This is a genomic window from Blautia hansenii DSM 20583 (assembly GCF_002222595.2).
GTDB lineage: Bacteria > Bacillota > Clostridia > Lachnospirales > Lachnospiraceae > Blautia > Blautia hansenii.
On sequence record NZ_CP022413.2, the window covers coordinates 305,515 to 757,500 of the forward strand.

General features: G+C 41.1%; 423 protein-coding genes, 12 tRNA genes, 16 pseudogenes, 3 riboswitches and 1 other annotated feature (1 of these 455 only partly in view). Of the genes and pseudogenes, 301 read left to right on the forward strand and 150 right to left on the reverse strand.

The genetic code is table 11. The annotated features are described in order from the left end of the window. A protein-coding gene (locus tag CGC63_RS01500; RefSeq protein WP_052530472.1) for a helix-turn-helix domain-containing protein crosses the window boundary here: on the reverse strand, positions 1–895 show its 5' portion. 158 nt of this gene lie to the left of the window's left edge; the window shows 895 of its 1,053 coding nt (coding positions 1–895); its start codon is at positions 893–895; its stop codon lies off the left edge, out of view. 156 nt (positions 896–1,051) lie between these two features. On the opposite strand from CGC63_RS01500, the gene CGC63_RS01505 reads away from it, so the two are divergent. The 5 genes from CGC63_RS01505 to CGC63_RS01525 all read left to right on the forward strand — a co-directional run bounded on the left by CGC63_RS01505 (position 1,052) and on the right by CGC63_RS01525 (position 7,302). Continuing rightward, on the forward strand, positions 1,052–2,434 hold the full coding sequence (locus CGC63_RS01505) for an MFS transporter (protein ID WP_040351280.1): 1,383 nt from the start codon (positions 1,052–1,054) through the stop codon (positions 2,432–2,434). A 12-nt stretch (positions 2,435–2,446) separates the two neighbouring features. Next, a complete protein-coding gene (locus CGC63_RS01510; RefSeq protein WP_004223561.1) occupies positions 2,447–4,930 on the forward strand; it encodes a glycoside hydrolase family 2 protein in 2,484 nt (827 codons plus the stop codon). Positions 4,931–4,934: 4 nt separating this feature from the next. Next, the gene (locus CGC63_RS01515) at positions 4,935–6,467 is read left to right on the forward strand and encodes a glycosyl hydrolase 53 family protein (protein ID WP_004223558.1); all 1,533 of its coding nucleotides are present in this window, start codon (positions 4,935–4,937) and stop codon (positions 6,465–6,467) included. A 196-nt stretch (positions 6,468–6,663) separates the two neighbouring features. Continuing rightward, positions 6,664–6,816: a hypothetical protein gene (locus CGC63_RS01520; RefSeq protein WP_004223555.1), complete on the forward strand. Its 153-nt coding sequence runs from the start codon at positions 6,664–6,666 to the stop codon at positions 6,814–6,816. A 153-nt stretch (positions 6,817–6,969) separates the two neighbouring features. Continuing rightward, the gene (locus CGC63_RS01525; protein WP_015542405.1) at positions 6,970–7,302 is read left to right on the forward strand and encodes a DUF3784 domain-containing protein; all 333 of its coding nucleotides are present in this window, start codon (positions 6,970–6,972) and stop codon (positions 7,300–7,302) included. Positions 7,303–7,459: 157 nt separating this feature from the next. Here CGC63_RS01525 and CGC63_RS01530 read toward each other — a convergent pair. The 18 genes and pseudogenes from CGC63_RS01530 to CGC63_RS01625 all read right to left on the reverse strand — a co-directional run. Beyond that, a pseudogene (locus CGC63_RS01530) lies at positions 7,460–7,651 on the reverse strand (integrase core domain-containing protein); the annotation flags it as partial. Next, positions 7,644–9,500: a recombinase family protein gene (locus tag CGC63_RS01535; protein ID WP_001820670.1), complete on the reverse strand. Its 1,857-nt coding sequence runs from the start codon at positions 9,498–9,500 to the stop codon at positions 7,644–7,646. The gene CGC63_RS01535 and the pseudogene CGC63_RS01530, both read right to left, overlap by 8 nt. A gap of 54 nt (positions 9,501–9,554) precedes the next feature. After that, a complete protein-coding gene (locus CGC63_RS01540) occupies positions 9,555–9,746 on the reverse strand; it encodes a hypothetical protein (protein WP_001820669.1) in 192 nt (63 codons plus the stop codon). 71 nt (positions 9,747–9,817) lie between these two features. Beyond that, the gene (locus CGC63_RS01545) at positions 9,818–10,048 is read right to left on the reverse strand and encodes a YdbC family protein (RefSeq protein ID WP_001206986.1); all 231 of its coding nucleotides are present in this window, start codon (positions 10,046–10,048) and stop codon (positions 9,818–9,820) included. A gap of 45 nt (positions 10,049–10,093) precedes the next feature. Continuing rightward, positions 10,094–10,948, reverse strand: a complete 855-nt coding sequence (locus CGC63_RS01550) for a ParB/RepB/Spo0J family partition protein (RefSeq protein ID WP_000743700.1) — start codon at positions 10,946–10,948, stop codon at positions 10,094–10,096. Between the two features lie 8 nt (positions 10,949–10,956). Beyond that, on the reverse strand, positions 10,957–11,922 hold the full coding sequence (mobV, locus tag CGC63_RS01555; protein WP_001820668.1) for a MobV family relaxase: 966 nt from the start codon (positions 11,920–11,922) through the stop codon (positions 10,957–10,959). Between the two features lie 517 nt (positions 11,923–12,439). Beyond that, positions 12,440–13,472 (reverse strand): annotated as a pseudogene (locus CGC63_RS01560) (AAA family ATPase). A 154-nt stretch (positions 13,473–13,626) separates the two neighbouring features. Beyond that, a pseudogene (locus CGC63_RS15235) lies at positions 13,627–14,101 on the reverse strand (RNA polymerase sigma factor). 83 nt (positions 14,102–14,184) lie between these two features. Continuing rightward, positions 14,185–14,610: an RNA polymerase sigma factor gene (locus CGC63_RS01570; protein WP_000323895.1), complete on the reverse strand. Its 426-nt coding sequence runs from the start codon at positions 14,608–14,610 to the stop codon at positions 14,185–14,187. Between the two features lie 94 nt (positions 14,611–14,704). After that, on the reverse strand, positions 14,705–15,214 hold the full coding sequence (locus CGC63_RS01575) for a sigma-70 family RNA polymerase sigma factor (RefSeq protein WP_105116765.1): 510 nt from the start codon (positions 15,212–15,214) through the stop codon (positions 14,705–14,707). Between the two features lie 490 nt (positions 15,215–15,704). Continuing rightward, a complete protein-coding gene (locus CGC63_RS01590) occupies positions 15,705–15,878 on the reverse strand; it encodes a cysteine-rich KTR domain-containing protein (RefSeq protein ID WP_002779755.1) in 174 nt (57 codons plus the stop codon). A 51-nt stretch (positions 15,879–15,929) separates the two neighbouring features. Continuing rightward, positions 15,930–17,849, reverse strand: coding sequence for a tetracycline resistance ribosomal protection protein Tet(O) (tet(O), locus tag CGC63_RS01595; RefSeq protein WP_000691758.1), 1,920 nt, complete (start codon positions 17,847–17,849; stop codon positions 15,930–15,932). 366 nt (positions 17,850–18,215) lie between these two features. Further along, positions 18,216–18,590 carry a TnpV protein gene (locus tag CGC63_RS01600; protein ID WP_001129922.1) on the reverse strand — a complete coding sequence of 125 codons (375 nt, stop codon included), beginning with the start codon at positions 18,588–18,590 and terminating at the stop codon, positions 18,216–18,218. Beyond that, positions 18,571–19,344 (reverse strand): IS3 family transposase, encoded by a 774-nt coding sequence (locus tag CGC63_RS01605; RefSeq protein WP_154965436.1) that lies wholly within the window; start codon positions 19,342–19,344, stop codon positions 18,571–18,573. The genes CGC63_RS01600 and CGC63_RS01605 overlap by 20 nt, the downstream gene beginning before the upstream one ends. Beyond that, complete coding sequence (locus CGC63_RS01610; RefSeq protein WP_004841766.1) at positions 19,320–19,607, reverse strand: transposase; 288 nt, start codon at positions 19,605–19,607, stop codon at positions 19,320–19,322. Before CGC63_RS01610 ends, CGC63_RS01605 begins: the two co-directional genes overlap by 25 nt. A gap of 72 nt (positions 19,608–19,679) precedes the next feature. Then, a pseudogene (locus tag CGC63_RS01615) lies at positions 19,680–19,862 on the reverse strand (MobT family relaxase); the annotation flags it as partial. Between the two features lie 13 nt (positions 19,863–19,875). Further along, a pseudogene (locus CGC63_RS01620) lies at positions 19,876–20,898 on the reverse strand (MSCRAMM family protein); the annotation flags it as partial. Between the two features lie 362 nt (positions 20,899–21,260). Beyond that, positions 21,261–21,632, reverse strand: coding sequence for a TipAS antibiotic-recognition domain-containing protein (locus CGC63_RS01625; RefSeq protein WP_259805503.1), 372 nt, complete (start codon positions 21,630–21,632; stop codon positions 21,261–21,263). 111 nt (positions 21,633–21,743) lie between these two features. Here CGC63_RS01625 and CGC63_RS01630 point away from each other — a divergent pair, with 111 nt between their 5' ends. The 3 genes from CGC63_RS01630 to CGC63_RS01640 all read left to right on the forward strand — a co-directional run bounded on the left by CGC63_RS01630 (position 21,744) and on the right by CGC63_RS01640 (position 25,175). Beyond that, positions 21,744–23,219 (forward strand): ISLre2 family transposase, encoded by a 1,476-nt coding sequence (locus tag CGC63_RS01630; protein ID WP_004221599.1) that lies wholly within the window; start codon positions 21,744–21,746, stop codon positions 23,217–23,219. 290 nt (positions 23,220–23,509) lie between these two features. Next, positions 23,510–23,926 carry a YjdF family protein gene (locus tag CGC63_RS01635; protein WP_004221597.1) on the forward strand — a complete coding sequence of 139 codons (417 nt, stop codon included), beginning with the start codon at positions 23,510–23,512 and terminating at the stop codon, positions 23,924–23,926. 82 nt (positions 23,927–24,008) lie between these two features. Then, a complete protein-coding gene (locus CGC63_RS01640) occupies positions 24,009–25,175 on the forward strand; it encodes a PIN domain-containing protein (RefSeq protein ID WP_004221595.1) in 1,167 nt (388 codons plus the stop codon). A gap of 636 nt (positions 25,176–25,811) precedes the next feature. Here CGC63_RS01640 and CGC63_RS01645 read toward each other — a convergent pair. Next, positions 25,812–26,966: a GNAT family N-acetyltransferase gene (locus CGC63_RS01645; protein ID WP_004221591.1), complete on the reverse strand. Its 1,155-nt coding sequence runs from the start codon at positions 26,964–26,966 to the stop codon at positions 25,812–25,814. A gap of 189 nt (positions 26,967–27,155) precedes the next feature. Here CGC63_RS01645 and CGC63_RS01650 point away from each other — a divergent pair, with 189 nt between their 5' ends. The 6 genes from CGC63_RS01650 to CGC63_RS01675 all read left to right on the forward strand — a co-directional run bounded on the left by CGC63_RS01650 (position 27,156) and on the right by CGC63_RS01675 (position 34,058). Beyond that, a complete protein-coding gene (locus CGC63_RS01650) occupies positions 27,156–27,602 on the forward strand; it encodes a GerMN domain-containing protein (protein WP_004221588.1) in 447 nt (148 codons plus the stop codon). 15 nt (positions 27,603–27,617) lie between these two features. After that, on the forward strand, positions 27,618–30,791 hold the full coding sequence (locus tag CGC63_RS01655) for an N-acetylmuramoyl-L-alanine amidase (protein WP_004221586.1): 3,174 nt from the start codon (positions 27,618–27,620) through the stop codon (positions 30,789–30,791). Between the two features lie 246 nt (positions 30,792–31,037). Next, positions 31,038–31,688: a hypothetical protein gene (locus tag CGC63_RS01660; protein ID WP_004221583.1), complete on the forward strand. Its 651-nt coding sequence runs from the start codon at positions 31,038–31,040 to the stop codon at positions 31,686–31,688. Positions 31,689–31,760: 72 nt separating this feature from the next. Then, positions 31,761–33,074 (forward strand): putative ABC transporter permease, encoded by a 1,314-nt coding sequence (locus CGC63_RS01665; protein WP_004221580.1) that lies wholly within the window; start codon positions 31,761–31,763, stop codon positions 33,072–33,074. A 3-nt stretch (positions 33,075–33,077) separates the two neighbouring features. Next, positions 33,078–33,527: an 8-oxo-dGTP diphosphatase gene (locus CGC63_RS01670; protein ID WP_004221577.1), complete on the forward strand. Its 450-nt coding sequence runs from the start codon at positions 33,078–33,080 to the stop codon at positions 33,525–33,527. 12 nt (positions 33,528–33,539) lie between these two features. Next, positions 33,540–34,058 (forward strand): cysteine hydrolase family protein, encoded by a 519-nt coding sequence (locus CGC63_RS01675; protein ID WP_004221575.1) that lies wholly within the window; start codon positions 33,540–33,542, stop codon positions 34,056–34,058. Between the two features lie 441 nt (positions 34,059–34,499). On the opposite strand, the gene CGC63_RS01680 is transcribed toward CGC63_RS01675, so the two are convergent. From CGC63_RS01680 to CGC63_RS01705, 6 genes are all read right to left on the reverse strand, one after another. Then, complete coding sequence (locus CGC63_RS01680) at positions 34,500–36,734, reverse strand: sensor histidine kinase (protein ID WP_004221570.1); 2,235 nt, start codon at positions 36,732–36,734, stop codon at positions 34,500–34,502. Continuing rightward, positions 36,706–37,419 (reverse strand): response regulator transcription factor, encoded by a 714-nt coding sequence (locus CGC63_RS01685; RefSeq protein WP_004221567.1) that lies wholly within the window; start codon positions 37,417–37,419, stop codon positions 36,706–36,708. Before CGC63_RS01685 ends, CGC63_RS01680 begins: the two co-directional genes overlap by 29 nt. A 134-nt stretch (positions 37,420–37,553) precedes the next feature. Beyond that, positions 37,554–38,657, reverse strand: a complete 1,104-nt coding sequence (gene aroC, locus CGC63_RS01690; protein ID WP_004221565.1) for a chorismate synthase — start codon at positions 38,655–38,657, stop codon at positions 37,554–37,556. A gap of 18 nt (positions 38,658–38,675) precedes the next feature. After that, positions 38,676–38,948: a DUF1294 domain-containing protein gene (locus tag CGC63_RS01695; RefSeq protein WP_009247739.1), complete on the reverse strand. Its 273-nt coding sequence runs from the start codon at positions 38,946–38,948 to the stop codon at positions 38,676–38,678. Positions 38,949–38,952: 4 nt separating this feature from the next. Further along, on the reverse strand, positions 38,953–39,963 hold the full coding sequence (locus tag CGC63_RS01700) for an asparaginase (RefSeq protein ID WP_004221562.1): 1,011 nt from the start codon (positions 39,961–39,963) through the stop codon (positions 38,953–38,955). Beyond that, a complete protein-coding gene (locus tag CGC63_RS01705; RefSeq protein WP_004221560.1) occupies positions 39,963–40,826 on the reverse strand; it encodes a class I SAM-dependent methyltransferase in 864 nt (287 codons plus the stop codon). The genes CGC63_RS01700 and CGC63_RS01705 overlap by 1 nt, the downstream gene beginning before the upstream one ends. Before the next feature lie 139 nt (positions 40,827–40,965). Here CGC63_RS01705 and CGC63_RS01710 point away from each other — a divergent pair, with 139 nt between their 5' ends. Next, positions 40,966–42,135, forward strand: coding sequence for an MFS transporter (locus tag CGC63_RS01710; protein WP_004221557.1), 1,170 nt, complete (start codon positions 40,966–40,968; stop codon positions 42,133–42,135). A gap of 140 nt (positions 42,136–42,275) precedes the next feature. On the opposite strand, the gene CGC63_RS01715 is transcribed toward CGC63_RS01710, so the two are convergent. Then, a complete protein-coding gene (locus CGC63_RS01715) occupies positions 42,276–42,887 on the reverse strand; it encodes a hypothetical protein (protein ID WP_004221556.1) in 612 nt (203 codons plus the stop codon). A 261-nt stretch (positions 42,888–43,148) separates the two neighbouring features. On the opposite strand from CGC63_RS01715, the gene CGC63_RS01720 reads away from it, so the two are divergent. From CGC63_RS01720 to CGC63_RS01745, 6 genes are all read left to right on the forward strand, one after another. Then, entirely contained in the window at positions 43,149–45,734 is a 2,586-nt protein-coding gene (locus CGC63_RS01720; protein ID WP_004221552.1) for a cation-translocating P-type ATPase, read from the forward strand. 154 nt (positions 45,735–45,888) lie between these two features. Beyond that, a complete protein-coding gene (locus CGC63_RS01725; protein ID WP_004221549.1) occupies positions 45,889–47,175 on the forward strand; it encodes an aspartate aminotransferase type Ic in 1,287 nt (428 codons plus the stop codon). 142 nt (positions 47,176–47,317) lie between these two features. Continuing rightward, complete coding sequence (locus tag CGC63_RS01730; protein ID WP_242648435.1) at positions 47,318–48,721, forward strand: L,D-transpeptidase family protein; 1,404 nt, start codon at positions 47,318–47,320, stop codon at positions 48,719–48,721. Between the two features lie 36 nt (positions 48,722–48,757). Beyond that, positions 48,758–49,789 carry a D-alanine--D-alanine ligase family protein gene (locus tag CGC63_RS01735; protein WP_004221543.1) on the forward strand — a complete coding sequence of 344 codons (1,032 nt, stop codon included), beginning with the start codon at positions 48,758–48,760 and terminating at the stop codon, positions 49,787–49,789. Between the two features lie 13 nt (positions 49,790–49,802). After that, positions 49,803–51,167, forward strand: coding sequence for a UDP-N-acetylmuramoyl-tripeptide--D-alanyl-D-alanine ligase (locus tag CGC63_RS01740; RefSeq protein ID WP_004221540.1), 1,365 nt, complete (start codon positions 49,803–49,805; stop codon positions 51,165–51,167). 124 nt (positions 51,168–51,291) lie between these two features. Further along, entirely contained in the window at positions 51,292–52,692 is a 1,401-nt protein-coding gene (locus CGC63_RS01745) for an alanine/glycine:cation symporter family protein (RefSeq protein ID WP_004221537.1), read from the forward strand. A 76-nt stretch (positions 52,693–52,768) separates the two neighbouring features. On the opposite strand, the gene CGC63_RS01750 is transcribed toward CGC63_RS01745, so the two are convergent. After that, the gene (locus CGC63_RS01750; RefSeq protein WP_004221535.1) at positions 52,769–53,509 is read right to left on the reverse strand and encodes a lysophospholipid acyltransferase family protein; all 741 of its coding nucleotides are present in this window, start codon (positions 53,507–53,509) and stop codon (positions 52,769–52,771) included. Between the two features lie 163 nt (positions 53,510–53,672). Here CGC63_RS01750 and CGC63_RS01755 point away from each other — a divergent pair, with 163 nt between their 5' ends. From CGC63_RS01755 to CGC63_RS01795, 9 genes are all read left to right on the forward strand, one after another. Next, entirely contained in the window at positions 53,673–54,083 is a 411-nt protein-coding gene (locus CGC63_RS01755) for a protease complex subunit PrcB family protein (RefSeq protein WP_009247485.1), read from the forward strand. A gap of 15 nt (positions 54,084–54,098) precedes the next feature. Continuing rightward, positions 54,099–55,658: a DUF3794 and LysM peptidoglycan-binding domain-containing protein gene (locus tag CGC63_RS01760; RefSeq protein WP_004221526.1), complete on the forward strand. Its 1,560-nt coding sequence runs from the start codon at positions 54,099–54,101 to the stop codon at positions 55,656–55,658. 155 nt (positions 55,659–55,813) lie between these two features. After that, positions 55,814–56,686 (forward strand): 4-(cytidine 5'-diphospho)-2-C-methyl-D-erythritol kinase, encoded by an 873-nt coding sequence (ispE, locus tag CGC63_RS01765; RefSeq protein WP_004221524.1) that lies wholly within the window; start codon positions 55,814–55,816, stop codon positions 56,684–56,686. 5 nt (positions 56,687–56,691) lie between these two features. Then, positions 56,692–57,357, forward strand: a complete 666-nt coding sequence (locus CGC63_RS01770) for a GntR family transcriptional regulator (RefSeq protein ID WP_004221522.1) — start codon at positions 56,692–56,694, stop codon at positions 57,355–57,357. Between the two features lie 199 nt (positions 57,358–57,556). Then, positions 57,557–59,053 carry a spore germination protein gene (locus CGC63_RS01775; protein WP_004221520.1) on the forward strand — a complete coding sequence of 499 codons (1,497 nt, stop codon included), beginning with the start codon at positions 57,557–57,559 and terminating at the stop codon, positions 59,051–59,053. Position 59,054: 1 nt separating this feature from the next. After that, complete coding sequence (locus CGC63_RS01780) at positions 59,055–60,710, forward strand: GerAB/ArcD/ProY family transporter (RefSeq protein ID WP_004221517.1); 1,656 nt, start codon at positions 59,055–59,057, stop codon at positions 60,708–60,710. Positions 60,711–60,736: 26 nt separating this feature from the next. Then, positions 60,737–61,399, forward strand: a complete 663-nt coding sequence (gene spoIIR, locus CGC63_RS01785; protein ID WP_004221515.1) for a stage II sporulation protein R — start codon at positions 60,737–60,739, stop codon at positions 61,397–61,399. 70 nt (positions 61,400–61,469) lie between these two features. After that, positions 61,470–62,291: a glutamate racemase gene (murI, locus tag CGC63_RS01790; protein WP_004221513.1), complete on the forward strand. Its 822-nt coding sequence runs from the start codon at positions 61,470–61,472 to the stop codon at positions 62,289–62,291. 2 nt (positions 62,292–62,293) lie between these two features. Then, on the forward strand, positions 62,294–62,746 hold the full coding sequence (locus CGC63_RS01795) for a YwiB family protein (protein ID WP_004221511.1): 453 nt from the start codon (positions 62,294–62,296) through the stop codon (positions 62,744–62,746). A gap of 128 nt (positions 62,747–62,874) precedes the next feature. Here the strand turns inward: CGC63_RS01795 and CGC63_RS01800 are convergent, their stop codons facing one another. Next, positions 62,875–63,327, reverse strand: a complete 453-nt coding sequence (locus CGC63_RS01800) for a hypothetical protein (protein ID WP_004221509.1) — start codon at positions 63,325–63,327, stop codon at positions 62,875–62,877. 163 nt (positions 63,328–63,490) lie between these two features. Here CGC63_RS01800 and tig point away from each other — a divergent pair, with 163 nt between their 5' ends. From tig to CGC63_RS16040, 25 genes and pseudogenes are all read left to right on the forward strand, one after another. Then, on the forward strand, positions 63,491–64,663 hold the full coding sequence (gene tig / locus CGC63_RS01805; RefSeq protein ID WP_004221507.1) for a trigger factor: 1,173 nt from the start codon (positions 63,491–63,493) through the stop codon (positions 64,661–64,663). 110 nt (positions 64,664–64,773) lie between these two features. Beyond that, complete coding sequence (locus CGC63_RS01810; protein WP_040351034.1) at positions 64,774–65,895, forward strand: ComEC/Rec2 family competence protein; 1,122 nt, start codon at positions 64,774–64,776, stop codon at positions 65,893–65,895. Between the two features lie 32 nt (positions 65,896–65,927). Further along, positions 65,928–67,661 (forward strand): ABC transporter ATP-binding protein, encoded by a 1,734-nt coding sequence (locus CGC63_RS01815; protein WP_004221502.1) that lies wholly within the window; start codon positions 65,928–65,930, stop codon positions 67,659–67,661. Between the two features lie 36 nt (positions 67,662–67,697). Then, on the forward strand, positions 67,698–68,888 hold the full coding sequence (locus CGC63_RS01820; RefSeq protein WP_040351073.1) for a pyridoxal phosphate-dependent aminotransferase: 1,191 nt from the start codon (positions 67,698–67,700) through the stop codon (positions 68,886–68,888). A gap of 19 nt (positions 68,889–68,907) precedes the next feature. After that, positions 68,908–69,339 (forward strand): DUF1700 domain-containing protein, encoded by a 432-nt coding sequence (locus CGC63_RS01825; protein ID WP_004221497.1) that lies wholly within the window; start codon positions 68,908–68,910, stop codon positions 69,337–69,339. Positions 69,340–69,621: 282 nt separating this feature from the next. Further along, positions 69,622–69,786: a hypothetical protein gene (locus CGC63_RS15240; RefSeq protein ID WP_009247473.1), complete on the forward strand. Its 165-nt coding sequence runs from the start codon at positions 69,622–69,624 to the stop codon at positions 69,784–69,786. A gap of 94 nt (positions 69,787–69,880) precedes the next feature. Then, on the forward strand, positions 69,881–70,213 hold the full coding sequence (locus CGC63_RS01830; protein ID WP_009247472.1) for a rhodanese-like domain-containing protein: 333 nt from the start codon (positions 69,881–69,883) through the stop codon (positions 70,211–70,213). Positions 70,214–70,238: 25 nt separating this feature from the next. Beyond that, positions 70,239–70,784: a phosphodiesterase gene (yfcE, locus tag CGC63_RS01835; RefSeq protein ID WP_004221491.1), complete on the forward strand. Its 546-nt coding sequence runs from the start codon at positions 70,239–70,241 to the stop codon at positions 70,782–70,784. Further along, complete coding sequence (locus CGC63_RS01840) at positions 70,781–71,938, forward strand: THUMP domain-containing class I SAM-dependent RNA methyltransferase (protein WP_004221489.1); 1,158 nt, start codon at positions 70,781–70,783, stop codon at positions 71,936–71,938. The genes yfcE and CGC63_RS01840 overlap by 4 nt, the downstream gene beginning before the upstream one ends. A 15-nt stretch (positions 71,939–71,953) precedes the next feature. Continuing rightward, complete coding sequence (locus CGC63_RS01845; protein WP_004221487.1) at positions 71,954–72,553, forward strand: XTP/dITP diphosphatase; 600 nt, start codon at positions 71,954–71,956, stop codon at positions 72,551–72,553. Further along, positions 72,550–73,029, forward strand: a complete 480-nt coding sequence (locus CGC63_RS01850) for a metallophosphoesterase family protein (RefSeq protein WP_004221484.1) — start codon at positions 72,550–72,552, stop codon at positions 73,027–73,029. The genes CGC63_RS01845 and CGC63_RS01850 overlap by 4 nt, the downstream gene beginning before the upstream one ends. 155 nt (positions 73,030–73,184) lie before the next feature. Beyond that, positions 73,185–73,259 (forward strand) — tRNA-Pro (locus CGC63_RS01855). A gap of 35 nt (positions 73,260–73,294) precedes the next feature. Then, positions 73,295–73,365: transfer RNA gene (locus CGC63_RS01860), tRNA-Gly, on the forward strand. Between the two features lie 29 nt (positions 73,366–73,394). Continuing rightward, positions 73,395–73,468, forward strand: a tRNA-Arg gene (locus CGC63_RS01865). 21 nt (positions 73,469–73,489) lie between these two features. Continuing rightward, positions 73,490–73,563 (forward strand) — tRNA-His (locus CGC63_RS01870). A gap of 18 nt (positions 73,564–73,581) precedes the next feature. Next, positions 73,582–73,653 (forward strand) — tRNA-Gln (locus CGC63_RS01875). A 14-nt stretch (positions 73,654–73,667) separates the two neighbouring features. Beyond that, positions 73,668–73,740, forward strand: a tRNA-Lys gene (locus CGC63_RS01880). Between the two features lie 58 nt (positions 73,741–73,798). Further along, positions 73,799–73,879 (forward strand) — tRNA-Leu (locus CGC63_RS01885). Positions 73,880–74,223: 344 nt separating this feature from the next. After that, positions 74,224–74,349 (forward strand): annotated as a pseudogene (locus CGC63_RS01890) (sporulation transcriptional regulator SpoIIID); the annotation flags it as partial. 165 nt (positions 74,350–74,514) lie between these two features. Then, positions 74,515–76,194 (forward strand): SWIM zinc finger family protein, encoded by a 1,680-nt coding sequence (locus CGC63_RS01895; RefSeq protein ID WP_154965437.1) that lies wholly within the window; start codon positions 74,515–74,517, stop codon positions 76,192–76,194. A gap of 106 nt (positions 76,195–76,300) precedes the next feature. Continuing rightward, the gene (locus tag CGC63_RS01900; protein ID WP_004221472.1) at positions 76,301–76,519 is read left to right on the forward strand and encodes a DUF3791 domain-containing protein; all 219 of its coding nucleotides are present in this window, start codon (positions 76,301–76,303) and stop codon (positions 76,517–76,519) included. Beyond that, positions 76,516–77,019 carry a DUF3990 domain-containing protein gene (locus CGC63_RS01905; RefSeq protein ID WP_004221467.1) on the forward strand — a complete coding sequence of 168 codons (504 nt, stop codon included), beginning with the start codon at positions 76,516–76,518 and terminating at the stop codon, positions 77,017–77,019. Before CGC63_RS01900 ends, CGC63_RS01905 begins: the two co-directional genes overlap by 4 nt. Before the next feature lies 1 nt (position 77,020). After that, positions 77,021–77,251: a hypothetical protein gene (locus CGC63_RS01910; protein WP_004221465.1), complete on the forward strand. Its 231-nt coding sequence runs from the start codon at positions 77,021–77,023 to the stop codon at positions 77,249–77,251. A gap of 104 nt (positions 77,252–77,355) precedes the next feature. Next, positions 77,356–77,949, forward strand: a complete 594-nt coding sequence (locus CGC63_RS01915) for a TOTE conflict system archaeo-eukaryotic primase domain-containing protein (protein ID WP_242648434.1) — start codon at positions 77,356–77,358, stop codon at positions 77,947–77,949. Further along, positions 77,930–77,995 (forward strand): annotated as a pseudogene (locus CGC63_RS16040) (hypothetical protein); the annotation flags it as partial. The gene CGC63_RS01915 and the pseudogene CGC63_RS16040, both read left to right, overlap by 20 nt. A 2-nt stretch (positions 77,996–77,997) precedes the next feature. Here CGC63_RS16040 and CGC63_RS01920 read toward each other — a convergent pair. Next, positions 77,998–78,747, reverse strand: a complete 750-nt coding sequence (locus CGC63_RS01920; RefSeq protein WP_167530810.1) for a restriction endonuclease subunit S — start codon at positions 78,745–78,747, stop codon at positions 77,998–78,000. A gap of 552 nt (positions 78,748–79,299) precedes the next feature. Here CGC63_RS01920 and CGC63_RS15395 point away from each other — a divergent pair. The 10 genes and pseudogenes from CGC63_RS15395 to CGC63_RS01965 all read left to right on the forward strand — a co-directional run bounded on the left by CGC63_RS15395 (position 79,300) and on the right by CGC63_RS01965 (position 89,962). After that, a complete protein-coding gene (locus CGC63_RS15395) occupies positions 79,300–79,467 on the forward strand; it encodes a hypothetical protein (protein ID WP_004221459.1) in 168 nt (55 codons plus the stop codon). Positions 79,468–79,712: 245 nt separating this feature from the next. Then, complete coding sequence (locus CGC63_RS01925) at positions 79,713–80,288, forward strand: DUF8451 domain-containing protein (RefSeq protein ID WP_326929162.1); 576 nt, start codon at positions 79,713–79,715, stop codon at positions 80,286–80,288. A gap of 280 nt (positions 80,289–80,568) precedes the next feature. Then, positions 80,569–81,276, forward strand: a complete 708-nt coding sequence (locus CGC63_RS01930) for a FadR/GntR family transcriptional regulator (RefSeq protein ID WP_009247459.1) — start codon at positions 80,569–80,571, stop codon at positions 81,274–81,276. Between the two features lie 134 nt (positions 81,277–81,410). Further along, on the forward strand, positions 81,411–82,541 hold the full coding sequence (locus CGC63_RS01935; RefSeq protein ID WP_009247458.1) for an Ldh family oxidoreductase: 1,131 nt from the start codon (positions 81,411–81,413) through the stop codon (positions 82,539–82,541). A 98-nt stretch (positions 82,542–82,639) separates the two neighbouring features. Then, on the forward strand, positions 82,640–83,815 hold the full coding sequence (locus tag CGC63_RS01940; protein WP_004221454.1) for an NAD(P)-dependent malic enzyme: 1,176 nt from the start codon (positions 82,640–82,642) through the stop codon (positions 83,813–83,815). 532 nt (positions 83,816–84,347) lie between these two features. Further along, positions 84,348–85,916 carry a recombinase family protein gene (locus tag CGC63_RS01945; protein ID WP_004221452.1) on the forward strand — a complete coding sequence of 523 codons (1,569 nt, stop codon included), beginning with the start codon at positions 84,348–84,350 and terminating at the stop codon, positions 85,914–85,916. Further along, a pseudogene (locus CGC63_RS01950) lies at positions 85,906–86,067 on the forward strand (sporulation transcriptional regulator SpoIIID); the annotation flags it as partial. The gene CGC63_RS01945 and the pseudogene CGC63_RS01950, both read left to right, overlap by 11 nt. 39 nt (positions 86,068–86,106) lie before the next feature. Further along, a complete protein-coding gene (locus CGC63_RS01955) occupies positions 86,107–86,784 on the forward strand; it encodes a pentapeptide repeat-containing protein (RefSeq protein WP_154965439.1) in 678 nt (225 codons plus the stop codon). A 100-nt stretch (positions 86,785–86,884) separates the two neighbouring features. Continuing rightward, positions 86,885–88,234 carry a glucose-6-phosphate isomerase gene (locus CGC63_RS01960; RefSeq protein WP_004221447.1) on the forward strand — a complete coding sequence of 450 codons (1,350 nt, stop codon included), beginning with the start codon at positions 86,885–86,887 and terminating at the stop codon, positions 88,232–88,234. 108 nt (positions 88,235–88,342) lie between these two features. Continuing rightward, the gene (locus CGC63_RS01965) at positions 88,343–89,962 is read left to right on the forward strand and encodes an IS1182 family transposase (RefSeq protein WP_004221446.1); all 1,620 of its coding nucleotides are present in this window, start codon (positions 88,343–88,345) and stop codon (positions 89,960–89,962) included. 172 nt (positions 89,963–90,134) lie between these two features. Here the strand turns inward: CGC63_RS01965 and CGC63_RS01970 are convergent, their stop codons facing one another. Further along, entirely contained in the window at positions 90,135–90,401 is a 267-nt protein-coding gene (locus CGC63_RS01970) for a hypothetical protein (RefSeq protein WP_009247455.1), read from the reverse strand. 281 nt (positions 90,402–90,682) lie between these two features. Here CGC63_RS01970 and CGC63_RS01980 point away from each other — a divergent pair, with 281 nt between their 5' ends. The 22 genes from CGC63_RS01980 to CGC63_RS02085 all read left to right on the forward strand — a co-directional run bounded on the left by CGC63_RS01980 (position 90,683) and on the right by CGC63_RS02085 (position 114,142). Then, positions 90,683–91,795, forward strand: coding sequence for an ABC transporter ATP-binding protein (locus CGC63_RS01980; RefSeq protein WP_004221438.1), 1,113 nt, complete (start codon positions 90,683–90,685; stop codon positions 91,793–91,795). 161 nt (positions 91,796–91,956) lie between these two features. Further along, a complete protein-coding gene (locus tag CGC63_RS01985) occupies positions 91,957–93,042 on the forward strand; it encodes a PucR family transcriptional regulator (RefSeq protein WP_040351033.1) in 1,086 nt (361 codons plus the stop codon). Between the two features lie 151 nt (positions 93,043–93,193). Then, positions 93,194–95,467, forward strand: coding sequence for a hydratase (locus CGC63_RS01990; RefSeq protein WP_004221436.1), 2,274 nt, complete (start codon positions 93,194–93,196; stop codon positions 95,465–95,467). A gap of 963 nt (positions 95,468–96,430) precedes the next feature. After that, positions 96,431–97,105 carry an RluA family pseudouridine synthase gene (locus CGC63_RS01995; protein WP_040351032.1) on the forward strand — a complete coding sequence of 225 codons (675 nt, stop codon included), beginning with the start codon at positions 96,431–96,433 and terminating at the stop codon, positions 97,103–97,105. Positions 97,106–97,162: 57 nt separating this feature from the next. After that, complete coding sequence (locus tag CGC63_RS02000) at positions 97,163–98,203, forward strand: AI-2E family transporter (RefSeq protein WP_004221434.1); 1,041 nt, start codon at positions 97,163–97,165, stop codon at positions 98,201–98,203. Between the two features lie 124 nt (positions 98,204–98,327). Beyond that, positions 98,328–99,503 carry an ABC transporter substrate-binding protein gene (locus CGC63_RS02005; RefSeq protein ID WP_004221433.1) on the forward strand — a complete coding sequence of 392 codons (1,176 nt, stop codon included), beginning with the start codon at positions 98,328–98,330 and terminating at the stop codon, positions 99,501–99,503. A gap of 230 nt (positions 99,504–99,733) precedes the next feature. Next, positions 99,734–100,042, forward strand: a complete 309-nt coding sequence (locus tag CGC63_RS02010; protein ID WP_009247449.1) for a hypothetical protein — start codon at positions 99,734–99,736, stop codon at positions 100,040–100,042. 42 nt (positions 100,043–100,084) lie between these two features. Further along, positions 100,085–102,121 (forward strand): V-type ATP synthase subunit I, encoded by a 2,037-nt coding sequence (locus CGC63_RS02015; RefSeq protein ID WP_004221430.1) that lies wholly within the window; start codon positions 100,085–100,087, stop codon positions 102,119–102,121. Next, positions 102,118–102,594, forward strand: a complete 477-nt coding sequence (locus CGC63_RS02020) for a V-type ATP synthase subunit K (RefSeq protein ID WP_004221428.1) — start codon at positions 102,118–102,120, stop codon at positions 102,592–102,594. Before CGC63_RS02015 ends, CGC63_RS02020 begins: the two co-directional genes overlap by 4 nt. Before the next feature lie 48 nt (positions 102,595–102,642). Beyond that, positions 102,643–103,236 (forward strand): V-type ATP synthase subunit E, encoded by a 594-nt coding sequence (locus tag CGC63_RS02025; protein ID WP_004221426.1) that lies wholly within the window; start codon positions 102,643–102,645, stop codon positions 103,234–103,236. A 26-nt stretch (positions 103,237–103,262) separates the two neighbouring features. Beyond that, the gene (locus CGC63_RS02030) at positions 103,263–104,240 is read left to right on the forward strand and encodes a V0D/AC39 family V-type ATPase subunit (RefSeq protein ID WP_004221423.1); all 978 of its coding nucleotides are present in this window, start codon (positions 103,263–103,265) and stop codon (positions 104,238–104,240) included. Then, on the forward strand, positions 104,233–104,553 hold the full coding sequence (locus CGC63_RS02035) for a V-type ATP synthase subunit F (protein ID WP_004221420.1): 321 nt from the start codon (positions 104,233–104,235) through the stop codon (positions 104,551–104,553). Before CGC63_RS02030 ends, CGC63_RS02035 begins: the two co-directional genes overlap by 8 nt. 20 nt (positions 104,554–104,573) lie before the next feature. Further along, entirely contained in the window at positions 104,574–106,340 is a 1,767-nt protein-coding gene (locus tag CGC63_RS02040) for a V-type ATP synthase subunit A (protein ID WP_004221417.1), read from the forward strand. After that, positions 106,340–107,713 (forward strand): V-type ATP synthase subunit B, encoded by a 1,374-nt coding sequence (locus CGC63_RS02045; protein WP_004221416.1) that lies wholly within the window; start codon positions 106,340–106,342, stop codon positions 107,711–107,713. The genes CGC63_RS02040 and CGC63_RS02045 overlap by 1 nt, the downstream gene beginning before the upstream one ends. A gap of 35 nt (positions 107,714–107,748) precedes the next feature. Beyond that, positions 107,749–108,420, forward strand: coding sequence for a V-type ATP synthase subunit D (locus CGC63_RS02050; RefSeq protein ID WP_040351031.1), 672 nt, complete (start codon positions 107,749–107,751; stop codon positions 108,418–108,420). 257 nt (positions 108,421–108,677) lie between these two features. Beyond that, the gene (gene rbsK / locus CGC63_RS02055; RefSeq protein WP_081445586.1) at positions 108,678–109,601 is read left to right on the forward strand and encodes a ribokinase; all 924 of its coding nucleotides are present in this window, start codon (positions 108,678–108,680) and stop codon (positions 109,599–109,601) included. Then, complete coding sequence (locus tag CGC63_RS02060) at positions 109,598–110,566, forward strand: nucleoside hydrolase (RefSeq protein ID WP_004221413.1); 969 nt, start codon at positions 109,598–109,600, stop codon at positions 110,564–110,566. The genes rbsK and CGC63_RS02060 overlap by 4 nt, the downstream gene beginning before the upstream one ends. Positions 110,567–110,585: 19 nt before the next feature. Further along, positions 110,586–111,182, forward strand: a complete 597-nt coding sequence (locus CGC63_RS02065; protein ID WP_004221411.1) for an ECF transporter S component — start codon at positions 110,586–110,588, stop codon at positions 111,180–111,182. 13 nt (positions 111,183–111,195) lie between these two features. Then, entirely contained in the window at positions 111,196–111,963 is a 768-nt protein-coding gene (locus tag CGC63_RS02070; protein WP_004221408.1) for an energy-coupling factor transporter transmembrane component T, read from the forward strand. Further along, a complete protein-coding gene (locus tag CGC63_RS02075; protein ID WP_004221405.1) occupies positions 111,951–112,802 on the forward strand; it encodes an energy-coupling factor ABC transporter ATP-binding protein in 852 nt (283 codons plus the stop codon). The genes CGC63_RS02070 and CGC63_RS02075 overlap by 13 nt, the downstream gene beginning before the upstream one ends. Before the next feature lie 12 nt (positions 112,803–112,814). Beyond that, positions 112,815–113,621: an energy-coupling factor ABC transporter ATP-binding protein gene (locus CGC63_RS02080; RefSeq protein ID WP_004221404.1), complete on the forward strand. Its 807-nt coding sequence runs from the start codon at positions 112,815–112,817 to the stop codon at positions 113,619–113,621. 74 nt (positions 113,622–113,695) lie between these two features. Next, positions 113,696–114,142: a MarR family winged helix-turn-helix transcriptional regulator gene (locus CGC63_RS02085; protein WP_009247440.1), complete on the forward strand. Its 447-nt coding sequence runs from the start codon at positions 113,696–113,698 to the stop codon at positions 114,140–114,142. 61 nt (positions 114,143–114,203) lie between these two features. Here the strand turns inward: CGC63_RS02085 and CGC63_RS15580 are convergent. Next, a pseudogene (locus CGC63_RS15580) lies at positions 114,204–114,623 on the reverse strand (GH36-type glycosyl hydrolase domain-containing protein); the annotation flags it as partial. Here CGC63_RS15580 and CGC63_RS15585 point away from each other — a divergent pair. Continuing rightward, on the forward strand, positions 114,570–115,289 hold the full coding sequence (locus CGC63_RS15585; protein WP_004221396.1) for a glycoside hydrolase family 3 C-terminal domain-containing protein: 720 nt from the start codon (positions 114,570–114,572) through the stop codon (positions 115,287–115,289). The pseudogene CGC63_RS15580 and the gene CGC63_RS15585 overlap by 54 nt on opposite strands. A 4-nt stretch (positions 115,290–115,293) precedes the next feature. Beyond that, the gene (locus tag CGC63_RS02100; RefSeq protein ID WP_004221393.1) at positions 115,294–116,832 is read left to right on the forward strand and encodes a glycoside hydrolase family 43 protein; all 1,539 of its coding nucleotides are present in this window, start codon (positions 115,294–115,296) and stop codon (positions 116,830–116,832) included. A gap of 130 nt (positions 116,833–116,962) precedes the next feature. Here the strand turns inward: CGC63_RS02100 and CGC63_RS02105 are convergent, their stop codons facing one another. Together CGC63_RS02105 and CGC63_RS02110 are read right to left on the reverse strand one after the other, a co-directional pair. Beyond that, entirely contained in the window at positions 116,963–117,820 is an 858-nt protein-coding gene (locus CGC63_RS02105) for an AraC family transcriptional regulator (RefSeq protein ID WP_004221391.1), read from the reverse strand. A gap of 18 nt (positions 117,821–117,838) precedes the next feature. After that, positions 117,839–120,082, reverse strand: a complete 2,244-nt coding sequence (locus tag CGC63_RS02110; protein WP_004221388.1) for a helix-turn-helix transcriptional regulator — start codon at positions 120,080–120,082, stop codon at positions 117,839–117,841. 283 nt (positions 120,083–120,365) lie between these two features. Between CGC63_RS02110 and CGC63_RS02115 the strand changes: the two genes are divergently transcribed. The 21 genes and pseudogenes from CGC63_RS02115 to CGC63_RS02215 all read left to right on the forward strand — a co-directional run. Next, a complete protein-coding gene (locus tag CGC63_RS02115; protein ID WP_009247435.1) occupies positions 120,366–121,280 on the forward strand; it encodes an ABC transporter permease in 915 nt (304 codons plus the stop codon). Positions 121,281–121,291: 11 nt separating this feature from the next. Then, positions 121,292–122,191, forward strand: a complete 900-nt coding sequence (locus CGC63_RS02120; RefSeq protein ID WP_009247434.1) for a carbohydrate ABC transporter permease — start codon at positions 121,292–121,294, stop codon at positions 122,189–122,191. A 25-nt stretch (positions 122,192–122,216) separates the two neighbouring features. Next, on the forward strand, positions 122,217–123,773 hold the full coding sequence (locus CGC63_RS02125) for an extracellular solute-binding protein (protein WP_004221383.1): 1,557 nt from the start codon (positions 122,217–122,219) through the stop codon (positions 123,771–123,773). Between the two features lie 70 nt (positions 123,774–123,843). Next, positions 123,844–124,989: a glycoside hydrolase family 88 protein gene (locus CGC63_RS02130; RefSeq protein ID WP_004221381.1), complete on the forward strand. Its 1,146-nt coding sequence runs from the start codon at positions 123,844–123,846 to the stop codon at positions 124,987–124,989. A 107-nt stretch (positions 124,990–125,096) separates the two neighbouring features. Then, positions 125,097–125,960, forward strand: a complete 864-nt coding sequence (gene kduI, locus CGC63_RS02135) for a 5-dehydro-4-deoxy-D-glucuronate isomerase (RefSeq protein ID WP_040351070.1) — start codon at positions 125,097–125,099, stop codon at positions 125,958–125,960. 24 nt (positions 125,961–125,984) lie between these two features. Beyond that, entirely contained in the window at positions 125,985–126,788 is an 804-nt protein-coding gene (locus tag CGC63_RS02140) for a gluconate 5-dehydrogenase (RefSeq protein WP_004221375.1), read from the forward strand. Between the two features lie 19 nt (positions 126,789–126,807). After that, positions 126,808–127,449, forward strand: a complete 642-nt coding sequence (locus tag CGC63_RS02145) for an RpiB/LacA/LacB family sugar-phosphate isomerase (protein WP_004221373.1) — start codon at positions 126,808–126,810, stop codon at positions 127,447–127,449. A gap of 12 nt (positions 127,450–127,461) precedes the next feature. Then, the gene (locus CGC63_RS02150) at positions 127,462–128,244 is read left to right on the forward strand and encodes a DUF7402 domain-containing protein (protein WP_004221372.1); all 783 of its coding nucleotides are present in this window, start codon (positions 127,462–127,464) and stop codon (positions 128,242–128,244) included. Positions 128,245–128,508: 264 nt separating this feature from the next. Then, positions 128,509–129,357 (forward strand): amino acid ABC transporter substrate-binding protein, encoded by an 849-nt coding sequence (locus CGC63_RS02155; RefSeq protein ID WP_004221370.1) that lies wholly within the window; start codon positions 128,509–128,511, stop codon positions 129,355–129,357. Further along, positions 129,354–130,001, forward strand: a complete 648-nt coding sequence (locus CGC63_RS02160; protein WP_004221369.1) for an amino acid ABC transporter permease — start codon at positions 129,354–129,356, stop codon at positions 129,999–130,001. Before CGC63_RS02155 ends, CGC63_RS02160 begins: the two co-directional genes overlap by 4 nt. A gap of 12 nt (positions 130,002–130,013) precedes the next feature. Beyond that, complete coding sequence (locus tag CGC63_RS02165) at positions 130,014–130,772, forward strand: amino acid ABC transporter ATP-binding protein (protein ID WP_004221366.1); 759 nt, start codon at positions 130,014–130,016, stop codon at positions 130,770–130,772. A gap of 66 nt (positions 130,773–130,838) precedes the next feature. Further along, a riboswitch (FMN riboswitch) is annotated at positions 130,839–130,958 on the forward strand. A gap of 108 nt (positions 130,959–131,066) precedes the next feature. Continuing rightward, the gene (locus tag CGC63_RS02170; protein WP_040351029.1) at positions 131,067–131,705 is read left to right on the forward strand and encodes an ECF transporter S component; all 639 of its coding nucleotides are present in this window, start codon (positions 131,067–131,069) and stop codon (positions 131,703–131,705) included. A 1-nt stretch (position 131,706) separates the two neighbouring features. Further along, complete coding sequence (locus CGC63_RS02175) at positions 131,707–132,318, forward strand: NUDIX hydrolase (protein ID WP_004221361.1); 612 nt, start codon at positions 131,707–131,709, stop codon at positions 132,316–132,318. A gap of 151 nt (positions 132,319–132,469) precedes the next feature. Further along, entirely contained in the window at positions 132,470–133,627 is a 1,158-nt protein-coding gene (ytvI, locus tag CGC63_RS02180; RefSeq protein WP_004221359.1) for a sporulation integral membrane protein YtvI, read from the forward strand. A gap of 71 nt (positions 133,628–133,698) precedes the next feature. After that, positions 133,699–134,349 (forward strand): potassium channel family protein, encoded by a 651-nt coding sequence (locus CGC63_RS02185; protein ID WP_004221357.1) that lies wholly within the window; start codon positions 133,699–133,701, stop codon positions 134,347–134,349. Between the two features lie 149 nt (positions 134,350–134,498). Then, positions 134,499–134,582, forward strand: a riboswitch (ZMP/ZTP riboswitch). An 87-nt stretch (positions 134,583–134,669) separates the two neighbouring features. Then, on the forward strand, positions 134,670–136,355 hold the full coding sequence (locus CGC63_RS02190; protein WP_089438660.1) for a formate--tetrahydrofolate ligase: 1,686 nt from the start codon (positions 134,670–134,672) through the stop codon (positions 136,353–136,355). An 89-nt stretch (positions 136,356–136,444) separates the two neighbouring features. Beyond that, positions 136,445–137,209, forward strand: coding sequence for a formate/nitrite transporter family protein (locus tag CGC63_RS02195; protein ID WP_004221343.1), 765 nt, complete (start codon positions 136,445–136,447; stop codon positions 137,207–137,209). A 94-nt stretch (positions 137,210–137,303) separates the two neighbouring features. Further along, positions 137,304–139,046, forward strand: a complete 1,743-nt coding sequence (locus tag CGC63_RS02200) for a S8 family peptidase (protein WP_004221341.1) — start codon at positions 137,304–137,306, stop codon at positions 139,044–139,046. A gap of 93 nt (positions 139,047–139,139) precedes the next feature. Next, positions 139,140–139,358: an alpha-L-rhamnosidase N-terminal domain-containing protein gene (locus CGC63_RS02205; protein WP_004221339.1), complete on the forward strand. Its 219-nt coding sequence runs from the start codon at positions 139,140–139,142 to the stop codon at positions 139,356–139,358. A 171-nt stretch (positions 139,359–139,529) separates the two neighbouring features. Further along, a complete protein-coding gene (locus tag CGC63_RS02210) occupies positions 139,530–140,372 on the forward strand; it encodes a hypothetical protein (RefSeq protein ID WP_009247201.1) in 843 nt (280 codons plus the stop codon). A gap of 318 nt (positions 140,373–140,690) precedes the next feature. Beyond that, positions 140,691–140,927 (forward strand): annotated as a pseudogene (locus tag CGC63_RS02215) (S8 family serine peptidase); the annotation flags it as partial. A 93-nt stretch (positions 140,928–141,020) separates the two neighbouring features. Here the strand turns inward: CGC63_RS02215 and CGC63_RS02220 are convergent. Beyond that, positions 141,021–142,046: a LacI family DNA-binding transcriptional regulator gene (locus CGC63_RS02220; RefSeq protein WP_004221320.1), complete on the reverse strand. Its 1,026-nt coding sequence runs from the start codon at positions 142,044–142,046 to the stop codon at positions 141,021–141,023. Between the two features lie 342 nt (positions 142,047–142,388). Between CGC63_RS02220 and CGC63_RS02225 the strand changes: the two genes are divergently transcribed. From CGC63_RS02225 to CGC63_RS02245, 5 genes are all read left to right on the forward strand, one after another. Next, on the forward strand, positions 142,389–143,327 hold the full coding sequence (locus CGC63_RS02225; protein ID WP_004221316.1) for an ABC transporter permease: 939 nt from the start codon (positions 142,389–142,391) through the stop codon (positions 143,325–143,327). A gap of 18 nt (positions 143,328–143,345) precedes the next feature. Continuing rightward, complete coding sequence (locus tag CGC63_RS02230; protein WP_004221315.1) at positions 143,346–144,242, forward strand: carbohydrate ABC transporter permease; 897 nt, start codon at positions 143,346–143,348, stop codon at positions 144,240–144,242. Positions 144,243–144,255: 13 nt separating this feature from the next. Further along, positions 144,256–145,932 (forward strand): type 2 periplasmic-binding domain-containing protein, encoded by a 1,677-nt coding sequence (locus CGC63_RS02235; RefSeq protein WP_004221313.1) that lies wholly within the window; start codon positions 144,256–144,258, stop codon positions 145,930–145,932. A gap of 11 nt (positions 145,933–145,943) precedes the next feature. Continuing rightward, positions 145,944–147,428, forward strand: a complete 1,485-nt coding sequence (locus CGC63_RS02240; RefSeq protein WP_004221311.1) for a glycoside hydrolase family 32 protein — start codon at positions 145,944–145,946, stop codon at positions 147,426–147,428. Between the two features lie 95 nt (positions 147,429–147,523). After that, positions 147,524–148,486: a carbohydrate kinase family protein gene (locus tag CGC63_RS02245; protein ID WP_009247200.1), complete on the forward strand. Its 963-nt coding sequence runs from the start codon at positions 147,524–147,526 to the stop codon at positions 148,484–148,486. A gap of 62 nt (positions 148,487–148,548) precedes the next feature. Here CGC63_RS02245 and CGC63_RS02250 read toward each other — a convergent pair whose 3' ends face one another. Continuing rightward, on the reverse strand, positions 148,549–148,818 hold the full coding sequence (locus tag CGC63_RS02250; protein ID WP_009247199.1) for a hypothetical protein: 270 nt from the start codon (positions 148,816–148,818) through the stop codon (positions 148,549–148,551). A gap of 387 nt (positions 148,819–149,205) precedes the next feature. Here CGC63_RS02250 and CGC63_RS02255 point away from each other — a divergent pair, with 387 nt between their 5' ends. The 4 genes from CGC63_RS02255 to CGC63_RS02270 all read left to right on the forward strand — a co-directional run bounded on the left by CGC63_RS02255 (position 149,206) and on the right by CGC63_RS02270 (position 151,976). Next, positions 149,206–149,376 carry a hypothetical protein gene (locus CGC63_RS02255; RefSeq protein WP_004221303.1) on the forward strand — a complete coding sequence of 57 codons (171 nt, stop codon included), beginning with the start codon at positions 149,206–149,208 and terminating at the stop codon, positions 149,374–149,376. Positions 149,377–149,447: 71 nt separating this feature from the next. Then, positions 149,448–149,816 carry a recombinase family protein gene (locus CGC63_RS02260; RefSeq protein ID WP_009247198.1) on the forward strand — a complete coding sequence of 123 codons (369 nt, stop codon included), beginning with the start codon at positions 149,448–149,450 and terminating at the stop codon, positions 149,814–149,816. 377 nt (positions 149,817–150,193) lie between these two features. After that, positions 150,194–150,616 carry a hypothetical protein gene (locus CGC63_RS02265; RefSeq protein WP_009247197.1) on the forward strand — a complete coding sequence of 141 codons (423 nt, stop codon included), beginning with the start codon at positions 150,194–150,196 and terminating at the stop codon, positions 150,614–150,616. Between the two features lie 28 nt (positions 150,617–150,644). Continuing rightward, the gene (locus tag CGC63_RS02270; RefSeq protein ID WP_004221296.1) at positions 150,645–151,976 is read left to right on the forward strand and encodes an RNA-binding domain-containing protein; all 1,332 of its coding nucleotides are present in this window, start codon (positions 150,645–150,647) and stop codon (positions 151,974–151,976) included. A gap of 266 nt (positions 151,977–152,242) precedes the next feature. Here the strand turns inward: CGC63_RS02270 and CGC63_RS02280 are convergent, their stop codons facing one another. After that, positions 152,243–153,178, reverse strand: a complete 936-nt coding sequence (locus tag CGC63_RS02280) for a cation diffusion facilitator family transporter (protein ID WP_009247195.1) — start codon at positions 153,176–153,178, stop codon at positions 152,243–152,245. Between the two features lie 148 nt (positions 153,179–153,326). On the opposite strand from CGC63_RS02280, the gene CGC63_RS02285 reads away from it, so the two are divergent. The 12 genes from CGC63_RS02285 to CGC63_RS02340 all read left to right on the forward strand — a co-directional run bounded on the left by CGC63_RS02285 (position 153,327) and on the right by CGC63_RS02340 (position 166,367). Continuing rightward, positions 153,327–154,145, forward strand: coding sequence for a DNA-3-methyladenine glycosylase family protein (locus CGC63_RS02285; protein ID WP_004221279.1), 819 nt, complete (start codon positions 153,327–153,329; stop codon positions 154,143–154,145). A 119-nt stretch (positions 154,146–154,264) separates the two neighbouring features. Further along, on the forward strand, positions 154,265–154,852 hold the full coding sequence (locus CGC63_RS02290; RefSeq protein WP_004221276.1) for a TetR/AcrR family transcriptional regulator: 588 nt from the start codon (positions 154,265–154,267) through the stop codon (positions 154,850–154,852). Between the two features lie 3 nt (positions 154,853–154,855). After that, the gene (locus tag CGC63_RS02295; RefSeq protein WP_004221273.1) at positions 154,856–155,560 is read left to right on the forward strand and encodes an ABC transporter ATP-binding protein; all 705 of its coding nucleotides are present in this window, start codon (positions 154,856–154,858) and stop codon (positions 155,558–155,560) included. Between the two features lie 13 nt (positions 155,561–155,573). Further along, the gene (locus tag CGC63_RS02300) at positions 155,574–158,957 is read left to right on the forward strand and encodes an ABC transporter permease (RefSeq protein WP_004221270.1); all 3,384 of its coding nucleotides are present in this window, start codon (positions 155,574–155,576) and stop codon (positions 158,955–158,957) included. A gap of 83 nt (positions 158,958–159,040) precedes the next feature. Continuing rightward, entirely contained in the window at positions 159,041–159,817 is a 777-nt protein-coding gene (locus CGC63_RS02305; protein ID WP_004221268.1) for an ABC transporter ATP-binding protein, read from the forward strand. Then, positions 159,807–161,843, forward strand: a complete 2,037-nt coding sequence (locus tag CGC63_RS02310; RefSeq protein ID WP_004221265.1) for an FtsX-like permease family protein — start codon at positions 159,807–159,809, stop codon at positions 161,841–161,843. Before CGC63_RS02305 ends, CGC63_RS02310 begins: the two co-directional genes overlap by 11 nt. 18 nt (positions 161,844–161,861) lie before the next feature. Further along, positions 161,862–162,533, forward strand: coding sequence for a response regulator transcription factor (locus tag CGC63_RS02315; RefSeq protein WP_004221263.1), 672 nt, complete (start codon positions 161,862–161,864; stop codon positions 162,531–162,533). After that, entirely contained in the window at positions 162,520–163,566 is a 1,047-nt protein-coding gene (locus CGC63_RS02320) for a sensor histidine kinase (protein WP_004221260.1), read from the forward strand. Before CGC63_RS02315 ends, CGC63_RS02320 begins: the two co-directional genes overlap by 14 nt. Continuing rightward, positions 163,563–164,432 carry a magnesium transporter CorA family protein gene (locus CGC63_RS02325; protein ID WP_004221258.1) on the forward strand — a complete coding sequence of 290 codons (870 nt, stop codon included), beginning with the start codon at positions 163,563–163,565 and terminating at the stop codon, positions 164,430–164,432. The genes CGC63_RS02320 and CGC63_RS02325 overlap by 4 nt, the downstream gene beginning before the upstream one ends. 61 nt (positions 164,433–164,493) lie before the next feature. Beyond that, a complete protein-coding gene (locus CGC63_RS02330) occupies positions 164,494–165,018 on the forward strand; it encodes a spore maturation protein (protein ID WP_004221257.1) in 525 nt (174 codons plus the stop codon). Between the two features lie 79 nt (positions 165,019–165,097). Continuing rightward, positions 165,098–165,721, forward strand: coding sequence for a J domain-containing protein (locus CGC63_RS02335; protein WP_004221256.1), 624 nt, complete (start codon positions 165,098–165,100; stop codon positions 165,719–165,721). A gap of 73 nt (positions 165,722–165,794) precedes the next feature. After that, positions 165,795–166,367 carry a phosphate propanoyltransferase gene (locus tag CGC63_RS02340; protein WP_040351028.1) on the forward strand — a complete coding sequence of 191 codons (573 nt, stop codon included), beginning with the start codon at positions 165,795–165,797 and terminating at the stop codon, positions 166,365–166,367. Between the two features lie 118 nt (positions 166,368–166,485). Here the strand turns inward: CGC63_RS02340 and CGC63_RS02345 are convergent, their stop codons facing one another. Further along, complete coding sequence (locus CGC63_RS02345; protein ID WP_009247186.1) at positions 166,486–167,247, reverse strand: polysaccharide deacetylase family protein; 762 nt, start codon at positions 167,245–167,247, stop codon at positions 166,486–166,488. Between the two features lie 153 nt (positions 167,248–167,400). On the opposite strand from CGC63_RS02345, the gene CGC63_RS02350 reads away from it, so the two are divergent. The 14 genes from CGC63_RS02350 (at position 167,401) to CGC63_RS02415 (ending at position 186,656) form a co-directional block, all read left to right on the forward strand. Then, positions 167,401–170,265: an ATP-binding protein gene (locus tag CGC63_RS02350; protein WP_004221253.1), complete on the forward strand. Its 2,865-nt coding sequence runs from the start codon at positions 167,401–167,403 to the stop codon at positions 170,263–170,265. 124 nt (positions 170,266–170,389) lie between these two features. Next, positions 170,390–171,925: a histidine ammonia-lyase gene (gene hutH / locus CGC63_RS02355; protein ID WP_039925245.1), complete on the forward strand. Its 1,536-nt coding sequence runs from the start codon at positions 170,390–170,392 to the stop codon at positions 171,923–171,925. Positions 171,926–172,014: 89 nt separating this feature from the next. Then, positions 172,015–173,349, forward strand: coding sequence for a Na+/H+ antiporter family protein (locus CGC63_RS02360; protein WP_004221248.1), 1,335 nt, complete (start codon positions 172,015–172,017; stop codon positions 173,347–173,349). Positions 173,350–173,648: 299 nt separating this feature from the next. Next, complete coding sequence (rd, locus tag CGC63_RS02365; RefSeq protein ID WP_004221246.1) at positions 173,649–173,813, forward strand: rubredoxin; 165 nt, start codon at positions 173,649–173,651, stop codon at positions 173,811–173,813. Positions 173,814–173,913: 100 nt separating this feature from the next. Continuing rightward, a complete protein-coding gene (dapF, locus tag CGC63_RS02370; RefSeq protein WP_004221244.1) occupies positions 173,914–174,747 on the forward strand; it encodes a diaminopimelate epimerase in 834 nt (277 codons plus the stop codon). Positions 174,748–174,765: 18 nt separating this feature from the next. Then, positions 174,766–176,130 carry an MATE family efflux transporter gene (locus CGC63_RS02375; protein WP_004221242.1) on the forward strand — a complete coding sequence of 455 codons (1,365 nt, stop codon included), beginning with the start codon at positions 174,766–174,768 and terminating at the stop codon, positions 176,128–176,130. A 415-nt stretch (positions 176,131–176,545) separates the two neighbouring features. Continuing rightward, positions 176,546–178,681 (forward strand): anaerobic ribonucleoside-triphosphate reductase, encoded by a 2,136-nt coding sequence (gene nrdD, locus CGC63_RS02380; protein WP_009247180.1) that lies wholly within the window; start codon positions 176,546–176,548, stop codon positions 178,679–178,681. Between the two features lie 98 nt (positions 178,682–178,779). Further along, positions 178,780–180,078, forward strand: coding sequence for a cation:proton antiporter (locus tag CGC63_RS02385; RefSeq protein ID WP_004221236.1), 1,299 nt, complete (start codon positions 178,780–178,782; stop codon positions 180,076–180,078). Positions 180,079–180,136: 58 nt separating this feature from the next. Beyond that, complete coding sequence (locus CGC63_RS02390) at positions 180,137–181,870, forward strand: B12-binding domain-containing radical SAM protein (RefSeq protein ID WP_004221234.1); 1,734 nt, start codon at positions 180,137–180,139, stop codon at positions 181,868–181,870. A gap of 14 nt (positions 181,871–181,884) precedes the next feature. After that, positions 181,885–182,538 carry an endonuclease III gene (gene nth / locus CGC63_RS02395; RefSeq protein ID WP_004221232.1) on the forward strand — a complete coding sequence of 218 codons (654 nt, stop codon included), beginning with the start codon at positions 181,885–181,887 and terminating at the stop codon, positions 182,536–182,538. Continuing rightward, complete coding sequence (locus CGC63_RS02400; protein ID WP_004221229.1) at positions 182,535–183,245, forward strand: 3'-5' exonuclease; 711 nt, start codon at positions 182,535–182,537, stop codon at positions 183,243–183,245. Before nth ends, CGC63_RS02400 begins: the two co-directional genes overlap by 4 nt. A 148-nt stretch (positions 183,246–183,393) precedes the next feature. Continuing rightward, positions 183,394–184,380, forward strand: coding sequence for an AIR synthase family protein (locus tag CGC63_RS02405; RefSeq protein ID WP_009247177.1), 987 nt, complete (start codon positions 183,394–183,396; stop codon positions 184,378–184,380). A 26-nt stretch (positions 184,381–184,406) separates the two neighbouring features. Further along, positions 184,407–184,907 carry a tRNA (cytidine(34)-2'-O)-methyltransferase gene (locus tag CGC63_RS02410; protein ID WP_004221221.1) on the forward strand — a complete coding sequence of 167 codons (501 nt, stop codon included), beginning with the start codon at positions 184,407–184,409 and terminating at the stop codon, positions 184,905–184,907. A 51-nt stretch (positions 184,908–184,958) separates the two neighbouring features. Further along, positions 184,959–186,656: an AAA family ATPase gene (locus tag CGC63_RS02415; RefSeq protein ID WP_004221215.1), complete on the forward strand. Its 1,698-nt coding sequence runs from the start codon at positions 184,959–184,961 to the stop codon at positions 186,654–186,656. A gap of 54 nt (positions 186,657–186,710) precedes the next feature. Here the strand turns inward: CGC63_RS02415 and CGC63_RS02420 are convergent, their stop codons facing one another. The 3 genes from CGC63_RS02420 to CGC63_RS02430 are packed head-to-tail and all read right to left on the reverse strand — an operon-like array spanning position 186,711 to position 191,218. Further along, on the reverse strand, positions 186,711–188,126 hold the full coding sequence (locus CGC63_RS02420; protein ID WP_004221213.1) for a sensor histidine kinase: 1,416 nt from the start codon (positions 188,124–188,126) through the stop codon (positions 186,711–186,713). Further along, the gene (locus tag CGC63_RS02425; RefSeq protein WP_004221211.1) at positions 188,123–188,827 is read right to left on the reverse strand and encodes a response regulator; all 705 of its coding nucleotides are present in this window, start codon (positions 188,825–188,827) and stop codon (positions 188,123–188,125) included. The genes CGC63_RS02420 and CGC63_RS02425 overlap by 4 nt, the downstream gene beginning before the upstream one ends. Positions 188,828–188,839: 12 nt before the next feature. Continuing rightward, the gene (locus CGC63_RS02430; RefSeq protein WP_004221209.1) at positions 188,840–191,218 is read right to left on the reverse strand and encodes an endonuclease MutS2; all 2,379 of its coding nucleotides are present in this window, start codon (positions 191,216–191,218) and stop codon (positions 188,840–188,842) included. Between the two features lie 192 nt (positions 191,219–191,410). Between CGC63_RS02430 and CGC63_RS02435 the strand changes: the two genes are divergently transcribed. The 4 genes and pseudogenes from CGC63_RS02435 to tnpA form a co-directional block, all read left to right on the forward strand. Further along, positions 191,411–192,688 carry a S1C family serine protease gene (locus CGC63_RS02435; RefSeq protein ID WP_004221207.1) on the forward strand — a complete coding sequence of 426 codons (1,278 nt, stop codon included), beginning with the start codon at positions 191,411–191,413 and terminating at the stop codon, positions 192,686–192,688. A 13-nt stretch (positions 192,689–192,701) separates the two neighbouring features. Next, positions 192,702–193,649: a 3'-5' exoribonuclease YhaM family protein gene (locus tag CGC63_RS02440; RefSeq protein ID WP_004221203.1), complete on the forward strand. Its 948-nt coding sequence runs from the start codon at positions 192,702–192,704 to the stop codon at positions 193,647–193,649. Between the two features lie 67 nt (positions 193,650–193,716). Continuing rightward, positions 193,717–195,093, forward strand: a complete 1,377-nt coding sequence (rlmD, locus tag CGC63_RS02445) for a 23S rRNA (uracil(1939)-C(5))-methyltransferase RlmD (protein WP_009247173.1) — start codon at positions 193,717–193,719, stop codon at positions 195,091–195,093. Between the two features lie 190 nt (positions 195,094–195,283). After that, positions 195,284–195,493, forward strand: a pseudogene (tnpA, locus tag CGC63_RS02450) (IS200/IS605 family transposase); the annotation flags it as partial. Positions 195,494–195,684: 191 nt separating this feature from the next. Here tnpA and CGC63_RS02460 read toward each other — a convergent pair. The 4 genes from CGC63_RS02460 to CGC63_RS02475 all read right to left on the reverse strand — a co-directional run bounded on the left by CGC63_RS02460 (position 195,685) and on the right by CGC63_RS02475 (position 198,815). After that, entirely contained in the window at positions 195,685–195,933 is a 249-nt protein-coding gene (locus tag CGC63_RS02460) for a helix-turn-helix domain-containing protein (RefSeq protein WP_004221196.1), read from the reverse strand. Positions 195,934–196,131: 198 nt separating this feature from the next. Further along, positions 196,132–197,760, reverse strand: a complete 1,629-nt coding sequence (gene hcp / locus CGC63_RS02465; RefSeq protein WP_004221193.1) for a hydroxylamine reductase — start codon at positions 197,758–197,760, stop codon at positions 196,132–196,134. 79 nt (positions 197,761–197,839) lie between these two features. Further along, positions 197,840–198,028 (reverse strand): ferredoxin, encoded by a 189-nt coding sequence (locus tag CGC63_RS02470; protein ID WP_004221192.1) that lies wholly within the window; start codon positions 198,026–198,028, stop codon positions 197,840–197,842. 73 nt (positions 198,029–198,101) lie between these two features. Then, on the reverse strand, positions 198,102–198,815 hold the full coding sequence (locus CGC63_RS02475; protein ID WP_004221191.1) for an ATP-binding protein: 714 nt from the start codon (positions 198,813–198,815) through the stop codon (positions 198,102–198,104). A 91-nt stretch (positions 198,816–198,906) separates the two neighbouring features. Between CGC63_RS02475 and CGC63_RS02480 the strand changes: the two genes are divergently transcribed. Beyond that, the gene (locus tag CGC63_RS02480) at positions 198,907–199,569 is read left to right on the forward strand and encodes a Crp/Fnr family transcriptional regulator (RefSeq protein ID WP_004221190.1); all 663 of its coding nucleotides are present in this window, start codon (positions 198,907–198,909) and stop codon (positions 199,567–199,569) included. 423 nt (positions 199,570–199,992) lie between these two features. Here CGC63_RS02480 and CGC63_RS02490 read toward each other — a convergent pair whose 3' ends face one another. The 3 genes from CGC63_RS02490 to CGC63_RS02500 all read right to left on the reverse strand — a co-directional run bounded on the left by CGC63_RS02490 (position 199,993) and on the right by CGC63_RS02500 (position 201,601). Beyond that, complete coding sequence (locus CGC63_RS02490) at positions 199,993–200,280, reverse strand: hypothetical protein (RefSeq protein ID WP_004221186.1); 288 nt, start codon at positions 200,278–200,280, stop codon at positions 199,993–199,995. Further along, positions 200,270–200,518, reverse strand: coding sequence for a hypothetical protein (locus tag CGC63_RS02495; protein ID WP_004221184.1), 249 nt, complete (start codon positions 200,516–200,518; stop codon positions 200,270–200,272). Before CGC63_RS02495 ends, CGC63_RS02490 begins: the two co-directional genes overlap by 11 nt. A 240-nt stretch (positions 200,519–200,758) precedes the next feature. Continuing rightward, positions 200,759–201,601: an AraC family transcriptional regulator gene (locus CGC63_RS02500; protein WP_004221181.1), complete on the reverse strand. Its 843-nt coding sequence runs from the start codon at positions 201,599–201,601 to the stop codon at positions 200,759–200,761. Between the two features lie 170 nt (positions 201,602–201,771). On the opposite strand from CGC63_RS02500, the gene CGC63_RS02505 reads away from it, so the two are divergent. The 5 genes from CGC63_RS02505 to gtfA are packed head-to-tail and all read left to right on the forward strand — an operon-like array spanning position 201,772 to position 209,081. Then, the gene (locus CGC63_RS02505; RefSeq protein ID WP_004221175.1) at positions 201,772–203,073 is read left to right on the forward strand and encodes an ABC transporter substrate-binding protein; all 1,302 of its coding nucleotides are present in this window, start codon (positions 201,772–201,774) and stop codon (positions 203,071–203,073) included. Beyond that, positions 203,070–203,945, forward strand: coding sequence for a carbohydrate ABC transporter permease (locus CGC63_RS02510; protein ID WP_089438661.1), 876 nt, complete (start codon positions 203,070–203,072; stop codon positions 203,943–203,945). Before CGC63_RS02505 ends, CGC63_RS02510 begins: the two co-directional genes overlap by 4 nt. Then, complete coding sequence (locus CGC63_RS02515; protein WP_004221168.1) at positions 203,942–204,784, forward strand: carbohydrate ABC transporter permease; 843 nt, start codon at positions 203,942–203,944, stop codon at positions 204,782–204,784. The genes CGC63_RS02510 and CGC63_RS02515 overlap by 4 nt, the downstream gene beginning before the upstream one ends. A 21-nt stretch (positions 204,785–204,805) precedes the next feature. Beyond that, positions 204,806–207,613: an alpha-galactosidase gene (locus tag CGC63_RS02520; protein WP_004221165.1), complete on the forward strand. Its 2,808-nt coding sequence runs from the start codon at positions 204,806–204,808 to the stop codon at positions 207,611–207,613. Further along, entirely contained in the window at positions 207,603–209,081 is a 1,479-nt protein-coding gene (gene gtfA / locus CGC63_RS02525) for a sucrose phosphorylase (protein WP_004221163.1), read from the forward strand. Before CGC63_RS02520 ends, gtfA begins: the two co-directional genes overlap by 11 nt. A gap of 144 nt (positions 209,082–209,225) precedes the next feature. On the opposite strand, the pseudogene CGC63_RS16095 reads toward gtfA, so the two are convergent. Further along, positions 209,226–209,627: pseudogene (locus CGC63_RS16095) on the reverse strand (IS481 family transposase); the annotation flags it as partial. A 41-nt stretch (positions 209,628–209,668) separates the two neighbouring features. Here CGC63_RS16095 and CGC63_RS02535 point away from each other — a divergent pair. Further along, positions 209,669–209,926, forward strand: a pseudogene (locus tag CGC63_RS02535) (recombinase family protein); the annotation flags it as partial. A gap of 232 nt (positions 209,927–210,158) precedes the next feature. Here the strand turns inward: CGC63_RS02535 and CGC63_RS02540 are convergent. Continuing rightward, complete coding sequence (locus tag CGC63_RS02540) at positions 210,159–211,139, reverse strand: LacI family DNA-binding transcriptional regulator (RefSeq protein WP_004221158.1); 981 nt, start codon at positions 211,137–211,139, stop codon at positions 210,159–210,161. Positions 211,140–211,496: 357 nt separating this feature from the next. Here CGC63_RS02540 and CGC63_RS02545 point away from each other — a divergent pair, with 357 nt between their 5' ends. The 6 genes from CGC63_RS02545 to CGC63_RS02570 all read left to right on the forward strand — a co-directional run bounded on the left by CGC63_RS02545 (position 211,497) and on the right by CGC63_RS02570 (position 218,414). Continuing rightward, positions 211,497–212,714, forward strand: coding sequence for an ABC transporter substrate-binding protein (locus tag CGC63_RS02545; protein WP_004221156.1), 1,218 nt, complete (start codon positions 211,497–211,499; stop codon positions 212,712–212,714). Positions 212,715–212,808: 94 nt separating this feature from the next. After that, the gene (locus CGC63_RS02550; protein WP_004221152.1) at positions 212,809–213,693 is read left to right on the forward strand and encodes a carbohydrate ABC transporter permease; all 885 of its coding nucleotides are present in this window, start codon (positions 212,809–212,811) and stop codon (positions 213,691–213,693) included. A gap of 24 nt (positions 213,694–213,717) precedes the next feature. Further along, positions 213,718–214,548, forward strand: a complete 831-nt coding sequence (locus CGC63_RS02555; RefSeq protein WP_004221150.1) for a carbohydrate ABC transporter permease — start codon at positions 213,718–213,720, stop codon at positions 214,546–214,548. A gap of 18 nt (positions 214,549–214,566) precedes the next feature. Continuing rightward, positions 214,567–216,051 (forward strand): glycoside hydrolase family 32 protein, encoded by a 1,485-nt coding sequence (locus CGC63_RS02560; protein WP_004221148.1) that lies wholly within the window; start codon positions 214,567–214,569, stop codon positions 216,049–216,051. A 12-nt stretch (positions 216,052–216,063) separates the two neighbouring features. Then, positions 216,064–217,038 carry a PfkB family carbohydrate kinase gene (locus CGC63_RS02565; RefSeq protein ID WP_004221146.1) on the forward strand — a complete coding sequence of 325 codons (975 nt, stop codon included), beginning with the start codon at positions 216,064–216,066 and terminating at the stop codon, positions 217,036–217,038. Positions 217,039–217,058: 20 nt separating this feature from the next. Further along, a complete protein-coding gene (locus CGC63_RS02570) occupies positions 217,059–218,414 on the forward strand; it encodes a NosD domain-containing protein (RefSeq protein ID WP_004221144.1) in 1,356 nt (451 codons plus the stop codon). A 103-nt stretch (positions 218,415–218,517) separates the two neighbouring features. Here CGC63_RS02570 and CGC63_RS02575 read toward each other — a convergent pair whose 3' ends face one another. From CGC63_RS02575 to CGC63_RS02590, 4 genes are all read right to left on the reverse strand, one after another. Then, entirely contained in the window at positions 218,518–220,383 is a 1,866-nt protein-coding gene (locus tag CGC63_RS02575) for an ABC transporter ATP-binding protein (RefSeq protein WP_242648432.1), read from the reverse strand. Beyond that, complete coding sequence (locus CGC63_RS02580) at positions 220,373–222,196, reverse strand: ABC transporter ATP-binding protein (RefSeq protein WP_004221139.1); 1,824 nt, start codon at positions 222,194–222,196, stop codon at positions 220,373–220,375. The genes CGC63_RS02575 and CGC63_RS02580 overlap by 11 nt, the downstream gene beginning before the upstream one ends. Positions 222,197–222,291: 95 nt before the next feature. Beyond that, positions 222,292–222,954, reverse strand: a complete 663-nt coding sequence (locus tag CGC63_RS02585; protein WP_004221137.1) for a sensor histidine kinase — start codon at positions 222,952–222,954, stop codon at positions 222,292–222,294. Positions 222,955–222,962: 8 nt separating this feature from the next. Next, entirely contained in the window at positions 222,963–223,661 is a 699-nt protein-coding gene (locus CGC63_RS02590; protein ID WP_004221135.1) for a LytR/AlgR family response regulator transcription factor, read from the reverse strand. Positions 223,662–223,843: 182 nt separating this feature from the next. On the opposite strand from CGC63_RS02590, the gene CGC63_RS15940 reads away from it, so the two are divergent. From CGC63_RS15940 to CGC63_RS02710, 25 genes are all read left to right on the forward strand, one after another. Then, on the forward strand, positions 223,844–224,104 hold the full coding sequence (locus tag CGC63_RS15940) for an RNA polymerase sigma factor (protein ID WP_004221133.1): 261 nt from the start codon (positions 223,844–223,846) through the stop codon (positions 224,102–224,104). Then, positions 223,986–224,330 (forward strand): RNA polymerase sigma factor, encoded by a 345-nt coding sequence (locus CGC63_RS02595; protein WP_326929167.1) that lies wholly within the window; start codon positions 223,986–223,988, stop codon positions 224,328–224,330. Before CGC63_RS15940 ends, CGC63_RS02595 begins: the two co-directional genes overlap by 119 nt. After that, entirely contained in the window at positions 224,320–224,904 is a 585-nt protein-coding gene (locus CGC63_RS02600; protein ID WP_004221128.1) for a zf-HC2 domain-containing protein, read from the forward strand. Before CGC63_RS02595 ends, CGC63_RS02600 begins: the two co-directional genes overlap by 11 nt. 364 nt (positions 224,905–225,268) lie before the next feature. Further along, positions 225,269–225,484 (forward strand): hypothetical protein, encoded by a 216-nt coding sequence (locus CGC63_RS02605; protein WP_004221120.1) that lies wholly within the window; start codon positions 225,269–225,271, stop codon positions 225,482–225,484. Between the two features lie 142 nt (positions 225,485–225,626). Then, complete coding sequence (locus CGC63_RS02610; protein WP_040351027.1) at positions 225,627–227,336, forward strand: glycosyl hydrolase family 18 protein; 1,710 nt, start codon at positions 225,627–225,629, stop codon at positions 227,334–227,336. Positions 227,337–227,358: 22 nt separating this feature from the next. Beyond that, positions 227,359–228,168, forward strand: coding sequence for a hypothetical protein (locus CGC63_RS02615; RefSeq protein WP_004221115.1), 810 nt, complete (start codon positions 227,359–227,361; stop codon positions 228,166–228,168). Positions 228,169–228,308: 140 nt separating this feature from the next. Further along, positions 228,309–229,019 carry an N-acetylmuramoyl-L-alanine amidase family protein gene (locus tag CGC63_RS02620; protein ID WP_009247162.1) on the forward strand — a complete coding sequence of 237 codons (711 nt, stop codon included), beginning with the start codon at positions 228,309–228,311 and terminating at the stop codon, positions 229,017–229,019. A gap of 42 nt (positions 229,020–229,061) precedes the next feature. Further along, positions 229,062–230,111 (forward strand): L-threonylcarbamoyladenylate synthase, encoded by a 1,050-nt coding sequence (locus tag CGC63_RS02625; RefSeq protein WP_004221108.1) that lies wholly within the window; start codon positions 229,062–229,064, stop codon positions 230,109–230,111. 11 nt (positions 230,112–230,122) lie between these two features. Beyond that, on the forward strand, positions 230,123–230,551 hold the full coding sequence (rpiB, locus tag CGC63_RS02630; RefSeq protein ID WP_004221107.1) for a ribose 5-phosphate isomerase B: 429 nt from the start codon (positions 230,123–230,125) through the stop codon (positions 230,549–230,551). 25 nt (positions 230,552–230,576) lie between these two features. Beyond that, positions 230,577–231,206 (forward strand): uracil phosphoribosyltransferase, encoded by a 630-nt coding sequence (gene upp, locus CGC63_RS02635; RefSeq protein WP_009247161.1) that lies wholly within the window; start codon positions 230,577–230,579, stop codon positions 231,204–231,206. A gap of 11 nt (positions 231,207–231,217) precedes the next feature. Next, complete coding sequence (locus CGC63_RS02640; protein ID WP_004221102.1) at positions 231,218–231,703, forward strand: deoxycytidylate deaminase; 486 nt, start codon at positions 231,218–231,220, stop codon at positions 231,701–231,703. Positions 231,704–231,782: 79 nt separating this feature from the next. After that, positions 231,783–232,013: a binding site (T-box leader), on the forward strand. A gap of 275 nt (positions 232,014–232,288) precedes the next feature. Further along, positions 232,289–233,728: a proline--tRNA ligase gene (proS, locus tag CGC63_RS02645; protein WP_004221097.1), complete on the forward strand. Its 1,440-nt coding sequence runs from the start codon at positions 232,289–232,291 to the stop codon at positions 233,726–233,728. A 2-nt stretch (positions 233,729–233,730) separates the two neighbouring features. Further along, positions 233,731–234,978: a CCA tRNA nucleotidyltransferase gene (locus CGC63_RS02650; protein ID WP_004221094.1), complete on the forward strand. Its 1,248-nt coding sequence runs from the start codon at positions 233,731–233,733 to the stop codon at positions 234,976–234,978. A 76-nt stretch (positions 234,979–235,054) separates the two neighbouring features. Further along, complete coding sequence (locus CGC63_RS02655; protein WP_004221092.1) at positions 235,055–236,047, forward strand: CotS family spore coat protein; 993 nt, start codon at positions 235,055–235,057, stop codon at positions 236,045–236,047. 56 nt (positions 236,048–236,103) lie between these two features. Next, on the forward strand, positions 236,104–237,840 hold the full coding sequence (locus tag CGC63_RS02660) for a phospho-sugar mutase (protein WP_040351026.1): 1,737 nt from the start codon (positions 236,104–236,106) through the stop codon (positions 237,838–237,840). Positions 237,841–237,994: 154 nt separating this feature from the next. After that, positions 237,995–238,270, forward strand: coding sequence for an HU family DNA-binding protein (locus tag CGC63_RS02665; protein ID WP_004221088.1), 276 nt, complete (start codon positions 237,995–237,997; stop codon positions 238,268–238,270). 59 nt (positions 238,271–238,329) lie between these two features. Beyond that, positions 238,330–238,569 (forward strand): RNA-binding S4 domain-containing protein, encoded by a 240-nt coding sequence (locus tag CGC63_RS02670; protein ID WP_004221086.1) that lies wholly within the window; start codon positions 238,330–238,332, stop codon positions 238,567–238,569. Between the two features lie 52 nt (positions 238,570–238,621). Next, positions 238,622–238,924 (forward strand): sporulation protein YabP, encoded by a 303-nt coding sequence (gene yabP, locus CGC63_RS02675; RefSeq protein ID WP_004221083.1) that lies wholly within the window; start codon positions 238,622–238,624, stop codon positions 238,922–238,924. Between the two features lie 3 nt (positions 238,925–238,927). Then, on the forward strand, positions 238,928–239,395 hold the full coding sequence (gene yabQ, locus CGC63_RS02680; RefSeq protein ID WP_004221082.1) for a spore cortex biosynthesis protein YabQ: 468 nt from the start codon (positions 238,928–238,930) through the stop codon (positions 239,393–239,395). After that, on the forward strand, positions 239,388–239,645 hold the full coding sequence (locus CGC63_RS02685) for an FtsB family cell division protein (protein ID WP_004221073.1): 258 nt from the start codon (positions 239,388–239,390) through the stop codon (positions 239,643–239,645). The genes yabQ and CGC63_RS02685 overlap by 8 nt, the downstream gene beginning before the upstream one ends. Positions 239,646–239,762: 117 nt before the next feature. Then, a complete protein-coding gene (locus tag CGC63_RS02690; protein ID WP_040351025.1) occupies positions 239,763–241,250 on the forward strand; it encodes a SpoIIE family protein phosphatase in 1,488 nt (495 codons plus the stop codon). A 9-nt stretch (positions 241,251–241,259) separates the two neighbouring features. Further along, complete coding sequence (gene tilS, locus CGC63_RS02695; RefSeq protein WP_004221065.1) at positions 241,260–242,615, forward strand: tRNA lysidine(34) synthetase TilS; 1,356 nt, start codon at positions 241,260–241,262, stop codon at positions 242,613–242,615. Next, positions 242,608–243,132 (forward strand): hypoxanthine phosphoribosyltransferase, encoded by a 525-nt coding sequence (hpt, locus tag CGC63_RS02700; protein ID WP_004221063.1) that lies wholly within the window; start codon positions 242,608–242,610, stop codon positions 243,130–243,132. Before tilS ends, hpt begins: the two co-directional genes overlap by 8 nt. A 21-nt stretch (positions 243,133–243,153) precedes the next feature. Beyond that, positions 243,154–244,965: an ATP-dependent zinc metalloprotease FtsH gene (gene ftsH / locus CGC63_RS02705; RefSeq protein WP_172620977.1), complete on the forward strand. Its 1,812-nt coding sequence runs from the start codon at positions 243,154–243,156 to the stop codon at positions 244,963–244,965. Positions 244,966–245,302: 337 nt separating this feature from the next. After that, positions 245,303–247,402: a glycoside hydrolase family 13 protein gene (locus CGC63_RS02710; RefSeq protein WP_004221059.1), complete on the forward strand. Its 2,100-nt coding sequence runs from the start codon at positions 245,303–245,305 to the stop codon at positions 247,400–247,402. A 227-nt stretch (positions 247,403–247,629) separates the two neighbouring features. Here CGC63_RS02710 and CGC63_RS02715 read toward each other — a convergent pair. The 4 genes from CGC63_RS02715 to CGC63_RS02730 all read right to left on the reverse strand — a co-directional run bounded on the left by CGC63_RS02715 (position 247,630) and on the right by CGC63_RS02730 (position 249,996). Then, positions 247,630–247,716, reverse strand: a tRNA-Leu gene (locus CGC63_RS02715). Between the two features lie 13 nt (positions 247,717–247,729). Next, a tRNA-Tyr gene (locus CGC63_RS02720) sits at positions 247,730–247,811 on the reverse strand. Between the two features lie 129 nt (positions 247,812–247,940). Further along, complete coding sequence (locus CGC63_RS02725) at positions 247,941–249,350, reverse strand: uracil-xanthine permease family protein (protein ID WP_004221053.1); 1,410 nt, start codon at positions 249,348–249,350, stop codon at positions 247,941–247,943. Positions 249,351–249,435: 85 nt separating this feature from the next. Further along, a complete protein-coding gene (locus CGC63_RS02730) occupies positions 249,436–249,996 on the reverse strand; it encodes a TetR/AcrR family transcriptional regulator (RefSeq protein ID WP_004221051.1) in 561 nt (186 codons plus the stop codon). 132 nt (positions 249,997–250,128) lie between these two features. Between CGC63_RS02730 and CGC63_RS02735 the strand changes: the two genes are divergently transcribed. Next, positions 250,129–251,025 carry a DegV family protein gene (locus CGC63_RS02735; RefSeq protein WP_004221049.1) on the forward strand — a complete coding sequence of 299 codons (897 nt, stop codon included), beginning with the start codon at positions 250,129–250,131 and terminating at the stop codon, positions 251,023–251,025. Between the two features lie 69 nt (positions 251,026–251,094). On the opposite strand, the gene CGC63_RS02740 is transcribed toward CGC63_RS02735, so the two are convergent. After that, positions 251,095–252,783 (reverse strand): ABC-ATPase domain-containing protein, encoded by a 1,689-nt coding sequence (locus tag CGC63_RS02740; RefSeq protein ID WP_004221048.1) that lies wholly within the window; start codon positions 252,781–252,783, stop codon positions 251,095–251,097. Positions 252,784–252,860: 77 nt separating this feature from the next. Continuing rightward, a tRNA-Arg gene (locus tag CGC63_RS02745) sits at positions 252,861–252,934 on the reverse strand. A 207-nt stretch (positions 252,935–253,141) separates the two neighbouring features. On the opposite strand from CGC63_RS02745, the gene CGC63_RS02750 reads away from it, so the two are divergent. After that, positions 253,142–253,702, forward strand: coding sequence for a GumC domain-containing protein (locus CGC63_RS02750; RefSeq protein WP_154965442.1), 561 nt, complete (start codon positions 253,142–253,144; stop codon positions 253,700–253,702). A gap of 73 nt (positions 253,703–253,775) precedes the next feature. On the opposite strand, the gene CGC63_RS02755 is transcribed toward CGC63_RS02750, so the two are convergent. Further along, positions 253,776–254,165, reverse strand: coding sequence for a metal-dependent transcriptional regulator (locus tag CGC63_RS02755; RefSeq protein WP_004221043.1), 390 nt, complete (start codon positions 254,163–254,165; stop codon positions 253,776–253,778). Between the two features lie 152 nt (positions 254,166–254,317). Here CGC63_RS02755 and asnA point away from each other — a divergent pair, with 152 nt between their 5' ends. Further along, positions 254,318–255,325, forward strand: a complete 1,008-nt coding sequence (gene asnA, locus CGC63_RS02760) for an aspartate--ammonia ligase (RefSeq protein WP_004221041.1) — start codon at positions 254,318–254,320, stop codon at positions 255,323–255,325. Between the two features lie 11 nt (positions 255,326–255,336). Then, the gene (locus CGC63_RS02765) at positions 255,337–256,416 is read left to right on the forward strand and encodes an ABC transporter substrate-binding protein (protein WP_004221040.1); all 1,080 of its coding nucleotides are present in this window, start codon (positions 255,337–255,339) and stop codon (positions 256,414–256,416) included. Between the two features lie 78 nt (positions 256,417–256,494). On the opposite strand, the gene CGC63_RS02770 is transcribed toward CGC63_RS02765, so the two are convergent. Both CGC63_RS02770 and CGC63_RS02775 read right to left on the reverse strand, forming a co-directional pair. Then, positions 256,495–257,799, reverse strand: a complete 1,305-nt coding sequence (locus CGC63_RS02770; RefSeq protein ID WP_004221038.1) for a sensor histidine kinase — start codon at positions 257,797–257,799, stop codon at positions 256,495–256,497. Positions 257,800–257,804: 5 nt separating this feature from the next. Beyond that, positions 257,805–258,512: a LytR/AlgR family response regulator transcription factor gene (locus CGC63_RS02775; RefSeq protein ID WP_004221036.1), complete on the reverse strand. Its 708-nt coding sequence runs from the start codon at positions 258,510–258,512 to the stop codon at positions 257,805–257,807. A gap of 299 nt (positions 258,513–258,811) precedes the next feature. Between CGC63_RS02775 and CGC63_RS02780 the strand changes: the two genes are divergently transcribed. The 4 genes from CGC63_RS02780 to CGC63_RS02795 are packed head-to-tail and all read left to right on the forward strand — an operon-like array spanning position 258,812 to position 262,218. After that, on the forward strand, positions 258,812–259,921 hold the full coding sequence (locus CGC63_RS02780) for a DUF6034 family protein (RefSeq protein ID WP_040351024.1): 1,110 nt from the start codon (positions 258,812–258,814) through the stop codon (positions 259,919–259,921). Further along, positions 259,918–260,712 (forward strand): hypothetical protein, encoded by a 795-nt coding sequence (locus CGC63_RS02785; protein ID WP_004221032.1) that lies wholly within the window; start codon positions 259,918–259,920, stop codon positions 260,710–260,712. Before CGC63_RS02780 ends, CGC63_RS02785 begins: the two co-directional genes overlap by 4 nt. Continuing rightward, positions 260,696–261,580, forward strand: a complete 885-nt coding sequence (locus tag CGC63_RS02790) for a hypothetical protein (protein WP_004221031.1) — start codon at positions 260,696–260,698, stop codon at positions 261,578–261,580. The genes CGC63_RS02785 and CGC63_RS02790 overlap by 17 nt, the downstream gene beginning before the upstream one ends. Next, complete coding sequence (locus tag CGC63_RS02795; protein WP_004221029.1) at positions 261,559–262,218, forward strand: ATP-binding cassette domain-containing protein; 660 nt, start codon at positions 261,559–261,561, stop codon at positions 262,216–262,218. The genes CGC63_RS02790 and CGC63_RS02795 overlap by 22 nt, the downstream gene beginning before the upstream one ends. 94 nt (positions 262,219–262,312) lie before the next feature. Here CGC63_RS02795 and CGC63_RS02800 read toward each other — a convergent pair whose 3' ends face one another. Next, the gene (locus CGC63_RS02800; RefSeq protein ID WP_004221025.1) at positions 262,313–263,089 is read right to left on the reverse strand and encodes an SH3 domain-containing protein; all 777 of its coding nucleotides are present in this window, start codon (positions 263,087–263,089) and stop codon (positions 262,313–262,315) included. A gap of 17 nt (positions 263,090–263,106) precedes the next feature. Further along, entirely contained in the window at positions 263,107–264,474 is a 1,368-nt protein-coding gene (locus CGC63_RS02805) for an MATE family efflux transporter (RefSeq protein WP_040351023.1), read from the reverse strand. Between the two features lie 170 nt (positions 264,475–264,644). Here CGC63_RS02805 and CGC63_RS02810 point away from each other — a divergent pair, with 170 nt between their 5' ends. The 5 genes from CGC63_RS02810 (at position 264,645) to CGC63_RS02830 (ending at position 271,017) form a co-directional block, all read left to right on the forward strand. Further along, positions 264,645–265,463: an FAD binding domain-containing protein gene (locus CGC63_RS02810; RefSeq protein ID WP_040351066.1), complete on the forward strand. Its 819-nt coding sequence runs from the start codon at positions 264,645–264,647 to the stop codon at positions 265,461–265,463. Further along, a complete protein-coding gene (locus CGC63_RS02815) occupies positions 265,453–265,923 on the forward strand; it encodes a (2Fe-2S)-binding protein (RefSeq protein ID WP_004221009.1) in 471 nt (156 codons plus the stop codon). Before CGC63_RS02810 ends, CGC63_RS02815 begins: the two co-directional genes overlap by 11 nt. Beyond that, positions 265,920–268,205, forward strand: coding sequence for a xanthine dehydrogenase family protein molybdopterin-binding subunit (locus CGC63_RS02820; RefSeq protein ID WP_004221008.1), 2,286 nt, complete (start codon positions 265,920–265,922; stop codon positions 268,203–268,205). The genes CGC63_RS02815 and CGC63_RS02820 overlap by 4 nt, the downstream gene beginning before the upstream one ends. A gap of 71 nt (positions 268,206–268,276) precedes the next feature. Continuing rightward, on the forward strand, positions 268,277–269,686 hold the full coding sequence (locus CGC63_RS02825) for an APC family permease (protein ID WP_004221007.1): 1,410 nt from the start codon (positions 268,277–268,279) through the stop codon (positions 269,684–269,686). 62 nt (positions 269,687–269,748) lie between these two features. Beyond that, complete coding sequence (locus CGC63_RS02830; protein WP_004221006.1) at positions 269,749–271,017, forward strand: M18 family aminopeptidase; 1,269 nt, start codon at positions 269,749–269,751, stop codon at positions 271,015–271,017. Between the two features lie 154 nt (positions 271,018–271,171). Here the strand turns inward: CGC63_RS02830 and CGC63_RS02835 are convergent, their stop codons facing one another. Next, on the reverse strand, positions 271,172–271,576 hold the full coding sequence (locus tag CGC63_RS02835) for a phosphate-starvation-inducible PsiE family protein (protein ID WP_004221004.1): 405 nt from the start codon (positions 271,574–271,576) through the stop codon (positions 271,172–271,174). Between the two features lie 266 nt (positions 271,577–271,842). Between CGC63_RS02835 and CGC63_RS02840 the strand changes: the two genes are divergently transcribed. From CGC63_RS02840 to CGC63_RS02875, 8 genes are all read left to right on the forward strand, one after another. After that, positions 271,843–273,162, forward strand: coding sequence for a C40 family peptidase (locus CGC63_RS02840; RefSeq protein WP_004221002.1), 1,320 nt, complete (start codon positions 271,843–271,845; stop codon positions 273,160–273,162). 82 nt (positions 273,163–273,244) lie between these two features. After that, positions 273,245–273,928 carry a response regulator transcription factor gene (locus CGC63_RS02845; protein WP_009247129.1) on the forward strand — a complete coding sequence of 228 codons (684 nt, stop codon included), beginning with the start codon at positions 273,245–273,247 and terminating at the stop codon, positions 273,926–273,928. 102 nt (positions 273,929–274,030) lie between these two features. Further along, positions 274,031–274,948 carry an ABC transporter ATP-binding protein gene (locus CGC63_RS02850; RefSeq protein WP_004220999.1) on the forward strand — a complete coding sequence of 306 codons (918 nt, stop codon included), beginning with the start codon at positions 274,031–274,033 and terminating at the stop codon, positions 274,946–274,948. Beyond that, positions 274,941–275,783, forward strand: a complete 843-nt coding sequence (locus tag CGC63_RS02855; protein WP_004220996.1) for a DUF2705 family protein — start codon at positions 274,941–274,943, stop codon at positions 275,781–275,783. Before CGC63_RS02850 ends, CGC63_RS02855 begins: the two co-directional genes overlap by 8 nt. Further along, a complete protein-coding gene (locus CGC63_RS02860; RefSeq protein WP_004220993.1) occupies positions 275,784–276,689 on the forward strand; it encodes a sensor histidine kinase in 906 nt (301 codons plus the stop codon). 164 nt (positions 276,690–276,853) lie between these two features. Beyond that, complete coding sequence (gene dinD, locus CGC63_RS02865; protein ID WP_004220991.1) at positions 276,854–277,717, forward strand: DNA damage-inducible protein D; 864 nt, start codon at positions 276,854–276,856, stop codon at positions 277,715–277,717. A 244-nt stretch (positions 277,718–277,961) separates the two neighbouring features. Continuing rightward, a complete protein-coding gene (locus tag CGC63_RS02870; protein WP_004220988.1) occupies positions 277,962–278,297 on the forward strand; it encodes a DUF134 domain-containing protein in 336 nt (111 codons plus the stop codon). 25 nt (positions 278,298–278,322) lie between these two features. Continuing rightward, positions 278,323–280,905 carry an FAD-dependent oxidoreductase gene (locus CGC63_RS02875; protein ID WP_022239228.1) on the forward strand — a complete coding sequence of 861 codons (2,583 nt, stop codon included), beginning with the start codon at positions 278,323–278,325 and terminating at the stop codon, positions 280,903–280,905. Positions 280,906–280,974: 69 nt separating this feature from the next. Here CGC63_RS02875 and CGC63_RS02880 read toward each other — a convergent pair whose 3' ends face one another. Next, positions 280,975–281,862, reverse strand: coding sequence for a LysR family transcriptional regulator (locus tag CGC63_RS02880; RefSeq protein ID WP_004220985.1), 888 nt, complete (start codon positions 281,860–281,862; stop codon positions 280,975–280,977). A 145-nt stretch (positions 281,863–282,007) separates the two neighbouring features. On the opposite strand from CGC63_RS02880, the gene CGC63_RS02885 reads away from it, so the two are divergent. From CGC63_RS02885 to CGC63_RS03050, 34 genes and pseudogenes are all read left to right on the forward strand, one after another. Beyond that, a complete protein-coding gene (locus CGC63_RS02885) occupies positions 282,008–282,904 on the forward strand; it encodes an NAD(P)/FAD-dependent oxidoreductase (RefSeq protein WP_040351022.1) in 897 nt (298 codons plus the stop codon). Positions 282,905–282,915: 11 nt separating this feature from the next. Continuing rightward, positions 282,916–283,947: a YeiH family protein gene (locus tag CGC63_RS02890; protein WP_004220982.1), complete on the forward strand. Its 1,032-nt coding sequence runs from the start codon at positions 282,916–282,918 to the stop codon at positions 283,945–283,947. A gap of 2,103 nt (positions 283,948–286,050) precedes the next feature. Then, positions 286,051–286,149, forward strand: a complete 99-nt coding sequence (locus CGC63_RS16050; RefSeq protein WP_412693779.1) for a helix-turn-helix transcriptional regulator — start codon at positions 286,051–286,053, stop codon at positions 286,147–286,149. Between the two features lie 15 nt (positions 286,150–286,164). Next, complete coding sequence (locus tag CGC63_RS02900) at positions 286,165–287,592, forward strand: sulfatase-like hydrolase/transferase (protein ID WP_004220979.1); 1,428 nt, start codon at positions 286,165–286,167, stop codon at positions 287,590–287,592. A gap of 14 nt (positions 287,593–287,606) precedes the next feature. Beyond that, the gene (locus tag CGC63_RS02905) at positions 287,607–290,372 is read left to right on the forward strand and encodes a polysaccharide lyase 8 family protein (protein WP_154965443.1); all 2,766 of its coding nucleotides are present in this window, start codon (positions 287,607–287,609) and stop codon (positions 290,370–290,372) included. A 214-nt stretch (positions 290,373–290,586) separates the two neighbouring features. Further along, positions 290,587–292,215: an extracellular solute-binding protein gene (locus tag CGC63_RS02910; RefSeq protein ID WP_022239224.1), complete on the forward strand. Its 1,629-nt coding sequence runs from the start codon at positions 290,587–290,589 to the stop codon at positions 292,213–292,215. Between the two features lie 72 nt (positions 292,216–292,287). Then, on the forward strand, positions 292,288–293,217 hold the full coding sequence (locus tag CGC63_RS02915; RefSeq protein ID WP_022239223.1) for an ABC transporter permease: 930 nt from the start codon (positions 292,288–292,290) through the stop codon (positions 293,215–293,217). A gap of 13 nt (positions 293,218–293,230) precedes the next feature. Next, a complete protein-coding gene (locus CGC63_RS02920; protein WP_004220971.1) occupies positions 293,231–294,124 on the forward strand; it encodes a carbohydrate ABC transporter permease in 894 nt (297 codons plus the stop codon). A gap of 9 nt (positions 294,125–294,133) precedes the next feature. Next, entirely contained in the window at positions 294,134–295,510 is a 1,377-nt protein-coding gene (locus CGC63_RS02925; RefSeq protein ID WP_004220969.1) for a sulfatase-like hydrolase/transferase, read from the forward strand. Then, a complete protein-coding gene (locus CGC63_RS02930; RefSeq protein WP_052530424.1) occupies positions 295,488–296,471 on the forward strand; it encodes a family 43 glycosylhydrolase in 984 nt (327 codons plus the stop codon). Before CGC63_RS02925 ends, CGC63_RS02930 begins: the two co-directional genes overlap by 23 nt. Beyond that, positions 296,443–297,897 carry a sulfatase family protein gene (locus CGC63_RS02935; RefSeq protein ID WP_004220963.1) on the forward strand — a complete coding sequence of 485 codons (1,455 nt, stop codon included), beginning with the start codon at positions 296,443–296,445 and terminating at the stop codon, positions 297,895–297,897. The genes CGC63_RS02930 and CGC63_RS02935 overlap by 29 nt, the downstream gene beginning before the upstream one ends. Before the next feature lie 28 nt (positions 297,898–297,925). Beyond that, complete coding sequence (locus tag CGC63_RS02940; protein ID WP_022239219.1) at positions 297,926–299,104, forward strand: glycoside hydrolase family 88 protein; 1,179 nt, start codon at positions 297,926–297,928, stop codon at positions 299,102–299,104. 11 nt (positions 299,105–299,115) lie between these two features. Next, positions 299,116–300,495 (forward strand): sulfatase family protein, encoded by a 1,380-nt coding sequence (locus CGC63_RS02945; RefSeq protein ID WP_040351021.1) that lies wholly within the window; start codon positions 299,116–299,118, stop codon positions 300,493–300,495. 98 nt (positions 300,496–300,593) lie between these two features. Continuing rightward, on the forward strand, positions 300,594–301,889 hold the full coding sequence (locus CGC63_RS02950; RefSeq protein WP_004220957.1) for a sulfatase-like hydrolase/transferase: 1,296 nt from the start codon (positions 300,594–300,596) through the stop codon (positions 301,887–301,889). Further along, positions 301,874–303,097: pseudogene (gene tnpC, locus CGC63_RS02955) on the forward strand (IS66 family transposase); the annotation flags it as partial. The gene CGC63_RS02950 and the pseudogene tnpC, both read left to right, overlap by 16 nt. Before the next feature lie 81 nt (positions 303,098–303,178). Continuing rightward, positions 303,179–304,945, forward strand: a complete 1,767-nt coding sequence (locus CGC63_RS02960; protein ID WP_004220942.1) for an ABC transporter ATP-binding protein — start codon at positions 303,179–303,181, stop codon at positions 304,943–304,945. A 2-nt stretch (positions 304,946–304,947) separates the two neighbouring features. Continuing rightward, positions 304,948–306,567 carry an ABC transporter transmembrane domain-containing protein gene (locus CGC63_RS02965; protein WP_004220940.1) on the forward strand — a complete coding sequence of 540 codons (1,620 nt, stop codon included), beginning with the start codon at positions 304,948–304,950 and terminating at the stop codon, positions 306,565–306,567. A 350-nt stretch (positions 306,568–306,917) separates the two neighbouring features. After that, complete coding sequence (locus tag CGC63_RS02970) at positions 306,918–308,210, forward strand: ABC transporter substrate-binding protein (protein WP_004220935.1); 1,293 nt, start codon at positions 306,918–306,920, stop codon at positions 308,208–308,210. A 93-nt stretch (positions 308,211–308,303) separates the two neighbouring features. Next, positions 308,304–309,200, forward strand: coding sequence for a carbohydrate ABC transporter permease (locus tag CGC63_RS02975; RefSeq protein WP_172620982.1), 897 nt, complete (start codon positions 308,304–308,306; stop codon positions 309,198–309,200). A 12-nt stretch (positions 309,201–309,212) separates the two neighbouring features. Continuing rightward, positions 309,213–310,037, forward strand: coding sequence for a carbohydrate ABC transporter permease (locus CGC63_RS02980; protein ID WP_004220932.1), 825 nt, complete (start codon positions 309,213–309,215; stop codon positions 310,035–310,037). Between the two features lie 14 nt (positions 310,038–310,051). Then, the gene (locus tag CGC63_RS02985; RefSeq protein WP_004220931.1) at positions 310,052–311,230 is read left to right on the forward strand and encodes a glycoside hydrolase family 88 protein; all 1,179 of its coding nucleotides are present in this window, start codon (positions 310,052–310,054) and stop codon (positions 311,228–311,230) included. An 11-nt stretch (positions 311,231–311,241) separates the two neighbouring features. Then, on the forward strand, positions 311,242–312,621 hold the full coding sequence (locus CGC63_RS02990; protein WP_040351020.1) for a sulfatase family protein: 1,380 nt from the start codon (positions 311,242–311,244) through the stop codon (positions 312,619–312,621). A 69-nt stretch (positions 312,622–312,690) separates the two neighbouring features. Continuing rightward, entirely contained in the window at positions 312,691–314,208 is a 1,518-nt protein-coding gene (locus CGC63_RS02995; protein ID WP_004220926.1) for a sulfatase-like hydrolase/transferase, read from the forward strand. Then, complete coding sequence (locus tag CGC63_RS03000) at positions 314,205–314,789, forward strand: AAA family ATPase (RefSeq protein ID WP_004220925.1); 585 nt, start codon at positions 314,205–314,207, stop codon at positions 314,787–314,789. Before CGC63_RS02995 ends, CGC63_RS03000 begins: the two co-directional genes overlap by 4 nt. A 185-nt stretch (positions 314,790–314,974) precedes the next feature. Continuing rightward, complete coding sequence (locus tag CGC63_RS03005; protein WP_040351019.1) at positions 314,975–316,756, forward strand: sensor histidine kinase; 1,782 nt, start codon at positions 314,975–314,977, stop codon at positions 316,754–316,756. A gap of 26 nt (positions 316,757–316,782) precedes the next feature. Continuing rightward, positions 316,783–318,432 carry a response regulator transcription factor gene (locus CGC63_RS03010; RefSeq protein WP_004220922.1) on the forward strand — a complete coding sequence of 550 codons (1,650 nt, stop codon included), beginning with the start codon at positions 316,783–316,785 and terminating at the stop codon, positions 318,430–318,432. 380 nt (positions 318,433–318,812) lie between these two features. Continuing rightward, the gene (locus CGC63_RS15795) at positions 318,813–319,664 is read left to right on the forward strand and encodes a M15 family metallopeptidase (RefSeq protein WP_117468296.1); all 852 of its coding nucleotides are present in this window, start codon (positions 318,813–318,815) and stop codon (positions 319,662–319,664) included. Between the two features lie 103 nt (positions 319,665–319,767). After that, on the forward strand, positions 319,768–321,105 hold the full coding sequence (locus CGC63_RS03020; RefSeq protein ID WP_004220918.1) for an ATP-binding protein: 1,338 nt from the start codon (positions 319,768–319,770) through the stop codon (positions 321,103–321,105). Positions 321,106–321,293: 188 nt separating this feature from the next. Continuing rightward, complete coding sequence (locus CGC63_RS03025) at positions 321,294–323,057, forward strand: ABC transporter ATP-binding protein (RefSeq protein WP_004220915.1); 1,764 nt, start codon at positions 321,294–321,296, stop codon at positions 323,055–323,057. Then, positions 323,054–324,928 (forward strand): ABC transporter ATP-binding protein, encoded by a 1,875-nt coding sequence (locus CGC63_RS03030; RefSeq protein WP_004220914.1) that lies wholly within the window; start codon positions 323,054–323,056, stop codon positions 324,926–324,928. Before CGC63_RS03025 ends, CGC63_RS03030 begins: the two co-directional genes overlap by 4 nt. Positions 324,929–325,026: 98 nt before the next feature. Next, on the forward strand, positions 325,027–326,376 hold the full coding sequence (locus CGC63_RS03035; protein WP_172620978.1) for a TrkH family potassium uptake protein: 1,350 nt from the start codon (positions 325,027–325,029) through the stop codon (positions 326,374–326,376). 14 nt (positions 326,377–326,390) lie between these two features. Then, positions 326,391–327,938 carry an ATP-binding protein gene (locus tag CGC63_RS03040; protein ID WP_004220912.1) on the forward strand — a complete coding sequence of 516 codons (1,548 nt, stop codon included), beginning with the start codon at positions 326,391–326,393 and terminating at the stop codon, positions 327,936–327,938. After that, positions 327,931–328,626, forward strand: a complete 696-nt coding sequence (locus CGC63_RS03045; RefSeq protein WP_004220910.1) for a response regulator — start codon at positions 327,931–327,933, stop codon at positions 328,624–328,626. Before CGC63_RS03040 ends, CGC63_RS03045 begins: the two co-directional genes overlap by 8 nt. 181 nt (positions 328,627–328,807) lie before the next feature. After that, positions 328,808–329,131, forward strand: a complete 324-nt coding sequence (locus tag CGC63_RS03050) for a putative DNA binding domain-containing protein (RefSeq protein ID WP_154965444.1) — start codon at positions 328,808–328,810, stop codon at positions 329,129–329,131. Positions 329,132–329,266: 135 nt separating this feature from the next. Here the strand turns inward: CGC63_RS03050 and CGC63_RS03055 are convergent, their stop codons facing one another. Next, entirely contained in the window at positions 329,267–329,596 is a 330-nt protein-coding gene (locus CGC63_RS03055; protein ID WP_154965445.1) for a hypothetical protein, read from the reverse strand. Positions 329,597–329,695: 99 nt separating this feature from the next. Then, positions 329,696–330,922 (reverse strand): peptidase T, encoded by a 1,227-nt coding sequence (gene pepT, locus CGC63_RS03060; protein WP_004220904.1) that lies wholly within the window; start codon positions 330,920–330,922, stop codon positions 329,696–329,698. A gap of 118 nt (positions 330,923–331,040) precedes the next feature. Between pepT and CGC63_RS03065 the strand changes: the two genes are divergently transcribed. Genes CGC63_RS03065 through CGC63_RS03075 form a run of 3 tightly spaced genes read left to right on the forward strand, consistent with a single transcriptional unit; the run spans position 331,041 to position 332,824 of the window. Next, positions 331,041–331,412, forward strand: coding sequence for a CidA/LrgA family protein (locus tag CGC63_RS03065; protein ID WP_004220902.1), 372 nt, complete (start codon positions 331,041–331,043; stop codon positions 331,410–331,412). Next, positions 331,393–332,085 carry an LrgB family protein gene (locus CGC63_RS03070; RefSeq protein ID WP_004220897.1) on the forward strand — a complete coding sequence of 231 codons (693 nt, stop codon included), beginning with the start codon at positions 331,393–331,395 and terminating at the stop codon, positions 332,083–332,085. The genes CGC63_RS03065 and CGC63_RS03070 overlap by 20 nt, the downstream gene beginning before the upstream one ends. Before the next feature lie 19 nt (positions 332,086–332,104). Then, complete coding sequence (locus CGC63_RS03075) at positions 332,105–332,824, forward strand: FadR/GntR family transcriptional regulator (RefSeq protein WP_009247105.1); 720 nt, start codon at positions 332,105–332,107, stop codon at positions 332,822–332,824. Between the two features lie 94 nt (positions 332,825–332,918). Here CGC63_RS03075 and feoB read toward each other — a convergent pair whose 3' ends face one another. The 5 genes from feoB to CGC63_RS03100 all read right to left on the reverse strand — a co-directional run bounded on the left by feoB (position 332,919) and on the right by CGC63_RS03100 (position 338,375). Next, positions 332,919–334,787, reverse strand: coding sequence for a ferrous iron transporter B (gene feoB / locus CGC63_RS03080; RefSeq protein WP_004220892.1), 1,869 nt, complete (start codon positions 334,785–334,787; stop codon positions 332,919–332,921). Then, on the reverse strand, positions 334,788–335,060 hold the full coding sequence (locus CGC63_RS03085; protein WP_004220889.1) for a FeoA family protein: 273 nt from the start codon (positions 335,058–335,060) through the stop codon (positions 334,788–334,790). 55 nt (positions 335,061–335,115) lie between these two features. Next, the gene (locus CGC63_RS03090; protein WP_004220886.1) at positions 335,116–336,786 is read right to left on the reverse strand and encodes an alpha-glucosidase; all 1,671 of its coding nucleotides are present in this window, start codon (positions 336,784–336,786) and stop codon (positions 335,116–335,118) included. Between the two features lie 93 nt (positions 336,787–336,879). After that, the gene (locus CGC63_RS03095) at positions 336,880–337,707 is read right to left on the reverse strand and encodes a helix-turn-helix domain-containing protein (protein ID WP_004220884.1); all 828 of its coding nucleotides are present in this window, start codon (positions 337,705–337,707) and stop codon (positions 336,880–336,882) included. After that, positions 337,704–338,375: a YoaK family protein gene (locus CGC63_RS03100; RefSeq protein WP_040351016.1), complete on the reverse strand. Its 672-nt coding sequence runs from the start codon at positions 338,373–338,375 to the stop codon at positions 337,704–337,706. Before CGC63_RS03100 ends, CGC63_RS03095 begins: the two co-directional genes overlap by 4 nt. Before the next feature lie 175 nt (positions 338,376–338,550). Between CGC63_RS03100 and coaBC the strand changes: the two genes are divergently transcribed. The 13 genes from coaBC to dnaB all read left to right on the forward strand — a co-directional run bounded on the left by coaBC (position 338,551) and on the right by dnaB (position 349,283). After that, on the forward strand, positions 338,551–339,744 hold the full coding sequence (gene coaBC, locus CGC63_RS03105; RefSeq protein WP_022239559.1) for a bifunctional phosphopantothenoylcysteine decarboxylase/phosphopantothenate--cysteine ligase CoaBC: 1,194 nt from the start codon (positions 338,551–338,553) through the stop codon (positions 339,742–339,744). A 41-nt stretch (positions 339,745–339,785) separates the two neighbouring features. Beyond that, on the forward strand, positions 339,786–340,460 hold the full coding sequence (locus CGC63_RS03110) for an ECF transporter S component (RefSeq protein ID WP_004220876.1): 675 nt from the start codon (positions 339,786–339,788) through the stop codon (positions 340,458–340,460). After that, positions 340,444–341,214, forward strand: a complete 771-nt coding sequence (locus tag CGC63_RS03115) for a type III pantothenate kinase (protein WP_004220864.1) — start codon at positions 340,444–340,446, stop codon at positions 341,212–341,214. The genes CGC63_RS03110 and CGC63_RS03115 overlap by 17 nt, the downstream gene beginning before the upstream one ends. Positions 341,215–341,338: 124 nt before the next feature. Further along, on the forward strand, positions 341,339–342,349 hold the full coding sequence (locus CGC63_RS03120; protein WP_009247099.1) for a hypothetical protein: 1,011 nt from the start codon (positions 341,339–341,341) through the stop codon (positions 342,347–342,349). Beyond that, positions 342,346–343,137: a class B sortase gene (gene srtB, locus CGC63_RS03125; RefSeq protein ID WP_004220859.1), complete on the forward strand. Its 792-nt coding sequence runs from the start codon at positions 342,346–342,348 to the stop codon at positions 343,135–343,137. The genes CGC63_RS03120 and srtB overlap by 4 nt, the downstream gene beginning before the upstream one ends. Before the next feature lie 12 nt (positions 343,138–343,149). Then, the gene (locus CGC63_RS03130) at positions 343,150–343,869 is read left to right on the forward strand and encodes an NAD-dependent protein deacylase (RefSeq protein WP_004220858.1); all 720 of its coding nucleotides are present in this window, start codon (positions 343,150–343,152) and stop codon (positions 343,867–343,869) included. 15 nt (positions 343,870–343,884) lie between these two features. Then, positions 343,885–344,073 (forward strand): DUF951 domain-containing protein, encoded by a 189-nt coding sequence (locus CGC63_RS03135; RefSeq protein WP_004220857.1) that lies wholly within the window; start codon positions 343,885–343,887, stop codon positions 344,071–344,073. 101 nt (positions 344,074–344,174) lie between these two features. Further along, on the forward strand, positions 344,175–344,462 hold the full coding sequence (gene rpsF / locus CGC63_RS03140) for a 30S ribosomal protein S6 (protein WP_009247097.1): 288 nt from the start codon (positions 344,175–344,177) through the stop codon (positions 344,460–344,462). 122 nt (positions 344,463–344,584) lie between these two features. Then, the gene (locus CGC63_RS03145; protein ID WP_004220854.1) at positions 344,585–345,037 is read left to right on the forward strand and encodes a single-stranded DNA-binding protein; all 453 of its coding nucleotides are present in this window, start codon (positions 344,585–344,587) and stop codon (positions 345,035–345,037) included. Between the two features lie 35 nt (positions 345,038–345,072). Next, a complete protein-coding gene (gene rpsR, locus CGC63_RS03150) occupies positions 345,073–345,336 on the forward strand; it encodes a 30S ribosomal protein S18 (protein WP_004220846.1) in 264 nt (87 codons plus the stop codon). 110 nt (positions 345,337–345,446) lie between these two features. After that, positions 345,447–347,492, forward strand: coding sequence for a DHH family phosphoesterase (locus CGC63_RS03155; protein WP_022239558.1), 2,046 nt, complete (start codon positions 345,447–345,449; stop codon positions 347,490–347,492). Next, the gene (rplI, locus tag CGC63_RS03160; protein ID WP_004220841.1) at positions 347,489–347,935 is read left to right on the forward strand and encodes a 50S ribosomal protein L9; all 447 of its coding nucleotides are present in this window, start codon (positions 347,489–347,491) and stop codon (positions 347,933–347,935) included. The genes CGC63_RS03155 and rplI overlap by 4 nt, the downstream gene beginning before the upstream one ends. A gap of 19 nt (positions 347,936–347,954) precedes the next feature. Continuing rightward, positions 347,955–349,283 carry a replicative DNA helicase gene (gene dnaB, locus CGC63_RS03165; RefSeq protein ID WP_004220840.1) on the forward strand — a complete coding sequence of 443 codons (1,329 nt, stop codon included), beginning with the start codon at positions 347,955–347,957 and terminating at the stop codon, positions 349,281–349,283. A gap of 77 nt (positions 349,284–349,360) precedes the next feature. On the opposite strand, the gene thiC is transcribed toward dnaB, so the two are convergent. Further along, positions 349,361–350,668, reverse strand: coding sequence for a phosphomethylpyrimidine synthase ThiC (thiC, locus tag CGC63_RS03170; RefSeq protein ID WP_009247093.1), 1,308 nt, complete (start codon positions 350,666–350,668; stop codon positions 349,361–349,363). 81 nt (positions 350,669–350,749) lie between these two features. Then, positions 350,750–350,850: riboswitch (TPP riboswitch) on the reverse strand. A gap of 113 nt (positions 350,851–350,963) precedes the next feature. Here thiC and CGC63_RS03175 point away from each other — a divergent pair. Beyond that, positions 350,964–351,401: a MerR family transcriptional regulator gene (locus CGC63_RS03175; RefSeq protein ID WP_004220836.1), complete on the forward strand. Its 438-nt coding sequence runs from the start codon at positions 350,964–350,966 to the stop codon at positions 351,399–351,401. A gap of 51 nt (positions 351,402–351,452) precedes the next feature. Here CGC63_RS03175 and CGC63_RS03180 read toward each other — a convergent pair whose 3' ends face one another. Next, the gene (locus tag CGC63_RS03180; RefSeq protein ID WP_009247091.1) at positions 351,453–351,623 is read right to left on the reverse strand and encodes a 4Fe-4S ferredoxin; all 171 of its coding nucleotides are present in this window, start codon (positions 351,621–351,623) and stop codon (positions 351,453–351,455) included. 173 nt (positions 351,624–351,796) lie between these two features. Here CGC63_RS03180 and CGC63_RS03185 point away from each other — a divergent pair, with 173 nt between their 5' ends. Then, on the forward strand, positions 351,797–351,997 hold the full coding sequence (locus tag CGC63_RS03185; RefSeq protein ID WP_009247090.1) for a DUF1858 domain-containing protein: 201 nt from the start codon (positions 351,797–351,799) through the stop codon (positions 351,995–351,997). 57 nt (positions 351,998–352,054) lie between these two features. Here the strand turns inward: CGC63_RS03185 and CGC63_RS03190 are convergent, their stop codons facing one another. Continuing rightward, positions 352,055–352,813: an adaptor protein MecA gene (locus tag CGC63_RS03190; protein ID WP_009247089.1), complete on the reverse strand. Its 759-nt coding sequence runs from the start codon at positions 352,811–352,813 to the stop codon at positions 352,055–352,057. A 149-nt stretch (positions 352,814–352,962) separates the two neighbouring features. On the opposite strand from CGC63_RS03190, the gene CGC63_RS03195 reads away from it, so the two are divergent. From CGC63_RS03195 to CGC63_RS03225, 7 genes are all read left to right on the forward strand, one after another. Next, positions 352,963–354,288 (forward strand): MATE family efflux transporter, encoded by a 1,326-nt coding sequence (locus tag CGC63_RS03195; protein ID WP_040351015.1) that lies wholly within the window; start codon positions 352,963–352,965, stop codon positions 354,286–354,288. A gap of 50 nt (positions 354,289–354,338) precedes the next feature. Then, positions 354,339–356,993 carry a translation factor GTPase family protein gene (locus CGC63_RS03200; protein ID WP_052530422.1) on the forward strand — a complete coding sequence of 885 codons (2,655 nt, stop codon included), beginning with the start codon at positions 354,339–354,341 and terminating at the stop codon, positions 356,991–356,993. A gap of 91 nt (positions 356,994–357,084) precedes the next feature. Beyond that, entirely contained in the window at positions 357,085–359,616 is a 2,532-nt protein-coding gene (locus CGC63_RS03205; RefSeq protein WP_004220824.1) for an FAD-dependent oxidoreductase, read from the forward strand. Positions 359,617–359,733: 117 nt separating this feature from the next. After that, positions 359,734–360,237: a GreA/GreB family elongation factor gene (locus tag CGC63_RS03210; protein ID WP_009247085.1), complete on the forward strand. Its 504-nt coding sequence runs from the start codon at positions 359,734–359,736 to the stop codon at positions 360,235–360,237. 99 nt (positions 360,238–360,336) lie between these two features. Next, positions 360,337–362,097: a Na/Pi cotransporter family protein gene (locus tag CGC63_RS03215; RefSeq protein ID WP_004220821.1), complete on the forward strand. Its 1,761-nt coding sequence runs from the start codon at positions 360,337–360,339 to the stop codon at positions 362,095–362,097. Positions 362,098–362,119: 22 nt separating this feature from the next. After that, positions 362,120–362,794, forward strand: coding sequence for a response regulator transcription factor (locus CGC63_RS03220; protein ID WP_004220820.1), 675 nt, complete (start codon positions 362,120–362,122; stop codon positions 362,792–362,794). After that, positions 362,791–364,131, forward strand: a complete 1,341-nt coding sequence (locus CGC63_RS03225) for a sensor histidine kinase (protein WP_004220819.1) — start codon at positions 362,791–362,793, stop codon at positions 364,129–364,131. The genes CGC63_RS03220 and CGC63_RS03225 overlap by 4 nt, the downstream gene beginning before the upstream one ends. A 94-nt stretch (positions 364,132–364,225) precedes the next feature. On the opposite strand, the gene CGC63_RS03230 is transcribed toward CGC63_RS03225, so the two are convergent. Then, positions 364,226–364,417 carry a hypothetical protein gene (locus CGC63_RS03230; RefSeq protein WP_004220818.1) on the reverse strand — a complete coding sequence of 64 codons (192 nt, stop codon included), beginning with the start codon at positions 364,415–364,417 and terminating at the stop codon, positions 364,226–364,228. A gap of 184 nt (positions 364,418–364,601) precedes the next feature. Between CGC63_RS03230 and CGC63_RS03235 the strand changes: the two genes are divergently transcribed. From CGC63_RS03235 to CGC63_RS03250, 4 genes and pseudogenes are all read left to right on the forward strand, one after another. Then, on the forward strand, positions 364,602–364,907 hold the full coding sequence (locus tag CGC63_RS03235; RefSeq protein ID WP_004220817.1) for an ArsR/SmtB family transcription factor: 306 nt from the start codon (positions 364,602–364,604) through the stop codon (positions 364,905–364,907). 76 nt (positions 364,908–364,983) lie between these two features. Further along, positions 364,984–365,997: a permease gene (locus tag CGC63_RS03240; protein ID WP_004220814.1), complete on the forward strand. Its 1,014-nt coding sequence runs from the start codon at positions 364,984–364,986 to the stop codon at positions 365,995–365,997. A 16-nt stretch (positions 365,998–366,013) separates the two neighbouring features. Then, entirely contained in the window at positions 366,014–366,346 is a 333-nt protein-coding gene (locus CGC63_RS03245) for a thioredoxin family protein (protein WP_004220813.1), read from the forward strand. A 28-nt stretch (positions 366,347–366,374) separates the two neighbouring features. After that, a pseudogene (locus tag CGC63_RS03250) lies at positions 366,375–366,627 on the forward strand (arsenate-mycothiol transferase ArsC). Between the two features lie 66 nt (positions 366,628–366,693). Here CGC63_RS03250 and CGC63_RS03255 read toward each other — a convergent pair. Together CGC63_RS03255 and trkA are read right to left on the reverse strand one after the other, a co-directional pair. Beyond that, the gene (locus CGC63_RS03255; RefSeq protein WP_004220808.1) at positions 366,694–368,133 is read right to left on the reverse strand and encodes a TrkH family potassium uptake protein; all 1,440 of its coding nucleotides are present in this window, start codon (positions 368,131–368,133) and stop codon (positions 366,694–366,696) included. Between the two features lie 15 nt (positions 368,134–368,148). Further along, positions 368,149–369,507 carry a Trk system potassium transporter TrkA gene (gene trkA, locus CGC63_RS03260; RefSeq protein WP_004220805.1) on the reverse strand — a complete coding sequence of 453 codons (1,359 nt, stop codon included), beginning with the start codon at positions 369,505–369,507 and terminating at the stop codon, positions 368,149–368,151. A gap of 170 nt (positions 369,508–369,677) precedes the next feature. On the opposite strand from trkA, the gene CGC63_RS03265 reads away from it, so the two are divergent. From CGC63_RS03265 to CGC63_RS03295, 7 genes are all read left to right on the forward strand, one after another. After that, positions 369,678–369,872, forward strand: coding sequence for a DUF6472 family protein (locus CGC63_RS03265; protein ID WP_004220803.1), 195 nt, complete (start codon positions 369,678–369,680; stop codon positions 369,870–369,872). 77 nt (positions 369,873–369,949) lie between these two features. Further along, positions 369,950–371,242, forward strand: a complete 1,293-nt coding sequence (locus tag CGC63_RS03270; RefSeq protein WP_009247078.1) for a glutamate-5-semialdehyde dehydrogenase — start codon at positions 369,950–369,952, stop codon at positions 371,240–371,242. Then, positions 371,243–371,965 carry a CPBP family intramembrane glutamic endopeptidase gene (locus CGC63_RS03275; protein ID WP_004220792.1) on the forward strand — a complete coding sequence of 241 codons (723 nt, stop codon included), beginning with the start codon at positions 371,243–371,245 and terminating at the stop codon, positions 371,963–371,965. A 122-nt stretch (positions 371,966–372,087) separates the two neighbouring features. Next, positions 372,088–372,300, forward strand: a complete 213-nt coding sequence (locus tag CGC63_RS03280; protein ID WP_009247077.1) for a helix-turn-helix transcriptional regulator — start codon at positions 372,088–372,090, stop codon at positions 372,298–372,300. Further along, complete coding sequence (locus CGC63_RS03285) at positions 372,293–373,054, forward strand: DUF3169 family protein (protein WP_117468271.1); 762 nt, start codon at positions 372,293–372,295, stop codon at positions 373,052–373,054. The genes CGC63_RS03280 and CGC63_RS03285 overlap by 8 nt, the downstream gene beginning before the upstream one ends. Positions 373,055–373,065: 11 nt before the next feature. After that, positions 373,066–373,962, forward strand: a complete 897-nt coding sequence (locus CGC63_RS03290; protein WP_089438662.1) for an ABC transporter ATP-binding protein — start codon at positions 373,066–373,068, stop codon at positions 373,960–373,962. Then, complete coding sequence (locus CGC63_RS03295) at positions 373,959–375,215, forward strand: ABC transporter permease (RefSeq protein WP_004220780.1); 1,257 nt, start codon at positions 373,959–373,961, stop codon at positions 375,213–375,215. The genes CGC63_RS03290 and CGC63_RS03295 overlap by 4 nt, the downstream gene beginning before the upstream one ends. A gap of 86 nt (positions 375,216–375,301) precedes the next feature. On the opposite strand, the gene nagB is transcribed toward CGC63_RS03295, so the two are convergent. Together nagB and CGC63_RS03305 are read right to left on the reverse strand one after the other, a co-directional pair. Continuing rightward, on the reverse strand, positions 375,302–376,030 hold the full coding sequence (gene nagB / locus CGC63_RS03300) for a glucosamine-6-phosphate deaminase (RefSeq protein WP_004220775.1): 729 nt from the start codon (positions 376,028–376,030) through the stop codon (positions 375,302–375,304). Positions 376,031–376,131: 101 nt separating this feature from the next. Next, positions 376,132–377,025 (reverse strand): AraC family transcriptional regulator, encoded by an 894-nt coding sequence (locus tag CGC63_RS03305; RefSeq protein WP_004220773.1) that lies wholly within the window; start codon positions 377,023–377,025, stop codon positions 376,132–376,134. Between the two features lie 139 nt (positions 377,026–377,164). Between CGC63_RS03305 and CGC63_RS03310 the strand changes: the two genes are divergently transcribed. Beyond that, entirely contained in the window at positions 377,165–378,259 is a 1,095-nt protein-coding gene (locus CGC63_RS03310) for an anaerobic sulfatase maturase (protein WP_004220771.1), read from the forward strand. Positions 378,260–378,555: 296 nt separating this feature from the next. Here the strand turns inward: CGC63_RS03310 and CGC63_RS03315 are convergent, their stop codons facing one another. Further along, complete coding sequence (locus CGC63_RS03315) at positions 378,556–380,025, reverse strand: arylsulfatase (protein WP_040351014.1); 1,470 nt, start codon at positions 380,023–380,025, stop codon at positions 378,556–378,558. 318 nt (positions 380,026–380,343) lie between these two features. Between CGC63_RS03315 and CGC63_RS03320 the strand changes: the two genes are divergently transcribed. From CGC63_RS03320 to galE, 7 genes are all read left to right on the forward strand, one after another. Next, on the forward strand, positions 380,344–381,759 hold the full coding sequence (locus CGC63_RS03320; protein ID WP_004220761.1) for a carbohydrate ABC transporter substrate-binding protein: 1,416 nt from the start codon (positions 380,344–380,346) through the stop codon (positions 381,757–381,759). Between the two features lie 75 nt (positions 381,760–381,834). Next, the gene (locus tag CGC63_RS03325) at positions 381,835–382,725 is read left to right on the forward strand and encodes a carbohydrate ABC transporter permease (RefSeq protein WP_004220759.1); all 891 of its coding nucleotides are present in this window, start codon (positions 381,835–381,837) and stop codon (positions 382,723–382,725) included. 18 nt (positions 382,726–382,743) lie between these two features. Then, the gene (locus CGC63_RS03330) at positions 382,744–383,616 is read left to right on the forward strand and encodes a carbohydrate ABC transporter permease (protein WP_004220757.1); all 873 of its coding nucleotides are present in this window, start codon (positions 382,744–382,746) and stop codon (positions 383,614–383,616) included. A 13-nt stretch (positions 383,617–383,629) separates the two neighbouring features. Next, positions 383,630–383,797, forward strand: a complete 168-nt coding sequence (locus CGC63_RS15405; protein WP_004220754.1) for a DUF6903 family protein — start codon at positions 383,630–383,632, stop codon at positions 383,795–383,797. Between the two features lie 181 nt (positions 383,798–383,978). Beyond that, the gene (locus CGC63_RS03335; RefSeq protein ID WP_009247068.1) at positions 383,979–384,905 is read left to right on the forward strand and encodes a nucleotidyltransferase family protein; all 927 of its coding nucleotides are present in this window, start codon (positions 383,979–383,981) and stop codon (positions 384,903–384,905) included. Between the two features lies 1 nt (position 384,906). Then, positions 384,907–386,004, forward strand: a complete 1,098-nt coding sequence (locus CGC63_RS03340; protein ID WP_004220745.1) for a phosphotransferase enzyme family protein — start codon at positions 384,907–384,909, stop codon at positions 386,002–386,004. A gap of 101 nt (positions 386,005–386,105) precedes the next feature. Further along, positions 386,106–387,122: a UDP-glucose 4-epimerase GalE gene (gene galE, locus CGC63_RS03345; protein WP_004220743.1), complete on the forward strand. Its 1,017-nt coding sequence runs from the start codon at positions 386,106–386,108 to the stop codon at positions 387,120–387,122. Positions 387,123–387,235: 113 nt separating this feature from the next. Here galE and CGC63_RS03350 read toward each other — a convergent pair whose 3' ends face one another. Beyond that, entirely contained in the window at positions 387,236–388,711 is a 1,476-nt protein-coding gene (locus CGC63_RS03350; RefSeq protein WP_009247067.1) for a DUF1846 domain-containing protein, read from the reverse strand. Positions 388,712–388,930: 219 nt separating this feature from the next. Between CGC63_RS03350 and ftsH (CGC63_RS03355) the strand changes: the two genes are divergently transcribed. The 4 genes from ftsH (CGC63_RS03355) to CGC63_RS03370 all read left to right on the forward strand — a co-directional run bounded on the left by ftsH (CGC63_RS03355) (position 388,931) and on the right by CGC63_RS03370 (position 394,757). Further along, positions 388,931–390,841: an ATP-dependent zinc metalloprotease FtsH gene (ftsH, locus tag CGC63_RS03355; RefSeq protein WP_040351013.1), complete on the forward strand. Its 1,911-nt coding sequence runs from the start codon at positions 388,931–388,933 to the stop codon at positions 390,839–390,841. 83 nt (positions 390,842–390,924) lie between these two features. After that, positions 390,925–392,787 (forward strand): excinuclease ABC subunit UvrC, encoded by a 1,863-nt coding sequence (gene uvrC, locus CGC63_RS03360; protein WP_004220737.1) that lies wholly within the window; start codon positions 390,925–390,927, stop codon positions 392,785–392,787. Between the two features lie 88 nt (positions 392,788–392,875). Next, positions 392,876–393,823, forward strand: coding sequence for an HPr(Ser) kinase/phosphatase (gene hprK / locus CGC63_RS03365; RefSeq protein ID WP_004220736.1), 948 nt, complete (start codon positions 392,876–392,878; stop codon positions 393,821–393,823). Then, positions 393,816–394,757 (forward strand): ROK family glucokinase, encoded by a 942-nt coding sequence (locus tag CGC63_RS03370; protein WP_004220735.1) that lies wholly within the window; start codon positions 393,816–393,818, stop codon positions 394,755–394,757. The genes hprK and CGC63_RS03370 overlap by 8 nt, the downstream gene beginning before the upstream one ends. A 73-nt stretch (positions 394,758–394,830) precedes the next feature. On the opposite strand, the gene CGC63_RS03375 is transcribed toward CGC63_RS03370, so the two are convergent. The 5 genes from CGC63_RS03375 to CGC63_RS03390 form a co-directional block, all read right to left on the reverse strand. Continuing rightward, on the reverse strand, positions 394,831–397,365 hold the full coding sequence (locus tag CGC63_RS03375) for a transglycosylase domain-containing protein (RefSeq protein ID WP_004220733.1): 2,535 nt from the start codon (positions 397,363–397,365) through the stop codon (positions 394,831–394,833). A gap of 123 nt (positions 397,366–397,488) precedes the next feature. Further along, on the reverse strand, positions 397,489–398,532 hold the full coding sequence (locus tag CGC63_RS03380) for an IS30 family transposase (protein WP_040351059.1): 1,044 nt from the start codon (positions 398,530–398,532) through the stop codon (positions 397,489–397,491). A 64-nt stretch (positions 398,533–398,596) separates the two neighbouring features. Then, a complete protein-coding gene (locus tag CGC63_RS03385; protein WP_004220730.1) occupies positions 398,597–398,857 on the reverse strand; it encodes a helix-turn-helix domain-containing protein in 261 nt (86 codons plus the stop codon). Between the two features lie 80 nt (positions 398,858–398,937). Beyond that, positions 398,938–399,063 carry a hypothetical protein gene (locus tag CGC63_RS15800; RefSeq protein ID WP_004220727.1) on the reverse strand — a complete coding sequence of 42 codons (126 nt, stop codon included), beginning with the start codon at positions 399,061–399,063 and terminating at the stop codon, positions 398,938–398,940. A 158-nt stretch (positions 399,064–399,221) separates the two neighbouring features. Next, a complete protein-coding gene (locus tag CGC63_RS03390; protein ID WP_330368535.1) occupies positions 399,222–399,470 on the reverse strand; it encodes a helix-turn-helix domain-containing protein in 249 nt (82 codons plus the stop codon). A 126-nt stretch (positions 399,471–399,596) separates the two neighbouring features. Here CGC63_RS03390 and CGC63_RS03395 point away from each other — a divergent pair, with 126 nt between their 5' ends. Then, positions 399,597–400,235, forward strand: coding sequence for a hypothetical protein (locus tag CGC63_RS03395; RefSeq protein ID WP_004220723.1), 639 nt, complete (start codon positions 399,597–399,599; stop codon positions 400,233–400,235). Between the two features lie 65 nt (positions 400,236–400,300). Here the strand turns inward: CGC63_RS03395 and CGC63_RS03400 are convergent, their stop codons facing one another. From CGC63_RS03400 to CGC63_RS03695, 60 genes and pseudogenes are all read right to left on the reverse strand, one after another. Then, positions 400,301–400,828, reverse strand: coding sequence for a hypothetical protein (locus tag CGC63_RS03400; RefSeq protein WP_004220722.1), 528 nt, complete (start codon positions 400,826–400,828; stop codon positions 400,301–400,303). 156 nt (positions 400,829–400,984) lie between these two features. Beyond that, entirely contained in the window at positions 400,985–402,577 is a 1,593-nt protein-coding gene (locus tag CGC63_RS03405; protein WP_004220718.1) for a phage tail tip lysozyme, read from the reverse strand. Positions 402,578–402,588: 11 nt separating this feature from the next. Beyond that, positions 402,589–402,969, reverse strand: a complete 381-nt coding sequence (locus CGC63_RS03410; protein WP_004220716.1) for a CHAD domain-containing protein — start codon at positions 402,967–402,969, stop codon at positions 402,589–402,591. A gap of 12 nt (positions 402,970–402,981) precedes the next feature. Continuing rightward, positions 402,982–403,338: a hypothetical protein gene (locus tag CGC63_RS03415; RefSeq protein ID WP_004220714.1), complete on the reverse strand. Its 357-nt coding sequence runs from the start codon at positions 403,336–403,338 to the stop codon at positions 402,982–402,984. Next, positions 403,317–404,462, reverse strand: a complete 1,146-nt coding sequence (locus CGC63_RS03420) for a reverse transcriptase domain-containing protein (RefSeq protein WP_242648430.1) — start codon at positions 404,460–404,462, stop codon at positions 403,317–403,319. Before CGC63_RS03420 ends, CGC63_RS03415 begins: the two co-directional genes overlap by 22 nt. Before the next feature lie 427 nt (positions 404,463–404,889). Further along, complete coding sequence (avd, locus tag CGC63_RS03425; protein WP_004220709.1) at positions 404,890–405,234, reverse strand: diversity-generating retroelement protein Avd; 345 nt, start codon at positions 405,232–405,234, stop codon at positions 404,890–404,892. A 71-nt stretch (positions 405,235–405,305) separates the two neighbouring features. After that, positions 405,306–406,403, reverse strand: a complete 1,098-nt coding sequence (locus CGC63_RS03430) for a formylglycine-generating enzyme family protein (protein WP_004220705.1) — start codon at positions 406,401–406,403, stop codon at positions 405,306–405,308. 20 nt (positions 406,404–406,423) lie between these two features. Further along, positions 406,424–406,792 carry a hypothetical protein gene (locus tag CGC63_RS03435; protein WP_004220703.1) on the reverse strand — a complete coding sequence of 123 codons (369 nt, stop codon included), beginning with the start codon at positions 406,790–406,792 and terminating at the stop codon, positions 406,424–406,426. A gap of 3 nt (positions 406,793–406,795) precedes the next feature. Continuing rightward, positions 406,796–407,221 carry a hypothetical protein gene (locus CGC63_RS03440; protein WP_004220701.1) on the reverse strand — a complete coding sequence of 142 codons (426 nt, stop codon included), beginning with the start codon at positions 407,219–407,221 and terminating at the stop codon, positions 406,796–406,798. Between the two features lie 20 nt (positions 407,222–407,241). After that, positions 407,242–407,553, reverse strand: coding sequence for a hypothetical protein (locus CGC63_RS03445; RefSeq protein ID WP_004220698.1), 312 nt, complete (start codon positions 407,551–407,553; stop codon positions 407,242–407,244). Between the two features lie 19 nt (positions 407,554–407,572). Further along, positions 407,573–408,478 carry a phage tail protein gene (locus CGC63_RS03450; RefSeq protein WP_004220696.1) on the reverse strand — a complete coding sequence of 302 codons (906 nt, stop codon included), beginning with the start codon at positions 408,476–408,478 and terminating at the stop codon, positions 407,573–407,575. A gap of 14 nt (positions 408,479–408,492) precedes the next feature. Further along, on the reverse strand, positions 408,493–409,839 hold the full coding sequence (locus tag CGC63_RS03455) for a baseplate J/gp47 family protein (RefSeq protein WP_004220694.1): 1,347 nt from the start codon (positions 409,837–409,839) through the stop codon (positions 408,493–408,495). Further along, complete coding sequence (locus CGC63_RS03460; protein WP_004220685.1) at positions 409,836–410,117, reverse strand: hypothetical protein; 282 nt, start codon at positions 410,115–410,117, stop codon at positions 409,836–409,838. The genes CGC63_RS03455 and CGC63_RS03460 overlap by 4 nt, the downstream gene beginning before the upstream one ends. Before the next feature lie 12 nt (positions 410,118–410,129). Next, positions 410,130–410,816, reverse strand: a complete 687-nt coding sequence (locus tag CGC63_RS03465; protein ID WP_009299072.1) for a hypothetical protein — start codon at positions 410,814–410,816, stop codon at positions 410,130–410,132. 12 nt (positions 410,817–410,828) lie between these two features. After that, positions 410,829–411,179, reverse strand: a complete 351-nt coding sequence (locus tag CGC63_RS03470; RefSeq protein WP_004220681.1) for a hypothetical protein — start codon at positions 411,177–411,179, stop codon at positions 410,829–410,831. Beyond that, positions 411,179–412,030 carry a phage late control D family protein gene (locus tag CGC63_RS03475; RefSeq protein WP_004220677.1) on the reverse strand — a complete coding sequence of 284 codons (852 nt, stop codon included), beginning with the start codon at positions 412,028–412,030 and terminating at the stop codon, positions 411,179–411,181. The genes CGC63_RS03470 and CGC63_RS03475 overlap by 1 nt, the downstream gene beginning before the upstream one ends. A 62-nt stretch (positions 412,031–412,092) precedes the next feature. Beyond that, a complete protein-coding gene (locus CGC63_RS03480) occupies positions 412,093–412,341 on the reverse strand; it encodes a tail protein X (protein WP_004220671.1) in 249 nt (82 codons plus the stop codon). Further along, the gene (locus tag CGC63_RS03485) at positions 412,334–416,125 is read right to left on the reverse strand and encodes a phage tail tape measure protein (protein WP_004220669.1); all 3,792 of its coding nucleotides are present in this window, start codon (positions 416,123–416,125) and stop codon (positions 412,334–412,336) included. Before CGC63_RS03485 ends, CGC63_RS03480 begins: the two co-directional genes overlap by 8 nt. 117 nt (positions 416,126–416,242) lie before the next feature. Then, on the reverse strand, positions 416,243–416,650 hold the full coding sequence (locus CGC63_RS03490; RefSeq protein WP_004220667.1) for a hypothetical protein: 408 nt from the start codon (positions 416,648–416,650) through the stop codon (positions 416,243–416,245). A 75-nt stretch (positions 416,651–416,725) separates the two neighbouring features. Continuing rightward, positions 416,726–417,235: a phage major tail tube protein gene (locus tag CGC63_RS03495; RefSeq protein WP_004220665.1), complete on the reverse strand. Its 510-nt coding sequence runs from the start codon at positions 417,233–417,235 to the stop codon at positions 416,726–416,728. Between the two features lie 14 nt (positions 417,236–417,249). After that, positions 417,250–418,719, reverse strand: a complete 1,470-nt coding sequence (locus CGC63_RS03500; RefSeq protein ID WP_004220661.1) for a phage tail sheath family protein — start codon at positions 418,717–418,719, stop codon at positions 417,250–417,252. Positions 418,720–418,732: 13 nt separating this feature from the next. Then, a complete protein-coding gene (locus CGC63_RS03505) occupies positions 418,733–419,362 on the reverse strand; it encodes a hypothetical protein (protein ID WP_004220658.1) in 630 nt (209 codons plus the stop codon). Between the two features lie 15 nt (positions 419,363–419,377). Continuing rightward, positions 419,378–419,704, reverse strand: a complete 327-nt coding sequence (locus CGC63_RS03510; RefSeq protein WP_004220655.1) for a hypothetical protein — start codon at positions 419,702–419,704, stop codon at positions 419,378–419,380. A gap of 4 nt (positions 419,705–419,708) precedes the next feature. Further along, positions 419,709–420,035: a hypothetical protein gene (locus tag CGC63_RS03515; RefSeq protein ID WP_040351012.1), complete on the reverse strand. Its 327-nt coding sequence runs from the start codon at positions 420,033–420,035 to the stop codon at positions 419,709–419,711. A 13-nt stretch (positions 420,036–420,048) separates the two neighbouring features. Beyond that, the gene (locus CGC63_RS03520) at positions 420,049–420,453 is read right to left on the reverse strand and encodes a hypothetical protein (protein WP_004220650.1); all 405 of its coding nucleotides are present in this window, start codon (positions 420,451–420,453) and stop codon (positions 420,049–420,051) included. Between the two features lie 27 nt (positions 420,454–420,480). Continuing rightward, on the reverse strand, positions 420,481–421,557 hold the full coding sequence (locus CGC63_RS03525) for a major capsid protein (protein ID WP_004220648.1): 1,077 nt from the start codon (positions 421,555–421,557) through the stop codon (positions 420,481–420,483). 20 nt (positions 421,558–421,577) lie between these two features. Next, positions 421,578–421,985, reverse strand: a complete 408-nt coding sequence (locus CGC63_RS03530; RefSeq protein ID WP_004220647.1) for a head decoration protein — start codon at positions 421,983–421,985, stop codon at positions 421,578–421,580. Next, a complete protein-coding gene (locus tag CGC63_RS03535; RefSeq protein ID WP_004220639.1) occupies positions 421,985–423,235 on the reverse strand; it encodes a head maturation protease, ClpP-related in 1,251 nt (416 codons plus the stop codon). The genes CGC63_RS03530 and CGC63_RS03535 overlap by 1 nt, the downstream gene beginning before the upstream one ends. A gap of 4 nt (positions 423,236–423,239) precedes the next feature. Beyond that, the gene (locus tag CGC63_RS03540; protein ID WP_242648429.1) at positions 423,240–424,826 is read right to left on the reverse strand and encodes a phage portal protein; all 1,587 of its coding nucleotides are present in this window, start codon (positions 424,824–424,826) and stop codon (positions 423,240–423,242) included. 216 nt (positions 424,827–425,042) lie between these two features. Continuing rightward, a complete protein-coding gene (locus CGC63_RS03545; protein ID WP_004220635.1) occupies positions 425,043–425,309 on the reverse strand; it encodes a DUF6148 family protein in 267 nt (88 codons plus the stop codon). 12 nt (positions 425,310–425,321) lie between these two features. Then, positions 425,322–427,244, reverse strand: a complete 1,923-nt coding sequence (locus CGC63_RS03550) for a phage terminase large subunit family protein (RefSeq protein ID WP_004220632.1) — start codon at positions 427,242–427,244, stop codon at positions 425,322–425,324. Further along, complete coding sequence (locus tag CGC63_RS03555; RefSeq protein WP_004220630.1) at positions 427,228–427,806, reverse strand: protoporphyrinogen oxidase; 579 nt, start codon at positions 427,804–427,806, stop codon at positions 427,228–427,230. Before CGC63_RS03555 ends, CGC63_RS03550 begins: the two co-directional genes overlap by 17 nt. Before the next feature lie 324 nt (positions 427,807–428,130). Next, a complete protein-coding gene (locus CGC63_RS03565; protein WP_226814974.1) occupies positions 428,131–428,823 on the reverse strand; it encodes a hypothetical protein in 693 nt (230 codons plus the stop codon). A 284-nt stretch (positions 428,824–429,107) separates the two neighbouring features. Continuing rightward, entirely contained in the window at positions 429,108–429,611 is a 504-nt protein-coding gene (locus CGC63_RS03570; protein WP_004220615.1) for a DUF1492 domain-containing protein, read from the reverse strand. Between the two features lie 23 nt (positions 429,612–429,634). Continuing rightward, positions 429,635–430,972 (reverse strand): site-specific DNA-methyltransferase, encoded by a 1,338-nt coding sequence (locus CGC63_RS03575; protein WP_004220613.1) that lies wholly within the window; start codon positions 430,970–430,972, stop codon positions 429,635–429,637. After that, positions 430,962–431,606, reverse strand: a complete 645-nt coding sequence (locus CGC63_RS03580) for a hypothetical protein (protein ID WP_004220610.1) — start codon at positions 431,604–431,606, stop codon at positions 430,962–430,964. Before CGC63_RS03580 ends, CGC63_RS03575 begins: the two co-directional genes overlap by 11 nt. Continuing rightward, positions 431,596–431,958 carry a hypothetical protein gene (locus CGC63_RS03585; protein WP_004220607.1) on the reverse strand — a complete coding sequence of 121 codons (363 nt, stop codon included), beginning with the start codon at positions 431,956–431,958 and terminating at the stop codon, positions 431,596–431,598. Before CGC63_RS03585 ends, CGC63_RS03580 begins: the two co-directional genes overlap by 11 nt. Continuing rightward, positions 431,942–432,583 carry a hypothetical protein gene (locus CGC63_RS03590; RefSeq protein WP_004220605.1) on the reverse strand — a complete coding sequence of 214 codons (642 nt, stop codon included), beginning with the start codon at positions 432,581–432,583 and terminating at the stop codon, positions 431,942–431,944. The genes CGC63_RS03585 and CGC63_RS03590 overlap by 17 nt, the downstream gene beginning before the upstream one ends. A 14-nt stretch (positions 432,584–432,597) precedes the next feature. Beyond that, a complete protein-coding gene (locus CGC63_RS15595) occupies positions 432,598–432,747 on the reverse strand; it encodes a hypothetical protein (RefSeq protein WP_227910121.1) in 150 nt (49 codons plus the stop codon). Between the two features lie 73 nt (positions 432,748–432,820). Continuing rightward, on the reverse strand, positions 432,821–433,564 hold the full coding sequence (locus tag CGC63_RS03600) for a hypothetical protein (protein ID WP_004220600.1): 744 nt from the start codon (positions 433,562–433,564) through the stop codon (positions 432,821–432,823). Between the two features lie 13 nt (positions 433,565–433,577). Then, a complete protein-coding gene (locus CGC63_RS03605; RefSeq protein WP_004220598.1) occupies positions 433,578–434,180 on the reverse strand; it encodes a YfdP family phage-associated protein in 603 nt (200 codons plus the stop codon). 4 nt (positions 434,181–434,184) lie between these two features. Next, positions 434,185–434,472: a hypothetical protein gene (locus CGC63_RS03610; protein WP_004220597.1), complete on the reverse strand. Its 288-nt coding sequence runs from the start codon at positions 434,470–434,472 to the stop codon at positions 434,185–434,187. Between the two features lie 54 nt (positions 434,473–434,526). Further along, complete coding sequence (locus tag CGC63_RS15600) at positions 434,527–434,820, reverse strand: DNA N-6-adenine-methyltransferase (protein ID WP_242648428.1); 294 nt, start codon at positions 434,818–434,820, stop codon at positions 434,527–434,529. A 17-nt stretch (positions 434,821–434,837) separates the two neighbouring features. Further along, positions 434,838–434,951, reverse strand: a pseudogene (locus CGC63_RS16055) (DNA N-6-adenine-methyltransferase); the annotation flags it as partial. Positions 434,952–434,977: 26 nt separating this feature from the next. Further along, complete coding sequence (locus CGC63_RS03620; protein ID WP_004220593.1) at positions 434,978–435,205, reverse strand: hypothetical protein; 228 nt, start codon at positions 435,203–435,205, stop codon at positions 434,978–434,980. Continuing rightward, the gene (locus tag CGC63_RS03625) at positions 435,202–435,810 is read right to left on the reverse strand and encodes a Holliday junction resolvase RecU (protein WP_004220590.1); all 609 of its coding nucleotides are present in this window, start codon (positions 435,808–435,810) and stop codon (positions 435,202–435,204) included. The genes CGC63_RS03620 and CGC63_RS03625 overlap by 4 nt, the downstream gene beginning before the upstream one ends. Next, positions 435,807–436,346, reverse strand: coding sequence for a DUF7768 domain-containing protein (locus CGC63_RS03630; protein ID WP_004220587.1), 540 nt, complete (start codon positions 436,344–436,346; stop codon positions 435,807–435,809). The genes CGC63_RS03625 and CGC63_RS03630 overlap by 4 nt, the downstream gene beginning before the upstream one ends. After that, entirely contained in the window at positions 436,343–436,852 is a 510-nt protein-coding gene (locus CGC63_RS03635; RefSeq protein WP_004220575.1) for a type II toxin-antitoxin system PemK/MazF family toxin, read from the reverse strand. The genes CGC63_RS03630 and CGC63_RS03635 overlap by 4 nt, the downstream gene beginning before the upstream one ends. Then, complete coding sequence (locus CGC63_RS03640) at positions 436,849–437,739, reverse strand: DNA-methyltransferase (RefSeq protein WP_004220574.1); 891 nt, start codon at positions 437,737–437,739, stop codon at positions 436,849–436,851. Before CGC63_RS03640 ends, CGC63_RS03635 begins: the two co-directional genes overlap by 4 nt. Next, entirely contained in the window at positions 437,736–438,419 is a 684-nt protein-coding gene (locus CGC63_RS03645) for a replicative helicase loader/inhibitor (protein WP_004220572.1), read from the reverse strand. The genes CGC63_RS03640 and CGC63_RS03645 overlap by 4 nt, the downstream gene beginning before the upstream one ends. Then, positions 438,416–439,282 carry an LvrA C-terminal domain-related protein gene (locus CGC63_RS03650; RefSeq protein WP_004220571.1) on the reverse strand — a complete coding sequence of 289 codons (867 nt, stop codon included), beginning with the start codon at positions 439,280–439,282 and terminating at the stop codon, positions 438,416–438,418. Before CGC63_RS03650 ends, CGC63_RS03645 begins: the two co-directional genes overlap by 4 nt. 86 nt (positions 439,283–439,368) lie before the next feature. After that, positions 439,369–439,770, reverse strand: coding sequence for a single-stranded DNA-binding protein (locus CGC63_RS03655; RefSeq protein WP_004220570.1), 402 nt, complete (start codon positions 439,768–439,770; stop codon positions 439,369–439,371). Next, a complete protein-coding gene (locus CGC63_RS03660; RefSeq protein ID WP_004220569.1) occupies positions 439,763–440,593 on the reverse strand; it encodes an ERF family protein in 831 nt (276 codons plus the stop codon). Before CGC63_RS03660 ends, CGC63_RS03655 begins: the two co-directional genes overlap by 8 nt. Before the next feature lie 11 nt (positions 440,594–440,604). Further along, positions 440,605–441,261 carry a host-nuclease inhibitor Gam family protein gene (locus CGC63_RS03665; protein WP_040351011.1) on the reverse strand — a complete coding sequence of 219 codons (657 nt, stop codon included), beginning with the start codon at positions 441,259–441,261 and terminating at the stop codon, positions 440,605–440,607. After that, positions 441,233–441,484 carry a hypothetical protein gene (locus CGC63_RS03670; RefSeq protein WP_004220566.1) on the reverse strand — a complete coding sequence of 84 codons (252 nt, stop codon included), beginning with the start codon at positions 441,482–441,484 and terminating at the stop codon, positions 441,233–441,235. Before CGC63_RS03670 ends, CGC63_RS03665 begins: the two co-directional genes overlap by 29 nt. Beyond that, entirely contained in the window at positions 441,481–442,236 is a 756-nt protein-coding gene (locus CGC63_RS03675) for a spore cortex-lytic protein (protein WP_040351010.1), read from the reverse strand. Before CGC63_RS03675 ends, CGC63_RS03670 begins: the two co-directional genes overlap by 4 nt. 5 nt (positions 442,237–442,241) lie before the next feature. Next, entirely contained in the window at positions 442,242–442,976 is a 735-nt protein-coding gene (locus tag CGC63_RS03680; RefSeq protein WP_004220559.1) for a 3'-5' exonuclease, read from the reverse strand. Next, positions 442,969–444,231, reverse strand: coding sequence for an SUMF1/EgtB/PvdO family nonheme iron enzyme (locus tag CGC63_RS03685; protein ID WP_242648427.1), 1,263 nt, complete (start codon positions 444,229–444,231; stop codon positions 442,969–442,971). Before CGC63_RS03685 ends, CGC63_RS03680 begins: the two co-directional genes overlap by 8 nt. Before the next feature lie 186 nt (positions 444,232–444,417). Further along, a complete protein-coding gene (locus CGC63_RS03690) occupies positions 444,418–445,233 on the reverse strand; it encodes a hypothetical protein (protein ID WP_004220556.1) in 816 nt (271 codons plus the stop codon). 20 nt (positions 445,234–445,253) lie between these two features. Continuing rightward, positions 445,254–445,574: a helix-turn-helix domain-containing protein gene (locus CGC63_RS03695; protein ID WP_004220554.1), complete on the reverse strand. Its 321-nt coding sequence runs from the start codon at positions 445,572–445,574 to the stop codon at positions 445,254–445,256. Positions 445,575–445,690: 116 nt separating this feature from the next. Between CGC63_RS03695 and CGC63_RS03700 the strand changes: the two genes are divergently transcribed. After that, positions 445,691–446,347, forward strand: a complete 657-nt coding sequence (locus tag CGC63_RS03700; protein WP_009247063.1) for a YigZ family protein — start codon at positions 445,691–445,693, stop codon at positions 446,345–446,347. A 1-nt stretch (position 446,348) separates the two neighbouring features. On the opposite strand, the gene CGC63_RS03705 is transcribed toward CGC63_RS03700, so the two are convergent. Further along, complete coding sequence (locus CGC63_RS03705) at positions 446,349–446,867, reverse strand: peptidylprolyl isomerase (protein WP_004220551.1); 519 nt, start codon at positions 446,865–446,867, stop codon at positions 446,349–446,351. Between the two features lie 128 nt (positions 446,868–446,995). Between CGC63_RS03705 and tsaE the strand changes: the two genes are divergently transcribed. The 9 genes from tsaE (at position 446,996) to CGC63_RS03750 (ending at position 451,942) form a co-directional block, all read left to right on the forward strand. Continuing rightward, a complete protein-coding gene (gene tsaE, locus CGC63_RS03710) occupies positions 446,996–447,433 on the forward strand; it encodes a tRNA (adenosine(37)-N6)-threonylcarbamoyltransferase complex ATPase subunit type 1 TsaE (protein ID WP_004220550.1) in 438 nt (145 codons plus the stop codon). Between the two features lie 15 nt (positions 447,434–447,448). Continuing rightward, entirely contained in the window at positions 447,449–448,171 is a 723-nt protein-coding gene (gene tsaB / locus CGC63_RS03715) for a tRNA (adenosine(37)-N6)-threonylcarbamoyltransferase complex dimerization subunit type 1 TsaB (RefSeq protein WP_004220549.1), read from the forward strand. Then, a complete protein-coding gene (gene rimI / locus CGC63_RS03720; RefSeq protein ID WP_004220548.1) occupies positions 448,164–448,598 on the forward strand; it encodes a ribosomal protein S18-alanine N-acetyltransferase in 435 nt (144 codons plus the stop codon). The genes tsaB and rimI overlap by 8 nt, the downstream gene beginning before the upstream one ends. 113 nt (positions 448,599–448,711) lie before the next feature. Continuing rightward, the gene (locus tag CGC63_RS03725) at positions 448,712–448,960 is read left to right on the forward strand and encodes a hypothetical protein (protein WP_004220546.1); all 249 of its coding nucleotides are present in this window, start codon (positions 448,712–448,714) and stop codon (positions 448,958–448,960) included. A gap of 60 nt (positions 448,961–449,020) precedes the next feature. Continuing rightward, on the forward strand, positions 449,021–449,929 hold the full coding sequence (locus tag CGC63_RS03730; protein WP_022239541.1) for a ribonuclease Z: 909 nt from the start codon (positions 449,021–449,023) through the stop codon (positions 449,927–449,929). 11 nt (positions 449,930–449,940) lie between these two features. After that, a complete protein-coding gene (tsaD, locus tag CGC63_RS03735) occupies positions 449,941–450,966 on the forward strand; it encodes a tRNA (adenosine(37)-N6)-threonylcarbamoyltransferase complex transferase subunit TsaD (protein ID WP_004220543.1) in 1,026 nt (341 codons plus the stop codon). 12 nt (positions 450,967–450,978) lie between these two features. Beyond that, positions 450,979–451,674, forward strand: a complete 696-nt coding sequence (ispD, locus tag CGC63_RS03740; protein ID WP_004220542.1) for a 2-C-methyl-D-erythritol 4-phosphate cytidylyltransferase — start codon at positions 450,979–450,981, stop codon at positions 451,672–451,674. Positions 451,675–451,736: 62 nt separating this feature from the next. After that, positions 451,737–451,822 (forward strand) — tRNA-Ser (locus CGC63_RS03745). Positions 451,823–451,853: 31 nt separating this feature from the next. Next, a tRNA-Ser gene (locus CGC63_RS03750) sits at positions 451,854–451,942 on the forward strand. Positions 451,943–451,986 lie beyond the last annotated feature (44 nt).

The window sequence follows — 451,986 nt, forward strand, 5'->3', positions numbered from 1 at the left end:
TCATACAATAACTAGATAAGTTTAAATTGCTGTATTTTTTGATAATCCGATTGATATAATCTCCGCTATAATGCAATTTTGTTTCTAGTTCACTACGTGAAATCAATCCGTTGGAATCTTCTATCATATGGGTTGCTCTGGAAAAAATTAAAAAGTCGTTGTTGTAATCTAATTTCACATGAGTTGTGTGAAAAGCTGTTGTATCACATATAAGTCCTAAAATATTGCAAATATATCCGTCAATCAGATGGGAACTCCCAAAGGTAGGAGAAAGCATAGTTTTTGAGATGCTTTCTCCGTTTTTATACATACAGCGATGTGCAAAATCATTTCCTTGTACCGGAAATATATCAAGGAATTGCTTGTTAGACAGAACATCATTATTTTCACTTTCTTGCAAGAATTTTAAGATTGGACTGTCCAGTATCTCCTGTTCTTCTGCAAAATAGAGATTGTGCGTCTCTTTTATCATCTTAGTGATATATTCCTTGGATAGATTGAGAAAAAATACACGGAAGTTTCCATCAAATCTTTCGGCATGTCTCAAATTTCGGTTAACGATACATCCTGAACCTTTGGGATAGATACGGATAGTATTTTCAATAGAGTTTGTTACAGTCCCGTCTAAAACATACATGAATTCATAGAAATCATGTTGATGTAACACTCGATTTTGACTTGTGAAGATTGTGCTGATGTTTGGAACAATTGTGTGTTTAATGTCAGTCGGGGTAAAATTAGTCAAACTGATATATTCATTTACTTCATCCTTATAATAGGTCTCTAATACGAAACTAAATGGTGTTTCTAAATGATAATATTGATTAAAATGACTTTCTCTTCCATAGATAGTTAATGCATTTTTATAATCTTTATTAAATGATATTTTCGGCATATAAGCACCTCGATTCCCAGATATGTTACAAAGTATATCATATTCCACCAATAAATGATATTGTTGACGAATAATAATTACGATATGATTGAAACATATCATATAGAGAGCTCATGAGCCGGCAAAATGGGCATAACATTTAAGGAGGAAGTTACAATGGGAGAGAATGCTTCGCAAAAAAAATATTTAAAGTTTTATCAAAAGTTAGCTTATGGATCTGGTGATCTTGCATCAAACTGTAGTTATGGATTAGTTTCCAGCTTTTTGTTGTTGTATCTTACAAGTGTAATGGGAATGAATAGTGCTGTGATTGGTACATTGATGTTGGTATCCAAGTGTGTGGACGGAGTTACAGATGTGTTCTTTGGGAATATAATTGACCGAACACATTCTAAAATGGGAAAAGCCAGACCGTGGATGTTATATGCACAAATTGGTGTATCAGGTTGTTTGGCACTGCTTTTCTCAGTTCCGGCAGGAATGGGAAGAACTGCACAGTATGCATATTTCTTCGTATTTTATACCTGTTTAAATGCAATTTTTTATACAGCGAATGGTATTGCATATTCATCATTGACTGCATTGATTACAAAAAACCCAAATGAAAGAGTTCAACTTGGTTCATTCCGTTTCATGTTTGCAGTTGTAACAAATATTGTATTAGGATTTGCAGTAACTTCTGCAGTAAGTGCTTTTGGTGGTGGTGCAAATGGATGGAGAATGGTTGCTATTGTATTTGCAATAATTGCACTTGTTGTAAATACCATCAGTGTTCTTGCTGTGAAAGAACTTCCGGATGAGGAAGTAACTGTGAAAGAGGACGGAAAATCAGCTGAAGATAAATTAAGTTTTCTGGATACAATTAAAGTCCTTTTGAAAAATAAATATTATCTGATGATTGTTGCTATTTACATTGTGTATTATATTATGAGCAATCTTGTTACAGGATCAGGTGTTTTCTTTGCAACATATTATCTTGGAAATGAAGGAATTTATGGATTACTAAATATGATGAAAATGTTTCCGGTAATCTTTGCATTAATTATTGCACCGTTCATTATTAAAAAAGTCGGTAATATGCAGAAGGTAAATACATGGGCATATGGCATCAGTTGTGTACTTGGCATTCCACTGATTTATGCTGCAGTAACGAAAAATATCACACTTTTTCTCATTATTCTTTTCGTAAAAGGCGTATTTGCAGGATTCCTCAGTGGCTCATTGAATGCGTTTATTGCAGAGGCCAGTGCTTACACAACAAGAACAACTGGAATTCGCATGGAAGGAACGATGTACTCTTGTTCTTCTCTCGGTGTTAAAATCGGTGGTGGAATCGGTACAGCTGCAGTGGGCTGGTTATTAGCAGTGGGCGGATTTGTAAATGATGCCGCTGTTCAGACAGCAGGAGCGACAAATATGATTTTATGGATATATCTGATCATTCCGGTTCTCATCGGTGTGCTGATTACATATTTACTTTCCAGACTTGATGTAGAAAAAGCAAATCAGAAATGGGATGAAGAACATCAGAATGTATAGGAGCAGTGTGTTATGGAAAAAATAAAGTTACTAGATAATTGGAAATTCTGTAAAGGGGTGGTTTCCTCATTGAAAATCATGGAGATGTCTGGAAAGGCACCGGAGGTTGTGACCTTACCGCATGATGCAATGATTTATGAGAAACGTACCAAAGAGACAAAGAATGGAAGCCAGACAGGATTTTATCCAGGTGGAATTTATACATACTTTAAAGACATTGATGTGCCAGAAGAATGGGAAAACAGAGCTGCTATTCTGGAATTTGAGGGGATATATGAAACAGCAATGGTATATGTGAATGGGGCATTGGCGGCTACAAACCTGTATGGATACTCAGGATTCTTTGTGGATTTGAAACCATATTTGAATTACGGACAGATGAACCAGATTAAAGTCATTGCAGATAACTCAGCAGAAGAAAACTCCAGATGGTATTCTGGAAGTGGAATTTATCGAGATGTCAATCTATATCTTGGAGGATCCACTTATATTCCGCCGGAAGGTGTGAAAATTACAACGATATCTGCAGATGAAAAAATGGCAAGGTTGGAATTAGCTGTTCAGATAGAAAACATCTCCGAAGATTCCAGAGCAGATGAAGCTCAAGTGGATATTTATTATGAAGGAGCAGTAATTTGTAGTTGTAAGAAAGAAATCACAGATGAGGAATGTGGACTAAAACAGTTCACATGGAATGTGGAGATTGAACATCCACACTTATGGGATACAGAATATCCAAATCTCTATCAAATAGAAGTTACTCTTTTGAAGAATGGAGAAATTCTTGATAAACAGAAGGAACATTTTGGAATCAGAACCATTTATGTAGATGGAAAACACGGGTTCTGCCTAAATGGAAAGTCATTGAATCTGCGGGGAACTTGTTTGCATCATGATAATGGAATTATTGGTGCAGCAACGATATATGATGCGGAACGAAGAAAGATTCGTATTATCAAAGAAGCAGGATTTAACAGTATTAGAAGTTCTCATCATCCAATCAGCAAGGCAATGCTGGATATCTGTGATGAAATGGGGATTATCGTTATGGATGAACTGTTTGATATGTGGACGGTTCATAAAAACAGCCATGATTTTGCCTTACATTTCTTAGATGAATGGGAAAAAGTTACGACCAGAATGGTAAACAAGGACTATAACCATCCGTGTGTAGCAATCTATTCCATCGGAAATGAAATATCCGAGCTCGGAACAACGCGTGGAGTTGAAATCAGCCGGATGCTTTGTAAGAAACTACATGAACTAGATGATACACGATTTACGACTTGTGGCGTGAATGGGTTAAATGCGGCAGGAGCCAGACTATTTGAAATTATGAGAGATGTGGCTCCATTGATTAAACGAAAAGATGAAGGGAATAGCGGTGACAATCAAGGGCAATCCATGGGAAGCAATGCACTCAATGGAATCATGGAGTTCATGTCTGGTGAGGCAGGAGACGCATTTGCAGCACATCCTAAATTATCAGAAGCTATTGCAGGAGTAAGTGATGCGACAGATATTGTAGGATTAAATTACATGACAGGACGCCATGTGTTAGAGGCACAGCTACATCCGAATAAAGCGGTAGTGGGAACGGAAACATTTCCAGCAGATATATTCAGATTGTGGACATTGGTAGAGGATTATTCTCATATTATAGGAGATTTTACCTGGACAGGATATGATTATCTCGGAGAAGCAGGCTGTGGTATTTTTTATTACGATGGAACAAAGAATTTTGGCAGTGTCTATCCGGATCGTCTGGCATATATTGGGGATATCACAATTACAGGGGTACGAAGACCAATCAGTTATTATCGTGAAGTTGTATATGGATTAAGGCATGAACCATATATTGCGGTTGAACGAGTTGATCGTAATGGACAGACTCCATCGAAAACTCCGTGGATGTTTAAAGATAATATTTCCAGCTGGACGTGGACTGGATACGAAGGTACTTCTGCAAGTGTCGATGTCTATTCTGACGCAGAAGAAGTAGAACTCTTTCTGAACGATGAGAGTCTGGGGAGAAAAAAAGCTGGAAAAGAAAACCAATATATGGCTGAATTTACCGTGCCGTATCAAGCAGGAACATTGATGGCAATTGACTATGTGAATGGAATGGAACGGGGACGATATTCATTGGAAACAGCTAAGAAATCAACAACTCTTGATGTGAAAATGGATAAAAAAGTGCTTACTGCCAATGGACAAGATCTGTGTTATCTGAACATTACGCTTTGTGATGAAAGTGGAAAAACGAACCAGCAAGAAATAAAACAGATTACGGTATCTGTTGATGGTGCAGGTAAATTACAAGGTCTTGGAAGTAGTAATCCGTCTAATGAAGAAGATTATTTTGACAGATGTTGTAATACATTTGATGGAGATGCGATGGCATGTGTAAGAGCCGGACATGAATCTGGAATCATTACAGTAACAATTTCAGCAAATGGATGCGAAGATGTAGTAAGAAAAATAGAAGTGAGGTAGCGGCATGAAAAAGCTATATAAGAAAATAGTTTCATTAGTAATGAGTGCGCTTTTAGCAGTAATGGTTTTGCCGGTAACAACTCATGCATCAAATCAGCAAGATAATGATATTGTATACGGTGCGGATATTGGGTGGTTAAGTCAAATGGAAAATCAGGGGATACAATATTTGAATGAGGACGGAAATGTCGATGATGCGTTGTCTGTGTTAAAGAATAAAGGCATTAATGCGGTTCGATTAAGGGTTTTTGTAAATCCGGAGACAGATTTTGTTTGGACAAAACCTGATGGAACAACATGTCTTTTGGGATATTGTGATACTCAAGGGTTGTTATATACTGCGCAAAGAGCCAAAAATCTAGGTATGAAAATCATGCTTGTATTTCATTATAGTGACCATTTTGCAGATCCTTTATGCCAGGATATACCTGAACAATGGTCGGGGGCTTCAGCAAAAGAAATTGAAAAATATGTATATGATTATACATACTATATAATGAATTTTTTGGGAGAAAATGGAATAACTCCTGAATGGGTGCAGGTTGGCAACGAAGTGAGCTATGGTGTTCTATATCCCTATGGAAGTAATCAAACGGGTGATTTCGAGCAACTTACGGCATTTTTAAATAGTGGATATGATGCAGTGAAGGCTGTAAGCCCGAATTCAAAAGTAGTTACACATTTGACACATGGAAGTGGTATTTTACATTTTGAATGGTTTTTTAGTAATTTTATTACAAAATGCGGAGGAAAAACCGATGTAGTAGGACTTTCCTACTACCCGTATTGGACAGGTGGAGATGAGATTGAAAATGTTGCAGTAAATCTATACAATATGGCAACAAAATACGAGAAAGAAGTAATGATTTGTGAAACTGGCGAGGTGGAAACTGATGCAGCTAAAACCTATGAACTGCTTCGTAAAGAAATAAATGCCTTGAATACTGTGCCTGGAAATAAAGGCATTGGCGTTTTCTATTGGGAACCAGAAGCAAATTCACAGTATTTACCAGATGGTTACACATTAGGTGCGACTGAAGAAGTTTCTTCAAATACACTTAGATTTACAGATGCTTTAAATGCTTTCAAAACGGGTACGACATTCTTATCAAATGAGTGCTCATATGAGTTTTATAACGTGAATAGTCAGAAAGCACTTAACGTATGTCAGGGGTCCCAGGATAACAATGCGAGTATAGAACAATATACGTATGGTGGATGGAACAGCCAAAAATGGATATTTGAGCAGGTAGATGGAAACTATTATATTATAAAGAACAAGAACAGTGGTCTTGTTTTGGATGTGAATTCTATGTCCACGCAGGTGGGGGCATCTATTATACAGTATGAATATAATCAAGGATGGAACCAGATGTGGGAAGTGATTGAAAAGGATGATGGTTCATATGCTTTAAAAAATCGATTGAGTGGATTGTATTTAGGCGTTAGAAATAATTCTTCAGCAGATGGTGAGTGGTGTCAGCAAACAAATTTAAGTGAAAGTGGAACATCCTGGTATCTAGTTGTGACGGAATAATAAACTATATTCATGAGATTGTTTATTGTATAAAGATAATCTTGAAGCGTCCTAGGAAGGAAAAACTTCTCAAATCATGGGGCTATCGGTTAATACCGATTTTTAGGCTCTAAATCTTAAAATATGAATCTCCCGTAGAAATCAGTATTTTTAATACTTGAACTTCTTCGGGAGATTTGTATTTTCTAGTTTCTGTATGTATTTTAGGGCGCAAAAATCCTTTAACTGCATTTTGGAAGCATTCTACAATACGAAACGAATTCATAGTCACTGTGATTATATGTCACCAAACGATTATGAAGAGCTGTATCGTAGGCTTCAGCAAGATGAATTGCAGCTGGCAGGTTAAGATGAGGAAAACCTCATTTTAACTTGTACTAAATCTTGACATAGGACCAAGAATATAATAATTTGTTATATATGATTAAGGATGATGAGTAATGCAGAATTTTCGACTTGTGGACTTTAACAACATCGAAATTTGGTGGGAGGTGTTATACAAATGAAACTGGCAGACTTATCAACTGGACCAGACTGGGTAGTATATGTTGGATTTATAATATTTGCTGTACTTTCCATAGTTTTGATTTCTGGACATGGAAGTTGGTTAATTTCCGGATATAATACAGCTTCAAAAGAAGAAAAGGCAAAATATAATGAAAAAAAGCTATGCAGAACAATGGGAATTGGAATGTCTGTTATAGCAATTCTTCTATTAATTATGGGGGTGTTTGAAAATATTTTACCGGCATTTTTTGTGTATATTGCATTGGGTATTATTTTAGCTGATGTTGTGATAATTATTGTCTTGGGAAATACAATATGTAGAAGGTGACAAATTTGAATTTATGGAGGAGGAAGTATATGAGTAACAAAGGAATTATAATTTTGGTAATTATATGGATGCTTTTTTCTTTAGTTTGGTTTTTGGCAGGAAATACTGTAAAGGGAATGTAGTGGTCAAGCATTTTTGTAACACTTTGTTCGAAAATTCACCCGGCATATCGAGCTTCAAATGGTGTTTTCCAATCATTGTAGGAATGAGGACGGACATGATTGTACCATACGTACACATATCGGTTTAGTGCTTCATCTAAGCTGGCTGCATCATAAAAATGATTAGGATATATCAGTTCATTTTTTAGTGTGTTATAAAAGCGCTCCATCGGTGCGTTATCAGTCGGTCATTTTTTGCGGACAGTTCATACATGCTATCCTTTTCTGTTCTCTGCTCCTGCGTTTGCTCTCGTTTGATTTCTCCCTCCGTATCTTCTTGGCACAAGCAGGACAATACCTTGATGCACCAGAGCCCGGGACATATTCAACGCCGCACACCGTACAATTTTTAGCGGGCATTGCTGCCCACCGTTTTGTAGGTATGATATGTAATTCATCGACAAAGCCGATGAATTTATAGTAAATCTTGATTTCCTGCTTCACTGTTCCGTCTGCCATCTTCTCACGCTCCGAAACAAGTATCTTGTCTATGAGTGCGTTTATAACTGTTGCATCCAGTTCTTTTAAGCCTTGATAATTTCGGATAAGGGCGAGGAAGTCACGGATTCCCCGTGATTTCTCGTAGCTTTCATTAAGAGTTTCCGTCACCTCTTTCAGCCTTGCTTCAATTTCAAGCTGCTCTTTCTGGTATTTCCCCGACATCATCTCAAAATTCCGCTCGGTAATACGCTCCATGACCTTATCCTCGTAGAGAGAGGAAAACAGCCTGTCCAGTTCCGCAAGGCGTTTGTTCAGCTTCTTACGTTCTTTCTCTAATGCTTTCGCCCTGCTCTGGTCTGTTTCCGTGAGCCGCTTTTCTATGGCCCTGACCGCCTTTTCATCATTCACTGCCATATCCGCAAAACAGTTGATGTCGGCAAGAACGGCATTGAATAAATCCCTTGCTTCTATATTGTGGGCACTACACTCGCTTCTTCCGTTTCTTGCATAATTATTACATGAATACTGTACACAGTCGATAATCTCTGGGCGTTTCCTCCTGTGTACGTTCATTGCCCGCAGAGCACATCCGCAGTCCACACACTTGATAACGCCTGCAAAAATATTTACAAATCCTCCCTTGTTCTGTGGAAGCCTACGACTTGTAATAAGCTGTTGGACAATATCAAATTCCTCCTGCGTGACTATTCCCTCATGGGTATTGGGTATCACTTCCCATTCTTCGGGCAGCTTAGAGGGGCGTTTCTTGCTTTTCATATTGGCGGCAATCCGTTTGTAGCCTACAAGATTTCCCGCATATATCGGGCTTCTTAAAATGCTCCTCACGCTGTTCCCACTCCAAATATAGCGTTTGTCCTCGTTCCCCTCAAAATGACGTTCAAAGCCTGTTTCGCCACGCTCCGCCGCATAAGCGGCAGGGCGTAGGATATGCTGTTTATTAAGATGTCTGCAAATTTTGGCAACTCCATTCCCTTTTAATGCAAGGTCGAATATCTCTTTTACAACATGTGCCACTTTATCATCTATCAGCAGATGGTTGTGGTCGGCAGGGTCTTTGATATAGCCATAAGGGGCGGTAGTTCCCATGAATTTCCCCTGTTGAAACCTCGCCCGATATGCCGATTTTATCTTAACAGATATGTCAGCGGCATACATTTCGTTTAAAATGTTGCGGAAAGGCGTGATGTCCATAGCAGATTTATTCAAGGTATCTACGCCGTCATTGACCGCTATATACCTCACGTTATGCTCTGGGAAGAAAACTTCCAGATATAACCCACAATCAAGATAGTTTCTCCCCAGACGGGATAAATCTTTCGTAATCACGCAGTTTATCAGACCGCTTTCAATGTCTTTTATCATATTCTGGAAACTTGGTCTTTGGAAATTTGTACCAGAATAACCATCGTCCACATACGTTTTTGCTATGTGCCATCCCTGCTTTTTCACATAATCCGTGAGGATGGATTTCTGTGTCGCAATGCTCGCACTCTCGTTATCCGTACCATCGTCTTTAGATAAGCGGCAATAAATGCCGACTAAATAGATTTTCTTTTCTTCTTTGATTCCTGCCATACTGTAAAACCTCCGTATCTGTCCTATCTGTTTTCATGTCCCATTGCGTACATTCTAAGCGGACAGCCCCTCATTGTCGAAGGTGTCGCCCTCGGCAATCTTCTTCCGAATATCCTCGGAGATAATCGGGACAAACGCTTCTGTAACGGTCTGTGTGCCGACATATTCACGGCTGATTATCATCTGCACTGGTGCTTTTGGCACGATACGCTTTCTCTTTTTATCTGCTTTCTTATCCTCGCCCATACTTAAATCTTCCTTTCCAGACAGGGCAGGGAAGAGTTTGGAAATGTCCCCGCCCTGCCAATCAGATACCATTAATCCTCGCTGTTTAATTCTTTCTGTAATGCTTTAAGGAGTGCCGCCGCTTCATCAGCGTTCAGCGTGATTCCCTTGCCGCACTTTTCACGGTTCGGGGAAAAGCTGCGGATGTCATACTTCGGCTCTTTCCCATTCCATGAAATGAGATTGATTTCCTTTGTGTAGCCACTGTCGCCCGTAGACAATACTGCGATTTCCTTTACGATTTCATACTGGATTTCTCTCATTCTCCATACCTCAACTCTCTGTATTTACTTCCCGAAAAAAGAAGATTAGCGGCTGTCACGGTTGCGTTTCCTCTGCAACTCACGCTCCAAAAGTTTGATGATGGTTTCCTCCATCTGCTTCGGCGTTGTGTTCTTCGGAAAGTATTTTTTCAGCTTGCTTGTGTTGATTTTCAAGGTTTCTTTCTGGTTGCCCTTTTCCTCCGTCATAATCGCAAATATCGTATCCATGTCAAGCCGCCCGCTCTGGCTTAACTGTTTCATCCGCTGTGCCTGTGAGAGTGAGGGCGTTGCTTCTTCGCTCTCCATCGTGGCAAAGAGGTTTTCCTGCTCGTCTTTCTTCAAGAAGGACAGTTCCACCGCAGGCGTGAGGGCGATTTTCCCCTCGTCCACCATCTGCAAAATCGGCGGTATCAGTTCCGTCAGGCGGATAAAACGCTGCACGGTCATCCTGCCCACGCCGAAGCCCTGTGCCACCTTGTCGTCCGTCCGCAACTTCGTCACAACTTGTGACGAGGTTAAGTCTGTGCGGAAACCCTGCCGCTTCATGGCTTCGGATTTCATCTTGTAAGCAAACGCCCGCTCCGATGGCAGGATATTCTCACGCTGCAAATTGCTGTCTACAAGGGTGATGATGGCTCGGTCACGGTCTAAGGGCAGGACAAACGCAGGCACGGTATTTATCCCTGCAAGTTCAGAAGCACGGACACGCCGCTGTCCTGCAATCACTTCATAACCGTCCCCGTCCTCTTTCGGGCGTGTGATTATCGGCGTGACAATGCCAAATTCCTTGATGCTTTCCGCTAACTCTGACAGTGTTTCATCTTCTGCCACATGAAACGGATTGTCGGGGAACGGGTACAAGTCTTTGGTCTTTAACACCTTAAAATCCTGTTTCTTCATTCACATATCTACCTTTCTTTCGCTCTGCTTCTATGATTTTTCTGCAATTCTTCCAACACTTCGGGCGGTATTTTTGACAGCAGCCGCCCCATCTGCTCGTTGGTTCTCTGCAATTCAAATATCTTCTGATTCGCTTTCTGCACCTTTAGTTCCTGCTCGTACTTTTCATCACGCATACGCCCCGCATAGTCTGATTCCTGCCCAATTCTCTCTTTCAAACTGTCGATATACGCCTGCTGTTTCCCGATTTCCTTAGAGAATTTCTCCACGTCTGGCAGCCATGCAGAGAGTAAATCTAACGCTTTATCCCTTTTCTTCCCTGCGTTAAAGGCGTTGATGTCGGATAGGGCAGACACGATTTCTTCATACTGTTTATCAAGCCTGCCGCCTAATTTATAGAGCCATGTGGGGACGTGTTTCCGCTTGGTTTCCATTGAGGACTGCCCCCGTTCAAGCTGATTCCACCGTGAGGACATCCGCTCATGGTAGGCGGTCTGCCACTCGGATAATGATTTCTGGTTGCCTAAGATAGCTTTCGCTGACAGCTTATTGTCTGGCGTAATCGGCACAAAGCAGAGGTGCATATGGGGCGTTCTCTCGTCCATATGGACGACAGCGGAGAGGATATTCTGCTTTCCAACACGCTCCGAAATGAAGTCAAGAGCCGTCTGGAAATACGCTTTTTGTTCTTCGGGCGGTAACTGGTTCATAAATTCTGGTGAAGCTGTGATGAGCGTTTCCACCATCATCACGCTGTCTTTCCTTGTCCTGCACCCCGCTTCGGCTACCATGCGGTTAATCTCTTTCTTGTAGGTGTACTTTGGTGGTGCTATGAGATGGTAATTGTTTTTAGAGCGTTCCATATCTATATCTGGGTTGCTTTTGTAGGCTTCTTTCTTCCGCTCGTTGTGGCGTTCACAAGCCGCAACGCCGCCCGCTTTTCGTTTCTGGAAACGCAGGATTGCATAAGGCATAGGCGGATTCCTCCTTTCTTTCGGCGGGTGACCGTCCTTTGGGGTGACAGCGGTGACGGTGGTGACAGCAGTTTTGGGATACCCCCTGCCGACTGCCGCAACTGTCACCCTCACCCCCTGCATGACGGTCATGTCGATGATGACGGTGTTTTTGGGATACCCCCCTCGCAAGAGCCGTCACCGTCATGCCGCCATTCTTTTATCCGAAGCCGTAAGGCGTAGGATAGCAGGGCACAGCCCTGCCTTAAGGGAGTCCAGAGGGAACGTCTGGCACACGACTTTGCAGGGCAAAGTGTAGTGTGTTACACCCTGTAAACGCAGTCGGAAAAATCGGAATGATTTTTCTGACCGCAGGGGTGGTTTTACACGACCGAAAAGGGCGAGTAAATCTCACGCCTGCATTTTGCGTTTACGGGGTGTTCTCCCGTAGGGATGACAGCGGCAGGGTATCCTAAAATCACTGTCACCACCGTCACTGCTGTCACCCGCAGGGCAGAGCCGCCAGCTTTACATGGCTTTAAGCGTCAATGACAGTAACAGGGGGGTATCCTAATATCGCTGTCACCACCATCACCGCTGTCACCCGCCCTCCTTGCAAGGGCAATCCGCCTGCCGTCTTTCCTGCGGCTGTACTGGTAGCAGATACGGTTCTCGCTTAAAAATGTGGTGCGGTATTCATTCAGCCATTTCGTAATCACCGTGGGTATGGTTTCCGTTTCCCCCATAGCGGCTAACAGTTCCGTTGCCGTGCCTATCCATTCTTCCTTATCCCTCATAAAATCCACCAACCGAAAAAGGACATCTGGTATCGTTTCTTTCGCAAGCTGCTCCTGCGTTTTCCGCTCCACAAGCTCCCAACGGCAATCACGGAAACGCAGCGTGTATTCCTGATAAGGCGTGTCCCTGCCCGTCACATACAGCTTGGCGGTGTCAGACGCACGTTTCTCCTTTTCCAGAACAAAGGTAGCGTCCGCACTCCCCGTTAATCCTGTCGTCCCAGACACCTTGTTGAACACGTCGCTGTCATTCTGCTTTCGGATGTGGTGTACGACAATGACCGCCAGAGAGTGCCTGTCGGCAAAGTCTTTGATGAGGGAGATGTCCCCATAGTCGCTTGCATAGGCATTGTCTTTTGAAGCTGTACGGACTTTCTGCAAGGTATCAATGACAATGAGCCTGCTGTCTGGGTAATCTTTCAGATAATCTTCAAGCTGCACGATAAGACCGTCTGACAGCTTGCAGCTTGCCACGGCAAAGTGGAGCCGCCCGCTTGCTTCGTCCGTCAAACGAAATAACCTGTCCTGTATGCGGCAGAACGTGTCCTCAAGGCAGAGGTAAAGCACATCGCCCTCCATTGTCGGCATATCCCATAAAGGGATTCCCTGCGACACGCATAAGCATAGCTTCAGCATGAGCCAGCTTTTGCCTATCTTCTGTGAGCCGCAGAACAGCGATAAGCCTGTCGGGATAAGGCTGTCCACCACAAAGGATGGTTTCTCAAGCGGTTCATAAAGGAGCGTTTCGGCGTTGACTGTCTGTAACTTCTGCATGGCTTTCCTCCTTTCGGGCGGTGTCTTTGTTTTCGTTGCACATAGGCGTTGACCTCCTTAAAAATAGATTTACTCCCACGGAAAAAAGTGAGAGTATGTAATGCCGCCAATCCCACACAAATAAAAAACAGATTTCTTTTTCGGGCGGTGTCGGTCACGGTTGGAGATATTTCTTCAATTTCCGCCTTTACTTTCTCCTTTGCAATCGCAACAGATTTCTGTATTGCCGAAGCGGTGCAATGCTCCATAGCGGCGATTTGGTAAAAATTGAACTCATACTCGTAGTAGAGCAGGAAACGCCGCCTTTGTATCTCTGGAAGGCTCCCAACCGCCTTATAGAGCGTTTCATTCCGTTCTTCCTCAACCATGCGTTCATCAAGGCTCTTAGGCACACGCAACGCCCGTCTGTAAAGGGTTTCGTCCCATACCTCGTTAAACTCCCTGTGCCGCTCGTCCCATTAGAAAAGATTCCTGTTCCTGCGCTCCATCTGCCGAAACTCCATAAAGAACTGTTCCGACACTTCCAACTCGTGGGATTTGCCCTGCCCGTCCTTAAAGCTGATAAAATACCTTGTGCCGCTTTCCGTGGATTCCTCCCGAAGCGTGTATGCCTTAACCCTGTATGCCATCCTGTTGTCCTCCTGCAAAAAATGAGTGAGGGGATTTCCATCCCTCACCCAGTAGCCCGCAGGATGGCAGGCTGTTTTAGAAGCTATAAAATTTTCCGCAGCTTCTTCCGCAGATGGTCTAACCTCGCATAGATGGCACCAGTCGTCAAATGCACAAGCGGGGCAATCTCCTTTGTGGAATACCCCTGCATTTTCAGCAGGACGATTTTCAAGGTACGCCCGTCCACCGTGACTAATACTTGATAGAGATTTTCGCTCTCAATCTCTTCCAGTAACTCCGCAACCGTACCCACTTCCGCCTGCCGCTCCCTGCCTGCCATGTCCTCAAGATATTCCGCAACGTCATTCGTCCATCGGTAAAACCGCCTGTTGGAATTGAAGTCTGCCCTGTCCGCCATGCGTATCTGCTCAATGGTCGCTTCATCAACGCCGCACTCACGCAGCAGCTTTTCCTCCGCTTCTTTCCAGATACGCCATTTCCTGTCCTCCCGTCCGTGGTTGTATGCCATTCTTACTTCCTCCAATCAGAATTGATTGAGAGGGCAGAGAAAAGCCCCCTCATCTTCCCAAAGGAAAAAACAAGGGGGCTGAACGCCTTAAATTTTAATTTTCTATTATCTTTCTTAGTTTTATTAGGATTCTGGCTTTGCGTTTGTTTACAACGCTCTGGGTTATGCCCAACCTCGCCCCGACTTCACGCTCGGAAAGTCCGTCAAAAAAGATTGCCTGTATCAGCTCCTGTTCACTATCCGACAGCAAAGGCAGGGCGGCTTTCAGCCTGTCCACCATGACCGCATTGACAACGGTTTCTGCAATGTCCACCGCTTCATCAGTGATAAAGTCCAGAGGATTCCCCTCGCTGTCCGTAAATCCGTCGAGAGATAGCAGTCTATTCTTTGTATCTAATTTTTGCAGATAACGCCACCGTTCCTTGTCACGGTAGAAGTCTGTGTATTGCTCCCTCACGACTTCAAGCAGACAGCCTTGAATGGGGATAAACAGCTTGTCCATATAGGTCTGGTCGGATTCCCTGCAACGGCAGAACTCCGTGTAGGATAATTCCACATAGCCGCCACTTTCTCTGATATATACCTTTCTTGGTGCATATTTCACCATAAATACCTCCCATCTGAATTTTTGAAATGTAAAAAATCCAGATGGAGAGGCGGAGAACGACACCGCATATCAGAAACAGCCCTACGGCACTTTCCAACAAAAATCGACAAAAGAAAAACCGCAAAGGCTCTGTGACCTTTACGGTTATAGGAAATAGTAATTCTATTGTATGGAGATTGTACTTCTACTTTCAAGGTGAGAAGTACCGTTGCACTGGCAGAAATTTTTTTAACTGGTTTCCTGCCGTTCTCTGATATGCTATGTATTGATAAATTTTGCTTCGTATGAGCAGATAGATAACTGCCCGAAAAAAGGACATAAAAAAATCCCTCCAAATTTAAAAACAAATTCAGAGGGTAATTTAGGGTATAACAAAATAACCCACCCGAATATCGTTTTTTTTATTTGGTGAGTTTGTTCTTTCAAATACGAAACAAAAAGAGCCGATGATTCGTGAATTGTTCCACAATTTCATCGGCTCTGCGTCTTAAGCGTCTGGCTCTTTGATGACAGTTATCTTCAAGTTGTCAACTTTAATCAATCTTTCTTGTCTGCATTTTGGACAATAAAGGGGATAATTCTCCAAAACAGTGTCCTTCCTAATTTTATTACGGGTTTTGCTCCCACAAACAGGACACAATATCCATTCGCATTTCATCATAATTAGTCTCTAATCCTTTCAAATCTCATTTTATATGACTTTTGCAAGCTGTTAAGCTAACTTGTGGAACATATGCCGAACCTTATCTATACGGCTATTCGGGCGGCGGGGTTGGCAAATAAATTTACCAATAGCTGGCTGGTATCCTTTTAACTCTGTCAAGCAGACTCCCTGCCCATTTGTGAAATAAGTTAAATCGTTCCTGTATTCTTGAATACATCTAGCAGGGATTTCTCCTTTCAGAATGACCTCGTCATTCTTTATCTGAGTACTTACAATATCTGCACAATACCTTGGAGCATCATGATACGCCCGTGAGAGATATTCCTGCGGTGCATAAATTTCAAAGTGGAGATATGGCTCTAATAGTTCTGTCCCTGCTTTTTTTAAAGCCTGCTCCAATACGATAGGGGAAAGCAGCCGAAAGTCTGCGGGGGTACTTACAGGACTATAATACAATCCATATTCAAAACAGATTTTACAGTCTGTCACTTTCCATCCATACAGCCCCTGCTCGCAGCCATAAAGAACCCCCTCCATAACCGCATTTTGGAACGATTGATTTAAATATCCAAGTGAAACTCTGCTTTCATACTGCACTCCGCTTCCAATAGGGAGCGGCTCTATGGACAACCCGACAGAAGCCCAGAAAGGATTTGGCGGGACTTCTATGTGGATGGTATATTCTGCTTTTCTAAGCGGTCTTTCCATATATATAACAGTAGGCTCTTTTATTTCTGCCTCCACATGATATTTTTCCTCAAGGATGGCACAAATGACTTCCATCTGCACATTCCCCAAAAAAGAAAGTATAATCTCATGCGTTGTAGTATCCACATAATATTTTAAAAGAGGGTCGCCATCTGAAATTTCTGTAAGTGCCCCAAGCAATATTTCCCGCTGTTCAGATTTCTTTACTGCAATCGTTGTTTGGAGCATAGGGAGAGGATTTTCAATAAATTTTCTCTGCGGCAACAGTATTTCGTTCCCCAAAATACTGTTTAGCTGCAAAACATCATTTGGTAAAATTACAATATCACCAGAGCAGGCTGTATCGGATGAATATAATTCACCGTTTGTCGGAACACACATCTCTGTGATTTTTATTTTCTCTTTTTCAGATATTCTAATAACATCCCTCAAATGCAATGTTCCGCTATATATACGCACATAAACAAAACGCCGCCTTTTCTCTGAATATTCAATCTTAAAAACCTGCCCGCATAGTTCAGATTGACCTTCAGGCGTTGATGAATAAAATTTACTGGCAATTACTTCTATAAGCTGCCGAATCCCCAGATTGTTTTTAGCGCTTCCGTGATAAACGGGAAATAACGTTCCGTTTTGGAATCTCCTGTTTTCTTCCTGTTCCAGTTCTGACATTTTAAACGGTTTCCCTGACATATATTTCTCTAATAGTTCATCGTTTCCCATAATTACCGCATCCCACTGTTCCATATCGTCATTGTCCGTTACATTTATATGGGGATGCTGCCCAACCTTTTGCTTCACTATAATTTCCGAAGAAAGCTTTGCTTTCATTTCCCGATATACCATTGGCAAATCAATCCCCTCTTGGTCAATTTTATTGATGAAAAAAATTGTCGGAATCTTCATTATCTGTAGTGCATGAAACAGTATACGGGTCTGTGCCTGTATGCCATCCTTTGCAGAAACTAATAATACTGCTCCGTCTAATACGGATAAAGAACGGTATACTTCCGCCAAAAAATCCATATGGCCTGGCGTATCTATAATGTTGACTTTTACATCCTCCCACTGAAAAGATGTCACTGCTGTCTGGATAGTGATTCCCCTTTGACGCTCCAAATTCATTGTATCTGTCCTTGTTGTGCCTTCATCTACGCTCCCTAGTTCTGCAATTGCACCACTGGTATACAATAAACTTTCCGTTAATGTTGTCTTTCCTGCGTCAACGTGAGCCAGAATGCCTAAGTTAATTATTTTCATGTGATTTTCCTCCTATCAACACCCAAAAAAGGGCATAAAAATACCCAGTGATAAATACTCCTATCACTGGGTAAATAACTCCAATAGCCCCAAAACACTTATATGTTTTCGGGCATATAAAATTACATGATAAAAGTATTCTTAAACTGGGTACAAAAAACTAAGCCCCATATTAAAAGTGAAACGGGACTGCTACTTTTTGTTCCCACTATCAAATTGACAGTTTATTTAAGAATACCTTGCCGCATATTTATTAACTCCTTGTATAATACTGAATCTAATTATATTCCTTAACCCTTTATTTGTCAAGCTGACAAACTAAAGCAGAAAAAGCGGCAGGATTTCCCCCTGCCACTAATCATCTGTTTATGCAAAAATAATTTCCTTTTCCACAATCTCCCTCGCACAAGCCCTTATGTTATTGAGGCATCCTGTCCATTCTAAGGCGTTTTCTGCCTTTAGCTGTTCCGTTATGCCCTGTGCCTGTTTCATACCCTCTATGAGCCTTTCAAAGCGTTCCTGTGCCTGTCTGTTGATGTCGGCAAGGTAGGCGTTTAGCCTGCCGCTTGTAAGAAGATTGGTGTATGTAACTTTACGGTACTGTTTTAGATAATCTAAATGCCGTTGCCCCCAGATGCCTATTGCCTGTTCTTCTTCGGCGGGTACAGTTAAGCACGGTATCAAATAATCCCCTTGCCTTTCGTATTTGCCGCCCAGTTCCTCAAATAATGATTTTGCCATTGTCTGTTACCTCCACATTCTTTTTTATTTTGAATGTCCGCAAAATCCGTCCTACATCATAAGGACAGCCTGCCTTACTCATACTCTGACAAATCCCCCTGCTTTCACAATAATTGATAAACCCCCATGATGTAAACTGGCAGCCTTGATCGCTATGTAAAATCAATCCTTTTTCAGGCTTTTCTTCCATCAGTGCCTTCTCTAAAGTTGCTTTTGCCAATTCCGTATTGATATAATCCGAATTTAAAGTGGCAACTATACTACGGTCATATAAATCAAGAATAGAGCAGTTATAACGCATTTTTCCATTCCTCATACGGATATAGGTGAAATCTGTACACCATATCCGGTTTGGCTCCGTACAATGGAAATCCTGCTTTAGGAGGTTTGGGAAAATCTTATTTTTTGTTCCATGGACATATGCCGGCTTCTTTCTCATGATCCTTGCATGAAGTCCCAGAATTTGGTTCATATATTTATGGACGGTAGTCTTACTTAGAGAAATCTCCTGCCTTTTCAAAAAGATCCTCATGGGTCTATGTCCTAAAATTCGGTTGTTATTATAATAAATGGTTTTAATTTGTTCAAAAACTTGTTGCCGATGCTGCAGAAAAGATTTCTTCCGGTTTTTCCGGTAATTATAATAAGCATTGGGATAAATATGGAAATGCTTTAATAACCAGCGTAACCCAAAGAAATCCTTATGTTCATCAATAAATCGATAAGCCTCTAATCGATTTCCTTTGCAAAGAATGCCGCCGCTTTTTTTAAGAAAAGATTTTCCTTTTCCAGTTCCTGGATACGCTTATGAAGCTCGTGTATTTCCTTTGCATTTTCTGAAAAAGAGGGAGAGGTTTGTGGCTTTGTAGACTGGCATTCTTCGCTGTATTTTTTTACCCATCCTACAAGGGTGGATTTTGCAACCTGATATTCTTTTGAAAGTTTTGGATAGCTGGTACCTTTTAAATATTCCTGTACCATCTGCTTTTTAAATTCTTCGCTGTACTTTTTGGTCATGGTGGTTTCTCCTTGTTCGTTTTATTCTATTTTATCCGAACGGAATGTTACAACTTTAGTATACCACAACACACCCATGTAGTAATGCTCGGAATAGGAGTAGAATCCAAAGTCCTCATGTATCATAAAGCCCAATTTCAATTTAAGAATCGTTTCCACCACATATCGTACGTCCGTAGTCGGAAAACGAATCCTCACATAATCAAACAGCATGGTAAGCGGTGACTCTGGATTGTAGCGTTCCAGAGCTGCCAGAAGATTTTCTTTGATTATCTTTGTTGTAGTAGCTAGCGTAGAAATTCCATGTAAACTCTGCACCCTCTAAAGAAGCGTTACCCTGTGCAGTGGCTTTTCCTGTTTCCATGTCAATCTTAAAAAGCTCAATCAAGGTTTCTGTAACCTTTGGGGTATCACTCACTTTTAAAGTAGAAGTTTCACCAGCTTTGACCGTCAGTGGGTAAACGGTATCATCAACTTTATATCCAGCAGGAGCAGACAGCTCTTTGATGTAGACTGTACCAGCTCTTACCTCCACAGTTTCGGTGTTTCCATTAGAATCTGTCGTAAGGGTGGCAAGCTGTTTTGTGCAGCCTTTATCAGAATAGACACCATAAGTCGCACCAGCGATAGAGTAAAGCTCATTGCTGCTGGTAATGTCGGTATTGGAGGACGATTTTTGAAGTGTCGCATTACCGACCACCAGTTTCGCCCAGAACTGTCCTAATTCCTGTCCTTGTCCAGAATAAATATATCCTCCGCAGTCATAGCGTCCTTTTTTTTCTTTTACAAAAGCCTTTGCTCCAGCATATACCTCATTCTGCACCGCTTTGGAAATTTCATCATAAGAAGCTCGTACATTATCGCAGCTCCAGCCTAAGTGGACACTTAAACGCTGCCACACAACACACTGTTCTAATAAGTAGACTTGTTTATAATTCAACTCTTTATGACTGTCGGCATATAGCTTGACGTATTCCAAAGAAAGGGCAACGTCAGCTATCTGATCGGCACTCATACGGGTGCTTGCATCAGCTCTTGTTTTGTATCCATTTTGAAAGTTTGTGTTAATATCCACACAGTAAGCAGTTTCACCCTCAACTTTCATCATGCCCTCATTGAATGTTGAACCGATACTGCCATCATTCATAACTTTTTCAATCATTCCCACTCGCTCTGCTGATTCTGTCCAATACTGTTTTTCTGCTGCTTGAACCTGTGAAATGGGTAGTGTTGTAAACACCGCAGCAAGACTAAGCACGCCAGCAAGCAAGCGATTCATAATCTTTTTCATAAAAATAAACCCTCCTTTCATTTTGGGTAAAAAAATAGACGCTCATTATTGAACGTCTAGAAATAGAAAGGGAACATCAATTTTGACGTTCCCTAAACTATAAAATTTAAGATATTGAGGATTTGTCATTCACACTGAATAATAAAATATCAAATGTACTTCATTGCATTATAATTGCATTTTTTCATTTTTTTATATTGCTTTATAGCTTTTTATATTGCCTTAAAATGGCTTAAAATCAACGATTTTTGCTAATACTCCGTACTGTCTGTCTGGAATTTGAATAACGGACAGAACCCCGGAAATGCTGATAAAATGGGCATTTCCGGGGTTGTTTTATGTCCTTTGGCTCTAAAATGGCTCTAATTATTTTCTGTGCAGTTATTTTCGGAATAATAGCGGAAGGCTTTCACAATATATTCTCTGCTTCCTGCATCATGTTTTGTGTCAAATACTTTGCTTAGATAATCATTAGAATAAGTGTCGATCATCATTCGGCAGTAATTTTCCGCACCTCCGATCAGAAGTTTTGGGGCAGTGGTCTGAGTGTTGGCTATGATTTCCTCTACAATGCTTTGAACCGATTCCGAAGCTACATCTTCTCCTTTGTTAGAAGCCAGCTTAAGAAATTTATCTTCTTTCAGCATTTCTTCTGGTACTTGTGAATACCATTCATCCATAATTTCAGAGAAATGCTCCAGATTATGTTTCATTTCTTCGGTATATTTTTCAATACGCTAGTGTAAAATTTTTGTAGGAAAAACAAATAGATAAAAGAAGAAAGCACCACTTTGTGTTAAGATTAAGTTGCCCAGACAAAATCTACATAAAGGAAGGTGCTTTCTATGATTAAAAGTATACAACAATTTCAGACAGAAGGGGGAAAAAATTTAGAAAAAGTTTTTATGAATTATTCATCAGATATGACAAAAATTGCAGAAATGGTAAAAGGTGTAAAAGAGCGTGTGATCAATCTGGGACTGTCTATGATTGCAGAAGAGCTGGAAATGTATGATGCATTTCTCTGCAAAAACAGACAGGCACGTCCAGAGTGGTATGTGGAACGCAAAGATGAAACAACACTTCTTACCAGTCTTGGAAGTGTGACTTATCATAAAACCTTGTTTAAAAATAAGTTTACAGGGAAATATGAGTATTTGCTGGATCGTGTGATGGGGATTGAAAAACATGAAAGGATGAGTGAGGATGCAGTAGCAGAGCTTCTTGGAGAAGCTGTTCAGACCAGTTATAGAAAAGGTGGGATATCTGCGTGTATGACAGAAGAATGTGTAAGCAAAGAAACGGTCATGAACAAGCTGCACGCATTAGAATTCCCGAAAAACACGGAACAGCTGGAAAAAAAGAAAGTCGTGGATTATCTATATATCGATGCAGATGAGGATCATGTTTCCCTGCAGTTCAGGGAAAGAAAAGGTGATCTGATAAATTTAGAGAATAACCGGAAAAATAATCAGGCAATAGCAAAACTGGTATATATATACGAGGGAATTGAAAAAGAAGCACCTGCGGGTAAAAGACATAAGCTGATTAACCCTTATTATTTCTGCCGTGTATGTAACGGAAAGGAAAACAGGAAACTTTGGGATGAAGTCTACGAGTATATAGAAAATCACTATGAAGTGAACCGGATTAAAAAAATATACCTGAATGCAGATGGCGGAGCATGGATAAAGTCAGGTAAAAAAAGCATTGCCGGAATAACCTATGTATTCGATGAATTCCATCTGGAAAAAGCGGTCATGAAGCTGACAAGCCATATGAAAGACAGGCGGGAGGATACGAGGAAAGAATTGTATGAAGCAATCCGTAAGAAGAAAAAATCGGATTTTGAAGAGATTGTAGAAAAACTAGAGGAAGGGTTAAAGGATCAGAAGGAAGTGAAACGTATCGAGGATAATAAAGTGTACCTTCTGTCAAACTGGACGGCAGCGAAGCTGCGCTTAAACCATAAAGACGGAGTGAAAGGATGCAGTGCAGAGGGACATGTGAGCCATGTGTTATCCAGCAGGATGAGTTCTCGTCCGATGGGATGGAGTATCAAAGGAATGTCAAAAATGGCTGAATTAAGAGCGTATTACTACAATGGCAGGGATATGCTTGAATTAGTGCGCTATCAAAAAGAAAATCTACAAAAAGCAGTTGGTTGTGAAGAGGTTGTTTTTAGCTGTGAAGAAATGCTGAGGGAAGAGAGAAAAAGAAGACGAGTGTTGGGAAAACTGGCTGAACTGCCGATTTATCGTATTCCATACCCACAGATTAGGAAGATAGCCAACTTTAAAGGACATATTTATGGCTTGTAAAAATCAAGGAAATAGAATAAAGTATAAGCAGAACTAATCTTAAACACATCATAGGTGCATTCTGCCTGTGTTTTTCCGACAGTAAATTTACGCTATCTTTAGGGTTCGATTCTTGTGGATAATAAGTCGATTGTGTGGTAAAATCAAAGAGTAAAGATAAAAACGCAACGTAAGAGATAATCTCTTATAGAGTCGGTAGGTAGCCCGGCCGCACCGTCTGGTGTAAGTAACCCTCCCTCCTTAGGGTCGTCCGTTCTTTGTTCATCACAATCATTTAAGGAGGAATTGGCATGGACAAAGTATCAGGCAGATTGACAGTATTTTTTGAAGACCCATTCTGGGTAGGCATTTTTGAAAGCATATCGGATGGAAAGCTCTCTGTATGCAAGGTTACGTTTTGTGCGGAACCGAAAGACTATGAGGTGTATGATTTTGTCTTGAAAAATTACTATCAGCTAAGATTTAGTCCGGCTGTGGCAACTGATGTAAAGAAGACTGGGCGTAATCCGAAACGGATACAGCGAGAAGTGCGAAAACAAGTACAGAATACTGGAATAGGTACAAAATCGCAACAGGCTTTGAAATTGCAGCAGGAGCAGTTGAAAACTGAGCGTAAGACTGTGAGCTGGGAACAACGGGAGACAGAAAAACAGCGGCAGTTTGAACTGAAACAGCAGAAAAGGAAAGAGAAGCATAGGGGCAGATAGTGTTTGCTCTAATCTTTCGTTATTGATAGTTTTGTGTGTACTATTAGAATATTATAGATAAATATAATAAAAGGGAAAAGTTATGAAAGATGCTATCCGAGAATATTTAGAATTAAAAGATGAAGAAAAAGAAGAGTTATGGAAGAATGCAGTGTTTGTTTTTGATACAAATGTTTTTTTGAACTTATATAGATATTCAAAAAAAACTAGAGATATATTATTAGGTGCTATGGAACAATTAAGGGATAGAATATGGATGCCTAATCATGTAGCTCACGAATTTATGGAAAATAGAGTTGAGGTAATATTTGAAACCATAGATAGGTATGAACGATTGCATGAGGAAACTAATTCGTTTATACAAGTATGTACAGATATGCTTAGAATGAAGAAAGAAGATAGTGAGTTGCTTGGACTAAAAAATTATATAGAAACTTGGATTGATACAAACAAAAGGAGAGATTTATTAGTGACTGATGTGATAGATGATCCTATTTTGGACAAGATTCTTGATTTGTTTGATGGAAAGGTAGGACGAGGGTTTGATGAGGAAGAAATAAAAAAAATAATTAATGAAGGAAATGATAGGTATGAAAAAAAGATCCCACCAGGATATAAAGACGCAGCTAAGAAAAAGGGTGTACTAGATAATAATGCATATGGAGATTTGATAGTATGGAAAGAAATAATACATTTTTCAGAAACTGAAAAAAAAGACATGATTTATGTTACACATGATCAAAAGGAAGACTGGTGGAATATTAAACGGGGAAAAACAGTTGGCCCACGCATAGAATTAAGGAAAGAGTTCACAGAAAAAACTAAAAACAAATTTCATATGTACTCAATGAATAATTTTATTAGTCGATTTGAAGGGAACAAGGGGGTGAAGATTGATCAGAGTATTATAGATGAGTTACAGTCTATACAATTTCTGATAAATAAGAAAAATTATGATAATCTGAAAAATAAGTATCTTGAAGAACTTAATGAAATAGGTATAGAAGAAAGAAAGATTGTTAGATTAAATGAGAGAATAAAAAGACTTGAAAAAAGTAACAGAAAAAGAAGAAATTCCATAATCGGATTGGAAAAAAAATATGAGATGCAAGAAATGCCAGATGATATAAAAACTTTAATTGAAAACACCAAAAATAATTTAATAAAGGGGGAGGAAAAGATAGAAAAATGTCAACAGCGTCTTAATATGTTGGAAACTAAAGAAAGTGGGCAGTTGACTTTTTGGTAAAGAAATTTTTTGGCTCTATTTTGGTTCTAAAAGTTTGTACTGATACCAATATAAGAAAAATTTTAGAAAAATGAAAATAATATAACCAATAAAAAGCGTAGAAAAGTATCTAGTTCAAGCCATCCGCCGAGGAATTCGAATAGGGTGGAATAATTTATATATTGGGCAATCCATGATTGCCTGATATATTTTAAAATATTTAGTAACGATAACGTTAGACGTATTTAAAGGTAGTAAAAGAATTAGCATTTATGATAAATATGAACATAAGATGTATTTAAACGAGAAAGTCTTAAATGAGATTAAAAAACTTCGTTTGGTAAGTAAAAACATAAGATATCTTTAGTAATGTAACTGTTATATTCCGCATATCACATTTTGTTAATAAATAGGAACATAGGAAATAAATACAAATATTTGGTAACAATGTTAAAAGCGGCAGCGGGACTTGAACCCGCACGTGGCTATGATGCAGATAGAATGAAATTAAAAAGAGTGTTTGTCATATAAATGAGAGTAATGCTAGAAGATGTTACGTTGTGCAAAAAAATGATAGAAATTTATCTGCAAAATATGGAGACTTACTGATTTCAGGCATTTAAAATCAGTAAGTCCTTATATTTTCCAATAAATTTATCAACATTTATCAAGTGGTGACAGCCCCAACGGCAACGGAAACCAGTTACAATTTTTCGGTAACTGTGTTTCATCTAAAATTAAGCTGTGATTAGGAGAGAATAAAGCTAAAATACTCTCAAAAGAAGAAAATTCCAAAGCAGAGTGTTCTTCTGGATTTTCTATTTGTGTAACGGAAGGAATTCCGCTATCTACCTGAATTTTGAAGCTTCCATGCTCTTTTATCGTAAAATTCCAACTTCCGGAGCTTAAAGGGATGTAAGAAGCTTTTACATTTAAGAAAAATTCTAAAACCTTAGGATAATCAAAAATCATATAATTATCATCCAAAGATATGGAAAATGACTCAAAAAGTTGGGTGCACCCTTTAAATAGGTGGGAGTCGCAGGGGGAAACTCTTAGGAACAGCTCCTTTGAATTACTTTCTGTCAAGCATTTTTCCAGCGAGGTAAACAACAAATTTTCATCGGTTAAATACATTTCTAAGATATGGTTTCCCTGAAGGGCAGCATATCCCTTACACATCTGATTTTCCAAGATAGCATAAAGTTTAGTATTCCAGCTTTTCATAATAGAAAGGAAATCTTCGGGATTTCTTTTAACAAATAATAATTGATTTTCCTGTATTGCCTGAATTTTAGCCAGTAAAGGAGTTTTCTCATCCTGAATTTGGCAGAGGTTAATGTCCCGTTTGGGAAATCTTTCACGGCAGTGGCGAAAATTATCTGAGGTAAAGCAATATTGGAAAGTAATGCCGCCTTTTTCATATCCATAGTATTGATAGCGGTTTCTGAGACCGGAAAGCGTGCTCATAGAAATATTATTCTTTTTCATGTCCTGAATTGCCATGTGCATCAGCTTACGCATGTAGCCTTTTCCTCTGGAATAAGGATGAACGGAAACACTGCCTACGGTAGCGCAGGTGATGGTTTTATTACCGCAATATAAGGTAACAGGAACAACGCATACACAGGCTTTAATTTCTTCATTTTCTAAAGCAAGATAGTGAATAGATTTTTGCTCCTGTCCTTCTTTATAGATTTTGGGAAGAAGTTGACGGAAATCATGAGGGCAATGTGACATACTGAATACCATATTAAGAAAATCGAGAATATGAGGGAAATCCTTCGGAAGCGCTTTTCTGTAAGTAATCATAATAACCTCCTTGCTTGATGAGCGAAATAATTGTTAAAAAGATAGATAAATGTTTCTGTATTTTAGCATATATTACAGCATCATACAATTAAGTATGCAATAAAATTCGTGATTGAAGGAACAAAAGCTTGATGCTATAATGAATTTCGAAATTAAGCTTTGGAATTTGCTGTACAGGGGAGGAACTAAATGAAAAAGAAAGCTGTTTTACTATTGTCTTGCAGCATACTGTTGGCTTTTGCAGGATGTGAGAAAAAAGAAGATATAAAAACAGAGGTTGTAAATATTTATAGGCTTGACCCCGATAACGGAGTGTACATAACGGAAGCAAAAGAGTGTCAGACATTAAATGAAACAGTTCTATGGGAATTGTTAAAAGAGAATGAAATTGTTCCCACAGACAGCGAGATTTTGTCTTTTCAAGTAAGCAGAGATAAGCTTGAACTGGATACAGATACTGTGTTCGGGGACTGGCTGAGAAGCTTTGGAACTGCCGGGGAAAGAGAAATTGTGGGCTGTATTGTAAACACATATCTGGACGCATATAAAGCCGAAGAAATCAAAATTACAGAAGAAGGACAGACATTAACTACCGGTCATGTAGAATATGCAGAATATTTAAGAAAATTTGAATAAAATAGGAGAGAACAAATGAAAAAGAAGTTAGCCAAGTGGGCTGTTACGATGCTTGCAGGAGCAATGCTTGCACTGCCGGCAACAGGAAATACAGTAAGTGCATCAGGTGAAGCAAAATCTCAGGTTCAAGAGGAAACAAAAAAGATTGAAAATGAACTGAATTATATTTATATCGATGAAGCAGAATTAGACGTGGGAGCTGTGCAAAGTATTGTTCTTTCGTGGGGAGAAAGAACGTCGGATATTCGGAGTATAGATTTAGTAGTGGAGAATGAAGATGGCTCACGAACTGTTTTAAATTCCCAAAAGAGAGTGGACAACCTCTTCTTATACGAGAATAGCTTTGAACAAGGAGCTTATCATGTAGCAGAGCTGAGTGTTACAACAGACTTGGGTACAAAAACTTTTACAGCAGAAGACCTTGAAATCAACGCTTACTTTGGAGTGGGTGAGAAGGTCAATGATAGTGTTAAAAGTGATTACATAGAAATGGAAAGTCAATCCGGGGAAGAGGCAGTTGTTACAATTGAAACAGCGAATGCAGCAACGGTTGAGAAAAATGTTGCAGATGCACTTTCTGAGCAGGCAGTACCGTTTGATAAGAATAAAAAGGAAAGAAGCAATTCAAATTTAGTTATTGTGCTTGATCCCGGACATGATGCCAGCAAACATTCAGGAGCAACTGCCAATGGTGTCAGAGAGGAAGTTGTAACCTTAAAAATTGCAGAGTATTGTAAGGAAGTGTTGGAGCAGTATTCAGGCGTATCTGTGTATATGACAAGAACAGACGGAAATTGTCCATATCCTGATACGAACAGCATCGATGATATTCTGAAACGTGTAGAGTGGGCAAAAACAAAGGATGCTGACGTATTTATCAGCTTTCATATCAATTCTTCGGTTTCCGGTGCAGCGCAGGGAGCAGAAGTATATTATCCGCAAGGAGAGGAAAATGCACAGGAGCTTGCGAAGGATATTGTAGGTGAGCTTGCAAAATTAGGACTTAAAAATCGTGGAGACAAAGGTGATGACAGCTATGCAGTAATCAGACATTCAAAGCGAAACGGTTTTCCGGGATTGATTATTGAGCATGCGTTTGTTTCAAATGTATCAGATGCAAAATGGTTTCAAACAGAGGAAAATCTTAAAAAATTAGGTGAAGCAGACGCCGCAGGAATTATCAAGTACTATGGCCTTACAAAAGATAAAGGTAAGTGGGAGTTTACAGGTGAGCATTGGAAATGGAAGGAAGGAAACGGAAAATATGCAACAAGCACATGGAAATCCATAGACGGCGTATGGTATTATTTTGATACAAACAGCAACATGACGACCGGCTGGCAGCAGATTGGCGGAATATGGTACTATATGAACAGCAGCGGAGCCATGACGACAGGTTGGCAGCAAGTCGGCGGAACATGGTATTATATGAACAGCAGCGGAGCCATGAAGACGGGTTGGCAGCTTATAGGCGGAACATGGTACTATATGAACGGAAGCGGAGCGATGCAGACCGGCTGGCAGACTATTGGAAATCAGACATACTACTTAAATGAAAGTGGAGCTATGGCAACCGGCTGGAAGCTTGTTGAGAATGTATGGTACTATTTTAACGGCTCAGGTTATTTGTTAAAGGGTGAGCAGACCATTGCAGGAACAAAATGGTATCTTGATGAAAATACAGGAGCATTATATACCGGCTGGCATTATACGGCTGGCAAATGGTATCATCATACAAATGAGGGATTGAAACAAACAGGTTGGCAGTTTATCGATGGAACATGGTATTATATGAACGCTGACGGAGTGATGACAACGGGTTGGCAGCAAATCGGCGGAATGTGGTACTATATGGACGGAAGCGGAGCGATGCAGACGGGTTGGCAGCTTATAGGCAGAACATGGTATTATATGGACGGAAGCGGAGCGATGCAGACGGGTTGGAGGCTTTTAGGAAATCATTGGTATTATATGAATGGAAGCGGAGCCATGCTAACGGGTTGGCAGCTTATAAGCGGAACGTGGTATTATATGGATGAAAGCGGAGTCATGACGACCGGCTGGCAGCAAATCGGCGGAACGTGGTACTATATGGACGGAAGCGGAGCGATGCAGACGGGTTGGAAGCTTTTAGGAAATCATTGGTATTATATGAACGGAAGCGGAGCCATGCTCACAGGATTTCAGGCCATTGGAAATGAAAAGTTCTATTTTAATGCCAGTGGGGAGATGCAAACAGGCTGGCAGTTTATTGATAATGTGTGGTACTATTTTAATACTTCCGGTTATCTGTTAAAGGGTGAGCAGACGATAGGAGGACAAAAATGGTATCTTGATGCAAACACAGGAGCATTATATACGGGTTGGCATTTTACAGATGGTAAATGGTATTATCATACAAGTGAGGGCTTGAAGCAAATCGGTTGGCAGAAGATAGGCGGAACATGGTACTATATGAACGGAAGCGGAGCGATGCAGACCGGCTGGCAGACTATTGGAAATCAAAAATATTATTTCGACGGAAGCGGAGCAATGGTAACGGGTTGGCAGCTTATCGATAACGTATGGTATTATTTTGAGAATTCAGGTGAATTGAATAATCAGCCGTCTTCAAAGCCGCCGGTAAATGACGCCATTAAGGTGTATTACGAAATAGCGGGAGACAGCTCTGTTACAGTAGAACAGATGGTGAACTATTATAAAAAGAGCGGAAAACCTTATCCTGCTGAAGCGTTAAAGGCAGGTGGAGCAGCCACAATTGAAGAATTCTGCCAAATTTATTATGAAGAATGTGAAACCGAAGGAATTAAGGCGGAAGTGGCATTTATACAATCTATGATTGAAACAGGATTTCTGCAATTTGGCGGAAGTGTAAAAATCGAGCAGTTTAATTTTGCGGGATTAGGGGCTACTGGAAATGGTGTCAGTGGTAATTCTTTTGAAAATGTAAGAATGGGTATTCGAGCACATGTACAGCATTTGAAATGTTATGCAAACACAGAGCCGTTGAAAAATGAATGTGTTGATCCCAGATGGGGAGCATGGCTTAGAGGAAAAGCGCCTTATGTAGAATGGCTGAGTATTCCTAATAATCCTAATGGAACAGGCTGGGCAGGAGATGCTGATTATGCTGCAAAGATTTTAAAAGGAATTCAAGACATGAAGAAAATTGAGGTATCGATGAATTAAATATTCCATTAGCAGGAGAGCATTAGAAAATCCTTTGAAAGGATTGCTAAATGCTCTCCTTTTTAATAAATAATTAAGATATATGGCAATAATACCATCTGGTAATCCGTTGTTTATAATAAGCTTGTAGTATGTTTGAATATGCGACAAACGAAAACAGTGTTCGTTATTTCTTGTAATTGTAGATTAAGATTTTGTCTGCTAAAATAGAAGCAATGAAGATAGATTAAAACAGGAGGGTGTTTTATGGAAAGTAAAAGAAAAAGTGTAACAATCATAGGAGGAGACGATGGACCTATAAGTATTTTTGTGGCAGGTTCAAAAGAAAGGAAAAGTTTTATAAGGAGTGTGAAATATCTTGTTTATAAAATACGGAGGATGCGGTTAGAAGAGCGTATTCAAGCGCAACCTCATACGATAAAGCAGGTTATTAGATTTATAATGAAAAAATATAATGCAAAAGAAATAGAACACGATGATTTTTATTTAGAACATAAAAAGTATTTAAAACAGTCTTTAATTGAAGAATATAGACCGGAGCTTTTAAAAGAATTGCCTAAACCAGAATATCCCAAAGAGGCGGATAAAGACCAGTGGAGAGAGTTTCATGCGAAATATGAAGAATGGGCAGAAGGGGTGAATGAGATTTCAGAGAAGGATTTTCCAATGGATTTCCACGTATATAAAATCAAGTGTGCAGAAAATGCTTCCGTACAGATAAACATAGAAAAGGTAAATAAACATTTAGCTATTCAATGTACCGGAGAGAATAAATACATGAGGAGACTTCAAAAAATAGCAAACAGTATTTATAGATATTATGGTGTCACAGAGAAAGATATTGAACAGAAAACGGAGAGATACGAAGCCATGGTATGCTGTTTATGCCAACTGTGACAGAAAACTTGCATTTACCCCATAATTTCGGTATAGTATGTTCCATAAAATAAACACAAAAGAGGAGAGCTTATGGTTTATACGTGGAGTGAATTATTTTGGATTTTTTATATCTATTCCTTTATCGGATGGTGTGCAGGTGTCATTGCCAATGCCCTTCGCAGAAGAAGGTTTGTAAATACGGGATTTCTAAATATTCCGCTTTGTCCAATTTACGGAATTATGGGAGTTGCTTATTGTATCTTTTTGCCTGAGCTGACAAATAAGATTTTCTTCCTGTTTTTGGGAGGCTGCGTCATTGCATTTATCATTATTGTAGTGACCGGTGCTGTTTTAGAAAAAGCTTTTAACAGGAAATGGTGGGATTACAGCAAGAGACGTTTTCAGTTTCAAGGATATTTGAATTTTATTCACTTAATATTTTTTGGCGTCAGCGCTGTAATATGTATGCGTTTCATCAATCCGCTGCTGGTAAAATTGATGAGCTTTATTCCCGGACAGATATTATTGATTTTAGAGATTGTTTTCGGAGTTATTTTACTGGTCGATACCATTTGTTGTGTGACAACGGTGCTTCAGATTAAGCATACGATTAAGACACATAAGTTTGTAGACTATGTGCAGGGAGTTACAGAGAATTTCGGGAATGTGCTGACGAAGAAGGTGCAGCACAGAATGGAAAAGGCGTATCCGAATATTGAGAAGGAACGCATTATTGAGACTGAGGAACATAAGAAAGAGTCGAAGGTCTTTGCAGAGGGCTGTTGTTTTTATAAAATTGTAGGACTGTTTTTTATCGGAGCATTTCTGGGAGATATTACAGAGACGATTTTTTGTCGCATTACAGCCGGAAGATGGATGAGCCGAAGCAGTGTGGTATACGGACCTTTCAGTATTGTATGGGGACTTGGCTGTGCTTGCCTCACTGCATTTTTGTATAAGTATAAAGATAAAAGCGACCGTTATATTTTCCTATACGGAACAGTTTTAGGCGGCGCTTATGAATATATTTGCAGTGTGTTTACGGAGCTGGTGTTTGGAACGGTATTCTGGGATTACAGCAAAATTCCTTTCAATTTGGGCGGACGTATTAACTTGTTATTTTGTTTCTTCTGGGGAATTGCAGCAGTGGTATGGCTGAAAATTTTGTATCCTGTTTTCTCAGGATGGATTGAAAAGCTTCCGAAAAAAGGCGGTAAAATTATTATGTGGGCAGCGATTGTATTTATGATAATCAATATGTTGATTTCAGCTCTTGCCCTTTATCGCTATAATGACAGAATAGAAAATCCTGTTCCGAAAAATAATCTGGAAAAGATTTTGGACGAGCGTTTTGATGATGAGAGAATGGATAGGATTTATCCCAACGCAAAGAGAGGAAGATAAGAAATGTACGTCAATGAAATGACAGAGCTTATGAATATCTGCATGATTTATGACAATCATGGAAATGTATTGTTACAGAACAGAAGAAAGAAAAATTGGGCGGGAGTTGCGTTCCCCGGTGGACATGTAGAAAAGGGAGAAGCCTTAGTTCCTTCCGTTATTCGGGAGATAAAAGAGGAGACAGGCCTTGATATTAAGAATGTAAAGCTCTGCGGAGTAAAAGAATGGTTTAAAGAGGGTGTGCGCTGCATGGTATTCTTTTATAAAACAAATTGTTTTTCAGGAACGTTGCAGTCCTCTGAGGAAGGTGAGGTATTTTGGGCGCCGGCAGATAAGATTTCAGAATATCCCTTGGCAAATGACTTTGAGAATAATTTGGAATTGTTTTATTCAGAAGAAATCAGCGAATTGTTTTACGGAGCAGATGAAGCACGCATTTTGAAGAAATATTAAGGAGGTTTTTCAATGAGAGAATTATTGGTAGTTGTGGATATGCAGACAGATTTTGTAGATGGAGCTTTAGGCACAAAGGAAGCTCAAAATATTGTGGAAAATGTGGTTTCTAAGGTAAAATCTGCTAAGGAATGTGGAAAAGATATTATTTTTACCATGGATACGCATCAGGAAAATTATTCGGAAACTCAGGAAGGAAAGAAGCTTCCGATTGCTCACTGTATCAAGGGAAGTAAGGGCTGGGAAATTATTCCGAAGCTTCAGAAATTGACACAGGATTGTATGATTTTGGAAAAACCTTCTTTTGGAAGCACACAGCTGGCACATATTGCCGCCAGAGGGCAGTATGAAAGAATTGAGCTGGTTGGACTGTGCACAGACATTTGTGTGATTTCCAATGCTATGATATTGAAATCTTCACTTCCTGAAGCTGAGATTTTTGTAGATGCGAATTGTTGTGCGGGGGTATCACCGGAAAGTCACAGGAATGCTTTAGAGGCAATGAAAATGTGCCAGATAGAAATATTGTAGAACCAATTGTAAACTCATGTAAAGAATGATAGAATATCGTATAAGAACAATCGTGTTGCAGGGTGGCTGACCTTCATTTTATGATACATAGAATGGGGGTGGTGCTGATGAAACATTTTGATTTTAAAGACCTTATGGCTTTCGGAATGTTTATTTTAGCATTACTGACATTCGTTTTTACGTTTTGTAAGTAGTGTTTTAAGCATAGAAAAACCACCCGTTGAACTTTGGCCGAGTCTCTTGGGTGGTAATCCATAGATTAAAAGGTCAACCCCTTGTGGGCGGTTGTTCTTTTTTCTTTATTATAAGCCGGAAGGAAAGATTTTTCAACTGCTAGTAATGATTAAATTAAAGATTTTTAGGGTTGCACTGCGGCGGAGCATTGTTATAATTATAGAAGCAATCCGCCGCAGGCAAAGAATTCTACAAATAGAACTCTTTCTATTGTTTTAGAAAAGTTATCTCAGCAGTGAACAGGTCAGCGTCTGTGGAAATATCCAGCCGTCCGCCCTGCAATTCTGTAAAGCTTTTTGCAATGGCAAGACCAAGCCCGCTTCCTTCTGTATTTCTGGACGCATCTCCTCGTACAAATCGTTCTGTAATCTCATTTGGATTGAAATTCAGCTCTGTGGCAGAGATGTTTTTCATAATGATTTTTACATGATTTTCTGTATTTTCCATAGTAATATATACTCTGGTGCGAGGCATTGCGTATTTTGTAATGTTTACAATCAGGTTTTCAAATACACGATAGGTTCTTTGGCTATCCAGAGGCAGGATAACCTTTTCTTCCGGAAGCTGCCAGCGGAAAAGTAAGTCTGTTGCGTCAATTTTATCTTGAAGCTCCAGTTTCACCTGACGCATAAGACTGACAATATCCACATCCATAATGTTTAAGGTGACAGTCTTGCTTGTTGCCTTGCTGACTTCAAATAAATCTTCAATTAAGATTTTTAAGCGGTTTGCTTTTGTATCCAGTATTTCCGTATATTTGCGTCTGTCTTCTTCTGATAAATCTTCTTTTTTCAAAAGGTCAACGTAAGTGATGATTGCAGTAAGCGGAGTTTTTAAGTCATGAGAAACATTGGTAATTAAATCTGTTTTCATTTTTGTACTCTTTACTTCCTCATCTACGGCTTTTTTAAATCCGGTCTGAATTTTTCCGATTTCGTCACGGAAGGGTTCAAAGATACCTAAATCTTCCGGAATTGTACCGTTTAAGTTGCCTTTTGCCAGTTCATTGGTTGCCTCTAAGAGAAGCCGGTACTGATCTTGGATTTTTCTTAAATATTTTCTCAGCAGGAAGAATAATACAACAGAGTAAACAATCAATACGCCAATTCCCCAGAACCAGAATAAACTGATGAAACCTAAAATAATAAAGTTGATTAAAATAACTTTGATTAAAATTTTGTTTGTATCGCTGCGAAGGTCAACGTGAAGGAGAGATTGAATTATTCTCTCTATTTGTTTTTTCATCCACGGATATATACGATAAACGAGAACGCTTTCTTTTATATATGTTTTCGGTCCGAGAACGAAAATTCTTCGGGCACATCCGGCAGTCCAGTAGCAGACAGTAAACACGCCAATCCAACCAAATAATCCCCATAAATATTGCAAAGTATTGGCAAGAAGCTCAGGAGAACCGATACTGGTCAATACATTGTAGATTGCTTGCTGACTGAGATTATCGGAGTTATATGCCACAGCCAGCGCCAGAACAATCACCGTACAGGACACGGCAAATACAATTTCAAAAGGAACTGCAAAGATTTTCTCTTTTTTCCATGTGAAAAATTTAAAAGACGGAAGAAGCAAAGCAACGATTGCTACAATTCCCATCAGGGTTGCCAGAACAGTAACTAAATCACCCTCGTGATTTCCCGTATAATAGTTAACTTGATGGATAAAACTAGAATTTGCGCTTTTTAACGCTTTTAAATTTTCTGTTGTCATGGCAAAATAGTAAATCCGGTTCTGTGGTTTTTGAAATTCTTTATTATAACCATAATCTTCATCATAATTAGAAGCCGGGTTGGACTTTGCGCTTTTATTTAAAACTTGTGAGGTGTTTGTCTGTTCATGGGAAATGAAACTGGTAAAGTTAATATTTCCGTTTTCTCCATAGCCGATTGCACCAAGAAAAGCATAGTCATCATCTGCATCTAAGACGCCATTTTTTTGGTAATCAGATAAAAGGGCAGATAAAGAATTTTCTGTTTTATCTGAACCACGGTTGCTGTCTATGATTTCTTTGCTTTGCGCATCTGTAACTTCGTATTCAATATAAGGACGAAGGAATGTAAAACGAGAAGACCAGTCGTCGTACATATCATTTGTTACGTCAGCAGCCCATTGCCAAGGCTCGTCATAAGAATAATCATCTTCATCAACATTCCCATCCCCATGGTCTTCATAAGGGAAAAAGATGTCAAAGGGCATCATTGTTGTCTGATTTTCACCCTGTATTTCCTCTGCGTGAAGCACATAGCTGCTTTCTACCAGAAGATCCGGCAGGTTAGATGCTGAAAACGGAAAATTGTATCCGTCAGCACCTCTTTGCTGCTTGATGTAATGCGGTCTTATAACCATCATTGCCAGAGAAGGCAAGAGTATTACAAGAGCGATAATAATAAGAGTTATTTTATGATAATTTTTCGATTTTGTATCCAACTCCCCACACCACCTTTAAATATTTGGGTTCCTTCGGATTAATCTCGATTTTCTCACGAATATTTCTTACGTGAACCATGACGGTTTCTGTATTGATTGCCCGTTCATTCCATACACGTTCATAAATTTCGTCAGCCGAGAATACTCTTCCGGGATTTTTAATAAGTAACAGAAGAATTTTGAATTCCATAGGTGTCATTTTTACAGGTGTATCATCTACCCGCACTTCAAAGGTATTTTCATTGACTTCCAGACCGCCTATGGTATAAATGGTGTCTGTACGTTCGCTTTCCTTTGCCTGAAGCTTTTCCATAAATTTTCGATATCTGCGCATCTGAGAATTTACCCTTGCCATAAGCTCCATAGGAGTAAACGGTTTTGTAACGTAATCATCTGCACCGATATTCAGCCCCATGATTTTGTCGACTTCTTCAGATTTTGCAGAGAGCATAATTACAGGGAAATCGTGTTTTTCTCTTAATTTGATGGTCATGGTAATACCGTCCATGCGAGGCATCATAATATCTACAATGGCAAGATGAATTTCCTCCTTTTCCAAAACCTCCAGCCCTTCTATTCCGTCAGCAGCCATGAAAACCTCATAGCTCTGACTTTTCAGGTAGATAGCAACGCCTTCACGAATATCCTTGTCATCTTCTACAATTAAAATATGGTTCATTTCCATGATGTTTTCTCCTGTTCCTCTGTCTGTAACAGATATTAAAATATAAATATAAAAAGTGATGTGTAAAAAAATATAAGAATTTCTAAAGAAAACCTTCGCAAATTATATAGTACAAAATGCGAAGGCCTTAAATATTATTTCTGAAAGAATTCTTTGATTTTGTCCAACCGAGTAGTCATACTTGCCAACATAAAATCTAAGATTACCAGCGCTGCCATGGATTCTACTACCACAACGGCTCTTGGAACAATAATCGGATCGTGTCTTCCGTGAATTTCAATTTCAATATTTTCTCCCTGACGATTTACAGTCTTTTGTGGGGCTGCAATAGAAGGAGTTGGTTTAAAGGCAGCGCGAAATACAATGTCGCAGCCATCGCTCATTCCCCCTGTAATACCGCCGGAGTGATTGCTGTGTTTTTGGCGGCAGCCGTTTTCATCTATACAATAGCCGTCATTATTCTGCAAACCTGTGGAGCGTGAGGCATTCATACCATCTCCGATTTCAAAGCCTTTTACAGCTCCAATCGAGAAAATTGCTTTTGCAAGAGCAGCATCCAGCTTTTCAAAAGCAGGCTCACCAATTCCGGCAGGAACACCGCTTATGATACACTCTACCATACCTCCTGAAGAGTTACATTCCTTCATACATTGCTCAAGGTAATTCTGTGCTTTTTCGGCTGCCTGAGCGTCCGGCATGTAAAGAGGATTTTTTTGAATTTCTTCTTTGTTAAAGTTATTTGGATTAATTGTCACAGGGCCTATGGCGCTGGTATAGGCACAGACAGAAATTCCCAGCTCTTTTAAAAGCTTTGAAGCCACAGCACCGGCAGCAACTCTGCCAATGGTTTCTCTGCCTGAGGAACGACCACCTCCGCGATAATCACGAAAACCATATTTGATATCATAATTTAAGTCTGCATGACCGGGACGGTAATACTGTGCGATTTCACTGTAATCTTTGGAACGCTGGTCTTTGTTGTGAACCATCAAAGAAATCGGTGTACCGGTAGTTTTTCCTTCAAATACACCGGACAAAATTTCTACAGCATCATCTTCCTGGCGTTTAGTTGTATAACGGGATTGTCCCGGCTTTCTGCGATTAAGATATTCCTGAATATCTTCTTCACTAAGAGGAAGACCGGCAGGACACCCGTCAATGATAACACCAATTCCTTTTCCGTGGGACTCTCCCCAAGTACTTACACGGAATATATTTCCTAATGTAGAACCATACATAAATAACCCTCCCCTAAATTAAAAAACAGTGTAAGCTACAACGGCGGCAATTGCCTGCAAAAGCAGTATAACAGGAAGCCCTATGGTAAATTTTGGATGTTTCGTTTTATGACGGAACAGGCGCATACCACAGATAGCTCCCAGAGAACCGCCGCATACTGCAATACCTAAAAGTGTGTTTTCTGATATTCTCCATTGATGCGTTTTCGCTTTTTGTTTGTCAACACCAAAGCAGATAAATGCCAGTATGTTGACAGCGACTAAGTACATCATAATATTTTTAACAATCAATTTTTTACTCCTTTGTGCTTGTCAGATTGATTTCACCTGCAAGATTTTTGTAGAACATTTCTTCAATCTTTTTTCTTTCCCAGTGTTTTCCTAAAATCCACATAACTTTTGTAACAACTGCCTCTGTGCTCATGTCATAAGCTTCAAAGACACCCACTTCCAGAGCAGCTTTTCCTGTTTCATAGAGGGAAAGATTGCTTCCTTCATAAGGACACTGGCTTTTCACAACCACAATCATTCCTTTTTGGATAACATCTCTTAAATCATTCATAACTTCAGAGGACAGGGAAGGAATTCCACCCATTCCAAAAGCTTCAATAATCAGTCCACGATAGCCCTGTTCATAAAGAAACTGGAAAATTTTTCCATCAAATCCGGGAACCAATTTAATAAGGAAAACTTTTTCCTCTAAACGACGTTCCAGCACACAGCTTCCGGTAGGTCCGGGAATGTAAGAACGCTGAATGTCCAATCCACGGGAATTGATTTCGCCCACATAAGGATAGTTAATACTTTCAAAAGCATGAAAACTGGTAGTACGTACCTTGGAAGCTCTTGTTCCCAGAATGACTTTGCGATTAAAGGCAAGGAAAATGCCAGGCATTCCACTTCCTGCCATGTGGATGGCACAACGGCAGTTTTCTACGGCATCTGCCAGAGGATTTAAAATAGAAAGCTGGCTGCCGGTAATCACCACTGGGATTGGAATATTTAAAAGCATAAAAGACAGGGCAGAAGCTGTGTAGGCCATAGTATCTGTACCATGAAAAATAACAATTCCATCATAAGAGGTATATTTTTCATAAATGGTTTCTGCCATAGTCTGCCAATTGGAGGGTTGTATATTCGCACTGTCCAACTGGAAAAGTTCGTAAAAATCTACATCATATAAATTGGTGATATCTGAAATATAAGATAAGATATCATTGCTGGAGAGCCCGGGAACCAGTCCTTTTTCATTTTGCACACAGGCAAGTGTGCCGCCGGTGGTAATAATTAAAATTTTCTTTTTCATTATTTTTTGCTCTCCCAGCGTCCGGAAGCACCGCAGGGAAGTACCAGATTTGTCTGGGTAACAGGAAGACCGATTTCCTGTGAGTCTACGGTACCGTTGAATTTCTTTAATTCTGTTGCAAGCATATAGGTAAGTACAGCAGGAGCAAGTCCTGTTGTATAAGAATTTACAAGGAAAAACAGCGGTTCATCAGAGAGTATCTGTGTACATAGTTTAATCAGGGGATGAATGGCATCCTCGATTTTCCAGATTTCGCCTTTCGGACCTCTGCCGTAAGAAGGTGGGTCCATAATAATGGCGTCATATTTGTTACCTCTGCGAATTTCTCTTTCTACAAATTTTACACAGTCATCCACCAGCCAGCGAATAGGCGCATCTTTTAATCCGGAAGATACTGCATTTTCCTTTGCCCATGCTACCATTCCTTTTGAAGCGTCTACGTGAGTAACGGCAGCGCCGGCGGCAGCAGCAGCTAAAGTTGCACCTCCTGTGTAAGCGAACAGGTTTAAAACTTTAATAGGGCGACCTGCGTTTTTGATTTTTTCAGAAAACCAGTCCCAGTTGGCTGCCTGTTCAGGGAAAAGTCCGGTGTGCTTAAAACTGAAAGGTTTTAAGTTAAAAGTCAGGCTTTTATATTGAATAGTCCATTGCTCAGGCAAATCAAAAAATTCCCATTCTCCACCGCCTTTTTTGCTTCTGTGATAGTGACCATTCATACGTTTCCAACCTTTGTGTGTCTTTGGGGTGTCCCAGATAACCTGAGGATCAGGACGTACTAAAAGGTAGTTTCCCCATCTCTCTAATTTTTCTCCTTTTGAGGTATCTATGATTTCATAATCTTTCCATTGATCTGCAATCCACATATTTTAATCCTTCCTAATATATATAAGGTAATTCACACCTAGTATAACAGAATGAGAAAGAGCAGGCAACAGCGGAATTTATTGAAATGAAAAGGACGAGATGATATGATTATTCATAACGAAAATCAAGGAGGGGAATATGCAGGAAAAAAGTATGAGACCAAATCTTTTCCTGATGTCACTGGCAAAGTTTTTGTCGGGATTTGCAGGTTATATTTACGATATTGGAATTGTCATTTATCTGTTTAGTCAAACAAAATCTGTAGCAGTTATAGGGGGATTTTTTATATCTCAGTTTCTTCCGGCATTGATTATTTTGTTTACAGGGAAGCTTATTGACACCCATAATCAGAAAATGCTTATGTTTCTGTCAAATCTGACAAAGGCAGCAGTTTTCTTTTTACTTTTATTTGAAGCAAATATAGTTTTTATTTATGTGGCAACGTTCTTCATGAACTTACTTTTGGAGTTTGAAAGTAATACTACTCAGGCGCTTATGGCAAACCTTTTTTCAAAAGGCAATTTATTTAAGGCAGCTTCGGTTATCAATCTTTTGGACTCGGCATCTCTTATTCTTGCACCTGTCTGTGCGTCTGTCATTGCAACCAATTTCAGTATTCAGGCTAATCTGATAATTGATATTATATTGTATGGAATAACAGGACTTTTATATTTATTGCTGCCGTCAGGTATATTGGGCAATATAGAGAAACAGAAAGAGGAAAAGAAGGGATATGCTTCCATTATAAAGAATAAAAGAATTTTATGTACGGTTCTTTTCTGGAACTTTTTTATGCTTTGTATCGGAATTGCATCACCTCTTGAAATCAGCATGATTGAGGATACCTTGGGAATGTCGTCTTCATGGTACGGAATTGGAAATACAGTAGAGGGTATTGGAATGTTGCTTGCATCAGGCTTTGTTCTGGGAATTATTAAGAAATTAAAGCCGGAAAACATTATTCTGCTGGGACTTTTCAGTGCGGCTATGAGTTATGGGGTAATAGGAACTGCCGGAAATATAGGAATGTATCTTTTAGGTGCAGGGCTGGTAGGAGTGACGTCAACTTTCTGCCCGTTGGGATTTAAAACAGCGGTGCAGATACAAAGTGAGACCAATCTGGTAGGGAGAACTTTTACTGCATCAAGATTTACGATTTTGATTACCAGAATGATAGGATCTCTGCTGGTAGGCGGTATGCTTACTGTATGGAATATAAGAGTGATTTATTATCTGCTGGCGGGATTTTTGGTGGTTACAGCAGTGGCGTATTATTTTGTAAATAGACAGAAGGAGTTGCTACATTAAGCGTATACCCGAGAATATCTATACACTTTACGCTTAGCCTGAGCTCCCCTTGAGCTTGTAATCTCAAAGAGAGCTCGACAAATTCGCTAAAACGTATAAATATTCCGGATTGCTGTTTTAATGAACAGCTCCTTACTGTACTAACGAGAAATATTATATTTTTTCAGAAGCGCTTTCAGTCCATCCGGAGTCTTCCCAAGTTCTTCCAGTTGGACTAAATCTCCGTTTTCCGCCAACTTTGCAATTAAAGTGCTGGTTTCTTCAATACCGTCTTCCCAAGCATCTTCAATCTCCATTTCTTTTGAATATCGTCTGACTCTGGCTGGATATTCTGAGTAATCGTGCAGGGACTTACACGTAGAAAGAAGTTCTTTGTTATGTCCCGGATTGATATTCAGCATAACAGCTTCAAGCTCTAATTTGGGAGTACCGTCTAAATGGGCTTCTTTTGTTAAAGCTGAGTAAATGTCCGCTACATAAAATAAAAATCTCAGCGGCAAATTCGGGTTATAGGTAGATTGATGTTCGTAAAGAGAAAGTCTGGAGTCAATGAGGAAAGATACATCATTTTGCATAGACATATAAATGGCATTTTCCAAGGTGTTGATTTCCAGTTCTTCAGGATTTTCGTAGTGCTTTCCGGTCACAGCATTATATAAATTCAATAATTCCTTCTTATCCCTGTAAAGCATAGTAAAAATACGGGATTTAAACGTGCGGTTTACAGTAATTTCATTGTTTCCTTTGACCATATAAATACTTCCTTGAATGAAAATCGTGCAGGAGGCATCCTTTAATAAAGAAACCTCTCTGCTGTTTTGGGAATAAAAGCATTGAGATTTCTGTTTGAATAGAAAAGATTAGAAATAAGACGGGCTGAACCCTTAGAATTATAAGAAATATAATGCTTTTCCAATAGTTTACTATGCCGGAAATGCAACTGCAACAAGAAAAGACAATAATATATTTTCTTAGGACAGCATACACTGAGTTAAGATACAGGAGGTGCTGTCATGTATGAAAATTTAACCCACAAAGAGCTTTGTGAGGCTTTCCATACAGATGAGAAAAACGGTCTTACCGAAAAAGAGGCACAGAACCGCCTGCTTCGTGACGGAAGCAACACTTTAAAAAAAGCCAAAGAACAGACCGTTTGGGACAGAATACAAAATCAGATTAATGACCCGATGATTTTCATTCTTTTTCTGGCAGCATCCATTTCCATGCTACTGCGGGAATACAGCGATACCGGTATTATTCTTCTGGTTATTGCTTTGAACACCACCGTAGGGGTCATACAGGAAGGGAAAGCCAGAAAAGCTTTGGAAGCGCTGAAAAAAATGACAGCGCCGTCAGCTGTTGTAAAGCGTGACGGGATTTATCAAAGGATAGCGGCAGATAAGCTGGTAAAAGGAGACGTGGTAAAGCTAAAGGCAGGTAATCAGGTTCCGGCAGACATACGCCTTCTGGAAGTACAGGAGCTTGCCGCCAATGAGTCTGCCCTTACAGGGGAGTCTTTGCCTGTGATGAAATCCTGCGAGGTATTGAAAAAGGGGCTTCCCGTAGCAGAGAGAAAAAATACGGCATATATGTCCACGGAAATCAGAAAGGGCAGCGGCGAGGGTATTGTGGTTGCCACAGGAATGGATACAGAGCTTGGAAAAATCGCAGGAATGATTGAAGACACAAAGCAGGAAATGACACCTCTGCAAAAGCGTCTGGGAGATTTAGGGAAGATTTTAAGCATTGTGGCAGTGGCGTTATGTGCGGGGCTGTTTTTTATCGGAGTGATACAGCACAGAAATCTGTTGCAGATGCTGCTTCTGGCAATTTCTCTGGCGGTGGCTGCTATTCCGGAGGGGCTTCCGGCGGTAGTTACCATTGTCCTTGCACTTGGTGTGGCAAGAATGGTAAAAATCAATGCCATTATCCGCAGACTTCCGGCAGTAGAAACCTTAGGCTCCGTGGGTGTAGTGTGTTCTGATAAAACAGGAACCTTAACCGAGAATAAGATGACAGTGACGAAAATCTATGCGGATGAGAAAATACTTCCCGTGTCCGCAGTGAGAAAAAGAGAATTTCCTAAGCTTATGGAAGGATTTCTTCTATGTAACAACAGTATTCTGGGAAAGCAGGAAATCGGAGATGCCACGGAGCTGGCGCTTTTGCACACAGGAAGAAACATGGGATATGATGAAAAGAGATTGCAGCAGCAGTACCCAAGAACCTTCGAAATTCCCTTTAATTCCGAAAAAAAATATATGGTAAGCGTACATAAAGACGGAAATCATGAGACAGCCTATATAAAGGGTGCTTGTGACTATATTTTAAACCAATGTACTTACGTGGAAAATCACGGAAAAATCAAACCCATGACATCCATGGAGAAGATGAAAATCCGCAGAGCCATGGAGGATATGGCAAAGGAGGGACTGCGGATTTTAGCTCTTGCATATAAGGAAAGAGCAATAAGCAAAACAGAAAAAGCTTTAACGGAAGGGCTGGTTTTTGCAGGCATGGCAGGAATGATAGACCCGCCCAGAAAGGAAGCCGCAACTTCTGTGAAAGCCTTAAAACGAGCCGGTGTACAGGTGGCAATGATTACAGGTGATTACAAAGATACGGCGTTTTCCATTGCAAAGAAAATCGGAATTGCAGATTGTCCGGAGCAGTGCATTACAGGACAGGAAATGGACGAGATGAGCGAAGCTGCCTTGCAAAAGAAAATGAAGAACCTGCGTGTTTTTGCAAGGGTAACGCCGGCTCATAAAGTGAGGATTGTAAAAGGATTTCAGGATAACGGACAGATTGTGGCGATGACCGGTGACGGCGTCAACGATGCTCCTTCTCTGCAAAAGGCGGATATTGGTATCGCTATGGGTGAAAATGGCACAGATGCAGCGAAGAATGCGGCAGACATGGTGCTGTCCGATGATAATTTTTCTACTATTGAAAAGGCGATGGAGGAGGGCAGAGGGATTTATGTTAATATTAAGAAATCTATTTTGTTTTTGCTGTCCTCTAATTTTGGTGAGATTATTACCATGTTTGCGGCTGTGTTATTTCAGCTTCCAACGCCTTTAAAAGCAAGTCATATTTTGTGGGTGAATTTAATTACAGACTCTCTTCCTGCGCTGGCGCTTGGCATTGATAAAAATGATGCAAAGGCTTTGATGAGGAAGAAGCCACGAAATCCCCATGAAGGGCTTTTTGCACACGGAGGCTGGAGCTTTACTGTTTTCTACGGCGTTTTGATAGCGGTAATTACACTGTACGCTTTTTATCTGGGAGGGCAGACCTATGCCTTTACAGTATTGGGCGTATCTCAGCTTTTTCATGCTATCGGCATGCGGGACAGAGATAAATCCGTGTTTCGAATGAAGCATCTGGAAAATCCTTTTATGCTGGGAGCATTTTTTCTGGGCTTGGGACTTCAGTTAATGGTAACAGAGATACCATACTTTGTGCAGCTTTTCGGAACAGCCCGTCTTTCCTTACAGGAATGGTGTCTGCTTCTGGGTATTTCTGCAATTCCGCTGGTTGCTCATGAGCTTTTGCTTATTCCAAACAGAGTCTTAGGCATGAGGAAGAAACAGTAAAATGCAGGAAAAAACAGGAGAAGTTGCATATAAAAACAAAGAACACCTGTAAAAACACACAGAAACAAAGAAAAATGCAGGAAATACTTGACACTAAGTCATATATTGGCATACAATATGTAGAAATAAAAAAGAAAACATCAGGAGGAAAGCCATGACACCGTATAAAGAACTTAGTAAAGAGCAGTTACAGGCCATGAAGGCTGATTTAGAAAAACAGTTTGAAGAAGTAAAGGCAAAAGGATTAAATCTGGATATGTCCAGAGGGAAACCGTCCAAGCAGCAGCTGGAGCTGGCAATGGATATGCTGGAAGAATTAAAAAGTACAGACAAACTGAAATGTGAAACAGGAATAGACTGCCGCAATTATGGGCTTTTAGACGGTATTCCTGAGGCAAGACGCCTTCTGGGGGAAATGACAGAGGTATCACCGGAAAATATTGTGATTTTCGGAAATTCCAGTTTAAATGTTATGTTTGACACAGTTTCCCGCTCCATGACACACGGGGTATGTGGAAGTACGCCATGGTGCAAGCTGGATAAAGTAAAATTTTTATGTCCTGTACCGGGATATGACAGACATTTCCGTATTACAGAATACTTTGGTATTGAAATGATTAATGTTCCTATGACACCTACCGGACCGGATATGGATATGGTAGAAGAGCTTGTCAGCACAGATCCTGCTGTTAAAGGTATCTGGTGTGTGCCAAAATATTCCAATCCTCAGGGAATTACTTATTCTCCTGAAACCGTAAAGCGATTTGCCAATTTAAAACCGGCTGCGGAAGATTTTCGTATTTTCTGGGATAATGCTTACTGTATTCATCATTTATATGATGATAAACAGGACTTCCTTGTGGAAATCTTAGACCAGTGCGAGAAAGCGGGAAATCCGGATTTGGTTTATAAATTTGTTTCAACTTCAAAGGTAAGTTTTCCGGGTTCCGGTATTGCGGCAGTAGCAGCATCTGAACGAAATCTGAATGACTTTAGAAAACACATGTCTGTACAGACTATCGGACATGATAAGATTAACCAGCTTCGTCATGTACGCTTCTTCGGAGGTATTGTGGGCATGCACAAGCACATGAAGAAGCATGCCGAAATTCTTCGCCCGAAATTTGAAATCGTAGAAGATACATTGGAAAAAGAATTAAGCGGAGCAGAAATCGGAACATGGCAAAATCCAAGAGGAGGTTATTTTATTTCCTTTGATGCCATGGAAGGCTGTGCAAAAGCCATTGTAGCAAAGGCAGCTGAGGCAGGTGTGAAAATGACAGACGCAGGTGCAACTTATCCTTACGGAATTGACCCAAAAGACAGCAATATTCGTATTGCGCCAAGTTTTCCAACCGTAGATGAGCTGAAGCTGGCAACTGAAATTTTTGTGCTCAGTGTAAAACTGGTAAGTATTGACAAAATTTTAAGCGAAAAATAAATTTAAGAAGAAGGGAGAGGACGCTGAACAGAAACAGTGTCCTCTTTGTGCGTAATAAAATTGTTAATAATTCTTAATTGGTGAATTGGGAAAATTGTGTTATACTGGAACGCAACAGAAAGTTATGTTAGGGGTGAATGATATGGCAAAAAGAAAATCCAAGAAGAATAAATATAAGAAAATGAAGAAAATTCTGTTAGGGGTTTTAATTGGTTATGCAGTTCTTTTGCTGGGAGCATATTTCATAGGTGTATTTTACTATTCCAAGCATTTTTATCCCGGTTCAAAAATCAACGGAATGGATTGTTCGGGAAAAACCGTGGAAGAAGCAGAAAAATCCATGAAAAGCCAGATTGCAGGCTATATTCTGGTGCTGAAGGAACGAGGAGATAAGGTAGAGAGTATCAGCGCTTCTCAGATTGATATGAGATACATAGATGACGGCAAAATTGCGGAGCTTAAGAAGGAGCAAAGTCCTTTCACATGGTTTTTATCCTTTGCACATAAAAAGGACTATACCATGTCAGCTACAACACCATATAATAAAGAAGCAGTTTATGCGGCGATTGACGGATTAGCCTGTTTTCAGGAGGAAAACGTAGTACAGCCTGTTGATGCACATCTGGAGGTAGGCGCAAACGGTTATGAAGTTGTTCCTGAGGTACAGGGAACAGCTCTTGATAAAGAAAAAGTGAAAGAGGCAGTAATAAAGGCCATTGACGGCGGAGAAATTGAAGTGGATTTTGAAAAGGAAGGCTGCTATCTTGAGCCGTCTGTATTTGCAGATGATGAAAATCTTGCAAAACAGGCAGAACAGGGAAATGTATTTTTAGGTGTGACCGTTACCATTGATTTTTCAGACCGTCAGGAGGTTGTCAACGCAGAAATTATGAAAGACTGGCTGGTAACAGATGAGTCCGGTAATCTGGATTTGGATAAAGCTAAGGTAAAAGAGTATGTACAGCAGCTGAAATATGAGTATGATACCTTTGGCTCATCCAGACAGTTTACAACTGCAACAGGCAATACCATTACGGTAAAAGGCGGCGATTACGGTTGGGTAATTGCGCCTAATGATACCACAGCCAAGATTATTGATGCAATTAAAAGCGGACAGTCTCAGACCATTGAGCCGGAATATACTTACCGGGGATATTGCAGAGATACTAATGATATTGGCGATACTTATGTGGAAATCAGCTTAAAGGAACAGCGTATGTGGTTCTTTAAGGACGGACAGCTGCTGGTAGATACGCCGGTGGTTACAGGAAATCACAACAAGGGCTACGACACTCACACAGGTGTTTACGCCATTATGTATAAGGAAAGAAATGCAACCCTGAAAGGGGAAGATTACAGCGCACCGGTAGATTACTGGCTGCCGTTTTATGCCAACACAGGTATCCATGATGCAGATTGGAGAACCACCTTTGGAGGAAATGAGTATATCAACAATGGTTCTCACGGATGCGTCAACACACCGCCCGAAAACGCAGAGAAGATTTTTAATAACATTGAAAAAGGCGTTCCGGTGGTGGTATATTAAAGAAAGAAAATTTGACCGATAAAAGGAGTTTATAATATGAATATTATAGTATTAGCCGGAGGAAACAGTACAGAAAGAGAAGTATCCATTGCGTCAGGACAGGGCGTATGCAAGGCTTTAAGAGAGCGTAATCACAAAGCAGTCCTCTTAGACCCATATTTCGGAGCTTCCCAGAAAGAAGAAAATCTGTTTCCGACAGAATATGACGTGGATAAAGCAGCAGATGCCATGAGAGAAATGAGCAGTAAATTAGAAGAGACCATGAAAACCCGCAAGGGATTTTTCGGACCGAATGTTCTGGAAATCTGCAAGGAAGCCGATATTGTATTTCTGGCGCTTCACGGAGCAAACGGAGAAGACGGAAAAGTACAGTCTGTTTTGGACTTAATGGGAATTAAATATACGGGTTCAGGCCCTTTAAGCAGCGGAATGGCAATGGATAAAGGGATTACAAAAATGGTGTTTGAAGCAAAAGGCGTTCCTACACCAAAGGGAATTACGCTGGAAAAGGGGAAATGCAGCAGCCAGTTTGCAGATTATGGAATGGGATTTCCTGTTATTGTAAAACCTTGCTGCGGAGGTTCCAGTGTAGGTGTTTGTATTGCAAACAATCAGACTGAATATCAGGCGGCATTATTAGAAGCCTTTTCCTATGAAAATGAAGTTGTAGTGGAGCAGTTTATTACAGGAAGAGAATTTTCCGTTGCTGTTGTAGATGGGAAAGCATATCCTGTTATTGAAATTGCGCCTTTACAGGGATTTTATGATTATAAAAATAAATATCAGGCAGGTTCCTGTGTGGAAACCTGTCCGGCAGACCTTTCCTCTGCACTGACCAAAGAAATGCAGAAATATGCAGAAATGGGATATAAAGCTTTAAATCTTCAGGCTTATGCCCGTTTGGACTTTTTAATGGATGATGAGGGGAATATGTATTGTCTGGAAGCAAATACTTTGCCGGGTATGACACCAACCAGTTTAATTCCGCAGGAAGCAAAAGCAATCGGAATGGATTACCCTCAGCTTTGCGAAAAACTCATTGAAGTTTCATTGAAAAAGTACCAATAGGAGGAAAGGCACCATGAAAAATCTTACCTTAAAAAATCTTGCATTGGCTTGTAACGGGACTTATGTAGGCCCCAAGGAAATGGAAGATAAGGAAGTGACCTGTATTTTCACAGACAGTCGAAAAGCAGAGGCAGGCGGCTTATTTGTTCCTATTAAGGGTGCGCGAGTAGACGCTCATGATTTTATTGAACAGGTAATGGAAAAAGCGGTATTGGCTACTTTATCGGAAAAAGATTTGGGAGAGAAGCCTTTTCCATATATTCTTGTAAAGTCTTCTCTTATAGCGGTGAAGGATATTGCAGAATTTTACTTAAAGCAACTTCAGATACCGGTAGTGGGAATTACAGGAAGTGTTGGGAAAACCAGTACAAAAGAGGTCATTGCATCTGTATTGGCACAGAAATACAATACATTGAAAACGCAGGGGAATTTCAATAATGAATTGGGTCTTCCACTGACAATCTTCCGTCTTCGTGATGAACATGAAATGGCAGTGTTAGAGATGGGAATTAGTGATTTTGGCGAGATGCACAGATTAGCAAAAATTGCCAGACCGAATACTTGTGTTATCACTAATATTGGATTATGTCATTTAGAATTTTTGAAATCCAGAGATGGAATATTAAAGGCAAAGACAGAGATTTTCGATTATCTTCAGTCAGATGACCATATTATTTTAAATGGTGATGATGATAAGCTGGTGACTGTTCAGGAAACAAAAGGAATAAAGCCGGTATTTTTTGGTGTAGAAAATCATCAGGGTATTTGGGCAGATGAGATTAAACCGGAAGGGTTAAAGGGGATTTCCTGCTGTATTCATGCAGGAGAAGAAAGTTTTTCTGTACTCATTCCTGTTCCGGGAAAACATTCTGTTTATAATGCACTTGCAGCAACAGCAGTTGGTTTGACCTATGGTCTTACCATAGAGGAAATTCGTAAAGGAATTGAAAGCCTTCAGTCTGTAAGCGGCAGATTTCATATTATAGAAGCACCGAATTATACAGTTATTGACGACTGCTATAATGCAAATCCAATATCCATGAAAGCATCCTTAGATGTGCTTACCGATGCGCTGGGCAGAAAGGTTGCCATTCTGGGCGATATGGGAGAACTGGGTGCAGATGAAAGAAAGATGCACAAAGAAGTCGGAAAACATGCGGCAGAAAAAGAGATTGATGTTCTTTTATGTGTGGGAGAGCTTTCAAAAGATATGGCGGATGCGGCCGGGGAAGTAAATTCTAAGACTCAGGTCAGACATTTTGCAGATAAAGAAGCTTTGATGAAGGAGCTTCCGGAACTTCTGGAAAAAGGTGATACTGTACTGGTAAAGGCATCTCATTTTATGGAATTTGGGGAGATTGTGGAAAAATTAAGTTAGACATACGGTATTTTATATCTATGTGGTAATTCCTTGCGAAGCAGTATACTTTCTGTTATAATTTCGAAAGTGTGCATGGTTAAGGCATCATGTAAAATACTATAACGTAAGGAGGAAATGACACATGCTGAACAACATTTTAAGTGCAGTAAATGATTGGATGTATACGTATCTTTTATTATTTCTGCTGGTAGGAACGGGAATATATTTTACAATAAGAACACGTTTCGTACAGTTGAGATTATTAAAAGAGTCGTTTCATGTATTAAAGGAAAAAGCAGGAGAAGAAAACGGGAAAAAACAGGTTTCTTCTTTTCAGGCATTGATGATTTCCACAGCTTCCAGAGTCGGAACAGGAAATATTGCAGGAATTGCCACTGCGATTGCAGCAGGCGGAGCAGGAGCAGTTTTCTGGATGTGGCTTATGGCAGTCATTGGCGGAGCATCCGCTTTTATTGAAAGTACCTTGGCACAGGTTTATAAAGTGAAGGACAAAGAGGAATTTCGAGGAGGTCCTTCCTATTATATGGAGAAAGCGCTTGGCAAACGCTGGCTGGGGATTTTATTTTCAGTTCTTTTGATTATTTGCTTTGCTTATGGTTTTAACGGGCTTCAATCCTTCAATATGTCATCTTCTTTGGAATATTATATTCCGGGTTATAGCGATACGGTTTATCCTATGCTTGTGGGATTGATTTTGGCAGTAGGAACAGCCTTTGTTATTTTTGGCGGAGTACACAGAATTGGTTTTATCACATCTGTATTAGTACCGATTATGGCAGGTGCTTATCTCCTAATCGGACTTTATACAGTCATTACCAATATTACAGAGCTTCCGAAAGTGTTTTCTATGATTTTTTCTCAGGCATTTGATTTCAAGGCATTTGCAGGAGGTATGGCAGGAAGCGCTGTGGTAATCGGTATTAAAAGAGGTCTTTTTTCCAATGAAGCAGGTATGGGAAGCGCTCCCAATGCTTCTGCAAGCGCATCTGTAAGTCATCCGGCAAAACAGGGAATGGTACAGGTTTTATCTGTGTTTATTGATACTCTGTTAATATGCTCTGCAACAGCTATGATGCTGTTACTTTCCGGTGTGCAGGGTGAGTCCGGCGTATTAGACGGTATTCCTTTTGTGCAGAAGGCTATTTCCGCAAACGTAGGAAATTGGGGCATTCATTTTATCACACTTTCCATTTTTGCCTTTGCATTCAGTAGCTTGATTGGAAATTATTATTATGCAGAGTCGAATATTCTGTTTATTAAAAATAATAAAAAATTGTTATTTATTTTCCGTATTACCTGTCTTTTAGCAGTATTTTTCGGAGCACAGGCAGACTTCTCCATGATGTGGAATATTGCGGACATTACGATGGGATGTATGGCAACCGTAAATATTCTGGTCATTTTGGTTCTTGGAAATACGGCGATGAAAGTATTAAAAGATTACGAAAAACAGAAAAAAGAAGGAAAAAATCCTGTTTTTAAAGCAAAAGATGTGGGAATAGAGAACACGGAGTGCTGGTAAAGTAAGTCGATACTGAAAAAGGTATACATTTGATGCAAATTAAGCGTTCAATGTATACCTTTTTTAGTAGAGTTTTTTAAACTAAATCGTGATTTTTTTCTAACATTTCTAAAATAACTTTCTGTGTATACGCCCCTAGATGCTTTTTATCTTCCTTTTCTAATTGGTCAGGATAAATGGGAGCGCCATATTCAACTACTACCTTGCAAGGCTTGATTTTTGGAAAATGTGCTTCAAAAATTTCAGCAGAGTTGCTGATTGCAATGGGAATAATCGGGCATCCTGCCTTTGTGGCGATTTTAAAGCTGCCTTCGTGGAAAGGAAGCATTTCCAGTTCGTTTTCTCCCTTATTTCTTGTACCTTCAGGGAAAATACAAATAGAAATTCCGCTTTTCACTTTATCAATGGCAGTTAAAATAGTTTTCATTCCGGCTTTAATATCCTGTCTGTCTAAGAACAGGCAATGAAGATAACGCATCCATGTAGAAAGCAGAGGGATTGGCTCCATTTCTTTTTTGGCAATATAGCCGGTTAAATCAGGGCATAAAGTGTAAGTCAGCAGAATATCAAAAAAACTTCTGTGGTTTCCGATATACAGTACAGCCTGATTGGTAGGAACATTTTCATGGCCGATAATAGTGATTTTTGCACCGGTAACCTTCAGAACAAATTTGAAAACTGTTTGAATAATACGCAGGGAGCTGATATCCTTTGCTCGTTTGTTGAACTTCCCTACAATCCATTCCACAATAAGAATAGGAATAGACAGAATTAAGTATCCGATAACGCAGATACATACAATAAGAAATCGAAACATAATAAATAACCTTTCTTTCTTTTGAATAATTAATTGTGCAGGCCCAACCTATCTAATAAAGTATAATGAAATCATCTCTAATATGCAAGGATTAGTACGCATATTTCAGAAAAAATTCGCATACATTTAGGATAAGACTGGCAAAGTGAAGGTGGCGTAAGATGTGAAAAAAGGAACAGCCATAATCCTGCTTTTGACAGTGATATCCTGCTTTTTATGTGGCTGCAGCATTGAAAAAGTAAGGGCAATGGACGGTGTAAAACCGGAGTATACCGTTATGAAAGAGGAAGATTATCCTGAAAAAGTAAAAGAATTGATAGGTGAGAATAAGGCAAAGGAATTTCAGATGACTTATCAGGATGCAGGATATCTTTACCTCATGAAAGGATATGGAGAACAGAAAACAGGAGGGTACAGCATACAAATTGAAGATTTATCCCTGTGGGATAATGCAATTCATTTACAGACGACGTTGCTTGGTCCGCAGGATGGCGAAGAACTGAAGGAGGAAGCATCTTATCCCTGTCTGGTGATTAAGATGAAATATCGGGAAGAGCCGGTTATTTTTGAATAGAAAAGGGGTAGTGGTGTGGAACTGGTAACAAAAAATATGTATATGCTTCAAAAAAAGTGCGAGGCAGTTAATCAGATTACTTTTGATGAGGATTTAAACGTTCCTGATGTAAAGCCGGATATCGGGCGCATGATACAGAAAAAGGGCGATATCCAGTTAGAGGATATTCAGATAAGCGAGGGGCGTGCATATATTACAGGGGCGCTGGTAGTGAGTCTTTTATACGTCAGCGACAATGAAGAAAGACGCCTTCAAAGCCTTATGGGAACATTGCGTATTGGAGAGACTCTAAACTTAGAGGGGCTGGAAAGCGGAGATAAAGTACAGTTAAAATGGGATATCGAGGATTTGAGCGTTCAGCTTATAAATTCCAGAAAATTGAATATAAAGGCATTAGTGACTTTTACAGCTTACGTGGAGGAAAGTAAAGAGTTGGAGCTGCCCGTTGCCGTGGAAGATGATGAAATTTCCCAGAAAAAAGAGGATATTTCTATTCTCGGTACTGTGATACATAAAAAAGACACCATGCGTGTAAAAGAGGATATTTCTCTAAGCTCTAACAAACCGGATATTTATGAACTGCTTTGGAATACCGTAGAGGTAAGAGGGTTGGATATTCGTGCGGAAAACGATAAAATTGCAGTAAAGGGAGAGCTGTTTGTCTTTGCTCTTTACAGCGGAAATGATGATAATAATTCCCTGCAATGGCTGGAGCATTCTGTTCCCTTTTATCAGGAGCTGGAGTGTGTGGGCTGCACACAGGAAATGATACCCAATGTGGAAATTTCCATGCCCCAAGGTGATTTAAAGGTGAAACAGGATGAAGACGGAGAAGAGCGTGTCATTGGCGTGGACGTTGTTTTGGAGCTGGAACTGAAAATTTATGAGGAAGAGGAATTATCTCTTCTCATGGATGTATACACGCCGTTAAAAGAGTGTGAGGCAGTCAGGGAAAATCAGGTATTGGAAAGTCTGCTGGTGAAAAATTTTTCAAAGTGCAAGGTGAATGACAGGATTAAAATAGAAAACAGTCACGGAAAAATTTTGCAGATTTGTCACAGCGACGGAAATGTAAAAGTAGACAGCAGCAGAATTGTAGAAAACGGAATTGAGGTGGAGGGCGTTGTCCAAATTCGGATTTTATATATTATCGGGGATGATGATATGCCGTTTTATTCCATGGAAACCATGATACCCTTCCGGCATATAATCGAGGCAGAGCAGATTACAGAAAATTGTGTTTATTATATGCGAGCGGACTTAGAGCAATTGTCCACGACCATGATTGACAGCGATGAAATCGAGGCCAAAATCGTGATTAACTTAAATGCGCTGGTAATGAAGCAGAGAGAAACAGGAATTATCCAAAATATTGAAGAAAGAGAGCTGGACAGGGAAAAACTGCGTAATATGCCGGGAATTGTAGGATATCAGGTGCAGCCGCAGGATACCCTTTGGGATATTGCAAAGCGGTTTTATACGACCATTGATACAATTTTAGAATTGAATGAAATGGAAAATGAAACAATCAAACCGTATGACACCTTAGTGCTTATGAAAAAAGTAGAAAAATAAAATATTTTCAGTAAGAGGAGCGGTTTCGTGTAAACGGCTCCTTTAAAAATAGGAGGAAATTGTTTGGCTATCTTGCCAGTTGAAAAAAAATATGTTTTCATATAGAATAGAATGTACTAAAAGGAATACAATATACAAAAGTCGGAGGAGAAGCCATGAGATTAAGAGCGTTGGCAAAAATCAATCTTGGTTTAGATGTTCTGCGTAAAAGAGAAGACGGATATCATGAATTGCGCATGATTATGCAGACAATTAATATGTACGACCAATTAGATATAGAAATCAGTAAAACACCGGGAATTAAAATTACTACCAATCTGCCTTTCATACCGGTAAATGAAAGCAATCTGGTATATAAAGCGGCGAAACTTTTGATGGATGAATTTCAAGTAGAGCAGGGAATTACCGTAGATTTGCAGAAATTTATTCCTGTGGCGGCAGGCATGGCAGGCGGAAGCTCTGATGCGGCAGCAACCATGATTGGAGTAAATCGTTTGTTTGGATTGGGACTTTCTGTAAAAGAGCTGATGGAAAGAGGCGTGAAAATCGGTGCAGACGTGCCATATTGTCTTTTAAGAGGAACTGCGTTGGCAGAGGGAATTGGAGACAAGCTCCGTGCCCTTCCTGCGTGTCCGGATTGTTATGTGCTTATCGGAAAGCCGGCAATCAGCGTGTCTACAAAGTTTGTCTATGAAAATCTTCATGCCAATGAATTAGAGTATCATCCTGAAATTGATAAAATGCTGGATGCAATTCAGTGGCATAATTTGAATAAGATTGCAGACTGCATGGGAAATGTATTAGAAACGGTTACAATTCCTCATTATCCGGTTATTCAGAAAATTAAAGATCACATGAAAGAACATGGGGCATTAAATGCTATGATGAGCGGCAGCGGCCCTACGGTATTCGGATTATTTGATGATAAAGCAACGGCGGAAAACGCCTGTGAAGCGCTGCGGGAAAGCCGTCTGGCAAGAACCGTTTTTTTGACAACAGTATTTAACAATGGCGGAAGGAGAAAATAGCAGGAATGGATTTGGAAATGAATATGGACGACTACCTTCCTTTAAGGGATGTGGTTTTTAATACATTGAGAAGGGCGATTTTGAAGGGAGAACTAAAACCGGGAGAACGTCTGATGGAAATTGCTCTGGCAGACAAGCTGGGAGTCAGCCGTACTCCTATCAGAGAAGCAATCCGTAAGCTGGAGCTGGAAGGACTTGTTGTGATGGCTCCCAGAAAGGGTGCAAAAGTTGCTTCCATTACAGAGAGAGACTTAAATGATGTGCTGGAGGTCAGAAAAGGAATGGAGGTTTTAGCCATTTCCCTTGCCTGTGAGAGAATTACAAAGGAAGAAATGGAACATCTGGAAAAAATTGAAGCACATTTTCAAACGCTTATTGAGTCTGATAATTTAACAGAACTGGCAGAAGTAGATGTGGAATTTCATGACACTATTTATCAGGCAACCAATAATAAACGTCTGGTACAGCTTTTAAATAATTTAAGAGAGCAGATGTATCGTTATCGTATGGAATATTTAAAAGATATTGCTGTGCGCCGTACATTGGCAGAAGAACATAAATCTATTTGTGAGGCTCTGAGAGTAAGAGATGAAAAAAAGGCTTTAAGCTATGTACAACTTCATATTGATAATCAGCAAAAAGCAATTATTCGTAGTTTAAATCAAGAATAAAAGAGAATATGGGTGAGATAATAAAAGGAGATGTTGCATGAAATTTATGTGACAACTCCTTTTTATTGTACAAACACGGCTTCCAAAACATCACTATGCTCAAAAAACTGCGAAAATGTTCCTAATCATTTGCCATTGAAATACGGAGCTGTGTTCATCACTGTTCATTCAGCTTTAAAACTATTTTGAGGAGAAAATTATGAACAACACAATCTCAACACATATTGATGAAAACGAAGAATACGTAAGAAAACGCTTGCAAAACTGTGATGACTGTATTATTCGTCCCATGCTTTTAGGGGAAGGTAAGAAGATACGCTGTCTGGTCGTCTACATCGAAGTTGCCGTAAGCAATATGGTGCTGGAGGATTCTGTAATTGGTAAGCTGGTAAATCATATATGGGAGATGCCGGGGGATGAGCTGATTGAATTTGTCAAAGATAATGGAATGGGAATTTCTGATGTACAGCCGTTAGAAAATATGGATAAAGCATTTGCTTCTATGTTGGCAGGGAATGCTATATTTTTTATAGATGGTTATAATAAGGCAATTAAAATTGGAAGTAAGGGGTATCCCAATCTTAGTGTTTCAGAATCCAGCAGAGAAAAAGTGCTTCGTGGTTCAAAAGAGGGATTTACTGATGCGGTAAAAACAAATGCCGCATTAGTGCGAAAGAGAATTCGAGATACAAGATTGAAAGTAAAGCAGAAAACACTGGGAGAGAGAAGTCAGACTTTGGTGCAGCTTCTATATATGGAGGATTTAGTTCGGCCGGAGCTTTTGTCAGACATTGAAGAACGTTTGGCATCTTTTGTGATTGACGGGATTTTAGATACCGGAGCTATTGAACAGCTTACAGAGAAGCATTGGCTTTCGCCTTTTCCTCAGTTTCAGACTACAGAGAGACCGGATAAGTGTGCGGCAGAAATCCTAAATGGCAGAATTTTACTGCTGTGTGATCATTCTCCTACAGGGATTTTGCTTCCGGCAGTTTTAAATGATTTTTTACAGGTGAGTGAGGATAATTACAATCATTTTGAAATCGTAAGTTTTCAGCGTCTTATTCGCTATTTTGCTTTGTTTTTAACGTTACTGTTTTCCGGAACATATCTTGCGGTTACCAATTTCCATACGCAGGTATTGCCTACCAATCTGATTTTATCTTTTTCCGAGGCGCGACAAGGTGTTCCCTTTCCGGCTCTTTTGGAAGTATTGTTTATGGAAATTGCCTTTGAAACCATTCGGGAGGCAGGCGTGCGTATGCCGGGACCGCTGGGAGGAACCATAGGTATTGTAGGAGGTTTGATTGTGGGGCAGGCAGCAGTAGAGGCGAATTTGGTAAGCCCTATTGTGGTGGTAGTAGTTGCTGTGACAGCTCTGTGTTCACTGGCAATTCCAAATCAGGAGTTTTCAGCGCCTTTTCGGATGTTGAAATTCGGTTTTATTTTTCTGGGAGGAACTTTGGGGGTGTTTGGAATTTTGCTAGGACTTTATCTGGTTATCAGTCATCTGGCAGGATTAAAGAGTTTCGGAATTCCTTATCTCACTCCTTTTGCAGCTCAAAATCAGACAGGGTACAGAGGAGAGCAGGACGGAACGGTTCGTGCTCCTTTTCGCTTTCTTACTAAAAGACCTCTGTATGCAAGGCGCGAGGAACAGGTAAAACTCCGAACAAAGAAGAAAGGAGGGGTATGATATGTTTGCAGACAATGCCAGAATTTCTCACAGACAGCTGTTTCGGCAAATTGTTCTGGGACTTATCGGGATTTACACATTGGCAATTCCTGTGTTTCCGGAGGTTTCAGGAAGGCAGGGAATATTGTGTTTACTTACTGCAATGGCAGTTTATCTCCTTTTCTGTATTTATTTTATCCGAATAAAAACAGTTATGCAAAATCCCAGAAGATATATGGGGAAAATATTAGGCAGCGTTTTTGTTTTTTTGTATATGTCATGGCTGTGGCTGATGGGAGTGTATCTTCTTTTGATGACAGCCAGAATTACAGACCGCTTTCTGATAGAGGGCAGTGTGTACTGGATTGTAATTGTTCTGGCAGGCATAGTTACGTATCTGGGCAGCCATCAGGGACTGGAAAGGCGGGGAAGAATGGCAGAGGTATGTTTTCCTGTTTTTCTCTTTATTCTGGCAGGAATGTTGTGCCTTGGAATTTTACGGATGAAAAGCTATTATTTGGGTGAGCTGGGGGATTTAACCTTGCAGGGGTGGTTAAAAGGCAGCTATCAGGTTTTTTGTGCGTTCTTGCCGTTTACATTTTTGCCTGTGGCGCTGGGAAATGTGAAAAAACCGGGAGAAACGGGAAAGGTCATGAGGGGGGCATTATTTCTTGTGACAGGAATTTTGATGTTGTGTCTTTTATTGCTTCAGGGAAGCTTTGGAATTGGAGGATATGAGCACAGTCGGTATCCCATGGTTGAATTTATGGCAGGCATCCGAATTCCGGGAGATTTTCTGGAGCGTGTGGATATTTTCTGGGTGGCTGCGGTAATGTTCAGCATGTTGTTTGCGCTGGGAGGTGTGTTTTTCTATAATCATGAGCTTTTGGTGCGGACAGATATGGAAAAAGGAGCGCCTTTTCTGGCAGCGGGAGTGGTGGCAGCAGCCTTAATATGTGAGAAAGCACAGGTATCACCGGAGCTTTTTTGGGAAATTACAGGGTGGTTTTACGGACCATTGTTCCTGCTCCTTCTTATCTATGCAGGCTTTGCAGGGAAAAAGAAATCTGTTTTTGTAAAAGGAGCGGCAATTTTACTGTGTATGCTTCCCCTGTCAGGCTGTGGGGTGTCTCTGGAAAACAGAGCCTTTCCGTTGTCCATGAGCGCAGATTATAAAGATGGAAGCTTTGAACTGATTTATGGTATTCCGGGCTTGGGAGAAATTACAGGACAAGGGAAAAATCAGGAGGAGCAGCCTCAGGCAATTTTTTATCAGGGAGCTACTCCCAAGGAAGCGGAAGAGGCGTTTAACAGAAATCAAAAAAATTATCTGGATATGGGACACATGAAAATCATTCTTTTAGGCAAGGATTTGCTGGAAAACGAGGATGCTTTGTTTGAATTTTTAAATTATTTAGAGGAAAAGCCTTCCGTGGCGGGAAATATTTATGTGTTTTCCTGTGAAGATGTGAAGGCTCTTATGAGCTTTGACACACAGGGAGGGGAGTCTGTGGGAGATTATCTTACAGGAATTTTAGAAAATAATCTGGAAGGCAAGCCCAAAAACGCAGTAACCCTTCAGGATTTATACAATAGGTGGCACAGAAAGGAACAGCTGCCACAGCTTTTAGAGGCAGAATTGGTGAATAAAAGACCGCAAATCCGTCAATACTCCTGATAACAAAATCAGGAGGTACATAAAAGTTGAGTGAAAAACAGAAAGACAGAAAAATCTGGTTGGCAGCAGCAGTTCTGGGGCTGGCATTGACCTTATTTTTAACAGGAATAAATACGGTTCGTTTAAAGCGGGAAAACAGAGAAATACAGGCACGCCTTGACAGGGAAATCCAACAGGGGATTGCAAGTGAGGTGTTCCGCCTCCACGTTATCGCAAATAGTGATAAAGAGGCAGACCAGAAGCTGAAATTACAGGTGAAAAATAAAATTGTGGAGTACTTACAGCAAAAATTAAATCCTGATGCCGGTTTAGAAGAAACAAAAGAGATGGTACTCATTCATTTACAGGAAATAGAGGAAGAAGCAGAAAAGACAGTAAAGGAGTCAGGATTTGACTATGAAGTTCATGCAGCAGTAGAGAATACGTATTTTCCTGACAAAACTTATGGAGATTGTACTTTTCCGGCAGGTGAGTACGAAGCTCTGAATGTGCGTATTGGAAAGGCACAGGGGCATAACTGGTGGTGTGTGCTTTATCCCAGTTTATGTTTTGTTGATGATACTTACGGTATAGTGACAGAAGAAAAGAAAGAGGATTTAAAGGCAGTACTTACGGATGAGGAATTTGATGAGATTTTAAAAAATCCACAGGAAAAGCTCAAGGTGAGGATAGGATTTCGTTGGTTTTAACCTTGCAATATCCCTTTGTTAAGGGTAAAATGGAGAACAGACGATAAAATGACAGTTATGAGGTTATTGTATGAAATATAAAAAAACAGCGCCCATTGGCGTTTTTGATTCCGGAGTAGGCGGTCTGACGGTTGCAAGAGAGATTATGCGAAATCTGCCTCATGAGAAAATCGTGTATTTTGGTGATACTGCCAGAGTTCCTTATGGAAGTAAGTCAAAAGAAACAATTTTACGTTATTCCAGACAGATTGTCCGTTTTTTACAGACACAGGAAGTAAAAGCCATTGTAGTAGCCTGTAATACGGCAAGTGCTTTGGCTCTTGAAACAATCAGCGAAGAAATTGATATTCCTATTATCGGTGTAGTAAAGCCCGGAGCAAAGGTGGCAGCGCAGACGACCAGAAATAAAAAGATTGGACTTATCGGTACAAGAGCAACAGTAAAGTCGGATTTATACCGTAAGACGATTCAGGCAGAAAATCCAGAGATTGAGGTAATCGGACAGCCGTGTCCTCTGTTTGTGCCCTTGGTAGAAGAAGGATGGCTGAAAGATTCCGTTACTATAGAGGTTGCCAAGCGATATTTGGCACCATTATTAGAGAAGGATATAGATACTCTTATTTTAGGCTGTACCCATTATCCGCTTCTTCGCTCTACTTTAAAAACACTGGTAGGAGATGGAGTAACTTTAGTAAATCCTGCTTATGAGACGGCAAAGGAATTACAACGGCTTTTAAAAGAACAGGGTATGGAGAATGAGATACATACAGATGAGGAATTTCCTTACCGCTTTTTCGTCAGTGATGAGGAGGAATGTTTTCAGGAATTTGCAAATTCCATTCTTCCCTATAACGTAAAACGAACAGAGCAGATTAATATTGAGGAGTTTTAGAAATGACAAAGGATGTTTTAGTTACAGTAAAAGGACTTCAGAGCATGGAAGACGGCAGTCCTCCTGAAGAAGTAGAAATGGTGGCAAAAGGCGAATACTATTATAAAAACGGTCACCATTATATTTTTTATAATGAAACCATTGAAGGATTTACAGAGCAGAACAGAAACAGCATTAAAATCTCAGAAAACAGCGTGGAAGTAAAGAAAAAAGGACTTACCAATATGCAGATGATTTTCGAGGAGCAAAAGAAAAATATCAGTTATTACGCCACTCCCTTCGGAAATCTTCAAATGGGAATTGCAGCGACTAATATTGATATAAAAGAACAGGAGAAAAGTCTGGAGCTTTGTATTGACTATGCGCTGGAAATTAACGGAGAGCATGCGGCAGACTGTCAGATTGCGGTGAGTGTCAAAGAAAAGAACAGCGGTGAATTTTCCTTAAACATATAAAAAGGGATTATTACTTTAAGAAGTGATAAAAAAGAGTTGGAGTATTAAGTGATTTCCAGAATATTTCTGGATGATACTTAATACTCCAATACTTTTTTGTGTATACTTACTTGAAGTAATAATCCTGTTTATTTCTGGGCAGACGCAGCTTTTTCTTTCATGCGTTTGAACCAGCCCTTTTTCTTAGCCGGAGGTGTTAGGGAACCACGAAGTCCTCTTACTCCTACAATGTAAATACCGCTTACATCGGCTTTGATTTCTTTCTTTACAGGAATTAAGTCAAATATTGCTTCGTCAGCTACTAAAGTCATAATCTTTGGACCGATTTTGGCTTTTACGATAGGCAGCTTAGAACGACGCATAAGCTTTGGAGTCTGGTCGATAACCATCTGAGGCAGACCGGATTGCTTAATAGGCAGACGTTTTTTATCAATGATAAGCATTGACATTGTCTGTTTCATGGCATCCAGCTGTACCTGTTGTTCTTCTTGTTTTTTCTGAGCCTTTTTTCCAAGGAAAAAGAGAACAATAATACCAATGATTAAAAGAACCAAAACAACCAGAAGTATTTTCGTAAGCATTTCTGTTAATCCTCCTATTATTTCAGTAATTCATACTTAGAATATTCTAGCACCCTTTCATGGAAAAGGCAACTAAAAATCCCCTGAAACCCTTTCTTTTTCGGTGGTAATATGGTATAACTGCTTTTGTATACTAATTTTAAACGGAGAGGAAATAAAAGGCATGAAGAAAAAAATGATAATCCTTCTGCTGACATTGGGAATTCTGGGTACAGCAATGGGTTGTGGCGAAAAGAAGGACAAGACAGAGGATAAAGAAGGAACAAAAACAGAGCAGTCTGCGCAGGAGGACTTTAAGCTGACAAATAAAGACGGAAAAGTAGTTGCGGCGGACATTAACAAGATAGAAGATTATATTACTTTAGGAGAATATAAAAATCTTCAGGTAACAGAAGCGCCAAAGGCATCTGTGACAGACGAAGAAGTAGAGAACAGTATTTCCTATAAGCTTATGAGCCAGTATAAGGTGGAAGTGACAGAGGACAGAGCGGTTCAGCAGGATGATATCGTAAACATCGATTTCACAGGTTATATGGATGGCGAGGAATTTGAAGGCGGTTCTGCACAGGGTGAAGACCTGCTTATTGGCTCCGGTTCTATGATTGAAGGGTTCGAGGATGGATTAGTGGGACACAAAAAAGGAGAAGAAGTGACCTTAGACCTGACTTTTCCGGTAGATTATAGAGCAACAGAGCTGCAAGGAAAAGCAGTGCAGTTTAAGGTGAAAATTAACAGTATTTCTGTGAAGCCGGAGCTTACCGATGAATGGGCAGCGGCAAATACAGATTATAAAACTGTGGAAGAATTCAGAGCGGCAGAAAAAGAGGCAATGCAGAAAAGCATTGATTTAGAATATGAAGGTCAGGTGAAATCTGATTTGTTCTCTATGGTCGTAGAGGCAACAGAGTTTAAGGAATATCCGGAAGCTCTTTTAGAACAGGGCAAAAAGGACGTAAGGGAAAGACTTGACCAGATGTATCAGGCGCAGTTCCAGATGACTTTAGACGACTATGTAAAACAGCAGGGAATTTCTGAGGAAGAAGTAGAGCAGGTACTGACAGAGTCCACACAGACTTATTTACAGCAGAATTTAATCGTACAGGCTATTTTCAATGCAGAAGGAATTGAAATGAGCGAAGAAGACTATACAGCAGAAGAGGCAAAATTCGCAGAATTAAACGGATTTCCTGATGTAGAAACCATGAAAATGTATTATGGCGATTTAAATGTATTAAAAGACAGTGTACTTTGGAACAAGGCATGCGATGTGATTGTAGAAACTGCTACGGTAACAGAGCAGGAGCCGGAAGCTGATACACAGGCTGCACAGGAATAGTGGACAGAAACCGCAGATGAACACAAAAGTTAAAATGTGTGTCTGCGGTTTTATTACATAATAAATGCTCCGTAAGGAGCGTGCTGCGGCAGGAAAAGGAGACAAAAGAAATGAAGACAAAAATGAGACGACTATTAGGACTTATACTTGCAATGCTTCTTTTTGTTGTGCCTCTTTGGGGCTGCGGGAAAGAGAAGATGCAGGGCAGCGTAAATTCTGATATTGCACAAAAGGCACAGACAGCAGGCGGACTTACGGTTCATTATCTGGATGTGGGGCAGGGGAACGCCATATTGCTTCAATCAGAAGGACAAACCATGCTGATAGACGGAGGCGCAAGAAAGAGCTCTTCCTTTGTAGTAAGCTATCTGGAAAAGCAAAAGATTGAAAAGCTGGATTATGTGCTGATTTCCCACTTTGACGAGGACCATCTGTCAGGAGCTGTGGGTGCTTTACATAAATTCCCCGTAGGTACATTGATTACTCCTGATTATGAGGCTGACTCTAATATTTTTCAGTCTTATAAGAAAATCGCAGAGGAAAAAGGATATCAGGCAGTTCATCCCAAGCAAGGACAGGAGTTTTCCTTGGGAAGTGCGAAATTTCGAATTATTTCCCCGGTGTCTTATGGTCATGAGGATGAAAACCAAGACTCCGTAGGCATTATTTTAGAAAACGGAGAACAGAAATTTTTTATCGGCGGAGATATCGGGCTGGAAAGTGAAAAAGAAATTTTAGACTCCGGTGTGGATATTCAGGCAGATGTGATGCTGATGAACCATCATGGCTCACATGTAAGTGAAGAATTTTTTAAGAAAGTTTCTCCCTCTTACAGTGTAATCAGTTGTGGAAAAGACAATAAATACGGACATCCCAGAGCAGATACCATGGAGCTTTTAAAGAAGTACGATGTGCCTGTATTTCGTACAGATTTGCAGGGGACAATTCTCATGTACAGTGACGGACAGGAGCTGACCTTTGAGCAAGAGCCTTGTAATGATTATACTCCGGGAGACAGAAGCGGGGCAGAGGAAGATGAGGACATACAGGAGTTTAATAACAGCAATGAGCAGGAATGTGACTTTGTCTTAAATGCGCATACAAAGAAAATCCATAAAAAAGACTGCTCTTCCGTAGAACAGATGTCGGAGGAGAACAGAAGCTATTATAAAGGGGACATCAATGCTTTATTAGACGCAGGGTACAGCGCCTGCAAGAGCTGTAACCCGTAAAAAGAAGGAAAAGATACAAAGGAGAATAGGAAATGAAAAAGACATTAAAGCAGTTGGCAGGTTATTATAAGCCCTATAAAGGACTTTTCTTTTCAGACCTGTTTTTCGCAGTGCTAGGAGCAGGAATTACCTTGGTAATTCCCCTGCTGGTGCGTTATATTACAAGTAATGTAGTGTATTATCCGGTAGAAAAAGCAGTAAACGTAATTATAAAGCTGGGAATTTTTATGATTGCGCTGGTGCTTTTGGAAGCCTTCTGTAATTTCTATATTGCCTATTATGGGCATCTGATGGGCGCCCGCATTGAGCGGGATATGCGAAATGAAATTTTCAGTCATTATCAAAAGCTGTCCTTTGCATTTTTTGACAATCAGAAGGTGGGACAGCTCCTTTCCAGAGTGACCTCCGATTTGTTTGAAATCAGCGAGCTTTTGCATCACGGACCGGAGGATTTGATTATTTCTATTATTAAATTTGTGGGAGCATTTATTATTCTGGCATTTATCAATATCCGTCTGGCTTTGGCTGCATTTTTCTTTATTCCGTTTTTAATTTTATATGCGCTTTACTTTAACCGCAAAATGGAAACGGCGTTTCAGAGAAACAGGGCCCGCATTGCAGATATTAACACACAGATTGAAGACAGTCTTTCCGGCATTCGTGTGGTAAAATCCTTTGCCAACGAGCAGGAAGAAATGAGAAAATTTAAAATCGGAAACCAGCGTTTTGTAGAGTCTAAAAAGCAGAGCTATCAGTATATGGGAACTTACTATTCCGGAATGGGAGCGTTTACCACATTGATTACTATTGTGGTGCTTCTGGTAGGAGCATTTTCTCTTACAAAGGGACAGATGCCCGTGGAGGATTTGGTAACGGTGCTTTTATACATCAATAACTTTACGGAGCCTGTGAAAAAGCTGATTAACTTTACAGAGCAGTTCCAGAACGGATATAGCGGATATGTACGTTTCCGTGAAATCATGGCGGTAGAGCCGGACATTACTGATGATGCGGATGCCTGCGAGCTTACCGATGTAAAAGGGGCGATTGACTTTGAAAATGTTTCTTTTTCTTATGAGGGAAATAAAGAGCAGGTATTAAAAAACGTAAATCTCAAGGTAAATGCAGGAGAGTATGTGGCTTTGGTAGGCGGCTCAGGAGCAGGAAAGACAACTCTTTGCAGCTTAATTCCACGTTTCTATGATGTGACAGAGGGACGAGTGCTGCTGGACGGGCAGGATATTAGAAAGCTTAAACTGCACAGCTTGCGAAGTAAAATCGGTATTGTACAGCAGGACGTTTATCTGTTTGCAGGAACAGTTATGGAAAATATCCGATACGGAAAACCCGATGCCACAGACGAAGAGGTCATACAGGCAGCTAAGGCAGCCAATGCCCATGATTTTATTATGGAGCTTGATGACGGTTACAATACGGATATCGGACAAAGAGGGGTGAAGCTCTCCGGAGGACAGAAGCAGAGACTTTCTATTGCAAGAGTTTTTCTGAAAAATCCGCCGATTTTGATTTTTGATGAAGCGACCTCTGCCCTTGACAATGAGAGCGAAAAAATTGTGCAGGACTCTTTGGAAAAGCTATCCGCAGACAGAACCACCTTTGTAATCGCTCACAGACTTTCCACAATCAGAAAAGCTCAGAGAATTCTGGTGCTGACAGAGGATGGAATTGCAGAAGAAGGAACACATCAGGAGCTTATGGAAAAAGAAGGAATTTACAGCAGTCTTTATAAACTTTCATTTTCATGATACAATGAGAAAAACGCAGGGAAAGGAATGGTTGACATGATAGCAGATAAGATGAAGGCATTGGTGAACAACAGCTCGGCAATTCGTGCAATGTTTGAAGAAGGAAAAAAACTGGCGAAGGAATATGGTGCAGAAAACGTTTATGATTTTAGTCTGGGAAATCCCAATGTGCCTGCACCGCCTGAGGTTCAGGCTGCAATGTGCGAAATTGTAAAGGAAGAAGACCCTGTTGTGCTTCACGGCTATATGAGTAACAGCGGATATGAGGATGTAAGACAGGCAGTGGCAGAGTCTTTAAATGAAAGATTTGATACTTCTTTTGAGAAGGAAAACATCATCATGACAGTAGGAGCGGCAGGGGGATTAAATGTAATCTTAAAAACCTTGTTAAATCCACAGGATGAGGTTGTGGTTATTGCGCCTTATTTCGGAGAGTACAATGCCTATGTGTCTAATTATGACGGGGTTGTCGTAGTAGTAAGCCCTGACACAAGAGATTTTAAGCCGAACTTAAAAGAACTGGAAGAAAAGCTGACAAAGCGGACAAAAGCGGTGATTGTCAATTCTCCCAACAATCCTACGGGAGTGGTATATTCAGAAGCAACCATTCAAAAGCTGGCAGATATTTTAAGAAGAAAGCAGCAGGAGTTTGGAACAGATATTTATCTGATTTCCGATGAGCCTTATCGTGAGCTGGTTTATGACGGTGTGGAAGTTCCTTATCTGACAAAATATTATGAAAATACCATTGTAGGATATTCCTTCAGCAAATCCCTTTCACTGCCGGGTGAAAGAATTGGCTATCTTGTCATTCCAAAGGAAGCGGCAGATGCAGAAGAAATTCAGGCAGCAGCCAATGTGGCAACCAGAATTTTAGGCTATGTGAACGCACCTTCTTTCATGCAGAAGGTAGTTGCCAGATGCTTGGAGGCAAAGGCGGACGTGCCTTATTATAACCGAAATCGTGAAGCCTTGTATCATGCGCTTACAGAAATGGGATTTCATTGCATTAAGCCGGAAGGCGCATTTTATCTTTTTGTAAAATCTCCGATAGAAGACGAAAAGAAATTTTGCGAAGCTGCGAAGAAGTATCATATTCTGATTGTGCCGGGTTCTTCTTTTTCCTGTCCCGGATATGTAAGAATTGCCTACTGTGTCTCTTATGAGACGATTTTGAATTCCTTAGACAGCTTTAGAAAGTTAGCTGAGGAATTCCATACAAAATGAGAGAAGGAGCGGGTGTAATATGACGAAAAGGGAGTTCTTGGAAGAATTAAAAGAAGTATTAAGCGAACAGCTTCCCCAAAATCAGGTGGCGGAGCATGTATCGTATTATATGAATTATATAGAAGAACAAAAACAAAACGAAAGCAGTGAAGAAGAGGTTTTGAATATGCTGGGAGACCCCCGTCTGATTGCCAGAACCATTCTGGATACTGCACCCAACAGCAGAGAAAATCAAAATTATTTTTATGAAGAGACCACACAAGATGTACAAAGTGAAGAAAAGAAGAAGGGATTATCCGGCAAAGCGAAGAAATATGTATATATTGGAATTGCTATTGCAGTTATCTTCTTAATTATTTCACTTATTACAACTTTATTATCCTTTTTACTGCCGATTTTATTGCCGGTAATCTTAATTTTCGTTGTGATTTCCATTGTGCGAAAGCGGTAGAAACAAAAAGAAATCCCTCATAGGGGAGCTATGAGGGACTTCGAGGGGAGTATAAATAATTAAATAAGGGGTTATAATGTAAAAAAAATTTTGAAGGGTAAATTCCTTTTACAACCCATATTATAATATAAAAGGAAAAAAAAGCAATAATATTATTTTTTTGTTAGAAAATTGTTAAAATTTAAGAAATATCAATTTAATATATTTTCCTGAGAATATTATTTTTGATTACAGGGATAATAAGACTGTAACGAAAAACATTTATTCAGGAGGTATTTCATCATGGCAAAAAACATGAACAACACAAATAAGAACAAAGCTGCATCTAATGCAAACAACATGAATAACACAAACAAATCCGCTGCATCCAACAGCAAAAATTCAACAAACTCATCTAACAGAAATGCAGCGGACAAAAATAATTCCAAATCAGAATACAGCTATTAAAAAAAGAGCCCCCTTGCAGGAAACTTCGGTTATTACCGGAGTTTCCTTTTTTTCTGCCGCATATACTAATACTAAAAGAAAAGGAATGAGAATTATGCTGAGTATTGATACGATTTCAGCAGAGGAATTAGATGCTTATGTAGGCAGACAGGATGCCGTTATTATAGATTTAAGAGACGCAGAGGAATATGAGAGAAGCCATGTAAAGACCGCAGTAAATATTCCATATGAGGAAATTCAAAGATGCAGAAGATTTCCGAAGGACAAATTGCTGGTATTGTATTGTAGCCGGGGAAGCAGCAGTCTCTTTGCTGCCAGAGAACTTATGAAAATGGGATATACAGTGAAATCGGTAGTAGGAGGAATACGATGTTATCGAGGTTCGAACTTGTATTTTTCTAATGTGCATAGTAAAATAAAAAAATAAAGTACACGATAAGGAGAAAAACAACATGAAATATATGTTTGCTTCAGATATTCACGGCTCTGCATATTATTGTAAAAAAATGCTGGAGGCCTATGAGCAGGAAAAAGCAGAGCGTCTGGTTCTACTGGGTGATATTTTATATCACGGTCCTCGAAATGATTTACCAAAAGAGTACGCTCCGAAGGAAGTTATCGCAATGCTCAATGCAAAGAAAAATGAGCTTTATGTGGTAAGGGGAAATTGTGAGGCAGAAGTAGACCAGATGGTTCTGGAATTTCCGATTATGGCAGATTACTGCATTATTATGGACGGGGAAAGAACTATTTATGCAAGCCATGGGCATGTATATAATGAAAATAATCTTCCGCCAATGAAAAATGGAGATATTTTCATTCATGGACATACCCATGTGCTGCGTGCAGAAAAGAAAGAAAATTATACAATTTTAAATCCAGGCTCTGTTTCAATTCCGAAGGAGGGCAATATTCCAACTTATGCTATTTTGGAAGATGGCGTATTCAGTATTCGTGGATTTGAAGGGGAAATCGTTAAGGAGTTAGAGCTTTCATGAAAATATTTGAATTAATAGCACCCTGTCATTTTGGACTGGAAGCTGTATTAAAAAGAGAAATACAGGATTTAGGGTATGAAATCAGCGAAGTAGAAGACGGAAAAGTTACTTTCTACGGAGATGCAGAGGCCATTGTAAGAGCTAATATTTTTCTGCGTACAACCGAGAGAATTCTTTTAAAGGTAGCAAAAATAAAAGCTACAACTTTTGAAGAATTATTTGATAAAACAAAGGCTTTGCCGTGGGAAGATTTTATTCCTGTAAATGGTAAATTCTGGGTTGCAAAAGCGAACTCTGTAAAGAGTAAATTGTTTAGTCCTTCAGATATACAGTCCATTATGAAAAAAGCAATGGTAGAACGATTGAAATCCGTTTATCATGTAGAGTGGTTTGAAGAAGATGGTGCCAGTTATCCGGTAAGGGTTTCTTTTATGAAAGACATGGCTACCATTGGTATTGATACAACAGGTTTGTCTTTACACAAACGAGGCTATCGCCAGCTTACCAGCAAAGCGCCTATTACAGAAACGCTGGCGGCGGCACTTTTGATGCTTACGCCATGGAACAAAGATAGGATTTTGGTAGATCCTTTTTGCGGAAGTGGGACATTTCCTATCGAGGCTGCCATGATAGCTGCCAATATTGCACCGGGGATGAACAGAAGCTTTTTATCTGAGGATTGGAAAAATATAATTTCCAGAAAACATTGGTATAATGCTCATGATGAAGCAAGAGATTTAATGCGTCTTGATGTGGAAACTGATATTCAAGGATATGATTTAGATGGTGAAATTGTAAAAGCTGCAAGAGAAAATGCTCGATGCGCAGGTGTCGAGAAACTTATTCATTTTCAGCAAAGGGATGTAAAGGATTTAAATCATCCAAAAAAATATGGTTTTATTGTTACAAATCCTCCTTATGGGGAACGTATTGAGGAGAAAGCAAACCTGCCTCAGCTGTATACTACCATAGGTGAAAGTTTTCAGAGACTGGATTCATGGTCTATGTATCTTATTACTGCTTATCAGGATGCGGAACGTTATATTGGAAGAAACGCAGATAAAAATCGTAAAATTTATAATGGTATGATGAAAACGTATTTTTACCAGTTTTTAGGGCCAAAACCACCTAGAAAGAAAAAATCTCTTGAGTAAAGGAGAAAGTGTCAAATGAGAAGATTGATTTTTGCTACCGGAAATGAACATAAAATGGTTGAAATCAGAGAAATTTTGGGAGAACTGCCTGTGGAAATCCTTTCTATGAAGGACGTAGGAATTAAAGCTGATATTGTGGAAAATGGGAATACTTTTGAAGAAAATGCTTTAATAAAAGCAAAAGAAGTATGTAAATTGGCAGGAGAAATGGTTCTTGCAGATGACTCTGGTTTGGAAATTGATTATTTGAACGGTGAACCGGGCATCTATTCTGCAAGATATATGGGAGAAGATACTTCTTATCATATTAAAAACCAAAATCTCATCGACCGTCTGGAAGGAGTTCCGGATGAAAAGAGAACTGCACGCTTCGTATGTGCCATTGCAGCGGCGTTTCCAGATGGAAGAAGCTTTGTTGTTCGTGGAACGATAGAAGGGATTATCGGATATGAAGAACGTGGTACCAATGGATTTGGATATGATCCGATTTTTTATCTTCCTGAGAGAGGAGTAAGCACAGCAGAGATTCCTCCTGAGGAGAAGAATAGTATCAGCCACAGAGGAAATGCATTGCGTAAGATGAAAGAACTTCTTGAACGTGAGGAATTGCTATGAGAGTATTGATTGTCAGTGATACTCATGGTCATGAGGAAAATCTGGAGCGTATTCTAACGGAAAAAGGACCTTTTCAGCATTTAATTCACTTAGGTGATGTAGAAGGGCAAGAAGACTATATTGAGGTTATTGCAGGCTGCCCTGTGCATATTGTAGCGGGAAATAATGATTTTTTTTCAGATTTGCCAAGAGAGGAAGACTTTTGGATAAAAAATTATCATATTTTTATTACCCATGGACATTATTATGGGGTTTCTGTGGGAACAGACAGGCTTTGTGAGGAAGCAGCATTTCGAAATGCCAAAGTGGCAATGTATGGACATACTCATCGACCAGAGATTGAGGAGAAGAATGGAATTACGATTTTAAATCCAGGAAGTCTTTCCTATCCAAGGCAAATAGGAAGAAAGCCCAGTTATATTATTATGGAAATAGATGGAGCAGGAAAGGCGAAATATACGATTTATTATTTGTAAGAAAAGTCCCAAATCCCTTGATTTATAAGGGGTTTGAGACTTTAATAAAAAAAATAAAAAAAATTTTAAAAAAAGTGTTGACTTTTTTAGAAAGTGCTGGTATAGTATACCTTGTCGCCGGGCAAGAGAGTTCGGAGGACAACAAAAAACACTTTCGGGGTGTGGCTCAGCTTGGCTAGAGCGCCTGGTTTGGGACCAGGAGGTCGCAGGTTCGAATCCTGTCACCCCGACTGTTTCTTAAAAAAAGAAATGTTATTTATTTTATGCGGGTGTAGTTCAGTGGTAGAACACCAGCCTTCCAAGCTGGATATGTGGGTTCGATTCCCATCACCCGCTTACGTTAAGCCCAAAAGGTTTAATGTGATGTGTTTGTAGCTCAGCTGGATAGAGCAACGGCCTTCTAAGCCGTGGGTCGGGGGTTCGAATCCCTCCAAGCACGTTCGCATCAAAGATGCACATGGTGGGTATAGCGCAGTTGGTTAGCGCGCCAGATTGTGGCTCTGGAGGCCAAGGGTTCGAATCCCTTTATCCACCCTAGCCGTAAGGCGGTCTTGGGCTATCGCCAAGCGGTAAGGCACAGGACTTTGACTCCTGCACTCGCTGGTTCGAATCCAGCTAGCCCAGTTTAATAATATTACGGAGCATTAGCTCAGTCGGTAGAGCACTTGACTTTTAATCAAGTTGTCCGGGGTTCGAATCCCCGATGCTTCACTGTTTAAAACAGCCAAGGTCAAAAACCTTGGTTATTTTTTTAAAACAATATAGATTTGCGGATATGGCGGAATTGGCAGACGCGCCAGATTTAGGTTCTGGTGTCCATGACGTGCAGGTTCAAGTCCTGTTATCCGCAGTAAGAAATGGTAGAAGATGTTTAAATACGACATTTTCTACCATTTTTTTCATTTTTTATTTATTCTGTAGTATCCGGATTATTAAATTGCTGAAAAAGTGTATTTACTCTGTCGGTGGCAGCGGTTAAATAGATTACACATAGTTATATTATCTATGTGAATTCCTAGAAAATGTATATGATTAACAAAAATTGAATATTCAGCAATACTTGCAAAAGAAAGTGATGTGGAGTAAAGTATAAAATACCATTTAGCCCTTGAGCGAGTTTTCTTTTTAAGCACATGGTATATTGTATAAACCGAAGACATACATTGTAAAAACAGCGTCTTCGGAGGCTTATCCTTGAAAGAATATATTGAAGAAAGGGCAATTGAAATAGCCAATTATATTATTGAAGAAAAGGCAACAGTAAGGCAGACTGCGAAAAAATTTGGAGTAAGTAAGAGTACGGTACATATAGATGTAACAAAAGAGGCGTTTTTGTGAAGGTTGTTTATGAGGTGAGGTAAAGAAGGAGAAGGCCGTAGAAATGCGGTCTTTTTCTTTTGGGTGATTTTATTGTGTTATGGGTGGAAATCGGTTAAAATAGAATATAGAAAGATTGTATTAGGAACGGTTGAGGGGATAAAGTCAATGAAACCATGGAAAGATTTGTTTCGTACACATATATTGGAACGTGGACTGAATTATTATGAGGAAGGTTATGTTACTTCATTGGAACAGACTTCGACAGGATATACAGCAGTAGTAGAAGGAACAGAGGATTATGATGTAGAAATAGAGATTCGGGATGATCGGGTTTATGATATGACATGTACATGTCCGTATGCAGAAGAAGGAAATTATTGCAAACATGTGGCGGCGGTTTTGTATGAGATAGAAGAAGGAGAACCAGATACAAAAATACCGGGAAATTATCTTCAAAAGGTTCAGGAACAAAATAAAGAATTGCAAGAGATTATTGCCGGAATTCCAATAGATGAATTACAGGAAATCGTATTTTCTCAGGCAACTTCGGATGAGTTTCTATATAATAGGATTATGACAAAGTATGCGCCGATAACACCGTGTCATATGATCAGATTGAAACAACAGGTAAATGATATCGGCTATCATTATTCTGACAGAGGCGGGTTTGTAGATTATTATCATGCAACAGATTATACAGATGCATTGAATACGCTTTTAGATGAAAATGTTCCGCTGTTATTGGAGAAAAATTATAGAATGGAAGCATTTGAATTAGTAAATTGTATCTTTTATGAGATTGGGAATCGAGATATAGATGATTCAGATGGAGGCACATCATTTGTAGCAGATAATTGTTACGAGTATTGGCAAACAATACTGCAAGAATGTAATGATAAAGAAAAAGAAAATATGTTTCAATGGTTTCAAGATCATCAGGAAAATTATGTAATTGATTATTTGGAAGATTATATTAGTGATTTTTTGCTGAATGAATTTCATGATGAAGAACTACTTCAGAAGAAACTTCATATGTTGGATGAAAAAATCGTTAAGTTTCAAAAAGAAAACTATAGTGGCGATTCGTATTCCGCATATTACGGTATGGTCAATAACATAATTACAAGGATATGTTTGATGGAAGAATTGAGTTATTCTAAGCAGGAAATAAAAGAATATCGGCAGAAATATAGGAATTTTTCTGAAATTCGGAAGATGGAAATACAGGAATATTTATCTGATAAAAAGTATGAAGAAGCCATTGCAGTATTGAAGGAAAGTAAAAAATTGGATGCGGACAAAGCCGGATTGGTAGCAGAATATAGTCAGCAATTAATTCAAATTTACGAAAAAAGAAATATGCAGAACGAATACGTGCAGGAACTGCAATATCAGGTGTTTGAATGTATGCAGCGTGATTTGGAATACATTGTCAAATTGAAAAAGCTGTGTAGTGAAACGGAATGGGAGGAGCAAAGAGAAAAATTTTTACAGGGGAAAACTTCTTATTGGATACGATATGAATTTTTAGTGGAAGAAGAATTATTTGAAAGATTGCTTCAGGAAATTCAAAAGAACCAGTCTGTTCATGTATTAGATCAATATGAAAAAGTATTGAAAAAGTATTTACCGAATGAAATCAGGGATATGTATGTGCAATATGTGAAAAAGGAATCAACTCGAACATCAGATAGAAAGTCATATAAGTATTTAATATCCTACCTAAAAAAGATTACAAAATATCCCGATGGCAAAAAGATAGCACGTGATATTGCAGAGTGTTGGAAGCAAGATTACAAAAGAAGACCGGCTATGATGGATGAGCTTCGAAAAGCCGGATTTTGATGTGTGATAAATAAAGTGAAGGAAAATTGTTAAGGAAGATGGGTAGTATGAGGAATTGCAGAAGTGAGTGTATTTTCAGTAGTTGTAAAATAATAGGAGGTTTTGTATGAGCGAAAAGAAAAAGAAAATAGGTTTTACTGTTGCATGTATAAATGAATTTGCACAACATTATAATCTCAGCATACAAGAAGCATTCCGTTACCTTTTTCAATTTAAAGGGATTGCGTTTATAAAAGAAAACTATGAAGTTGAACATACTTTAGATTTTGGAACAATAGTAGAAGACTTAGGAATATTGTGCCGAAAAAACGGAGGCGCGTTATGAGATTATATCACGGAAGTAATATTGTAATTGATAGTATAAATTTGGCAATGTGCAGACCATATAAGGATTTTGGAAAAGGGTTCTATTTGACAGACATAAAAGAACAGGCAGAAAATATGGCCGTAAGGGTGTCAAAGATTTATGGTGGTTCTCCCGTTGTCAATACTTTTGAAATACAAGATGATTTCAGAAAAATAGAGGATATCAAGGTTAAGGATTTCGGTTTGGAAACAACGGAAGAATGGGCAAAATTTGTCATGAATAATAGAAATCGAACATTTACAAATGTGAAAGGTATTTTGTGTAATAAGGATAACAAATATGACATTGTTATAGGACCTGTTGCGGATGATAATATGGCATTATTATTTCGTCAGTATGAAAATGAAATTATTGATTTTGAAACCTTGTTGAAAGGAATGATATATAAGAAGACATCGTCGCAGTATTCTTTTCATACAGAAAAAAGTATAAAACTTTTGCGAAAGGTAGGGAATTAATATGGGTAAGCAGGAACAATTAATAGAATATATCATTCAGGATATTGTTGATATGTTCTCTTCAGATCAGGATATAGAATATGATGAGGCTATGAATAAGTTTTATAATTCAAAAGTCTTTGAAAAACTTCAGGATAAAGAAACCGGTTTATATATGGAAAGTTCAAGATACGTATATGATCTTTTTAAAGATGAGATAAATTTCGGGCGTATTGTTCAAGCGGAAATATAAGGTTTATGACATATCTTTAATCAGAATACGGAAACGAGACTGGATGATAAGGCGACAAAGTATATCCGAATGGTACTTGTGTGTTGAGAATTGCAGGTGGCGGTATGAATATAGAAGCTTATGATGCGGAAGCTTTGAGGAGCATTGTTCGATTACTTGAATATGAAAATAGGATTTTAAAAGACAAATTGAAAAAAGAAAATATTCCATATGATGAGATCAATCCTTTTGAAGAGACGATAGAAAATGCAGAAGAGTATGATCTCGACCAAGGAGCGCGTATTGTACATCCTACGTTTATTACAGAGAAGATGGCGATACGCTTCTTTTCTATGTTTTGGGGAAGAGAGGATGTTTATGCCAGGCGCGGTAAGAATGGCGGCTATTTTCCACAATGTGATAATAGATGGGATGTTAAACTTTGTCCGAAACAGCGTGGAGAAAAGATATTCTGCGATGAGTGTGAAAATAAAAAATGGACAAAACTGGACGTGAAGAAAATCGTTGGACATCTGCTGGGATATAAAGAAGATGGTTCGGACGTAATCGGTATATATCCGTTGTTGTCGGATGGGACATGCAGATTTATCGTGTTTGATTTTGATAATCATGAAAAAGGTGCAGAAGCAACAGATTTTGCCAACGTGGATAGTGAATGGCAATCTGATTGCACTGCCATTGCAGGGACAGGCGCTTAAAAATGGAAACAGTGCATTTGTAGATGGAAATTGGAACGCTTATCCTGATCAATGGGATATTTTGTTTAATAGGACAGAAAAACTCAGTATAGAGGATATTGAAAAATATATGGCAAAGTGGCAGGCAGAATTAGCGGAAAGCAAAGGAAAGCTTGCTCTGATACGCTCCAACAGAACAGAAGCAGGTTCATCATCTGGATTTTGTGGCACAAGCTGTCCTCGAATGGCAAGGTCAAGGATTTTGGATTTTGCCTTCGAAGCAAGTTCCCTAATAGCTGCTTTCCCGATTTCAATATTATCAACCGTATACATCACTTCATTAAGGCGTTGACTCATACGTTTTTGCTCACTATATGGCGGTAACGGAATAAGAATAGAATTCATATTATCCTGCGTCATTTTAGGTTGAGCAGAGCCAGTTACATATTTTTCCAAACTAATTGCATTGATATAAAAACAAAGATATTCCAAAATAAATTTGTCAGTAGCATCGATGCAATGAGCATGATTGTTTACCCAATATTGTCCTTCGGCAAAAAAGGCAATCGGTTTGCTACGTGTCACAAGATTCGCTCCATCTTCACCTATAAGCAAAAGTCGTTCATCAAAAATGTATTTATCAATTTTATCAATCTTGCCTGAAACTCCATAATAATCATAGATTTTAGCAACATCCGTTCGTTGAGATGACGATATGGGTTTTCGCTCGCTATCACGATTAATTGTTATGGCAGAAAATCTTGTCCACGCCCACCCCTTCGGCAGCTCAAATGGTATCTCCTCCTCAATATATTTCACACTTCCATCGGCGAACTTCTCATAATGCAAACTATAGAATGTTTTAGAATACTTTTTACAGAGCAAGATCCACCCCGTATTACCATATCGCAATTTCTCGCATATTCTTATTCGGAGTATGCCCTTGATGGAGAGCATTCCCATACCTGCTAATTGGCTTCGCAACAAAAATTATATTTTGGATAAATGCCGCTATATGATTTCAGAGATAAAATCGTATGTCTGTTTTTTCCTTCAAATGACAAATTTACACGAAGAGCTACTGTGACATTTTGGTAAACTTAAGATATTTTTATGGGTATGGGGTGTCCCCGTCAAAAAGAAACTCATGAGATGACATGGAGAGAAAATCGATAATGTTAAACATAGGTGGATCTTGCTCTGCAAAAAAATAAAAGAAATATGGAATTCAACCCTGTAAAAGAGTTCATTTTCCTTTCGTTATATAGAGGGAGATTCAAAATACTTAAAAAATGAAGTGAAGTATAGGACTATTTCAGTAGGTATTTTCATAGTAATGGACAAAGAGAAAAGGGAGGTGGGAGCACCTCTATGAAGAAACAAAAATTGAATTATCGTTTTCACAATCCGAATACTGCGGAGGTGACTGCCGATTACATATTAAAAGTATTTATTGAGGTGAATGCGAAGAAAGTTGACCGAGTTATGCAGGAGGTAGCTGAAAGGAATATGGAAGAGGACAAGCATGAGGAAAAATAAAAGGTTTGGGAGTACAGGTTTACTTGTGGTCTTGATGGAAAAAGGGGAAACTGATGAATAAGAAGTTGCGATTTTGAAGGGAGACCTTGTTTATTATGAGAAAAGAATTTGATATTTCACAGTTCGATAAATATAGAGAAGATAACAGAAGAGAAGTAAAGAAAGCGAATGGAGGATTGCCGATCTCGTTATAGGACACATATTCTTCTTTTGCAAACTGTTATGGCGGTGTTATTATTCTAGGGATTAAAGAGGAAAAAGATGGGAGCTGGCAAACAACCGGATTGCAAAATGAATCGAAATTGTGTAAAGATTTTTGGGATACGATTAATAACCCGAAGAAAGTAAACCTCAATTTACTAACGGATGATGATATCGAGACCTATACAATAGGTGAAAGGAAAGATGTCATCATGGTGATATATGTTCCTATGGCAAAGAGGGAGCAAAAACCGATTTATATTAATAATGATATTTTTAACGGAACGTTCCGTAGAAATTATGAAGGAGATTATCATTGTACCAGATTGCAAGTAAAAGCAATGCTTCGTGATCAGACAGAGAGAACGATGGATATGGAGATTTTGGACAAGGTTCCTATGGAAGATTTGAATTATGATACAATTCATGGGTATCGAAACAGCCATAGAACTTTGAAGGAAGGGCATCCTTTTGAACGACTGAACGATCATGAGTATTTAAGAAGTATTGGAGCGGCGCTGTTTCCGAAGAAGATGGGAAATTGCATCCAACAGCAGCGGGTATGCTTATGTTTGGAAATGAGTATGATATTGTTCGGCATTTTCCCGAGTATTTTTTAGATTATAGAGAAGAAATGGATTCTGCAATTCGTTGGACTGACAGATTACAATCCAGTTCCGGTGAGTGGTCCCTTCTTAATGTGATTGCTGTTCGCTCCGTTCACAGCAACTTGGTCAAAATCCATTCCACTTGCTGTAAACTGTCAGGAATGCTATATTATAAGAAATATCTGTCGTACTGTACAGTTGTACCAAAAATAAAATGTATGGGAAAGACGGTGAAAAAATGATACCGCCTGTAAGAATACACGGACGGAAATGGGATGTGGAGGAATGGAGCATGTTTAAAGAAATTAGAGATGAACGGGCTTTCAACGGGATTTTAAATCAGATTATAGAGAACATTCAGAATGGCAGTCTCAAAGCGGGCGATGCCCTTCCGGCGGAGCGGACAATGGCGGAGATTATGGGAGTATCCAGACCGGCAGTCAGAGAAGCTTTGAGAGCACTGGAACTGCTGGGAATAGTCAAGCCGGTGCCGGGAGGCGGAAATTATATTACGGAGGACCTGGATACCTGGCTGATCGAACCTTTATCCATACTTTTTAAATTAAATAATGGATATCTGCGCCAGAATCAGCAGTTCCGTGCGGCACTGGAGCGAGAAGCGGCAATTCTTGCGGCACGAAAGTGCACACCGCTGGATGCAGCAGAATTATGGGTGATTCTTGCACGGCTGGACGCCGCAGAAGATGAAAAGATACGGGGTGAACTGGATCGCGAACTTCACAAGAAGATTGCAAAGATCGCAGATAACCCGATGGTTTACAGTGTCCTTGCGGCAGCAGATCAGCTTACTGAGAATATTGTTTCCGGGACGAGAGACTACATTATGAAAAAGAATAATTCTGTCAGAGAGGTTGATGACCAGCATCATCGGCTTGTTAAGGCAATCATCAACGGAGATGCAGAACAGGCGGAACGATGTATGTCCGAACATATGGATACGATTGAACGTTATATGGAAGAAATGCAAAAAAAATCCTGAGAAATTTTGGGCATTTTTACAGGATAAATTGATATGACCTCTATTGCATTTTGGTAATACCGGAGGTATAATTAAAATGTAAATTGGTAATGCCAATAAATAAAACTGGCAACACCAGAAGGAGGGACGAAACAATGGGATATGTGAAATGGTCACATGAGACACTGAATCATTTTTGCGGAGACGTATTCAAGGCGTTTGGTTTTACAGAGGAAGAAAGCAATCAGATCAAGGATGTGCTTCTTACGGCTGACCTTTATGGAATAGAAAGTCATGGCATGCAGAGAATGGTGCGTTATCATAAGGGAATCGAAAAGGGAACGATCCATCCGCAGGCAAAGCCTGAAATTGTATTTGAAACACCGATATCTGCAGTGATTGATGGTCATAATGGAATGGGACAGCTTATTTCCGTTTATGCAATGAAAAAAGCAATCGAAAAAGCCAAAAAGACTGGAGTTGGAATTGTAACTGTCCGTGAGTCTAATCATTTCGGTATCGCTGGATATTATGCAAAGATGGCATGCGATGAGGGACTTCTGGGAATGGCCTGTACAAATTCAGAGGCTATTATGGTTCCTACGTTTGGCAAAAAAGCCATGCTTGGATCAAACCCAATCGCAGTAGCTATGCCGGCAGACCCGTACCCGTTTTTCTTTGACTGTTCTACCACGGTAGTTACAAGAGGAAAACTCGAAATGTACAATAAAATGGAGAAACCACTTCCGGATGGATGGGCCCTGGACAAAGATGGTCATGCAAGTACAGATGCACCGGATGTCCTTTCCAATATTGTTGCAAAGAAGGGCGGTGGAATCATGCCCCTTGGTGGAAATGAAGAGGTTACAGGAAGCCACAAGGGATATGGATATGGTATGCTGTGTGAACTATTCAGTTCCATTCTTTCTATGGGTGTTACTTCGGATCATTGCTGCACATTCCCGGATAAAACAGGAATCTGTCATGGATTTATGGCAATCGATCCGGCTGCATTTGGTGATCCTCAAGCAATCCGCAGACACTTTTCAGAATACCTGGAAGCTTTGAGAGAAAGTCCGAAGGCAGAAGGCAAAGATCGTATTTATACACATGGTGAAAAAGAAGTTTTGGCAGAAAAAGATAGAAGAGAGCATGGATTACCTGTAAACGATAATACGATGGTCGAACTTGCTAATCTGTGTGGATATCTCGGACTTGACTTTAATAAATATTTTGATGGATATGAGCTTCCAAAAGAAAGCAAATTCTTTACCGGTAATTATTAATAGATTAGAAGATTGCTGTGAACGGAGTGAACAGCAACAATAGAAGAGTTGAATGATACGGTTTCGCAAAATTTAAGATACCAGGGAGGACAATAGAAATGGATTATGCAAAAGAATCTTTAAGACTGCATGGAGAATGGAAAGGTAAGATTGAAGTTGTAACAAGAGTACCTGTAGAAAATAAGGATGATCTGTCACTTGCCTATACACCAGGTGTTGCACAGCCTTGTCTCGAAATCCAGAAGGATGTGGATAAATCTTATGATCTTACCAGAAGATGGAACATGTGTCTGGTAGTAACTGACGGTTCAGCTGTTCTTGGACTTGGAAATATCGGACCAGAGGCCGGAATGCCGGTAATGGAAGGAAAATGTGTACTTTTCAAGGCATTTGGCGATGTAGATGCATTCCCTCTTTGTATCAAGAGCAATGATGTAGATGAGATCGTTAATACAATTTATCTGATCTCCGGTTCTTTTGGCGGAGTAAATCTGGAAGATATTTCAGCACCGAGATGTTTTGAAATTGAGAAGAAATTAAAAGAAAAATGTGATATCCCGATTTTCCACGACGATCAGCATGGTACAGCGATTATCACTCTTGCCGGTCTGACCAACGCACTGAAGGTTGTAGGAAAGAAAAAAGAAGATGTTCGTATCGTTATGAACGGAGCAGGAGCTGCTGCAATTTCTATTGCACGTCTCCTTCTGACAGCAGGATTCAAAGATATCACTCTCTGCGACAGAAAGGGTGCAATCTACGAGGGACGCCCGGAAGGCATGAATCCGATCAAAGAAGAAATGGCTAAAGTTACTAACCTGGCTAAAAAATCCGGTTCTCTTGCAGAGATGCTGGTTGGCGCTGATGTATTTATCGGTGTTTCAGCACCGGGTGCTGTTACAACAGAGATGGTTAAGACCATGAACAAAGATGCAGTTGTTTTTGCATGTGCGAACCCGACTCCGGAGATTTACCCGGATGATGCAAAGGCAGGCGGAGCAAAAGTTGTTTCCACAGGAAGAAGTGATTTCCCGAACCAGATCAACAACGTACTTGCTTTCCCGGGAATCTTCCGTGGTGCATTTGATGTGAGAGCAAAAGAAATCAATGACGAAATGAAATTGGCAGCGTCTGAAGCACTTGCAAATCTGATCACAGATGAGGAACTTTCTCCGGAGTATATTATTCCGAAGGCATTTGATAAGCGAGTAGGACCAGCGGTAGCCAAAGCGGTTGCTGAGGCAGCAAAGAGAACCGGTGTAGCTCGTATTTAAACGAGATACGCAGGGGTAACACCGGAAAGTCATGAGACTGCACTGAAGGTCATGAAAGCGTGCCAGATAGAGGTTGTCGAATGAACGGATTACAAAAAGATATAGAATAAAGCAGAAGGGGCTGTCGGTTAATATCACATTTCGGCATCCTCAGTAGCAATTGAAAGGATCCCTGCAAGGACAAGGCTTGTTAGCCTTCCACCTTGCGTAGGATCCTTTTTTCTATGAAAGATGAAATTTATTTTTGGCCGCAAAAATCCCTTGTCTGGATTTTTACAGCCACACTTTTGATCAAGCTGTTTTTTCGGTGTTTTTCCCTCAAACTTCTTTAATTTTTCATTGAGAAAACGGCAGTATTTATTTATATTCCTTCCGATTGCGGTCCGCTCAAGAGATTAAAAGATAAATAAAAGTAGAGTAGTTTGAGATGGGATTAATTTCAATAATTTTCTCTTTTTCTGTTTACGAATCTTTATTTTGATATATAATATAGATGTAACAGAAAATAAATTTGATACAGAGAGGTAACACTATGAAGATAGCAGCCTATTGCCGTGTTTCCACAGATAAAGCCGACCAGCTCAACAGTTTAGAAGCTCAAAAGGAATTTTTCTCTGAATATACGCAGCGCACCGGAGATGTCTTAGTAAAATTATATGCAGATGAAGGTATTTCCGGAACCAAAATCAAAAATCGTAAGGAATTTCTTCGTATGATGTCTGATGCGGAAAAAGGAATGTTTGATATGGTCGTTGTAAAGGACATTTCTCGTTTTGCCAGAAATACCGTGGATCTTTTACAGAATGTTCGCAAGCTGAAAGCGTTAGGTATTGAAACCCAGTTCCTTACAGCGAATATGACAAGTATGGGAAATAGTGAGTTTGTTCTCACCATCTTTGGAGCATTGGCTCAGGAAGAAAGCGCTAATACATCTAAGCGAGTGAAATTTGGAAAGAAACTGAATGCAGAAAAGGGACGAGTTCCGAATATTGTGTACGGTTATGATAAAACGATCGGGGATTATTTTAACCTTGAGATTAACAAAGAAGAATCTAAGGTTGTCAAACAAATTTACAAGTGGTACACAGAAGAAGGTTACGGTGCTGCCAAGATTTCTAATATGCTGAATGAAAAAGGGTATCGAACAAAGCGAAATTGCAAATGGAGCCAGAATGCCATCTGTCGGATTTTGACCAATGAGATTTATACGGGAAAGATTATCAATGGAAAGCAGGAAATCAGTGATTTTCTGACTGGTCAGAGAAGAGAGAAGGATGAAACGGAATGGCTTGTTGTGGAACGTCCGGAGCTTCGTATGATTGAAGATGAAGTGTTTGAAAAAGCACAGGAAATTCTTCGTGGAAGAAACGATGCATTTAACTTGAATCATGAACGTCAAAGTAACAAATATTTATTTTCTACGTTGATTAAATGTAAAGAATGTGGATGGTCGTTTAGAAGAACAGTCCGTACTTACAAAAATACTTATGTGCGCTGGGTTTGTTCCGGAAGAAATGGAAAAGGAGCAGATAGCTGTCCAAATAAAACTGCTGTAGATGAAGAAGAATTAATCCAGGTTTTACAGGGATATTTCAATCGGATTCTACAGCAAAAAAATAAAGTGATTGATTATGTAGTGAAAGAATTTCAAAGAGTGTACAAAGCAAAAGATGAAAATGCAGAGTACGAAAAGGAATTAAACTTACAAGTTGCCAGATTACAGAGAATGAGACAGAAATACATGGATATGTACACCGATGATTTGATTTCCAGAGAAGAATTGAATGATAAATTAGGTGGCACACGGCAAGAACTGGAGCGTATGGAAAATGAGTTGAAAATGGTATCTAGCAATTTGACAAAGGGAGACCAGATGGAAAAAATTCTAAACGATACCTTTAAGCAGATTGAGGATATTACAGATGTTCATGAGATGACCAATGTACAGTTAAAGAGACTGATTAAGAAAATCGAAGTAGACAAAGATGGAAATGTGGATATTTACCTTCGATTATTGGGAGATTTGGGATTAAATGAAAGCATTTTAGTGGAAGACGAGTGTGAAAATAAAACAGCTCTAAATAGTAATGACCAAACATAAAGATGTAACCGAGCGATTACAGCAACTTAACCCCGCTTTAGCATATAGTGCAAGAAAAGTACTTGATGTAAATAAATCAGAACGTCATATTCGTGGTGGACTTGCTACCAGAGAAAAGTATTTGCATCAACAAGAACAAAGGAAAAAATAAAAAGAAAGGATGTCCGGCAGTATTAGGACAAGAAAAGCAATGAGCAAAAAGGAATTGAAAGCACCTGTCATACCGAAAAAATTAGCACTTGTGAAAGATGCAAAAAACATCTTGGAAGAAAGTGCAGAGCAGGAATATGAGATTATAAACCGGTTATTCGAAAATATTTTTTTGACAAAAATTCATGCCGGGCATTTAGAAATTAAACAGACTGTATTTCGAGGGTGTAGATTTACAGGATGTGACTTTTCTGAAACTTCTTTTACAAATGTTCGATTTGTGGAGTGTGATTTTTCAAATTCAAATTTTAGCGATGCTTACTTTAAGTGTTGTTCTTTTCAGAAATGTAAAGCAGTGGGTGCTGATTTTTACGGCAGCAGGATAAATCATGTTACATTTTTAGAGTGCAACTTTATGGAAACGGGATTTGATGCAGCTCATATTGGCTTTGTAAAAATTCAAGATACAGATTTTACCGAAGCAGGATTTGGTAAATGCCGATTTGTAAATTTCTGGGTAGATAACGTATGTTTTCGTAAAGCAAGTTTTTTTAAAACTTCTTTGAAAGACATAGATTTCGCCACATGTGACATAGAAGAAATCATTGTTTCTGATACTATGGAGGAACTAAAAGGAGTAAAAGTGAATCTGGCACAGGCAGTTAGTCTGGCGAAAAGATTGGGAATTATAATAAAAGAAACAGAAAATCCATTGTAAAATTTTGTGAAATTGGTTAGAGATGAACTTGATAAAATAAGATGGATTTGCTAAACTAAAGAGGTATTAATGCAAATAAAAGTCAAAGGAGAAAATAGAAATGGAAAATAAAATTACATTTGACTATTCAAAAGCAGTAAATGTTGTTCGTGAAGAAGAAGTAGCAGCAATGGAAAAAATGGTAGAGACAGCGAAAGAGGTTCTCGTGTCCAGAACAGGATTGGGAAATGATTTCCTTGGATGGATTGATCTTCCTGTTAATTATGATAAAGAAGAATTTGATAGAATTAAAAAAGCTGCGGACAAAATTAAAAATGATTCAGATGTACTTCTTGTAATCGGTATTGGAGGTTCTTATTTAGGAGCCAGAGCAGCCATTGACTTTTTGGGACACCCATTTTATAACAATCTGAGAAAAGAAGACAGAAAAACACCTGAAATCTATTATGTAGGAAATAACATCAGCGGAGCTTATGTAAAAGGTTTAGCTGAAGTAATCGGTGACAGAGATTTCTCCATTAATGTTATTTCAAAATCAGGAACAACGACTGAGCCTGCGATTGCTTTCCGTATTTTCAAAGAAATGATTGAAGAAAAGTACGGAAAAGAAGAAGCGGCAAAGAGAATTTACGCAACTACCGATAAAGAAAGAGGAGCGCTGAAAACTCTGGCAACAGAAGAAGGATACGAGACATTCGTTGTACCTGATGATGTAGGAGGACGTTTCTCTGTACTTACGGCAGTAGGACTTTTGCCAATTGCAGTAAGCGGTGTTTCCATTGATGCACTTATGGAAGGTGCTGCATCAGGAAGAGAATTAGCATTAAATACTTCTTATGCAGAAAATGATGCTTTAAAATATGCGGCAGTTCGTAATATTCTTCATAGAAAAGGAAAAGCAGTAGAAATCCTTGCAAATTATGAACCAACATTGCATTATGTTGCTGAATGGTGGAAGCAGTTATACGGAGAAAGTGAAGGAAAGGACCAGAAAGGTATTTACCCTGCATCCGTAGACTTTACTACTGATTTACATTCTCTGGGACAGTTTATTCAGGACGGCTCCAGAATTATGTTTGAAACAGTTCTTGAAATCGCAGAACCAAAAGAAGACGTGATTATCAAAGAAGCAGAAAGCGATTTGGACGGCTTAAACTATCTGGCGGGAAAAGGCATGGATTTTGTTAATAAAAGTGCTATGAACGGAACAATTCTTGCACATACAGACGGAAATACACCAAATCTTATGGTGAAAATTCCACAGCAGAATGAGTTCTATTTAGGACAGCTCTTCTATTTCTTTGAGTTTGCCTGCGGTATTAGCGGTTACTTGACAGGAGTAAATCCATTTGACCAACCGGGTGTAGAAAGCTATAAAAAGAATATGTTTGCGCTCTTGGGAAAACCGGGATATGAAGAAAGAAGAAAAGAATTATTAGAAAGATTATAATTGAGAAAACGGGGCTGTCGCACTAAATAATTAGTGCGCAGCCTCTTTTCTATGCAAAAAATTACAGCCAGGCTTCGAAAAACCTGGCTGTTGGTGTAAAATATAAGTATGCAAACCCCTATATTATTACACAAGAATTATACTTTGAATGAGGAAGGATATCAACTAAAACTTCCTTTAAACTTAGAAACAATTATTCCAGTAGATGATTCTGTGCGGTTGCTGAGTCAGTTTGTGGAGGCTATGGATTTAACGGACTTATATTCTACTTATGAAAGAATAAATACAGTATCGCCAAGAACACTCTTGAAGATTGTTTTATATTCCTATATGAATGGTGATTATTCCTCTCGCTCTATGGAATTGAACTGTAAGCGAGATATTAATTTCATGTATCTTTTAGAGGGAAAACCAGTTCCTGACCATGCCACTTTTGCCCGTTTCCGAAGTATTCATTTTGCTCCGTGTGCGAAACGAATTCTCGCTGAAATGTCTAATCTCTTTTACGAACTTGGAGAAATTTCGGGAGAAACGATTTTTATAGACGGTACAAAAATCGAAGCCTGCGCCAATAAATATACATTTGTATGGAAAAAGACGGTAACCAAAAATCAGGCGAAGTTGCTGATTAAAATCGCCGATCTCATTGCAGAATGTGAGCAACTTTATGGTATTCGGATTGTTCACGGTGATACTGTTAAAATGAAACACGTAAAACGGTTACGCAAAAAGCTGTACGCATTAAAACAAGAAGAAAACATTGTATTTGTACATGGTATTGGGAAACGAAAAACTCAGCTGCAAAAGAGTATCGAAACATTAGAAGACTATCTGGACCGTTTAAAAGGATATACAAAAAAACTGCATATTTGTGGAAAAAGGAACAGTTATTCTAAAACAGATCCGGATGCCACCTTTATGCGGATGAAAGAAGACGCAATGGGAAATGGACAGTTAAAGCCAGCATTTAATTTACAGCATGGCGTTGATTCTGAATACATTGTATGGCTGACAATCGGACCACAGCCCACAGATACTACCACCTTAATTCCCTTCTTAAAGGAAACAGAAGAATATCTGACATTTAAGTATCAAAAAATCATTGCAGATGCTGGATATGAAAGTGAAGAGAATTATGTATTTCTAGATCAAAATCAGCAGTTGGCATTTATCAAACCATCGAATTATGAAATATCAAAAAAGAGAAAATATAGAAACGACATCGGCCGTATAGAAAATATGAAGTATGATGAAAAAAGTGACTCTTATATTTGTAAAAATGGGAAACAGCTGCCCTTTACACATCTCCGTCGCTCTAAATCTAAAACCGGATATATCAGTGAAAAAAACATTTATCAATGTAAAGAATGTAAAGATTGTCCTTACAAGAAAGAGTGCATCAAGGGGAATAACTGTAAAACACCAATAGAAGAGAGAAACAAAGTGCTTTCCGTAGCAAAAACATTTTTGAAATATCGGGAGGAAGATTTGGAGCGGATTCTTTCTGACAAAGGAATTCTTCTTAGAATAAATAGAAGCATCCAAGCAGAAGGATCTTTTGGTGAACTGAAACAGGATATGCAGTTTCGCAGATATTTGAGTCGTGGCACAGCGAATGTTCTTGCTGAAAGTGTTTTGCTGGCAATGGCAAAAAATGTAAATAAACTTCATAACAAAATCCAAAAAGGGAAAACTGGAAGGCATTTATTTCCTTTGAAGAGTGCATAAATTTAGAGAATCCAAAATTTTTTTCAAATCCAGTTTTGGGTTGTATTAAAGTACGGCTTTTTTACGAAAAAGCTATTGTTTCAATAGAAACAGAGCAACTATATAGCGAAAATCAGAAAAAAGGAAGCTGCCGCTTCACGATTTACTAATCGTTAAAGCGACAGCCCCATTTTTAATCTTCTTCAATAATCTGAATTTCAAAATAATCAAAATCCAGAATTTCAATAAAGTTATCCTGAGAAAAACGTACTTTGGAAAACTTCTGAAAATCCTTAACATTGGCGTCCAGCCATATAGGAGACGGCAAATCGAATTTATGGCAGATGCTGTCCAGAGAATGAAAGACCTTTTGAGTCCGGCTGTCCTTGGTATCATCGCATATAACCGTACTTTTTAATATATGTGTATCTTTATAAATGCTTCCCATTAATCGAAACATGTGCGTATCCTTTCTGTTTTCGTTTTATATAGCCATTATTATAAGTAAGAGAAAGGCTTGTGTAAAGAGGGTTACGGGCGGAATTGTGCAGATTGCTTATGTAATTCAGAAAAATATGTCAAAATGCCAGTAATGCTATTGGCATTGTCTAGGCTTACAAAGAGTTGGAAAAATATTTGGGCATTTGAACTATGGAAAAAAAAACAAGATAGCTGTATACTAAACACAGTTCAAAAAGCAAAAAACGGATATTTACATATCGTCTAGGAGGAAAATGAGAAATGGCAAGTTTATCATTACAGCATATTAACAAAACTTATCCAAACGGATTTGAAGCAGTAAAAGATTTTAACCTTGAAATTGCAGATAAAGAATTTATCATCTTTGTAGGTCCTTCAGGTTGTGGTAAATCTACAACACTTCGTATGATTGCAGGTCTGGAAGAAATTTCCGGCGGTACATTAAAAATCGGCGATAAAGTTGTAAATGATGTAGAACCAAAAGACAGAGATATTGCAATGGTATTCCAGAACTACGCTCTGTACCCACACATGACAGTTTATGATAACATGGCTTTTGGTCTTAAATTAAGAAAAGTTCCAAAAGATCAGATTGATAAAATGGTTAAAGAAGCAGCTAAAATTCTTGACCTTGAAAAATTATTAGACCGTAAACCGAAAGCTCTTTCCGGTGGTCAGAGACAGCGTGTTGCTATGGGACGTGCTATCGTGCGTGAACCTAAAGTATTCTTAATGGACGAACCTCTGTCAAACTTGGATGCAAAACTTCGTGTTCAGATGCGTACTGAGATTTCTAAATTACATGAAAGATTAGGCGCTACAATCATCTATGTAACACATGACCAGACAGAAGCTATGACATTAGGTACAAGAATTGTTGTTATGAAAGACGGTGTTGTACAGCAGGTAGATACACCTCAGACATTATACAACGCTCCGGCTAACTTATTCGTTGCTGGATTTATCGGTTCTCCTCAGATGAACTTCTTAGATGCAACTGTAAAAGTAAAAGGTGATGAAGTATACTTACAGATTGGAAATACTGTACTTCAGGTACCGGCTTCTAAGAAAAAAGCTCTTATCGATGGTGGATACGATGGAAAAACAGTTGTTATGGGTATTCGTCCGGAACATGTATACGATGATGAAGCTCGTATTCAGGCATTCCCAAATAGCATCGTAGAAGGCAAAATTACTGTATACGAATTATTAGGTGCTGAAGTATATCTGTACTTTGATACAGAAGGCTTCCCAATGACAGCAAGAGTTAACCCACGTACAACAGCAAGAACAGGTGATACTGTTAAATTTGCTCTTGATATGGAAAAAGTTCATGTATTCGATAAAGAAACAGAACAGGTTATCACAAACTAAGAATAAAAATTATATTTCCCGTCTGGTATTCCAGGCGGGAATTCTTTTATTCATAGGAAATTGCATCCTATGAAATTCTTTTCACATCAGGTTGATAATTTAAAAAAAATCAGTTATTATTACTTTAGAAATTTCGGGTAAATATTAAAAGGAGAATGATTATGATATCAAGTCAGATAATACAAAAAACATTAGACGAACTCAGAGCGATTACCAGAATTGATTTATGTGTTATGGACATAGACGGAAAGGTGAATTCTACTACATTTGCCATTGAAAACGAGGACTTCGGGGATGTGAGAAGTTTTGCCGAGTCTATGGCTGACAGTCAGGTGATGAAAGGTTATCATTTCTTCAAAATTTACGATAACCAGACCGTAGAGTATGTATTAGTTGCAAAAGGCGGAAACGAAGATGCTTATATGATTGGACGTGTTGCCGTAGCGCAAATCCAGAATTTGATTGTGGCATATAAAGAACGCTTTGATAAATCCAACTTTATTCAGAATTTAATTTTGGATAATCTGCTTTTGGTTGATGTATACAACAAAGCGAAAAAGCTTCATATCGCAGTAGAAGCAAAGCGTGTTGTACTTCTGGTGGAAACAAAGAATGAAAAGGATCAGGACTCCATTGAAATTCTGAAGAACTTATTTATTTCCAGAAATAATGATTTCATTACGGCTATTGATGAGAAAAATATTATTATTGTTCGCAGTCTGGAAGAAAATGACGGATATGAAGAAATTGAAAATATTGCGAAAATGATTGTAGATATGCTGAATGCAGAGGCCATGTCTCAGGTTCGTGTATCTTACGGAAATATTATCCATGAAATTAAGGATGTATCCCGTTCTTATAAAGAGGCAAAGATGGCTCTGGACGTAGGAAAAATTTTCTATGTAGGGAAAAATATTGTAGGATATAACAATCTGGGAATTGGACGTCTGATTTATCAGCTTCCAATGCCGCTTTGCGAAATGTTTATGAAGGAAGTATTTGGCGGAAAGCTTCCGGAGTCTTTAGACGAAGAAACTTTGAATACAATCAATAAGTTCTTTGATAATAACCTGAATATTTCAGAAACGTCAAGACAGCTTTTCCTTCACAGAAATACGCTGGTTTACCGATTAGAGAAAATTCAGAAAAGTACAGGACTTGATATCCGTGTATTTGACGATGCCCTGACCTTTAAAATTGCACTCATGGTTTCCAGTTATATGGAATTTATGAAAAAACAAGATTAATCTTAGCTTAAGAAAACACTCCGGCAATGAGAGAATAAAAAATCTCATAGCCGGGGTGTTTTTTGAATTAGCATGATAAAGTGCTTGCAATTTACCACGATAAAATTTATAATGGAAGGAAATTCACGACATAAAGAATGGAGGAGCTGCTATGATTAAATTATATAAAAACGGCGCATGGCTGACAGAAGGGCAGGAACCTGTAAGCGACGAGACGGGACTGGAGCAAAAATTTCATTTGAGCAAACAGGAAGCAAAGAAAAATACAATTGCCTATTCCATTTTGAAAAATCACAATACTTCTGAAAATATGGATTTCCTGAAGTTGAAATTTGATAAATTAACATCTCATGATATTACTTTTGTAGGTATCATACAGACAGCGAGAGCTTCCGGACTGGAGAGATTTCCAGTTCCTTATGTACTTACAAATTGTCACAATTCTCTGTGTGCAGTGGGCGGAACCATTAACGAGGATGACCATGTATTCGGATTAAGCTGCGCAAAGAAGTACGGGGGCGTTTATGTACCGCCTCATCAGGCTGTTATCCACCAATATGCAAGAGAAATGCTGGCAGAGAGCGGAAAAATGATATTAGGCTCTGACAGCCATACCAGATACGGCGCTTTAGGTACTATGGCTATGGGTGAGGGAGGTCCGGAGCTTGTAAAACAGCTTTTAGGAAAAACTTATGATATCCCCTATCCTGATGTGGTGGGCGTTTATCTTACCGGAGAGCCGGCTTTCGGTGTAGGTCCTCAGGATATTGCATTGGCAATTATCGGAGCTGTTTTTTCTTCCGGCTATGTGAAAAATAAAGTAATGGAATTTGTAGGGCCGGGAGTAGGAAAACTAAGTGTGGACTATCGAATTGGCATTGATGTTATGACTACGGAAACCACCTGTTTATCCTCTATCTGGCAGACAGACAGCAAAGTAAAGGAATTTTATGAGATACACGGCAGAGCACAGGATTACAAAGAGCTTCAGCCGAAGACAACGGCTTATTATGACGGAATGGTTTATGTAAACTTATCAGAAATCCGCCCTATGATTGCCATGCCTTTCCATCCGGCAAATACTTATACCATAGAGGAATTGAATAAAAACCTAATGGATATTTTAGATGAAGTGGAGAAAAAGGCAAAGGTCAGTCTCGGCGAAAATGTTTCCTATACCTTAAAGGACAAAGTAAGAAATGGAAAACTATATGTAGAACAGGGAATTATTGCAGGTTGTGCAGGAGGCGGATTTGAAAATATTTGTGATGCGGCAGATATTTTGAAAGGAAAAAGCATTGGCGCAGATGAATTTTCACTGAGTATTTATCCGGCAAGTACGCCGATTTATATGGAATTGGCGAAGAACGGCGTATTGGCAGATTTGATGCAGACAGGTGCTATTGTAAAAACCGCATTTTGCGGACCTTGCTTCGGTGCAGGAGATACACCGGCGAATAATGCGCTAAGTATCCGCCATTCTACCAGAAATTTCCCAAATCGTGAAGGCTCGAAATTACAGGAAGGACAAATTTCTTCTGTGGCGTTGATGGATACCCGTTCTATTGCAGCAACGGCAGCCAATAAAGGATGTCTGACAGCGGCAACCGAGTACGAAGGAACGTATAGAAAACCAACGTATTTCTTTGACGGTTCTATTTATGAGAACAGAGTTTTTGACAGCAAGGGTGTAGCAGAGCCGGATGTGGAAATTCAATTTGGACCGAATATTAAAGACTGGCCAAAGATGCCAAAGCTTCCTGAAAACCTGTTGTTGCAGGTAACTGCAGAAATTCATGACCCTGTTACTACCACGGATGAATTAATTCCTTCGGGAGAGACTTCTTCTTTCCGTTCCAACCCTATAAGACTGGCGGAATTTGCATTATCCAGAAAAGCGCCGGATTATGTGGGGCTGGCAAAGGATATTCAAAAAGGAGAAACAGCCAGAGAGCAGGGAGAAATTCCGGAAGAGAAGGTGTCCGGGCTTTGTCAGATGAAAGAGCAGATACAGGCAGAGTTTGCAGCAATGAGCTGGGAAAATACAGGTATCGGAAGTACGATTTTTGCAGAAAAGCCGGGAGACGGCTCAGCCAGAGAGCAGGCAGCATCCTGCCAGAAGGTATTGGGAGGCTGGGCGAATATTGCCAGAGAGTATGCCACAAAAAGATATCGTTCCAATCTGATAAACTGGGGTATGCTTCCGTTTTTATTTACAGAAGAGCAGCTGCCCTTTGCTAAAGGGGATTATCTTTACATTCCAAATATACAGGAAGCTGTAAAAGAAGGTAAGAGCGAGCTTACAGCTTATGTTGTAAAAGACGGACTTTCACCTTTTACTTTAAGATTAGGTGAGATGACACAGGATGAGCGCACGATTTTGCTTCAAGGCTGTCTGATTAATTATTATAAATTGTCTATATAATTCTGAAATAAATATACAATTTACAGTTTAAAAAGAAGAAAAAATAATGTTATAAAAAAAGATAAAAAATATTAAAAAAGATATTGACAAATTGCTGAGGAAGTAGTATTATAAAATCAACAAAAAACAAAACACCTTTTACAAAACATTATTTCATATCCATTTCAAAATTAGAGACGAGAAATCAATTTTGAAGATGGCTACAAGGTACAAAAGATAAATCATTATAAAAGTTTTAAGTGTACGGAGAATACAAGATAAACAGAAAGTAATGATAAAGTACCAAGGAAAAAATAATGAATGAAAAGAATGTGGAGTTTTAAATAAAGATAAGGAGGTTTAGTCCAATGGAAACTACTAAATCAAATTATCAATATGAGAGTGGTAAGGCATAAATCCCTATGAAAGACCTGAAATAAGAAAATAAAAAATCTTCCTCAGCAATATAATATATAATAGTAGGAAAAGCATTTCAGGTAAATATCAAAAATGTCCTCATATTGAACATTTACCACAAAAGTAATAAAAAGGTTTTAGATTATATGTAAAGAAATATAATTTAAAAGAATAAAGTATCTATATATCATTTTAAAGTATAGCAAAAAAGAAAAACAATATGATGAGTTCTATTCGTTGAAATAAGCCTGTTGTATTTGGTAAATAAAAATAGTTGTTATATTAAAAAGAAATGTATAGAGAAATATTTTGAAGGCAAATAGCCCGAACTACTTGTTAGAAACTTTTTATTATCATATATAGATTGATATAAACTTTCAATAAATCTTAAAAGGATTTATACAAATAGGGAAAGAAAAAAGGTTAGCTTAAATAAGAAAGGAATAAGAAAATTGAATAACGAAGAAAATTAGAACAACCGTTATATCCAAGTATTAGATATAGCGGTTGTTCGATTTTTGTGCTATAATTGGAAAAATTAAAAACACAGGAATATATGAGGGCGCTATGAATACTATAAATATAGAAGATACTGTTTTATATGAAGATAAATATATTTTGGTTTGTCAAAAACCGGCAGGATTTCCGGTTCAGAGCAAACGGTTGGGAACTCTGGATATGGAATGTGCATTGAGAAATTATTTGGCAAAGAAAGGACAAGAACCTTATGTGGCAGTTATCCACAGACTGGATCAGCCGGTACAGGGAGTTCTTGTGTTTGCGAAAGACAAAGAAAGCGCAGCAAAGCTCAGTAAACAAATGCAGCAGGGGAAATTTGAAAAAACTTATCTGGCATATACACAGGGACATACGGATAAAAAACAGGAAACTTTAATTGATGAATTAGAAAAGGACGGCAGAACTAATACGTCTAAAGTGGTTGCAAAGAAAACGGCAAACAGTAAACGGGCGGAGCTTTCCTATAAGGTTCTGAAAGAAACAGAAGAGGGAAGTCTTTTGGAAGTTTCTTTGAAAACAGGGCGTCATCATCAGATTAGAGTGCAGCTGGCACATGCAGGACTGCCGATTTTCGGTGATGCAAAGTACAATGTGAAATGTACGAAAGAGGATGCAAATCATGGTGTTTCTTTATGTGCATATAAATTGTCTTTTTTACATCCTGCAAAAGGGAAGAAAATGGAATTTCAGGTAATGCCGGTTGGAAATTTTCCAATAGTATAGGAAAGAATTGTTTCACCATACTAAGTGTAAAGGATAAAAGGTATGGGGGAATAGATTATGAATTGGAAAAAGGCAGGGATTGCAGCGGGAGTGAGCGCAGGAGTATTTCTGGGAATGAAATATGTATTTCCTGTTATACTTCCGTTTTTTTTAGGATGGATTTTGGCGGAAGCAGTCCATGTACCGGCAAAGAGGATATGTGAAAAGCAGACGAGTAAAAAGCTGCACCTGTCAGAAACTGCTTTGGGAATGATTTTTATTATTCTGGGCGTGTTGCTGGCGGTTTTGAGTGTGCTTTTTACCTTGCAGTATCTGACCGGAAAACTGGGGGAATGTGTCCAATATTATCCGGAATTGAAAGAGGAAGCGCAGGATATTTTATGGAAGCTTTGCCTTGGAATAGAGCGTCTTACAGGAATATCTGCGGATAAAAGCTGTTTTTATATCAGCAGACAGGCAGAACTTTTCTTGCGGTGCATTTTTTCGGGGAAGAACAGTATGAATACGGCGGTGGTTTCTGTAAAAGGCTGTGTTTGCTTTGTCGGTATACTGGCAATTTGTATTGTGTTTGCTATTTTATTTTTGCAGGAAAGGGAGCGTGTGTATGCGTCTTTGGAAAAGTGGAAAATATTTGGAAACCTTATTCATATTATCAGGGAAATGGCAGCAGGGATAAAAGCATATTTAAAAGCGCAGTTTAAAATTATTTTTGTGGTTTGCCTGCTGTGTGTGGGCGGACTTTGGGCGCTGAAGGTCAGGCACTACGTAGGCTTTGGTGTTGCCATTGGGATGTTTGATGCCTTTCCTGTGCTGGGAACAGGAACTTTTCTTATTCCGGGGGCGCTGCTCATGTTCCTTCAGGGGAAAATAAAAATGAGCATCGGCTTGCTTGTGCTGTATCTTTTGACTGCGGCAGTGCGACAATTCTTAGAACCGAGGCTTATCGGAAATCATGTCGGTGTGTCGCCGCTTTTGGTACTGGTATCGGTTTACTTGGGAGTGGTTTTGTATGGTGGTTTTGGATTTGTTTTGGGACCTGTATCTGCTTTTTTAATTTATGTGATTTTGAAGGAATGTGCCGCTTTTAAGGAAAATTAAGAGCTTATGGCATTTCGAAAAATTTTATAAACAAAGATAGAAGGTATGGACTATTAAAAACTTTCGTGTATAATGGGAAAGTAGTAAAACTTTTAGATAAAATGAGTAAAAGGCAGGTAAGATTATGAAGAAAGTACTGGTGGGTTTGCTGTGCTGCATGCTGGCAGCAGGAGTTATCAGTGGCTGTGGCTCAAAGGAAAAGCCAAAATCTGATAAAAGCCAAAATCATACAGAGAAAACGGAAGAGCAGTCCGATACTACAAGTACAGAAAAGCCGCAGGAGGAGAAAGAGCCTTCAAAAGAGCCGGAAGAAGAAAAGAATATGGCAAATGATTTAACCATGCAGGTTTTGAAGGAGCAGGCAGGAACAAGGGATTATACTTCTTTGGAAGAGTTAAATCCTGAACCGGGCAGTTATATTGCGGTGGTGGTAAAGAATACAAAATCCAGCTTCTGGGCAAGTGTAAAAAGAGGTATGGATGATGCGGTAAAAGATTTAAACCAAAAAATGGGATATAAAGGTGAAGATAAAATCAAAATTTCTTTTGAAGGTCCTTCAGAGGAAACGGATGTAGAAAGCCAGATTAATATTATTGATGCGGTGCTTTCTGAAAATCCTGCTGTCCTTTGTCTGGCGGCTATTGATATGGAGTCCTGTGAAGCACAGTTAGAAGCAGCGGCAGAAAATGATATTCCTGTTGTTGTTCTGGACTCAGGGGTGCAAAGCAGTTTAGTCAACTCCGTATGCGCAACAGATAATTATTCAATGGGAGCAGAGGCTGCAAACAAGCTGGCAGAAGCCATTGGAGGTCAGGGACAGGTTGCGGTGATGACACATGTTGCTGCATCTCAGACAAGCAGAGACAGAGAAATCGGATTTACAGAAACCATTGCAAATAATTATCCGGAAATTGAAATTGTAAATATCTCTCATGAAAATCCGGAAACGAGTATGACGGAAATGGCAGAGGCTGTGTTAAAGCTGTATCCGGATGTAAAAGGTTACTTTGGAACAAATGAGCATGCCACAAATGCTGTTTTAGATGCAGTGAGTGCATCGGGCAGAGAAATTGCGGTGCTGGGTATTGATGCGGGAAAGAAACAGATTGACGCAGTGAAGAAAGGAACAGAAATCGGAACTTTTGTACAGAATTCCTATGGCATGGGGTATGCGACTGTTGTAGCTGCAATGCGTGCAGATTTAGAGTTGGAAAATGACACCTTTATTAATTGCGGATATCAGTGGATTGATGGGAACAGCATTGAATTATCAGAATACGCTAATTATTTATACGAGTAAAGTGTTAATGTGAAAACAAATGAAAAAAACAGCTTAATACTGTGATAATTAGATAAAATACACAAAGGATGAAAAGGGGAAATGCGCAAAATTGTGCAGTTTCCCTTTTGTTGCCTTAAAAAATCGATAAAAGTGCAGGAATTTCGTGAAAGTAGCAAGAATAATACGTTAATAAATTGACAAAATGTATAATTCATAGTAATATCAAGTTATGTGAAGGTGGTGATACTGTGGTAGAAAAAACAATCAAAGAAATCCGGGAAACAGAGCAAAAAGCGGATGATATCATTGCTGAAGCCAAGAGCCAGAGTGAAAAGCTTCTTGAAAATGCAAAAAAAGAAGCGGAAAACCTGGAGTCCGGAATGATTGAACAGGCGCAGGAGGCAGCGAAGAAAGCGTGCCGGGCTGCGCAGGATGCCGGCAAGAAGACTCTCGAGGAGGCGTTAAAGGATGTCGGCAAAGAGATTGCAGAAATTAAGGAAACTGCAAAATCTCGAGAAAAAGAAGCAGTAGACGCAATTATTGAGAGCTTGGTATAGGCGTACTGCAAAGTAGAACTACGAAAAAGGAGGAATGCGGATATGGCAGTATTGCAGATGCAAAAGGTAAGTATCTGCGCACTGAAGAAGGACAGGAAAGCAATTCTGGAAAAAATTCAGTCCATGGGCGTTATGGAGATTTCCAAGGTTCTGGATGATGACTCAGGTTTTGAGCGAATGAATACACAGAATGAGAGAAGTAAATTTGAAAAAAACGCTTCTTTAGCGGATATGGCTTTGGATATTCTTCAGGAATACGTGCCGGAAAAGGTGTCTATGTTCTCCGGTCTGGAAGGCAAAAAGCTGATAGAGCGGCGGGAGCTTGAGACAGTGGCAGAACATAAGGAGCAAATTATGGATATTGTTTCGGATATCATCGGCAATCAGAAAAAGATTGCAGAGTACCGTGCCAATATTCAAAAATTTGAAAATCAGATAGAAATGCTTATTCCGTGGATGATGCTGGATGTTCCCATGACATGGAAAGGGACAAAGAGCACAGAGCTTCTGGTCGGAACAATGCCCGGACAGATGACTTTAGACGGAATGTACAGTCTGATTGCAGAAAATGCACCGGAAATTTCCGGAGTAGATATTACTGTTCTTTCTTCTGGACAGGACGCAGTTTATATTGCAGTGCTGTGTATGAAAAAGGATGCGGGAAAGGTCGAAGAGGTTTTCAGGCAGAACGGTTTTGCCAGACCGTCACAGCCTGTGACACAGACGCCTGCACAAGAGAAAGAAAAGCTGGAAATGCAGATTAGAGATTTACAGAAAGAAATTTTAGATTGTCAGGAAAATATTAGAAAACAGCAGTCTGAAAGAATGAATATCAGGCTGGCATCTGATTATTTCCGTGCCAGAGCTGAAAAGTACGAGGTACTGGGACAGCTTCCGCAATCTAAGAAGACTTTCATGATAAGCGGTTATGTACCGGAAAAAGCAGTTCCCGCATTAGAAAAGGCGCTAAATGAAAAGTATACCTTGAGTATGGATGTGGAGGAGCTGGCAGAGGATGAGGAAGGCCCGGTTCTTCTTAGCAACAATGGATTTTCAGAGTCGGTAGAAGGAGTTTTGGAGTCCTATGGATTGCCAAAGAAAGGCGAGATTGACCCAACAACAATCATGTCCTTCTTCTACGTGTTTTTATTTGGATTAATGTTATCCGATGCAGCGTATGGACTCATTATTTTCCTCGGTTGTTTCTTTGTACTGAAGAAATTCCCGAGAATGGAGCAGTCTTTAAAGAAGGCCATTAAAATGTTTATGTACTGCGGTATTTCTACATTGGTATGGGGTGTTCTCTTTGGAGGATATTTCGGAGATGCCATTGATGTAGTGGCACGAACCTTTTTCCACGTAGAGGTTCCGGAGGGCGGACTTGTAAAGGCTCTTTGGTTTGTACCTTTGAATGACCCTATGAAAATGCTTATTTATTCTATGGCATTTGGTGTTATTCACCTGTTTACCGGTTTGGGCATTAAGGGGTATATGCTGTTAAAGGATAAGAAAGTGTTGGATTTCTTCTGTGATGTTGTGCTTTGGTACGTATTTTTAATTGGTTTGCTGCTGATGCTGCTTCCAAGCGAAATCTTTGCATCCATTGCACAAATTGACCCAAGTATTTTCCCACCGGCAGTAGCGGGAACAGGAAAGGTTCTTTCTATTGTAGGTGTAGTAGGTATTATTCTCATGTCAGGACGTGCCAATAAAAATCCGGGGCTTCGTCTGGCATTGGGCTTGTATGATGTATATAACGTAACGGGATGGCTCAGTGATGTATTATCTTATTCCAGACTTTTAGCTCTGGGACTGGCAACGGGAGTTATTGCATCTGTTATTAACCAGATGGGAAGTATGGCAGGAGACGGCATCTTTGGTGCGATTGTATTTCTTGTAGTATTTGTATTTGGTCATGCGTTTAACATGGCAATCAATGTGCTGGGAGCTTATGTTCATACAAACCGTCTTCAGTTTGTTGAGTTTTTCGGCAAATTTTATGAGGGTGGAGGAAAACCTTTCAACCCATTTAAGTCTAGTACAAAATATGTAGATGTTAAGGAGGAAACGTATTTATGAGTCATTTAGGAATTGTTTACGCATTATTAGGTGCAGCAGTAGCAGTATTTTTATCAGGTGCAGGTTCTGCAATCGGTGTTGGTATTGCAGGTCAGGCTGCCTCAGGAGTTGTTTCTGAAGACCCTTCCAAATTTGCAAAAGTATTGATTATGCAGCTGCTTCCGGGTACACAGGGTATCTACGGTTTGCTGGTTGGATTTATCACTTTATCAAAAATCGGATTATTAGGCGGCGGAATGCTTGAACTGACACCTCAGCAGGGATTATTGGTATTAGCAGCATGTCTTCCTATCGGTATTGTTGGTTTGATTTCCGGTAAATATCAGGGAATGACTTCCGCAGCAGCTATCGGAATTGTTGCAAAGAAACCGGAACAGTTCGGTAAAGCAATGCTTTTCCCGGCAATGGTTGAAACTTATGCGATTTTAGCGCTTCTTATTTCTATTCTGTCTGTAACAAACCTTCAGTTCTAAGATTAGGGCAGTTTTGAAAAAGATGGAATAAGTAAAGGAGAGCGAAGAATGACTGGATTAGAAAAAATGAAAAGCCAGATTCTTGAAGAAGCCCATACTTGCGCAGAAAAAATTCTCGAGGACACGAGAAAAGAGGCAGATGAAATTCTTGCCGAAGCAAAGAAAAGAGCAGAAGCAGAATGCAGTCGCATTGCTCAAAACGCAGAGGAAGAAGTGAAAAGTCTTGCAGAGCGCTCTGAGTCTTCCTGTGCTTTGCAGAGAAGAAAAGCTCTTTTAGAGGCAAAGCAGGAAATTATTTCAGAAGTGCTTGAAAAGGCTTATGAAACTTTAATCAGCGCAGACGAAACCACATATTTTGGAATGCTTCGAAAAATGCTCTATAAATATGTTCTTCCGGAAGAAGGAGAAATTTGCTTCGCTAAGGAAGATTTGGAAAAGATGACACCGGGCTTTGAAGAAGAAATCAAAGGTATTGCAAAGGAAAAGGGCGGAGCACTTACTATTTCCAAGGAAACCAGAAATGTAAAAGGCGGCTTTGTTCTTGTATATGGAGGCATTGAGGAGAATTGTACATTTAAGGCGATGTTTCATTCTCAGAAGGATGAGCTTTCTGATAAGGTTCATAGTTTATTATTTTCATAGCATAACCGCAAAAAGGAGGAATTGATTTGTTTGACACAAAGTATACCTATGCGGTTGCGCGAATACGTGCGCTGGAGACATCATTATTTACTTCCCAGATTATAGACCAGTTGCTTGCCTGTGAAACAGAGGAACAATGTATTCAGATTTTACAGGAAAAGGGCTGGGGAGATAATGATACGGCAGGAAGTGCAGAGGCAATTTTAGAAAGAGAGACAGAAAAAATATGGGAGACCATGAAGGATTTAGGGGTAGATATGTCTGTTTTTGACGTGCTTTCCTATCCAAATCTCTTTCACAATCTGAAAGCAGCGATTAAAGATGCCTGCTCCGGAAAGGATAATCAAAATCTGAATATTTATTATGAAGATACGCAGATTAGTCCTAAGGAGATGTTGGAGATTATTAAAAATAAAGAATTTTCCAGATTTCCGGAAAACATGTCAGGTGCGGCAAGAGAAGCTTATGAAACCTTGCTGCATACAGGAGATGGGCAGTTGTGCGATGTGATTATCGACAGGGCGGCATTGGATGCAATCTATGCAGCCGGTGAGGCAGCGAAAGACAGCATTATCAAGGAATATGCCGAGTCTGTTGTTGCTATTGCAGATATTAAAATTGCAGTGCGCTCACAGAAGACCGCAAAGACCATTGAATTTATGAAACGTGCAATGGCTCCGTGTAAATCCATAAATGTAGAACAGTTGTCAAAAGCGGCAGCAGCAGGTATGGAGGCAGTTACGGAATATTTATCCGGCACTGCTTATGCAGAAGGAGGGCAGGCGATTGCAGAGTCTTCCTCCGCATTTGAAAGATGGTGTGACAATCGTATGATGCAGGCAATGCAGCCGCAGAAATATGAGTCATTTTCAGTAGGACCTTTGGTAGCTTATGTGCTGGCAAGGGAAAATGAAATAAAAACGGTGAGAATTATTCTCTCAGGAAAACAAAATGGTTTTTCTGAGGAGTCAATCCGGGAAAGGGTAAGGGAGATGTATGTATAAGATTGCAGTTGTGGGCGACTATGACAGTATATACGGATTTGCTACACTGGGCCTTGATACATTCCCTGTGGCCGACCGTAAAGAGGCAGAAGAAAAAATAGAGGCACTTGCCAGTCAGGAATATGGGATTATTTATATTACAGAAGCCTTGGCGGCTGAGTGCAAAAATGTAATAGAAAAATATCAGGAGAGAATTTTACCGGCGATTATTCAAATCCCCGGCGTGTCAGGAAATACCGGAGACGGTGTGCAGGGCGTGAAAAATTCAGTAGAACAGGCAGTAGGCTCTGATATTCTATTCAGTAATAATTAGAAAGCAGGTGATGCGTGGCCATGAGCAAAGGTATAATTAAAAAAGTAGCAGGTCCGCTGGTTATTGCAGAGGGCATGCGTGATGCAAATATGTTTGACGTTGTTCGTGTTAGTAATCAGCGTTTGATTGGTGAAATCATTGAAATGCATGGAGATGAAGCATCCATTCAGGTATATGAGGAAACTTCAGGTCTTGGTCCGGGAGAACCGGTAGAGTCCACAGAAGCTCCGCTGTCTGTTGAATTAGGACCTGGTTTGATTACCAGTATTTATGACGGTATTCAGCGTCCTCTGGATGATATTATGAAGGTTTGTGGAACAAACTTAAAAAGAGGTGTGGAAGTTCCTTCCTTAAAGAGAAATTTAAAATGGAATTTTGTTCCCACAGTAAAAGCAGGAGACCATGTAGAAAATGGTGACATTATCGGTACTGTTCAGGAAACCATCGTAGTAAACCATAAAATTATGGTGCCTTATGGCATGAGCGGTACTGTAAAAGAAATTAAAGCAGGAGAATTTACCGTTGAGGATGTTGTAGCTGTGATTACAACAGAGCAGGGTGACAAAGAGCTGACTATGATGCAGAAATGGCCGGTTCGTAGAGGTCGTCCATATCTGAAAAAGCTTCCTCCGGAAATGCCTCTTGTAACAGGACAACGTGTAGTTGATACCTTCTTCCCTATTGCAAAGGGTGGTGTTGCCGCTGTTCCGGGACCTTTCGGAAGCGGAAAAACAGTTATTCAGCATCAGCTGGCAAAATGGGCAGAGGCGGACATCGTGGTTTATATCGGCTGCGGTGAACGTGGAAACGAGATGACAGACGTATTAAATGAGTTCCCTGAACTGAAAGACCCGAAAACAGGACAGTCCTTGATGGAAAGAACGGTATTGATTGCCAATACCTCCGATATGCCGGTTGCTGCCCGTGAAGCATCTATTTACACAGGTATTACCATTGCAGAATATTTCCGTGATATGGGTTATTCTGTTGCACTTATGGCAGACTCCACTTCCCGTTGGGCGGAGGCTCTTCGAGAGATGTCAGGACGTCTGGAGGAAATGCCGGGTGAAGAAGGATATCCTGCATACCTCGGTTCTCGTCTGGCACAGTTCTATGAAAGAGCAGGACATGTAATTTCTCTTGGAAAAGATAAGAGAGAGGGAGCATTGTCTGTAATCGGTGCAGTATCTCCTCCGGGTGGTGATATTTCTGAGCCGGTATCTCAGGCAACTCTTCGTATTGTAAAGGTATTCTGGGGCTTGGACTCTTCTCTTGCATACAAGAGACATTTCCCTGCAATTAACTGGCTTACCAGCTACTCCTTATATCTTGACAATATGGAAAAATGGTTTAACGAGAAAGTTGCACCGGATTGGATGACAGGTCGTCAGAAAATGATGAGTCTTTTACAGGACGAAGCAGAGCTGGAAGAAATTGTTAAGATGGTTGGTATGGATGCTTTATCAGCAGGCGACCGTCTGAAAATGGAAGCAGCACGCTCTATCCGTGAGGACTTTTTGCACCAGAACTCTTTCCATGAAGTGGACACTTACAGCTCTCTGAAAAAACAGTATTTGTTAATGAAGCTGGTAGTTGCATACTATGAGCAGGGTGTGGATGCTCTGGAAAAAGGCGCAAATATTCAGGATTTAGTAAAACTTGATGTTCGTGAGAAAATCGGACGTTTTAAATATGTGTTAGAAGAAAATTTGGATGAAGAATATAAAGCTGTATTAGAACAGCTTGCAAAAGAAATTTCCAATATAACAGGGAAGGAGGACTTCTAATGCCAAAGGAATATAGAACAATACAGGAAGTTGCCGGACCTCTTATGTTGGTTCGTGGCGTTGAAAACGTTCATTTTGATGAACTGGGTGAAATTGAATTGGCAAATGGCGAAACACGCCGCTGCCGTGTACTTGAAATTGACGGAAGTAATGCTCTGGTACAGCTTTTTGAAAGCTCCACAGGTATTAACCTCTCAAACAGCAAGGTTCGTTTCTTAGGAAGAAGTATGGAGCTTGGTGTATCTGAAGACATGCTGGGACGTGTCTTTGACGGTCTGGGGCGCCCGATTGATGACGGTCCGGAAATTTTGCCGGATGCCAGAATGGATATCAATGGTCTTCCTATGAACCCAGCTGCAAGAAGCTATCCGGAAGAATTTATTCAGACAGGTGTTTCTGCCATTGATGGTTTGAATACACTGGTTCGTGGACAGAAGCTTCCTATCTTCTCCGCATCCGGTCTGCCTCATGCACAGCTTGCAGCTCAGATTGCAAGACAGGCCAAGGTACGTGGTTCAGGAGAGAACTTTGCCGTTGTATTTGCGGCTATGGGTATCACTTTCGAGGAAGCGAACTTCTTTACAGAGAGTTTTAAAGAAACAGGCGCTATTGACAGAACGGTATTATTTATCAATCTGGCAAATGACCCGGCTGTTGAGCGTATTGCAACACCGAAAATGGCGCTGACAGCAGCAGAATATCTTGCATTTGAAAAAGATATGCACGTATTGGTTATTTTAACCGATATCACAAACTATGCAGATGCCCTTCGTGAGGTATCCGCAGCCCGTAAGGAAGTACCGGGACGTAGAGGTTATCCTGGTTACATGTATACCGACCTTGCAACGATGTATGAAAGAGCCGGACGTCAGAAAGGCAAAAAGGGAAGTATTACCATGATACCAATTCTGACCATGCCTGAGGATGATAAAACTCATCCAATTCCTGACTTAACAGGATATATTACCGAAGGTCAGATTATTTTGAGTCGTGAATTATATCGTAAAGGCGTTACGCCCCCAATCGATGTATTACCGTCACTTTCCCGTCTGAAAGATAAAGGTATCGGTGAAGGAAAGACAAGAGCAGACCATTCCAATACCATGAACCAGCTTTTTGCAGCTTATGCACGAGGCAAAGAAGCAAAAGAATTGATGGTTATTTTAGGTGAAGCAGCTCTTTCCGATATTGACATTATTTATGCGAAATTTGCAGATGCCTTTGAGCAGGAATACGTTTCACAGGGATATATGGCAAACCGTGACATTGAGGAAACTCTGAGAATTGGCTGGAAACTGCTTTCCATTCTTCCAAGAAGCGAGCTGAAACGTATTGATGATAAGTTCTTAGATGAATATTATGGAAAGTTCTAAAGTGAATTCTGTAATAAGAAGAAAGAGGTGATATTTTGGCATCTACGCAGGTAACACCTACCAGAATGGAGCTTACCCGTCTGAAAAAGAAGCTGGTAACGGCGGTAAAGGGACATAAGCTTCTGAAAGATAAGCGTGATGAGCTTATGAGGCAGTTCCTTGATTTGGTAAGGGAAAACATGGCGCTGCGCCAGAAAGTAGAGGCAGGAATTTTATCCGCAAATAAGAACTTTGTCATTGCAAAAGCAGGTATGTCTGAGCAGATATTAAACACAGCTTTAATGTCGCCCAAGCAGGAGGTTTATCTGGAAGCAGGGAAGAAAAATGTTATGAGTGTGGATATTCCGGTTTTTGAGACAAAGACCAGAACCGCAGATGCAAATGATGTTTATTCTTATGGTTTCGCATTTACCTCAGGGGATTTAGACGGAGCTGTGAAATCTCTGGCAGATATTTTGCCGGATATGTTAAGGCTTGCGGAAGTGGAGAAGTCCTGTCAGTTAATGGCTTCTGAAATTGAGAAGACACGACGCAGAGTAAATGCTCTGGAGCATGTTATTATTCCGGAGACACAACAGAATATTAAGTATATTACCATGAAGCTTGATGAAAACGAGAGAAGTACACAAATTCGTTTGATGAAGGTAAAAGATATGATGTTGGAAGAAGCGCATCATTATAAAGAAAAAGAGGTCATGGTGGAATAAAAAGAATAGAAAAGATGATATGGAATTGTTTGAGGACAGTTCTGTATCATCTTTTTTTAGTTGGGGAGAAAAATGGCTAACATGAATGCACACTGATAAATTGCAATACTTGTAAAAGTACACAAAAAATATGTGTTAAAAATATGAAAAAGTGCAAAATATACAAAATAACTTGACTACAAAATATGATAGTGGTATATTCTAGATAAAGAAAACAATTTAGGAAAATATTTTCCCGTATAAAAGGAGAGAAAATAGTGAGTAATATATTAGTAGTCGGAAGTCTGAATATGGATTTTGTAATTAACGTAAAGAAAATGCCACTTTCAGGTGAAACAATTTTGGGAGAGGATGTAAATCTTGTTCCGGGAGGAAAAGGTGCAAATCAGGCTTATGCTGTTGGAAAATTAGGCGGACAAGTAGACATGATTGGAGCAGTGGGAGATGATTTGTACGGAAGGATGCTGATAGAAAATCTTCAGAATGTAGGAGTGGGAATTTCGGGAATAGAGATTATTCAGGGAACGCCTACGGGAAATGCTTTTATTAGCGTTGACGAGGGAGGAGAAAACAGCATTATTGTTGTTCAGGGAGCAAATAATAAGCTGACAACACAGATGATAGACAAACATGTGAATTTGATTAAGAGAGCCGATATTATTATTATGCAGCTGGAAATCCCTCTTGAGGTTGTAGAATATGTGAAAACCTTAGCACAGGAAAAGTTAATTATTTTAGACCCTGCGCCTGCACAGGATGATCTGCCAAAACAGTTTTTAGAAGGTTTTACTATTGTAAAGCCAAATGAAACGGAGCTTCAGACTTTAATCGGAAAAAAGCTTGAGACAAAAGAAGAGCTGATTTCGGGAGCGGAGGAATTATTAGAAAAAGGAATTCAGACAGTCATTGTTACATTAGGCGGAGATGGCGCTTTGCTTGTTACGAAAGATAAAACAGAGTATTTTAAGGCACAAAAAGTAACCGCAGTTGATACGACAGCAGCAGGAGATTGCTTTACCGCAGCATTGGCATTGGCATTAAGTAAAGGAAAGGCTTATGCTGAGGCAATTCAATTTGGAAACAGCGTGTCGGGAATTGTGGTAACACGAAAAGGAGCACAGACTTCCATACCCACAATGGAAGAAGTGATAGAAAAAATGAAGGAGGAGGAAAAAGAGTGAAAAGACCGATAATTATTGATTGTGACCCGGGGGTAGATGATGCTTTGGCAATTATTCTGGCGTTAAAAAGTTCTGAGCTGGACCTGAAAGCTGTTTGTACAGTGTCAGGAAACGGTGATATTGATAATACAACGCAGAATGGGTTGAAGATTTTAGCTTTATGCGGAAGAGAAGACATTCCGTTGTATAGAGGGTCTGCAAGAGCATTGGATGATAAGCAGCCGGATACAGTTCCTGCTTTTGGAGATGACGGATTGGGAGGATATGCGTATACAATCGAGACTGAAAAAGAGGAAGAAGAAAAAAATGCGGTTGATTTTTTGGTAGAGACAGCGACAGAGCATCCGGGAGAAATTACATTGTTTGCCATAGGACCTTGTACTAATATTGCAAAGGCAATTCGAAAAGACCCGGAATTCCCTAAAAAAATCAAACAGCTTATTATTATGGGAGGTGCAAAATATACAGGAAACATGAGTCCGGTAGCGGAATATAACTTTTGGGCGGATCCGTTAGCAGCAAAAGAAGTACTGAATGCAGGATTTCAGGATGCCGTTATGATAGGGCTTGACGTTACAAATAAAATTGCTTTAGGTGCAGACGTTCGTGAGCTGCTCCGAATTTTTAATACAAAGTTATCTAACTTTTTATACAATGTTACACGTGTTGGTTTGGATGATAATTGGAATTCCAGAAGAAAACCGGTTGCACCGATGCACGATGTTTTGACTGTGGCATATTTTATCGATCCGACTATATTAACTTTAAAAAAGGCCAATATTGATGTGCTTACCGATGGAATTGGAAGAGGTCAATCTATTGTGGATATTAACGGGCATTGGAATGACGGAAGGTGTAATGCGTGGTATGCGGCAGAGGTAGATGTGAATAAGTTTTATAAGCTGCTATTGACAACGATATTTGAAGAAAAGAAAGAAGAAATATTGGAGTATTTAAACCGATAATTTGAAGGGAGAGAATATTATGATGACAAAAAACAAAGGAAAAGATACATTTTCATTAATGGTAATTTTACTGATACCGGTTGCGATTGCAATTAATATTGTAGGCGGACAGATGACATCTATGTTAAAAATTCCGGTAGACTTGGACATGATAGGTGTGCTGCTTGTAGGTGCCTTGGCAGGTCCTATTCCAGCAGCTTTAACAGGAGTATTGACGAACTTAATTAACGGAATTATGGATCCAAGCTGGCTTCCATACGCATTTTGTTCTTTCTTTATCGGTATTTCAGCAGGTCTGTTATCCAAATATAATATGATGAATAAAATTTGGAAGCTGGCTGTTTCCGGTATTATTATCGCTTTAGTAGCTACTGTAACGGCAACTCCTATTACTGTATTCTTCTTTGGAGGTGCAACAGGGGGCGGCGCATCTATGATTGCAGCAGGCTTGATGGCAACAGGTAAACAGATTTTAGAGGCTGTTTTATCTGTATATATTGTTACAGAAACGATTGGAAAGATGATTTCTATATTCGTAGCTTATGTGATTATTAAAGTTATTCCTGACAGAACATTAACAAAATATAAATATGGCATGAATTTTGTGAAGAAATAATAGGAGAAAAAAGATGGAAAATGCAGCAAAAGGGAAAAATAAAATTGTAGAATTGTATCCCCTGACAAAATTTTATTTAGCAATAGCGGCTGCAATTGTTGCAATTGTTTTACCGGGTATTCTGTCAAAAGTTATTTGTTTTCTGGCTTTAAATGTATTGGCAATAGTCAGCGGGGTATATCCGGTATTCATTAGAAGAGTGAGAAATTCTGTTGGAATTTTGTTTCTTGTACTTCTTGTTGTACAGACCTTTTTTGCACCGGGAGAAACAGTGCTGTTTTCTTTCTGGATTTTTAAGGCAAAATTGGAGGGGTTACTTTTTGCACTGAAGCTTGGATTTATTTTAGCCAGCGTAGGCTCGGCATTAATTTGGTTTTTTGCGGTAACTACGGAGAAGGATTTCGTACTTGCACTTGAAAAGAAGGGCTTAAGTCCGAAAGCATCTTATGTTGTACTGTCAACACTCCAGATGGTTCCTGTATTGAAAAAACGTTCTCAGACAATTATGAACGCACAGAAAGCAAGAGGTGTGGAAACAGAAGGAAATATTTGGATACGTGCCAAGGTATTTGTTCCTACGATTGTTCCATTGGTGCTTAGTTCTATTCAGGGAACAGAAGAAAGAGCGCTTACTTTGGAAGCACGTGGCTTTTCCGTAGAAACGCCCTCTACACATCTATATGATATCGAACCGAAGCCAATGGACAGAGTCATGACAATCGTGATAACAGTTGTATTTTTACTTATTATTTTAGGGAGAGTGTTATTATGGGTTATATAGAACTGAAAAATGTTACATATACATATCCCCTTGCAAAAGAACCCAGTATTAAGGATGTTACTATTTCTTTGGAAAAAGGAAAATTTTATGCAGTTGTAGGAGCAAACGGAAGCGGAAAAACAACGTTATGCAATATTATCCGTGGATTTATTCCGGGATTTTTTCAAGGAGAAATGGAAGGTGAGGTACTTTTAGAAGGAAAATCCTTGCAGCAATATACAATGGGAGAATTAGCGCCAAAGATTGGTTATGTTTTTCAAAACCCTTTTAATCAGATTACGGGGGCGAGAGACAATGTATATGAGGAAATTGCCTATGGACTGGAAAATTTAGGCGTGAAAGTTGAGAAAATCAAAGATACTGTAAAAAAGGTTATGGAATTAACCAATACAGCGTATCTGGCAGAAAAAAATCCATTTGAATTGTCAGGAGGCCAGCAGCAAAGGGTAGCGTTGGCATCTGTTCTCGCTTTAGAGCCTGATATTTTTGTAATTGATGAGCCTACCTCCCAGCTTGATCCCAAAGAAACGGAAAGAGTTTTTGATATTATTGATAAGATGAAAAAAATGGGAAAAACAATTATTCTGGTAGAGCATAAAATTGAATTGATTGCAGAATATGCAGATGAGGTTTTGGCATTGGAAGAGGGAGAACTCATTCGACAAGGTGAGAAGCATGAGGTGCTGTCAGATTTATCTTTATTAGAGCGGGATATTGAGCTGCCTCAGTCGGTAATTTTGGCAGATGAGCTGCGAAAACAGGGTATTCCTATTGATGAAAAAATTATTACAAAGGCGGAAATGGTGCATCAGCTGAAGAAAACTATGAGTAAACGGTGAGGAGGATAAAAGATGTCATTTATTAAATTTGAAAATGTAAAATTTGTTTATCCAAATGGTTTTTCAGCTGTTGAGGATATTAATTTTGAAATCGGACAGGGGGAAAACATTGCCATTGTAGGACAAAATGGTGCAGGAAAGACCACTACTGTGAAGATGATTAACGGATTGTTAAAACCTACAAAGGGAAAAGTTATAGTTGCGGGTATGGATACAAGCGATTTTACGACAGCAGCTTTATCGAGAAAGGCAGGGTATGTTTTTCAAAATCCGGATGACCAGATATTCCATAATACTGTGGAAAAGGAAATTCAATTTGGGCCTGAGGTTTTGAAAATGAGCGAAAGTAAGGTTAAAGAGATGGTAGAATATTCTGCGAGGCTTACAGGACTTACAGATGTAATGGAAGAAAATCCGTATAACCTTCCGTTGTCAGTAAGAAAGTTCGTCACTATTGCATCTATTCTTGCAATGGACACAGATATTGTAATTTTGGATGAGCCTACGGCAGGACAGGATATTCGAGGAATACGTCTTTTGGAAAATATCTTAAAGGAGCTTACTGCAAAAGGAAAAACAATCGTTACGATTACACATGATATGGAATTTGTAGTTAATAATTTTAATAAAGTGTTTGTAATGGCGCATAAAAATCTTTTGAAGATTACAAATCCGAAAGAGGTGTTCAGTGATGACCGGTTATTGGAGGAGAGTATGCTGATGAAACCATACGTCAGTGAAATTGTATCTGAGCTGGGTTTTCCGGGGCAGATTACCTCAAGAGCTGAGCTGGTAGAATATGTGAAAAAGGCAAAATAGAAAATAAAAACCCGTTGTTTTTATCATCTAAATCGGATATAATAAAACAAGAAGAATGTCGAAGGAGTGATAAAGTGGATCATTATGAGGTATTCCATGATATCCTTGTAAATTTATTTCAGGAAATTATGGATATAGAGGGAAAAGCACTGATTACTTCTGAATTTAAAGATATTTCTGTCAATGATATGCATATTATGGAGGCAATCGGAGAAGAAAACGCTAAAAATATGTCTTCTGTTGCAAAGCTTTTATCTGTTACGGTGGGCACTTTGACCATTGCTATTAATGGTTTAGTGAAGAAGGGATATGTAGCTAGGGAAAGAAGTGAGGAAGACCGCAGAGTTGTTCTTATTTCTCTCACAGGGAAGGGACGTAAAGCCAATGAGCACCATAAGAAATTTCATGACGGAATGATACAGGCTCTTTTAAAGGATTTAGATGATGAACAACAGGAAATTTTAGTGAAGTCCTTATTAAATTTAAGAGAATTCTTTGATTCTTATGAAAATCAGAAATAAAGGGTTGATGCAGAGGGCATATTTATGCCGATGCACAACCCTTTTCCTGTTGGTTTTTTAATTATCCCATAATGACTTCTACATAGTATTCTGTGATGCCTTCAACAGCTTTGATACAGGATCCTTGAATTTCCTTGCCGTTGACTCTCATCTTTTTAATTCCCTTTTCTACATGGTTTGGATTGTTGACTGTAATGTGGTAAGTTGCTCCGCGATATTTTCGGGTTGCGGTGAAACTGTCCATTTCAGAACAGATACAAGGATCTATCTCCAAACCATCAAAGGATGGGCGGATGCCGAGAATGTACTGAGAAACATTTACAAAAGTCCATGCAGCCGTTCCGGTAAGCCAGCTATTTTTGGCTTCTCCGTGTTTTGGAGCATCTTTTCCGGCTATCATCTGAGAATATACATAAGGCTCAGTCCGGTGAATTTCACTGATATCTTCAATGTAAATGACAGAGTTGATATGAAGCTTCCATATGAGCAGGATAAGCTGATTGAGGAGCTGCTTGCAGTAAATCCGAATACAGTAATTACATTTGTAGGTGGAAGTCCCGTAGAGATGGGAAGCTGGTTGGAAAAAGCAAAAACAGTTGTCTGGAGCTGGTATGCGGGAATGGAAGGCGGAAATGCACTGGCGGAGGTATTGTTTGGAGCTGTGACTCCATCCGGAAAGCTGCCTGAGACTTTCTATAAAAAACATACAGATTGTTCTGCTCATGCCATTGGAGAATTTCCGGGAGGTTCTAAGGTGCACTATACAGAAGGCGTGTTTGTGGGATACCGATACAACGATACCTTTCAGATAGAGCCGGAGTTCTGTTTCGGACATGGTTTATCCTATACAACATTTTTATATGAAAATCCTGCGTTGGTTCAGAAAAACGGCTTGAATTATGTGGAATGCGATGTGACAAACACAGGAACAACCGCAGGCAAGGAAACAGTTCAGATTTATACAGCATCTGTGAAGAGAAAAGAAACAGAGCCGGTTCAGGAATTAAAAGGATTTGAAAAAACCAAACTGCTGTTTCCGGGAGAATGCCAGAGAGTATCTGTACTTGTAGAAGGAATGATAGAAAAGAAAAATTTACGAATTGGAAGCTCTTCCAGAGACATCCGATTCGTAATAGAGAGCAGGTGAGTATATGAAATACAGAAATCCTATTCTTTCCGGATTTCATCCTGATCCGTCTATATGTAGGGCAGGAGAAGATTTTTATCTCGTAACATCAACATTTGAATTTTATCCGGGAGTGCCTGTTTATCACAGCCGTAATCTGGTTGACTGGGAACTGCTGGGATATTGCATGACAGAAGAAAATGAGTTTAACTTAGAAAAAAGCGCACCATCAGGTGGGATTTATGCACCGACTATCCGCTATTGTGAGGGTATGTTCTTTATGATTACCACCAATGTGTCAGATAAAGGACATTTTATTGTGTATACGGAGGATATTAAGAAGGGATGGTCAAAACCACAATGGATTTCCGGCGGAGGGATTGATCCAACGCTTTTCTGGGATGATGACGGAAGAGTATATTTTGTGTCTAATGGAAATGACGAAGAAGGACGCAGCACCATTGAAATATGTGAGATTAATCCTTTTAACGGGAAGCTTTTGTCAGAGCGCCGGATTTTAAGCTATGGATGCGGAGGAAAATATCCGGAAGGGGCACATCTATATAAACGGTTTGGCAAATATTACCTGATGCTGGCAGAAGGCGGTACCGAATATGGTCACATGGAAACCATCCAGCGCGCAGATGATATATACGGACCATACGAACCCTGTCCTCATAATCCGATTTTGACTCATCGTGATGATACAAAGGGAGAGATACACTGTACAGGACACGCAGATATTGTGGAAGACCAGAATGGAAATTGGTGGATGGTCTGTCTTGGCACTCGTTGCAACGGTGGAGAAAGAGGAATTATGATGCAGCATCATTTGGGGAGAGAAACATTTTTGACGCCGGTTGTATGGAGTGAAAACGGATGGCCGATTGTAGGAAATAACGGTAAAATTGCACTTTCTATGGAAGGACCGCTTCCGGAAGAAGTATCGGATACAGATTATACGGAAAAATTGAATTTTGAAGATAATTTTTCAAAGGCGGAGTTTGACCTCAGATACAATTATCTCAGAAATCCTCATGCAGAATGTTATGTAAGAGAACAGGAAAATAAATCCCTGTTTTTAAAAGGAACAGAAGAAACGTTGAATAATCAGGCAAGTCCTACATGGATTGGCGTAAGACAGCAGGAATTTTGCTGTGATGCAAAAGTTGATATTGAAGTGTGTGAGACAAGAGAAGGATTTCGTGCAGGATTGACAGCTTTTTATAATCAGTATTATCACTATGAAATCTGTGTTGCAAAAAATCAGAATAAACGGGAAATCCAGCTTGCAAAACATGTGCATGATATTTTTGCGGTAACAGCAAAAGCTGAAATTCCGGCAGGAAAACAGATATCTCTTCGAGTGGAGTCAGATAAAGGAAAATATTATTTCTATTATACTGTAAACGGAGAGAAAGAAGTATTTTTAGGAAGCGGATTGACAGCCGGCTTGTCAACGGAAGGGACAGTACCAATGTCCTTTACAGGAACGTATCTTGCACTCTTTGCAGAAAACGGGGATGCAAGATTTAAGAACTTCAGTATAAAATATAAGAAGTAATGATAATAAACATTATCCTTCAATATTTATACACTTTTAGCGAATTTGTTGAGCACGCTTTGAGATTACAAGCTCAAAGTGAGCGCAGGCTGAGTGTAAAGTGTATAAATATTTAGGATATATAATATTCTCATTGTGCCAAAAACTGGGCATATTTTTTAGGCGATACTTTCGTCGCTTTGGTAAACGCCTTAAAAAAGTTACTATAATCATTAAATCCGCATTTTATACTGGCTTCACTTACTGTATATCCCTCTGCCAGCAGCTCTTTTGCATAAGAAATGCGTTTGGCGGTAATATATTTGTTAATGGTAGTGCCGGTGGCAGATTTAAAGAGCCGGCATAAGTAAGAGGAACTTAAAAAAAAGTGAGATGACAGCTGCTCCAGACTTAAAGGTTCTTCAATATGTTGATTAATGTAGGATAAGATACTGTCTACCTGTGCATTTGAGCCGATTTCTTTATCTGTATCTGCAATACGGTTTTTATGAAATCTTTTATTGAGAAAAACCATCAATTCTAAAAAGGTAGCCTTTTCTAAAATGTCAGAACCATATCCTTGAATATGAGAAAGCTTATGAATAAAATACTGAAAGTTTTTCTGTTCCTCTGTGGTCAAAGAGACTTTGTGATTGGAGCGCATACTTCTGTTTTGAAAGCATGCGTCCAAATTGGTGTTTTCTGTGCACAAAGACTTTAAAAAGTCAGGATAAATAGAAATAATAATGCGTTCGTGTACCTGACTGTCAATCTGTGTTAGATGATGACTTTCGTACTGGTTAATAAAGAAAATATCACCGGGGAAAATATTATAAAAGCAGTTATCGATTAAAAACTGTTTTCCGCCGGATATGGAATAATAAATCTCGTAACAATCATGAATGTGCATATCCATAGGCTTTTCATCGCTGTATAAATGGGCGATGGCAAAAAACTTCTGTTCAATACAGTTTGCAATAGAGTCTTTGCAGGAGCTGAGTATTTCCATTTTATCACGTCCTATCTGCTAAAGCTTATTTTCCATAATTTGTTCTGCGTATTTTTGAGGGGTTGTGCCTGTATATTTCCCAAATACACGGATAAAAGTGTTGGAGCTGTTAAAGCCTGTCATAACACTTAAATCCTTTGTTTTCATAGAAGGTCTTTCCTGAATTAATTTTTTTGCCTGTTCAATACGATATCGGTTTAAATAATCTTTGAAATTGTTGTCACTTAGCTGCTTAAATAAAATACCGCAGTATTTTGGAGAAATATTAAATTGGTCTGCTAAGTCGTTCAGCATAATATTGTCTTTAAAATTTTCGTGAATATAATCCAGCATTTGTGTTAATAAAAGTTCATCTTGTGTTTGACTGCGCTGTTTTTTTGCTGCAATTACATCGGAAAGCACGGCTTTTATAGCAGTAATTGTTACAGAGTCTCCCCAATGGGTGTACCAGTATTCGTAGTTAATCGGACGTCCGATAAAATCTTCCGGAGAGGACTTTAATTCCTGAAAAATTCGGTTAACTGTTCCGATTAAGGTATAGACAAAATTTTGCAGCACTTCCATGGAAAGTCTTTTCTTGGTAAGATTTTCACGGATGAGTTCATCAAATAAATCCAGCGCCTTTTCTTGTCCATCTATTACTTCTGAAATCAATTTATTTTCTGTGGAAAGAGGATAAGAGTAGGTAGTACAATCCACAGAAGCAATAGAGTCATAAGTAATAATTTTGTCATGTGGCAGCATAGAGAGATATTCTGCTATTTTTAAAGTTTCTCGATAAGAACTATTGATATTTTCCAATCCTTTTTTTACCGGACTTAAAATAATCTGTTCTTCCCAGCTTTTTTCTGTTTTATTTAAGCCTTTTGAATGGGAAAAAATTTGGTTTAATAGTTTCTTTGCCTGATCTAAATTATCTGCCTGAATAATCAATCCACAGCGATACATGGATAATTTTACCATGAAACAATTTTTTTGTTTAATACATTCCTGAAACAAAATATTTTTGTAAAGCTCTAACTGTCCCAATAAAGCAGTGTCCAGAGCATCTTCCTGTTCCGGATGGAGGCAGAGGAGCCCTACACAAAAGTTTGCGGTTTCTGAGAAATAAGGTTTTTTAATCTCTGCAAGATAACCGTTACAGTCTGTCAGAAGGTTTTGATAATATTGTTGAACCATAAGTCTATCAGTAGTTTTCTGCGTTTCCAGTAAATTTTTATTTAAAGTTTGAAGTCGGTTTAAGTTTTCGTCTAAAATTTTGAATTCATCAAAGTGTTCGTTTTCTTCTTTTAGTGTTGGTTTTAAAGTCTCATAAATTGGTTGATATAAAAGCTTTGCTATATAAAAAAACAAAGTAGACAGCAAAATATAGATAAGAACTACGAAAACCAGAAAGAAGAAGATGTTCAGGATGCCAAGACTGTTGTGGTCATATAAATAGTATATACTCCAATTCATAGAAGGCAAATGTGAGGACGCAATATAGTAATCCGAAGTCTTTATTATGCTTTTGTTAGGATTTATATATTGCTGAAGAGTTTTTAACAGCTTGGTTGTTTCCTTATCTGTCGTACAGGGAAGGAATAGTCCGTCATCATTTGCAATCCAGAATTTTTGATTTTCAGTATTATTTACAATGGAATTTACAGGGATTTCTGCCATGTAAATACAGGTTTGAGGATGCTGATATCCTTTAATCCAATAATAGAGAAAGTCTAACTGCCCTTTTTCGTTGTAATGAGGGAGCACATAAGGAAACATGTGAGTGCTAAAATATTCTCTGATTTTGGACAAATCTTTTGGGGTCAAATCTTTACTTTTCAAAAAGTCCGAAACAGAAAAAGAGCCTTTCGGTGAAAGAACATCGGAAGGAGCGATTTCATCATTTGTAGTATTAGTATTATCAATAAGTAAATAAGTCTGAAAGCGTGTTTCACTGGTACTACAATATTTTGTCAAGGCTCTTTGTACTTGAGAAGACAGAAAATAGAAATTATCTTTTTGATAAGAAGTCGACCATTCTTTGATAAGGGAATCATTTACAATATCGGTCATGGTATTGGAAATATTTTTCAGTGATGTTTCTGCTTTCTCTTCTAAGATTGTTCTGGAAAGTGATATAGAATTTTTGTAGCTTTCCTCTGATTGTCTGGAGAGAAAAAATCCCAGAACAGAAGAAAGGATAAGGGTTATGAAAACTGACAGAATAATAAAAATAATATTCAATTTCTGCTGATATCTGCCATGAACATGTTTATACATTTATAATCTCCTTTAGCTGTGAACAAATATGTCGATAAAAAAATTATACTGGCATTTCTTGCAGATTTCAAGGGTTGAAAAATGGTGATGTGTTGAAAAATGATGATGAAAAGTCTGGAAGAACAGCTTAAAATCAAGGGATATACAGAAAAAGATATACAAAAAAGAAGATAAAAAAAATACAGGTGGAATTTGATGATTTACTTTTTTTCTAAAATCCGATAAGGTGTGGTTATTGCATGAGACGTTTCAGGAAAAAGAAGAAAAGGAGAGGAGAAAACAGGTGAAAAAAAAGAAACCGCTGTTTAAAAGGATTTTAGCAGCAAAAGAATTATATCTCTTATTAATACCCGGTCTTGTCTGGTATTTGCTTTTTGCATACCGTCCAATGACTGAGCTTAGAATTGCATTTTATGACTATAACGTATTTCAGGGGATAGAGGGAAGTACCTTTGTAGGACTTGATAATTTTATTGAATTTTTTACCGGAAGGGATTTTTTAAGAGTATTAAAAAATACATTGATGATTTCTTTTTGGCAGCTTTTGATTTGCTTCCCGGTACCCATTGCACTTGCAATCTGTATTACAGAAATGAGAAATAAATTTATCAGTAGAATGACACAAATGTCGACATTGCTGACTCATTTTATTTCGGTTGTAGTTGTATGTGGTATTGTCATTAACTTTCTGTCACCAAGTACAGGTGTGGTTAATCTGTTTTTAGAAAAGCTGGGAATTGACCCTATTTACTTTATGACAAAGCCGGAGTATTTTAAAGGAATTTATACGTTAATGACTTTATGGCAGAATGCTGGTTTTGATGCGTTGGTTTATATCGCAGCAATTATGGGAATTGATCCCCAGTTGTACGAGGCGGCTACTGTTGATGGCGCCGGAAAGTTGAAAAAGATTTTTCATGTTACTATTCCCGGAATTACACCTACAATCGTAACAATGTTAATTTTGAAATTGGGAGGTATTATTAAAGTAGGATACGAAGCAATTTTGCTTTTATATCAGCCGGCAACTTATTCAGCAGCCGATGTTATTTCTACATATTCTTACCGTCTGGCATTTGAAAACGGAAATTATGGTCTGTCTGTTGCGGCAGGATTGTTTGAGTCTGTTGTGGCATTTATTATGGTAATACTTGCAAATAAGTTCAGTAAGAAAATTTCTGACAGTGCATTATGGTAGGAGGGAGAAAAATGGCAGGAAAAAAAGTGAAACAGGGACAGGTTATGGGATTAGGAGAGAAGACCTTTAATGTGTTTATGGTACTTCTGGGAATTCTGATTACTTTTATTGCTCTGTATCCTATTTATTACGTATTGATTTCTTCCTTTAGTAAGCCCTTCTTTGTGGAAAACGGAGATGTGCTTTTAGGAATTAAAGAATTTACAACAGCCAGCTATGAGGCTGTATTTAAAAGAGATGGATTATGGACAGCGTATGGAAATGCTATATTCTATACAGTATTTGGTTTACTCGCAAATATGTTTTTTACCACCACCATGGCGTATGCTCTGTCTAAGAAGTCTTTGGTAGGAAGAAAATTTTTTACATTGTTTGTTATTTTTACCATGTGGTTTAATGCCGGTATTATACCGACCTATATGAACTTTAACAACATGGGGCTTTTAAATACAAGAACAGCAATTATCTTTGGGTTTGCTATTGAAACATATAACTTGATTATTATGAAAAGCTTTTTTGAACAGGTACCTGAAGCGCTTGAAGAAGCTGCATTTATTGACGGTGCAGGACATTTCAGGGTGTTTTGGAATATATATTTGCCATTATCAAAACCGGCTCTTGCAACAGTGGGACTTTTCTATGGTATTAGCCGATGGAATGGATATTTCTGGACCATGCAGCTTTTGAAGGATGATAATAAAATTCCGCTTCAGGTATTTTTGAAAAAATTAATTGTAGAGCGTGTGGCAAATCCGTCAGATGCGGCAATCGTTACAAGAGACTCTTTGACATCGCCGACAACACAGGTATATGCCTTGATTATTATGGCAATTCTGCCTATGGTTGTGGTATTCCCGTTTGTACAGAAGTATTTTAAAACAGGTCTTACACTTGGTGGTGTAAAAGGTTAATTTATATTAAAGGAGGATTTTAGAAATGAAGAAAAAACAGGTAACAGCGTTTTTGCTGGCAGCAGTTCTGGGGGTATCTGCTCTTATGACAGGCTGTGGTGACAGCAAGAAAAAAGAAGAAACAGCAGGTAAAGAAGGCGGAAGCAAAGAATTTACAGCATTTATGTTCTTGTCCGGAACACCTTTCAATGAAGATTGGGAAGTATGGAAAGAAATCGAAAAAGAGACAGGTGTAAAATTAAAAGGAGTTGTGGCATCTTCTAACTCTGATTATTCCACAGCATTCCAGAACATGGTTGCATCAGGACAACTTGCAGATATTATTGCATGTGAGTCTACTTCTGACCTTGAAAAACTGGGAAAAGACGGCGGTATGCTTCCGTTAAATGATTTAATTGACGAACATGCGCCAAACATTAAGAAAATGTTAGAAGAAGATCCGAATTTCAAATATCAGGCAACAGCAGAAGACGGAAATATTTACAACATTCCGTTGGGAAAAGAATTGCAATCTTCTCAGTTCTACTGGATCAGACAGGACTGGCTGGACAAGCTGGGGCTGGCAGTACCTACCACAGTAGATGAGCTTCATGATGTTTTACTGGCATTTAAGAATAACGATCCAAACGGAAACGGAAAAGCAGATGAAATTCCATTATTTGACCGTTCAGCTACTTCCGAAAACGAAATGGGTGAATATCTGGCTCTGTGGGACTCCAGTACAGGATTTTATCCAAGAGACGGAAAAATGGCATTTGAACCGATTACAGAAAATTATAAACTGGCAGTTTCTAATTTAGCTAACTGGTATAAAGAAGGTTTAATCGACCCTGAAATCTTTACACGTGGGATGTCTGCGAGAGATACGCTGTTAAGTAATAACACAGGTGGATTTACACATGACTGGGTAAGTACAGGAAACTACAATGACTCTCTGGCACAGGATGTTCCTGGTTTTAATATGGTTGCAGTAGCTCCATTTGCAGATCAGAATGGAAATGTAAAAGAAAGAGAACGCCGTTATGCAGAATGTGGATGGGGTATTTCCTCTCAGTGCAAAGATCCGGAAGCTTTAATTAAATTTATGGACTATATGTTCACAGAAGAAGGCTCTGACTTTATGAACTGGGGGATTGAAGGAAAAACTTACACCGTAGACGAAAACGGAAACAAAGCATTTACAGAAGAAGTATTCAATTCCGGTCTTGCTCCGGTAGAATATCTTCGTTCCTTAGGTTCTCAGTATCGTGCGGGATATGTACAGTCTGCAGATTATGAATATGCTACCATGAACGATGCAGGAAAAGCAGCAAATGAATTATACAGCTCTCATGAAGAATGGTTTAAAGATGCAAAATTACCGGACTTAAAGTTAAGCAAAGATGCGTTAGACGAATATAAGAGCATTATGTCCGGTATTACACCAATCGTATTTGAAAAATTACAGAGCTGGGTTTTGGGTTCAGGAAATATTGAAGCAGAATACGATGATTTTGTAAATGAATTAAAAGCAAGAAACATTGACAGAGCCATTGAAATTCAGCAGGAAGCATACGATAACTTTATGAAAGTAACAAAATAAAAGCAAGATGGGGCTGTGGCACTAAGGTTTTTAGTGCAGCAACCCCTTTTTAAATCTACGGGAGGCAAAGATGAACAGAAAAAAATTAGAAACAGCCGCATTACAGGCAATCGAAGTGTTAAAGAAAAATTTAGAAATTTATACAGAGAAATTTCCCGGTTCAAACACAGAAAATCAGATATATCCTGTTTCTGAAAACATTGAATGGACAACCGGATTTTGTACCGGAACTTATTGGCTGGCTTATGAACTGACAAAAGATGAAGTATTTAGAAAATCTGCCATGGTGCAGGTAGAAAGCTTTTATAACAGAATTGAGAATAAAATAGATGTAGACCATCATGATATGGGATTTTTGTATACGCCGTCCTGTGTGGCAGCCTATATGCTGACAGGAAGTGAGCGGGCAAAGGAAGCGGCAATTTTGGCAGCAGATCAGCTTATCAGCCGTTTTCAGGAAAAGGGACAATTTATTCAGGCATGGGGAACGTTGGGAGCAGAGGATAATTACCGTTTGATTATTGACTGCCTTTTAAATCTGCCATTGTTATATTGGGCATCTAAGGTAACAGGTGATCTGAAGTACAGAGAGATTGCTATTCGCCACACAAAAACCAGCTTAAAAAATTTGGTGCGTGATGATTTTTCAACATATCATACTTATTTCTTCAATCCGGAAACAGGAGAACCGGTAAAAGGTGTTACCGCACAGGGATATAAAAACAATTCTGCATGGGCAAGAGGTCAGGCATGGGGTGTTTATGGAACAGCTCTTGCATGGAGATATTTAAAAGATGAGAAATGCAAAGAACTTTTCAAAAAAGTGACAGATTTTTATCTTGCAAATCTTCCACAGGATAAGGTCCCTTATTGGGATTTAAGCTTTAAAGCAGAAGATAAAGAACCGAAAGACTCCTCAGCAGCAGCGATTGTAGTATGTGGAATTTTAGAAATGTGTGAAAACGGAGGATTAACAGAAAAAGATCAGGAGTATTATAAGGAAAAAGCATACGAAATGCTGGAAAGTTTGATTGACAATTATTCTGTAAAGACTTCTCAGGACGCCAATGGATTGATTTTACACGGAGTCTATGCAAAAAGCAGTGAATATAACAGCGTAACGGACAGAGGGGTAGATGAATGTAATCTCTGGGGAGATTATTTCTATCTGGAAGCAGTGGTAAGATGTTTGAAAAAATGGAACCCCTACTGGTAGAGTTCAAGATTTGCAAGGTTTTCAACAGGAAAAGAAAGCTTACCCAAAAACAGAAATGCTATAATCCATACAACAAAAGGACAGGCAGAGAAAGAAAGGGGAACATTATGGAAGTAAGAACAGCAGCATCACCAAGAGACGTGAAGCATTACACAACAGACCGATTAAGAGAAGAATTTTTAATCCAGAACTTATTTGTACCAGGAAAAATAAAAATGGTTTACAGCCACATTGACCGTATTATCACCGGTGCAGCAGTTCCGGCAAAGGAAACCTTAACATTAACAGCAGGTGCAGAGCTTCGCGCAGAATATTTCTTACAGAGAAGAGAAATGGGTATTATCAATATCGGCGGAGCAGGTACAATTACCGTAGACGGAAAAGCTTACGAGGTAGCTTATAAAGAAGGTATGTACATCGGAATGGGAGCAAAAGACATTACTTTTGCAAGCAAAGATGAAACAAATTCTGCAAAATTTTACTTTAACAGTACACCGGCACATCACACATACCCAACGGTACTGATTAAACCGGAAGGAACACCGAAAGAAGGCGTTGTTATTGTTAAGGATGAAAATAAGGTAGAACTGGGAACATTAGAGCAGTCCAATCACAGAACAATCTGCAAATACATTCTGCCGGGACAGGTAGAAAGCTGCCAGTTGGAAATGGGAATGACAAAATTAGAGCCGGGAAGCGTATGGAACACAATGCCATGTCACACACACGACAGAAGAATGGAAGTTTACCTGTACTTTGATATTCCGGAAGATGCATTTGTTATGCACTACATGGGTGAACCCACAGAAACAAGACATTTAGTAATGAGAAATGAAGAAGCAGTTATCTCACCAAGCTGGTCTATTCATTCCGGTTCCGGTTCTCAGGCATATACTTTTATCTGGGGAATGGCTGGAGAAAATCAGGATTTTGACGATATGGACCATATTGCAAATACAGAACTGAAATAAAAAGGAAATAAAAGGAGAATAGAAATGGACGTAATGAAAAGTTTTTCATTGGAAGGTAAAGTTGCCTTAGTAACAGGCGCAGCTTACGGAATTGGTTTTGCTATGGCAGAAGCTTACGCAAAAGCAGGAGCAAAGATTGCATTTAACTGCAGAGGACAGGAACATTTGGAAACAGCTCTGGCAAATTATAAAGCAAAAGGTATTGATGCAAAAGGCTATATCTGTGACGTAACAGATGAAGAACAGGTTGCAAATATGGTAGCAGATATTGAAAAAGAGCTGGGAACCATTGATATCTTAGTAAATAATGCGGGAATTATCAAACGTATTCCAATGACAGAGATGAGCGCAGCAGAATTCCGTCAGGTAATCGACATTGACTTGAATGCGCCGTTTATCGTGTCAAAAGCAGTTATTCCGGGAATGATTAAAAAAGGACATGGAAAAATCATCAACATTTGTTCTATGATGAGCGAATTAGGACGTGAAACAGTATCTGCTTATGCAGCAGCAAAAGGCGGATTAAAAATGCTGACAAAGAATATTGCATCTGAATACGGCGAATACAACATTCAGTGTAACGGTATCGGACCTGGTTATATTGCCACACCTCAGACAGCTCCATTAAGAGAAATTCAGCCGGATGGCTCTAAACATCCGTTTGACCAGTTTATCATCAGCAAGACACCTGCAGCTCGCTGGGGAAATCCAGAAGACTTAATGGGACCGGCAGTATTCCTTGCTTCTGAAGCATCAGACTTTGTAAACGGACAGATTTTATACGTTGACGGCGGTATTTTAGCATACATCGGAAAACAGCCAAAATAAGAAAAACAGGAGAAAAATTATGAAAATCGCATTAATTAACGAAAACAGTCAGGGGGCAAAAAACCCGATTATTGAAAAATCCTTAAAAAAAGTAGTAGAACCTATGGGCTTTACCGTAGATAACTATGGAATGTATACAGCAGAAGATGAAGCACAGCTTACTTATGTTCAGGTTGGTATTCTGGCAGCCGTATTATTAAATTCAGGCGCAGCAGATTATGTAATTACAGGCTGCGGTACAGGTGAAGGCGCAATGCTTGCTTGTAACTCCTTCCCAGGCGTTATCTGCGGACACGTAGAAGATGCGTTAGATGCTTATACTTTTGCACAGATTAATGACGGAAATGCAATTTCCCTTCCATTTGCAAAAGGATATGGATGGGGCGGAGACTTAAATTTGGAATATATTTTTGAAAAACTTTTCTGCGAAGAAAGCGGACAGGGATATCCAAGAGAAAGAGCTGTTCCGGAACAGAGAAATAAGAGAATTCTGGATGATGTAAAAAAAGTGACTTATCGTGAACTTACAGATATTTTAATGGAATTAGACAGAGAACTGGTAAAAGGCGCTCTTGCAGGAGAACATTTCCAGGAATTATTCTTTAAAAACTGTAAATGTGAAAAAATCGCCGCATGTGTAAAAGAAATTCTGGGCTGCTAAAGGAGAAGGTATATGTTCAGTTTAAAAGTAATTGACGGAAACGGAAGAACCATTGCTGTTGGCAGAGATGAAGAAGAAGTTAATTTAATGGTGGCAAGAGAATATCAGGAAGGTGACAGAATTCTTCTTGAGACTTCTGAGAAAAACATCCATGTGTGGTTTCAGGTAGATGACGCTATGGGAAAATCTCTGGTTTACCTTACCGGTGATGCTCATTATCAAATTCCTTTTGGAGAAAAGAGAATTAATCTTTCTCCAAAGACATTTTCAGGAAGCAAGCACTTAATTACTGTAAGAAAAGCAAAAGAATTTGAGCCGAAAACTTATCGTAACCTGGCGCTTAATGTAAACGATTTACATGAAAATGAAACTTGCTTCCCACATGCTTTTGCAAATGTGGAAACAAGAGGTGAGTCTGTATTTGCGGCAAAAAATGCCATTGACGGTGTAACCGCCAATGAATGTCACGGAGAATGGCCTTATGACTCATGGGGAATTAACCGTAATCCAAATGCAGAAATGACCGTGGATTTCGGACGTGAGGTTGAAGTAGACAGAATTGTTATTTATTTGCGTGCAGATTTCCCACATGATAATTGGTGGAAAAAAATGACCATTACATTTTCCGATGGAGAAGATATGGAATTGTCATTAAAGAAAACAGGTTCCGGACAGGAATTTACTTTTGAGAAAAAGAAAATCAGCTGGTTAAAGGTTTCTCATTTAATCCAGTCCTCTGAGCCGTCACCATTCCCTGCACTTGCACAAATCGAAGTTTACGGAAATGATTTATAAAAAATGCAATAAAAAATAAAATGAAGTATAGACTATTTGCACAGAAAAAAATCCTGCGGTATTTGATTTTTGTGTAAATAGTCTTTTTTCTTTCGTTAATAAAGAAATTAAGAGAATAAAATACAGTTAAAACATATATTTTTTAATAATTTCTAATAAAAAATAAATTTGACAGTCTTTAAGTTTTATGTTAGGATAAACGCCAATTTAGCATAGTAGAGAAATGAAATGCTAAAGCGATATAAAATTTAAGGAGGAATTAAAATGAAGAAAAGAATTGCACTGATTTTGACAGGAACAATGTTAATGGGGTTTGTATTATCTGCATGCGGAGATAATGAGAGTACAGAGAAAAAGGATGAGAAAACAGAAAACAGTGTTGAAACATCTTCAAATGCAAATAACAGGACTACATTTACAGTAGGATTTGATGCAGAATATCCGCCTTATGGTTATATGGATGAAAATGGAGAGTATACGGGATTTGATTTAGAGTTGGCTGAGGCAGTATGTAAGCTGGAAGGCTGGGAACTTGTGAAAAAGCCAATCAACTGGGACGCGAAAGATATGGAATTAAATTCAGGGGCTATTGACTGCATCTGGAATGGATTTACCATGAATGGAAGAGAAGACGAGTACACATTTTCGACACCGTATGTAGATAACAGTCAGGTGATTGTAGTTGCAGAAAATTCCGGTATCAACACACCGGAAGATCTGGCAGGAAAAACAGTAGGAGTGCAGGCAGCAAGCGCAGCTTTAGAATTACTGCAAAGTGATGAAAAAGACGGACAGAAAGCATTAGCAGATACTTTCGGAGCACTTAATGAATTTGCAGATTACAATACTGCTTTTACTGAATTGCAGGCGGGGGCTTTAGATGCGCTTGCTATTGATATTGGAGTTGCGAATTATCAGATTAAGTCAAGAGGAGAGGGATATAAAATTTTAGAAGAAACCTTAAATACAGAACAATATGCAATTGCATTTAAAAAGGGTGATCAGGAATTACGAGATGTTGTCAATGCAGATCTGAAAAAACTTACAGAAGACGGAACAGTTGCAAAATTGGCCGAAAAATATGAGATTTCTGATATGGTGACATTGAAATGAGTATTAATGTAATCATGAGAGAAATGACTGCAGGATTTGGACAGACGTGCCTGATTTTCTTTATGACGCTGGTGCTTTCTCTGCCTTTGGGACTAGTCATGTACTTTGGCAGAGTAAGCAAAATAAAATTAGTCAGCGGCATTGTCAAATTTTATATATCAGTTATGAGGGGAACTCCGTTGATGCTGCAGCTTTTGGTGTGGTATTATGCACCATATTATTTATGGGGAATGAATATAGGAGGATATAAGCTGACAGCAATTTTACTGGGATGTTCATTGAATTATGCGGCATATTTTGCTGAAATTTATCGCTCCGGAATAGAAGCAATTCCCAGAGGACAATATGAAGCGGCAGCTATTTTGGGGTATTCCGGACAACAGACTTTTTTTCGGATAATTTTACCGCAGATGATTAAAAATGTATTGCCTACAGTGACAAATGAAGTAATTACTCTGGTAAAAGATACGTCTCTTGTGTATTCTTTATCTTACGTTGAGATGTTTGCAGTGGCAAAGCAGATTGCAGCTGCACAGACAACCATAGTTCCATTTTTTATTGCAGGCGCATTTTATTATATTTTTAATTACATTGTTGCAAAGGTGATGGAAATGTTTGAAAAGAAAATGAATTATTATAGATAGGAGGATACCGGAATGAGTCTTTTAGAAATGAAACATATTAAGAAAGAATTCAGTGGGGTATCCGTTATCAGGGATATTTCCTTTTCCGTTGAACAGGGAGAAATATTGGCAATCATTGGACCATCCGGTTCCGGTAAGTCTACGTTGCTGCGTTGCGCAACAATGCTGGAAACTATTGAAAACGGTGAAATTTTATATATGGGCAAGAAAGCAGTGTGGACAGAAAACGGAAAGCTGTTTTTGGCGAAGAAACAACAGCGCAGGGAAATAGAGTCTTGTTTTGGTCTTGTATTTCAAAATTTTAATTTGTTTCCGCATTTTTCAGTGATAAAAAATATTACAGATGCCCCAATTCGTGTGCAAAAAAGAGAGAAGGAAACCGTATATAGAGAAGCTGAAATTTTACTTAAAAAAATGGGACTTGCAGATAAAGCAGATGCATATCCTCATCAGCTGTCGGGAGGACAACAGCAGAGAGTATCCATTGCCAGAGCATTGGCATTGAAACCGAAAATGTTATTTTTTGACGAACCCACTTCGGCTTTGGATCCGGAACTTACAGGGGAAATCCTAAAAGTAATTAAAAATCTGGCAACTGAGCACATGACAATGGTTATTGTAACTCATGAGATGAAATTTGCAAGAAATGTGGCAGACAGAATTATTTTTATGGATAAAGGCGCAATTGCAATACAGGGCACACCGGAGGAGGTGTTTTCTTCAGAAAATCAAAGAATGCAGGAGTTTCTTGGAAAATTGTCTTTGGAATGACAAAAACAATAAAAATATATTGAAATCAAGGCTTTGAAGGGTTATAATGCATAGTATAAATAAAAAGAAATTCTTCGGGGCAGGGTGCAATTCCCTACCGGCGGTTATAGTCCGCGAGCCGTATAAAACGGTTGAATTGGTGCAATTCCAATACCGACAGTATAGTCTGGATGAGAGAAGAAAGAAATTATTTCTATTGAACTTTCATGAGGATACCCCGTATAGGGGTATCCTTTTTTGAAATGCATGAAGAATTTCCTTTTATGAAAAACGTTCATGAAAAGGAGAATAAAAATGAGTCAGGAAGCAGTTGTAAACAAGCGAATTCAGGTAACCGGAAACAGGTCGAAACTAAGAACTATGGTGCAGATAGCCATGTTGTCAGCCGTATCGGCAGTGCTCATGATGTTTGAATTTCCAATTCCTTTTTTAGCACCCCCTTTTATTAAAATGGATTTTTCCGAAATTCCGGTTTTAGTGGGAACCTTTGCTATGGGGCCTTTGGCAGGTGTGGTAATTGAATTGTTAAAAAACATTCTTCATTTTGTTACCTACGGAACAACCACAGGCGGTATTGGGGAATTGTCCAATTTCTTTATCGGCTGTGCGTTTGCAGTACCGGCAGGAATTTTTTACAGAAAAAGGAAAACAAGAAAAAACGCTGTTTTAGGAATGGCAACAGGTACGTTACTGATGGTTATTATGGGTTGTCTTTCCAATGCGTTTGTAATGTTTCCTCTATACAGCGTAGTTATGGGAATTCCTATGGATAGTTTTATCGCTATGGGAACAGCTATCCATCCGGCTATTGACAATATGGTTACTTTTGTAGTTTTATGTATGGTTCCTTTTAATTTGGTAAAAGGAATAATTATTTCAATGATTACCCTGCTTTTATATAAAAGGCTGAAGGTAGTATTAAAGGGAGAATAACATGGCAACAATTACGGGAATTACGAAAAAAACAGAAAATCCGTTTGTAAACCTTTATGAACTGGACAGAAAATCAAAGACGGGAAAAGAAGGAAAATATTATGTTGCGTCAAGAGCAAAAAGTGAGAAGGATTTAAAGCTTGTCACAGGAAAGAATGTTCCTGACGGCGTTGTGATTTACAGCCTGTACGGCGAACAGCAGGATAAGGTAGTGTTAATTCGTCAGTATCGATATGCAATCAATGATTTCATATATGAATTTCCGGCAGGTCTGGTAGAAAAGCAAGAGCCTTATAAGGAAGCTGCCGTTCGGGAAATGAAAGAGGAAACAGGGCTGGAGTTTACGCCTATTACAGTAAATGAAGCTTATGAAAAGCCTGCATTTACCACAGTGGGAATGACAGATGAGTCTTGCGCTATTGTATTCGGTACTTCAGCAGGAGAAATTACAAAGGAATTTCAGGAAGACACAGAGGAAATCGAAGTGGTTTTGGCAGACAGAGAAGAAGTAAAACGGATTTTAAAAGAAGAAAAAGTGGCAATTATGTGTTTTTATATGCTGATGCACTTTATACATGACAAAGAACCTTTTGAATTTCTGAAAGAATTGTAAAAATTTTATATAATCGGACTACTTTTTTCCAAGTTGTGTTATACTTAAAAAGCATCCGAGAGAAAACAGCCTGTATGTATAAATCGGTACGCATATAGGCTGTTGTGCATTATAAAATAGGGTGCGAAATTGACTTAAAGGGGTTTTGTAGATGAATTGGAAGAAACACATTAAAAATTTACTGGTATTTATTTTTACACTTCTGGCAGTGGTTTTAGGCGGTCTTATTGCCTTTAAGTTTATTCGCTTTTTTATGCCGTTTGTAATCGGATGGCTGATTGCGCTGATTGCAAACCCGTTGGTGCGGATGTTGGAAAGACGGATGAAGGTAGCCAGAAAGCATACCTCTATGCTTCTTATTATTGCAGTGCTGGCCGCTATTATCGGAGGCATTTATTTTATCGGAATGAAGACATTGCAGGAAGCAAGTTCGCTTATTGAGCAGGCGCCTGAGATTTACAGTAGTTTTCGAGAGGATTTTCAGGAGGCAGGAGAAAATCTTTCTATGATTATCGAAGAATTGCCGGACGGAGTTCAAAAAGGAATTGCAGACTTTCAGGACAGCTTAGGCAATATGATTGGAACAGCCGTAGGAAAAATCAGCCAGATTACCGTAGATCAGGCAAGTAATTTTGCGAAAAATCTTCCAAGTATTATTATAGCCATTATATTTACAATTTTATCATCGTATTTTTTCATTGCAGACAGAGACAAGATATTGGAATTTGGAAGGGAGCATACCCCTCAGCTTATTCAGGAAAAATGGAAAATACTGGAACGGTGCTTTCGGAGTATTTTCGGCGGATATTTTAAAGCCCAGTTTAAAATTATGGGAGTCGTCTTTGTTATTCTCTGTATAGGATTTTTAATTTTAAAGGTAAACTTTGCCATTGTGGTGGCTTTTCTCGTGTCTTTTTTGGATATGCTTCCGTTTTTCGGGACAGGTACTGCTCTTATTCCGTGGGCGTTGTTTAAAATTCTGTCAGGGGATATGCAGTACGCAGTGGGACTGATTATATTATATTTGACAACGCAGCTGATACGGCGTATTATTGAGCCTAAAGTGGTGGGAGACTCCATCGGTATTGATCCGTTGTGGACCTTGATATGTATGTATACCGGATATCGTTTTGCAGGTGTGTTGGGAATGATTTTAGCCGTACCTGTCGGGGCAATTATTGTGAATTTTTATCATGCGGGAATGTTTAACAGCGCAATTCGAAATTTGCAGGATGCAGTGGAAGATTTTCTGAAATGGCTGTATCGAGACGACGGAAAACATATTTCAGATAATAATAAAAAAGAATAAGAGAATATACCGGTACGCAAAAGAGAAGCTTCTGTTCTCTGTACCGGATAACAAAAGCGGAGGAAAAGAAGATGAAGTCAGTACTTCTTATTGGACTTGGCCGTTTTGGAAGACACATGGCGGCAAAATTGATTGAAGAAGGGAATGAGGTCTTAGCAATAGACAGCGATGAGGGAAGAGTAAACGATGCCATTGATATGGTGACAGATGCCCAGATTGGTGATGCAACCAACGAGCATTTTGTAGAGTCCTTGGGCGTGGGAAATTTTGACCTCTGTGTGGTTGCCATCGGAGACAATTTCCAAAGTTCCTTAGAAACAACTGCTCTTTTAAAGGATATGGGAGCACGTTTTGTTCTGGCAAGAGCCAACCGTGATGTACATGCTAAATTCCTTTTGAGAAACGGAGCAGACCGCATTGTGTATCCGGAAAAGGAAATGGCACAGCGTCTGGCTGTAAAATACGGAAATGACAATATTTTTGACTATATTGAGCTGACAGACGAATATGCTATTTATGAAATACCTGCACCGGAGTCATGGATTGGAAGCAGCATTATAGAAAAAGATATCAGAAAAAAATATAACATCAGCATTTTGGCTACGAAAGCTCAGGGGAAAATGAACCCGCTTCCTCATGCAGACTATGTCTTTAATCATAATGAAACCCTGATTATTATGGGACATTATCGAGACGTACGTGCAGTGACAAAATTGAAATAACATTTGTTATATATGTAAAAAAATAGAAGGAAAATTGGTAAAAAATTCACAAACTTTACTGTGGTGCATTGACAGCAAGATGATTTTGTGTTAGAGTAAGGACATAGTTAAGTGACAGATATAAATATTATTTATTTGTTGCAGAATAACACGCATCTGATTACTGACGGATTAATGTGGAGTACCACAGGGAAATCAGAATGCGAAAAAAGCCGACCGTCTGGGCAACATTTGTTAATCTACAAATGTTGCCCTTTTTTCATCTCTTGCGGAGAATGGGAAAAGGGTGAGTAAAAATTATTTTCAAGGAGGATGTTACTATGGGATTCAAATCAGACATCGAAATCGCACAGGAGTGCACAATGGAGCCAATTACAAAAATTGCAGAGAAAGCAGGTATTGATGACAAATATCTGGAACAGTACGGAAAGTACAAAGCAAAAATTGACTACAATTTATTAAAAGAGTCCGATGCGCCAAACGGAAAATTAATTCTCGTTACAGCAATCAATCCGACACCGGCAGGAGAAGGAAAAACAACAACAACGGTTGGTCTTGCAGACGGTATGCAGAGACTTGGTAAAAATGTTATGGTTGCTCTGCGTGAGCCTTCACTGGGACCTGTTTTCGGTGTAAAAGGCGGTGCAGCAGGCGGCGGATACGCACAGGTTGTTCCAATGGAAGATATCAACCTGCACTTTACCGGTGACTTCCATGCAATCGGTGCAGCAAATAACCTTCTGGCAGCTATGCTGGATAACCACATTTATCAGGGAAATGAATTAAACATCGACCCAAGAAAGATTACATGGAGAAGATGTGTGGATATGAACGACCGTCAGCTTCGTTTTGTTCTTGACGGTATGGGCGGAAAGACAAACGGTATGCCAAGAGAAGACGGTTATGATATTACCGTAGCTTCCGAAATCATGGCAGTTCTGTGTCTTGCAAAAGACATCACAGACTTAAAAGAAAGACTGGGACGTATTATCGTTGGATATACTTATGGAAAAGTTTCTGAACAGAAACCGGTAACAGCTCATGATTTACATGCAGAAGGCGCTATGTGTGCACTGTTAAAGGATGCTTTAAAACCAAACTTAGTACAGACCTTAGAGCATGTACCTGCAATCGTACACGGCGGACCATTCGCAAACATCGCTCACGGATGTAACTCTGTAATCGCAACAAAGATGGCTATGAAGTTAGGGGATTACGCAATCACAGAAGCAGGCTTCGGCGCTGACTTAGGTGCAGAGAAATTTTTAGACATTAAATGTCGTATGGCCGGTCTGACTCCAAGCGCAGTTGTAATCGTAGCAACCGTTCGTGCATTAAAATACAACGGCGGAGTAGCAAAAGCAGACTTAAATAACGAAAACTTAGAAGCTCTGGAAAAAGGACTTCCAAACCTGTTAAAACATGTAAGCAACATTAAAAATGTATATAAACTTCCATGTGTTGTAGCAATCAACGCATTCCCAACCGATACAAAGGCAGAGCTTGACTTAGTAGAAAGCAAATGTAGAGAGCTGGGCGTAAACGTTGCACTGTCTGAAGTATGGGCAAAAGGCGGCGAAGGCGGAATTGCACTGGCGAAAGAAGTTATCCGTCTGGTAGAAGAACCAAACGATTTCACATTCTCCTATGACTTAGAGGGAAGTATTGAAGATAAGCTGAACCAGATTGTACAGAAGATTTACGGTGGTAAGAGAGTGGTTCTGACAGCAAATGCACAGAAACAGGCAGCACAGTTAGAAGCACTGGGTTACGGAAACTGCCCAATCTGTGTTGCGAAAACGCAGTACAGTCTGACAGATGATCAGACAAAATTAGGAGCACCTACAGACTTTGAAGTAACTGTAAGAAATCTGAAGATTTCCGCAGGTGCAGGATTTATTGTAGCATTGACAGGGGAAATCATGACAATGCCAGGACTTCCAAAAGTACCGGCTGCTGAGAAGATTGACGTAGATGAAACAGGTAAAATTACCGGTCTTTTCTAAGAAATAAACATATAGCTGCTGCATGACAAATGTGGTGCAGCAGCTTTCTACGTATTAGAAAATTTTGGGCTTGAAGGGAGCAAATAAGTATGTATAAAGACGAATATAAAGCCGTTTGTAATTCTGCGGCAACAAAATTAAATTTACTGAAAACCAATCCGCTGGGATATTTTGTGGCGTCTATGCTTGCTGGTATGTTTGTTGCAATGGGGGGATTTCTGGCATTTACACTTGCAGGTCATTTATCAACTTCAGAAACAGCAGCAATTTGGGCAAAACCGGCACAGAGTGCTGCATTTGCAGCAGCACTTAGCTTAGTTATCATGGCAGGAGCGGATTTATTTACAGGAAATAATTTTCTTATGTCAGCAGCAGCATTTAGAAAAACTGCTACATGGGGAGATGCCTGTAAATTATGGTGTGTATGTTGGATTGGAAACCTGGTTGGTTCTCTTTTATCTTCTGCTCTTTTTATAGCTACAAAAGTTCCTACAGGTGCAATTGGCAATTATTTTGAAAATCTTGCAATTACAAAGACGACTACTGCACCAATGCCATTGTTTTTCAAAGCGGTATTGTGTAACATTTTAGTATGTCTTGCTGTATGGTGTGGAATAAAAATGAAGTCTGAATCAGGTAAATTGATTATGATTTTCTGGTGTATTTTTGTATTTATGGTATGTGGATTTGAACATAGTATTGCAAATATGAGCAGCATTGGAATTTCTCTTTTTACAGGAAAAGTTGGAATTGGTGCATATTTATATAATGTAGTAGTTGTTACCCTTGGAAATATGGTTGGAGGTATCTTAGGAGTAGCATTTCCATATCATTTGATTTCAAAAGAAAAATAAAATAAGAATAAGAAAGTAGAGCTGTCTGTTAAGGCAGCTCTTTTTCGTTCTATCCTTATTCATAAAGCGTAAGATGGAGAAAGGGGGATAGAATATGCAAAATCAAAAATTAGAAAATCTTTTGAATTTAGCTTTAAGTGCTACAAAAGAGGAGAGAATGAAATCATCACAGTTAAACGTAGGGTATAATACAGAAGAAAAAAACTGGGAGCTGATTATAAAGTTTTCCGGTGATTTGAGTGCAGTGCTGGGAGAAGATATTCCAAAAGTAGAACTTTTAAATCAATTTGCCATTATACGCATTCCAGAAAGCAGAATAGAGGAATTATCACGAAATCCGCAGATAGAGTTTGTAGAGAAACCAAAGCGTTTATTCTTTGCAGTAAATCAAGGAAAAAGTGCTTCCTGCATGACAGCAGTACAAAGTGAGTTTTCGCCTTTGGGAGAAGCGCTGACAGGAGAAGGCGTGTTGGTTGCATGTATTGATTCAGGCATTGATTATAGCCATCCTGATTTTCGTAATTCTGATGGGAGCAGCAGAATATTACGTCTGTGGGATCAAACCATACAGGGAAATCCACCGAAAGGCTATTTTATAGGAACGGAATATACAAAGGAGCAGATTGATGAGGCATTGAAGCAGGAAAATAAAAGGGAAATGGAAAAAATCGTTCCCAGTCGTGATTTAAGCGGACATGGCACCGGAGTGATGGGAATTGCAGCCGGAAATGGGGCGGCTTCGCAAGGTGTTTATCGAGGAGTGGCTTATAAAAGTGACTTGCTGGTTGTAAAACTGGGAACGCCTTTGGAAGATGGATTTCCCAGAACCACAGAGCTTATGCAGGGAATTGATTATGCAATTCGTCAGGCAATCGATTTGCAGATGCCGCTGGCTTTAAATCTCAGTTTTGGCAATAATTATGGCTCTCATAGTGGGGAGTCACTTATCGAAACGTATTTGGATAATGCGGCATTGTCGGGAAAAACAGTAATTTGTGTAGGAATGGGGAATGAAGGAAGTGCGGCTATTCATACTTCGGGAAAATTGACAGAAGGTGAGACAAAAGAGATTTCACTATATATCAGCGAGTATGAAACGGGGATGAGCGTACAGATTTGGAAACAGTATGTGGATGAGATGGAATTTGTATTGATACATCCCAATGGCGAAAGGGTAGGTCCTTTTAAGCAAATATTAGGACCGCAGCGTTTTACTATTCAAAATACGGAGCTGTTAATCTATTATGGAGAACCCAGTCCATACAGTCTTTCACAGGAAATTTATATAGATATGCTTCCAAAAAATCAGTATATCGACAGCGGTGTGTGGAAAATTCAGTTGATACCTTCAAAAGTTGTGGACGGTTCTTTTGATTTGTGGCTTCCGGGAGGCGGGATTTTAAATGAGGGAACAAGATTTTCTTCTCCGACACCGGAAACAACCTTGACCATTCCATCTACGGCAGGGCGGGTGATTTCTGTGGGAGCATACAATTCCAGATATATGTCTTACGCAGATTTTTCCGGAAGGGGTTACACAAGAGTGGTAAATGCGGTCAAACCGGATTTGGCAGCTCCGGGTGTGGATATTCGTACAACAGCAGTGGGAGGAGGGTATGATAACAGAGCAGGAACTTCTTTTGCAACGCCTTTTGTTACGGGGGCTGCAGCACTGATGATGGAATGGGGAATTATAAAAGGAAATGATCCTTTCTTGTACGGAGAGAAGGTAAAGGCATATTTAAGAAGAGGAGCAAGGCCGCTTTTAGGCGGGGAATATCCTAATAATCGTATTGGGTATGGGGCACTGTGTGTCAGGGATAGCCTGCCAGAGTGAAATGATTTTAGAAATATATAATGCGGAATCATGAAATGAGTATAATATGTATTTCGATAAGCATGAAAAATAGTTATAGTTAAACCTGAATCCGTGAACTTCACGGATTCAGGAAAAAAGGTAAAGAAAGGCCGCCTGTATGCAACAGCACATGGAGTATATGAGGCATCTCTGAATGGACAGACCGTAGGTGATTATCGTATGGCACCGGGCTGGACAAGCTATCATAACAGATTACAGTATCAGATTTATGATGTGACAGAAATGCTTGCCACAGATAATAAAATTGCGATCACAGTTGGAAACTGCTGAAGCTATTTTGTTGACAGGAAAAACCAGCGGCAGCTATCAAAATTATCAGTTTGAAATATCTGTTCATGAAGGAGAACTGCTTATTGCTTTTGCGGATACTTCATCTTTAAGAATGGAGGAGAAAAGGTATTTCATTCTTTCCCTGGCGGCTGCCGTAATCTTAGGGGCATTATGGATTTATCCAGCCTGGAAAATCACAGGAAAAATGGTTACTCCATTAGAGAAAGCGAACCGCATGAAGACGGAACTTATTCTGAGACCATAGAAGCTGACGGAACAGAAATTTCAGATGGTGTATGGGGCTGCGTTGCATACAGTGCCATTACCTCTTTGCAGGAAGCGGATATGGCTATGGCATTTGAATATTATCTGGATACAGATTATGAGTTCAATACTGATTTTCAGAAAAAGATGGCAGAATATTTGTCTCAGGAATATATGGATTATATCAATGACCAGAATTTAAGTGTCAGCGAGGCTGCTGTGGATATTGACCTCAATGAAGATGGGGACAAAGAGGATGTGGCAGACCTGACTATAGAGTATGATGCGGAAAAATATGCAGATACAAATGGATATGGAGGCACGTATCTCACTTTTTATCTGAAGGAATTTGAGAAAAGTCTGGAATGGTATCTGGAAAATCTGGATTACGCAGATGACTGGACCTGGTTTGACAGCGATGGAAATGCTCTCAGTGATGAAGCTGTGGCTGAGATGACAACAGAAGAGAAGACACAGGCATTTCTGGAAGGAAGATACGCCAAGGGACAGTCCGGGGAAAATGCAGGTCCTGGAGGAATGATGGGTGGAGCGCCGGATGGAAATGAACCGGATGGAAACGGATCAGCTAAGGAAGACGACTTGGATTTACCCTTGCTGACGCAGCTTCTTACAGAACCAAAGGTGCAAACAAAGCAATTTTTGGTTTTGATGTTATGGACTACGGACAGGAAACCTACGAGTTCGGCTCAAAAACTCAGGATGCAAGACATTTTGACAAGTATGTACTGAAGGTAATGCAGGAAGAAAAAGAGTTGCTGATGGAACTGTTTAATTCTGAAGAATAATGAATGAGCAGAACAAAACAGACATAAATTACAGAAGTTGTTCAAAGAGCAGCTATTTATCCCACTTTTCTTTCCGATATTCCCCCAGGGGTTGTCTGGTAGTGCTTTTTGAAAGCTCTGCAAAAATAATCTGCATTGTGAAAACCAGTTTAGCTCCCAACTACGATACCTGCGGATCGTTATGGGAAAATGGTAATTTCTTACGATATTATACAATAAAAATCATAAATAATCCAATAAGACAAAATCTTCTTTAAAGAAGAAAGATGTAAGCGGTCATGGAACTGCTGTGCTTGGAGTGGCAGCTGGTAGCGATTTTACCCGTGGTGCAGTGAACCGGGGTGTGGCATATGAAAGTGACCTTCTGGTTGTGAAAATGGGAATTCCAAGACAGGACTCTTTTCCAAGAACTACAGAGCTGATGCAAGGTGTAGATTATCTGGTTCGGCAGGCTATACGGCTTGGAAGACCAATTGCGATCAATTTAAGCTTTGGAAATGTTTAAAGATGTGAGATCCTTTGAGATAAAGCATTAGGTAGAAAAAGCCACAAGGGGCAGTTAGGATTCCCTTGTAGCTTAATATGCAGAAAATTAGCAATGAGATGATTCCCGGTATTTTATCACAGTGCGAACGTAAGTTGTACGATATGGAATACCCGGTTCTTCAATACGGGAAAGAAGAAGTTCTGCAGCAATATATCCCATAGCAGAACTTGGAATATGGACAGTGGTTAAATGTGGTTCAATAATCCGAGACTCAGCAGAATTATCGAATCCTGTAATTTTTACATCTTCAGGAACTGACAAGCCGCATTGCTTTAAGGCCTTAATGAGATCCATAGCGACAAAATCGTTAGCACATATAAATGCATCTGGCAGTTCAGGGAGTTGTCTGATATACGATGCAAGCTGCTCAATCGTATGGAAGGGCTCGTCTGCTAAGAGTATGTCAGTAACAGGTTTTAGACCAGAGAGGCTGAGTGCATCACAAAATCCCTGATATCGTTCAAAGAATGATTGGCAGTTATTAATATTTCCTGCAAATGCAAGTCTATGCTGTCCATTTTTTATGAGAGATTGCACAATGCTGGAAATGCTGTTTCTGTTTTCCATAAGCAGAAAATCAGCATCAATAGTAGTGAAATCGATGTTCGCAGCACAATCTGTAAAAAGCAGAGGAATGTCAAGTTTGCTGAGCATCTGACTGTATGCGCAATCAAATAATTCCAAACAAATAATTCCGGCACTGTTTGAAGGATCAAACCCAGCTGGAAGAAGTAAATCTGTAAATTCTTGTTCACGAATAAGGTAAAACGACAATCTGTACCCGTTAGAACTGATTTTTTCCTGAAAGGTATTCAGTAGTTTAGAACCGAAGTGAGAACTATTCGGCATGGCACGGGTAAAAAGAGCAATCTCACAAATTTCAGGCTTGGGAACAGAGACTGCAGGCGAGAGATAAGAAAACTGCTTATAACCCAATTCGGCAGCCTTTTGTAAAATCTTATCTCTTGTAGCATCAGCCAACACGCCGGTATTGTTTATTGCCTTTGACACTGTGTTTCTTGATACCCCTAATGAATCTGCTATATCTTGAATGGTAATTCGTTTTCCCATAGACACCTCCTGTTTTGAATGTAATGGTGGTATAATACGTATAAGTCCATTTATGTGAAATAGTTATACTTTGTTATTAAATGTAACGTATTTAAAGGAATTTGTCAAATGTAAAAATATAATAGAATAATAATTGGTTCATAGGTTAAATTTATACTTTTTTGCGACACGAAAAGGTGCAAATATAAAAATAAAAAGGAATAAATGCAAAAATACAATTGACAAAATGCTGTGCAAATGATAATATATATCCAAGAAAAAGTACAAATTGCACAACAAACCAAGAAAATGAGACAAACTTGCAAAGGAATAGTGCAAATGTAAAAGAGAGGAGAGGGAACGATGAGTTTTCGTAATGCAAAAAGTGCTTCGGCAAGTCGGCAGACAGTTCGTCAAAAAGCTGGCTATATCAAAAGAAACTGGCAGTTATATGTGTTTTTTTTAATGCCTGCCCTTCTGTTGACAATCATTTTCAAGTATATTCCCATGGGAGGAGTATTAATTGCTTTTGAGGATTACAATGTCATAAAAGGGGTGTTTGGCAGCCAGTGGGTAGGACTGGATTATTTCAGAAGATTTTTATCGTCTCCGGATTTTATGAAATATCTTCTGAATACATTGAAATTGAGTGCCTATAGTTTGCTGTGGGGATTTCCGATACCGATTATTCTTGCTCTTTTATTGAACCAGATTCGCAGAACCGGAATAAAAAAGAAAATCCAGCTTTTGATTTATGCACCGAATTTTATTTCCGTCATCGTACTCTGTGGTATGGTCAGAATGTTCTTGTCACCGGTAGGACCAATCAATCAGGTTTTTGGTAGTGATACAAACTGGATGACCATGCCGGAGGCATTCCGTACTATTTATATAGCCAGCGGAATCTGGCAGGGAGCCGGATGGGCGTCTATCATGTATACGGCTGCTTTGTCTAATGCAAGTAAAGACCTTGAAGAGGCTGCGATTGTAGACGGAGCGAATATTTTCCAGCAGATATGGTATGTACAGTTACCTGCAATTAAAAATATTATTGTAATTCAGTTTATTCTGCAGGCAGGAAATATCATGAGTATTGGATTTGAAAAAGCATATGCACTGCAAACTGATATGAACCTTCCGGCATCAGAAATCCTTTCTACATATGTGTATCGAATTGGTTTGCTGAACGGTGATTATGGATATTCTACAGCAGTTGGATTATTTAATTCTATTATTAACATTATTCTGTTGATTTTTGTGAACAAAGTAGTAGCAAAACTGAACGATGGTGAAGGATTATAAAAAGGGGGAATTTGAAAAATGGAAAATCGAAGAAAAATGAAATTTGGAATGTCCGATAAAATAATTCTGTCCATTGGATATACACTTCTTGGTGTTTTTGCTCTTGCAATTCTAATTCCTCTGGTTTATGTCGTAATTGCTTCTTTCATGGATCCGAATGTACTGAACAATCAGGGAATTAGTTTCCATTTAAAAGACTGGACTCTGGATGCATACAAACGCGTACTCGAAAACAAAATGATATGGAGAGGATTTGCCAATTCTTTCTTTTATTCTATTGCATTTACGGTAATATCAGTGTTTGTTACAATACTGGCAGCATATCCGATGTCCAAGAAAGAATTTGTAGGTAGAAAATTTTTTAATGCAATTTTTATTATCACAATGTTTTTTAATGGTGGATTAATTCCAACGTTTATTCTCGTTAATCAATTACATTTGGTAAATACAATCTGGGCAATTTTACTTCCTGGTGCATTCAATGTATGGAATATGATTCTTGCAAGAACTTATTATCAATCCATACCAAAAGAGCTACGTGAAGCCTCTCAGCTCGATGGAGCAAGTGAGATTCAGCATTTTTTTAAAATAATGCTTCCGGTGTGTAAACCGATTATTGCAGTATTAGCATTGTGGTCTTTTGTAGGAATGTGGAATGGCTATTTTGATGCTATGATTTATTTGAATGACGCAGACTTACAGCCGTTACAGTTAGTGCTTCGTTCAATTCTGGTACAGAATACCCCACAGCCTGGTATGATTGCGGATATTCAAAGCACAGCTGAGATGGCAAAGGTTGCAGAGCTTCTGAAATATGCAACAATCGTAGTGTCCAGTTTACCATTGTTAATTATGTATCCGTTTTTCCAGAAATATTTTGATTCGGGAATTATGGTAGGCTCTGTAAAAGGTTAAGGAGGAAAGTGTGATGAAGAAGAGAATGAAACATCTGTTTACTCTGGGGTTATCACTGCTTATGCTAGTTTCCCTTGTCGGATGTGGTGGAGAGAGTGCACAGGTTGCAGATACAAATCCTGATACACCAGTAGAAGAAGTGACTTTCCCGCTAAAAGAGAAAAAAGAACTGTCCTTTATTACAAGTGCACCGGCAACAAGTACACAGGATCCGAATGAAAGATTAATTTTTCAGCGCATAGAGAAACAGACAAATGTAGAAATTGACTGGACCTGTTTTGTGGCAGATCAGTTTGCTGATAAAAAGAATCTGGCACTGGCACAGTTTGGAAGTCTTCCGGACGGATTGTTTACAGCAGGAATGAACGATTATGATTTGCTGAGATATGCGAAACAGGGAATCATTATTCCTTTGGAAAATCTGATTGACAAATACATGCCAAATTTACAGGCTGTTTTTGAAAAATATCCAGAATATCGAACCATGGTTACTGCTCCGGACGGACATATTTACTCCTTCCCGTGGATTGAACAGTTGGGAGAAGGAAAAGAAGCAATTCAGGCAATCGGTGACATTCCATACATTAATAAAAAATGGCTGGATTGCCTTGGACTTGAGGTGCCGTCTACAACAGAAGAACTGGAGCAGGTATTAATTGCATTCCGTGATAACGCAGATAAGATTCAGGAAGAATGCGGTGTAGAGGGGGATGTAATCCCAATGTCATTTATCATTAATAATGGAGACCAGGATCCGGCAATTTTAATCAATGGATTTGGCGAAGGATATGGAGATACTACAGATCATTTCGCAGTGACAGATGATGGAGAGGTAATTTATACGACAGTTCAGGAAGGTTACAAAGAAGGAATTGAATGGCTGCATAAATTAGTTGAAGAAAAGTTGGTAGATCCGGAAGCATTTACACAAGAGTGGTCAACTTATGTTGCAAAAGGAAAGAATCACAGATATGGTCTTTGCTTTACATGGGATATCGGAAATATTGACAATTATGATGATTATGTGATGCTGCCGGCACTTGCCGGACCGGAAGGACTTGTAAATGTTACAAGACAAAACAACAGTGAGACGAGTGGATTTGACCGTGGACGATGTGTTCTTACAACGAGTTGCAGAGATACTGCATTGGCAGCAGCATGGATTGATCAGATGTATGCACCAATCCAGTCTCCACAGAACAACTGGGGAACCTATGGAGAAAAGGGAGCCACTAACGTATTTGAAATGAGTACAAACAGCGAAGGTGGAGAGATGCTGAAGCATATGGATCTGGGAGATAATTCACCGGTTGAGGTACGTGAAAGACAGTCTGTAAACGGTCCGCTTGCGGTGCTGAATGATTATTATGATGTATATGTGACACAGCCTGCAGATGCGAAGTGGAGACTTGATAATATGCATGAAACCTATCTGAAAGATATGAATAGCAAATATGTCTATCCGAATGTGTTTATGAGTATTGATGATACCAACAGGGTTTCCCAACTGGATACAGATATAAAGAAATATGCAGAACAGATGAAGGCGAGCTGGATTTTGAATGGCGGCATAGAAGAAGAATGGGATGAATATTTAAAGAATATGGATAAATATGGTTTGCAGGAGTATTTGTCAATTAAACAGAAATATTTTGACGAGTACCAGAAATCTTTGAATGAGGAAAAATAGGAGCATATTTTATGGAAAATAAGATAAAAATGAGTAGTTCGCTGCAGAAAGCCAGAGAATACGAGAAAAATGAAACAGTTAAAATTCCGATAGAACAAAAACCGTCTTTTCATGCTTGTTCACCGGTTGGTTGGATCAATGACCCGAATGGCTTCTCAATATTTCAAGATGAAGTTCATTTAATGTGTCAGTATCATCCGTATACAACACAATGGGGACCGATGCACTGGGCACATTATAAATCAAAAGATTTCATCAAATGGGAGCTTTTGCCGGTCTGCATGGCTCCGGATCAGGAATACGATAGTTTCGGATGTTTTTCAGGCAGTGCTATTGAACATGATGGAAAACATGTATTGGTTTATACTGGTGTAGTGGTCGGAGACGATGAGGAAGGAAAACACTTTGAACGTCAAACACAGTGTCTGGCGATTGGAGACGGTGTTGATTATGAAAAGTCAGATGTGAATCCGATTATAGGAGCAGATATGCTTCCAGATGGAGCAAGCAAAGTTGACTTCCGTGATCCAAAAATCTGGAAAGATGAAAATACATTTTATGTGATTGTCGGAAACAGAAATGAGGATGGAAGCGGACAATTGCTGTTATATTCGTCAGAAGATCTGAAGCAGTGGAAATACTGTGGCGTTGTGGATAAATGTGAGAATCGATATGGGAAAATGTGGGAATGCCCGGATATGTTTCCACTTGAAGGAAAATATGTTATTTTGACATCACCGCAGGATATGTGTGCGGAAGGACTGGAATTCCACAGTGGTAATGGAACGCTGTGTCTAATCGGCGACTTTGACAAGGAACAGGTGAAATTTGAGAGAGAGACAGAAAGTGCGATTGATTATGGGCTTGATTTCTATGCATCTCAGACTACAGAAACCAAGGATGGTCGCCGCATTATGATTGCATGGATGCAGTCCTGGGACAATTATAATACACCGGGAGAATTTCGATGGTCAGGACAGATGACAGTACCGAGAGAACTGCATATTAAGAATGGCCGCCTGTATCAGCTTCCGGTAAAAGAACTGGAAAATTATTATGCCAATACAGTCAACTATAAAGATGTGATAGTTCATGAAGCTATGGAACTGGAAGGCGTATCAGGCCGGGAAATTGACATGACGATTGATATTCAGGCAGGAGATTATGAGGAGTTCCGAATTCAATTAGCAAAAAATCAGAAATTTTATACAGAAATTTCTTACAATGCAAAAAAGGGAATTCTGACATTTGACCGTAATCATGCAGGATCCAGAAGAGATTTCATCTGTCAGAGAAGTATGAAAGTGGAAAGTCAAGATGGTAAGATCAGGTTGCGAGTTGTAATGGATAAGTACTCAGTTGAAATATTTGCAAATGACGGAGAAAAGGCGATGACCTCTCTTATTTACACACCAATGGATGCAGACAAGATTCTTTTTAAAACTGACGGAACAGCGTATATAGATATAGTGAAACACGATGTTGTTGTAGAATAAAAGTGGAAGAAATGAAAGATGTGAGTGTGGGGCTGTGCCGGTTTCCACACTCTCATATTATTATTTTCAGAAAGTTTAAATATGAGGAAAACAAAATGGAGAAGAAATATGATGTAATAGCATTAGGAGAGCTTTTAATTGATTTTACAGAAAATGGTGCCAGCGGACAAGGAAATCCTCTGTTTGAGGCGAACCCGGGAGGTGCACCATGTAACGTGTTGGCCATGTTGGAGAAACTTGGACATAAGACCACATTTATAGGAAAAGTTGGAGCAGATTTTTTTGGTGAACAGCTAAGAGATGCACTGCTTGAAGTTGGGATTAATACAGACTATCTGTATATGGATAAGGATGTGCATACAACACTCGCTCTGGTACATACGATGCCAGGGGGAGACAGGGACTTTTCTTTCTATAGAAAACCGGGAGCGGATATGATGTTATCAGAAGAGGAAGTGACAGAAGAAGCAATTATAAATGCTAAGATATTTCATTTTGGAACATTGTCTATGACCCATGATGGTGTGAGAAATGCAACAAAAAAGGCGTTAAATATTGCTAAGGAAAATGGGATTATCATATCCTTTGATCCTAACATTAGGGAACCTCTTTGGGATTCTATGGAAATAGCAAGGGAACAAGTTTTATATGGACTTGGTTTTTGTGACATCTTAAAAATATCAGATAACGAAATTCAATGGCTGACAGGAAAAGAAGATTTTGATGAAGGAATTTGCTGGATAAAAGAAAGATATCCAGATATTACGCTTATTTTGTTATCTATGGGAAAAGATGGAAGCAGAGCTTATTATAAGGATATGAAAGTAGAGGTTCCGGCATTTATACAGGAAAAAACCATTGAAACTACAGGCGCAGGTGATACTTTTTGTGGATGTATGCTTCATGGGATTTGTGAGCATGGGCTGGACAATTTAAATAGTATACAGCTTAAAGATATGTTGACCTTTGCAAATGCAGCAGCTTCTGTTATCACAACGAGAAAAGGTGCATTACGTGTAATGCCATCAAGAGAAGAAGTGGAAAACATAAGTGTCTAAAAGTTATAGTTTTCAATGAATAAGCCGGCATGATTATGAATAATCATGCCGGCTTAAAATTATCAATACTGGATATTGGACAAAAATCTTTGTGCAATTTCAAATCCGACTTGTGGATATAAATTTGCAATTTCCTGATATTTTGCTTCCGGCTTTTCCGGTGCATCTTTCCAGAGTTCTGTATAAATCTGCATTTCCTGTTTAAGATATTCCGTTCCTTCTGAAATTTTTCCCAGCATGAGCAGAATCGCTCCCATAGATTCCAGAATGATTGCGTAATCGCTGCAACATTCAGAATTATATTCTTTTACAATTCGTGCTAGTTTCTTCAACGCAGAAAGTCCTTGTTCCGGTTCGCCGAGGTCGGTCAGAAGCTCAGCATAGTTACATACCTGTGGAATACTGTCATTAGTGTAGAGAAATCACATCGTTCCATATAGGTATCATGTCCTTTCTAAAGTAGATTTTCAATATTTCTATTGAATTCATTATAAGTATTTTAAAAATTATATCACAAACATACGTTCTGGTAAAAGAAAAAACTATTAAAAATTAATAAAGTATCAATTCAACCTCAATTTGGCATCAATGTGTGTTGAAAAGGGTTCATATAAAATGAAATCAGAATTTCGAAAGTCGAATTCAACTAATACAGAACTTCTGTACATGCCTGCCAGCATAGGATGTAAAGAGGTCTGTATGCTGAAGGAGGCATATACATGAGTGGAAGATTCATGGAGACTGAAAAAGAGGAACAGAAAAAACTGATAGATAATAAAGCAGCAGTGGAATATGAATATGGCGGCTACCAGATTCGGGTACATTTTTCTGGAGAAAAAACACTGGCGCAGTGTGTGAAGAATCTGACTGAACGTAAAAGTATCTGTTGACATTGCTTGATATCTTTTGCAAGATTAAGACAATTAAAGGCAATGACTATACAAGACTAAGGAGTGAGAAAATGTTCCATGCAGGTATCTATTGCAGAGTATCTGTGGAGGAAGCTGTAAAAGTGGATAAATACAGCAACAGTATACACTCTCAGGTGAAAATGGGGCAGGAATATATTTCAGAACAACAAGATATTACATTTGTTTCCTCTTATTTGGATGATGGAATTTCCGGCAGTAATTTTGACAGACCAGAATTCCGAAGAATGCTGGCAGATATCGAACTGGGAAAAATTAATATGGTGATTATCAAAGATGTTTCCAGATTGGGACGTGAGCATATAGACACAAATTATTACCTTGGAAAGTATTTTCCAGAAAAAGGTATATATGTGTATGATGATGGGAGAGTGGAGGTGGAATGGAAGGCACTGACTTGATTTGTAGCAATAATGTAACGTCCTCTACTACTAAACTTGTAGCAATGACGTTACATCCTCCCTACTGATTTTGTGACAACAATATAACGTCCTCTGTTCCAAAACAACGGTTTTATGGGAAAAATCGAGGGAAAAAAGGTCAAAAAGTTTGTAGCAATGACTTGACATCCTCGGGGGTGCTGTGCTTAGGGGATAGTTTTCCTAAGAAATGAAGTTAAAATAAAAAAATACAAAAGACTGTTGATTAGAAAAAAAGTATTGAAGATAATAATGATATGTTTTATAATTTTAATATAAAAAATAAAATATACAATAAATTGAAAAATGATAAAACTAATGAAAAAAATGATAAAATAGAACAAAGGAGATTGAGTAAGATGAGAATATCAACAGCTGAGATTAAAATGTTAATAAAAGAATGTGTTAAGCAAGGAGGAATGTATACTGCGCCAGATTTTAAAGAGTATATAATATTAAATAGCAAGAAAGATGTTACAAGAGGGCAAATATCAGGAGCCGTTTCTCAGTTAATTGACACAAAAGAGATTGTAAGGGTTGGACGTGGTTTATATGCAAAGGATATGAAAGTGACCATAAATAAAAAGAAAAGTATTGCTGATGAAGTAGAAGATACACTAAAAATACAAATTTATAATACTATGATTAAAGTGGAGAAAGAGCTGGCAACAACAATCAGCTCAATTGATATTTGGAAATTAAATGGTGAAAATTTTGAAATTGTGACAAAAATGCGTGAATTAAAAGATACTATAGAAGAGATAAAGATGCAATGCAAATAAAAATGGTATATAGAGAGGAGAACGAGAAATGTTCCAAGAAAGTAACCGCATAGAATTTAAAGTGGAATTAAATGATAAACTGGAAAAAGAAGTGGTAGCTTTTCTGAATAATAAAGAAGGTGGCATTTTATATATTGGAGTAGATGATAATGGGAAACCAATTGGAGTTTCAGATGTCGATTCTATGCAATTGAAAATTGCAGATCGGATAAAAAATAATATTTTACCATCAACTTTAGGATTATTCGATATTGTAACTGAAGAGATAGAGAATATTTCCGTAATAAAAATCTTAATTTCTAGTGGATTAGAAAAACCATATTATATAAAGAAACATGGAATGTCACCAAACGGTTGCTTCACAAGAATGGGTACATCGTCTCAGCCAATGTCAACTGCAATGATTGATAGTCTTTATAGTAAAAGAACACATAATACTTTGAGAAATATTACATCTCCCAGACAAGATCTTACTTTTGCACAATTGAAGATATATTATCAGGAGAGGGGATTGGAGCTGAATGAAAAGTTTACAAATTCGTTAGAACTTTTAACACCTGATGGTAAGTTCAATTATGTTGCATATTTGTTGGCAGATGAAAATGGTGTATCAATTAAAGTTGCTAAATATGCTGGATCGGACAAAGTGGATTTAGTTGAAAATGAAGAATATGGATATTGCTCTTTAATTAAAGCGACACATCAAGTGTTAGAAAAGTTAAAAATTGAGAATATTACTAGAGCAAAAGTGACAAATGCTAAGAGAGTAGAAAAAAATTTGATAGAGCCTATTCCGATGCGTGAAGCTGTGATAAATGCAATTGTACATTCAGATTTTTCAAGAGAAATACCACCTGTTTTTGAAATTTTCAATGATAAAATGGTTTTCACATCTTATGGTGGACTGATTCAGGGACAAAGTAAAGAAGATTTTTTTAGTTGTAGTAGTATGCCGAGAAATCGTGAATTGATGCGTGTATTTAAAGATGTTGGTCTTGTAGAACAATTAGGCTCAGGAATGAGTAGAATTTTGAAAGAGTATGATAAAAGTATTTTTCATATATCAGAGCATTTTATAAAAGTCGAATTTCCATTTTCATTGCCAAAAGAAACCATTATCATTGCAAATGGCGATGATAATGGCAATGAAACAGGCAATGATAATTTAGAAATATGGAAAGTTATGGAAATATTAAGCGAAAATCCTTCTATTACGGCAAAACAAATGGCAAAACAAATGAATATAAGTCCAAGAAAGGTCAGTCGTCTTATAAAAGAATTAAAAGAAAACGGAAAAATTGTTCGGATAGGATCTGATCGAAAGGGTTACTGGAAAATTAAAACTAAAATTAGTGATTAAGAGAAGTTAATTTTATATGATACCATCTGGCATTTAAAGTGTTCGAATCTGAACACTTTAAAAAGCAAGCGGTATTATTGAGATTTACCCCAAGTATTCCTAAATGGGTTCAGAAAACAAATGCTGTTAGCCTTTATGTAAAACGTGGAAAAGCAGATAAAAATGATAGAAATTTGTGATAACAATATTATAACGTCCTCTATACAGAAATATGCAGTTCTAAGCCATTTTCGTGGCAAAAGAACCGCATATTTTTTACTGTATATTTAAACCTCTAATTTTTCAATTTCAGTTCCTGTAAATTCGATATCCGGTAATAATTCAAAGTAAAAATCGGAATATTTTTCTGTAAGAGCTTGAATACATCTGGCTTGAATAATCTTAAACCGTGAAAGAGAAATAGTGTCTTTGTCAAAAGTAATATAAACGCTAATCCATAGTTTTCGTCCGGTTCGGACAATATCATAATAAAGCTGTGTATGTCCATAAATGCCAATAATCGGTTCTACTGTATTTTTAATATCTTCAATAGTCTCCTGTTCCGGCGGTATTAACATTAAGTCTCGAATGCCTGTAATTACTGTTTTAATTGGCATTGGGAGCATGAATATAGAAAGAAAAATGGTGATAATCTGGTCAATATAAGGAATAACAGGAGCAAGTGGCGTATGTAACAAAAAGTTAGGAAGCAAAAATGCCACAGTCATTCCCAAAGATACAATACTGTCGATTTCCCAGCCTTTTCTTTCTGTTTCTAATAAAGGGGAATTCATCGCTTTATTCTTTTTTCGAAGATACAGAGATACAGAGATACCTAAAATACATCCAAACAGTTCAAAGTAGGCAACGGACTGAAAATCAATCAGATGTCCGCCATGAAGCATAAGGTTTAGGTTGTTTGCGATTAACCCAATGGTAACGGCTGTCATCATAATTCCTTTGACTACAACAAAGAGAGTTTCTATTTGCATATAACCAAAGGGATGTTTTTCATTGGATGGTTTGTATAGTAACGGTATTAAAAAAATAGAAGGTAAAAGCATGAAAAATTCTATGCCATCATAAACAGCGTCAAGCAAAACAGCTTGTGAGCTTGTGATAATAGCTGTTACTAATTCTACAATGACGAAAAATAGGTTTCCATATAAAGAAACGCTCATGGCTTTCTTCTCTTTTTTTTGTGCTTTCTTTTCGGTGTGCACGATTTCATCTCCTAACATATTTTTTGAAAACCATTATAACATTAGACGAGCATCTAATCCATATTGAATTTCCATTTTATTTTCAGTATAATCCTCTCATGGAAAGTAACTGGCTTTCGTAAAATCTTAAATATTAGGAAGAAAAAACATGGTAAAAAAACAAATAGAAAACTTTGATTTAGAGCAAATTTGTAATTCGGGTCAGTGTTTTCGCATGAAAAAGCTGGCGGAAAATAAATATAGAATAATTGTCGGTGCACGATATCTGGATGTTTATCAAAAAGATGGAGAAAGTATCTTTTACTGTTCTTTAGAAGAATTTACAGAAGTATGGGAAGAATATTTTGATTTAAAGAGAGCTTATAAGCTTTACATAGAGAAAATTAACCCCAAAGACACGTATTTGGTAAATGCAGCCAAGCTGGGCGGAGGTATTCGCATTTTAAAACAGGACTTATGGGAAATGATTGTTTCCTTTCTGATTTCTCAGCAAAATAATATTGTAAGAATTAGAAGATGTATTGAGAATATTTGCAGGGAATACGGAGAAGAAAAAATAACGGCTTCAGGAGAGCATTATTATGCTTTTCCGAAAGCAGAAGCTTTCGCCTGTTTAGAAGAGGATGATTTAAAAGCCTGTAACTTGGGATATCGCAGTAAATATGTGGTTCGTGCGGCAAAAGCAGTTGTTGCCGGTGAAATAGATTTGCAGGCGATTGAAAAGATGAAATATGCAAAAGCAAAAGAAGAGCTGCTTAAAATATTCGGTGTGGGGGTGAAAGTGGCAGATTGCATTTGCCTTTTTGGACTTCATCATTTAGAGGCGTTTCCGGTAGATACGCATATTAATCAGGCGCTTGAAAAGCATTATAAAAGGGGATTTCCGAAGCGCAGATACAAAGGCTTTGAAGGTGTTTTGCAGCAATATATCTTTTATTATGAGCTTTTTGGAGAGAAAACAGAATAGAAATAACAGGAGAGTTGTTGCAGATGCGGCAGCTCTTTTTGTTTTACAGAAGGTTGACAAATGTGCATCTGCACAGTAAAATTTAACTGAGGAAATGTGCAACTGCATAGGAGAAAATCATGGAAAAAGATAGAAATAAGAAGATTGAAAAGACGAAGGCGAATATATTGGAAGCATTGCTTCTGCTGCTGCAACATAAGGAAATCAATGAAATTTCCATTCGGGAGCTTACAGAAACGGCGCATATACATAGGAATACCTTCTACATTCATTATACAGATATATACGATATTCTGGCGGAAGTCGAGGAAAATATGTGCAGGAAAGTAAAAGAAATGACAGATGGAATGGAGACGACTCAGCTAAAGGAAAATCTGGAAGTCGTTTTGGAAAGTGTGTTTGAGTATCTTTATCAGGAGAGGGAAAAGTGTGGGCTGATTATGAGATACAGGGGAAGTGTTTCAAGCGGAAAAGGACTTGTGGAGTCTATTTTTGTAAAGTATTTGAATACTTTTCCAAATACCTTTAACGAGGCGTCTGTGGAATTTCAGGTACAGTTTTATTATTGCACAACCGGTGCTATGGGGATTGTGCGTTACTGGATGGAGCATGATTTTAAAGAAAGTCCCAAAAGGATGGCAGCTCTTACAGCAAAGCTTTTAACAAAGGGAATACAGGGTGCATTGGAAGAAGCCGGGAGAGGATAAGCTATGGAAGATTATGTAAAGTTGGAAAATGTAACAAAGGTTTATAAAATGGGAGAAGTGGAAATCCGTGCGGCAGATGGGATTGATTTTTCCATATCAAAAGGTGAATTTGTGGTCATTGTAGGTCCCAGTGGAGCCGGTAAAACAACGGTTTTAAATATTTTAGGCGGTATGGATACAGCCACAGAGGGAAAAGTGCTGGTAGACGGAAAGGATGTGGCGAAATATACGCCGAAAATGCTTACAGGGTATCGCAGAGATGACATCGGATTTGTTTTTCAGTTTTATAATTTAGTGCCTAATCTGACTGCTCTGGAAAATGTAGAGCTGGCGCTTCAGATTTGCAAAGAGCCGCTGGATGCAAAGAGTGTTTTAGAAGATGTCGGACTGGGAGACCGTCTGGATAATTTTCCGGCACAGCTTTCCGGAGGAGAACAGCAGAGAGTGTCCATAGCAAGAGCATTGGCAAAAAATCCGAAGCTTTTGCTGTGTGACGAGCCTACGGGAGCTTTGGATTACAATACAGGAAAGGCGATTTTAAAGCTTTTGCAGGATACCTGCCGCCAAAAGGGAATGACTGTTATTGTCATTACGCATAATTCAGCCATTGCACCTATGGCAGACAGGATTATACATATCAAGAACGGAAGGGTGTCCGGTATGGAATTAAATCCAAATCCTGTTCCGGTAGAAACCATTGAATGGTAGGTGGTGAGCGGACATGAAAAAAAGAGCAATAAGAAAAGACTTTTATGTAGAAATACGAAAAAGTCTGGGAAGATTTTTATCGATTTTCTTTATTGTAGCAATGGGAGTTGCGTTTTTTTCCGGTATTCGGGCAGGAGAACCGGATATGCGTTTCTCCGGTGACGCATATTTTGACAGAAATAATGTAATGGATCTTCGTGTGATAGGAACTTTAGGTCTGACAGAAAAAGATGTAGAAGCATTGAAAAAGACAGAAGGCGTGGAGGCAGCAGAGCCGGGATATTCGGCAGACATGCTGTTAAATGTGGAAGGAAACTACAAAGTCCTGCATGTCGCTTCTGTTTTAAAGGATATGAATAAATATACCGTAGAAGAGGGAAGAATGCCTGAGAAATCGGGGGAATGTTTTATGGACGGAGACTTTTTAAAGGCTCACGGCTTTCAAATCGGAGATAAGATTACTCTTTCCAGCGGTACAAAAGATGCCGTTACCGACACTTTAAAAACAGACACTTTTGAAATCGTAGGAAGCGGCAGCAGCTCCATGTATTTTACTTATGCCAGAGGCAGCAGTACCGTGGGAAACGGTGAAGTCAGCGGCTTTATCGGTGTCCTTCCGGAGGATTTTGGGTTGGAGGCATATACGGAATGTTATGTGTCTGTAAAAGATGCAAAAGCGTTGACAGCTTTTACTTCCCAATATGATGTAAAGGTAGAAAAGGTACAGGAAAATATTGAAGAAATTGCTGACGAACAGGGAAAACGAAGGGTTGATGAAATTCGTGAAGAAGCAGAAGCAGAGCTTGCCGATGCACAGGCAGAATTAGATAAAGGAAAGAAGGAAGCAGAAGAAAAGCTTACGGATGCCAAAAAACAGATTGATGATGGAGAAAAACAGCTTCAGGAAGGAAAAGAACAGCTAAAGAAGGCAAACGATGAGCTTCAAAGCGGAAAAAATAAGCTGTATGCCAGTCAAAAAGAGGTAGATGTAGCCAAAAAAGAAATTTCTGACGGCTGGAGTCAGTATAATACAGCCAAAAAAGAATTTGACGCACAGGAAGCAGCTTTTAAAGAGCAATATGATACAGGAATGGCAGAAATTGCCAAGGGAGAAGAAGAGCTTGCGAAAGCTTGGGATGATTTTAATAGTCAGAAAGCGGAATATGACAGTGGCGTTACAGCTCTTGCACAGGCGAAGGAGTTACTTGCGAAGCTTTTGGCAAGCTTGGAAAGCGGAATGTTGCCACCGGAGCAAATCCCTCAGATACAGGCACAGGCAGATGCGTTAAAAGCAGAGATTGCAGAAAAAGAGCCTGTTTTGCAGGCGGCAGGAGCGCAGATAGCGGCAGCACAGGCAATCTTGGAACAGAAGCAGCAGGAAGCAGACGTACAGTTTGCAGAAGCGAAAAAGCAGTTGGAGCAGGGGCAGGCAGCCATTGAGGCAGGAAGGCAGCAGCTGGAGGCAAGCAGGAAAAAGCTGGTTGAAGGCGAAGAACAGGCAAAGAAAGGACAAAAGCAGATTGACGCCGGTTGGAGTAAAATTCATGACGGAGAAAAACAGAAAACAGAAAGCGAAACTTTAGTTGCAGAAAATGAAGAAAAGCTTGCGAAAGCAAAGGAAGAATACGAGCAGGGAAAAGCAGAGGCAGAACAGGAAATTCATGACGGTGAGGAAAAGATAAAAGACGCACAGTTGGAAATCAATAAGATTGAAAACGCTCAGTGGTATGTGCAGGATAGAAGCGCCTTACCGGAATATACGGGCTTTGGCGACAATGCAGACCGTATTCGTGCCATAGCAAAGGTATTTCCGATTTTATTCTTTATTGTAGCGGCTTTAATCAGTTTAACAACCATGACACGTATGGTGGAGGAACAGAGAACGCAAATCGGAACGTTAAAAGCTCTGGGATACGGAAAGCTGAGTATTGCAGGCAAATATCTAAATTATGCTCTTTTGGCAACCATAGGGGGCAGTATTTTCGGTGTGCTTTTCGGAGAAAAGATTTTTCCTTATATCATTGTAAATGCTTATAAGATTATGTATACCCATGTGCCTGATGTGGTTATTCCTTATAATTGGGAATACGGAATTATGGCAGCGGGTGCGGCAATTTTATGTACAGGTCTGGCAACCTTTTTTGCCTGCTATAAAGAGCTTGCTTCCCAGCCGGCTGTATTGATGAGACCACCGGCGCCGAAACAGGGAAAACGAGTTTTTTTGGAAAGAATTCCGTTTATATGGAGACATTTAAGCTTTATCTGGAAGTCTACTATCCGAAATCTTATTCGCTATAAAAAGCGATTTTTCATGACAGTGTTCGGTATTGGAGGCTGCATGGCGTTAATGATTGTAGGCTTTGGTCTTCGTGACTCTATTTTTGCCATTGGTAAATTGCAGTACGGAGAGCTTCAATTATATGACGGCATGGTTATTTTGAATACAGATGCAGAGGAAGAAGACAGAAAAGAGCCTGCGAAGTACCTTTCTTCAGAAAAAGAGGTTTCTGATATTATGGAGGGATACTCAAAGAGAGTGACGATTTCTAAGGGAAAGGAAGAACAGGAGGTTTATTTAAGCGTACCTTCTGACCTTGAGAAAAACAAGGAGTTTCAGGTTTTCAGAAACCGCATTACAAAGAAGGAGTTTGAGCTGGAGAAAAATTCCGTAATTTTAACAGAGAAGGCGGCACAGCTTTTAGATGTTGAAAAAGGTGATAAGATTGTTCTTGAGGATAAGGATGAGAAACAGGTGGAACTTCAGGTAACGGATATCTGTGAAAATTATATGGAGCACTATCTGTATATTTCACCGGAAACTTACAGAGAGATTTACGGCGAAGATATGGAGCCGAATACCGTATACTTTAAGATGAAGAACTTTAATGAAAAAGGCGTAAAGGAAATCGGAGAAAATATTCTGGATAAACGTGGGGCTTTGAATGTGACCTATACCTATAATATACAAGGGCAGTTAGACGATATGCTGGAAAGCCTTGACATTGTGATTGTAGCGCTGATTATTTCTGCAGGTCTCCTTGCTTTTGTAGTTTTGTATAATCTGAATAACATCAATATCACAGAGAGAAAACGTGAGCTGGCAACCATTAAGGTTTTGGGATTTTATGATAAAGAGGTTTCGGCTTATGTGCTCCGAGAAAATATTTTGCTTACCATAATCGGTGTAGTAGTGGGAATTGCACTGGGAAGTATTCTCCATCGTTTTGTGATTGTGACAGTGGAAATTGACAGTGTGATGTTCACCAGAATTATTGAAAATATTAGCTTTGTGTTGAGTGCAGCGCTGACTTGTATGTTTTCCTTTCTTGTAAATGCAGTGATGTACTTTAAATTAAAGAAAATAGATATGGTAGAGTCTTTAAAGAGCGTGGAGTAAGAATTCTTACAAAAGATGTAAGTGTTTTTTCCGGCTGTCATCTTTTATAATAAAGGTATCTTAAATAAGGAGATGAGGAGTATATGGGAAAAACATTATTAGAAATACAAGGGTTAAAGAAAAGCTATGGAAGAAAAGAGGGGGAGACAAAAGCTTTAAACGGCGTTTTCTTTCAGGTTTTGGAAGGGGAATTTCTGGGTATTATGGGAAGCAGCGGTTCAGGCAAAACCACACTTTTGAACTGTATTGCAACCATGATAAAGCCCACAGAAGGAAAAGTTTTACTGGCAGGAGAAGATATCAGTACCTTTAAGGGGAAAAAGCTGGCGCAGTTTCGCGGCAAAGAAATCGGATATCTGTTTCAGGATTTTGAGCTTTTAGATAATCTTACAGTGGAAGAAAATATTCTCCTGCCTTCTGCCATACATGGAGACGATCAGAAACAGGCAGAAAGAAAATGTATGGAGTTGGCAAAATATCTGGATATGCAGGAGGTTTTGGATAAGTTTCCTTCCCAGATTTCAGGAGGGCAGAAGCAAAGAGCAGCGGCGGCAAGAGCGCTTATTTCCCAGCCGAAAATTCTGTTGGCAGATGAGCCCACAGGAGCGCTTGACAGTCACAGCGCCAAAAAGCTTTTAGAAAAAATAAACGGTGTGTGTGAAGATTTTAAAACAACGGTAATGATGGTAACTCACGATGCCAATGCGGCAAGCTATTGCAGCAGGATTTTATTTATTCAGGACGGAGTTATTTTTCATGAGCTTCGGCGTCAGCTTCCGGAGGAAAGTCAGTCTGATTTTTATCGAAGAATACTAGAAGTGACGGCTGCACTGGGAGGAGGGAGCGCCAATGTTTTATAATCTGATTAAGAGAAACAGCAAATCCGGCAGAAAAGAAAACAGCCTTTACTTTGTTTCTTTAGTGATTTCCGTGGTGGCTTTCTATGTGATTTTATCCATAGAAAATCAGGATGTCATGAAATTTATAAAGAGTATGGAAAGTGATGCTGTTCAGAAGCTTTTGCTTCTTATTCCGATATTTTATGTGTTTTCGCTTTTTGTCCTGTCCTTTTTGGTATTTTTTACAACACGGTATCAGTTGGAGCGAAGAAGCCATGAACTAGGACTTTATCTGATGATGGGAATGAAAAGAAGCCGCCTGTTTTTTATGCTCATTGCAGAAGATATGGTAAATACGGCAGTTGCTTTTCTGGCAGGCTTTCCCATTGCTATTCTGCTTACAGAGATTATCAGTCTTACTGTATCAAGAATAATTGGACTGGGAATTTTAGAACACCGTTTTACTGTTGCGTGGACGGCTGTTTTGTGGACGGTGATAGGAATTGTTCTGATTAAGATTGTAATTATGAGCATTTTAAGCGGAATAACCGTGAATAAAGAGCCTTATGTGCTGATGAAAAATACGGATGAAGGCGAGAAAAAGAGAACCAAAAGACAGGTCTCGCTGTTTTTTCTTTTCATTGGTCTTATTTTTCTAGGAATAGCATATTCTTTGGGCTTGCGAGAAGGGCTGTGGGAGCAGATGCGTTCCCTTTTATGGACCGTACTCTTTGGAATAACCGGAACGTATTTCTTGTTTAAAGGTTTTTACTTCTTGTTTCAAAAAGCTTTGAAAAAGAAAACAAAAGGTCTTAGAACCTTTACCCTTCGTCAATTACAGGAAAGTATTTTTCTGAAAAGCGGATTTCTGGCATCCTGTTCTCTATTACTTTTGCTGGCATTTTCTTGTCTGTCTTTTGGTGTTTCGGCGGCATTTTCACAGAAACCGGAACGTTTTATAGATTTTACCTTTGTCGGCGAAGAAGGGGAGGTAAAAGAGAAGCTGGAGAGAGCAGGTGTTATGGATAAATTTAAGAACTTCTATCAAATGGAGATTTCACTTATGCCTACCTTTGAAGGAGAACATACCTTTTCCAATAAAGAGATGATAGCGGCATTGGAAAAATTACCCATATCAGATGTCAGAAATAATATAATCAATAATCTGGAATATTCAGACAGCCCATATATGGTGAGGTTATCCAGTTATAATCAGCTTCTGGAGTCAGTGGGAAAAGAACCTTTGCATTTAGAAAAAAATGAAGTGGTTTTATATGAAGATCCTGAACTAAGAGATGAAGAAAGTATAGGGATATTAGAAGAAGCCTTGAAAACAGGTGTGCGTCTGCAAATTGACGGGCAGGATTACCTTATGAAAGAAAAGGTCATGTCCTATGATGTGGTGACGGATAATAAAATTACCCTTATGGACGGGTTAATTGTAGAAGACAGTGTGTTTGATGCTTTACATCAAGAAGGCAATACAGAGTGCTATTGGAATGCAGTATTGGACAGTAAGATAATCGAAAAAGAAGGACTGATTAAAAGCTTTACGGATATCAATAAAGAGCTGACAAAAACGGGAATAGATTATGAAAGCTATATGGAAAATATGGGAAGGTATTTGTTCTATATGGTGTCTGAGACGTATTTGGCTGTTTATATGGGTGTTATATTTTTGATTATCGGCAACACGGCAATTGGAACGCAGTTTCTTATGTATCAAAGAAAGACAGGAAAACGCTATCAGGCTTTGTTTGCCCTTGGAGCAGATTTTGCAAAGGCTTCAAAGTCAGGGAGAGCACAGGTGTGTTGGTACTTTTTCCTTCCGGTAGCAGTGGCTGTTGTCAGCTCTGTTTTTGGAATTTGGGCAATGACAAATGGACTTCTGGCTTCTTATTATGAACAACAGCAGAGCAGTATGATTGTGATGTCCTTTGTTGTAGTAATTCTCATTGTTGTGGTAGAATGGGTATATATCAGAGCGGTGATGAAAAACAGTGATAGAAATATTCATGCTTTATTAGAACGAAAAAGAGATGAATAGGAAAAGTGAGTGGGGTTTATGAGCAGAATTACCATAGTGGAAGATGATTGTTTTATGAGGGAAGAGCTGGCAGACATTTTGGAAAAGGAAGGCTATGAGGTGACACAAATCCGTGATTTTCAGAATGTTTATGAAGAAATTCAGAAAAGCAGACCGGCCCTTGTGCTTTTAGATATCAATTTGCCCCAAAAATCAGGATTTGAAATCTGTAAACAATTAAAGGAGAAAAATCTGTGTTCGGTGATTATTCTGACTTCACGGATACAGATTGAAGATGAAATTCATGGATTGAAGCTGGGAGCTGATGATTTTTTAACAAAGCCGTACCATAAGGGACGGCTTTTGGCGCGTATAGAGAATACGTTACAGCGTTTTTCTGGCTTTGAAGGTATTTTAAAGGGAAATGGGTTTTATTTAGACAAACATACCTATACACTTTATACAGGAAATTGTTCGAAGGTATTGCCTGAAAAAGAAGGAAAAATTCTGGAGGTGCTTTTGGAACATTCCGGAGAAATTGTTTCTAAAGAGGATTTATTTTTGATGGTATGGGGAACACAGGTCTATGTAGACGAAAATATTCTTCAGGTAAATATGACACGGCTGCGCAAAACATTGAATACATTAGGGCTGAAAAATATGGTACAGACGGTTCGCGGAAGGGGGTATCTCTGGAATGGAGAAGAATAGAAAATGGCAGACGGCAGGAGAAGTGTGGAAGGAAAACGCAGAGTTCTTTGTTGCTCTTCTGTTTTTCGATTGTTTTTCTTTTCTTTGCCTTTGGCTGCTGGATAACAGAAAAAGTGGAAAGCTGGCAGCTATATTTGTGCTTTTTACAGGTGTGATTTTTGTATTTCTTTTTCTGAATAAACTAAAAAAGAAAAAGAAAAAATTTCTTTATTTTCAAGAGCTTCTCAGTGACAGAAATCATCTGAACAGAGAATTAAACACAGACGTATTATCTTTTGAAGAAAAGTGGATAATAGAAAAATTAAGAGAAAAAATAGAGGATATTGAAGTAGAAAAGAAGGACAAGGTGCTGGCGCTTCAGCAGCAGCAGGAATATGTAGAAACATGGGTGCACGAAATAAAGACGCCCATATCATGGCTTACGCTGATGCTGGAAAACCGTGAAGACGAAATGAGTCCCAAGGTTTATCAGAAGCTGCAATATATGAATGTGCAGTTACAGGAATATGTATCCCAGATTTTGTATTTTTCCCGTCTGTCGTATGAACATAAAAGAGAGGTTATGGAGTGGGTAAGCCTTCGGGAATGTATAGGGTACGTGCTGGAGGAATACGAATATTTATTGACAGAAAATGGAATTTCCATAGCAAAGGACTTAAAAATCAAAGAAATTTTTACGGACAGGAAAAATTTGGAGTTTATATTATCTCAGGCTGTGAGCAATAGTATTCAATATAGAAAAGAAGAAAAGGGACAGATTATTTTTTCCTCTTATGAAAATGGGGAAAAGCTTTGTCTTTGTATAGAAGATAACGGAAAAGGAGTTTCCGAGGTGGATTTGCCTTTTGTTTTTGAAAAGGGATTTACCGGAAGCAACGGGCAGGAAAATAAGAAATCTACGGGAATAGGACTGTATCTGGTGAAAAAACTGGCAGAAAATATGAAGCTTATATGCAGCGCAAAGAACAGAGAAGCAGGTGGATTTCGGCTGATAATCGAATTCCCCAAGGTGGAAAAGGAGGAGATTGTATGAAGATAAGCTTTATGACGAAAGAAGAGTTTCTCACTTCTTTGTCAGAATATCCGTATAAAAAGCTTTTTGTTAAGAGCTTGGAGGAAGCGGCATATTGCAAAACAGAATTTTTCTCAGAGGGTATGTTTGGAATTTTGAAAATACCGGATAAAAGAAATCTTCAGGGGAAGTTTTTGATTGCAGCATATTATGTGAAAAAGGGAGCGATTATCTTTTTAGATGAAGATAAGGTTATTCATCCTGTGCTGGAAAAGCGAAAGGAACTGGAAGATATAGAGGAAGGTCAGGAGCTGGGAATACTTCTTACGGTTTTAAACGGACTTATTGAGGACGAAGTACCTTATCTGCAAAAGATAGAGGAGAAAATTACAGAACTGGAAGATATTTTAATTGTTCAGCCGCCCAGAGATTTTCCCGAGGTTTTAATGAGGTTTCGCAGAGCCATGACACGTCTTCACGGGTTTTATGTGCAGCTTTTGGATGTGATAGAAGAAATACAGGGGAATTTAGGTGAGCGCTTGTCAGAGGAAGATGAAACAGGATGGAAAATGCTGGCGAGCCGTGTATCTCGCTTGCATGGATATACAGAGAATATTCGGGAAAATCTTTTGCAGCTGCATGAACTATATCAGGCGCAGATTGATATTTCTCAAAATGAGATTATGACTATTTTAACCATTGTAACTACGGTATTTCTGCCATTGTCCCTGCTGGCAGGCTGGTATGGCATGAACTTTCCCAATATGCCTCTTTTAAATTGGAAATACGGATATCTTACAGTGATTTTCATTACCCTTATAATTATTGCAGTGGAGGTGCGTTACTTCAGAAAGAAAGGATATTTGAAAAAGCGCAGAAAAATGTAAAAGCCCCTTCTTTTTTAAAAAATTCAGCGTAAATATAGAACAAAAGGCATCAGGAGCAGATATGAAGTTTTTGATTTTTCTCTCAGAGATTAGCATACCGTTAATTTTGTTTTATATTGTGGGATTTGGTATTCTTATGAAATGCCGTGTATACGAGGAATTTGTGAAAGGAGCGAAGGATGGTCTTTTGACTGTTGTTAAAATTTTGCCTACTTTAATCGGGCTAATGGTGGCAGTGGGTGTGCTTCGGGCATCGGGATTTTTGGATATGCTGGGGCAGGTGTTGGGAAATTTTACCGCACAAATCGGTTTTCCTTCTGAGCTGGTACCTCTTGCCATTATCCGAATGTTTTCCTCAAGCGCTGCGACAGGACTGGTGCTTGATATTTTTAAAGAATTTGGCACGGACTCCTACATCGGATTGATTGCATCCATTATGATGTCCTGCACAGAAACGATTTTCTATACGATTTCTGTTTATTTTATAGCGGCAAAAGTAAACAAAACAAGATATACCGTTGCAGGAGCTATGCTGGCAACGGCTGCGGGGATTGCCGTCAGTATATTTTTAGCAGGTAGTATGTAAAAAAAATTTCTGTAAAATTTCTATCAAATATGTTAAACTAATACAGTGAAAAAACAGTAGATGAAATGTAGGGAAAGAGATGCGAGAAATAGATAAGAAAAAGCTTGGGAAGGTATTGCTTCTTATACTAAAGGTTGTGCTGGCAATACCGTTGACAGTTGTATTTATTGTAATAAGGGGAATTCAGTTTTTCTTAAAAATGTGTGGGGCGGTGGTTTCCTTTGCGTGCATTGTTTCGGCGGTCATGCTGTCTATCGGAGTTCTGGTTGAGATTGTATTGCAGATAAATGGAAACGGCCCGGGAATTCCGGCAATTATCCTGACAATGGCAGTGGCAGGCGGACTGGCATATATTCCGGCGGCAGGAGTCGCTATGGTCATGGTGGTGCTTGAGGCAGTGTGCAGCTGGATTTGGAAATGGTATATGGGAAATTCAGATAATTGGAAAGCCTTCTATAAAAGACCGGACTATCAATGGTCTGCTTTTGAGGGCGGATATAAAGGAAAGGAAACAGATGATGCTGGATTTCATATTCATTATTTTAAAGGGATTAAAAGTCAGGAAGAACTGAAAAAACGCTATTATGCCCTTCTTCGAATTTATCATCCAGATAATAGTTTTGGTGAAGATGAAATTACCAGAAGCATCATGGAGGAATATGATTATTTAAAAAATAAGTTTCCTAAGGAAGAAAGTGTTTAAATATAAGTTGACAAGTACAGGGAAAAAGTTATAATTGAAGGTAATGAATATTTCAAAAGTGGAGGATTTCAAAATGAAAGTATTAGTAGAAACATCTGCAAGACACGTACATTTATCTCAGGAGCATTTAGAAGTTCTGTTCGGTAAAGGACATGAATTAACAGTGAAAAAAATGTTAAGCCAGCCGGGACAGTTCGCATGTGAAGAAAAAGTTGAAGTAATCGGAACAAAAGGCAGCCTGAAAATGTCTGTTTTAGGACCTGTAAGAAATGATACACAGGTAGAGGTTTCTTTAACAGATGCAAGAAGCATCGGTGTTGTTGCTCCAATTCGTGAGTCCGGAGATATCAAAGACTCAGGAGCATGTAAGATTGTCGGACCGACAGGTGAAGTTGAATTAACAGAAGGCGTAATCGCTGCAAAACGTCACGTACATATGACACCGGAAGATGCTGAAAAAGCAGGCGTAGCTGACAAACAGATTGTTGAATTAGCTATCGAGTCTCCAAACGGAAGAAGCTTAACATTCGGTGATGTAGTTGTTCGTGTAAGCGCATCTTATGCAACAGCAGCTCACATTGATACAGACGAAGCAAACGCTTTAGCACCTGGTAAAGAATGCTTCGGAGAAATGATTATTAAATAATTGAATTTTAGGACAAGGCATCGGCAGGAATTACCGATGCCTTTTTTATTTCATAGGAAATTGCGTCCTATGAAATAAAAAATGCTCCGCAAGGATGCACAGCGGCGGATAGAGATTTCTACTTATCCTTAATTTGTCGTCCTTCGTGGTTTAAGTGATAATTATCCCTGTAAATCAGTTGGGAAATCGGCACAAATTCATATCCCTTCTCCTGTAAAGCAGTAATTAAGGTATCAAGAGCATCTTTTGTGTATTTAGCACCGTTGTGGCACAGGATAATGCTTCCGTTTCCGAGAGCCTTATGTTCTGTTACACGCTTTACAATGTCTTCGGCTCCGTAATCTTTCCAATCCAGAGAGTCTACATCCCACTGAATGGGATAATAATTATTTTTTTTTGCATTTCGAACGACTTGATTGTCATAGTCGCCGTAAGGCGGACGGAATAAAAACATATCAAAGCCGGTCAGTTCTTTAACTTTATTATGTACCTTCATCAATTCCTGCGTTTTTTCTTCATCGCTTAGTTGGGGCATGTGCTTGTGATTTTCACTGTGGTTGCCTAAATCATGTCCGGCCTCGTAGATTTTCTTTACATCTTCTGGATAACTTTCTACCCATCCCCCTGTCATGAAGAAGGTTGCTTTTACGTTGTGCTTTGCCAGAATATCCAAAATGGTTTGTGTGTCCTCATTTCCCCAAGCAGCATCAAAACTGATGGAAATTTGCGGCTTTTCCGTTTCTACGCAGTAGATGGGCAGCTCCTTGCCGCCCACAGTGTTGCTTACGGAAACAATATTAGGAAGTACGGATACGGCAGAAAAAATCAGAAGTCCGGCAAATGCCAGCAAAAGGATAGTGTTTAAAAAGCGTTTTAACAATCTGGAGCTCCTTAAAACCTGTTTGTTTCTATTGTATTTTTCAGAAAGGGTAAAAAGAACCACAAGGGGAGGGAAAAGGGAACGCTTTCACTTAGTTGACATTAAGGAGAGACATTAGTATACTTAGAGAATATAGAATGTGAGGGATAGAATTTGGGCAAAATCAATGTGCATCTTTTAGGAAGACCGTATGTAGAAGTAGACGGAGAAAGAATAAACTTTCCATATAAAAAAGCAGAAGGTTTTTTCTACTATTTATGTGTGAAAAAGAACGCAACAAGGGAAGAAATTATTTATGTTCTCTGGGGTGCGGACAATGAAAATGTAGGACGAAAAAATCTGCGTGAAGCAGTTTATCAGATAAAAAAATTACTTGGAAAAGAAATTTTGGTTACGGCAGGACATACCAGCATTTCCTTAAATCCGGAATGTATGCCTGAAATCGATTGGGATTTCATTACAGAGGAAAATATTTTAGAGAATGAGGAAGACGGATTTTTATCGCATTTTCATATTAAGAACAGTTATGAATTTGAGGAGTGGATTGAGTCCATGCAGGAGCAGTATGACCAGTCCTTTTTAAAAAGCGCACGAAAACGTCTTCATGATGCTAATGCTGTAAAGGATATGGCTCAGATACAAAAATACAGCAATATTCTTTTGAAGCACGACTCTTATAATGAAAAGCTGTATCAGGAAATTATGGAAATCTACGCTTCCGGCGGAAATTATAATATGGCGATTAAGCTGTATTATGATTTGGAAAAGGTGCTGGATGAGGAGCTGGGAGTTGAGCCCTCCGGTGAAATTACAGAGCTGTTTCACAGGATTTTTAATGTAAAAGGGAATGTAGCTTCAGATAACGGGAGTTGGAACTTGCCTTTCACAGGAAGAACAGAAGAAATTTATCGTATCAGCGAATGTATTGTAGGTACGGGAAGATGGGGAAATCCTCAGTGTGTTGCTATAAGCGGAGAAGAGGGCGTGGGTAAATCGGCTCTTTTGGATAAAGCAAAACAGATGGTGCGGGGATATCAGATGATACCTTTAAACGCAGCCTGCTACCGTGATGAGTCGGATTTCTTTCTTCGTCCTTGGAATGATATTTTCTGGGAAATTGATCAGTGCGTGGAAAACGGAATTTTGGAAAAAGAAATCGTAGAGGATGAAAAAGGGCAGATAAAGAGAATTTTAAAAGGCGTGCTTACAGAAGGCGAGGAAAAAATGGGCAGACTGACCTATCAGATTTTGGAGCAGTCTGTTTTGGAAATGTTCCGAAGAATTGCAGAACGCCATAAAGTAGTTCTGTTTTTTGATGATATTCAATGGCTGGATAAAATGAGCTTTCAGCTTCTTAACCGTATTTTGCTGACCATAGGAACAGACAAAATATTGCTTATGTGTACTTATAATCAGGATAATGATACAGAGGTTATGGAGGCATTGGAGAAGCTGGTGAAGAATGACTGCCTTCAGGTAATTAATCTTCATTCTTTTACCAGAGAGGAAACCGAGGAGCTTCTGCATCGCCATCTGCCGCAGCTTGACAGGGAAGAAAAGAAAAAAGAAGAAATTTACCGAATGACTGACGGAAATGCTTTTTTCTTAATGGAACTGATGAATTTGATTAAGGAAAAGGGATATACTCTTGAGATATCTCCCAAGACCACAAATCTTATCAAGGCAAGGCTTGCAGGACTGCCGGACAGCGAAACAGAGGTTTTATACTGTATGTCATTATTTCCGGAAAAGATAAGCATCGAAGAGCTGGAATTTCTGCTTCCGGAGCTTGACCGTTTGAACCTCATCCGCATTTTGGAAAAGCTTCAGGAGCGCCGTTTGATTAAAGAGATTTTAGTCGGATGGAATATTTATTATAAATTTGTTCATCGAATATTTCGGGAATATTTGTACGAGCATCAGAGTGTGGGAAAAAGAAGGATGTACCACCAGATGCTTGCACAGTATTATGAAAAGCAGGCGGAGACAAAGGAAAATTTTGCCTGTCTTCCAATGATTATTCATCACTATGAGAGATGCCGTAATCAGGTGAAAACTTATGAATACAAGATTAAATATCTAAAGGAATACTATACGATTATTAATGAAAACTTTCCTGTTCTTCATTGGGAGATAGAATACGGCGATGACGAATACGGCGTAACAAGGGGAGCAGAGGAAATGCTTGCCTTGGCAGAAGAAGTAATTCGTCTGGAAGACAGCTCTCATCAGGCACAGGAAATGAAAATGGAAATGTACTATGTAAAGGGGCGCTATAAAATTGCCATGGGAGAATACGACATGGGTATCCAGTGCATTACGGAAAGCATGCAGCTGGCAGAAAAACTAGATGAAAAGAAAATGCTCCTTAACAATTTCAAACAGATGATTTTTTACGGTATTCAGGTAGAGGATTTTGTACAGGTGGAGGAATATGTTCAGAAAGGTCTGCGTTACCTTCAGAAGGAAGAAAAGGCAACAGAAGAAAGCGGCGTGTTTATGCGTCTGTTAGGCTGCTATTTCCTTCACAAAGGAGAGTACACAAAGGCAGAAAAAACATTAATCGAAGCTATGAAGGTTTTTCGGGAATGTGCAAAGGGAAAAGCACATTTCAATATGAGCATTGCTGCCTGTCAGGGATATCTGGGAGATTTAAGCCGTTGTCAGGGCGATTTGGAGATGGCAGCCGTGTATTATGAACGTGCCATTGAAATGGGCCAGGGAAAAGTAGTGACAAACGGACTTGGACAGTTTTATTCCGGTATGGGACAGATTTTCTATTTACAGAATAAGGATAAGGAAGCAAGACAGTATCTGGAAAAAGCAATTTCCTGTCTGAAACGTCATGGGTATTACTGGGGCTTGGAAAGAGCTCAAATTTATATGGCAATGCTTTTAAAACGGCAAAATTCTTTTGAGGAAGCAAAGGCTTATTATAAGGAAAGCAGGCAGATATCCGAGAAAATCAAGAATCCCACAACAATGGAACTGCTTCGGAAATTTGAAGAAGATATGTAGATAAATACAAGAACTTTCAAAAACGTCTAAAAAGAGATTATGCAAAATGACATTTATTGACGCTTTTTTGACACCTATAATGTATAATTTTACGTATAATATAAAGAGGAAAAGAGGGTGCGATATGAGTAATATTTTAATTACTGGTAAAGACTTAACACTGGAACAAATTGCTGCTATCTGTCGAGGACATGCAAAAATTGAGCTCGCAGAAGAGGCAAAGCAGAACATCATCGAATCCAGAAAGGTAGTAGATGACTTAGTTGCGGAAGAAAAGGTTGTATACGGAATTACTACTGGATTTGGTAAATTTAGTGATGTGGTGATTTCTCAGGATCAGTGTAAAGCGCTTCAGAAAAATCTGATTATCACTCATGCGGTAGGTGCAGGAGATCCTTTCTCAGAAGATATTGCAAGAGGAATTATGCTTCTGAGAATTAATAACCTTGTAAAAGGATTTTCAGGTATCAGATTAGAAACAGTACAGACAATGGTGGATATGCTGAACAAAGGTGTTACAGCATTTATTCCTGAAAAAGGTTCTCTGGGAGCTTCCGGTGACCTTGCTCCATTATCTCACATGGTTCTGCCAATGTTAGGTCTTGGTATGGCTTATTATGAAGGTGAACTCCTTCCTGGTGCAGAAGCTATGAAACGTGCAGGTATTCCTACAATTGAATTATCTGCAAAAGAAGGTCTTGCATTAAACAACGGTACACAGGCAATGACATCAGCAGGTTCTCTTGCATTATACGATGCACTGAACTTATTAAAGGTAGCTGATATTGCAGACGCTCTCTGCTTTGAAGCACAGAACGGTGTTGTAGATGCGTTAGACCACAGAGTACATGACGTACGTCCACATTCCGGACAGTTAGCAACAGCAAGAAACCTGTTAAAACTTCTGGAAGGAAGCAAGAACACCACACGTCAGGGTGAAATTCGTGTACAGGATGCTTATTCCTTAAGATGCTCACCTCAAATTCATGGTGCAAGTAAAGATGCAATCAACTACGTATTAGATAAAGTTAATATTGAAATCAATTCTGTTACAGATAACCCGATTATCTTCAAGGAAGACCGTGCAGGTATTTCAGGCGGTAACTTCCACGGTCAGCCAATGGCATTAAGCTTTGACTTCCTTGGTATCGGCGTAGCTGAACTGGCAAACGTTTCTGAAAGACGTATCGAGCGTCTGGTAAATCCGGCATACAGCGATTTACCTGCATTCTTAACACCTCATGGCGGTGTTTGCTCAGGATTTATGATCGTACAGTATTCAGCAGCAGCATTAGTATCTGAAAACAAAGTATTGGCACATCCTGCTTCTGTTGACAGTATTCCTTCATCAGCAGGTCAGGAAGACCATGTATCTATGGGTACGATTGCAGCTAGAAAAGCTGGAGAGATTGCTAAGAACGTAAGACGTGTTCTTGCAATGGAATTGATGGTTGCCTGTCAGGGTATTGATATGAGAGGCAACAAAGGTCTTGGTAAAGGTACACAGGCTGCTTATGATTTAGTTCGTAAACAGGTTGCTACTTTAGACGATGACCGTGAATTGTACGGAGATATCAACTACTGTGAAGAAATCATTGAAAATGGTTCCTTAATCAAAGCAGTAGAAGAAGCGATTGGCAGCGCAATCGAAACAAGATAATATAATTTAAAGAGGGTGCGTTACGGCTGTGTTTGGAGAGGGACCCCTTTGCCAGTCGTAACTATCAAAAAAAGAGGGAGGTTTATTTTATGGAAAATTTGCTTAATCCTGTAATCGTGGCAGTGTTGCTTCTGTGTGTACTCTGCCTGTTGAAAGTAAACGTATTATTATCTATGTTAGTTTCACTGTTTGTGGCAGGTCTGATTGGTGGATTGCCACTTATCAGTACCGGAGATGAGGTAAGTATTATGAGTTCTGTAATTGCCGGTTTTAGCGGTAATGCAGAAACAGCGCTGGCATATGTACTGCTTGGTACTTTTGCATCTGCTATGGCGTATACTGGTATCACAGAAATCCTTTCCAAGAAAATCGCAAGAGTAGTAGGTGGAAATAAATGGATTTTGATTGGTATCTTATTGGTAATTGCGTGTGCATCTCAGAATATTATTCCAATTCACATTGCATATATTCCAATCCTCGTTCCACCATTACTGGCTATGATGAATAAGATGAAACTGGATAGACGTGGAGTTGCCTGTACCATCGCTTTTGGTCATAAGGCTCCTTACATTGCAGTTCCTATGGGATTTGGTTTGATTTTCATGGGAATTATCAGAGATAATATCAACGATAACGCAAAAGACTTTGGATGGAAAGTTACTGTTGGAGATATTACAGCAGTGAACTGGATTCTTGCAGTAGCTATGTTTATCGGTCTTTTGATTGCTTTATTTGTTACATACAGAAAACCTCGTGAATACAAAGACATTCAGTTAGAAGGCGTAACGGAAACAGAAGACTTAACACTGAAATATCAGCACTGGGTAACACTTGCAGCTATTGTAGTAGTAGTAGTACTTCAGATTAAGTTTGGCTCTCTGCCGATAGCAGCTCTTGGTGGACTTCTGGTTATGTTTATATTCCAGGCAGTAAAACCAAAAGATATTGACGAGCAGTTACAAGGCGGTATTAAATTAATGGGCTTCATCGCATTTGTTATGCTAGTAGCAGGTGGTTTCGCAACTGTTCTGAAGAATACAGGTGCGGTAAATGAACTGGTTACAAGTGCCATTTCTTTAATGGGCGGAAATAAATGGATTGCAGCTACCATTATTACTTTAATTGGTTTATTAGTAACTATGGGTATTGGTACTTCCTTCGGTACAGTTCCTGTACTGGCAGTATTATACGTTCCGTTATGTCATCAGGTTGGATTTTCACCGGCAGCTACAATCGTTCTGATGTCTGCGGCAGCAGCTCTCGGCGATGCTGGTTCACCGGCTTCTGATACAACACTGGGACCTACATCTGGTTTGAATGCAGATGGTCAGCACGACCATATTTGGGATACTTGTGTACCGACATTCTTACACTTTAATATCCCGTTAATGATTGCGGCAATTGTTGCAGCTCAGATCCTATAAAAGGAGCTTTGGATGTACGAATAATCAGGGCACCCATCATAGTTTATATAAACAATAGATTTGCAATCATCTATTGGATGTCATGCGAGAAGAACCTGTTCCGGCGCCTGCGGAGCAGGTTCTTTTCGCATAGAGCGCTATATCTTGTATAAAAAAATACAAAACTATACAAATTTACTCTGGAATATTTTGAAAAGATGTGTTACAATAGAAAAAGCGAAGACAGAAAGTTATTCGCAGCATAATATGTATAAAATTAATCAAAATATGAAAACTAAATTTAACAGGAGGTATTCATTATGCAGAAATACGTATGTGAACCATGTGGTTATGTATATGACCCAGAATTAGGAGATCCGGATAACGGAGTAGAACCGGGAACAGCTTTTGAAGATTTACCGGAAGATTGGGTGTGCCCAATCTGCGGATTAGGAAAAGAAGAATTTGTTCCTGAAGAAGCATAAGTTAAATTTAAAGATGAAACAAAAACAGGTTCTTTCAGAGCCTGTTTTTTTGTGGTAAAATGGGTTGGATTAACAAAAACGAATGAGGAGGACATGAGATATGAAGTTTACAAAAATGCAGGGAATTGGAAATGATTATGTTTATGTAAATTGTTTTCAGGAGCATATAGAAAACCCTTCTGAGGTATCCAGAAGAATTAGCGACAGACATTTTGGAATTGGCTCTGACGGATTGATTTTAATTAAATCGTCAGAAAAAGCGGATTTTGAAATGGAAATGTATAATGCTGACGGAAGTCAGGGCGCAATGTGCGGAAACGGAATGCGCTGTGTGGGAAAATATGTGTATGACTATGGTCTTACAGATAAAACACGTATTTCTGTGGATACAAAGAGCGGTATTAAGTATCTGGATTTAACAGTGGAAAATAAAAAGGTAAAACAGGTTCGTGTAAACATGGGAGAGCCTGTACTGGAAACAAAAGCAATTCCTATGATTTATGACGGGGAAAAGGTTATCAGTCAGCCGTTTAACGTAGGACAGGATATTTATGAGATTACAGCCGTATCCATGGGAAATCCTCATGCAGTGGTATATGTAGACAATGTGAAAAGTCTCCCTTTGGAGGAAATCGGACCGAAATTTGAAAAACATACAGCATTTCCGGAAAGTGTAAATACAGAGTTTGTCCGTGTGATTGACAGGAGGACCGTAGAAATGCGCGTATGGGAGAGAGGAAGCGGGGAAACCTTAGCCTGCGGAACAGGAGCCTGTGCTGTGGCAGTAGCGTCTGTTTTAAACGGATATACAGAAGATGAAGTGACCGTAAGACTTTTGGGCGGAGATTTAAAAATTTTCTGGGACAGAGCAGAAAACTTTGTTTATATGACAGGACCCGCAGAGGTTGTGTTTGAAGGTGAAATTGAAATTTAAGAAAAGGATTGAAGGAAAATGATTTTTACAAAAAGGATGAGTCTTGAGGATAAGAGGTTTTATTCCCATGTATTTCGTCTGGTTATGCCTATGGCGGTTCAGAACCTCATTAATGTAGGAGTGACCTCCACAGACGTTATTATGCTGGGAAAAGTAGGGGAAACGGCGTTGTCGGGAGTATCGCTGGCAAATCAGATTTACTTTATTTTATCCCTGCTGTATTTTGGGCTTACCTCCGGCGCCTGTGTTTTGACTGCGCAGTACTGGGGGAAAAAGGATACGAGAACCATTGAAAAGGTCATGGGAATGTCTTTTCGCATTTCCATTCTGGCGGGAATTGTGTTTGCGGCAGCGGCATTTTTCTTCCCGTATCAGCTAATGCGTATTTTTACGGCGGATGAAGCAGTAATTGCCGCAGGTGTCAGTTACTTGAAAATCGTGGCGTTTTCTTATGTATTGTCAGCCTTTACAAATGTATATTTAAACATTATACGAAGCATTGAGCAAGTTGTCATAGCGACAGTTGTCTATGGAACTTCTCTTGCGGCAAATATTGTTTTAAACGCAATCTTTATTTTCGGACTTTTCGGGGCACCGGCTATGGGAGCGGCAGGGGCGGCTCTCGGAACACTCTGTTCCCGTGCCGTTGAAGTGGTGATTGTGGTATTTTATGCAGTGAAAATAAACCATGTGGTGAAAATCCGATTTAAGGACTGGTTTGTAAAGGATAAAGCGCTTTCAAAGGATTTCTTTACCTATGCTTTACCTGTGCTTTTAAATGAAATTGCATGGGGAGCGGGAATGGCTGCGATTTCAGCGATTGTAGGGCATTTGGGAAGCTCTGCGGTAGCAGCTCATTCTGTGGCGCAGGTGTGCAGACAGCTTTCTATGGTTATCGGATTTGGTATTTCCAGTGCAACGGCAATTATGATTGGAAAAGCCATTGGTGAGAAAAAAGAAGAGCTGGCAAGGGAATACGGAAAGAAATTCGTCAAAATTGCCATTGTATGCGGTATCGGCGGCGGATTGCTCATATTGGCGATTTCCCCATTTGTGCGAAGTATGCTGAACCTGACACCGCTGGCAAAAAGCTATCTTACAGCTATGATGTTTATTATGTCTTACTATGTAGTGGGACAATCCATTAACACTACTTTGATTGTAGGGGTATTTCGTGCCGGCGGAGATACACGGTTTGGACTGATTTTGGATGTGGGCGTTATGTGGCTTTGCTCTATTTTAGGAGCGGCAGTGGGAGCTTTTGTCATTGGAATTCCAATGCCTTGGGTGTATATTCTGCTGTGCAGTGATGAAATTATTAAAATACCGTTTTCCATATATCGGTATAAAACTTATAAATGGTTAAATAACGTGACACGATAAAAATAAGGGGGAAACCTCTTATTTTTTTGTTTCATAGGAAATTGCGTCCTATGAAACAAAAATGCTCCGCAAGGATGCGCAGCAATGCAATCTTTTTTATCAAATGCTCTTGACAAAAAGAAAATTGTGCACTTTGGATAATGTAAAATCGACTTTGGTTTCCATAACCTGAAAAACCCATGTTTTTCCTTTAAAAATAAAAAATTTTTATCTTCCTCGGAGTGTTAAAAACACGTTAAACAATGGATTTGAAAAGGAAAATGGATATAAATGGTACAGAATTGTGCAATATTTCCCCTTTCTTTTCGGAAGAAAAAATGGTATACTGTGGAATACAAAATGTTGTGAAAACAAAAGTGAAAAAATATTATGAAATACCAGATATAGTGTTACAAAAGTTTATGAGGTGAAAGTGATGATGTATGTAATTAAGAAAGACGGAACAAAAGAGGATTTCAATATCCAGAAAATTGTGCGTGCAGTGAACAAATCTGCATCCAGAATTATGTATGACTTTAAAAAGGATGAGATTGATTTTCTTTGTGAATACGCAGAGGAAAAAGCGCAGTCCTTGGAGAAGGAAGAAATCTCTATTCAGGATATGCACAATATTGTAGAGGGAGCACTGGAAAAGGTAAATCCTGCGGTTGCAAAAAGCTACCGTGATTACCGCAATTACAAACATGATTTTATTCACATGATGGATGAGGTTTATACAAAGAGCCAGTCCATCCGATATATCGGCGATAAGAGCAATGCCAATACAGACAGTGCTCTCGTTGCTACAAAGAGAAGTCTTATTTTCAATGAATTAAACAAAGAATTGTATCGAAAATTCTTTATGACAAGAAACGAGCTTCAGGCATGTAAAGACGGATATATTTATATTCATGACCAATCCGCACGTCTGGACACCATGAACTGCTGTCTGTTTGACGTGGCAAACGTGCTGCGGGGCGGCTTTGAAATGGGAAATGTATGGTATAACGAGCCAAAGACGCTGGACACTGCTTTTGACGTTATGGGAGACATTATTTTAAGCACGGCAGCGCAGCAGTATGGCGGGTTTACTGTACCGGAGGTAGATAAAATCCTTGCGCCTTATGCAGAGAAAAGCTATCACAAATATTGCGAGGAATTCTTGAAATACGTAGATGCTGACTGGGCGCCTGCAAAGGAGAGAGCACATCAGTATGCCATGGACAAGGTTCGCCGTGATTTTGATCAGGGCTGGCAGGGAATTGAATATAAATTAAATACCGTTGGTTCTTCCAGAGGCGATTATCCTTTTGTTACCGTGACATTGGGGCTGGGAATGGAACGTTTTGAGAAAATGTGCAGTATTTCTCTTTTAGAAGTACATAAAGAGGGACAGGGAAAAGAAGGGCACAAAAAACCGGTGCTGTTTCCGAAAATCGTATTCTTATATGATGAAAATATTCATGGAGAAGGAAAGGAAGGCGAGGATGTCTTTGAAGCTGGAATTTCCTGTTCCGCAAAGACCATGTATCCGGATTGGCTTTCTTTAAGCGGAAAGGGATACATATCCAGCATGTATAAGCGATATAAGAAAGTTATCAGTCCTATGGGATGCAGAGCCTTTTTAAGCCCTTGGTATGAAAGAGGCGGTATGACACCGGCAGATGACAATGATGTTCCTGTATTTGTGGGAAGATTTAATGTAGGTGCGGTAAGTCTTCATTTGCCTATGATTTTGGCAAAGGCACGTTCAGAGGACAAGGATTTCTATGAAGTGCTTGACTTTTATCTGGAAATGATCCGCAATCTTCATATCCGTACTTATGATTACTTAGGAGAGATGAAAGCATCTACCAATCCTCTTGCTTACTGTGAAGGCGGATTTTACGGCGGTAATTTAAAACCTTCTGATAAGATTAAACCGTTATTAAAGCCTATGACGGCATCTTTCGGTATTACAGCTTTAAACGAGCTTCAGGAGCTGTATAACGGTAAATCCATTCGTGAAGATGGAAAGTTTGCGTTAGAGGTACTTCAGTACATCAATAAAAAGGTGGAGCAGTACAAGAAGGAAGACGGTAATCTGTATGCAATTTACGGCACACCGGCAGAAAGCCTCTGCGGACTTCAGGTAGAACAGTTCAGAAAGAAATACGGTATTGTGGAAGGGGTTTCTGACAGACCTTATGTAAGTAACAGCTTCCATTGTCATGTAACAGAAGACATCACTCCGATTGAAAAGCAGGATTGTGAAGGTAGATTTTGGGAGCTTTGCAACGGCGGAAAAATTCAGTATGTGCGCTACCCTATCGGGTATAATGTGGATGCAATCCGTGCCTTAGTCAGACGTGCTATGGATTTGGGTTATTATGAGGGAGTCAATCTTTCTCTTGCATATTGTGATGATTGCGGACACGAAGAATTGGAAATGGATGTGTGTCCGGTATGCGGTTCTAAGAACTTGACAAAAATTGACAGAATGAACGGATACCTGTCTTACAGTCGTGTGCATGGGGATACTCGTTTAAATACGGCAAAGATGGCTGAAATCGCAGAACGTAAGTCTATGTAAGAAAGATTTTCTTCAAGATTTTGTTTCATTTTTGAAAAAATTGTGATACCATATTTTTGACTTTATAAAAATTTTAGAAAAGCAGAGGGATAAGAAATATGGAATCGTATGGATATTTGTTAGACTTGGCATTAATTTTGCTGAGTACGAAAGTATTTGGGCTTATTACAAGAAGAGTAAAGCTGCCGCAGGTAGTAGGTGCTCTTTTGGCAGGTTTGATTTTAGGACCGGCGTGTATCGGCGTACTGCATCAGACAGATTTCATTTATCAGGTTTCTGAAATCGGCGTTATTGTATTGATGTTCTGTGCCGGTTTGGAGACAGATGTTGATGAATTGAAGAAAAGTGGAAAAGCTTCCTTTGTAATTGCGTTGCTGGGAGTAATTGTTCCGCTGTTAGGCGGATTTGCAGTGGCAGCGTATTTTAACAGACCGGGTATGCTGGAGCCGGCGGCAGATGTAAGCGTAATTTTACAGAATGTGTTTATCGGTGTTATTCTCACTGCAACATCGGTAAGTATTTCGGTTGAAACTTTAAAAGAAATGGGAAAACTGAATACAAAAGCGGGAAATGCTATTTTAGGCGCAGCGATTATTGATGATATTTTAGGTATTGTGGCGTTGACTATCATTACCAGCTTAGCAGACTCATCTGTAAATGTTGCTCTGGTATTTATTAAGATTATCGGCTTCTTTATCTTTGTGGGAGTGGGCGGATACCTGCTTCACATTATCTTCCAGAAATGGGTGAAGGGATATGAAAGAGATTTACAGCGTTTCGTTATTTTGGCATTTGTAATCTGTTTACTGTTTTCTTACTGTGCAGAGGAATTCTTTGGAGTGGCAGACATTACCGGCGCATTCTTTGCAGGACTTATTATTACAAAGACAACCCATACGACTTATATTGCAAGACGATTTGGAATTTTATCTTATATCCTTTTATCGCCTGTATTTTTCGCAAATATCGGTTTGCAGGTAGAGCTTCCAAGCATGAGCCCGATGATTATAGGATTTGCGGTTACTTTGGTAATCGTTGCTGTTCTCACAAAGGTAGTGGGCTGCGGTGCAGGTGCGAAGCTTTGCAAATACAGCAATAAAGACTGTATACGTATTGGTGCAGGTATGGTTTCCAGAGGCGAGGTCGCCTTGATTGTAGCGGCAAAGGGAAATGCCATTGGACTGATTTCCGCTGATTTAATGGGTCCGATTGTTATTGTGGTAGTAATTACGACGATTATTTCACCAATTCTTTTAAAAATGACTTTCAGCGAAAAAGACCATAAGGACGAAGGCAATGATTTTGTAGAAAGTGATTTGATGAAACAGTTAGAAGAATATGACGAGGAAATGGAAAAAGAACAGTCTCGTTACGTAACAATAAAAGATAAGAAATAAGAGAAAGGGAGTTGTAGCATTTTAATGCGGCAACTCTCCTTTGTTAGAGGGAGAAAAAATGGCAGCAGTTTTTTTAGCGGCAGTAAATGCAAAATATATACATTCAAATTTGGCAGTATACAGCATGAAATCCTATTGCAGAGAATATGAAAAATATGTGGAAATAGGAGAATATACAATTAATCAGCAAAAGGATGAAATTTTAAAAAGTATTTATAAGAAACAGCCGAAGGTGTTGTGCTTTTCCTGCTATATATGGAACATTTCTTTTGTGAAGGAGCTGATATGCGACTTAAAGAAAATTTTGCCGCAAACCGTTATCTGGGCAGGAGGACCTGAGGTTTCTTATGATGCAGAGAAATTTTTGCAGGAGCTGCCGGAGGTTACCGGAGTTATGTGCGGTGAGGGAGAGCAAACTTTTCTGGAGCTGGTGCAGCATTATGTTCATGAAAAAGAGGAGGATGCACTGGCTGATATTAAGGGAATTGTGTTTCAAAAAAACGGGGAGATTGTGAGAAATCCTTTCCGTGAAATCATGGATATGGATAAGCTGGTATTTCCGTATAAAAATATTTCCCTGTTTGAACATAAAATTATTTATTATGAAAGCAGCAGAGGATGTCCTTTTTCTTGCAGCTATTGTTTATCCTCTATTGATAAGAAGCTGAGATTTCGCAGTCTTTCTCTGGTAAAAGAGGAATTGCAGTTTTTCCTTGATGCAAAAGTTCCGCAGGTGAAATTTGTAGACAGAACCTTTAACTGTAAAAAGGAACATGCTCTTGAAATCTGGAATTATATTCATGAGCATGATAACGGCATAACGAATTTTCACTTTGAAATTGCGGCGGATTTGCTTACCGAGGAAGAAATTCAGCTTATTCACACCATGCGTCCGGGGCTTATCCAGTTGGAAATCGGGGTACAGTCCACCAATCCGAAAACCATAGAAGAAATCAGGAGAAAGACCAGTTTTGAGAAGATTTCAGAAAAAGTGAAAAAAGTACAGGAAGGAAAAAATGTCCATCAGCATTTGGATTTGATTGCAGGACTTCCTTATGAGGGATATGAAAGCTTTAAAAAGTCTTTTTGTGATGTGTATGCTTTAGCGCCGGAACAGCTTCAGCTTGGATTTTTAAAGCTGTTAAAGGGTTCTTACATGAATGAGAAGGCAAAAGATTATGGATGTGTATGCAAAGGGAAGGAGCCTTATGAGGTATTGGGGACAAAGTGGCTGTCCTATGGAGAAATTTGCAGATTAAAAGGAATTGAGGACATGGTAGAGGTATATTATAACAGCGGACAGTTCCGCCATACCATGAAAGCCATGGAGGGTTATTTCTCAGATGCTTTTTCCATGTACGAGACGCTGGCGGACTTTTATGAGAAAAAGGGATATTTTGGTATTTCTCATTCCAGAATAAGAAGATACGAAATACTGATGGAATTTTTAGAAGAAAGAGAAGTAGAAAATCTTTCTTACTTTAAGGAATTGATGATTTTAGACCTTTATGCAAGGGAAAATTTAAAGACAAGACCGGTATGGGCGGCGGATAGAAAAGCGTATAAGGAAAAGATACAGGAATTTTACACAAAAGAAGCGGAAGCGCCGGAAGTTTTACAGGATTATGCAGGATATCAACCAAAACAGTTAGAAAAGATGACGCATCTTGAAATTTTTTCCTATAATGTGCCGGAAGGAAAAGCGGAGAAAGGAAGTTATCCTGTGCTGTTTGATTATAGGAATAGAAATCCTTTGACCAATGATGCTGCCATGCACGTTGTAACGCTTTAGAAAACGGAGGACTTATGACAAAGAGAACAAAGGAAATCTTGGATAAGCTGGATGAGGTTTATACAAGAGAATATAAGTGCTATTTAAACCACGAAAATCCGGGACAGCTGTTAATTGCCACGATGTTAAGCGCACAATGTACAGATGCCAGAGTGAATATTGTGACAAAGGATTTATTTGTAAAATATCCCGATATGCAGGCTTTTGCCAAGGCAGATTTAAAAGAATTGGAGCAGGATATTAAGCCTACGGGTTTTTATCACAATAAGGCGAAAAACATTATCGGCTGTGCTCAGAGGATTTGTCAGGTGTATGGCGGTGAAGTTCCAAGGAGCTTAGAGGATTTGGTAAGCCTTCCGGGAGTGGGAAGAAAAACGGCAAATGTTATTCGAGGAAACATTTTTCATGAGCCCAGTGTAGTGGTTGATACCCATGTGAAGCGAATTTCCAAACGTCTGGGATTTACCAAGGAGGAAGACCCTGAAAAGATAGAACAGGATTTAATGAAGGTGCTTCCAAAGGAGCATTGGATACTTTATAATATTCAGATTATTACTTTTGGAAGGCAGATTTGTTTTGCACGTTCACCGAAATGTGAGGAGTGCTTTTTGACAGAATATTGTAAGGAATATAAGGAAAAACAAAAGAAAAGCAGGAAGAAATTATGATGGAATACGTTGCGCTGGACTTAGAAACCACAGGCTTAGAGCCTTCTAAGGACAGAATTATAGAAATCGGCGCTGTAAAGGTGCGGAATAAAGAGGTTGTAGGTGAATACGGAACGCTGATAAATCCCCAGATGGAAATTCCTGACAGGATTACAGAGCTTACGGGGATTTCCAACGATATGGTACAGGGAAAACCTCTTATTGCACAGGCGTTAGGGGAATTGTTGGATTTTTGCGAAGAATTACCTCTTTTGGGGCACAATCTGATGTTTGATTACAGTTTCGTAAAGCATCAGGCAGTGAATGCGGGAATGGTATTTGAGAAAAAGGGAATGGACACCTTGAAGCTGGCAAGAGCGCTTCTGCCTGAGCTTCCAAGCAGGAGTCTGCAAAATCTCCGCATGCACTATGAAATTCCTCAAAAGGATGCGCACAGGGCATTGGAGGATGCCAGAACCACGTATCTTTTATATGAGAGATTACGGGAAGAATTTGAAGAGAAGCAGCCAAAGCTTTTTGTACCAAATGCACTTATCTATAAAGTAAAGAAGCAAGGTCCTGTAACAGCGGCGCAAAAACGCTACTTGCAGGATTTAATAAAATATCATAGAATAGAGCTGAATGTGGAAATTGACAGTCTTACAAAGAACGAGGCATCTCGAGAAATTGATAAGATATTGAGTACCTACGGGAAAATAGTGAGGTAAAGAGATATGATGAATATGAAAAAATCAAAAAGGAACAGAATATTTGCTGCGATACTGGCAGGACTGATTATTTTGGCAATGGTAATTCCTATGGCAATGTATGCTTTTGGATGATACAGTTGATATATACAGCAATGGAGGTCAGAACATGAAGATAGGAAAATTGCCGGAGCCTGTGCTAATTCGCTCTGTTTTAAAGCAGGTAGGGCATCGCAGAAATGAGGTTTTAGTAGGACCTGCCGTGGGACAGGATTGTGCGGTAATGGAGCTTGAAGAAGGGGAAGTTTTTGTACTGTCCTGTGACCCGATTACAGGGACAACGAAGGATATCGGAGGACATAGTGTTCACATTACAGCCAATGATTTAGCAGCTTCCGGTGCAGAGCCTGTGGGAATTATGCTGACAATGCTTTTAACACCTGACACAGAGGAAGCACAGCTAAAGGAGATAATGCAGGATGTGGAAAAAACTTGTAAAGAGCTGAATATGGAGGTCTTGGGCGGACACACAGAGGTTACGGATGTGGTAAAGCAGACGTTGATTTCTCTTACAGGTGTAGGAAAAATGAAAAAAGAAAATGTGCTTACCACAGCTTCAGTAAAGCCCGGAGATGATATTGTGGTGACAAAATGGATTGGTCTGGAAGGGACTTCTATTGCGGCAAAGGAAAAAGAAAGCTTGCTTTTGGAGCATTTTGCGCCGCCTTTTGTGGAGACTGCAAAAAAATTCGACCAATATCTTTCCGTTATTCCGGAGGCAAAAATTGCCGCAGAGTGGGGCGTATCTGCTATGCACGATATTACCGAGGGCGGTGTATTTGGCGCTCTGTGGGAAATGGGAAGCGGTTCCGGTGTGGGTCTTGACATTGATTTAAAAGAAATTCCTATTCGTCAGGAAACCGTAGAGGTCTGTGAAGTGCTAGGATTAAATCCTTATATTTTAATGTCCAGCGGTTCTATGATGATTGCCGCAAAAGACGGATACGGACTTGTAAGAAAGCTAAAACAGGCTGGTATTGAGGCTGCCGTAGTAGGTAAAGCGACAGACGGAAACGACAGAATTTTAAGAAACGGTGAAGATACCCGTTATTTAGATAAACCGCAGAGTGATGAATTGTATAAAATCTATCAGTAGGTGGAAAATATTCGGAGGAAAGAAAAGTGGCAAAATTAAATATTGTATTATTTGAGCCTGAAATTCCGGCAAATACAGGGAATATAGGAAGAACCTGCGTTGCAACAGGAACAAGACTGCATCTTATTGAGCCCTTGGGATTTCAGCTAAATGAAAAAGCATTAAAAAGAGCAGGAATGGATTACTGGAAGGACTTAGATGTAACAACGTATATCAATTATCAGGATTTTCTGGACAGAAATCCCGGCGCCAAGGTTTACATGGCAACTACAAAGGCACCGAAGACTTATGTAGACGTAGAATATGAAGAAGACTGCTATATTATGTTCGGAAAGGAAAGCGCAGGCATTCCGGAAGAAATTTTGCTGGAAAATCAGGAAACAGCTATCCGAATTCCCATGATTGGGGATATTCGCTCTTTGAATTTGAGTAATTCTGTTGCCATTGTGCTGTATGAGGCGCTTCGTCAGAATAACTTTGACCACATGAGGTTAGAGGGGCATCTGACAAAATATGAATGGAAGTAAATGATACACGGATGAATTCTGGAAAAGTGTTTTCAGAAAGGAGTGTGAAGAATGTCAGGATTATTAAAATTACCCATAGGAATTGAAAATTTTGAAAAAATACGCAGTGAAGGGTTTTACTATGCAGATAAAACAAAATTGATTGAACAATTACTTGGGCAATGGGGAGAAGTAAATTTATTTACCCGACCTCGACGCTTTGGAAAATCATTGAGCATGAGTATGCTTCGCTGTTTTTTTGAAATCGGAACAAATCAGACGTTGTTTGATGGGCTTTATATTGCGAAGAATAAAGAGTTATGTGAGCAATATATGGGAAAATTTCCTGTGATTTCTATTAGCCTTAAAAGTGTGAATGCAGAAAATTTTGATAAAGCAAAAGCACAGCTTGTTAAAATTATTAATCGAGAAGCAAGGCGCTTGAGGTCCTTTTTGAGAATAGAATATCTTGAAAAAGAGTATCAAGAGATTTTTTCTGAACTCCTTAACAGAAAAATGGAAGAAGATACTTTAACAAACAGTTTACAGGAGTTTACAGAACTACTGGAGACTTATTATGGTGAAAAGGTCATTGTTCTGATTGACGAGTATGATGTACCTTTGGCAAAGGCAAATGAAAATGGCTATTATGATAGGATGGTACTTCTTATTAGAAATATGCTTGAAAATGTGCTGAAAACTAATGACAGTTTGAAGTTTGCAGTTTTGACGGGATGTCTGCGTATAGCAAAAGAGAGTATTTTTACAGGATTGAATAATTTTAAAGTATATTCTATAACAGATGTTGATTTCGATGAATATTTTGGTTTTACAGATGAAGAGGTAAGAGAAATTCTGCATTATTACAATCAGGATACGCATTATGAAATTGTCAAACAGTGGTATGATGGATATCGTTTTGGGGACTTAGATGTATATTGTCCATGGGATGTTATTAACTATTGCAGCAGTCATCTTAATAATCCAACTTTACCTCCGGAAAATTATTGGATAAATACCAGCGGGAATGATGTTTTAAATCATTTTATCAATAATGTGGGAAATGAGAAAAGTGTGACTAGGTTAGAACTGGAGCAGTTGGTGAATGGAGGAACTGTACAAAAAGAAATAAAGCAAAATTTAACATATAAAGAGTTATATTCTTCTATGGAGAACCTTTGGAGCGCATTGTTTATGACAGGATATCTTACACAGAGAGGAAAAGCAGACGGAAATCGATATAATTTGGCTATTCCTAATCGAGAAATTCGCAATATTATTACAGAGCATATTCTTATACTGTTTAAAGAGAATGTGGAAAAGGATGGAAACATGCTAAACGATTTCTGCAATGCACTTCTGTACGGAGAAGCGGAAAAAGTGGAAAAGATATTTACAGAATATATGCGAAAGACAGTCAGTGTAAGAGATACGTTTGTTCAAAAACCTACGAAAGAGAATTTTTATCATGGTATTCTTTTGGGGATTTTGGGCTTTAAAGAGGGATGGTCTGTGGTATCAAACAGGGAGTCGGGAGATGGCTTCAGCGATATACAAATTTTTATTGATGATGCAGATGTGGGTATTGTACTTGAGGTAAAATATGCAGAGATAGGGCAAGAAGAGAAAGAGTGTCGTAAAGCGTTGAAGCAGATTGTGGATAAAAGATATACAGAAGCTTTGCACCAGTATGGAGTTCATAAAATTTTAAAATATGGGATTGCATGTAACGTGAAAAATTGCAGAGTGATGATGGAAGTATCTGTATAAAGTATAAAAGGGGCTGTTTTTATTACAGCCTCTTTTTCATACTTTATACTCTCTTTAATTTTCACTGACACTTTTTTGCAGAGTAAAGATAAACTCTGTTCCCACACCTTCCGTACTGATTACATTGATATTCTGTTTATGTGAGTTGATAATTTCTTTGACAATGGCAAGTCCCAGCCCTGTGCCTTTTCTGTCTTTTCCCCTTGAGGAATCAATTTTGTAAAATCGGTCCCAAATTTTTGTAAGACTTTCTTTAGGAATTCCACATCCCGTATCTTTTACAGAAATAAAAACGGTTTCATGCTTTAAAGTAGACTCTATTTTAATAATGGAGTCAGGAGAACTGAATTTAATAGCATTATCAATAAGGTTGTATAAAACCTGCTGAATTTGTCCCATATCAGCATGAACGAACAGTGTTTGCCCCGTAAGAAAGAGCTCAATGGAAATACGTTTGTCACGACAAATTCCTTCAAAGGCTTCTGCGGTAGTTTTGATTGTGCGGTTAATATCAAAATCAGAATAATCTAATTGACGGCCTTTTTCATCCAGGTTATTTAATGTAAGCATACTTTGTGTGAGTTTATAAAGTCTGTCTGTTTCATATACGACAATTTTTAAATATTTTTCCTGCATTTCAGGAGGAATTGTTCCATCTAAAATTGCTTCTGTGTAACCTTTTATAGAAGTAAGAGGAGAACGAAAGTCATGAGATACATTGGAGATGAATTTTCGTTGGTAATTTCCTGTCATATCCAATTCATCAGACATATAATTTAAAGTCATTGCCAAATATCCTAGCTCATCTTCTTTATCTAAAGGAATATTGTATTTGAGATTTCCAGATGCAAACGTGTTTGCTCCTTGTATGATTTTTTTAAGAGGACGATTAATCATAATGTAAAATATAGGGATAATAAGCATCATAATTCCCAGAAACAATAGAAATAAAATATGAATAGTATCTAAGAGGCTATCCCTCTGATGACAAAGAACAGACATCGGTAAATGCATGGAAACATAACCTTTTACCTGCATGTTGACGGTAACGGGAACCATAACACTTAACTGCTCTTCCTGAAAATATCCGAAAAAATCACCTATTTGATAATAAGAACCGCTAGACTTTCCAGGGTCAAAGGATTTTAACTCTGGAAAGTCTTCTGCAATGAATTTTTGAGAGGTATCCATCAGAACTTTTCCTTTTGGACTAATCAGTAAAATTTCTTCCTTTTCATAAACGGAAGAACAGAGAGAAGCATAAAACTCAGTAGGGGTGTCTATGTTTTGATAATATTTTATAGCACGTTGTCCTGTTATTTTTGATGCTTCCCGATATAAACGTCCGCTGTATACACTTTCTACATGATCTTCTACTAAATCTGTCCCTACCAGAGAAATTGTAGTAAATCCGAGAATACCGAGAAAAATCATAGCAGTTATAAATTTTACAAAAAGGAATTTTTTCATTTATTTTTGACCTCAAATTTATAGCCTATTCCCCACACAGTGGAAAGCGCCCAAGAAGGGTGGTCTTTGATTTTCTCTCTGAGACGTTTAATATGCACATCCACGGTACGGGTATCGCCAATGTATTCATATCCCCAGATATGATCCAAAAGCTGTTCTCTTGTAAATACCTGATTAGGAGAAGATGCAAGAAAATAGAGAAGTTCTAATTCCTTTGGAGGCATATCCAGTTGTTTTCCATAATAGATTACAGAATAATTTGTCAGGTTAATTGCTAAGTCAGGATATTCCACATATTTTCCCGAAGGTTGTGTTGCCGGAGCTACATTTGGTTGATATCGTCTTAATACAGCTTTTACTCTGGCGACCAGTTCTTTGGAGTCAAAAGGTTTAATGATATAGTCGTCTGCACCCAGTTCCAAACCTAATACTTTGTCAAAGATTTCTCCTTTTGCGGAAAGCATGATAATGGGAACATTAGATTTTTGCCGTATCTCTCTGCATACTTGATAACCGTCCATGCCCGGAAGCATTAAGTCAAGTAAGATGAGGTTTGGGGCAAAGGAGGAGAAAGCATTTAAAGCTGCTTCTCCATCATTGACGATATGGGTATCAAAACATTCTTTTGTCAGATACAGAGAAATCAATTCAGCAATATTGTTGTCATCGTCTACGATAAGAATTTTCTGTTTAGTTACCATATATACTCCCCCTTATTTTTTGAATTCTACAATTGTAACACCGGCATCACCTTCACCGAATTCTGCCAGATGAAAATCTTTTACATATTTTAAGCGTTTTAAATAGTTGTGCACGCCTTTTCGAAGTGCACCGGTACCTTTTCCGTGAACAACACGGACACTGTTTAAATGAGCCAGATAGGCGTCATCTAAATATTTATCTAATTCTGCAATAGCCTCGTCTACGGTTTTTCCCAGAAGGTTGATTTCTGTGCGGATAGAAGCAGATTTGCTCATTCGTATTTTACCTGCACCGGTACGCTGTAATGATGGTGCGGTAATAACCGGTTCATCAATTAATTGCAAATCTGATAAATGTACTTTGGAACGAAGAATTCCCATTTGTACAAAAACCATTCCTTTTGCATCCGGTTTAGAGCTTATGGTTCCTTTAACATTCAGACTTAATACTTTTACAGCATCTCCCAGAGAAATATCCTTGGCAGTAAGTGTAGACTTTTTCTTTTCCGGTGTTTTAAGAGCCATTTTTTTGCCTGTCTGATCCATTTTTTTACGAAGTTCAGAACGTTTTTGCTCTAATTCTTTTGCAGACATAGACTCTTTTCCGGCTTTGTTGAAAATTTTCATGGTTTGGTCTGCATATTCTTTTGCCTCTCGCAAAATACGATGTGCTTCTTCATTGGCATCACGGAGGATACGTTCCTTTCGCTGCTCAAGTTTATCCTGTTTTTCTTCTAATTGTTTTTTCAGACTTTCAATTTCTGTTTTATAACGGGCAATTTCGGCTTCTTCGGCTTCGATGGTTTTTCGGCTTTGCTCCAAAGTTGATAGAACATCTTCAAAGGACTCATCCTCCTGACTGATTTGCTCTTTTGCCTTATCAATAATATAAGAAGGCAGCCCCAGCTTGCCGGAAATGGCAAAGGCATTACTTTTTCCCGGAATACCGATAAGCAGACGATAAGTAGGACGCAGAGTTTCTACGTCAAATTCACAGGAAGCATTTTCAACTCCATGAGTAGAGAGTGCATATACTTTTAACTCACTGTAGTGAGTGGTTGCCATAGTGCGTATTCCCTGTGCATGAAGATGAGATAAAATAGCAATGGCAAGCGCAGCGCCTTCGGTAGGGTCTGTTCCTGCACCTAACTCATCAAAGAGAACCAGGGAGTCACGGTCTGCTTTTTCAATAAAACGTACTACATTTGTCATGTGAGAAGAAAAGGTACTGAGAGACTGTTCAATACTTTGTTCATCACCGATATCAGCGTAAACTTCTTTAAAAATGCTGAGGCGTGAATTGTCAAAAGCAGGAATATGAAGTCCTGACTGTCCCATGAGAGTTAAAAGACCGATTGTTTTTAAGGAAACAGTTTTACCGCCGGTATTAGGACCTGTTACAACAAGAAGATCAAAATCTTCGCCCAGACGAACATCAATAGGCACGACTTTGTGCTTGTCAATCAGAGGATGGCGAGCTTTCTTTAAATCAATAATTCCTTTTGTGTTAAAGCGTGGCTCTGTAGCATTCTGTGCTTTTGCCAAAAGAGCTCTGGCAAAAATAAAGTCAAGCTGTGTCATGACTTTTAAATTATCTTCAATAGCTTCCAGATTTTCAGCGGCATATTGGCTTAGATTAGAAAGAATAATTTCAATTTCAGCCTGTTCCTTTACTTCCAATTCTCTTAAATCATTATTTAGCTTTACAATAGCCATAGGTTCTACAAAAACAGTGGAGCCTGTAGAAGACTGGTCGTGAATCATACCGGGAACATGTCCTTTGTGCTCTGCTTTTACAGGAATACAGTAGCGACCGTTTCGCATGGTAACAACAGCATCTTGTAAATAAGTTCTGGCAGAACCACTGACATAAGAAGATAGCTGACTGTGAATTTTATCATTGGTATTCTTCATAGAACGGCGGATTTGCTTTAAGCCGGCGCTGGCATCATCTGCAATTTCTTCTTCTGACAAAATACAGCGGCGGATTTCCAAAGCCAGTGGTGTCAGAGGCTGAAGAATTTCAAACATACCATCTAAGGAGTCTTGCTTTTCTTCTGCATTTTCTCGTCTTGCATAGGCTTTCGCACGATTTGTATTTTCTAAAAGGCTGCAAAGGGATAACAGTTCTCCTGTTCCTAAGGTACTGCCGATTTCCAGACGTTTTAAGGAACCTCTGATATCTTTTACTCCCCCAAAGGAAAGAGAACCCTTTTGATAAATTCTTGCTAATGCATCAGCAGTTTCTTGCTGCATAATTTCAATTTCATTTAAATTATCCAAAGGGGTAAGATTTCGGCACAAATCTTTTCCACAGGAAGATGTGGCAAAGTTTTCCAGCATTTGAATAATTTTACTATATTCTAAAGTTTTTAAAGCTTTTTCATTCATAAAAATCACCTTATTTAAATTCCATTATAGTTGATAAAACATCTCTATTAGAAAAAATAGGAAGTTATGTCCTATTTTACATTAAAATAAGAAGAAAGAAAAGGGACAGTATTAGAATTTTTTGTGTAATCTTCATGAAAAGTTCATAAACTTTTGTTATAATAAAATATAGTTTTATGTGGAGTGAGTGACATGGAGCAAAAGAAAAAAGAAAAATCTTATGAATTTCTAAAAGAAACGATCAAAGAAAAACCCATTGATAAAAAGAAAATAATGAAACATATTCTTAGGATTTTGGCATCCGGGGGACTTTTTGGACTGGCAGCATCGGCAGTTTTATTATTGGCAGCCCCGGAAATTAGAAAAAACATAGAGGGAAAACAAGAACAGTCACAAATACAGTTTCCATCTGATACAGAGAACAGCGAGGAAAACACAAAAAATAATATACCAGAAGAACAAAGCTCCGAAGCTGGTTCGCAACCGGCTGCAGAAGAAGAACTTACACCAGAGAAGTATCAGAAATTGTTTGCAGACGTTTTTGCCACTGCCCAAGAAGCTAAAAAATCTATGGTAAGAGTAAGAGGAAGTAAAAATGATGAAGAATGGTTTCAGACACCTTATGAAAGTGAAATTTCAGGTTTGCTGGTGGCAGAAAGTGGACAGGAGCTTTTTGTACTGACAGAATACAGAATTGTAGAAAACGTAGACAGAATACAGGTTGTGTTTTATGATGGGACAGTTACAGATGCCAGATTTTTAAAAGGTGATACCAATACAGGATTTGCTATTTTAAAAGTTCCCAAAGCAGGGATTTCAGCTGAGACAAAAGAAGTAATTACTATAGCACCATTGGGAGAGTCCTATGCAGTAGAACAAGGCAAACCTGTTCTTGCAATTGGAAGCCCTATGGGGTATAGTGACTCTGTTGGATATGGAATTATTACATCAACCTGTAATACTATATCAAAAACAGATGCAGAATATAGTCTTTTGACTACAGATATTGCAGGCAGCAGTCTGGGAAGCGGCGTTTTGTTGAATTTAGAAGGCGAAGTGATTGGTTTGATTGCGCAGTCTTTTGCCAGAGAAGATACGCAAAATCTTGTAACCGGACTTGGCGTTTCGGAAGTAAAAGAGATGATACAGATTTTGTCCGATGAAACAAAAGATATTGTTTATTTGGGCATCACAGGTAAAAGTATTACCAAGGATATTTCTGAAAAGAAAGGGATACCGATTGGTGTTTTTGTAGAACAGGTAGAGGTAGATTCTCCGGCAATGCAGGTGGGAATTCAAAATGGCGATGTAATTATAGAGCTGAATGGTGAAAAAATAGAAACTGTAAAAGGTTACCGGCATCAGCTGAAATTCTGTAAAGCAGGACAGACAATTAAAGTAAAAGCCATGCGTCAGGGAACAGAGGGATATGTAGAAGTGGACTTTGATGTGACGCTGCAGGCGAGATAGGAAGGATAGGAAAATGAGATTTATCAGCGAACTTCATGAAGGAGAAAAACTTTCAGGGATTTATTTATGCAAACATAAACAGGCAGCAGTGACAAAGAATGGAAAATCTTATGAAAATGTGATTTTACAGGATAAGACAGGAACGATTGATGCAAAAATCTGGGAGCCAAATTCTCTTGGGATTGATGAGTTTGATGCTTTAGATTATATTGATGTAGTGGGAGATGTTACCAGTTTTCAGGGAAATCTTCAGGTGAGTATTAAAAGAGTCAGAAAAGCTTCTGAGGGAGAATATGAACCGGGAAATTATCTTCCTGTTAGTAATAAAGATATTGAGACAATGTATCAGGAACTTTTGGGAATGATTAATCAGATAAAAAATCCGTATTTTCATCAGTTGCTGTTAGCATTTTTTAAGGAAGATGCTGGATTTGTTAAAACTTTTAAAGGAAATTCAGCAGCCAAAAGTGTACATCATGGTTTTATAGGTGGACTTTTGGAGCATACCGTCAGTGTGGCAAATCTGTGTCTTTATTACTGTGGAACTTATAGTATTTTAAATAAAGATTTGCTCATTACTGCAGCCCTTCTTCATGATATTGGAAAGACAAAAGAACTCAGTGCATTTCCTATGAATGATTACACAGATGACGGACAGCTTTTAGGGCATATTATGATTGGTGCAGAGATGATTCATGATAAGGCAAAGGAAATTCCGGGATTTCCTTATAAGCTGGAAAGTGAATTAAAGCATTGCATTCTGGCGCATCATGGGGAGCTGGAATATGGTTCACCGAAAAAACCGGCACTTGCAGAAGCAGTTGCTCTTAATATGGCAGATAATACAGACGCAAAAATGGAAACTTTGACAGAAATTTTTGCAGCAGCGCCAAACCAGAAGGAATGGCTGGGATATAATCGGTTATTCGAGTCTAATTTTAGAAAATCAAGTTGCGAGTAATTTTAAAGCGGAGCTGTTGCATGGAGTTTTTCATGCAGCAACTCCTTCTTTTCAGATAGGAGAGTTTATGGAATTTAAAAAGAATGATTTGGTAACAGTAAAAATCGAAGATATGGGGCATGACGGCGAAGGAATTGGAAAGGCAGAGGGTTATACTCTGTTTATTAAAGACACAGTAATTGGTGATGTGGTAGAAGCTAAAATTATGAAAATGAAGAAAAATTATGGGTATGCAAGGCTTGTACGTGTGTTAGAGGCTTCCAAAGACAGAACAGAGCCGAAATGTTCTGTGGCAAGAGCCTGTGGAGGCTGCCAGTTACAGTTTTTAACTTATGAAAAACAGTTGGAATTTAAGAAAAATAAAGTGGTAGGAAATCTGGAGAGGATAGGCGGATTTTCTGATATTCCAGTCGAAAAAGTAATAGGAATGGAAAATCCATGGCGCTATCGAAACAAGGCACAGTTTCCGGTAGGGAAAGATAAGGAAGGAAATCTGATTACAGGATTTTATGCAGGAAGAACCCACTCTATTATTCCGAATACTAACTGTTATTTGGGAGTTGAGGTAAACGAAGAAATTTTAAATGCAGTGCTGGATTACATGAGAGAAAATCATGTTGAGCCTTATGATGAAGTTACCGGTAAAGGGCTTGTTCGCCATATTTTAATCCGGTATGGATTTAAAACAAAGGAAATTATGGTTTGTATTATTATAAATGGAAGGAAAATTCCAAATGCGGCAGGACTGGTAGAGAAACTGAAAGATATTTCCGGAATGACAAGCATTACCTTAAATGTAAATACAAAGCGTAACAATGTGATTTTAGGAAATGAAATTTTACCTTTATGGGGGAAAGATTATATTACAGACTATATTGGAGAGGTAAAATATCAGATTTCTCCTCTTTCATTTTATCAGGTAAATCCTGTGCAGACAGAAAAACTTTATGGGACAGCGTTGAAATACGCAGGACTTACAGGCAAGGAAACGGTCTGGGATTTATACTGTGGAATTGGTACAATTTCTCTGTTTTTGGCACAGAAAGCGAAAAAAGTTTATGGTGTGGAAATTGTTCCGGCGGCGATTGAAGATGCAAGAAAAAATGCAGAGATTAACGGCATTGAAAATGCGGAATTTTTTGTGGGTAAGGCAGAAGAAGTTTTGCCTGCAAAATATAAAGAAGATGGTGTATATGCAGATGTGATTGTAGTGGACCCGCCAAGAAAAGGTTGTGATGGAGCTCTGATTGAAACCATGTTGTCTATGAAGCCGGAGAGAATTGTGTATGTAAGCTGTGACTCTGCTACACTGGCGAGGGATTTGAAGGTGCTGTGTGAGAAGGAGTATCAGGTGGAGAAAGTGGCTGTGTGCGATATGTTTCCGGGAAGTGTGCATGTGGAGACGGTTGTTCTGATGATGTATTGTGGTGATAAGAGGAAATAGGACGGTTATACCATAAAATGTTGTGGTTTTTGAGCGTAAATCGAGCAAAAAATGGGGCAAAGAAAACCAATAAACCACCTGCTATGCAGGTGTGTTCCCAGATAGCTTTAGCTTCAAGTAAAAAACCTCCTGTTGTATAATAAGTGTAGGTTCGCCAACCGCACAAAATTATACAAAGAAGGTTATCCTAATGGACAAAAATAGTTTAGCACATACGAAGTGGGAATGTAAGTACCATATTGTATTTGCACCAAAATATAGAAGAAAAGTTATTTATAAACAGATACGAGCAGATATTGGACATATCTTAAGTGAACTATGTAAGAGAAAAGGGATTGAAATAATAGAAGCAGAAGCGTGCCCAGATCATATACATATGTTTGTAAGAATACCTCCGAAATATGTATTTGAAAGACCGGAGCAATGCACAGGGACAATGCTATCCAGCGATTGGTACCATCGCAAAGGAACTACATCTGTCCTCTTGGTGGCGTATGGATTATGTCACTGCGGCGTATCCAGAAGGGATCACCTGAAGAAATCCTAATAGACAGAGAAAAAGAACCACCTTCCGTGAAAGGTGGCAGTCTCTTATCTGTTGTTCAGCATCTCCTGAATTGCTGTGCGGATAACAGATTTATCACGGTCGTTCAGTCGCATATACTGACGCAAATGAATATCGATGCTTGGACGCTTTTCCTCGTTCTCTAAAGCCATAAGGAAGCGGGCGGTAATTTCCACTTTTTCCGCAACCTCTTCCTGTGTTCGATTTGCATCTACACGGTATTTTTTGAAGATAGGCCCGATGTAGGAAATATCCATTTTTTCTGTTTCAGCCACTATCAGTTCACCTCCAATACCATTTTACAGTTCAGGTATCGAGGCGTGAACGTTCTGCGAGTTCGTGAATAACACGAAATATGAAAAAAGGTGCCATATAAAGTAACACCATATTTAACAAATGTAAAAAAATAAAAAGACAACTTTGCTATTCTGATTTTACAGAAGCAAAGTTGTCTTTTTTATTTATGCATGAGTTTAAAAAAAGAATTTCAGATCTTCTTCTACTGTGCTAATTCCCGCAATACCAAAGTTCTCGACCAAAACTTTTGCCACATTGGGGCTGAGGAATGCCGGGAGAGTGGGACCGAGATGGATATTCTTCACGCCAAGATACAGAAGCGCCAGCAGAACGATGACAGCCTTCTGCTCATACCACGCAATGTTGTAGGCGATGGGCAGGTCGTTGATATCGTCCAGACCGAAAACTTCCTTGAGCTTCAAAGCAATGACAGCCAGAGAATACGAATCGTTGCACTGCCCGGCGTCCAGAACACGAGGAATGCCGTTGATGTCGCCCAAAGGCAGTTTGTTGTATTTGTATTTCGCGCATCCGGCTGTCAAGATCACAGCATCTTTCGGCAGTGCCTTGGCAAATTCGGTATAGTATTCCCGGCTCTTGGCACGGCCGTCACAGCCCGCCATCACAACGAACTTTTTGATCGCGCCGCTTTTTACCGCATCGACCACTTGATCCGCCAGAGCCAGAACCTGCGCGTGTGCAAATCCGCCGATCAGCTCTCCTGTTTCAATTTCGGTAGGTGTAGCGCATCTTTTGGCGTGTTCAATGATAACGGAAAAATCCTTCTGCTCCCCGATTTCCCCTGAAATATGGGTACATCCCGGATATCCTGCTGCGCCAGTAGTGTAGAGTCTGTCTTTGTAGCTGTCTTTAGGAGGCACGATGCAGTTGGTGGTCATCAGGATAGGACCGTTGAAGGATTCAAATTCCTCCTTCTGCTTCCACCACGCATTGCCGTAGTTGCCGATAAAGTTGGGATACTTTTTGAATGCCGGGTAATAGTGGGCAGGGAGCATCTCGGAATGGGTATAAACATCCACGCCGGTTCCCTGTGTCTGCTCCAGCAGCATTTCCAAATCCCGCAGGTCGTGACCGGAAACCAGAATACCGCGATTTGTCCCAACGCCAATATTTACTTTCGTAATTTCAGGATTTCCATAGGCTTCCGTGTTGGCCTTGTCCAGCAGAGCCATACCGGATACGCCGTGTTTTCCGGTTTCCATTGTCAGAGCAATCAATTCTTCTACGCTGAGATTGTCATCCAGTGTAGCTGCCAGCGCCCGCTGAAGGAAGGCATCGACCTCCTCATCATCCTTCAGTAGAACGTTTGCGTGTTTGGAGTATGCGGACAATCCCTTCAGACCGTAGGTAATCAGTTCTCGCAGAGAACGGATATCCTCATTTTCAGTAGAAAGAACACCGACAGTTGCGGCTTTTTCTTCCCAATTGCCAGAGCCATTCCATTTTGCCGCTTTGGGCAGACCGGAAGGATCGGCAATCTGCGCCAACAGCACATCTTTTTCAATCAGTGTGGCGCGGATTATTGCCTCAATGTTCTCTTTGTCAAAATTTGCATTGGTGATGGTGGTGAACAGATTCAGGGTAATCAAGTGATTGATTTCCGCAGATACCTGCTTCCCTTCCTGACGCAGTGCAGTTGTAACAGCTGAAATCCCTTTTGTGACATAGACCAGCAGATCCTGCATAGCTGCCACATCAGGCTTCTTCCCGCATACACCGGACATGGTGCAACCTTTGCACCCGGCGGTTTCCTGACACTGATAGCAAAACATTTTTTGTTCCATAATAGACCTCCTAAAAACTTTTAAAATTTGAAATGATGTAGTTACTTTTCAATCAAAAAAGTATATAGATGCGCTTGAATTAATCTTCCCAAGCGATTGCAGACACAGGACACGAATCAATTGCATCCTGCACGGCGCTTTGATTGTCATCGTTTGCTGGTTGGTATGCTTCCGCCTTCTCGTGCTCATTCATACGAAAAACTTCGTTGCAGATCCCACAGCAAAGCCCGCAGCCAATGCAGAGATTCTGATCTACTTTTATTTTCATAAAATCACTTCCCTCTGTCAATTTGTTTTTGTCTGTCGGATATATTCCAAAAACTGAAGAACCGAATCAGAGGTTATTCCAGAATCTTTCCATCAATCGAGATAGTGACTACCTGCCAGGGAATGAATTTTCCGCTTGCCTGCAATGCTTTTTTAGCAGCTAACTCCAGTCCGCCGCAGCAGGGAACTTCCATCTGCACAATGGTCACGCTCTGGATATTGTTGTTTTGGATAATCTGCGTCAGCTTTTCGCTGTAATCCACGTTGTCCAGCTTGGGACAGCCAATCAGCGTAACCTTCCCACGCATAAAATCCTCGTGCATTCTGGCATAGGCATATGCGCTGCAATCTGCCGCAATCAGCAACTTGGCTCCTTCAAAATAGGGGGCACCTACTGGGACCAGTTTAATTTGGCAGGGCCACTGCCTCAACTGTAACTCAGCCTGCATCGGGGCAGAAGGAGCAGATTCCTGCGAATGCTGGATTCGCTGCATTCGGCTGCCCGGGCAACCCGCATGAACACCAACGGAAGGAGAATTCATTCTGTTCTTTTTTCTCATATTTTCCTGCACAGCCTTTTCGTCATAGGCAGCAGCTTCCCGTTCCACAAAGGAAATCGCACCGGTGGGGCAGGTGGGCAGGCAATCGCCCAGACCATCGCAATAATCGTCCCGCAGGAGTTTTGCCTTCCCGTTTACCATGCCGATAGCCTCTTCATGGCAGGCTTCGGCGCAGGCCCCACATCCATTGCACTTTTCTTCGTCTATCTGAATAATTTTCCGAATCATGTTTGCTTCCTCCTTTCTCTTGCGTTTCTGGATTTAGTATACTATAATATGAAATGAAAGTCTGTTGTTATAACAACAAGGAGTGAAAAATATGAATTTATCCAATACACAACTGTTTCGAGGACTGGAAGAAGCAGAGATTACATCTCTTTTGGGTTGCCTGAATGCCACAACGCGTAGTTTTCAAAAAGGAGAGGTAATCCTTTCAGAAGGAAACATCACGGAAAATATCGGGATCTTGCTGTCCGGCCTGGCGGTGATCTCCTGCAACGATATCTGGGGCAATACCAGTATTTTGGGTCATGTTGCGCCCGGCTCTGTATTCGCCGAGGTGTATGCCTGCATTCCGGGGGAGCCGATGTTGGTTACGGTGTCCGCTGCGGAGGATACATCCATATTGTTTATGAATGTGGGGCGTGTCCTGACTACTTGTACCAATGCCTGTCCATTCCACACAAGACTTGTCCGAAATCTGCTGACTGTCTGCGCTCACAGAAACCTTCAGCTTTCTCAAAGAATCCAGCATACCAGTTCCAAATCCATTCGGGGGCGGTTGATGTCCTATTTTTCGGAATGCGCCAAACGCGCCGGGAGCAATTCTTTCCTGATCCCCTACAACCGCCAACAGTTAGCTGATTATCTGAATGTGGACCGCAGTACCATGTGTAACGAGCTTTCAAAAATGCAAAAAGACGGAATTATTGAGTACAGCAAGAATCAATTTTTATTAAAAGATAGCTTGATGTTTCAATAGAGAGTATGAATGATTCATTGTATGTTTTCTGATGATCTATTTTATCAAAAAAATACTTTTAAGTGTCCTTCAAAAATCTCTCAAGCTGTTATATATCAATATGTTATACCTTTCCAATACATGGGAGTCATAACTTCTGCAATCTCTGGCAGAGTGACATCTCGCAAGGCCAATTATCTTCCGTCGTATGTTCCGAAAATCATTGAACTGGTGAATTGCTATCATGATTATGACAAGCCCAAAAATAAACTATTGCAACTTTTGATGGAAGCCGATCTAATTGTAAACAAAGACACGCCCATACCTGTTTCCCTTCAAGTTCCGTTTGAGCAAGGAGGCGTGTTTTTATGTGTGGGGAAACTATGCTGCTGATCCGAAGCAGCACTATTTATTGAAACCGGATATCTGTGTAATGGTGATCACTTAAAAAAAGCGACTCCCTGCAATTGGGATATTCCGGACAACAAGAGGAACAATTAGAACATGAAAAATACGAATTAAGCGTCTGTGTAGACTTTTATGTCTATGCAGGCGCTTTTTTGCGTTCCGCCAGAACTTTATGCCGCTGCCGGAGTCCGCCGCTTGTCCTTCGTTTTCGCATGAATTCGAAAAGGAGGACAAGCCTATGGCAAAGCCATCGATCCCTTTGCGCAGATCCGTAAATCCAGTCGCCAGATATACTTTTTTGAACCCGGAGCCATCATTGAGCATTGCCGAGCACTCCCAAAAGTGTTTTTAGAAATGAATCAGATGCCTGTTCGGTAATTTCCGGAGTGAGATTGTTTCTGCCTCTAATCAAGGCAATGATTTTATACTCCGCTGCCATATTTACCGGCTGGACTGCAGAAGAGGGAACTTCTACAAATGTTTGTGTATGATCCGCTGTTTTCAGATAAGCCTCACGAACTTTCCGGAGTCTCCAGTAATAACTTGCTTTTGCTGACACCATTTATCGATTTTCATTCCTTGCGGACGGTTTTGGCAGTCCCTGACCATGTCAGTCCATTCACTCAAACGGGTTTGCTGTGCAACTAAACTTGTATGAGATTTCATAACTCACCTCTTGTAGCAAAGTCAAAAAAGTTGAGTACTAAACTATTTGGACTTTGTAGTGATGAGTCTATTATCTCACATCGGATGATTTTGAACAGGTACTCGCTATTTTGCGTTTACTTTATCCTATCTATTGTTACTTGTTCTGGTTTTTCCATTCTCGCGGAGAAACACCATAAATATTTTTAAAAGCACGGGAAAAATGAAGCTGATTTTCGTATCCGACAGCAGAGCCGACATCTGCAATGGATAAGGAAGTCAGCTTTAATAATTCCGTAGCCTTTACCATGCGGTAGTTCATAAGAAATTCCTGCGGGGAGCGGCCGATCGAGTTGCGGAAGATTTTTCCGAAATAACTCCGGTTGATGCCGCATACCGCAGCGATATCTTCAATCGAAATATTATTCTGAAAATTCTGTTCAATATAATTGATTGCTTCTTTTATGTAATAATCACTCATGCGTCCGCTGGAGACCAGCTTTGTCGATTTTGCTGACTGCAGCAGATAGTCTAAAAACAGATACAGATGCCCGATGAGATGGAAGGAAGATTCCTGTGGATGATTGACAATATAAAGCATTTCATCGGCAAGTTTTTCCCGCAATTCTTTGGAGTGGGAATGATAAACGGGCGCGTCTTTGCACAAATCTGTGACACTTAAAGCCTCTTTTACACGTAATCCGTCAAATTCAATCCACATATATTTCCACGGAAGCTGTTCATCGGCAATGTAAGTGTTGATCTGGCCGGGAAAAATCATAAACCCCTGTCCGCTTTTTACAGAATAGGTCCGTGTTTCTCCTTTGGAATTGTTTGCCATGAGTGTTCCGGTTCCGGAAAGAACGTAGTGAAACAGGTAGTGGTTGCGTGTTGCAGGCCCGAATGAATGGCCGGGATCACACTGTTCATATCCAAACTGATACATGCACAGATCGATAAAATTTTCATTTGGAAAAATATTAAAAAATGTATTGCTCATAAAATACTCCTTATATACCAAAATGCGACATCAATATCTATTATAGCATAAAATATTGCATTTCGGTATAAAACTGAAAAAATATAGATATTTAAGGATGCATAAAGGTATGTTATAATCAGATTATCAAAAAGGTAAACGGATATATTGCAAAAAAAGGAGAGAGGAATATGGCAAAAAGAAATATTTTCCGCAGTGTTGCGGCGGTGCTTGCATTTGGCATGTGTATGACGGGTCTTGCTGGATGCGGAAGTGAAAAAAGGGCAGACGGGAAAACAGAAATCGAAGTGGTTTCCTACAAACCGGAAGCAGTTAAGGCATTTGAAAAGATTGAAAAGCGGTTCAATGAAACACATGATGACATCCATCTGACGATTTCATCTCCAAACGAAGCAATGACCATTTTAAAGACACGTTTTATCCGGGAGGATTATCCGGATATCATCGCAATCGGAGGAGACATCAACTATTCCAACTTTTTAGATGCAGATCTGTTTGATGATATTTCCGATCTGGATGAAGTCCAGACCGTAAAACAGGCATATCTGGATATGGATAAGGAACTGGAGTTTATTCCAAAGGATGGCACGTATGCACTTCCATATGTGGCAAACGCGGCAGGAATTTTATATAACAAAGATCTGTTTGAGGAAAATGCCTGGAAAGTTCCGACCACCTGGCAGGAATTTACCACACTGTGTGATGAAATAAAACAGAGCGGAACACTTCCGCTGTATCTGGGCTTTAAAGATACCTGGACCTGTCTGGCTCCGTGGAATGCGCTGGCAGTCGGACTTACCGATTCGGATACCTGCAATCAGGTAAATATGGGAAATACCACATTTTCCGATACGTATGGACCGGTAGCAGAAAAGATGCGTGCGCTTTTGGATTACGCCGAAAAAAATCCGTATGCATATGGTTATAACGATGCCTGTACAGCATTTGCCCGCGGGGAATCTGCCATGTATCCAATCGGAAGCTATGCAATCCCGCAGATCAAATCGGTCAATCCGGATATGAATATCGGCTCTTTTACATTTCCTGCAAATGATGAGGAATCAGACAATGTATTAAATTCAGGAATTGATTTACAGTTTTCTGTGATGAAAGCATGCAAAAACAAAGAAGCAGCATATGAAGTTTTAAAATATCTGTATGAAGATGAAACCATTCAGATTTATCTGGATGATCAGGGCGGAATTGCCTGCAAGGATGGGGATTTCGCAATTCCGGAAACACTCGAGGATATGCGTCCTTACATTGAAAACAACCGCATGGCAGATTATCAGGATCACCATTATCCGAGTGAGATGAGTGTGGATGCCATGATCCAGACGTTCCTGCTGGATACAAGCGACAATGCACAGGAAAAGTTTTTGAAAAAATTTGATTCCGACTGGAAGCGCTACAACCGGGATCTGATTCGGAAAGTACAGGATTATCAGAAAGAACAGGGGGATGCACAATGAAAAAGAAAATGTCAAACAGGGACAAAACATTCTGGGCGGTTATCATACCGGTTGTAATCCTATTTTTTGCATTCAATACACTTCCAATGATCAAAGGTGTGATTTACAGTTTTACCAATTATAAAGGATACGGAACTTACGATTATGTCGGGTTCCGGAACTATGCAGATCTGTTTACGGATTCCCGCGTGGGAAAAAGCTATTTGTTTACGTTTAAATATGCACTGGCGGGAACTGTACTGGTAAATGTGCTAAGTCTGATCATGGCAGTTGGATTAAACAGTGCAATCCGTTTTAAAAGTGCACTGCGCGGTATTTATTTTGTACCGAATATTTTAGGAGGACTTGTCATCGGCTATATTTTCAGTTTTATTTTTACTTACATTCTTCCAACTGTGGGAAATGTGTTCCATATTGGATTTTTACAGAACAGTATTCTTGCAAGTGAAAAATACGCATGGATTGGTGTGCTGATTGTTGGTGTATGGCAGGCAGTTGCCATGAATACCATCATCTATATTTCCGGTCTGCAGACTGTACCGGAGGAAGTCTACGAGGCGAGCATGCTTGACGGAGCCAGTAAATGGAAGCAGTTCTGGAAAGTAACATTTCCACTGGTAATGCCGTTTGTGACGATTAATCTGGTACTGAGCACAAAGAATTTCCTCATGGTATTCGACCAGATCATGTCATTGACCAAGGGAGGTCCGGCACAGAGCACCGAATCCATCTCTTATCTGATTTATAAAAATGGTATGGATGGCGGACAGTTTGGATTCCAGAGTGCAAATGCAGTCATTTTCTTTATTGTGATCGTGGCGATTTCACTTTTCCAGATGACAGTCATGAATAGGAAGGAGGAGCAGCTATGATGAAAGAAAAAAAGAAAACAAACTGGGTACTTACGATTGTTCTGATTTTGGGGACGGTTACGGTATTTTTTCCGCTGTATATGGCAGTGATTATTGCGTTTAAGAAACCGAGTGAGATGACAAACGATGTGGCGGGTGCACTTTCTTTCCCGAAACAGTGGAGTTTTGAAAATTTCCGTCAGGCAATGGAAGTGACCGATTTCTGGCACTCTCTTGGAAACAGTTTACTGATCACACTGGTAACAATCGTACTGGCAATCCTGATCCACTCAATTGCAGGCTACGTGATCGGACGCGGCATGGCAAGAAGAAAAAGTTTCCGATTTATCTATCTGTATATTGTCAGCGGAATGTTTGTTCCGTTTTCCATCTTAATGATGCCTCTGGTAAAGCAGACGGCGCATATGGGACTTGGAAACCGCGCGGGTGTCATTCTGTTGTATCTGGTATTTTATATGCCAATGAACGTCCTTCTTTACAGTGGGTACTTAAAAAATATTCCGATAGCGCTGGAAGAGGCGGCAGATATTGACGGAGCAAGCACATGGACTACTTACTGGAAAGTGGTCTTTCCAATGATGATGCCAATGCATGCAACAGTTGCAATCCTGACAGCTCTTGGAACGTGGAATGATGTTATGACACCGCTTGTGATTATGTCTGGAACCGGACAGAATACGTTGCCGCTTGCACAGCTTAATTTCCAGACACAGTTTGGAACCAATTACAATCTGGCATTTGCTTCCTATATTATGGCACTGATTCCAATCCTTATTTTCTATGTGATTTGTCAGAAACAGATTTTAAACGGTGTGGCAAACGGTGCAGTCAAAGGATAAAAATAAAACGAGGTGACTTCTATGGCAATTATATACAATCCAAATAAAAGAATATTTAACCTGCATACGGTGCATACAACTTATCAGATGCAGGTCGATCCACTGGGATATCTGCTGCATCTGTACTATGGAGCTAAAACAAACAGCCCCATGGATTATGTTTTAACCTATGCAGACCGTGGATTTTCCGGAAATCCTTATGCAGTGGGCATGGACCGCACCTATTCGCTGGATGCGCTGCCACAGGAGTATCCTTCCATTGGAACTGGGGATTACCGCAATATTGCGCTGAATATCAAAAATGAAAAAGGGGTGGAAAGCGCAGAGCTGCTTTTTAAAAGTTATGAGATCCGAAGCGGCAAATACCAGTTACAGGGACTTCCGGCTGTCTGGGCAGACAAAGAGGAAGCACAGACACTGGAAATTGTCCTTGCAGACGAAAACGCACAGGTTGAAGTTCATCTGCTGTATGGTGTTTTGGAAGAAAACGATGTCATTACAAGGAGCGTCCAGATTAAAAATACGGGAACTGGGCAGATTACGATCGAAAAGGCAGCGGCAGCCTGTCTGGATTTTGTACAGGGAGATTTTGATGTCCTGCGGTTTTATGGAAAGCATGCCATGGAGCGCAATCTGGAGCGTACGCCGCTGGGGCATGGAACCATTGCGTTTGGCAGCCGCAGGGGAACGTCCAGCCATCAGTATAATCCGGCAGTGATTTTGGCAGAAAAAGGAACAACAGAGACCGCAGGCAGCTGCTATGGAATGCTGTTTGTATACAGCGGAAATTTCTCCTGTGAGGCAGAAAAAGATCAGTTCAACCAGACGCGCCTGCTTCTCGGATTAAATGAAGAACTGTTTTCCTATCCGCTTGCGGAAGGAGAAACCTTTACGGTACCGGAAGTCATTTTGTCTTATTCGGCAGACGGATTGTCTGCACTGTCGCAGCAATATCATAACTGCATCCGCAACCATGTGTGCCGCAGCAAATATGTCCATATGCAGCGTCCGGTGCTGATTAACAGCTGGGAGGCAGCATATTTCGATTTTACGGGAGATACGATCGTGGATCTGGCAAAAGAAGCTGCTTCCCTTGGAATTGATATGGTAGTGATGGATGACGGCTGGTTTGGGAAAAGAAACGATGATAATTCTTCCCTTGGGGACTGGCAGGTCAATGAAAAGAAACTGGGGGGAAGCCTGGCAGAGCTTATTACCCGTGTGCATAATCAGGGGGTGAAATTTGGTATTTGGATTGAGCCGGAGATGGTCAATGAAGACAGCGACCTTTACCGGGCACATCCAGACTGGGCAATTCAGATTCCGGGGAAAAAGCCGGTGCGCTCGAGAAACCAGTTACTGCTTGATTTTTCCAGAAAAGAAGTGCGCGACTGTGTATTTGATCAGATTTGTGCCGTGCTGGATCAGGGAAAAATTGATTATGTCAAGTGGGATATGAACCGCAGTATGGCAGATGTCTATGCCGGAAATCTTTCCCATGATTACGTCCTTGGTGTCTATGATTTTATGGAGCGTTTGTGCAGCCGGTATCCGGATCTTTTGCTGGAAGGATGCAGCGGTGGCGGCGGCAGATTTGACGCAGGAATACTTTATTATTCCCAACAGATCTGGTGCAGTGACAATACCGATGCGATTAACCGCACAAGAATCCAGTACGGAACGTCGTTTTTCTATCCGGTTTCCGCGATGGGAGCGCACGTTTCGGCGGTGCCGAACCACCAGACCGGACGGGTGACAAGTTTCCACACCCGCGGGGTGACGGCGATGGCGGGAACCTTCGGTTACGAATTAAACCCAGCGCTTTTATCCGATGAGGAAAAGCAGCAGATCCGGGAGCAGATCAAAACGTATAAGAAGTACGAAATGCTCATTAACGAGGGAACCTACTGGCGGCTGTCTGATCCGTTTACAGATGAAATTGCGGCATGGATGTCGGTATCAGAGGAACAGGATCATGCACTGGTAAGTGTGGTGCGTCTTATGGCTGAGGCAAATCAGGCGACCGTTTATGTCCGCCTGCGTGGGTTAAAACCGGATGCTGTGTATCTGGAAGAACAAAGCGGCAGACAGTATTCCGGTGCGGCACTGATGCATGCGGGAATTCCGCTTCCGCCGTTTACCGAGGAATATGAGGCGTATCAGTTTGCCTTTACCGAACTGAAAGAGGCGGGAAGATTATATGAAAAAGTGCAGAAATGGTGTGACGGGAATGCCGAAAACCGGGTGGTCATCAGCATTTACGGTGGCTCCGGTTCCGGAAAAACAACGCTTGCAACGGCATTGCAGCAGTACTTTTTAAATGACGGAACCGGATGTTATCTGCTCTCGGGCGATGATTATCCACACCGGATTCCAAAACGCAACGACGAAGAACGGCTGCGTGTGTATAAAGAAGCAGGGGAAGACGGACTGCGTGGATATCTCGGAACAAAGAAAGAGATTGATTTCGCCCGGATCAATGAAGTGCTTGCGGCATTTCATGAGGGAAAAGATACGATCACGTTGCGGCATTTGGGACGGGAAGATGGCGAGATTTCATCAGAAGAAACCGATTTTTCCGGAATATCTGTATTGCTTCTGGAGTGGACGCACGGAGGCAGTGACGATTTACATGGTGTGGATCTATCCGTCTTTCTGGAAAGTTCCCCGGAGGAGACAAAGGAGCGGCGCATCCGCAGAAACCGCGACGAGAATGCCGCAAGCCCGTTTATCTGTCGTGTGGTGGAACTGGAACAGGAAAAACTCGAAGTGCAGCGCAAAAATGCAGGATTGATCGTGGGAAAGGACGGAAGTATTTATGAACAGTAAACCGATGCTCAATGCATATCCAGACAGTCTTGGAAGAAATCTTGGGGATATCGTAACATTGCTGAAAACGGAGGCTTTGCAGAATGTATTTTCTTCTTTTTACATTCTGCCGAGCCTGTACCATTCCGATCTCGACCGGGGATTTTCCGTGATCGACTATGACCTGAATGAGCAGCTTGCCGACCGGGAAGGCCTTGACCAGTTAAAGAATATGGGAATCGATCTGAAACTCGATTTTATTTTAAACCATGCTTCCGCACAGTCCCCGCAGTTTCAGGATCTTGTGGAAAAAGGGGAGGCTTCTGTGTTCCGCGATTTTTTCATCGATTGGAACCATTTCTGGGAAGGGCATGGAACCATGACGGAGGAAGGCTATATCCAGCCGGATGAAAGCTGCCTGAAGCAGATGTTTTTCCGCAAACCCGGGCTGCCGATCCTGATGGTGGAATTTCCGAATGGAAAAAAAGTGCCGTACTGGAATACTTTTTATCAGGAAGTGCATGGCAGACAGTATCTCGGACAGATGGATGTAAACATCCAGTCACCAAAAGTGTGGGAGTTTTATCGTGAAACCCTGGAAAAAATAGCCTCTTACGGCGCGGCGATTGTGCGGCTGGATGCCTTTGCCTATGCGCCGAAAGCACCGGGAAAGAAAAACTTTCTCAATGATCCGGAAACGTGGGAACTTTTACAGAAGATCCATGCGCTGGCAGAACCTTTGGGACTTACGCTTTTGCCGGAGATACACGCAGCGTATGATGAAAAAATATATGAGACACTTGCAGAAAAAGGCTATGCAACCTATGACTTTTTCCTGCCGGGACTGGTCATTGATGCGATCGAGAACCGGCGGGGAACGTACCTTGCGGCATGGGCGAAGGAGATTGTGGAAAAGAAGATCTCCACGGTCAACATGCTCGGCTGTCATGATGGCATCCCGCTTCTGGACTTAAAGGGGCTGCTTCCGGAAGAGGAAATCCAGTCGTTGATTGAACGGATCGTATCCCGCGGAGGCATGGTCAAAAATTTACATGGACAAAAGAATCTGTATTATCAGGTAAATGCCACATATTACAGTGCATTGGGGGCGTCGGACGAAAAAATGCTTCTGGCGCGTGCTATACAGATGTTTATGCCGGGCAAACCGCAGGTCTGGTATCTGGATTTGTTTGCCGGAAAAAATGACCATGAAGCGGTGCGGCGCGCGGGAGAATCCGGACATAAGGAAATCAACCGGACAAATCTTTCCACTGATCAGATTACGGAAGGGTTGAAAAAAGATGTGGTTCAAAAACAGCTTGCGTTAATCCGCATGCGAAATACCCATAAGGCATTTTCGGAAGGCGCAGAGGTAGCAATCTCCGGAGGGGAGAGGTCTCTGGAAATCCGCTGGGAATATAATAGTGCATTTGCAACATTATATGTAAATTTTGAATCAGGAACATATACAATAGTAGAAAGCAGATAGTTAAGTTGGGCTGTCGATTGTACATGAAACCTAAACTTTATAATGGAAATAATCATAGATGAAACAAGCCACATAGGGATAATGCTCGGTGGCTTGTTTTGAAAATGGATAATTTAAATCTTATAACTTCGGATTTCACCTTCTCAGGAAATTTTGACGGATGTCTTCCTCAGAAAGTCGGCGTATCTGCTCCGGTCCTGAAAAGAAACGATCCTGTGGGGACAGTCCACGGAGGGAAGAATGGTGGGATTGGTTGTATTGCTGGACAAAAGCGTACAGACTTCTCCTCAGCTCTTCCAGTGAATGGAAATCCCGCATATCAAGGGCGGCCATACTTTGCTATGGCTACTCTCATAACGGACATCAGATTGATAAAGTTATCATTGTAGAACACATCGATCCCGGTAATGATATAGCCCCGGTGTTTTTTCCATCCGAATCTGTAAGGCGGGGACCGGCACTGCTGTCTCCACACCAGACTTCGTTGATATGAGGGCGTTCATATCGGCGCATATCCTTGTTCGGTGTCTGCCGCAGTTCCAACTGAAAATAGACAATTCTGAATAAAATCGGTTCAAGAATAGATACAGAAGAAATATCAGGATATGTAGACAAGGTTATACCGTTTGTATGATGAGATTGAAGGCGTGGAGAAGAAAGAATTTCTTAACAGTTTTGTAGAACAGGTGGATATTTATGAGCAGGAGCAGCCAGATGGCAAATTCCTGAAGCACATAAAGTTCCATTTTCCGGTGTATTTTGGAGACAGGGAAACACAGGAACTTTGTTGGGTCAATGAAAGTACCGTTGAGACGGTGTGTCTGCTGTCAAAGAAAGATCGCTAAATCAAAGGATTTCAGTGATTACGGGCAGATAGAAATTTTATAAATGAGATTCTGTATTTTGGAGAGGAATAAAACAAGGTTTTACTGAATGTTGTTAGCAGTGAACCTTGTTTTATTTTTTAAGAATTTTTATACATGATAAGAAAATATATTTCAAAAGGAGCCGTTCATGAACAGAATTGGCTCCTTTGTTGTAAGTAATACATATATTATTTGACTGAATGATAGAAAATTAACTGGTTGTTTCTTTTTCAATCAATGAAGCTGGTACCATGCTTTCGTATGGTATATAGTTTTCCAGTGACTGAATTGCAATCTGCGCCATAAGGGAAATATTCTGGTCGATAGAGGTAATGGGATGAACGGCATAGTTGGATGCAGGTGAGTTGTCGTATCCAATCAATTCAATGGTGTTGGGAATATCAATATTATTTTTGAGGCACTGACGTTCAAAAAGACTTGCAATATCGTCATTTGAGCAGAAAACTCCTATTTTTTTACCGGTGTATTTTGTGGTAATATGCTGAACCAGTTTATTCATGGCTTCTGTAGCTTTGGGCAGGTATGGATCTGTGAGATCATTTTCAATAAACCGTTCATAACAAAGATCTTTTACCTCATATTCAAATCCCAGGATTCGTTTAAAGGATGGCCAGTCTTCTCGAAAATCATTATTAATATGAATGAAAACTTCACAGTTGTTACGTATCAAAAGATTTGCGGCAAGTTTGCCACCAGTAAAGTTATCATTGTTAATTTGCTTAAAATTACCGCCGACACGTTCAATAGAGATAACCGGGACTGGCAGGTTTTCAATGTCCTGAGTGGAAAGAAGATGACTCAAAAGAATCAGTCCTTTGATTCGGTAGGAAATTAGATTTTGAATAAGCTGTAATTCTTCTTCTCTGGAATCGTTGGAAGTATAGACGATTAGATTATAGCCTTTTTCTTTACCGTATTTTATTAGTTGATTGAGTAATTCTGTATAGAAGCTTAAATGTAGGTGGGGGAAAATAACCCCAACCAGATTGGATTCTCCGGTTACCAGAATGCGGGCCAGATTGTCCTGCTGGTAATTCAATTCTTTAATTGCTGTTTTGATTTTATCCTGTGTTGTCTGCGATATGAGCTCAGGATGGTTGAAGTAACGGGAAACGGTAGTCATGGAAACACCGCTCCGTTCGGCAATATCTGTAATTTTGACTTTACTCATAAAAGAACCTCACTTATTTGGTAAATATAGTCTTGTGTTATATACGATATGAGACAAAATATATCTCACTTTATGAATTTGATTATATCACAAGATTATGAAAAATGGAAGAATAAATGAAAATAATTTCATGAAAAAATTTTCATACAAGTTTTATTGATGAAAAGAAATACCGTAAAAATAAAGAAATAAGCTATGAAATATATACAAATTAAACAAAAAAATATTGTGAATAGTGCTGAATAGTGAAAAAATACATGAAAACGATTGACATTATAAATTTCATGACATACAATCGAATCATCAGCTAGAAAGTAACGAAGAGAAATTAAAAAAGAAAACAGGAGGAAGATAGGAATGAAGAAAAAAATTTTAAGTATTGTGCTTGCAGTAGCAATGGCAGGAACAATGTTAGCGGGGTGTGGAGCTAAAAAAGAAGCAAAAAATAAAAACAGTATTACAGTACTGGTGGAAAGTGGTTCGCCGGCAGAGGCACTTGCAAAAGAAACAGCAGCATCTTTTGAAGAAGAAACTGGATGTGAAGTTATTATTGATGCAGTTGCTTATACAGGAATGTATGACAAACTTTCTACAGAGATTAAAGCAAAGCAGGTTGCACATGATGTGGCATGTATGGATGTGGTATGGTTAGCAGCATTTGCAGATGCAATTGAAGCAATCAATGATGCGGATACAAGTGATTTCCTGCCAACCCTACAGGAAAGTGGAACAATTGATGGTAGCCTTTTAGGATATCCTATGTGGGTAAATACAAAAGTGTTGATTTACAGAAAAGATCTTATTCCGGAAGATAAAGTTCCGCAGACATGGGAAGAGTATCAGGCACTTGCAAAAGAACTGAAAACAGATGATATGAGTGGAACAACAGTATTCGGAAGCGGTTCTGATGCAGTATGTTCATTCCTTGATTTTGCATGTCAGGCTGGTGCAGAAGGGCTTGTATTTGATAAAGATGGAAATGTAAACATTACAGATCAGGCTTATGTAGACGCATTGAATTTTATGGTAGAGAACGCAACTGCTGATTATACTCCAGACGATTCACTTGCTACAGCAGCCACAGAGTCTCAGGAACTCTTTACAAACGGAAAAACAGCAATGCAGCTGAACTGGAGTCATCAGTATCCAGCAGCAGTAGAAGCTCTTGGAGCAGATAAAGTTGGATGTGCACCGATGATTGGCGGAAGTGCAGGTGTTGGTGCAACAACAGGACCTTGGTATGAGTGTGTAATGAAAGGTTCTGAAAACAAAGAGATGGCTAAAAAATATGTAGAATATATGTATAATCACAATGCGGATTATATGGATCTTACATTAAAGATTGCAGGAAGAACATCTGTATATGAAGAGGCCGGAAAAGAAACTGGTAATGAACATACAACAGCAGTTCTCGAAACATTAAGAGCAGAACAGTCACAGGCCAGACCTATGGTAACTACATGGGCTCAGATTGAAGAAGTTTTAATTGGTGTCGTAGAAGCCAGTCTGGGTGGCGCTGATGTTAATGAAACATTGGAAAGTGCAAAGGCTGAAATTGAGGCAATTGCAAGATAGCTGAATTAACGCAAATAAATGGATTAGCAGAGGATATTCTAAAAAGATAATCAAGAAAGAATATCCTTTTTGCTTAGAAAAGGTGGTAAATAGAATGAGATTGATTTCAAGAAAAACCTTATTATTATTCTTTCTGCCAGGTGCCATATTTATGGGGGCATTTCTTATATATCCGATTATTACAATGGTAGTTGACAGTTTCTTTGAGATTGGAATTACAGGGGATAAGACATTTGTTGGACTGGAAAATTACATTCGTGCTTTTACAGCGGGTGGATTTTTAAAACAGTTAAAGAATACATTACTTTATATTGTAATAGCGGTGAGTATTGAAACTGCAATCGGTTTATTGTTTGCATTGTTCTTTGAATTGAATTATAAAGGAAGCAAAATAATCCGTTCATTAATGATGGCACCTCTTATGATAGCACCATTGGTAGCTGGTCTTACATGGAAATTGATGATGAGTTCCAGCTTTGGAATTGTTAATGAATTACTGGCAAAAATCGGAATTTTATCAAGCAGCAGTGATATTCTTTGGCTTGCAGATGAAAAGTGGTCATTGCTTGCATGTTGCATTGCAGATATCTGGCTCACAACACCGTTTATGATGTTGATGATATTGGCTGGATTGCAGGGACTGGATTCCAGTATGCTTGAAGCTGCCAAAATGGATGGAGCAAGTTTACTGCAGCAGGTGTTTGCTATTAAGCTTCCGGTTATCAAACCGGTTTTGTTGACCGCATTGTCTGTAAGAATTATTGATGCCGCCAGAACTTTTGATATTATCTGGGCGATGACTGAGGGAGGTCCGAATAGTTCTTCTGAAACACTCAGCATCATTATCTACAAGACATTGACACGATATAATGATGTTGGTTATGCAAGTGCGATGGCAGTGGTATTTATTGCAGTATTAGTAATATTTACGCTTGTGTTTATGCAGAGTTTATGGAATCCGAAGAAAAAGAATTGTTAGTGGGTTTGATAGGAGGCGAAAAGAGTGAACAGAAAAGGTGAAATCGGAAAAAAGCTGGGAATCGGTTTATCAGTGATCTTTACAGTGTTCTGGCTTGTTCCGTACATATATGTAATTTGTTGTTCGTTTAAACCGGGTTCAGAGGTAATTGCAGTTCCTCCAAGTTTTTTTCCAAAAGCATTCTCTATTGAGAACTTTACGGGACTGCTTGAGAGAATGGATGCACTTCAATTTTTGTGGAACAGTTTGAGTGTTTCGTTGATAAGTACAGTGATTGCATTAATTTTGGGTTCGCTTGCAGCGTATGCGATTCAACGTTCAGGCGCTAAATTATCAATTATATTGGTTGTTTTGGTTTTGTGTTTGAAGATGATACCTACTTCAAGTATTGTAGTTCCGATTTACGAACTGATTTGTAATTTGGGTCTGTATGATACAAAAATTGCTTTGATTATTGTTTATGCAGCTATTAATATGCCGTTTGTAATGTGGACAATGTTAAGCTTCTATGAAGGTATTCCGACAACATTGGATGAGGCGGCATTTGTGGATGGTGCAAGTAGCTTTAAAACATTTTGGAAAGTTATTCTGCCAATTTGTAAACCGGGGTTGGCAACAGCATTTATATTTACATTGTTCCTTGCATGGAATGATTTCCTTGTAGCATTATTACTGACCAGTACAAATGCAAAGACATTTACAGTTGGTCTGGCTGGATTTTTATCAGCATACAATCTGGATTTGGGACCGATGTGTGCAGGCGCATTTTTGTTTAGTTTTCCGGTAATGATTATTTCTCTTGCAGCTCAAAAATATATTGTTCAGGGAATGATAGCTGGAGCTGTAAAAGGTTAAAAATAATGGAGGAGTCCTATGTCTAAAGAATTATTGAAACAGAATATTGAAAAGGCTCAGTTTGAGATAGACAGAAAAAAAGATATGATAAAAAGCGGCAAAATGCGTCAGCATTACCATTTTATGCCGCAGACAGGATGGTTGAATGATCCCAATGGACTGATTTATTTCAGAGGAAAGTACCATTTCTTTTTCCAGCATAATCCCTATAGTGGATTTTGGGACAGTATGCATTGGGGGCATGCAGTCAGTGATGACATGCTTCATTGGGAGTATTTACCGTTAGCACTGGTTCCTAGTGAAAAATATGATAATCATCAAAAAGGTGGCTGCTTTTCAGGAAGTGCTATTGAACATGATGGAAAACTGTTTCTGATGTACACTGGTGTAACAAATGAAGGCAATGGGTATGAACAGGTGCAGTGTATTGCATATAGTGAAGATGGAATTCATTTTGAAAAATATGAGGGAAATCCGGTGCTGACTGCACCGGAAGGAATCCCGACAGATATGTTCCGTGATCCCAAAGTATGGAAGCATGAAGATACTTATTATATGGTATGTGGCGCAAGTCGCAATAACAGAGGGATGGCACTGCTGTATCGTTCCAAGAATATGCTGAACTGGGAGTTCTTTAATGTGCTGGCGGAAAGCCGTGGAGAATGGGGATTTATGTGGGAATGCCCAGATTTTTATCCAATTGGTGATAAATATGTTCTGACATTTTCGCCTATGGGTTCAGGTGACCATACTTCGGTGTATTTGGTTGGCGATTTTGATTATGAAACGGGCAGTTTTTATTCCCATGTCAGTGGAGAGATTAACTGGGGATTTGATTATTATGCACCGCAGTCATTCTTGGCGCCGGATGGAAGAAGAATTATGGTAGGATGGGCCAATGAATGGGAATGGATGCCATCGTGGAAAGATTGGGGACCAACATACAAGGAAGGTTGGTGTGGATCTTTTAATATTCCAATGGAAGTACGTTTAATGAAAGATTCCACCTTACAGTTTCTTCCAATTAAGGAAATAGAATCTTTGAGACAGGGTGGACAGTTTTGGGACAATCTTGTGGTTACAGAAGATGAACTGGAACTGAAGGCCGGAGATGGTGTGACATTTGAATTGAAGATGAAGATTGACCTGGAGAAAACAGATGCAGATAAGCTGGAATTTACCTTGCGTTGTGGAGAAGGTAAGAAGACAGTGTGTATGTTCGATTTTAAAAAGGCAGAAATGACTGTAAATCGAAATAATGCAGATGGGTGGAGCAAAGGCATTTCAAGAAGCGTTATGTATCTGAATAATAAAAAAGACTTGGATGTGCATATTTTATCTGATCAGAGTTCCCTTGAAATTTTTACGAGTGAATATCAGAATAATCATTCCAATAATATATTTGCAGGAAATTTTCAGAATCAGTTGAAAGTCCGGGCTTATGGAGGAAGTGTAGCAATCAAAGATATTGAAACATACGGATTGAAAGATTGCTATTGTTAGGAGGAAAATTAGATGATGCAAAAGGAAATAGATGTGACAGCTTTGGGCGAACTTCTGATTGATTTTACAGAGAATGGCGTCAGCAGTCAGGGAAATGCATTATTAGAAGCAAATCCAGGTGGGGCTCCATGTAATGTGCTGGCAATGCTTGGAAAGCTGGGCAAAAAAACAGCATTTATCGGAAAGGTTGGAAACGATCAATTTGGTAATATGCTAAGAAATACGATAGAGTCTGTTGGAATTGATGCAGAAGGTTTAGTGATTGATGACAAGGTACATACCACATTGGCATTTGTACATACTTATCCAGATGGTGACAGAGATTTTTCTTTTTACCGTAATCCGGGAGCGGACATGATGTTGAGAAAAGAAGAGGTTTCTTTGGATAAGATATGTGCATCCAAAATCTTTCATTTTGGAACGTTATCCTTTACTCATGCGGGAATCAGGGCAGCTTCACAATATGCAATTCAGTGTGCGAAAGAAGCTGGAGCGTTGATTTCCTTTGATCCTAATTTACGTGAACCATTGTGGGAGAATCTTGAGGACGCACGAAAAGCTATTGAGTATGGTATGGAGTGTTGTGATATCTTAAAAATATCGGACAATGAACTGACTTTTATGACAGGTGAAAAGGATTATGACAAAGGAGCAGTTCTTCTTCAGCAGAAATATCAGATTCCACTTGTATGTGTTACTCTGGGAAAAGATGGAAGTCGGGCATACTATAAGGGGCTTACGATTAAAGCGGAGCCATTTTTGCAGAAAAACACGATAGAAACAACGGGTGCAGGAGATACCTTTACCGGATGTATGCTGAATACAGTTTTGGATAAGGGGCTTGATAATCTTACCGGAGAGGACATCAGAGGGATGCTTCGATTTGCAAATGCAGGCGCAGCTCTGATTACAACAAAGCGAGGTGCTTTGAGGGTTATGCCGGAAAAAGAAGAAATTGAAGCGTTATTAGAAGAGCAGACAGAGTAAACATATAGGAGGATTTATTGATGTCAAGTAAAAATTATTATGACGTTACAAAATGGAACGTTGGAAATCCTTACGAGGATATTGGGGAAGTAATCAACAGTATTATTGCGGATATTAAAAAGCGACAAACAGATTCAAATATGAATGAAGGTGGAAAACCGGGAGCAGTCATTTACATTCCGTCTGGTGATTATCATCTTCGTACACAAGTAGTGATTGATATCAGTTACTTGAAAATTATGGGTTCAGGACATGGTTTTGTATCATCCAGTATTCGTTATAATCTTCCGGAGAATGAATGGGCAGATTTACATGAAGTGTGGCCGGGCGGAAGCCGTATCCTTGTTGACCTTTCTCCAAAACCAGGAGATGAAGAATCGGCAGGAGCAGCATTCTATGTTGAGCGAGATGGAAATCCCCGAATTAGTTCTGTAGAATTTGAAAACTTCTGTATTGATGGTTTGCATTTTGTGGATGATGGCTCGGGAATGCCAAATCCAGAAAATACATATACTAATGGAAAAACAGGTATTTATATTGGAAGTGCACAGGATTCATTCAGGCTTACAGGTATGGGAATCGTATATTTAGAACATGGGGTTACGATTTATCATGCAGATGCGTTGTCTATTCATGATAATTTCATAGCAGAATGCGGTAATTGCATAGAGCTGAGAGGATGGGGACAGGCATCTAAAATAACAGATAATCTGATGGGCGCAGGTTATAAGGGATATTCCATCTTTGCGGAAAATTTTGGTGGACTTTTGATTACAGCAAATAATATTTTCCCTCGAGGCACAAGCAGTGTTCATTTCCGTAATGTGGCACGTTCCACTATTACAGCCAACCGATTTCATTCCTTCTATCCGGGAATGCTGGTATTTGAAGGAAACTGTTCGGAAAATATGGTTTCTTCAAATCATTTTTTACGTGACAATGAACCATGGGCGCCTATGTTGGAATATGATAATGGATTAGATGATTTGTACGGTATTCTGTGTATCAGTGGTAATAATAATTCGGTAATTGCCAACCATATTTCGGAAATAATCCATACACAGTCTATCAAGCCGGCCGGGGCAAAACCTGTAATCATACATATTGTTTCAGGTAAAGGAAATTATATTTCGGATAACCATATTGTTGCAACTACCGAAGCTACGGATGAGCAGACAAAGGCATCAGATTCTTGCTTTTCTGCACAAGTAGATGCACTGACGACTACTGATAAGTTGGTTGCGCTTGATGTAACAGCTGTTTTGGTAGAAAAAGAATCCGTTCAAAATACGATTCTTGACTCCGGAAGCGAGGGACAGGTTATTATAGACAGGACTGTAAATGCTTTTAGAGCCACTCCAGTGCCAGGAGTATAAAATTATGGTGCAAATAGCAAGTATATGAAAGAAAAAGAGCCTTGGCGTGATGTCAGGGCTCTTTTAGTGGAACGATAAAAAGTATTCCAAATGCTCGGTATTTTTATTCATTATAATACTGCGCCTGTGCATTCCAGAGTTCATAATATTTTCCAGTTTTATCGCTAATCAATTCCTCATGTGTTCCTTTCTGAACTACATTTCCCTCATGAAATACGGCAATTTCATCACAAAATTTGCAAGAAGACAGACGGTGGGAAATATAAACGGTTGTTTTATCCGTTACAATATCATTGAACTTACTGTAAATTTCTGCCTCTGCAACAGGATCTAAAGCAGCAGTCGGTTCATCTAAAATAATGAACGGAGCATCTTTGTAGAGTGCTCTTGCAATGGCAATTTTCTGGGCTTCTCCTCCGGATATCTGAATACCGTTTTCATCCAAATCTTTATAAAGATAAGTGTCTAAGCCTTTGGGCATGGACTGAAAGCGTGTTTCAAATCCGGCATTTTTTAAGCAGGATTTTGCCAGTTCAGAGTCATAGCGTGCAGCGCCGGCAACATTTTCTCCCAGAGGCAGCGACAATAGCTGAAAATCTTGAAAAACAACGGAAAAAATGTTGATATAATCGTCATATTTATACTTTCGAATGTCAATTTCATTTAAGAAAATCTGTCCTTCTGTGGGATCATACAGGCGGCACAAAAGTTTGATAAACGTAGTTTTTCCACTGCCGTTCATACCTACTACGGCAAGGCGTTTGCCTATTTGGAACTTTAAATTAATGTGCCGCAAAGCCCATTGTTCTGTATCAGGATAGCGAAAGGAAACATCTCGAAATTCCACTTCATATTGTCTGTCCGACCGTTTTTCCGTGGTAAGACTGCCTTGATACATGCGGTTTGGAATATCCAGAAAATGAAAACAGGAGACTAAAAATTCACCGTTGCTTTGCATAGCGCCTACTGTGGTAAGGAAGGCAGAAACACCGCCAAAAAGCTGAGTAATTGCTCCGATATATTGTGTGACAGAGCCTACTCCGAAAGCGCCTGCCCATGCTTTTAAACATACATACAAATATACAACGCCGGTTAAAATAACAGACATACCTTGTGAAAGTGCGTGCAAAAGTCCCATAGGTCCCATGGCAGATTTTGCGATATCGGAATGTGCGCTGAACATGGTACATTCCGCCATTCGAGGATGACAGATATTTTCCTGTTGTTGATACATACGAAGGTCTGCCGCTCTTTTTTTATCATGGCTCATAAAACCAAAGAAATAGAAAAAGCGATTGCCAAGACGTGCCTCCTTGGCATAATTGGTCATATATTTGTCTCCCATGGTTTTGCATATAGGGGAAAGAACTGCAATAAGCAGTAAAAGCATGAGAATTCCAACGGCAAAAAGAGGATGATTGATGGGTTCCAGTTCACTTCCTTTAGGGACTTTGGCTGCAAATAAACTGACAGACAGGCTAATTCCCCCAAGGATTTGGAAAAATGCAGTAACCAGTTCTTCGAAAAAAAGGAGGGTTTTATAAATTCCCCATCCGGACCAATATTTCGTCTGAATAATCTGAGAATATAAATCAAAAATCGGCTGCCGTTCTATGTCCTCATAATCTAAATCCAGCATTTTTTTCATGTAAACCTGTCGGTCAATGGACTGAGCAGAGCTTTTTTCATAATTGAGCCAATGCTTTAAAATGCTGTTTAACAGAGCACAGAGTGAGGTATAGGTCAGAGTCAGAATTACCCATTTTGCAAGGACGGCCACATCTTGATTTCCGGAAAGCTCATTGATGATTTGAGCGGACAGAAAGATGGTTACATAAGGAGTTAATGCTTTTACCATGGAGGAAATGCCTGCCGAAAAAAAGAAGCGGGGACAGAGCTTCCACCAGATTTTCCAAGCTCTTATATTCATTTTCCAAGTAGATTGTATAGTTGTTTTTTTACCGGTCACGTTGAATTCCTCCCTCCTTATAATATTGGCTTTGTATATCAAAAAGTTTGGCATATTTGCCCTGTAATGCAATTAATTCTTCATGAGTTCCCTGCTCTGCAATGCGGCCTTTTTCCAGAAACAGAATGCGGTGACAAAAGCGGGTAGAGGCAAGGCGGTGAGAAATAAAAACAGATGTTTTATGGGCGGTCATTTCATTATATTTGAGATAAATATCATTCTCGGCAATCGGATCAAGAGCAGCAGTAGGCTCGTCTAAAATGAGAACAGGAGCATTTTTATAAAGCGCTCTTGCCAGCATTAAACGCTGTATCTGCCCTCCGGAAAGCTCAATGCCGTTATCATAAACCTGTCTGCCGATAATGGTATTTATATTTTTAGGCAAAGAAGAAATCTTTTCAAAAAGTCCTGCCTGTTTCAAACAATTCCAAACTTTTTTCTCATCAATATGTGTTGTGTGCTGGGCAACATTTTCAGCAACACTTGCCTCTAATACAGAAAAATCCTGAAATACAGCAGAAAATAATGAGTAATAATTTTGCCGATTGTATTGTCGAATATCCTTTCCGTTTAGAAGGATTTGTCCTTCCGTTGGGTCTAAAAATCCGCAAATCAGTTTCACCAGAGTAGTTTTTCCGGCGCCGTTTAGACCTACCACTGCAAGCTTTTCTTCGGCATGTATCGTAAGATTGAGACAGTGAATAGTGTCCTGTTTCGCCTTAGGATAGCGGAAAGATACGTTTTTCAAGCAAAGTTCGTAAGCGGAAAAATCATCTTTGGAAACAGGTTTTCCTTCTTCAAAAAGGAAGGGCTCCGGATATTCTAAAAATTCCCTTACCGTGGATAAATCAAGGCTGCATTTGTGTAATTGCGCAAACATTTCCAAAATTCCGCCTATCCACTGAGTAAAGCCGCTTATTGCTGTGAAATAAAGCAGAAATTCTGAAGCATTTAGTCCCTGTGTCAAGGTAAGCCATAACAGGTAAGCATAAGCAGCTCCGTTTCGCAGAAGCGTCAGGAGTAAATCAGCAATGTCTGCCCAGATATACACAGACTCACGTTTGCGAAGAAATCCCTGATATAGCCTTAAAATACTCGTCCACACATCGTTTATCCATGTATCCAGACCAAAGATACGGATGTCTTTTGCATAAGAACGCTTTGTGGCAACATCATGAAGATAATCAAGCTGCTTTGCGTATTCTCCTTCTTCTTCCCGATGTTCATATCCCCATCTGCTCGTTCTTTTACTTATCAGATAGCCCAGAAGCGTAGTGAAAATTGCGATACAGACCAGGAAGGGATTAAGATGAGACAAAAGCGCCAGATAGATGGAAAATCCCAGAACATTTGTAAGGATAGAAGTCCAGATTGTCCAGACATATTCTGTTGCTTCTACGTTACTGGAACAGGCATTGGAAGCCTTGCTTTCCATATCGTTAAACTTTGCATCCATTAGATTGAGATAGGAAGTTTTGGCTATTTTGTCGGAAATTTGTACCAGAATAGATGTGCGGACGGAAATACGCCCAAACTGTGTATTGGTATCAATATATTGTTTTAATCCGGATAGAAAAAGCAATCCACAGCTAAATACGGCAATGGTAAAAAGTAATTCTGAAAGCGGGGCAGTTGTCTCTACTTTTTCCAGAATTGTAGGAGCAAGAAAAAGCTCTGCGGCTGATTTTGTAGCAGTTGTAACTGCAAGAGCGACACATAAAAACAAAACGCTTTTGCAGTTTTTCCAAGCATTTTTCACCATAAATCCGGTATTTTGCCACATATTATATTTTGGTTTTTGTTGTTCTTCCATTTGTGTTTCACCTCCAAGGTTACTTTAGCATAAAAATTCGTCCGCCATATACTTTGGGGACGAATTGTTTTGTGACGGTGATGAATTGTAAAAAATTATAGCTGAGGCAGTAAAATTTCTGTGGTAAAAGCTCCGTCTTCACTGTTTCTGCTGATGTAGCCCTCCTGACGTTCAACAATGGCGTCAATTCGTGCCAGACCAAAGCCATGTCCGGCTCCTTTTGTACTGCGAAAGAGATTACCCTCTTTTTTCATCTTTTTTTCGGCAGTAAAGTTTGTAAAAGAAATATAAAGCTGCGTATTTTTCATACCCATATAGATGCGAATGAGACGATGTTCTTCAGGAAGCTTCAGACTGGCATCAATGGCATTGTCAAAAAGATTTCCGATAATACAGCATAAATCAATTTCTGAAGATGTTAATTTTACAGGAATATGGGCGTCTGCAATTACCTGAATATTTTTTGACTTTGCAAGAGAAATTTTGGAATTCAGAATGGCATCTGTCATAGGATTTCCAGTTTTAATAACGGTATCTACCGTAGTTAAATCTTCATCCAATAAATCCAGATAATGGCTGAGCGCTTCCCAATTTTCAGTGGCAGCATAGGCTTTCATAGTTTGAATATGATTGCGATAATCATGCCGCCAGCCTCGTATTTGCCGGTACATATTGTCCACTTCCTGATAGTGAGTTTCTATAAGTTCTTGCTGATAGATTGCCAGTTCTTTATCCATTCTTTTTGAAAAAAGTTTCATATTTTGTCTTACCTCATGTTAATAATTGCCCGATTTATACCTTCATAAGCGCCTCTGGGAAGTGCGATAACAGTTCCGTCACGGAGCTTAATTTCTGCTTTTGTTACTCGGCTGATATTGGTTATATTTACGATTACAGAACGCCCTGCACGATAAAAACGTTCGTCAAGAAGTTTTTCTAATTTACCTAAAGTCATTTTTAATGTGTAATCTTTTTTGGCATGAATAGTTACATAATTTCCTGTTACATCGGCATAACGGATTTCATAAATGGGAATTCGCAGGATCTCACTTCCGGTTTCTAAATTCAGGATTTTTTCATTCTTTTTTACCTTATCAAGAGCACGATAAAGTACAGAAAACAGCTTTTCTTTTTGTACCGGTTTTAGGAGATAATGAAGGGCGGCAACCTCATAGCCTTCGGAAATATAGTCAGAATAGCCCGTAAGAAAAACAATCTGGATGGTATCGTTTTCTTTTCTGAGGGTTTTGGCTAAGGTGACGCCATTCATAGCGCCCATTTCAACATCTAAAAGAAGAATATCGTAATCCTTCTTTTCTTCATAATGAAACAGAAATGCCTCTGCGGAGGGAAATGCGTCAATATGTACGGAAATATTCGCTTCCTGCGCCCAACACTTTACAAAATTTGTGATGTATTGGGTATCTATTTTGCTGTCATCGCAAATTGCTATTTGATAATACATGTTAAAAGTCAGTCCTTTGGGGTGTTGTTTTAGAATTATTATAACAGGTTGTTTTGAGTTTTGAAATACACATTGTGTATAGTGGCGTGATAGAATATATACACAATTATATTTAAGAAAAAATCTTTTCTTCGGGTAACGAATTTGTGATAAAAAACACATATATGTGAAGGAGGCGGAAAATGGAAGAAATAGAACAGATTTACAGGAAATATACACCTCAGGTATATAAATTTTTGTTCAGCCTTTGTCACGATAAATATTTAGCAGAAGAACTAACACAGGAAACATTTTTTCAGGCAATGAAATCTATTGATAATTTTCGTGGGGATTGCAGAATTTATGTATGGTTATGCTCTATTGCCAAACATTTATGGTATCAGGAACTTAAAAAAAGAACGGGAAAAAACATTAAAGCTGTCACAGCAAGGCGGAGAAGATGAAACAGAGTTTGAGAATGTTGTTTTTGAAAAGGCAGAGGTGTTAGAAATTTATAAAATACTTCATACGTTTGAAGAACCCTTACGAGAAGTGATGTATTTACGGTTGAATGGAAATTTTACTTTTAAGGAAATCGGAGAAATTATGGGGAAAGACGAAAACTGGGCGAGAGTTACCTTTTATAGAGGAAAGCAAAGGGTCAGAAAGGAGAGTCATCATGAAATGTGAAGTTGTTCGTGATTTATTACCATTATATATTGATAAGCTGACAAGCGAAGAGAGTAATAAAGAAATAGAAAAACATTTGAAAAATTGTAAAGAATGTTATCAATATTATCAGGAAATGATGGGAGAAATAGGAGTTTTAGCCGAAATACCGAAAGAAGAGGCAGAAGAGGTAAAAGTAATAAAAAAGATAAAGAAAAGAAGCAGAAAAAAGTTAATAATAGCAGTTCTGGGAACGGCGCTGGCAGTATTGGCAGCAGTGATTTTACTTTTTCCTCTTACATATAAGGATGCAAAATATAAGGATGTAGAGCTTCAGTGCAGAGTAAAAGGAAATAGAACTTATATCGAAATGCAGTCTCAGGCAGGATATGAATTATGGTTTACAGGAAGCTCAGATAAAAATAAATCCTATTTAAAAGTTTTTGGAAAAAAGAAAATAGGAAATTCAGAGAGCTCTAAATCAAGCTGGGAAGGAGAAGTCGATAGGGAAAATCCCTATCAATATATTTTTGAGTTTAGTGATAAAATTGTGACCATAGAGAATGGGAAAGTCGTAAACGAGGAGGATAAATAATAGAAATCTATATTTTTAAGGGAGTATTGCGAATAGAGTAAGCTCCCTTATTTTTAGTGATTTTTTCACTTGAATTCAAATAGTGAGAATGTTATAATCAAATCCAGATAGAGAAGCTCTCCTCAGATTAGGAAAAGGAAAGGAGGCAAAGCTTCAACATCCGTTTAGATTTCAATATTTTCTAAAATTCATTTTACAGTTTTCTGCTGTAATTGTTCGATACATTCTGTATGAACAGAAAATCCATGATATAAAAGGAAAAATTGGGGGACTTCTCTATCATTTTGTATCTGAATATGTGTGTTTGTGTTGAAAAAGAAGCAGGATAATAATATATCACGAAATAAATCCTGCGGGAGGAAGCATGAATAAAAGAGAAGTAAACGTACTCCATCAAGAACTGGAGATTTATCGTGAAATGGGAATTCCTCTTTACCTAAATGGAAAAAAGAGTACACCAAAACGCATAGAGAAAGCATATAGAATTGCAGAAGAAGGTGTCTATATGAGAGATTACATACAAGATGATACAGGAAAATTAAAAGGCTTGTCCTTTGATTTTGTAAGAGAAGAAGAATGAGGTAAGAAATATAAAGAAAAGATAAAATCTGAAAAAAACATGAAATCCTGAAGAAATTGGTGACGAAGGGAAAAAATATGGTATAATAACTGTACGTATGTACTATAACGTAGAAACAAATGAAAATAAAAGGAGTTAAAAAATGGCGAAACGAAGGAGGAGAAGAAGGCGTAGAAATCAATTAGTCCCTATATTGGTTGCAATGCTTCTGATTATACTTGTTGCTGTTGCGGGTATTGTCACAGGTTTCATAAAAAAATATACACCATCAGATACAAGGATGGAGTTAGCAGATTATTATCATACAGGTGAAGGCGAAGCTGCTTTGATTTTGCAGGATACAATCAGTGAAGCAAAAGGAAAAATAGTAGACGGGAGAGCTTATTTGCCTTACAGCGTTATAACAAATGAGATGGGAGGAAGGTTTTATTGGGATAAAGAGAGTGAAAAAATGCTGTATACAACAGCAACAGACACTTTAGAGATAAAACCGGAAGATACTGCATACACAATTGCGGGTCAGACAAAACAGCAGGATTATATTCTTGTAAAGGAAATAGGCGAAGAATTTTATATAGCTCTTGATTTTGTAGAACAGTATATGCCAATTCAGGGCGAAGTATACGACAAACCGGACAGAATTGTGGTATCCTATAAATGGGGAGATATCAATACAGTATCTGTTTCAAAAGATACGGAAGTTCGATATCAGGGAGGTATTAAAAGCCCAATTCTTTCTGATGTGAAAAAAGGTGATACTTTAATATTGCTGGAAGAGATGGAAAACTGGTCCAGAGTTATGACGACAGACGGTATTGATGGATATGTAGAAAAGAAAAATTTAGAAAAACCGCAGACCACAGAGCTGTCTTATACAGGAGAATACAAAGAGGATTACAGCAGTCTTACAAGAGAACATAAAATAAATTTGGCATGGCATCAAGTTACTTCCGAGGCAGCGAATGCAGCCCTTGGAGAAACTATTCAAAATATGGCAGGAGTCAATGTCATTTCTCCTACATGGTTTTCTGTTACAGCAAACGAAGGCACGATATCCTCTCTGGCAAGTGCAGATTATGTAAATGAGGCGCATAGCAGAGGAATGGAAGTCTGGGGACTGATTGACAATTTTAATCCGGATGTCAGTACATTGGAGACCTTGTCAAGCAGAAGCTCCAGAGAGCATATTATTCAGAAGCTCTTAGAAGAAGCCCAAAGAGTAGCACTTGATGGTATCAATGTGGACTTTGAAGCTCTTACAGAAGAAGAAGCGCCGCATTTTATTCAGTTTGTCAGAGAACTTTCTGTTGTTTGCAGAGCCAATAATCTGGTGTTGTCCGTAGACAATCCGGTTCCTCAATTCACAGGATTTTATAATAGAAAGGAACAGGGAATTGTAGCAGATTATGTTATTATTATGGGATATGACGAGCATACGACAGGTTCAGAAGAAGCAGGTTCTGTTGCATCCCTGCCCTTTGTAAAAGAAGGAATTGAAAAAACATTACAGGAAGTACCGAAGGAAAAAGTGATTAACGGAATACCTTTCTATACCAGACTTTGGACAGAGTCTAATAACGGAACACTGTCCAGCGAGGTAATGACCATGGATGCTGCAAGCCAATATATACAGGAAAACGGTATTGAAGTATACTGGGAGAAAGAAACAGCTCAGAATTATGGGGAGTTGCTTACTGATAACGGTACACAAAAAATATGGCTGGAGGACGAGCAGTCTATTGAAGAAAAGATGAAGCTGATTAGTCAGTATGAGCTTGCCGGTGTGGCTTCATGGAAGCTGGGATTTGAAAGGGCAGATGTCTGGAGTGTAATCAGTCAATATTTACAATAAGAAAAGATAGAGGTGGAGTATTATGGGAGAACATGAAATGTTTAAAACAACCCTGATGGGCGGATATGATAAGGAAGAAGTACAGGAATTAATCCAGAAAATGAAGGATGAAATGGCAGAAGTGCAGGTGAATTACAGAAAACAGCTTGCAGAACGAGATGAGAGGATTGCCGAGCTTCAGAAACGTATTGAATTAAAAGACGCATATCAGGCACGTATGGAAGAGGATATTAAAGAAAAATATCAGAAGTATATTGATAATTATGAAAGCATCGGAAAGCTGGTTTTTGAAGCACAGTTAAAATCTGACAGCATGCAGAGGGAAGCAGAAGAAAAATGCAGTAAGATGATTGAGGAAGCAGAAGCAGAGGCAAAACGCCGTGTTGAGTCTGTTCAGTCAGAAATTGATGATAAGCTTTTAGAAGGGAAAAAGAAATATCTGGCTGTTCAGGAAGAAATGAATGGTATTGTAGAGCTTATCAATCAGGCACAGAAAAGATTTATGTCCTCCTATAAAGAAGTACACCAGATTATCAATAGTATGCCAACCTCCTTGAATGATATTGAGGATGTAGTAGATTTGGAAATTCAAAAATTAGAAGGGAATTCTTCCGATGAAATCTTAGATACAGAGGAAGAAATTCATTTAGGAGATACACAGGAATTAGATATTCTTGATGCTGTGGATGATATTTCAGACTTGGAAGAATTTGATGAAGAGGATGCAGAAGAGGATGAAGACAGCAAGCTTGCTATGCAGATTTCAAAGCTTTTAAGTGAAGAAGATGAAGCAATGATGGAAGAAGATTTAGAAGATTTCTTCAAAGAATAAAAGAAGATATGTATGAAGCCGCTTTCCTTTGAAAGCGGCTTTTTGTTGGGAAAGACTGCATTTTGTAAGAGCATATGCTAAGATACATTCTTTATTCTTATTTTGCATATATTGAACCAAATGAAAAAAAGGTGATGTATATGAAAAAGAAATGGCTAAAAGGAGCAATGACAATCTGTATGCTGTGTGCAGTTTATCTTTTGTCGAGAGAAGGAGCTATGCTGACGGGAAAAAGCATAACAGAGGAAAAGGGGCTTATTCTGATTGACAGCGGACATGGGGGAATTGACCCGGGCGTAGTTGGAATTGGCGGAGTGAAGGAAAAAGATATCAATTTAAAAATTGCAAAGGAGCTTGCAGGCGCACTTGAGAAAAAAGGATATAAAGCGGTGCTTATAAGAAAAGACGACAATGGCTTATATGATGCGGAAAGTAAAAATAAAAAGGTACAGGATATGCAAAAAAGATGTGCTATGATAAAGGAGGAAAAACCATTGCTGACCGTGAGTATTCATCAAAACAGCTATCAGGATGAAGCTGTGTGCGGACCACAGGTGTTTTACTACAAGGACTCTTTGGAAGGTGCAAATCTTGCAAAATGTATACAGGAAGAGCTAAACAATCGGCTTCAGGTGGAAAAGCCTCGAACGGAAAAAGCAAACAGCACGTATTATCTTTTAAAACGCAGTGAAGGCGTATTAAATATTGTAGAAACAGGATTTTTGACAAATAAAAAAGAAGCAGAGCTATTGCGGACAAAAGAATACCAAAAGAAATGTGCCGAGGCTATCTGCAATGGGATTTTAAAATTTTTAAAAACAGTAGAAATAAATAAGACGAATGTGGTATGATAAAGGCGTATGTAAATTAGAAATGAAAGGGAAGAAGGCACAGTGAATACAAAATTAGTCAAAGTAGAAAAAGAATATCCTGATTTACAGATTATGAAGGAAGCAGGAGAAATTCTGAAAAACGGCGGACTGGTGGCGTTTCCTACCGAAACCGTATATGGTCTGGGTGGTGATGGCTTAAATGCCCGCTCATCAGAAAAAATATATACAGCGAAGGGAAGGCCTTCTGACAATCCTTTGATTATACATATTGCAGATATGGAAAGCCTGAATAAGATTGTCAGACAAATTCCGGAAAAGGCAAAGCTTCTTGCTGAAAAATTTTGGCCGGGACCGCTGACAATGATTTTTCAAAAAAGCTCTGAAGTACCTTATGAGACCACTGGAGGTTTAGAAAGCGTAGCGGTAAGAATGCCAAATCATCCTGTTGCATTAGCGCTTATTCAAGCAGGAGGCGGCTATATTGCAGCTCCGAGCGCCAATACATCAGGAAGACCCAGCCCTACAAAGGCAGAGCATGTTGCAGAGGATTTAAGCGGCAGGATTGATATGATTGTAGACGGAGGAGATGTAGGAATTGGTCTGGAGTCTACCATTGTGGATTTTACAGAGAATATTCCGGTTATTCTTCGCCCCGGCTATATCAATCAGGCTATGATAGAAGCGGTGATTGGCTCGGTTCGTATGGATAAGGGACTTTTAATCTCAGATGAAAAGGTAAAACCAAAAGCGCCGGGGATGAAATATCGCCATTATGCGCCGAAAGCACAGCTGGTAATTGTGCAGGGGAATACGAACAAAGTAACTGCACATATTAATCAGATCTGTGAAGCCTTACAGCAGGAAGGGAAAAAAGTAGGCGTCATCGCAACAGATGAAACAAAAGATTTATATCAGGCAAATGTGGTAAAAAGTATCGGCACCAGAGAAGACGAGGAAGGGATTGCAAGACATCTTTTCGGAATTTTAAGAGAGTTTGACGAGGAAGATGTTGACTGTATTTATTCCGAAGCGTTTGATACGCCAAAAATCGGACAGGCAATTATGAACCGTCTGTTAAAGGCTGCCGGACATCATATTATTTATTTATAAGGAGGCAAAGCATGATAGCATTAGGATGTGACCACGGTGGTTACGAATTAAAACAGGAAATTATTAAGTATTTAGAAGAAAAAAATATTCCATACAAGGATTTCGGATGCCACAGTACAGAAGCAGTAGATTATCCGATTTATGCCAGAATGGTAGGAAAGGCAATTCAGACAGGAGAATGTGAAAAGGGTATCCTGATTTGCGGAACAGGAATTGGAATTTCTATTGCGGCAAATAAAATGAAAGGTATCCGTGCAGCTCTTTGTACAGACTGTTTCTGTGCGGAAGCTACAAGAGAGCACAACGATGCCAATATTTTAGCGCTGGGCGGCAGAGTCGTAGGACCGGGACTTGCAGTAAAAATTGTAGATACATTTTTAAATACAGAATTTTCTCACGCAGAACGCCATCAGAAACGTATTGATTTAATTGAGGAATAAGCAGAAAACAAAGGAGAACAGAAAAATGGCAAAAACAATGGTTATGGAGCATCCATTAATTCAGCATAAAATCGGTATTATCCGCAGAAAAGAGACAAGCTCAAAGGAATTTCGTGAATTGGTAAGTGAAGTTGCAATGTTTATGGCTTATGAAGCTACCAGAAATTTAAAGCTTGTTGACGTGGATATTGAAACTCCTATTACAAAAACAACGGTAAAAGAGCTGGCAGGTAAGAAGATGGCAGTTGTGCCGATTTTAAGAGCAGGTCTTGGTATGGTTGAGGGAATGCTTACCATGGTTCCGGCAGCAAAAATCGGTCATATCGGTCTTTACAGAGACCCTGAAACTTTAAAACCGGTGGAATATTACTGCAAGCTTCCTGCTGACTGTGGGGAAAGAGAAGTATTTGTTACAGACCCTATGCTGGCAACAGGCGGTTCTGCGGCAGCGGCAATTACTATGTTAAAAGAAAAAGGCGTAAAAAATATCCACTTTATGTGTATCATTGCTGCGCCGGAAGGTGTAAAAGCCTTGCAGGAAGCGCATCCTGATGTGGATATCTATATTGGAGCTTTAGATGAACACTTAAATGACCACGGCTACATTGTACCGGGGCTTGGCGATGCCGGAGACCGTATTTTCGGAACAAAATAAGAGGTGAAAGCATGACAGGAAAGAGAGACGGATATATTTCCTGGGATGAATATTTTATGGGAGTTGCAAAGCTTTCAGGAATGCGTTCAAAAGACCCCAATTCTCAGGTGGGAGCCTGTATTGTAAGTCAGGACAATAAGATTTTGTCCATGGGCTATAATGGTTTTCCCATGGGATGTTCTGACGATGAATTTCCATGGGCAAGAGAAGGCGAAGAGCTTGATACAAAATATTTTTATGTGACACATAGTGAGTTAAATGCGATATTGAATTATCGTGGCGGTTCTTTAGAGGGAGCGAAATTGTATGTGTCCCTGTTTCCCTGCAATGAATGTGCAAAGGCAATTATTCAGGCCGGAATTAAAACCATTGTTTATGAATGTGATAAATATGCAGACTCTGCGGCAGTCAAAGCATCAAAAAGAATGTTGGATGCGGCAGGGGTGCGTTATTATCAGTATAATAAAACAGGACGAAAGATAGAGATTGAGGTATAAAAATAAGAGGAGTTCTGTCGGGAAAATCCGGCAGAACCTCTTGACAAAAGAAAAAAATTCCAATAGAATGAGTAAAAGTAAAATGACGAAGAAAAGGAATAGTATGCGAATGGAACTCTAAAGAGAGAAAGCCGTATGGTGAAAGGCTTTTGTGGGAAATCGCAGAACCGGCCTTGGAGTTGCCTGTGATGAGCAGGACGTGTGCTTTGACGTTAAAAAAGCAAAGGAAGTGAGTAGTCCGGATAAAATGAAATAAGATAGGACTGCTAATAAGGGTGGTACCGCCGGGTAGAAGACATCGGTCCCTAGGAGATAGGGGTTGCATGTCCTTTTTTTATGTAAACAGCTATTTATGAAAAGTTCATATCGGGAATATGACACATTCACGCTCAGTCTGCGTTCACTTTGAGCCGGAGTCTCAAAGCGTACTCGACAAATTCACTGAAATGTATCAATATTCCGATATGTTTTCAAAACAGTAGTTTCATAAAAGGTTCGGGACATGAGATATGAAAATACAGAATATAACCTCTCTATCAATAGCAAGTATAAAAATAAATAAAAAATTTAAAGGAGAAAGCAGTTATGGCAAATAACAAGAAACTGGTAGAAGCAATTACTTCTATGGAAGAAGATTTTGCGCAATGGTACACAGACGTAGTAAAAAAAGCGGATTTAATTGACTATACAAGTGTAAAGGGCTGTATGGTTATCAAACCGGCAGGCTATGCAATCTGGGAAAATATTCAGCATGAATTGGACAGAAGATTTAAGGAAACAGGTGTAGAAAATGTATATCTGCCAATGTTTATTCCGGAAAGTCTTCTTCAGAAGGAAAAAGACCATGTAGAAGGTTTTGCTCCTGAAGTTGCATGGGTAACACATGGAGGACTTGAACCGCTTCAGGAAAGACTTTGTGTGCGCCCTACTTCCGAGACTTTATTCTGTGATTTCTATGCTAAGGAAATCCAGTCTCACAGAGATTTACCAAAGGTATATAATCAGTGGTGTTCTGTTGTTCGTTGGGAAAAGACAACAAGACCATTCCTTCGTTCCAGAGAATTTTTATGGCAGGAGGGTCATACTGCACATGCAACAGCAGAAGAAGCAGAAGAAAGAACCATTCAGATGTTAAACATCTATGCGGATTTCTGTGAGCAGGTTCTGGCAATGCCTGTTGTAAAAGGAAAGAAGACAGACAAAGAAAAATTTGCGGGAGCAGAGTCTACTTATACAATCGAAGCTTTAATGCACGACGGAAAAGCTTTACAGTCAGGAACAAGCCATAACTTTGGTGATGGATTTGCTAAAGCATTTGGTATTCAGTATACGGATAAAGAAAATAAATTACAGTACGTTCACCAGACTTCATGGGGAATGACAACACGTTTAATTGGTGCGATCATTATGGTTCACGGAGACAACAGCGGTCTTGTTCTGCCTCCTAGAATTGCTCCGGTACAGGCAGTGGTTATCCCAATCCAGCAGAAAAAAGAAGGTGTTCTGGACAATGCTTACAAATTACAGGCACAGTTAAAAGCAGCAGGAATTCGTGTAAAAACAGACGATACAGACAAGAGTCCGGGATTTAAGTTCGCAGAGCAGGAAATGCGTGGTATTCCGGTTCGTATTGAATGTGGACCAAAGGATATGGAAGCAAATCAGGCAGTTGTAGTAAGACGTGACACAAGAGAAAAAATCACAGTATCTCTTGACAATCTGGCAGAAGAAGTTCAGAAAATTCTGGATACTATGCAGGTAGAAATGCTGGAAAGAGCAAGAGCACACAGAGAAGCTCATACTTATACAGCAACAGACTACGAAGAATTTAAGTCTATTGTAGAAGAAAAACCGGGATTTGTAAAAGCAATGTGGTGCGGCTGCAAAGAGTGTGAAGACAAGATTAAGGATGATGTTCAGGCAACATCCAGATGTATGCCATTTGAGCAGGAAACTCTTTCTGACAAATGTGTTGTCTGCGGCAAACCTGCTAAAAAAATGGTTTATTGGGGGCGTGCATACTAATTATGAAAATCGAAGTTCCAAAGAAAGTACAGACAATTATCAGGACTTTGCAGGAACATGGATACGATGCTTATGCGGTAGGAGGCTGTGTTCGTGACAGCCTCCTTTTTCGTTCTCCTGCGGACTGGGATATTACCACCTCTGCAAAGCCTCTGGAAGTAAAAGAGATTTTTAAAAGAACGGTAGATACCGGACTTCAGCATGGAACTGTGACGGTTCTCATTGAAAAAGAAGGATTTGAAGTGACGACTTACCGTATTGACGGCGAATACGAGGACAGCCGTCATCCAAAGGAAGTTATCTTTACAGGTAATCTGGAGGAAGATTTAAAGCGCAGAGATTTCACCATCAATGCAATGGCATATAATGACGCTGTCGGTCTGGTAGATGTGTTTGGCGGAAGACAGGATTTACAGGATAAAATCGTGCGGTGTGTGGGAAATCCACAGGAACGCTTTACAGAAGATGCCCTTCGCATTTTAAGAGCCGTGCGATTTTCCGCACAGCTTGGATTTTCCATTGAGGAAAAGACAAAGGAAGCGGCAAAAGTCCTTGCGCCTACCTTGAAAAATATCAGTGCAGAGCGTATACAGACAGAGCTTTTGAAGCTTTTGGTGTCGAAAAATCCCCATTATTTAAAAACTGCATGGGAACTGGGAATTACCAAAATTGTATTGCCTGAATTTGATGTTTTGATGGAAACGAGCATGGGAGAGAAGACCTTAAAAGCTTTTGCTTATACAAGTGCAGATAAGGCAGAACGACTTGCCGTTCTCTTTGCAAATATGGAAAAAACGCCGGAAAAAAGCAGGGATTTAGCCAAAAAGATTTTAAGAAGACTGCGTTTTGACAATGACACCATCAACAAAGTGTCCGAGCTGGTTTTTTGGCATACCTGTCCTTGGGAATGTACGAAAAAAGCAGTGCGAATTGTTTTAAGCCAATGCACCCCGGCGCTCTTTCCTGTGCTTTTAAACGTTCACAGAGCAGAGCTTTTAGCAGAGGAAAAACCAGATAAAGAAAATCTGGAATTTCTGGAGAAAAGCGGCGAGTTTTACAGGGAAATCATGGAAAAGAAAGAGTGTATTTCCATAAAAATGCTGGCAGTATCGGGGAAAGATTTTATTGAAATGGGAATAGAGCCGGGAAAGAAAATCGGAGAATTGCTTTCTTCCTGCCTAGCTCTTGTGCTGGAAAATCCCGAAAAGAATACCAGAGAGTACCTGCTTTCCTACATCACAAAGAACTGAATTTTGCTCACTTCTAAGCTTGGGCTTTTGTGCATACAATGAAAGGAAGATATGGTAATAAAAGGGGGAAAAGCCATTGTATGACAAAGGCCTTAGTGTTTTAGAGCAGTATGGTTTAGAAGCGGCGGCGGTATATCGCGGAAGGGGGGCATTAATCTGCGATACAAAAGAAGGAATGGTTTTAATAAGGGAGTTTTACGGCACACAAAAAAGGCTGGAATATCAGGCAGAGCTGCTTTCTTCTGTTTCCAAATCAGGCGAGCTTTTGACAGATGAAATTCTGGCAAATCAGGAAGGCAGTTACATTTCTCTGGATAAGGAAAACGTGCCCTATGTAGTGAAACGCTGGTATCAGGGAAGGGAATGTGATACCAGAAGCGAAAGTGATATTTATGCCGGTATATCGGCAATGGCAGCTTTACATAAGGTTATGCAGATGCCGGTACAGGCGCATTACGTGAAAGAGCCTTTAAGCCAAGAATTTCAGCGCCATAATGCAGAGCTTCGAAAAATCAGGAAATTTGTTTCTGTAAAGCGGAAAAAGAATGATTTTGAATTGCAGTTTCTGGACAGCATTCGAAGCTATTTAAAGCATGGAGAAGAAGCTTTAAAAAGGCTGGAAAATTCTAAATATGCCAATCTGCGAGAAAAGGCGCTGGAAGCGGGCATGGTTTGTCACGGTGACTATAATCAGCATAATGTATGGATGCTGGAACCAAGAGAAGAAAAGAAAATTGCGGTCACCAACTTTGACGGTTGGAATTATGACGTGCAAATTGCGGATTTGTATCAATTTATGCGGAAAATTTTAGAAAAACACGACTGGGATTTTGAAATCGGAAAAAATATGCTGAACAAGTATCAGGAAATCAAACCATTATCAAAAGAGGAGCTGGAAAATTTAAGTATTCGGTTTGCATATCCTGAGAAATATTGGAAGCTGGCAAATTATTATTATACGCACAATAAAGCTTGGATATCAGAGAAAAATCTGGAGAAGCTGGGGAAATTAACAGCACAGTACGAGAAGTGGAGAAGTTTTGTAGAAAGAATACAGTGCGGCATTTGAAATTTTCAGATGAATAGTGTATAATGGCACATAATGACGCACAGGGAGGTAGCGAAATGGACTATAAAGAACTTTATAAGGAATGGTTGGAAAATCCATATTTTGACGAAAATACAAAAGCGGAATTAAAAGAAATTCAGCAGGATGAAAAGGAAATAAAAGAGCGTTTTTATAAAGAATTGGAGTTTGGAACTGCGGGCCTTAGAGGGATTATCGGAGCAGGTACAAACCGTATGAATATTTATACAGTAAGAAAAACAACGCAGGGACTTGCAAACTATATTGCGGCAGTAAACGGACAGGCTAAAGGCGTAGCCATTGCCTATGACTCCCGTCGTATGTCACCGGAATTTGCAAAAGAGGCAGCTCTTTGTCTGGCAGCAAACGGAGTAAAGGCTTATATTTTTGAAACCTTAAGACCGACACCGGAATTATCCTTTGCAGTAAGAGAATTGGGCTGTATTGCAGGTATCAATATTACTGCCAGCCACAATCCGCCGGAATACAACGGATACAAGGTATATTGGGAAGACGGCGCACAGATTACGCCGCCTCACGACTCCGGCATTATGGCAGAAGTGCAGAAGGTTGTGAATTACAATGAAGTAAAGACTATGGATGAGGAGGCTGCAAAAGCAGCAGGTCTTTTCGCAGTAATCGGAAAAGAAATTGACGATGCTTATATGGAGGCATTAAAAAGTCAGGTTATTCATGCAGATGCCATCAAAGCAATGGCAAAAGAATTGAAAATCGTTTACAGTCCCCTTCACGGAACAGGAAATATTCCTGCAAGACGTGTATTAAAGGAGCTGGGCTTTGAAAATGTTTATGTTGTAAAAGAGCAGGAGCTTCCGGATGGTGAATTCCCCACAGTAAGCTATCCAAATCCTGAAGCAGATGAAGCGTTTGAGTTGGGCTTAAAATTGGCAAAAGAAGTGGATGCAGATTTGGTTCTGGCAACAGATCCGGATGCAGACCGCCTTGGCGTGCGTGTAAAGGACAGCAAAACAGGAGAATATCATACGCTTACGGGAAATATGTCCGGCTGTCTCTTGGCAGATTATGAATTGGGACAGAAAAAAGAAGTTTACGGAAAGCTGCCGGAAGACGGAGCAGTGATTTCCACCATTGTTACAACCAATATGGCGGCAGCCATTGCAAAACATTACGGTGTGGAATTTATCGAAGTATTAACAGGATTTAAGTATATCGGACAGCAGATTTTAGGCTTTGAAACAAAAGGCAAGGGAAGCTATCTGTTTGGATTTGAGGAGAGCTATGGCTGCCTGATTGGTACACATGCAAGAGATAAGGATGCCATCGTTGCAACTATGGCGCTTTGCGAAGCAGCGGCTTACTATAAGACAAAGGGTATGACTCTTTGGGATGCAATGGTAGCCATGTACGAAAAATACGGATATTATAAAGATGATATTCAGTCCATTACTTTAAAGGGTATTGAAGGACTTGAGAAAATTCAGACAATCCTTGAAAACCTGAGAAAAAATCCTCCGACTGAAATCGGCACATATAAAGTTTTATCTGCAAGAGATTATAAGGCAGATACTGTTGTAAATATGGAGACAAAGGAAGTAACTGATACCGGACTTCCAAGCTCCAATGCCTTGTATTATGATTTGAATGATGATGCGTGGGTATGTGTAAGACCATCCGGAACAGAGCCTAAAATCAAAATTTATTATGGTATCAAGGGCACTTCTTTGCAGGATGCAGATGAGAAGTCCGCAGCACTTGGAGCAGATGTGAAAAAGCTCATTGATGCAATGATGTAAAACCTCCGGAAATAAGGGGCAATATGCTTGACAAACTTTAGTAAAAAAGGTATAAATATCAGTAGACCGCAAACGGCGGTATGCGTATAGAGTGCAGAGAACGCTTAGAACTAAGCTTTTTTGCAGTGCTAAATTTATTTAGGAGGAAATACTCATGAACAGAACAGAATTAGTTGCTGCTATGGCAGAAAAAACACAGTTATCTAAAAAAGATGCAGATTTAGCTTTAAAAGCGTTTATTGATGTTGTATCCGAAGAAATGCAGAAAGGTGAAAAAGTTCAGTTAGTTGGATTTGGTACTTTCGAAGTTTCTGAAAGAGCAGCGAGAGAAGGAAGAAACCCACAGACAGGTGAAACAATGACAATCGCAGCATCTAAATCTCCAAAATTCAAAGCAGGAAAAGCTTTAAAAGATTTAGTAAATGCGTAAGAGCATAGAAAGGGAGATGCCTTTGGGTATCTCCCTTATCTTGTATATAGGAGAAAACTATGAGACTAGACAAATATTTAAAGGTGTCCAGACTGATTAAGAGAAGAACCGTAGCCAATGAGGCGTGTGATGCAGGGCGTGTTCTGATTAACGATAAGCCGGCAAAAGCTTCTGCTCAGGTAAAGGCAGGCGACATTCTGGAAATTCAATTCGGAAGTAAAAACGTCCGTGTAGAGGTACTGGATGTGCAGGAGACAGTAAAGAAGGAAGCAGCCAGCGAACTTTTTAAGTATCTGTAAGGAAATGGAATAATTATTTTTATCCCCCCATATAATCTTTCATAAAGAAGATATGTGGGGGATTGTCATTTTGGAGGAAAAGCAGCATAAGGCAGTTCACAGGCTTCAGCTTACAGACCGCAGGGAAGGCAGTATTACAGGAGTAAAAGATGTGCAGTCCTTTGATGAAAAAGAAATCAGTCTTGTGACAGAAGCAGGGATTTTGCTCGTAAAGGGAGAAGAGCTTCATGTAACCAGACTGGATTTGGAAAAGCAGGAGGTAGATATAGGAGGAAAGGTAGACAGCTTGCTTTACAGTCAGGGAACAACAAAAGCAAAGGGAGGAGAAGGCGTCTTAAAGAGGCTGTTTCAGTAGCTTATGAGCGAGTATATGTATCAGGAGCTCCTCTTTTTTTGCCGCACTTTTCTGGCAGGCGTGTTTCTGGCTGTGTGCTATGATGTACTTCGCATCATCAGAAAAATTATCGTACATACCTCTTTCTGGATGGGCATGGAAGATATTTTTTATTGGTGCTTTACAGGTGTTTTCTTGTTTTTTGTCATTTATACGGAAAATAACGGAGTTATTCGAAGCTATGCCCTTCTTGCAATAGGAGCGGGGGCGCTGGTTTATCGAGCCGGTCCCGGCAAGGTGCTTCTTAATCTGGCTGTACGGCTTATGGAAAAAATTTTGACACCCATAAGAAAGTGGAGAAAAAGGTTGAAATTTCAATGGAATAGAGTTAAACTTTTTGTAGGTAAACAGAAAATTGTAAGGGATATTAGAGAGTGTAGAAATGAAGAGAAGAAAAAAAAGAAATCTTCAAAACAGGATTGCGATGCTTAGTATTACCTTTGTAGTGGCAATTTTATTTATTGCCATGATGACGCAAAGCATTTCTGTGGAGAAACAGCTTTCTCAGTATCAGCAGGAGCTGGAGGAGCTGGATAACAAAATGACAGAAGAAACAGAGCGCACAAAAGAAATTGACGATATGAAGGAATATATGGAAACAGACGAATATGCAGAGGAGGTTGCAAGAGATAAGCTGGGACTTGTAAAGGACAATGAGATTGTCTTTAAGGAACAGGAATAAACTGCAAATTTTGTCTGAAAGTTTTTGATTTTTAGGTACTGTTTTTGACAAAGTTTAAAGAAGAAAGCATCTATAATACTCTTTTGATAGCGGTTGCTTATTCAGGGAGGGAAGAAGATGCAGGAATGGATGATTGCCATGCTCGTAATCAGCGTACTGCTTATATTACGTGACATGGCAAAAACTATTTTTTCAGAGATGAAAAAAAGTGCGGCAACTTTGGCTTACGAACAGCACCCACAAAAAGAAAAAATGCAGCGCTACGCAGAATCCTTTCAGAAACTGGCAAACAGTTTTTACGGCATGCCTTACAGGAAGGATTATCTTTCCAGCACGGAGATTGACGAGATGATACAGGAAGTACAGGAAGGGCTGTGCAAAAGATGTCATTTTAATCAGGTATGCTGGAAACAGAATTCCGTTCAGTCCTATCAGAGAATTTACAGCCTTCTGCGCATCATGGAGGAAGATGACGAGGAAAAATTCAGAAAGGCAAAAGCTGATTTGACAGGGGTTTGCATAAGTCAGGGAAAGCTGGTGCAGGAATTACAAAGGATAATGGACAGAGAACGACAGAATTTGATATGGAATAATAAGCTTCTGGAAAATCGGGTAGCCGTGGCAGAGCAGTTGGGGGAGATGGCGGAGCTTATGAAAGTGCTGTCACGGGATTTATTCGACATGGTAGAGGCAGATGTTCAATTTCGCGAGGAATTTGCCAGAAGGCTGAAGAAACGACACATACAGGTTCGGAATGTATGGTATTTAGAGCAGCCGGACGGAAAGCTTCGGTATTACGCAGAGCTTCGGGCAAAGGGAAAAGGCTGTGTGCCGGCAGGAGAAGCGGCGGCAGTTCTTTCCAAAATGTGCCAAACCCGCATGACGCCAAAGGAGTCGGGGAAAACATTGATTAACAGGGAATTTTCTGTTTTGGGGTTTGCAGAAGAAGTGAATTTTAAAATGCTTTACGGAGCAGTGAAAATAACCAAGGATAAGGAAACTATTTCAGGGGATAATTACACCTGTACCACAGAGGATAACGGACAGTTTTTTATGTGTCTTTCAGATGGTATGGGCTCAGGACTTGAGGCGTGTCAGGAAAGCGAGAGCATTGTAGATACCTTAGAGCAGCTTGTGGAGGCAGGATTTACAGGAGAAACAGCGGCAAGAATGGTCAACTCTGTTTTAAATCTAAAGACGAAAAATGGAAGGTTTTCTACTGTGGATATTTCTATGGTGGATTTGTATTCGGGAATGTGCCATTTTTTAAAAGCCGGAGCAGCCACCACATTTATAAAGAGAGACCACTGGGTAGAAGCGATTTCATCCACCAGCCTTGCACTTGGATTGGTGCAGCAGGCTGACTTTGAGTCTTCTACCAAAAAGCTTTATGAAGGGGATTTTCTGATTATGGTCACAGACGGCGTGCTGGATGCCTTGCCGGAGGGACAAGCGGAAGAAATTATGAAAGAGATTATTTTACAGACTAATGCCAGTGCAGCACAGGAGCTGGGACGAGGAATTTTGGAAAGAGTGCTTACATACAGCGGCTATTGTGCGACGGACGATATGACTGTGCTGGCAGCGGGATTATGGAGGAATTAAAAGACAACCATGAGAACAGAAGAAAAAGTGTTTTTCTGTATAGAAAAATATCAGATGATACCAAAAAACAGCCATGTAATTGTGGGACTTTCAGGCGGGGCAGACTCCGTGTGTCTGTTAAAGCTTTTGAAGGAATATAAAAAGCAGCAGGAATTTCAGCTCTATGCAGTACATGTAAATCATCACATCAGAGGGGAAGAGGCAGTGCGTGATGAGGAGTTTTCAAAAGCAGTGTGCAAAAAGCTGGAAGTTCCGTTTACGGTTTTTCATTATGATGTACCGCAGATTGCAAAAGAAGAAAAGCTTTCATTGGAAGAAGCTGGGAGAAATGTTCGAAGGGAAGCTTTTGAAAAAGTAATGAAGAACATCAAGGTATCGGGAAGAAAAATGATTGCTTTGGCTCATCATGAAAACGACAACGCAGAAACAGTGCTGCACAATCTTATGAGGGGAAGCGGTGCGGCAGGACTGGGGGGAATACGCCCTGTGTCAGGGGAGAAGGACTCTTATATTCGCCCTTTGTTGTTTGTGAAACGGGCAGAGATTGAGAAATATTTAAAGGGGCAGGGGATTTCATGGGTAACTGACAGCACCAACGAAGAAACAGAGTATACAAGAAATAAAATCCGTCATCAGATAATTCCCGTCATGGAGGAAATTAATCCGCAGGCTGTTTCCTGTATCGGCAGAGCAGCAGAAAATATGTGGAAAATAGAAGAATATCTTCAAGAGCAAACAGATATACTTTATAGAAAGTATGTAAAAAAGACGGGAGATACCTTCTGCATTGCAAAAGAATGTTTTTCAGAAAAAGAAATTATGCAGTCGTATTTGATTATGCGTGTCTTGGAGCAGGCGTCCAAGGGGAAAAAGAATATAACTGCAACACATATAGAAGCAGTGAGAAGGCTTTTTAAAGGAAGGACAGGAGCTTCGGTATCTCTTGCATGGGGGCTGACAGCCAATCAGGTGTATGGAGATGTTCATATTCAGAGCAGGAAAGAGGAAGAAAACGGAATATATACGCTGGAATGGGAGACATTCCCTTATGAAAAACAGCAAATTCCGGAAAAAACATATACGAAATGGTTTGATTATGATAAAATAAGGAATAGTCTCAGCGTTCGCCACCGTTTGCAGGGAGATTATCTTGTGGTAAATCAAGAGGGCGGACGAAAAAAATTAAAGGACTATCTGATTGACTGTAAAATTCCAAGACAGGAGAGAGATAAGCTGACTCTTTTAACAGACGGCTCTCATATCCTGTGGGTTGTGGGATATCGTATCAGTGAACATTATAAAGTTACCAGTCAGACAAAACAAATATTAAAAGTACAGGTAAAAGGAGTAGAGGAAAATGAGTGAAAAAATTCGTGTATTATTAAGCGAAGAAGAAGTGGGCAAAAAAATTCGTGAAATCGGAGAACAAATCAGTAAAGACTATGAAGGAAAGACCGTACATTTAATCTGCGTGTTAAAGGGCGGCGTGTTCTTTACATGTGAACTGGCAAAGCGAATTACAGTTCCGGTTACCATGGATTTTATGTCTGTTTCAAGCTATGGAGACGAAACAAGCTCAAGCGGAGTAGTTCGTATTGTAAAGGATTTAGATGAAACAATAGAAGGAAAAGATGTTCTGGTTGTAGAGGATATTATCGACTCAGGAAGAACCTTGAGCCACCTTCTGGAAATCTTAAAACAGAGAAAGCCAAACAGCCTTCGTCTTTGTACCCTGCTGGATAAACCGGAACGCAGAGTAAAAAATGTAGATGTAGATTATGTATGCTTTAATATTCCGGACGAATTTGTAGTGGGATACGGACTGGATTATGCTCAGAAATACAGAAATCTTCCATATATTGGAGTGGTTGAGCTTTCATAACCGGAAAGGAGAAACAACAACGTGAATAAGCAGGCAAGAAGCTGGATAACACCACTGTTGCTCCTGCTGTTAGTGCTGTGCGTGGGAAGCGTGATTATTCGCCAGACAACGCAGAATTCCAGCTATACAATGGAAGAATTTCAGCAGGCAGTAAAGGATGAGCAGATTACAGAGGCTTTTATTCAGCCCAATGAGGAAGTTCCCACCGGTGAGGTGACAATACGCTTAAGAGATGGCAAGGAAGAACATTTCTATGCTCTTAATTTAGAAGAAGTACAGGATATCCTTATGGAAGGCGGAGTCCACAATGTAAGAGTCGGGCAAGTGCCAAGAGACAATACATGGATGTCCTCACTCATTCCCTTATTGCTGACAGGATTTATGCTGTTCTTTGTAATCAGCATGATGAACCGTCAGATGTCAGGAGGCAGCAATGCCAAAATGATGAATTTTGGGAAAAGCAGAGCAAAAATGTCTACGGACACAGACCGAAAAGTGACGTTTAAAGATGTAGCAGGCTTGCATGAAGAAAAGGAAGAACTGGAGGAAATCGTAGATTTCTTAAAAGAGCCTCAGAAATATGTAAAGGTGGGCGCCAGAATTCCAAAAGGTGTACTCCTTGTAGGCCCTCCGGGAACAGGTAAAACCCTTTTGGCAAAGGCAGTAGCCGGAGAAGCAGGCGTTCCTTTCTTTTCGATTTCAGGTTCTGATTTTGTTGAAATGTTTGTAGGTGTGGGCGCTTCCCGTGTAAGAGATTTATTTGAAGAAGCAAAGAAAAATGCACCGTGTATTATCTTTATCGATGAAATCGATGCTGTGGCAAGACGCAGAGGAACAGGAATGGGCGGCGGACATGACGAAAGAGAACAGACCTTGAACCAGCTTCTGGTAGAGATGGACGGATTTGGTGTCAATGAAGGCATTATTGTTATGTCCGCTACAAACCGTGTAGATATTTTAGACCCGGCTATTCTTCGTCCGGGACGCTTTGACAGAAAAGTCGGAGTGGGAAGACCTGACGTAAAGGGCAGAGAGGAAATCCTGAAAGTGCATGCGGCAAAGAAGCCTTTAGGGGAAGACGTAGATTTAGAGGAAATTGCGAGAACAACCGCAGGCTATACAGGCGCTGATTTAGAGAATTTAATGAATGAAGCTGCAATTTTGACAGCAAAGGACGGCAGATTTTTCATCAATCAGAAAGACGTTCGTCAGGCATTTATTAAAACCGGCATTGGTGCAGAGAAGAAAAGCCGTGTGATTTCTGATAAAGAAAAGAAAATTACCGCTTACCATGAAGCAGGGCACGCAATTTTATTCCACGTTCTGCCGGAAATGGAGCCTGTGCATACGATTTCCATTATTCCTACGGGAATGGGAGCAGCCGGCTATACCATGCCCCTTCCGGGAAAAGACGAAATGTTCAACAGCAAGAATAAAATGCTGGAGCATATTGTAGTTTCTCTTGGCGGCAGAGTGGCGGAAGAAATGATTTTCGGTGATGTGACAACAGGAGCATCTCAGGATATTAAGCAGGCAACACAGACGGCAAGGGCTATGGTAACACAGTACGGTATGTCTGACAAAGTCGGTATGATTAACTATGGAAGCGACGACGATGAGGTATTTATCGGCAGAGACTTGGCGCATACCAGAAATTATGCAGAGCAGACAGCAGCGCTGATTGACAGCGAAGTAAAACGTATTATCGATGAAGCTTACGAAAAAGCGAAAACAATTATTTCAGAGCATGAAGACGTACTTCATAAGTGTGCGGAGCTTTTGATTGAGAAAGAAAAAATCAACCAAAACGAGTTTGAAGCTTTGTTTGCATAAGGGATTATGCAGAATACTGAATGATTTTCGGGGGAAAAGAAAACAGTCATGTTAAAAATACTCAAAAAAGTATGTAAAAAAAATCGAAGATTGTGCACACTTTTTGTGTGCTACATGATATTATAATAACTGTAAAAACCCCCCAATACATTATATAGTTTTTGCTACACCCCATAAGAAGAAATACCTTCTCCAAAAACGCCAATCGAAAGATTGGCGTTTTTACTATACAAAAATAGAGAAAAAACAGTTGTATATCTCTATGGGGTAAGATAGAATAATAGTAGACAATAATTCGGCAAATATAAGCCGTTATAAATATAGAGAGGATGGCAGTATGGATTACGAACACTTGGCAGATACAAGAAGAATTCAGGAATATGTGACCAATATGCGGCCTGCTTTTAATAAACGTGCAGTTTTTAGTGATGAGACAGAAAATTACAGAACGCCGGCAGAACCGGAACCGGGAGATGTAGTAAACATCAGAATTCGAACAAAAAGCAATAATGTGGATTTCGTATATCTGGTAGCGGGAAATCTTCGCCAGAGAATGAAATTATTAGATACAAAGGATGGATTTGATTATTACGGGACAGATATTAAATTGGGAGCGCAGTCCATCCGCTATTTTTTTGAAGTTATTTCCGGAAAAATTCAATGCTATTACAATAAAATGGGTATTACAAAAGAGATTGACGAGCATTATTCCTTTGGAATAGTGCCGGGCTTTCATACCCCTGAATGGGCAAAGGGAGCGGTAATGTACCAGATTTTTGTGGACCGTTTTTGCAATGGAGATGCTTCCAATGATGTAGTAAGCAACGAATACTGTTATATTGATGAAAAGGTGCAGAGGATAGAGGACTGGAACTGTCCGCCCAGAGCCATGGATGTAAGAGATTTTTATGGCGGAGATTTACAGGGAGTTATGGATAAATTGGACTACCTGCAGGATTTAGGTGTTGATGTTATATATTTTAACCCTATATTTGTATCACCTTCCAACCATAAGTATGATATTCAGGATTATGATTATATTGACCCACATTATGGGAAAATTGTAAATGATGGAGGAGAAGTTCTTCAGGACTGGGACAAAGAAAATGCTCATGCATCGAAGTATATTCAACGTGTTACTGCAAAGGAAAATCTGGAAGCCAGCAATGCTTTTTTCGCAAGATTAGTAGAAGAAATTCATAAAAGAGGGATGCGCGTTATTTTGGATGGTGTGTTTAATCATTGTGGTTCTTTTAATAAGTGGCTGGATAAAGAGAGAATATATGAAAATCAGAATGGTTACGAGAAGGGAGCTTATGTGGCGACAGACAGTCCATATCGAAGCTTTTTTCGTTTTCATGGTGCTCAGAGTAATGAATATGATGGATGGTGGGGACATGATACGCTTCCAAAGTTAAATTATGAGGAATCACCTAAACTTTACGAATATATTATGCGTGTGGCAAGAAAGTGGGTATCACCGCCTTATAATGTAGATGGATGGCGTCTTGATGTTGCTGCGGATCTGGGGCACAGTGAGGAGTATAACCATAAATTTTGGCGAGACTTTAGAAAAAACGTAAAAGAAGCAAATCCTAATGCGATTATTTTGGCAGAGCACTATGGAGATGCAAAATCATGGCTTATGGGAGATCAATGGGATACGGTGATGAATTATGATGCTTTTATGGAACCTATTACTTGGTTTCTTACAGGGATGGAGAAGCATAGTGATGAATATCGAGAAGGTATGCTTGGGAACAGTGATAGCTTTATAGGAGCAATGAATTATCATGGAGCTAGTTTCCATGCACCGTCATTATACACGGCTATGAATGAGCTTTCTAATCATGATCATTCTCGTTTTCTTACAAGAACTAATCATGTAGTAGGACGTGTAAGAGAATTAGGCAGCGAGGCAGCAGAGCGAAATGTGAATAAAGCAGTTTTTCGAGAAGCTGTAGTTATGCAGATGACATGGCCGGGGGCACCTACAATTTATTATGGTGATGAGGCAGGAGTCTGTGGCTTTACAGATCCTGATAACAGACGTACTTATCCTTGGGGGAGAGAAGACAAAGAGCTTATTCAATTCCACAAAGATATGATAAGAATTCATAAGGAAAATCCTTCTTTGATTAAAGGTTCTTTCAAATTTATTGCAAATGATTATCAGCAGCTTGTTTATGGAAGATTTACAGAAAAAGAGAAAATAATGGTTGTTATTAATAATAGTAACGAAACAAAAAATATGGAAATTTCTGTGTGGGAACTGGGAATTTCCAGAACGAAGATACAGAAGTTTAAACAGTTGATGGTAACAGGAGATTTCGGATATAGTCTGGTGAAGAAAATACATGAATGCAAGGCAGGAGTTCTTCATTTGGAAGTGCCGTCACATGGAGCAATTATTGTGAGAGGAATTTTGGAAGGATAGGGGAAAAATAGCCGCCACTACTGCGAATAGTGACGGCAAACCTCATTTGAGGTAAAAGCTTTTACTGTTTTGAGGTAAATTGTATGTTTCCGGCTTTCCCTTTTTCTACTACAAATATAATATATCTACCCATATAATACAAGGAAATTTTTAATCTATACAACTTTTTGAGAAGAAGAAAAAGCTCCAAACCCTTAATTCATAAAGGTTTGAAGCTTTTTTAATAATGCCGCAGACCGGAATCGAACCGGTACGGGAGTATAAGTCCCGCAGGATTTTAAGTCCTGTGCGTCTGCCTGTTCCGCCACTGCGGCAAGTCTTTTATGATGGGCGATGGTGGATTCGAACCACCGAAGGCGTTGCCAGCAGATTTACAGTCTGTCCCCTTTGGCCACTCGGGAAATCGCCCATGTCATTTTGACTAAATAGAATTATAGCATAATTTACAGAAATTGCAAGTATTTTTTTACATACATGATTATTTGAATTTCTTTGAAAATAAGAAAAGGACGGCTTTTTTTAGCAGTCCTTTCCATTTTTATGCAGTTTCTTTATCTTGTGGAATTGCAATATTTAAAATCATAGCAATAATTGCTGCAGGAACAATTCCTGAACCGCCAAAAATCAATTCTACAAATTGAGGCAGATTAGCGAGTATTCCGGCATTTGCTCCGAGACCGTATCCAAGACCTAAGGCTACAGATACAATCGTTACGGTACGATTGCTGACACCATCTTTAGTTACAAGTTGAATTCCACTGACAACAATAGAGGCAAACATCATAACAGCGGCACCGCCCAGAACACTCTGTGGCATCATCTGTATAATTGCTGCTAATTTCGGAAATAATCCGCAAAGTACCAGAAAAATAGCTCCGGTTGAAATTGCAAATAAATTGACAATTTTTGTCATGGCAATCAATCCTACATTCTGGCTGAAGGATGTATTAGGAAGTACACCGAAGAATGAAGCAATAGAAGAACCAAGACCGTCACAGATAACAGAGCCTGACAGCTCTTTATCTGTTGCCTCTCTTCCAAGACCACCTTCTGTAATAGCAGAAGTGTCCCCAACTGTTTCCACAGCCGTTACAATAAACATAATTACAATCGGAATAATGGCACGAAGGTCAATCATATCCTTGCTGAACCCAAAAGGCATAAACGCAGGGACGGCAAACCAGCTGGCATTGCTCACTTTTGAAAAATCAAGAACCCAGGAACACGTTTTTGTAACAGTTTCCTGTGTTGCTGGATCAACATACTGATAAGTTGTGGGTAAAATTATTCCCATAATTCCACAAACAATATAACCTACAATAATTCCGATTAAAATAGATGCTGTACTGGTAACACCTTTTGTAAAATGCTTTAACAGAATAATTGTTACAAGAACTACGGTTCCAACAAAAAGGTTGGGAAGAGAACCAAAATCACCATTGTTATTTCCTCCTCCAAAGGAGTTAATTCCAACAGAAATTAAAGAAAGTCCGATTGCCATTACTACAGTTCCTGTAACCAGTGCAGGAAAGAAGCGGCGAAGGGGTTTGAGAAAAAATCCTAATACTGTTTCAAATAATCCACCAATAAAACTGGCAAAAATAATTGCACCGTATGTTACAATTCCCTGTCCCATAGTAGCTGCTATACCACTGCATACTCCGATGAAACCAGAACTTGTTCCCATTACGATAGGAAGCTTTGCCCCCACAGGTCCAATCGTAAAGAGCTGTAACAATGTAATAACCCCTGCCATCAGCATTGCATTTTGAATGATTTGAAGCTGAAGTCCTCCGTCCAGGGCACATGCACCGGTGATTAACAGAACAGGTGTTAAATTTCCCACAAACATGGCCATGACATGTTGTAGACCATACAAGATAGCCTGACCAAGAGGGATTTTTCCTTCCAGCTTGTAAGGGCTGGAATAATTTTGTTTCTTTTGCATTTCATTTTCTCCTTAGAATTGATAGAGTGAATATGTTTCAATTTCTTCAATTAACACTCTATCATTGTTGAAAAAAAGAAGTCAATCATTTTGTGATTTTTTCTTCTTTTTTGTGAAGTTCACAAAATCGGTGCTCTTTAACATGGTTATAAATTAAAGATGCAATTACTTCTGCGTCTTCTTTCATGTCTTCCTGTAACCAGTGCATAAAGATATTGTACAAGGCGCCGGAATAGTAGTACAGTTCATATCTTTCTAAAGAAGAAGTATTTTGTGTCTGTGTAACTTCCAACATATATAAATCCAACCCATAGAGGAGAATTTGAGAGCGGTTTGCCTTTGTAATGCAAAGAACATAGTCTTTATATTTCTGGAGATATTTCATACTGCTGAGAATATGTTCATAAGTTTGAAAATTGGAAGAAAAAGCAGGATCTTTTAAGTCTTCCACATATTCTTTTAAAATTCGATACATATAGTCCAGCAGAATATCATCCTTTGACTTATAGTGACGATAGTAGGACATACGGGAAACACCAGCGCGTTTTGTAATATCGGTAATGGTAATATCGTTATAATTTTTTATATGCATAAGCTGAAGTAATGCTTCCATTATACAGTTTTTGGTGAATTCTTTTGTTTCCATGAAACAAAAACCTCCTTTTTGTCACAGTTGGGCTTTCAGATATTGTTTTAAAGAATACATAATGTTACAATTGTCACATTTAATGAAATAATATCAGAATAAAATAGGAAAAGCAAGAAAGGCTGGGAGAAAATGAAATTTGGAATTGTTACAGACAGCTCCTGTGATTTACCGGAGAGCTATACAATGAAAGAAGACGTTACGGTAGTATCTTTTTATGTTTCTTTTGACGGAGAAAATTATTTAAAAGAGGGGAAAGAAGCAGGAATTACAGAATTTTATCAGAAGATGGCAGATAATCCTGATTGCTATCCCAAAACATCCATGCCCTCTGTACAGGATTATATAGATGCATTTCTTCCTCTGGTGAAACAAGGGTTGCCGGTTCTCTGTATATGCCTTACCAAGAATTTCAGTGGTTCTATGCAGGCGGCAGTTAATGCAAAAGAAGAAGTTGAAGAGGAATTTCCACAGGCTAAAATAGAAGTGGTAAATTCTCAGCTTGTTACAGCACTGCAGGGACTTTTTGTTAAAGAAGCAGTGAAACTGAGAAATCAGGATGTGGATTTGGAGACAGCAGTGGAAGCTTTGAAAAAAATCAGACACACAGGACAAATCTTTTTCACCACAAAGGACTTGAAATATTTGGAACATGGGGGAAGAATAGGAAAAGCAGCCTGTCTTGCAGGAAGTATGCTGAATATCAAACCAATTCTCCGTTTCTGTGATGCAGAGCTGGGGTCTACAGAGCTTTGTAGAGGGAGAAAAAAATCTCTCCATAAAATTATTGAAAAGTTTGTAGATTATGTAGAAAAAGAAAAAATAGATTTGAATGAATACACCCTTGTTACAGGAGTGGGATTAATGGTACCTGAGTTTGAAACCTTTCAGGAAGACTTGAGAAAAAGTTTAAAAGAGAAAGGATACCATGTTGAAACATGGGAAACAATGCAAATCGGAGCAACGATTGGTGTACATACAGGCCCTTATCCTATGGGACTGGGAATTTTGAAAAAATGTGAAATCTAAAGAAGAAATAGGAGTTGTCGCTTTAAATATTCGGGATATACACTTAATACGACAACTCCTTTTTAAAAATTATGGTCTTCGATAGCGATTAAAACAGGAAAAGATTTCCTGAATACGTGGCACTGCCATGCCACAGGGGATATAGGCATTGCTGAAAAAGTTAGAAAAACCGTTTTTTTCCATGTTGTTTTGTAAAATAGATATAATTTCAGAAACTGTACGTTTTCCGTCAATCAGATATTCTTGTGCATATCTTAATAGTTCTCCTAAAGCAGCCGTCTGCTCTTTATCTGCAATCTGTTCGACATATCTTAAATCAATCGTATCTTTTCCTATTGAAAAGCTGTCTTTTCCATGACATTTCATTTTAAAATCTTTATAAGTAGATTTTTTTGTGCTGCTCATAATGCGATTGGAGACAGGCATATAAAATTCAGGAACAGATGAGGGAGGCAGCGGATAGTCAGAACAAAGTTTTTTGACTTTTTCTGTGATATCCAGAGCTTGATAATGATCCATTTGAATAATCGTATCTGCAATATGGAAGAAAGCACCTGAACTGCCGGCTACCAATACAGTAGAAATACCTGCTTTTGAAAACAACTGCGGAGCACGTTCTAAAAATGGAGTGATAGGTTCTTCATCACGGCTGATTACCTGCTGCATGAAAGCATCACGTACCATGAAGTTTGTAGCGGAAGTATCTTCATCCAGTAGAAACAGGGTGCTTCCGGCTTCCATACCTTCTACAATTCCTGCTGCCTGAGAAGTGCTGCCGCTGGCATCCAAAGTGGAAAAACAATGGGTATCTTTTTTGTTCGGCAAATCATTGATAAACAGTGATATGTCTACATCTTTTATAAAACGTCCATCCTCTGCACGAAGTTTCATGGCGGAAGCATCTGTAAGAACAAATTCTCTGCCATCTCCGGAGATATGATTGTATACACCGGTTTCAAGGGCTGTTAAAAGAGTAGATTTTCCATGGTAACCGCCCCCTGCGATTAAAGTAATACCTTGGGGGATTGCCATTCCTTTTAGAGTGCCTCTGTGAGGAAGGTGAAATTCCATTTCTAAAGAAACAGGAGATTGAAATGGAACAGCATCTTTCATTGGTTTTTGAGAAATACCGCTTTCTCTTGGAAGAATGGAGTTATTTGCAACAAAGGCAACAAGATGGTGTTTTTTTAATTCTTGTCTCAAGAATTCCTGGTCTTCGGCAAGGAAGACGACATTTTCAATGGTTTTATGAGAAAGGTTTTTATAAAGCAGTGACTTTTCTACACAAGAAGGAAGAAAGTCAAAGAGAATTTTTTCTAATTCAAAAGCATTGATGGTTCTTCCGTTGGCAGGAAATCCTACGGTAAAACGGACAGTAACAAAATCAGAATTCATTTCACAAGCTGTGCGTTCTAAAATTTCCTGTCCACAGATTGTAGTAGAAATAGAGCCGCTTTTTCCGGAACCTTTTGCTTTAAAATTATAAATGGAGAGCTGCTGAGAGAATTTTCGTAAAAGATAATCCTGTACGGCAATGCGTACAGCTCGTGTAGAAATACAGAATTCGGGGAATCCGGCAATCTTTGCAGGAACTTGAATACTTAAATGTGAAGGAGAGGCAAAGGGATCTCCCTGTACATGGTCTATAGAAAGAAGAAAATGATTGAATTTGTAAATGCCTTTCAAACTTTTGTAGGCAGGGTAACTTTTTCGGTTTATGGAAGAAAGTTGTTGTTTAAGTTCTTGTGAAGTAAACATATTAAAATCCTTTCATTGAAAATAAAACTATATTTTGATACAAAAAAACCCTTATATCCGAAGATATAAGGGTTTTACGTGCGTTAGAGGATTCGAACCCCCGACCTTTTGGTCCGTAGCCAAACGCTCTATCCAGCTGAGCTAAACGCACATTTGTTAGCTGACTGCCTCAGCAACAAAATTGATTATAGGGCATAAATATGAAAATGTCAATACTTTTTTTGAAAAAAATTTTAGAAATTTTAAAGAGATAATGATTTTGCATGAAATATGCTGGAAGAAATACGAAATACATGATAAGATAAGAAAAGATAAGGGGGATAAAATTTTAAATTTTTACATAAAGGGGAGAATATACATGGAGAATGAAATTACTTTTAAAACTTCAGTAGGAGGTTACAAACGGGATCAAGTTATTGAATATGTAGAAAATATGAATGAGCAGATGTTCTGTTTAAAAAAGGCAAGCGAAGAAGCTGCTGCCAATTATGAAGCAAAGATTAAAGAGCTGGAAGAACTTATAGAAGAAAAAGAGGCAAAAATTGAGGCATATGATACAGATAATGCCAAATTAAAAGAAGATTTAGAAAAGCTGGAAGGGCAGTATAAAGAAGTGCATTCTGATACAGTAAGGTTGGAAGCAGAAAAGAGAATTTTGAGAGAAAAGCTGGGTAAAGAAGTTTTGAAACTTCGTGCAGAAAATCAGGAACTAAAAGAAAAACTGCAGGAAGCAGAACGAAATATCGGATCAGAGGCAGACTATGAAGGCGTTAGAAATGCTGTTTCAGAAGTACAGTATAAAATTGCAGAGTATGTAAATACCATTAATAAAACACAGCAGAGCCTTGCAGATACCTATCAGAAGATGAATGAAATTAAGAAAAAAGTAGCAGAGCAGATGGAGAATAATAAAAAATAAAAAACCTATTTGTAATAGAGCACAAAAGAACAACAGCTATTGATGAGATTATTGATAGCTGTTGTTCTTTTGTCTAAATCTCTTTTTTATGTTTTTCTGCCATGCTTTGTGTATGTTGTTTAATTGCAAGAAAGCTTTCTGTACTGATGACATGTTCCATACGACAGGCATCTTCAGAAGCTGTTTCAGGAGCTACGCCCAGTTTTATCAGCCATGTACTTAAAAGCTCGTGGCGCTCATATATTTTTTCTGCAATAGCAAGCCCGGACTCGGTTAGGGTGATATAGCCTTCCTGATTAACATTTATGTATCCGTTTAGTCGGAGATTTTTCATGGCAACGCTGACACTTGGTTTGGAAAAGGATAATTCATTTGCGATATCAATAGAACGAACCTGAGGCTTACGTTTACTGATAACGAGAATGGTTTCCAAATAGTTTTCGGCAGATTCCTGTATTTTCATGCAGCGACTCCTTCCTTCAAAAATATACTGATATTAGGATATCATATTTTACTAAGAAGTTCAAATAGATAAGAACTCAGAGTTTATTTATGTTTACATTCCTGATATTTTGTACTAGAATAAAACACATAATATTTGACGGAGGAAAGTAAATGGGAACAGTAATCATACCGAAAGACTATCATTCATGCTTATCTAGATACGAAACACAGGAAGCAATTGGGGCAATTAAAAATCTTATGCAGAAAAAGCTGTGTATGGCATTAAAATTGAAAAGGGTAACAGCACCTTTATTTGTTGATCCGGCTATGGGGTTAAATGATGACTTAAATGGTGTTGAGCGTCCGGTAAATTTTGATATTCCTGACGCAGGAACTACAGCGCAGGTTGTTCATTCTCTGGCAAAATGGAAACGTATGGCGCTTTATCATTATGATTTTCATGTGGGAAAAGGGCTTTTAACTGATATGAACGCAATTCGTAGAGATGAAGAACTGGATAATCTTCATTCTATTTATGTTGACCAGTGGGACTGGGAAAAAATCATTACAAGAGAAGACCGTACTTTAGATTATTTAAAAAATACAGTTCAGCGTATTGTAGGTACAATTTGTAATGCATTGGATGAAATTAAATATCAATATGAAGATTTGAATACAGAGCTTTGCCGAGATGTGGCATTTATAACTTCTCAGGAATTAGAAGATTTATATCCGTCTCTGACACCAAAGGAAAGGGAGCAGGCATATACAAAAGAGCATAAAACAGTATGTATTATGCAGATTGGCGATGTGCTGGCATCAGGAGAAAAGCATGACGGCAGGGCTCCGGATTATGATGACTGGAAGTTAAATTGTGACATCTTATTCTGGCATGAACCTCTTCAGTGTGCTTTGGAAATTTCTTCCATGGGTATTCGTGTAGATGAAAAATCTTTGGATGAACAATTAAAGAAAGCAGGCTGCGATGAGAGAAGAAATCTTCCATTCCATAAGATGCTTTTAAATGGGGAATTACCTCTTACTATAGGCGGTGGTATCGGTCAATCCAGAATTTGTATGCTGTTTTTGGGAAAAGTACATGTAGGTGAGGTTCAGGCATCTATTTGGGATGAAGAAACTTTAACTGCCTGTAAAAAAGCAGGAATAGAGATTTTATAGAGGAGAATAAGATGGAACAGAAGACAAAGAAGTGGCTTGTTGCAGGCATTCTTACTGTTGCTGTGGCCATTGGTGTAGGAACCTGTTATAGTAACACCTCTGATAAAAGTGACAAGGAAAAGAAAGAGGCTGTTAAAGATGAAGATAATAAAAATGTAAAGGAAGCCAAAGGAATATCCCAGGATGAAATGCCTTATTATCCTTTAACAATAAAAACAAAAGGACCGGACGGCAAGGAATATGAAACTGTTTATGAAAAACAGCCGGAAAAGGTAGTGGCAGTCTATCAGGGAAATGTGGAAACGATGTTAGCCCTTGGATTGGAAGATAAAATTGCAGCGGTAGCAGGGATAGAACAACCGGTTTTAGAAGAATATCAGGAGTCCTTTAGCAAATTGAAAAATCTGGAGGAATTTACGCCTTCCAAAGAAACTATTACTGCAGAAGAACCGGATATGATTTTTTCATGGGTTTCTTATTTTGAGGAAAGTACGCTGGGAGAACCACAGGAATGGCTGGACCAGAATGTGAATGTATATATCAATACGAATACCGCGTCTGAAAAAGATACTTTGGAAAATGAATATAAAGACATTAAAAATATAGGGAAAATCTTTCAAGTAGAAGAGAAAGCAGAGAAACTGGTAAAATCTATGAAAGATAAGATAAAAAAAATCCGGAAAAAAGTTGAGAAAATGGAAACAAAGCCCTCTGTTTTGATTTTGGAAAAGGGAACAGATGGGTTTATCAATTACGGTGCGGACAGCCTTGCCGGAGATATGGTAAATCAGATTGGCGGGACGCTTGCACAAGAGGAAAGTAGAGTGCTGACAGCAGAGGAAGTTGCTGAAGCAAATCCGGATGTATTGTTTATTACCTATACTCCATATTTGGATGATGATGAAGAACTGATAAAAGAAGAAAAAATGGATTTATTTTTACAGGATGATACATTTGCAGAAATGAAGGTAGTGAAAAGTAACAGAGTGATACCTGTTATGTTAAATGAAATCTTTGCCAGCGGTGTTCGCACAGCAGATGGTGTGGAAACTCTTGCCGAGGGGATTTTGTATAATGATTTGTCTATTTGACAGTTGTAATTTTACGTCAAACAGGAGGGGACTGCCTCACTAATTATTTAGTGAGGCAGTCCCCTCCTGTTTTAAATATTATTTTAAAGTTTTTAAGGTTATAAGTGTATGGAAAGTACCGGAAGTAATATCGTAGTACATTTCTAAATTCCCCTGATACTGTTGTACGATTTTATTAATGCTTTTAATGCCAAAACCATGTCGTTCTTTATTTACTTTACGTGAAATGGGAAATCCATTTTGATTATATAAGGGGGCGCTTTGGCAGGAGTTAATAACTATTATAACAATAAAATTGGAATTTTCCTTTTTTTGTACGGTGAGTTCAATAAAAGACTCAGGGATATTTTCTGCTGCCTCCACTGCATTATCCATTAAGTTACAAAATAATGATGTTATATCGTGTTGATAGATATGTTGGAGAGTGTTGCTTCTGATGTCAGCATGAAATGCGATATGTTTGTCATTGCACTGCCGCTGATAACGACAGAGAATAGCGTTTAGCATTTCATTATCACAAATTCGCACAGTCTCTCTTAAATCAGAAGATTTCATAAGCTGTTGAATATAGATATCTATTTTTTCTGAACAATTCTGTTCATTGAGTAGTTTAATTGATAAAAGATGTTTTTTGATATCGTGAATTAGAATACGTTGATTTTCATTTTGTGAAAGTAACATTTCGTAATATTCAACAGAGTCAGATTCTTTTTGGAGTAATAGCTGCATGTCAATAAAGTCGTTGTACTTTTTTTGAAGATACTGATTGAGTCCAAATACCAGAAGATTAATCAGGAGCAGAAAAATAGCACAAGCTGTTACCATAAAATTAACAGGTGGAGCAATCGCTGCATTTTCGCCGATGAAAAGAAAGGTATACATAATAAAAACGCTTAAAATTGGTATTAACATCAAAAAAAGTTCGGAGTGGTAGTACGGTCTTTGGTTTGTATTTTTTCCTTTGAACAAATGAGCTAAAAGATAAATAATTGCAAAGAAGAATAATTTGCTAAAAACTGCATAAAAAATAAGTCCGACACCTTTATCTGTTAGGAAGTAAGGAGAAAATTTTAACGTAATCCCCAGAACAGCAAGCTCGGACAGTCCCATAATTGTGGTAAGGATAGCGGAATGAAATAATGCAAACAGCAATTTGAGCTTAAATTGTGTGTAAAGAAAAATCGTGTTTGCTATAAAAAAACAAATAATATTAAGTTTTGTTTGCCTAAACAAAGATAGAAGAAATAACATTGTATAAAGGGTACTTAATAAAATCCATCTTATTCTGACAGAATGAGATGGAAGAAAAAGACTAGATGCGTATTGCCATAAAATAATGGCTTCTATAAAAAAAGTAAAAAAAAGCAAAATAGTAAGGGTCATTTAGTCTACCTCGTACTTTCAAGAAATATAAGATAAGCATTTTTGAAAGAGCTGTATTTTCTACGTGTCAGATAAGCCATAGTTTGCATATTTGTCAAACGTATAGTGGAATGATCAAAGTCAGTTATGTGTTCAAAATTAACGATAAAACTACGGTGTGTCTGAAAAAAACAGTTCTTAGGAAGGTGTTCCAGCCAGTAATTCATATTATGTATGGATTCAAAATCTCGCTGAACAGTATGTACAGTTACTTTTCGTCCGTGTGCTTCTATGAAGACAATCTGAGAAGTGGGAAGCGTATATACCCCTTCTTTGGTGTCAATAGGGATTTTAGCGGTCATGGTATTATAATAAGCCAGAGCATCTTTCATGTTTCGGAAAAACCTTTGTCTGTCCAAAGGTTTGGAAAGATAACGAAATACATGAAAACGCATTGCTTCGTCCAGATATTCCGAATAAGAGGTGACAACAAAAATTATGGTGTTTTTATTTGCTTTTTTTAATTCATTACCAACAAAAATTCCATTCATGCCGGGCATTTCAATATCCAGAAAAACAATATCTTTTTCGCCTTTATCAGCTAATAAAGACTCACCGTCTGTAAAAGAAACTAATTCAGGACATTTTAGATGGTTTGATTCGAAGTAGTATGTAATAAGTTTTTGTAATTGTTCGATTATCAGAACATCATCGTCACAAATTAAAATACGCATTTTATTACCAAGCTTTCTATATAATGTACATTCAAGTATATCATATAGGTTTTTCGAATGCAAAAAATATGTATGAAAAGACGATTTATCTACGATTTTGGTCTATTATATGCCTTTTTTCATTTCTCTTTACAAGTATTTCGACAAAGTCTCTGGTGAGTTCAAAATATATAAATTGACCAAAAAAGAACTGTAAATGTCGTTTGATGCAAATAGGATTGAAATTGTGATGAAAATATAGATAATGAAATGGGTGCTGGTTTTATAATTTTAATTTAGTAGAGAGAGGATGAAAAATCATGAAAAAGCGAGTATGTTTCGTTACTGTTTTGCTTTGTTTGAGTATGGTAGGGTGCTCTGCAAATGAAAATAAAGAAAACATGTCAGAAACGACAGATAAGAAAATAAGCATAGAAGAAAGCAACGAGACGGGACAGGTCGATATTAAAGGTACGATTACAGAACATGTAACTGCAAATACAAAAATGGAAATTCCTGAAAAAACATTTGCTACTTATAGCACCGAACTTAAAACATTTGATAAAGAAAAGCTTGCCTCTCTTTTTTGGCCGGAAAGCAGTAAAGAGGAAATTTATATAGAAGAATATGAGGATAAATCATTAGCAATGACTTTTCAAGATGAAACCGTGGCATTAGGAACGGGGTCAATTATGTATCGCAAAAGTGATGATATAAGATATTTGTCAGATATTGCTTTTTACGGCGAAGAAGAGAACCTTCTGGAAGAAAAGGATTTGGCGTTTATGACAGCAGAACAGGCTGTACAGAATGTGGAAGCATTTTTATTCGAGTTGGATTTAGGGGTGGATTTTGGAGAGAAAAAAGTTTTTGCATTGAAAAAAGAGGATATGTCCGGCATACAGGATATGATGAAGGCTGATGAACATTTAGGAGGCTTTTATGAGTCAGGTAAATTTCAAGAGCGTACATTTGATACAGAGGATGAACTCTATTTTATAAAATATACATTTAGTTTTGACGGACTGCCGATTTTAGGAGCAGAAGATCCGGATATTCGAATGACAGGAGGTATGGAGCGAGGAGAGCTTGCTTGGCCCGTGGAAGCCACAGTTTTATTTTCAAATTCCGGTATATGCGAAATAAATTTGCAGGGGATATTGAGTGAATTAGAGAAACAATCAGAAAATAAGGAAGTTATTCAGTTCGATGAAATAGAAAAGGCATTAGTCAAAAAATTCGGAGATGTTATCTTATCTCAAGAATATAATCTATCAAAAATTTGGTTGGAGTATTTTCCAAAAATAAAAGAAGACTCTTTTGAAGAAGTGGAATTAATTCCGGTGTGGTGCTGCGTATTTGATATCAATGGTGAGAAAGTGGACTATGCACTTCGATTTCATGCGTTTACGGGGGAAGAAATATCGTGAGGAAAGTATTTGCAGCAGAAATGAAGCGGGCAATCAATATTGGATGGATTATAAGTATTTTAGGGATTTGTTTTTCGATATGCTTTGATTCATGGAATGATTTGCTGAGAGCATTCGCAACTCATAATGGAAGTGTCCACTATTTCTTTTGGAATTCGGCATTTGGAGGAGCCTGCCGTACTTATTTTTTGCCTATATTTGCGGCGTTGCCGTTTGCTGCCGCCTTTTGTAAAGACTACAATGAACATGCGCTTTATCTTATTGTCTCCAGAGAAGGGAAAAAAAGATATTGTATCGCAAAATATATAGTTAATGCCTTGTGTGGCGGTCTTGTGGTTGCAGCGGCTACGGGAATATTGATTTTATTTCTGTCATCAGCATTCCCAATGGCAGATTCTGTGTATCAAGATCCCTTTGTTTCAGACCGATTTCATGTATGGATAGCCGTATATCATCCGGTAGAATACGCATTTATAGAAATTGTTTCAGGATTTTTAAGAGGTATGTTGTGTGCCAGTATTGCGTTGTGCGTTTCCATCTATATATCCGATCCTTTAGTAGTGCTTGTATCACCATATTTTGTCAGCTTTCTTGCGGTTCAGGCATATCGTATTTTTCATGTCCCAGACCAGTATCGTTTAGATAAATTATTGACAGGCAACATGATTATTCGCTCCAGTGTATTTACCGTTTGGATTTGTATAGTTGTTGTATCGGTAATTGTAATTTTTCTTGGGATTTTCTTTCAAAAAACGGTATTAAGGAGGCTGGAAGATGGAAGACTTTATTAGAGCGCTTCGCATTTCTGTCTATAATTTAAGAAAGACAATTTCATCAATACGGATTTTAACAGTTTTGCTTATTATTGCTTGTTTTATTATGCAAAACTTACAGGCGGTATTAGAATTTAGTGACTTTGTTAAAATAGGGATAACGCCGTATTCATTTCCGCATTTGGTTAACGATTATGTTTGTCAGCTTGTCATGATGGCAGGAGCAGTCATTCTTTTTTGCAATGCTCCTTTTGAAGATGAGGGGTATTTTTATATGCTGCCACGTGCAGGTAAACGGTCATGGGCATTGGGGCAGGTGATTTACATTGTCAGCGCTTCGTTTCTTTATGTTATGTTTTTGCTTTTGATGTCTATATTGCCGTTAATCGGTCATGGGGAAATTGGAAGTGAATGGGGAAAAATTTGGGGAACATTGGCGAAAACAGATGCAGGAGTACAGTTCGGACTTTTGTTTTCTGTAACAGAATATATGATTAGTAATTATAGTCCTATATTTGCTTTGGCTGTAAGTGTATTGCTGGAATGGTGCTGTGTAAGCTGGTTAGGATTAATGATATACTTCTTGAATAAATTGACAGGGAAAACAGTGGGAACTTGTGTCGGAGCTTTTTTTGTATTGCTTGATATTTGTATTTCAAATGACTGGATGCCGTGGGCAAATCGTTTTTCTCCGATTACGTTGGCGCAAATAAATGCTTATGCAGGAAGTAATCTAAAGTATCATATTACATTTCAGTATGGAATTGCATTTTTTATAATAGGCATTCTTGTTTTGAGCGTTTTAAGTATTTTAGTAAATTATAAAGAAAAGGCAGAAAACCGGTTACAGAAGTTGGAGGTAAAATGGATACAGAAGCAACGATAGTAGTAGAAAATCTTGATAAGCGATTTAAAAATCAGTCGGTATTAAAGAATGTAAATGTAAAATTTTCTAAAGGAAATATTTATGGAATTATTGGAAGAAATGGTTCGGGAAAAACGATTTTATTGAAATGTATTTGTGGTTTTTTGAGACCAACAGCAGGTACTGTTTCTGTGAATAATAAAATTGTCGGACAAGATATTGATTTTCCTCAGAAACTGGGGTTTATTATTGAAACACCGGGATTTCTGATGAATTATTCCGGATATAAAAATTTGAAATATTTGGCTTCTATACAGAAAAATATAGATGATGAAGGAATTAAAGAGTCTATGTCATTGGTTGGTTTAGATTCAGCGGATAAAAAACATGTAGGTAAATATTCTCTCGGAATGCGCCAACGTTTAGGGATAGCACAGGCGATTATGGAAAAACCGGATATTCTGATTTTAGACGAGCCAATGAACGGCTTAGATAAGAACGGAGTGCAGGAAATGAGGGAACTGTTTTTACAGATGAAATCGGAGGGGAAATTAATTCTTTTGACAAGTCATAATCATGAAGATATAGAAGTATTGTGTGATGAAGTTTACGAAATGGAAGATGGTATACTTACAAAAAAACAAGGGGCAGTCGGCTAATATCGGTTTTTAGACTCTAAATCTTGAAAGTAAGAACCTCTCATAGAAATCCGCATTTTTCATGCCTGATGTTCTGTGAGAGGTTCTTACTTTTTTAGTTTACATAATCTTTCCAGATATATCCTTTCTGTCCTTCGAAATCGACTTCATACCAGCCGCTTCCGTCTATGTTAGTAATCGTTACGGCCGCATCCGTATGTAAAGTTCCAAGGACTTCAGAACCGCTTTTTGGTTCGGAGCGAACATATACACTGCTTGCGATGGTAGTTTCTCTGGAGCCACCAACAGGAAATTCGCTGTCATCTGTATCGTCTTTCTTGTCATCTTCCTTGTCGTCTTTTTTATCATTTTCTTTTGGAGGGACTTTTTCATCAGGCTTTTCTTGTTTATCTTCCTGTTTCTCATCTTCTTGCTTTTTATCTTCCGGTTTTTCATCGACATCGTCCTCTTTGTCGTCTTCTTCTAAGATGACAGGAGAGCCGGTACTGTTAGGAATACTTTCTTCTGCTTTTTCTGCCAGAGCCAGAACACTGGAATTGTCGTCGGTGGTAGTGATTTTTCTTATTTTTACTTTACTGGTATCGGTATCTTCAATGGCACCTACATACATAAGTGTTACTTCATTTCCGGGAATAATTCCGTTTTCTAAATCAAGCTGTGCTTTTTCGCAGTTATCGAAGGATAATTTTTTACCTTCAGAAGTCTCAATAGATATTTCTGTGCCGGTATAGGTGATTAAAGTTCCGCTCAAAGAAGAAGATACTGCGTCAAGTTCGGCTTCTTCAGCTTCTTGAGAGTTCTCCTCTTTTGTACATCCTGCGAAAGACAGGGCAGTTACTGATGCAAGTAATACAAGTAAAAATTTTTTCATAAACAATACCTCCTGTGTTATGAATTTGCGCGTTTTTCTAAGTGTTTGTTAAATACCAGAAGAAAGCCTGCTGTTGCCATAAAAGCGGCAATTCCATCTGCAATAGGCTGTGCATAGAAAGCACTTCGTGCGCCGAAGAAAATAGGAAGAAGGATGGTGAAAAGCATATAATCTCCCTTTCTGGCAAGAGAAAGGAATAAAGCTGTCTTGCTTCTTCCAAGAGCTGTTAAACCATCCACAAATACATATTGAAAACTAAGTGGAATAATCATTAAAGTGAATACTCCAATTCCCCATGTACAGAGCTCAAGCTGTAGAGGGTCTTTTGTGAAAATGTGGATGAAATACTGAGGTACAATACGGGAAAGTATAAACATTAAGGTAGTAAAGCAAAGGCAGAGAATTAAAATATATTTTTCTGCTTTTTTTACTCGTTTAATTTCTTTTGCTCCGTAATTATAACTCAGGATTGCCTGTGTACCACTGGAAATTCCCAGCATAGGGCCGGTAATCAGCATCATAAAGCTTTGAACAATGGTTGCACAGGTGATTAAAATATCTCCTTCTGAAGGGCCTCCGAATTTTTGCAGAACAGAGTTCATGACAATGATAATGACACTATCGGTGGAAAGTATCAGAAAAGGAGAAATTCCCAGTATTAAAATTTTTTGCACAATCACAGGTGAAAACGATTGCTTTTTCAGCAATGTAATTTTAATGGGTACTTTTTTGCCAATTAAAAACAAAAAGGCAAAAGTGCAAGATGCAAATTGTGCGATAACAGTGGCAATAGCAGCTCCGGCAACCTTCATATCCAGTAAGAAAATGAAGATAGGGTCCAGTACAATATTGGTAACAGCGCCGATTAAAACGGTAAGCATTCCTATAGCAGGAAATCCCTGACAGGTAATAAAATAATTTAGCCCGATAGCCATAAGGGCAAAAAACGTTCCGGCAGTATAAATGGTAAGATAAGTATTTGCATAGGGGAAGGTTACAGAGCTTGCGCCAAACCAGTTCAGCAGATATTTTTTACTTACTAGAAATAATATAGTCAGTACGGCAGAAAAAAGAACCAGCATAGCAAAGCTGTGGGCTAGAATAGATTCTGCCTGCTTTTTCCTTCCGGCGCCCATACGCATGGACATTAAAATGGAACCACCTAAACCAATAAGTGTACCAAAAGAGGTCAAAAGTGTAACAATAGGACCGCACACACCTACGCCGGCAAGGGCTGCATCTCCGATTTCTTTGATGTTTCCGATAAACATTCGGTCAATGATACTGTATAGAACAGTAACAAATTGTGCAATCATAGATGGAATTGCCAGTTTTAGAACCAGAATGGGAATTCGGTCTTTTCCTAAGTCTGTTTGATGTTTCATTTCTCTTCTCCTTCATGGTTATCTGTACCTTGATTTTAATACGAATTAGAGAAAAAGAAAAGAGAAAAAGCTTGCTTCTCATAAAAAGCCTGTGTTATACTAAATTCATGGGAACACAACAAGGGGAGCACTGCGCAGGCAGTGCTTTTTATTATGATGAAGGAGCAGACATGTTAAAGATTAAAAATTATGTAAGACCTGAGAGTCTGGAAGAAGCGTATGAGCTGAACCAGAAAAAGTCCTCCTGTATTTTAGGAGGAATGTTATGGCTGAAAATGGGAAACAGAAATGTAGGAACAGCCATTGATTTATCAAAGCTGGGACTGAATGAAATTAAAGAAACAGAAGAGGAATTTCAAATCGGGGCAATGACTTCTTTAAGAGAGCTGGAAGTACATAAAGGGCTGGCAGCGTATACAAACGGTGCAATGAAGGAAAGTCTTCGCCATATTGTAGGGGTACAGTTTCGAAATCGTGCTACCGTAGGAGGAAGTATTTTCGGCAGATACGGATTTTCCGATGTGCTCACCATGTTTTTGGCAATGGATACAGAAGTGGAGCTTTACAAAAGAGGCCGTATCTCTTTAAAAGAATTTGCAGCAGAAAAGCCGGACAGAGATATTTTGGTGCGTTTGATTGTAAAGAAAAAGCCTGCTCGCATGGCATATATCAGCCAGAGGAACAGCAGTACCGATTTTCCTGTACTGACCTGTGCAGTTTCCATAGAGGAAGACGGAAATGTAAAAGTGGCAGTGGGAGCTTGCCCTTTCAGAGCAAAACTGGTGGAGGATAAGGAAAATATTTTAAAAGGATTTCTGAGTATGGAAGCTTCAGAAAAAGAAAAGGCAGCCTGCGACTTTGCCCTTTTTGCAAAAGAGCAGGTGAGAACAGCAGGAAATATGAGAGCTTCCAAGGAATACAGAAGTCTTCTTGTTCAGGTTTTGGTAAAAAGAGCGCTGTTAAAAGCAGGAGGGGAAAATGGAAATTAAATTTAAGCTAAACGGAAAAGAAATAAAGGCAGAAGCAGAGGCAGATACCATACTTTTGGATTTTTTAAGAGAACAGGGCTGTTACAGTGTAAAAAGAGGTTGTGAGACAGCAAACTGCGGCTTATGTACGGTTTTGATGAATAAAAAGTCTGTGCTTTCCTGCTCCGTATTGGCGGTACAGGCAGACGGACAGGAAATTGTTACTTTAGAGGGAATGCAGAAGGAAGCCGAAGAATTCGGAGATTTTCTTGCAAATGAAGGCGCAGAGCAGTGCGGATTTTGCAATCCTGGCTTTATTATGAATGTATTTGCCATGTTGGAAGAAATCGAAGAGCCAACAGAAGAAGAAATTTTGGAATATCTGGCAGGAAATCTCTGTCGCTGTTCCGGATTTGTGGGACAGACCAGAAGTATTTTGAAATTTTTGAAATATAAGAAAGGGGGCAAAAAAGAAGCATGAGTTATGTAAATCAATCTGTACAGAAAAAAGATGCAAAGGCGTTGGTTACGGGGCAGCCGGTTTATACAGATGATATCGCTCCGGCGGATTGTCTGATTGTCAAGGTGTTGCGAAGCCCTCACGCACATGCCATGATAGAAGAAATAAAAACAGATACAGCCAAGAAAGTTCCGGGAATTGCCTGTATTCTCACTTATGAGGACGTACCTCAAGAGCGTTTTACCATGGCGGGACAGACTTATCCTGAATTAAGTCCTTATGACCGTTTGATTTTGGATAAGCATTTAAGATTTGTGGGAGATGCCGTAGCCATTGTAGCAGGGGAAAACGAGAAAGCTGTGGACAAGGCTTTAAAACTCATCAAAGTAAAATATGAGATTTTAGAGCCTGTATTGGATTTCCATAAAGCAAAGGACTGCGAAATTCTCATACATCCGGAAGAAAACTGGGAGGCAAAGGTTCCTGTGGGTGCAGACAATCACCGCAATCTCTGTGCATCCGGTGTGGAAAGCAAAGGCGATGTGGAAGCTCTTTTAAAGGAATGTAAATATGTGGTAGAGGGAACGTATCATACAAAAGCAAATCAGCAGGCGATGATGGAAACCTTCCGTGCCTATACGTATTTGGATCATTTTGGCAGATTGAATGTCGTGGCGTCCACACAGGTTCCTTTCCATATAAGAAGAATTTTAGGAAGAGCGCTGGGTATCGGCGCATCTAAGGTAAGAGTAATAAAACCACGTATCGGAGGAGGATTTGGAGCAAAGCAGACTTCTGTGGCAGAGGTATATCCGGCGATTGTGACCTTAAAAACAGGAAAGCCGGCTAAAATGATTTTCTCCCGCTATGAGTCTCAGATTTGTTCCTCTCCCCGTCATGAGATGGAAGTGAAAGTGCGTTTGGGAGCAGATGAAAAGGGCTTGTTAAGAGCCATTGACATTTATACGCTTTCCAATACAGGAGCTTACGGAGAGCATGGACCTACAACCGTAGGTTTATCCGCTCATAAACCGCTGGGCCTGTACCGAAATACACAGGCATATCGCTTTACTTATGATGTAGTATATACAAATCACATGTCAGCAGGAGCGTATCGTGGATACGGTGCAACACAGGGGATTTTTGCGGTAGAGTCAGCCATTGACGAGCTGGCAGAAAAAATTGGCATGAACCCCATTGCTTTTCGAGAGTTAAACGTGTCAAGAGAAGGAGACGCTTTTGTAGGATATGACGGAAGTCCTGTGGTTACAAGCTGTACCTTGGATAAATGTATTGAAAAAGCAAAAGAGATGATAGGCTGGGACAAAAAATATCCCTGCTATGAGACAAAAGACGGAAAAATCCGTGGCGTAGGGGCGGCTCTTGCTATGCAGGGTTCAGCCATTGCAGGCGTTGACGTAGGCGGTGCAACCATTAAGCTGGGAGAGGATGCTTCCTATACCTTAAGCCTTGGAGCTACGGACATGGGAACAGGCTGCGATACCATTCTGGCACAGATGGCGGCTGATATTTTAGAGACAAAGCTGGAAAATATCGTGGTATTCGGTGTTGATACAGATATTTCTCCTTACGACTCCGGCTCCTATGCTTCTGCAACCACCTATGTTACAGGAATGGCAGTGGCAGACGCCTGCAAAGAGCTTCGTGAGAAAATCAAGGAAATCGGAGCAGAGATTTTAGGCGTTCCCGTACAGGAAACAGAATTTGACGGACAGAGAGTTTATACGCTGGATGGAGAAAGAGAAGTTTCCAAAGAGGAGATTGCGGTAAAAGGAACTTGCGGAAATAATCAGTCCCTTCATGTAACAGTCAACCGCTCCTCCAAAATTTCTCCGCCGCCGTTTATGGCAGGTATGGCAGAGGTGGAGATTGATAAAGAGACAGGAAGCATTGAAGTGGTAGACTACGTGGCAGTGGTAGACTGCGGAACACCTGTCAATCCAAATCTTGCCAGAGTACAGACAGAGGGCGGTCTTGCACAGGGGATTGGAATGGCTTTATACGAAGATATCCAGTATAACGAAAAAGGACAGATGCGAAATAATTCCTTTATGCAGTATAAAATTCCATGTCGACAGGATGTAAAGAAAATTCGTGTGGAATTTGCTCCAAGCTATGAAAAATCACATCCGTTCGGGGCAAAATCCATAGGAGAAATCGTTATCAATACTCCGTGTCCGGCTATTGCCAATGCAGTTTACAATGCTGTGGGACTCCGCATAAAAGAAACGCCCATTACTCCTGAGAAAATAGCCATGGGATTATTAGAAAATAAAATTTGACAAAAATTTGACGCTTTTAAAGGTATAATGAGAAATCGCTAAAAAATTATTAGAAACAAGGAGAAGAAGTGATGAATAACCACAAAAGCGAAAAGAAAATCATGTGGTACAGCCTTGCTTTTATGGCCTTTTCAACAGTATGGGGATTTGGAAATGTTATTAACGGCTTTTCTGAATACGGCGGATTAAAAGCAATTGTTTCATGGGCATTAATTTTTGCCATTTATTTTGTACCATATGCGTTAATGGTTGGTGAAATGGGGAGTGCTTTCAAAGAAGCAGGCGGCGGTGTAAGCTCCTGGATTTTGGAAACAATCGGACCTAGAATGGCTTATCTGGCAGGATGGACCTACTGGATTGTGCATATGCCATATATTTCACAGAAGCCAAACGGCGCAGTTATTGCAACAAGCTGGGCAATCTTCAGAGATGCACGTATCAGTCAGATGGATGTAAAGTTAATGGCAGTTATCTGTCTTGCATTATTCCTGTTTGCTGTGTGGGTTGCATCTAAGGGAATTGGCGTTTTAAACAAACTGACATCTCTTGCAGGCTCTACAATGTTTATCATGTCTATTCTTTTCATCATTATGATGATTGCTGCACCTGCAATTACAGGAGCAGACGTAATGGACATTGAATGGTCAGTAGAAACCTTCATGCCTACATTTGACAGTAAGTTCTTCTTGAACCTGTCTATTCTGGTATTTGCTGTAGGCGGATGTGAAAAGATTTCACCTTATGTAAATAAGATGAAAAATCCTGCAAAGGACTTCTCAAGAGGTATGATTACACTTGCCATCATGGTTACTGTATGTGCGGTATTGGGAACAATCTCATTAGGAATGATGTTTGACTCCAACAATATCCCACCGGACCTTATGACAAACGGTGCTTACTATGCATTCCAGAAATTAGGTGAATATTACCATGTGGGTGATTTCTTCGTAGTAGTTTATGCTCTGACAAATTTAATCGGACAGTTTGCAGTTTTAATTCTGTCTATTGATGCGCCTCTGCGTATGCTCTTAGACAGTGCAGATGATAACTATATTCCAAAAGCTATGTTTAAACAGAATAAACACGGCACTTATACAAATGGACATAAATTAGTTATGGTTATCGTATCTTTACTGATTATCGTTCCTGCATTTGGTATTGAAAGTGTAGACGTATTAGTAAAATGGCTTGTAAAAGTAAACTCTGTATGTATGCCTCTGCGTTACCTTTGGGTATTCGTTGCATATATTGCATTGAAGAAAGCAGGAGACAAATTCCATGCAGAATATCGTTTTGTTAAAAATAAAACTGTTGGTATTATCTTTGGTGTATGGTGCTTTGCATTCACAGCATTTGCCTGCATCGGTGGCATTTACTCAGAAGATCCATTCCAGTTAGTAATGAACATTGTAACTCCATTCGTATTAATCGGACTTGGATTTATCATGCCAATTATTGCAAAACGTTCTAAAAACAAATAAGAACAACAGTGCCCGGCTCTGAGGAGTACGGGCACTCTGTATATAAGATAAGGAGGAAAAATATGTATCAGGAAACAGCAAAAGAACTTATTCAGTTTATCGAAAACAGCCCAACTTGTTTTCATGCAGTGGCTTCCATGAAAGAAATGCTGGAAAAAGAAGGTTATACAGAATTAAAAGAAGCTGATAAATGGGAAATTAAAAAGGGCGGAAATTATTATGTGACAAGAAACGACTCCTCTCTGATTGCATTTTCCGTACCGGAAGGAGAAGCAAAAGGCTTCCGCATTATGGCAAGTCACAGCGACTCTCCATGCTTTAAAATTAAAGAAAATCCGGAAATGACAGTGGACAACAAATACGTGAAATTAAACGTAGAGCGTTACGGCGGTATGATTTGTGCTCCTTGGTTTGACCGTCCGCTTTCCGTAGCAGGCCGTGTAATTGTCAAAGAAGACGGAAAGCTGGTGACAAAGCTGGTTGACGTAGACAGAGATTTACTGATGATTCCAAATCTTGCCATTCACATGAACAGAGAAGTAAATGACGGATACAAATACAATGCACAGAAGGATTTACTTCCGTTATTCGGTGATATTGCTGCAAAAGATACCTTCATGAAAACTATTGCCGAAGCAGCAGATGTAAAAGAAGAAAATATCTTAGGCCATGACTTATTCCTCTACAACAGAGAAAAAGGTTCTGTGTGGGGAGCAAATGAAGAATATGTTTCTATCGGAAGATTAGATGATTTGCAGTGTGCATTTTCATCCTTGAAAGGTTTTCTGGCAGGAGAAAAGAAAGAATACATTGCAGTACATTGTGTACTTGACAATGAAGAAGTGGGAAGCGGTACAAAACAGGGTGCGGCGTCTACTTTCTTATATGATGTGCTGGTTCGTGCAAATCAGGCTCTGGGACAGGATTATGAAGATTATTTAAGATATCTTGCCAACAGCTTTATGGTTTCTGCTGACAATGCTCATGCAGTTCATCCAAACTATACAGAAAAGGCAGACCCTGTAAATCGCCCATACTTAAATGAAGGAATTGTAATTAAGCACAGCGCAAATCAGAAATATTGTACAGACGGTGTTTCAGCAGCAATGTTTAAAGATTTATGTAATGAAGCGGAAGTACCTTTCCAGACATTTACAAATCGCTCTGATATTTTAGGCGGCTCTACACTTGGAAATATTTCCAACACAAAGGTTGCTTTAAATGCAGTGGATATCGGACTTCCACAGCTTGCAATGCACTCTCCTTATGAAACAGTGGGAGTAAAAGATACCGAGTATCTGATTAAAGCGGCAACAAAATTATTCTGTTAATGTAAAGAAGCTGTCATTTTAAGTCGCATCGAGAATATCTATACATTTTGCGCTCAGTCTGCGCTCACTTTGAGCTTGTAATCTCAAAGCGTGCTCGACAAATTCGCTAAAAATGTATAGATATCTCTGATTGCTCTTAATGTGACAGCTCTTTCTAAAGTTTATCGTAAGTTTTTTCCTTATTTTCCGGAGCTTTTAAAAGCAAATATTTACGAATTGCAAAGATAACGGCAATAGCGACAACGCCGATAAGTGTTTCTACCATATTAAGGTGTTCGACTACCATTTGCCTTGCAATGGCAAACATTAAAACCTCCAGAAGATTTTCAGCCGTATGCTTTGCCAGCATCTTTACGAATTCTACGCCAATGAGAAGTGTCAGCGCATTTCCCAAAAATTCGGTAAATTGTTCCGGACTGATATCCAAAAGCGGAATACGGATAAAATTATAAAGCATGGGAATAATTAATGTAATAATTACCAGAAGCATTACCGCAGATAAAACGATTTCCGTGTATCTGGATATGGTATAGATAATTTCATTTAGTTTTCGTTTCATGGTTCTCCTTTCATATCGTAATTTTGTTCTTTAAAAATTTGTAACAATTCCATGGTTTTATCATATCATAAATCCCCGAAAAACCGAAGAAAAGATTGAAAAAACGGGAAATAATTTGTAATACAAATTTAAAAAATCCCAACTTCACACTTGCCAAGGAAAAAAAATTATGCTATTATATACAGGAAGTTTGAAAAATGTTTCAGAAATGTTACAGATATTAAAAAAGTAAGTATAAAATTGTTATTGGAGAGGTACATAGAAATATGAAAAAAAGATTAGCATGTCTGTCATTGATTTTTGCTATGGCAGCTACACAAATTCTTCCAGTTTCCGCTGCAAGAAAAGATGATGTACAGGCTCAGAAATCAGAAACTCAGAATAAACTTTCAGAAGCAGAAGCAAGAGCAAATAGTCTTGAAGAGCAGAAGGGCGCTATTATGGGACAGATTAGTTCCTCTGAACAGGAATTAGTAGACGTTCTTTCTCAGATTGATATTCTTGCCGGAGAAATTACAGATAAAGAAGCAGAAATTGAAAAAACAAAAGAAGATCTTGTACAGGCAGAGCAGGAAAGAGACGAACAGTACGAAGCAATGAAGAAAAGAATTCAGTACATGTACGAAAATGGCGGAAGCGATGCTTGGGCACAGATTTTATTAGAGTCTGATAGTATTGCATCTATGTTATCCAAAGTGGAAAACACAGAAAAGATGTATGCTTATGACAGAGCAGAGCTGAAAGAAATGAAAGAAGCTGTTCAGGAAGTTAAAGATTTAGAAACAAAATTAGAAAATGAAAAATCTGAATTAGAAACTGCCAAAGAAGAACAGGAAGGCATGAAAGGCGCTCTTCAGACTAAGATTGACGACTTAAAAGCAAATGCAACTGACTATGAAGCACAGATTGCAAATGTAAAAGCACAGGCTGAACAGTATAAAAACCTGATTGCACAGCAGACAGCAGAGCTTGAACAAATTCAGGCACAGGAAGAAGCGGCAAGAAAAGAACAGGAAAAACAGCAGCAGGCTCAGCAGAATAATAATAACAGTAGTAACAATAACAGCAATAGTAATAAACCATCAAATAATAACAGTAGTAATACAAATAATAATAAACCAAGCAGTAATAAGCCGAGCAATGGTGGAGGAAACTCAAAGCCAGAGAGCCAGAAACCATCATCTAAACCAGAAACAGAGAAACCATCCACACCATCTTATAATGGTTCAACAGGTGCAGCAGTTGTAGCCTATGCAAAACAGTTTATCGGAAATCCTTATGTATACGGCGGAAACAGCTTAACAAATGGTATTGACTGCTCCGGATTTACACAGCAGATTTACGGACACTTCGGATACAGCCTTCCACGTACAAGTGGTGCACAGGCAAGCTCCGGTGTAAGAATTGATTATTCCCAGCATCGTGCAGGAGATTTAATTGTATATCCCGGACATGTGGCAATCCTTACAGGAGACGGCGGAATTGTACATGCTTCCAACAGCGCTCCATATCCAAAGGGTGGTATTAAATATACTGCAAACGCATTATACAGAGATTACATTGCAGTTAGAAGAATTGTTCAGTAATTAATTACATAGTACATATTAGGGAGAAATACCGTTTTTGGTATTTCTCCTTTTCTGTATGGTAAATTTTAGGAGAAAAGTGATGAAAGAAGAAAAGAAAATCTTAATTGTAGAAGATGATACAGATATTAATAATCTGCTTTTTACAGCTCTAAAGAAGCAGGGATACACTGCCACACAGGCGTTTTCCGGAACGGAAGCAAAAATGCTGCTGAAGATGGAAAATTTTGCATTGATATTGTTAGATTTAATGCTGCCGGGCATATCGGGAGAGGAAGTTTTGGAATTTATAAAAGAGCAGGGAAACAGCGCAGTAATTATTTTGACGGCAAAGGACACACTTGACGATAAGGTAAACCTTTTAATTGCGGGAGCGGATGATTATATTACAAAGCCTTTTGAAATACAGGAGGTATTGGCAAGGGTTCAGGTGCAGCTTCGCCGCAGTGTTCAAGAGGGAAACAGCAACGTGCTTTCTCATAAACAAATGGTGCTGGACAGAGAAAAATTTCAGATAAAAGTAGAGGGACAACTGATGGGGAAAATTACAAAGCAGGAATTTTCTATATTAGAACTGTTGTTAAAGCATCCGAAACAGGTATTCAGCAAGGAAGATATCTTTGAATATGCTTGGGAAGAGCCATATATGGGAGAAACAAAAACTTTAGATGTGCACATCAGCAATATTCGGAAAAAGATAAAAGAAGTTACAAAGGAAGAATATATTGAAACAGTATGGGGAATTGGATATCGCTTACAACAGTAAAGAATTATGCCGCTCATACTTTACTCTTTTTTTACTTTTGATTTGCGATTTTTTAGGATTGAAGAGATATGATAAGAGCAGATAAGGAAAGGAGAGACTGTTATGAGTGAATATTTGTTACAAACCAGAGGTCTGACAAAACAATATGGGCGTCATAAAGCAGTGGAAAATGTGGATATCCACGTGAAAAAGGGTGCAATTTATGGATTTATAGGAAGAAACGGAGCAGGAAAGAGTACTTGTCTGAAAATGGTAAGCGGACTTTCACGTCCTACCGCAGGTGAGATTGAATTTTTTGGTTATTCAGGGAAGGAATTGAAAGACCTTCGTTCTAGAATTGGTTGTTTAATTGAGATGCCCGGATTATACGGCAATATGACAGCTTATCAAAATCTGAAAATAAAATGCGAAATGCTGGGAATTAACAAAAAAGGATATGTAGAAGATATCTTGAAAACCGTAGGACTGGAAAAAACAGGAAGAAAAAAAACAAAACATTTTTCACTGGGAATGAAACAGCGTTTAGGCATTGGGCTGGCGCTGGTGGGAGAACCGGATTTGCTGGTTTTAGATGAGCCTATTAACGGCCTTGATCCACAGGGAATTGTGGAAGTTCGGGACACCATACAGAAGCTTCGTGATGAGAGAAATATGACTATTTTAATTTCCAGTCATGTATTAGAGGAGCTTTCAAAGCTGGCAACCCATTACGGAATTATTCATAATGGAAGCTTATTGCAGGAACTCAGTCAGGAAGAATTGATAAAACGCTGCTCCGAACGTATGGAGCTGGAATTGGATTATCCGGAACAGGCGCTTCCTATCTTAGATAAAATGGGATTTACCAACTATCAGGTCATGGACAAGCATCGTATTTATATTTTTGAACGATTGGAAGAAAGCGCTCTTTTAAATATGGAGCTGGCAAAAGCGGGGATTTTCGTAAGAGGAATTGCAATTACCAGTGAAGATTTGGAAAGCTATTTTTTAAACCTGACAGGAGGTGCTCAGCATGCTTAAACTGATTAAAATGGATTTATATCGAATGTTTCATACAAAGGCTTTTTATATTATTTGGATTATTCTTGGGGCAGCTGTTATTTTTTCAACTACGATGTCAAAGGAAGACTATCAATATATGCAAGAGGAAGCGGCAAAGGGACAATTAGAAACCGTGTCAGAGGAAGGAACGCTGAATTTTGGATTAAGTGTTTCGCTACCTACAAAGCCAGAAGAAAAAGTAACAATCTTTGACCAGATTTTTGCCAATATGCAGTCAAAATTTATTGCCCTGTTTCTGGTGATTTTTACTGTATTGTTTTCCACAGCGGATCTTACAAGCGGATATATTAAGAACATTGGAGGACAGGTAAAGGATAGAGGGAGTCTTATTCTTTCAAAGGCGATTGTATTGTTGCTTTATACAGTCTTGACATTATTTTTATACCTTGGTATACAGGCAGTTTGTCAGTACGCAGTATTCGGAGCGTCAAAATGGGGAAATATGGAGATGTTCTGGAGATATTTCGGGACAGAAACGGTTCTTCATTATAGTTTGGTTTTACTTTGCATGGCAATGGCAATTATTTTAAAAAGTAATATGCTTAGTATGACCTTATCTGTCTGTATGTGTCTGAATGTACTTATTTTGGTATACAGTCTTGTAGATAAGGTCTTACATGATATGGGAGTGAAAAACTTCAGCTTTATTGAGCATACAGTCAGCGGAAAGATTTCTCTGCTTTCTATGACGCCGAAGGCTTCTGAATGCGTAAACGCACTGGGAATAGCCGGAGTATTTGGAATTTTGGCGATTTTTCTGACGGTTTTGGTATTTCGAAGGAGAGATATATAGATGAAATTCTGGATTGGAATTTTAATTTTTATTCTTTTATTACAAACTTATTTTTTAGTAAAAATGCAGCGGCAGATAGGGGATATCTGCCGCCAGCTTGCGTTTCTGATGAAACATGACAGTAATATGATGATTACCGCAAATATGAAAACAGGCGGTTTTGAAAAATTAGTAAGTCTGTTAAACGAGTTGTTTCAAATGCGAAGAAAAGAACAACGGGAATTTAAGGAAAAGGAACAGATGATTGCGGATACCTATACAAATTTATCCCATGATATTCGCACGCCCCTGACTTCTCTTAACGGTTATTTTCAGCTCATGGAAAGTGCAAGTGCGGAAGAACAGAAGCATTACATGAAGGTAATACAGGAGAGAATTGAAAGCTTAAAGGAAATGCTGGAAGAATTATTTATGTTTACAAAGCTGAAGAATGACAGCTTTGTTTTAGAATTAAAAACCTGTTGCATCAACCGCATTTTAAAGAATACCATTTTTTCTTATTACGATGACTGGTCAGGGAGGGGGATTTTGCCTGAAATCAGCTTGCCTGAAAAACAGCTTTATATGGAGGGGAACGAAGCCGGATTAAAGCGGGTGCTTCAGAATATTATTAAAAATGGTATGGATCATGGGCAGGAAAAGATAAAGGTGCAGCTTTTTGAAAAAGAAGAAAAGATTTGTCTCTGGATTTGCAATGAGGTGACAAATCCGGAAGAAATCGACGTATCCAAAGTATTTCAGAGATTTTATAAAGCAGATGGGGCAAGGAGTAAAAATTCCAGCGGATTGGGGCTTTCCATTGCACAGGAATTTGTTCTTAGAATGAAGGGGGAAATTCATGCGGAACTTTCCGGAAATGAGTTCTGGGTGAAGGTGAGTTTTCCGCAAAAAAATAGTAATCTATAATTCACGGCTTTATGATATAATCAAAGAGTCAATATCAATGTGAATATTATTACCAGATAATAAACCAATTAATTTCAATGGAACATATAGAAAGATTTCTACGGATTTTAGTTACATTATTGAGGATAGTTAGAAGTTGTTGAGCGAAAGGAGCTTTAACAAAAATGGATAAAAGAAAAATGGAACAAATTCGTCAAAAATATGATTTGGTTATACATATCAACGAGGAAGCAGATGTTGAATTTTGGTATGCAAGAGAGCTTATGAGTTTGCTGGGATATGACCGTTGGGAGAATTTTGACAAAGCGGTTGGTCGTGCAATAGAGTCTTGTAAGACATCGGGAATAGAGGTATCGGATCATTTTCGTGAGGTCACGAAAATGATAACAATAGGTAAAGGTGGAAAAAGAAAAGTTAAAGACTATATGCTTACTCGTTATGCTTGCTATCTTATTGCCCAAAACGGTGATCCTAAAAAGGAAGAAATTGCTTTTGCTCAAAGTTACTTTGCGGTTCAGACAAGAAAGCAAGAGCTTATTGAGGAGCGTATTTCTTTGATAGAAAGAACACAAGCAAGAGGAAGATTAAAAGAAGCGGAAAAGAGATTATCACAAAATATTTATGAGCGTGGTGTTGATGATGCGGGTTTTGGACGTATTCGTTCTAAAGGTGATAGAGCATTATTTGGCGGATATTCTACGCAGGAAATGAAAAGCAAGCTTGGAGTAAAAGAGAACAGACCACTTGCAGATTTTCTTCCTACACTTACCATTGCAGCTAAGAATTTGGCAACTGAAATGACAAATTACAATGTTGAAGAAAAAGACTTACAAGGTGAAAAAGCAATCACGGATGAACATGTTCAAAATAACTCTACAATTAGAGATATGCTTGGTCAAAGAGGAATTAAGCCTGAAAATTTGCCACCGTCAGAAGATATTAAAAAATTGGAAAGAAGAGTTAAATCTCAAGAAAAAAAGCTTGCATCGAAAGCGGGAAAATTGCCGAGTTTAGATGAAAAATTATAACAATTTTTGCAGGGCTTAAAGTGAATGTTTATACTACAAAAGACAAGGTAAAGCTAACGGATTTTTGTCCGTAGGCTTTGCCTTATTTTTTTAAAAATCCGTAGTGTTATAATGGCATTTTGAACATTTGTTAATAAAGTTCACAAAATGTTTTCAAAAAAGATATTGACATAAGTTCAAAACTGGAGTATTTTAAAAGCGCAAAGAAGAAAAAATTCAACGCCATACAAGAGAGGAGGACACCATGGCCAGACCGCAGAAACTCAGATGCATTTGTTCAAAGCCCAAAGTGACAGGTTTAATACCGGAGGGATGTCCGGGAAGTGGAAATATTAACCTCACTTATGACGAATATGAGGTTATTCGCCTTTTGGACTATATAAAACTGACACAGGAGCAATGTGCAGAAAAAATGAACATTTCCCGTCCCACAGTAACCCGCATTTACAACGAGGCAAGACAGAAAATTGCAGATGTGCTGGTAAATGGACAACGGCTGACAATCAGCGGAGGTGACGTTACCGTATGTGAAGAAATGCGTCCGGAATGTGCAGGAAAGAAATATTGTTGTCACAGATAGGAACAAAAAAATGGGAGAGAAGACTATGAAAATATTAATTATAGGTGGTGTTGCTGCGGGAACAAAAACAGCAGCAAAATTAAAAAGAGAAGACAGAAGTGCAGAAGTTACCGTAATCACAAAGGATAGAGATATTTCCTATGCGGGCTGTGGACTTCCTTATTATGTAGGCGGTTTGATTGAAAACCGTGAAGAGCTGATTGTAAATACTCCGGCAAAATATGCAGGACTTACAGGCGTAGAGGTAAAAACAGGAAAAGAAGCCATTGCTCTTTGCGCAGATAAAAAAGAGGTAATTGTAAAAGATGTTGAAACAGGAGCGGAAGAAGCCTACGGTTATGATAAGCTGGTTTTAACAGTAGGCGCTTCTCCTGCAAAGCTACCGATAGAGGGCACAGACCTTTCCGGCGTATTTCAGATGCGCACACCGGATGATGCAGAAAATATTCGTTCCTATGTGGAAGAAAATCAGGTGAAAAAAGCAGTTGTAATCGGAGCGGGCTTTATCGGTCTGGAGGTTGCGGAGAATTTAAAGGCAAAAGGCATTCAGGTGACGGTTATTGATTTTGCATCACAGATTTTACCGAATATTGTGGATGCGGAAGTGGCTGTTTATGCGAAAAAGCATCTGTTAAAAGAAGGTATTCGTGTTATTACAGGTACAAAAGCAGACGCAATCATGGGGAATGACCATGTAACAGGAGTAAAAACATCCGCAGGCTTGTTAAGATGTGAGCTTTTGATTATGGCAGCAGGTATTCGTCCAAATACAGACTTTCTTCAGGACTCCGGTTTGGAGATGTTCAAGGGCACAATTCTTGTAGACAAGACCATGAAAACAAATTTAGAGGATGTCTATGCAGCCGGTGACTGTGTAATGGTTACCAACCGCATTACAGGAAAACCGCAGTGGTCTCCAATGGGCTCTTCTGCAAATCTGGAAGGCAGAACACTGGCACAGGTTTTGACCGGTACAAAAAAAGAATATCCGGGTGTGCTGGGAACAGGCGTTGTAAAATTGCCAAATCTGAATATCGGACGTACCGGTCTTACAGAGGAACAGGCAAAAAATGCCGGATACGATGTTGTGACAGTTGTAGCGCCTACGGATGACAAAGCCCATTATTATCCGGATGCAGGATTTTTCATTACAAAGCTGATTGCAGATAGAGAAAGCCACAAGCTTTTAGGCGTACAGGTGCTGGGAAACGGCGCAGTTGATAAAATGGTAGATATTGCTGTTATGGGTATCAACATGGGAGCAGTTCTGGAAGACTTTGAAAATGCGGATTTTGCTTATGCACCGCCATTTTCTACTGCTATTCATCCATTTGTACAGGCTGTTTACATTTTACTGAATAAGATTAACGGAAATCTTGTGAGCATGACACCGGCAGAATATGCGGCAGGAAAAGCAAAGGATTACAAGGTGGTAGACGTAGGACTTACGCCGTCTATTCGTGGGGCAGTTTATGTAAATCTTTCTCAGGTAAACGGAGAAATCGAAGGTCTGGATAAAGAGGAAAAGCTTCTTCTTGTATGTGCAAAAGGAAAACGTGGATATTTCTTACAGAACAGATTACGCTCTTACGGATATAAAAATACCGTGGTGCTGGAAGGCGCACAATTCTTTAATGACGTAAAAGTACAGCATGCAGAAAATGCCGTATCTCCGGAAGAAGAAACAAGAGTAAAGGCTCTTGGTTTTTTAAGAGATAAAACAACTTTAGACAAATTTAACGGACGTGTTATTACAAGAAACGGAAAAATTACAGCAGACGAAGCCAGAACCATTGCAGAGGCGGCAGAGCTTTTCGGAAGCGGAGAAGTTACCATGACTTCCCGTCTGACAATGGAAATTCAGGGAGTTCCATTTGACAACATTGAGCCCCTGCGTGAATATCTCATGCAGGCAGGACTGGAAACAGGCGGAACAGGTTCTAAGGTTCGTCCGGTAGTTTCCTGTAAAGGTACAACCTGTCAGTATGGATTGATTGATACCTTTGGATTATCAGAGGAAATCCACGAGAGATTTTTCCACGGTTATGCAAATGTGAAGCTTCCTCATAAATTTAAAATTGCAGTCGGCGGATGTCCGAATAACTGTGTAAAACCGGACTTAAATGATTTAGGGATTATCGGACAGAGAATTCCACAGGTAGATATGGAAAAATGCCGTGGATGTAAAATCTGTCGCGTGGAAAAGAATTGTCCAATCAATGTAGCAAAAGTAGTAGACGGAAAAATTGTTATTGATGAAAATTCATGTAATCACTGCGGACGCTGTATCGGAAAATGTCCATTTAACGCTTTTGAAGATTATACAAACGGCTATCGTATTTACATTGGCGGACGCTGGGGCAAGAAGGTTGCACAGGGGCGTTATCTGGAAAAAGTATTTACAGATAAAGAAGAAGTGTTATCTGTTGTAGAAAAGGCAATTCTCTTATTCAGAGAACAGGGAATTACAGGAGAACGCTTTGCAGATACTGTTGCAAGAATTGGATTTGAAAATGTGCAGGAGCAGCTTCTGGGAGATGAGTTATTAAGCAGAAAAGAAGAAAATATCAAGGCTCAAAAACACTTAAAAGGCGGAGCAACCTGCTAATAAGATTTAAAAATTGAGACTATCACATAAAAGGCATATTTCCTTAATGTGATAGTCTTTTATTTGTTCTTATTTAGAAAGACGAAGGAGCTCCTGAAATATGCCTTCATATTCTTCTGAAAAGATGCTGTCTTTATTCCAGATAAAGGTAAAATCGTGCATAACCATGAAATCAGACAATGGAATTTGTTTTAAAATTCCCTGTTGGATTTCCTTTTCTACCGCTGCTTTGTAGAGAAAGGAGATACCACAGTCTTCACACAGCAAAGACACAATAGTGTGAATGTTTTCTACCTCAATAATATGAGGAAAGTCGTAAATGGACATGTTTTTCAAGGCAAGAGTTTTGGTAAGAATGGCTCTTGTACCGGAGCCGTGTTCACGAAGGAGCAGACGTTCCGAGGTCAAGTCCCGTAAGGAAGTGACGGGATTTTGAAAAACATGGTCTTTTGATGCAACAGCAATGTATTCTTCTGACTGAAAAATACGGGTTTGGTAATTATCCCCTTTAAAATATCCCTCTACAATGGCAAAATCAATGAGACCATCGCATAAAAGGGAAAGCAATTTCTGGGTGTTTCCATACCGAATATGAAAATCTGTATCAGGGTGTGCCTGGATAAATTTTGCCAGAGCAGGCACAATGGCGTATTCTCCGATAGTCATAGTCACACCAAAGGTCAAAACTCTTTTTTGTGTCAGACTTTCTTTCATGCGCTTTTTTAAAGTATTTTCATCATTTCTCATAGCTTCTAGGGCCGAGCGGAGAATTTCTCCTGCAGGTGTAAGCAGGAGTTTTTTCTTATCACGGATAAATAAGGGTGAATCGTATTCTTTTTCCAAGTATTTTATATGTTGTGAGACAGCAGGCTGTGTCAGGTTTAATTTCTCAGCAGCATGGGTAAAATTCATATATTCACATACTGTTAAAAAAGTTTCCATTCGAAAATCTAACATAAAGACTACCTCCGAGAAAATAGGAAATTTCTAGTATAATCATAACAAATATTTATGATTATATCAATATTTATAATTTTACAAAATGATAAATATGAAATATAGTAAGGATGTAGAAAAACAGAGAATATGGAGGAGAAAAAATATGTATGATATGATTATTATTGGGGCAGGACCGGCAGGTATCAGTGCAGGAATTTATGCGGTAAGCAGAGGAAAGAAAGCATTGATTTTAGAAAAGAATGAAGTAGGGGGATTAATTGGAAAAGTTTCTACAGTGACACATTATGTAGGTGTATCTCAGGGGGAAACAGGATATATTTTTGCAGAAAAATTAAAAACACAGGCAGAAAATGCAGGTGTAGAAATCAGAAAAGAAGACGTAATCGAAGTAGAATTAAAAGGTGAAATCAAAAAAATTCGGACAACAAATCAAGAATATCAGGCAAAAAAAGTTATTCTTGCCAATGGAACGTCTCCCAGAATGTTAAACATTGAAGGAGAAAAGCAGTTGACAGGAAAGGGTATGCGTATGAACGCTGCAAAGGATGCCGCAAAATATCAGGGGAAAAACGTCTATGTAATCGGCGGAGCTGACGGTGCAGTGAAGGAAGCCTTATATCTGGCAAAATATGCGGCGCAAGTAACCATTATCCACTTTGAAGAAAAGCTGGGATGTATTGCGGAATTTAAGGAAAAAGTTGTAAAAACACCAAATATTAAAGTACGTTTAAATACAAGACTTCACGGAGTATACGGCGTAGAAAGAGTAGAGTCTTTAGAACTCTCCGATGAGAAAACAGGAGCGATTGAGACCATTGCAGCTCCGGGATGCGGGATTTTTGTCTATGCGGGGACAATTCCAAATACGCATTTATATACAGAGTTAAGTTTGGAGAATGGTTTTATACCGGTAGATGAAAATATGGAAACAGAGATTACAGGAGTTTATGCAGTAGGAGATATTCGTGTGAAAAATATTCGTCAGGTATCTACGGCAGTGGCAGATGGAACAATCTCAGCAATTCACGCAGCTATGTAAGGAGGAAAAGGATGAAATTTCTATCAAAAAACGGAAAAGGATTATTATTATGTCTGGGACTGGCAATTCCCTCTTGTATTTTAGGAAAAATGTTTCCTGTTATCGGAGGTCCGGTATTTGCCATTCTCATAGGAATGGTTCTCGCACTTGTAGTGAAAAAGAAAGAGCCATTTGAAGGCGGTGTAAAATTTACTTCGAAAAAAATTCTTCAGTATGCAGTTGTATTATTGGGATTTGGAATGAATTTAGAAGTGGTTATGGAAACAGGAAAGCAATCTCTTCCTATTATAATATGTACCATTACCACTTCACTGGTAATCGCTTTTGTACTTCATCGGGCAATGAACATTCCTGAGAAAATTTCTACGCTGGTGGGAGTAGGCTCATCTATTTGCGGAGGCTCTGCAATCGCAGCAACTGCTCCGGTAATTGATGCAGATGAAGAAGAAGTTGCACAGGCAATTTCCGTTATCTTTCTGTTTAATATTCTGGCGGCGTTGATTTTTCCTGCACTGGGAGCAGCCATAGGATTTTCCACTACATCAGGAGATGCTTTCGGTGTTTTCGCAGGAACTGCGGTAAATGACACATCTTCTGTAACAGCGGCGGCTTCTACATGGGACAGCATGTACCATTTGGGCAGTCAGACTTTAGATAAGGCGGTAACGGTAAAGCTTACCAGAACATTGGCGATTATTCCAATTACCTTAGTATTGGCAGTTCGCCGAGTAAAAAAAGCAGAAAATCAGAACGGAGAAAAGGTATCACTGAAAAAAGTTTTTCCATTCTTTATTCTGTTCTTTATCGGAGCAAGCGTGATTACCACCGTAGCGGTAGCGGCAGGCGTTCCCATTGAAAGCTTTCAGCCTTTAAAAGAGCTTTCCAAGTTCTTTATTGTTATGGCAATGGGGGCTATCGGATTTCATACGGATATTGTAAAGCTGGTAAAAAGCGGCGGAAAACCGATTTTGCTGGGGATGGCATGTTGGGTAGGAATTACGGCAGTTACTCTTACTATGCAGCACTTTATGCACATGTGGTAAAAGATTAAAGTATCTGTTTTATAGCATATAGACAGTTGTACCAATAATCTGAAATAAAATAGGAATTATGACGAAAAAATAAAATTAGATAAAAAAATGTGCTGAAACAAAGGAAAGAATTTTTAGCTATTTAACCAAATAAAGCATGATTTGTTGAAATACATGTGTTAAGATGCTATACTTTTGTTGAAAAAAACGATTTGAGGGGAAAATAGTGAAGAAAAAGGCGCAATATCTACGATTTGTCATAACGTATAATTTAATTTTGTTAATACCGTTTCTTATTATCAATATTTGTACATTTAATTTATTTAAGAAGCATCAATATGAAAAGGTGACAGACGAAGCAAAGATGACTTTTGAAAGGCAAGATGATTTTTTAAAACAGCAGATGTCTGTAATCAGAAACTTTTCAGATGAATGTAGGTTTAATAAGATTTATAATGAACTGTATTGGGATACGCCAAATGTATATTTGGATATAGAAGATGATTTAAAAGAGCAGGAAGATAAAATTCCTTTTGTGGACGGAATTTATTTATATGATAAGGAAAATGAAATTGTTTTGTCTTCAGTAGGCGTATTTTCGGAGGAACTCTTTTTTGATAAGATATGTCAAACTAAAACAGAAATTTTTGAAAGAGCCGAAAAGCTAAGAGGGGAGGTAACTGCCTGTAGAGCAACTGTACAGGGAGAAAATAAAGATGGAATTTTATTTGTCACTGCAATCAGAACGTGGACACCTCAGGGTGAGGAAATAAAATATTTGCTTTTTCCTGTGAGAAATCAGAAAATCAATTTTCAGTTTGCAGAAACAGAAGAAGATAAGATTTTTCTCACCGATCAAGGTAATGTACTTTATACGACAGAAGATTGGAATGAAGAAAGTGATTGGGAAAAGGGCTTAAAAAAAGCACTTTCAGATAAGAATTATTATACATGGCAAAAGGAAATGGAATGCGGATTTAAATATATTCGAATGATTTCAAAGGAAAGAATTACGAATAGCTTGAATATTTATTTGCGAGGTTATGCAATATGGGTATTATGCAGTCTTACCATTGGTGTTATGCTGGCATGCTTCTTTTCGAAGATAAGATATGAGAGTTATAAAAAGCTAATCCTACATAATGAGAAACTGGAAGAAGAAAGAAATGAATTACGAACAGAGAGTTGCTTATATGAGCTTTTGCAAAAAGAGGTACAGCCTCAAGATGAGTTATGGAATAAGTGTCTGGAAAGCAAGATTTATATAAATCGAAAATATAAATTTTTTGTGGTTCTGCCGGATCATATTCCTGAAAATAAAGGGTATTATGAATGGTTTGGTCAGCAAATGAATAAATACAGCATTTCCACAGCATATCAGATTGAAATTGTTGAGGATATGTTAATTTATCTTGTTTGTACAGATGAACCGGCAAGAGAACTGGAAAAGAAGATTGCAACACTGGCGAAAGGAAATGTACAGGTTGGTATAGGGGATTTGACTACTGATGTCAGTAAATTGCGGCAGTCTTATCAGCAGGCAAAGGAAAGACGGAATAAATTGCCTGGAAATAAAGGAAGAAATTCATATCCGGAAAGAGAACTTATGTCTTTGAAGGAAGCAGTTAAAGACGGCGACAGTACAAGGGCAATCTTGTTGCTTGATGAAATCTCAGATTATATGAAAGATACAGATGTCACAATAGTAACGGGTATTTTATGGGATGTATCCCGGATTTTTGGCATTGACAGAAACAAAGTGTTGGGAGAAAAAGGGCGGGCAAATATCGCTATTAATGATTTCTGCAAACAATTTTTAGAAGATATGAAGAAAAAGGTAGAGCTAGCGACTAAGCCTATTCAGGAAAAAGCATCAGGATATAGAAAACGAGATATTGTAGATGTATTGAGTTATGTTCATGAGCATTATTTAGATGATAATTTCAGCGTAAAAGGGATGTCTGCTTATTTTGAAACTTCTGTATCTAATCTAAGCCATTTCTTTAAAAAGAATATGGAGGTTACAATTTCACAGTATGTAGAACAGATTAAGCTGGAAAGAGCAAAAGAAATGTTCAAAGCAGTGATAAGAAAATTTCTGAAATTGCAGAAACTCTGCGTTATGCTAACAGTACAGTATTTATTGAAATGTTTAAAAAGTATGAAGGCGTAACACCGGGGGTATACAGAGATGACAGCGATAAAGAGGAGTAAGGAATTAAGAAAAGTATGGAAAAGAAGCGATATCATGTTTTATTTATTCAAGTAGATCAGTGGGGTGAAAAATTTCTGGATTTTACAGGAAATAATACGATTATGACACCTACAATTCATCAGCTGGCGAGAGATGGAGTGATGTATTCCAATTGCTACAGCACTTGTCCGGTGTGTATACCGGCGCGAAGGAGTCTTATGACCGGATTATTTCCCAAAACGCATAAAGACCGAGTTTATAGTGACAGAATGAAAATGCCTGCAGTTACAACGTTAGCAGAAGCATTTTATCAGGCGGGTTATCATACTATGGCGGTTGGGAAACTTCATGTATATCCTCAAAGAAATCGCATTGGATTTCAAGATGTTGTTTTACAGGAGGAAGGACGATATGAATTTGGAGGACCAGATGATTATCAGATATGGCTGGGAGAAAATGGCTATATAGGACAAGAGTTTCTTCATGGAATGGGAAACAATACTTATTATACGAGAACCTGGCCATTAAGTGAAACTGCCCATCCTACTACATGGGCTACCGGGCAGATGATAAAGCAAATAAAAAGGAGAGATCCGGAAAAACCGGCATTTTTCTATCTTTCCTATACTTTTCCTCATCCACCGCTGGTTCCGCTGTCAGAATATTGGGATATGTATTCTGAACAGGATATACAGGAGCCGGAATACGGAGACTGGGAAGACGAAAGTTTTATTTTTAAAGAATTGACAGAAGCGGCAAGATATTATTCTCATAAAGAGATGATAAGGGCAAAAAGAGCTTATTATGCACAGTGCACCCATATTGATAACCAAATTCGGCTGGTTATCGGAGCGCTGAAGGAGGAAGGTATTTTAGACGATACCATTCTTGTATTTACCAGTGACCATGGTGAAATGCTTTTTGATCATGGTATGGTGGGAAAACGTACTTTTTATGAGAATTCTGCACATATACCTCTAATCTTTTCCGGAAATCCTGTTTCTGAACTGAGAGGCAAAGTAGATGACAGAATTGCCTGCTTGGAAGATATTATGCCAACATTATTAGAATTATGCAAGATTGAAATACCGTCTTCTGTAGAAGGGCAATCCTTATTTGAAAAAGAAAGACGGGATTTTTTATATGGAGAAATCAGTGAGGGATATAGAGCAACACGAATGATTCGTATGGGGAATTATAAATTAATTTATTATCCCTATGGAAATAAAGTACAGATTTTTGATATTCTTCAAGATAAAAATGAATTACACGATTTATCAAAGAAAGAGGAATTTAAAAGTATAAAGGAAGAAATGTTGGCTCGATTATGTGCTTCTTTATATGGAAAAGATAGGAAAGAATGGATAAGGAATGGAAAGCTTGTAGGAGTTGAAGCACCGGCATATAAGGAACGGGGAGATTACACATTTTCTAATCAAAGAGGTTTGCATTGGCCAATATAAAAGGAAAAAGAAAGATGGAAAGTATCAGACTTATTAAAGGACAAACAGTACAATTAAGAAAACCGGAAAATTTTTCAGATAAGGTATTTGGGAGTACGGGTTTTTTAAGATATGACGGAAATTTTTTGAAAAATGCAGGGTATTATAAAATTAAGAGAGAGTTAAGAGTAGGAGAGGAGGAAGGAGAACGAAAATCAGAGGAAACAAAAGCAGAGCATCTTTTGGAAATAGAGAAGGTATCTGCTCAAGAGATATGCATAAGAGCAAAAAATAAAGGAAAGGTTGCGGTTGTCCTTAAGGATCACACTGGAAAAGAAAAGAAATGGAATGTGGAAATTCTGCATGAAAATCCCAAAAATCTACCAGATGTGTCAAAAGATGATTTTAGAGAAATTCGTTTCAGATGGAAACAATTATTGACCGGAAAAGAGTTAAAAAATACAGAGGAGGGAAGAAAACTCCTAGGAAAGATAAATAAAGAAGCAGAAAATGTATGGAAGCAATACTTCTATAAAGGTCAGGAGACATGTAAGAGTATCCCATGGAAGGAAATCTTGCAGGAAGAAACAGAAATTCCTTACGTAGATGATGCGATACAGTTTGCATCAGCTTTCCGAAAGGTTCAGATTTTATGTAAAGCATATGGAGCAGAAGGTGGACTGCTTTATAAAAATGAAGAATTGTGGCGGGATATTATTCATATATTAGACTTTTTATGTAATCAGTGCTATGTGCCGAAGACTCAGACAAATAATTGGTGGATGTGGGAAATCGGTATCCCAAAGGAATTAATCCCTTCTTTAATTATTCTTTTTGAGAGCCTTACAAAAGAACAGATATGGAGATACACAGAGGGGATTTCCTTTTTTCAACCGGATCCTTTCCATGAGGGAGTAATTGGGACTGCCAGTACTCACGGACAGGGGTACCGCAGGGGTCAGGGTGCAAATATTATTGACTGTTCTACAATCGCAGTGGGATTAGGTGCTTTAAGAGAGGATAATGAGCTGGTATATTTGGGCATGCTGGCATCTGCGGAAACCTTTGTTATTAAAAATGTGAAAGAGAGCAGTGAAATTTCTAAAAAAGGATATGAAAGTGGATTTTATGCAGATGGCTCTTATTTAGATCATGTAAAGGTTCCATATTTAGGTGCTTATGGAATTGAATTTATGAAGGGAGCTGCAAAAATCCCTTATTTACTTTATAAAACCCCATGGAAATATCCGGACTATGTATGGAAAAATTTAGAAACTTATATTATTCATGGGTTCGGAAATGCTATATACAAGGGATGCATGTTGGACTGCCTGAAAGGACGTTCTGTATCAAGACCTACGTGGAGCAATCGGGATATAGGGCGAGAAGCTATGAAAATCAGTGTCAGATTGTTAGATTTTTTGGGAGAAAATGGGAGAAAAACAGTACTTCCCATGTTAAAGGAATGGATTGAGGAGGATAAGGGCTTTTTAGATAGCTTGAAAAATGTGGAAGATATAGACATAAAAGACAGAGCAAAGAAACTGTTAAGCGATACGTCTGTTAGGAGTGAGGTTCCTTCGGTACATAAATTGTATCCTCTTATGGATAGAGTTATTCATAGAAGAAAAAAATATCTTTTTGCAGTATCCATGTATTCAGAACGTATTCAGAATACAGAGATTATGAACCATGAAAATCGCTTTGGCTGGCATCAGAATAATGGTATGACTTATCTTTATGATGCAGATAATCAGTATACAGAAAATTATTGGAATACAGTGAATCCTTTCAGGCTTTCTGGAACTACTGTTGTGCCGGTGAATATAGGAAATGGAAAACCGGATAGTTCGGGTTATGTGCAGGGAGGGGATTTTTGCTCAAAGGAAAGCTGGGTAGGAGGCACTGGGATTGAAAATTTCGGAATTAGTGGAATGGCTTTTTCAGGAAAGGTGCAAACCGTTTCAGGAGATCCGGCTGTTTCTTATGCACCGGATTTAAAAGGGAAAAAGTCATGGTTTATGTTTGAAAAGGAAATCGTCTGTCTGGGTGCGGGAATTACAAATAAAAATGTGGAAATTCCGGTGGAAACGATTATTGAGAATAAGAAGCTTAGAAAAGATGGAAGCAACCAATTTCTGATAAATGGAGAGAGTCCCGATGTTTTATTGAGAAAGGCTGATATAAAGGAATTGGTAAATCGTAGCAAGAATATGTCGGGTACAAGCTTTGAACAGGTGCGTTGGGCACATTTAGAGGGAAATCATTCAACCGGAACCGGATATTATTTTCCGGAAGAAAATACAGAAATCCAGGTTTGCAGGGGAGAGACAACAGGAAACTGGAAAGATATAGGAATGTTTGAAGGGGAAAGTACGGAAAATTATTTGGAGATGTGGGTAGATCATGGGAAAAATCCGGATAATGCATCTTATAGCTATGTGCTGCTTCCGGAAACAAGCGTGGAAGAAACAGAAAATTATGTAAGAGAGCCCAAGATAACAATTTTGGAAAATAGCAGTAAAGTGCAGGCTGTGTATCACAGAAAGCTTGGGATTACTGGAATAAACTTTTGGCAGGAGCAAGGGGGAAGCATAGGCGGAATAACAAGTGATAAAGCTGCTTCGGTTATGTTGCAGGAAACCGCAAAGGGAACATTGAAGATTTCTGTTTCTGATCCTACTATGAAAAACCAGGGAGAAATTCGGATTATGCTGGGAAAGGATACTGTTTTAATCTTCCGTATGGCGGGAAAAAATGGCAGATCATGTCTGGCAGAACTTCCAATACATTCTATTTAGATATTTATTTGTTGAATAAATAGTTCAAAAATGCAAAAAAACGATATAAAAAGGGGGAAAAAGCTAAAATATACAAGAAAATGATATAGTATTCAAGAATATGAGATATACAGATACAAGTCTTTTATTTACAATATAGACATCAAGAAAATGCTGGCCGGCATAAATGATGAAAAAAAGAAGAAGCAATATGTTAAAGCTAAGGAGGATTAAAATGAGAAGTAAGTGGGCTCGTATTGTTAGTATGACTTTAGTGGGTACTATGTTATTGACTGGTTGTGGTGGTGCTAGTGGAGATAAGAAAGAAGACTCCAAGGACGAAAAGAAAGAGGTATCCGATAATTTAAATAAAGAGGGACTGCCGATTTTAAAGGAGAAGGAAACATTCACGATTGCAGTGCCACAGAAAAGTACATTAAAATCAGCGGCAGAAAAGGAATGTGTAAAGGCTGCTGAAGAAGCTACAAATGTTCATATTGAGTGGGTAGAAATTCCAGCTTCCGGTTGGAAAGAAAAAATCAACATTATGTTCAATACAGACAGTTTACCAGATGCGATTATCGGTGCTGTAGATATGGCTAAAAATTATGAGCAGTTAGCAGAATTGGACGATATGTTAAAAGAATATGCGCCAAACACAACAGCATTCTTTGAAACAAGAGATGATTATCCAACAGGTTTATATTCACCGGATGGAAAAATTCATACATTACCAACAGGTGATGAAGCAATCCATAATATTATTGACTCTCAGCTTTGGATTAACCAGAAATGGCTTGATAATTTAGGCTTACAGATGCCGACAACTGTTGATGAGTTTAAAGAAGTATTGATTGCATTTCGTGACAAAGATCCAAATGGAAATGGAAAAGCAGATGAAATTCCGTTTACATTTCGGGATGCATGGGGCTGGGGCGGAACAATCGAAAACCTTTTTGGACCTTTTGGTGTGTTAGAAACAGCTACTCACGTATTTACAAGAGACGGAAAAGTTACTTTTAGTGCAGCAGAGCAGGGATATTATGATGCGTTGACATGGATGAACGGATTATATAAAGAAGGTTTAATTGATAAAGAAGCTTTTACACTGAGTGGAGACCAGTATGCGTCAAGAGGTGCCTCAGGCGATAATTTAGGTGTTGTTGCAGGATATCGTGCAAATGAAGCGGGTGTTGTTAACGAAGCAGATTATCGTGCAGTTCCTGTATTAAAAGGACAAGACGGCACACAGATGGTTGGTATAAACAATGTAACAAAAACAGGCGGTTTTGTAATCAGTAAAAACTGTAAAAATCCAGAAGCTTTAGTTCGCTGGTATGATTATATTAATTCGAGTCTGGAATTAGCGCTTGAGTGGGGACGTGGAGAAGAAGATGTAACATGGAGAATTTTGGAACAGGACGGAGAACAAATTCCACAGTTTATTACAATGGATGAGACAATCTTAAAAGAAAACGGTGGATATCAGTCTAAAGCAGAATATAGAAACGCAGAAAGTTTCTCAGGTGATACACCTTCTCTTTGGAAATACGAATATGCACAGAAAGTAGTAAATGATGAAAATTGTCCACCAGACTATAAATTAGATGCTGTAAATGAGCAGATGCAGTATGGAGTTATGGAACTTCCTTCCGGAACATCTGATCTGGAAAATTCAGAAAGAAGAACAATTTTATTAGCTGATATTGATAACTATCTGAAGAAATTCATTGCAGATTCAGTTATCAATGGTATTGATGAAGGAAAATGGGAAGAACATCAGAAAACGTTGAAATCCCTTAAAGTTGAAGAATATACAAAACTTTGTCAAGAATTTGTTGATTCTTTAGAAACAGATAAATAGCAAAGAAGTACAGTCTGGTACAGTGCTTGTGTGAGTGCAGTGCTGTACCAGATTGTATTTATGGAGGGAAATATGTCAAATACAACAAAAGGAAAAAGAAACGGAAAGTTTCTTCGACACTTAAAAAGAACATGGGTGCTTTATTTGTTTATCGTTCCAATGGTCATTTATGTAATATTATTCAGTTATGTTCCAATGTATGGCATACAGTTAGCCTTTAAAGATTATCGTCCTACAGATGGAATTTGGGGCAGTGCTTGGGTTGGATTAGAACATTTTAAAACTTTTTTTGAATCTTTTCAGTTTAAAGATTTGTTGTGGAATACGTTATCATTAAGTTTTTACTCTTTGATTGCAGGCTTCCCGATGCCGATTATTTTCGCTTTATTCTTAAATTACATTACTAAGAAACGCTTGAAAAAAGCGGCGCAGATGATTACTTATGCACCACACTTTATCTCCATGGTAGTATATTGTGGTATGATTTTAATTTTCTTATCCAGTGATGGTGTTGTAAACCAGCTTTTAATGATTTTCGGTGTTGATCCGGTAGGATTTTTATCCAATCCGGAAAATTTCAGACACATTTATGTATGGTCCGGAGTATTACAGGGTATTGGTTGGGGATCAATTATGTATATTTCTGTATTGACCTCTGTTGGACCAGAGCTTCACGAAGCTGCTACTGTAGACGGAGCCAGCCGTTTCCAGAGACTGCTTTACATCGATATTCCTTCTATTATGCCGACTATGGTAATTATGTTAATTATGAGAGCCGGAGAAATCATGGACTTAGGATTTGAAAAAGCGTTCTTATTACAGAACAGCATTAACCTTGAATATTCAGAGATTATTTCAACTTATGTATATAAAATCGGTATTCAAAACGGACAATTCAGTTATTCAGCAGCTATTGGTTTGTTTAATAATGTAATTAATCTGTTGCTGTTAGTTGTGGTAAATAAAATTGCGAAACGTGTTTCAGATGTAAGTCTTTGGTAGGAAGGAGCAGGCAATGAAAAAGTTTAAAAAAATGAGTAAATCAGATATCGTATTTCTTTTTATTGTTTATGCTACGGTTATTCTGATTTCAGTTATTATTTTATACCCATTGTGGTTTGTCATTATTGCATCAATTAGTGATCCGAATTTAGTTGCCACAGGAGAAGTTCTTCTTTTGCCCAAGGGAATAACTTTTGAAGGCTTCAAGTATATTTTTAGAGATCCTAGAATTTGGTCAGGATATTACAATACCATTCGTTATACAGTTGTAGGAACTATGTTGGCATTATTTATTACGATTCCGGCAGGATATGCGTTGTCCAGAACGGATATGATGGGACGTGGAATTATTATGAAACTCCTGATTGTTACAAAATATTTTTCCGGTGGTTTAATTCCTACTTACTTGGTAGTAAAATGGCTTGGACTTGTAAATACTCCTTATGTATTAATGATTTTAGGCTCATTTTCTGTATTTAATCTGATTTTGTGCAGAACATATTTCTTGAACACAATGCCAATTGAACTGCAGGAAGCAGCAGAGATTGATGGTTGTGGTATTTTTCAGTATTTTATGAAGATAGTCATTCCGTTATCAAAATCTATTATTGCAATTATGGTACTTTACTATGCAGTAGGTCACTGGAATTCATTCTTTAATGGATTGATTTATGTAACAGACAGTGATTTATATCCGTTACAGTTGATTTTAAGAGATATTTTGATTACAGGGCAATCTGTCGATCCTGCCACAGTGGATCCAGAGTCTTTGGAACTGATGAAACAAATCGCAAGAACAATCCAATATGGTGTAATTATTGTATCTTCTTTACCGGTATTAGTGTTATATCCTTTTGTACAGAAACATTTTGTAAAAGGTGTTATGATTGGTTCAGTGAAAGGTTGATGATATTTCATGGAAAATGTATTGATTATACATGTGGATCAGCTTAGACGAGATGTATTAAGCTGTTATGGAGGAAAGGAAGTGCAGACGCCGAATATTGATTTTCTGGCGGAGAATGGAGTTCTGTTAGAAAATTTTTATACACCAAGTGCTGTCTGCACCCCCTCAAGGGGGTGTTTTTTTACGGGAAATTACCCTCATGAAAACGGAGCTTACAGAAATGGAATTCCGGTAAAGCGGGATGTTCATGGATTTGCGGAGGTCTTTGCAAAAGCGGGATATCATACAGGATATCTGGGAAAATGGCATTTAGCGGACCATAAGGAAAGAGGAGATGACTTAGGAGAATACAATCCTCTGGGATTTGAAGATTGGGATTATAAAGTAGAATTTGGACATTGTAAATCGGTTGCTTATGAAAACGGAAAAGTAAGACCGAAAAGAGAAGTAGGAAATGACAAAAGCTATACGACAGACTGGCTTACGGATGAGACAATTAGATTTTTAAATAATCAGCTTAAAAGCACGCAGCCTTTTTTGTTTACAGTGAGTATACCGGATCCCCATCAACCGTTTGAAGTCAGACCGCCTTATGATACCATGTTTGACCCATTAAAAGTAGAAATACCGGAAAGCTTCTGGGAAAAAGAGATACCGGACTGGGCAGAAAGAGATACATGGGGAAGACTACATTATTATCCGTATGGGCTTTTCGAAAGGGAAGGGCACTTGCGTAGGCTGAAAGCTCAGTATCTAGGAGCTGTAAAATGTATTGATGATAATGTTGGAAGAATTATTCAATGTTTAAAAGATACAGGCTTATGGGAAAATACGATGGTTGTTTTCACCACAGATCATGGAGAATATATGGGGGAGCATGGGCTTATGGAGAAAAATAATCTCTATGAAAGTGTATATCACATTCCTTGTGTGATTTCTATGCCATGGAAGAAAATTCAGGAAAGACGCTGCAATACATGGATAAATGTGGTGGATTTTGCTCCTACATTAGCCGGAATGCTGGGAATTCCTTATCCATTTAAGGTACAGGGGAAAGACTTGTCAACATATCTTTTAGAAAATAGAGAAACAGAGCAGATTCTTTATATTCATCCTAGCGATGTGCCGAGAGCAGGAATTCTTACACCGGAATTTGAGCTTGCTTATGTGGGAAAAGGGTGGTGTGAGGAAGAATTCCATGACCATATTTTGTTTGATATGAGAAAAGATCCTCTCCAGATGACAAATGTATTTGGAAAGCCGGAGTATGCCAAAGTACAGAAAATGTTGACAGAAAAATTGAAGCGGCATTTTGAAGAAATCGGTACACCAAAGAAATTTTTGCCAAAGGAAGTATGGACAGTTGAAGAAAAGGACGGGAATTAAAATGAAAAGTGTGTTTCTTCCAAAAGATAATCATGGAGAAATCTTACATGCTCATGGAGGGCAGATTTTAGTAGAAAACGGTATTTATTACTGGATTGGAGAAAACAGAACACAGAGGAATAAAGTTTCCTGCTATAAATCCAAGGACTTTTTAAATTGGGAATTTTGTAATCATATTTTAACTTTGGACTCACAGGTGGAGGACAGATTTTTAGGCAGAGATTTGCGATTGGATATACCGGAGCAAAAGGCTTCTATCGGAATAGGATGTAATATAGAGCGTCCTAAGGTGATTTACAATGAAAAAACGCAACAATATGTGATGTGGGCACATTGGGAGATGCCGGCAGACTATAAACTTGCCAGATGTGCAGTGGCTGTGTGTGATACCATTGATGGGGATTATACATATCTTGGAAGCTTTAATCCAATGGGATATATGTCACGAGATTGTACCCTTTTTGTAGATGATGATAAGTGTGCATATTTTATATCTGCTGCAAGAGATAATCAGGATTTGCATATTTATCGTTTGACAGAGGATTATTTATCAATCGAGAGTAAGGTGTGTACTTTATGGCCGGGAGAATTAAGAGAAGCGCCGGTAATGTTTAAGAGAAATGGATATTATTACCTTTTGACCAGTGGGTGTACAGGCTGGCAGCCAAATCAGTCGTCTTACGCATATTCCCGTTGTATTGACCATGGATGGTCTAATCGTTTTGAGCTGGGAGATGAAACTACTTATCAATCTCAGCCTACAGGTGTTATTAAAACTTATAATTCGGCGTTGAATACAACACAATACTGGTATCTGGGAGACCGTTGGGGTGGCTGTGGGGAAGCATATTTCCAGTCAGAATATGTACTCTTGCCCCTGACATTTTCATCAGATACCGACTTGCATTTAGAGTGGAGGGAGGAGATAGCGCATGAATATTTTATTCATCATGGCAGATGATCAAGGCTCATGGGCAATGAACTGTGGGGGCACAAAAGAATTGTGTACACCTAATTTAAATCGAATAGCAGAAAGCGGAATGCAGTTTCAAAATTTTTATTGTGTATCACCGGTCTGCTCTCCGGCAAGAGCCTCTGTACTTACCGGCGATATTCCTTCTTCTCATGGTGTACACGATTGGATACGAAGTGGAAATATTGATAAAGATAAGTTTGAAGAGGCAGGCAGAGAAAATCCGTACTGGAATGGGTATTCTTGTGAAGACAAACCTATTTCTTATTTAGAAGGAAAAACTACATACACAGATGTGTTAAATGAAAATGGTTATAGATGTGCTCTGGCAGGTAAATGGCATTTAGGTGACAGCGTTTGCCCTCAACATGGTTTTTCCAAATGGTATACCATCGGATTAGGCGGATGTGATTATTTTCATCCGGATATTGTGGAAAATGGAAATATAAAAGTTCTGCATGAGCAGTATGTTACAGAAGTAATTGCAAATAAAGCGATAGAATACTTAAACGAGTTTCAGCATCAAGAAGAACCCTTTTATCTTTCTGTGCATTTTACAGCACCTCATTCTCCATGGGGAGAAGAACAACATCCTAAAAAATGGATGGATTACTATGAAAATTGTGATTTCCAAAGTATTCCTGATGAGGCGGATCACCCGGATTTAACTACAGGACCGGTATTTGGAACTGAAAAGAGAAAAGAAAATCTCAGAGGTTACTTTGCGGCAATCAGTGCAATGGATGAGCAAATCGGAAGGATTTTAGATACCCTTGAAGCAAACGGGTTAAGAGAAAATACTCTTGTTGTTTATACAGCAGATAATGGTATGAGTATGGGACATCATGGTGTATGGGGAAAAGGAAATGGAACGTTTCCTTTCAATATGTATGAAACATCTGTAAAAGTACCATTTCTTATGTCTTTACCGGGGGTAATTCCTCAAGGAAAAAGAGAAGAAACTATTCTTAGCGCATACGACATTTTTCCCACACTTTTAGAGCTTTGTAAGCTCGATAGAAAGGAATGTGAGAAATTGCCGGGCAGAAGCTTTGCATATCTTCTTCGATGGGAAAAGGAACACAAGAAGAGGGACGAAGAAATCGTGGTGTTTGATGAATATGGTCCGGTGCGTATGATTCGCAATCAAGACTGGAAATATATTCATCGATATCCGTATGGTCCTCATGAGCTATATTATTTAACGGAGGATCCGGAGGAAAAAGAAAATTTATACGGACAACCGGAATATGAAAAAATGGTAGTCGAAATGAGAACAAGGTTAAATGAATGGTTTAATAAGTATGCAGATGAAAAGGTAGATGGGGTAAAAGAGAGTGTCACCGGATTGGGACAAATGTGTCGAGCCGGCATTTATTCAGAAAAAACAGATACGTATTATTGTGAAAAATAGTATGATCATGGCGAAAGAGGAGAAAATTATGGCACAGACATTTGAAACCCTTGAAAAATATCAAGGGTGTAGTCAGGAGTTGATTGAACAGGCAGTTTGTCAGGCAACAGATATTGTAAAAGGAAATTTAAAGGATTTTACAGATTTTTTTCAGTCACCAAATACGAAGCAGGGATTTTATTGGCAGACAGAAAACGTAGAATGGACTACAGGTTTCTGGACCGGTGTGGTGTGGCTGGCTTATGAGCTTACAAAAGATGATGAATTTAAGAAAACAGGAGAAGTTCACGTAGACAGCTTCTTAAATCGTATTCAGAAAAAAATCGATGTGAATAATCATGATATGGGATTTCTGTATAGTCTTTCCTGTGTTGCGGCATATAAACTTTGCGGAAATGAAAAGGGAAAAGAGGCGGCAATATTAGCAGCCGATCACCTGCTTACCAGATACAGAGAAAACGGAGAGTTTATTCAGGCATGGGGAAATGTAGGAAATCCAAAGGATTATCGCCTAATTATTGATTGTCTGTTAAATCTTCCCTTATTATACTGGGCAACAGAGGCAACAGGAAATCCGGAATATGCTGAAAAGGCATGCAAGCATATTCATACAGCAATGCAGTGCGTGTTAAGGGAGGATCATTCTACTTATCACACCTACTATATTGATCCGGAAACTGGAAAGCCTTCTCATGGCGTAACGCATCAGGGAAATCGAAACGCCTCTGCATGGGCAAGAGGGCAGGCATGGGGTGTTTATGGTGTGGCTTTGAGCTATCGCTATCAAAAAAATCCAGAATATATTCAGATGTTCCGTGATGTAACCGACTACTTTATTGAGCATTTACCGGATGATTTAATTCCATATTGGGATTTTGACTTTGACACAGGGAGCACAGAACCAAGAGATTCTTCTTCCTCTCCTATTGCGATTTGTGGTATTTATGAAATGCTTCCGTATCTGGAAAAAGAGGAAGCAGAAAAATACTGTATGGCAGCCGATAAAATGTTGCGTGCTTTGATTGAGAGCTGTGCGGTAAAATCCATTGAACAGTCGAATGGACTTCTGTTGCATGGCACTTATGCAAGAGACACCAAAGAAAATACCTGTACGGATAGAGGTGTGGATGAGTGTAATACATGGGGGGATTATTTCTATTTAGAAGCTCTTAGAAGAAGATGTGGAGCATGGAACCCTTACTGGTAAGGAGGAAAATCATGAAGAAAAGACCAAATTTATTATATGTTTTTCTGGATCAGTGGAGATATCAGGCAATGGGGTATGCAAAATCAGATGAAGTGTGTACGCCACACATGGACAGCTTTGCAAGGGAAAGCTTAGACTGCACCGAAGCGGTCAGTACCTTTCCACTTTGTTCTCCTCATCGTGCATCTCTGTTTACGGGAAAATATCCTTTTAGTGTAGGAATGTGGACCAACTGTAAAATAGGATTGAGTGAAGTCTTAATGTTAAAACCGCAGGAAACCTGTATTGGAAATGTATTAAAGGATACAGGCTACCATACAGGTTATATTGGAAAATGGCATTTAGATGCTTCCGAACAGAACTTTGAGAAAAATCCGATTTCCGGGGCAAGTCACTGGGATGCTTATACACCACCGGGGGAAAGAAGACAAGGTTTTGATTATTGGCTGTCTTATGGTGCTTGTGATGAACATTTAGATCCCCATTATTGGGCGGATACACCGGAACAGATTAAGCCGGGTTGCTGGTCGCCGGAATTTGAGACGGATAAGGCATTGGAATATATGGAAGAAAAGAAAAATCAGGCGGAGCCCTTTGCATTGTTTGTCTCTTACAATCCACCTCATCTTCCGCATGAATTGGTACCGGATAAATATTATGAACAGTACAAGGATATGCCGGTGTATTTCAGAGAAAATGTGCCTGAGGAAAAACGGACTCCGGATATGGAAACTATTACCAGACAGTATTTTGCAGCAGTTACCGGTGTAGATGAACAGTTTGGAAGACTTTTAGAGTTTTTGAAAGAAAATGGAATGGAAGAAGATACGATTGTTGTACTTTCTGCAGATCATGGAGAAATGTTAGGTTCACATGGACACATGGGCAAAAATGTATGGTATGAGGAGTCTATCCACATTCCGCTGTATATTCGTCAGAAAGGGCGTCTTGTTCCTGTAAAATATAAGGAGTTAGTAGCAAGTCCAGATCACATGCCTACAATTTTAGGACTTCTGAATATTCCTGTACCGGATACTTGTCAGGGCTTTAATCATGCACCAGGAATACTGGGACAGGAAAATGATGCGCCACAAGATGCGTTTTTATGTTCTTATCCGGGAATGCCGGAAATGGTGGCAGCCTTTGAAAAACAAGGGCTGAACAGTAAGTGTTATGGTTGGCGAGGGCTTCGGACACATACATATACTTTTGTAATAAATAATGGATATGAGCCGGGGGAAAAACAGGTGAAAATGTTGTATAATAATGAAGAAGATCCTTATCAGCAAAATCCCATTATGATTACGGAGCTGAACGAGGAACTTGCAGCAGATTATGAAAAACGTCTGCGGGAATATTTGGATATGCAACAAGATCCATTTCTTATGTAAAAGCGAGAGGCTGTTGCTTAGGCAATAGCCTCTCGCTTGTATCAACGTATTTGAAAATCAAGAGGAAGATTATGGAAAGGTGATAGGTTATTTTTATTATGGCAGATACCCAGCGTACGGATATGCTGGGGTATTACGGAAATTCTGCAATGCTTACACCAAATCTGGACAGACTTGCGGCAGAGGGGATACGATACGATAAAGCCTATACCACACAGCCTGTATGTCAGCCTGCGAGATCTGCGATTTTTACAGGAAGCTATCCTCATTCCTGTGCCGGATGGTCGAACTGTATGGGACTTTCCGATAATGTACAAAGCATTGGACAGCGCTTAAGCGATGCAGGAATTCACACTGCTTATGTAGGCAAATGGCATCTGGACGGCGGAGATTATTTCGGACTGGGCAGATGTCCAAAGGGATGGGACGAAGATTACTGGTATGATATGAAATGCTTCTTGGATGAATTGACACCGGAAGAAAGATATCGTATCCGCCAGATAGAAAGCATTGAAAAATACAACATTACCAAAGATATGACTTACGGACACCGCTGTGCAGACAGAGCCGTGGATTTTATTGAAAAACACAAAGACGAAGATTATTTTCTGGTTATGTCTTTAGACGAGCCTCACGGTCCTTATATCTGTCCGAAAAAATATGTGGATTTGTATAAGGACTACGAGATACCGGTAAAAGAAAATATGAAGGATACGCTGGAGGATAAACCGGAGCACCACAGAATTTGGGCAGGAGACCAATACTTAAAGGCATGTCGTGAAGACTTTAAGCTCAGTCCAAAAGAATTTTTAGGCTGCAATACCTTTGCGGATTATGAAATCGGCAGGGTTTTGGATGCAGCGGCGCAGTATGAGGAAGAACTGATTATTATTCATACCTCCGACCACGGAGATATGATGTACGGACATTCCCTTACAGGAAAAGGACCTGCTTTATATGAAGAAATTACACATATTCCGCTGATGATTAAAGGCTTTGGAAAAGGTGTGGATAAAAATCCAGTGTCTCATATTAACTTAGCGCCTACGATTTTTGATATGTTTGGTGTGCCAATTCCAAAGATGTTTGAGGGAAGAAGTATCTTTGAGAAAGTGAAAAATCCGGAAATACGCTGCAATGACTATGTATTTATGGAATTTGGTCGTTATGAGGTAGACCATGACGGATTTGGCGGTTACCAGCCCCTTCGAGGCGCTTTTGACGGAAGATATAAAATGGTAATTAATTTGATGACCAGTGATGAATTGTATGATTTACAGGAAGAACCGCAGGAAATGAAAAACCTGATTAACGAGCCGGGCTATGATGAAATCAGAAAGAGACTGCATGAGGCAATTCTCAATCATATGTATAATACAAGAGATTGGAAATAGAATTCGGTGTCAATGGGTGGAAACAGTTACCGGATGCCATTTCCAAAAAATATCATTTTGTACCTGCGAGGGTAGAGGTAGAAGAACATCACATCGGTGTGTATGCCAGCAAAACAGATGAGCACATGGTCAAAGCAGACCATCCAAAAGCATTACTGCATGGAAGTTTGGTATCACCATCTCTTGGAGCTGCGATCATCAATGGAAAGTATGTGAATGCAGTTCCTCTCTATCGGTTAGAGCAGGAATTCCAGCGTTATGGCCTGCAGATCACAAGGCAGAACATGGCAAACTGGTGCATACGTTTGGCAGAGGAATATCTATCGATCCTTTATGATCATCTTCATGAAGAATTGTATTTCTATCATGTGATCCAGGCAGACGAGACGCCGGTGCTTGTAAACCATGACGGACGCAAAGCCGGAAGCAAAAGCTGGATGTGGGTATACCGTTCTGGTCATCTGTATCAAGACCGGCAGATTGTCCTGTATGAATACCAGCAGACAAGAAATGCATCCCATCCACGGGAATTCCTGAAAGGATACGATGGCATCTGTGTAACAGATGGTTATCAGGTCTACCATACTTTAGAAAAAGAATTGGAAGAACTGACCATTGCTGGATGCTGGGTGCACTGTCGCCGCAGATTTGATGAAGCTTTGAAGCTGATTCCCAAACCATCCCAAAAGGAATCCAATGCATTTCTGCTGATGAAACAGATTCAGGCAATCTATCGGGAAGAAGGGAAATTGAATGACCTTTCTTCTGATGAACGACTTAAACAGCGACAGGCGGTTATCAAACCTCTTGTGGATGCTTTTTTTGCGTACCTGAAAACCATAAATGTGTCCAAAAAGGACAAATTTGGTGATGCCGTTAGATATGCACGAAATCAGGAAAAATATCTCCGGGTATTTCTTACAGACGGAGATGTTCCGATTGATAATAATGCATCCGAAAGGGCAATCCGAGGTTTTTGTATTGGAAAGAAGAATTGGCAGATGATCGATACGATTCATGGAGCCAAATCTTCCGCAATTATTTACAGTATTGTAGAAACTGCAAAAGCCAATAATCTGAAACCTTTTGATTATGTGCAGCATCTCTTGGAAGAGATTCCGAAACACATGAATGATAAGGACTGTTCTTTTCTGGAAGATCTTCTGCCCTGGTCAGAAAAACTTCCGGCAGGGATTCGCAAAGCTTAAATATCGGTGGCTGCAAAGCAGCCGCCTAAAAATGTCAAGGTACTCGCTATTTTGCGTTTACGGAACTTTAGTGAAGATTAAATGAAAAAAATATTAAAGCTGTATTTAAATAAGGAAAAGGATAAGGCGAAGATGGGGAAACAAGTTATTAAAGATTGGAAGCCAATTTATAAAATAGCAGAAGTATCAGGAGTTTTTCTTGGTGGAATTATGCTGGTACTTATATTTAGAGGCGGGTTTGATGTAATGGAAACGTGGCTACTGCGTATGCTTATAGATGCTGCAAAAGAAAATCAAGCCATCATAGGCATGTGTATATTTTTGGTTTGTTTGATTTTAGCAGAAGGTATCATGGGAATTATATCTGGAATGTGGATTGGTAGGACTGTAATAAAAGGAAGAAAAAAAATTCAGGTGTATTTAATGAATAAATTACTGGATTGTCCTCATAGTACTCTTTCAGATATGGGAACAGGAGAAATTTTGACACGTTTGCAAACAGATAGCCGCCAATGTGTGGAAAGTATCCGATACTTTTTACAGACGGTGGTGTATGGGGGGATTCTTTTCATTTGGCCAATTATTATCTGCTTTTTTATAAGCTGGCAATTAACTCTTTTAAGCATCCTTATGGTTCCGCTTATTTTTGTTTGTGCAAAAAAATTCAGTGTCAAGATTGGTGCTGCTTCGGAAGAATTACAAAATAAAGAGGGAAAAGCAAATAAAATATTTCAAGAATGTGTTTGGCAGATACCGACAACAAAAGCATATTCTGCCCAACAAGAATGGACTGGTTATTTAAACCAAACATTTTGTGAATTATATCGGGCAAAAAATAAAAAAGTGTTTTCTCAGTTGGTTTATGAGCCGTTTTTAAATATTATTCAGATACTTCCTCAAATTGTAATTATAGCAGTGGGCGGTTGTTTGCTTATACAGCATAAAGTTACAGTAGGAGATTTATTACTGTTTACTATTTTTTTAGGCTATATTACAAATGGAATGATGGGAATTCCACAATGGTTGGCACAGTATCGACAATTTTCAGGACACAGAAAAAGAATTTTTGAAATTCTGCAAATTCCATTTTTTTCGGGGAAAGACGTGGAAAAGGAAGAAAAGCCGGATATTATTTTAAACAGTATGGAGTTTATGTATGCTAATAGAAAATTCGGGATAAGCGATATTTCAGTAGAAATCGAAAAAGGAATGCATGTTGCCATTGTAGGAGAAAGTGGATGTGGTAAAACAACATTGTTGAAAACCATTGCCGGTTTAAATAGACCGCAAAAAGGAGAAGCATTTGTATTGGGCTATGATTTATTTCAATGCCGGCCGGAACAACTGTATTGTCATTTAGCATTAGTGTTGCAGGACACGTATTTGTTTCCGGGAACAATCAGAGAAAATCTGATTGCCGGAAACAGGAATATTTCTTTGGAGCAATTAGAAAATGCATGTAAAAAAGCTAAGATATGGGAATGGATTTGCAAGCTTCCGAAAGGACTTGATACAACTCTTTCGGAGTTCTCCAGTAATATTTCAGGAGGACAAAAGCAGCGAATTGGTATTGCAAGGGCAATTTTGCGTAAAGCAGATGTATGGCTTATAGATGAACCTACCAGCTCTTTAGATTATCAGACTGCTCAGGATATTTTAAATAATCTTAGGGATATTACCCGTACATATACGACGGTTACAGTTACTCATGATATGAGCAATATGTCAGAGTATGATTTTATTTTAGTTATGGAAGATGGAAAATTGGTGCAAACAGGACCCCACTTTGAATTGTTGAAAAAAGAAGGTGTTTATGCAAAACTCTATGAAAAGGAGAGAAATGAATAGAAATGGGGAAAATACAGTTATTTGAAAAAAAACACAAGCTGGCGTTGGGGTGTGGATATGTTCTCTATCCATTAGCAAAATGTGGCTCTACCTTACTTTTGGCATCTTTATTTAGCCAAGTGTTTGCCCTTATTACAAATTCCAAAAACCAAAGACAGTTTCTTAGTTTAGTAGCGATAAATCTTCTTTTGGTGGCAGGCTGCATTTTTTTGATGGTTATTTCCAAGTGTATTATTCAAATTTTTTTGAATAAAGCAATTATAGGATTGAAAAAAAATTATGTGACTCATTTGCAAAATATGTCATTAAAAGAATTGCAGGGACAGCATAGTGGACATTGGCTGTCAATTTTAGAAAAAGATATTCAAAAAGTAGAAACATTTTTGGGAACGACAATGATACAGTCTGTTTTGCCCATTGTCATAGGTGGAGTTTGTATTATTTCTATTTTTTTGAAAACATGGCAAATTGGTATGGTAGTTTTAATATTGTCGGTGTCTTCTCAGATAGTAAATAAGTATTATGGAAAAAAACATCGGTATTATCAACAGACAATTGCAGAAGAGGAAGAAAAAATACAGGAATGCGAAACGGATTGTATTGCAGGAGAGGAAACAATTCGTGTATATCAATTAAAAAGCTTTGTATTAGACAAGGTAGAAAAATTATTTTGTAAAGTAAATGAAAAAGAAGATAAATATCTAGAACAAAGAACGCTACATTATTTTATTAGCGGAATTTTAGGAAGCTTAACAATGCTGACACCGATTGCTTATGGCATGTTGCTTGTTTCCAAAGGGGAGTATGAGATTTCAGAAATTATGTATAGTGTTCAGCTTTGTGGAAATGTGGGTTGGTTTTTGGGAAGTATTGCTTCTTCTATAGAAGAAATCAGTAAATACAAGGTTTCTTATAATCGCATCAAACACGTAATAGAAACAGAAGAAGATCAAGTCTGCTTTGTAGAGGAAAAAGAGAAAGGCTACGTGCTAAAAGCAGAAAAGTGGTCAGTGGGATATGGTGATGTAAAAGTTATAAATGAGATTAATTTTCAGGCAGAGAAAGGAAAATACATTGTTATAGCAGGGGAATCAGGAAAAGGCAAGAGTACTTTGCTAAAAGGGATTAAAGGGCTTTTGAAGTCAACAGGAAAGTTGTCATGTAATTTTGAAAATGGAAAATCCGAAGGAGTATTTAACAGTGAAATGATTTATGTCCCTCAAAACGTTGAGCTGTTTGAGGAGTCCTTTTTAAATGTTCTTACATATTGGAAAGAAATACCAATGGAAGAAGTAGAGTTATGTTGTAAAAGATGCTGTATTCACGATTTTATTCAAAAGCAACCGAAGGGGTATGAAACAATGATAAGAGAACGAGGAAGTAACCTTTCAGGCGGACAAAGGCAGAGGCTTGCTATTGCAAGAGCATTGCTTAAAAAGCCTCAAGTATTGTTGTTAGACGAGGCAACTTCTGCTTTAGATGAGAAAACGGAAAGACAGCTTTTTAAGAATATAAGGGAAGCTTATCCACAGATGACAATATTATCTGTTACTCATAGGCTGGGAGAAATGGAAAATGCAGATGAAGTTTGGAAGATGGGAGATAATGTAAAACGTATATAATAGAAATCAATATGTAATGTATGTATATAGGGAGATACTGGCAGAATATAAACTTGCCAGATGTATAGATGCCGTGTGCTTTTCAAAATGGCATATCATAGGGGTGAGTGGCCGTGATTATTTCCATCCAGATATTGTGGAGAATGGTAATATAATAATACACATAAAATTCCCGAAAACTTTATGAAAAATGTAAAAAAGTAATAAAATATGAAAAAAGTACAAGAAAAAATACACCCATATATAGATAGTAATAGAAATAGATAAATAATTCATTTATGCAAACGTGGATTTTTGGTACTCTATATTTACAAAAAACAACGGAACATTTTTCGTAAAGGAGGAGAATTATGAAAGCAAGAAAAGTAATTGCAATGGGAATGATTGCTGCCATGTCAGTAGGTATGCTGGCAGGCTGCGGCGGAGACAAAAAGGATGACAAGAAAGAGGATGGCGGAAAGAAAAAACTGACAATCTCTACGTGGGATAACGACACATCACCACAGTTTAAAACAGCCGTTGATGTATTTAAGGAAAAACATCCTGACGTAGAAATAGAATTTGTGGATACAGCAGCAAACGAATACAACAACAAGCTGACTGTTATGCTTGCCGGAGGCGATCCGGATCCTGACGTTATCTTCGTAAAAGATATGGGAACACAGATTAGCATGCAGGAAAAAGGCCAGATTGAATGTCTGGACAAATACATAGAAAAAGATAAATTAGATTTATCCATCTATAACGGAACAGCAGAAGAGCTTCAGATTGACGGAAAACAGTATACACTTCCATATCGTTCTGACTGGTACGTGCTGTATTACAACAAAGATTTGTTTGACAAAGCAAACGTTCCTTATCCAAGCAACGACATGACATGGGATGAATACGAAGAGCTGGCACGCAAGATGACAAGCGGCGAAGGAAACGAAAAAATTTACGGAACACACAATCACAACTGGATGGCTTTAGTATGTAACTGGGCAATTCAGGATGGAAAGAACACATTAGTATCTGATGATTACAGCTTCTTAAAACCGGCTTACGAGCAGGCGCTGCGTATGCAGAAGGACGGAATTCTTCAGGACTATGCAACAATTAAAACAGGAAACTTACATTACTCAAGTGTATTCCAGCAGCAGCAGTGTGCAATGATGCCAATGGGAACATGGTTCATCGCAAACTTAATTCAGGCACAGAATGCAGGTGAGATTGACTTTAACTGGGGATTTGCAACCATTCCTCATCCGGAAGGCGTAGAAGCAGGAAACAGCGTTGGCGCTGTAACACCGGTTGCAATCAATGCAAACTCCGACCAGAAGGATTTAGCTTGGGAATTTGTAAAATGTGCAACAAGCGTAGAAACAGCTGAAAAGCTTGCTGAACAGGGTATTTTAACTGTTGTTCAGAACGATACAATTATGGAAAAAGTAACTTCCGTAGAAGGCTTCCCAGAAGGCTGTGCAGAGGCACTGGAATTAAAAGGTATGGTATTCGACAGACCACTGGATAAAAACATTGAAAAAATCCGTAAAGCAGTGGAAGAAGAACATGACTTGATTATGATTGGCGAAGAAAGTATTGACGACGGACTTAAAAATATGACAGATCGTGTAAAAGAGATACGTGAAGCCAATCCGTGATAAATAAAAATAACAAGGGACAGGGCTTTCTGAATGTAGAACGAACACAGACGGAAAGCCCTGTGTTCTGGAAAAGGAGAAAAGGATATGGCAATGACAACAAAACAAAAAAGAGTCATAAAAAGTAATCTGATTGGATATTCATTTATTTTACCGAACTTTATCGGGTATTTCCTGTTTATCTTTGTTCCGGTGGTATTTTCTTTCGTACTCAGCGTTATGAAATGGAACGGTTCTTCCAATACACCAATGGAATTTGTAGGTCTTGAGAACTTTGTACGTTTGATGGATGACTCCACTTTTAAAATGGCTGTGGGACATACCTTCTACTATGCAATCTTCACAGTACCCCTTACAGTTGCGGCAGCGCTTTTAATCGCAGTTTTGCTGAACAGCAAAATCAAAGGAATTGTTGTTTACCGTACTGCATTTTTCTTCCCTTATATTGCTTCTCTTGTAGCAGTAGGTGCAGTGTGGAACATGCTTTTCATGAAGGACGTAGGTCCAATTAATGAATTTTTAAGAGCAATCGGTATTTCCAATCCTCCGGGATGGGTGGCATCTGTAAAATGGGCGATGCCGGCAATCATTATCGTAAGTGTTTGGAAATACATGGGATATTACATGATTGTATATCTTGCAGCTTTGCAGGGGATTTCAAAAGAGCTTTATGAAGCAGCCAGTCTTGACGGAGCAACAGGCTGGAAAAAACTGAAATATATTACAATTCCGATGTTAAAACCAACGACATTCTTTGTTGTAATTATGTTGACAATTCAGTGCTTCAAGGTATTTGACTTGATTTACATTATGACAGGCGGCGGTCCCGGACGTGCAACACAGGTTATGGTAAACCACATTTATGACGCAGCGTTTACAAACTTTGAATTCGGATATGCAAGTGCAAGTGCTATCGTATTATTTGCAATCGTGCTTGTAATTACATTAGTCCAGTTCAGAGGTGAGAAGAAATTCACAGAGTGGATGTAAAGGAGTGACAATATGAAAGCAGAAAAAAGAAAAAAAATATTGATTTATATAGGTTTGACATTTCTGGCAGTATTGATGATTATTCCTTTTTACTGGATGTTGATTTCTTCTGTAAAGCTGAATAAAGACGTATTCAGTATTCCAATGGAATGGATACCGAGAAGTTTTCACTTTGAAAACTATCAGGAAATCTGGGAAAAAATCCCACTTTTGACATTCTTTAAAAATAGTACAAAACTGACAGTAATTACAACCATTATCCAGTTGGCAACAAGCTGCTTTGCAGCTTATGGATTTGCAAAGCTGGAGTTTAAGGGAAGAGATTTCCTTTTCCTTGCTTATGTAACGACAATCGCTGTTCCATGGCAGGTATACATGGTTCCTCAGTTTACTATGATGTCCAAATTCGGTTTAAACAATACACATATCGGATTGATTATGCTTCATGCCTTCAGCGCCTTTGGCGTATTCCTTATGAGGCAGTTCTTCCTCAGTATTCCAAAAGAGCTGTCGGAAGCGGCACGTATTGACGGACTTGGCGAATACGGTATTTTTGCCCGTGTGGTATTACCTTTAGCGAAACCCGGTATTGCAACCTTAACTATTTTTACTTTTGTAAACGTATGGAACGATTTCATGGGCCCATTGATTTACTTAAACAGTACAGAGTTAAAGACTATTCAGCTTGGTATTCGTATGTTTATTTCTCAGTATGCCGCTGATTATGCTCTGATTATGGCAGCATCTGTATGTGCTCTGATACCGGTAGTAATTATCTTTATTGCCTGTCAGAAATTCTTCGTAGAAGGTGTTGCAGCAAGTGGTATCAAGGGCTAAAAAAGGAGAAAAATATGGCACAGACATTTGAAAACCTTGAGAAATATCAGGGGTGCAGTCAGGAAATGATAGAACAGGCAGTTCATCAGGCAACTGCTATTGTAAAAGGTAATTTAAAGGATTTTACAGACTTTTTCCAGTCTCCCAATACAGAAAATGGATTTTATTGGCAGACAGAAAATGTAGAATGGACCACAGGTTTTTGGACCGGTGTGGTATGGCTGGCTTATGAGCTTACAAAGGACGAAGAATTTAAGAAAACAGGAGAAGTTCACGTAGACAGCTTTTTAAATCGTATTCAGAAAAAAATTGATGTGAATTATCATGACATGGGATTTCTTTACAGTCTTTCCTGTGTTGCGGCATATAAGCTGTGTGGAAGTGAAAAAGGAAAGGAGGCTGCTATTTTGGCAGCCGACCACCTGCTCACCAGATACAGAGAAAACGGAGAGTTTATTCAGGCATGGGGAAATGTAGGAGATCCAAAGGATTATCGCCTTATCATTGACTGTCTGTTAAATCTTCCTTTATTATACTGGGCAACAGAGGTTACAGGAAATCCGGAATATGCTGAAAAAGCATGCAAGCATATTCATACGGCAATGCAATGTGTGTTAAGGGAAGACCATTCCACTTATCATACCTACTATATTAATCCGGAAACAGGAAAACCTTCCTATGGCGTAACCCATCAGGGAAATCGAAACGGCTCTGCATGGGCAAGAGGACAGGCATGGGGCGTATACGGTGTTGCGTTAAGCTATCGTTATCAGCAAAATCCGGAGTACATCCAGATGTTCCGTGATGTAACCGATTACTTTATCGAACATTTACCGGAAGACTTAATTCCATATTGGGATTTTGATTTTGACACAGGAAGCACAGAGCCAAGAGACTCCTCTTCCTCCGCCATTGTTATCTGCGGTATTTACGAAATGCTTCCGTATCTGGAAAAAGAAGAAGCAGAGAAATATGGCATGGCAGCAGATAAAATGCTGTGTGCTTTAATTGAAAAATGTGCGGTAAAATCTAAGGAACAGTCCAACGGTCTTTTGCTGCACGGCACTTATGCCAGAAGCTCCGAAGAAAACACCTGCAAGGACAGAGGTGTGGACGAGTGTAACACATGGGGCGATTACTTCTATTTAGAAGCCCTCCGAAGAAGATGCGGAACATGGAACCCTTACTGGTAAGGAGGGAAATCATGAAGAAAAGACCAAATTTATTATATGTTTTTCTGGATCAGTGGAGATATCAGGCAATGGGCTATGCAAAGGAAGATGAAGTGTGTACTCCCCACATGGACAGCTTTGCAAGGGAAAGCCTAGACTGCACAGAAGCAGTGAGCACCTTCCCCCTTTGTTCTCCACACCGTGCATCCTTGCTGACGGGAAAATATCCTTTTAGTGTAGGAATGTGGACAAACTGCAAAATCGGATTAAGCGAAATTTTAATGTTAAAGCCACAGGAAACTTGTATCGGAAACGTGTTAAAGGATACAGGATACCACACCGGATATATCGGAAAATGGCATTTGGATGCTTCAGAGCAGAATTTTGAGAAAAATCCTGTTTCAGGAGCAAAGGATTGGGATGCCTACACTCCACCGGGAGAGAGAAGACAGGGATTTGACTACTGGCTCTCCTACGGCGCATGTGATGAGCATTTAACTCCTCATTACTGGGCAGATACACCAAAGCAAATCAGACCGAACTGCTGGTCACCGGAATTTGAGACGGATAAGGCGCTGGAATATATGGAAGGAAAGAAACAGCAGGAAGAACCCTTTGCTCTGTTTGTTTCTTACAATCCTCCCCACCTTCCCTATGAGCTTGTGCCTGATAAATATTATGAAAAGTACAAAGATATGCCGGTACATTTCAGGGAAAACGTGCCAAAGGAAAAGAGGACTCCGGAGATGGAGACCATTACCAGACAGTATTTTGCAGCAGTTTCCGGTGTAGATGAACAGTTTGGAAGACTTTTAGATTTCCTGAAGGAAAACCACATGGAGGAAGATACCATTGTGGTACTTTCAGCCGACCATGGCGAAATGTTAGGTTCTCATGGACGTATGAGCAAAAATGTGTGGTATGAGGAGTCTATCCACATTCCATTGTATATCCGCCAGAAAGGGCGTCTTGCTCCTGCAAAATATAAGGAGCTGGTAGCAAGTCCCGACCACATGCCTACACTTTTAGGACTGTTGGATATTCCTGTGCCGGATACCTGTCAGGGCTTTAATCATGCGCCGGGAATACTGGGACAGGAAAATGATGCGCCACAAGATGCGTTTTTATGTTCTTATCCGGGAATGCCGGAAATGGTGGCAGCCTTTGAAAAACAGGGGTTGAACAGTAAGTGCTATGGCTGGAGGGGTATTCGGACACATACACATACTTTTGTAATAAATAATGGATATAAACCGGGAGAAAAACAGGTGAAAATGTTGTATAATAATGAAAAAGATCCTTATCAGCAAAATCCTATTATGATTACGGAGCTGAACGAGGAGCTTGCAGCAGATTATGAGAAACGTCTGCGGGAATATTTAGATATGCAGCAAGATCCATTTCTTATGTAAAACGAAGAGGCTGTTGCTTAGGCAATGGCCTCTGTTTGCATAAAATAAATACTTATCAGGAGGAAGATTATGAAGAAAAGACAGGTTATTTTTATTATGACAGATACCCAGCGCACAGACATGCTGGGCTGTTATGGCAATTCCGCAATGGTTACACCGAATTTAGACAGGTTGGCGGCAGAGGGAATACGATACGATAAAGCCTATACCACACAGCCTGTATGTCAGCCTGCAAGGTCTGCGATTTTTACAGGAAGCTACCCTCATTCCTGTGCCGGATGGTCGAACTGTATGGGACTTTCCGATAATGTACAAAGCATTGGACAGCGCTTAAGCGATGCAGGAATTCACACTGCTTATGTTGGAAAATGGCATCTGGACGGCGGAGATTATTTCGGATTGGGCAGATGTCCAAAGGGCTGGGACGAAGATTACTGGTATGACATGAAATGCTTCTTGGATGAACTGACACCGGAGGAAAGATACCGTATTCGCCAGATAGAAAGCATTGAAAAATACAACATTACCGAAGATATGACTTACGGACACCGCTGTGCAGACAGAGCAGTGGATTTCATTGAAAAACACAAAGACGAAGATTATTTTCTGGTTATGTCCTTAGACGAGCCTCACGGCCCACATATTTGTCCAAAAAAATATGTGGATTTGTATAAAGACTATGAGATACCGGTAAAAGAAAATATGAAGGATACGCTGGAGGATAAGCCGGAGCACCACAGAATTTGGGCGGGAGACGAATATCTAAAGGCATGCCGTGAAGACTTTAAACTCAGTCCAAAAGAATTTTTAGGCTGTAATACCTTTGCAGATTATGAAATCGGCAGGGTTTTGGATGCGGCGGCGCAATATGAAGATGAGCCGATTATTATTTATACTTCTGACCACGGAGATATGATGTACGGACATTCTCTTACAGGAAAAGGACCTGCTTTATATGAAGAAATTACACATATTCCGCTGATGATTAAAGGCTTTGGAAAAGGTGTGGATAAAAATCCTGTTTCTCACATCAACTTAGCGCCTACGATTTTTGATATGTTTGGCGTGCCAATTCCAAAGATGTTTGAAGGCAGAAGTATCTTTGAGGAAGTGAAAAATCCGGAAGTACGCTGCAATGACTATGTCTTTATGGAATTTGGTCGTTATGAGGTAGACCATGACGGATTTGGCGGTTATCAGCCTCTTCGAGGTGCTTTTGACGGACGTTATAAGATGGTAATTAACCTTATGACCAGTGATGAGCTGTATGATTTGCAGGAAGATCCGCAGGAGATGAAAAACCTGATTAACGAGCCGGGCTATGATGAAATCAGAAAAAGACTGCATGAGGCAATTCTGGACAACATGTATGAAACAAGAGATCCTTTCCGAGGCTATTATTGGGAAGACCGTCCATGGAACCGTATTACAGAATACAAAACATGGGACAGCAGACTGATGACACGTCAAAGAGAAAATGAAGAATATGAGCCAAGACAGTTAGATTACGGCACAGGGCTTCCGATGACTTCCGCTGTGAGAAAAAAAGGACAGTCAGATGCCAAGTTTGCAGGAAAAAAAGAATGATTTTATCCTTACAAGGCTGCATGGGCGTGGGAAAAACCACTGCCCTGCAATATATAGAAAAGAATGTCCCTGATGTACATATCAGTTGGGAAGAAAACAGACATGTGATAGAAGAAGTAAAACGGCGGGGCTTACAGAAAACAAAATATGAAGATTATCTGGAAATTCAAAAGCTGTGGCTGGAAAATGAGGTAAAAAGGTACGAGAAGGCGCAGCTGTGGGAATGTACCATGATGGATTTCGGAGCAGAGGAAATTGAGTTTTATACCTTGAATTATCCCAAAACCATAGGGGCAGACTGGGATGTGGAACATCTTTTGAAAAAAGAGCTGGATGCAGTGAGGGCGTGTATGCCGCAGCGAATTTTATTTTTAGATGCTTCAGAAGAAACTTTAAGAAAACGGAAAGAAACAGACACTACCCGTTCACGGGAATTTTTTGAATATTATATCCAGAAGCTTTTACCTTTGAAAAAAGAGTGGTTTCTAAACAGAGCGGATGTGGATATTTTGAACACAGATGGGAAAAGTATCCAAGAGGTGGGAGAAAAGGTAAGAGAGTGGCTGGAAAAGGTACGGTAAGGAACAGAATATCTATACATTTTTTTCGGATAAATCTGCTAAAAGTGTATAGATATTCATGCTGTATCGAAGAGTTCCGAATATAAATTCAGTGTTTCAAGTGTTTGCATGGAGGATTGAATTTACATCCGGAATTGTATAAAAATGGGGAATATGGTAAGATTTTAATAAGTGGGGGGACGGATATGAGGAAAATCAAGAAATGGATACATTCGCTTAGGGGAAGAATTATCATTTATAACCTGATTATGGTAATTACAGTAGCTTTGCTGGGAAGTATTGTAACGTATAAGACAGCGCTGGACCGTTCCAAAAAAGTAATCAAGCAGTCCATGAGCCAGCGGATAGAAGGAGTTTCCGATAAGTTTCAGGTAGCTTACGAGGAAATGATGAACATTGTGTTAAACTGTACCGGCAGAAAATCTATGAATTTAGGAAGTCTGGATTTTACACAGCAGCCTTCCCAGAGAAAACAGGCGTTGATGAATAATGAACTGATGAGTGATTACTGTGCGATTTCAGGATATGGCAGTTATATTTCCAAGCTGATGATGGCAGACAAGGAAGGTCATTTTATTCAAACAGGCAGTGACGTAGGAAGTACGGATGATTTTGAAAAGCTTATGGAAACCGGCTGGTTTGAGCAGGAATTGGCGAAGGAAACAGGAGATTATAAGGTCAGCGTGGTAAAAAATCCTTTTTTCGGAGGAAAAGGGGAGAAAATGATACCCATTATCCGTCCTTTGGATAATACAGGACTTATGCGGAAAGAAGGCTGGGTTTTCTTAGGAATATCCGCAAAATTATTTGAAGACGAGCTGGCACGGTCTGACAGCGGAAACACTATGATAGCAGTTACCGGCACAGGAGATTTGATTGCCGAAGTAAAAACAGAGGAATTAAAGGAGAAGGAGCTTTCTCAAATTACAGAGATGCTTTTAAAGAAAACGGAAAATACAGGTGTAATCGAAGAAAAAACAAGCAGCGGACAGTGGTTTATTTCTTATGCCAAAAGTCCGGAAACAGGAATTTTAACCTATGAAATGATGCCTGTAAAGGAAGCTTTAAATGAAAGAGTGATTATTATCCGTCTGGCAGGGGTGCTGTTCTTTGTCTGTCTTTTACTGGGAATGCTGTTATCGGTGCTTTCCTCAAAGCGAATAAGAAAGCCCATTGATTTGCTTACGGCTCAGGTCAAGAAAATCGGAGGAGGAGATTTCAGCAGAAATCCGCAGCTTGAGACTGATGACGAAATCGGAGAAATCGGAAAAGGCATTAATCACATGAGCGGCAAGATTGAGCAGCTTTTGAAAAAGAATGTAGAGGACGAAAGAGAGAAGAAAAATCTGGAGATTAAAATGTTGCAGGCACAGATAAATCCTCATTTTCTGTATAATACCTTAGACTCCATTCGCTGGATTGCAGTTATTCAGAAGAATGCCAGCATTGTAAAAATGGTTACGGCTCTTTCAAGCCTTTTGAAAAATATGGCAAAGGGCTTTAATGAAAAGGTTACGCTAAGAGAAGAATTGAACTTTTTGCAGGACTATATTATTATAGAAAAAATGCGTTACATGGAAATGTTTGATGTGGAAATCCATGTGGAAGAGGAAAGCTTATATAACGCAAGGATTGTTAAGCTGACGCTTCAGCCTTTGGTGGAAAATGCCATTTTTTCAGGTATAGAGCCCATGGGAGAAAACGGAATAATTTCCATTCATGTAAAAGCTTTGGAAAACACACTCTGTATTTCGGTAAGAGACAATGGAGTGGGAATACCGGAAGAAAAAATAGAGAAGATATTAAAGGGGAAAGAAAAGAGCAAAAACGATACCATGAGCGGCATCGGACTTCCGAATGTAGACCAGAGAATTAAGCTGGTGTACGGGGAAGAATACGGACTTTCCATAGAAAGCAAGGTAGGCGAATACACGGAAATTCAGGTTCGTATACCGATAGAATACTAACTTAGACATAAGGCGGGGGAAAAGAAATGTATCAGGTTTTACTTGTAGATGATGAGCCGTTAATTTTAACAGGAATTCAATCTATGATAAATTGGGAAGATTATGACTGTGTGATTACAGATAAGGCAAGCAACGGAAAACAGGCATTGGAAAAAATGGAGAAAAGCATGCCCGACATTGTCATTACAGATATTAAAATGCCGGTGATGACAGGAATTGAGTTTATGCAGGAATGTCGTGACAGAGGATATGATACAGTTTTCATACTTTTGACCAATTTAGAGGAGTTTTCTCTGGCAAAAAGCGCTCTTGCTCTTGGTGCAGCAGATTATCTGGTAAAAATGGAAATGACACAGGAGATGATGGGAAACAGCTTAAAGCGAGCAACAGAGATGTGTAATCAAAAACGCATTTTAACAGATAAAATTCCCCACAGAGAGTTTCATCCAAAGGATGTAAAACAGACTGCCACAGGATTTTTCAGAGACATCTTGGAAAAAGCAGGAAATCTTTCCGATGAATTTCGAAAAAAGTGGCAGGAGCCGGTGGAGAAAATGGAGCTGGAGCAGCTTTATGAAAACGGCGTGCTGATGTGGATACGTCCCTATAAGGACAGGGATTTGTTTGAGAATGTTTCCGAAGACGACAGAAAAGAAATGCTGGATTATGCGCAGAGTCTCATGGAGCAGTTTATGAACCGTATTCATTCCGGGTGCTGTACGCTGGTGTGGAAACGAATGGGGATTTTAGCCATTCTTCCGGGACAGAACAGGACGGAAAAGTATTATCGTGATACAGGAAAGAAAATCTGCAATATTTTAGAGGATTATTTTGGCTGCCAGACATTAGTGGCAATTAGTGCGCCTATGGAGGACATTTGGGGGGGAAGTAAAAGGGCTCTTTCCCAGATTAAGAAAATACAGGAATTTTATTATTATCACAGCAATGAGCCTGTGGTTTTGGTCAGCGATGTGGAGGCGCATTTCTGGGAAGAACGTCATGCCCGCCACGATACCTTTGATATCAGCTTTTTGAAAAAGGATTTGCGTCAGGCGCTGGTGCAGCAGGACAAAGAAAAGGTAAACAGCGTTTTTGAAGAATTGTCTGCGCTCTTTACCGAGTTTCATCCTGCAAGAGAACAGGTGGTAAATGCCTGTGCAAATCTGTATTACTTTTTTCTCTCTTATGTGGAAGAGGATGCTCTTATAAAGGAAGAAATGCCTTATCCTTCTGTGGTGATGGAAATCTTACTGGAATGTTTTACTTTAAAAGCCCATACCCGCTGGCTTTTAAAATTCGGCAGTTGGGTAGGCAATACCATGGAAAATTTCCACAGAGGCAGCAAAACCGATAAAATTGTAGAGGCGGCAAAGGAATACGTAAGAGAAAACTACGGAGAAAAGCTGACGCTGGCTGCCATTGCATCAAAAATCGGAATTAGTCAGGGGTATTTATCCAGTGTGTTTAAAAAACAGACAGGCGGAAATTTGAACGATTATATCAATCAAATGAAAATAGAAAAGGCAAAAGAGCTTTTGGAAAAGCATGAGTATATGATGTACGAGATTTCCGATATGCTGGGATTTGAAAACCCTTATTATTTCAGTAAGGTATTTAAAAAACTTACGGGAATTACCCCAAGCGAATATGAAATGCACAGGGCAGCGCAAAATTAAAAGTATATAATGGAAATCTTAAAAAAGAGAAAAATGTAAAAAAAGGGTGCTTCCTCTCCTGCGCACGTGGTATAATGTTTGCAAAAAGCGCAAACCAAGCTGATTATATCAGCTTGCCGCCATAAGGTGTCGGATTATACCGGCAAGCCACGGCTTGAAAAGTAAATACCCTTGCGGGTGCTTCCTTTTCTACGCATGTGGTATAATAAAGCCGTTACTTTAAAGACATATCAGGAATATCTATACATTTTACGCTCAGTCTGCGCTCACTTTGAGCTTATAATCTCAAAGCGTGCTCAACAAATTCGCTGGAAATGTATAGATATTCCTAAATATTACTTAATGTGACGGCTTCTATCAATAGATAAGGATGGATGAGAATGAGAAGAAGACGGTATAAAGGAGATATACGCAGAATACGGCAGAGGAACGCCAGAATTTTCTTAGTGGTCTGTCTTGTTGTTTTTGGCGCAGCCACAGTTTGGATTTCCATAGATGAGAAAAAAGCAGAGAAAAAGGCAGAGCAGGCATATAAAGAGCAGATAGAGCAGGAAGAACAGGCGAAAAAGGAAGAAAATACAAAGCCGCAGGTAAATATTGAACCCACAGGTCCTGTTCTGGCAGATGAAACAGAAAAGCAGCAGTGGTATTTGAGACTGGTAAACAGTGATTATCCCATGACAGAGGCAGATGTGCCGGAGGTTGCCACAGAGACCGTAGATACCAACGGCTATCAGGTAGATGCCAGAATTATGGAAGATTTAGAGGCAATGTTTGAAGATGCCAGAGTAGCGGGGAGAACTCCTATGATTTGTTCTGCTTTTCGGGCGTGGGATTTACAGGTGTCACTTTATGAGAACAAAATTGAAAGAGTAATGCAGGAGGAAGGTCTAAGCTACGAGGATGCGGCAGTAAAGGCGGCAACCGTAGTGGCAAAGCCGGGAACCAGCGAGCATCAGGTGGGACTTGCCCTTGACATTGTATCCTCCGAGTATCAGGAGCTGGACGAAGCGCAGATGGAAACCGAAGACCAGAAATGGCTGATGGAAAATTCTTGGAAATACGGTTTTATTTTACGTTATCCTATGGATAAAAGTGAGATTACCGGTGTTATTTTCGAGCCGTGGCATTACCGCTATGTAGGGAAAAAGGCTGCAAAGGAGATTACAGAGCAAAATATCACATTAGAGGAATACGTTGGTGCAGGAGCAGTGGAAACACCGGTATTTTAAAATTTATTTATAGCATAAAAGTAATGCAACGATAATGCTAATATGTATTGCTATATTATAGCATTACACGAGATATTGCAAAAGGAAATACCTAAGGAGGTGTATGTTGGTGTCGGAGAGCCAAAATGTTGAATGGAAAGAATCTTGGCGGGACGAATATCTTAAATGGATTTGCGGCTTTGCAAACGCACAGGGTGGAAAAATTTACATTGGCACAAATGATGATGGTACAGTAATTGGCGTGCAAGATAGCAAAAAGTTGATGGAGGATATACCAAATAAAGTCAGGGATGTTCTTGGTATTATTGTAGACGTTAATTTGTTGAGTAAAGATGGAAAAGACTACATTGAAATTTGCGTGAATTCGAATAGTTACCCCGTCAACTACAAGGGCGAATATCATTACCGGAGCGGCAGCACTAAACAGCAGTTAAAGGGGCAGGCGTTAAATCAGTTTCTATTGCAGAAAACGGGAATTACATGGGACAGTGTGCCGATTCAGGGAGTAACTATACAAGATTTAAGAAATGACAGTTTCGATATTTTCCGAGAGCAAGCAGTATGCAGCAAACGAATGGACAAGAAAGATATTGATGCCACGAATGAACAGCTACTGGATAGTTTGAATTTGCTTGAAAATAATCATTTGAAAAGAGCGGCTATTTTGCTATTTCATCATAATCCGGAAAAGTGGATACCGGGAGCATACATCAAGATTGGTTATTTTGAATCGGATTCTGAACTGCGTTATCAGGATGAAATTCACGGTTCATTAATTTCGCAGGCAGATAAAGTGGTTGATCTCATTTTTACGAAATATTTAAAGGCAGATATTTCGTATCAAGGCGTAACAAGAGTAGAAACCTACCCTTTTCCGAAAGAAGCAATTAGGGAAGCTGTTTTTAATGCTATCGCACACAAATTTTATGGCGCATTAATTCCAATTCAAATCAGTGTGTATGCAGATCGGATTTATATTGCGAATGATTGCATTTTCCCAGAAGATTGGACAATCAATGATTTAATGGGAAAACATCGTTCAAGACCTTATAATCCTTTGATTGCCAATACATTTTTTAGAGCTGGTTTTATCGAAGCATGGGGACGTGGAATCGAAAAAATCAAAGATAGCTGCAAAGAAGCCGGAAATCCTATGCCAGAATATACGATTAAGCGTGAGGACATTATGGTTATGTTCAAGAGCTTGGTTAGTAGCACTGACCAAGCTACTGACCGAGCTACTAACCAAGCTAACGATAATTCTGTAGTTACACGCATCTTGAAAGTAATTCAAGAGGAACCGTCGTTATCTCAGAAAAAAATTGCAGCCGTCATTGGAGAAAAGTATAGTACAGTTAAGTATTATATGGAATCCATGAAAAAAACTGGAATTATAAAAAGAGAAGGTTCAAGCCAAAAAGGAAAATGGATTATTCTATAACCATATTTCACACAATTCAATAATTACATTACTCTGCTGATACAGGGGCTATCTATTTCCCGATAGCCCCTTTTTAGATTACTTATTTTTCTGCAATTACAAGCTTGACATTAAAATTTGATTTCCTTATAATAGTTCTACTGCAATAGTTAGGGAACTAACAATTAAATAAGAAGGGAGAGGAGAATATGATTAAAACCTTGGCAGCACAAATAAAAGAGTTTAAAAAGGACTCTGTGTTGACACCAATCTTTATGATTTTAGAGGTTTTATTTGAAACCATGATACCGTTTTTAATGGCATCCATTATTGACAAGGGTGTGGAAACGGGAGACATCGGGCATATCTGCAAGGTGGGAGCTGCAATGGCAGTGCTGGCGCTTTGCGGACTTTGGGCAGGTATGATGGGAGCAAAGTATGCTTCAAGAGCGTCTGCTGGTTTTGCCAGAAATTTAAGAAAGGCGATGTATGACAACATTCAGACCTTTTCATTTTCCAACATTGACAAATTCAGTACCGCAGGTCTGATTACACGTCTGACAACAGATGTTACCAACCTGCAAATGGCATACCAGATGCTTCTTCGTATGTTTACAAGAGCTCCGGCAAGCTTAATCTGTGCTATGGTGATGGCGTTTACCATCAACGCAGAGCTGGCAAGCATTTATCTTGTGGCGGTTATCGGACTGGGTATTTGTCTTGTGCTGATTATGAGCCGTGCAACAAAGTATTTCCAGCAGGTTTTCAAGAAATATGATGAATTAAATGCCAGTGTACAGGAAAATATTTCTGGTATTCGTGTTGTGAAGGCTTATGTCCGTGAAGATTATGAGAACAACAAGTTCTTTAAAGCAGCAGAAAACGTATATAAGATGTTTATCAAGGCAGAAAATATCATTGTTGCCAATATGCCTCTTATGATGTTTGCCGTTTATGCTTGTATCTTAGGACTGAGCTGGCTGGGAGCGAATATGATTGTAGTGGGTGACCTTACCACAGGAGAGCTGATGAGTCTTTTGACTTATTGTATGAATATTATGATGAGTCTGATGATGCTTTCCATGATTTTTGTTATGGTTACCATGAGTTTTGCTTCTGCAGAGCGTATTACAGAGGTTTTAAATGAGAAAGCCGATATCTGTAATCCTGAAAAACCTGTAAAAGAAGTGAAAGATGGAAGTATTGTATTTAAAGACGTAAGCTTTTCTTATAAAAAGGACAGTCAGGAGTCTGTGCTCTCTGATATCAATTTGGAGATTGCTTCCGGTGAAACTATTGGAATTATCGGAGGAACAGGAAGCGCCAAGTCCAGCTTGGTAAACTTAATCAGCCGTCTTTATGATGTGACAAAGGGTGAAGTCTTAGTCGGCGGTGTGGATGTAAGAGCGTATGATTTGGAAGAGCTGCGAAATCAGGTGGCAGTGGTTCTGCAAAAGAACGTGCTGTTCAGCGGAACAATTCTGGAAAACCTCAGATGGGGAAATAAAAATGCCACAGAGGAAGAATGTAAAAGAGTTTGCGAGCTGGCATGTGCAGATGAATTTATTGAGAATATGCCTGAAAAATATCACACTTACATAGAACAGGGCGGAAGCAATGTTTCCGGCGGTCAGAAGCAGAGACTTTGCATTGCAAGGGCATTGCTGAAAAAGCCGAAGATTTTGATTTTAGATGACTCCACCAGCGCGGTAGACACTGCAACGGATGCAAAAATCAGAAAGGCTTTTGCACAGGAAATTCCAGATACTACAAAACTGATTATTGCACAGAGGATTTCCAGCATTAAAAATGCAGACCGGATTATTGTCATGGAAGAAGGCAAAATCAACGGTATGGGAACTCATGAAGAACTGATGGAAACCAATGCCATTTACCGTGACGTTTACCAGTCACAAAATCAGGGCGGCGGTGACTTTGATGAAAATGTAAAACAGGGAGGTGAAAAGGAGTGAAAAAGGACGGAAAAAAGAAAGGCGACTTAGGAAAGCTGTTAAAACGAGTTTTTCAGTATGTGGGAAAGAATTATAAATACCATTTGATTTTTGTTCTTATTGGGATTTTTGTCAGTGTTCTTGCCAATGTACAGGGAACGATGTTCATGAAGACCATGATTGATGATTATATTATTCCTCTGACACAGGCAAAAGTGCCCGACTTCGCTCCTTTTGCATGGGCGATTGCCAGAGTGGCAGGCTTTTATCTCATTGGTGTTTTATGTGCTTATATGTACAATAAAATCATGATTTATGTAACGCAGGGAACATTGAAAAATCTGCGAAACGATATGTTTGCCAAAATGGAAAGTCTTCCTGTAAAATATTTTGATACCCATCCCCACGGGGACATCATGTCTGTATATACCAATGATATTGATACGTTAAGACAGATGATAAGCCAGAGTATTCCACAGATGATTTCCAGTTTCCTTACGATTGTCAGCGTGTTCATCAGTATGTTGATTTTAAATATTCCCCTTACGGTGGTAACGGTGGTTATGCTGGGACTGATGATGCTGGTGACAAAGAAGATTGCGGGACTTTCCGGAAAACACTTTATGGCGCAGCAGGTGAATATCGGTAAGGTAAACGGTTATATTGAAGAAATGATGGAAGGTCAGAAGGTCGTAAAGGTCTTCTGTCATGAAGAAGAAGCCATAGAAGCCTTTGATAAAATCAATAACCAGCTTTTTGAAAGTGCAGATAATGCCAATAAATTTGCCAATTACTTAGGACCGGTAAATGCACAGCTTGGAAATATCAATTATGTAGTCTGTGCGGTGGTAGGCGGTGTTTTGGCGATTAACGGCATCGGAGGCTTTACTCTTGGAGGGCTTGCCAGCTTTCTGACCTTTAATAAAAGCATTGCAGGACCGGTAAACCAGATTAGCCAGCAGTTAAACAGTATTGTTATGGCTTTGGCAGGAGCAAAGAGAATTTTCGAGCTCATGGATGAAAAGCCGGAAGAAGACAACGGTTACGTGGAACTGGTTTATGCCAAGAAGGAAAACGGTGAGATTAAAGAAAGCAAGGAACGTACCGGACACTGGGCCTGGAAGCATTATCATCAGGCAGACAATACAACCACTTATGTAGAGCAGCAGGGAGATGTGGTGCTAGATGGTGTAGACTTTGGCTATACAGATGAGAAAATTGTGCTTCATGACATTAAGCTGTACGCAAAGCCGGGAGAAAAAATCGCATTTGTAGGTTCTACCGGTGCAGGAAAAACGACCATTACCAATCTTTTAAACCGCTTTTACGATATTCAGGACGGTAAAATCCGTTATGACGGAATTAATATCAACAAGATTAAGAAAGGAGATTTAAGACGTTCTCTGGGAATTGTATTGCAGGATACCAATCTTTTTACCGCTACGGTTATGGATAATATCCGCTACGGAAAGCTGGATGCCACAGAGGAAGAAATTATTCAGGCAGCCAAGCTGGCAAATGCAGACGGATTTATCCGCAGGCTGCCGGATGGATATCAGACTATGCTTACCGGAAACGGAGCAAATTTAAGTCAGGGGCAAAGACAGCTTCTTGCCATTGCAAGAGCGGCAGTTGCAGATCCTCCGGTACTTATCTTGGATGAGGCTACAAGTTCTATTGATACCAGAACAGAGAAGCTGGTTCAGGAAGGTATGGACAGGCTGATGGAAGGAAGAACCACTTTTGTCATTGCACACCGACTTTCTACGGTAAAGAACAGCGATTGTATTATGGTACTGGAAAAGGGAAGAATTATAGAACGAGGTTCTCATGACGAACTCATGGAGCAAAGAGGAAAGTATTATCAGCTTTATACCGGAAACGGAGTATAAATCTTTATATAGTCTTAATACTTCGTGCGATTTATTTATACATTCTTTATATCACAGGATATATAGTAGAAGATACTGTAATAAGCATGGAGGGCGAGATGAAGTTCAAATTTAAGAAGAAAAATTTTTCTTCCTTTCAAATTATTAGTTTAGGTTTTTTAATTGTTATTTTAACAGGCGGTTTTCTTTTAATGCTGCCCATTTCCACCAAAGGACCGGGAGGTGCGCCTTTTCTGGACGCAATGTTTACCTCTACGTCAGCAGTCTGCGTAACAGGGCTGGTACTGCATGATACGGCTACCTACTGGTCCTATTTCGGACAATTTGTTATTATACTGCTCATACAGATTGGCGGTATGGGCGTAGTAACGGTGGCTGTTTCCATAGCCATGTTTGCCGGACGAAAAATCGGTCTGATGCAGAGAAATACCATGCGTGAGGCGATTGCAGCCCATCACGTAGGGGGAATGGTGCGAATGACAGGCTTTATTCTAAAGACAACTCTTTGTATAGAGCTTATAGGAGCAGCATTGATGGCGCCTGTTTTTTGTAAGGATTTTGGATTTTTTAAGGGATTATGGTATGCGATTTTCCATTCCGTATCTGCCTTTTGTAATGCCGGATTTGATTTGCTGGGAGTGCGGGGAGAGTTTTCTTCTATTACTACCTATGCTTCCCAGCCGATTATCAATCTCACCATTATGGCATTGATTGTTATCGGCGGTATTGGTTTTCTTACATGGGAGGATATTAAGACAAATAAATTTCATGTTAAGAAATACAGAATGCAAAGTAAAGTAATTCTTACGGTTACCAGCTTTTTGATTTTGCTTCCGGCAGCTTACTTTTTCTTTGTAGAATTTTCACAGGAGCAGTGGAGTAATTTAAGCTTATACGAAAAGATTTTGGCATCCTTTTTCCAATCGGTAACACCCAGAACAGCAGGCTTTAACTCTGTGGACCTGACCTTATTTACAGAGGCGGGAATTATGATTATGATTGTTCTGATGCTTACCGGAGGTTCTCCCGGTTCAACAGCCGGAGGTATGAAAACCACTACGGTTGCGGTACTTTTTGCTTCCACCTCTTCTGTATTTCGAAGAAGAGAAAATGCGCAGGTTTTTCATCGCCGCATTTCAGAAAGCACCGTAAATGATGCAGCAACCATTCTTCTTATGTATGTGGTGCTTTTCCTTTCAGGAGGAATTATCATAAGCTGCATCGAAGATATTCCTATTTTGACCTGCCTTTTTGAAACAGCTTCCGCAATCGGAACAGTAGGTCTGACATTGGGAATTACCACAGAGGTAGGAACTGTGTCCCATTTGATTTTAATGCTTTTGATGTTCTGGGGACGTGTAGGCGGTCTGACGCTGGTGTTTGCAGCAGTTTCAGGCAAGCACATAGAAGTAGGAAGATTTCCTGAGGAAAAAATTACGGTAGGATAGAGGGGAGTGATGACTTGAGAAAATTAAAAGAAAAGTCAAAGCTTCAAAAATCCGTCAAAGATATTTTAAAAACTCTTGGTATTTTATCAGCAGCCACAGCAATCGGTGTGTTTTTCCGATGGGGAGGGCTCAACGAGGCGAATATTATTACGGTTTATATTTTGGGAGTGTTGATTACGGCAGTATCCACCTCCCAGAGAATTTTCAGCCTTGTAAGCTCCTTCATCAGTGTGTTGTTATTTAATTTCTGGTTTACAGAGCCACGTTTTACCTTTAAGGCTTATGAACCGAGTTACTTAACTACATTTCCGATTATGTTGGCTGCTGCATTTATTACAAGTTCTTTGGCAGAACGGATTAAGAAGCAGGCGGCGCAGTCCGCTAAGACAGCGTATCGTACACAGATACTTTTTGATACAAATCAGCAGCTTTCCAATGAACAGGACATAGAAGGAATTATTTCCGTCACCTGCGGACAGTTGAAGAAATTATTAAAAAGAGATATCATCTTTTATAAAGCAACAGAAAATAAGCTGGACAAGCCGGTGTTTTTCCCTTTTCAGGAAGGAAAAGCAGAGGCAGAATATAGGACGGAGGAAGAAAGAAGCGTTGCCAAATGGGCGTTTGATAACAATAAACATGCGGGGGCAGGCACAAAGACATATCCGGATGCCAAATGTCAGTATTTATCTGTGCGTGTGGGACAAAGCGTGTTCGGCGTTTTGGGAATTGTTATGGGAGAATGGCCTTTAGACAGCTTTGAAAAGAGTATTGTGCTGTCGATTTTAGGCGAATGTGCCCTTGCCATGCAGAATGAAAAAGTGACAAGAGAAAGAGCTGCTGCCGCTTTAATGGCGAAAAACGAACAGCTAAGGGCAAATTTGCTTCGTTCGATTTCTCATGATTTGCGGACTCCCCTTACTTCCATTTCGGGAAACGCAGGAATTTTGATTTCCAACGCAGACAGTATGGGAAAAGAAAAACAGCAGCAGTTATATGAGGACATTTACGAGGACTCTTTATGGCTGATTAACTTAGTGGAAAATCTTCTGTCTGTTACAAGAATTGAAGACGGCACTATGAAGCTTCAGCTAAATGCAGAGCTTTTGGAGGAAATTGTGCAGGAAGCCGTTCACCATGTGGAAAAGCGATGCAAAAAACATAAGCTTCGTGTACAACTCTCTGAAAATTTGATTTTAGTAAAGGCAGATGCACGATTGATTGTTCAGGTACTTGTTAATTTGGTGGATAATGCGGTAAAATATACACCAAAGGGATCTGAAATTCTCATTGAGACAAGGCAGGAGGGAACAAACGCCGTAGTCAGTGTATCGGATAACGGAAGTGGAATTTCAGACGAGGCAAAAGAGTATATTTTCGAGATGTTTTATACGGGCAACAGTCATGCGGCAGACAGCCGAAGAAGTTTGTGGCTTGGCTTGGCGTTATGTAAATCCATTTTACATGCTCACGGCGGTGACATCTTTGTGGAGGACTGCCAGCCTCATGGCGCCCGTTTTACATTCACATTGCCTGCAAAGGAGGTTCAATTACATGAATAAACCGTTAATTATGGTAGTAGAAGATGATGCAGCGGTACGCAATTTAATTACAACTACATTGGAAACTCATGAATATCGTTTTCAGGAAGCAGCCACGGGAGAAACTGCGATTTTAGAGGTGGCGACACATAATCCTGATGTGATTTTGCTTGATTTGGGACTGCCGGACATGGATGGGATTGAGGTTATTCAGAAAATTCGTACATGGGCGAAGACGCCTATTATTGTAATCAGTGCAAGAAGTGAGGATATTGATAAAATAGAAGCCTTAGATGCAGGGGCAGATGATTATCTTACAAAGCCGTTTTCCGTGGAGGAGCTTCTGGCAAGACTTCGTGTAACCTTCCGCAGGCTGAATGACATGAAAAGCGATATGGTGCAAAGCTCTGTCTTCCAAAACGGGGATTTGAAAATCGACTATGCGGCAGGCTGCGCTTTTATGAAGAATACAGAACTTCATCTTACGCCTATTGAGTATAAGCTTTTGTGCCTGCTTTCCCAAAATGTGGGAAAAGTGCTGACACATACTTATATAACAAAGGAAATATGGGGAAGCGCATGGGATAATGACGTGGCGTCCCTTCGGGTGTTCATGGCAACACTGAGAAAAAAGATAGAGGAAAATCCGTCAGAGCCGAAATATATCCAGACGCATGTGGGTGTGGGGTATCGGATGCTGAGAGTGTAGGGAAAATAAAATTATGTTGAAGAAAGCTCGGTAATGACCGGGCTTTTTTTGTTTGTTTTTTACTCAAGATAGTTTTTAAATAAACTAAAATGACAAAAAAATAAACCTGACAGAAAAAAGATGATGATAGTACAAAACAGTATGCTAGAGAGTCTATAAGAAGATAATAAAGGATATCAAAGTGCCGTTTAAAATGGTTGGAGGAGAATGTGTAGATGACCCACCGGTCCATAAAGCAATTCGTGAGGCTTTGGCAAATTGTTTGATTAATGCAGATTATCATGGCGTGAGAGGTGTAGTAATTAGGAAAGAAGAGGAAAAAATTATTTTTGCAAATCCTGATTATGTCCGAACAGGGAAAAAGCAGATGCGTTTAGGTGGAGAGTCTGCTCCACGAAATAAATCGCTTATGAAGATGTTTAATTTAATTAATATAGGTGAACGAGCGGGGAGTGGAGTTCCGAAAAAAGCGACGAACAAAAGAATTGCTGCGAGCATTGATTAGGGGTGGAAAACTTATAGATGACGGAGCTACAAAAGGGAAACAATATAAAAAAGCCGATTAGATAAAAGCGGAGAGGCAAAACATTTTTTGGACTACTGGGAAGTAAAAAAATAAGAGGAGATTTCTATTCTCCTCTTATTTGGACTTGAACTCTATCCATTGATTGTTAATAAAAACAACTATCATGCCATCCTCAAGAACGGCATAAGGAGTTCCGGCATTTCGATTGAAATTCTTCTCCCGGTCTTTTTGCGGAATGCCGTCTTCCGCATAGGAAGTAGTATATTTCATCAAATCTTTATCCACCTCAACGGAAACGGGATTGTCAGTTGAGTAATAATTAGTTCCATCTATCATGAGGGGTGCGGGATAATCTCCCTTTTTAGGATTTTTGCAAGCAGTCAATGAGAGAGCAAGCGCAAGGCAGAGTAGAATTACTGCTGATTTTTTTATATAAGTTCTCATTTGACTAAACTCCTGCATACTTTTCCAGCATATATTTTTGATTTACAATATCGAAGGTTTCTATATATGGAATATCTGAGTTTGCACGAAATCCTAAAATCAATCAAAAGTTTTCACAAGCTCAATCAACACCTGCACACATTTCTCCATAGACTGCACGCACACATATTCAAAATGTCCGTGGAAGTTATGTCCTCCTGTTCCAAGGTTCGGGCATGGCAGTCCCATAAAGGATAAGCGTGAGCCGTCTGTGCCTCCTCGAATTGGCTGGATTTTTGGCTCAATATCCAGTTTTTCGTATACTTTTAATACATTTTCGATTAAGAAATAATGCGGTTCAATCTGCTGTCTCATATTATAATAGGAGTCTTCCATTCTCAGGCTTACCGTACCTTCTCCGTATTTAACATTCATATAATCGGCAGCTCTCTGCATATATTCCTTTTTTTTCTTAAATAAATCAAAATCATGGTCTCGAACAATGTATTCGCTGGATGCGTGTTCCACAGAACCCTCCAAAGACTCCAGATGAATAAAGCCTTCTCTGCCTTCGGTATGCTCTGGCTTCTGTGCTTCCGGCATCATACCCTGAAATTCCATAGCCAAAAGCAGGGCATTTATCATTTTATTTTTAGCAGAACCGGGATGAATACTAAGACCTGTGAAATCTACAAAAACGCTGGCAGCATTGAAGTTTTCATATTCCAGTTCTCCACATTCGCCGCCGTCAACAGTATAGGCGAAATCAGCCCCGAATTTTTTGACATCAAAGTAATCAGCCCCTTGCCCCACTTCCTCATCAGGGGTAAAACCTACACGGATAGGTCCGTGAGGGATTTCCGGATGGTTGATGAGATATTCAGCGGCAGTCATAATTTCCGCCACGCCGGCTTTGTCATCTCCGCCCAGCAAGGTAAGACCGTCTGTTACAACTAAATCCTGTCCCACATATTGTTTCAGGGAAGGGAAATCCTCCGGTTTCATTACGATTTTTTTCTCAGCGTTTAATACAATTTCTGCTCCGTCATAATTTTTAATAACTCTTGGTTTGATATTCTTTCCGGAAGCAGCAGGCGCTGTGTCCATGTGAGCAATCAGACCTAAAATTTTTCCCTTGTAATCGGGAACAGTAGAAGGAATAGTACCGAAAACATATCCGTATTCATCCTGAGTGACATCCGTAAGCCCCAATTCTTTCATTTCTTCCATTAAGGTATGGCCGAAATCCAGCTGACTTTTGGTGCTTGGAAAGCTTTCCGCATAAGGGTCAGAAGTAGTTTCTATTACAACATAATTCAAAAAACGTTCTAATACAGTCATATTCATTCTCCTTTACATTTCATATTATATTCATGCTATCACAGGAAAAACAGGTTGTCTATATTGACTTTACTGCGTAAAATGCCTATACTACTGGTAGTACCAATAGAAAGAGGATATAAAAATGAAGATTTTGCGACAATTCAGTATTATTTTATTTCTCTCCTTTTTAGGAGAAGGCTTAAAAATGCTTCTGCCACTGCCCATACCTGCAAGTGTGTATGGACTGATGCTAATGCTTCTGGCGCTTTGTACTGGGATTTTAAAAGTAGAACAGGTAAAGGATGCGGCAGTTTTTTTGATTGAAATCATGCCTGTAATGTTTATACCGGCGGCAGTAGGCTTGCTGGAGTCATGGGATGCCTTGCGTCCTGTTGTAGTGCCTGTGCTCATGATTACCGTCATCACCACGGTGATTGTTATAGCTGTTACAGGAGTTGTGACACAGATTATGATTAGAAAAAGGAGAAAAAAAGATGAAAGAATTTCTGAGTGAGTCTATTATATTTGGGGCAGTATTAAGCCTTGCAGCTTATGAAATCGGCTTACTGATGAAGAAAAAATTTAAGCTGGCAATTTTAAATCCACTGCTTATCGGAACAATCTGTGTTATTGGATTTTTGTTGATTTTCCGCATTGATTACGAAGAATATAATGAGGGTGCAAAATATATCAGCTATCTGCTCACACCGGCAACCGTTTGTCTGGCAGTTCCCCTTTATGAGCAGCTATCCCTCTTAAAAAAGAACTTTATGGCAGTGGCAGTGGGTATTTTATCCGGTGTTTTGGCAAGTCTTGTCAGTGTTTTGGCGTTGGCAAAGCTGTTTGACTTAAATCATCAGCAGTATGTGACATTGCTTCCAAAATCTATTACAACAGCCATTGGAATGGGCGTTTCAGAAGAGCTGGGAGGACTTGTTACCATTACGGTGGCAGTGATTGTCATTACAGGTATTTTGGGAAATGTCATTGCAGAATTTATCTGCAAAATTTTTAAAATTCACGAGCCGATTGCAAAGGGACTGGCGCTTGGAACAGCGTCTCATGCAATCGGAACGGCAAAAGCCATGGAAATGGGACAGATAGAAGGCGCTATGAGCAGTCTTGCCATTGCGGTTGCAGGACTTTTGACAGTAATCGGCGCATCGGTATTTGCCGGATTTATGTAAATTTGGGAGTGGGAAGGAAATGGAAAGAAAAGCAAGCGAAAATGAAAAGGTTTATCATCAGGTCATCGAACATATTACAAACCTTGCAGCAACAAAAGAAATTTCTTTTGGGAGTAAAATTCCGTCAGAAAGAGAACTGATGGCAACGCTGGGATTTAGCAGAAATTCCATCCGTGAGGCATTAAGAACCATGGAAAATATGGGGATTATCGAGAGTCGTCAGGGACAGGGAAACTTTTTAGTCAATCATATCGGAGAAAGTCTGAGCAGTGTATTTTCCATGCTTCTGTCTATGGAACAGACCAATTATATTGAAATCAGTCAGTTACGCAGATTTATTGAAATCGGATCTTATCTTCTGGCTGTGAAAAGCGCAAAAAAGGAAGATTTAGCCTGCCTTTCTGAAATTTTAGATGAAATGGATCAGGTAAAAGGGGAAGAAAGAGCCAAGCTGGATAAAAAATTTCATGACCAGATTGTACTGATATCGGATAATCATCTGCTGGAGCTTTTAAATGAAGCTTTGTCAGGCGTGTTTGAAATCTTTATCAGTGAAATGTCAAAATATGTAACAGACGAAGATAAAGAACGTCTGGTATGTCTTCACAGAAATGTATATGACAGCTTAAAGAAAAAGGACATATCGGAAGGTATTGAGCGTATTCGAGAGCATTATAACATTATTGACAGAAATTTGCAGATGCTGGCAGAGAAATATAAAGGTGTGAAGGCACAATAAGCTGCTATATAAAAGGGATATTCAGAATATTTATACATTCTTAAAGCGTGCTTTGCAAGGCCGCTGAAGGTGCATAAATATTCTGAACAGCAAATTACGAAAATATGCGAAAAGCACAGGTTACAAGAAAACATAAGAGAAACCCCATGCAGGTAGGCAAAAGGAAAGCGAGCGCTGTCCATTTTAAGCTGTGGGTTTCTTTTTTTATGGTTAAAAGGGTAGTAGCACAGGGCCAGTGAAGCACGCATAAAATCAGCATGGAAACGGCAGTGGAAACTGTCCAGCCCTGCCCCAGAAGCAGTGTATGGAGGCTTGACAGGCTTTTAAAATCTGTAATGGAGGACTGAGCAGTATAAGCCATAATCAGTACAGGAATAACAATTTCATTGGCAGGAAGCCCCAGAAGAAAGGCAAGAAGGATGCTTCCGTCTAAGCCTAAAAGTCGAGCAAAGGGATTTAAAAAATCCGATACCAAATTTAAAATGCTGTCTGTACCGATGCTGACATTTGCCATAATCCAAATCAGGATACCCGCAGGAGCAGCCGCTATGATAGCACGCAGCAGCACACGGCAGGTGCGGTTTATCACAGAATGTACCAGAACAGAGGCAATTTGCGGCTTTCGGTAAGGAGGAAGCTCCAGTGTAAAGGAAGAAGGAACGCCCTTTAGGACTGTTTTAGATAACAGCCATGAGGAAACAAAGGTCATAAACATACCAAACAGAATAACAAGTGTGAGCAAAACTGCCAGCTCAAGATTTTTTGCGCTTCCCGCAAAGAAAATCGTCAGGATAGCCAGAATAGTGGGAAAGCGTCCGTTGCAGGGAACAAAGGAGTTGGTTAAAATGGCAATCAACCGTTCTCTGGGTGAGTCAATAATGCGGCAGCCTGTTACACCGGCAGCATTACAGCCAAAGCCCATAATCATAGTAAGTGCCTGTTTGCCGCACGCCTTGCATTTGGCAAAGCAGCAGTCCAGATTAAAGGCAACACGGGGCAGATATCCGAAATCCTCCAAAAGTGTAAAAAGAGGGAAGAAAATTGCCATAGGAGGCAGCATCACACTAATTACCCATGCAGTTACCCGATAAAAACCAAAAGCAAGCATGTGACAGAGCTTTAAAGGAAGAAATCCTTGTAAAAAGCGGTAAAAAACAGGTTCAAAGGAAAAGAGAATGTCGTGGAGAACCTGAGAAACGTAGTTTGCTCCTGTAAGAGTAATCCAGAAAATCAGTAAAAGAAAGCAAAGCATACAGGCAATACCCGTAAATTTTCCTGTAAAAAGCTTATCAAGGAGAAGGTCTTTGTTTGTGTGAGAAGTACGGTCAGATTGCAGGGTAGCGTGATAAAGCCGTGAGGCTTCCTGTGCGCAGACTCGTGAGTCAGGCAAAGAGCAGGCAGATATTTTTGGGGAATTTGTATTTTCAGAGGAGGGAATATTTTTATCTAAAGCAGAGAAAATGCCGGATTTTAAGCGTTTTATATCCGAGTGTCGATGTGCGGAAATACCAAGGACAGGAATATGTAATTCCGTTTCCAAAGCAGAACAGGAGATATCAATTCCCTTTTTCTTGGCTTGGTCCATCAGATTGACACAGAGTAAAACTTTCTGGGTAATCGAAAGAAGCTGAATAAGGAGCTGAAGATGACGTTCCAGACACACGGCATCACATACAAGGACAACCAAATCAGGGTGCGTATTTTCTATAAAATCTCTGGCAATTTCTTCTTCCTTGGAGCAGGCAGTCAGAGAGTAGCAGCCCGGCAAATCAACAAGGGTGCAGGTTTGATTTCCCAGAGTGCATACTCCTTTTGCCAGCTCCACGGTTTTTCCCGCCCAGTTTCCCGTGTGCTGGTGCATACCTGTAAGTGCATTAAAGATGGTGCTTTTTCCCACATTGGGATTTCCGGCAAGCGCAATCGTAAAGGAAGCGTTTTTTCTTTTTTTCAAGAAGGATATCATTTACAGTTTACAATTTTCAGCAAGGGGTTCTACAAGGATAAAAGCGGCGTCTTCATTTCGGATTGCCAGAACACTGCCTCTGATTTTGTAGGCATGGGGATTGTGGAAAATGCCCGTATTGATACATTGTATCGGGGTTTCCTCGCAGAAGCCCAAATCCAGAAACCGCTGTAAAATCGCCTGCTTATAAGGCTTTTCTTCCTTGGAACAGGTGATACTTCGAATAATACCATACTGTCCCTCCCTTAGCTGACACAGAGGAACATAAGCCATGCTGAAAACTCCTTTTTGTAATCAGTATATGCACCGGAGCCGGAAAAGTGAAGCTTTAGACAAGCTCCAGAACAAGAGCCTGATAGGAGCAAAGCTGTAAGGTATTGCCCTCCTGTGAAAGCTGAGGATAGTTATTTAGCAGAACTCTTTTTACAGAAGAAGGGAGGGTAACTGTCTGCGGTTCTTTTTGAAAATTGCCGATAATCAGCAAGTCTTTTTCCCCTTTTCTGTGGTATGCCATAAGATTGTGGCGTTCTCTTTCAAAAGGAATAACATCTCCATACACAAGAGTTTCTTTGTAATCTTTGTTTTTACGAAGGGCAATCATTTGTTTATAAAAGGAAAGGAGAGAGTTTTTATCCTGCTCCTGAGCTTTTACATTGATTTCTCTGTAATTAGGATTTACCATAAGCCATGGAATGCCTGTTGTAAATCCGGCATTAGGAGAGCTGTCCCATTGAACCGGAGTTCTGGCATTGTCACGGCTATAAAGAGAAACGATTTTCAAAGCTTCCTCTGGGGTGAAGCCTGCATCCACACACACCTGATACTGGTCAAGAGCGCTGATATCGTCAATCTGTTCCAGAGGAAGAATGCCCAGATTTTCCATACCGATTTCCTGTCCCTGATAGATAAAGGGCAGACCACGCATAAAGAAATAAAGCACAGCCAGCATTTTCTTTCCCTCTAAGCAAAGACCGTCTTCGGGCAGATAATAGCTTACCCCTCTTGGTTCATCATGGTTTTCAATGATATTGGAATAAAATCCCATATCACCGATTTTTTCCTGTGATTGAAAATAACATTCCTTATATTCATCGGGAGTAATGCGGCGGCAGTCATACCAGCCCTTGTCACTTTTTCCGTAGGAGGTAGTGGAGAAATCAAAAATAGAGGAGAAATAGCCGTCATTCCCGATAAAAGCAGGCAGTTCATCTTCTTTTGCGTTAAATACTTCGCCCACCGCAAAGGAGTCATGAAGCTTAAAGGTTTTTTCGTGCATTTCTTTTAAGAAATCTCCGACACCCTGTGCGTCAGCCAGCATAAGAGCAAGGTCACATAAGCCGTCTTCACGGTCAGAGGGATAATTTTTATAAGGCAGTTTTTTCTTAATGTTGATAATGGCGTCAATACGGAAACCGCCCAGCCCCTTGTCCAGCCACCAGTTTATATTCTTAAAAATTTCTTCTCTTACTTTGGGATTTTCCCAATTCAAGTCCGGCTGCTTTTTGTGAAATACGTGCATATATTGCTTATCAGGATTTTTCGGCAGAGGTTCCCATACAGAACCGCCGAAATAACTTCGCCAGTTGCAGGGTGTTTCTCCCTCTTTTCTATCTTCGATATAAAAGAAATTTCCGTACTCTCCGTCTGGGTCTTCACAGGCTTTTTCAAACCATTCATGCTCATCCGAGCAGTGATTTACCACCAAATCCATGAGAATATACATTTCCCGTTTTTTTGCTTCGCTAATTAGTTGTTCCATATCTTCTAATGTGCCAAAAGCAGGGTCGATATTATAATAATCTGAAATGTCGTACCCTTGGTCTGCAAAAGGAGAGGGATAGACAGGAGAAATCCACAGAATATCAATGCCTAAAGCTTTTAAATAATCTAACTTTTGAATAATTCCCTGTAAGTCGCCGATACCGTCTCCGTTTGAGTCATAAAAGCTTTTTGGGTAAATTTGATAGGCAACCTTGTCATGCCACCATTTTCTTTCCATAATCAAACCTCCTAAGTGTATTTTAAATGTAAACTCTATTATAATGAACAAATTTAAAAATATCTTGCGAATATTTGATTAAAAACTGCGTTATTATGACTTTTTGCGGTACTGTAAAGGCGTAGTCTCTGTATATTTTTTAAATTCTTTCATGAAATTTCCAAGATGAAAGAAACCGCAGTCCATGCCAACCTCCATAATGGGAAGGTCCGTGGTTTGCAGAAGAATGCAAGCCTGTTTAATGCGGTATTCGTTTAGATAGGTAATGGGGGATTTTCCCAGCACCTTTTTGAAAAAACGGCAGAAATATTGTTCATTCATGTTGACTTGCAGAGCTAAATCCCGAATATAGAGCTTTTCCTGATAATGACTATGAAGAAAATCCAGTGCCGTTTTAATGGTTTCTATCCGCATGTCCGTTTTACGTTCTGTTTGAAGTAAAGAGGGAAAAGTGGATAGAATACCTGCCATTTTAAAAATGCCGCTCTGTATAAACAGGCGGGCAGAGAGGCTGTCCTCAGGAAACTGATGGAAAATGTGGAAAACCTTCCGATATTCTTTTTCAAAAGGGGAAAAAGCAGGATTGGAGGGCTTCAGACATTGAGGAAACAGCTTATATTCAAAGCCCAAAAGGCTTGGATGAAACACAAGGGCAGACTCCGTACTGTCCGAATGGGGAACAATGGCATGGAGCTCGCCTGGATAAATGAAATAAAAGCATTTTTCCTCAATCTGAAACTGTTCCATATTGACAAAAAGAGTATAGCTGCCCTTAGAAAAGTAGAGGATTTCCATTTCATCATGCCAGTGATGGGGCACGCCGGACCAGTTTTTTTCCTCACAGACCTCGTATAAGGCACAGGGAAAAAGAGAAGTTCCGTGGTCTTTTTGCTCTTTTAATTGTGTATCTGCGTGGCTCATAGACTCTCCTCCCTGTTTAAAAACATGGCAATAAATGCGGCTAAAAGCCCCAGTGCACAAAGCCATACGGCTTTTGTATGAAAAATACCGGTGAAAAAGCTGCCTGCACCTGCTCCGAGAATAAAAAATAGAATGACGTTGTAATATTGAAGACAGTTATGTAAATAAGATTTCTGTCGTGTAGTTATATAAAGATATAACTGCTGAGATGCGCTTCTTAAATTTCCTGTACACATGGTGGTAGCATAGGTGTTTCCATTCATTTTGCGGAAGGCCTCTACTTGAAGGGCACACACAAAGGAAATCATAATATTCACCGGGGCATCAAAAGCAGAAGAAGGAAGAAAACCTGCTACTATAAGGCAGAAAATTTCGATGAGGACAATGAGTTGTCTCCAATGAAGTTTCTTTTTCCATTTAAAATATGTTTGTATGATTTCACATACTAGAATACCCAGCACAAAGGCGAAAATAGGCATCAGATAATAAAAAGTTCTGTTCCAATTTTGTTCTGTAAGGTTTACACCCAGAAGCACAATATTTCCGGTCTGTGCGTTGGCAAAGACACGACCTCTGCAAAGATAGGTATAGGCATCCAGAAAACCTCCCACAACAGCCAGAAGAAGTCCGAGAAGATGGGTTTCTGATACTTGCTTATTACGTGACATGAGAAACACTCCTTTATAAATGTAAATGTTGAAAAAAGCATAGCACAGAAAAGGAGCAGGAACAAGAGGAAGTGAAAATGGCATATTGATTTTTTACAGGTTATTCCATATAATAAGAAGCTGAAACGGAGCAATCTGAAATCAGATGTTCACAAAAAGAAAAGAGGTATACACAATGTTAAAAGGAAAGTGTGTAGTGCTTGCAGTTACAGGAAGTATTGCAGCATACAAAATTGCTTCCCTTGCCAGTATGCTGAAAAAGCTTCACGCAGACGTTCAGGTGTTAATGACAAAGAATGCGGAGAATTTTATCAATCCCATTACCTTTGAAACCTTAACAGGAAACAAATGTCTGGTGGACACCTTTGACAGGAATTTTCAGTATAATGTAGAGCATGTGGCTCTGGCAAAGAAAGCAGATGTGGTACTGATTGCCCCTGCCAGTGCAAACTGTATTGGAAAGCTGGCTCACGGCATCGCAGACGATATGCTTACCACTACTATTATGGCGTGCAAATGTAAGAAAATCCTTGCGCCGGCAATGAACACCAATATGTTCGAAAATCCCATTGTGCAGGACAATTTGAAAGTTCTGGAGCACTATGGGTATGAGATTGTAGAGAGTGCTTATGGATACTTGGCATGCGGAGATACAGGACAAGGGAAGATGCCTGAACCGGAATTACTTTTACAGCATATTTTGCGAGAATGTGCCTATGAAAAAGATTTAAAAGGAAAGAAAATTTTGGTGACGGCAGGACCTACGCAGGAGCCTATTGATCCTGTACGTTATATCACCAACCATTCCACAGGAAAAATGGGATATGCCATTGCAAAAGTATGTATGCAGCGAGGAGCCGAGGTTACTCTTGTAAGCGGCCCTGTCAATATTCCTGCACCGCCCTTTGTATTAGTAGTACCAGTGATTACGGCGGAGGACATGTTTTGTGAAGTAACGAAACGTGCATCAGAGCAGGATATCATTATTAAAGCAGCAGCCGTGGCAGATTATTGTCCAAAGTATGTAAGCGCAGAAAAGGTAAAGAAAAAAGATGGGGAGCTGTCTTTGGAGATGAAGCATAGTCAGGATATTTTAGCCTATTTGGGAGAACATAAAAAGCAAGAACAATTTTTATGCGGTTTTTCCATGGAAACGGAAAATATGCTGGAGAACTCCAGGAAAAAACTGGAAAAGAAAAATCTGGATATGATTGTGGCAAATAATTTAAAGGTAGAAGGCGCAGGTTTTGCGGGAGACACCAATGTTGTCACCATGATTACTGAAAATGAGGAGATTTCACTCGGGAAAATGTCAAAAGAGGAAACAGCCTTTGAAATTTTGAACCAGATTTTAAAAATGACAAAATAACAATGTATTGTATCTTAAAAGAACGATAACAAGGAGAAATTATGAAAAATTTAACAGCAGATAACAGACAGAATACAAGAAGTATGGTACAGACAGCAATTTTTGGAGCTATTATTATTATTATGGCGTTTACGCCCTTTTTGGGATATATTCCGTTGGGCTTTACCAGGGCAACGATTATTCACATACCGGTTATTCTGGCGTCGCTGCTTTTAGGTCCGAAAAAGGGAGCTGCTTTAGGCTTTTTATTTGGACTTACAAGTTTTATCAATAATACTATGAATCCTACTATTACATCCTTTGTTTTTACTCCATTTTATAATTTAGGTGAATTTGAAGGTGGTTTTGGAAGTGTTATAATATGCTTCCTTCCCAGAATTTTGGTAGGAGTTCTTCCATATTATATTTACAAACTGATAAAGAAAATAGACAAAAAATCGGTATCCCCATGGGGACTGATTATTGCCGGAGTTACAGGCTCATTGGTAAATACACTTTTGGTTATGAATTTGATTTTTCTGTTTTTCAGGAAAGCTTATGCAGCAGCCAATGGAGTTACGGTAAAAGCGGTTTACGGATTTATTTTATCCATTATCGGAATGAACGGCGTGCCGGAAGCCATTGTGGCAGGCGTTCTGGTTTTCTTTATCGGAAGGATTTTAATGAAAAGAAACATCAGAGAAAGATTAGGGTTTATCAATGATTTTAGCGATTGACATAGGAAACACCAATATTGTAATTGGCTGTATCGATAAAGGAAAAAGAATTTTTATTGAAAGATTATCAACGGTACACACAAAAACAGAGCTGGAATATGCCATTGACATTAAAAATGTTTTAGATATTTATCATATTCACAGAGAGCAGCTGGACGGAGGAATTATTTCCTCTGTTGTGCCGAAAATTACCAAAACAGCAAAGCTTGCCGTAGAAAAAATACTAGATAAAGAAGTGCTGGTAGTAGGAGCGGGAATTAAAACAGGTTTAAATATCAGAATTGAAAGTCCGGAGCAGCTTGGAAGCGATTTAGTGGTAGATGCTGTGGCAGGAATTGCAGAATACAAAGCGCCAATGCTGATTTTTGATTTGGGAACAGCCAATACGGTCAGTGTCATTGACAGCAAGAAAAACTATATCGGAGGAATGATTTATCCGGGTATCGGCGTGTCCTTGGACTCTTTAACAGAAAGAGCAGCACAGCTTCGTGGAATTGGGCTGGAAGCCCCCAATGATATGATTGGCAAAAATACCATAGAGTGCATGAAAAGCGGTATGATTTACAGCAGCGCCGCAGCTATTGACGGCATTATTGACAGACTGGAGGAGCGTCTGGGCGAAAAGACTACGGTAATTGCAACCGGAGGTCTGGCAAAGAAGGTTATTCCATATTGTAAAAGAGAGATTGTCTTGGATGATGATTTATTATTAAAAGGACTTTATATTTTATACGAAAAAAACAATAAAAAGTAGGTTTGTAAGGATGGGCTGTCGCTTTAAGTGTATATCAAGAATATTGCTTAACGTGGCAGCTTCTTTTTATAGACTTCAAGAGGGCGTTCTGATACAATAGAAAAAGGGAAAGGGGGCAGGAAAAATGGGAAAGCGATGTAGGTTGTGCGGCGGAAAGCTGAGAAATGGTATATGCACAGAATGTGGTATGGACAACAGGAAAACGGATGAAAAATATTCCCGTCATGCAGAGAAAAATGCTTCGGCAGAGCACATTCATGAGGCAGAGCATACAACGGCTGAAAAGAAAACGAAAAGCAATTCTGTCCGAAACCAATTTGTATCTAAGAAGCAAACGCAGCATTCGGAAGTTAAGAATATAAAAGTGATTTTTTACGGTGCGGCAGTATTGCTGGTATTGGCGGCGCTGTTTTTGTCGAAAGATAATTCTGAAGCAGATTTGGAGCTGAATACAGAGGTGCAGGAGGAAGTATTCGATATGTCTGTGGAAAATGCAGAACAGGAGGTGCAGTTTCCCGTTATAGCGCAATGGGAAAATACTCTGGAGTCAGGCTTGTATGTAGTAGGCGTAGACATTCCGGCGGGAGAATATACCATTACCGCACCGCCGGGCAGTATATTTCAAACTTACAATAACCCTCAGTATGAAGATGAACATGTAAGCTTTGGAAAAGCGCCTTCGGGAATAGAAGAAGTAAAAAACATTCCTCTTTATGAGGGTACTTTAGTGCGGGTAAGCGGCTCGAATATGAGATTTTTCAGTTGGGATGCAGAGGTGGAAAATCTTACAGAGAGAGTAGAAAATCCCCTTACCAATCAGGTACAGATAATCGGAAAAGCAGTGGCGGGAAGAGATTTTGCGGCAGGAACTTATGATATAGAAGCAGTCGGTGAAAAAGAGGGGACTTTTACTTACAGCTATAAGGATAAAATTCAGATGTCTATTTGGCTGAAGCCTATGCAGACAGAAGGAAATCTTTATACTTCTGTGTATTATCGAAATGTGGTTTTGCCCGAAGGAACACAGATAGACACGGGAGATATGACAGTCATGCTTGTCCCAAGTAAAGGGATTGTAAGTGAGGATTACGCTTCCTTTTATGAAAATACTATTTCTCAGCAGGAGGATTTATGAGTAAAAAAAACAAGAAAAAAAGAACAGCAGGAGACGTTATCCGCACAATTATTATGTTTGCAGCATTGGCGGTATTTCTCTTTTCTGCCGCACAGTTGGCTAAAATATTTTTAGAATACAAAAAGGGAACAGATGAGTATAACAGGGTAAGAGAATATGTCACCACAACAGAGTCTGAGGGAGAAACGCAAGAGCCTTTAGAAGGGGAGGAAATGCCAAAGCCTACACCGCCGCAGGTGGATTGGGCAAATTTAAAAGCAATCAATGAAGATATTATCGGCTGGATACAGATAGAAGGAACGGAAATCAGTTATCCCATTGTGAAAGGAATAGATAATTCCTACTATTTAAAGCATACTTTTGAGAAAAATTCCAACGCAGCAGGGGCAATTTTTATCGATTATACCAACCGCAGTGATTTTCAGGACTGCAACACTCTTATTTACGGACATAATATGAAAAACGGTTCTATGTTCGGACTGCTAAGGAAATATTTTAAAGATAAGGACTCTGTGCCGGGAAGATATATCTGGATTTGCACACCGGACAAGAAGTATCGTTATGAGATTTTTTCCAGTCATGTGGTAGATGCAGCGGGAGAGACTTATACGCTGTTTCCGGAGGCGAACGAGCAGTTTGCAAGCTATCTTGACAGTATGAAGCAGCAGTCTTTGGTGGATTTTGGGACAGAAGTCACGAAAGAAGATAAAGTTATCACACTGTCTACCTGTACAGGAAATGACGCTACCCGCTTTGTTGTACAGGCGAAGCGAGAAGGAGAATATTAGGAGGGGATTTTTATGGGAGAGATAGCAAAACTGCAACAGATTATTGATGAAAGCAAAAACATCGTATTTTTTGGAGGGGCGGGAGTTTCCACGGAAAGCGGAATTCCGGATTTTCGAAGTGTAGACGGTTTGTATCATCAGGAATGGGACTTTCCGCCGGAAGTAATTTTAAGCCATACTTTTTTCCGGAGAAAGCCGGCAGAATTTTATCGGTTCTATCAGGCAAAAATGCTGTGCGACACAGCAAAGCCAAATGCAGCTCATAAAAAGCTGGCACAACTGGAGGAACAGGAAAAATTAAAAGCAATTGTGACGCAGAATATTGACAATCTCCATCAGATGGCAGGAAGCAAAAATGTGCTGGAGCTGCATGGAAGCGTCTATCGCAACCATTGTGTAAAGTGCCGCAGCTTTTATGATTTTGCCTATATGAAAAAGAACAAGGGAATACCCAGATGCAGCAAATGCGGCAGTATTATCAAGCCGGATGTCGTACTCTATGAGGAAGCTTTAGATCAGGAGGTTGTAAATGCGTCCATCCATGCCATTGCGCATGCGGATACTTTGATTATAGGAGGAACGTCTCTTTCTGTTTATCCGGCAGCTTCTTTGATAGATTATTTCAGCGGAAAGCATCTGGTTGTAATCAACCGTGACAAAACACCACAGGATGAAATGGCGGAGCTTGTGATTAACCGCCCAATCGGAGAGGTGTTTGAGCAAATAAAATAGATGAGGTGACAGAAAATGGGTTTGAATTATGAAGTGGGAGATTTTGTAAAACTGAAAAAACAGCATCCCTGCGGAAGTAATGAATGGGAAATTTTAAGAGTGGGAGCTGATTTTCGCTTAAAATGTATGGGGTGCGGACATCAGGTCATGCTTTCCAGAAGGCTGGTAGAAAAAAATACCAGAGATTTACGAAAAAAAGCTTGAAAAATGGAAATCCTTATGGTAAAATTGAAAATCGTGATATATTATTATCCTTGTTCCCTGCTCATCAGGGGACCAAAAGACCAAAAGGAGGTACAACAAGCATGAACAAATACGAATTAGCATTAGTTGTAAATGCAAAAATTGATGATGAAGCTCGTGCAGCAGTAGTGGAAAAAGCAAAAGATTACATTGCTCGTTACAACGGAACAGTTACAGAAGTTGAAGAATGGGGCAAGAAAAGATTAGCTTACGAAATCCAGAAAATGCGCGAAGGTTATTACTACTTCATCCAGTTCGAGTCTGATGCTGCATGCCCAGCAGAAGTTGAAGGACGTATTCGCATTATGGACAATGTATTAAGATATTTAGTTGTTAAAAAAGAAGCTTAATTCTTTCGACAGCACAAACAAACATTAAAATTCAGATTTATCAAGTGCACCGAAAGCCGTTTTACGGGCTTTGGGCTTCGAGAGAACAGGCAGTTATTTATTAAGTATAATGAGGTGATTAGATGAATAAAGTAATTTTAATGGGACGTTTAACAAGAGATCCTGAGGTGAGATATTCCGCAGGAGAGAATTCAATGGCGATTGCCAGATATACATTAGCTGTGGATCGACGTTTCAAAAGAGACGGAGAGGCAACTGCTGATTTTATCAGCTGTGTTGCTTTCGGCAGAGCAGCAGAATTTGCAGAGAGATACTTCCGTCAGGGTATCCGCATTGTAGTAAGCGGCAGAATTCAGACAGGAAGCTATACAAACAGAGATGGCAACAAAGTCTATACAACTGATGTTGTAGTAGAAGAACAGGAATTTGCAGAAAGCAAAGCTGTAAGTGACAGTCATGTAGGACAGGTAGCTTCCATGGGAGCGCCTGCACCGACACCAACTCCGAGTATGGCATCCGCAGATGGATTTATGAATATCCCGGATGGAATTGACGAAGAGCTGCCATTTAGCTAAAAAGCGGCGGCAATATTGATAGGAGGTAAACAATCATGGCTTACGAAAAAGGTAATAGACCGGATTCTCCAATGAAGAGAAGAGGCGGACGCAGAAGAAAAAAAGTTTGTGTATTCTGTGGACAGGAAAATAACGAAATCAGCTACAAAGACGCTAACAAACTGAAAAGATACGTATCTGAAAGAGGTAAAATTCTTCCTAGAAGAATTACAGGAAACTGTGCAAAACATCAGAGAGCGTTAACAGTAGAAATCAAAAAAGCTAGACATTTGGCAATCATGCCTTACGTTCAGGACTAATTGATATTTGGCACACTGCTTCGGCAGTGTGCTTTTTGCTTGTACAAAAGGAAAAACAATGGTATAATGTTTTAAATTGCTATTTAATTTTTGTATTGGCAGGTGGAGAGATGAATGGAAAAATTAAGATGAAGGGACAGTTGAAAATATATATGCAGTTCCCTATTCTTTTAGGGACATTACTTATAATCATGAATATTGCAGTGTTTACGGTAAGCGTAAAAGCAGGTGCGCTGGTAAGTGTTTTTGTGGCTGCGTATATTTTGATTGTGGTATTTTTATATTTTCATAGCCGTGCCGGCATTATGAATGAATTGATTTCCTTTGCAACCCAATACGGACAGGTACAGAAGAATTTATTAAATGAATTTATTGTACCGTATACCCTGTTGGACTCTAACGGAAAGATTTTGTGGCTGAATGAGGAATTTGCCAAGCTTACAGGAAAGAACAAGAAGTATCGCAAATCCATTGCCACTCTTTTTCCGGAAATTACAAAGGATAAGCTTCCAAAGGAAGCGGACTCAGAGGTCGCTGTTCAATATGGCGAAAGAGATTACAAGGCAGTGATGCGTGTGATTTCTATGGATAAGCTTTTGGAGGAGTCCGGTCTTGTGGAGTTGGCACAGGAAAATGATTTAATTGCCCTGTACCTATTTGATGAAACAGAATTAAACCGATATATTAGACAAAAAGAAGATGAAAAACTGGTTACCGGTCTTTTATATCTGGACAATTATGAAGAAGCGCTAAACAGCGTGGAAGAAGTTCGTCGTTCTCTTTTGGTTGCTTTGATTGAAAGAAAGCTGAATAAATATTTTAATGATGTAGACGGACTGATTAAAAAGCTGGAAAAGGATAAATTTATCCTTGTTATGCGTCAGAGCTCTTTAGAAGAATTGAAAAAGAAACGCTTTAATATTTTAGAGGACGTAAAGACGGTAAATATCGGAAATGATATGGCAGTTACGGTCAGTATCGGTATTGGTATCAACGCACCTACTTATGCGCAGAATTATGAATATTCCCGTATTGCCATTGACTTGGCATTGGGGCGTGGCGGTGATCAGGTGGTTATTAAGGACAGAGACCAGATGATTTACTTTGGCGGAAAGTCTCAGCATGCAGGAAAGAACACTCGTGTAAAGGCTCGTGTAAAAGCTCATGCGCTGCGGGAATTTATGGTAAGTAAGGACAAAGTTGTGGTTATGGGACACAAGATTTCTGATGTGGACTCCATCGGCGCAGCTATCGGTATTTACAGAGCGGCAAAATCCTTAAACAAGAAAGCGCATATTGTTGTGAACAACCCGACAATGTCGGTACGTCCGATTATTGAAAATTTCAGAGATAATCCTGACTATGATGAGGATATGTTTGTAGACAGTGATGAAGCAAAAGAAATTGTAGATAATAATACCGTAGTAGTAGTAGTAGATACCAATAAGCCAAGCTATACAGAGTGTGAAGAGCTTCTGCACAAGACAAAGACCATTGTGGTATTAGACCATCACAGACAGGGCAGCGAGGTTATTCAAAATGCTGTATTGTCTTATATTGAGCCTTATGCTTCCTCTTCCTGCGAAATGGTAGCGGAAATCCTTCAGTATTTTTCTGATGATATTAAAATCTACAATATTGAAGCAGATGCGATTTATTCCGGTATTATTATTGACACCAATAATTTCACAGCGAAGACAGGAGTTCGTACATTTGAAGCAGCAGCATTTCTCCGCCGCTGCGGCGCAGACGTTACCAGAGTACGGAAAATGTTCCGTGACGATGTGAAATCCTATCGTGCCAAGGCAGAGGCAATTCGTCATGTGGAAACCTACAAGAATTGTTTTGCCATTGCGGTTTGCCCAAGTGAAGGTATTGACAGTCCCACGGTTGTAGCTTCTCAGGCGGCAAATGAGCTTTTAAATGTAGACAGTATTAAGGCGACCTTTGTGCTTACCGATTATCAGGGCAAGATTTATATCAGCGCAAGAGCCATTGATGAAGTAAATGTACAGTTGATTATGGAAAAAATGGGCGGCGGCGGTCATATTAACATGGCGGGCGCACAGCTTCCGGGAGTTTCCGTAGAGGAAGGTATCCGACAGTTAAAAAATACCATTGACAAGATGATAAAAGAAGGAGATATAGAGGTATGAAAGTAATTTTAATTGAAGATGTAAAATCTCTTGGAAAAAAAGGTGAAATTGTAAACGTAAGCGACGGATATGCAAGAAATATGCTTTTCCCTAAGAAATTAGGTGTGGAAGCAACAGCAAAAAACATTAACGATTTAAAACTTCAGAAAGCGCATGAAGAAAAAGTGGCAAAAGAAAATCTTCAGGCTGCAAAAGAATTTAAAGAAGAATTAGAGACAAAGCAGGTAACTTTGGCAATTAAAGTGGGAGAAAACGGCAGAACCTTTGGCTCTGTATCCACGAAAGAAATTTCCGAAGCAGTGACAAAGCAGTTAGGATATGATATTGATAAGAAAAAAATGCAGCTTTCTAATCCAATTCGTGAATTAGGAACAACCATGGTTCCTGTAAAGCTTCATACACAGGTTACTGCACAGCTTAAGGTTGTGGTAAAGGAAGCATAGGAAGGGAGTCTTCACCAACATGGAAGAAGCACTGATAAAGCGAATTCTGCCTCACAGTCCGGAAGCGGAGCAGTCGGTTATCGGCTCTATGATTATGAGCAGAGATGCCATTGTAGAAGCTTCTGAGATTATTACAGGAGCGGATTTTTACCAGCAGCAGTACGGAATTGTTTTTGAGGCAATGATTGAGCTTCATGATGAAGGCAAGGCAGTGGATTTGATTACTTTGCAGGAGAGGTTAAAGGAAAAAGACTTGCCGCCTGAGATTTCCAGCATGGAGTTTGTAAGGGATTTACTGTCAGCCGTGCCTACTTCCGCAAATGTAAAATATTATGCGGAAATTGTGGCAGAAAAATCTATGCTGAGAAAGCTGATAAAGACCACAGAAGAAATTACAAACGCCTGTTATCTGGGGAAAGAAAAGATGCAGGATATTTTAGAGGTTACAGAAAAGAAAATTTTTGATTTGGTACAGAACAGAGGCAGTGAGGAGTTTGTTCCCATTCGTCAGGTTGTGCTAAACGCCATTGAGAAAATCGAAAAAGCCTCCAGAAGTCAGGGCAGTGTAACCGGTATTCCCACAGGTTTTATTGACTTAGATTATAAAATGTCCGGTTTTCAGCCCTCTGATTTGATTTTGGTAGCGGCTCGTCCTTCTATGGGAAAGACAGCTTTTGTTTTGAATATTGCTCAGTATATGGCATTTCATAATGATGTGACAGCGGCGATTTTCAGCTTGGAAATGTCAAAGGAACAGCTGGTAAACCGTCTGCTGGCATTGGAGTCAAAGGTAGACTCACAGAACATCCGAACAGGTAATCTGGAGGATGAAGAATGGGCAAAGCTCATTGAAGGCGCAAATATTATAGGCAAATCCAATTTAATCATTGATGATAAGCCGGGTATTTCTATTTCAGAGCTGCGCTCCAAGTGTAGAAAGTATAAGATGGAGCATAATCTGGGAGTTATTTTTATCGATTATTTGCAGCTTATGACAGGAAGCGGAAGAAGTGAGTCCAGACAGCAGGAAATTTCAGAGATTTCCCGTTCTTTAAAAGCGCTTGCCAGAGAGTTGAACGTGCCTGTTGTAGCGCTTTCTCAGTTAAGCCGTGCCGTAGAGCAGCGTCCTGACCACAGACCAATGCTTTCTGACCTTCGAGAGTCAGGAGCTATTGAACAGGATGCCGACGTAGTTATGTTTATTTATCGTGATGATTATTATAATAAAGACTCCGAAAATAAAAACATAGCAGAGATTATTATTGCCAAGCAGAGAAACGGTCCTATCGGAACAGTAAATCTGGTATGGCTGCCGAACTATACAAAGTTTGTGAATATGAAAAAATAAGAATATAATTTTAAAAGACCACCCTTCCTCCTGTTAAGGTTTATGGGTGGTCTTTTTGTGGTTGCTAATGAGACATTTTACTCATCGTAAATATTTACAATTTCTCCATCTAAAATTCGATTCATATTTTTTACGGCACAGAAGTTCCCGCACATACTGCATGTGTCTTCTTTTTCCGGCTTTGCCTCTGCACGATAGCGTTTTGCTTTTTCCGGGTCAATGCAAAGGCGGAACATCTCTTCCCAGTCCAGATTTTTTCTGGCAGTGCTCATTTCATAATCCCAGTCGGCAGCGCCTTTAATACCTTTGGCAATATCAGCGGCATGAGCGGCAATTTTGGATGCAATAATCCCCTCTTTTACGTCATTGACATCAGGAAGGCGGAGATGCTCCGCAGGTGTTACATAGCACAGAAAAGAAGCGCCGTAGGTGGCAGCGATTGCACCTCCGATAGCAGCAGTGATATGGTCATAGCCGGGAGCGATATCGGTTACAAGAGGTCCGAGCACATAGAAAGGTGCGCCCTGACATACGGTCTGCTGAATTTTCATATTTGCTTCAATCTGATTTAAAGGCATGTGTCCCGGTCCTTCAATGATAACCTGAACATCTTTTTCCCATGCGCGTTTTGTCAGTTCGCCTAAAGTAACAAGCTCCTCAATCTGAGAAATATCTCCTGCATCAGCAAGACAGCCGGGACGGCAGGCGTCACCGAGGCTCATAGTAACATCATATTGTTGGCAGATATCCAGAATACGGTCGTAGTGCTCGTAAAACGGGTTTTCCTGTCCAGTCATTTCCATCCATGCAAAGATGATAGAGCCTCCTCTGGAAACAATGTTGGTAAGGCGTTTGTTTTCCTTAAAGCGTTTAGCGGTATTTTTATTGATACCTACATGAATAGTCATGAAATCTACGCCGTCTTTTGCGTGCATTTCCACAATATTAATCCACTCTTCGGAAGTGATTTCCTTTAACGGCTTGTGGTAATAGACAACAGCATCATAAATCGGTACAGTACCGATAATTGCAGGACATTCTGAGGTTAATTTGCGGCGAAATTTCTGCGTATCGCCAAAGGAGCTTAAATCCATAATAGACTCAGCGCCCATTTTTACTGCGTCGTTTACTTTTTCAAGCTCCATATCAAGGTCCTTCCAGTCTCTGGAAGTTCCCAGATTGACATTGATTTTTGTTTTCAGCATAGAGCCAATTCCGTTTGCCTCCAGACAGGTATGCAGCTTATTGGCAGGAATAGCTACTTTTCCTTCCGCCACAAGCTGACGAAGCTTTTGCACATCCATTTGTTCTTTTGCAGCCACAGCTTCCATTTCCTTGGTGATGATACCCTGTCGTGCGGCATTCATTTGCGTTGTGTACGTCATATTCATTCTCCAATCTTATTTTATTAAAAAACTCCCCGAAATAGAAAAGTGCCCGTACCAAAAAAGGGTATACGGACACTGTAAATGCTGGTATAAACTCCCTACGTTGGCATAATCCAAATCAGGTAATACAGGTCGAAGTCAGACTTCCTCTCAGCCCTAAGGCTCCCTGGTTGTTTTTTCTCAGTGTAGCACTGCGGTGGGGACTTGTCAATGTTTTTGTCGAACGTATTTTCTTGCAATTTAAAGTGTGTTTGTTATAATAATTAAGAGAAAGCGAGAAAGGGGTTAAGGTATGCAGGAGACCATTTACTCTGTTTCTGAAGCCGTGGGAATTTTAGAGCTTCAATCTCATGTACTGCGGTACTGGGAGGAAGAAATGAAGCTTCCTATTAAGAGAAACGAGTTGGGACACAGATACTACACCCGATGGGATATTCAGGTTTTTTTGAGTATTAAGGAACTAAAGAAAAAAGGATATTCATTAAAAGAAATCGGAAAACTGGCGGAGCTTTTTTATCAGAAGCAGGAAAAAGAGAGCAGGATTTCCCCGGAATTTATGGAGATTATCAGCAAGCTTGTAAAGGCGCAGTTAAAGGAGAAAAAAACAGGAGAAGACAGATATAAGAAGCTGGATGAAAGAATTCGTAATTATCAGCAGTCAAGGCGTGAGGTAGCGGCTGCTTTAGAAAAGAAAAATTCCAAAAAGAAAGGGATATTTTCGAGAAGATGAGAAAAAGAAAGAGGCAGGACTTTGAAAGTTCTGCCTCTTTTCTAAAAAATATTAGCCTTCAACGATAGCTTCTGTTGGACAAACACCAGCGCATGTTCCGCAGTCAACGCATGTATCAGCGTCGATAACGTATTTGTCATCACCTTCGGAAATAGCTTCAACTGGGCATTCGCCAGCGCATGTTCCGCAGCTTACACATTCATCTGTAATTACGTATGCCATGATTATATCCTCCTTTATATTCTGAACTTAAGAATTCAGTTCTTAGCTGTATTCTAATATATTTACTTCTATAATACAAGTCTTAATTTAGAAACAATGCAGAAAAAGAGTTGAACATAAGGAGGAAAGAGATTATAATAAAATTCATAAAACAGAACAAGGAGGAAATATTCATGAAGGTAACACCAGATATGACAATCGGTGAGTTAATCCGTTTAGATGAAAACATTGTTCCAATTCTCATGAGAGCAGGCATGCACTGCATCGGATGCCCTTCCGCACAGGGAGAAAGCATTGCAGAGGCAGCTATGGTTCACGGAATTGACGGAAATATGTTAGTTGCTCAGATTAACGATTTTTTAGAAAATAAATAATGAAAAAGGAGTTGCTGTATCCCGGGTTACAGGGATATAACAACTCCTTTTAGCATCCTAGATTAGTGTCAGTTTTTGTAAAGCTTCGGTAGAGAGAATACATCCCTTGTGTTCTGCAAGAAATGCTTCTCTGGCAGGTGACAGCTTTTTGCCGTTGCCATATTCGGAAAGCATATTGCAAACACGGTTGAAATCCTCCGGTGAGGTCTGATCCTGATGAAGAAGCAGAGAATAGGTATCTGCCCTTTCGTCTTTATACAGGGAGTTAAAGCCTTGGAAGAAATTGTTTAATCCGTGAGCTGCCTCGATAACCGTATCTAAGTCAGGAAAAACATATTCTCTTCTTAAATTGATATGCTCGGCAGGCGAATTTTTCTCAGTTCCCTGAGCAACAGCTTCTTTTTTCTCCCTTTTTTCCTTTTTCTTTTTCTGCTCTTCACTGGCCTTGTATATTTTGGCAAAGAGATCCAAGATGTCATCTGCTCCTTCCATTTCAATAGGAGGCGCAGGCTCAGAGGAAGGCTCACCGAATGGGGTAAACTTAGAAAAGCGGGTATCCAGCTCTTCAGGGTCTTCTACCTTGGAAATAATCAGGATAATACTTTCTGAGGAAATGGGAATTGCTTCAATCATCAGAGGAATATCATTTGCTTCAAAACCAAATTGCAAATTTGCCTGTTTCATCATATCCCGAAACAGCTCCTTTGCTTTATCGCTTCCATACGCCAGTTCACTTAAACGAAGCTGTCTTGCATCTAAATCTTCCTTTGTAAGTGTACAGCGTATCTGATTTTCATTAATTTTTTCTATTTTCATAACATCACATCCTGTCTGTTTATTATCTAAAGATGCTATTTTCTCTTTTACATTATATACTATGCGTGATAAGCTTGTAAAGACGGAATAGTTACTTTTCATAATCAGGCAGATTATGGTAAAATATGGAACAAAGAAAGGAGTGCATCATGCAGAAAGATTTAACACAAGGTTCGATTACAAAAACATTATTGCTTTTTGCAATGCCCATGATTGCGGGGGATTTATTGCAGCAATTTTATAACATAGCAGATACTTTGATTGTAGGGCGTTTTTTGGGAGCGGAAGCTTTGGCGGCAGTAGGATCCTCATACACGCTGATGACTTTTTTAACCTCCATACTTTTGGGGCTGTCAATGGGAAGCGGGGCAGTTTTTTCCATTCATTACGGAGAGAAAAATGAAGAAAAATTAAAAGAAAGTATGGCAGCGGCGTTTTGGCTGATTTTTGCAGTGGCATTAGCGCTGAATATATTTGTTTTTCTCTGTATCCATCCGATTATGAGCTTTTTGCAGGTTCCCGAAGAAATTTATGACATGATGCAAGAGTATCTTTGGATTGTCTTTTGGGGAATTTTTGCTTCTTTTTTATATAATTATTTTGCATCTTTGCTTCGTGCAGTGGGAAATTCAGTCGTACCGCTGGTATTTTTGGCAATAAGCGCTGTGCTGAATATTATTTTAGATTTATGGTTTGTCTTGGGGCTTAAATGGGGCGTGGCAGGAGCGGCAGCAGCTACTGTGTTTTCCCAGTATGTGGCAGGGATTGGAATATTCTTTTATAGTGGGATAAAACTGCCGTATTTTCGTGGCATTGGAAAATATATGCGCCCGAAATGGGAAATGATGAAGGAAATCGGACAATTTTCTTTTCTGACCTGTTTGCAGCAGTCGGTAATGAACTTGGGAATTCTCATGGTGCAGGGACTTGTAAACAGCTTTGGAACGGTAATTATGGCGGCTTTTGCGGCGGCTGTGAAAATTGACTCCTTTGCGTATATGCCTGTGCAGGACTTTGGAAATGCTTTTTCCACTTTTGTAGCGCAGAATTACGGAGCAGGAAGAATAGACAGAATAAAGAAAGGAATTAAGAAGGCAGTCAGCCTTTCTGTGGGTTTTTCTCTGTGTATTTCCGCTGTGGTATTTTTCTTTGCCAGACCTTTGATGACGATTTTTGTAAATGCCGAAGAAACAGCGATTTTAAGTGCGGGAGTGGAATATTTGCGAATAGAAGGCGCTTTTTACTGTGGTATCGGATGCCTGTTTTTGCTTTACGGATATTATCGTGCAGTGAAAAAGCCGGGAATGTCATTGATACTTACAGTGATTTCTCTTGGCACAAGAGTGGTTCTGGCTTATGTACTGTCTGCAATTCCTCAAATTGGAGTAACAGGAATTTGGTGGTCCGTACCCGTTGGATGGGGATTGGCTGATTTGGCAGGATTTTTATATTATAAAAGATTAGGGAAAGTTTAAGAACATTACTATTGCCCGAATTGATAATAGAAAAGATAGGAAGGGAAATTATGGAGACAAATCGTTTGGCAGTGGGGATTTTAGCTCACGTAGATGCGGGAAAGACAACTCTTGCAGAGGCAATTTTATATCATACAGGGAGTATTCGGAAGGTGGGGCGTGTAGACCATCAGGATGCGTTTTTAGATACGTATGCTTTGGAAAAGGAGAGAGGAATTACTATTTTTTCCAAGCAGGCAGGCTTTCAATTAAAGGAGAAGGAAATTGCTCTTTTAGATACGCCGGGACATGTGGATTTTTCGGCAGAAATGGAAAGAACTCTGCAAGTGCTGGACTATGCCGTTTTGGTAGTCAGCGGCGCTGACGGGGTACAGGGGCATGTACAGACTTTATGGAAGTTATTAAAGGAGTATGAAATTCCTGTATTTCTGTTTATCAACAAAATGGATCAGGAGGGCACAGACAGGGGAAAATTGCTTTTTGAAGTGCAAAACAGATTGGATAAGGGCTGTGTTGACTTTACTTTTGCCAAGGAAAACAGTTCGGAATTTTTGGAGGAGTTGGCAGTTTGTGATGAGCACGTTCTTGAGAAATATTTGGAACAGGGAGAAGTATCCACAGCAGATATTCAAGAAATGATAAGAAAACGACAGGTTTTTCCCTGTTATTTTGGATCGGCTTTAAAGCTTCAGGGTATTCAGGAGTTCTTAGAAGGGTTAGACGTATACACCAAATGTCCGGAGTACGGAGAAGCTTTTGCGGCAAGGGTGTTTAAAATTTCAAGAGATGAAAAAGGGAACAGACTGACGCATTTAAAGGTGACAGGGGGAACTTTAAAAGTAAAACAGATAGTCCAAGGAAAGGACTGGGAGGAGAAAGCAAACCAAATCCGTGTGTATGACGGTGCAGGCTTTTCTGCTGTAAATGAGGCCTTAGCGGGAAGCGTATGTGCGGTAACCGGACTTTCTCGTACTTTTGCAGGAGAATGTCTGGGAGAAGAGCAGATGGGAAAAGAGCCTGTTTTAACACCTGTGCTGACCTATGAAATTCAGCTTCCACAAGGCTGCGATGTGCACAATATGCTGAAAAATCTTCGTGAGTTGGAGGAGGAAGAACCATTACTGCATATTTTATGGAATGAACAGTTAGGAGAAATCCATGTACAGGTTATGGGAGAAGTGCAGATTGAAATTTTAAAAAGCATGATACAGGAGCGTTTTGGCGTTTCTGTGGAATTTGGCTCAGGAAATATTGTGTATAAAGAAACCATTGAAAATAAAGTAGAAGGAATTGGACATTTTGAGCCTTTGCGTCATTACGCAGAGGTACATCTGCTGTTAGAACCCTTAGAGCGTGGCATGGGGCTGGAATTTGCCTCAGGTTGCAGTGAGGATATGTTGGATAGGAATTGGCAGAGATTGGTGCTTACTCATTTGGAGGAAAAAGCTCACAGAGGCGTGCTTACCGGCTCTGAAATTACCGATATGAAAATTACCTTGATTGCAGGAAAAGCCCATACAAAGCATACGGAAGGCGGGGATTTCAGACAGGCAACTTATCGTGCGGTGCGTCAGGGGTTAAAAAAAGCAAACAGTATCCTGCTGGAGCCAGTGTATGAATATCGTCTGGAAGTGCCGCAGGATATGATTGGCAGAGCTATGACAGACATTCAGAAAATGTATGGAAGCTTTGACTCACCAAAGACAGAGGGAGAAATGTGTGTCCTTACAGGGGAAGCTCCTGTGGTAACCATGCGGGGCTATCAAAGAGAAGTGATTTCCTATACAAGGGGAACGGGAAGGCTGTTTTGTTCTTTAAAAGGATATGAGACTTGTCATAATACAGAAGAAGTGCTTGCCGAGATGAATTATAACTCCGAAAATGATTTGGAAAATCCAACAGGTTCTGTATTTTGTTCCCACGGCGCAGGCTTTCATGTAAGTTGGGATAAGGTAGACGAGTATGCCCATATTGATACGGGATGGGTGAAGGCGAAGAAAAAAAACACAGAAGAAGTTCCACGGACAAGCTTTTCTCAAATTCGATTAGATGAACAGGAGCTGGAAGAAATTTTTACCAGAACTTATGGTCCGATTAAGCGGGAAAGAAACGGATTTCAAAAAACTTCCCGTACAGTTACGGCAAAAGCAGGAGAGTCAAGACCGGTAAAAAAACAGCCGGAGAAGGAATATCTTCTGGTAGACGGCTATAATATTATTTTTGCATGGGAAGATTTAAACGAACTGGCAAAAGTAAATATTGAAGCAGCAAGAAGCAAATTGATGGATATTCTCTGCAATTATCAAGGATATAAGAAATGCACGCTCATTCTGGTGTTCGATGCCTATAAGGTAGAGGGAAATCAAGGCTCCATACAGAAATACCATAATATCCATGTGGTATATACAAAAGAGGCAGAAACAGCAGACCAATATATTGAAAAGACGGTTCATGAAATCGGACGAAAATACCATGTGACTGTTGCAACTTCCGATGCCATGGAGCAGGTGATTATTCTGGGACAGGGAGCTTCCAGAATGTCAGCAAAAAATCTGTTGGAGGAAATAGGATATATGAAAGAGGAAATTCGAGAATTTTATATTGAAAAGCAGAAAAAAAGCGGAACGTATCTTTTTGATAATCTTCCGGAAGAATGGACAGAATTTATGGAAGACGTGCGTTTGGGAAGAAAAAAATTCGAATAGTGAAAAAACAGTAGTATTTTTGTCCAGTTAGTATTATACTATAAATAACAGCGAAGAAAATCTGTAAATACACATAAAGGGGGTTTCCAAAATGGAATCACTGAAATTAAGAGAGAATTTTTATTGGACAGGGATTGTAGATGACAATTTGCGTGTGTTTGACATTATTATGTATACAGAATTTGGGACAACTTACAATTCTTATGTCATGAAGGCAGGAGACAAGACCGTTTTATTTGAGACAGCAAAGGCAAAATTTTTTGATGAATATTTAGAAAAACTGAAAGAGCTTACCGATGTAACGAAAATTGATTATCTGGTAGTCAGCCATACAGAGCCGGACCATGCAGGAAGTGTGGAAAAGCTTCTGGAAATCAATCCGGGAATGAAAATTATTGCAACAGGCTGTGCAGTAAACTTTTTGAAAGAAATCGTAAACGGTGAATTTACCGCTATCGTGGTAAAAGACAATCAGGAAATGAAAATCGGCGATAAGACACTGAAATTCCTTGTTGTGCCAAACCTTCACTGGCCTGACACCATGTATACTTACATTGAAGAGGAGCAGATTTTAGTAACCTGTGACTCTTTCGGTTCTCATTATGGCTTCCATGATATTCTGGTAAGTAAAGTTACAGACCACGAAGGCTACATGAGAGCTACAAAATATTATTTCGATAATATTATCGGACCTTTCAAGCCATATATGAAAAAAGCACTGGACAGAGTGCGCAAGCTGGATATTTCTATGATTTGTACAGGTCATGGACCTGTTCTGGATGCAAGAATTGATTTTATGCTGGATACTTATGAAGAATGGTGTACCGTAGTTAATCCAAATCCGAGAAAAACAGTAATTATTCCCTATGTAAGCGCTTATGGCTATACAAAACAGCTGGCAGAAACCATTGCCAAGGGTATCGAGGAGAGCGGTGATATTGATGTGCGCTGCTACGATATGGTAGAGGCTGAACAGGCAAAGGTACTGGAGGAGCTGGGCTTTGCAGACGGTATTCTCTTTGGTTCACCGACTATCGTTGGAGAAGCATTAAAGCCAATCTGGGATTTAACTACTTCCATTTTTGCGGGAACTCATGGCGGTAAGCTGGCAAGCGCTTTCGGAAGCTACGGATGGAGCGGCGAGGCTGTACCTCATTTAATCGAAAGACTGAAACAGTTAAAGATGAGAGTGCCGGATGAAGGCTTCCGTGTAAAATTCAAACCGGGAGAAGATAATTTAATCGATGCTTATGACTATGGATATAATTTCGGATGTCTTCTTCAGAATAAAGAGAATGTGAAGAAGGCAGCAGGAGCAAGAACGCTTGTAAAATGTCTTGTATGCGGAGAAATTTTTGACTCTTCTATGGAAATTTGTCCGGTATGCGGCGTTGGAAAAGAAAACTTTGTTGAAGTAGAGGTAGAAGAGAATACTTACCGCAATGATACAAAGGATTTCTATGTGGTTTTAGGCTCCGGCGCAGCAGGCTTTTACGCAGCTTCTGCTATTCGGGAAAGGGATAAAACAGGCTCTATTGTTATGGTATCCAATGAGCCATACCGTCCTTACAACCGCCCAATGCTGACAAAATCTCTTATGGCAGATTTGACAGAGGAGCAGATTGAAATTCAGAATGAAAAATGGTTCGAGGAGCAGAACATTCACCTTGTACTTGGAAAAGAGATTGAAGCCATTCATACAGATGCCAAAGAAGTGGTATTAGAAGGCGGCATGAAGCTGACTTATACAAAACTGGTTTATGCTCTTGGCTCAGAAAGCTTTATTCCTCCAATTCCGGGACATGACAAAGAAGGCGTAGCAGCTATTCGCCGTCTGGAGGACACCAGAAAGATTGACAAGATGTTGCCGGAAGTAAAAAATGTTGTGGTAATCGGCGGCGGCGTTTTAGGACTGGAAGCAGCGTGGGAGCTGAAAAAAGCAAAATGCAACGTAACTGTATTAGAGCTTGCTCCAAAGCTTATGGCACGTCAGCTTGACGATGCGGCAGGTGATATGCTGAAGCTTATCAGTGAAAATCAGGGTATCCAAATTCATACAGGCGTTCAGATTGAAGAAATTCAGGGCGACAGTCATGTAACAGGTGTAAAACTGGGAAGCGGAGAAGTTATTCCGGCAGAGCTGGTAATTATGTCCTGCGGTGTTCGCGCAAATACACAACTGGCAAAAGAAGCAGGCATTGAAATTGACAGAGGCGTGATTGTAAACGAGAAAATGGAAACAAATGTTTTCGGTATTTATGCTTGCGGCGACTGTGCTCAGTATAACAATATCAATTATGCAATCTGGCCACAGGCAGTAGAGCAGGGTAAAGTTGCAGGTGCAAGCGCAGCAGGTGATGAAGCCGTGTATGAAACAGTTCCGGCTGCTCTCAGCTTCCACGGAATGAAGACAGCGCTCTTTGCAGCAGGCGATAATGGCAAAAATCCAAATCTTATTTACAAAACAGTTGAATTTAAAGATATGGGTAAAAAACAGTACCGCAAATATTATTTCTTAAATAACAGACTTTGCGGCGTTATCCTTATCGGAGATGTAAGCCGCATGGCAGAGCTGACACAGGCATTGGAAAAACACAGCTCTTACAAAGAAATGATGAAATAAAAGATACGAGGTATCAGAATATGGGCAATTCTTCATTTATGGAAAGAAATGGGGATTGCCCATTTTTTCTGTAAGAGGTATACTAAAATGGAATAAATTTTAGAAAAGAGGATGGATATGGGAGAGCGTCTTACTGAAAATGATGTAAAGAAAATTCAGGCAGAAATAGAGTATAGAAAGCTGACTGTCCGCAAAGAAGCCATTGAGGCAGTGAAGGAGGCGAGAGCACAGGGGGATTTAAGCGAAAACTTTGAGTATTATGCGGCAAAGAAGGATAAAAACAAAAACGAGAGCCGTATTCGTTATCTGGAAAGAATGTTAAAGACAGCAGAAATTGTTTCCGAGGACTCAAAAGCAGATGAAGCAGGAATGAATAATGTGATTGAAGTGTACTTTGAGGATGATGATGAAACAGAAACCTATAAGCTGGTAACTTCTATCAGGGGAAATTCTCTGGATAATAAAATCAGTATTGAGTCGCCTCTTGGCAAGGCAATTTTAGGACATCGGGAAGGGGACAGAGTTTGGGTAAAAATCAATGAAAGCGCGGGCTACTATATTGTCATTAAGAAAATTTTGAAAAATACGGATGACACAGAAGATGAGATTAAAAGCTTTTAAAATTTTACATAGATTTAACATAACCCCCTAGAAATATTTATATAAACTTTATATAATGAGGAAAAAACCAAAGAATATAAGAGACAAAAGGAGAACAGAATGGACTTTTTTAGTGTTTTAAGTATGATTGGAGGTCTGGCGCTTTTCCTGTATGGAATGCACGTTATGGGAGACGGACTTTCCAAGGTTTCCGGTGGGAAAATGGAAAAGATTTTAGAGGGACTTACTTCCAATCCTTTAAAAGCAGTAGGGCTGGGCGCATTGGTAACGGCAGTTATTCAGTCATCTTCTGCAACTACGGTTATGGTGGTGGGATTTGTAAACTCCGGTATTATGAAGTTATCTCAGGCAGTGGGCGTAATTATGGGTGCAAATATCGGTACAACCATTACGTCTTGGATTTTGAGTCTTTCCGGAATTGAAAGCGACAGCTTTTTTATTCAGATGTTTAAGCCTACATCTTTTTCACCTATTTTGGCGATTATCGGTGTAGCTTTTCTGTTGTTTGCAAAAAGTGAAAAAAAGAAAGATATCGGTACGATTTTCCTTGGATTTGCAGTGCTGATGTTTGGTATGGACAGCATGAGTGCAGCAGTAAAACCATTGGCAGACGTACCGGAATTTACCGGAATTTTAACAGCATTTTCCAATCCGCTTTTAGGTATGCTGGCAGGCGCTCTGCTTACTGCGGTTATTCAGAGTTCTTCTGCATCCGTAGGTATTTTACAGGCGCTTTGCGTGACAGGAGCGGTAAGCTACGGCGTGGCAATTCCGATTATTTTAGGACAGAATATCGGTACTTGTGTAACTGCTCTGTTATCCGCTATCGGAGCAAAGAAAAATGCCAAAAGGGCAGCTATGGTACATTTGTATTTTAATATTATCGGTACAACCGTGTTCCTCATTGTATTTTACGGTTTAAATATGGTACTGCATTTCGAATTTTTGGGACAGGCGGCAGATGCGGCAGGTATTGCCGTTGCACATAGTGCATTTAATATATTTGCCACTGCTATTTTGCTTCCATTCTCATCAGGACTGGAGAAGCTGGCATGTCTTACTATCCGTGACGAGGAAGAAACAGAGCCTCAGTCTGAAGCAGCACAGCTTCTGGACGTACGTTTCTTGGAAAAACCGGCATTTGCTATGGAGCAGAGCCGTAATGCAGCGAAAAAAATGGCTGAAGCATCCAAAGAGTCTTTATTTACAGCATTATCCATGCTGGGAGATTACAGAGAGGCAGATGCAGAAAGAGTTGTTGCGGAAGAAAATAATGTGGATGAATACGAGGATGCTTTGGGAAGTTATCTTGTAAAATTAGGTCAGAAGGATTTAAATGTTCATGACAGCAGAGATTTATCCATTATTCTTCATTGTATCGGTGATTTTGAGAGAATTTCCGACCATGCCGTCAACATTATGGAGTCAGCAAAAGAGCTTCATGAGAAAGACCTTCGATTTTCTGAAAAAGCGCTGGAAGAGTTAAAGGTGATTTCAAAAGCAGTTGTAGATATTGTCAATATTTCTTATGACGTATTTGAAAACACAAATATTGAAAGTGCGAAAAAGGTAGAACCGCTGGAAGAAATTATCGATGAATTAAACAAAGAATTAAAATCACGTCATGTCAGACGATTAAGAGAAGGTAAATGTACCATTGAACAGGGATTTATCTTATCTGACATTACGACAAGCTTAGAGCGAATTGCAGACCACTGCTCCAATATTGCCGTTTGTATTTTGCAGGTGGCAGAGGACAGCTTCGATACACACAGCTACTTAAATGCAATAAAAAAAGAGGATAATGCAACCTTCCAGAGAAGAATGGAAGAAACAAGAAAGCAGTATCCACTGCCGTAACAGGGGAAGATGAGGAAGATACATGATTTATTGTGTAGAAGATGAACGAAATATCAGAGAGCTTCTGGTATATACCCTTGGAACTACCGGCTTTGAAGCAAAAGGCTTTGGAGACGGCAAGGAGTTTAAAAAGGCTTTAAAGGAAGAGCTTCCTGAGCTGATTTTATTGGATATTATGCTTCCGGGAGAAGATGGATACACTCTTTTGGAAGAGCTGAAAAAAGAACCCAGTACCAGTGAAATTCCTGTGATTATGGTGACTGCCAAGGAAGCGGAATATGACAAGGTACGGGGGCTGGAGGGCGGAGCAGATGATTACATCACAAAGCCTTTCGGAATGATGGAGTTTTTGGCAAGAGTCAAAGCAGTTCTTCGAAGAAGCAAAAAACATTCCTCCAAGAAGGAGTATCATTATAAAACCCTGACCGTAAATGTAGAACGTCATCAGGTCTTTGACAATGACAGAGCCGTGGAGCTGACGCTAAAGGAATTTGAGCTTTTGCGTTATCTGGTGGAAAATAAGGGCATTGTTTTAAGTCGTGATGAAATTTTAGAGAAAATATGGGGTTATGAATGTGCGGGAGAGACAAGAACCGTAGATGTACATATCAGAACTCTCAGACAAAAGCTGGGTGACTCAGGATTTTTAATCGAAACCGTAAGAGGCGTGGGTTATCGGATTGGGGACAGCCAATGAAACAAAGAATTATGAATAACGTAGGCGTGCTGGTGGCATTGGGAATTTTTTTGAGTTTCCTTGCCGCCAGCGGCATTATGTACGACAAATATAACAGCTATATGCAGCAGGATGTAAAAAACGAAGCTGAGTATATTCGTTATGGTCTGGAAAGCACAGGTATGGAATATCTGACACAGGAAACGGGGCAGCTTACTACCAGCAGAATTACTCTTTTAAATGCAGAAGGAAAGATTTTGTACGACTCAGAGCGCCATCCCGAAGAACTGGAAAATCACGGAAACCGTCCGGAAATTCAGGAGGCAATGGAAAAGGGAGAAGGAGAGCAAATTCGCTTTTCGGAAACCCTTTCAGACCAGACTTTTTATTATGCGGTAAAGCTGGATAACGGGGACATTTTAAGAGTTGCAAAAACAACGGACAGTGTTTTTCATACCATGGTTTCCAGTTTCACCCTTATGGGGATTTTGTTTTTAATTATTCTTGCGCTGGGTTTTCTTTTAATTGAAAGACAGACAAAAAAGCTGATAGAGCCTATTAACAGACTGGATTTGGAGCATCCGCTGAAGAATGTGGAATATGAAGAGCTGCGTCCTCTTTTGAACCGTGTAGATGAGCAGAATAAGCAGATTGCCAGTCAGGTAGAAGAATTAAAACAGGCAGAGGCGGTCCGCAGGGAATTTTCCGCAAATGTTTCTCATGAGCTGAAAACACCTTTGATGTCCATATCCGGTTATGCGGAGATTATGAAAAACGGCATGGTAAGACCACAGGATATATCCGAGTTTGCAGGACGTATTTATGACGAAGCAAGCCGTCTGACGAGCCTTGTGCAGGACATTATTGAAATCTCTAAATTAGATGAAAAAAGCGGAGAAATGCCTTTTGAAAATGTGGATATCTATGAAATTGCACAGGATATCTGTCAGAACTTAACTTTGCAGTCGAAAAAGAAAAATATAACTCTTTCCATAGAGGGAAGCAATGTGGAAATCTATGGAGTTCGCCACATTTTATATGAGATGTGTTACAATCTGGTGGATAATGCCATGAAATACAATCGAGAAGGTGGATATGTAAAGGTTTCTTTGAGTACCACAGAAGACCATGTGTGCTTTACTGTGGAAGATAACGGAATCGGAATTGCCAAAGAAGAGCAAGAGCGAATTTTCGAACGTTTTTATCGGGTGGATAAGAGCCATTCCAGAAAAACAGGAGGAACCGGTCTGGGGCTTTCTATTGTAAAACACGGAGCAGCGCTGCATCATGCTCAGATTACTTTAAACAGCGAGCCTGAGAAAGGAACAAAAATACAGGTTTTCTTTAAGAAATCATAAGAAATATAAAATTATAAGGAGTTGTCGCTTTGAAAGCTTATTCAGAAATATTTCCGAATAGGACCTAAAGCAATAGCTCCTTTTTGTGTGTTCATTATTTTTCTCTATGAAAGATATTCATAACACCGGCGAGTAAAAGAAATCCACCTACAAGACCACATACGATACGGTCACTGTATCCGTTTAAAAAAGTAAAAACCTTGGGCGGCTGAAAAGCAAAAGAAAGAAGTAGAATACCTAATAGCAGCATTAAAATAATGCCAAGAAATTTTCCTGTTTTATTCATGTTGTATACCTCCGAAAGTAGGGATTTATAAACCTTTCTTTAAAGGGAATTATACCACTCTTAGTCTTAAGAGGGAAGGAAATTTGAAAACATATTAAAATATTTTGATATGAGGTATTGACAAATCTATTTATCAGATTTAGAATATATACATCAAAAAAAATTGATGTGAGGAGTGGTGATAATGACTGATTTTTCAAAGGATGCGAAAATATTCAAGGCTCTCTGCGATACAAAAAGATTAACTATTTTAGACTACCTGAAAAGTGGAGAAAAATGCGCATGTGTTCTAATCGAAAATATGAACATAGGACAGTCAGCCCTGTCTTATCACATGAAAATACTTTGCGACTCTGGCATTGTTATTGCAAGACAAGAGGGAAAGTGGACGCATTACAGCCTCAGTAAAAGCGGAAGCGAATATGCCTCAAAACGATTGTTAGAATTAACAACACCAAATATTGAAAACCAATCAAGCTGTTGTAAATAAAGGTCATCGGAAGATGGCTTTTATAAAAAATTTTCACATCAAAAAAAATTGATATGTTAGATAGAGGAGGGATTTTTTGGAAGTATTAAATACAATATGGTTATTTTTTCAAGACCAAATATTAGGCATGAAATGGTTAAATGGTTTTATCGGGCAGGGACTGTCATTGATAGGGGGAGACCTTAACAGTTGTTTAAGGGGAAGCGTTCAGTTTTTTCTATACGATGTAATCAAAATTACAATTTTATTATGTTTGCTGATTTTTTTTATTTCGTATATTCAAAGTTACTTTCCGCCAGAACGAAGCAAGGAAATTCTAGGACGTTTTCATGGTATCGGAGCTAATGCTATATCCGCATTGCTGGGAACGGTTACACCATTTTGCTCCTGTTCTTCTATTCCGTTATTTATCGGGTTTACAAGCGCAGGATTACCGTTAGGCGTAACTTTTTCTTTTTTGATTTCTTCCCCTATGGTGGATTTGGGAAGTCTTGTATTGCTAATGAGTATTTTGGGTACAAAGGTGGCTTTTGCTTATGTAATTGTCGGTTTGATAATAGCTGTAATTGGCAGTAGTTTAATTGAAAAATTACACATGGAAAAATATGTGGAGGATTTCGTCAAAAATGCGGGCAGAGTTGATATTAGTTCTCCTGTCTTAACGAAAAAGGATAGAGTTCAATATGCGAAAGAACAGGTTGTGGGAACATTCAAAAAGGTATTTTCATATATTCTGATTGGCGTAGGTATTGGTGCAATTATTCATAACTGGATACCGGAAATATGGATTGAAAATATTTTGGGAAGTAATAATCCATTTGGAGTTATTTTAGCCACACTTGTGGGAATACCTATGTATGCTGATATTTTTGGAACAATTCCGGTTGCAGAGGCTTTGCTTGCAAAAGGAGCACAGTTGGGTACAATTTTATCATTTATGATGGCAGTAACAACACTTAGTTTACCGTCTTTAATCATGCTGAAAAAAGCAGTAAAGCCTAAATTATTGGCTCTATTTATTGCCATTTGTACGTTTGGGATTATCCTTGTAGGCTATCTGTTTAATATTTTTAGTACACTATTTATTTGAAAGGAGAGAATAAGAAATGAAATTATTTGGAAAGAAAAAAGAAACAAAAACATGTTGCTGTGGTGGAAATTGCACATCAGAAACAATGGAAAATGCAGAAAGTAAAAAACAAGAGAAGGGTATTAAAATACTGGGTTCAGGCTGTATAAAATGTATGGAATTAGAAAAAACAGCCAGAACGGCAATATCTGAGCTTCAATTAGACTACGAGATTGACCATGTAACAGACTTTGTGGAAATAGCCGGTTATGGAGTTATGTCTACACCGGCATTAGTGATTGACGGAGAAGTAATATCTTATGGAAAAGTATTGAAGGTAGAAGAAGTGAAAGAATTGTTGATGAAATAATAAAACAGCGAAAGGTTGGTAATTTATAATGAAAAAACCTAAAGTAGCTTTTGTATGTGTTCATAATTCCTGCCGTAGTCAAATTGCTGTCTGAAATACCTCCGGTAGATATTGTAATTACAATGGGATGTAATGTAAATTGTCCTATAATACCATGCCAATATAGAGAAGATTGGGGATTGAATGATCCTACCGGAAAGGATGACGTTGAATTTTCAAAAACGATACATGCAATCCATGCAAGAATACTTGAATTAGCAGAGAAAATAAAAAAGAGTTGATACATTGAGTGGTATCCGAAATATATAGATACTCGGAATACGTCTTTCATGTAACAACTCTTTATTTTAATACTTCTTCCATGTTTCCCTTACAAACAACAATAACATTGGGAATAATTCCAGTCTTCCGGCAAGCATATCAAAAGTAAGCACCAGCTTTGCACCATTGGAGAAAATGGAAAAGTTCTGTGTCGGACCGACTAATTCCAATCCGGGTCCGATGTTATTCAGTGCTGCGGAAACACCGGTAAAGTTTGTTACCATATCCAGTCCGTCAAAACTGATAAGGAGAATGGAAAGGGCAAAAACTAAAACATAGGCAATCAGAAATACATTTGTAGAACGAACAACCTCATGCTCCAAGGTATGGCCGTCCAGCTTTAATTTGCGGACACTGCGAGGATGAAGTAAGGTATGGAGTTCTTTTTTTATTGTTTTAATTAAAATAATGAAACGTGACACTTTAATACCGCCGCCGGTACTTCCTGCACATGCACCGATAAACATCAGAAGAACCAAAATAGTTCTGGAAGCCTGCGGCCACAGGTTAAAGTCCGTAGTTGCATATCCGGTAGTAGTGATAATGGAGCCTACCTGAAAGGCTGCGTGGCGCAAAGCCTCTCCCACACCGGAATAAAGGTGGGCAATATTTAACGTAATTACTGCGATAGATGCAAAAATAATTCCGAAGTAACAGCGAACCTCCTCCATACGGAAAGCCTGCGTAAATTTTCTGCACCAGATTAAAAAGTAAGCGTTAAAGTTGACGCCAAATAAAATCATGAAAACAGTTACAACAATCTGTATATAGGGAGAGTAACCTCCGATACTGTCATTTTTAATACCAAATCCACCGGTACCTGCAGTACCAAAGCTGGTTGTCAAAGAGTCAAACAAAGGCATTCCCCCTGCCAATAGCAGAAGAATTTCTACGGTTGTTAAAACAATATAGATAATATAAAGGATTTTAGCTGTGGAACGTACCGTAGGACGCAGCTTGCTCACAGACGGACCGGGACTTTCTGCTTTCATAAGGTTCATGTGTGAGCCACCGTGCATTTCCATGAAAGTAAGAAGAAAGACCAGCACACCCATACCGCCAATCCAGTGGGTAAAACTTCGCCACATAAGCATGCAGTGGGGAAGCACTTCCACATCCTTTAAAATACTGGCTCCGGTTGTGGTAAAACCGGAAACTGTTTCAAAAAGAGCATCAATGGGATTGCTTATCACACCGCTGAAAAGAAAAGGAAGTCCTCCCATAAAACTCAGTACAATCCAGCTCAGTGCAACCGATACAAAGCCTTCCTTTACATAAAAAACCGTATTTTTCGTTTTTTTTCGTGTTAGAACTGCGCCGACCAATACACATAAAAGCGCAGTAAATACAAAGGACCAGCCGCTGTATTCCTGATAAATAAGGGCTGTAAAGCAGGGAAGAAGCATGAAAGCTGCTTCAAAATACAATACCCTGCCGATAATGGATTTTACAATTAAGTAATTCATAATATCTCCTGATTGTTATTTTTTCAGAATGTCTTTTAAGTCACGTAAACCCGGAATAGATGTTACAACAACTACCGTATCCCCTACCTGAATAGTATCCTGTCCCCTTGGAATTTGGATATTGCCGTTTCGATTGATGCAGGCAATTAACAGATTATCTTTTAAATTTAAATCAGATAAAGGTGTATTGGTAATTGAGGAGCTTTCCTTTACAGCAAATTCCAGAGCCTCTGCCTGTCCGTCTAAAATATGGTAAAGAGTTTCTACATTGCTGCTTAAAGAGTTTTCCATAGCACGCACATAGCGCAGAATATAGTCCGCAGTAATGTATTTCGGATAAATGACACTTCCCAAATCCAGTCCATCAATAATATCATCAAAAGCAATACGATTTACCTTTGTAATCAGCTTGGCATGAGAGTTTTTCTTGGCAAACAGAGAAAGGAGGATATTTTCCTCGTCCATATTGGTAAGTGTAACAAAAGCTTCTGTCTGTGTAAGTCCTTCCTCTAAGAGAAGCTTTTTATCTGTTCCGTCACCGCAGATAACGGTAATTCTAGGCAAAAGCTCACTTAATTCCTCGCAGCGGGAAACGTTGGACTCTACCATACGCACATGGATTTTCAATTCGTCAAGAAGTGCTGCCAGATAGTACCCTAAGGTTCCTCCGCCTACAATCATGGCATTTTTTACCTGATTTGTGGTTACGCCTATTTTTTTGAAAAATTTTGCAGAATTGGCAGGGGAGGCAATGATAGAAATAAAATCATAGTCCTTTAATACAAAATTTCCGGACGGAATAAACACTTCACTGTCTCTTTCCACACCACAGATTAAAACATTACATTTCAGGTTATCTACGATTTCCATAACGGAAAGTCCGTCTAAACGAAACTCCGGCAGAATTTTAAATTTCATCAATTCCACTCTGCCCTTCGCAAAGGTGTCAAGCTTAATGGCAGACGGAAAACGCAGAAGTCTGGAGATTTCCATTGCCGCAGAGTATTCTGGATTGATAATCATAGAAATACCAAGACTTTTTCGGATAAAATTCCTTTCTTTGTTATAAATCGGATTGCGGACACGGGCAATGGTGTGGCATTTACTCACTTTTTTTGCAATGACACAGCAGAGTAGATTTAATTCGTCAGAGCCTGTAACAGCAATTAAAATATGGGCATCCTCAACGCCGGCTTCGGAAAGCACATTAACACTGGAGCCATTTCCGGCAATACCCATAACGTCAATGCTTTCGGAAAGCTGTTGGATTTTTCGTGGGTTTGTGTCGATAACCACAAGGTCATGCTGCTCGTAACTGAGCTGTTCAGCTAAGGTGCTTCCAATCTTGCCGCAGCCCACAATAATAATCTTCATAAGAACCTCCAAATGTTATTAAAATAATATAAAGAAAATAAGAATGACATAAAGATTATATAAAAATCAAGTTTCATTATAGCACTAATAAGTATATTTGCAATGAGTATTTGACAAAGAATATGGTTTTTGATATATCTGAATAGAAAGCACAGAAAGGGAATGAAAAAATGGAAAAAAAATTAGGAAAAACAGCAGGCTGTGAGTATTGCAGCAATTATATTTACGATGAAGATTTAGGATATTATGTTTGTGATGTGAATTTAGATGAAGATGAGATGAGCCGCTTTTTATCAGATACTTTTTATAATTGCCCATATTTCCAAATGGAAGATGAATATAAGATTGTTAGAAAGCAGATGTAGAAAACGTTGCGCTTGGCAGGCAAAGAGACTATAATGAAACAACAAGTGACCTATGGATTGAGTAAAGGATGAAGATTATGAATATCAGAAATGAAGTAAGAAAGATGAAGGAAGACAGTCCGAAAATGGCTGCACTTTCTTTGGAAACCAGAAATCAGGCATTAAAAGCAGCAGCTTTGGCATTGCAGGAGCATAAAGAAGAAATTTTTCAGGCAAACAAAGAAGACATGGAAGCTGCGAAAGCAGCGCAAGTTTTACCCTCTGTAATGAAAAGACTGAAATTTGATGAGGAAAAATTAAAAGCGGTCACAGAAGGGATGGAGCAATTAAGAAAACTTCCCGACCCACTTTCAAAAGTACAGCTTGCAAGGAAATTAGATGAAAATTTAAATCTGTATCGGGTAACCTGTCCCATTGGAGTAATCGGCGTTATTTTTGAGGCAAGACCGGATGCGCTGGTACAGATATCCTCTCTTTGTATCAAAAGCGGAAATTGTGCTGTATTAAAGGGTGGAAAAGAAACAGCACGGACAAATAAGGTTTTATTCGAGATTATTTATCAGGCTGTGACGAAATGCGGTCTGCCAAAAGGCTGTATGCTTCAGGCAGAGCAGCATCAGGAAATTGATGAGCTCCTTTCCTGCCATGACTGTGTGGATTTGCTAATTCCAAGAGGCTCTAACAGCTTTGTACAGTATATTATGAACCATACAAAAATTCCGGTTATGGGACACGCAGACGGAGTATGTCATATTTATGTAGATAATTCTTATGATATCAAGAAGGCAATCCCTGTGCTTGTTGATGCCAAGACACAGTATACGGCAGCTTGTAATGCAGTGGAGACCTTGCTGGTAAACAGACAGATTGCACAGGAATTCCTGACGGAGGCAGAAAAAGCTCTCAAAGCAGCAGGCGTAAGTATAAGAGGAACAAAAGAAGTACAGCAGATGATAGAATGTGAAGAAATGCAGGAAGAAGATTTTCATACAGAGTATTTAGACATGACGATTTCTGTGAAAATTGTAGAAGATGTAGAGGAAGCAATTTATCACATTAACAAGTATGGTTCTCATCATACAGATTGTATTTTAAGTGAAAATCAGGAAAATGTAGAAAAGTTTATGCAGCTTGTGGACTCTGCAGGGGTGTATCATAATTGTTCCACCAGATTTGCAGACGGTTTCCGCTATGGATTTGGAGCAGAAGTGGGGATTAGCACAGGAAAAATTCATGCCAGAGGACCGGTAGGGCTGGAAGGTCTGGTAACTTATAAATATAAGCTATTCGGACAGGGACAGACAGTACAGGATTATGCTTTGGGAAAGAAAGCATTTCACTTTGAAGAAATAAACGAGGAAGAGAAATAAATGGAGAAATCAAAAGCAATCTTACAAAGTCTTTTGCCTGTTGTCATGTGGCTTGCCATTCAGAGTGTGGTAAGTCTTGTATTTTTATTCTGGAGAGATTATCCTCCTTATTTTGATGGGGTGCTGATTAATTCTGTGACACTGCTTATCGGTGGATTTTGGTATCAAAGTCTGAAAAAGAAGGAAGATACAGCTCAGATTGCGGTTTCACCAACAGGGTGGATAGGTCTTGCTCTTTTAGGGGGCGCAATTCAGTTCTGCACAAGCTTTGCACTCACCGGAATTTCCGGTCTGTTTCCTCAGGAGATGGAAAATTACGGAGAGGTTATGGAAAGTTTGGGAATGTACAGCCCTACCTTTTTCTCCATAGTATATACCATGCTTTTAGCGCCTTTTGTAGAGGAATTGATTTTCAGAGGGCTGACCTTAAAAATATTGGAAAAATCCTTTCCGTTCTGGGTTGCCAATATTTTACAAGCATTGTATTTCGGAATAATACACGGCAATATTATTCAGTCCTCCTATGCCTTTTTCGCAGGTTTGTTATTTGGCGCTGTAATGTATAAATATAAAAGTTTAAAATGTGTAATCTGGTGTCATTTCTTTGTAAATTTCTTAGGTACGGCTTTAGGAATGTTTCCTATTCCATTATGGCTGGGAGTTGTCCTTACCATAGTGCCTTTAGGAATTTTGTGGGGAATGAAAAAAAGAAGTTGTGTTTAAAGCACAGCTTCTTTTTTAAAAACTGCTTGACAAAGAAAATTGTCATCTGCTACAATTATGACAAATATAATTGTCATAACGACAAGAAAATAAGTCAAAAAATTCGGGGGGGAGAAAGAGAAATGCCATTATATAACAGCCTGAAGGAATATCGGGCAAGGCTGGGGATTAACCAGCAGGAGCTTGGCAAAAGAGTCGGAGCTTCCAGACAGACTATCAGTTTAATTGAAAGAGGAGATTATTCTCCGTCTGTAACGCTGGCTTTGAAAATCGCAAAGGAGTGCAACGCAACCGTAGAAGAAATATTTAGATATGAGGAGGATGAAGATGAGTAAGGAAAAGAAAAAAGAAACGGGACGTGTGCAGGGCATGATACAAATAGCGCTCCTTATGCTTTTAGGAGCGTTTATCGGAGGTGCAGGAAGCGCCGTCTGCTTTTGGTTTAAAGACGATATTGCAAATATTTTGCAGGAAGCAGAGAGTATTACAGGACATTACAGTGATTGGATGCTGATGTTTTTATCTTTCGTACTTTTTATTTTAGCTCCTCTGCTTACTTTTATAGCAGCGAAAAAGCTGAAACAATGGGACGAAGACTCAGAAGAAGAAACCGAGCGGCTGGAAAGAAGTATTCAGAGATATCAGAGTGTTTTATCTATTTTTATGATAGGTGAAATGTGTATTTCGGGAATTTCTATTGCAAATCTGCATACAGAAACAAGTATGGTTTCGATGTTGTCTGTTGCAGCTGTTCTGATTTATGCACTTATCGTATTTTGGAACTTATTTTTTATGGGGAAATTAATAAAGTATGATAAGAAAATTAATCCGGAAAAGAGAGGGAATTTCTTTAGCTGGAATTTTAATAAAGAATGGCTGGAAAGCTGTGATGAAAGAGAAAAATTAAGATTGTTTCAAGCGGCATATTATACACAGTTAAGAACGCAGTTTGTGTATCTGGCGGTCTTTATCGGACTTTTACTTGTATCTAATGCAGTGGAAATTGGGATAGTACCATTTTTGATTTTAATGGTGATATGGGTTTCTCAGTCATTGATTTATTGCTATGAATACGAAAAGAAAAGATAAGGAGGAGTAACATGGGATTAGAAGTAAGAGGAATTACAAAGAAATTCGGAGAAAAAACAGCCGTGGATCATTTATCCTTTGAGATGAAAGAGCCGGGGGTATTCGGACTTTTGGGAACAAACGGAGCAGGGAAAACCACGACTATCCGCAATATTTTGGGGATTATGCAGCCGGATGAGGGAGAAGCGCTGTGGAACGGCACTCCTATTTCAAGAGAAACCTTGTCCTTTGGATATCTTCCGGAGGAGAGAGGAATTTATATGAAGACGAAAGTGCTGGAGCAGTTGGTTTACTTTGGAAGACTGCGAGGCATGAAGAAGGAAAAAGCAAAAAAATCTGCACTGGAGCTTATGGAAAGGCTGCGGGTGTCGGAATATCAGAATACGCCGGCAGAAAAGCTGTCGAAAGGAAATCAGCAGAAGGTTCAGTTAATTGCGGCAATTATACATAATCCGAAATTGATTTTTCTGGACGAACCTTTTTCCGGCTTAGACCCTGTAAATGCACAGGTGTTGAGAAATCTGGTAAAGGAGCTTGTAGCAGAGGGGAAATATATTATTTTAAGTACCCATCAGATGGAAACGGTGGAAGAATACTGCGAAAATCTGGTTATTCTGGACAGAGGAAAAACTCTTTTAAAAGGCAATTTAAAAGAAATCAAAGCAGGGTACGGACATACCAATCTGGTAGTAGCTGCGCAGGAGGATGTCAGCACTTTGGCACAGGCAGAAGGATTGGAGCTTTTTGAAAAAAGAGCGGCTGAGACAGAATATAAGATACAGGGAGATGAGATGGCGCATAGATTTTTAAGACGAATGACAGAGTCAAACATCTATCCTTTAAAATTTGAAATCCGTGAACCATCCTTACAGGAAATTTTCGTCAGAAAGGCAGGGGAAAGCAAATGAAGCAGATTTTAACCGTATTTTCTTATACATTTAAAGAAGGAATTAGAAAGAAAGCTTTTTGGATTTCCACGATTGTAATTATGGTTCTTTTAGGCGTTATGTGTGCCATTCCCCGTGTAATGTCATTCTTTGACAATGGGGAAGAAGGCACAGACACTAAGACCGAATACAGTGGAACCTGTTACTTAGTTGATGAAACTGGAGTCTTTGAGAAGGAAATAGAGTATTTGAAAGCAGCTTATCCGGGAATGAATTTTAAATCCATAGAACAGGATGAGGTAAAAGGGCTGGAAAAAGCTGTGGATGAAAGCAAAAGCAGAAACGTGGCTATTCTTTCTATTCAGGAAAAGGATGCAGCTCCGGTTCTGGAGATTACCGTGAGCAACTTTTTGAGTAAGGTACAGGCAGATACCATTACAGACGCCTGCAATAAAGTATGGCAGTCTCACCTTCTTACAGAAAACGGACTGGAGAAAGGAGAAGTTGATGCTATTCAGACACCGCTTACCTATACCCAGAGATTTATAGGAAATATGAATTTAACAGAATATGTGGTGGGACTTTTGCTTACCTTCGTCATGTTCTTTGCCGTATATTATTATGGCTATGGTGTAGCAATGTCCATTTCCTCAGAAAAGACATCCAGAGTTATGGAAACCTTGATTATTTCAGCCAAGCCTTCCAAAATCTTGATTGGAAAATGTCTGGCTATGGGTGTTTTAGGACTTCTTCAGCTGGTAGGGCTGATGGCGTTTGCTGCATTTTGCTACAAATTTATCCTTCCGGAGGGCTTTCAGATTGCCGGTGTGGATTTAGCTGTTTCAGGCTTTACACCGAAAACACTGGTGTTCCTGATTATCTATTTTATTTTGGGATATGCTCTTTATGCAGTTATGAATTCTGTATGCGGCGCTGCCGTGAGCAAAATGGAGGATTTAAACTCCGCTATGATGCCGGTGAGTATTCTTGTGATTATCGGATTTTATCTGGGATATTTTACTTCTGTTATGGGAGGGGGAAGCGGAATGCTTTCCAAGCTGGCTGTTTATCTGCCGATTTCTTCACCCTTTGCAGTACCGTTTAAGCTGATTACAGGGGAGATTACCATGAAGGAATTGGGGATTTCCGTTTTCCTTCTAGTGCTTGCCATTGTAATTGTAACAATGTTTTCCACCCGCATATACAGCGCTTCTGTTATGCACTATGGAAATCGCCTGAAATGGAAAGAATTAAAGAAAATTAAAACAAATTAAAAAAATGCTGTCGCATTAAGTATATATCATTTTTAGATAATACTTAAAGTGACAGCATTTTTATAGTAATTACGTTTTATAAAAAATTATTTTGTTTTAGATAAAGCTGCTTCGTCAGCTACGATTGTTACATCTGGATGAAGCTGTAAAATAGAAGCAGGAACCTGTGGAGTAATCGGTCCGTTGATTACTTTGTTTAAGATTTCAGCTTTGTCTTCACCGCTTACAACAACAAGGATTTTTTTTGCGCTCATAATTGTGCCGATACCCATTGTATATGCCTGACGAGGCACATCCGCTTCGTTTTCAAAGAAACGTTTATTTGCCTGAATTGTGCTTTCTGTTAAGTCTACACAATGTGTTGTCTTAGGAAATTCATCGGCAGGCTCGTTGAAACCGATATGTCCGTTATGACCAAGACCTAAAAGCTGTAAGTCAATACCGCCTACTTTTTCAATGATTTCTTCGTAAGCTTTGCATGCTGCATCGCTGTCCTTGTCCAATCCGTCAGGAACATAAGTACATTCTTTGCGAATATTTATGTGGTCAAAAAGATTGTGGTTCATAAAATAGCGATAGCTCTGGTCATTATCTCCGCTTAAACCTCTGTATTCGTCAAGATTGCAGGAGGTAATCTGTGAGAAATCCAAATCTCCGTTCTGATACCATTCAATCAGATTTTTATAAGTGCCCACAGGTGTAGAACCTGTTGCAAGACCAAGTACGCAGTCAGGATTTAAAATAACTTGAGAAGCAATGATATGTGCTGCTTTTTTACTCATTTCATCGTAATTTTTTGTTTTGTAGATTTTCATTCCCCATACTCCTTTTTGTAAAGTAATTAAATACTTTTTTCTAAATTTTCTTTCATTATAATATGAACAGAAAGGAAACTCAATGCTAAAATGCAGAAAGTCTATTTTCTGTCAGAAATTACCTTAATCGAAGATGCGTATTCAGAAGGTGTCATTCCCGTGATTTTTTTAAACTGACGAGAAAAGTAGTGGATAGAGGTATATCCGATAAATTCTGATATCTGCGTAAAGTTGTGATGATTTTCTCGAATAAGCTGTTTTGCCAGTTCTACCTTCAAACGGGAGAAATAGTCAATCACACCACACTGGTCATGCTCTCTGAAAAGCTTTTGAAGCTGAGAACGGCCAATGAGATTGTCACGGCATATCGTTTCAATGGTGAGATGCTCACGAATATGCTCTTCCAGATAAGTAGTGATTTTATTGTATAATAAATCGTCACTTTTCAGCTTCATGGATTTTATGGCAGGAGCAGAATACTGTCCCAGCTGAAGATTGCGGATAATCGTAATCAAAAGAGCTTGCAGATAAATTTTAATTAACTGCTCTGAACCAAAGGGAGCATCTTGATTTCGTACCATTTCCGTTGTCTGCGGGTCGTTTAGTGGTGTTTTGATACAGCGTTTTGCCTCATAAATAATCTGAGCAATGAGATTACGCTCTGTCTCTCCAATGCTTGTTTTTAAATCCTGAAAATAATCCATACAGGGAGAGGTACAGTCAAAGGAAATAACCACCAGATTAGGGGCAATTTTTCCGTTAGCACGAACGGTATGGAATTCATTTGGCTTATGGAAAATAATTTCTCCTTTTTTTAAGGTGTAAGCTCTGTTGTCGGCAGTAATTTCTACTTCGCCTTTATCTACGCATAAAAATTCCCAAAAGTCATGGCTCTCTCCCGGAAAACTATAATCACTCATATATTCAAAGTAATGAATTGTAATAATGCTGTCAATTTTCACATCTTCAATCAATTCTAAACTTTTAAATGGCATGATAAACCTCCTAAAAAGAATGAATATTAACTTTATTATAAAGGAAAACGAGAGAAAAATCTACATTTGGATAAAATTGTTGTATTTATAAAGGGAAAAAGCTACAATAAAGAAAAGTACAGGAGAAAGAGGAAGAAACATGAAATATATGCAGATGATGATAAAACCGGCATCTTCAAATTGTAATTTAAGATGTTCTTATTGTTTTTATGAAGATGAATGTAAAAACAGAGAAATTCCTTCTTATGGAATTATGAAAGAAGATACCATGGAAATACTGGTAAAAAAGGCCTTGGAAGAAGCAGAAGATTTCTGCACCTTTGGATTTCAGGGCGGTGAGCCTACACTTGCAGGACTGGAATTTTTTGAGAAATTTGTGGAATGTGTTAAAAAATATAAAAAGAAAGAAACAAAAGTAAATTTCTGCCTTCAGACAAACGGAACACTTTTAGACGATAACTGGGTAAAATTTTTAAAAGAAAACAACTTTTTAGTTGGAATTTCCTTAGACGGAACAAAAGAAATTCATGACAGAAACAGACAGGACGCTAAAAAGAAGGGAACCTTTGCTCTTGTTCTGAAAAATGCAAAAGAATTGCTGAGAAATAAGGTAGAAGTAAATATTCTTTGTGTGCTTACCAAACAGAGTGCAAAAAAGATAGCTTCTATTTATCGCTTTTTAAAGAAAGAAGGCTTTTATTATCAGCAGTATATTCCCTGCTTAGACCCTATGGGAGAGGAAGAAGGACAATACCCTTGGTCTTTAACGCCCAAGGTGTATGCAGAAGCATTGAAGGAGCTTTTTGACTTATGGTTTGAGGATATTCAAAAGGGAGAAATCGTCTCTATTCGTGAATTTGACAACTGGTTTTCTATGTTAAAGGGAATGCCGCCGGAAGCCTGCTCTCAGACAGGAAGATGTTCCATGCAGAATATTGTAGAAGCAAACGGTGATATTTATCCATGTGATTTTTATGTGCTGGATAATTGCAGAGTTGCCAATGTGACGGATGAAAATTTCCGCTTCTTTCAGGGAATTTTACCGGATATGGAATTTTTTAAGGAAGGCGTAAAGCGAGGGGAGAATTGTAAGGCTTGTAAGTGGTACCCTCTTTGCAGAGGAGGCTGCAGAAGAAATTATACAAAAGAAAATAAGAATTATTTCTGCGAAGCATATCAGGAATTTTTTGAATACAGTATTGTAAGATGGGAATGGCTGGCAGCAAGATTATAATAACGTTCTCCGCTGTTCCATAGAAAACTCGTCCATTTTTAAGTTTTTCTGCGCCGCTTATAGATGCCTTGCTCACCAAACTCGTGCTGGTGCACTCAGACACGGTTCTCAAGGCATCGCTATGCTTGAAAAACTTTTAAAATGTTCCGATTGTTTGTCTATGGAACAGCGGAGTATTTTTATACATCTCATAGTTGAGAATAATATATGGTATAAAAATCACGGAGATGTATGGCTGCTATGTTGTTGAAACAATTTGCCACAGGTGGAAAATTGCTTCAACAGCACTTTCTAATTTATTTTCCTTCTTTTTGAGCTTTATCCGGCATGTAAGGCGGATACGGGCAGCCGGTAATGAGCTGTGTACCGTCTGAAAAGCCTTCCGGGCGGTCTTTTAAGGTTTCAATCAGTGTGCGCCGAAGCTGTTCAATGCGTTTTTGGTAAGCCGGATTGGATATTTCATCATGAAGCTCTTTTGGGTCTTCGCTGATACGGAAGTATTGTTCTGTGCCTGTTTCGCTGTACCAGATAAATTTGTCGTAGGAGGAAACCAGCCAGTGATTGGAGTAAGGGCCGTAAGAGTGTTCGCCGTGAAGCACGTCCCGCAGCTTCTCATCAGGATTTGTAACTAACGGAAGCATACTTTTCCCATCTACACTGTCGGGAATATCTGCGTTTACAAAATCAAGGAGGGTAGGCATAACATCTCGAAGTTCTACCACACTGTGGGAAACCGTTCCCTGTTTCATACCTGAAAGAAATTTATCGTTTCCTGACACAATCATAGGAATACGGATGCTGCCCTGATACGGTCTGGATTTTCGGAACATGTGATGGTCACACAGCTCTTCACCGTGGTCTGAGGTAAAGAGAATAAGTGTGTTGTCATAGACACCATATTCCACAAGTGCCTGTATCAAGCGTCCGATTTGGTGGTCCAGATGAGTAATGCAGGCATAATAGCCGATTTGAGCTTCTCGGATAAGCACTGCATCAGAGGGACCGCATTTTGAGTCAAAGACACGTCCCATAGCCTGTAATTCTTCTGTGGTTTCCCAATCGCCCACAGCAGGAGGCGTCAGCTCTTTTTTGTTATACAGGTCGAAATAATAAGACGGCGCATCAAAAGGCGGATGTGGTCTTAAATAAGATGCCATAAGGAAGAAAGGTTTTTGTGGGTCTTTTCTTCTTAAAAAGTCAATACTTCTGTCTGTCACCCAGTTGGTGGGGTGATACTTTTCTTCATAAATCCAAGGACGTGCTACCCAACTGTTACATTCTAATCCCGTATCTGTTACATCTGTATCAATTCCCTTTTCCTGCTTTAACCAGTGGAAATAATCGTCAGCATTTTTCTGTGACTCCTGCCACGGCACATTGGTATATCGTGCGCTGTGCAGGTATCCGTCATGGAGTTCTACATTGTGAAAGCCCAGATAGTTGCGAAGAGGGTGTACGTGCATTTTTCCTACGCACTGGCAGTAATAGCCTGCCTTGGAAAGCTCTCCTGCCATGGTATTTGGGTATTCCCACGGAATATTATCTTCATATCCGGTACGTCTGTGATGTTCCTGTGCCATACCGGTATGAAGAGCGGCTCTTGCGGCGATACAGCTTGGACAGGAGCTGTAAGCATTGTCAAAAGAAACGCCTCGGCTGGCAAGGGTATCAAGATAAGGAGTTTTTACATCAGGATGCCCCGCAAATCCCAGACAATCTCCACGAAGTTGGTCTGTCATAATAAGCAGAATATTCGGTTTATTCAAAATTACATTCCTCCATTCGTTCAAACTATTTACAACTATAAGGGAATTTTTCGTAAAATACAAGATGATTTGCAAAATTATTGACTTGTGTTGGTGAAGGTGACGAAAGAAAAACCTACATATTTAAAAAAATAATAGAAGAAAAGTATAAATAAACAAGAAGGACAGGCTGTTTTTGGGTGAAATCACCATAAAGAAAGTGGATTGTGCAAAATATGCAATAAATAATATAAATACAAAATTGAAAAATGTGTTATAATGTGATGTATAAAATCTAAAAGAGATGTTTATCATCTACAAATTAGGGAGGAATTAGCAATGAAAATGAAGATGGTAAAGAAACTGGTAGCTATGGCTCTTGTTTCAACAATGGCTTTATCCGGACTTGCTGCATGTGGAGACACAAAAGAAGAAAAACCTGCAGCAGACACAGGTAAAGAAGAAGGCAAAGATAATGGAGAGAGCGGAGAAAAACAGACTCTGAAATTAGCTGCTTTCAAAGGTGGTAACGGAGAAAAAATCTGGGAAGATATCGCAGCAGCTTTCGAAGAAGAAAAAGGTGTTGAAGTAGAATTAGAAATGTCTTCTGAATTGGACAAGGACTTAACAAAATCCATTCAGAAAGGTGAATTCCCTGACGTAGTATACTACAACTTAGGACAGAAGAGCGGATTTACAGAAACAATGTTAAAAGAAGGTGCAATCGCTGATATCTCAGACGTATTCGCTGATGAAGAATTAAAAGGCAGACTGTTAGACGGTATCACAGACGGTACAGATGCACAGCCATTCGCTGACGGAAAAATCTATCTTGCACCTATTTTCTATACACCAACAGGATTTTGGTATAACAAGAACCTGTTCGAAGGCGAAAACAAAAAATATGACCTTCCGACAACATGGGAAGAATTCTTTGCTTTAGGCGATGCAGCTAAAGCTGATGGAGTTTCTTTATTTACATTCCCACAGTCAGGTTACTTAGATGCAACTATTTACAGTATGTTAGCACAGGCTGGCGGAACAGAGTTCTATCAGAAAGCAATCAAATACGACAAAGATACATGGACATCTGAAGAAGGTAAAAAAGTTCTGGATACTTTAGGAAAATTAGTATCTCCTGAATATACAGAAAAAGATACAGTAGCAAATGCAAACGCTGACGGTGGTTTCAAAATCAACCAGCAGAACGTTATTGACAACAAAGCATTATTCATGCCAAACGGTAACTGGGTAATCGGCGAAATGGCTGCTTCTACACCAGAAGACTTCAGATGGGGTATGATGCCAGCACCTAAGTGGGAAGGCGATGAAACTCAGACAATGTACACATTCACAGAGCAGATGTGGATTCCGGCAGAAGCTGAAAACATGGATTTAGCAAAAGAATTTATCAAATTCATGTACTCTGATACAGTTGTTGATATTTTATTAAACAATGAAACAACAGATAAAGAAACAGGTAAAACATCTCCAGCACCAGTTGTAGCACCAGTAAAAGGCGCTGCTGAAAAATTACCGGAAGGTACAACAAAAGACTGCTACGAAGCATCAACAGCAGACAACATTGTTACAGTTACAGGTGGATGGGTTGCAACAGAACCAATCGAAGGTCTGAACATGAAAGAAGCAGTTTACGGACCAGCATACAGCGTAAACACAGGTGAAATGACAGTAGAAGATTGGCAGGCACAGTTAACAGAAACATGGGAAAAATGTGCAGGCGCTTTAAAGTAAGCACAATTTAAACATGGATATTGAAACGGTGAGTTGTTTACGACTCACCGTTTTTAAAAGAAGAGGAGGAAAACCATGAACAGGAAAAAATCACAGGGACGTTTTGTGTTTGCCTGTCTGGCACCGGCAGTTCTTTTAATCTTACTTTTCATTTTCGTTCCTACGGTAAAAGTATTTAACATGTCCTTATACCGCATGGGTGGAATTACAAACAAGAAAGAATTTGTTGGATTTGAAAACTTTGCAAAATTGATGCAGGATAAGATATTCTTAGAGGCAATGCAGAATACAATTCTGGTTATTGTACTGGTTATGATTTGCACGATTGTATTGGCAGTCCTTTTTGCAGCTTTATTATCCAGAGGAGATTTTAAGGGAAAAAATTTCTTCCGTGTTATTTTCTATATTCCTAATATTTTAAGTATCGTAGTAGTAGCAGGTATTTTTGGAGCTATTTACAATCCTAGTTCAGGTTTGTTAAATACATTTTTAGAGGCAATTCATCTGGATGGATTGGTACATCAGTGGATGGGTGAGCCGAAAATTGTTCTTTATTCCGTAATCTTTGCCCTTGTATGGCAGGCAATCGGTTATTACATGGTTATGTATATGGCAAGTATGGCAGCAATTCCGGAAGATTTGTACGAAGCAGCATCTCTTGATGGTTCTTCCCAAATTCATACATTCTTCACAGTAACTCTGCCTCTTATTTGGAATAATATTCGTACAACATTAACTTTCTATATTATCAGTACGATTAACTTAAGCTTCCTGTTTGTTCAGATTATGACAGACGGTGGACCAAACGGAAAGACAGAGGTTGCACTGAACTACATGTACAAACAGGCTTATGGCGCAGGTGTATATGGATATGGTATGGCAATCGGTGTAGTAGTATTTATTTTCTCATTTGTTCTTGCAGCAGTTGTAAACAAGATTACAGATCGAGAAGTCTTAGAATTTTAGAAAGGAGAGCGAAAAGAAATGAAAAAATCAAATGGCTTAGGTAAGATTTTATCCAAAATTATTATTTATATTGCTCTTTTTGCTCTGGCAATTTCTATTATTGTGCCGGTTGGCTGGGTATTCATGGCCAGTGTAAAAAGAAATGCAGAATTTATTGGTGCAGATATTAACCCGTGGGCGCTTCCGACAGATCCACGTTGGGAGAACTTTAAACAGGCGTTTGTAGATGCCAGAATGGGAGAGTTTTTCTTAAACTCTGTTATGGTAACAGCATTGGCTCTTTGTCTCTTGCTTTTAATTGCATTACCGGCATCTTATGTACTGGCAAGATTTAACTTTAAATGCAAAGGTATTTTAAATCTGGCTTGTATGGCCGGTCTGTTTATTAACGTAAACTACATTGTAGTTCCGATTTTCTTAATGCTGTCAGATGCAAATAAGACATTCGGTGTAGATTTCTTCCTGAATAACCGTTTCCTTCTGGCGCTGATTTATGCGGCTACCAGTCTTCCGTTTACGATTTATCTGTTAAGCGGTTACTTTAAAACTTTACCAAAGGGATTTGAAGAAGCGGCTTACATTGACGGATGCGGTTACTTTAAGACTATGACAAAAATCATGATACCTATGGCAAAACCAAGTATCATTACAGTTATCTTATTCAACTTCCTGTCCTTCTGGAATGAGTATATCATTGCATACACATTGATGGATGGACACGATACTCTGGCTATGGGACTGAAAAACCTGATGGCAGTAGAAAAAACAGCTACAAACTACGGTATCATGTATGCCGGTCTTGTAATTGTTATGCTTCCTACATTAATTCTGTATATCGCAGTACAGAAACGTTTAACTGAGGGTATGACTCTCGGCGGTCTGAAAGGATAAGGAGGAAATAGTAATGAATAATGCAGTAAAGATTATTATTAAAAGTATTGTTTTTATTGTTTGCCTCGGCTTAATTATTGTGGGGCAGAAAAATATCAGTCTTACAGGTCTGGCTATGGAATTAATCGGATTAGTTGGTCTGCTGGTGTTATTATTTCTTTACAATAAAAAATATCAATAGAGAAAAGAGGCGCTGCATATTGTGCAACGCCTCTTTTGTGTTTACAAATGAAGATAAGAACATGAAATTTACATAAAAATGACAAAAAGAAATCAATTTGTGCAAAGGAATTTAAAGAAATTTTTGATAGAATAAGAATATAAGAAACAGGAAAAAAATTATAGGAAAAGGAGATATTGTTATGAAAAAACCAGTATTAGTAGTTATGGCTGCAGGTATGGGAAGTCGTTACGGCGGATTAAAACAGATTGACCCGGTAGATGCACAGGGACATATCATTATGGACTTTTCTATCTATGATGCAGTAAAAGCAGGATTTGGAAAAGTTATCTTTATTATTAAAAAAGAAAATGAAGCAGATTTTAAAGCTGCAATCGGTGACCGTTTAAGCAAAGTCATTGATGTAGAATATGTATTTCAGGACTTACAGAATATTCCGGAAGGATACGAAGTACCGGCAGACCGTGTAAAACCATGGGGAACAGGTCATGCAATTTTAAGCTGTCTGGGAACTATTGACGCTCCGTTTGCAGTTATTAACGCAGACGATTACTATGGAAGTCACGCATTTAAAATGATTTACGATTATCTTACAACACATGAAGATGATGATAAATATCGTTACACAATGGTAGGATATGTAGTAGAAAATACATTAACAGAAAACGGACACGTTGCAAGAGGTGTTTGTGTAACAGATGAAAACGGATATCTTCAGAAAATCAACGAAAGAACACATATTGAAAAGAGAGAAAACGGCACAGCATACACAGAAGATGACGGACAGACATGGACCGTTATTCCGGAAGGCAGCACAGTTTCTATGAATATGTGGGGCTTCACACCAAGTATTCTGGCAGAACTGAAAGCTCGTTTCTCTAAATTCTTAGATGAAAATCTGGAAAAAAATCCATTAAAATGCGAATACTTCCTTCCATTTGTAGTGGATGAATTATTAAACGAAGGAAAAGCTACGGTTCAGGTATTAAAATCACTGGATAAATGGTACGGCGTAACTTACAAAGAAGATAAGCCGGTGGTTGTAGCTGCAATTCAGAGCTTAAAAGACAGTGGATTATATCCTGAAAAACTTTGGGAGGAAAAATAAAATGGCAGAAGTAAAAACAGCAACAATTGAAAGCTTTCAGTTTCAGGGAGCTTGTGTAGAGTGTATTCCTTACGGAAGCGGTCATATCAATGATACCTTCCGTGTTACTTGTGAGGATAACGGGACAACAAGAAGATATATTTTACAGAGAATGAATAAAAATATTTTCTTAAATCCGGAAGAACTTATGGAAAACGTAGTAGGGGTTACTTCTTGGTTGAATAAAAAAATTCAGGAAAATGGCGGAGACCCAGAAAGAGAAACTTTGAATATTGTTTCTACAAAAGATGGAAAATCTTTTTGCGTAGATGAAGATGGAGAATATTGGAGAGCTTATATCTTTATTGAAGGAGCTAGTACTTATGACTTAGTTCAGAATAAAGAAGATTTCTATCAGAGTGCTGTTGCATTTGGTCATTTTCAGGGACTTCTTGCAGATTATCCGGCAGAAACTCTCCATGAGACAATTGTGAACTTCCATAATACAGTAGACCGTTTTGCTAAGTTTAAAAAAGCAGTAGAAGAAGATGCCTGCGGTAGAGCAAAAGACGTGCAGGAAGAAATTAATTTTGTATTAGAAAGAGAAAAACTTGCACACATTTTATGTGATATGCAGTCTGAGAAAAAAATTCCTCTCCGCGTAACACATAATGATACAAAATTAAATAATATTATGATTGATGATGAAACACGTAAAGCAATTTGTGTTATTGACTTAGATACGGTTATGCCGGGACTTGCAGTAAATGACTTTGGTGATTCTATCCGTTTCGGAGCAAGTACAGGAGAAGAAGACGAAAGAGATTTATCTAAAGTATCTTGTAGTATGGAGTTATTTGACTTGTATACAAAAGGCTTTATTGAAGGATGTAATGGAAGCCTTACAAAAGAAGAATTAGATATGCTTCCAATTGGTGCAATGACAATGACTTATGAATGTGGTATGCGTTTCCTTACAGATTATTTAGAGGGAGACCATTACTTTAAAGTACACAGAGAAGGTCATAATCTGGATCGTTGTCGTACACAGTTTAAGCTAGTAAAAGATATGGAAGAAAAACTGGAACAGATGAATGAAATTGTAAACAAATATCGTTAAGCTTTACTTGAATTTTCAGGAAGAAAGTGGTAGAGTATAAACAAACATAAAAAGTGTTTTGAAACATAAAAAATAGTGCTTTTCTCAAAGGAGGAATAAAAATGGCAATATTAGTAACAGGCGGTGCCGGATATATCGGCAGCCATACAGTAGTAGAACTTCAGAGTGCAGGTTATGATGTAGTAGTAGTAGATAACCTTTCCAATTCCAGTGAAAAATCTCTGGAAAGAGTAGAAAAAATTACAGGAAAACCTGTTAAATTTTATAAGGCAGATATTTTAGACAGAGATGCGTTAAATGAAATCTTTGAAAAAGAAGAGATTGATTCCTGTATTCATTTTGCCGGATTAAAAGCAGTAGGAGAGTCTGTGGCAAAACCATGGGAATATTATGAAAACAATATTGCCGGTACTCTTACTTTAGTAGATGTTATGAGAAAGCATAATGTGAAAAATATTATCTTTTCATCGTCCGCTACTGTATACGGAGATCCTGCAATTATTCCAATCACAGAGGAATGTCCAAAAGGTCAGTGCACCAATCCTTACGGCTGGACAAAATCCATGTTAGAGCAGATTTTATCCGATATTCAGAAAGCAGATCCGGAATGGAACATCGTTCTTTTAAGATACTTTAACCCAATCGGAGCACATAAGAGCGGAACAATTGGAGAAAATCCAAATGGTATTCCAAACAACCTGATGCCATATATTACACAGGTTGCAGTAGGAAAATTAAAAGAATTAGGTGTGTTCGGAAATGACTACGATACACATGACGGTACAGGTGTAAGAGATTATATCCATGTTGTAGACCTTGCAAAAGGCCATGTAAAAGCTTTAAAGAAAATCGAAGAAAAAGCAGGGCTTAAAATTTACAATCTGGGAACAGGTGTAGGATACAGCGTTCTGGATATGGTAAAGAACTTCGAAGAAGCTACCGGCGTAAAAGTACCTTATGCAATCAAACCACGCCGTCCGGGCGATATTGCTACCTGCTACTCCAGCGCAAAAAAAGCAGAAGAAGAACTGGGATGGAAAGCAGAATTCGGCATTAAAGAAATGTGCGAAGACTCTTGGAGATGGCAGTCAAACAATCCAAACGGATACGAAGAATAAAATAAAAAAATAAGATAAAAGGAAAGAGCTTGCCATAGTTATATGTGTAAACTCTTTCCTCTTTTTAGTTAAAACTCAACTTCTTTCATATACTGTGTTAGGATATTTTTTACCTAGTATAACTTCTTATGCTCATAAACAGCTTCACAAGTAAGTTGCACTCCCAACTTTTTAAATATTTTCTTGTCCACTGCTGAAAGCATAACAGAGGAATGTACCTGACACCCTTTTAATTTTGGAAGCTGTGCAAGAGCCAGTTTTGCAAGGTCACTGGTGGCAGCGGTACTGGAAAGTGCAATTAACACTTCGTCTGTATGCAGGCGTGGGTTCTGGCTTCCCAGATACTCTGTTTTTAACTTCTGGATTGGCTCAATGGCTGCCGGAGAGATAACATGTACCTCATGAGGAATATTGGCAAGCTCCTTTAAGGTATTTAACATAAGGGCAGCAGAAGCGCCTAATAAATCAGAGGTTTTTCCGGTGATGATTTTTCCGTCCTCCAGTTCAAGTGCAACCGCAGGCGCCCCTGTTTCTTTTGCACAGTTAAGAGCGGCAGTAGTTGCTTTTCTGTTTTCTGTGGAGATGCCTGCCTGTTTCATCAACAGCTCTAATTTGAATACTTCATCATCGTTGTTTTCCCCTTCCAGATGTCTTTCCAGAGATTGATAATATCTACGGATAATTTCCTGCTTGGAGGCTTCACGACACACTTCATCATCAATAATGCAGTTTCCAACCATATTTACACCCATGTCTGTAGGAGACTGATATGGGCATTTTCCAAAGATACGTTCAAAGATAGCACTTAATACAGGGAAAATTTCTACGTCACGATTGTAATTTACTGTTGTTTCACCATAAGCTTCCAAATGGAATGGGTCAATCATGTTGACATCATTTAAGTCTGCGGTAGCTGCTTCATAAGCCAGATTTACCGGATGTTTCAGAGGAATATTCCAGATTGGGAAAGTCTCGAATTTCGCATAACCTGCATGAATTCCACGTTTGTGTTCATGGTAAAGCTGTGAGAGACAGGTTGCCATTTTTCCGCTTCCAGGTCCTGGTGCAGTGATGATAACCAGAGGACGAGAAGTTTCAATATACTCATTTTTTCCATAGCCTTCATCGCTGACAATGAGAGGAATATTACTTGGATAACCTTCAATTGGGTAATGGATATATACTTTAATCCCTAAATTCTCCAATTTTGATTTGAAGATATTTGCGCTGTTTTGCCCGGAATATTGGGTAATAACTACGCTGCCTACGAAAAAGCCTCTTTCTTTAAAGGCGTCAATTAAACGAATTACGTCAAGGTCATAAGTGATTCCCAAATCCCCTCTTACTTTATTTTTTTCAATGTCTCCGGCACTGATAACAATTACGATTTCGGCATGCTCAGAAAGTTGCATTAACATTTTAAGCTTGCTGTCTGGGGCAAATCCGGGTAAAACTCTGGAGGCGTGATAGTCGTCAAAGAGTTTACCGCCAAACTCCAGATACAGCTTGTTATCAAACTTGCTGATACGTTCTTTAATGTGTTCTGATTGCATCGATAAATACTTGTCATTATCAAATCCTATTTTCATATTCATGCCCCTTTTCTATAAATTTTTTTAAACCACTGCGATAGTATACTACAAAAGCAAGGGGAAATTCCAGTGGTAAAAAGAAAAATGTTTTATTTTGTGTATATTCAACATAAATTTACAAAAGTTTAATAAATGTGTCCTCTTTTTCACAATCTAAATGTTGATTTATAGCACAGTAATCCTTATAATAAAAGAGATAGTATGAGGAGGATGAAAATGGATCAAAATCAAAACCCAAGTCCACAAAATAATAATGAAAATGGACCTAAGAATAAACAACCCATACTGATGCTTTTAATTTGCATTATGGTGGTTATGTTTTTAGTAAATCTCCTGACAATGACAATGCAGGGAGGTTCCGGTGAAATTAAATACAGTGAGTTTGTAGATTTGCTGGAGCAGGGCAAGGTTCAGGAGGTACAGATTAAAGGGGAAACTTTAAGAGTTACCTTAAAAGAGCAGCAGCGCATGGGCGTAAAAAAAGAAGTTTATACGGTTCTTTCCGAAGATAAGACCGATTTGGTAAAAAGACTGGAAAGAGCAGGAGTCAATGACTATTATACTGAAAAGCCCAATGTAGTTATGGAAATTCTGTTCAGTCTGATTAGTCTGATTGTACCGATTGTTTTAATGTTCTTCCTGCTGAATATGCTGTTTCGCCGTATGAATAAAAACGGCGGCATGATGGGCGGCGTAGGAAAGAGCAAAGCAAAAGCTTACGTACAGAAGGAAACAGGAATTACTTTTAAGGATGTGGCAGGACAGGATGAAGCAAAAGAGTCCTTACAGGAGGTTGTTGATTTTCTGCATAATCCGGGAAAATACACTGCTATCGGTGCAAAGCTTCCAAAAGGTGCATTGCTTGTAGGACCTCCGGGTACAGGTAAAACACTTCTGGCAAAAGCAGTTGCCGGAGAAGCGCACGTTCCGTTCTTTTCCTTGTCCGGTTCTGACTTCGTGGAAATGTTTGTCGGCGTAGGTGCATCACGAGTACGTGATTTGTTTGAAGAAGCAAAGAAAAATGCCCCATGTATCATCTTTATTGATGAAGTGGATGCCATCGGAAAGAGCAGAGACTCCAGATTTGGAGGAAACGATGAACGTGAGCAGACCTTAAACCAGCTTCTTGCAGAAATGGATGGATTTGATACTTCCAAGGGACTTTTAATTCTGGCTGCGACAAACAGACCGGAGGTGTTAGACCCTGCGCTTTTAAGACCGGGACGTTTTGACAGACGTGTAATTGTAGACCGTCCTGATTTAAAGGGAAGGATTAGTATTCTGAAGGTACATGCAAAAAATGTTTCCTTAGATGAAACCGTAGATTTAGAGGGAATTGCCCTTGCTACTTCCGGAGCTGTGGGTTCAGATTTGGCAAATATGGTCAATGAAGCTGCTATTTTGGCAGTAAAGAACGGGAGACAGGCTGTATCACAGAAAGACTTATTAGAAGCCGTAGAGGTTGTTCTGGTAGGTAAGGAAAAGAAAGACAGAATTTTAAGCAAGGAAGAAAGAAAGATTGTTTCTTATCATGAAGTAGGACATGCACTGGTAAGCGCATTGCAGAAGGACTCTGAACCGGTACAGAAAATTACCATTGTCCCCAGAACCATGGGTGCGCTGGGATATGTTATGCACGTTCCGGAGGAAGAAAAGTTCTTAAATACCAGAAAAGAATTAGAGGCAATGCTGGTGGGATATTTAGGTGGACGTGCAGCCGAGGAAATCGTGTTTGACACCGTTACTACCGGCGCAGCAAACGATATTGAGCAGGCTACAAAAATTGCCAGAGCTATGATTACCCAGTATGGTATGTCTGACCGTTTTGGATTAATGGGGCTTGCAGAGAGTCAGAACCAGTATCTTGACGGAAGAAGCATGTTAAACTGCGGCGACTCTACGGCTACGGAGATTGACCACGAGGTTATGAAGCTTCTGAAAAAATCATATGATGAAGCAAAGAGACTTTTAAGTGAAAATCGTGAAGCTCTTGATAAAATTGCAGAATTTCTTATTCAAAAAGAAACTATTACAGGTAAGGAATTTATGAAAATTTTCCATGAGATAAAAGGAATAAAGGAACCTACAGAAGAAGTAGCGGCTGTAGAAGCAGAAATAAAAGAATAAATAAAAGAATAAATAGAAATCCTCCTTCTTTTTCAATACAAAAGAATAAAAAGAAGGAGGATTTTTTGCGAAAGGAGAGCAGAATGTTTCACATAGAAGAAGAGTTGAAAAAACTGCCTTCTCTTCCAGGTGTCTATATTATGCACGATGAGCAGGATGCCATTATTTATGTTGGGAAGGCAATCAGTCTGAAAAACAGGGTCAGACAATATTTTCAGAAAAGCAGAAATCTGGGAATTAAAAAGGAGCAGATGGTAGAACAAATCGCCCGTTTTGAGTATATTGTGACAGACTCAGAACTAGAGGCGCTGGTGTTAGAGTCTAATTTGATTAAAGAGCATTGCCCAAAATACAACACCATGTTAAAGGACGACAAAAATTATCCTTTTATCAAAGTAACGGCAGGGGAAGCATTTCCACGAATTATGACAGCCAGAAGTATGAAGAAGGATAAATCCAAATATTTCGGACCATACACCAGCGCAGGAGCTGTTAAAGATGTGATTGAGCTTACACGTAAGCTTTATCATTTAAGAACCTGTAATCGAAATCTGCCAAGAGATATCGGAAAAGAGAGACCTTGTCTTTATTATCATATTAAGCAGTGTGATGCGCCTTGTCAGGGTTACATTACAGAAGCGGCTTATCAAAAACAGGTGGAGGAGCTCCTTGATTTTTTAAACGGAAATCACAAGAAAATTCTTACGCAGCTGGAGGGGAAAATGTATGAAGCGTCTGAAAAAATGGAGTTTGAGGATGCTGCCCAGTACAGAGATTTGATACAAAGTGTGAAAAAAATAGGAGAAAGGCAGAAGATTACCGACCATCCGGGAGAAGATAAGGATATTATTGCAGCGGCAATGGAAGATGCAGATGCAGTGGTGCAGGTATTTTTTGTAAGGGACGGAAAGCTGATTGGCAGAGACCATTTTTATATGAAGTCAGCGCCGGGAGAAAACAGAAAAGGGATTTTATCCAGCTTTTTAAAACAGTTTTATGCGGGAACTCCTTTTATACCAAAAGAAATTATGCTTCAGGAAGAAGTGGAAGACATGGAGCTGATAGCCAAGTGGCTGGAGTCCAGAAAAGGGAAAAAAGTGCGTATTTCTGTACCCAAGAAGGGTACAAAGGAAAAGCTGGTAGAAATGGCATACCACAATGCAAAATTGGTTTTAAGGCAGGATAAGGAGCGGATAAAAAGAGAAGAGGGGAGGACCATAGGCGCTGTGAAAGAAATCGAGGCGCTTTTGGGATTGTCCGGTATTCAGAGAATGGAGGCCTACGATATTTCAAATATCAGCGGTTTTCAGTCCGTAGGTTCTATGGTGGTGTACGAAAAAGGAAAGCCAAAGCGCAGCGATTATAGAAAGTTTAAAATCAAAAGTGTGCAGGGACCAAACGATTATGCCAGTATGGAAGAAGTACTTACACGCCGTTTTGTACATGGGATGGACGAGCGGGAAGAACGGAAGCAGCAGCTGGAAGATGAATTTGGAAGCTTTACCCGTTTTCCTGATTTAATTCTCATGGACGGAGGCAAGGGACAGGTAAATATTGCTTTGGAGGTTTTGGAAAAGCTGCAGCTTACCATTCCTGTATGCGGTATGGTAAAGGATGATAAGCATCGTACAAGAGGCTTGTATTATAACAATCAGGAAATTCCTATCAGCAGAGACAGCGAAGGCTTCAAGCTGATTACCAGAGTACAGGATGAGGCTCACAGATTTGCTATTGAATATCATCGTTCTCTGCGAAGCAAGGGCCAGGTACATTCTGTTTTAGATGATATTCCGGGGATTGGAGAGACAAGAAGAAAGGCGCTTATGCGGCATTTTAAAGGACTGGACGGTATTCGTGAGGCATCTGTGGAAACCCTTTCCAATATTGAGTCTATGAATGAGAAGGCAGCCAGACAGGTCTATGACTTTTTTCATAAAAAGGAGTGACAAAGGTCGGGCAGTTTGCTTGTCATGTAAAAATAGATATGATAAAATAAAACAAGAAGTTTAAGACTGAATAGAAGGAGAATGGAACATGAATGGTGTAGAATTAAAGAAAATGGTACAGGAATTAAATCTGTATAATAAAACACCGGAAGTTGACATTTCAAAGAAAATGATTAATACGCCGGAAATTAACCGTCCTGCTTTGCAGCTGACAGGATATTTAGAGCATTTTGAAAATGAGAGAGTACAGATTATCGGATATGTAGAATATACTTATCTTCTTCACCTCAGTAGAGAAGAAAAAATCGTGGCTTTCGAGAGATTTGTCTCCAGCAAAATTCCATGTGTGGTATTCACTACGATGACAGAGCCGGATGAGGATATGCTGAGTCTGGCAATGAAATATGATGTTCCTGTGCTGGTGACACATAATACAACTTCTGTATTTATGGCAGAGATTATCCGATGGCTGAATGTGCAGCTTGCACCATGTATCTCTATTCACGGGGTTTTGGTAGATGTTTATGGTGAGGGCGTTTTAATTACCGGTGAAAGCGGTATCGGAAAGAGCGAGGCTGCTCTGGAGCTGATTAAGAGAGGTCATCGTCTGGTAAGCGATGATGTTGTGGAGCTGCGCCGTGTCAGTGACGTTACCTTGGTAGGCTCTGCGCCGGACATTACCCGTCATTTTATTGAGCTTCGAGGCATTGGTATTATTGATGTGAAAACACTGTTTGGTGTTGAAAGTGTAAAGGATACCCAGTCTATTGATTTGGTTATTAAATTAGAAGAGTGGAATAAAGACAAGGAATATGACCGTCTGGGAATGGAAGAGGAATATACGGAATTTTTAGGTAATAAAATTGTATGCCATTCTCTGCCAATTCGTCCGGGACGTAATCTGGCAGTTATCGTAGAGTCAGCGGCAGTTAATCACAGACAGAAGAAAATGGGTTATAATGCAGCTCAGGAATTATACCGGAGAGTGCAGGAAAATATGACAAAAAAAAGAGGAATGGAGAATGAGGATGAGTAAGTATTGTTTTGGAATTGATGTAGGGGGAACAACGATTAAATGTGCGCTGTTTTTAAATGATGGAACTATTTTGGATAAATGGGAAATCAAAACAAATACAGACAATGGCGGCGAGAGAATTCTTCCAGATATTGCAGATGGAATTGAAGCAAAGCTGAAAGAAAAGAAAATAGACAAGGCAGAGGTAGAAGGAATTGGTATTGGATTGCCGGGACCGATTGAAGAAAATGGTGAGATTGCATGTGCGGTCAACCTTCACTGGGGCAGAAAGAACATTGAAAAAGAATTAAACGAGCTGACAGGAATGGCTGTAAAAGCAGGAAATGACGCAAATGTAGCTGCTCTTGGAGAAATGTGGAGGGGTGGCGGAAAAGGCGCTAAAAACCTGATTATGGCAACTCTCGGAACTGGCGTAGGCGGCGGAATTATTGTCAACGAGAGGATTGTAACAGGGGCTCACGGTGCAGGCGGAGAAATCGGACATGCTCTGGTAAATCCTCATGAAACCATTCCTTGTAACTGTGGAAACAAAGGCTGTCTGGAGCAGTATGCGTCTGCAACAGGAATTGCAAGACTGGCAAGAGAAGCTCTGGAAGCTTCCCAGAAAGCTTCTGTTTTAAGAGAAAAAGAAAGAGTAACTGCAAAGGATGTTTTTGACGCATATAAAGAGCAGGATGAATTAGCAGGAGAAATTGTTGAAAAATTCGCAAGATATCTGGGACATGCTCTGGCAATTTTTGCCAGTGTATCAGATCCGGATGTGATTGTTATTGGCGGCGGTGTTTCAAAGGCAGGAGAAGTTTTAGTAGACTGTGTACAGAAGCAGTACGAGAAATTTGCATTTTCCGCATGTAAGAAAACACCGATTAAGCTGGCTATACTGGGAAATGATGCCGGTATTTGCGGCGCTGCGAAATTGATTTTAAGCAGATAAAAATCGGAAATAATATGATATAGAAAAAGCAGGTTTTCACTATGGAAAACCTGCTTTTTATTGCTTTAAAATTTTATTGATTTGCCGGAGGAGCTGGCGGTGTTTCCGGTTGCTCCTGAGGTGTTTCCGGAGTTGGTGGAGTCGGTGTTTCCGGCTCTTGTGGGGTTTGAGGTGTTTCCGGTGTGGTTTCCTCCGGAGCATCTACGGAGTCCTCAGGTTTGGGTTTTTCGTTCTCCTCAGGTTTTGCTTTTTTATGACCGGAACAATATTTCTTTGGAAGAGTTTCCGTATCATAATATTCTGTTACGGCATCACAGGATGAGCTTGCCAACAGACCGCTGCTCTTACAAATGGATTTTTTCTCCACTGTGGAAGGAACTTTAAATTCTGTTTCCGGCAAATCATTGTGAATACGCTGCATGATTTTCTGCCATAGAGTTTGCTGATAGGTTCTTGCCTGTCCTTTTGGAAGGACAATATTATTATCATATCCTGCCCATACAGAGCAAGTATAATACGGAGTAAATCCGGAGAACCATAAATCCTTGTAGTTATCGGTTGTACCGGTTTTTCCTGCTACCGGCATATTGCTTAACTGTAAGCGAGTACCTGTTCCTTTTTTTACAACGTCTTCCATTACGGAAGTCAGCAGATAAGCAGTGCTTGGCTTCAGAACCGTTGTTTTTTCAGGGGTGTTGTCAATGACAACATTTCCGTCAGAGTCTAAAATCTTTGTATAGAATACAGGTTTAATATAAGTTCCGTTATTTGCAATAGTAGCATAAGCGGCTGTCAATTCCAGATTACTTACACCCTTTGTAATACCACCGATTGCTGTTGCAGAATTCACGTCTGTGTAGAAATTGCCGCTTCCCTGAGGCAGCTCAGTTAAGGTATCTAAGATAGAAGTAAATCCAAATTTCTTTAAGTATTCTACGCCGACCTCCGGTGTGATTTCCACCATAGCTTTTACGGCAGGAATATTGTAGGATTTTGTAATTGCAGTACGCATGGTTACAGTTCCGTGATATTGGCGGTCATAGTTGTATAACGGCTGTCCGCTGTCGTATTTAAATGGCTCATCCTTAAAGGTTGTGGATAATGTCATTCCGCCTTCATTTAAGGCAGCAGCATAAGCGGCTAATGGCTTAAACGTAGAACCCGGCTGACGCAAGGTGTTTGTTGCACGGTTTAAGGAAAGACTGGAGGATTTTTCTCCACGTCCGCCCACAATAGCTTTTACATAACCTGTGTGCTGGTCAATGATACAAATAGAAGATTGCGGCTGAGGAGTTAAGTAAATGTTTTCGCTGATTACCTCGCTTCCGTCTGCCAGAATAGCTGCCTTGTAAGTATCTACATGAGACTGAGCGCTTTCAGGACTGTCAAATAATAAAGTGAAATTTTTATCTTCATTCTGAATGAAATATTCCTGAAGCATTTCCTTGCTGTAATTTTCCTGTTCGCCGTTTGGATGCTTTACAGTCAGGCGATAATCCAAGGTTACCTGTGTACCGGAAGGGAAATTATCAGGATTTCCATATTCTTCATCGCAAATAAGCTGAATTGCAGGGTCTTGTGTTGTATAAATACGAAGACCGCCGCTGTAAAGTGCGTTGTAAGCCTGAGCTTCCGTAAATCCACGCTGTTCCTGCAAATCTTTTACAACCTGTTCGGTTAATTCATCAATAAAGTAACTGTAAGTCTGGGTTTCCTCACCCTGTTCTTCGTCAACGGTTTTAATCCTGTCATATACATTGTCAGCCAGACATTCGTCATACTGTTCTTTGGTAATATATTCCTGTTCCAGCATGTGGTCTAAAACGTCTTTACGGCGCATAGCATTTTTATCAGGGTTAATAACAGGGTTAAACTTTGTAGGGTTCTGACTGATACCGGCAATTACGGTACACTCAGAAAGTGTTAATTCACTTACATTTTTACCGAAATAATCCTGAGCAGCAGCCTGTACACCAAAGTTACCGTTTCCCAGGTTAATGGTGTTTAAATAATTTTCGAGGATAATGTTTTTATCCTTTACCTGTTTTTCTAATTCAATGGCGAGGTACTGCTCCTGAAACTTACGTTTAAAACGCTGTATAACAGACTCATTTGTCCAGCCGGTAAAAACGTTATTTTTTAATAACTGCTGTGTAATGGTACTTGCACCTTCGGTAAAGTTTCCTCCGTTTAGGATACCTTTTACACCTGCACGCAGGATACCTTTTATGTCAATACCATTATGTTCATAGAAACGTTCATCTTCAATAGCTACCACGGCATGCTGTAAGTCCAGAGGAATTTGCTCAATGCTTACGGGCATACGGTTGGAATTTGGAGCAGTCAGCTTTTGGAGCTGGTTGCCGTTCGCATCATAAACAAAGGTAGCTTCGCCAACGGGGACGATATTTACTTCTGAAATATCAGGTGCATTGTCAATCAGACCTTTAAAAGCACCTATACCCATGCAGCCTCCGATAATCAAAATTGCCATCAGAGAGATGAAAATAATACGTAGAAAAGAAACATGTGCTTTTTTTCCCAGCATAGAAGAACGGGAAGTAAGAGCGTTGCGTTTCTTGTTCGTGGCACGTTTTCCAAAATTCATGTAGTTTGCCTCCTTTTCCCGTACATTATATCAAATGACAGAACCTAATTCAAGAAACTTTGAGCCGGCGGGTAAGATTGGGAAAAGTCAAGAGTAAATGCGAAAAAAATTAAATAAATTTTATTAGGCCCCCAAAAGGGCGTCCATTTGCTCTTGAAATACTGCACTGGCTGGCAAAAATCCGAGGATCTTCCGTGGGTAGTTGTTCAGCCAGTTTGTTATTGTCTGGATCACTTCGGCGCCGATCTCGTCGAAGTTCGTCCCCTTTGGCAGCCAGCGGCGGATCATCTTGTTGAGGTTCTCGTTGCTTCCGCGCTCGTATGAGCTGTACGGGTGGCAGTAGTAGCACTTCGTCCGGGATCCCTCCGCCAGTATGCTACGTTCTATGCCGGGGCAGTCCGCAAACTCGCTGCCGTTGTCTACGGTGATCGTTTGGAACACGTGAGGGAAAAGCTCACCCCATTCTTTTTCCAGATCGTCGAGGGCCTGCACCACGCTGGCCGCGCTTTTGTCCGGGAGTTTGGCCGTGATCTCATTCCGGGTGAGTCTCTCGGTCAGGACGAGGATCGCAGCCTTTCCCGGTCTGGCACTCACTACGGTGTCCATTTCCCAGTGCCCGAAGGTGGAGCGCTCGCCGATTATATCCGGGCGCTTTTCTATGCTTTCGCCCTTCGGTGCGCGTTTCTGAGCCTGTACCTTGTGGTAGCTGCGCTTCTTGTCTCCCTTAACCGGGAGGTCTTTGTTTGTGAGTCTGAGGAAGATCCCCTTCTCGATATAACTGTAAATGGTGTTTTTGCTCTTGATCTCCGTGTTGAACTGGAGCCCTTGTGCCTTGATTTCTCCCAGCACGGCCTCCGGGCTGTACTTTTCGTCTGCGATCTTGGTTTCTATATATTCAGCGAGGCGGTGATCGTTTCCGATTTTCAGGTCGGCGCCTTTGGCTGCAAGGTTGGCCCGGTATTTCATTTCGCTGAGGTCTGAACTGTATCGGGTTTCCTCTGTCCAATCACTATTCCGGTGCGTGTACTGTCCGCGCTGCAGCTCGCGGTATATTGTGCTAATATGCACGCCGACAACTTCCGCGATCTCTTTCGGAGTCTTGCCGTCATTGTTCAGGGTTTCGATCCGGATCCTGTCGGATTTGCTCAGGTGTTTGAATCTTCTCATGGGTTTACCTCCAATATACAAAAAATGAGGGGCAGCCGAAGCCGCCCCCTTGAATGTGTGGTGCTTATTTCTCATACTCTGCTAAAAGCTCGGACGTTTCCGCGTCTGTCACTATATCTGAGAGTTTACAACTCAGCGCTTTACAGATCCGCAGCAGCGTGGAGAGCTGCGCCTTGCTTATATCCCGGTCGCCCTGTTCGTATTTCTGATACATTCGGACGTTTACCCCGGCGGCTTCCGCGAGCTGCGACTGGGAGAGGCCAGCGGCCTGTCTGAGCTTTTGCAGTTTTTCGTTTTTATAATTTACCTTTACCGTTATTTCCATGTGTCGGCCTCCTTCTTGACTTTGTTGTAGCCGGTGGATATAATAAAGGCGGTGGGTGGGAATTTCCCACCGCCGAGCCTTTAGGACTGCTTAGGTTTTTGATTTGGCTTTATTGTTATCGTGATCCGTTCCACCGCTTCACTTCTTAAAGCCTTTTCGAGAACTTCGAGCAGTTCTTTTGTTTGCTTTTCTTTCTGTTCGTCCACCGTTGTGTCCTCCTTTCGTTTCTTCTGTTTTCCTCCTTTTTTCTTACTCAGGTTTTCCCTTACCTTGTAATATTATTATACACCTACGGGTGTATATAGTCAAGCTCATTTCCTATATTTTCGCGTTTTTTTGCATAAAAAAGAGACGTTTTCACGCCTCATTTTTCATATTCCAGAAGTGTGCAAACTGGCACACCGAGCACCGTTGCAAAATAATTTAACTCGAAGTCTGGCACAACGCGGTCGCCGGTTTCGATCCGGCTCACTGCTTTCTGATTCAGATTCAGCCCAGCCAGTTGCAACTTGGCGGCGAGCTGTTCCTGAGATATTCCCGCCCTTTCGCGGAGGGCCCGGATCGCAGGGCCGGAGGCGTTGCACGTTCCATTCGTGTGCTTGTAGAGTTTCAACCTTTCACCCTCCTTTATCCCAAACATGACTGATAGCTTCTTGACTTTACCATGGCCGGGCGCCTATAATTATCCCAAACATGACTAAAAGCGAATAAACGCAAAAAAGAATTAGGAGGGCATGGCATGGTTGGAAAGAAGGGCCCGTTCGGCGGGTTTTGTAATTATGGAATTTTTGGGATCTGGGGAAAAGATCCGGGGACAGGAAAGAAAAAGTACAAAAAGGTGGACGCCATTTCAGAAGCGGCAGCAGTAGAGAAGGCGGCAGCTCTTGGCTGTGTGGATCCGCAGAGCGTTGAGGTGATCCCGTTCCTCCCGCCGTCTGAAAAACAGCAACGGTACGCCGCAGATCTTGGCGTTCGTCTGCCAGAAGGTTGCACGGTTGCGGACGCCACCGCGTTGCTCAGCAGGGCGGAGAATGGAAGCGATCAGGATCCCGCTCCCGGTCTTGTGGAGTATGCTCAGAGCTGCGGTGTTTGCTTTTCTACACTGGCTGGAGAGGGTGGCCTGCTTGATTGTATGGTTTGCCAGCTTCCGATCAGGGAGAAGGCGATCCTTTTCGCTCATGCGGTTGCTGCCAGTGCGGCCGGTTCCGGTTTGACGGATCCTCGAAAAACTCCGCAGTATTTGAAGTTTTGCCAGTTTGCCGATCAGGTGGCGGTGGATCCTGCTCTTGCGAAGTCGGTAGAGGGCCGCGATCGCTACGACTTCCAGAAGCCAAACACGAGATCGAAGGCATACAAGGCGGCGCTGGCCTGCTTATAAAAAATAGCCCGGTAGGAGATAACACTCCCGCCGGGCTTTCTTTATGTCCTGAACGTGTCAGGGGCTTATTCTGTTTTAGTTTCAGCGGCCGGAGCTTCGGCTGCGAGCTGCTGCACCGCAGTGGTGGCGATCGTTGCCGCTACGCTTGCCGCGGTTGTTGCTGCGTCGGCCGTTGCTGCCTTGATCTGGGACTCGCTGGCGGCCTTGGTTTCTCTGCATACCTGCTCGATCTTGGTTTCGAGCCATGCGTCGAAGTCGCCGTAAATCTCACGGAGGGCGGCCACGGTTGTGTCGCCGAGGATCTCCAGTGTCTTGTTTTTGGACTTCTCGAAGGCTTCGAGCTGCTTCTCTTTAGTGAATTTGCCCTCGGCTTTCAGTGAGTCCGTGAACGTCTGGGCTGTATAGGCTACGGCCTGAGCCACGGCGTCCACTGCCATATTCATGTACTTGGCGGCTGTCTCATTGTCCAGATCTTTCTCGATCTGGGCTGTCTGGCGTTTGAGCAGTGCCACGAGGTAGGCGCCACCGGCAGTAATGAGCAGACAGAGGATCGGCGTTGCTGCGTTGATGATCTGAGTCATAGTTTCGTTCATGGTGTTGATTCTCCTTTCTGTTTTCTCCCGGATAATACGGGCAGTCTTTACAGTCTGCTGCGTCGCATGGTGAGCCGTCCCACTCCACGAGGGAGCGGATCCAGATCACATGGACGGCCACGGCCACGATCAGCAGCAGGATATTAGCGGCCGTTCTCATTTTGAGACGTTGGCCGCATTTACCCAGCCGTAGACGCTGGACTGGCCGTCAGTGTGTACGATATGGTACGGGTGCTTTGCTCCCTTCACAATTCTGGTGACTTTGGCCGGGCCAGCCTTCGGAGTTCCGGCAGCAGTTGAAGCTGCAGCACTTCCGTAGTGAGGGCCGCCGGAGAACTGAACCACGTCGCCGACTTTAATCTCGGAGTTTGCGGATCCGGCAGCGCTTCCACCGTTGGTTGTCACTATTGCGTCGAAGCCCTTCGCTTTCAGCTTTGTGACTTCGGCGTTGGCGTTTTCTTTCTTGGAGTAGGCTCCAGTCTGCACCTTGTAGAAGCCGCCGGACTGTTTGAGAATAGCGTCAAAACCGGCAGCTTTCACCTTTTTGAGCTGAGCGTCAGCGTTTGCCTTCTGCTTATAGGCTCCGGTCTGGACGTAGTATTTCACGCCGGAACCGCCGGACGGGGTATTATTTCCGCCGGAGTTGCCGGAGTCAGTAGAGCCGAGCAGTGCGTTGATTCTGTCGGCGAGTTCCCCATATCTGGAATAAAGCCAGTCGCCGGGGCACGATTTATTCGCGAACCAGCGGTGCGCGGTGAGGACGATCTCGTTCGCCTTCGGCTCGTATGCGAGAGCCTTCTCCTTGCTGCCGAGCCATAGCACCTTCGTTTTTCCGTTTCTCTTGCAGATGTCAGCGCAGAGCTCGATCAGTTTCTCGTAAACTGCGGATTTCATGGCGTATGGTTCGGTCTTATCGCTGGCGCACTCGATCGTGATCGCTCGCTGGTCGTTTGCGCCGCTGGAGCTGCACCAGCTCCGGTTGCACTCGTCCACGATCAGGCAGAAGCGGCCGTCGCATCCGATCCCGTAGTTGCAAGACGCGCCTTCATCGGGATCATATTTCGTAAAGCAGGCGCCGATCGTTTCGGCAGATAACTGGCCGACTACGCAGTGCGGCGTCAGGCGGTCGATCGAGTGGGTTCTCTTTCCACTATGGTTGGGGCTGTAAACTGTGCAGTCCACTAATGAACTATTGCTCATGGTTTTACCTCCTTGTGTGTCGTTGGTTGTCTTAGTAGCGTATTTGTCGAAGTAGGTCTGTCCATAGCTGGCCCGCTTCGTTTGGACGCTGGCGCTCTGATCCTTTGGTTGTTCATATTTGAGCAGCACGGCGTCGGAAGCCTGTCTCACGCTGGTGGCTTTTTTCAGCACGGCCAGCACGGCGGCGTAGCTTTCGGCGAGTTCTTTCCAGAGGAAGCCGAGCTGAGTCTCCAGATCTCCGATCGAGGCACCGGCAGCCTTGACATAATTCAGGAGCGCCTCCTTGCGGCTCCAGAATGTCCACTGCGCGAGGCCGTAGCCTGCGGAGTCATGCACGAAGCCGGTATACTTTCCGGAGTCCACCGCGTCGGTGTAGTCGTCGTCTGTATAGCCGAGCTTTTTCTCGTAGGTGTTCTGGAGGTTGTGAGGGTTGAGCCCGCTCTCCGCGAACAGGTTCCCCATGAGTCCGGCGGCCCCGTATGAGTTCAGGCCCTTGCCGGTGAGAAAATTCCAGATCTTTTCCTCGTTGTTTTTTCCGGTGAGTGACATGTTCCACCTCCTTAGAAGTCGTTGAAGTTGTCCGCCTCTGGCTGCACGCCGTTGGCGTTCATCAATTTTATTTTGTTTTCAGCCTTGGCCTTCGTGTAGTAAAAACCGGTCGCGCTCGCCATTTCAGCGAACACGGCCGGGATCAGGTAGGCGAGGGCTGAGGCGTCCATGGTGGAGTAAATAATCCAGCAGGAAAAGACGGTAATTAAGATCGTCACGATTGAAGCGCCGCAGAAAATAATTTTTGAAAATTCCATCTTTTTGCTGGTGGCTGCAGCCTCTCTCATTCGTTTGATCTGCTTCCGGAGCCGATGGTTTTCGGCTGTCAGCTCTCGGATCTGTTCCTCCGGATCTGTTTCGGTTTCTACCGGTTCCAGCGTTTCCTCAGTCATGGTGTCACCTCCTTAGCTTTCATAAATAGATTCGATCCCCTGCCTCGTCAGGAAGTCCTTCTGCTCATGTTTGACCTTGGCGGCATAGTCGAGGGCCGCGTGCATATCACCGTTGCAGTGGGCGTCCGGGATCCGCTGCACGGCTCTGGCCGTGGCTTCTCCGAGGGCGATCGCGGCGTTTACTCCCTGCACTAAAAAAAGCTCCTGCTGTTCGTGGAGCTTTTCGCGCTTGTCCTGAGCTTCTCGTCGCTGTTTTTCTTCCTTCTCCAGTTTCTTGCTCTGTTTCTGGATTTTCTGCTCGATACACCAGAAGCAGAACCCAGTGATCGCCGAAGGAAGGCAGGCGATCAAAACTGATTCAATTCCCATTGTGTCACCTCCTGCGGCAGCTCTATGTCTGCCATTTCTTTGCGTTTGAAAATAATATTTTTCTCGATCCATTTCTGGAGCCCGTGAGTGGAGCAGTGGCCCATAAGTCCGAAGTAGCTCTGCATGGTCGCGTCTACCGCGTCGAAGTCGATCAGCCCGGCCTCGTACTCTTTCGCTATGTAGCGCATACGTGCCTTCATTTTCTTGACCGACTGAGCTGTCGGTTTGCGGTACCCCGGATAGATTCGGCAGCCCACGAAGGTGATCCCGTGCTTGACGAGTCCGATCGTGGTTTTGCTGTTCAATTCGAGGTGCAGGACTTCGTTCAGATACTTCTCGATCGCAGCCCTCCACCGGTTCAGTGTGGCTGCGTCAGGATAGAGCAGCGCCATGTCGTCCATGTATCTGTCGTAAAAATGGGCTTTCAGCTCGTGCTTGATATACTGATCCAGCTCATTGAGGCAGACGTTCGCGAGTAGCTGGCTCGTGAGGTTTCCGATCGGCATACCTACCTCGAACAGTCTTTCAGACGGTGGGATCTCGTCGGCAGACTTTCCCGGAGGCAGTCCAAAGGGTGTATGGTCACAATTTATAATCGTTTCCATAAGCCAGAGGTAGCCGTCCTCGTTCGGGAACTTCCGGCGGAGTATGTCGAGCAGTACCCGGTGATCCACCCGGTAAAAATACTTTGATACGTCCAGTTTCAGGTAGTACCAATTGCCCGGCTTCCGATCCACGAGCGTGCACCAGTATTGAAGCCGGTCGGCTGCTCTGGTGGTTCCTTTTCCCACCCTGCACCCGTAGCTGTGGTATATCATGCCATTGTCGAGGTGTTGGTTTGTCTGGAGGTAGATCGCCCACTGCACGACACGATCCCGGAAGCCCAGAGCCATGACGAGCCGTTTCTTCGGTTCATGGACGTAAAACTGCCGGTACCGGCCCACTTTGTAGGCGTGCCAGATCAGGTCGTTTTGTATGCTGATCAGGTTTTCCTCCAGATTCGCCGCGAAGGCGGTCACGTCGTTGCGGTACCACTTCTCGCTTGCTGCCTCGTGGTATGCGTCCAGAAGATTCTCCCACGAGTATATTCTCTCCAGAAGGGAGGGCTGGTTTCTTGGATCCATGTCCTCGTTCCTCCTTGTGTTGTCATAATTATGGCCCGCGTTGTGACATTCCTCGGCGAGATCTTTCCTCTGCGGTCGCCACGCCGCAGGATCCGGATCCCCCTTCTGCCCGCATAGCAGACAACGGCCAGCCTGCGCGGTTTGCTCGGTGTCCCCGGTGGCCTCCACCGGCAGAGCAGCACGAGCGTGTATCTTTGGCCTTGTCGGCCGGGAAATGCATCCCTTTTGCCTTGGTGTTTCTGCTGGGCCTTGGCCCTCAGAAAATAAACAAATAAGGTAAGAGCGGCACGGAAGCCGATGTTCGTGTTCACATTGCTGCGGGAGTTGTTGCCGTTGAGGTAGAACACACCAGCGTTCGCACCGTTGTTCCAGTTGCCCCCGCGATACACGCAGCGCCTCCTTTATCTCGACACATTCCCCACGGGCTTTACTCGTTCGACTTTTTCCAGCCGCCGAGCATACGCCCGATTTCGTTCAGCTCCTTGCTCCATATTTCGTGGAGCCCCGGAGAGATCAGGCGATCCTCCGGAGAAACTGCTGTGTCTACGAGAGAGCGCAGCACGTCCAGCTTGGTGTCCATTTTGTTCTGGAGTTCTACCCGGCGCGAGCCTCTGGCCCGGTTGGCCTCAATGCAGAGCTCCAGCATATCCATGAACGCCGCCGTCATGTGCTTGCGATACTCGAATTTTTCGGGTTTTCTCATATTTGCGGTGCGTTCGCTCACCCGGATCATGCTCCGAACGATACGCTGCCGCAGTTGTAAGTTGTCCATGTTGTTACTCCTTAAAAGGGTAGAGGGTGGCTTGGTGGGCCACCCTCATGCCAGATTTTCAGATTGCCAGATTACCGGATTTCCGGGATATAAGCGGCACGGAAGCCGAGGTACGTGGACACACCGCTGCGGGAGCCGGTGCCGTAGAGGTAGAACACACCAGCGTACGCACCGCCGTTCCAGTCGCCCCCGCGATACACGCAGCGCTCGGCTACGCCGTTATTCCACCACATGTAGTCGCCCTCGTATACGTCAGTAGTGACGTCAGAGTCCGGGAGAAGGGCGAGAGCGCGCAGCATAACTTTGGCAGCGTCTCCGATCGAGCTGTCGGCAGCAACCTGATAAAAGGCGCAGCTTCGGCTTTCATCTTTGGCGTTGGTGATCGAAGTAGAGTACGTCCACTTGTTGTTCACATAGTCCAGTTTTACGGTTTTACCGGAAACATGGGCGGAGCTGTCGGTCGTCTTGCTCTCAGGATCCACGAGGGCGCCGTCTGCGGCGTTGATAGCCTTCCAGCATGTGCTCGTTGCGTTCTGAGGGTTGTCCGGATCGGCTGCGTCGTTGTTTGCAAGGATCTGAAGCTCGCCCCAAACAAGGCGGATTCCTCCCTGCCATTCCCACACGTTGCCGTTCAGATCCCAGATACCAGCCATGGTCTTGTCGTGGCTCCATGAGATCGGGCCGGTACCAGTTGCAACTCTCGCGATCTTGCCGCTTTCGTAGTAGCTCGGCACGGCTTTGTAATTACTTTCGCGGCTGTCTTTGCCGTAGTTGTTGTTACCATACGGGAGGAAGCCGTTTTTCTTGCACCAGAGAGCGATCGCGGCCCATTCTGCGTTAGTGCTCAGGTGCCAGCCTGCGCCCTTGGCCTCGCAGCGTGCGCGTGCGGTGTCGAAGTTGATACTTGCGGTCGGATCTTCGCCCGGCAGGCTGTACGCTACGGAGTTGTAAACCTTGGCCTGATACTTGCCGTAGTAAAAGCCGGGGATTTCCACGCCGTTGACGATAAAGGCCGGGTGGGTGCTGTCATTTCCGCCGGTGAGTACGTCCGAGTTCTTAAACTTCGGGATATACACCAGAACGGAAGGGAGATCGGTGTCGTCTGTCTTGACGACGTTGTTCGGGCAGATCATTTTTACTGCCAGATTGGTGAGGTCAAAATTTGCCATTTTCTTGTGCTCCTTTCTGCTTATTCAATGCTCCAGAGGATCAGCTTCACCTCTGCCATGTCGAGCGGGTTCTTTGTGCGCTCTACGGTCTGGCGGTTGGTATCGCCGGACTCGTCGGCGCCTTCCTGCGGTTCGATCGGTGTCTCGGTATAGGTTGCGGCCGGGATCTCGATCTGGGCCACATAGCGGCCGCCGGGCTGGGTGCCGAGCATGAGATCACCGCCGCGATCCATGCACACGTCGAGGGTGCGGGCCTCGTCGCCCTGATACTTGGTAACCTTGACGCTGAGCGCGTCGTCGTCGAAGCTGAGACGGTAGCCGTCCTGCTCCCACTGGATCTTTTCGCCGGTGTTCTTCTCGATCACCTGCACGTCGTTGATTTTTGCCATGGTTTATTTACCTCCTTTGATTCTTAAAATAAGGGTGGCGCTCTCGGCGCTTCCGTCGTACTTGACCTTGAAGCCGTTGAGCTGCTTGTCGTAGATCTGGATCTCGCCGACGTTTCCGGTGTGGGCCTGAATATCCACGTCCACGGTGTAGTCTGTGTTGTCGCGAGTGATCGCAAGGCTCACGGTCTTGGTGGAGTTGTTGAACGGATAGCTCGCCGTGTTTTTCAGTTCTACGACGTGGCGCTCGATCTCTGTCTGAGACTGGAGCTCTCCGGCTGCGATCAGGAGCATGGCAGCGGCCACGCTGGCGTCTGTGATCCCGCTCTCCATGTTGTTGAAGTGGGCGGCGCTCTGATCGGTTCCGGCTTGAATGACCTCGCCGCTATCGACGTCTACCACTTTGTCGAGCCATTTTGTTGCGTTATACATGTGTCTGCTTCCTCCTTCCTTTATGCTGTGACTTCATAGATCGGGATCGTGATCTTGATCATGGTTCCCTGTCCGGCCACTTTGTTGATAGTTCTCTGCTGGTATGCTGCCTGCTCCCCGTAGGTGTCGATCAGACGGGAGGCGTTGATCGTGCAGGCGATAGAGTCCAGCGTCGGGAACGTCGCCATAACTACCACGTTTTCGCCTTCGATCTTTTTCTGGTTGATCGTTCCGCGGTGCCATGTGCCATTTGTCTGAGCCTCGACATAGGCGAGAGAGCGGAGCCACTGCTGCCGCCTTCGTCCCATGTAGGCTTCGCCGAAGTATGCCATTTTGTGCCCTCCTTTCGGTTTATTCCCCGCAGCGCTTAGTTCCGCATTTTACGAACGGATAGCAGAACAGGGCCGCCTTTTCGTTCGTGGCTGCTGCGCGTTTTATAACTGAGCCCAACGTCCCCGGCCGTGGAGTTATTCCACATTCAGGGTAGTTGTAGCGGAACGCCTCGGTGTCAGGCTCGGCTGCAGCCGCTTGCTTTACGACGGCGCCGAGTGTTCCGGGCTGCGGATATGTTCCGCAGGTTGTGGTTCCGGCGTGAGTGTAGTCGTATAGGTACGGCTTCACTTCCGGATCTGTTTCAATGCTCGGCTTTATCACGAAGCCGATCGTGGCCGTTCGCGGGTTGGTACCGCATTTCACAAAATCATAACGGTGCAGCTCCGTGTTTAGCGCACACTCAATGCCGGGATCCGGCCCCTGCTGCCAGTAATAGAAAACGCCCGCGATATGCGAGCGCACATTTTTGGCAGCCTGAACGGCGTCAACAAATTTATTAAAATTTTCGCCGTCGGTGTTCGCGTTTGTGGTTAGAGCCGCGAAGGTGTACGGGGAGTCGTCCATCTCGAACCACTCCATGACGTAGCCCTCGCCGAAGTATGCGCCGATCAGACGCTCAACGGCCCACTTGGTACCGCGTTTTCTTTTGATCTGCTGCGCGAGCTTGATTGTGTTCCGCTTCTCTGTCAGGCTCATGCCTTCGGAGTCGTACCAGTCAATGTCCAGCTCCCACGCCATTTCGTTGCACTCCGCCTCTGTGAGCTCGTCTACCTTGTCCCATGTGCGGATTGTGGCCAGACGTTTGCCCGGCTCACCTATGAGCTTGTTCACGGCCTTGCTGAGTGCGATCGCTGCCTCGTCGTCCTGCATGAAGGCGGGCAGCAGTTTTATAAAATCCATGTTTGACACTTTCATGCCGCCCATGCTGTCCACCTCCTTTATCCTCTGACGATATGCTTCACGGTCTTTTTACCGGAGAACTTGGCCACGGTCGTGCTGTTGAGCTCGGTGTATTCCGGTTTGATGATCTGCACGCGGGTGGCTCCGATCAGATCGTCGGCCCAGTCGGGGCAGAGGATCCGCTTCCGGAGCTCGTCTGGGTTTATGTCCTGATTCAGTGTGGAGCCCTGCCAGTTGATATACTGATCAATAGCCCCGCCGGATCCTTCCACGTTCTGCACTACTTCTGACTCGTTGGCTTTAGTGGTGTAATAGGTGAGCTCTATGTCATACTCGTGAGTTTCCGGAGCTTCCACCGTTACCATGTCAGTGAGAGGGCGAACGTCGTCCGCAGAGCAGGCAGCCAGCACGTCGGCCAGCACTTCCTCGCTCGGAATCTGTCCTCCGGCGCAGATCGGCACGATCTTGACACGGCCGTACATATTGCGGCCGATCTGGATCTTTACCGCCTCGGCTCCAGCGAGAGATCCGGAGAGTGAGAGAGTCAGAAGCTCGTCTGCATACTCGGCCGTATAGTCGGCCCCTGCTGTGGCTTCGGATCCGTCACTCAGGAAAACCACCAGAGTGTCCGGCAGGAGATTGGCGCCACCTTGGAAGGCGTGCCCGGCGTATGTTTTCAGAGTTCTGGTGATTGTTTCCTTTTCGGATTCCACCACCGCGTCCGTGACGAGAGAGTTCGCGGACAGCGCCCAGTATTTGTAGGCTTTGGCCGGGCCTGCGGTGCTGAGTTTGTTCTCAGCCTCTCGGATTCTCTCACGGTACGGTTCGTCCTCCTCACGGTCGCCTCCGCCTTCTGTTATGGTCAGGTTTGTTACTCCGTCGAGCAGTGGAACGTCGGAGACGTCCACGATCTCGGAGATCTCGCCCTCGTCTATGTTGTTGTAGTCCGTGCCGCCTTCCTCGGCGGTTGCTGCCACGTCCACATAGAGGCTACCTGCATAAAGCACGGCTGTGGTGTCTGTCAGGAAATAGTGAACGAAGTCACCAGTTACTCGAAGTCCGGCCGGTATAATGATATTAGAGCCCACCGCTTCGGTAACTGTGAACCGTAGGGTGGTAGTGGCATAGGTAGGATCGAGACGGATCACGTCTCTGTTTTCTCCCAGAGCGTCCAGAACAGTGCCCCTTGCATATCGGAGCATTTTCTGGCGGCAGGCGTCGTTTACTGTGTTGTAAACAGTGACGATCACCTTCGCCATGGTGTCGCCGAAGATTCGGCGCTCGTCACCGGGGTAGAGAGGCTCGCCGACGCCGTTCTCTAATTCTTCCAGTATGTCGGTGTAGATTGTTTCGTCGGTTGTCTCTATGAATTTGAGCTCGCTCATGCGTCCTCGTCCTCCTTTCTTTGGATAATGTTCACGATCATGCCGAAGTCGCCAGAGAAGGCAGCCGCCGGATCTGAGGCGATACTGTCAGACTCAACGCGGGGCTCGAAGGTTTCCAGAACCCACTCCGCGTCAGCCACGGCCTCGTCGGTCGCGTTCGGTTTGTCGATCAGAGTCCCGTCAACGCCGCGCACGCGATCGTATGCGACTTCACCGCGGACGATCCTCAGTAGATTGGCGGCGCACACTTCTGGGCTCCCGTTTCCGCTTGCTCTCATGGCGTCACCTCCTTATGCGAGAGTTACTTCGGACAGATACACCCAGCTATTGATCCCGTTAGGGTGGCCCAGTAGCACCTTGTTTTGGCTGCTCTTGATCTGGCTCACCCTATGCTTTCGTTGTTTTACCCAGTTTGGTATCTTCTGGCCGGTTGCGTACCTGCTGCCGGTCGGCTTCACATAGTCGCCGACTTTGATCGTTTTCTTTGTGGCCTTTTTGGCCGCTGTGTTGGTTGTTTTCTTGACGGACTTCGAGGCGGTGCTCGCTTTCACATTTAGCGCGGTGGTGCTTACCTTCACGCTGGTGGTGGCCGGATCGTATTCCTTGAATGTGAAGGAAAGAGTGGCCAGAAGCAGCCGCCCCTTGCCGTCCACCTTTGTGTTGCTTACCGCGACTTTTCGGAGCTGGAGCTTCGGCCCCAGCTTCTTGCCGCCGAGATAGAAATAATTCACTTTTGTGACGAGAGCCTTCCAGCTCTGGATCTCCGCCCATACGTCAACGCCTGCGCCTGAGTGCAGCACGGTGGTGAATGAGAGAGGGAAAAGCTCGGTGCCTCGTTCGTTAGTCGTCTTTTTGTCCTCGGTGCTGGTGTTTTCGTCGGCCACCTGCTCGTAGGAAAAGGCCAGCCCCTCCAGCGCGACGACTTGCTTTGATGATACGGCCCATTTTTTTGAGCCCCACTGTGCCATTGTTGGCATGGCTGTACCTCCTTAGTCTGGTTTTTTAGTGGATCCGCTGCCTGTTTCGACGCCTCCGTGGGTGTGTCCGCTCAGGCTTATGCCGCGAGCTGTGACGTCGCCCTTCGGTACGTTGATATTACCGGCCGAGAGTCTCGGCAGGTAGCACCCCCATTCACCGTCCGCCCGGCCCAGCAGCAGCCCGGTGGAGTCGTCAAACTCCACATAAACCACCGCCGTGCCTTTTGAGAGGTTTCCGGTGGATCCGCGGAGGTGCCACGGGATCGTGATCTTTGCGGTTGGCTTAGCCCCGGCGTCAGACGGTACAACGCGGGCCGTGTTTCCTGATATGCTGGCGATCGTGCCTTTATTGATTTTTCCCATTAGTAGCCCTCCAGAATGTGTCGGAAGTAGATCGTGGATTTATTTCCGACAAAATCATGCCGGACTTTATACACAAAAACGGTACCGTCCCACATGGTTGCCCTTGGTGTTGATAGTGTCAAAATGCTGGCGGCTGCATATCCGGTCATAAGTGACTTGGAAAAGTAGCCGGATCGGGCAAACTTGTTCGCGTTCCGCAGCAGCCCCTTGGCGAAGCGTGCCGCCTCTGCATTGCTGGTTACCTGAATAGGCACCGCAGGGCGGAGCACTGAGCTGTTGGAGCTGTCGGCTATAAATTTTCCGGAGTAGCTTCCGCTTGCAATTTCGCAGGATCCGTACATTCCGCCCCGGTTGTCCTCATAGGAGAAAACGCCATTTTCATCTACGGAGAGACTACCGGCTGGAGTCTGCCCCTCTATGTACTGCTCGTTATACGCCAGCAGCTTGCCGTCAAATATAAGCATTTGGCAGCCTTCCAGAGTGCAGAGCCGGTGGAATAGGGCGAAGTCTGTCTCGTTGTCCTGCTTAATATACGGGTAAACCTGATCCGCGCAGCCGTAGTTCTGGAATGTTAGTCCGTGATTTCCTGCGAACTCATTCGCCAGTTGCAGGAACCGGACGCCCTCCCAGCTTTTGCTCTTTTTTGTCTTGCCGCTTTTTGGCATGGACATGGCTCGGATCGTAAAAAGCCCGTTTTCTGGTTTCATGGAGTGCACGAACATTTTCCCAGTATCACTCGCGCCTTCTTTGAATTGCACGGTGTCACCTTCGGCCGGTTGCCACTTGCTCCATGTTCCCTTGGTGTCATTGAAGCGGATCACGAGGGTGTCGGCTTGCTTTTCTGCGAACATTTCGTGCACGCAGTAGTTCACCGACACGTCCCCGTATATATCCACCCCGTTGTAGTAGAGGTTCACGCGCTGTCGTCCTCGTCCTCAGAGTCCCGACGCCACGGCGGCAGAGTTTCCGGCGTCTCTGCACCTTCGACGATCGGCAGCCGGAGGGCCACGTTCGCGTCGAAGATCAGCACGTCCGCATAGTCGGGGTTAAATTCTGCGATATAGTGCGCCAGCATTTCCTCCCCGTACGTTTCGAGGGCCAGCGCGTCGAAGGTGTCCCCTTCGCGTGTCGTGTAGTCTTTGTAGCCTGTTACTCTACGCATATTGAGCCACCTCCCGCATTTTTATAAATTCTTCCAGCCAGTCGAAGAACTCGGCCTCGTGGGCTTTGAGCTTCGCCATGAAGTCGTCCGCGTCGTCGCCGGTTCCTTCTGTCTGGATCTGTGGGCTCCATGTGAAGCCGGAGAAGTCGTAGTAAACTACCATGCCGCCACTGTCTGCCAGACTTCCGAGAGAGAAGTCGTCCAGAGTCAGAAGCCTTCCGGCCGTGCTTGTGAGTCCTTCGCCAGAAGATCCGCCGGTTGTGCTTGCAGTGTTGAACACTGAGGTGATCATGGTTTCCAACTTATCCCAGAGGGTTGCAAGAGGAACCACCGCCTCGGCGCCAGCTTCACCACCAGCCAGAAGATTGTTACCTGCTGCGCCGAAAATAGTCGGGCGCGTCAGAATACCGCCGTCCTTGTACCATGAAATACCGAAGTGTGGTACGCTTGGCGGGTTGATCGAGAAGCTGCCGCTGATACTCACATGAGGGAGTTTCAGGTGTGGCAGGCTCCACGAGAAGTTAAACTTTGATTTTAGGGCGCTGATCGCGTTTCCTACGGCGTCCCTTGCTGCCGACATTTTGCTGCTGATCGTCGAGTAAATACTGGAGAACTTACCCGACACTGTGCTGAGTGCGGAGCTGAGTCCTGAACTCATGGTGGAAGTGATTCCACTCATTAAGCTGGAAACGGTAGACTTTGCGCTGCTCAGTTTGCTGCTGATCGTGCTCCGGATACTTTCCCATTGAGAGGAAGCGGTAGAGCTCACACTTGACCACGCAGAGCTTGCCACGCTGGTGATCGTACTCGTTGCCGAGCTTACGGCGGAACTGGCCGCCGAGATCTTGCTGCTCACTGTGGAGCTGATTGTATTCCAGAGAGAGGAAGCCGTGGAGCTTACGCTTGACCATGCGGAACTTGCCACGCTGGTGATCGCACTCGTCGCGGTGCTTACTTTCTCCTTGGCTGCGTCGATTTTGGAACCGATCGTGCCTTTGATCCCTTCCCAGAGGGAGGAAGCCGTGGAGCTGATCGCGTTCCATGCTGCGCTTGCTACGTTGGAGATCGCAGTCGTCACCGTGGTGATCTTTTCTTTTACGGCGTCGATTTTTTCGCCGATCACGCTCTTGATAGTCTCCCAGATAGAGAGCACCGTGTCCTTGCAGTTTTCCCAGATAAACCGAAACGGCAGCGTGATGATCTGGAAGGCTGCGCTGATAATTTCCTTCACGGCCATGATCCCGACGGTCACAATGTTTTTAATTGTTTCCCATGCTCCGGACAAAAATCCGGTGATTGAGTCCCAGATATTCGTGAAGGTGTCGTGGATCTCGGTCATGGTTCCGGTAACGCTCGAATAAATTCCGGATAAAATTCCGGAGAAAAACGAGACGATCGCGTTCCATGTGTCCGTGAAAAATGTTTTGATTCCCGTCAGGATTCCGGAGAAAAACGACGAGATCGCGTTCCATGTGTCTGAGAAAAATGTTTTAACATTCGTCCAGACGGTTTCCCAGTCGGTGCCGAACCAGCCCAGAACGGTGTCCGCCAGAGAGGTGAACGTGCTGATCCAGTTCTCGAAGGTTGCCACAACGAAGTCCCAGACTGCGCCGAAAACTTCTTGGACGCCCTGCCATACCATGTCCCAGTCACCGGTAAAAATTCCGGCGAAGATGTCAAACAGGCCGGTCAGAATGTCGAGGGCCTCGTTCAGAATATTGCTGATCTGCTGGAATACGCCCTCGAAAATCGGAGCGAGCACCTCGCAGAAGCCGTCCCAGACTGCCTTCATTACTTCGGTTATGTCCTCGAACTCGAACCCCAGCGCGTTGAGCCTGTCCACAATTCCTTGCCCGAACTCGTCGAACTTGGCCTTGATTCCGTCCCAGATCGCTGTGATCTTGTTCCTAAATTCTTCGTTGTTTTTCCATAAATTCGTAAAGGCGAGAGCCACGGCCGTGATCACTGCGATAATAGCAATAGCCGGAAGCGATACGCCTCCCAGTGCTGCAGCGAGTTTTACCAGTGCGCCCTTCACCATTGCGATCTTGCTCGATATGGTTCCCCAGTTCATAGCCGCGATAACGGCACCGAGGCCGCTCACCGCTATGGTCACTTCTGGGATATGTCCGCCGAGCCATTCGATCGCCGGGATCACGCCGTTAGTGATAAACTGCACACCTGCTCGTAGCTTACTTTCCAGCGCGTCGTAAATTTTGAGCCCCAGTTCCTCGAAGGCGCTGTTCATTGCCGCCACGTCGCCGCTGAGGTTGTCGTTCATAATATTGGCCATTTCCTCAGCGGATCCAGAAGCTCCGCGGAGTTCTTCCTCGTACCCGGCGATATTGTCCATGCCTTCGTTGAGGATCAGGTTCAGGCCCTTGGTGGAGTCTGCGGTAAAAGTGGAAGATAGCGCGACGGCTCGTTCTGCGTCGCCCATTCCATTTGTGGCGGCTTCCACTTCTGTGAGAATGTCGGTGAGATCTCGGAAGTTGCCCTGTGCGTCCATTACGGCCACGGAGGTTTCTCCGATCTTGATCGCGCCGTCCTTCATTCCGTTGGTTATGTCTCGCATAATCGCGGCCATGGCGGTTCCGGCTTCGGATCCTTTATAACCTTGGTTTGCCATTCCTTCGAGCAGTGAGGTGACGGTTTCGACGTCCTGCCCGGCTGCGTTTAAGTTGGCTGCGCAGTTCTTGTAGGCTTCGCCCAGCGCTTCGGCCGTGGTGTTACTGTGGCTTTGCGCGTAGGAGAGCAGATCTGCGAAGTATGCGGCGTCTCCGGCCTCCATGGCGAAGGCGCTCAGGTAGTCCGTTACCATATCGGAAGCCGCTCCCAGTTCCATGCCGGAAGCGGCGGCCAGATTCAGAACGCCACCCAGCGCACTTGTGGACTGATCAGCGTCCCACCCGGCGAGGCTCATGTATTTGAGGGCCTCTGCTGCATTGCTGGCAGAGAAAACCGTGGTGGCGCCGTATTCTCTGGCGCAGGCTTCCAGTTTCTCGAAGTCCTCACCGGTTGCGCCACTGATTGCCGATACCTCGGACATGGTGCTGGTGAAGTTTTGGCCCAACTCTATGACATTTCCGACCAGATTTTTGATACCGTCCACCGCTCGCATGATCGCGTCGGCTGCGAGATTTGCCAACGTAGCCTTAAACATGGTGAAGCCGTCGTCTGCCTTTTTGGCCGAGCTTTCGACTTCCTCCAGAGAATTGTCCAGTTTGTCCGCTGCGTACTCTGCGTCCGAGAGCTTGGTTTTGTTCTCGTGCAGTTCGCTGGATAGGTCTTGGATCTGTCGAGCGAGTTCCCGCGCTTCGTCGCTGGTTTCCCCTTGTTCGGTTGCAACGTCAACGTATCGCTGTTTTAACTGTTGGAGGGTGTCCTCCTGTTTGGAGATTGTAGAGCGCAGCGTTTCAGCTTCTCCGCCTGCGTCGTCCATGGTTTCGGACAGGGCACGGGCGGCTTTCTCTGCCGCGTCCAACGTGCCGCGATTTTCCGTCAGTTCACCGGACAGTTCTTGGATTGTACTCGCGAGCTGTTCGGCTTCCTCGGTTCCTTCTTGGCCGGTCACAATGTAGTCGGCGTAGCCTTGTTCCAGATTTTTGAGTACTGTCTCCTGCGTGCTGATCTTTGCCGCCAACTGTGCGGAAGCACCGGCGGCTTCGAGCGTTTCTTTGCTCATTTCCTCCAGACGAGAGACGGCCGCGTTTATAGCCGATTGAAGGGAGGGGCTGAGGGATCCGGCGATCTCTATCGTAGATTGTAGAGTATGGTCTGCCACGTCCTCACCTCCTTGTGTGCTTTGGCCTCCTTATGTTTAGCGGCCGATTTTTCTCAGCGCGTTTTTTTTCGGCTGCGAGATCCTCGGCCGCTTCTGCATACTCTATGATGAAGTCAGTTACTCGCTTTTTTTCGAGCTCTGTCGTGCTGGTGTGGTAGACTCTGGCGTAGTCGCGGTAGGCTCTGCGGAGTCGTTTTCCTGTGGTTCCGACTCCGATTTCAGCATAAAATTTCGGCCGATGGCCATTACCTCCACAACGTCCGCGCCCTTCATGCGCTCCAGATCGGAAAAGTCATAAGTCGGATTCACGGCCACGATCGCAGCATAGCCGAGGTAGAGGTGGAGGCCGAAGTCAAACTCTGCCGCTGCGGACACGGACAGGTTCTTCATGCCTGCGGCCGCTTTTCTCTTTGCCTCAGCAGTTGCGAAAAGCACGCCGTCGATCTCGTTCGTGTCGTACTTCATTTCTGTGATTTTGTCCCCGTTGATCATCACGGGATTTTTCAGAGTGAGGGTTCCGTTCATTTTGTTCTCCTTTCAAACAAAAAGAGCCCGCCAGTGACTTGACCGGCGGGCCGTGGTTATTTTTTGATTACTGCATTAAAGCAGGTTGTTGATCTGGCTCATGTAGTCCTTGCCGTTGATACGGAGGATCTGAGCCAAACGGTCAACGCAGCAGATCTCGACGCCGTTTGCGTAGATCTGGAGCCTTGTCACGTTATAAGCGTTCTCGGCTTCGGTTGCGCTGCCGACTTCGACGCCCAACTCAGGGAATGATCCCGGCATAGTACGCACAAAAGCCTTGCAGCCTTCGGTTGCGGTGGATCCGTCGGATTTTACGACATTCTGAACCCAGCGGAACTCGAAGCTCTGCTTTTCGAGGCGGTTCATGCGGCGCAGGCCGTTGTCTACGCCGATCTTTGTAATGGAGAGCTCCATGTTCTCCAGAAGTCCGATCAGTGGTACGGTCATGTTACCCATGGCCTGCACGTCAGCAGTTAAAAATTCAATACCGGGCAGAGTGAAGGCGACGTCCTTCGCCACCAGAGTGCTGTCCGCGTATACAGTGTCGGCCACTACCGGGCCTTTAATATCGAGCCATTTTGCCATTGTTCTGCACCTCCTTATTCAGTAGCAAAAAAGGACTGGAAGCCTTCGTCTGTGTAGCATACGCGAGCGGTGCCAGACTTGAACGGAGGCGTATTGGTTACGGAGAAGTCCCAAACAAAGTCGCCGTTCAGCATGTTGCTGGTAGGGTTCGCGCTCTCCACAAATTCCACGGACGGGGTACCGATCAGGGCACCGATTCCCAGAAGGGTGTCGAGCTTTTCCTTTTCAAAATTCAGCACGCTGTCCTTGTCCTGCGGAGTCATGGGGCTGTCGATCTCAGTTCCGTGATCCTTCTGGAAGCTGTTCGTGATATGCTCCAGCATACGGATATTTACGTCGAAGATCGCGCGGGCGTCCATGCTGCCGTTGTACTTGTACGCAGCAGTATGAGGGCCCCACAATACCCAGCGGCCACCCCAGAAGCAGGCCGTTGTGATTCCTTTTTCGTTGAGCTTGTTCGCAGTTTCCTGATCGAAGCCGCGGCTCTTGGAGTCCTCACCGAAATACTGGCTCGTGGCCATGATTTCCTTGTTGGACGGAGATTCAAACGGAACGCCGTCGTGGCTCAGGTCTACGCGCTGCATAGTGGCGGCGCCTACTGTGGACAGCCAGAAGATCCGGCCGCTGCCGTCCTTAATTTTAGGCCAGTATACCTTCGAGAACTCGCTGGTGTAGCCGTTGTCAATAGCCCATTTCTGAGCCTTTGCGAGTGTGTCGATCTTGGTTCCTTTGTCCTCCAGAGGAACGTCGGCGTGAACGAAGCCGTCCCAGTGGCCGTTGAGTTTCTGGACAGTGCTTACCATAGCCTTATATACGGCCGGGATATGACTCCAGCCCGGAGCTGCCAGAATATTGAGCACGACGTTGTGATACTGATAGAGTAGAGCCATGGAAGCCAGTCCGGTATATTCTCCAGTTTCGGTTCTCTCACCGATAATGTCGGCCGCCTGCACCTTGGAAGTGTCCACGGTGTCGAAGGTTGCGGAGAGTTCGGCCCCGTCAGTCTCTTTGAGCAGTGTCACGGTTACTGTGTGCTTTGCCATGCTATAAGAGAGAGCATAGTCCACGCCCTCGGCCTTGTCTGCGATCGCGAAGGTGTCGAGAATGATCTTGTCGCTCTCAAACTCTGCCTTGCCGTCCGTGAAGGTCAGGGCCTTTGTGGTTTTCTGTGCGGATTTATGCACCGCAGGATCGAGCACGTTCACGATATAGATCGGGCCTACATTTCCGACGGTGTTGTCGAAGTGCTCAGCGAACGCAGAACCGAGGGTGAATGTTTCCCAGTCGTCGGAGTAGCCGACGAGGCTCTGGACTTCGCTCATATTGGTTACTTTTACCGGCATATTAACGAGATCTTTGTCAGCGTAACCCCTGATCAGGTTCACCGGTGCGGTGCCGATATACGCGGCCACCACGTCGGCCTGAGTGACGGAAGCCACTTTGCTTTCGCCGATTTCGCCATATGCGCCATGCAAATATGCCATGTTTTAGTCCTCCTTATAAAAATTCTTCGTATTCTTTCGGGATCGCCGGAGTCGTTCCGATTTCCAGCGCGAAGCTGATCCAGCTATGCCAGTACGGGTAGTAGTCCCAGACATTGCCGTCCTCTGTGAACGGGCCGAACTTGATCCCTTGCTCTTTTACGAGCCTATGGCCTGCGATATATTCCGCAGTTTCGATCTCGCGGAGTACGAGGTCGGCCAGATTGTAGCAATCGCGCCAGCCGTCCATGTTTCGCGAGTATGTTTTGGCAGCTTCTCCGGTATTGACGTAGTAGGAGTAGCCGCCGGTTGCCTTCGCGTTTTCGCGAGGGTTGAAAATCTCCCCGCCGTGTTGGCCGGGATTCCAGCAGGCGAGGCAGAGCCGGATCTGGAGCTGCCTCTTTTTCTGAATAAGCTCGTCGCTTCCTTCCATGAGCTGCACGCAGACGGAAGGGATCGGAGCGGCCACGTTTGGCGGCAGCCGATCCTTTCCCGGAACGTATAAAGGGAACGCCGCGGGGTTCACCATAACGACGTCGTAGCCGGTGTCGTTCCGGTAGTCGTCCGGCAGTTTGAGGGTGATCTTGCTGCATACGTTTTCAGTGAGCCAGCTCACTATTTTGTCGATACTGTTTACCAGTGTCATGCTGCCGTCACCTCCTTAGCTCATGCGATTCTGGCGAACCGCGATCTGTACGAGTCCCATTTCCGACGTGGTAGTGACAACGATCATCTCGCGGCCGTCCAGATTGAGAAGGCGGCCGGGATCCAGATTTTCTGGAAGGTCGGAGGCTTTTCCCATGATTACCATATCGGCCTCGTCCATTCCATGAATACGGTTGTCGCCGATTTTACTCAGCTTGGCCATTATGTCGCTGTCAATTACCACCGGGACTTCCTTCCCTTCGATTCGATGAAGGTCTGCGAACTCGTCCAGATTCAGGAAAATGTCTGAGAGATCCTGCTTTATTTGGTCTTTGAAGCTCACGAGCTTACGCCTCGGAAGGTTCCGCCTCGATTTTTGCGGAGCTGTCGGCTTTGACCTTGGCTGCCTCGATCAGGGCGATCACTTCCTTTTTGCTGCGGACTGCGCTCGCGTCTACGCCATACGCTGATGCAGCTTCTCTGAGCTCTGTCATGTTCAGGCCGTTGTATTCTGAGAAAGTGCTTTCCGGCTCCGCCTCATACACGGCCACGCCAGCCTCCACCAGCTCAGCCTCGCGGGCTGCGTTGATAGAGAAGGCAGGAGAGTGTTTCGTCATAGGTTCCACGGTTCCGTTTTTAACGAGCCCGTAGGTGCCTTTGATCATTCGGATCATGTGCTCACCTCCATTATTCCGGATCTGCTGCGTTCAGATCCGGGAGATCGTCGCCGTCTGTGTCCTCGTCGTCAACCATGCCGCCAGCGTTTACTTCTGCGGCTGCGATCGCGTCCACATAATCGGCTTTCTTTTTGCAGCCGGTAACGTCAACGCCGAGATCCCCGGCGAGGTTCTGGAGCTGCTGGATCGTCATTTCTTCGAGCTGGCTCTTTGCAAGGTGGCCGGTCACTTCCTGCTCGTCCGCCTCGTCTACTTCGATTGCGCCGCCGACGTATTCAGCGACACCAGCAGAGACGAAGTGCTCCGCCTGAGTGTCCTCGCACTCAAACGGGCCGTCCGCTGCTGTCATTCTTTTGTGGGCGTGCTTGGCGTCATAATAGCCGACGGTTCCCACTGTTACCCTGATTTTTCTCATGGTTTTGCTCCTTTCTACTCGGTACGCTTAGTTGATAACTTTCGCCACGCTGAACGGGCACTCGTTGTTAGGCATAGGCAGCGGTGCAGAGCTGAGAGTGAGCTCGCGGATGTTGTGAGCAGCGTCGCTGATATACTTCGGCACGTTCACGCCGGTGTAAGTATGGAACTCGCCGTCGGTCTGCTCCACCTGAGTGATCGCGCCGTAAACAGTACGGCCAGCAGCCGGAGCGCCTACCGCGATCATGCCCTGCGGGATATACTGCTTTACAGTTCCGTCCAGCTCGGTGTATGTGTCCTCATAAGTGAGGAAGTCGATCATTCGGCCCTTGATATTCAGGCGGGCGATCTTGGAAGCACCGGCAGGCAGAGTCTCAGGATCTACGCCTCCGATATTGTAGTTGCGGTTGTCGAGCAGTTTCAGGATCCACGGATTGCGGAGGAAAAGATCCGCAACGTCTGGAGCCATGAGGCACTCGGTCGCAGGGAGCCCTCTTTTACTCAACATGGAGATCATGGCGGCCACGTCGTCGATCATCTGCTTGCCGACTGCCTCAGTGTCGGCCCAGTCTGCGGAAGGGGTATATTTTGCCGGGTTGCTGGTGCCGTCATAGTAACGGACTTCCTTTTCCTCGTAAGTGCCGAGGTCGTCCGTGTACTCGTGCATAATGCAGCCGTTGGTGAAGATTACCTCGGCAGCCATGGCCTCTTTTCTGCGGGTGTTCATGTCGCGGAGTTCGTCGAGATCTCCGAGCATGATCACGCCCTGCCTCTGGGCCGGAGTCAGGTTAGTATAAAGAGCCTCCCCGAAGCCTCTCTTTTTCAGGTCGTCAATGGAGAGTGGGCGCTTCGGTGCCATATGCGCCGGAGTGAAGCGCTTCATGGTGTAGCCTTCGCGCAGGATCGTGATCCCGCCCTTGCGAGGTGCTACAAAAGGTGCCGCTTTCTTGGATCCCTTGCGGTATTCCACCAGCACGTCGTCAGTGGCGAACACGTCAGAGGCGGCGTTAGTAGGGAAATAGCGATCCAAAAGGAAAGAGTGAAGCGGCGGGAGCTGCTGCACGGAGGCGAGCAGTGTGTGGGTATCATAAAAATTAAAAGCCATTTGTCTGTCCTCCTTGTTTTTTAGTATGCTACGGCGTCAGAGAGCAGGATTCCGGCAGAGCGGAGCGCTTCCTTGTCCGTTTCGCTGATCGCATGGCTGTTGTCAGTGATCAGGCTGTTCTCGTTAAAATGGCCGGTACGGTATGCAGTCGCCACCGCGTCGGAAGCCGTTCCGACTTCCACGTCGTCAGCCAGCACGCAGTTGGCCGTCAGCGTCTCGTTGCTTTTCGCAGTGGTACCGAGAATTACACGCAAGCCGTCGCCTGCTGTACCGGTGGAGAGTGCCAGAACAGTGCCGCGCTTGTAGATTTTGGCTTCTGTGGCTTCCTTGCGGATCTTCACAGTGAAAACCTCTGCGGGCGGGTACTGGCCATTGATCAGGTTGTCGAAGCCTACGGCCCCGATCGTCTCGTCGAGTCTTTTACTCATTACTTCATACCTCCTTTGGTCTGGTTATAGGCGGAAACTACCGCCTGAATGTCTGCTGCGTCCTGTTCCTGAGCGCTTGCAGGCGTGCCGCCGTTAGGTGCTGCGCCTACGTCTGCGGCTCCGGATTTTGCTCCCTCTGCCTGATATGCTGCGAGGAAATTCTGGCCGGACGCTGCGCTGGCCTGCATAACACGGAAGCAAAGCTCCTGAGCTGTGCAAGGGTTGTCGCCGTACTTGGCGTCGTGTACGAGCTGCTGATCCGGGATAGAGGCGGCGATCGAGTCGATCTGCTCGATTCTCTGGCGTTCTGCTGCCACGGCCTCACCGGAAGCGTTCTGCGCTTCGGTTCTTGCGCTGGCCTCGATCTGGGCCACGATCTCCGGGTATGTTGCCCTCAGTTCCTTCTCGTCCATAGGTTTGTTACCTCCTTCTTTTTTTGCCGCCTTTGTGGTCGGCTTCTTTTTATTTGCTCCGGGCTTTGCAGCCGGTGGAGTCGCGATTGCTTTCACCGGGATAGTGCCCGGCACATGCTGGAGACCGTCAACGTTGTGGCGTACTCCATTAACAAAAAGCACCTTTCTGTCGGCGCTCATGCTCATTTCTGGATCGTCCTCGTCCTCTTTGATTGCGTCAGCGAAGCCCTTCTCCAGAGCTTCGCGGCCGGTGAACCACGTCTCCTTGGTCATCATGCTGCGGAGAGTATCGACTTCGATCCCTGTCTTGCTGTTGTAGATCTCGGCCACGGCCCGCTCGCTGGCGTCCATTCCTTTCATAAGCTGCTTCATGTCCTGCATGTTCATGTAGTCCCAGAGCATAACGCTTACGCCGTGGATCATAATTAGGGAACCGGGGTACACGGTCACGGTGTCGCCCGCGCACATGATAACGCTCGCAGCGCTGGCCGCGATCCCCTCGACAATGACGTTCACCTCACCGCTGAGAGCTTTCAGTGCGTTGTGGATTGCGATCCCGGTGTAGAGATCGCCGCCGCAGCTATTGAGCTTGACGGTGATGTGCCCCTTGTCTTTAACTGCTGCCAGATCCTCCATGAAGCCCTCCGGTGTGATAAAAAGGCCGGGCTCCGGTTCGCCTGTCCACCAGTCAACGGGCTGCTGGCTCATAACGTCGCCGTAGAGAGTGATCTCTCCCTCGTCGTCGCCGGTGCTGGCCATATTCCAGAACTTTGTCGCCGCGGGAGCTTGTGGAGCAGCAGCCGGGCCCATGATTAGGCCGCTATGTTTGGTTTTCATTGGCTTATCCTCCTTGTATGGTTTGCTTTATCTGCTCGCCGATCACGAGGCTGCGGAGAGCCACCGTGCCCCTCTTGCGAGCTGTTTCAGGGTTGTGCGGATTGTCGTCGCCTTCTGGCGGATCCTGTTCGCCGTCCGGTTCCGCTGTTCCGGTGCCGCTCTGGTGCGGATCTGGCGGATTGCCTCCGAGCTTTTCATTTTCACGTCTGAGCTGTTCCACGTTGCTGTCCCATTGGCCACCGTTGAGGCGGATCGTGCTCTGCTCGTGAGTGGAGAAGCCTTCACTGCACGCGAGGATCTCGGCCGTGATTTCCTTCACTGGATCGAGCTGTCCCTGAGACGGGCCGAGCCATTCGCTGCCGAGATACGCGGCGCGGATTGCTGGATTCTGGAAAAAGCCCGGCGCATATATGCGGCCACGGGCCACGGCTTCGCTCATCCACACTTCATAGCACGGGCGGCAGAAGTCGTCCGCCAGCCATTCGCGGCGCATTTTGAACGCCTTCCACGCTTCCAGCAGAGCAGCACGGCTCGCACTGTATGAGGCGTTGAAGGATTTCAGGAGCAGATCGCTGGGAATTTCCAGCGCGGCGCCTACTTGCGCACTGATCGCTACGGCGAACTTGTCGAAGCTGCCGTTCGGGTGCGTCGGGTTTGCAAATTCTACGCTTTCACCCGGCCCCATGACATTGATCTGGCCCGGCCCCATGCTGTACTCGTTCGGGTTCCGCATTTCTCCGGGTGGTACCGGATCCACCTCATTGAATGGCATTTCATCAGTCGGGGCTTCTGTCTTAATGAAGGCAGTGTAAAAGCTCTCGACGACTGCGGCCATGAGTTCGGACTCGGTATACCTGCGAAGCTGCAGCAGCGGCTCGATCACCTGCGCGAGATAACTCACGCCGCGGTACTGATCCGGGCGCTCTGTGTCAATGACGTGGAGCACATTCGGAAGGCCGGTTCTTTGCTGGTATGCCAGAACGCGGGCCCATTCAGTAACCGGAGCGCCGAGCTCATACGGGTAGTTGCTGCGTATGTGATACGCCACCACCATGCCGTTCTTGTCTACTTCCACGCCGTCGTATATGGTGTTGCCCGTTTCCGGGTTCTTTCCGGTTGTGTAGTAGAGCGTAGTCCCGGCCCCGTAGTTGTTCGGTGTTGCGATTCTGTCGGACTCGATCAGGTGGACGCGGAGAGAGTAGGGGAGTAGCTGAGTGGTTTCGTACTGCTTGATTAACCCTATGCAGTCACCGGAGAGCAGCCACGAGATCAGCGCGAGCTGCTGGAGCCCGTAGAAGTTATTCATGCCGGTGGCGTCGCAGGCTCTCTTGTTGCTGGCCCAGAGGGAAAACTCTCGCTCTGTTTCTTTCTGCCACCGTTCTGCCTGATCCGGTGAGAGTCCGAGCACTTCGCGGTCGATCCGGCTTTTAAGCCTGAGCCCGACGCCTACCACGTTTGTGCGGTTGGTTTTGATCGCCGAGGTAGCGATCGGCGCGGCCATGTATAACATGCGGGCACGCTGTCGCATGGTGTAGTTGTTGAAGTCTATGTCCTCGTGAGCGGATCCGCTGGGAGCATTAAAGCCTTTCACGGCTTTTTTTCTCCAGCTTGCGCCTGCCTCTCCGTAGCCCTTATTCTGAGGGCGCACGTTATCCGGGAGATATAGCCCCCTCGTTTGGTCGTACTTCGTTTTTCTCACCTCCTTGCAAGTAATTAAAAACGGCAGCGGCCGCGGTATCTAAAGGAGCAAAAATGTCCCGCAGTCGTCGCCGTAGTAAAGCCAGCCGATCGGCCAGCGTTTACCCATTTACCAGTCGCGGGGGACTACCCCCACGGCGCGGCGAGCAGATCCGCCCGCCAGTTCGGCCTCCAGCTCGCGGACTCGCTTTTGCAGCTTCGCGATCATGTCCTGAACGGAAGCGAGCGAAGTCTGGTACCGTTGCAGGTTTCTGGAGCCGATTGTGTAGAGCTGCACCCCGTCCTTGCTGAGCATGTCAGCCTCACGGGCCAGATACGCACTGAGTCGCGTCCTCGTTTCTGTGAGCTCTTGCTGTATGGTTTCTTTTGATCTCATGGGTTCACCTCCTTACCACTCGTCGAAGTAGTTCCGGGCTGCCGGTTTTGGTTTTCGGCGCTGCGCCGGTTTGGTTTGCGGCGTTTCTTGGACATTTTTCAGGCGTCGCTCCACCGCGAACATGTCCGGATCTATGATTTTTAACCCTGCGTTCGCATAGTTTCGGCAGTCGAGGGCCTCGTTCCGGTTGTGTCCGGGGATTTTTACCCAGTGCCACTGGTTGCCGCGCTTTGTTTGCGTGAGCTCCAGACGCTCGGAGAGCAGTCCATTGAAATAATAGGTATCGTAGCCGCATGACTCGTGGATCGGGAAATGGCAATATTTCGGGCCAGCTTCCTGAACCTTTAGGCTCGACATGATCGTTTCTTTTCCAGCGTCAACGCCGAGCGTGTAGAGCCAGCAGGTGATCCGCTTGTTGTCCTTGATCGGAACCTTTGACGGAGGCGTCACGAACGGGATCCCGTCGCCGCCCTTGCCCTTGATAGCAAAAACACGCTTGTTTTTACGCTCACGGCAGCGAGTGTATACCTCTTGGGTGTAGTGGCCGCCAGAGTCCACGCAGGTGATTGAGATCCGCAGCCCTTTTCCGTCATTGAAGCGGTAAACGTGATCGATCACGTCGTCGAGCTGCTGCCATACCTCGTCGGTGTCTGGCTTTCCCATGATGTAGCCCTTTTTTATGCCCCACGTTTCACCGTAGAAGCCATGGCCCACGACTTCATACTCCAAACGGTTGTCCTGAGTATCTACGCCGCAGGTGAGAACGAGAACACCCTCCGGAACTTCGACGGGAGAGCCGTCGGCATTGGTGCCGTAGTCCTCGCGCCGGGCCAGCATGGTGTCTTCGTCGGCTATGTCGCCGCGATCCTCCCAGAGCTCACCCAGCAGTGTGTTGTAAACTACTTTGAGCTTTTGTGGATCGTCCTTAGCTTGCAGAAATTTGAGCGCGATCTTTTCCCACGGAGTCCATGGAGAAGAAAAAGCGTTCAGCCAGAAGGAGCGGACGCCCTCGTCGTAGGCCGCCGGGTTCTCGGCGATCCACTTTGCGGGCTGCTTCCGCATTTTTTCCTCCGGTACTATGCAGCCGCAGGAGGGGCAGCACCATGTAATCGGGCCCACGATCTTGTACGCCTTTTTCCCGCGGACTTTGGCCACCGTATGTTCAAAGTGTACGCGGTCGAAGGTGATCTCGCCGTACTCTCCACACTCAGGGCACTGGTGGCACCAGCGTTCCTGTGTTCCGAGGTAGTAGCTGCTTTCGATATTTGAAGCGCCTTTTATGGTCGGAGTTGATACCTCGACGGCCTTCGCATTGTAGAACGTGGCCTGTCTGGCTTCGGCCAGAGCCCACGGATCACCCTCAGCACCGGCAGACACGGCCCAGCGGTCGCGCTCGTCGCCGAGAATGTAGCGGGCGGGAGTGGAAGCCAGAGCGGAGGCGCTGTTGGATCCTGTGATCGTGAGCATACCGCCGGGGAATGACTTCTGGAGGATTGTGTTCCCGGAGTCTTTGCTTTTGACGTCGGAAACTTTCGCCCTCAGCACCTTGCTGTCTCGTATCATTGGAGCGATACGGAGGCGTGAGAACTTTCGGGCGTCGTCGAGGGAAGGCTGGACGAACAGGATCGAGCCGGGATCTTGGTCGATAATGTAGCCGATTATGTTCAGCTCCAGCTCAGATTTTCCCACCTGAGACGCTGCCACCATTACGATCTTACGGATCTTCGGATCCGTGAACGCTTCCATAGGTTCCCGCAGGTACGGCGTGCGCGAAGTGCGCCACGGGCCAGACTCCGCGGAGTTCTCCGGGGATAGGCGGCGGTGTCTATCGGCCCATTCGGCCACCGTCAGATCTTCGGGTGGCTTAAAGTTGCGAATGGCCGGTGCTATGGCTGCGTTGAGTTTCGCGGTGGATTTTTTAGTCGTCGGCTTCATCAGCGGCCACTATAACGTCGCTCCAGCCTTCACGATCCCGCACCCGCCGCTGATATACCGCCGGATCGTAGTTGTAGTTTGCGAGCTCGTTCAGAATTTTGTAGCACTCAGCCCGGATCAGTGCCGAGGCTTCGTTGGCGCTTGCCACCTGCACAACGTCCATGGCCAAACGTCCGGGGAGTGCCATTATCATGCTGCGGACAGTGTAAACGAGGTCATTCGTCACGGCCTCCACGTCCTCGCTGCGGTGCATTTTGCCTTCGAGCTCTTTCAGTTGCATGGCTGCCATGTCTGCCTTACTGCGTTTCATGTCAGCCTCAGCCCGCAGCTTCTCCATTTCAACCTGAGCGGTGTCGGCGCTTTTGGCCTCTCGGCCGTTGGCTTTGTCACTCAGGTAACGGATGTAAGATTGCACCGTCGGAAGCAGGTCGAACATATACGGCCGCTTCTGGGCGGCTGGAATAATTCCCTCTTTTGCGAGCTGCTGGATCCGGCGGTCGGTGACGCCGAAAAGCTTCGCAATAATGGCAGCGTTTTGGAGATTCTGCTTGCCCTCCGCCATGGCGCCACCTCCTTTCTTTGAGGCAAACGAAACGAAACGGCCTGAAAAAATTTTTCTGAGTCTGCGCGTGTTTTGGGCTCGCCAGCACCGCAGGCGTTTGGCGGCCCGGACAGTACCTTCGGGCTGCGGAAAAATTTCGGCGCGGTTGCTCGGTCGAGTTGCTTTGCCTTTTGCTTCTTTGCTTTGGTCGCTTTGTTTCGCTGTTCTTTGTTGCTGTTGCTTTTGGTTTCGCTTTGGCTTTGCTGTTCGATTGCTTCGCGCTTGGCTTGCTGCTTGGCGCGTGTTCGTTGGCTTGGCTTTGGCTCGTGAGCTCGGAGCGTTTGGCTATTTCATTACTTGATCTATGTAATGGTTGAAGCGTTCGCCGAGCTTCTCGGAGATTGTTGTCTCAATGGTTTGGCGTGCTTTGCCGTCGATCATCTGAGGCACGGACAGAGTACGCACGGCCTCGATCGGGGAGCGCCCCCTCCCAGTCTTTTGAAACGGAAGCATGGAGCCGCCGTTTCCGCCAGTGAGGAACACGTTCGAGCCGAGGCTCACACGGGATCCCTTAATGATCGTCGCCTTGACTTGGTACGGCCGCGGTGGTCGAACCATTGCAACGTCACCAGCTCCGGCGATCAGTTGGCCGGGGATTCTGATCGGCTTCTTTTGCTGAGCGCTTGGTCTGGACTTCGGGCTCATTTTGAAATGCGTCGGCGTCAGTGTCCGCCCCTTATAAATGAGGGAGGCACTATCAACTTGAACCCCCGCCACTTGGATTGAGCTCTGCCCCCTCCGAGGTTGTTGTTTGGCCTCGTTGATTGCGGCAGTGTCTACCCCGTAGTGTTCGCGGATTCCCTTCGATACCCACGCAGGCGCACGGCTCATAAAGTCGTTGACGGTTTTCTTGATTGCCGTCTGTCCGCCGTTCTCCAGTTTGTTGAGTCGCTTCACAATGTCCTCAGCTCCGGAGCATGTCACGGTGAAGCTGCCAGAGGTTCGGCGGCTTTGGCCGGTATAGAATAGACCGCCCATGTGTTTGCTCCTTCCTGTGGAAAATTTGCACCCCTCCCAGTTCTTTTCTGAGGGTAGGCACATAGGAAAAACCGCCCGGATCTTTATCATGTCCCCGGACGGCTTTCGCTGTTATACAGAGTAGCACGGTGGTTTATCCCCTTTTATCCCTTTTTGTCCCTTTTTATCCCCCTGTGTGCTCGTGAGCGCTCCGTCTGCGGCTTTCTCCTGAGTGTGTGCGTATTTCTTCTGGCACACAAAAAAAAGCCCGCCGTCGGCCTTCCTGTGGCTTCTGGCGGGCGTTGTTATCCCTGTTCTTGTTTTGCTCTGTATATTTTGGCCAGCGATTGAAGCGCCGAGCCGTGCAGCTTGAATGTTCTTTTGAGGTAGCGCTGCTCGTGTTCGTCGTAGTCCTCCCGGCTACCATGAAGGGCGGCGCACACCGTCCACCAGTTCGCTGCGTCGAAGTAGTGCATTTCTAACACGGTCTGCTCGTCCGGCTTTTCCATTTCGGAGATCAGGGCCTCCAGTTCGCTGCGTTCCTGATCCTCGTCTGCGATCATGCGGCGGATCGTTTCCTCCAGTGTTACCTTCTGGATCACTTGCCGTTCTTGTTTGCTGGTTCCGTCGCCACCGCCTCCGGATATTCCGTCGAAGCTCGGCGAGGATATGGAGCCCATGACGGCCTCCAGATTCTCCAGCCGTTCGATCTGGTTGTCGATCCTGCGGTGGAGTGCTGCGTAGCTTTCCAGCTTTTTCTTGATCTCGTCGGTTTCCTTCGGCTGTTTTGCCTCACTGTTCTGGTGCATGGGTTCCACCTCCTTTCGCTGGCTTATTCCGTGAACATTCTCTCGAAGTGCTCGCGGCCCAGCTCTTTGCCCTTCCTGAACAGTCGGATCCCGGTCGTCTTGCCGGTTGTCCTTATGTAGCGTTTTACGATTGTATCAACAAACTGAGGACTCAGCTCCATGAGGTACGACTTCTGGCCTATACTTTCCGCAGCGATCAGAGTCGTGCCAGATCCTCCGAAGGCGTCCATGACTCCCTCGGCCCACTGTGTATTGTCCAGCAGTTTCTCCAGTATCTCCACTGGCTTTTGTGTCGGATGGAGTTCATTCCCGGAGCGGGTGGCTTCGATCACGTTCCCGTAGCCCTTGTGGTTGTCCCATGCTGGCTTTGTACGGTGTGCGAACATTATCAGCTCGTGCTGAGTTCTCCAGCCCATACCCATGCCCGGCGTTTTCTTATTCCAGACGATCATATTCTTGACGCCGAACCCGCTTTCCTCCATTACGTCGTAGAGATAGAGCCACATTCTCCAGTCGGTGAAGCAATAAACCACGGTACCGGTGAACTGTTTCAGGATCGAGCGCATGAGCTGCTGGTATCCGCGAGTGCTGAGGGAATCGTTCGCGATCGTCACTTTGATTTCCTTCCCGTTTGCGTCGTAGCGTTTGGTTCCGATACTTCCGGTGCTGCGTCCGGATTCCTGAAAACCTCCGGAGCAGTACGGCGGATCCATGAGAAGGATCTGAGGCTCGGCTCCGTCGAGTAGGAGAGCGCGATCGGCTTCGTTTGTACTGTCTCCGCACACGAGGCGGTGGTTTCCGAGAATCCAGAGATCGCCGCGTTGCGTGATTGTCTGATCTTCCTCCGGAAGCTCTGGGATCTCGTCCGGCTCTGTGAGGTCATTGTGCAGGGCTTCGGCCAGTCCAGTGACGAGGCTTTCCACTTCCTTGTCGGTGTAGCCGGTCAGCTCCATTGGGATCTCGCCGGTGTCAATGTCGGCGAAAATGTCAGCCAGCAGCTTGTTGTCGATCTCTGCCAGCTCTGCGATCCGGTTGTCGGCCACCAGATCGGCGTATTCCTCGGCCTCGTTCGTGTAGTTCTGGTAGTCCACCGGCACTTCGGTGAGTCCTTCGAGCTTGGCAGCAGCGAGGCGGCCGTGGCCCTTTACTATGAAGCCGGAGCGCTTCGACACTGTGATCGGCGCCCTCCACCCGGTCTGGCGGATAATGCGGCCGAGTGCTTGGATCTGTGCGTCCGGGTGTGTGTTCGGATTCTTCGGGTTGGGGATCAGCTTCTCTATGGCCACGATCGCGTCATGTGCGCAGAATACCGGTACCCCTCCAGCGGTTGCCTTTGGCTGCGCTTCTGTTTTATAGTCCATGTTTTCGTTCCTCCTTTATTTTGATAGGCCGGTGGCAATACGGGCACGTCCTGGCTTTGATATCTGTCCGGCGGTCGCCCGGTGCGCACTTGCCGGTTGGTAGTTGTACGGTATCAATAGTTTGGGCTGCTTTCAGGATTCTGCGGCGGTAGTGCTTCCAGCTTTCGTCCTGTTTCTTTACGACGCCATAGATCGGGCCCACATTGGAGAGGGTGAGCTGTTCCATGGTTTCGTATTTCGGTAGACTGCGAGGGGAGAGCCCCAGCTTTTCGCGGATCCTTTTCTCGTAGTCGGTGTTGTTTTCGCCTTTATTTCTTCTAATACCATAAATGGGGCCGACGCCGTTTAGCGTGAGCCCTTTCATGGATTCGTCCAGAGTGCGGGAGATCTTTCTCCTGCGATTGTATTCCCTGATCTTTTTCCCGGTTCGCCCGATCCAGATCAGGAGAGTGGCCACCCAGAGAGTGATCAGCAGCAGCGCGGTGGGTACCCACACGAGCCCGGCGATCACCACCGGCCAGCTCATTGATATAATGCCGCAGGCTTTCAGGATTGCCAGCATGGCCACGCCTGCGAGTGTTGCCAGTGTGTAGAGTAACGGCAAGCCCATAGGCTTGTTCTTGTTATCGTCCATTTCGTCCTCCTTTTCTTTTAGCTGCTCGTCTGGCTGCACGGTTCGGCCGCACCGGTTCTTGTCTGATAGGCCAGAGGGAGAGTGGGGCCGGTTTTTCCTGCTTGCTCCGCAGCATATCTCCGCCGATCTTGTGGAGCGCTTCCGAGTAGCTCAGCGCGGTGCTTTCCGCGAGTCTGCGAGCTTGTTTTTCTATGTCGTCGAGGTCACACTCCAGATAGAAGGCCAGCACTTCGGCGTATTGCCTGCACCTGAGCGCCTCCAGCACGTCCCTTGCTATTTTTCCGTCGGGGAAGTAGTGCCTCGCGTCTATTTTGAGGTAGTAGAGCCCATCTGTGTTATTTTCTTCTTTCACGCTTTGCCCTCCTTCGCTGCGCGCGGTTTGGGCCTTCCTTTCGGAACGGTGACAGAAGCCCGGCTTTGATCGCGCACTCAGTACAGAGCATTTTCGCGTCCTGTTCTTTGGCGAGGCGGTCAGCTTCCGGGTGTTTCCAGCATTTCCGGCCGCATGTCGGGCACTCGACGGGCTCCCAGTCCGGGTGCTTGGCCTGCACGTCGCCGTTCAGGTTCTTGTCCAGTGGTAGGCAGATGATCCCGCCCCTGTCAGTCTGCTTTCTCGGTGTCAGATCGAAGCCGTGGGCCCGGAGCTGTTCGCGGGTGTTGTTGGTGCTTTCTTCCTGCTTTACCTCCAGCACTTCCACCTTGTCCAATGGCAGGCAGAACGAGCCCTGCGGCTCCCATTTCTTCGCCTTCCAATTCTCTGCGAACTTCTCCAGCGTATCGAACAGGCAGAGGCCAGCCTCGGTTTCGGTCTGGAATACGGTCTGCATGACTGCCTCGTCCTCTGAGTCCTCCCAGCCGTAGAGGTGCCAGTTCTCGCGGTTGTCGTAGTCCCACTGTGAGAACCAGAGCACATGGCCGTCGATCGGCCAGCCGGTGCCGGTCACTTTTCCGGTGATAACTTTCGGTTTATATTCCATGGTTTTGTCCTCCCTTAGAAAAATCTATTTAATGCGATAATGAGCACGATCACGGCCACGAAGGCGATCGTGATGTTCTGCTGTCTGAGCCCGTCCTTTTCTCCAATAACTCCAAAAAGCAGGAGAGCAGCCACGAGGGCCAGCACTATGTTTATGATCAGCATGTTCTTGTCCTCCTTTGGTTTGCCGGGAGAGCTTGGCCCTCCCGGTATGTTCCCGACATTTATGTCGGCCACATTATGCAATGATCGTGATCCTTTCACGTTCCGGAACGTCTGCCAGTGCTTTGACGAGGTAGTTCTTCACGTTGTCCACCGCCTGAGACTTCCAAAGGCCACCGTCAGCAGCCACCAGCTTGAAGGCAGGGGCTCCGCCGCGTCCCTCGCTGATTCTGAACACGAAGTCACTCGCGGGCTGCGGAACTTCCAAAAATGTGCGGTACGGGATCAGGCTCACCGGATTAGGAACGAAGGCGGCGTCCTTCGTGGTTACTCCGGTTTTGATGATTGCCTGTTGACTTACGCCGTCGTCTGAGAAGGTTCCCTGCTGTGTGTTCACGATATTGCTCGCCATAATGGTGACGGCTTCGCGGTCGTCTGTTTTCTGGAAGCATGACTGCATGGCCACGAGGAAGCTCTCCTGATCATATTCGCGGCCGTATTCAAACTGCGGCAGCAGGGCGTTGACCTCGAACAGAGTCTCACGGTCACGCTCGGCCAGCAGCCCGGAGTAGAGCAGCACCTTTGTGGCGCTTACCACCTGAATGATCATTCTGTCGCGGAGTTCCTCGCGGCTTTCCTTGATATAGTCCACCAGAGAGGTGAGAGTGGTCGCTTTGATCGGCTCGGCCTTGTCGGCTGCGTCGTAGCGTCTGAGATCCTTCGTGCAGTATGTCCGGCCGTTGATCTCGATTGTTTCTGGCTTCTCAGCCTTTACGGCCAGCCCTGTGATATATGCGATTGCTTCTTTGATTCCTTCCATTTTCTTGACCTCCTTATGCTTCTTTTGCTGGTGCGATTTTTACCACCTTCATGTTATTGCGTCCGCCGGTTGTCTGGCGGTCGTCCGTAGGCTGTCCGGCGGTTTCGTATACCTCGCCGGTGTCCGGATCGTAGTCACGGCCCGGAACTAATTCAGTAGCGGCAGCAGGTGCCTGTTTTCCCCTGTTTTTAAGATCCAGAGGCTTGCCGGTCGGATTCTGTCCCGGTGTAGGAGCTGCAGCTTGTGTTTCCTCTGATTCCTGATCCTGATCGGCGTCCGTGAAGTCGGAGAGATCCATCTGTCCACGGATCTGCCCGTCGTATTCGGCGATCTCGATCTGGCCGGTTCTCATATTGACGCCCATCACCATTTGCGTGTCGATTGCTTCGGTAGCTGCGAGCTTGGTCGTGACAGCAATCTGGGTTCCTACCATTTGGCGGGTTTTGTTCGGCGTAAATTTAATATTTACCGTGATCTGGCGCTTAGTGGTTGCTTCTGTGTTCGGATTCTGAATATTTTCAGCCACCTGCATGAGCGCCTCGTTGAGTTTCTCGGCGAAGGCTCCGCCTGCGAGAGCTTCGAGGTTGATCTTTGCCTGTACTTTCTGCTTTTTCATGTGCTTACCTCCTTACCGCAGCCCATACGGCTGTATTTTTTCCGGTTCTTTTGCTCGGTTTCTTTCCGACGACTTCCAGAACTCCGGCGCCTTTCAGCTCTGTGAGTCTCGGCGCCACGAAGTTGCGGTCGTAGTATTTCAGGTGGCCAGCAGCCACCAGCTCGTCGGTGATTTCTTCCACGGTCATTGACCGATTTCCGAGGGTTTCCAGTATTAGCTTGCAACGCTCGCCGCTGCGTGTTCGTATGCCGTCGTAACTTTGGCGGCGTGTCTGTTTAGTAATCCCGTTCATGGTTTCCTCCTTATCTGAACCGGCGGAGCAGTGGCCCCGCTGGCTCTGGTTCTTTTATATGTGCCATGTGGCAAACTCGCGTCCGGTGCTTTCCGGACTCCGCCACACTATGACGGCAGAAGGAAACGGAGCTGCGTCCTCGCCGTTTCCGTCCTCGTCGGTGAATTTCAGGCGGCCGCGGAGGAATCTCACCTCGCTGGCCTTGCCGAAGATCCAGTCGTGAAAATATGCCGTGTCAGTCCGCGAAGGAATGAGCATAACCACGGTGGTGCCGGGCTTCCGGCTTTCTTCGTAGCCTTTGCGTACCCAGTCTGCGATCGCTCGGCCGTATGGCGGATTGCAGAACACGCGATACCCCCCCAGTCTTGCTTTAGGCCGTCGTCGTCCGGCGTGAAGTGTTTCGCGCACTTGGCGCTTTTGTCGGTGCTGGCCGGATCCAGTTCAAAATGAAACTCGCGATCCAGTTCCGCGAAAAAAATCCGGCGGAGTGCACCAGCACATGTTTTTACTGCTCAGCAGTGCGTCGTTCATTGGCTTGATCTCCTTTCTGTGATTTGTAGAGCCCGCAGCCGTTCCCGTTGTTCATACACGGATCCGGGGAGGCCATGTGGTGCATACAAATTTTTAACGGTTCGCCCGTCTGTTTGTTTATGAGCTTTCCGCTCAGCATGGCGCAGGCTTTTGAAATTACAAAAGGCCCGACTCTGCGGAGCTCGCAGTATTCGCATTTCATGGCGTGCCTCCTTCCTCGGTGTAGTCGATCTCCACACCTTCCAGCAGTTTGAGGATCCCGGCGATATATTGCACGCGGTACGGTTCCAGATCTTCGAGCTTCATGTGTTTGCGCCCGTAGATCTGCTTCATGTCTCGCCATACTTCCCACGGTACCCGGTAGAAGTTTTCCAGCCCCACGCTCACCATGATGAAGGCAGCAGCTCCGAGCTTGTGGTGCAGCGTCAGACTTTCCACCTGCTCAGGAGTGAGGCGGCTCTGGTCGATCTTGTCGCTGTCGGTGTGTTTCGCCTCAAATACCACGGCCCGGCCACCGGTGAGCGTTCCCTTGAAGTCCGGCTGTCCGGCTTTGGTGTAGCAAGCAAGGAAACGGCCCTGTCGGTCTGGCTTCCTGAGTGGCTTCATGGGCTCCGGAGTCTTTTCAACGAAGGCCACGCCCTTGTCGCAGTACCAGTTCAGGCTTGCGGTGATCATATTCTCGAAGTGTTCACCGGCTCGCTTGCTCTGGAGTCCTTTCTGGCTATGCTGCACCCGTGCAAGGGCGGTGCTTGCTGTTGGATCCGGGTAGCCTTCGCCATTTCTTCCCGGAACCGTGTCCCAGCTCATTGATCTACCTCCGAGTCTGCGCCTTTGTCGGCCTCCAGTGTGATGTCGTGGCCGGGGTGTCGTCTGAGCTCGATCGCAAGGTCTAAGATCATTTCGCCATTGATCCGCACGGTGGTGGATTCAATCGCGGCGACGCCGTTCAGGTGCCCGACGTGAGAAGGGAGAACGATCAGTGCGTCACCGATCGGAAGTGTTTCGGCTTCGCGGTTTCTGTAAAGCTCGGCAGCGTCCCGGATCGGGATCTGGTGCTGCTTTGCGTATTCGATCTCGCTCCTCATGCCCTCGCTCGGATTCTCGATACCGTAAACCCAGAGCTCGTCACACATGGCCAGAAGTGAGAGGCCCATGTCCATGCCCGCGGCGCGTTCCTCCTGCTTGGTGTCGTCAAGAAACTGGGTAAAATATACATGAGGCGCGATCGGGATCACGTCGTCCCAGAGCTCGACGGCTTCGCGACAGTAGCGCTGGGCTTTTTCTATGTTCTTTTCAACGTCCCCGCGGCACGGGGAGCAGATGTAAACCAGTTTTTTTCTCATGCACTTGCTCCTTTCATGGTTTTGCTCAGCAGCTCATTGTATAAATTCCGGTAGAGATCGCGCTCAGTTTCGAGCTTGATCTTTTCAACGTCTGGATCCTGCTGGACGATCCGGAGTGGCTGCTTGCTTATTTCTTCCAGTAAATGCTCCGCTTCTTTGACTGCGGGCTTCGGATCCATGAAGTCGATCCCCAGAGAGATTGCCAGAGCAGAGTCCACGGCTGCGAGCTCGCTCTTTGTCAATTTTCCGATCAGCGTCCCGATCCTTTTCACGCTTACGCTGTTTACCTGTTCGCATAAGACGGTAGAAGGGGAGAGTGCGCTCCGGATAAATACATGAGTTGGGAGGTCGTTTTTTGGTTTGGTGGTCATGTATACCACTTCCACAACCTCGCTGTTTTCGTTGTTCTTGTCATTGGAGACGATCACCGCAGGACGGCCGCCTCTCTGCTCGCTTCCGGTTTCCCGGTATGTGCTTTCGATATAATAAATTTCACCGCGTTTCATGGTTTGGCTCCTTCCTGAGCAGCCTCAGCGAGTCGCTGCTCTTGTATTTTGCAGGTGTCGGGGTTAATCTCTATCCCGATATAGTTCCGCCCTTCTTTGAGGGCTGCGGCTCCTGTGGTTCCACTTCCTGAGAATGGATCCAGAACCGTGTCGCCCGGTTTGCTCCCGGCCAGTATGCAGATCTTGGCCAGTTCCTCCGGGAACGTGGAGAGGTGGGCGCCCTTATATGGCCGTGTGGCGATCGTCCAGACGTCCCGGCGGTTTCGTTTGCCGGTTTCATTTCTCTGGAGCCCGTGGCTGCCTCGATCCACCTCGGCGCTGTTGGCTTTGGCCTGATCGTGAGTGTAGGCAGTGCCGCCGCGGAAGGTTTTCGCGTTGCCGCGCTTCCGGCCGGGCTTTTTCGGATCGTACCCGACGGCCAGCTCCTTGACGGCCTCGGCGTCGTAGTAATAGGCGGCCGCTTTACTGAGTAAAAAAACATACTCGTGAGATCTTGCCGGTCTGTCTTTGGCGCTTTCTGGCATGGCGTTGGGCTTGTTCCAGATAATGTCCGCCCGGAGGTACCAGCCGTCACTTCTGAGAGCCAGAGCCAGCAGCCACGGGATCCCGATCAGATCCTTGCGCTTGATCCCTCCGTCCTCGATATGCCTCGCGTAGCTGTCGCCGATATTTAGCCAGAGGGTGCCGTCGTCTTTCAGGACTCTGGCGACTTCCCGGAAGGCTTCCACCAGCTTGCGGGTGTATTCCTCCGGAGAGCTTTCGGTTCCGAGCTGATCGGCGGCTCCGTAGTCTCTGGCGTTGTAGTAGGGTGGTGAAGTTACGCAGACGCTGCAGCATTTGTCCGGCAGCTTTCTGAGTTCCTCCAGTGCGTCACCTTGTAGGATCATCCCAGCACCTCCCCTCTGAGTTCGAGCTTCGTTTGTTCGACGATCTGGCTCTCCAGTCGGAGGGCACCGCGGGTGATAGCCTCCATTTCCTGCTCTTTCCTGCGGCGTTCGCTTTCCCTGTACTCTATCAGGCGTTGGCCTTTGTCCGGAAGGGATCCGGCCGCGTTGTCGATCTTCTCGGTTAATTGTGCCGGTGTCATGCTGCGAGACTTTTCCCGTTCGTACATTGGCGTGTACTGTTGCATGAAGGCTACCCGATCCATGCCGGGCTTGCCGCCTATGTATGCGCTGCGGTGCATTTCCCAGAGGGAAGTCCAGCCGATTGACTCAACGGCCCGCGCCACCAGAGGCGGGAGCTGGTGGGAGAGATCTCCGTGGTTGAATTGTCCGGCGCTGTACATGAGGTCGCTCACGGCCAGCCATGCCTTGTCCGGCTCTATGAGTTCCGGGTGCTGGATCTCCAGCATGATCTCCCGGACTTCGGCCACACTCGGCGGCCATTTGTTTGTTGCAATGTGTTTTTTTACTGCCAGCGCTACGATCCCGGATTCGTCTTGCTCAAACATCATGGCCCAGAGATTCACCGTGGCCTCGATTGCTTTCGCGTCCTTGAACTTGTCAAAATTCGGGTAGGCGGTGACGACGATCGCCACCAGTCGAGCCGCGTCTGCTTTTGTCATATCTCGAAGCCTCCTTCCTCGTCTGCGATTATCCCCGCGAGCACGTCCATGGTGTCAGGTTTTCCACAATTTCCACCCGGTCGCTGTTGATAGCTTCCGGATCCGGCAGGTGGGAGAGGTTCGTCGTCCCAGCGTCCCTGATTGATCCATGTTGACGGGTTGGGAATGAAGCGGCCACCTTCTCGCAGCCATTGTTCCGAGGTTTTAGCTGTTGCCACTGCCTGCATGATCTTCTCGAACAGTTCAGCGTCGGGTTTTGCCTTTTCCCATGCCTTCTGTGCTGCTTTCTTGCCGACTTTCTTCGGGTATGCAGTCCAGAACTCTGCGAAACGTCGTTCCTGAGCGTTTGGCTGCTTCTCGGCTGCGGGGGTTATGGGGGCATCCCCCTTATTTTCTGGTCTACTCTGGTCTACTCTGGTCTGGTCTACTCTACCTGCGGTCTTTTTCTGGTCGCTCTTGCTTACGTCCGCATACTGTCCGGCGGTCGTCCTCCGGTCGTTTGACTTGGCAGCAGCGCGGCGGGCTCTCGAACGGTTTTTCTCATTTTCTCGTTGTTCGATCAGCTTTCCGGTGTACTCGCTCCAGTCGTGGATCTCCAGAACGCCGTCCTCCGTTACGTCCAGCAGAGACGCAGAGGTCAGGGCGGCCACAAATTCCTCCGGATCTTTGTCCCACTGGGCCGCTCTTGCGATCATTCTGTCGGATATTCCAGCGAGGGATCCGTCCGGTGCGTTATCAATGGCCCAGAGCCAGAACGAGATCAGCAGGCCGAGCATGTGAGCCGGTTCAATATCGAGCTCGTCAGCAGCAGCCAGCACCTTGCGGTGGTCTTTCAGTTGTTGGTGAATTTGGATCCATGCCACTGTCGGCACCTCCTTTCGTGGTTTGTTTCTGGTTCGGCCGTAGAGTTCCGCCGGTCTGTCCGGCGGTCGTCCTTCGGTCGGTGTTATTAGTTAAAAGGAAGCTGTCCGTCGTCCGGTATGTCCATGAATCCGTCGTTGTTGGCGGGCTGAGGATTGCCATTTGCGTTGCCTCCGTTGCTGTCTGCGAAGTAAATGTTTGAGGCCACAACTTCCACGGCCTTGCGGTTCTGCCCGGTTTTCTCGTCCTTCCATTTACGGGTGGAGATCCGGCCCTCAACTACGATCTGGCGGCCTTTGGAGAGGTAGCGGCCGCAAAACTCGGCGCGTTCTCTCCAGCACACGATCGGGATATAGTCCGGAGCGGCGTCTTTGTTCTTACTCGGTACCTGCACGGCGAGGTCGAAGCTCGCCACTGGTGTGCCACTCTGTGTGTATCTGATTTCAGGCTCCTGAGCCAGACGGCCCAGAAGCTCCACATGATTAAGCATTGTCTTGTCCTCCTTGCTGCTTTGCGTTGTCCATAGCGGCGCAGGCTTCGTCGTACTGGGCCCGCGTCAGGTTGTGCGGATCCTGCTGTCCGTATTTTTTCAGGATCCATTCGTTGATCGACTGCTGAGAGTACCCGGCGTCCTCGCCTTTACGGTAGAGGCGGGAGAGCTGAGCGTCTGAGAGTGGTCGTGCGGCGCCTGAGCGCCCCGTCTGGCCATTTTGTGCCTGCGGCTGGGTGTTTCCTTGCCGGTTCCCGTTCTGAGCTCCTGTGTGCTGTTTCTGGCTCTGCTGAGGCGGTTCGCTGCTGTGGTCGCTCATGTCTGGATCGTCGTCGCCCTGATCAATGCCGAACTTCTCGAACAGGTAGTATTTGAGGCAGTACGTCCACGCGGAGCCTTTGGCCTTGTCCGGGCCTCCGTCGTTCGTTCCGATTGCGTGTAGAGTAACTTCCAGAGTCTCATCCGGGTTGTCTGCGTTCGTCCAGCGGATCGTGAGGTCGGCCTCGTACACCCAGACAATGCGGTCGCCGTTTCTGGTGTGCTGCGTGAAGTTGGAGTAGTAGATCGGATCCCCGTTTTCGCTGTGCCGGGTTGCCTGCTCGCCTACAATGTCAAAATTGACGCCGAACTCATTCATGGCCGGAGTGAGAAGCTGGTACACGTCGAAGATCTTCGCGAACTTGTACTTTACGCCGTCGCTGTGGGCCTTCTGGGTGATAGAGGGAACGGCTTCGCGCAACTTGATGAACTTCTGCTGCAGCGTCAGCGGTACCGGTGGGGTGGTGGCCGTCTTTGTGGCCGCCGTTTCCTTTGCTGTTGCCATGTGTTACCTCCTTACACGTCCACCGTGAAGGTGTCCGGTTTCTCAATGATCTGCACGCCATCCACCAGCTCGCCGGTGGTTTTGTCTACGATCTGGCCGCCTACAATTTCGAGGCGCTTCCTGAACTCGCCCCACTTCGGCTTTTCAGTGTTCTGGATCATATCCTCATTGCCGGAGGCTTTCAGATAGGCCAGCAGTGTGTCGTCGTCCTGTTTCATGGTGCTGCCGCCGATTTTCTTCACCAGAGTGCCGGAGAGAAGGCGGTAGCTGTGTTTTGTCTTGGTTGTCTTGTGCGGGACTGTCTCGAAGTATTCCGCGAGCTTTCCAGTGAGAAAACGGGTGCCGTTTTCATATCTGCGCTGAGCAGCGTCGATTCTCTGCTGGATCTTCTCGATCTGGCTTTCGCCCAGTGCGGTGATCCGGTCGAGCTCGGTCTTTTCTTCTGCGATTTTTCGGCAGGCCCAGTCGGCGCAGCCGTCGTCAGTGATACGCCATGCCGGGCGCGGAGCGCTTTCGGTTTCCTCTGCGTCGAACATGTTCATGTCCATGCTTTCCAGTTCGTCCAGTGTTACAGCCGGAGTTCCCGGCTCTGTGGTGGGTGCTGCGATTGTTTCTTTGATTTCTGCGGCCTGCTCAGCCTCAGCTATTGCTTTCTTTGTCGTTGCCATGGTTCTGTTCTCCTTCCTTTGCTTCCAGAGCCTTGCGGGCTTTCTGGAGTTCTGCCTGCGTGTCTCTCAGTTCCTTGTCCTTGCTGGTGAAAAACTGGTACCACTCGCCTGAGCTTTTCTTGTACTGCTCGGCTTCGGCCTCGGCAGCGGCGGCGCGTTCCGCCATGCTGGCAAGTGCAGCCGTGAGCTCTGCGATCACGCTTGGCTTGTTTTCGTTATTCATTCGGTTGCCTCCTTAAAAAATCGGTGTCCGTTAATGGTCATTACATAGATCTGGGACTCGTGCCACTCGCTGTCCGTGAGAGCGGGAGCGTAAAAGTATTTGATCGGCTCGGTCGTTGCCACGATCCCGAAGTCGAACACGTCCTGCACGGCTTCGAGGGCTTCCTGAGTCGGTTCCGGGCGGCGCTTGCTATATGCGTACACGCGCAGCACTTCGTCCGGTCGGATCCCTTCATCCTCGCAGGTCTGGAGAATACACTGAGCTACTGCGATCTTTCCGGCGAAGGGTTCGCCTCCAGCTTCGGCCGTGAGCACCTGAGCAATCTCCAGTCGCTCGGCGTCAGTGAGAGCGTAGCGCTTCTGGATCCCTGCCTCTGCGGCCCATGCGTCTGTGACGTCCTCCCAGCTTACGGCTTGCCCGTCCTTGTAGTAAAAAACGTAGGGCTGAGATTCCTCGGCCGCCGGGCTGCTGGTTGTGATCGGGGCTGTTTTTGTTTGGGTGTGTTCTGAGAACATACCCACGACGCCGCGCACTGCGAACACGATCACCACTGTGGTGACTGCCAGCCCGCCGATCCCTTTCCAGTTCAGGCGCTTGCAAAAACGGCGCAGCTGGTATAAAATAGGCTTAGGCTTTCGCGTGGTTTTTCGATTGCCTGTGCGGCTTCCCGGTTCCGACGGGTGGCCGCTTCTTTTTTCTTTGTACCCGGTGTATTCCACCGGGCTGTATACTCTCAGCGAGCTACTTCGCATTTCTGTTACCTCCTTCTTTGTCTGAGTTTGGCCGGGAGCGTATAGCTCGGAGCCTGCATGTATTTGTTGAAATTCTGTGGCCAGTAGGCCACCTTTTCGATCCGTTTCCCACTTACTCCATACTTCGGGTTATATCCGAACACGTTCACATAGCTGAGAAGATCGGAGCGTTCCGCGTCCATGGCCTTGCACACCTCAAACAGTGCCGCCACGTCGTCGATCGCTCTGTGGGAGTTCTGAACCTTGTCCTCCAGCTTATAGGTGAGGATCGCGTTCGCCAGCTTGTGAGGATATGCCCGGCGGTCTTTGTAAACGGTTAGGCTGTCCAGATAGTCGGCAGCTTTCAGGGCTTCCGGGCCACCGTTTCCGTGTCTCCGGAGCATTTCAGCAGTAAACAGGAGATCAAACTGTGCATTGTGGGCTACCAGAAGGACGCGGCCGCCGCCGATCAACTCAGTGAAGCGAGCGGCAGCCTCAGCCTCGGTGATTCCTTCGTTTTCGAGCTGCTCGTCTGTGATTCCTGTTAGCTCGACGATCTTCTGAGGGATCCGCTCACCTTCCGGCAGCTTCACGAACACGTCGGCGCTGTCGGCCATGCGGAGGGTGCCCCGTTCGGTTTTCTCGACTCTGATCGCTGCCAGTTCAATGATCTGGCAGCTTTCAGCTTCGAGCCCGGTTGTCTCAGTGTCAAAAAATACGACTGCTTTGTATTTCGTGAATACGTCCCGGAGCTCATTCATGGTCGTTCACCTCCGTTTTAATCGTGATCAAGGTCGTGGTTGCGAGCTTTAACTGCTTAGAGGTCAGCTCGTACATGTCCACGGCTGCGTTCACCTGAGCCAGTGTAGCGCTGAGCCTTGCGGCCTTGGCGAGTTCTTCGTCTGTTGCCTTCTCGGCCAGTTCAGCGAAGCCTTCCGGATCCTCGCCGTGCGCGGCTTCGTAGAGCTTCTGAAACTGCCGGGCGAGTGCCTGCTTGATTCGTCCGATAAAGTCCGGAGCTAAAATGCTACGCTTTTTCGGTTCTGGCTGCTTCTTGTCAGAGTCCAGATCGTCCAGAGTGTCAGAGTCGCAGATAAACCGAACGCAAGCGGCACGGAAGCCGAGGTACGTGTACACATAGCTGCGGGAGTAGGTGCCGCAGAGGCAGAACACACCAGCGTACGCACCGTTGCCCCAGCCGCCCCCGCGATAAATAACCCGCTCGCCGTTAGAGTCGAGCCAGAAGTATTCGTCGCTTTCGTAGTCGTCGGCAGGATAGAGGCCGAGGTCTTTCAGCTTGTCCGGTGCGTCCATGTCGCTGCGAACTTCCAGATCCGTGAACTTTACGCCGTCGTAGTCGGTGCCGTCCGGGTGTACCGGTTGGAGGGTGATCTCTCCGTCGTGTACGTTGTAGTAAACCGGATCGCCGTCCTCGGTGTAGATCGCCTCCCACTCCGGCGAGTCTTTGGACTGATCCGAGCCATAGGCTGCGCCGTTGTTCGGGATCACCTGCGGCATACCGTTCATAAATCGAACGCCGCCGACGTGCTCCCAGATATTGCCGCACATGTCAGCTACGCCGTAGGCCGTGCCGTCATGGTTCCACTGAACCGGGCCGGATCCGGTCAAGGTCTTGCCGCAGCCTCCTTCGTATGTAGTGCCGGTCTGCTCCGAGTGGCTGTGACTCTTGCCGCTTGCGGTGTTTCCGGTCGGCATGGTGTCGTTGTCCCAGCTCCAGAAGCCGAGAGCCACCCACTCGTCGTTTGTGATCAGGTGCCAGCCTTCGCCCTTGCTCTCGCAGAGGCGGATCGCTTCGTCGTGGCTGATATTCACAGCCGGTTTCATAAATGGGAGAGAGTACGGAACGCCGTCGATCAATGTGTTCGGGTATTTGCTTATCGCGTATTCCTTGACCTTGCGGCCTCTCAGGGTGTCAGGGAGTCCCAGCTCGGACGGGGTAAAAACCACCATAATGTCCGGGCGCCCGTTTTTGTCGTAAATTACTTCGTTTCTCATGGTTTTGCTCCTTTTCTGTATTTGCTGCGGCAGATCGGGCACTTGTAGCCGTACCACGGGATCACCGCCTGCTTGCTTACATTCCAGTCCAGCCCGCACTCTTGGCATACTTCATAGCGGCAGCCGTCGCGCCGGGCATGAGTACGGGCCCGCTTAGGTTTCGCGAGTCGTTCATGGGATCACCTCCTATCCAGCGGCCAGCCTGCTGCATAGCTGCCTCATAAGCAGCCGCTTGTATTTCTTCCGGGTTCTCCATTTCCGTGCGTGTTTGTATAGGTGCCACCATTTCTGGTGGGTGTTGGCTCTATATAGTAGGGAGTCCACAAAAGTGTCCACGGCTTTTCGTGCGTATTGCCGGAACTTCTGGAACCGTTCCGCAAGCTCGTCCATGAGTTGTCGGACTGCGCGAGCTGCTGCCTTCATTGCGTCGGCGAGAGCGTCGAGCAGGGCAGTGGCGGCAGGTGGGCCGATCTGGATCGTGAGCTCTGTGTGCTGAGGTTCTGGTGGCGACTCGTCCGGGAGTGGATCGCTTCGCGCCTGATCCGCAGCTATGAGCTGCTGGCGTTTCTCGTAGTCCTCGACGCTCATGTAGCCGTCGAATATATATGGATCCGGTTCCTCGGTGGTTTCCTTGCCGTACCATGGCATATCTGCCGGGAGATTTTCCGGGCGTGGTATCGGCTCAGGAGGGAAGGCTGTCGAGTTTTTCAGGAGATTGCAGCCGCCTTCGTAGTGCCAGAGAATACCGGCCTCCAGTTCTGCGATCGTCATGTTCTCGCCGAAGTGCCCGCAGTAGTAGCCGTTCACCATGACAGCGTTCGGATCCTGTTCCAAAATTTCGGCGGCAGTGCTCAGATCCTCCAGCTCGAAGGTGTCGGAGTCTTGGTTGAGCCAGACGCTTTCAGCGTGCCAGCTTCGGCCAGTTTTCCATATAATCACCCACGCTATACCGTCGCGGATTTCTTCGGCGTACTGCCGAGCTATTTCGTGTAATGCTGCCATGTTGTCGCTCCTTTCTTTTTTTATATAGTGGTGGATTTTCGCCCGCGGCACTTAAAGCTCTCAATGAGTCGGCGCTGGGCGAGTTCGGCGCTATACTCTCGGCGCATGTTCTTGTCGAGCTGGCCGGTGTCGCCTCTTTTCAGTTCTTTATAGATAGTCGCCACATGGACGCCGAGGTCGATCGCAATGTCGGCCGGACGTCCTCCGGCTGCGTATTCCGTCTCGATTTTCTCGCGGTCGCCGAATGTCAAATATCGGTAGTTTCGCACGTTCTCACCTCTCTTTCTGTGCTTTTCAGGTAAAAAAATAATGCGTCCGGAGGCTTTCGCTTCCTTTCGCATTTAATATTATCTTTTCCGCCGGCGGGTAAGATTTCCGCTTTTTTAGTCATAAATATTCCCAATTTCAGGGAGAATATGCTAAAATAGCAGGAAAGAAAAAAGAAATGAGGAATATTATGTTAGAGCAATACAGGACAATCTATGAAGGCGGGCAGGGAGAAATAACAGAGAAAAAATCCAGATTTATCGCTACGGTCCGTCTTGTGAAGACAGAAGAGGAAGCCGTAAAATTTATAGAAGAGATGAAAAAGAAGTATTGGGACGCTACGCATAATTGCTCCGCTTATGTAATCGGAGAACGGAGGGAGATTATGCGGTGCAGTGATGACGGAGAGCCTCAGGGAACAGCGGGAAAGCCAATGCTGGACGTGCTTTTAGGAGAAGAGCTCTATAATACAGCTGTTGTAGTTACCCGATATTTCGGAGGAACACTTCTGGGAACAGGCGGGCTTGTAAGAGCTTATTCAAAATCTGTACAGGAAGGGCTGGCACAAAGCAGAATAATTACGAAGTATCACGGTGTACTTACAGAAGTGGGAACAGATTACAATGGAGTGGGAAAGCTTCAATATCTGTTTGCTCAAAAGGAAATTCCAATTATGAATTCGCAGTATGAGGAGGCTGTAAAAATGCAGGTTCTTATACCGGCAAACAGAGTTGATGAAATAAAAAAGGCCGTAACAGAAGCTACTAATGCGAGAGCCTCTGTTACGGATTTAAAAGAACTGTATTTTGCAGTTTCAGAAGGCGAATACCTTCTGTTTAATGATTAAATTAGCATTTTTCAGGAGCAGGATATTCCACACCGAAGGTTTCCACTGTCATAGTCTGGATTTTCTGCTCTTCTAAAGGACGGTCGCTGTAATCTGTGCGTGTTTCCGCAATTTTATTTACTACGTCCATGCCTTCTGTGATTTTTCCGAAAGCAGCGTAAGCGCCGTCTAAGTGAGGAGAAGCTTCGTGCATGATGAAGAACTGGCTGCCTGCGGAATTTGGGTGCATTGCACGAGCCATGGAAAGAACTCCCGGTGTGTGTGCCAGATTATTTTCAAAATGGTTCTGAGAAAATTCACCTTTGATGGAGTAACCTGGACCGCCCATGCCTGTACCGTCGGGACAACCGCCCTGTATCATGAAGCCACAGATGACTCTGTGGAAAATCAGACCGTCATAAAAGCCGTCTTTAATCAGGCTGATAAAGTTGTTTACTGTATTTGGGGCGATTTCAGGATATAATTCCGCTTTCATAACATCGCCGTTTGCCATTGTAATGGTTACGATTGGATTTGCCATAATAAAATTCTCCTTTATTTCAGTAGTTTATTTGAACATTATAAGCGGAAAAAATAAAAGGTGCAAGCCGGAATTTTGTGTGTTATACTAATGAACTGAACTTATAGTAAAGATAAAGAGGACAATCTATGATAATAGAAACATATAATGCAAAAGAAACCTTTTGTTTAGGTGAAAAAATAGGACAACAGGCTCTTCCCGGACAGGTTTACACCTTAAACGGTGATTTGGGAGTGGGAAAAACGGTGTTCACCCAAGGGGTAGCGAAAGGACTTGGAATTACAGAGCCGGTAAACAGCCCGACTTTTACCATTATTCAGGAATATGAGGAGGGAAGACTTCCTTTCTATCATTTTGATGTGTATCGCATTGGCGACATAGAGGAAATGGAAGAAATCGGATACGATGATTACTTTTTCGGGCAGGGCGTATGTCTCATTGAATGGGCAGAGCTGATAAAGGAGATTTTACCCTCTGATATCATTTCCATTACCATTGAAAAGGATTTGGAAAAGGGATTTGACTATCGAAAAATTACCATTACAGGTTTGGAATTGGAGATGTAGAAAGGAGCGCTTTACATGAAAATATTAGCGTTAGACAGTTCAGGACTGGTAGCATCTGTTGCAGTGATGGAAAATGATACACTTGTGGCAGAATATACCATGAATTATAAAAAAACACATTCACAGACCTTGTTGCCTATGCTGGATGAAATAAAAAATAACATTCAGGTTGATTTAAGCAGCATTGATGCTATTGCAGTGGCAGCAGGTCCGGGCTCATTTACAGGACTTCGTATCGGTTCTGCTACGGCAAAGGGATTGGGACTGGCTCTTGATAAGCCTTTGATTGCAGTGCCCACAGTAGATGCGCTGGCATATAACCTTTATGATACAGGGGAAGATACCGTTGTATGCCCGATTATGGACGCAAGAAGAAATCAGGTGTATACAGGTATTTATAAATTTCAAAATCATGAGATGGCTATTGTGAAAGAGCAGGATGCGTTATCTATTCAGGAGCTTTTAGAGGTGTTAAACGGAATAGGAAAGAAGGTTATCTTTTTAGGTGATGGAGTTCCCGTTTTTAAAGAAATCATAAAAGAAAAGTGTAAGGTAGAATACAGTTTTGCTCCTGCTCATTTAAGCCGTCAAAGGGCAGGGGCAGTGGCTGCCTTGGCAGGTATTTATTTTGCGCAGGGAAGAATTCAGACTGCCACAGAGCATCAGCCGGATTATTTACGGGTATCTCAGGCAGAAAGGGAGCGGGCAGAACGCCTTGCGAAAACAGAAAATGCTTGAAATCAGAGAGATGCGGGAGCAGGATGCGGCAGCAGTGGCACAGATAGAAGCGGAGAATTTTTCAAAGCCTTGGAAAGAGGCTGATTTTCTGGGAGCTGTAAGGGATGAAAAGGCTCTCTATCTTGTGGCATATCTGGATAAGATACTGGTAGGGTACATAGGAATGTGGATGGTGCTGGATGAAGGCGAAATTACCAATGTTTCTGTGAAAAAGGAATATCAGGGACAGAAAATCGGCAGGGCATTATTAGAAAAACTGGAAATTTCAGGCAGGGCAAAAGGGGTAAGCACATATTTTCTGGAGGTGCGTGAAAGTAATCAAAATGCCCGCAGACTATATGAGTCCTGTGGATTTTCTGTTTTGAGTATAAGAAAAAATTTTTATGATGAACCTGTGGAAAACGGAATTGTTATGTGTAAAAGATAGCAGAAGTGCTATCTTTTTCTAAATTTAGCGTGATTTCCCACTGGGTTTTGAAAGAACCTTCATGTATAATAAACAGCGTAGTCAAATAATTATTCCACAAGCAGGAGGAGGAAATGAGAAAATACGAAGAAAAAAAGGAAAATCAGGTTGTTGAAGTATACTGTAATTGTTGTGGAAAAAAATTAGCTGTAAAAGATGGCATGATTATGGAAGGGGTTCTGCCTGTGACGGCTTTCTGGGGATATTTTTCAGAAAAAGACGGGGAACACCATACTTTTGATTTATGTGAAAGCTGTTATGATAAATGGATTGCAGGGTTTCAAATTCCGGTGGAAAAGAAAATAGAGAATGAAATGTTGTAGCACGAAAAAAACTGTGCTATGATAAGAAATGCTATAATAGATAGAAATGAGGAAAATGAGATGTTAGATGTATGCTTATTAGGAACAGGGGGAATGATGCCTCTGCCCAGAAGAAAATTGACATCTTTAATGACGAGATATAACGGAAGTAATCTGATGATTGACTGCGGAGAAGGAACTCAGGTGGCAGTAAAGGAAAAGGGATGGAGCTTTAAACCTATTGATGTGATTTGCTTCACCCATTACCACGCAGACCATATCAGTGGTTTGCCGGGACTTTTGCTTACTATGGGAAACGCGGAAAGAACGGAGCCGCTTACTTTAATCGGACCGAAGGGACTTGTCAGAGTTGTTTCTGCACTTCGTGTCATTGCACCGGAGCTTCCTTTTGAAATTCAGTGTATTGAGCTTACACAACCGGAGGAAACTTATGAACTGAACGGTTATCACATCACTGCTTTTCGTGTAAATCATAATGTAACTTGTTATGGATATACACTGGAAATCAAAAGGGCGGGAAAATTTGATGCCCAAAGAGCAAAAGAGCAGAATATTCCTTTGAAATGCTGGAATTCCCTGCAAAAAGGTGAAACAGTAGTATGTGAAGGAAACACTTACACACCGGATATGGTTTTAGGAGCGCCGAGAAAGGGAATTAAGCTTACCTATACCACAGATACCAGACCGGTAAAGGCAATTTCAGACCATGCAGCAGGCTCGGATTTATTTATTTGCGAAGGCATGTATGGAGAACAGGATAAGGACGACAAAGCAAGAGCATATAAACACATGACATTTAAAGAAGCTGCACAGTTGGCAAAGGAAGCGCAGGTAGCGGAAATGTGGCTGACACATTACAGTCCTTCTCTGGTAAGACCGGAGGAAGCGGTAAAGGAAGCTACGGATATATTTCCGAATACCATTGCAGCCAGAGACAGACAATCTGTGGAGCTGATGTTTGAAGAGTAAGGAGAGAACCCATGAATAAGGAAGACGTATTGATTTTGGCAATAGAAAGTTCCTGTGATGAAACAGCCGCATCCGTAGTGAAAAACGGACGTACTGTTTTGTCAAATGTTATTTCTTCCCAAATAGATTTGCACAAATTATATGGAGGCGTTGTTCCGGAAATCGCATCCAGAAAGCATATTGAGAAAATCAATCAGGTAATTGAGGAAGCTTTGAAGGAAGCGGAGGTTACATTGGATGATTTAGATGCCATAGGAGTTACCTACGGACCGGGATTGGTAGGCGCTCTTTTAGTAGGCGTGGCTGAGGCAAAAGCAATCAGCTTTGCTAAGGATATTCCGTTGGTAGGTGTTCATCATATTGAAGGACATATTTCTGCCAATTATATAGAAAACTTAGAGCTGGAACCTCCGTTCTTATGTCTTGTTGTATCAGGCGGTCATACGCATCTTGTAATTGTAAAGGATTACGGAGAATTTGAAATCTTGGGAAGAACCAGAGATGATGCGGCAGGAGAAGCTTTTGACAAAGTAGCTCGTGCCATTGGTCTGGGATATCCGGGAGGCCCGAAAATTGATAAGCTTTCAAAAGAAGGCAATGCCTATGCCATGGATTTTCCAAAGGCAAAAATCGAAGATGCACCTTATGATTTTAGTTTCAGCGGAGTAAAATCGGCTGTTTTAAATCATATAAATAAATGTAAAATGCAGGGAGAACCTATTGTAGAAGCAGATATTGCAGCTTCTTTTCAGCGCTGCGTAGTGGAAGTACTGGTAGAGCATGCGATTGCAGCAGCAAAAGATTATGGAATTGACAAGCTTGCTATTGCCGGTGGCGTGGCATCAAACCAAACCTTGCGAAATGCTATGGAAAAAGCCTGTAAGGAGAATAAAATTAAGTTTTATCATCCGTCACCGATTTTTTGTACGGATAATGCAGCGATGATTGGCGTAGCAGCATATTACGAATATTTAAAAGGTACTCGTCATGGCTGGGACCTGAATGCGGTTCCGAATTTGAAATTAGGAGAAAGATAAGGAGAACAAGAGATGAAATGTACAGCAATTATTCTTGCAGCAGGTCAAGGAAAAAGAATGAAAACAAAAGTTCAGAAGCAATTTTTAATGTTGCAGGGAAAACCATTGCTGTATTATAGTCTGGCATGTTTTCAGAAATCAGATGAAATTCAGGAGATAGTCGTAGTTACGGGAAAAGAAAGTATTGACTATTGCAGAAGCGAAATTATAGAAAAATACGGATTTACAAAGGTGAAGAGCATTGCAGAAGGCGGAAAAGAACGTTATGACTCCGTTTATGCGGGATTAGAAGCGTGTTCTGCCGATACGGACTACGTATTTATTCATGATGGAGCAAGACCGTTTGTTACAGAAGATATTATCAAACGTACAAAGGAAGTGGCAGTCACTTATCAGGCATGTATTGCAGGCATGCCTTCAAAGGACACGGTGAAAATCATTGACGAAAACAATATGGTGTCGGCAACTCCTGAAAGAAGCAGGGTGTGGTCTGTTCAAACACCTCAGGTATTTTTATATTCTTTGATAAAAGAAGCTCATGATACAGCCAGAAGTGTATCCATGCAGGGGATAACAGATGATGCAATGGTAGTAGAGCAATATAAAAATACACCTGTACACATTGTAGAGGGTGCTTATGAGAATATAAAAATAACTACGCCGGAGGATATTTTAGTGGCAGAAAAAATTTTGGAAAAAATTTTATAAAAAGTCTTGACATATTGAATAGCGCGTGATAATATACTACCTGTCGCTGACACAGCGCATTCGGAGAGATATCGAAGTGGTCATAACGAGGCGGTCTTGAAAACCGTTTGTCCGCAAGGGCGCGTGGGTTCGAATCCCACTCTCTCCGCTTCAGTTAAACAACTGAAAGTTCAGGCTATGGAGAAATACCCAAGAGGCTGAAGGGGCTCCCCTGGAAAGGGAGTAGGTCGTTAATAGCGGCGCGAGGGTTCAAATCCCTCTTTCTCCGTTACAGCAATTAAGCTGTTAAAAAAAGTCGTTGACAAAGTTAGG

What these genes read in the sequence shown, in the direction of transcription:
- CGC63_RS01505 (WP_040351280.1), top strand. Translation starts at nt 1,052, where the DNA reads ATGGGAGAGAATGCTTCGCAAAAAAAATATTTAAAGTTTTATCAAAAG.
- CGC63_RS01510 (WP_004223561.1), top strand. Translation starts at nt 2,447, where the DNA reads ATGGAAAAAATAAAGTTACTAGATAATTGGAAATTCTGTAAAGGGGTG.
- CGC63_RS01515 (WP_004223558.1), top strand. Translation starts at nt 4,935, where the DNA reads ATGAAAAAGCTATATAAGAAAATAGTTTCATTAGTAATGAGTGCGCTT.
- CGC63_RS01520 (WP_004223555.1), top strand. Translation starts at nt 6,664, where the DNA reads ATGTATTTTAGGGCGCAAAAATCCTTTAACTGCATTTTGGAAGCATTC.
- CGC63_RS01525 (WP_015542405.1), top strand. Translation starts at nt 6,970, where the DNA reads ATGAAACTGGCAGACTTATCAACTGGACCAGACTGGGTAGTATATGTT.
- CGC63_RS01535 (WP_001820670.1), bottom strand. Translation starts at nt 9,500, where the DNA reads ATGGCAGGAATCAAAGAAGAAAAGAAAATCTATTTAGTCGGCATTTAT.
- CGC63_RS01540 (WP_001820669.1), bottom strand. Translation starts at nt 9,746, where the DNA reads ATGGGCGAGGATAAGAAAGCAGATAAAAAGAGAAAGCGTATCGTGCCA.
- CGC63_RS01545 (WP_001206986.1), bottom strand. Translation starts at nt 10,048, where the DNA reads ATGAGAGAAATCCAGTATGAAATCGTAAAGGAAATCGCAGTATTGTCT.
- CGC63_RS01550 (WP_000743700.1), bottom strand. Translation starts at nt 10,948, where the DNA reads ATGAAGAAACAGGATTTTAAGGTGTTAAAGACCAAAGACTTGTACCCG.
- mobV (WP_001820668.1), bottom strand. Translation starts at nt 11,922, where the DNA reads ATGCCTTATGCAATCCTGCGTTTCCAGAAACGAAAAGCGGGCGGCGTT.
- CGC63_RS01570 (WP_000323895.1), bottom strand. Translation starts at nt 14,610, where the DNA reads ATGGCATACAACCACGGACGGGAGGACAGGAAATGGCGTATCTGGAAA.
- CGC63_RS01590 (WP_002779755.1), bottom strand. Translation starts at nt 15,878, where the DNA reads ATGATGAAATGCGAATGGATATTGTGTCCTGTTTGTGGGAGCAAAACC.
- CGC63_RS01600 (WP_001129922.1), bottom strand. Translation starts at nt 18,590, where the DNA reads ATGGCAAAATCATTATTTGAGGAACTGGGCGGCAAATACGAAAGGCAA.
- CGC63_RS01610 (WP_004841766.1), bottom strand. Translation starts at nt 19,607, where the DNA reads ATGACCAAAAAGTACAGCGAAGAATTTAAAAAGCAGATGGTACAGGAA.
- CGC63_RS01630 (WP_004221599.1), top strand. Translation starts at nt 21,744, where the DNA reads ATGATTAAAAGTATACAACAATTTCAGACAGAAGGGGGAAAAAATTTA.
- CGC63_RS01635 (WP_004221597.1), top strand. Translation starts at nt 23,510, where the DNA reads ATGGACAAAGTATCAGGCAGATTGACAGTATTTTTTGAAGACCCATTC.
- CGC63_RS01640 (WP_004221595.1), top strand. Translation starts at nt 24,009, where the DNA reads ATGAAAGATGCTATCCGAGAATATTTAGAATTAAAAGATGAAGAAAAA.
- CGC63_RS01645 (WP_004221591.1), bottom strand. Translation starts at nt 26,966, where the DNA reads ATGATTACTTACAGAAAAGCGCTTCCGAAGGATTTCCCTCATATTCTC.
- CGC63_RS01650 (WP_004221588.1), top strand. Translation starts at nt 27,156, where the DNA reads ATGAAAAAGAAAGCTGTTTTACTATTGTCTTGCAGCATACTGTTGGCT.
- CGC63_RS01655 (WP_004221586.1), top strand. Translation starts at nt 27,618, where the DNA reads ATGAAAAAGAAGTTAGCCAAGTGGGCTGTTACGATGCTTGCAGGAGCA.
- CGC63_RS01660 (WP_004221583.1), top strand. Translation starts at nt 31,038, where the DNA reads ATGGAAAGTAAAAGAAAAAGTGTAACAATCATAGGAGGAGACGATGGA.
- CGC63_RS01665 (WP_004221580.1), top strand. Translation starts at nt 31,761, where the DNA reads ATGGTTTATACGTGGAGTGAATTATTTTGGATTTTTTATATCTATTCC.
- CGC63_RS01670 (WP_004221577.1), top strand. Translation starts at nt 33,078, where the DNA reads ATGTACGTCAATGAAATGACAGAGCTTATGAATATCTGCATGATTTAT.
- CGC63_RS01675 (WP_004221575.1), top strand. Translation starts at nt 33,540, where the DNA reads ATGAGAGAATTATTGGTAGTTGTGGATATGCAGACAGATTTTGTAGAT.
- CGC63_RS01685 (WP_004221567.1), bottom strand. Translation starts at nt 37,419, where the DNA reads ATGGAAATGAACCATATTTTAATTGTAGAAGATGACAAGGATATTCGT.
- aroC (WP_004221565.1), bottom strand. Translation starts at nt 38,657, where the DNA reads ATGTATGGTTCTACATTAGGAAATATATTCCGTGTAAGTACTTGGGGA.
- CGC63_RS01700 (WP_004221562.1), bottom strand. Translation starts at nt 39,963, where the DNA reads ATGAAAAAGAAAATTTTAATTATTACCACCGGCGGCACACTTGCCTGT.
- CGC63_RS01705 (WP_004221560.1), bottom strand. Translation starts at nt 40,826, where the DNA reads ATGTGGATTGCAGATCAATGGAAAGATTATGAAATCATAGATACCTCA.
- CGC63_RS01710 (WP_004221557.1), top strand. Translation starts at nt 40,966, where the DNA reads ATGCAGGAAAAAAGTATGAGACCAAATCTTTTCCTGATGTCACTGGCA.
- CGC63_RS01715 (WP_004221556.1), bottom strand. Translation starts at nt 42,887, where the DNA reads ATGGTCAAAGGAAACAATGAAATTACTGTAAACCGCACGTTTAAATCC.
- CGC63_RS01720 (WP_004221552.1), top strand. Translation starts at nt 43,149, where the DNA reads ATGTATGAAAATTTAACCCACAAAGAGCTTTGTGAGGCTTTCCATACA.
- CGC63_RS01725 (WP_004221549.1), top strand. Translation starts at nt 45,889, where the DNA reads ATGACACCGTATAAAGAACTTAGTAAAGAGCAGTTACAGGCCATGAAG.
- CGC63_RS01730 (WP_242648435.1), top strand. Translation starts at nt 47,318, where the DNA reads ATGGCAAAAAGAAAATCCAAGAAGAATAAATATAAGAAAATGAAGAAA.
- CGC63_RS01735 (WP_004221543.1), top strand. Translation starts at nt 48,758, where the DNA reads ATGAATATTATAGTATTAGCCGGAGGAAACAGTACAGAAAGAGAAGTA.
- CGC63_RS01740 (WP_004221540.1), top strand. Translation starts at nt 49,803, where the DNA reads ATGAAAAATCTTACCTTAAAAAATCTTGCATTGGCTTGTAACGGGACT.
- CGC63_RS01745 (WP_004221537.1), top strand. Translation starts at nt 51,292, where the DNA reads ATGCTGAACAACATTTTAAGTGCAGTAAATGATTGGATGTATACGTAT.
- CGC63_RS01750 (WP_004221535.1), bottom strand. Translation starts at nt 53,509, where the DNA reads ATGTTTCGATTTCTTATTGTATGTATCTGCGTTATCGGATACTTAATT.
- ispE (WP_004221524.1), top strand. Translation starts at nt 55,814, where the DNA reads ATGAGATTAAGAGCGTTGGCAAAAATCAATCTTGGTTTAGATGTTCTG.
- CGC63_RS01770 (WP_004221522.1), top strand. Translation starts at nt 56,692, where the DNA reads ATGGATTTGGAAATGAATATGGACGACTACCTTCCTTTAAGGGATGTG.
- CGC63_RS01775 (WP_004221520.1), top strand. Translation starts at nt 57,557, where the DNA reads ATGAACAACACAATCTCAACACATATTGATGAAAACGAAGAATACGTA.
- CGC63_RS01780 (WP_004221517.1), top strand. Translation starts at nt 59,055, where the DNA reads ATGTTTGCAGACAATGCCAGAATTTCTCACAGACAGCTGTTTCGGCAA.
- murI (WP_004221513.1), top strand. Translation starts at nt 61,470, where the DNA reads ATGAAATATAAAAAAACAGCGCCCATTGGCGTTTTTGATTCCGGAGTA.
- CGC63_RS01795 (WP_004221511.1), top strand. Translation starts at nt 62,294, where the DNA reads ATGACAAAGGATGTTTTAGTTACAGTAAAAGGACTTCAGAGCATGGAA.
- CGC63_RS01800 (WP_004221509.1), bottom strand. Translation starts at nt 63,327, where the DNA reads ATGCTTACGAAAATACTTCTGGTTGTTTTGGTTCTTTTAATCATTGGT.
- tig (WP_004221507.1), top strand. Translation starts at nt 63,491, where the DNA reads ATGAAGAAAAAAATGATAATCCTTCTGCTGACATTGGGAATTCTGGGT.
- CGC63_RS01810 (WP_040351034.1), top strand. Translation starts at nt 64,774, where the DNA reads ATGAAGACAAAAATGAGACGACTATTAGGACTTATACTTGCAATGCTT.
- CGC63_RS01815 (WP_004221502.1), top strand. Translation starts at nt 65,928, where the DNA reads ATGAAAAAGACATTAAAGCAGTTGGCAGGTTATTATAAGCCCTATAAA.
- CGC63_RS01820 (WP_040351073.1), top strand. Translation starts at nt 67,698, where the DNA reads ATGATAGCAGATAAGATGAAGGCATTGGTGAACAACAGCTCGGCAATT.
- CGC63_RS01825 (WP_004221497.1), top strand. Translation starts at nt 68,908, where the DNA reads ATGACGAAAAGGGAGTTCTTGGAAGAATTAAAAGAAGTATTAAGCGAA.
- CGC63_RS15240 (WP_009247473.1), top strand. Translation starts at nt 69,622, where the DNA reads ATGGCAAAAAACATGAACAACACAAATAAGAACAAAGCTGCATCTAAT.
- CGC63_RS01830 (WP_009247472.1), top strand. Translation starts at nt 69,881, where the DNA reads ATGCTGAGTATTGATACGATTTCAGCAGAGGAATTAGATGCTTATGTA.
- yfcE (WP_004221491.1), top strand. Translation starts at nt 70,239, where the DNA reads ATGAAATATATGTTTGCTTCAGATATTCACGGCTCTGCATATTATTGT.
- CGC63_RS01840 (WP_004221489.1), top strand. Translation starts at nt 70,781, where the DNA reads ATGAAAATATTTGAATTAATAGCACCCTGTCATTTTGGACTGGAAGCT.
- CGC63_RS01845 (WP_004221487.1), top strand. Translation starts at nt 71,954, where the DNA reads ATGAGAAGATTGATTTTTGCTACCGGAAATGAACATAAAATGGTTGAA.
- CGC63_RS01850 (WP_004221484.1), top strand. Translation starts at nt 72,550, where the DNA reads ATGAGAGTATTGATTGTCAGTGATACTCATGGTCATGAGGAAAATCTG.
- CGC63_RS01895 (WP_154965437.1), top strand. Translation starts at nt 74,515, where the DNA reads ATGAAACCATGGAAAGATTTGTTTCGTACACATATATTGGAACGTGGA.
- CGC63_RS01900 (WP_004221472.1), top strand. Translation starts at nt 76,301, where the DNA reads ATGAGCGAAAAGAAAAAGAAAATAGGTTTTACTGTTGCATGTATAAAT.
- CGC63_RS01905 (WP_004221467.1), top strand. Translation starts at nt 76,516, where the DNA reads ATGAGATTATATCACGGAAGTAATATTGTAATTGATAGTATAAATTTG.
- CGC63_RS01910 (WP_004221465.1), top strand. Translation starts at nt 77,021, where the DNA reads ATGGGTAAGCAGGAACAATTAATAGAATATATCATTCAGGATATTGTT.
- CGC63_RS01915 (WP_242648434.1), top strand. Translation starts at nt 77,356, where the DNA reads ATGAATATAGAAGCTTATGATGCGGAAGCTTTGAGGAGCATTGTTCGA.
- CGC63_RS15395 (WP_004221459.1), top strand. Translation starts at nt 79,300, where the DNA reads ATGAAGAAACAAAAATTGAATTATCGTTTTCACAATCCGAATACTGCG.
- CGC63_RS01930 (WP_009247459.1), top strand. Translation starts at nt 80,569, where the DNA reads ATGTTTAAAGAAATTAGAGATGAACGGGCTTTCAACGGGATTTTAAAT.
- CGC63_RS01935 (WP_009247458.1), top strand. Translation starts at nt 81,411, where the DNA reads ATGGGATATGTGAAATGGTCACATGAGACACTGAATCATTTTTGCGGA.
- CGC63_RS01940 (WP_004221454.1), top strand. Translation starts at nt 82,640, where the DNA reads ATGGATTATGCAAAAGAATCTTTAAGACTGCATGGAGAATGGAAAGGT.
- CGC63_RS01945 (WP_004221452.1), top strand. Translation starts at nt 84,348, where the DNA reads ATGAAGATAGCAGCCTATTGCCGTGTTTCCACAGATAAAGCCGACCAG.
- CGC63_RS01955 (WP_154965439.1), top strand. Translation starts at nt 86,107, where the DNA reads ATGAGCAAAAAGGAATTGAAAGCACCTGTCATACCGAAAAAATTAGCA.
- CGC63_RS01960 (WP_004221447.1), top strand. Translation starts at nt 86,885, where the DNA reads ATGGAAAATAAAATTACATTTGACTATTCAAAAGCAGTAAATGTTGTT.
- CGC63_RS01965 (WP_004221446.1), top strand. Translation starts at nt 88,343, where the DNA reads ATGCAAACCCCTATATTATTACACAAGAATTATACTTTGAATGAGGAA.
- CGC63_RS01970 (WP_009247455.1), bottom strand. Translation starts at nt 90,401, where the DNA reads ATGTTTCGATTAATGGGAAGCATTTATAAAGATACACATATATTAAAA.
- CGC63_RS01980 (WP_004221438.1), top strand. Translation starts at nt 90,683, where the DNA reads ATGGCAAGTTTATCATTACAGCATATTAACAAAACTTATCCAAACGGA.
- CGC63_RS01985 (WP_040351033.1), top strand. Translation starts at nt 91,957, where the DNA reads ATGATATCAAGTCAGATAATACAAAAAACATTAGACGAACTCAGAGCG.
- CGC63_RS01990 (WP_004221436.1), top strand. Translation starts at nt 93,194, where the DNA reads ATGATTAAATTATATAAAAACGGCGCATGGCTGACAGAAGGGCAGGAA.
- CGC63_RS01995 (WP_040351032.1), top strand. Translation starts at nt 96,431, where the DNA reads ATGAATACTATAAATATAGAAGATACTGTTTTATATGAAGATAAATAT.
- CGC63_RS02000 (WP_004221434.1), top strand. Translation starts at nt 97,163, where the DNA reads ATGAATTGGAAAAAGGCAGGGATTGCAGCGGGAGTGAGCGCAGGAGTA.
- CGC63_RS02005 (WP_004221433.1), top strand. Translation starts at nt 98,328, where the DNA reads ATGAAGAAAGTACTGGTGGGTTTGCTGTGCTGCATGCTGGCAGCAGGA.
- CGC63_RS02015 (WP_004221430.1), top strand. Translation starts at nt 100,085, where the DNA reads ATGGCAGTATTGCAGATGCAAAAGGTAAGTATCTGCGCACTGAAGAAG.
- CGC63_RS02020 (WP_004221428.1), top strand. Translation starts at nt 102,118, where the DNA reads ATGAGTCATTTAGGAATTGTTTACGCATTATTAGGTGCAGCAGTAGCA.
- CGC63_RS02025 (WP_004221426.1), top strand. Translation starts at nt 102,643, where the DNA reads ATGACTGGATTAGAAAAAATGAAAAGCCAGATTCTTGAAGAAGCCCAT.
- CGC63_RS02035 (WP_004221420.1), top strand. Translation starts at nt 104,233, where the DNA reads ATGTATAAGATTGCAGTTGTGGGCGACTATGACAGTATATACGGATTT.
- CGC63_RS02040 (WP_004221417.1), top strand. Translation starts at nt 104,574, where the DNA reads ATGAGCAAAGGTATAATTAAAAAAGTAGCAGGTCCGCTGGTTATTGCA.
- CGC63_RS02045 (WP_004221416.1), top strand. Translation starts at nt 106,340, where the DNA reads ATGCCAAAGGAATATAGAACAATACAGGAAGTTGCCGGACCTCTTATG.
- CGC63_RS02065 (WP_004221411.1), top strand. Translation starts at nt 110,586, where the DNA reads ATGATGACAAAAAACAAAGGAAAAGATACATTTTCATTAATGGTAATT.
- CGC63_RS02070 (WP_004221408.1), top strand. Translation starts at nt 111,196, where the DNA reads ATGGAAAATGCAGCAAAAGGGAAAAATAAAATTGTAGAATTGTATCCC.
- CGC63_RS02075 (WP_004221405.1), top strand. Translation starts at nt 111,951, where the DNA reads ATGGGTTATATAGAACTGAAAAATGTTACATATACATATCCCCTTGCA.
- CGC63_RS02080 (WP_004221404.1), top strand. Translation starts at nt 112,815, where the DNA reads ATGTCATTTATTAAATTTGAAAATGTAAAATTTGTTTATCCAAATGGT.
- CGC63_RS02100 (WP_004221393.1), top strand. Translation starts at nt 115,294, where the DNA reads ATGAAATACAGAAATCCTATTCTTTCCGGATTTCATCCTGATCCGTCT.
- CGC63_RS02105 (WP_004221391.1), bottom strand. Translation starts at nt 117,820, where the DNA reads ATGGAAATACTCAGCTCCTGCAAAGACTCTATTGCAAACTGTATTGAA.
- CGC63_RS02110 (WP_004221388.1), bottom strand. Translation starts at nt 120,082, where the DNA reads ATGTATAAACATGTTCATGGCAGATATCAGCAGAAATTGAATATTATT.
- CGC63_RS02120 (WP_009247434.1), top strand. Translation starts at nt 121,292, where the DNA reads ATGGCAGGAAAAAAAGTGAAACAGGGACAGGTTATGGGATTAGGAGAG.
- CGC63_RS02125 (WP_004221383.1), top strand. Translation starts at nt 122,217, where the DNA reads ATGAAGAAAAAACAGGTAACAGCGTTTTTGCTGGCAGCAGTTCTGGGG.
- CGC63_RS02130 (WP_004221381.1), top strand. Translation starts at nt 123,844, where the DNA reads ATGAACAGAAAAAAATTAGAAACAGCCGCATTACAGGCAATCGAAGTG.
- kduI (WP_040351070.1), top strand. Translation starts at nt 125,097, where the DNA reads ATGGAAGTAAGAACAGCAGCATCACCAAGAGACGTGAAGCATTACACA.
- CGC63_RS02140 (WP_004221375.1), top strand. Translation starts at nt 125,985, where the DNA reads ATGGACGTAATGAAAAGTTTTTCATTGGAAGGTAAAGTTGCCTTAGTA.
- CGC63_RS02145 (WP_004221373.1), top strand. Translation starts at nt 126,808, where the DNA reads ATGAAAATCGCATTAATTAACGAAAACAGTCAGGGGGCAAAAAACCCG.
- CGC63_RS02150 (WP_004221372.1), top strand. Translation starts at nt 127,462, where the DNA reads ATGTTCAGTTTAAAAGTAATTGACGGAAACGGAAGAACCATTGCTGTT.
- CGC63_RS02155 (WP_004221370.1), top strand. Translation starts at nt 128,509, where the DNA reads ATGAAGAAAAGAATTGCACTGATTTTGACAGGAACAATGTTAATGGGG.
- CGC63_RS02160 (WP_004221369.1), top strand. Translation starts at nt 129,354, where the DNA reads ATGAGTATTAATGTAATCATGAGAGAAATGACTGCAGGATTTGGACAG.
- CGC63_RS02165 (WP_004221366.1), top strand. Translation starts at nt 130,014, where the DNA reads ATGAGTCTTTTAGAAATGAAACATATTAAGAAAGAATTCAGTGGGGTA.
- CGC63_RS02170 (WP_040351029.1), top strand. Translation starts at nt 131,067, where the DNA reads ATGAGTCAGGAAGCAGTTGTAAACAAGCGAATTCAGGTAACCGGAAAC.
- CGC63_RS02175 (WP_004221361.1), top strand. Translation starts at nt 131,707, where the DNA reads ATGGCAACAATTACGGGAATTACGAAAAAAACAGAAAATCCGTTTGTA.
- ytvI (WP_004221359.1), top strand. Translation starts at nt 132,470, where the DNA reads ATGAATTGGAAGAAACACATTAAAAATTTACTGGTATTTATTTTTACA.
- CGC63_RS02185 (WP_004221357.1), top strand. Translation starts at nt 133,699, where the DNA reads ATGAAGTCAGTACTTCTTATTGGACTTGGCCGTTTTGGAAGACACATG.
- CGC63_RS02190 (WP_089438660.1), top strand. Translation starts at nt 134,670, where the DNA reads ATGGGATTCAAATCAGACATCGAAATCGCACAGGAGTGCACAATGGAG.
- CGC63_RS02195 (WP_004221343.1), top strand. Translation starts at nt 136,445, where the DNA reads ATGTATAAAGACGAATATAAAGCCGTTTGTAATTCTGCGGCAACAAAA.
- CGC63_RS02200 (WP_004221341.1), top strand. Translation starts at nt 137,304, where the DNA reads ATGCAAAATCAAAAATTAGAAAATCTTTTGAATTTAGCTTTAAGTGCT.
- CGC63_RS02210 (WP_009247201.1), top strand. Translation starts at nt 139,530, where the DNA reads ATGGATTTATCCAGCCTGGAAAATCACAGGAAAAATGGTTACTCCATT.
- CGC63_RS02220 (WP_004221320.1), bottom strand. Translation starts at nt 142,046, where the DNA reads ATGGGAAAACGAATTACCATTCAAGATATAGCAGATTCATTAGGGGTA.
- CGC63_RS02225 (WP_004221316.1), top strand. Translation starts at nt 142,389, where the DNA reads ATGAGTTTTCGTAATGCAAAAAGTGCTTCGGCAAGTCGGCAGACAGTT.
- CGC63_RS02230 (WP_004221315.1), top strand. Translation starts at nt 143,346, where the DNA reads ATGGAAAATCGAAGAAAAATGAAATTTGGAATGTCCGATAAAATAATT.
- CGC63_RS02235 (WP_004221313.1), top strand. Translation starts at nt 144,256, where the DNA reads ATGAAGAAGAGAATGAAACATCTGTTTACTCTGGGGTTATCACTGCTT.
- CGC63_RS02240 (WP_004221311.1), top strand. Translation starts at nt 145,944, where the DNA reads ATGGAAAATAAGATAAAAATGAGTAGTTCGCTGCAGAAAGCCAGAGAA.
- CGC63_RS02245 (WP_009247200.1), top strand. Translation starts at nt 147,524, where the DNA reads ATGGAGAAGAAATATGATGTAATAGCATTAGGAGAGCTTTTAATTGAT.
- CGC63_RS02255 (WP_004221303.1), top strand. Translation starts at nt 149,206, where the DNA reads ATGAGTGGAAGATTCATGGAGACTGAAAAAGAGGAACAGAAAAAACTG.
- CGC63_RS02260 (WP_009247198.1), top strand. Translation starts at nt 149,448, where the DNA reads ATGTTCCATGCAGGTATCTATTGCAGAGTATCTGTGGAGGAAGCTGTA.
- CGC63_RS02265 (WP_009247197.1), top strand. Translation starts at nt 150,194, where the DNA reads ATGAGAATATCAACAGCTGAGATTAAAATGTTAATAAAAGAATGTGTT.
- CGC63_RS02270 (WP_004221296.1), top strand. Translation starts at nt 150,645, where the DNA reads ATGTTCCAAGAAAGTAACCGCATAGAATTTAAAGTGGAATTAAATGAT.
- CGC63_RS02285 (WP_004221279.1), top strand. Translation starts at nt 153,327, where the DNA reads ATGGTAAAAAAACAAATAGAAAACTTTGATTTAGAGCAAATTTGTAAT.
- CGC63_RS02290 (WP_004221276.1), top strand. Translation starts at nt 154,265, where the DNA reads ATGGAAAAAGATAGAAATAAGAAGATTGAAAAGACGAAGGCGAATATA.
- CGC63_RS02295 (WP_004221273.1), top strand. Translation starts at nt 154,856, where the DNA reads ATGGAAGATTATGTAAAGTTGGAAAATGTAACAAAGGTTTATAAAATG.
- CGC63_RS02300 (WP_004221270.1), top strand. Translation starts at nt 155,574, where the DNA reads ATGAAAAAAAGAGCAATAAGAAAAGACTTTTATGTAGAAATACGAAAA.
- CGC63_RS02305 (WP_004221268.1), top strand. Translation starts at nt 159,041, where the DNA reads ATGGGAAAAACATTATTAGAAATACAAGGGTTAAAGAAAAGCTATGGA.
- CGC63_RS02310 (WP_004221265.1), top strand. Translation starts at nt 159,807, where the DNA reads ATGTTTTATAATCTGATTAAGAGAAACAGCAAATCCGGCAGAAAAGAA.
- CGC63_RS02315 (WP_004221263.1), top strand. Translation starts at nt 161,862, where the DNA reads ATGAGCAGAATTACCATAGTGGAAGATGATTGTTTTATGAGGGAAGAG.
- CGC63_RS02320 (WP_004221260.1), top strand. Translation starts at nt 162,520, where the DNA reads ATGGAGAAGAATAGAAAATGGCAGACGGCAGGAGAAGTGTGGAAGGAA.
- CGC63_RS02325 (WP_004221258.1), top strand. Translation starts at nt 163,563, where the DNA reads ATGAAGATAAGCTTTATGACGAAAGAAGAGTTTCTCACTTCTTTGTCA.
- CGC63_RS02330 (WP_004221257.1), top strand. Translation starts at nt 164,494, where the DNA reads ATGAAGTTTTTGATTTTTCTCTCAGAGATTAGCATACCGTTAATTTTG.
- CGC63_RS02335 (WP_004221256.1), top strand. Translation starts at nt 165,098, where the DNA reads ATGCGAGAAATAGATAAGAAAAAGCTTGGGAAGGTATTGCTTCTTATA.
- CGC63_RS02340 (WP_040351028.1), top strand. Translation starts at nt 165,795, where the DNA reads ATGAAAGTATTAGTAGAAACATCTGCAAGACACGTACATTTATCTCAG.
- hutH (WP_039925245.1), top strand. Translation starts at nt 170,390, where the DNA reads ATGAGTAATATTTTAATTACTGGTAAAGACTTAACACTGGAACAAATT.
- CGC63_RS02360 (WP_004221248.1), top strand. Translation starts at nt 172,015, where the DNA reads ATGGAAAATTTGCTTAATCCTGTAATCGTGGCAGTGTTGCTTCTGTGT.
- rd (WP_004221246.1), top strand. Translation starts at nt 173,649, where the DNA reads ATGCAGAAATACGTATGTGAACCATGTGGTTATGTATATGACCCAGAA.
- dapF (WP_004221244.1), top strand. Translation starts at nt 173,914, where the DNA reads ATGAAGTTTACAAAAATGCAGGGAATTGGAAATGATTATGTTTATGTA.
- CGC63_RS02375 (WP_004221242.1), top strand. Translation starts at nt 174,766, where the DNA reads ATGATTTTTACAAAAAGGATGAGTCTTGAGGATAAGAGGTTTTATTCC.
- nrdD (WP_009247180.1), top strand. Translation starts at nt 176,546, where the DNA reads ATGATGTATGTAATTAAGAAAGACGGAACAAAAGAGGATTTCAATATC.
- CGC63_RS02385 (WP_004221236.1), top strand. Translation starts at nt 178,780, where the DNA reads ATGGAATCGTATGGATATTTGTTAGACTTGGCATTAATTTTGCTGAGT.
- CGC63_RS02390 (WP_004221234.1), top strand. Translation starts at nt 180,137, where the DNA reads ATGGCAGCAGTTTTTTTAGCGGCAGTAAATGCAAAATATATACATTCA.
- nth (WP_004221232.1), top strand. Translation starts at nt 181,885, where the DNA reads ATGACAAAGAGAACAAAGGAAATCTTGGATAAGCTGGATGAGGTTTAT.
- CGC63_RS02400 (WP_004221229.1), top strand. Translation starts at nt 182,535, where the DNA reads ATGATGGAATACGTTGCGCTGGACTTAGAAACCACAGGCTTAGAGCCT.
- CGC63_RS02405 (WP_009247177.1), top strand. Translation starts at nt 183,394, where the DNA reads ATGAAGATAGGAAAATTGCCGGAGCCTGTGCTAATTCGCTCTGTTTTA.
- CGC63_RS02415 (WP_004221215.1), top strand. Translation starts at nt 184,959, where the DNA reads ATGTCAGGATTATTAAAATTACCCATAGGAATTGAAAATTTTGAAAAA.
- CGC63_RS02420 (WP_004221213.1), bottom strand. Translation starts at nt 188,126, where the DNA reads ATGAAAAAATTCCTTTTTGTAAAATTTATAACTGCTATGATTTTTCTC.
- CGC63_RS02425 (WP_004221211.1), bottom strand. Translation starts at nt 188,827, where the DNA reads ATGGTAACTAAACAGAAAATTCTTATCGTAGACGATGACAACAATATT.
- CGC63_RS02430 (WP_004221209.1), bottom strand. Translation starts at nt 191,218, where the DNA reads ATGAATGAAAAAGCTTTAAAAACTTTAGAATATAGTAAAATTATTCAA.
- CGC63_RS02435 (WP_004221207.1), top strand. Translation starts at nt 191,411, where the DNA reads ATGGAGCAAAAGAAAAAAGAAAAATCTTATGAATTTCTAAAAGAAACG.
- CGC63_RS02440 (WP_004221203.1), top strand. Translation starts at nt 192,702, where the DNA reads ATGAGATTTATCAGCGAACTTCATGAAGGAGAAAAACTTTCAGGGATT.
- rlmD (WP_009247173.1), top strand. Translation starts at nt 193,717, where the DNA reads ATGGAATTTAAAAAGAATGATTTGGTAACAGTAAAAATCGAAGATATG.
- hcp (WP_004221193.1), bottom strand. Translation starts at nt 197,760, where the DNA reads ATGGAACAAAAAATGTTTTGCTATCAGTGTCAGGAAACCGCCGGGTGC.
- CGC63_RS02470 (WP_004221192.1), bottom strand. Translation starts at nt 198,028, where the DNA reads ATGAAAATAAAAGTAGATCAGAATCTCTGCATTGGCTGCGGGCTTTGC.
- CGC63_RS02475 (WP_004221191.1), bottom strand. Translation starts at nt 198,815, where the DNA reads ATGATTCGGAAAATTATTCAGATAGACGAAGAAAAGTGCAATGGATGT.
- CGC63_RS02480 (WP_004221190.1), top strand. Translation starts at nt 198,907, where the DNA reads ATGAATTTATCCAATACACAACTGTTTCGAGGACTGGAAGAAGCAGAG.
- CGC63_RS02490 (WP_004221186.1), bottom strand. Translation starts at nt 200,280, where the DNA reads ATGCTCAATGATGGCTCCGGGTTCAAAAAAGTATATCTGGCGACTGGA.
- CGC63_RS02495 (WP_004221184.1), bottom strand. Translation starts at nt 200,518, where the DNA reads ATGGTGTCAGCAAAAGCAAGTTATTACTGGAGACTCCGGAAAGTTCGT.
- CGC63_RS02500 (WP_004221181.1), bottom strand. Translation starts at nt 201,601, where the DNA reads ATGAGCAATACATTTTTTAATATTTTTCCAAATGAAAATTTTATCGAT.
- CGC63_RS02505 (WP_004221175.1), top strand. Translation starts at nt 201,772, where the DNA reads ATGGCAAAAAGAAATATTTTCCGCAGTGTTGCGGCGGTGCTTGCATTT.
- CGC63_RS02510 (WP_089438661.1), top strand. Translation starts at nt 203,070, where the DNA reads ATGAAAAAGAAAATGTCAAACAGGGACAAAACATTCTGGGCGGTTATC.
- CGC63_RS02515 (WP_004221168.1), top strand. Translation starts at nt 203,942, where the DNA reads ATGATGAAAGAAAAAAAGAAAACAAACTGGGTACTTACGATTGTTCTG.
- CGC63_RS02520 (WP_004221165.1), top strand. Translation starts at nt 204,806, where the DNA reads ATGGCAATTATATACAATCCAAATAAAAGAATATTTAACCTGCATACG.
- gtfA (WP_004221163.1), top strand. Translation starts at nt 207,603, where the DNA reads ATGAACAGTAAACCGATGCTCAATGCATATCCAGACAGTCTTGGAAGA.
- CGC63_RS02540 (WP_004221158.1), bottom strand. Translation starts at nt 211,139, where the DNA reads ATGAGTAAAGTCAAAATTACAGATATTGCCGAACGGAGCGGTGTTTCC.
- CGC63_RS02545 (WP_004221156.1), top strand. Translation starts at nt 211,497, where the DNA reads ATGAAGAAAAAAATTTTAAGTATTGTGCTTGCAGTAGCAATGGCAGGA.
- CGC63_RS02550 (WP_004221152.1), top strand. Translation starts at nt 212,809, where the DNA reads ATGAGATTGATTTCAAGAAAAACCTTATTATTATTCTTTCTGCCAGGT.
- CGC63_RS02560 (WP_004221148.1), top strand. Translation starts at nt 214,567, where the DNA reads ATGTCTAAAGAATTATTGAAACAGAATATTGAAAAGGCTCAGTTTGAG.
- CGC63_RS02565 (WP_004221146.1), top strand. Translation starts at nt 216,064, where the DNA reads ATGATGCAAAAGGAAATAGATGTGACAGCTTTGGGCGAACTTCTGATT.
- CGC63_RS02570 (WP_004221144.1), top strand. Translation starts at nt 217,059, where the DNA reads ATGTCAAGTAAAAATTATTATGACGTTACAAAATGGAACGTTGGAAAT.
- CGC63_RS02580 (WP_004221139.1), bottom strand. Translation starts at nt 222,196, where the DNA reads ATGGAAGAACAACAAAAACCAAAATATAATATGTGGCAAAATACCGGA.
- CGC63_RS02585 (WP_004221137.1), bottom strand. Translation starts at nt 222,954, where the DNA reads ATGAAACTTTTTTCAAAAAGAATGGATAAAGAACTGGCAATCTATCAG.
- CGC63_RS02590 (WP_004221135.1), bottom strand. Translation starts at nt 223,661, where the DNA reads ATGTATTATCAAATAGCAATTTGCGATGACAGCAAAATAGATACCCAA.
- CGC63_RS15940 (WP_004221133.1), top strand. Translation starts at nt 223,844, where the DNA reads ATGGAAGAAATAGAACAGATTTACAGGAAATATACACCTCAGGTATAT.
- CGC63_RS02600 (WP_004221128.1), top strand. Translation starts at nt 224,320, where the DNA reads ATGAAATGTGAAGTTGTTCGTGATTTATTACCATTATATATTGATAAG.
- CGC63_RS02605 (WP_004221120.1), top strand. Translation starts at nt 225,269, where the DNA reads ATGAATAAAAGAGAAGTAAACGTACTCCATCAAGAACTGGAGATTTAT.
- CGC63_RS02610 (WP_040351027.1), top strand. Translation starts at nt 225,627, where the DNA reads ATGGCGAAACGAAGGAGGAGAAGAAGGCGTAGAAATCAATTAGTCCCT.
- CGC63_RS02615 (WP_004221115.1), top strand. Translation starts at nt 227,359, where the DNA reads ATGGGAGAACATGAAATGTTTAAAACAACCCTGATGGGCGGATATGAT.
- CGC63_RS02620 (WP_009247162.1), top strand. Translation starts at nt 228,309, where the DNA reads ATGAAAAAGAAATGGCTAAAAGGAGCAATGACAATCTGTATGCTGTGT.
- rpiB (WP_004221107.1), top strand. Translation starts at nt 230,123, where the DNA reads ATGATAGCATTAGGATGTGACCACGGTGGTTACGAATTAAAACAGGAA.
- upp (WP_009247161.1), top strand. Translation starts at nt 230,577, where the DNA reads ATGGCAAAAACAATGGTTATGGAGCATCCATTAATTCAGCATAAAATC.
- CGC63_RS02640 (WP_004221102.1), top strand. Translation starts at nt 231,218, where the DNA reads ATGACAGGAAAGAGAGACGGATATATTTCCTGGGATGAATATTTTATG.
- proS (WP_004221097.1), top strand. Translation starts at nt 232,289, where the DNA reads ATGGCAAATAACAAGAAACTGGTAGAAGCAATTACTTCTATGGAAGAA.
- CGC63_RS02650 (WP_004221094.1), top strand. Translation starts at nt 233,731, where the DNA reads ATGAAAATCGAAGTTCCAAAGAAAGTACAGACAATTATCAGGACTTTG.
- CGC63_RS02660 (WP_040351026.1), top strand. Translation starts at nt 236,104, where the DNA reads ATGGACTATAAAGAACTTTATAAGGAATGGTTGGAAAATCCATATTTT.
- CGC63_RS02665 (WP_004221088.1), top strand. Translation starts at nt 237,995, where the DNA reads ATGAACAGAACAGAATTAGTTGCTGCTATGGCAGAAAAAACACAGTTA.
- CGC63_RS02670 (WP_004221086.1), top strand. Translation starts at nt 238,330, where the DNA reads ATGAGACTAGACAAATATTTAAAGGTGTCCAGACTGATTAAGAGAAGA.
- yabP (WP_004221083.1), top strand. Translation starts at nt 238,622, where the DNA reads ATGTGGGGGATTGTCATTTTGGAGGAAAAGCAGCATAAGGCAGTTCAC.
- yabQ (WP_004221082.1), top strand. Translation starts at nt 238,928, where the DNA reads ATGAGCGAGTATATGTATCAGGAGCTCCTCTTTTTTTGCCGCACTTTT.
- CGC63_RS02685 (WP_004221073.1), top strand. Translation starts at nt 239,388, where the DNA reads ATGCTTAGTATTACCTTTGTAGTGGCAATTTTATTTATTGCCATGATG.
- CGC63_RS02690 (WP_040351025.1), top strand. Translation starts at nt 239,763, where the DNA reads ATGCAGGAATGGATGATTGCCATGCTCGTAATCAGCGTACTGCTTATA.
- tilS (WP_004221065.1), top strand. Translation starts at nt 241,260, where the DNA reads ATGAGAACAGAAGAAAAAGTGTTTTTCTGTATAGAAAAATATCAGATG.
- hpt (WP_004221063.1), top strand. Translation starts at nt 242,608, where the DNA reads ATGAGTGAAAAAATTCGTGTATTATTAAGCGAAGAAGAAGTGGGCAAA.
- CGC63_RS02710 (WP_004221059.1), top strand. Translation starts at nt 245,303, where the DNA reads ATGGATTACGAACACTTGGCAGATACAAGAAGAATTCAGGAATATGTG.
- CGC63_RS02725 (WP_004221053.1), bottom strand. Translation starts at nt 249,350, where the DNA reads ATGCAAAAGAAACAAAATTATTCCAGCCCTTACAAGCTGGAAGGAAAA.
- CGC63_RS02730 (WP_004221051.1), bottom strand. Translation starts at nt 249,996, where the DNA reads ATGGAAACAAAAGAATTCACCAAAAACTGTATAATGGAAGCATTACTT.
- CGC63_RS02735 (WP_004221049.1), top strand. Translation starts at nt 250,129, where the DNA reads ATGAAATTTGGAATTGTTACAGACAGCTCCTGTGATTTACCGGAGAGC.
- CGC63_RS02740 (WP_004221048.1), bottom strand. Translation starts at nt 252,783, where the DNA reads ATGTTTACTTCACAAGAACTTAAACAACAACTTTCTTCCATAAACCGA.
- CGC63_RS02750 (WP_154965442.1), top strand. Translation starts at nt 253,142, where the DNA reads ATGGAGAATGAAATTACTTTTAAAACTTCAGTAGGAGGTTACAAACGG.
- CGC63_RS02755 (WP_004221043.1), bottom strand. Translation starts at nt 254,165, where the DNA reads ATGAAAATACAGGAATCTGCCGAAAACTATTTGGAAACCATTCTCGTT.
- asnA (WP_004221041.1), top strand. Translation starts at nt 254,318, where the DNA reads ATGGGAACAGTAATCATACCGAAAGACTATCATTCATGCTTATCTAGA.
- CGC63_RS02765 (WP_004221040.1), top strand. Translation starts at nt 255,337, where the DNA reads ATGGAACAGAAGACAAAGAAGTGGCTTGTTGCAGGCATTCTTACTGTT.
- CGC63_RS02770 (WP_004221038.1), bottom strand. Translation starts at nt 257,799, where the DNA reads ATGACCCTTACTATTTTGCTTTTTTTTACTTTTTTTATAGAAGCCATT.
- CGC63_RS02775 (WP_004221036.1), bottom strand. Translation starts at nt 258,512, where the DNA reads ATGCGTATTTTAATTTGTGACGATGATGTTCTGATAATCGAACAATTA.
- CGC63_RS02780 (WP_040351024.1), top strand. Translation starts at nt 258,812, where the DNA reads ATGAAAAAGCGAGTATGTTTCGTTACTGTTTTGCTTTGTTTGAGTATG.
- CGC63_RS02790 (WP_004221031.1), top strand. Translation starts at nt 260,696, where the DNA reads ATGGAAGACTTTATTAGAGCGCTTCGCATTTCTGTCTATAATTTAAGA.
- CGC63_RS02795 (WP_004221029.1), top strand. Translation starts at nt 261,559, where the DNA reads ATGGATACAGAAGCAACGATAGTAGTAGAAAATCTTGATAAGCGATTT.
- CGC63_RS02800 (WP_004221025.1), bottom strand. Translation starts at nt 263,089, where the DNA reads ATGAAAAAATTTTTACTTGTATTACTTGCATCAGTAACTGCCCTGTCT.
- CGC63_RS02805 (WP_040351023.1), bottom strand. Translation starts at nt 264,474, where the DNA reads ATGAAACATCAAACAGACTTAGGAAAAGACCGAATTCCCATTCTGGTT.
- CGC63_RS02810 (WP_040351066.1), top strand. Translation starts at nt 264,645, where the DNA reads ATGTTAAAGATTAAAAATTATGTAAGACCTGAGAGTCTGGAAGAAGCG.
- CGC63_RS02815 (WP_004221009.1), top strand. Translation starts at nt 265,453, where the DNA reads ATGGAAATTAAATTTAAGCTAAACGGAAAAGAAATAAAGGCAGAAGCA.
- CGC63_RS02820 (WP_004221008.1), top strand. Translation starts at nt 265,920, where the DNA reads ATGAGTTATGTAAATCAATCTGTACAGAAAAAAGATGCAAAGGCGTTG.
- CGC63_RS02825 (WP_004221007.1), top strand. Translation starts at nt 268,277, where the DNA reads ATGAATAACCACAAAAGCGAAAAGAAAATCATGTGGTACAGCCTTGCT.
- CGC63_RS02830 (WP_004221006.1), top strand. Translation starts at nt 269,749, where the DNA reads ATGTATCAGGAAACAGCAAAAGAACTTATTCAGTTTATCGAAAACAGC.
- CGC63_RS02835 (WP_004221004.1), bottom strand. Translation starts at nt 271,576, where the DNA reads ATGAAACGAAAACTAAATGAAATTATCTATACCATATCCAGATACACG.
- CGC63_RS02840 (WP_004221002.1), top strand. Translation starts at nt 271,843, where the DNA reads ATGAAAAAAAGATTAGCATGTCTGTCATTGATTTTTGCTATGGCAGCT.
- CGC63_RS02845 (WP_009247129.1), top strand. Translation starts at nt 273,245, where the DNA reads ATGAAAGAAGAAAAGAAAATCTTAATTGTAGAAGATGATACAGATATT.
- CGC63_RS02850 (WP_004220999.1), top strand. Translation starts at nt 274,031, where the DNA reads ATGAGTGAATATTTGTTACAAACCAGAGGTCTGACAAAACAATATGGG.
- CGC63_RS02855 (WP_004220996.1), top strand. Translation starts at nt 274,941, where the DNA reads ATGCTTAAACTGATTAAAATGGATTTATATCGAATGTTTCATACAAAG.
- CGC63_RS02860 (WP_004220993.1), top strand. Translation starts at nt 275,784, where the DNA reads ATGAAATTCTGGATTGGAATTTTAATTTTTATTCTTTTATTACAAACT.
- dinD (WP_004220991.1), top strand. Translation starts at nt 276,854, where the DNA reads ATGGATAAAAGAAAAATGGAACAAATTCGTCAAAAATATGATTTGGTT.
- CGC63_RS02870 (WP_004220988.1), top strand. Translation starts at nt 277,962, where the DNA reads ATGGCCAGACCGCAGAAACTCAGATGCATTTGTTCAAAGCCCAAAGTG.
- CGC63_RS02875 (WP_022239228.1), top strand. Translation starts at nt 278,323, where the DNA reads ATGAAAATATTAATTATAGGTGGTGTTGCTGCGGGAACAAAAACAGCA.
- CGC63_RS02880 (WP_004220985.1), bottom strand. Translation starts at nt 281,862, where the DNA reads ATGTTAGATTTTCGAATGGAAACTTTTTTAACAGTATGTGAATATATG.
- CGC63_RS02885 (WP_040351022.1), top strand. Translation starts at nt 282,008, where the DNA reads ATGTATGATATGATTATTATTGGGGCAGGACCGGCAGGTATCAGTGCA.
- CGC63_RS02890 (WP_004220982.1), top strand. Translation starts at nt 282,916, where the DNA reads ATGAAATTTCTATCAAAAAACGGAAAAGGATTATTATTATGTCTGGGA.
- CGC63_RS02900 (WP_004220979.1), top strand. Translation starts at nt 286,165, where the DNA reads ATGGAAAAGAAGCGATATCATGTTTTATTTATTCAAGTAGATCAGTGG.
- CGC63_RS02905 (WP_154965443.1), top strand. Translation starts at nt 287,607, where the DNA reads ATGGAAAGTATCAGACTTATTAAAGGACAAACAGTACAATTAAGAAAA.
- CGC63_RS02910 (WP_022239224.1), top strand. Translation starts at nt 290,587, where the DNA reads ATGAGAAGTAAGTGGGCTCGTATTGTTAGTATGACTTTAGTGGGTACT.
- CGC63_RS02915 (WP_022239223.1), top strand. Translation starts at nt 292,288, where the DNA reads ATGTCAAATACAACAAAAGGAAAAAGAAACGGAAAGTTTCTTCGACAC.
- CGC63_RS02920 (WP_004220971.1), top strand. Translation starts at nt 293,231, where the DNA reads ATGAAAAAGTTTAAAAAAATGAGTAAATCAGATATCGTATTTCTTTTT.
- CGC63_RS02925 (WP_004220969.1), top strand. Translation starts at nt 294,134, where the DNA reads ATGGAAAATGTATTGATTATACATGTGGATCAGCTTAGACGAGATGTA.
- CGC63_RS02935 (WP_004220963.1), top strand. Translation starts at nt 296,443, where the DNA reads ATGAATATTTTATTCATCATGGCAGATGATCAAGGCTCATGGGCAATG.
- CGC63_RS02940 (WP_022239219.1), top strand. Translation starts at nt 297,926, where the DNA reads ATGGCACAGACATTTGAAACCCTTGAAAAATATCAAGGGTGTAGTCAG.
- CGC63_RS02945 (WP_040351021.1), top strand. Translation starts at nt 299,116, where the DNA reads ATGAAGAAAAGACCAAATTTATTATATGTTTTTCTGGATCAGTGGAGA.
- CGC63_RS02950 (WP_004220957.1), top strand. Translation starts at nt 300,594, where the DNA reads ATGGCAGATACCCAGCGTACGGATATGCTGGGGTATTACGGAAATTCT.
- CGC63_RS02960 (WP_004220942.1), top strand. Translation starts at nt 303,179, where the DNA reads ATGAAAAAAATATTAAAGCTGTATTTAAATAAGGAAAAGGATAAGGCG.
- CGC63_RS02965 (WP_004220940.1), top strand. Translation starts at nt 304,948, where the DNA reads ATGGGGAAAATACAGTTATTTGAAAAAAAACACAAGCTGGCGTTGGGG.
- CGC63_RS02970 (WP_004220935.1), top strand. Translation starts at nt 306,918, where the DNA reads ATGAAAGCAAGAAAAGTAATTGCAATGGGAATGATTGCTGCCATGTCA.
- CGC63_RS02975 (WP_172620982.1), top strand. Translation starts at nt 308,304, where the DNA reads ATGACAACAAAACAAAAAAGAGTCATAAAAAGTAATCTGATTGGATAT.
- CGC63_RS02980 (WP_004220932.1), top strand. Translation starts at nt 309,213, where the DNA reads ATGAAAGCAGAAAAAAGAAAAAAAATATTGATTTATATAGGTTTGACA.
- CGC63_RS02985 (WP_004220931.1), top strand. Translation starts at nt 310,052, where the DNA reads ATGGCACAGACATTTGAAAACCTTGAGAAATATCAGGGGTGCAGTCAG.
- CGC63_RS02990 (WP_040351020.1), top strand. Translation starts at nt 311,242, where the DNA reads ATGAAGAAAAGACCAAATTTATTATATGTTTTTCTGGATCAGTGGAGA.
- CGC63_RS02995 (WP_004220926.1), top strand. Translation starts at nt 312,691, where the DNA reads ATGAAGAAAAGACAGGTTATTTTTATTATGACAGATACCCAGCGCACA.
- CGC63_RS03000 (WP_004220925.1), top strand. Translation starts at nt 314,205, where the DNA reads ATGATTTTATCCTTACAAGGCTGCATGGGCGTGGGAAAAACCACTGCC.
- CGC63_RS03005 (WP_040351019.1), top strand. Translation starts at nt 314,975, where the DNA reads ATGAGGAAAATCAAGAAATGGATACATTCGCTTAGGGGAAGAATTATC.
- CGC63_RS03010 (WP_004220922.1), top strand. Translation starts at nt 316,783, where the DNA reads ATGTATCAGGTTTTACTTGTAGATGATGAGCCGTTAATTTTAACAGGA.
- CGC63_RS15795 (WP_117468296.1), top strand. Translation starts at nt 318,813, where the DNA reads ATGAGAAGAAGACGGTATAAAGGAGATATACGCAGAATACGGCAGAGG.
- CGC63_RS03020 (WP_004220918.1), top strand. Translation starts at nt 319,768, where the DNA reads ATGTTGGTGTCGGAGAGCCAAAATGTTGAATGGAAAGAATCTTGGCGG.
- CGC63_RS03025 (WP_004220915.1), top strand. Translation starts at nt 321,294, where the DNA reads ATGATTAAAACCTTGGCAGCACAAATAAAAGAGTTTAAAAAGGACTCT.
- CGC63_RS03035 (WP_172620978.1), top strand. Translation starts at nt 325,027, where the DNA reads ATGAAGTTCAAATTTAAGAAGAAAAATTTTTCTTCCTTTCAAATTATT.
- CGC63_RS03045 (WP_004220910.1), top strand. Translation starts at nt 327,931, where the DNA reads ATGAATAAACCGTTAATTATGGTAGTAGAAGATGATGCAGCGGTACGC.
- CGC63_RS03055 (WP_154965445.1), bottom strand. Translation starts at nt 329,596, where the DNA reads ATGAGAACTTATATAAAAAAATCAGCAGTAATTCTACTCTGCCTTGCG.
- pepT (WP_004220904.1), bottom strand. Translation starts at nt 330,922, where the DNA reads ATGAATATGACTGTATTAGAACGTTTTTTGAATTATGTTGTAATAGAA.
- CGC63_RS03065 (WP_004220902.1), top strand. Translation starts at nt 331,041, where the DNA reads ATGAAGATTTTGCGACAATTCAGTATTATTTTATTTCTCTCCTTTTTA.
- CGC63_RS03070 (WP_004220897.1), top strand. Translation starts at nt 331,393, where the DNA reads ATGAAAGAATTTCTGAGTGAGTCTATTATATTTGGGGCAGTATTAAGC.
- CGC63_RS03075 (WP_009247105.1), top strand. Translation starts at nt 332,105, where the DNA reads ATGGAAAGAAAAGCAAGCGAAAATGAAAAGGTTTATCATCAGGTCATC.
- feoB (WP_004220892.1), bottom strand. Translation starts at nt 334,787, where the DNA reads ATGATATCCTTCTTGAAAAAAAGAAAAAACGCTTCCTTTACGATTGCG.
- CGC63_RS03085 (WP_004220889.1), bottom strand. Translation starts at nt 335,060, where the DNA reads ATGGCTTATGTTCCTCTGTGTCAGCTAAGGGAGGGACAGTATGGTATT.
- CGC63_RS03090 (WP_004220886.1), bottom strand. Translation starts at nt 336,786, where the DNA reads ATGGAAAGAAAATGGTGGCATGACAAGGTTGCCTATCAAATTTACCCA.
- CGC63_RS03095 (WP_004220884.1), bottom strand. Translation starts at nt 337,707, where the DNA reads ATGAGCCACGCAGATACACAATTAAAAGAGCAAAAAGACCACGGAACT.
- CGC63_RS03100 (WP_040351016.1), bottom strand. Translation starts at nt 338,375, where the DNA reads ATGTCACGTAATAAGCAAGTATCAGAAACCCATCTTCTCGGACTTCTT.
- coaBC (WP_022239559.1), top strand. Translation starts at nt 338,551, where the DNA reads ATGTTAAAAGGAAAGTGTGTAGTGCTTGCAGTTACAGGAAGTATTGCA.
- CGC63_RS03110 (WP_004220876.1), top strand. Translation starts at nt 339,786, where the DNA reads ATGAAAAATTTAACAGCAGATAACAGACAGAATACAAGAAGTATGGTA.
- CGC63_RS03115 (WP_004220864.1), top strand. Translation starts at nt 340,444, where the DNA reads ATGATTTTAGCGATTGACATAGGAAACACCAATATTGTAATTGGCTGT.
- CGC63_RS03120 (WP_009247099.1), top strand. Translation starts at nt 341,339, where the DNA reads ATGGGAAAGCGATGTAGGTTGTGCGGCGGAAAGCTGAGAAATGGTATA.
- srtB (WP_004220859.1), top strand. Translation starts at nt 342,346, where the DNA reads ATGAGTAAAAAAAACAAGAAAAAAAGAACAGCAGGAGACGTTATCCGC.
- CGC63_RS03130 (WP_004220858.1), top strand. Translation starts at nt 343,150, where the DNA reads ATGGGAGAGATAGCAAAACTGCAACAGATTATTGATGAAAGCAAAAAC.
- CGC63_RS03135 (WP_004220857.1), top strand. Translation starts at nt 343,885, where the DNA reads ATGGGTTTGAATTATGAAGTGGGAGATTTTGTAAAACTGAAAAAACAG.
- rpsF (WP_009247097.1), top strand. Translation starts at nt 344,175, where the DNA reads ATGAACAAATACGAATTAGCATTAGTTGTAAATGCAAAAATTGATGAT.
- CGC63_RS03145 (WP_004220854.1), top strand. Translation starts at nt 344,585, where the DNA reads ATGAATAAAGTAATTTTAATGGGACGTTTAACAAGAGATCCTGAGGTG.
- rpsR (WP_004220846.1), top strand. Translation starts at nt 345,073, where the DNA reads ATGGCTTACGAAAAAGGTAATAGACCGGATTCTCCAATGAAGAGAAGA.
- CGC63_RS03155 (WP_022239558.1), top strand. Translation starts at nt 345,447, where the DNA reads ATGAATGGAAAAATTAAGATGAAGGGACAGTTGAAAATATATATGCAG.
- rplI (WP_004220841.1), top strand. Translation starts at nt 347,489, where the DNA reads ATGAAAGTAATTTTAATTGAAGATGTAAAATCTCTTGGAAAAAAAGGT.
- dnaB (WP_004220840.1), top strand. Translation starts at nt 347,955, where the DNA reads ATGGAAGAAGCACTGATAAAGCGAATTCTGCCTCACAGTCCGGAAGCG.
- thiC (WP_009247093.1), bottom strand. Translation starts at nt 350,668, where the DNA reads ATGACGTACACAACGCAAATGAATGCCGCACGACAGGGTATCATCACC.
- CGC63_RS03175 (WP_004220836.1), top strand. Translation starts at nt 350,964, where the DNA reads ATGCAGGAGACCATTTACTCTGTTTCTGAAGCCGTGGGAATTTTAGAG.
- CGC63_RS03180 (WP_009247091.1), bottom strand. Translation starts at nt 351,623, where the DNA reads ATGGCATACGTAATTACAGATGAATGTGTAAGCTGCGGAACATGCGCT.
- CGC63_RS03185 (WP_009247090.1), top strand. Translation starts at nt 351,797, where the DNA reads ATGAAGGTAACACCAGATATGACAATCGGTGAGTTAATCCGTTTAGAT.
- CGC63_RS03190 (WP_009247089.1), bottom strand. Translation starts at nt 352,813, where the DNA reads ATGAAAATAGAAAAAATTAATGAAAATCAGATACGCTGTACACTTACA.
- CGC63_RS03195 (WP_040351015.1), top strand. Translation starts at nt 352,963, where the DNA reads ATGCAGAAAGATTTAACACAAGGTTCGATTACAAAAACATTATTGCTT.
- CGC63_RS03200 (WP_052530422.1), top strand. Translation starts at nt 354,339, where the DNA reads ATGGAGACAAATCGTTTGGCAGTGGGGATTTTAGCTCACGTAGATGCG.
- CGC63_RS03205 (WP_004220824.1), top strand. Translation starts at nt 357,085, where the DNA reads ATGGAATCACTGAAATTAAGAGAGAATTTTTATTGGACAGGGATTGTA.
- CGC63_RS03210 (WP_009247085.1), top strand. Translation starts at nt 359,734, where the DNA reads ATGGGAGAGCGTCTTACTGAAAATGATGTAAAGAAAATTCAGGCAGAA.
- CGC63_RS03215 (WP_004220821.1), top strand. Translation starts at nt 360,337, where the DNA reads ATGGACTTTTTTAGTGTTTTAAGTATGATTGGAGGTCTGGCGCTTTTC.
- CGC63_RS03220 (WP_004220820.1), top strand. Translation starts at nt 362,120, where the DNA reads ATGATTTATTGTGTAGAAGATGAACGAAATATCAGAGAGCTTCTGGTA.
- CGC63_RS03225 (WP_004220819.1), top strand. Translation starts at nt 362,791, where the DNA reads ATGAAACAAAGAATTATGAATAACGTAGGCGTGCTGGTGGCATTGGGA.
- CGC63_RS03230 (WP_004220818.1), bottom strand. Translation starts at nt 364,417, where the DNA reads ATGAATAAAACAGGAAAATTTCTTGGCATTATTTTAATGCTGCTATTA.
- CGC63_RS03235 (WP_004220817.1), top strand. Translation starts at nt 364,602, where the DNA reads ATGACTGATTTTTCAAAGGATGCGAAAATATTCAAGGCTCTCTGCGAT.
- CGC63_RS03245 (WP_004220813.1), top strand. Translation starts at nt 366,014, where the DNA reads ATGAAATTATTTGGAAAGAAAAAAGAAACAAAAACATGTTGCTGTGGT.
- CGC63_RS03255 (WP_004220808.1), bottom strand. Translation starts at nt 368,133, where the DNA reads ATGAATTACTTAATTGTAAAATCCATTATCGGCAGGGTATTGTATTTT.
- trkA (WP_004220805.1), bottom strand. Translation starts at nt 369,507, where the DNA reads ATGAAGATTATTATTGTGGGCTGCGGCAAGATTGGAAGCACCTTAGCT.
- CGC63_RS03265 (WP_004220803.1), top strand. Translation starts at nt 369,678, where the DNA reads ATGGAAAAAAAATTAGGAAAAACAGCAGGCTGTGAGTATTGCAGCAAT.
- CGC63_RS03270 (WP_009247078.1), top strand. Translation starts at nt 369,950, where the DNA reads ATGAATATCAGAAATGAAGTAAGAAAGATGAAGGAAGACAGTCCGAAA.
- CGC63_RS03275 (WP_004220792.1), top strand. Translation starts at nt 371,243, where the DNA reads ATGGAGAAATCAAAAGCAATCTTACAAAGTCTTTTGCCTGTTGTCATG.
- CGC63_RS03280 (WP_009247077.1), top strand. Translation starts at nt 372,088, where the DNA reads ATGCCATTATATAACAGCCTGAAGGAATATCGGGCAAGGCTGGGGATT.
- CGC63_RS03285 (WP_117468271.1), top strand. Translation starts at nt 372,293, where the DNA reads ATGAGTAAGGAAAAGAAAAAAGAAACGGGACGTGTGCAGGGCATGATA.
- CGC63_RS03290 (WP_089438662.1), top strand. Translation starts at nt 373,066, where the DNA reads ATGGGATTAGAAGTAAGAGGAATTACAAAGAAATTCGGAGAAAAAACA.
- CGC63_RS03295 (WP_004220780.1), top strand. Translation starts at nt 373,959, where the DNA reads ATGAAGCAGATTTTAACCGTATTTTCTTATACATTTAAAGAAGGAATT.
- nagB (WP_004220775.1), bottom strand. Translation starts at nt 376,030, where the DNA reads ATGAAAATCTACAAAACAAAAAATTACGATGAAATGAGTAAAAAAGCA.
- CGC63_RS03305 (WP_004220773.1), bottom strand. Translation starts at nt 377,025, where the DNA reads ATGCCATTTAAAAGTTTAGAATTGATTGAAGATGTGAAAATTGACAGC.
- CGC63_RS03310 (WP_004220771.1), top strand. Translation starts at nt 377,165, where the DNA reads ATGAAATATATGCAGATGATGATAAAACCGGCATCTTCAAATTGTAAT.
- CGC63_RS03320 (WP_004220761.1), top strand. Translation starts at nt 380,344, where the DNA reads ATGAAAATGAAGATGGTAAAGAAACTGGTAGCTATGGCTCTTGTTTCA.
- CGC63_RS03325 (WP_004220759.1), top strand. Translation starts at nt 381,835, where the DNA reads ATGAACAGGAAAAAATCACAGGGACGTTTTGTGTTTGCCTGTCTGGCA.
- CGC63_RS03330 (WP_004220757.1), top strand. Translation starts at nt 382,744, where the DNA reads ATGAAAAAATCAAATGGCTTAGGTAAGATTTTATCCAAAATTATTATT.
- CGC63_RS15405 (WP_004220754.1), top strand. Translation starts at nt 383,630, where the DNA reads ATGAATAATGCAGTAAAGATTATTATTAAAAGTATTGTTTTTATTGTT.
- CGC63_RS03335 (WP_009247068.1), top strand. Translation starts at nt 383,979, where the DNA reads ATGAAAAAACCAGTATTAGTAGTTATGGCTGCAGGTATGGGAAGTCGT.
- CGC63_RS03340 (WP_004220745.1), top strand. Translation starts at nt 384,907, where the DNA reads ATGGCAGAAGTAAAAACAGCAACAATTGAAAGCTTTCAGTTTCAGGGA.
- galE (WP_004220743.1), top strand. Translation starts at nt 386,106, where the DNA reads ATGGCAATATTAGTAACAGGCGGTGCCGGATATATCGGCAGCCATACA.
- CGC63_RS03350 (WP_009247067.1), bottom strand. Translation starts at nt 388,711, where the DNA reads ATGAAAATAGGATTTGATAATGACAAGTATTTATCGATGCAATCAGAA.
- ftsH (WP_040351013.1), top strand. Translation starts at nt 388,931, where the DNA reads ATGGATCAAAATCAAAACCCAAGTCCACAAAATAATAATGAAAATGGA.
- uvrC (WP_004220737.1), top strand. Translation starts at nt 390,925, where the DNA reads ATGTTTCACATAGAAGAAGAGTTGAAAAAACTGCCTTCTCTTCCAGGT.
- hprK (WP_004220736.1), top strand. Translation starts at nt 392,876, where the DNA reads ATGAATGGTGTAGAATTAAAGAAAATGGTACAGGAATTAAATCTGTAT.
- CGC63_RS03370 (WP_004220735.1), top strand. Translation starts at nt 393,816, where the DNA reads ATGAGTAAGTATTGTTTTGGAATTGATGTAGGGGGAACAACGATTAAA.
- CGC63_RS03375 (WP_004220733.1), bottom strand. Translation starts at nt 397,365, where the DNA reads ATGAATTTTGGAAAACGTGCCACGAACAAGAAACGCAACGCTCTTACT.
- CGC63_RS03380 (WP_040351059.1), bottom strand. Translation starts at nt 398,532, where the DNA reads ATGAGAAGATTCAAACACCTGAGCAAATCCGACAGGATCCGGATCGAA.
- CGC63_RS03385 (WP_004220730.1), bottom strand. Translation starts at nt 398,857, where the DNA reads ATGGAAATAACGGTAAAGGTAAATTATAAAAACGAAAAACTGCAAAAG.
- CGC63_RS03395 (WP_004220723.1), top strand. Translation starts at nt 399,597, where the DNA reads ATGGTTGGAAAGAAGGGCCCGTTCGGCGGGTTTTGTAATTATGGAATT.
- CGC63_RS03400 (WP_004220722.1), bottom strand. Translation starts at nt 400,828, where the DNA reads ATGAACGAAACTATGACTCAGATCATCAACGCAGCAACGCCGATCCTC.
- CGC63_RS03405 (WP_004220718.1), bottom strand. Translation starts at nt 402,577, where the DNA reads ATGTCACTCACCGGAAAAAACAACGAGGAAAAGATCTGGAATTTTCTC.
- CGC63_RS03410 (WP_004220716.1), bottom strand. Translation starts at nt 402,969, where the DNA reads ATGACTGAGGAAACGCTGGAACCGGTAGAAACCGAAACAGATCCGGAG.
- CGC63_RS03415 (WP_004220714.1), bottom strand. Translation starts at nt 403,338, where the DNA reads ATGGGAATTGAATCAGTTTTGATCGCCTGCCTTCCTTCGGCGATCACT.
- CGC63_RS03420 (WP_242648430.1), bottom strand. Translation starts at nt 404,462, where the DNA reads ATGGATCCAAGAAACCAGCCCTCCCTTCTGGAGAGAATATACTCGTGG.
- avd (WP_004220709.1), bottom strand. Translation starts at nt 405,234, where the DNA reads ATGGACAACTTACAACTGCGGCAGCGTATCGTTCGGAGCATGATCCGG.
- CGC63_RS03430 (WP_004220705.1), bottom strand. Translation starts at nt 406,403, where the DNA reads ATGGCAAATTTTGACCTCACCAATCTGGCAGTAAAAATGATCTGCCCG.
- CGC63_RS03435 (WP_004220703.1), bottom strand. Translation starts at nt 406,792, where the DNA reads ATGGCAAAAATCAACGACGTGCAGGTGATCGAGAAGAACACCGGCGAA.
- CGC63_RS03440 (WP_004220701.1), bottom strand. Translation starts at nt 407,221, where the DNA reads ATGTATAACGCAACAAAATGGCTCGACAAAGTGGTAGACGTCGATAGC.
- CGC63_RS03445 (WP_004220698.1), bottom strand. Translation starts at nt 407,553, where the DNA reads ATGGCATACTTCGGCGAAGCCTACATGGGACGAAGGCGGCAGCAGTGG.
- CGC63_RS03450 (WP_004220696.1), bottom strand. Translation starts at nt 408,478, where the DNA reads ATGGGCGGCATGAAAGTGTCAAACATGGATTTTATAAAACTGCTGCCC.
- CGC63_RS03455 (WP_004220694.1), bottom strand. Translation starts at nt 409,839, where the DNA reads ATGAGCGAGCTCAAATTCATAGAGACAACCGACGAAACAATCTACACC.
- CGC63_RS03460 (WP_004220685.1), bottom strand. Translation starts at nt 410,117, where the DNA reads ATGAGAGCAAGCGGAAACGGGAGCCCAGAAGTGTGCGCCGCCAATCTA.
- CGC63_RS03465 (WP_009299072.1), bottom strand. Translation starts at nt 410,816, where the DNA reads ATGCCAACAATGGCACAGTGGGGCTCAAAAAAATGGGCCGTATCATCA.
- CGC63_RS03470 (WP_004220681.1), bottom strand. Translation starts at nt 411,179, where the DNA reads ATGGGAAAAATCAATAAAGGCACGATCGCCAGCATATCAGGAAACACG.
- CGC63_RS03475 (WP_004220677.1), bottom strand. Translation starts at nt 412,030, where the DNA reads ATGTTCGCAGAAAAGCAAGCCGACACCCTCGTGATCCGCTTCAATGAC.
- CGC63_RS03480 (WP_004220671.1), bottom strand. Translation starts at nt 412,341, where the DNA reads ATGCGTAGAGTAACAGGCTACAAAGACTACACGACACGCGAAGGGGAC.
- CGC63_RS03490 (WP_004220667.1), bottom strand. Translation starts at nt 416,650, where the DNA reads ATGAACGGAACCCTCACTCTGAAAAATCCCGTGATGATCAACGGGGAC.
- CGC63_RS03495 (WP_004220665.1), bottom strand. Translation starts at nt 417,235, where the DNA reads ATGGCAAAATGGCTCGATATTAAAGGCCCGGTAGTGGCCGACACTGTA.
- CGC63_RS03500 (WP_004220661.1), bottom strand. Translation starts at nt 418,719, where the DNA reads ATGGCATATTTGCATGGCGCATATGGCGAAATCGGCGAAAGCAAAGTG.
- CGC63_RS03505 (WP_004220658.1), bottom strand. Translation starts at nt 419,362, where the DNA reads ATGACACTGGTAAACAGTATCGACAAAATAGTGAGCTGGCTCACTGAA.
- CGC63_RS03515 (WP_040351012.1), bottom strand. Translation starts at nt 420,035, where the DNA reads ATGATCCGAATGATCAAAGGCACCTACGGGCTCGTTAAAAACGGAACC.
- CGC63_RS03520 (WP_004220650.1), bottom strand. Translation starts at nt 420,453, where the DNA reads ATGAGAAAAATCAGGGTAACAGTGGGAACCGTCGGCTATTATGACGCC.
- CGC63_RS03525 (WP_004220648.1), bottom strand. Translation starts at nt 421,557, where the DNA reads ATGGCTTTTAATTTTTATGATACCCACACACTGCTCGCCTCCGTGCAG.
- CGC63_RS03530 (WP_004220647.1), bottom strand. Translation starts at nt 421,985, where the DNA reads ATGAGTAAAAGACTCGACGAGACGATCGGGGCCGTAGGCTTCGACAAC.
- CGC63_RS03535 (WP_004220639.1), bottom strand. Translation starts at nt 423,235, where the DNA reads ATGAAAACCAAACATAGCGGCCTAATCATGGGCCCGGCTGCTGCTCCA.
- CGC63_RS03545 (WP_004220635.1), bottom strand. Translation starts at nt 425,309, where the DNA reads ATGAGATCAAAAGAAACCATACAGCAAGAGCTCACAGAAACGAGGACG.
- CGC63_RS03550 (WP_004220632.1), bottom strand. Translation starts at nt 427,244, where the DNA reads ATGAAGCCGACGACTAAAAAATCCACCGCGAAACTCAACGCAGCCATA.
- CGC63_RS03555 (WP_004220630.1), bottom strand. Translation starts at nt 427,806, where the DNA reads ATGGCGGAGGGCAAGCAGAATCTCCAAAACGCTGCCATTATTGCGAAG.
- CGC63_RS03565 (WP_226814974.1), bottom strand. Translation starts at nt 428,823, where the DNA reads ATGGGCGGTCTATTCTATACCGGCCAAAGCCGCCGAACCTCTGGCAGC.
- CGC63_RS03570 (WP_004220615.1), bottom strand. Translation starts at nt 429,611, where the DNA reads ATGCACCAGAACAGTGAGGCAAAACAGCCGAAGGAAACCGACGAGATC.
- CGC63_RS03575 (WP_004220613.1), bottom strand. Translation starts at nt 430,972, where the DNA reads ATGGACTATAAAACAGAAGCGCAGCCAAAGGCAACCGCTGGAGGGGTA.
- CGC63_RS03580 (WP_004220610.1), bottom strand. Translation starts at nt 431,606, where the DNA reads ATGGACGATAACAAGAACAAGCCTATGGGCTTGCCGTTACTCTACACA.
- CGC63_RS03590 (WP_004220605.1), bottom strand. Translation starts at nt 432,583, where the DNA reads ATGGAATATAAACCGAAAGTTATCACCGGAAAAGTGACCGGCACCGGC.
- CGC63_RS15595 (WP_227910121.1), bottom strand. Translation starts at nt 432,747, where the DNA reads ATGCTGATCATAAACATAGTGCTGGCCCTCGTGGCTGCTCTCCTGCTT.
- CGC63_RS03600 (WP_004220600.1), bottom strand. Translation starts at nt 433,564, where the DNA reads ATGGAAGGAATCAAAGAAGCAATCGCATATATCACAGGGCTGGCCGTA.
- CGC63_RS03605 (WP_004220598.1), bottom strand. Translation starts at nt 434,180, where the DNA reads ATGAAAAAGCAGAAAGTACAGGCAAAGATCAACCTCGAAGCTCTCGCA.
- CGC63_RS03610 (WP_004220597.1), bottom strand. Translation starts at nt 434,472, where the DNA reads ATGAACGGGATTACTAAACAGACACGCCGCCAAAGTTACGACGGCATA.
- CGC63_RS03620 (WP_004220593.1), bottom strand. Translation starts at nt 435,205, where the DNA reads ATGAAATGCGAATACTGCGAGCTCCGCAGAGTCGGGCCTTTTGTAATT.
- CGC63_RS03625 (WP_004220590.1), bottom strand. Translation starts at nt 435,810, where the DNA reads ATGAGCTGGGACACGGTTCCGGGAAGAAATGGCGAAGGCTACCCGGAT.
- CGC63_RS03630 (WP_004220587.1), bottom strand. Translation starts at nt 436,346, where the DNA reads ATGAGAAAAAAACTGGTTTACATCTGCTCCCCGTGCCGCGGGGACGTT.
- CGC63_RS03635 (WP_004220575.1), bottom strand. Translation starts at nt 436,852, where the DNA reads ATGAAACGCGGTGAAATTTATTATATCGAAAGCACATACCGGGAAACC.
- CGC63_RS03640 (WP_004220574.1), bottom strand. Translation starts at nt 437,739, where the DNA reads ATGATCCTACAAGGTGACGCACTGGAGGAACTCAGAAAGCTGCCGGAC.
- CGC63_RS03645 (WP_004220572.1), bottom strand. Translation starts at nt 438,419, where the DNA reads ATGACAAAAGCAGACGCGGCTCGACTGGTGGCGATCGTCGTCACCGCC.
- CGC63_RS03655 (WP_004220570.1), bottom strand. Translation starts at nt 439,770, where the DNA reads ATGCTTAATCATGTGGAGCTTCTGGGCCGTCTGGCTCAGGAGCCTGAA.
- CGC63_RS03660 (WP_004220569.1), bottom strand. Translation starts at nt 440,593, where the DNA reads ATGGCAACAGCAAAGGAAACGGCGGCCACAAAGACGGCCACCACCCCA.
- CGC63_RS03665 (WP_040351011.1), bottom strand. Translation starts at nt 441,261, where the DNA reads ATGGCAACGACAAAGAAAGCAATAGCTGAGGCTGAGCAGGCCGCAGAA.
- CGC63_RS03670 (WP_004220566.1), bottom strand. Translation starts at nt 441,484, where the DNA reads ATGAATAACGAAAACAAGCCAAGCGTGATCGCAGAGCTCACGGCTGCA.
- CGC63_RS03675 (WP_040351010.1), bottom strand. Translation starts at nt 442,236, where the DNA reads ATGCGAAGTAGCTCGCTGAGAGTATACAGCCCGGTGGAATACACCGGG.
- CGC63_RS03680 (WP_004220559.1), bottom strand. Translation starts at nt 442,976, where the DNA reads ATGAATGAGCTCCGGGACGTATTCACGAAATACAAAGCAGTCGTATTT.
- CGC63_RS03685 (WP_242648427.1), bottom strand. Translation starts at nt 444,231, where the DNA reads ATGAGAAACGAAGTAATTTACGACAAAAACGGGCGCCCGGACATTATG.
- CGC63_RS03690 (WP_004220556.1), bottom strand. Translation starts at nt 445,233, where the DNA reads ATGGCAGCATTACACGAAATAGCTCGGCAGTACGCCGAAGAAATCCGC.
- CGC63_RS03695 (WP_004220554.1), bottom strand. Translation starts at nt 445,574, where the DNA reads ATGCGAAAGGAAGCGAAAGCCTCCGGACGCATTATTTTTTTACCTGAA.
- CGC63_RS03700 (WP_009247063.1), top strand. Translation starts at nt 445,691, where the DNA reads ATGTTAGAGCAATACAGGACAATCTATGAAGGCGGGCAGGGAGAAATA.
- CGC63_RS03705 (WP_004220551.1), bottom strand. Translation starts at nt 446,867, where the DNA reads ATGGCAAATCCAATCGTAACCATTACAATGGCAAACGGCGATGTTATG.
- tsaE (WP_004220550.1), top strand. Translation starts at nt 446,996, where the DNA reads ATGATAATAGAAACATATAATGCAAAAGAAACCTTTTGTTTAGGTGAA.
- tsaB (WP_004220549.1), top strand. Translation starts at nt 447,449, where the DNA reads ATGAAAATATTAGCGTTAGACAGTTCAGGACTGGTAGCATCTGTTGCA.
- rimI (WP_004220548.1), top strand. Translation starts at nt 448,164, where the DNA reads ATGCTTGAAATCAGAGAGATGCGGGAGCAGGATGCGGCAGCAGTGGCA.
- CGC63_RS03725 (WP_004220546.1), top strand. Translation starts at nt 448,712, where the DNA reads ATGAGAAAATACGAAGAAAAAAAGGAAAATCAGGTTGTTGAAGTATAC.
- CGC63_RS03730 (WP_022239541.1), top strand. Translation starts at nt 449,021, where the DNA reads ATGTTAGATGTATGCTTATTAGGAACAGGGGGAATGATGCCTCTGCCC.
- tsaD (WP_004220543.1), top strand. Translation starts at nt 449,941, where the DNA reads ATGAATAAGGAAGACGTATTGATTTTGGCAATAGAAAGTTCCTGTGAT.
- ispD (WP_004220542.1), top strand. Translation starts at nt 450,979, where the DNA reads ATGAAATGTACAGCAATTATTCTTGCAGCAGGTCAAGGAAAAAGAATG.